Origin of the sequence: Methylobacterium sp. CB376, assembly GCF_029714205.1 — a bacterium.
GTDB lineage: Bacteria > Pseudomonadota > Alphaproteobacteria > Rhizobiales > Beijerinckiaceae > Methylobacterium.
The window spans coordinates 6,457,315-6,790,000 of sequence record NZ_CP121648.1; the positions used below are offsets into that span (position 1 = coordinate 6,457,315).

General features: G+C 72.4%; 293 protein-coding genes, 1 tRNA gene and 18 pseudogenes (1 of these 312 cut by a window edge). 170 read left to right on the plus strand and 142 right to left on the minus strand.

The genetic code is table 11. From position 1 onward, the window contains the following. Positions 1 to 160 precede the first annotated feature (160 nt). Both QA634_RS29740 and QA634_RS29745 read left to right on the plus strand, forming a co-directional pair. Positions 161 to 1,369 (plus strand): MFS transporter, encoded by a 1,209-nt coding sequence (locus QA634_RS29740; protein WP_012335554.1) that lies wholly within the window; start codon positions 161 to 163, stop codon positions 1,367 to 1,369. A 110-nt stretch (positions 1,370 to 1,479) separates the two neighbouring features. Next, positions 1,480 to 1,782: a hypothetical protein gene (locus QA634_RS29745; RefSeq protein WP_012335555.1), complete on the plus strand. Its 303-nt coding sequence runs from the start codon at positions 1,480 to 1,482 to the stop codon at positions 1,780 to 1,782. A gap of 109 nt (positions 1,783 to 1,891) precedes the next feature. On the opposite strand, the gene queF is transcribed toward QA634_RS29745, so the two are convergent. Then, the gene (gene queF / locus QA634_RS29750; protein ID WP_012335556.1) at positions 1,892 to 2,344 is read right to left on the minus strand and encodes a preQ(1) synthase; all 453 of its coding nucleotides are present in this window, start codon (positions 2,342 to 2,344) and stop codon (positions 1,892 to 1,894) included. Between the two features lie 181 nt (positions 2,345 to 2,525). On the opposite strand from queF, the gene eno reads away from it, so the two are divergent. The 10 genes and pseudogenes from eno to QA634_RS29800 form a co-directional block, all read left to right on the plus strand. After that, positions 2,526 to 3,803: a phosphopyruvate hydratase gene (eno, locus tag QA634_RS29755; RefSeq protein ID WP_012335557.1), complete on the plus strand. Its 1,278-nt coding sequence runs from the start codon at positions 2,526 to 2,528 to the stop codon at positions 3,801 to 3,803. Positions 3,804 to 3,913: 110 nt separating this feature from the next. Further along, a complete protein-coding gene (locus QA634_RS29760; RefSeq protein ID WP_012335558.1) occupies positions 3,914 to 4,225 on the plus strand; it encodes an FtsB family cell division protein in 312 nt (103 codons plus the stop codon). Between the two features lie 198 nt (positions 4,226 to 4,423). Then, positions 4,424 to 5,464: a pyruvate dehydrogenase (acetyl-transferring) E1 component subunit alpha gene (gene pdhA, locus QA634_RS29765; protein WP_012335559.1), complete on the plus strand. Its 1,041-nt coding sequence runs from the start codon at positions 4,424 to 4,426 to the stop codon at positions 5,462 to 5,464. Positions 5,465 to 5,491: 27 nt separating this feature from the next. Next, positions 5,492 to 6,985 (plus strand): pyruvate dehydrogenase complex E1 component subunit beta, encoded by a 1,494-nt coding sequence (locus QA634_RS29770; protein WP_012335560.1) that lies wholly within the window; start codon positions 5,492 to 5,494, stop codon positions 6,983 to 6,985. Between the two features lie 4 nt (positions 6,986 to 6,989). Continuing rightward, on the plus strand, positions 6,990 to 7,271 hold the full coding sequence (locus tag QA634_RS29775; RefSeq protein ID WP_012335561.1) for a DUF5076 domain-containing protein: 282 nt from the start codon (positions 6,990 to 6,992) through the stop codon (positions 7,269 to 7,271). Positions 7,272 to 7,282: 11 nt separating this feature from the next. Continuing rightward, entirely contained in the window at positions 7,283 to 7,876 is a 594-nt protein-coding gene (locus QA634_RS29780) for a Uma2 family endonuclease (protein ID WP_012335562.1), read from the plus strand. A 4-nt stretch (positions 7,877 to 7,880) separates the two neighbouring features. Beyond that, positions 7,881 to 9,320, plus strand: coding sequence for a pyruvate dehydrogenase complex dihydrolipoamide acetyltransferase (locus QA634_RS29785; RefSeq protein WP_012335563.1), 1,440 nt, complete (start codon positions 7,881 to 7,883; stop codon positions 9,318 to 9,320). A gap of 122 nt (positions 9,321 to 9,442) precedes the next feature. Next, on the plus strand, positions 9,443 to 10,879 hold the full coding sequence (gene lpdA, locus QA634_RS29790; RefSeq protein ID WP_012335564.1) for a dihydrolipoyl dehydrogenase: 1,437 nt from the start codon (positions 9,443 to 9,445) through the stop codon (positions 10,877 to 10,879). Between the two features lie 267 nt (positions 10,880 to 11,146). Continuing rightward, positions 11,147 to 11,467, plus strand: a pseudogene (locus tag QA634_RS29795) (site-specific integrase); the annotation flags it as partial. A 56-nt stretch (positions 11,468 to 11,523) separates the two neighbouring features. After that, a pseudogene (locus tag QA634_RS29800) lies at positions 11,524 to 11,670 on the plus strand (integrase core domain-containing protein); the annotation flags it as partial. Between the two features lie 423 nt (positions 11,671 to 12,093). Here QA634_RS29800 and QA634_RS29805 read toward each other — a convergent pair. Together QA634_RS29805 and QA634_RS29810 are read right to left on the minus strand one after the other, a co-directional pair. After that, positions 12,094 to 13,347 carry a TadG family pilus assembly protein gene (locus QA634_RS29805; RefSeq protein WP_012335565.1) on the minus strand — a complete coding sequence of 418 codons (1,254 nt, stop codon included), beginning with the start codon at positions 13,345 to 13,347 and terminating at the stop codon, positions 12,094 to 12,096. Then, on the minus strand, positions 13,344 to 13,748 hold the full coding sequence (locus QA634_RS29810) for a TadE/TadG family type IV pilus assembly protein (protein WP_012335566.1): 405 nt from the start codon (positions 13,746 to 13,748) through the stop codon (positions 13,344 to 13,346). The genes QA634_RS29805 and QA634_RS29810 overlap by 4 nt, the downstream gene beginning before the upstream one ends. Positions 13,749 to 13,984: 236 nt before the next feature. On the opposite strand from QA634_RS29810, the gene QA634_RS29815 reads away from it, so the two are divergent. Then, positions 13,985 to 14,278 carry a hypothetical protein gene (locus tag QA634_RS29815; protein ID WP_043701738.1) on the plus strand — a complete coding sequence of 98 codons (294 nt, stop codon included), beginning with the start codon at positions 13,985 to 13,987 and terminating at the stop codon, positions 14,276 to 14,278. A gap of 466 nt (positions 14,279 to 14,744) precedes the next feature. Here the strand turns inward: QA634_RS29815 and QA634_RS29825 are convergent, their stop codons facing one another. Together QA634_RS29825 and QA634_RS29830 are read right to left on the minus strand one after the other, a co-directional pair. Further along, positions 14,745 to 15,971, minus strand: a complete 1,227-nt coding sequence (locus tag QA634_RS29825) for an adenylate/guanylate cyclase domain-containing protein (protein ID WP_012335567.1) — start codon at positions 15,969 to 15,971, stop codon at positions 14,745 to 14,747. A gap of 679 nt (positions 15,972 to 16,650) precedes the next feature. Then, positions 16,651 to 17,760 (minus strand): YncE family protein, encoded by a 1,110-nt coding sequence (locus tag QA634_RS29830; RefSeq protein ID WP_265576453.1) that lies wholly within the window; start codon positions 17,758 to 17,760, stop codon positions 16,651 to 16,653. Between the two features lie 239 nt (positions 17,761 to 17,999). Between QA634_RS29830 and QA634_RS35630 the strand changes: the two genes are divergently transcribed. The 5 genes and pseudogenes from QA634_RS35630 to QA634_RS29855 all read left to right on the plus strand — a co-directional run bounded on the left by QA634_RS35630 (position 18,000) and on the right by QA634_RS29855 (position 26,729). Continuing rightward, positions 18,000 to 18,428, plus strand: a complete 429-nt coding sequence (locus QA634_RS35630; protein WP_322597451.1) for an adenylate/guanylate cyclase domain-containing protein — start codon at positions 18,000 to 18,002, stop codon at positions 18,426 to 18,428. Positions 18,429 to 18,434: 6 nt separating this feature from the next. Further along, positions 18,435 to 19,946: a tetratricopeptide repeat protein gene (locus QA634_RS29835; RefSeq protein WP_322597452.1), complete on the plus strand. Its 1,512-nt coding sequence runs from the start codon at positions 18,435 to 18,437 to the stop codon at positions 19,944 to 19,946. Positions 19,947 to 21,119: 1,173 nt separating this feature from the next. Then, positions 21,120 to 23,339: a PAS domain S-box protein gene (locus QA634_RS29845; RefSeq protein WP_012335570.1), complete on the plus strand. Its 2,220-nt coding sequence runs from the start codon at positions 21,120 to 21,122 to the stop codon at positions 23,337 to 23,339. Between the two features lie 30 nt (positions 23,340 to 23,369). Beyond that, a pseudogene (locus tag QA634_RS29850) lies at positions 23,370 to 24,283 on the plus strand (IS3 family transposase). A gap of 457 nt (positions 24,284 to 24,740) precedes the next feature. Further along, complete coding sequence (locus QA634_RS29855; RefSeq protein WP_043701747.1) at positions 24,741 to 26,729, plus strand: class I SAM-dependent methyltransferase; 1,989 nt, start codon at positions 24,741 to 24,743, stop codon at positions 26,727 to 26,729. Between the two features lie 33 nt (positions 26,730 to 26,762). Here the strand turns inward: QA634_RS29855 and QA634_RS29860 are convergent, their stop codons facing one another. The 4 genes from QA634_RS29860 to QA634_RS29875 form a co-directional block, all read right to left on the minus strand. Further along, on the minus strand, positions 26,763 to 27,392 hold the full coding sequence (locus QA634_RS29860; protein WP_012335572.1) for a L,D-transpeptidase: 630 nt from the start codon (positions 27,390 to 27,392) through the stop codon (positions 26,763 to 26,765). A gap of 96 nt (positions 27,393 to 27,488) precedes the next feature. Next, complete coding sequence (locus QA634_RS29865) at positions 27,489 to 27,620, minus strand: hypothetical protein (protein WP_012335573.1); 132 nt, start codon at positions 27,618 to 27,620, stop codon at positions 27,489 to 27,491. A 194-nt stretch (positions 27,621 to 27,814) separates the two neighbouring features. After that, a complete protein-coding gene (locus QA634_RS29870) occupies positions 27,815 to 28,081 on the minus strand; it encodes a hypothetical protein (RefSeq protein WP_012335574.1) in 267 nt (88 codons plus the stop codon). Positions 28,082 to 28,203: 122 nt separating this feature from the next. Beyond that, positions 28,204 to 28,503 (minus strand): hypothetical protein, encoded by a 300-nt coding sequence (locus QA634_RS29875; RefSeq protein WP_012335575.1) that lies wholly within the window; start codon positions 28,501 to 28,503, stop codon positions 28,204 to 28,206. Positions 28,504 to 28,681: 178 nt separating this feature from the next. On the opposite strand from QA634_RS29875, the gene QA634_RS29880 reads away from it, so the two are divergent. Then, entirely contained in the window at positions 28,682 to 28,990 is a 309-nt protein-coding gene (locus tag QA634_RS29880) for a hypothetical protein (protein WP_012335576.1), read from the plus strand. Positions 28,991 to 29,090: 100 nt separating this feature from the next. Then, positions 29,091 to 29,375: a hypothetical protein gene (locus QA634_RS29885; protein ID WP_012335577.1), complete on the plus strand. Its 285-nt coding sequence runs from the start codon at positions 29,091 to 29,093 to the stop codon at positions 29,373 to 29,375. A 173-nt stretch (positions 29,376 to 29,548) separates the two neighbouring features. Here QA634_RS29885 and QA634_RS29890 read toward each other — a convergent pair whose 3' ends face one another. Together QA634_RS29890 and QA634_RS29895 are read right to left on the minus strand one after the other, a co-directional pair. Then, entirely contained in the window at positions 29,549 to 30,280 is a 732-nt protein-coding gene (locus tag QA634_RS29890; protein WP_012335578.1) for an alpha/beta fold hydrolase, read from the minus strand. A 102-nt stretch (positions 30,281 to 30,382) separates the two neighbouring features. Then, a complete protein-coding gene (locus tag QA634_RS29895; RefSeq protein WP_236728865.1) occupies positions 30,383 to 30,859 on the minus strand; it encodes a hypothetical protein in 477 nt (158 codons plus the stop codon). Positions 30,860 to 31,111: 252 nt separating this feature from the next. Here QA634_RS29895 and QA634_RS29900 point away from each other — a divergent pair, with 252 nt between their 5' ends. From QA634_RS29900 to QA634_RS29920, 5 genes are all read left to right on the plus strand, one after another. Beyond that, positions 31,112 to 32,620, plus strand: coding sequence for an ATPase domain-containing protein (locus tag QA634_RS29900; protein ID WP_012335580.1), 1,509 nt, complete (start codon positions 31,112 to 31,114; stop codon positions 32,618 to 32,620). Continuing rightward, the gene (locus QA634_RS29905) at positions 32,607 to 33,647 is read left to right on the plus strand and encodes a sensor histidine kinase (protein WP_012335581.1); all 1,041 of its coding nucleotides are present in this window, start codon (positions 32,607 to 32,609) and stop codon (positions 33,645 to 33,647) included. The genes QA634_RS29900 and QA634_RS29905 overlap by 14 nt, the downstream gene beginning before the upstream one ends. A gap of 69 nt (positions 33,648 to 33,716) precedes the next feature. After that, positions 33,717 to 34,007 (plus strand): GlsB/YeaQ/YmgE family stress response membrane protein, encoded by a 291-nt coding sequence (locus QA634_RS29910; RefSeq protein ID WP_012335582.1) that lies wholly within the window; start codon positions 33,717 to 33,719, stop codon positions 34,005 to 34,007. A 105-nt stretch (positions 34,008 to 34,112) separates the two neighbouring features. Beyond that, positions 34,113 to 35,075: a lipoyl synthase gene (gene lipA, locus QA634_RS29915; protein ID WP_012335583.1), complete on the plus strand. Its 963-nt coding sequence runs from the start codon at positions 34,113 to 34,115 to the stop codon at positions 35,073 to 35,075. A gap of 1 nt (position 35,076) precedes the next feature. Next, on the plus strand, positions 35,077 to 35,532 hold the full coding sequence (locus QA634_RS29920) for a type II toxin-antitoxin system RatA family toxin (RefSeq protein WP_012335584.1): 456 nt from the start codon (positions 35,077 to 35,079) through the stop codon (positions 35,530 to 35,532). An 80-nt stretch (positions 35,533 to 35,612) separates the two neighbouring features. Here the strand turns inward: QA634_RS29920 and QA634_RS29925 are convergent, their stop codons facing one another. Together QA634_RS29925 and QA634_RS29930 are read right to left on the minus strand one after the other, a co-directional pair. Continuing rightward, on the minus strand, positions 35,613 to 36,113 hold the full coding sequence (locus tag QA634_RS29925; protein ID WP_012335585.1) for a CinA family protein: 501 nt from the start codon (positions 36,111 to 36,113) through the stop codon (positions 35,613 to 35,615). 11 nt (positions 36,114 to 36,124) lie between these two features. Continuing rightward, entirely contained in the window at positions 36,125 to 37,357 is a 1,233-nt protein-coding gene (locus QA634_RS29930) for a bifunctional 2-C-methyl-D-erythritol 4-phosphate cytidylyltransferase/2-C-methyl-D-erythritol 2,4-cyclodiphosphate synthase (RefSeq protein WP_012335586.1), read from the minus strand. A 140-nt stretch (positions 37,358 to 37,497) separates the two neighbouring features. Between QA634_RS29930 and dusB the strand changes: the two genes are divergently transcribed. Genes dusB through ntrC form a run of 3 tightly spaced genes read left to right on the plus strand, consistent with a single transcriptional unit; the run spans position 37,498 to position 41,153 of the window. Next, positions 37,498 to 38,574 carry a tRNA dihydrouridine synthase DusB gene (gene dusB, locus QA634_RS29935; RefSeq protein WP_012335587.1) on the plus strand — a complete coding sequence of 359 codons (1,077 nt, stop codon included), beginning with the start codon at positions 37,498 to 37,500 and terminating at the stop codon, positions 38,572 to 38,574. After that, complete coding sequence (locus tag QA634_RS29940) at positions 38,571 to 39,674, plus strand: two-component system sensor histidine kinase NtrB (protein WP_012335588.1); 1,104 nt, start codon at positions 38,571 to 38,573, stop codon at positions 39,672 to 39,674. Before dusB ends, QA634_RS29940 begins: the two co-directional genes overlap by 4 nt. Before the next feature lie 18 nt (positions 39,675 to 39,692). Then, entirely contained in the window at positions 39,693 to 41,153 is a 1,461-nt protein-coding gene (gene ntrC, locus QA634_RS29945; RefSeq protein WP_012335589.1) for a nitrogen regulation protein NR(I), read from the plus strand. Positions 41,154 to 41,355: 202 nt separating this feature from the next. On the opposite strand, the gene QA634_RS29950 is transcribed toward ntrC, so the two are convergent. After that, positions 41,356 to 41,598: a hypothetical protein gene (locus QA634_RS29950; protein WP_012335590.1), complete on the minus strand. Its 243-nt coding sequence runs from the start codon at positions 41,596 to 41,598 to the stop codon at positions 41,356 to 41,358. Positions 41,599 to 42,074: 476 nt separating this feature from the next. Here QA634_RS29950 and QA634_RS29955 point away from each other — a divergent pair, with 476 nt between their 5' ends. From QA634_RS29955 to QA634_RS29965, 3 genes are all read left to right on the plus strand, one after another. Beyond that, positions 42,075 to 42,512: a MucR family transcriptional regulator gene (locus QA634_RS29955; RefSeq protein WP_012335591.1), complete on the plus strand. Its 438-nt coding sequence runs from the start codon at positions 42,075 to 42,077 to the stop codon at positions 42,510 to 42,512. 1,035 nt (positions 42,513 to 43,547) lie between these two features. Beyond that, complete coding sequence (locus QA634_RS29960) at positions 43,548 to 44,666, plus strand: MBL fold metallo-hydrolase (RefSeq protein WP_012335593.1); 1,119 nt, start codon at positions 43,548 to 43,550, stop codon at positions 44,664 to 44,666. After that, complete coding sequence (locus tag QA634_RS29965; RefSeq protein ID WP_012335594.1) at positions 44,659 to 45,306, plus strand: SCO family protein; 648 nt, start codon at positions 44,659 to 44,661, stop codon at positions 45,304 to 45,306. The genes QA634_RS29960 and QA634_RS29965 overlap by 8 nt, the downstream gene beginning before the upstream one ends. 148 nt (positions 45,307 to 45,454) lie before the next feature. On the opposite strand, the gene QA634_RS29970 is transcribed toward QA634_RS29965, so the two are convergent. After that, positions 45,455 to 45,961, minus strand: coding sequence for an adenylate/guanylate cyclase domain-containing protein (locus QA634_RS29970; protein WP_050777522.1), 507 nt, complete (start codon positions 45,959 to 45,961; stop codon positions 45,455 to 45,457). Further along, the gene (locus tag QA634_RS29975; RefSeq protein ID WP_050777523.1) at positions 45,946 to 46,245 is read right to left on the minus strand and encodes an adenylate/guanylate cyclase domain-containing protein; all 300 of its coding nucleotides are present in this window, start codon (positions 46,243 to 46,245) and stop codon (positions 45,946 to 45,948) included. Before QA634_RS29975 ends, QA634_RS29970 begins: the two co-directional genes overlap by 16 nt. A gap of 255 nt (positions 46,246 to 46,500) precedes the next feature. On the opposite strand from QA634_RS29975, the gene QA634_RS29980 reads away from it, so the two are divergent. From QA634_RS29980 to QA634_RS30015, 8 genes and pseudogenes are all read left to right on the plus strand, one after another. Then, positions 46,501 to 47,265 (plus strand): SDR family oxidoreductase, encoded by a 765-nt coding sequence (locus QA634_RS29980; RefSeq protein ID WP_012335595.1) that lies wholly within the window; start codon positions 46,501 to 46,503, stop codon positions 47,263 to 47,265. A 178-nt stretch (positions 47,266 to 47,443) separates the two neighbouring features. Further along, positions 47,444 to 48,367, plus strand: coding sequence for an RNA polymerase sigma factor SigJ (gene sigJ, locus QA634_RS29985; protein ID WP_012335597.1), 924 nt, complete (start codon positions 47,444 to 47,446; stop codon positions 48,365 to 48,367). Between the two features lie 79 nt (positions 48,368 to 48,446). Then, positions 48,447 to 50,786, plus strand: a complete 2,340-nt coding sequence (locus tag QA634_RS29990; protein ID WP_012335598.1) for a sensor histidine kinase NtrY-like — start codon at positions 48,447 to 48,449, stop codon at positions 50,784 to 50,786. 212 nt (positions 50,787 to 50,998) lie between these two features. Beyond that, positions 50,999 to 52,369, plus strand: coding sequence for a nitrogen assimilation response regulator NtrX (gene ntrX, locus QA634_RS29995; protein ID WP_012335599.1), 1,371 nt, complete (start codon positions 50,999 to 51,001; stop codon positions 52,367 to 52,369). A gap of 249 nt (positions 52,370 to 52,618) precedes the next feature. Further along, on the plus strand, positions 52,619 to 52,873 hold the full coding sequence (gene hfq, locus QA634_RS30000; protein ID WP_012335600.1) for an RNA chaperone Hfq: 255 nt from the start codon (positions 52,619 to 52,621) through the stop codon (positions 52,871 to 52,873). Positions 52,874 to 53,014: 141 nt separating this feature from the next. Next, a pseudogene (gene hflX / locus QA634_RS30005) lies at positions 53,015 to 54,438 on the plus strand (GTPase HflX). A gap of 76 nt (positions 54,439 to 54,514) precedes the next feature. Then, positions 54,515 to 55,564: a hypothetical protein gene (locus QA634_RS30010; protein ID WP_012335602.1), complete on the plus strand. Its 1,050-nt coding sequence runs from the start codon at positions 54,515 to 54,517 to the stop codon at positions 55,562 to 55,564. A gap of 182 nt (positions 55,565 to 55,746) precedes the next feature. Next, the gene (locus QA634_RS30015) at positions 55,747 to 56,979 is read left to right on the plus strand and encodes a glycosyltransferase family 61 protein (RefSeq protein WP_012335603.1); all 1,233 of its coding nucleotides are present in this window, start codon (positions 55,747 to 55,749) and stop codon (positions 56,977 to 56,979) included. A 46-nt stretch (positions 56,980 to 57,025) separates the two neighbouring features. On the opposite strand, the gene QA634_RS30020 is transcribed toward QA634_RS30015, so the two are convergent. Together QA634_RS30020 and mazG are read right to left on the minus strand one after the other, a co-directional pair. Beyond that, positions 57,026 to 58,018 (minus strand): catalase family peroxidase, encoded by a 993-nt coding sequence (locus tag QA634_RS30020; protein ID WP_012335604.1) that lies wholly within the window; start codon positions 58,016 to 58,018, stop codon positions 57,026 to 57,028. 244 nt (positions 58,019 to 58,262) lie between these two features. Then, on the minus strand, positions 58,263 to 59,048 hold the full coding sequence (mazG, locus tag QA634_RS30025; protein WP_012335605.1) for a nucleoside triphosphate pyrophosphohydrolase: 786 nt from the start codon (positions 59,046 to 59,048) through the stop codon (positions 58,263 to 58,265). A gap of 893 nt (positions 59,049 to 59,941) precedes the next feature. Here mazG and QA634_RS30030 point away from each other — a divergent pair. Then, positions 59,942 to 61,018, plus strand: coding sequence for a replication protein RepA (locus QA634_RS30030; protein ID WP_012335606.1), 1,077 nt, complete (start codon positions 59,942 to 59,944; stop codon positions 61,016 to 61,018). A gap of 459 nt (positions 61,019 to 61,477) precedes the next feature. After that, positions 61,478 to 62,011, plus strand: coding sequence for an HTH domain-containing protein (locus QA634_RS30035; protein WP_012335607.1), 534 nt, complete (start codon positions 61,478 to 61,480; stop codon positions 62,009 to 62,011). Here QA634_RS30035 and QA634_RS30040 read toward each other — a convergent pair. Next, a complete protein-coding gene (locus QA634_RS30040; RefSeq protein WP_012335608.1) occupies positions 61,995 to 62,678 on the minus strand; it encodes a S24 family peptidase in 684 nt (227 codons plus the stop codon). The genes QA634_RS30035 and QA634_RS30040 overlap by 17 nt on opposite strands. Positions 62,679 to 63,061: 383 nt before the next feature. Here QA634_RS30040 and QA634_RS30045 point away from each other — a divergent pair, with 383 nt between their 5' ends. The 22 genes from QA634_RS30045 (at position 63,062) to QA634_RS30145 (ending at position 79,848) form a co-directional block, all read left to right on the plus strand. Beyond that, positions 63,062 to 63,211 carry a hypothetical protein gene (locus QA634_RS30045; protein WP_012335609.1) on the plus strand — a complete coding sequence of 50 codons (150 nt, stop codon included), beginning with the start codon at positions 63,062 to 63,064 and terminating at the stop codon, positions 63,209 to 63,211. Between the two features lie 64 nt (positions 63,212 to 63,275). Then, positions 63,276 to 63,953 (plus strand): transcription termination/antitermination protein NusG, encoded by a 678-nt coding sequence (gene nusG / locus QA634_RS30050; protein WP_012335610.1) that lies wholly within the window; start codon positions 63,276 to 63,278, stop codon positions 63,951 to 63,953. Positions 63,954 to 64,182: 229 nt separating this feature from the next. Further along, positions 64,183 to 64,803, plus strand: coding sequence for a hypothetical protein (locus QA634_RS30055; protein WP_012335611.1), 621 nt, complete (start codon positions 64,183 to 64,185; stop codon positions 64,801 to 64,803). 11 nt (positions 64,804 to 64,814) lie between these two features. Continuing rightward, on the plus strand, positions 64,815 to 65,822 hold the full coding sequence (locus QA634_RS30060; RefSeq protein ID WP_012335612.1) for a lipase family protein: 1,008 nt from the start codon (positions 64,815 to 64,817) through the stop codon (positions 65,820 to 65,822). Positions 65,823 to 66,412: 590 nt separating this feature from the next. Continuing rightward, positions 66,413 to 66,988, plus strand: a complete 576-nt coding sequence (locus QA634_RS35985; protein WP_012335613.1) for a hypothetical protein — start codon at positions 66,413 to 66,415, stop codon at positions 66,986 to 66,988. Between the two features lie 34 nt (positions 66,989 to 67,022). Further along, on the plus strand, positions 67,023 to 68,393 hold the full coding sequence (terL, locus tag QA634_RS30065; RefSeq protein ID WP_012335614.1) for a phage terminase large subunit: 1,371 nt from the start codon (positions 67,023 to 67,025) through the stop codon (positions 68,391 to 68,393). Further along, entirely contained in the window at positions 68,393 to 69,655 is a 1,263-nt protein-coding gene (locus QA634_RS30070) for a DUF1073 domain-containing protein (protein ID WP_012335615.1), read from the plus strand. Before terL ends, QA634_RS30070 begins: the two co-directional genes overlap by 1 nt. A 358-nt stretch (positions 69,656 to 70,013) precedes the next feature. Then, positions 70,014 to 70,925, plus strand: coding sequence for a DUF2213 domain-containing protein (locus QA634_RS30075; RefSeq protein WP_012335616.1), 912 nt, complete (start codon positions 70,014 to 70,016; stop codon positions 70,923 to 70,925). After that, positions 70,925 to 71,362, plus strand: a complete 438-nt coding sequence (locus QA634_RS30080; RefSeq protein ID WP_012335617.1) for a structural cement protein Gp24 — start codon at positions 70,925 to 70,927, stop codon at positions 71,360 to 71,362. Before QA634_RS30075 ends, QA634_RS30080 begins: the two co-directional genes overlap by 1 nt. An 11-nt stretch (positions 71,363 to 71,373) precedes the next feature. Then, complete coding sequence (locus QA634_RS30085) at positions 71,374 to 72,318, plus strand: DUF2184 domain-containing protein (protein WP_012335618.1); 945 nt, start codon at positions 71,374 to 71,376, stop codon at positions 72,316 to 72,318. Between the two features lie 4 nt (positions 72,319 to 72,322). Beyond that, complete coding sequence (locus QA634_RS30090) at positions 72,323 to 72,532, plus strand: hypothetical protein (RefSeq protein ID WP_012335619.1); 210 nt, start codon at positions 72,323 to 72,325, stop codon at positions 72,530 to 72,532. 1 nt (position 72,533) lies between these two features. Then, a complete protein-coding gene (locus tag QA634_RS30095) occupies positions 72,534 to 72,899 on the plus strand; it encodes a DUF4054 domain-containing protein (RefSeq protein ID WP_012335620.1) in 366 nt (121 codons plus the stop codon). After that, positions 72,899 to 73,219, plus strand: a complete 321-nt coding sequence (locus tag QA634_RS30100; protein WP_012335621.1) for a hypothetical protein — start codon at positions 72,899 to 72,901, stop codon at positions 73,217 to 73,219. Before QA634_RS30095 ends, QA634_RS30100 begins: the two co-directional genes overlap by 1 nt. Beyond that, positions 73,219 to 73,512 (plus strand): hypothetical protein, encoded by a 294-nt coding sequence (locus tag QA634_RS30105; RefSeq protein WP_012335622.1) that lies wholly within the window; start codon positions 73,219 to 73,221, stop codon positions 73,510 to 73,512. The genes QA634_RS30100 and QA634_RS30105 overlap by 1 nt, the downstream gene beginning before the upstream one ends. 1 nt (position 73,513) lies before the next feature. Then, positions 73,514 to 73,927 (plus strand): DUF3168 domain-containing protein, encoded by a 414-nt coding sequence (locus QA634_RS30110; RefSeq protein ID WP_012335623.1) that lies wholly within the window; start codon positions 73,514 to 73,516, stop codon positions 73,925 to 73,927. A gap of 66 nt (positions 73,928 to 73,993) precedes the next feature. Next, a complete protein-coding gene (locus QA634_RS30115) occupies positions 73,994 to 74,461 on the plus strand; it encodes a phage tail tube protein (protein WP_012335624.1) in 468 nt (155 codons plus the stop codon). An 8-nt stretch (positions 74,462 to 74,469) separates the two neighbouring features. Then, positions 74,470 to 75,051 (plus strand): gene transfer agent family protein, encoded by a 582-nt coding sequence (locus tag QA634_RS30120; RefSeq protein ID WP_012335625.1) that lies wholly within the window; start codon positions 74,470 to 74,472, stop codon positions 75,049 to 75,051. After that, complete coding sequence (locus tag QA634_RS30125; protein WP_012335626.1) at positions 75,035 to 76,303, plus strand: hypothetical protein; 1,269 nt, start codon at positions 75,035 to 75,037, stop codon at positions 76,301 to 76,303. The genes QA634_RS30120 and QA634_RS30125 overlap by 17 nt, the downstream gene beginning before the upstream one ends. 1 nt (position 76,304) lies before the next feature. Continuing rightward, a complete protein-coding gene (locus tag QA634_RS30130) occupies positions 76,305 to 76,940 on the plus strand; it encodes a DUF2460 domain-containing protein (RefSeq protein ID WP_012335627.1) in 636 nt (211 codons plus the stop codon). Then, on the plus strand, positions 76,937 to 77,830 hold the full coding sequence (locus QA634_RS30135; protein WP_012335628.1) for a DUF2163 domain-containing protein: 894 nt from the start codon (positions 76,937 to 76,939) through the stop codon (positions 77,828 to 77,830). Before QA634_RS30130 ends, QA634_RS30135 begins: the two co-directional genes overlap by 4 nt. Before the next feature lie 361 nt (positions 77,831 to 78,191). After that, on the plus strand, positions 78,192 to 78,836 hold the full coding sequence (locus QA634_RS30140; RefSeq protein WP_012335629.1) for a DUF47 domain-containing protein: 645 nt from the start codon (positions 78,192 to 78,194) through the stop codon (positions 78,834 to 78,836). Between the two features lie 7 nt (positions 78,837 to 78,843). Next, positions 78,844 to 79,848: an inorganic phosphate transporter gene (locus QA634_RS30145; RefSeq protein WP_012335630.1), complete on the plus strand. Its 1,005-nt coding sequence runs from the start codon at positions 78,844 to 78,846 to the stop codon at positions 79,846 to 79,848. Here the strand turns inward: QA634_RS30145 and QA634_RS30150 are convergent. After that, entirely contained in the window at positions 79,821 to 80,477 is a 657-nt protein-coding gene (locus QA634_RS30150; protein WP_150108890.1) for a methyl-accepting chemotaxis protein, read from the minus strand. The genes QA634_RS30145 and QA634_RS30150 overlap by 28 nt on opposite strands. Before the next feature lie 429 nt (positions 80,478 to 80,906). On the opposite strand from QA634_RS30150, the gene QA634_RS30155 reads away from it, so the two are divergent. From QA634_RS30155 to QA634_RS35990, 3 genes and pseudogenes are all read left to right on the plus strand, one after another. After that, complete coding sequence (locus QA634_RS30155; protein WP_012335631.1) at positions 80,907 to 81,389, plus strand: NlpC/P60 family protein; 483 nt, start codon at positions 80,907 to 80,909, stop codon at positions 81,387 to 81,389. Continuing rightward, complete coding sequence (locus QA634_RS30160; protein WP_012335632.1) at positions 81,386 to 85,291, plus strand: baseplate multidomain protein megatron; 3,906 nt, start codon at positions 81,386 to 81,388, stop codon at positions 85,289 to 85,291. Before QA634_RS30155 ends, QA634_RS30160 begins: the two co-directional genes overlap by 4 nt. Positions 85,292 to 85,367: 76 nt before the next feature. After that, positions 85,368 to 85,544 (plus strand): annotated as a pseudogene (locus tag QA634_RS35990) (DUF2793 domain-containing protein); the annotation flags it as partial. Positions 85,545 to 86,245: 701 nt separating this feature from the next. On the opposite strand, the gene QA634_RS30170 reads toward QA634_RS35990, so the two are convergent. Continuing rightward, positions 86,246 to 86,452: a hypothetical protein gene (locus QA634_RS30170; protein ID WP_043701754.1), complete on the minus strand. Its 207-nt coding sequence runs from the start codon at positions 86,450 to 86,452 to the stop codon at positions 86,246 to 86,248. A 425-nt stretch (positions 86,453 to 86,877) separates the two neighbouring features. Here QA634_RS30170 and QA634_RS30175 point away from each other — a divergent pair, with 425 nt between their 5' ends. The 3 genes from QA634_RS30175 to QA634_RS30185 all read left to right on the plus strand — a co-directional run bounded on the left by QA634_RS30175 (position 86,878) and on the right by QA634_RS30185 (position 88,176). Next, entirely contained in the window at positions 86,878 to 87,225 is a 348-nt protein-coding gene (locus tag QA634_RS30175; protein ID WP_012335633.1) for a hypothetical protein, read from the plus strand. A gap of 63 nt (positions 87,226 to 87,288) precedes the next feature. Continuing rightward, a complete protein-coding gene (locus tag QA634_RS30180) occupies positions 87,289 to 87,924 on the plus strand; it encodes a lysozyme (protein ID WP_012335634.1) in 636 nt (211 codons plus the stop codon). A gap of 60 nt (positions 87,925 to 87,984) precedes the next feature. Beyond that, positions 87,985 to 88,176 carry a hypothetical protein gene (locus QA634_RS30185; protein WP_012335635.1) on the plus strand — a complete coding sequence of 64 codons (192 nt, stop codon included), beginning with the start codon at positions 87,985 to 87,987 and terminating at the stop codon, positions 88,174 to 88,176. Positions 88,177 to 88,509: 333 nt separating this feature from the next. Here the strand turns inward: QA634_RS30185 and mobA are convergent, their stop codons facing one another. Both mobA and QA634_RS30195 read right to left on the minus strand, forming a co-directional pair. Beyond that, complete coding sequence (gene mobA, locus QA634_RS30190) at positions 88,510 to 89,139, minus strand: molybdenum cofactor guanylyltransferase MobA (protein WP_012335636.1); 630 nt, start codon at positions 89,137 to 89,139, stop codon at positions 88,510 to 88,512. Then, complete coding sequence (locus QA634_RS30195) at positions 89,136 to 90,260, minus strand: Mrp/NBP35 family ATP-binding protein (RefSeq protein ID WP_012335637.1); 1,125 nt, start codon at positions 90,258 to 90,260, stop codon at positions 89,136 to 89,138. Before QA634_RS30195 ends, mobA begins: the two co-directional genes overlap by 4 nt. Positions 90,261 to 90,453: 193 nt before the next feature. Between QA634_RS30195 and QA634_RS30200 the strand changes: the two genes are divergently transcribed. Both QA634_RS30200 and QA634_RS30205 read left to right on the plus strand, forming a co-directional pair. Continuing rightward, positions 90,454 to 91,056 carry an RNA polymerase sigma factor gene (locus tag QA634_RS30200; RefSeq protein ID WP_012335638.1) on the plus strand — a complete coding sequence of 201 codons (603 nt, stop codon included), beginning with the start codon at positions 90,454 to 90,456 and terminating at the stop codon, positions 91,054 to 91,056. Positions 91,057 to 91,243: 187 nt separating this feature from the next. After that, a complete protein-coding gene (locus tag QA634_RS30205) occupies positions 91,244 to 93,208 on the plus strand; it encodes a vWA domain-containing protein (RefSeq protein WP_012335639.1) in 1,965 nt (654 codons plus the stop codon). A gap of 355 nt (positions 93,209 to 93,563) precedes the next feature. Here the strand turns inward: QA634_RS30205 and QA634_RS30210 are convergent, their stop codons facing one another. From QA634_RS30210 to argH, 3 genes are all read right to left on the minus strand, one after another. Beyond that, positions 93,564 to 93,845 (minus strand): hypothetical protein, encoded by a 282-nt coding sequence (locus tag QA634_RS30210; RefSeq protein WP_012335641.1) that lies wholly within the window; start codon positions 93,843 to 93,845, stop codon positions 93,564 to 93,566. Between the two features lie 118 nt (positions 93,846 to 93,963). Continuing rightward, on the minus strand, positions 93,964 to 94,746 hold the full coding sequence (locus QA634_RS30215; RefSeq protein ID WP_012335642.1) for an SDR family oxidoreductase: 783 nt from the start codon (positions 94,744 to 94,746) through the stop codon (positions 93,964 to 93,966). A gap of 246 nt (positions 94,747 to 94,992) precedes the next feature. Next, a complete protein-coding gene (gene argH, locus QA634_RS30220) occupies positions 94,993 to 96,381 on the minus strand; it encodes an argininosuccinate lyase (protein WP_012335643.1) in 1,389 nt (462 codons plus the stop codon). On the opposite strand from argH, the gene tlpA reads away from it, so the two are divergent. Further along, entirely contained in the window at positions 96,380 to 97,033 is a 654-nt protein-coding gene (tlpA, locus tag QA634_RS30225; protein ID WP_012335644.1) for a thiol:disulfide interchange protein TlpA, read from the plus strand. The genes argH and tlpA overlap by 2 nt on opposite strands. Before the next feature lie 70 nt (positions 97,034 to 97,103). Here the strand turns inward: tlpA and QA634_RS30230 are convergent, their stop codons facing one another. Beyond that, a complete protein-coding gene (locus QA634_RS30230) occupies positions 97,104 to 97,538 on the minus strand; it encodes a hypothetical protein (protein WP_012335645.1) in 435 nt (144 codons plus the stop codon). Positions 97,539 to 97,641: 103 nt separating this feature from the next. Here QA634_RS30230 and nhaA point away from each other — a divergent pair, with 103 nt between their 5' ends. Next, positions 97,642 to 98,841, plus strand: a complete 1,200-nt coding sequence (gene nhaA / locus QA634_RS30235) for a Na+/H+ antiporter NhaA (RefSeq protein WP_012335646.1) — start codon at positions 97,642 to 97,644, stop codon at positions 98,839 to 98,841. A gap of 72 nt (positions 98,842 to 98,913) precedes the next feature. On the opposite strand, the gene dnaE is transcribed toward nhaA, so the two are convergent. Further along, positions 98,914 to 102,420: a DNA polymerase III subunit alpha gene (gene dnaE, locus QA634_RS30240; protein WP_012335647.1), complete on the minus strand. Its 3,507-nt coding sequence runs from the start codon at positions 102,418 to 102,420 to the stop codon at positions 98,914 to 98,916. Positions 102,421 to 102,885: 465 nt separating this feature from the next. Between dnaE and QA634_RS30245 the strand changes: the two genes are divergently transcribed. From QA634_RS30245 to QA634_RS30260, 4 genes are all read left to right on the plus strand, one after another. Then, a complete protein-coding gene (locus tag QA634_RS30245) occupies positions 102,886 to 104,253 on the plus strand; it encodes a glutamate--cysteine ligase (protein ID WP_012335649.1) in 1,368 nt (455 codons plus the stop codon). Positions 104,254 to 104,511: 258 nt separating this feature from the next. Continuing rightward, positions 104,512 to 104,919 (plus strand): hypothetical protein, encoded by a 408-nt coding sequence (locus QA634_RS30250; RefSeq protein ID WP_012335650.1) that lies wholly within the window; start codon positions 104,512 to 104,514, stop codon positions 104,917 to 104,919. Positions 104,920 to 105,019: 100 nt separating this feature from the next. Beyond that, entirely contained in the window at positions 105,020 to 105,277 is a 258-nt protein-coding gene (locus QA634_RS30255) for a sulfurtransferase TusA family protein (protein WP_043701759.1), read from the plus strand. Between the two features lie 68 nt (positions 105,278 to 105,345). After that, positions 105,346 to 105,945 (plus strand): NUDIX domain-containing protein, encoded by a 600-nt coding sequence (locus tag QA634_RS30260; RefSeq protein ID WP_012335652.1) that lies wholly within the window; start codon positions 105,346 to 105,348, stop codon positions 105,943 to 105,945. A 133-nt stretch (positions 105,946 to 106,078) separates the two neighbouring features. On the opposite strand, the gene QA634_RS30265 is transcribed toward QA634_RS30260, so the two are convergent. From QA634_RS30265 to QA634_RS30275, 3 genes are all read right to left on the minus strand, one after another. After that, complete coding sequence (locus QA634_RS30265; RefSeq protein WP_012335653.1) at positions 106,079 to 106,717, minus strand: L,D-transpeptidase; 639 nt, start codon at positions 106,715 to 106,717, stop codon at positions 106,079 to 106,081. Positions 106,718 to 106,940: 223 nt separating this feature from the next. After that, positions 106,941 to 107,324 (minus strand): cell division protein ZapA, encoded by a 384-nt coding sequence (locus tag QA634_RS30270; protein ID WP_012335654.1) that lies wholly within the window; start codon positions 107,322 to 107,324, stop codon positions 106,941 to 106,943. A gap of 8 nt (positions 107,325 to 107,332) precedes the next feature. Continuing rightward, entirely contained in the window at positions 107,333 to 107,614 is a 282-nt protein-coding gene (locus QA634_RS30275; protein ID WP_012335655.1) for a DUF4164 family protein, read from the minus strand. Positions 107,615 to 108,012: 398 nt separating this feature from the next. On the opposite strand from QA634_RS30275, the gene gap reads away from it, so the two are divergent. From gap to denD, 12 genes and pseudogenes are all read left to right on the plus strand, one after another. Then, complete coding sequence (gene gap / locus QA634_RS30280) at positions 108,013 to 109,020, plus strand: type I glyceraldehyde-3-phosphate dehydrogenase (RefSeq protein WP_012335656.1); 1,008 nt, start codon at positions 108,013 to 108,015, stop codon at positions 109,018 to 109,020. Positions 109,021 to 109,111: 91 nt separating this feature from the next. Further along, positions 109,112 to 109,612 carry a hypothetical protein gene (locus QA634_RS30285; RefSeq protein WP_012335657.1) on the plus strand — a complete coding sequence of 167 codons (501 nt, stop codon included), beginning with the start codon at positions 109,112 to 109,114 and terminating at the stop codon, positions 109,610 to 109,612. 80 nt (positions 109,613 to 109,692) lie between these two features. Continuing rightward, on the plus strand, positions 109,693 to 110,889 hold the full coding sequence (locus QA634_RS30290) for a phosphoglycerate kinase (RefSeq protein WP_012335658.1): 1,197 nt from the start codon (positions 109,693 to 109,695) through the stop codon (positions 110,887 to 110,889). A gap of 85 nt (positions 110,890 to 110,974) precedes the next feature. Beyond that, positions 110,975 to 112,063 carry a class II fructose-bisphosphate aldolase gene (gene fba, locus QA634_RS30295; RefSeq protein ID WP_012335659.1) on the plus strand — a complete coding sequence of 363 codons (1,089 nt, stop codon included), beginning with the start codon at positions 110,975 to 110,977 and terminating at the stop codon, positions 112,061 to 112,063. Positions 112,064 to 112,271: 208 nt separating this feature from the next. Continuing rightward, a pseudogene (locus QA634_RS30300) lies at positions 112,272 to 112,963 on the plus strand (thiamine phosphate synthase). Continuing rightward, positions 112,960 to 113,925, plus strand: coding sequence for a tetratricopeptide repeat protein (locus tag QA634_RS30305; protein ID WP_012335661.1), 966 nt, complete (start codon positions 112,960 to 112,962; stop codon positions 113,923 to 113,925). The pseudogene QA634_RS30300 and the gene QA634_RS30305 overlap by 4 nt, the downstream one beginning before the upstream one ends. Positions 113,926 to 114,037: 112 nt before the next feature. Beyond that, complete coding sequence (locus QA634_RS30310; protein ID WP_012335662.1) at positions 114,038 to 114,832, plus strand: inositol monophosphatase family protein; 795 nt, start codon at positions 114,038 to 114,040, stop codon at positions 114,830 to 114,832. Positions 114,833 to 114,962: 130 nt separating this feature from the next. Then, on the plus strand, positions 114,963 to 115,508 hold the full coding sequence (locus tag QA634_RS30315; protein ID WP_012335663.1) for an adenine phosphoribosyltransferase: 546 nt from the start codon (positions 114,963 to 114,965) through the stop codon (positions 115,506 to 115,508). A 99-nt stretch (positions 115,509 to 115,607) separates the two neighbouring features. Then, positions 115,608 to 116,450 carry an isocitrate lyase/PEP mutase family protein gene (locus QA634_RS30320; RefSeq protein ID WP_012335664.1) on the plus strand — a complete coding sequence of 281 codons (843 nt, stop codon included), beginning with the start codon at positions 115,608 to 115,610 and terminating at the stop codon, positions 116,448 to 116,450. Further along, a complete protein-coding gene (locus QA634_RS30325; protein ID WP_012335665.1) occupies positions 116,447 to 117,613 on the plus strand; it encodes a GNAT family N-acetyltransferase in 1,167 nt (388 codons plus the stop codon). The genes QA634_RS30320 and QA634_RS30325 overlap by 4 nt, the downstream gene beginning before the upstream one ends. A gap of 22 nt (positions 117,614 to 117,635) precedes the next feature. After that, entirely contained in the window at positions 117,636 to 118,382 is a 747-nt protein-coding gene (locus tag QA634_RS30330; protein WP_012335666.1) for an SDR family oxidoreductase, read from the plus strand. 20 nt (positions 118,383 to 118,402) lie between these two features. Further along, positions 118,403 to 119,383 carry a D-erythronate dehydrogenase gene (gene denD / locus QA634_RS30335; RefSeq protein ID WP_012335667.1) on the plus strand — a complete coding sequence of 327 codons (981 nt, stop codon included), beginning with the start codon at positions 118,403 to 118,405 and terminating at the stop codon, positions 119,381 to 119,383. Between the two features lie 193 nt (positions 119,384 to 119,576). Here the strand turns inward: denD and QA634_RS30340 are convergent, their stop codons facing one another. From QA634_RS30340 to QA634_RS30355, 4 genes are all read right to left on the minus strand, one after another. Then, positions 119,577 to 120,959 carry a capsule biosynthesis protein gene (locus tag QA634_RS30340; protein WP_283027019.1) on the minus strand — a complete coding sequence of 461 codons (1,383 nt, stop codon included), beginning with the start codon at positions 120,957 to 120,959 and terminating at the stop codon, positions 119,577 to 119,579. Between the two features lie 86 nt (positions 120,960 to 121,045). After that, a complete protein-coding gene (locus QA634_RS30345) occupies positions 121,046 to 122,470 on the minus strand; it encodes an ATP-binding protein (protein ID WP_012335669.1) in 1,425 nt (474 codons plus the stop codon). Beyond that, complete coding sequence (locus QA634_RS30350; protein ID WP_012335670.1) at positions 122,471 to 123,193, minus strand: response regulator; 723 nt, start codon at positions 123,191 to 123,193, stop codon at positions 122,471 to 122,473. It abuts the gene before it with no gap. Positions 123,194 to 123,197: 4 nt separating this feature from the next. Next, the gene (locus QA634_RS30355; RefSeq protein ID WP_012335671.1) at positions 123,198 to 123,878 is read right to left on the minus strand and encodes a MarR family winged helix-turn-helix transcriptional regulator; all 681 of its coding nucleotides are present in this window, start codon (positions 123,876 to 123,878) and stop codon (positions 123,198 to 123,200) included. Positions 123,879 to 124,070: 192 nt separating this feature from the next. Between QA634_RS30355 and QA634_RS30360 the strand changes: the two genes are divergently transcribed. From QA634_RS30360 to QA634_RS30370, 3 genes are all read left to right on the plus strand, one after another. Beyond that, positions 124,071 to 124,958, plus strand: a complete 888-nt coding sequence (locus QA634_RS30360) for a branched-chain amino acid aminotransferase (protein ID WP_012335672.1) — start codon at positions 124,071 to 124,073, stop codon at positions 124,956 to 124,958. Positions 124,959 to 125,105: 147 nt separating this feature from the next. Continuing rightward, positions 125,106 to 125,426, plus strand: a complete 321-nt coding sequence (locus QA634_RS30365; RefSeq protein WP_012335673.1) for a DUF3072 domain-containing protein — start codon at positions 125,106 to 125,108, stop codon at positions 125,424 to 125,426. Between the two features lie 193 nt (positions 125,427 to 125,619). Further along, positions 125,620 to 125,790, plus strand: coding sequence for a Flp family type IVb pilin (locus QA634_RS30370; RefSeq protein ID WP_236728862.1), 171 nt, complete (start codon positions 125,620 to 125,622; stop codon positions 125,788 to 125,790). A 26-nt stretch (positions 125,791 to 125,816) separates the two neighbouring features. On the opposite strand, the gene QA634_RS30375 is transcribed toward QA634_RS30370, so the two are convergent. Then, the gene (locus QA634_RS30375; RefSeq protein ID WP_012335675.1) at positions 125,817 to 126,656 is read right to left on the minus strand and encodes a LysR substrate-binding domain-containing protein; all 840 of its coding nucleotides are present in this window, start codon (positions 126,654 to 126,656) and stop codon (positions 125,817 to 125,819) included. Positions 126,657 to 126,812: 156 nt separating this feature from the next. Between QA634_RS30375 and QA634_RS30380 the strand changes: the two genes are divergently transcribed. Further along, entirely contained in the window at positions 126,813 to 127,151 is a 339-nt protein-coding gene (locus QA634_RS30380) for a DUF1127 domain-containing protein (RefSeq protein WP_012335676.1), read from the plus strand. Here the strand turns inward: QA634_RS30380 and QA634_RS30385 are convergent. Then, the gene (locus QA634_RS30385; protein ID WP_283027020.1) at positions 127,049 to 128,530 is read right to left on the minus strand and encodes an MATE family efflux transporter; all 1,482 of its coding nucleotides are present in this window, start codon (positions 128,528 to 128,530) and stop codon (positions 127,049 to 127,051) included. The genes QA634_RS30380 and QA634_RS30385 overlap by 103 nt on opposite strands. Continuing rightward, positions 128,520 to 130,418 carry a monovalent cation:proton antiporter-2 (CPA2) family protein gene (locus QA634_RS30390; protein WP_012335678.1) on the minus strand — a complete coding sequence of 633 codons (1,899 nt, stop codon included), beginning with the start codon at positions 130,416 to 130,418 and terminating at the stop codon, positions 128,520 to 128,522. Before QA634_RS30390 ends, QA634_RS30385 begins: the two co-directional genes overlap by 11 nt. 309 nt (positions 130,419 to 130,727) lie before the next feature. Between QA634_RS30390 and QA634_RS30395 the strand changes: the two genes are divergently transcribed. The 3 genes from QA634_RS30395 to QA634_RS30405 all read left to right on the plus strand — a co-directional run bounded on the left by QA634_RS30395 (position 130,728) and on the right by QA634_RS30405 (position 134,144). Further along, positions 130,728 to 131,885: an MFS transporter gene (locus tag QA634_RS30395; protein ID WP_012335679.1), complete on the plus strand. Its 1,158-nt coding sequence runs from the start codon at positions 130,728 to 130,730 to the stop codon at positions 131,883 to 131,885. Between the two features lie 167 nt (positions 131,886 to 132,052). Then, positions 132,053 to 133,054, plus strand: a complete 1,002-nt coding sequence (gene ispH / locus QA634_RS30400) for a 4-hydroxy-3-methylbut-2-enyl diphosphate reductase (protein WP_012335680.1) — start codon at positions 132,053 to 132,055, stop codon at positions 133,052 to 133,054. Between the two features lie 124 nt (positions 133,055 to 133,178). Beyond that, positions 133,179 to 134,144, plus strand: a complete 966-nt coding sequence (locus QA634_RS30405) for a homoserine kinase (protein WP_012335681.1) — start codon at positions 133,179 to 133,181, stop codon at positions 134,142 to 134,144. Positions 134,145 to 134,204: 60 nt separating this feature from the next. On the opposite strand, the gene QA634_RS30410 is transcribed toward QA634_RS30405, so the two are convergent. Next, complete coding sequence (locus tag QA634_RS30410) at positions 134,205 to 135,416, minus strand: MFS transporter (RefSeq protein ID WP_012335682.1); 1,212 nt, start codon at positions 135,414 to 135,416, stop codon at positions 134,205 to 134,207. Positions 135,417 to 135,901: 485 nt separating this feature from the next. Here QA634_RS30410 and QA634_RS30415 point away from each other — a divergent pair, with 485 nt between their 5' ends. Beyond that, on the plus strand, positions 135,902 to 136,105 hold the full coding sequence (locus tag QA634_RS30415) for a hypothetical protein (protein ID WP_018263677.1): 204 nt from the start codon (positions 135,902 to 135,904) through the stop codon (positions 136,103 to 136,105). 60 nt (positions 136,106 to 136,165) lie between these two features. Here QA634_RS30415 and QA634_RS30420 read toward each other — a convergent pair whose 3' ends face one another. After that, entirely contained in the window at positions 136,166 to 136,921 is a 756-nt protein-coding gene (locus QA634_RS30420; protein WP_012335684.1) for a GntR family transcriptional regulator, read from the minus strand. Positions 136,922 to 137,113: 192 nt separating this feature from the next. On the opposite strand from QA634_RS30420, the gene dctP reads away from it, so the two are divergent. The 7 genes from dctP (at position 137,114) to QA634_RS30455 (ending at position 144,351) form a co-directional block, all read left to right on the plus strand. After that, complete coding sequence (gene dctP, locus QA634_RS30425) at positions 137,114 to 138,130, plus strand: TRAP transporter substrate-binding protein DctP (protein ID WP_012335685.1); 1,017 nt, start codon at positions 137,114 to 137,116, stop codon at positions 138,128 to 138,130. After that, on the plus strand, positions 138,127 to 138,864 hold the full coding sequence (locus QA634_RS30430; protein WP_012335686.1) for a TRAP transporter small permease: 738 nt from the start codon (positions 138,127 to 138,129) through the stop codon (positions 138,862 to 138,864). The genes dctP and QA634_RS30430 overlap by 4 nt, the downstream gene beginning before the upstream one ends. Continuing rightward, the gene (locus QA634_RS30435; RefSeq protein ID WP_012335687.1) at positions 138,861 to 140,207 is read left to right on the plus strand and encodes a TRAP transporter large permease; all 1,347 of its coding nucleotides are present in this window, start codon (positions 138,861 to 138,863) and stop codon (positions 140,205 to 140,207) included. The genes QA634_RS30430 and QA634_RS30435 overlap by 4 nt, the downstream gene beginning before the upstream one ends. Before the next feature lie 154 nt (positions 140,208 to 140,361). After that, positions 140,362 to 141,771: a malonyl-CoA decarboxylase gene (locus QA634_RS30440; protein ID WP_012335688.1), complete on the plus strand. Its 1,410-nt coding sequence runs from the start codon at positions 140,362 to 140,364 to the stop codon at positions 141,769 to 141,771. A 38-nt stretch (positions 141,772 to 141,809) separates the two neighbouring features. Continuing rightward, the gene (locus QA634_RS30445) at positions 141,810 to 143,333 is read left to right on the plus strand and encodes a malonate--CoA ligase (RefSeq protein ID WP_012335689.1); all 1,524 of its coding nucleotides are present in this window, start codon (positions 141,810 to 141,812) and stop codon (positions 143,331 to 143,333) included. A 419-nt stretch (positions 143,334 to 143,752) separates the two neighbouring features. After that, complete coding sequence (locus tag QA634_RS30450; RefSeq protein ID WP_012335690.1) at positions 143,753 to 143,968, plus strand: hypothetical protein; 216 nt, start codon at positions 143,753 to 143,755, stop codon at positions 143,966 to 143,968. A gap of 119 nt (positions 143,969 to 144,087) precedes the next feature. Continuing rightward, the gene (locus QA634_RS30455) at positions 144,088 to 144,351 is read left to right on the plus strand and encodes a hypothetical protein (protein ID WP_012335691.1); all 264 of its coding nucleotides are present in this window, start codon (positions 144,088 to 144,090) and stop codon (positions 144,349 to 144,351) included. Between the two features lie 156 nt (positions 144,352 to 144,507). Here QA634_RS30455 and QA634_RS30460 read toward each other — a convergent pair whose 3' ends face one another. Next, complete coding sequence (locus QA634_RS30460) at positions 144,508 to 145,440, minus strand: LysR family transcriptional regulator (protein ID WP_012335692.1); 933 nt, start codon at positions 145,438 to 145,440, stop codon at positions 144,508 to 144,510. A gap of 305 nt (positions 145,441 to 145,745) precedes the next feature. On the opposite strand from QA634_RS30460, the gene sdhC reads away from it, so the two are divergent. From sdhC to QA634_RS30495, 7 genes are all read left to right on the plus strand, one after another. Then, positions 145,746 to 146,147 (plus strand): succinate dehydrogenase, cytochrome b556 subunit, encoded by a 402-nt coding sequence (gene sdhC, locus QA634_RS30465; protein ID WP_012335693.1) that lies wholly within the window; start codon positions 145,746 to 145,748, stop codon positions 146,145 to 146,147. Between the two features lie 11 nt (positions 146,148 to 146,158). Next, positions 146,159 to 146,572 carry a succinate dehydrogenase, hydrophobic membrane anchor protein gene (gene sdhD / locus QA634_RS30470; protein WP_012335694.1) on the plus strand — a complete coding sequence of 138 codons (414 nt, stop codon included), beginning with the start codon at positions 146,159 to 146,161 and terminating at the stop codon, positions 146,570 to 146,572. Between the two features lie 127 nt (positions 146,573 to 146,699). Then, entirely contained in the window at positions 146,700 to 148,526 is a 1,827-nt protein-coding gene (sdhA, locus tag QA634_RS30475) for a succinate dehydrogenase flavoprotein subunit (RefSeq protein WP_012335695.1), read from the plus strand. Between the two features lie 25 nt (positions 148,527 to 148,551). Next, positions 148,552 to 149,373 (plus strand): class I SAM-dependent methyltransferase, encoded by an 822-nt coding sequence (locus QA634_RS30480; RefSeq protein ID WP_012335696.1) that lies wholly within the window; start codon positions 148,552 to 148,554, stop codon positions 149,371 to 149,373. Between the two features lie 201 nt (positions 149,374 to 149,574). Next, complete coding sequence (locus QA634_RS30485) at positions 149,575 to 150,357, plus strand: succinate dehydrogenase iron-sulfur subunit (RefSeq protein ID WP_012335697.1); 783 nt, start codon at positions 149,575 to 149,577, stop codon at positions 150,355 to 150,357. A gap of 238 nt (positions 150,358 to 150,595) precedes the next feature. Then, positions 150,596 to 151,240: an AprI/Inh family metalloprotease inhibitor gene (locus tag QA634_RS30490; protein ID WP_012335698.1), complete on the plus strand. Its 645-nt coding sequence runs from the start codon at positions 150,596 to 150,598 to the stop codon at positions 151,238 to 151,240. A 64-nt stretch (positions 151,241 to 151,304) separates the two neighbouring features. Then, positions 151,305 to 152,384, plus strand: a complete 1,080-nt coding sequence (locus QA634_RS30495) for an alanine racemase (protein ID WP_012335699.1) — start codon at positions 151,305 to 151,307, stop codon at positions 152,382 to 152,384. On the opposite strand, the gene QA634_RS30500 is transcribed toward QA634_RS30495, so the two are convergent. From QA634_RS30500 to QA634_RS30510, 3 genes are read right to left on the minus strand one after another with little or no spacing between them, the layout of a single operon-like run. Beyond that, positions 152,374 to 153,225 carry a DUF692 domain-containing protein gene (locus tag QA634_RS30500; protein WP_012335700.1) on the minus strand — a complete coding sequence of 284 codons (852 nt, stop codon included), beginning with the start codon at positions 153,223 to 153,225 and terminating at the stop codon, positions 152,374 to 152,376. The two genes, QA634_RS30495 and QA634_RS30500, sit on opposite strands and share 11 nt — an antisense overlap. After that, complete coding sequence (locus QA634_RS30505) at positions 153,218 to 154,009, minus strand: hypothetical protein (RefSeq protein ID WP_236728860.1); 792 nt, start codon at positions 154,007 to 154,009, stop codon at positions 153,218 to 153,220. Before QA634_RS30505 ends, QA634_RS30500 begins: the two co-directional genes overlap by 8 nt. 18 nt (positions 154,010 to 154,027) lie before the next feature. Beyond that, a complete protein-coding gene (locus QA634_RS30510; protein ID WP_012335702.1) occupies positions 154,028 to 154,309 on the minus strand; it encodes a hypothetical protein in 282 nt (93 codons plus the stop codon). 369 nt (positions 154,310 to 154,678) lie between these two features. Between QA634_RS30510 and QA634_RS30515 the strand changes: the two genes are divergently transcribed. Then, a complete protein-coding gene (locus tag QA634_RS30515; RefSeq protein WP_265576456.1) occupies positions 154,679 to 155,302 on the plus strand; it encodes a class I SAM-dependent methyltransferase in 624 nt (207 codons plus the stop codon). A 116-nt stretch (positions 155,303 to 155,418) separates the two neighbouring features. On the opposite strand, the gene QA634_RS30520 is transcribed toward QA634_RS30515, so the two are convergent. The 6 genes and pseudogenes from QA634_RS30520 to QA634_RS30545 form a co-directional block, all read right to left on the minus strand. Beyond that, positions 155,419 to 156,327, minus strand: a complete 909-nt coding sequence (locus QA634_RS30520; RefSeq protein ID WP_012335704.1) for an AEC family transporter — start codon at positions 156,325 to 156,327, stop codon at positions 155,419 to 155,421. A gap of 754 nt (positions 156,328 to 157,081) precedes the next feature. Beyond that, positions 157,082 to 157,324, minus strand: a complete 243-nt coding sequence (locus QA634_RS30525; protein ID WP_265576457.1) for a hypothetical protein — start codon at positions 157,322 to 157,324, stop codon at positions 157,082 to 157,084. 149 nt (positions 157,325 to 157,473) lie between these two features. Next, positions 157,474 to 158,739 carry an outer membrane beta-barrel protein gene (locus QA634_RS30530; protein WP_265576458.1) on the minus strand — a complete coding sequence of 422 codons (1,266 nt, stop codon included), beginning with the start codon at positions 158,737 to 158,739 and terminating at the stop codon, positions 157,474 to 157,476. 664 nt (positions 158,740 to 159,403) lie between these two features. Beyond that, a complete protein-coding gene (locus QA634_RS30535; protein ID WP_012335708.1) occupies positions 159,404 to 159,946 on the minus strand; it encodes a GNAT family N-acetyltransferase in 543 nt (180 codons plus the stop codon). A 173-nt stretch (positions 159,947 to 160,119) separates the two neighbouring features. Then, entirely contained in the window at positions 160,120 to 160,677 is a 558-nt protein-coding gene (gene rsmD / locus QA634_RS30540) for a 16S rRNA (guanine(966)-N(2))-methyltransferase RsmD (protein ID WP_012335709.1), read from the minus strand. A 3-nt stretch (positions 160,678 to 160,680) separates the two neighbouring features. Then, positions 160,681 to 162,508, minus strand: a pseudogene (locus QA634_RS30545) (pseudouridine synthase). A gap of 44 nt (positions 162,509 to 162,552) precedes the next feature. Here QA634_RS30545 and QA634_RS30550 point away from each other — a divergent pair. Next, the gene (locus tag QA634_RS30550) at positions 162,553 to 163,029 is read left to right on the plus strand and encodes a nucleoside deaminase (protein WP_012335711.1); all 477 of its coding nucleotides are present in this window, start codon (positions 162,553 to 162,555) and stop codon (positions 163,027 to 163,029) included. Positions 163,030 to 163,185: 156 nt separating this feature from the next. Here QA634_RS30550 and QA634_RS30555 read toward each other — a convergent pair. Together QA634_RS30555 and QA634_RS35635 are read right to left on the minus strand one after the other, a co-directional pair. Beyond that, positions 163,186 to 163,854, minus strand: a pseudogene (locus QA634_RS30555) (alpha/beta fold hydrolase); the annotation flags it as partial. 35 nt (positions 163,855 to 163,889) lie between these two features. Beyond that, positions 163,890 to 164,183 (minus strand): annotated as a pseudogene (locus tag QA634_RS35635) (alpha/beta fold hydrolase); the annotation flags it as partial. Between the two features lie 303 nt (positions 164,184 to 164,486). Here QA634_RS35635 and QA634_RS30565 point away from each other — a divergent pair. From QA634_RS30565 to QA634_RS30575, 3 genes are all read left to right on the plus strand, one after another. Continuing rightward, positions 164,487 to 165,812, plus strand: coding sequence for an Nramp family divalent metal transporter (locus QA634_RS30565; RefSeq protein WP_012335713.1), 1,326 nt, complete (start codon positions 164,487 to 164,489; stop codon positions 165,810 to 165,812). 178 nt (positions 165,813 to 165,990) lie between these two features. Then, positions 165,991 to 166,821: a transglutaminase-like domain-containing protein gene (locus QA634_RS30570; protein WP_012335714.1), complete on the plus strand. Its 831-nt coding sequence runs from the start codon at positions 165,991 to 165,993 to the stop codon at positions 166,819 to 166,821. 307 nt (positions 166,822 to 167,128) lie between these two features. Then, the gene (locus QA634_RS30575; protein ID WP_012335715.1) at positions 167,129 to 167,944 is read left to right on the plus strand and encodes a DUF3800 domain-containing protein; all 816 of its coding nucleotides are present in this window, start codon (positions 167,129 to 167,131) and stop codon (positions 167,942 to 167,944) included. Between the two features lie 249 nt (positions 167,945 to 168,193). Here QA634_RS30575 and QA634_RS30580 read toward each other — a convergent pair whose 3' ends face one another. Together QA634_RS30580 and purD are read right to left on the minus strand one after the other, a co-directional pair. Beyond that, positions 168,194 to 169,099, minus strand: a complete 906-nt coding sequence (locus QA634_RS30580; RefSeq protein ID WP_012335716.1) for an alpha/beta fold hydrolase — start codon at positions 169,097 to 169,099, stop codon at positions 168,194 to 168,196. A 134-nt stretch (positions 169,100 to 169,233) separates the two neighbouring features. Further along, the gene (purD, locus tag QA634_RS30585; RefSeq protein ID WP_012335717.1) at positions 169,234 to 170,562 is read right to left on the minus strand and encodes a phosphoribosylamine--glycine ligase; all 1,329 of its coding nucleotides are present in this window, start codon (positions 170,560 to 170,562) and stop codon (positions 169,234 to 169,236) included. A 124-nt stretch (positions 170,563 to 170,686) separates the two neighbouring features. On the opposite strand from purD, the gene hemF reads away from it, so the two are divergent. Beyond that, complete coding sequence (gene hemF, locus QA634_RS30590; RefSeq protein ID WP_012335718.1) at positions 170,687 to 171,586, plus strand: oxygen-dependent coproporphyrinogen oxidase; 900 nt, start codon at positions 170,687 to 170,689, stop codon at positions 171,584 to 171,586. 118 nt (positions 171,587 to 171,704) lie between these two features. Continuing rightward, positions 171,705 to 172,880, plus strand: coding sequence for a vWA domain-containing protein (locus QA634_RS30595; protein WP_012335719.1), 1,176 nt, complete (start codon positions 171,705 to 171,707; stop codon positions 172,878 to 172,880). A gap of 155 nt (positions 172,881 to 173,035) precedes the next feature. Here QA634_RS30595 and QA634_RS30600 read toward each other — a convergent pair whose 3' ends face one another. Then, entirely contained in the window at positions 173,036 to 173,356 is a 321-nt protein-coding gene (locus QA634_RS30600) for a 2Fe-2S iron-sulfur cluster-binding protein (protein WP_012335720.1), read from the minus strand. Between the two features lie 121 nt (positions 173,357 to 173,477). Further along, positions 173,478 to 173,861, minus strand: a complete 384-nt coding sequence (locus tag QA634_RS30605) for an Hpt domain-containing protein (protein ID WP_012335721.1) — start codon at positions 173,859 to 173,861, stop codon at positions 173,478 to 173,480. 312 nt (positions 173,862 to 174,173) lie between these two features. Between QA634_RS30605 and QA634_RS30610 the strand changes: the two genes are divergently transcribed. From QA634_RS30610 to QA634_RS30635, 6 genes are all read left to right on the plus strand, one after another. Continuing rightward, positions 174,174 to 184,064: an apolipoprotein A-IV repeat region-like domain-containing protein gene (locus QA634_RS30610; protein ID WP_012335722.1), complete on the plus strand. Its 9,891-nt coding sequence runs from the start codon at positions 174,174 to 174,176 to the stop codon at positions 184,062 to 184,064. Between the two features lie 141 nt (positions 184,065 to 184,205). Continuing rightward, positions 184,206 to 185,729 carry an exodeoxyribonuclease VII large subunit gene (xseA, locus tag QA634_RS30615; RefSeq protein ID WP_012335723.1) on the plus strand — a complete coding sequence of 508 codons (1,524 nt, stop codon included), beginning with the start codon at positions 184,206 to 184,208 and terminating at the stop codon, positions 185,727 to 185,729. 363 nt (positions 185,730 to 186,092) lie between these two features. Then, the gene (locus QA634_RS30620; RefSeq protein ID WP_012335724.1) at positions 186,093 to 186,572 is read left to right on the plus strand and encodes a (2Fe-2S)-binding protein; all 480 of its coding nucleotides are present in this window, start codon (positions 186,093 to 186,095) and stop codon (positions 186,570 to 186,572) included. Beyond that, a complete protein-coding gene (locus tag QA634_RS30625; protein ID WP_012335725.1) occupies positions 186,569 to 188,914 on the plus strand; it encodes a xanthine dehydrogenase family protein molybdopterin-binding subunit in 2,346 nt (781 codons plus the stop codon). The genes QA634_RS30620 and QA634_RS30625 overlap by 4 nt, the downstream gene beginning before the upstream one ends. A gap of 110 nt (positions 188,915 to 189,024) precedes the next feature. Next, the gene (locus tag QA634_RS30630; RefSeq protein WP_012335726.1) at positions 189,025 to 189,423 is read left to right on the plus strand and encodes a hypothetical protein; all 399 of its coding nucleotides are present in this window, start codon (positions 189,025 to 189,027) and stop codon (positions 189,421 to 189,423) included. Positions 189,424 to 190,438: 1,015 nt separating this feature from the next. Beyond that, entirely contained in the window at positions 190,439 to 190,792 is a 354-nt protein-coding gene (locus QA634_RS30635) for a hypothetical protein (RefSeq protein WP_150108750.1), read from the plus strand. A 248-nt stretch (positions 190,793 to 191,040) separates the two neighbouring features. On the opposite strand, the pseudogene QA634_RS30640 reads toward QA634_RS30635, so the two are convergent. Further along, positions 191,041 to 191,173, minus strand: a pseudogene (locus QA634_RS30640) (IS5/IS1182 family transposase); the annotation flags it as partial. 109 nt (positions 191,174 to 191,282) lie between these two features. Here QA634_RS30640 and QA634_RS30645 point away from each other — a divergent pair. The 7 genes from QA634_RS30645 to QA634_RS30675 all read left to right on the plus strand — a co-directional run bounded on the left by QA634_RS30645 (position 191,283) and on the right by QA634_RS30675 (position 198,956). Continuing rightward, positions 191,283 to 191,531, plus strand: coding sequence for a DUF4170 domain-containing protein (locus QA634_RS30645; RefSeq protein WP_012335727.1), 249 nt, complete (start codon positions 191,283 to 191,285; stop codon positions 191,529 to 191,531). 127 nt (positions 191,532 to 191,658) lie between these two features. Beyond that, the gene (locus QA634_RS30650; protein WP_026191050.1) at positions 191,659 to 192,603 is read left to right on the plus strand and encodes a ribose-phosphate pyrophosphokinase; all 945 of its coding nucleotides are present in this window, start codon (positions 191,659 to 191,661) and stop codon (positions 192,601 to 192,603) included. Between the two features lie 242 nt (positions 192,604 to 192,845). Then, positions 192,846 to 193,565: a DUF1013 domain-containing protein gene (locus QA634_RS30655; protein ID WP_012335729.1), complete on the plus strand. Its 720-nt coding sequence runs from the start codon at positions 192,846 to 192,848 to the stop codon at positions 193,563 to 193,565. A gap of 330 nt (positions 193,566 to 193,895) precedes the next feature. Beyond that, positions 193,896 to 195,605, plus strand: coding sequence for a 30S ribosomal protein S1 (gene rpsA, locus QA634_RS30660; RefSeq protein ID WP_012335730.1), 1,710 nt, complete (start codon positions 193,896 to 193,898; stop codon positions 195,603 to 195,605). 318 nt (positions 195,606 to 195,923) lie between these two features. After that, on the plus strand, positions 195,924 to 196,931 hold the full coding sequence (locus QA634_RS30665) for a hypothetical protein (protein ID WP_012335731.1): 1,008 nt from the start codon (positions 195,924 to 195,926) through the stop codon (positions 196,929 to 196,931). A 100-nt stretch (positions 196,932 to 197,031) separates the two neighbouring features. Then, entirely contained in the window at positions 197,032 to 197,292 is a 261-nt protein-coding gene (locus QA634_RS30670) for an acyl carrier protein (RefSeq protein WP_012335732.1), read from the plus strand. After that, complete coding sequence (locus QA634_RS30675) at positions 197,289 to 198,956, plus strand: fatty acyl-AMP ligase (RefSeq protein WP_012335733.1); 1,668 nt, start codon at positions 197,289 to 197,291, stop codon at positions 198,954 to 198,956. Before QA634_RS30670 ends, QA634_RS30675 begins: the two co-directional genes overlap by 4 nt. Here the strand turns inward: QA634_RS30675 and QA634_RS30680 are convergent. Both QA634_RS30680 and QA634_RS30685 read right to left on the minus strand, forming a co-directional pair. Further along, positions 198,885 to 200,675, minus strand: coding sequence for a radical SAM protein (locus QA634_RS30680; RefSeq protein WP_265576459.1), 1,791 nt, complete (start codon positions 200,673 to 200,675; stop codon positions 198,885 to 198,887). The two genes, QA634_RS30675 and QA634_RS30680, sit on opposite strands and share 72 nt — an antisense overlap. Positions 200,676 to 200,839: 164 nt before the next feature. Beyond that, entirely contained in the window at positions 200,840 to 201,532 is a 693-nt protein-coding gene (locus QA634_RS30685; protein WP_012335735.1) for a hypothetical protein, read from the minus strand. A gap of 250 nt (positions 201,533 to 201,782) precedes the next feature. Here QA634_RS30685 and QA634_RS30690 point away from each other — a divergent pair, with 250 nt between their 5' ends. Continuing rightward, positions 201,783 to 202,535 (plus strand): right-handed parallel beta-helix repeat-containing protein, encoded by a 753-nt coding sequence (locus tag QA634_RS30690; protein WP_012335736.1) that lies wholly within the window; start codon positions 201,783 to 201,785, stop codon positions 202,533 to 202,535. A 303-nt stretch (positions 202,536 to 202,838) separates the two neighbouring features. On the opposite strand, the gene QA634_RS30695 is transcribed toward QA634_RS30690, so the two are convergent. The 14 genes and pseudogenes from QA634_RS30695 to QA634_RS30750 form a co-directional block, all read right to left on the minus strand. Further along, positions 202,839 to 204,338 carry a sulfotransferase family protein gene (locus QA634_RS30695; protein ID WP_012335737.1) on the minus strand — a complete coding sequence of 500 codons (1,500 nt, stop codon included), beginning with the start codon at positions 204,336 to 204,338 and terminating at the stop codon, positions 202,839 to 202,841. A 559-nt stretch (positions 204,339 to 204,897) separates the two neighbouring features. Next, on the minus strand, positions 204,898 to 205,431 hold the full coding sequence (locus QA634_RS30700) for a CYTH domain-containing protein (protein ID WP_012335739.1): 534 nt from the start codon (positions 205,429 to 205,431) through the stop codon (positions 204,898 to 204,900). Positions 205,432 to 205,766: 335 nt separating this feature from the next. Beyond that, positions 205,767 to 207,071: a glycosyltransferase family 4 protein gene (locus tag QA634_RS30705; protein ID WP_012335740.1), complete on the minus strand. Its 1,305-nt coding sequence runs from the start codon at positions 207,069 to 207,071 to the stop codon at positions 205,767 to 205,769. A 240-nt stretch (positions 207,072 to 207,311) separates the two neighbouring features. After that, positions 207,312 to 207,875 (minus strand): glycosyltransferase, encoded by a 564-nt coding sequence (locus QA634_RS35640; RefSeq protein WP_341850689.1) that lies wholly within the window; start codon positions 207,873 to 207,875, stop codon positions 207,312 to 207,314. After that, entirely contained in the window at positions 207,803 to 208,495 is a 693-nt protein-coding gene (locus QA634_RS35645) for a glycosyltransferase (protein ID WP_341850690.1), read from the minus strand. Before QA634_RS35645 ends, QA634_RS35640 begins: the two co-directional genes overlap by 73 nt. Then, positions 208,488 to 209,537, minus strand: coding sequence for a polysaccharide deacetylase family protein (locus QA634_RS35995; RefSeq protein WP_012335742.1), 1,050 nt, complete (start codon positions 209,535 to 209,537; stop codon positions 208,488 to 208,490). The genes QA634_RS35645 and QA634_RS35995 overlap by 8 nt, the downstream gene beginning before the upstream one ends. 453 nt (positions 209,538 to 209,990) lie before the next feature. Next, positions 209,991 to 211,061: pseudogene (locus tag QA634_RS36000) on the minus strand (lipid II flippase MurJ); the annotation flags it as partial. Between the two features lie 140 nt (positions 211,062 to 211,201). Beyond that, positions 211,202 to 212,581 (minus strand): hypothetical protein, encoded by a 1,380-nt coding sequence (locus QA634_RS30720; protein ID WP_012335744.1) that lies wholly within the window; start codon positions 212,579 to 212,581, stop codon positions 211,202 to 211,204. After that, positions 212,578 to 213,732, minus strand: a complete 1,155-nt coding sequence (locus tag QA634_RS30725) for a glycosyltransferase (protein ID WP_012335745.1) — start codon at positions 213,730 to 213,732, stop codon at positions 212,578 to 212,580. The genes QA634_RS30720 and QA634_RS30725 overlap by 4 nt, the downstream gene beginning before the upstream one ends. Beyond that, positions 213,732 to 215,915: a GumC family protein gene (locus QA634_RS30730; RefSeq protein WP_265576461.1), complete on the minus strand. Its 2,184-nt coding sequence runs from the start codon at positions 215,913 to 215,915 to the stop codon at positions 213,732 to 213,734. The genes QA634_RS30725 and QA634_RS30730 overlap by 1 nt, the downstream gene beginning before the upstream one ends. 25 nt (positions 215,916 to 215,940) lie before the next feature. Next, positions 215,941 to 217,110 carry a glycosyltransferase gene (locus QA634_RS30735; RefSeq protein ID WP_012335747.1) on the minus strand — a complete coding sequence of 390 codons (1,170 nt, stop codon included), beginning with the start codon at positions 217,108 to 217,110 and terminating at the stop codon, positions 215,941 to 215,943. A gap of 236 nt (positions 217,111 to 217,346) precedes the next feature. Further along, entirely contained in the window at positions 217,347 to 218,600 is a 1,254-nt protein-coding gene (locus QA634_RS30740; RefSeq protein WP_012335748.1) for a hypothetical protein, read from the minus strand. Between the two features lie 307 nt (positions 218,601 to 218,907). Continuing rightward, on the minus strand, positions 218,908 to 219,828 hold the full coding sequence (locus tag QA634_RS30745; protein ID WP_012335749.1) for a hypothetical protein: 921 nt from the start codon (positions 219,826 to 219,828) through the stop codon (positions 218,908 to 218,910). Positions 219,829 to 220,465: 637 nt separating this feature from the next. After that, a complete protein-coding gene (locus QA634_RS30750; protein ID WP_018263632.1) occupies positions 220,466 to 220,600 on the minus strand; it encodes a hypothetical protein in 135 nt (44 codons plus the stop codon). Positions 220,601 to 220,738: 138 nt separating this feature from the next. Here QA634_RS30750 and mgtA point away from each other — a divergent pair, with 138 nt between their 5' ends. Together mgtA and QA634_RS30760 are read left to right on the plus strand one after the other, a co-directional pair. Further along, entirely contained in the window at positions 220,739 to 223,363 is a 2,625-nt protein-coding gene (mgtA, locus tag QA634_RS30755; RefSeq protein WP_012335750.1) for a magnesium-translocating P-type ATPase, read from the plus strand. Continuing rightward, on the plus strand, positions 223,353 to 224,882 hold the full coding sequence (locus QA634_RS30760; RefSeq protein WP_012335751.1) for a bifunctional aminoglycoside phosphotransferase/ATP-binding protein: 1,530 nt from the start codon (positions 223,353 to 223,355) through the stop codon (positions 224,880 to 224,882). The genes mgtA and QA634_RS30760 overlap by 11 nt, the downstream gene beginning before the upstream one ends. A 51-nt stretch (positions 224,883 to 224,933) precedes the next feature. Here the strand turns inward: QA634_RS30760 and QA634_RS30765 are convergent, their stop codons facing one another. The 5 genes from QA634_RS30765 to QA634_RS30785 all read right to left on the minus strand — a co-directional run bounded on the left by QA634_RS30765 (position 224,934) and on the right by QA634_RS30785 (position 231,540). Continuing rightward, positions 224,934 to 226,103, minus strand: coding sequence for an acetate/propionate family kinase (locus QA634_RS30765; protein WP_012335752.1), 1,170 nt, complete (start codon positions 226,101 to 226,103; stop codon positions 224,934 to 224,936). Then, positions 226,100 to 227,548 (minus strand): bifunctional enoyl-CoA hydratase/phosphate acetyltransferase, encoded by a 1,449-nt coding sequence (locus QA634_RS30770; protein ID WP_012335753.1) that lies wholly within the window; start codon positions 227,546 to 227,548, stop codon positions 226,100 to 226,102. The genes QA634_RS30765 and QA634_RS30770 overlap by 4 nt, the downstream gene beginning before the upstream one ends. A gap of 2 nt (positions 227,549 to 227,550) precedes the next feature. Next, positions 227,551 to 228,315, minus strand: coding sequence for an enoyl-ACP reductase FabI (fabI, locus tag QA634_RS30775; RefSeq protein WP_012335754.1), 765 nt, complete (start codon positions 228,313 to 228,315; stop codon positions 227,551 to 227,553). 2 nt (positions 228,316 to 228,317) lie between these two features. Further along, positions 228,318 to 230,093, minus strand: a complete 1,776-nt coding sequence (locus QA634_RS30780; RefSeq protein ID WP_445928375.1) for a PHA/PHB synthase family protein — start codon at positions 230,091 to 230,093, stop codon at positions 228,318 to 228,320. A 358-nt stretch (positions 230,094 to 230,451) separates the two neighbouring features. Then, positions 230,452 to 231,540: an ABC transporter ATP-binding protein gene (locus tag QA634_RS30785; RefSeq protein WP_236728856.1), complete on the minus strand. Its 1,089-nt coding sequence runs from the start codon at positions 231,538 to 231,540 to the stop codon at positions 230,452 to 230,454. A 273-nt stretch (positions 231,541 to 231,813) separates the two neighbouring features. On the opposite strand from QA634_RS30785, the gene QA634_RS30790 reads away from it, so the two are divergent. Together QA634_RS30790 and QA634_RS30795 are read left to right on the plus strand one after the other, a co-directional pair. After that, positions 231,814 to 232,629 (plus strand): universal stress protein, encoded by an 816-nt coding sequence (locus tag QA634_RS30790; protein ID WP_012335757.1) that lies wholly within the window; start codon positions 231,814 to 231,816, stop codon positions 232,627 to 232,629. A 62-nt stretch (positions 232,630 to 232,691) separates the two neighbouring features. Beyond that, positions 232,692 to 233,168 carry an Hsp20/alpha crystallin family protein gene (locus QA634_RS30795; protein ID WP_012335758.1) on the plus strand — a complete coding sequence of 159 codons (477 nt, stop codon included), beginning with the start codon at positions 232,692 to 232,694 and terminating at the stop codon, positions 233,166 to 233,168. Positions 233,169 to 233,295: 127 nt separating this feature from the next. Here QA634_RS30795 and QA634_RS30800 read toward each other — a convergent pair whose 3' ends face one another. The 12 genes from QA634_RS30800 to QA634_RS30850 all read right to left on the minus strand — a co-directional run bounded on the left by QA634_RS30800 (position 233,296) and on the right by QA634_RS30850 (position 249,052). After that, a complete protein-coding gene (locus QA634_RS30800; protein ID WP_012335759.1) occupies positions 233,296 to 233,640 on the minus strand; it encodes a hypothetical protein in 345 nt (114 codons plus the stop codon). A 79-nt stretch (positions 233,641 to 233,719) separates the two neighbouring features. Beyond that, positions 233,720 to 234,700: a zinc-dependent alcohol dehydrogenase family protein gene (locus QA634_RS30805; RefSeq protein WP_012335760.1), complete on the minus strand. Its 981-nt coding sequence runs from the start codon at positions 234,698 to 234,700 to the stop codon at positions 233,720 to 233,722. 40 nt (positions 234,701 to 234,740) lie between these two features. Next, positions 234,741 to 235,424, minus strand: coding sequence for a helix-turn-helix domain-containing protein (locus tag QA634_RS30810; RefSeq protein WP_012335761.1), 684 nt, complete (start codon positions 235,422 to 235,424; stop codon positions 234,741 to 234,743). Positions 235,425 to 235,568: 144 nt separating this feature from the next. Next, on the minus strand, positions 235,569 to 235,931 hold the full coding sequence (locus QA634_RS30815) for a response regulator transcription factor (RefSeq protein ID WP_012335762.1): 363 nt from the start codon (positions 235,929 to 235,931) through the stop codon (positions 235,569 to 235,571). A 124-nt stretch (positions 235,932 to 236,055) separates the two neighbouring features. Further along, the gene (gene fixJ, locus QA634_RS30820) at positions 236,056 to 236,688 is read right to left on the minus strand and encodes a response regulator FixJ (protein ID WP_012335763.1); all 633 of its coding nucleotides are present in this window, start codon (positions 236,686 to 236,688) and stop codon (positions 236,056 to 236,058) included. Further along, positions 236,678 to 238,219, minus strand: a complete 1,542-nt coding sequence (locus tag QA634_RS30825; RefSeq protein ID WP_012335764.1) for a sensor histidine kinase — start codon at positions 238,217 to 238,219, stop codon at positions 236,678 to 236,680. The genes fixJ and QA634_RS30825 overlap by 11 nt, the downstream gene beginning before the upstream one ends. 556 nt (positions 238,220 to 238,775) lie before the next feature. Next, complete coding sequence (locus QA634_RS36005) at positions 238,776 to 239,138, minus strand: suppressor of fused domain protein (RefSeq protein ID WP_083784759.1); 363 nt, start codon at positions 239,136 to 239,138, stop codon at positions 238,776 to 238,778. A gap of 1,165 nt (positions 239,139 to 240,303) precedes the next feature. Further along, entirely contained in the window at positions 240,304 to 240,690 is a 387-nt protein-coding gene (locus tag QA634_RS30830; RefSeq protein WP_150108752.1) for a hypothetical protein, read from the minus strand. A 20-nt stretch (positions 240,691 to 240,710) separates the two neighbouring features. Then, positions 240,711 to 245,387, minus strand: coding sequence for an RHS repeat-associated core domain-containing protein (locus tag QA634_RS30835; RefSeq protein WP_012335765.1), 4,677 nt, complete (start codon positions 245,385 to 245,387; stop codon positions 240,711 to 240,713). 392 nt (positions 245,388 to 245,779) lie between these two features. Continuing rightward, positions 245,780 to 246,781 carry a hypothetical protein gene (locus QA634_RS30840; protein ID WP_012335766.1) on the minus strand — a complete coding sequence of 334 codons (1,002 nt, stop codon included), beginning with the start codon at positions 246,779 to 246,781 and terminating at the stop codon, positions 245,780 to 245,782. A gap of 953 nt (positions 246,782 to 247,734) precedes the next feature. Further along, positions 247,735 to 248,397, minus strand: coding sequence for a hypothetical protein (locus QA634_RS30845; protein ID WP_012335767.1), 663 nt, complete (start codon positions 248,395 to 248,397; stop codon positions 247,735 to 247,737). A gap of 301 nt (positions 248,398 to 248,698) precedes the next feature. Next, positions 248,699 to 249,052 (minus strand): hypothetical protein, encoded by a 354-nt coding sequence (locus QA634_RS30850; RefSeq protein ID WP_283027034.1) that lies wholly within the window; start codon positions 249,050 to 249,052, stop codon positions 248,699 to 248,701. 68 nt (positions 249,053 to 249,120) lie between these two features. On the opposite strand from QA634_RS30850, the gene QA634_RS30855 reads away from it, so the two are divergent. Together QA634_RS30855 and selD are read left to right on the plus strand one after the other, a co-directional pair. Then, positions 249,121 to 250,179: a radical SAM/SPASM domain-containing protein gene (locus tag QA634_RS30855; RefSeq protein WP_012335769.1), complete on the plus strand. Its 1,059-nt coding sequence runs from the start codon at positions 249,121 to 249,123 to the stop codon at positions 250,177 to 250,179. 111 nt (positions 250,180 to 250,290) lie between these two features. Continuing rightward, complete coding sequence (selD, locus tag QA634_RS30860) at positions 250,291 to 251,340, plus strand: selenide, water dikinase SelD (protein ID WP_012335770.1); 1,050 nt, start codon at positions 250,291 to 250,293, stop codon at positions 251,338 to 251,340. Between the two features lie 189 nt (positions 251,341 to 251,529). On the opposite strand, the gene QA634_RS30865 is transcribed toward selD, so the two are convergent. Beyond that, complete coding sequence (locus QA634_RS30865; protein ID WP_012335771.1) at positions 251,530 to 253,671, minus strand: globin-coupled sensor protein; 2,142 nt, start codon at positions 253,669 to 253,671, stop codon at positions 251,530 to 251,532. A gap of 363 nt (positions 253,672 to 254,034) precedes the next feature. Between QA634_RS30865 and QA634_RS30870 the strand changes: the two genes are divergently transcribed. From QA634_RS30870 to QA634_RS30910, 9 genes are all read left to right on the plus strand, one after another. After that, the gene (locus QA634_RS30870; protein WP_012335772.1) at positions 254,035 to 254,565 is read left to right on the plus strand and encodes a helix-turn-helix domain-containing protein; all 531 of its coding nucleotides are present in this window, start codon (positions 254,035 to 254,037) and stop codon (positions 254,563 to 254,565) included. A gap of 98 nt (positions 254,566 to 254,663) precedes the next feature. Next, a complete protein-coding gene (locus QA634_RS30875) occupies positions 254,664 to 254,888 on the plus strand; it encodes a hypothetical protein (RefSeq protein ID WP_012335773.1) in 225 nt (74 codons plus the stop codon). Between the two features lie 472 nt (positions 254,889 to 255,360). Further along, positions 255,361 to 255,771: a metal-sulfur cluster assembly factor gene (locus QA634_RS30880; RefSeq protein ID WP_012335774.1), complete on the plus strand. Its 411-nt coding sequence runs from the start codon at positions 255,361 to 255,363 to the stop codon at positions 255,769 to 255,771. A gap of 162 nt (positions 255,772 to 255,933) precedes the next feature. Next, positions 255,934 to 257,079 (plus strand): hypothetical protein, encoded by a 1,146-nt coding sequence (locus QA634_RS30885; RefSeq protein ID WP_012335775.1) that lies wholly within the window; start codon positions 255,934 to 255,936, stop codon positions 257,077 to 257,079. 288 nt (positions 257,080 to 257,367) lie between these two features. Then, complete coding sequence (locus QA634_RS30890) at positions 257,368 to 258,210, plus strand: AraC family transcriptional regulator (protein WP_012335776.1); 843 nt, start codon at positions 257,368 to 257,370, stop codon at positions 258,208 to 258,210. 262 nt (positions 258,211 to 258,472) lie between these two features. Next, a complete protein-coding gene (locus QA634_RS30895) occupies positions 258,473 to 259,381 on the plus strand; it encodes a DMT family transporter (RefSeq protein WP_012335777.1) in 909 nt (302 codons plus the stop codon). A 1-nt stretch (position 259,382) separates the two neighbouring features. After that, entirely contained in the window at positions 259,383 to 260,636 is a 1,254-nt protein-coding gene (locus QA634_RS30900) for an argininosuccinate synthase-related protein (RefSeq protein WP_012335778.1), read from the plus strand. 229 nt (positions 260,637 to 260,865) lie between these two features. Further along, on the plus strand, positions 260,866 to 261,624 hold the full coding sequence (locus QA634_RS30905) for a 2OG-Fe dioxygenase family protein (RefSeq protein ID WP_012335779.1): 759 nt from the start codon (positions 260,866 to 260,868) through the stop codon (positions 261,622 to 261,624). Between the two features lie 241 nt (positions 261,625 to 261,865). Continuing rightward, positions 261,866 to 262,171 (plus strand): hypothetical protein, encoded by a 306-nt coding sequence (locus QA634_RS30910; RefSeq protein ID WP_012335780.1) that lies wholly within the window; start codon positions 261,866 to 261,868, stop codon positions 262,169 to 262,171. A 648-nt stretch (positions 262,172 to 262,819) separates the two neighbouring features. On the opposite strand, the pseudogene QA634_RS30915 reads toward QA634_RS30910, so the two are convergent. Next, positions 262,820 to 262,981 (minus strand): annotated as a pseudogene (locus QA634_RS30915) (pyridoxine 5'-phosphate oxidase C-terminal domain-containing protein); the annotation flags it as partial. A gap of 189 nt (positions 262,982 to 263,170) precedes the next feature. Between QA634_RS30915 and QA634_RS30920 the strand changes: the two are divergent. Continuing rightward, complete coding sequence (locus tag QA634_RS30920) at positions 263,171 to 263,974, plus strand: helix-turn-helix domain-containing protein (protein ID WP_012335782.1); 804 nt, start codon at positions 263,171 to 263,173, stop codon at positions 263,972 to 263,974. A gap of 82 nt (positions 263,975 to 264,056) precedes the next feature. Here QA634_RS30920 and QA634_RS30925 read toward each other — a convergent pair whose 3' ends face one another. Next, positions 264,057 to 264,329: a hypothetical protein gene (locus QA634_RS30925; protein ID WP_150108753.1), complete on the minus strand. Its 273-nt coding sequence runs from the start codon at positions 264,327 to 264,329 to the stop codon at positions 264,057 to 264,059. Between the two features lie 171 nt (positions 264,330 to 264,500). Here QA634_RS30925 and QA634_RS30930 point away from each other — a divergent pair, with 171 nt between their 5' ends. Then, positions 264,501 to 265,316, plus strand: coding sequence for a universal stress protein (locus QA634_RS30930; RefSeq protein ID WP_012335784.1), 816 nt, complete (start codon positions 264,501 to 264,503; stop codon positions 265,314 to 265,316). Between the two features lie 77 nt (positions 265,317 to 265,393). Here the strand turns inward: QA634_RS30930 and QA634_RS30935 are convergent, their stop codons facing one another. Beyond that, a complete protein-coding gene (locus QA634_RS30935; protein WP_012335785.1) occupies positions 265,394 to 266,131 on the minus strand; it encodes a helix-turn-helix domain-containing protein in 738 nt (245 codons plus the stop codon). Between the two features lie 342 nt (positions 266,132 to 266,473). Between QA634_RS30935 and QA634_RS30940 the strand changes: the two genes are divergently transcribed. Both QA634_RS30940 and QA634_RS30945 read left to right on the plus strand, forming a co-directional pair. After that, positions 266,474 to 266,749 carry a YdcH family protein gene (locus tag QA634_RS30940; protein WP_012335786.1) on the plus strand — a complete coding sequence of 92 codons (276 nt, stop codon included), beginning with the start codon at positions 266,474 to 266,476 and terminating at the stop codon, positions 266,747 to 266,749. Positions 266,750 to 266,819: 70 nt separating this feature from the next. Then, positions 266,820 to 267,449 carry an outer membrane beta-barrel protein gene (locus QA634_RS30945; protein WP_012335787.1) on the plus strand — a complete coding sequence of 210 codons (630 nt, stop codon included), beginning with the start codon at positions 266,820 to 266,822 and terminating at the stop codon, positions 267,447 to 267,449. Positions 267,450 to 268,143: 694 nt separating this feature from the next. On the opposite strand, the gene QA634_RS30950 is transcribed toward QA634_RS30945, so the two are convergent. The 8 genes and pseudogenes from QA634_RS30950 to QA634_RS30985 form a co-directional block, all read right to left on the minus strand. After that, on the minus strand, positions 268,144 to 268,509 hold the full coding sequence (locus QA634_RS30950) for a DUF4214 domain-containing protein (RefSeq protein ID WP_150108754.1): 366 nt from the start codon (positions 268,507 to 268,509) through the stop codon (positions 268,144 to 268,146). Positions 268,510 to 269,305: 796 nt separating this feature from the next. Beyond that, positions 269,306 to 269,383: pseudogene (locus QA634_RS30955) on the minus strand (IS5/IS1182 family transposase); the annotation flags it as partial. Positions 269,384 to 269,752: 369 nt separating this feature from the next. Next, on the minus strand, positions 269,753 to 270,544 hold the full coding sequence (locus tag QA634_RS30960; RefSeq protein WP_012335788.1) for a substrate-binding domain-containing protein: 792 nt from the start codon (positions 270,542 to 270,544) through the stop codon (positions 269,753 to 269,755). Next, positions 270,541 to 271,974 (minus strand): MFS transporter, encoded by a 1,434-nt coding sequence (locus QA634_RS30965; RefSeq protein ID WP_012335789.1) that lies wholly within the window; start codon positions 271,972 to 271,974, stop codon positions 270,541 to 270,543. The genes QA634_RS30960 and QA634_RS30965 overlap by 4 nt, the downstream gene beginning before the upstream one ends. Before the next feature lie 223 nt (positions 271,975 to 272,197). Then, positions 272,198 to 274,816, minus strand: coding sequence for a CoA-binding protein (locus QA634_RS30970; RefSeq protein WP_265576462.1), 2,619 nt, complete (start codon positions 274,814 to 274,816; stop codon positions 272,198 to 272,200). Between the two features lie 102 nt (positions 274,817 to 274,918). Further along, positions 274,919 to 275,668, minus strand: coding sequence for an ATP-grasp domain-containing protein (locus QA634_RS30975; RefSeq protein WP_265576463.1), 750 nt, complete (start codon positions 275,666 to 275,668; stop codon positions 274,919 to 274,921). Positions 275,669 to 275,727: 59 nt separating this feature from the next. Continuing rightward, positions 275,728 to 275,931 carry a hypothetical protein gene (locus tag QA634_RS30980; RefSeq protein ID WP_265576464.1) on the minus strand — a complete coding sequence of 68 codons (204 nt, stop codon included), beginning with the start codon at positions 275,929 to 275,931 and terminating at the stop codon, positions 275,728 to 275,730. A 100-nt stretch (positions 275,932 to 276,031) separates the two neighbouring features. After that, positions 276,032 to 277,096 carry an ABC transporter substrate-binding protein gene (locus QA634_RS30985; protein WP_012335790.1) on the minus strand — a complete coding sequence of 355 codons (1,065 nt, stop codon included), beginning with the start codon at positions 277,094 to 277,096 and terminating at the stop codon, positions 276,032 to 276,034. Positions 277,097 to 277,232: 136 nt separating this feature from the next. On the opposite strand from QA634_RS30985, the gene QA634_RS30990 reads away from it, so the two are divergent. The 3 genes and pseudogenes from QA634_RS30990 to QA634_RS31000 all read left to right on the plus strand — a co-directional run. Continuing rightward, positions 277,233 to 277,898 (plus strand): response regulator, encoded by a 666-nt coding sequence (locus QA634_RS30990; RefSeq protein WP_012335791.1) that lies wholly within the window; start codon positions 277,233 to 277,235, stop codon positions 277,896 to 277,898. After that, entirely contained in the window at positions 277,895 to 279,334 is a 1,440-nt protein-coding gene (locus QA634_RS30995; RefSeq protein WP_012335792.1) for a sensor histidine kinase, read from the plus strand. The genes QA634_RS30990 and QA634_RS30995 overlap by 4 nt, the downstream gene beginning before the upstream one ends. 312 nt (positions 279,335 to 279,646) lie before the next feature. Beyond that, a pseudogene (locus QA634_RS31000) lies at positions 279,647 to 280,436 on the plus strand (IS5 family transposase); the annotation flags it as partial. Positions 280,437 to 281,000: 564 nt separating this feature from the next. On the opposite strand, the gene oxlT reads toward QA634_RS31000, so the two are convergent. The 3 genes from oxlT to QA634_RS31015 form a co-directional block, all read right to left on the minus strand. Continuing rightward, a complete protein-coding gene (gene oxlT / locus QA634_RS31005; protein WP_012335793.1) occupies positions 281,001 to 282,314 on the minus strand; it encodes an oxalate/formate MFS antiporter in 1,314 nt (437 codons plus the stop codon). 1,001 nt (positions 282,315 to 283,315) lie between these two features. Next, on the minus strand, positions 283,316 to 284,050 hold the full coding sequence (locus tag QA634_RS31010; RefSeq protein WP_012335794.1) for a sulfite exporter TauE/SafE family protein: 735 nt from the start codon (positions 284,048 to 284,050) through the stop codon (positions 283,316 to 283,318). 302 nt (positions 284,051 to 284,352) lie between these two features. Continuing rightward, on the minus strand, positions 284,353 to 284,799 hold the full coding sequence (locus QA634_RS31015; protein WP_012335795.1) for a DMT family transporter: 447 nt from the start codon (positions 284,797 to 284,799) through the stop codon (positions 284,353 to 284,355). Positions 284,800 to 284,913: 114 nt separating this feature from the next. On the opposite strand from QA634_RS31015, the gene QA634_RS31020 reads away from it, so the two are divergent. Beyond that, positions 284,914 to 285,822, plus strand: coding sequence for a LysR family transcriptional regulator (locus QA634_RS31020; protein ID WP_012335796.1), 909 nt, complete (start codon positions 284,914 to 284,916; stop codon positions 285,820 to 285,822). Between the two features lie 323 nt (positions 285,823 to 286,145). Here the strand turns inward: QA634_RS31020 and QA634_RS31025 are convergent, their stop codons facing one another. The 19 genes and pseudogenes from QA634_RS31025 to QA634_RS31120 form a co-directional block, all read right to left on the minus strand. Then, entirely contained in the window at positions 286,146 to 287,042 is an 897-nt protein-coding gene (locus tag QA634_RS31025; RefSeq protein WP_012335797.1) for an amino acid ABC transporter substrate-binding protein, read from the minus strand. 70 nt (positions 287,043 to 287,112) lie between these two features. Then, entirely contained in the window at positions 287,113 to 288,363 is a 1,251-nt protein-coding gene (locus QA634_RS31030) for an aminotransferase class V-fold PLP-dependent enzyme (protein WP_012335798.1), read from the minus strand. A 147-nt stretch (positions 288,364 to 288,510) separates the two neighbouring features. Beyond that, positions 288,511 to 289,296, minus strand: a complete 786-nt coding sequence (locus QA634_RS31035) for an IclR family transcriptional regulator (protein WP_012335799.1) — start codon at positions 289,294 to 289,296, stop codon at positions 288,511 to 288,513. A gap of 218 nt (positions 289,297 to 289,514) precedes the next feature. Further along, positions 289,515 to 289,974 (minus strand): annotated as a pseudogene (locus QA634_RS31040) (helix-turn-helix domain-containing protein); the annotation flags it as partial. A 374-nt stretch (positions 289,975 to 290,348) separates the two neighbouring features. After that, positions 290,349 to 291,164, minus strand: coding sequence for an alpha/beta hydrolase family protein (locus tag QA634_RS31045; protein WP_012335801.1), 816 nt, complete (start codon positions 291,162 to 291,164; stop codon positions 290,349 to 290,351). After that, entirely contained in the window at positions 291,151 to 292,311 is a 1,161-nt protein-coding gene (locus tag QA634_RS31050) for a DUF3182 family protein (RefSeq protein WP_012335802.1), read from the minus strand. Before QA634_RS31050 ends, QA634_RS31045 begins: the two co-directional genes overlap by 14 nt. 29 nt (positions 292,312 to 292,340) lie before the next feature. Beyond that, complete coding sequence (locus QA634_RS31055; RefSeq protein WP_012335803.1) at positions 292,341 to 292,787, minus strand: DMT family transporter; 447 nt, start codon at positions 292,785 to 292,787, stop codon at positions 292,341 to 292,343. A gap of 25 nt (positions 292,788 to 292,812) precedes the next feature. Continuing rightward, positions 292,813 to 293,109, minus strand: a complete 297-nt coding sequence (locus QA634_RS31060; protein ID WP_012335804.1) for a hypothetical protein — start codon at positions 293,107 to 293,109, stop codon at positions 292,813 to 292,815. 13 nt (positions 293,110 to 293,122) lie between these two features. Next, complete coding sequence (locus tag QA634_RS31065; RefSeq protein ID WP_012335805.1) at positions 293,123 to 294,181, minus strand: Cj0069 family protein; 1,059 nt, start codon at positions 294,179 to 294,181, stop codon at positions 293,123 to 293,125. A 72-nt stretch (positions 294,182 to 294,253) separates the two neighbouring features. Further along, the gene (locus QA634_RS31070) at positions 294,254 to 295,261 is read right to left on the minus strand and encodes a YncE family protein (RefSeq protein ID WP_012335806.1); all 1,008 of its coding nucleotides are present in this window, start codon (positions 295,259 to 295,261) and stop codon (positions 294,254 to 294,256) included. Between the two features lie 28 nt (positions 295,262 to 295,289). Further along, the gene (locus QA634_RS31075; protein WP_012335807.1) at positions 295,290 to 295,904 is read right to left on the minus strand and encodes a superoxide dismutase; all 615 of its coding nucleotides are present in this window, start codon (positions 295,902 to 295,904) and stop codon (positions 295,290 to 295,292) included. 208 nt (positions 295,905 to 296,112) lie between these two features. Beyond that, positions 296,113 to 297,042, minus strand: a complete 930-nt coding sequence (locus tag QA634_RS31080; protein ID WP_012335808.1) for a DUF1259 domain-containing protein — start codon at positions 297,040 to 297,042, stop codon at positions 296,113 to 296,115. 51 nt (positions 297,043 to 297,093) lie between these two features. Then, positions 297,094 to 297,462 carry a hypothetical protein gene (locus tag QA634_RS31085; RefSeq protein WP_012335809.1) on the minus strand — a complete coding sequence of 123 codons (369 nt, stop codon included), beginning with the start codon at positions 297,460 to 297,462 and terminating at the stop codon, positions 297,094 to 297,096. Continuing rightward, positions 297,462 to 298,862, minus strand: coding sequence for a chromate efflux transporter (gene chrA, locus QA634_RS31090; RefSeq protein ID WP_012335810.1), 1,401 nt, complete (start codon positions 298,860 to 298,862; stop codon positions 297,462 to 297,464). The genes QA634_RS31085 and chrA overlap by 1 nt, the downstream gene beginning before the upstream one ends. A 2-nt stretch (positions 298,863 to 298,864) precedes the next feature. After that, the gene (locus tag QA634_RS31095) at positions 298,865 to 299,695 is read right to left on the minus strand and encodes a chromate resistance protein ChrB domain-containing protein (RefSeq protein ID WP_012335811.1); all 831 of its coding nucleotides are present in this window, start codon (positions 299,693 to 299,695) and stop codon (positions 298,865 to 298,867) included. A gap of 1,202 nt (positions 299,696 to 300,897) precedes the next feature. Continuing rightward, the gene (locus QA634_RS31105) at positions 300,898 to 301,422 is read right to left on the minus strand and encodes a MucR family transcriptional regulator (RefSeq protein ID WP_012335812.1); all 525 of its coding nucleotides are present in this window, start codon (positions 301,420 to 301,422) and stop codon (positions 300,898 to 300,900) included. Positions 301,423 to 301,716: 294 nt separating this feature from the next. Further along, positions 301,717 to 302,464, minus strand: a pseudogene (locus tag QA634_RS31110) (IS5 family transposase); the annotation flags it as partial. A 608-nt stretch (positions 302,465 to 303,072) separates the two neighbouring features. Beyond that, a tRNA-Gly gene (locus QA634_RS31115) sits at positions 303,073 to 303,146 on the minus strand. 42 nt (positions 303,147 to 303,188) lie between these two features. Beyond that, complete coding sequence (locus QA634_RS31120) at positions 303,189 to 304,505, minus strand: chloride channel protein (protein WP_012335813.1); 1,317 nt, start codon at positions 304,503 to 304,505, stop codon at positions 303,189 to 303,191. Positions 304,506 to 304,737: 232 nt separating this feature from the next. Between QA634_RS31120 and panE the strand changes: the two are divergent. Continuing rightward, positions 304,738 to 305,681 (plus strand): annotated as a pseudogene (gene panE / locus QA634_RS31125) (2-dehydropantoate 2-reductase). A gap of 472 nt (positions 305,682 to 306,153) precedes the next feature. After that, a complete protein-coding gene (locus QA634_RS31130; protein ID WP_012335815.1) occupies positions 306,154 to 306,669 on the plus strand; it encodes a hypothetical protein in 516 nt (171 codons plus the stop codon). Positions 306,670 to 307,092: 423 nt separating this feature from the next. On the opposite strand, the gene QA634_RS31135 is transcribed toward QA634_RS31130, so the two are convergent. Next, the gene (locus QA634_RS31135; protein ID WP_012335816.1) at positions 307,093 to 307,794 is read right to left on the minus strand and encodes an SDR family oxidoreductase; all 702 of its coding nucleotides are present in this window, start codon (positions 307,792 to 307,794) and stop codon (positions 307,093 to 307,095) included. Positions 307,795 to 307,917: 123 nt separating this feature from the next. Here QA634_RS31135 and QA634_RS31140 point away from each other — a divergent pair, with 123 nt between their 5' ends. Continuing rightward, the gene (locus tag QA634_RS31140) at positions 307,918 to 308,259 is read left to right on the plus strand and encodes a hypothetical protein (RefSeq protein WP_012335817.1); all 342 of its coding nucleotides are present in this window, start codon (positions 307,918 to 307,920) and stop codon (positions 308,257 to 308,259) included. A 36-nt stretch (positions 308,260 to 308,295) separates the two neighbouring features. Continuing rightward, complete coding sequence (locus QA634_RS31145; protein WP_012335818.1) at positions 308,296 to 309,180, plus strand: dihydrodipicolinate synthase family protein; 885 nt, start codon at positions 308,296 to 308,298, stop codon at positions 309,178 to 309,180. A 74-nt stretch (positions 309,181 to 309,254) separates the two neighbouring features. On the opposite strand, the gene QA634_RS31150 is transcribed toward QA634_RS31145, so the two are convergent. The 3 genes from QA634_RS31150 to QA634_RS31160 all read right to left on the minus strand — a co-directional run bounded on the left by QA634_RS31150 (position 309,255) and on the right by QA634_RS31160 (position 310,970). Then, positions 309,255 to 309,752 (minus strand): peptide deformylase, encoded by a 498-nt coding sequence (locus tag QA634_RS31150; RefSeq protein ID WP_012335819.1) that lies wholly within the window; start codon positions 309,750 to 309,752, stop codon positions 309,255 to 309,257. A gap of 8 nt (positions 309,753 to 309,760) precedes the next feature. Further along, positions 309,761 to 309,931: a hypothetical protein gene (locus QA634_RS31155; protein ID WP_012335820.1), complete on the minus strand. Its 171-nt coding sequence runs from the start codon at positions 309,929 to 309,931 to the stop codon at positions 309,761 to 309,763. Positions 309,932 to 310,451: 520 nt separating this feature from the next. Further along, positions 310,452 to 310,970, minus strand: a complete 519-nt coding sequence (locus tag QA634_RS31160; protein WP_012335821.1) for a hypothetical protein — start codon at positions 310,968 to 310,970, stop codon at positions 310,452 to 310,454. A gap of 243 nt (positions 310,971 to 311,213) precedes the next feature. Between QA634_RS31160 and QA634_RS31165 the strand changes: the two genes are divergently transcribed. After that, a complete protein-coding gene (locus tag QA634_RS31165; RefSeq protein WP_012335822.1) occupies positions 311,214 to 311,894 on the plus strand; it encodes a cell wall hydrolase in 681 nt (226 codons plus the stop codon). Between the two features lie 82 nt (positions 311,895 to 311,976). On the opposite strand, the gene pyk is transcribed toward QA634_RS31165, so the two are convergent. Next, positions 311,977 to 313,404 (minus strand): pyruvate kinase, encoded by a 1,428-nt coding sequence (pyk, locus tag QA634_RS31170; protein ID WP_012335823.1) that lies wholly within the window; start codon positions 313,402 to 313,404, stop codon positions 311,977 to 311,979. A gap of 748 nt (positions 313,405 to 314,152) precedes the next feature. Here pyk and QA634_RS31175 point away from each other — a divergent pair. Then, a complete protein-coding gene (locus tag QA634_RS31175) occupies positions 314,153 to 314,458 on the plus strand; it encodes a hypothetical protein (RefSeq protein ID WP_265576466.1) in 306 nt (101 codons plus the stop codon). 66 nt (positions 314,459 to 314,524) lie between these two features. On the opposite strand, the gene QA634_RS31180 is transcribed toward QA634_RS31175, so the two are convergent. The 3 genes from QA634_RS31180 to QA634_RS31190 all read right to left on the minus strand — a co-directional run bounded on the left by QA634_RS31180 (position 314,525) and on the right by QA634_RS31190 (position 316,037). After that, positions 314,525 to 315,139: a LysE family translocator gene (locus tag QA634_RS31180; RefSeq protein WP_012335825.1), complete on the minus strand. Its 615-nt coding sequence runs from the start codon at positions 315,137 to 315,139 to the stop codon at positions 314,525 to 314,527. Between the two features lie 320 nt (positions 315,140 to 315,459). Further along, a complete protein-coding gene (locus QA634_RS31185; RefSeq protein ID WP_012335826.1) occupies positions 315,460 to 315,660 on the minus strand; it encodes a hypothetical protein in 201 nt (66 codons plus the stop codon). A 173-nt stretch (positions 315,661 to 315,833) separates the two neighbouring features. Next, the gene (locus QA634_RS31190; protein WP_012335827.1) at positions 315,834 to 316,037 is read right to left on the minus strand and encodes a hypothetical protein; all 204 of its coding nucleotides are present in this window, start codon (positions 316,035 to 316,037) and stop codon (positions 315,834 to 315,836) included. Positions 316,038 to 316,137: 100 nt separating this feature from the next. Between QA634_RS31190 and QA634_RS31195 the strand changes: the two are divergent. Next, positions 316,138 to 316,374, plus strand: a pseudogene (locus tag QA634_RS31195) (DUF6502 family protein); the annotation flags it as partial. A gap of 11 nt (positions 316,375 to 316,385) precedes the next feature. After that, positions 316,386 to 317,630 carry a DUF5666 domain-containing protein gene (locus QA634_RS31200; protein ID WP_012335828.1) on the plus strand — a complete coding sequence of 415 codons (1,245 nt, stop codon included), beginning with the start codon at positions 316,386 to 316,388 and terminating at the stop codon, positions 317,628 to 317,630. On the opposite strand, the gene mtnA is transcribed toward QA634_RS31200, so the two are convergent. The 6 genes from mtnA to serB form a co-directional block, all read right to left on the minus strand. Further along, positions 317,603 to 318,700: an S-methyl-5-thioribose-1-phosphate isomerase gene (gene mtnA, locus QA634_RS31205; protein WP_012335829.1), complete on the minus strand. Its 1,098-nt coding sequence runs from the start codon at positions 318,698 to 318,700 to the stop codon at positions 317,603 to 317,605. The genes QA634_RS31200 and mtnA overlap by 28 nt on opposite strands. Positions 318,701 to 318,775: 75 nt before the next feature. Beyond that, positions 318,776 to 318,988, minus strand: coding sequence for a hypothetical protein (locus QA634_RS31210; protein WP_012335830.1), 213 nt, complete (start codon positions 318,986 to 318,988; stop codon positions 318,776 to 318,778). A 206-nt stretch (positions 318,989 to 319,194) separates the two neighbouring features. Continuing rightward, a complete protein-coding gene (locus QA634_RS31215; protein WP_012335831.1) occupies positions 319,195 to 319,707 on the minus strand; it encodes a tyrosine phosphatase family protein in 513 nt (170 codons plus the stop codon). Between the two features lie 4 nt (positions 319,708 to 319,711). After that, on the minus strand, positions 319,712 to 320,359 hold the full coding sequence (locus tag QA634_RS31220) for an HD family hydrolase (RefSeq protein ID WP_018263562.1): 648 nt from the start codon (positions 320,357 to 320,359) through the stop codon (positions 319,712 to 319,714). 26 nt (positions 320,360 to 320,385) lie between these two features. Then, positions 320,386 to 321,015 carry a DNA-3-methyladenine glycosylase I gene (locus QA634_RS31225; protein ID WP_012335833.1) on the minus strand — a complete coding sequence of 210 codons (630 nt, stop codon included), beginning with the start codon at positions 321,013 to 321,015 and terminating at the stop codon, positions 320,386 to 320,388. Positions 321,016 to 321,043: 28 nt separating this feature from the next. Then, positions 321,044 to 321,940, minus strand: coding sequence for a phosphoserine phosphatase SerB (serB, locus tag QA634_RS31230; RefSeq protein WP_012335834.1), 897 nt, complete (start codon positions 321,938 to 321,940; stop codon positions 321,044 to 321,046). A gap of 28 nt (positions 321,941 to 321,968) precedes the next feature. On the opposite strand from serB, the gene miaA reads away from it, so the two are divergent. Next, positions 321,969 to 322,889, plus strand: coding sequence for a tRNA (adenosine(37)-N6)-dimethylallyltransferase MiaA (gene miaA / locus QA634_RS31235; RefSeq protein WP_012335835.1), 921 nt, complete (start codon positions 321,969 to 321,971; stop codon positions 322,887 to 322,889). Positions 322,890 to 323,014: 125 nt separating this feature from the next. Here the strand turns inward: miaA and QA634_RS31240 are convergent, their stop codons facing one another. Beyond that, the gene (locus QA634_RS31240) at positions 323,015 to 323,881 is read right to left on the minus strand and encodes an NAD(P)-dependent oxidoreductase (protein WP_012335836.1); all 867 of its coding nucleotides are present in this window, start codon (positions 323,879 to 323,881) and stop codon (positions 323,015 to 323,017) included. 64 nt (positions 323,882 to 323,945) lie between these two features. After that, complete coding sequence (locus tag QA634_RS31245) at positions 323,946 to 324,734, minus strand: transporter substrate-binding domain-containing protein (protein WP_012335837.1); 789 nt, start codon at positions 324,732 to 324,734, stop codon at positions 323,946 to 323,948. A 157-nt stretch (positions 324,735 to 324,891) separates the two neighbouring features. Between QA634_RS31245 and QA634_RS31250 the strand changes: the two genes are divergently transcribed. After that, complete coding sequence (locus tag QA634_RS31250) at positions 324,892 to 326,613, plus strand: methyl-accepting chemotaxis protein (RefSeq protein WP_012335838.1); 1,722 nt, start codon at positions 324,892 to 324,894, stop codon at positions 326,611 to 326,613. Positions 326,614 to 326,659: 46 nt separating this feature from the next. Here QA634_RS31250 and QA634_RS31255 read toward each other — a convergent pair whose 3' ends face one another. After that, positions 326,660 to 327,526 (minus strand): LysR family transcriptional regulator, encoded by an 867-nt coding sequence (locus tag QA634_RS31255; RefSeq protein WP_012335839.1) that lies wholly within the window; start codon positions 327,524 to 327,526, stop codon positions 326,660 to 326,662. A gap of 123 nt (positions 327,527 to 327,649) precedes the next feature. Between QA634_RS31255 and QA634_RS31260 the strand changes: the two genes are divergently transcribed. Further along, positions 327,650 to 328,618, plus strand: a complete 969-nt coding sequence (locus QA634_RS31260; RefSeq protein ID WP_012335840.1) for a quinone oxidoreductase family protein — start codon at positions 327,650 to 327,652, stop codon at positions 328,616 to 328,618. A gap of 4 nt (positions 328,619 to 328,622) precedes the next feature. Here the strand turns inward: QA634_RS31260 and moaA are convergent, their stop codons facing one another. Then, complete coding sequence (gene moaA / locus QA634_RS31265) at positions 328,623 to 329,663, minus strand: GTP 3',8-cyclase MoaA (RefSeq protein ID WP_012335841.1); 1,041 nt, start codon at positions 329,661 to 329,663, stop codon at positions 328,623 to 328,625. Between the two features lie 151 nt (positions 329,664 to 329,814). Here moaA and QA634_RS31270 point away from each other — a divergent pair, with 151 nt between their 5' ends. The 4 genes from QA634_RS31270 to QA634_RS31285 form a co-directional block, all read left to right on the plus strand. Then, positions 329,815 to 330,189 carry a gamma-butyrobetaine hydroxylase-like domain-containing protein gene (locus QA634_RS31270; RefSeq protein WP_012335842.1) on the plus strand — a complete coding sequence of 125 codons (375 nt, stop codon included), beginning with the start codon at positions 329,815 to 329,817 and terminating at the stop codon, positions 330,187 to 330,189. A 162-nt stretch (positions 330,190 to 330,351) separates the two neighbouring features. After that, on the plus strand, positions 330,352 to 330,624 hold the full coding sequence (locus QA634_RS31275) for a hypothetical protein (RefSeq protein ID WP_012335843.1): 273 nt from the start codon (positions 330,352 to 330,354) through the stop codon (positions 330,622 to 330,624). Positions 330,625 to 330,830: 206 nt separating this feature from the next. After that, complete coding sequence (locus tag QA634_RS31280) at positions 330,831 to 331,025, plus strand: hypothetical protein (protein WP_012335844.1); 195 nt, start codon at positions 330,831 to 330,833, stop codon at positions 331,023 to 331,025. Between the two features lie 488 nt (positions 331,026 to 331,513). Further along, a protein-coding gene (locus tag QA634_RS31285; protein ID WP_265576467.1) for a bifunctional diguanylate cyclase/phosphodiesterase crosses the window boundary here: on the plus strand, positions 331,514 to 332,686 show its 5' portion. 1,041 nt of this gene lie beyond the right edge of the window; only the first 1,173 of its 2,214 coding nucleotides appear in the window; it begins with the start codon at positions 331,514 to 331,516; its stop codon lies off the right edge, out of view.

Genomic DNA, 332,686 nt, shown 5'->3' on the forward strand with positions numbered 1-332,686 from the left:
GCGGGGGGCCGCCCCCGTCGGCGATGTTCCCGCGCCGGAAAATGCTCTAACCCTCGCTCCGTGCTCGCTCCCTCCCCATCCCCCCGCTCCGGGCTGCCTCCCCCATGCCCCCTCGCTCCCCGCTCCGGCATCCCGCTCCCCGCGCCCGGGGATCCGCCGCGTGACCGACGGCGCCTCCCGGCTGATCCTGATCCTCGCCGCGGGCGGCTTCGCCAGCACCTTCGCGGGCCGCGTGGTCGAGCCCCTGGTCGGCGTGCTGGCGCGGGATTTCGCCAGCCCACCCGCCACGGTCGCGCTCCTCTCGACCGCCTTCGCGCTGCCCTACGCGCTGATCCAGCCGGTGCTCGGCCCGGTCGGCGATGCGCTCGGCAAGGAGCGGGTGGTCGTCACCTGCCTGGGCATCCTGACCCTGGCGCTGGCGGCGAGCATCGTGGCCGGGGACATCCGGCTGCTGTTCGGCCTGCGCATGCTGGCGGGCGCCGCGGCGGGCGGGGTCATTCCCCTGGCCCTCGCCATGATGGGCGACCGCATCCCGATGGAGCGGCGGCAGGTCGCCATCGGGCGCTTCCTCGTGGCGGTCATCCTCGGGCAGCTGATGGGCTCCACCGTCTCGGGGCTCATCGAGGGGCTGATCGGCTGGCGGGGCGTGTTCGCCCTCTCGGCCCTGGTGGCGCTCTCGGGCTGCGGCGCCGTCCTCCTCGGCTTCGCCCGCGCGCTGCGCGCGCCGGGCGGGCGCTTCGCCCTCGGCCCGGCCGCGCGGCGCTACCGGGCGATCCTCGCCAATCCGCGCGCCCGGGTGCTGTTCGGGGCGGTCTTCGTCGAGGCGATCGCGGTGTTCGGGATCTTCCCGCACCTCGCCCACCTGATCGAGGCCCGGGGCGAGGGTGGCCCGCGCGAGGCGGGCTTGGTGCTGGCGGGCTTCGCGGCCGGCGGCCTCGCCTACTCGCTCCTCGTCGGCCTGCTCCTGCGGCTCCTCGGCCAGACCCGGATGCTGATGGCAGGGGGCGCGATCGCCGGGGGGGCCCTGCTGACGGTCGGACTCGCCGGCGCGTGGCAGGTCGATGCGGCGGCGCTGGTGGCGCTCGGCCTCGGCTTCTACATGCTGCACAACACCTACCAGGTGCAGGTGACCGAGGTGGCGCCCGAGGCCCGCGCCTCGGCGGTGGCGCTCCACGCCTTCTCGTTCTTCTGCGGCCAAGCCCTCGGCGTCGCGGTGCTCGGGGCCGGGCTCACGGCCCTCGGCCAGTTCGGGGCGCTCGCATCCTGCGCGGCGCTCATCCTGGGGCTCGGTCTCGTCACCGCGTGGCGCCTGTCGCGGCCCATTAGGCCCCGGTCTTCCCAAACAGAAGATACAATGAACGGTCGATGAACAAAGATGTCTCCCGGCGTTGGATGGCTCTGCTCTAGAGCTGAGAGCCGGAACCAGCCGTCGGTTCGGCCGTTGTCCTGCCTAAACAGATCCACACGCGAGGAGATCACATGCGCAAAGTCGCGCTCCTGTCCGCCGCCGCCCTGTCGCTGGGCGCGATGGCCACCGTCTCGGCCCCGGCCGAGGCCCGGCCCGGCTATCGCGGCGGATACGCCCACGGCTATTACGGCCGCCCCTACGCGCACGCCTATCGCGGCCGGCGCGGCATCTCCACCGGCGCGGCGGTCGGCCTGGGCATCGCGGGCCTCGCGGCGGGCGCCATCGCGGCCGACGCGGCGCGGCGCAACGGCTACTCTTACGGCGCGCCGGCCTACCGGGCCCCGGCCTACGGCTACTACGACTACGATTACTGAGCCGGATCGCCGATCCGGACGGAGGGCGGCTGGGACCATCCCGGCCGCCCTCGTCGCGCGTCGGCAGCGCGCGAGCCTCTTCGCGAGGCTCTTGCGGCGCGAGAGGCCCTCAGCCCCGGGCCCGGTAGGGCGGCACGCCCTGATCCGGCAGCCAGAGCGAGGCGGGCGGCGCCCCGGTCTGCCAGAACACGTCGATCGGGATGCCGCCGCGCGGGTACCAGTAGCCGCCGATGCGCAGGAAGCGCGGCTCCAGCAGCCCGGCGAGGCGCTTGCCGATCGTCACGGTGCAATCCTCGTGGAAGGCGCCGTGGTCGCGGAAGCTGTGCAGGTAGAGCTTAAGCGACTTCGATTCGACGAGCCAGTTCCCGGGCACGTAGTCGATCACCAGGATCGCGAAGTCGGGCTGGCCGGTCACCGGGCAGAGCGAGGTGAATTCCGGCGCCGTGAAGCGGGCGAGGTAGTCCGTGTCCGGGTGCGGGTTCGGCACCCGGTCGAGCACCGCCTCCTCGGGCGAGCGGGGCAGGGCGGAGGACCGCCCGAGTTGCAGGGTTTCGTGCGTCATGCGCCCGATATAGGGGCGGGCGGAGCCGGGCGGTACCGGCGCCGCGCCTCGATCGGACGCAGCTCGCCTTCGGGGTCCTCCCCCGGGGTTCTCCCAGGGGGTCCTCGCCTTCGGGGTCCTTGCCGGGCGCGGCGACTTGGCCGATAAGCCCGGCCTGTCGGCCGCCGCCGGAGAGCCTTTCATGACCGCGATCACCAACATCGCCGCCCGCCAGATCCTCGACAGCCGGGGCAATCCCACCGTGGAGGTGGACGTCCTCCTGGAGGACGGCTCCTTCGGCCGCGCCGCCGTGCCCTCGGGCGCCTCGACGGGCGCCCACGAGGCGGTCGAGCTGCGCGACGGCGACAAGGGCCGGTTCGGCGGCAAGGGCGTGCTCAAGGCGGTGGCCGCGGTCAACGGCGAGATCCTGGACGCGATCGGCGGCATGGATGCCGAGGACCAGGTCGCGGTCGACGAGGCGATGATCGAGCTCGACGGGACGCCCAACAAGGCCCGGCTCGGCGCCAACGCCATCCTGGGCGTCTCGCTCGCCGTCGCCAAGGCCGCCGCCGAGGCCTCCGGGCTCCCGCTCTACCGCTACGTCGGCGGCACCCAGGCCCGCGTCCTGCCGGTGCCGATGATGAACATCATCAATGGCGGCGTGCACGCGGACAACCCGATCGACTTCCAGGAATTCATGATCATGCCGGTCGGCGCCGCCTCGATCGCCGAAGCGGTGCGGATGGGCGCGGAGGTGTTCCAGACCCTCAAGGGCGCGCTCAAGAAGGCCGGCCACAACACCAACGTGGGCGACGAGGGCGGCTTCGCCCCGAACCTGCCCTCGGCCGAGGCCGCCCTCGACTTCGTGATGGAGTCGATCCGGGCCGCCGGCTACGCGCCGGGCGAGGACATCGTGCTGGCCCTCGACTGCGCGGCGACCGAGTTCTTCAAGAACGGCGCCTACGCGTACGAGGGCGAGGGCCAGACCCGCGACCCCGAGGCCCAGGCCGCCTACCTCGCCAAGCTCGTCAACGCCTACCCGATCCGCTCGATCGAGGACGGCATGGCGGAGGACGACTGGTTGGGCTGGAAGGCGCTCACCGACCGGATCGGCGACCGCTGCCAGCTCGTCGGCGACGACCTCTTCGTAACCAACGTGGCGCGGCTCTCGGAGGGCATCGCCAAGGGCACGGCGAACTCGATCCTCGTCAAGGTCAACCAGATCGGCTCGCTCACCGAGACGCTGGCGGCGGTCGATATGGCCCACCGGGCCGGCTACACCGCGGTGATGTCCCACCGCTCGGGCGAGACCGAGGATTCCACCATCGCGGACCTCGCCGTCGCGACGAATTGCGGGCAGATCAAGACCGGCTCGCTCGCCCGCTCGGACCGGCTCGCCAAGTACAACCAGCTCATCCGCATCGAGGAGGGCCTGGGGGCCCAGGCGCGCTACGCCGGCCGCGGCGCCCTCAAGGCCTGACCGCGGGCCGCCCGTCGATCCGGACCGGGCGCGCCGCCACGGCGCGCACCGGAAGCGCGCCGCGCGGCGGCCGTGAGGCTTCCTTAACCATCGCGGCCCAAGCTGCCGGCATGGTCGTCCGTCGCCGCGCCCGCGCCCTCCTGCTCCCGCTCGCCCTCTACGCCGCCTCGGTGCTGGCGGTGGGCTACTTCCTGCGCGAGGCCGAGAGCGGCAGCCGCGGCCTCCAGGCCAAGCGGGCCCTCAAGATCCAGGCCTACAATCTCCAGAAGGAGCTCGACGCCGCCAAGGCGGACCGGGCCGAGTGGGAGCGGCGGGTCGCGCTGCTGCGCAGCGACCAGATCGACCGCGACCTCCTGGAGGAGCGCGCCCGCCTGATGCTCGGGCGCGTGCACCCGAACGACGTCGTCATCATCAATCCCTGATTCGCGCCGGCGGGCGCGGGGCCCGGTGCGCGGACCGCCCCATGGGGCACGGGCCGCGCCCTCCTCCGCGCGGCCCGCCGGCGGCACTCCGGCCCGTTCCGGGCGTTTTCCGCTGCCGCCGCGGCATGGCGGGCCTCGCTTTCCGGCCTCGCCTGCCCTAGAAGGCGTTGGACTAAGGTCGCAGGCCGGGAGGCGCCGATGGAAGCCGGGAGCAAGGCACGCCGCGAGGACAAGACCGCGAGCCCGCCCCCCGCGAACGCGCCGCACTTCACGCGCGACGAGGACGTGCACGCCTACAGCGAGATGCTGCTGATCCGCCGCTTCGAGGAGAAGGCCGGCCAGCTCTACGGGATGGGCCTGATCGGCGGCTTCTGCCACCTCTATATCGGCCAGGAGGCCGTGGTGATCGGGGTCCAGATGGCCTCGAAGGAGGGCGACCAGGTCATCACCGGCTACCGCGACCACGGCCACATGCTGGCCTGCGGCATGGACCCCAAGGGCGTGATGGCGGAACTGACCGGGCGGCGGGGCGGCTATTCCCGCGGCAAGGGCGGCTCCATGCACATGTTCTCCCGCGAGAAGAACTTCTACGGCGGCCACGGCATCGTCGGGGCCCAGGTCTCCCTCGGCACCGGTCTCGGCTTCGCCAACAAGTACCGCGGCGACGGGGCGGTCAGCCTGACCTACATGGGCGACGGCGCCGCCAACCAGGGCCAGGTCTACGAGAGCTTCAACATGGCGGAGCTGTGGAAGCTGCCCGTCGTCTACGTGATCGAGAACAACCGCTACGCCATGGGCACCTCGGTGACCCGGGCCTCGGCGCAGACGGACTTCTCGAAGCGCGGCGTCTCCTTCGGCATCCCGGGCGAGCAGGTCGACGGCATGGACGTGCGCGCCGTGCGCGACGCCGCCGCCCGGGCCATCGCGCATGCCCGGTCGGGGGAGGGGCCCTACATCCTGGAGATGCAGACCTACCGCTACCGCGGCCACTCGATGTCCGACCCGGCCAAGTACCGGACCAAGGACGAGGTCGCGCGGATGCGCGAGGAATCCGACCCGATCGAGCAGGTCCGCAAGCGGCTGCTCGGCCCGCACAAGGTCCCGGAGAACGAGATCAAGGCGATCGACGCCCAGGTGCGGGAGATCGTCAACGAGGCGGCGGACTTCGCCACCAACGACCCCGAGCCCGATCCCGCCGAGCTGTGGACCGACGTCCTGCTCGAGCCCGCCCGCGCCTGACCCTCTCATCGGATCGACAGAGCACCCATGCCGACCGACATCCTGATGCCCGCCCTCTCGCCGACCATGGAGCAGGGCAAGCTGGCGAAATGGCTCAAGAAGGAGGGGGATCCGGTCAAGCCCGGCGACGTGCTGGCCGAGATCGAGACCGACAAGGCGACCATGGAGGTCGAGGCGGTCGACGAGGGGATCCTCGCCAAGATCCTGATCGCGGACGGCACCGACAACGTCGCGGTCAACACGCCGATCGCCGTGCTGGCGGGCGAGGGCGAGGACGTCTCCGCCGCCAAGCCGAACGGCAAGGGCAGGGGCGGCGCCAAGGGCGAGGCGAAGGCTGAGGCCAAGACCGACGCGAAGACCGAAGCGAAGACCGAAGCGAAGGGCGCGCCCACGCCCGACATGCAGGACGAGGGCCGGGCCCGGGCGCCCGCGCCGGCGGCCAAGGGCAGCGACGACGCGCCGGTCGCCCCGGCCGCCCCCGCCACCATCACAAGCCGCAGCGCGGATCGGGCGATGGAGGAGATCCCGGAGGGCACCGAGATGGTGACCCAGACGGTGCGCGAGGCCCTGCGCGACGCCATGGCGGAGGAGATGCGCCGGGACGAGGCGGTCTTCGTGATGGGCGAGGAGGTCGCCGAGTACCAGGGCGCCTACAAGATCACCCAGGGGCTGCTGCAGGAATTCGGCGCCCGCCGCGTCGTCGACACGCCGATCACCGAGCACGGCTTCGCCGGGGTCGGGGTCGGGGCGGCCTTCACGGGGCTGCGCCCGATCGTCGAGTTCATGACCTTCAACTTCGCCATGCAGGCGATCGACCAGATCATCAACTCGGCCGCCAAGACCCTCTACATGTCGGGCGGGCAGCTCGGCTGCCCGATCGTGTTCCGCGGCCCGAACGGCGCCGCCGCCCGCGTCGCCGCCCAGCACAGCCACGACTACGCCGCCTGGTACTCGAACGTGCCGGGCCTGAAGGTGGTGATGCCCTACACCGCCTCGGACGCGAAGGGCCTGCTCAAGAGCGCCATCCGCGACCCGAATCCGGTGATCTTCCTGGAGAACGAGATCCTGTACGGCCAGTCCTTCCCGGTGCCCAAGCGCGACGATTTCCTGGTGCCGATCGGCAAGGCGAAGGTGCACCGGGAGGGCCAGGACGTCACCATCGTGTCCTTCGGCATCGGCATGACCTACGCGCTCAAGGCCGCGCACGAACTCGCCGAGCAGGGGATCGGCGCCGAGGTGATCGACCTGCGCACGATCCGGCCGATGGATTCCGCGACGGTGGTCGAATCGGTGAAGAAGACCGGCCGCTGCATCACCGTCGAGGAGGGTTTCCCGCAATCGGGGGTCGGCGCCGAGATCGCCGCGCGGGTCATGGTCGACGCCTTCGACTATCTCGACGCGCCGGTGCTGCGCATCACCGGCAAGGACGTGCCGATGCCCTACGCGGCCAACCTGGAGAAGCTGGCGCTGCCGACCGTGGCCGAGGTGATCGAGGCGGCCAAGGCCGTCTGCTACCGGTAGCCCGATGGCCGAGAATCCCCGCTTCGAGGCGCTCTCGGTCCCGCCGGACGCCCTGGACCTGGGCGGCGTCGAGGTGCTGCGCGCCGCGGTGGTGGACGGGGCGGTGAGCGTCGCCCTGCGCCGCTCCTTCGACGATCCCGCCACCTGGGGCCGCCTGCTGATCGACCTCGCCCGGCAGGCCGCCCGCGTCTACGGGCGCGAGACCGAGATCTCGGAGGAGGAGGCCTTCGCGCGCATCCGCGCCGGGATGGAGGCGGAGAGCCTCGATCCCGACAGCCTCAACTGAGGGCCGCCGGCATGGCCGAGCCCGCCCCGCGCGGCGTCACCTCCGCGGACCTCGAAGCGGTCCCGGCGCCCCTCGTCGCCGAGATCATCGACGGGGTGCTGGAGACGCGGCCGCGACCGCGGCACGCGATGGCGGCCGGCGAACTCGCAGGCGAACTCATCCCTCCCTTCGCGCCTCCCTTCGCGCGCGGGCGCGGCGGCCCCGGCGGCTGGGTCTTCATGATCGAGCCGGAGCTTCACTTCGGGCCGCAGGTGGTCGTGCCCGATCTCGCCGGCTGGCGGCCGGGCCGGCTGCCTGCCGAGCCGGCGACACCCTTCGTCGAGACGCCGCCGGACTGGGCCTGCGCGATCCTCTCGCCCTCCACGGCGCGGCTCGACCGCGGCCCGAAGCGCCGCATCTACGCGGAGGCGGGCGTCGCCCATCTCTGGCTGCTCGATCCCGCGGACGGCGTGCTCGCAGCCTTCGCGCTGACGGAGGGCCGCTGGCTGCTCGTCGGCACCGTCGGGCGCGGCGAGATGGTGGCGCTCGCGCCCTACGACGCCGTGCCGTTCCCCCTCGACGACCTCTTCCCCCTGGACGCCCCGGCCGCTCCGACCGAGACCTGACGCCATGCCGATCAACGTGCTGATGCCCGCCCTCTCGCCCACCATGGAGAAGGGCAACCTCGCCAAGTGGCTGAAGAAGGAGGGCGACCCGGTCAAGTCCGGCGACGTGCTGGCCGAGATCGAGACCGACAAGGCGACCATGGAGGTCGAGGCGGTCGACGAGGGCGTGCTCGCCAGGATCGTGGTGCCCGAGGGCACCGCGGACGTGCCGGTGAACGATCTCATCGCCGTGATCGCGGCGGAGGGCGAGGACCCGGCGCGCGTCGGGGCCGGGGAGGGGGCGGCGCAAGGGGCGGCGAAGGGGGCGGCGCCCCCGCCGCGGGATGAGGACCGCACGGAGGGCGGGGCGAGCCTCGCCTACGCGCGCGTGAACGAGGCGCCGGACGCCGCCAAGGCCGCGGCGAACGGGGCCGCGGCGAAGCCGAACGGCGCGGCGCCCGGCGGCGCCCCGCAGGGCGCCGCGCCGGCGGGGGGGCGGATCCTCGCCTCGCCGCTCGCGCGCCGCATCGCCAAGCAGGAGGGGATCGACCTCTCGCGCGTCCGCGGCTCCGGCCCGCACGGCAGGGTGATCGAGCGCGACGTGCGCGCGGCCCTCAAGGAGGGCCCGGCGCCGGCCGCCCCGGCGGGCGCCCCGGCGGCCGCGCCCGGCGGGGCGACCCCGCCCGCCGCCAAACCCGCGGCCGGCGCCCCGGCGGCCTCCGGCCTGACCGGCGACCAGGTCAAGGCGATGTTCGAGAGGGGGAGCTACGAGGAGGTCCCCCTCGACGGGATGCGCAGGACCATCGCCAAGCGCCTCGTCGAGTCGAAGCAGACCGTCCCGCACTTCTACCTCTCGCTCGATTGCGAACTCGACGCGCTGCTGGCGCTGCGCGAGCAGGTCAATGCGGGCGCCGGCAAGGACCGGGACGGCAAGCCGCTGTTCAAGCTCTCGGTGAACGACTTCGTCATCAAGGCGCTGGCGCTGGCCCTGCAGCGGGTGCCGAACGCCAACGCGGTCTGGGCCGAGGACCGGATCCTGAAGTTCCGCCACTCCGACGTCGGCGTCGCGGTGGCGGTGGACGGGGGCCTGTTCACGCCGGTGATCCGCAGGGCCGAGCAGAAGACACTCTCGACCCTCTCGGCCGAGATGAAGGACCTCGCCGGCCGCGCCCGCAGCCGCAAGCTGAAGCCCGAGGAGTACCAGGGCGGCGCGACGGCGGTGTCGAATCTCGGCATGTACGGCATCAAGGAATTCGGCGCGGTCATCAACCCGCCCCACGGCACGATCCTGGCGGTGGGGGCGGGCGAAGCCCGGGTCGTGGCCAGGAACGGCGCGCCGGCGGTGGTGCAGGCCATGACCGTGACGCTCTCCTGCGACCACCGGGTGGTGGACGGGGCGCTCGGCGCCGAATTGCTCGCCGCCTTCAAGAGCCTGATCGAGAACCCGATGGGGATGCTGGTGTGAGGGGCCGCGCCCCGCCGCGCCCGGAGCCGCCCGCCGGGCGCTCCCGGCCCTGAGCCTCGGCGCCGCCCCGGTCCGGCGGCCGGCGCCGCCGTCATGCCCCTTCGCAACGCGAGCCGAACCCCATGTCCGACAGCTACGACGTCCTCATCATCGGCGCCGGCCCCGGCGGCTACGTGACCGCGATCCGCGCGGCCCAGCTCGGCTTCAGGACGGCGGTGGTCGACCGCGAGCATCTCGGCGGGATCTGCCTGAACTGGGGCTGCATCCCCACCAAGGCGCTGCTGCGCTCGGCCGAGATCTTCCACTACATGCAGCACGCCAAGGATTACGGCCTCTCGGCGGAGAAGATCGGGTTCGACGCCGCGGCGATCGTCAAGCGCTCGCGGGGCGTCTCGGCGCGGCTCAACGGCGGCGTCGGCATGCTGCTCAAGAAGAACAAGGTCGACGTGATCTGGGGCGAGGCGCGGATCGAGGCGGCGCCGAAGGGCGACGCGCCGGGCCGGGTCGCGGTCGCCGCGTCGCAGCGGGCCGAGGCGCCGAAGGGGGCCAAGGGGCCGGGCGCCTACGCGGCGCGGCACATCATCGTGGCGACCGGTGCGCGGCCCCGCGTGCTGCCGGGGATCGAGCCCGACAAGCGCCAGATCTGGACCTACTACGAGGCGATGGTGCCGGAGGCGATGCCCAGGAGCCTGCTCGTCATGGGCTCGGGCGCGATCGGGATCGAGTTCGCCTCCTTCTACCGGACCATGGGCGCCGAGGTGACGGTGGTGGAGCTGCTGCCGCAGATCCTGCCGGTGGAGGATGCGGAGATCGCCGGGATCGCCCGCAAGCGCTTCGAGAAGCAGGGCATCCGAATCCTGACCGGCGCCAAGGTCACGAAGGTGGAGAAGGGCTGGGACGCGGTCACCGCCACGGTCGAGGCCGACGGCAAGAGCCAGGCGATCACGGCCGAGACGCTGATCTCGGCGGTCGGCGTCGTCGGCAACATCGAGAATCTCGGGCTCGAAGGACTCGGCGTGCGGACCGACCGCGGCATCGTGGTGACGGACGGGCTCGGGCGCACCAACGTGGCGGGGATCTACGCCATCGGCGACGTGGCCGGCCCGCCGATGCTGGCCCACAAGGCCGAGCACGAGGGCGTGCTCTGCGTCGAGACCATCAAGGGCCTGCCGACCCACCCGATGGACAAGGGCAAGATCCCGGGCTGCACCTATTGCCAGCCGCAGATCGCCTCGGTCGGCCTCACCGAGGCCAAGGCGCGGGAGCAGGGATTCGACATCCGGGTCGGCCGCTTCCCCTTCCTGGGCAACGGCAAGGCGATCGCCCTCGGCGAGCCGGACGGCCTCGTGAAGACGATCTTCGACAAGAAGACCGGCCAGCTCCTCGGCGCCCACATGGTCGGGGCCGAGGTGACCGAGCTGATCCAGGGCTACGTCGTGGCGATGCAGCTCGAGACCACCGAGGAGGACCTGATGCACACGGTCTTCCCGCACCCGACCCTGTCCGAGATGATGCACGAGAGCGTGCTCGACGCCTACGGGCGGGTGATCCACGTGTAGCCTGATAAGACGAAGAAAGCCTCGCTCATCCAAAGACTTAGCTCGAAAACACTACCGAGGCTCATTCACGGCTGCCAACCCCTGAGGTGCCTCCAAACGGCATCTCGGGCATGCTCGGTGTGACAGAATTGTGCCAAGGGTCGGCGGCCAGATCGGCCCTAACCTCCTCGTCTCGAACGCTGAAATGGCGCCACTGAAGGGGAGGGGACTCGGATCAGCGACGCCCCCAACGCCCCATCGGCAACTTACCTGAAGCCCCTCATCACCTTGGCTATCGAGACAGGGATGCGTCGTGGCGAGCTCCGCTCCATCACCTGGGTCGACGTGAACCTCAAATCTCGAACTGTGAAGGTGCAGAGGACCAAGAACGGTCACCCACGAACCGTCCCGCTATCCCCAACCGCCATTCAGACCCTCTCGGGGATGGAACGAACCTCTGATCGAGTTTTCCCTGTGTTCCCCGGAGCGGTTGAGTTGGCGTGGAGGCGAATGCGGAGGAGGGCTGCGATCCCTGACCTCCGCTTTCACGATCCGAGGCACGAGGCGGTTTCACGGTTGTTCGAGGCCGGGTTGAGCGTGTCCGAGGTCGCCATGGTCAGTGGGCGTCGAACGCCTGCCATGCTGTTCCGCTACACTCACCCGAAAGCCGAGGATGTGGCCACGAAGTTGGCAGGGAGCCAAGGGATGACTGCCCGAGGCAGGAGATCCTCTACTCGCTCAGGGAAGCCCAGACCGTGATCGCTCTTTGGCAAACCACCGGCAACCGCGTCCGGCCGCATTCGTCCATCGGCTAGAGCATTTTCCGACGAAGTGGATGCCGGTTCGTCGCAGAAAATGCGGCAAGATCAAAGATCGAGAGCGGCACTCGATCACGTTGCAATTGGGTGCCGCTCTCGCGGCCACCCGCGCCCATCACCTTGCCAGATTTGTTCTTCCGGCTATCCATGGCCACACCATGCAGTAAGCTCTAAACCGGCCCGGTTCAAAATACCGGTCAGGCCAATCTTTTCACATTCTTTACTGAGATCTGCCGCACCGTAGCGCTTTGGCTTGAACCGCATCAACCACTTCAGCATCCTGAGATGCGATGGATTAATTATTTCTCAGACGCCTTTTCTAGGGTCAACTGCGGCAGTTCAGATCAGATGAAGGGCAGCAACTCGTCTGAACAAATGCACGGCCGCACAGCACCAAGTCGGACTGAGGAGAACTTATCAGTGTGCTAATCCAGCATGGGCCTTCAGTGTCGGCGGATTAATGGAAGAGCTTGGAAACGCATTGAAGGCGAATATGCCCGAACCACCGGTCAGGATCTGGGCCGCAATAGCATAACCGTACTTTGAAGTGCCGGTATATGTTGAATTGCCACCAAAGCTGAGGATCGCAGAAGGAGCATACAGCGTGCCGTTTAGCGCCATATCCCCCGTTCCACCCAAAGATACAGAAACGTTCGCAGGCGTGCTGCGGGATTGGAAAATCAGAATGCCGGCTTGATCTCCAGAATTTTGAGCAGTTAGCGTGATCGTCCCGCTTCCACTGAGGTTTAAGGTACTGTCCTTATCGAGAAATATAGTAAGACCTGAGCCGGTGATGCTGGTGCTGCCTGTAACACTAATATTGGCAGATTTGAAGTAGTATAAACCCGATTGTAAAGTCACGTTCCCACTCAGGCTAACAGTCCCGGAATAGGTGCAGTTCGTCGGAAAGACACCAGACGAGATCGACGGATTGTTCACTGTGCATACGGGCTGTGCCGGCTCTGGGACATTCGCCAAAGGATCAACGAGCGAGGGACAGTTGATCTTAGGCCAAGGGCTGAACCCGGTACCAGAGTAGTTTCCAACGACGCAGATCTGCGAAGCGGTGATCGAGGATGACCCTCCCGTCCTAGCAGCCGTCGCCGATGACGAGTTGACCTGAATGGGGCAGTTGGTCTGGAGGGCGCTGCTGCCCTTCGTTTGCAGCGAACCGGCGCTGGCCGGCTCGAGCACCATGACGCAGGCACCACCATACTTCACGGCGACGCTGCTCGCAGCCATGTCCACGCTCGATACGCCGAGGATGCCGGCCACGTACGTTAGGACGGCATTGCCGTAGGCGGACGACCGGCGCGTCGTCACCTGCACCGCGTTCTGGCCGATCGCGCTGGGCGTAAACGTTTTCGAGGATGGATCGTAAACTCCAATCTGTATATCTGCACTTGTTGACACTGTTCCAAAACCGACTGGAGTGTTTTTACTGACAAGGTCAAGGGCAGCTGCCATAACAGAGGATGAAGTTGGAAGCGCCATCACTGCACCAAGCGCGGCGGCGTCGGCTATCTTCTGAAGCTTCAGCTTACTGTAGTATAAATTTCCGGAGTCTATCGCCACAGCCGCAAATCCGACGGCGATCAGCATTCCGAACAGGCCGATGATCGATGCGCCGCCTTGCTTGTGCGCGGCGAATGCGACGAACCGCTGCCTCACGACGTTGGCTCCTGCTGCATCACTGCAGTGCAGTTAAAAGATTTTGTTCCATAGATGAGGCTAAAGAACTGCGTCGGCGTTGCCGAACTGAGAGGAACATTTGTTGTGACGGTATACTGGTTCTTGTTAGGATCAGTGCTCGACTGCGAAATTGTAACCGCGGCAGACGCTTGCGCCCACGAAGGCAGACGGAGGGCGATGATGCCGGCAACCTGCGAGGCCGTGATCCGGTTGGTCGCCAGTTGCCGGGCAGCGTCGTTCGTGGCGAACTCTGTGGTGCCAAGGGTGTACATGATCGAGCCGAACTCGATCGACCCCATGACGAGCGCGATCAGGATCGGAGCGACGACCGCGAACTCCGCTGCGGTTGCCCCTCTCTCATCAGATCCAAAACGTCTCATCAAAGGCTCACGCAGAAGTTGTGGATTTCCGCTTTGTACTGTGAAGCCTAAGAACTTAAAACATGTTTAAAGCATTGCAGACTCTCGTATGCGCTCTGATGCCGCCATGAGATCGCCGATATGTCCCATGGCCCGTTCGCTAAACCCCGGCCAGGAACACGGGATCCCTCGCGAGTACGTCGGCGACGGAGCGGAGGGCCTCCAGCCTCCCGGCCAGGGCGCCGCGGAGCGCCGCGATGTGCGGCCCACGGCAGGAGGTCAGGTTCGCTGTCCGCGATCGCTGCCTCGAGAGCTTTGACGAGATCCCGGAGGCGTACGCCTTCACGGCTCGCCTCAACCTCCGGCACCTGCGCGGCACCAAAACCCATGAGGTCGCCTTCGAGGAGCACGATCGCGCGCACGACCACATAAACCTGGGCGACGAGCACGACGCCCACGCCCGCGCCCATGCCGACGCTATTCGGCAGCACTTCGCGGGGCACAGGGTGACGAGCGGGCAAATCGTGCTGTTCGGCCTCACGGGGGTTTGATCTCCACCTGCATCTCGAGCCCGGCATCTCAGCGCACGACGAGCACACGTGCGGCCGCGGCGAGGACGCAGATCAGCACGAAGGCTGCGACGACGACCGCGGCGACAGGTGGCCGACGGCGCCGTCTGATGGTCTTGGGGCTCTCGCGGATCCACCAGTCGCAGGGTCTTTCAGGACGCCAGACCTTCATCAACCCGACGCGGTTGAGTTGGCATGGGGAGAAATGCGGATAAGGGCTGCGATACCTGATCTCCGCTCTCACGATCTGAGGCACGAGGCGGGTTCACGGCTGTTCGAGGCTGGGTTGAGCGTGCCCTAGGTTGCGGTGGTCAGCGGTTATCGGACGCCGGCGATGCTGTTTCGTTATACTCAAAGGCGGAGTTTGTCGCCAAAAAATCTGAATAAGTTCACGATGTATGGACACAGCGGAATCCGGAACCCGATTTTTCGACAGATGCAACGTTCGTTACGGGATTGCAGAGCCTGAACCGCTACTCTCTTCTCGAATACGTCTCGTCTCAGCATCGCTGATCCCGGAAGTCAACGTTCTCACAAGGCGGTCAACGATTTCGTCCTCGATGTCCGCCCACGAACCTTCACGACTTTTAAAGCGATCGGCCCAGATTTGCGCTCCAGTCGAGGCATCAACAAGCTGAGCGTTGATACGAAACCGGCCATCTGCGTGATGCATGGTTCCAGAGAACACGTATCTCACGTCCAATTCCCTTCCGATTTCCTGAGGGTCTACTGGTCTGTTCTGATATCTTAGAGCGATGCTGCTCGATACTATAAAAATCCCGTCGATGCGGGTCAGATCGGATGTGATGTCCGCTGCAATTGCCTCTGCCAAAGAGTCTTCTTTCGAGCCACCGTCAGGATTCTTAAACGGTAAGATTACGACCGACATCCGCGAGGTAATCTCTCTGCGCATTCTACCGGTTTTATCTCCAATGGAGGCAACGCTGATTGCATCTTGCTCATCGCTGCGCATAATCCCCGAAGAAAGTATCGGCTGATCCGACGACAAAAAAGTCACGCCCGTCACCAATAATAATGCTACACGCGAAAATGCGAGCTTGAGAGAACCGGGGCGCCCACTCACCGTCAGGTTTAATATTTTGGTTTCTGCCTGTCGCGCAATGAATTCCGGGGTTATAACGAAAACCTGCACAGCGCGATCCACATTTTTCAGACGAACGAGACCCCAATCGACAGGATCGCATATTATTTTATCGTGAACTTGGTCGAGAGCCGCTCGAGAAAGACAAATTCCCCCACTCGGGGCGATGCCCTCCAGACGGGAAGCAAGATTAACAGCATTTCCGTAAATGTCTCCATCCTGCTCAACAGTGATATCGCCTACACATATGCCCATCCGAAAAAACACACGCCGAGGCTCTTCAGTATTCTCGTTCAGGCTGTGCACGGCACGTTGCAATTCGATCGCGCAACATACAGCGTGGTATGTGCTTGGAAACTCGACTAACACGCCGTCTCCGCTCGATTTTATAACACGACCGCCATGCTGCTTGGTGCTCGGGTAAAGAAGATCGCGGCGGAGAGACCTGAGCAGTGCGAGGGTTCCGGCTTCGTCCCTACACATATGCTGGGTATACCCAACCATGTCGGCCGCCAGAACGGCAGCGACGTGGGGCTCTACACTATATACCAAGTGTAAGCTAGGCTTCGCCATAGCTTGGCCTTTAACGCCCGCTCCATTGACGGAACGGGTAACATAATCTCGCTCTCGCGATTATCAAGTTGGGTCAAATCTTACTGCCCGCGATCAGTCTAGTGAACCTAAGCGATACCGTGACGATCCACTTGTGAGCAAGCGTGACCTTAAGGTATTGCTCTGTGTCAACTCGGCAACGGAAGTCGTGTCTTTGTTCAAATGGACCGTGGATAGCTTGAGTGCGTTGGCGTGCTATAATGCTCGAATGTCGGAAACGTCGTTCAGACCCTACGCGGTCGTCCAGTGTGAGAGAACGGTTCCAAGCCAGATCACGTTCGCCTGCATGATCGGAATAGATAGGCTGCTGAAGCTGGAACTGGATACGACGCGACCTCGGCACACGTTCGTACGACAGGCGTTGAGCGGCTTGAACCAGCGTCTCCTCTCCTTCAAGTCCGACCAGATACCCTTCTTCGGTCGACCACGAGGGTTCGTCGTCAACTACGCGCCCAACCGTGCCGTGCGATACGACCTTAACGGTAAGGCGATGGAGATCATGCCGAGAGAGGTGGTCGTCGGGCGTGGGAAGTTAACGTTCGGTAGGCTAACCTCCGATTAGGCACAGGCCAGGGTGAACAGAGAACGATCTCCATAACTCCACCCTAGCTTTGTTATCCGTGTCAGGCCGGCGATCTCGTCATCTACCCATCCTTGCTGACGCAGGGTGACCTGGAACTTTGAAGCGTTTACCTGTATCGGTTACATTAGAGCCGTCCACCCGGTAGATAGAGAAATCCTGGTCTAAGAAATTTCCGACCAAGAGATATCTTCCATCCGGCGTAAATACTGCAGCTTCTGGCAAGCCACCAGTTTCGAGTCCTTCTTTGATCTTCGTCACGGTTTTACCATCTATTTTCATTACAGTCAAGGTTCCGTTCTTATGGTAGAAGAAGTCTTTCTTTCCGGAATTTGACCCGTTAATGATGACTGCCACCGCCACATCGCCTTTCGGGCTTATCGCAAGTCCTTCAGGTCCATCTCCCACGACGACCTTATCGATAACCCGTGGAGGTGTCGCCTCAAGATCAACAACGCTAACGGTGTCCACGTTTCCGTCCGAAGCCCCGGCAAAGCCATTATCAGCTGTCAGGGCGATCTTACCGTCTGGGCTCACGCTAACATTATATGGCCACAAGCCGACTGGTAGGTCCTGCTTATTATAACTTACCTTCTTGTTGGATTCAATGCTCAGCAAGGCTACCTTATGATTGACGAACTTACTTGCAATGGCCGTCTTTCCGTTCGGGGTGAATTCGACATGGGAGACCAGCTCATCAACGGGCACCTTCTGAGTCAGTTCGACATTCTTCCCATTAATCGAGAGGACACCCACGGCATTCTCGGCGCGGAGCGCAACAAGCGCCATTGTTCCATCGTGACTTATATCGAGGCCGGATGGCTGCTTACCAACCTCAAGAGTTTTAAGGAGCTTCGGCGGGCTGGCCTCAAGATCAATGACGTACAACTTGGTATCCGGAACCTGCTTAAGCGCGTCCCCATCCTTCACGACATCAACGGAATCAGCGACAAGGGCTAAGGTGCCGGACGGGTTTATGGCCAAATTGACGGGAGGGCCGACAACAGAATTCTTCAATGGCAGATTGGCGGCTATCTTCGGATTCTCAGGATCTTCAAGGTCCACAATCAACACGCTGTCACGGCCGCTTGGCGACAACACCGGTTTCCCATTCTCATCCCAGTTCAGTTTCTCGTCATTGCCGACGATCATGTAGGGCTTGGCTGCCACCGGGGGAGCTGCAAGTAATAATAAGGACGCGCAAACAAACAGATTCGCTTTATGGCTCCGCATCGTTTTCTCCCTAATATTCCTTGCCACTGTTATTTTTTTGGCCTGCTCACCTGATCATAGTCGCTCCAGTGAGGCAATGGGTTCAGCGTCCCGTCGACGTAGTGAGCGGTGAGGTGGATACGGACCTTCAGGAGGGGCGCGTTTCATCGTAACATTCGGGCTTGGGGGCTCTCGCCATGGTGCAGGCAGTTGCAGACAGGCGATTGGTCACGATCCTGGTGGCCGATGTGGTGGGCTACTCGCGCCTCATCGGACTGGACGAGAGTGGGACACTGCGACGCCTGAAGGCACTCCGGCGCGAGATCATCGAACCGGCTGTGGTCTCCGCCAAGGGCCGAATCATTAAGACGGTCGGGGACGGGTTCATTGCCGAGTTCGGGAGTGCGGTTCGAGCGGTCTCCTGTGCGGTGGTGATCCAGCAAGGCGTTCCTCGTCACGAGGCCGGGGCAGGTGAGGACCGTGCCCTCCGCCTGCGCATCGGGATCAACCTCGGCGATGTCGTCGTAGAAGCCGACGGGGACCTCTACGGGGACGGCATCAACATCGCGGCAAGGCTCGAGCCCTTGGCCGAGACCGGAGGGATCTGTGTCGCTCAGGCTGTCTAAGACCAAGTGCGGGACCGGCTTGGCTACCCCTTCGAGGATCGCGGCAGGCTCGAGCTCAAGAACATCATGAGGCCGGTCGGGGTGTTCGCTCTCTCAGCCTCGGCCATAGAGGGACTGGGCAGCGTGGCGACGGCTGAGACCCAAGAGGGGGGGTCCAAGCCGAGCAAAAGGCCGTGGAAGGCGATCGGTGCCGGAGCCAGTATCATTACCCTCCTTGCTGCGGGTGGGCTTCTCTGGCGCTCCTACACGGCCCCGACCACGATCCCAGCTGGCCAAACCATCGCTGCCAAGCTGACCGGAGAGGCCAAGGAGGCTCCTCGCCTGTCAATCGTGGTCCTCCCCTTCACGAACCTGAGCAGCGACCCGGAGCAGGAGTTCTTCGCGGACGGTATCACTGAGGATCTGACCACCGATCTGTCCCACCTCGCTGGCAGCTTCGTCATCGCCCGCAACACCGCCTTCACGTACAAGGGCAAAGCGGTCGACGTGAAACAACTCGGTCGCGATCTGGGTGTGCGCTACGTGCTGGAGGGCAGCGTTCGCAGGATTGGGGACAAGATAATCATTAATGCGCAGCTGATCTCTTCCGAGACCGGCTCTCACTTGTGGGCCGATCGGCTTGAAGGGGAGAGGAGTAGACTTGGTGAGTTGCAGGCGGAATTCGTTGCAAGGTTGGCGCGCTCCCTTGATGTCCAGCTGATACAGGAAGAGAGCCTCCGCTCGTTACGGGAGCGACCCAATAATCCTGACGTTGTTGATCTTACCCTCGGAGGATGGGCAGCACTGAATAGACCTCGCAGTAAGGTTAATGTCGCTGAGGCTATAAACCAGTTCGAGCAAGCACTGAGGCTTGATGATGAGTCGCTGCAGGCCGTCGTTGGAATGTCGAGGGCTCTAGCCGTCCGGGCTCGTGCTGGATGGAGTGACAACCCTGTTTCAGAAGCCAACAAGATTGAGGAGATGATTGCCCCTGTCCTTGAGAAGAGGCCTCATAATGCGATGGCTTATTGGTCCAAGGGGCAGGCACTGGCCTTCAAGAAACAGTTCGAACAAGCCATACACGAGTTAGATGCCGCTGTTGATAGCAACGCAAACTTCGCTGATGGTCACGCGTTCTCAGGTCTCCTAAGGATATTCGCAGGGAGGTCGTCCGAGTCGATCCCATATTTCGAGAAAGCAATCCGCCTCAGTCCACGGGATCCGAACCTCAATATCTGGCTGTTCGATATATGTCATGCACACTCTCATATGGGAAATTGGGAGCAAGCGATTGATTGGTGTCATAAAGCGAATGCGATCGCGCCATACTATATGTCTTACATTGATCTTGCAACCTCATATGGGTGGCTAGGGCGTTACGACGAGGCGAAGGCGGCGAACGAAGGGCTACTGAGGCTGATGCCTGGATATACCGTCAAGAAGTGGGCGACGGCTGATTGGTCGAATAATCCTAAGTTCGTCGCCGAATACACGCGAATGGTAGAGGGACTTCGAAGGTCAGGGCTTCAGGAGGAATGATAATATCATTGGTGTAGCGGGCTGAGGGGTGGTGAGACATGCCGGCGATGCTGCCCGATCCTAAGCGCGGCCACAATAGCAGTGGGGCCGAACTCAGTATTGATATGGGTCGGTCGCGCCGGAAGGCCCCCACCCCTGAATAACCAGATGCTAAGCCTCGAACGGGTGGGATGGAACGCGCTCAGGGAGCCGCATACGTGACCACACCGCCGCGACCACCCCGCCTTCGTGTGTCCGTCACGAACCACGCGCAGTTCGAGGATGGTTCAGGGGAGCAGGTGCTGTGCTTTCTCCTCAACCTGTCGAACGAAGGAGCGTGTGTGTCGTTCCCTGATAGCGTGGCTACCCCCGCGCTTCAGCTTTATCCTGGAGCCTATGGGCGATCCACACCCGGCGAAGGTGCACTGGCGGAACGGCAACACGGTCGGCATCAAGTTCGCCGTGGTGCTGACAAGCGGGGCGAGGAGCCGGGTTACGCCCCACCTCATGGGGGCCGACTGAGGCCGCTCCGTCGAGGAGGTAGGCGCTTCTCAACCGCCGATGAACTGCCTCGCGGCGTAGCCTCGACCGATGAGCCGGCTGCGCTCCCGCGTGCGTCTGTCAGCCACCAAGAGGTCGGCCAGAGCATCAGTGACAGCCCACCTCAGCGCGAGTTCCGCATCACCACCCGTGAGCATGAGGTAGGCTGCGACGATGTCCCCGACAGGGCAGGTTGCCGCTGACTCTGGTGTCTCTGATACGCGCTGGTGCAACATAGGTTGTCCCTACCACACTAACTCAGCCGAGGGCTAATCTAAGAACGCACAGATCAGACCTGTGGTTCATTCGAGAGCGGGTAAATCGGTTTCAGCACTATCAGCATGGGAGAGGATGGGGGGACGCGAGTCCCAGCCTGAGCTTAGATGATCTAGAGCATTTTCCGACGAAGTGGATGCCGGTTCGTCGCAGAAAATGCGGCAAGATCAAAGACCTAGAGCTGTACCCGATTGCAACGTGATCGGGTGCTGCTCTAGGGTCAAAACTCAATCAGCTTGACCATGCGAAGGGCCGCTGAGGGTGGACAGCGGCGGTTAGTGACGCGGCAGGAAGCGTACATAGCCCAGTGCCTCCGCCATGGAGCCGGAGATAACATGCGATAGTTGACCTTCGCTCGTGCCCCTGCCTCTTGGATCCATGACGCAGATCGACACGCGATGGCCCTTCGGGGACGGGGAGATGGCAGGGCGCATCCGTGACTTCGACTGGTCGGCAACGCCGCTCGGGCCGATCGCAGACTGGTCGGAGCGCCTGAAGCTGGCAGTCGAACTCATGCTTGCCAGTCCGCTCGTGTCGACACTTGCGTGCGGGCCGCAGCGCCTCCTCCTCTACAACGCCGCGGCCGCCCGGCACTTCGGCGACCACCATCCCGCCGCACTTGGCCGGCCCCTGCCCGATACCTTCTCCGTGGGGTGGGCGACCGTGGCGCCCTACTACGCGCGTGCCTTCGGCGAGACGGTGAAGGTCGGCGGCCAACCTCTTGACACGCGCGGCGAGGGCGTCGCGAAGGATGTGTTCGACGCGCTGCTTGCGCCCGTGCGCGAGAGAGACGGCTCCATCGCCTACGTTCAGATGACTGGTGCAGAAGTGGGCGACCGCGCGCGGATGGAGGCGGCGTTGCGCGAGAGCGAGACGCGGCACCGCCTTCTGATCGAGAGCTGGGCGCAAGCCGTGTGGGAGACCGATGCCCATGGCATCGTCGTCGCCGACAGCCCGAGCTGGCGTGCCTATACTGGCCAGACCGTGGAGGAGTGGCTTGGATACGGTTGGTTGGACGCGATCCATCCCGACGACCGCGCCTTCGCCGAACACCAATGGCGCGAGGCAATCGCAGCTCGCCGGCTCGTCAACGCCGAGTTCCGTCTTCGTGCCCCCGATGGTGGGTGGCGTTGGACCAACGTCCGCGCTGCTCCCGTGCTCGATGCGGGAGGGAACATCGAGAGGTGGGCGGGCCTGAACATCGACATCGACGACTGCAAGCGCGCCGAGGCGATGCAACGCGAGAGCGAGGAGAAATACCGCTCCCTCTTCGAGTCCATGGACGAGGCCTACGCCGTGATCGAGGTGCTCCAGGACGGCGCCGGCAAGTGGGTGGATTTCCGGTTCCTCAATGTGAACCGCGCCTTCGTGAAGCATACGTCGATGCCCTACCCCGTGGGCAAGACAGCGACGGAGCTACTTGGGTCACCGAACCCGCGCTGGACGGAACTCTATGGCCAGGCGCTCGATACCGGCGAGCCGATCCGGATCGAAGAAACCGAACATACGCTCGGCCGCACGTTCGACCTCAACATCTTCACCTTGGATGGGGCCCAGAACCAAGTCGCCGTTCTCTTCACCGACATCACCGCACGCAAGCGCGCCGAGGCTGCGTTGCGCGAGGGTGAGGAGCGGCAGGCGTTCCTGCTGAAGCTCAGCGACGCGCTGCGCCCCATCGGTGACGCGCAAACGTTGCGAGCAACGGCCTGCCGCATGTTGGGCGAGGGCCTGTCCGCCTCGCGCGTGTACTACGTGGGGTACGAGCCGCAGGCGGGCTACGGACAGGTTGCGGACGACTATTTGGTGGATGGTCTGCCGAGCCTCGCCGGGCAGTACCCGTTCGAGGCGTTTCGCGCGACCTACGGGCGTATCGCGGACGGCGCCACCTGGATCGTTCCCAACGTGTGGGAGGCCACCGACCTGCCCGAGCACGAACGTGAGTATTACGCCGCGCAAGATGTGAGCGCTTGGGTCAGCGTGCCCTTGGCGAAGGACGGGACACTAGAGGCGGCGCTCTGCATCGTGCAGTCTTCGGCGCGAGGATGGACCCCGGTTGAGATCGCCCTCGTTGAGGAGACAGCAGAACGCTTGTGGTCAGCGATCCAGCGTGACCGCGCGGAGACGGCGCTGCGCGAGAGCGAGCAACGCTTCCAGCAGTTCGCTCGTGACTCCTCCGCCGGTCTCTGGATCAGGGTAGCCGAGACCCTGGAGATGGAGTTCGTCAGCCCTGCTGTCGGCGCCATCTACGGCATGGAGCCGGACGCCTTGCTCGGTGATGTGAAGCGCTGGGCTTCGGTAATAGTACCGGAGGAGCGCGAGGCAGCGATGGGGCACCTGCAGGCAGCACGCGCCGGCAACACGTCCGTTCATGAGTTCCGCATCCAACGCCCTTCCGATGGCGCCTTTCGCTGGATCAGGAACACGGACTTCCCGTTGCGCGACGACGGCTACATCCCCCGCGTGGGCGGCATCGCCGAGGACATCACCGAGACGCAACGGCTCAACGAGCACCAGGGTGTGCTGCTGCATGAGTTGCAGCACCGGGTTCGCAACATCATGGGCATGGTGACCCTCCCTCGAGTTGGTGGACGCCTCTGATCCGCTCGTGGGGAGCGAGGAAGGCGTTCAATGGCGACGAAGGCGCGACGGGCGTTCACCCCCGAATTCAAGCGCGAGGCGGTGGCCCTCCTGGAGAGCAGCGGGCGCCCGCAGATGCAGATCGCGGCGGAACTTGGCATCCAGCCCTCGATGCTGCGCAACTGGCGCGCTGTTCTCACCGGCGAGGCGCCCCGCTCGCGGGCGGCCGCTCCGGCAGCACAGCCCTCCTCACCCGTGGCCTCACCCGCCGAGCAGGCTGCTGAGATCGCCTCGCCCCGCATGCACGCGGCTTTGCGTGCCGAGGGCCGGGGCGTCAGCCGTGGTCGCATCGAGCGGCTCATGCGGCGACACGGCATCCGCGCCACGGCGGCAGGCCGCGACCGGCCCGGCACGACCGACAGCCGTCACGGCCTGCCGGTTGCCCCCAACCTGCTCGAGCAGCGCTTCACCGCCTCGGCTCCCAACCAGATCTGGCTGGCGGACATCACCTACGTGCCACCGGTGAGGGCTGGCTCTCCCTCGCCGCCGTTCTCGATCTCGCGACGCGCAAGGTCGCGGGCTGGGCGATGCGCGAGCATCTCCGCACGGAGCTGGCAGCAGCCGCTCTCCTGATGGCCGTTCAGCGGCAGCGCCCCGCGCCGGGGCTGATCCAACACACCGACCGCGGCTGCCAATATGCGTCGGGAGAGTACCGGCGGCTCCTGGACGCGGCAGGCCTCAAGGCCTCCATGAGCCGACGTGGCAACGGCCTGGACAACGCACCGATGGAGAGCTTCTTCCACACGCTTAAGGTCGAGCTCGTCCATCAGCGCCGCTGGGCAACCCGGGACGAGGCGCGGCGCGAGCTCTTCTCCGACAGCGAGGGCTACGCCAATCGGCAACGGATCCACTCGGCCCTCGGATATACGACACCCGAGCAGGCCGAGCGGCAGATGGTGAGCTAACTGCGTCCACCGAAACGCTGGAGGATCATCCCGGGTGACCGGCGAACGGAACCCCGTGCGGATCCTGTCTCGACGCAGCGGCGCGGGCGCTTTCCGGCGGCGAAGCGCCGGACCGGACGACGGCGCCGGTCCCGCCGCCCGGAACCAGCGGGCCGGACGGCAACCATCTCACCCAGGGTCGGCACGGCAAGCGATCCGGATTCTCGGGCAGATCCGACTCGATCATGGCCCATTCACCAAGCGTTCACCCGGCTCGATGATGCCTGAACGTGCATTCGTGCTGCCGGTGCGCCGCGAGGACGATGCCGCCTCCGGCGATCTGGGCATGGACCTGAAGTCGGATTATATTTACCTTTGGTCATCTCCCTGCGCGAAGGGCGTGCGGAGCCGAATGAAGCACGCTCCAGCCGTTCGGAACGGGCTGTCCCCGTCGCGAACGAGGATCGGGAGTTACGACGTGACCGCCGCCCAGCGCTTCGAGAGAGCCGTGTCCCTCATGCACGCGGGAGAGCATCGCGCCTCCCTCGACATCGCGGACGCCCTCCTCTCCGAGAATCCTCGCGATGCGCGCGCCAATCTGCTGTCCGCCCGCATGCTGCACATCGCGGGCCGCCACGCCGAGGCGCGGCGGCGGCTCGACGGCATCGCGGTCGAGGGCCATCCCGAGCGCGAACGCCTGGAGAACGATATCCGGGTGATGCGGGAATTCGGCCTGTTCCAGGAGGCCTTCCCGCGCGACGCGGCGATCGGAATGGCGCGCGCGCGCGAGCGCGCTCCGGCGCACCTGCGAGCGGGCGCCGTCGCCGACGCGATCGCCGCCGCGCTCCGCGAGCGGCGGGGCTTCAGCCTGATCCGCATCGGCGACGGCGAAGGCGCGTTCGTCTCCCTCGGCGCCGAGGACGAGGCGCGCTTCGCGGCCCTCTACGCCCACAACCGGCGCGATCGGGCCCAGATCTGGTTCGGGGGCGCCGTCGACCCCAACGCGGATCCGTGGATCTCGCAGGCCAGGACGATCACGGACGCGATCGCCGAAGCGGACATCGTGGGTCTGCCCTACCCGAGCTGGCTGGAGCACGAATACCGCATCGCCAGCATCACGGGCATCTCCGCGCTCACCAACGCGCTGCGCGCGTCCCGGGCAACCAACGGGCACACGTGCACGCAGCTGATCCATGTCGAACTGCACAATGCCGGCCTGATCCAAGACCTGCTGCGAGGGCAGAGGACAATCGGGCTGATCTCCTGCCACCAGGAATTGACTCGGTTGCTCCCCGAGGCGTTCGGCATCGCGGACATCGAGTTTCACCACGTCCCGGGGGAGAAGGGACACGACCACCTGCTGCCGGACTCGGCGACGCGGGGCGAGCATTGGCCGACCCGCTTCCGCCAGATCATGGCCGATTTGTCCTCGCGGTCTCTTCACGGCAGGCTGTTCGTCGTGGCGGCCGGCATCCTCGGCAAGTTCTACTGCAACCAGATCCGCCGAGCCGGCGGCGTTGCGGTCGATCTGGGCTCGATCGCCGACGGCTGGGTCGGCATCGTCTCGCGCCCGGGCATGTCGGCCGACCTTCACCTGTCCCGGACCGCGCGCCCGAGCGCCCCGCCGAACGACCCGCCGAGCGATCTGGCGCTCGGGGCTTTCGTGCGGGACATCCTGGAAAGCGGGAGCAAGACCGCGCTGGACGGATCCTTCGTGGCCGAGGTCGGCGATCTGGTCGACCAGCACTCCACGCGCATCATGGCGCCGGAGGAGATGCTGGCCGAAGCCTACCAACCGGACCGACGCCGCCTGCTCGATTACCGGTGCGGAACGGGCGGCTGGCGGCAGGCGATCGAGGGAATGGGCTACGCGTGGCGCGGCGTGAACTATCTCGCGGGCATGGCCGAAGGCGTCCGCGCCGAAGCCCGTGCCGAGACGGGCATCGATTTCTACGATGGAACGGCGCTCCCTTACCCCGATTCATCCTTCGACGTCGTCTTCTCGTTTCAAGTCTTCGAGCACGTTCACGTCCCTCGCGCAGCGCTGTCGGAGATCGCGCGCGTCCTCAAGCCCGGCGGGCGCCTGATCGGATCCGTCAGCTATCTCGAGCAGTTTCATGACTATTCCACCTTCAATTTTACTCCATATGGATTGAAATTGGCAGCGCAAAGCGCCGGACTGCGTCTGTCCCGGGTCTATCCGAGCTACGATGTTTTCACCTGGATGGGACGGCGGCTTCTGATCGTCACCAGGAGCCGGGACGACAACAAGCTGTCGGCCATGCTGTCACGAGAAAACGTCATTCATGAAGAGTTTCTGAAATACGGCGCTCGCATGGGACACACGCCGGCGGAGATCAACCTGATACGGCTGATGTTCTCGGCACACTTCTCGTTTCTCATCACGAAGCCCGACCGTGGAGGCGGCTCCCACGACGCGGATGGGGATGCTTCACGATCGCGGTGATGCGGGATCCGCTTCGATCAAGCGGAGCCCGGATCACTGGTCGGACCAGGGATCGTAGGCGGCCGGCCGGCCCGCGCGCAGCAGCAGCACGGGCCGGGCGCTCCGCTCGAAGCCGTCCACCGGGCGCGTCCAGGCCTCCGGCCCGGCCCCGTCCTCCTCGTAGAAGTCGAGGGGCCGCGGCCCCGCCAGCCTCCGGGCCGGCCCCTGGTGCCGGCGCGCCACGAGCCCGCCCCCGCCCTCCTCGATCACGATGCGGGTGCGGCCCAGGCCCTCGCGGCCGACCAGGGCGAAGAGGGTCGCGGCGTTGCGCACGCTCAGGCGCACGCAGCCGTGGGAGGCGCGGCGGCCGAGCGCGCGGCCGTGGCTCGTCCCGTGGATGGCGTGGCCCGCCTGCGTGAAGAAGAGCGAGAAGGGCATGGGCGCGTCGTCCCACTCCCGCGAGACGTGCTGCCGCTCCATCCGGAAGGGACGGAACGACCCGCTCGGGGTCTCGTGGGCCGGCAGGCCGGTCGAGACCGGCCACAGGTAGCGGGGCTGCCCGTCGACGCTCACCGCCATGCGCTGGGCGGTCTTGTCGATCCGGATCGTCACCTCGGCCCGGGCGGCCGAGAGCAGGCCCATCAGGAGGAGACTCGACAGGAGAACCAGGAGGCGGGGACGCATGGCTGACCTCGGCAGGGGGCCGCGGTATGACGGTCTTCCCCGGCCCCCGGTTCCCGGCAATCCGCATCGCGCCCGGATGCGGCGCCTCGCCCCGGCTCAGGGCGCGTCGCCCCGGGCGAGCAGGATCTCCGTCATGCGCTCCTGCTCGGCGTCGCGCAGCGCCGCGATCCGCGCCGCCTGCTCGACCCGCGCGACCTCCTCCGCCTCCTCGTCGTGCTGGTCCGCCATCCGGCTCCTCCGCTCCCAGGCTCGCCGGGGGGCCGTCGGCCCGCCTCCTGCGAGAACATAAAGAGAACAGATGGAGCGTCGGGCGGCGGCCCGCAAGCGGCCCGTCGCGTGGGCGCGTTGGGCGACAGCCCGCAGGCGGCCCGTCGCGTGGGTGGTTGGGCGGCGGCCCGCAGGCGGTCCGCCGCCCGGGCGCGTCAGCCGCACATCCGGCGGTAGCGGCGGCAATTGCCGGCGCCCTGCTCGCCGAGTTCCTCCTTGTGCAGGCAGGCCTGCCGCAATTCGCGGCACATGCCGCGGCGGCGCCCGCCCTCCTCGGAATAGCCGCGGCGATAGCCGGGCGGGCCGCGGCCGTCGTCGATGCGCACGCCGCCCGGCCCGATCGAGAGGCCCTGGGCGAGACTCGCCCCCGGGCCGGCGATGATGGTGGAGAACGCAACCACTCCGAGCAGGAACCGTCTCATCTCTGCCCTCCCTAGCGTTTCGCGCGTCGCGCGTGGGCCCTTCAACGCGCGCCCTGCTGGGAAGTTTCCAGGCCGGGCGGGGCCCGGCGAGGTTCGAGGACGGAGCCTTTCGCCCGCCGGGATCAGGCGGCCCGGCGCGGCGTCAGCAGGGCCGCGACCTCGCTCCAGCCGCGCAGGACGCCGTAGAGAAGGGCCGGCCAGGCGAAGAGCACCACGGCGGCGGGCAGGGACCAGTGCCACCCCACCACCGCCCCGAGGATGCCGGCCACCGATCCCACGTAGCGGAAATAGAAGAACGGGATCGCCACCAGGAAGGCGAGCGGCCAGGGCAGGCCCAGGACCTGGATCAGCCCGGCCTGCACGGCCAGCAGGTTGGTCACCCCCATGACGAGGAAGACCCCGAAGGCCAGCTTCTGCTGCATCCCACCCCCCGTGGCCGATTCGCGCGCGGCCCTTATCTTGGTGCAGAGAGCACGGCCCGGTCCGCGGGGCAAGCGGAGGCGGGCGCTCCGCCGCCGGTGCGGGTGCCGGCGAACCCGGAGCGTGTCTTTAGGGTTGGTTGAGGGACGGGCCGCATGGTGGCCCGGTGGAGGGTCGGTCATGGCCATAACGGGTCGCTTCAACTTCCGCCGCACCCTGACCGGCAAGCTGGTGCTGCAGGTCGAGGCCGTCCGCCCGGGCTGGTGGCCCTTCGGCAAGACCTCGTCGCCGGGCCATGTCTGGCGCGACGCCACCATGGCGGACCTCGCGGCGATCGAGCTCCAGCCGCTGCTCAACCTGCGCGGCAATCCGGGCTACACGCCCCGCAGCCCGGTGATCTTCATGATGCACCCGGACAAGCCGGCCACCCCGCCGAGCGCCGAGGTGGTCACCCTCGCCTCCCACCGGGCCGCGAGCCAAGGGAGCTGAGGGCGCGGGCCGAGGCGCGGCCGAGCGCAACGCCGGCGGGGCTGCGGTGTTGTTGGGGACCGGCCGACGGAGCCGCGATCGCCCGGAGGGACACGCCCACATGGTCATGACTTCCGTGAACCAGGCCGTCATCGAGACCCTGTCGCGCCAGATCGTCGGCGCCTATCTGGCCGCCGCGGGCCAGGCCGACACGGCGAGCCGGACGAGGCTGATCGAGGAGGTGGCCCACGCCCTCGCGGCGCCGGTGGGCCGCCGCGCCCTGGCCGAGGAGGGGCCGGACGAGGTCAACGCCGCCCTGGCCGACTGGGAGGCGCGGGAGGGCCGCCCGTTCGGTCTCAGGCTGATCGAGATCGATCAGGCCCAGGCCACCGTCACCATGGCCTGACAGCGGCGGTCATGTCCCATGACCGTTCCCACGACCGTCGATCCTCTCGCAGTCCCGGCACGCGCCAATCGCGCGTGCCGGGACTGCGAGAGGATCGACGGCCCGATGCGTCCGCATCCTGGGCCGTCCGGACGGATCGGCGCCGGATCCGAACAGGCCGCGCGGAACCCGGATCAGGCGCCCGCGCAGTCCAGCAGGAGGCGGGCGGTGGCCTCGGGCGCGCTCACCATGGCGTCGTGCCCCGTCGCGAGGTCGGCGAAGCGCCAGCCCGGCTGGCGCCGGACCCACTCCTTCACGCCGTCGAGGGCCGGGTAGGTGGGGGCGGTGCAATCCACGTAGGTGCGCGGCAGCCCGTTGCCGACCGGGTTGCGCAGGACGAGCGGGCTCTCGTAGGTGCCGAGCGGGTGGGGCGTCAGGCGCCGGGCGAGCCAGGCGGCGTCGGCGGGATCGAACACCCCGAAGGCCTCGGGGGGCGGCACCGGCAGGCTCACGCCCCCGCTCGTCTCGGCGGCGGCCCGGCGCCGGGCGGCGGCGAGGTCCGGCGGCACCGCGTCGAAGGGCGCGCGCCCGGGCTCGACCAGCATCGCGTCGAGGAGGACGAGGTGGCGGATCCGCTCCGGCATCGCGTCGGCGACGCCGCTGACCGGGAGCCCGCCGAAGGAATGGCCGACGAGCACGACGTCGTCGAGCTCCTCCGCGACGATCAGGCCCGCCACGTCCCGCACGAAGGTGTCGAGGGTGACGGCGCGGGAGAGGAGATGCGCCCGCTCGCCGAGCCCGGTGCAGGTCGGGGCGAAGACGCGGTGGCCCCGCCCGCGCAGCAGGTCGGCCACCCGCCGCCAGCACCAGCCGCCGTGCCACGCCCCGTGCACCAGCACGAAGGCCGGTCGCTCCCGCTCCGCCATGCGCCCCTCCCGGCCGGGGCGGCGCCGCGCCGCCCGGGCCCCACCCAAGCGCGCGCGGCGCCGGAGCGCAAGGCGGGGCGCCCGCGGCGGGCGCAGCCGCCCTCACTCCTCGTCGGCGGCGGGACGGCTGGCGCGGGCCGCGAGCAGCCGCTCCAGCGCCTGGAACTCGCGCAGGGCGTCGCGGGTGCGGCCCGCCGCGCAGGCGCCCTCGGCGGCCTGCTTCCACAGCAGCAACTCGTTGAAGGCGGCCTGGCCCGGGGCCGCGCCGATCCGGGCCCGGCGGGCAATCTCGGCCTCCATCAGGGTGCGGACCTCGTGCCCCGCATTCCGGCACAGGTCGGCCCCGGCCGGCAGGGCGGCCTGGGACACCGGCGGCGTGCTCAGCATCATCAGCCAGAACCCCGCCGTGGCGAGGCCGAGCGCCGCCGCCGCCGCCCCGAGCGCGGCGCGCAGGCGCCGGCCCATCCGGGCCGGGCGATCCGTCCGCTCGAAGGCCGGGAGCGCCTCGACGGCCTCGGCGCAGCAATGGGTGTAATGAACCGATCCGTCACAGTGACGGTGAGGCCAAGCAATCTGCATGACACGCCCCTGATCTCGGGCAAGCGCGGCAGCATTCTGCGTCGCTCGCAATCGGCGTCGTCCGCCTCAATAGCGCCGCTGTGGCGGAAATGATGTGTCCTGGCGCACATTGCGCGGGCATTCGCGCGTCGTTTGCGCCGTCTAATCCTGGCAAGACTAAAAGTAATCTGGAATACTGAATATCCTGGAGGCCGCGTGCAACCGCAGGCGGCATCTGTTAGGGGGGCGGCAGGATTCCACCCAGGGGCCGCCATGACCGCACCATCCGACGACGCGACTCGGATCGCCACCGGCGTTCCCGGCCTGGATTACATCCTCGGCGGGGGCTACGCGGCGAACCGCGCGCATCTGATCGAGGGGCGGCCCGGCTCGGGCAAGACCACGCTGGCCCTGCAATTCCTGCTCGACGGCGCGCGTGCGGGGGAGCGCTGCCTCTACATCACGCTCTCGGAGAGCCGGCGCGAGCTCCTCAACGTCGCCGAGCGGCACGGCTGGAGCCTCGACGGGATCGAGGTGTTCGAGCTGGTGCCGCCGGAACTCTCCCTCGATCCCTCCCAGCAGCAGAGCCTCGTCCACTCGTCCGACCTCGAACTCGGCGAGACGGTCCGGATGGCGATCGCCGAGATCGACCGCATCAAGCCGCAGCGGGTGGTGGTCGACAGCCTGTCGGAGATCCGCCTGCTCTCGCAGGGCTCGCTGCGCTTCCGGCGCCAAGTGCTCGCCCTGCGCAGCTTCCTGCTCATCCACGACACGACCGCGCTGCTCCTCGACGACATCACCTCCGAGCAGGACGACCTGAACCTGCACAGCCTCTGCCACGCGGTGGTGCGGCTGGAGCAGCTCGCGCCCCTCTACGGCGGCGAGCGGCGGCGGCTGCGGGTGATCAAGATGCGGGCCACCGCCTTCCGGGGCGGCTACCACGACTTCGTGATCCGGAAGGGGGGCGTGTCGATCTTCCCCCGCCTGATCGCGGCCGAGCACGGCCACGCCTTCCCGGAGGAGAGGCTCACGAGCGGCATCGCCGCCTTCGACGCGCTGCTCGGCGGCGGGCTCGACCGGGGCACCAGCACGATGCTGCTCGGCCCCTCCGGGGTCGGCAAGTCGTCGAGCGCGCTCGCCTTCCTGGTGAGCGCCCTGCAGCGCGGCGATCACGCGCTGATCCTGAGCTTCGACGAGGCGTCGAGCGTGCTCAAGCGGCGGGCGCGGGGTCTCGGCATGGATATCGAGCCCTACTGCCAGTCGGGCCTGCTGCGGCTGGAGCAGATCGACCCGGCCGAGGTCTCGCCCGGCGAGCTCACGGCGATCGTGCGCGAGGCGGTGGAGCGGGACGATGCCCGCGTCGTGCTGATCGACTCGCTCACCGGCTACCACAACGCCATGCCGGAGGAGCAGTACCTGCTGCTCCAGATGCACGAGATCCTGACCTACCTGAACCAGCAGGGGGTCACGACCCTGCTGGTGCTGGCCCAGCACGGGCTGATCGGGCAGATGTCGTCGCCGATCGATCTCACCTACCTCAGCGACACGATCCTGCTGTTCCGTTTCTTCGAGGCCGGGGGAGCGCTGCGGCGGGCGATCTCGGTGATCAAGAAGCGGGTCGGCCCGCACGAGGCCGCGATCCGGGAACTGCGGATCGGCGGTGACGGTTTGCAGGTGGGCGAGCCCCTCTCGGCCTTCCGGGGCGTGCTGACGGGCGTTCCGACCTACGTGGGAGATCTCGGCCGGCTGCTGGCCGATCAGGGCGGTGATGAGCGAGACTGATCCACCGGTCCTGATCCTGGCTCCCACGGGCCGCGACGCCGTCGTGGCGAGCGCCATCCTGAGCGAGGGCGGCCTGCGGGCGGCCCTCTGCGCGGGGCTGCCCGACCTCGTGGCGCGCCTCGACGCGGGCAGCTGCGCGGTCGTCACCGAGGAGGCGCTGCGCGACGCCGACCGGCGCGACCTCGCGGCCTGGATCGCCGGCCAGGAACCCTGGTCGGACTACCCGTTCCTGCTCCTGACCCTGCGCGGCTCCCCGCCCGATCCGCGACTGATGGAGATCCTGGGCAACGTGACGCTCCTGGAGCGGCCCTTCCACCCGACCACCCTGCTGACGGCGGCGCGCTTCGCCGTGCGGGCGCGCCGGCGCCAGCGCGAGGCCGCCGCCTTCCTGCGCGAGCGCCAGCAGACCGCCGAGCGCCAGACCCTCCTCATCCGCGAGCTGCACCACCGGGTGAAGAACACCCTGGCCACCGTGCAGGCCCTGCTCGGCGCCTCGTCGCGCTCGGCCACCAGCGTCGACGAGTTCTACCAGAGCTTCTCCGCCCGGGTGATCTCGCTCGCCAAGACCCACAATCTCCTCACCGACGATTACTGGCAGATGGCCTCGCTGCAGGAGATGCTGGAGAACGAACTCGCCCCCTACAACGACGCGGAGGGGCGGCGCATCGCCCTCGACGGCCCGCCCGTGGAGCTGACGGCGGACCTCGCGGTGCCGACCGGGATGGCGATCCACGAACTCACCACCAACGCCGCCAAGCACGGGGCGCTCTCGGTGCCGGAGGGCCGCATCGCGGTGCGCTGGGAGATCAGGGCGGCGGAGGGCGCCCGGCGGCTGCGGCTCGACTGGACCGAGCGCGGCGGCCCGCCGGCCCGCCCGCCCACCCGCAAGGGCTTCGGCTCGACCCTGCTGCAACGGGTGCTGACCATGCAGTGCGGGGCGGATATCCGCTTCGACTTCGCCCCGGCCGGCCTGCATTTCCGGATGGAGGCGCCCCTGGTGGAGACCCGCACGGTCCCCCATTATTGACCGGCACGGAATCGGATGCGCCGCGCCGCCCGGCCCGGCGCGCGGGACCCAGGGTCAAGGAGGGGATCAATGAACGGTCACATCTACGGGGCGCTCGGGCAACCGGGCGTCGGCTTCTTCATGGCAATCGTCATCGGGGCGCTGGCGGGCTGGCTCGCGGAGAAATTCACCTCCTCGACCATGGGCCTCCTCGCCAACATCGTGCTCGGCATCATCGGCGGCGTGGTCGGCAACTTCCTGGCGGCGCAGCTCCACATCCCGATCTTCGGCTTCTGGCGCAACCTGATCTCCGCGACGGTCGGCGCCGTGATCGTCATCACCGTCTACCGGGCCGTGAAGGGGCAGCGCCCGACCTACTGAGCCGGGCGCGCGGCGGGGCGTCACGTCCCATTTGCCCCGCGGGCGGCGAGCCCTTAAGTCAGGGCCTCGGCGCCCCAGGGGTTGGGCGCCGCGCCCGGATCGCCCATGGCCGTCGTCCTCGATCTCCTCGCCCACGATGCCCGCCCGCGCCACCCGGAGAAGGCGCACCGGCCCGACCAGCCGATCCAGCGCAAGCCCGACTGGATCCGCGTCAAGGCGCCGGGCTCGCCCGGCTGGGCCGAGACCAACCGGATCGTGCGCGAGCACGGGCTCGTCACGGTCTGCGAGGAGGCGGGCTGCCCCAACATCGGCGAGTGCTGGGAGAAGAAGCACGCCACCTTCATGATCATGGGGGATACCTGCACGCGGGCCTGCGCCTTCTGCAACGTGCGCACCGGCCTGCCGCAGGCCCTCGACGGGGAGGAGCCCGCCCGCGTCGCCGACGCGGTGGCGAGGCTCGGCCTCTCGCACGTGGTCGTCACCTCGGTCGACCGGGACGACCTCGGGGACGGGGGCGCGGGCCATTTCGCGGCGGTGATCGGGGCGATCCGGCGGGCGAGCCCGGGCACCACCATCGAGGTGCTCACCCCCGACTTCCTGCGCAAGGACGGGGCCCTGGAGGTGGTGGTCGCGGCCAAGCCCGACGTCTTCAACCACAACCTTGAGACGGTGCCGTCGAAGTACCTCACGGTCCGCCCGGGCGCCCGCTACTTCCACTCGATGCGCCTCCTCCAGAAGGTGAAGGAGCTCGATCCGACCATGTTCACCAAGTCGGGGATCATGGTGGGCCTGGGCGAGGAGCGCAACGAGGTGCTTCAGCTGATGGACGACCTGCGCTCGGCCGACGTCGATTTCCTCACCATCGGCCAGTACCTGCAGCCGACGAAGAAGCACCATCCGGTGCTGCGCTTCGTGCCGCCCGAGGAGTTCCGGGCCTATGAAACCACGGCCTACGCCAAGGGTTTCCTCCTGGTCTCGGCGACGCCGCTGACGCGCTCCTCCCACCATGCCGGGGCGGATTTCGCAAGGCTCTCCCAAGCCCGGCGCGACCGCCTCGCCACCGCCTGACATGCCGAGCTTCCGCACCACCCGCAGCGTCCGCCACAGCCCGGACGACATGTTCGCCCTCGTCGCCGACGTCGAGCGCTACCCCGAATTCCTGCCGCTCTGCGACGCGCTGCGGGTGCTGCGGCGCCAGCCGGGCGAGGCCGGGGGCGAGATCCTCGTCGCCGAGATGAGCGTCGGCTACAAGGCGATCTCGGAGCGCTTCACCACCCGCGTCCAGCTCGACCGCCCCAACCTGCGCATCGTGGCCGAGTACATCGACGGCCCGTTCCGCCACCTGGAGAACCGCTGGACCTTCCGGGAGGCGCCGGGCGGGGGCTGCCTGGTCGAATTCTACATCACCTACGAGTTCAAGAGCCTCGCCCTCGGGCTGCTCATGGGCAAGATGTTCGACCGCGCCTTCCGCAAGTTCACGGACGCGTTCGAGAGCCGGGCGGACCGGATCTACGCGCGGGCCTGATACGCCATCCGGTTGATGGCTTCGCCATCAACCGGATGGCGTATCAGGCGCTGTCCGGACGTGATCGTCCGGGCAGCGCATCACACCTCGGTCAGCGCCGCCTCCAGCAGCCCGAGGGCGTCCTCCACCGCCTTGCGGCGCACCTCCGCCCGGCCGATATCGCCGTAGCGCCGCTCCAGGTGGCGCATCGCGCGCCCGGCCGTGACGAGGCCGAAATGCACGAGGCCGACCGGCTTCGTGGCGGTGGCGCCGGAAGGGCCGGCGATGCCCGTGATGGCGAGCGCCACGTCGGCGCGGGAATGGGCGAGCGCCCCGTCCGCCATCGCCCGGGCCACCGGCTCGCTCACCGCGCCGTGCTCGGAGATCAGGCCGAAATCGACGCCCAGCACCTCGGCCTTGGCCTCGTTCGAGTAGGTGACGAAGCCCCGCTCCACCACCGCGGAGGAGCCTGCCACTTCGGTGAGCAGCCCCGCCAGCAGGCCCCCGGTGCAGGATTCGGCGGTGACGATCCGGCGCCTGCGCTCCCGGTAGGCGGCGATGAGCACGCCCGCGCGGGCGATGAGGGCGGTGTCGGTGATCACGCGGCGCTCCCTCAGGCGGCGGGCAGGCGGAGCGTCGCGGCGGCCTGGGCGGCGAGCCCCTCGGCCCGCCCCACGAAGCCGAGCGCCTCGGTCGTGGTCGCCTTGATCGAGACCGATCCGACGGGGATCCCCGCCACCTCGGCGATGCGGGCGCGGATCGCCTCCCGGTGCGGGCCGATGCGGGGCTGCTCGCACAGCACCGTGACGTCGAGATGGTCGATGACGCCGCCGCGGGCCGCCACCCGGGCGACCGCGTCGGCCAGGAACTGATCCGAGGAGGCGCCGCGCCAGCGCGGGTCGCTCGGCGGGAAGTGCACGCCGATGTCGCCGTCCGCCAGCGCCCCCAGGATCGCGTCGGTGAGCGCGTGCAGCACCACGTCGCCGTCCGAATGGGCGAGCACGCCGCGCGCGGCCGGGATGCGCACGCCGCCGAGCCAGACGTGGTCGCCCTCCGTGAAGGCGTGCACGTCGAAGCCGGTGCCGAGACGGGTGACGAGGGTCATGGCATCTCCTGGAGCATCCCCTGGGGCGGGCGCGGCGCCGCCCGGGCCCGCGAAGGCGCGGTCCGCCTCCTCGAGGTCGGCCGCCTGCGTGATCTTGCGGTTGCGGACGTCGCCGGGGAAGACCGTCACGGGCAGGCCCGCCCACTCGGCGAGCGCCCCGTCATCCGTGAAGGCGTCGAGGCCCTGGGCGGCGGCGCGGCGATGCGCGTCGCGCAGCAGCGCGAAGCCGAAGGCCTGCGGGGTCTGCACGGCCCGCAGGGCATCCCGCGGCGGGGTCTCGCGCACCACGCCCGCCGCGTCCACGCGCTTGATCGTGTCGCTGACCGGCACGCCCGGGACCGCGGCGCCGTGGAGGCGCGCCGCCGCGATCGCCCGCTCGATCAGCGCCTCGTCCACGAAGGGCCGCGCGGCGTCGTGGACGAGCACGAGGTCCGGCGCCCCGGCGCGCTCCAGCGCGTCCAGTCCCGCCCGCACCGAATCCTGGCGCGTCGCCCCGCCCGGGACCGGCGGGAGCAGCTTGGCGGCGAGATCGCCCAGACCGGCGAGGCACTCCGCGTAGAAGGCGGCGGCGTCGGGCGCGATCACGACCTGGATCCGCGCCAGGCCCGGATGCCGCGCCAGCGCCTCGAGCGTCCGGGTCAGGACCGCCTTGCCGCCGACGCGGCGATATTGCTTGGGAGTGCCGCCGCCGACGCGGATGCCGCGGCCCGCGGCGACGACGACCGCGGCAGTCTCGGACATGGACCGGATCCTCACACGGCGGGGACGCGCGTCCCGACGGGATGCCCGTTCCTAGAAGGGGTGCGGCGCAAAATCAAATCGGCGGCCTGCGAAGCTTCTCCGCTTGCGCACGGCCGAGTTTTGGCTATTTGTTGTGCAGAATGAAGATTGACCATTCTTTGAGCGGCCAGCGGCCCGGGCCCGATCCGGGAGCGCCGCCACCCGAACCGGGGGCGCGCGCGCCCGGCGCCCTGCTCGCCCCCCTGTCGGGCGTGACCGACCTGCATCTGCGCCGGATCGCCCGCCGGTGCGGGGCCAGCGCGGTCGTCTCCGAGATGGTGGCGGCGGAGGATCTCGCCCGCGGCAGCGCGGAGGCGCGGCTGCGGGCCGAGGGCGAGGGGGTGCGGCCGCACGTGGTCCAGCTCGCCGGCTGCGACCCGCGCTGGATGGCGGAGGGCGCCCGGCTGGCGGAGGCGAACGGCGCCGACGTGATCGACGTCAACATGGGCTGCCCGGCCAAGAAGGTCACGGGCGGGGAGGCGGGCTCGGCGCTGATGCGCGACCTCGACCACGCGGCGCGGCTGCTGGCGGCGGTGCGGGAGGCGGTGGCGGTGCCGGTCACGGTCAAGATGCGCCTCGGCTGGGACGACGCGTCCCGCAACGCGCCGGACCTCGCGCGCCGGGCCGAGGCCCTCGGCCTGTCCGCCGTCACGGTGCATGGCCGCACGCGCCAGCAATTCTACGCCGGCCGGGCCGATTGGGCGGCGATCCGCGCGGTGGTCGAGGCGGTGTCGATCCCGGTCGTGGCCAACGGAGATGTGGGCAGCCTCGCCGAGGCCCGCGCCTGCCTGGCGGAATCCGGGGCGGCGGCGGTGATGATCGGCCGGGCGGCGGTCGGCCGGCCCTGGCTCGTCGGCGCGGTGGCGGCCGGCTTGCGCGGCGCGCCCGCGCCCGCCCTGACGCGGGCGGCGCAGGCGGACCTCGCGGGGGAGCATTACGAGGGCCTGCTCGCCCTCTACGGCGTCGCCATGGGGGTGCGGCACGCCCGCAAGCACCTGGCGGCCTACGCGGACCACGCGGGCGGCCTCGCCGCAGGCGAGCGGGCGCGCCTCGTCACCACGACCGACCCGGCCGAGGCGCTGGCGCTGCTGCGCCGGGCCTTCGCGGGCGAGGGAGTCGCGGGGGAGGCGGCACCGGCCGCGGAGTGGGCGGCACCGGCCGCGGAGTGGGCGGCATGAGCGCGCCCACCTGCGACGCGATCATCAACGCGCTGCCGCTGCCGGTGCTCACCATCGGGCCGGACGAGCGCATCCTCCAGGTCAACATGGCCGCGGAGCACTTCTTCGACTATTCGCGCCGGCTGATGCAGCGCCAGCGCCTGCGCGACATCATCCCGTTCTCCTCGCCGATCATCGCCCTGGTGAACGAGGTGCGGCGGCGGCACGCGAGTGTCAGCGAGTACCGGGTGGAGCTCGGCTCGCCGCGCTCCGGCGTCGAGCGCAGCGTCGACGTGTTCGCGACCTATCTCGACGACGAGATGGTGGTCCTGATGCTGCAGGAGCGCACCATCGCGGACAAGATGAACCGCCAGCTCACCCATCGGCAGGCGGCCCGCTCGATGGTGGCGCTCGGCGCCATGCTGGCCCACGAGATCAAGAACCCGCTCGCCGGCATCCGGGGCGCCGCCCAGCTGCTGGAGCAGTCGGCGGGCGAGGACGACCGCATGCTGACGCGGCTGATCTGCGACGAGGCCGACCGGATCGTGCGCCTCGTCGAGCGCATGGAGCTGTTCGGGGACGAGCGCCCGGTCGAGCGCGGGCCGGTCAACGTCCACGGCGTCCTCGACCAGGTGAAGCGCTCGGCCCAGTCCGGCTTCGCCCGCCACATCCGCTTCGTCGAGAATTACGACCCCTCGCTGCCGCCGGTGCTCGGCAACCGCGACCAGCTGGTCCAGGTGATCCTCAACCTCGTGAAGAATGCCGCCGAGGCGATCGGCGCGGACGCGGTCGACGGCGAGATCACCCTCTCGACCGCCTTCCGCACGGGGTTGCGCCTGCAGGTGCCGGGCTCGCGCGAGCGGGTGAGCCTGCCGATCGAGGTCGCGGTGCGCGACAACGGGCCGGGCGTGAGCGCCGACCTGCTCCCCGACCTCTTCGACCCTTTCGTGACCACCAAGGCCCAGGGGTCGGGGCTCGGCCTCGCCCTCGTCGCCAAGATCGTCGGGGACCACGGCGGCATCGTCGAGTGCGATCCCGCCCCCCGCCGGACCACCTTCCGCGTACTCCTGCCGATGTCCCACGCCCGCGACGGGCGCGAATCGGCCCCGGATGCCGAGTGACCCCAGAAGAGCGGTTCCATGCCGAACGGACACATCATCGTGGCGGATGACGACGCCGCCATCCGCACCGTCCTCAACCAGGCGCTCTCCCGGGCCGGCTACGAGGTGCGCTCGACGGGCAACGCCGCCACGCTCTGGCGCTGGGTGGCGCAGGGCGACGGCGATCTCGTGATCACCGACGTGGTGATGCCCGACGAGAACGCCTTCGACCTGCTGCCCCGGATCAAGCGGGTGCGGCCGGACCTGCCGATCATCGTCATGAGCGCCCAGAACACCTTCATGACGGCGATCCGGGCCTCCGAGCGGGGCGCCTACGAGTACCTGCCCAAGCCCTTCGACCTCAAGGAACTCACCGCCATCGTGGGGCGGGCCCTGTCGCGGCCGCGGGGCAACGCGCTTCCCGGCGCGGCGCCCGAGAACGAGGACATCCCGCTGGTCGGGCGCTCGCCCGCCATGCAGGAGATCTACCGCTCGCTCGCCCGGCTGATGCCCACCGACCTCACGGTGATGATCACGGGCGAGTCCGGCACCGGCAAGGAGCTCGTCGCCCGGGCCCTGCACGATTACGGCCGCCGCCGGGCGGGGCCCTTCGTCCCGGTCAACATGGCGGCGATCCCGCGCGACCTCATCGAATCCGAGCTGTTCGGCCACGAGAAGGGCGCCTTCACGGGGGCGACCGCCCGCTCGGCCGGGCGCTTCGAGCAGGCGGAGGGCGGAACCCTCTTCCTCGACGAGATCGGCGACATGCCGATGGAGGCCCAGACCCGCCTCCTGCGCGTCCTGCAGCAGGGCGAGTACACCACGGTCGGCGGGCGCGTGCCGATCAAGACCAACGTCCGCATCATCGCGGCCACCAACAAGGACCTGCGGGTCTCGATCCAGCAGGGCATCTTCCGCGAGGACCTGTTCTTCCGCCTCAACGTGGTGCCGCTGCGCCTGCCGGCTCTGCGCGAGCGCACCGAGGACGTGCCCGACCTCGTGCGCCACTTCTTCACCCTGGTCGAGCGGGAGGGGCTGAGCCGCAAGCAGCTCGACGCGGACGCGATGGAGCGCCTCAAGCGCTACCGCTGGCCGGGCAACGTGCGCGAACTCGAGAATCTCGTGCGGCGCCTCGCGGCGCTCTACCCGCAGGAGACGATCACCGGCCCGGTGATCGAGGCCGAACTCGACACGCTGCCCCTCGCGGCGCCCGCGCCGGCGGGCGGCGGCGCGCGCAAGGGCACGCCCGACGCGGAGGGGCTCTCGGCGGCCGTGGAGCGCCACCTCGCCGAGTACTTTTCGGGCTTCCGGGACACGCTGCCGCCGCCCGGCCTCTACCACCGCGTGTTGCGCGAGATCGAGGGCCCGCTCATCGGCGCCGCGCTGGCGGCGACGCGCGGCAACCAGATTCGGGCTGCCGAGCTGCTCGGCGTCAACCGCAATACCCTGCGCAAGAAGGTGCGGGACCTCGATCTGCAGGTCTTCCGCACGCCGCGCTAGCGTCGCCGGCAGACCCGGGCGGCCGCGGCACAGCAGATCCGCGGCCTCGCCCGGCGGCGGCGGCCGCCTGAGCTCTCGGAATCAGTCGCGCGACCCACGCGAGGGCCACGAAGACCTGCGCCCGGAGCCACGAATCTGCGAGACATTTCGTCGCGGGCAGGGCCTCGGCTCGGCGGCCGGCCGGACCCGGCTCAGCCATGCCTCAGGCGCAGGGCAGTGCGGCCTCGTCGGCGGCGACGGGGACGCAGTAGAGGCGCTTGCGGGAATACAACTTCATGTTGTCGTTCGCCCCCGGTCCCGGATGGCCATGGTACTCGTCGGAAATCTCGCCGGCCGTCAGCACGCGGCGGCGGGCCTGCCAAGTCGCCGGCAGAGTCTTCACCGGCTTTCGGCCGCGCGTTTTCTTGTGGCGACCGAAGATCTGGCCATCCTTGCGCTTGGTCATCTTTGAAACGTCCCCCAATCCCGGCCTTCTTCTGGCAGGATGGACGCGCCCTCCGGTTGACCCGGATGCGTGCGCGCGCCGCGCCCCACATGGTTCCGAACCCCCTGAGGGTAGCCCGGAATCCCCCACAAAGTCCGGCGACATTTCGCCTTTCTCGAATCTCCGCCGGCCTGCGGCGACGCGGACACACGCGTTCGAGTGAGCTAGGCTTCCGGGTTTCGGCATAACCCGTAAGGACTAACTCAAGCCACTGAGGGCGCGTCGGTTTTCGGTCCGCGCGGCGGGCCCGGCCGGGCGCGGCCTCATGCAGCAGCGGCAAGGATCCGCGCCCCCGCGCCGGCCTGTCTGACGTTACGAAAGGGCGCCGCGCCCAAGCATATCCTCTCGGTTTCTGCCCCCGCAGACCTTGAAGTTGGCGGCATCTCGCGTAACATCTGCCGCACTGGATGGGGGCATGCCGTTTTAAGAGGATGATGATGGACTCCGACAACCAGACCGAGTTTCCGCAGTCGATTGAGCTGGTGTCCGACATCGTGTCGGCCTACGTGTCGAACAATTCGGTGCCCGTGGGTGAACTCGCCGCTCTGATCCGCAGCGTGCACGAGGCGGTGGCGCAACTGGGGGCTCCGGCCGCGCCGCAGCCGGAGAAGCTGGTCCCGCCGGTTCCGATCAAGAAGACGGTGACCCCGGACTATCTCATCAGCCTGGAGGATGGGCGGCGCTACCGCACGCTCAAGCGCCACCTCGCCGGCCGGGGGCTCACGCCGGAGCAGTACCGGGCGAAGTGGGGCCTCCCTCCGGATTATCCCATGGTGGCGGCGAACTATGCCGCCCAGCGCTCGGAACTCGCCAAGAGCATCGGCCTCGGCCAGAAGCCGGTCGCCCGCCGCCCCCGCGCCACGCAGGCGGCGTGATCCCGCGCCCGTCCCGGGACCCGCAACCGAATCAGACGCCCGCGGAAGACCGCTTCCGCGGGCGTCGTCGCGTCGGTGGTGCGCCGGCCGAGGGGAGGGGGCCCGCCGGGCGCGCCCCGGCCCCCGCGCAGCTCCGAGGGTCCGCGCGACCGGGCCGTTCCTCCGGCGGGCGGCTTTCGGCCGAGGCCGTGTGAGAACGCGACGGCGCGGACCGCGACCGGCGGTTCATCTCCCCAGAGGGGAGGTCGTCCCGCGAGGGGCGATTCCTCGGTCCGCGACGCCCGCGGCGCGGCGTGCTCGCATTCCCGCGCCGCCTGCACCCGTTGCGGGCCTCGCATCCCGCGTCGTTCGGGGAGGCGAGGGAGGGTCCGACGGGTGCCAGGTGCCGGTGCGGACGGCCCGCAGTCGATCTGCCCGGTCCAAGCTCGTCGGTGTTTGCCCGTCGCTGCCGCTGCCGTCAGCGCCGAGGCGGATCACCGCTCGGCGAAGGCGCCGACGACCCGGACGATGCCGGCGCGGTCACCGGCGAGGCGCTCTGAGACGGCCGCGACGGGTGGCAGCTTCGAGACCTCCCGCCCCACCAGCGGGTCCAGCGTCCAGGCCCGCGCCGGGACGCGTCCCGCCTTGATCGGATCGCTGTCGGGCGATCCGCGATCCAGAATACCCGGCCCCGGTCCTGCCGGTTTGGGGAGAAGGCAAGCGCGATCGGGGCGCGATCCCTGAGCCTGCTCAGCACGACCCAGGGGACGATCCTGAGGGCAGGGGAACCACCCTCGGCAGCCCTCGGACGGGGCGCTCAGGTGGCTCTCGTTCACTTGCAAGGGTCACTTGCAAGGGTCACTTGCATTGCAAGGGTCCATGGCGGCTCTTCAGGAGTCGAGGCTCCCCTGAAGGAGCGACGGATCGGTTGGGTGCCCGCTACATGTATTGAGGTGAATTGGCCCGATGGAATAATTCGTGCTATAGAGCCTCAACCTCGAGAGTTCCACGAGCCAGCTAGGCAGCTGCGTCGGAACAGGTGGCGGGGGACGCGCCATGATGCGAAGCTTGGCACGACGGGACTTCCTGAAAGCTTCGGCCGCGCTGGGCGCGAGTGCCGCGGCGGGCTTCGCCTGCCTCGAGATCGCGACCGCCGCGCCGATCGAGATTCCCACGGTCGACGCGCTCACCCTCCGCGTGCTGGTCGATTCCGCGCACGATCAGTTCCTCAAGCCCAGCACCGTGCAAGGTGTCGTTCATCAGCCACCCGGCGGCGGCCGCGGCAGCGACTACAGGAAGGTTCTGCACAACCAGTGGGGTCTATCCCTCTTCGCCGAGTCGCAGCGACGCGACGAGACCAAGACGATCCTCCTCGACTTCGGCTACACGCCGGAAGCCCTTCTCAACAACATCGAGATCCTGAAGCTCGATCCGAGCAAGGCCGATGCCCTGATCGTCAGCCACGGGCACCACGACCATTACGGGGGCCTGATCGGCTTCCTGGACCGGTACAGGGCGTCGCTGTCGCCGGACGTCAAGCTGTTCGCCGGCGGGGAGGACAATTTCTGCCATCGGCTGGTGCCGAGCGGGACCGCCGGCCAGTTCACGGATTTCGGCCTGCTCGATCGGCGCGAACTGGCGGCCCGGCACATCACCACCGTCCTGTGCGAGGCGCCCACGGTGATCGCCGGGCACGCCTTCACGACGGGGCAGATCAAGCGCCGCTCGCTCGAGCGCGTCCTGCCCAACACCTTCGTCGAGCGCGGATTCAAGGACGGCGCGGGCTGCGATGCCGCCCACTACTCCCCGGCGGAGCTGGAAGGGAAGATCATCCCGGACGAGCACGTCCACGAGCACGCCACCTGCTTCAATCTCCGGGACAGGGGCCTCGTCGTCATCAGCTCGTGCGGGCATGTCGGAATCGTGAATTCGGTCCGGCAGGCGCAGGAGGTCTCGGGCGTCGAGAAGATCCACGCCATCGTCGGAGGGTTCCACCTCGGCCCGGCTCCGAAGGATTACCTCACCCAGGTCGTCGCCGAGATCGCCAAGCTGAAGCCGGACGTCGTCATCCCGATGCATTGCAGCGGCCTGAACTTCGTCCTCGAGGCGCAGGCGCAGATGCCGGAGAACGTGCTCGTGCCGACGACGGGCAGCCGGCTGCGCTTCGGTGCGTAGCGCCGTCCTGCGCGCCGCCCTGCTGGCAGGACTCGCCGGCGTCGCGGGCGGTCCGGTCCGGGCCGTTGAACCGGGCCGCCGGTCGGCGGCCGAACTCATGGACGTGCTGATGTGGAACCGCGAGCCGGTCGGCGGTCCCTTCGCGCTCGTTGACCAGACCGGACGCCCGCGCACCGACGCCGACTTCCGGGGCACACTGCTCCTCGTCTATTTCGGCTTCACGTCCTGCCCCGATGTGTGCCCCACCGACCTCGCGGAGATCGGCCGCTTGCTCGACCTCCTCGGAGACCGGGGCGCCTCGATCCAACCGCTCTTCATCACGCTCGACCCCGAGCGGGACACGGTCGCTCATCTTGCCGCGTACGTTCCGAGTTTCCATCCCCGGCTGATCGCTCTCACGGGCAGCGCCGAGGCCGTTCGCAACATTGCGGATGCTTACAAGGTCTATCATGAGCGCGTGCAGCTCGGCGGCAGCGACTACACGGTCGATCACTCGGCGTTCATCTATCTGATGGATCGGTCGGGCGGTTACCTCGGGTTTTTTCCTCCCGGCACGACGGCCGAACGGATGTCCGCGATCGTCGAGCCGCTTCTCACGACCCCCTCGTCCGATCGGTCGCGCCGCGACCGCCGACCTTGAGCTCTGGGCGGCGGTTCTCCGCCGGGCCTTGGGCAGGGCGCGCGCACGGCGCACGGGGTTCCTGCCCCGGACCATCGATCGTGCGGCATTCTCTGCGGCTGCGCACCGCTGCTTCGCGGATGACCGTCGGTCCCCTCGCCCTGCGCGGTCACGAGAGCGGCGCGGGCCGCCCTGGCGGCACGGCCGCCGTCGATGCCGGGGCGCCCGGACGCGGGGCTGGCCGTCGCCACTCCGGCTCGGCCAGGATCCAGACCTCCGTCGCCTGCGCGCGACCGTGCACGACCAAGGGCGCGTGGCGGCGCAGGCCGTCGAGGGCGGGCTCGCCGGCCTCCGCGCGGACCCGCTCGACCAGGGCGTGACTGCTCACCAGCGGGGTCCGGAGGCCGCGGCTCTGCGCTTCGAGCCGGCTCGCGACGTTCACCGTGTCGCCGAGAACCGCGTATTCGAGCCGGCGCGCGTGGCCGATCGTGCCGAGCACGACCGGCCCGACATGCAGGCCGATCCCGATCTGCAGGGCCGGCTCGCCGAGCGCGCGGCGCTCGACGTTCCACGCGTCGAGGCAGGCCAGCATCCGGCGCGCGCAGGCCAGCGCATCCGCGGCGTCGCGGGGGCCCGGCCTCGGCGTGCCGAAGGTCGCCATCACGCTGTCGCCCACGAACTTGTCGAGCGTTCCCCCGCCTCGAACACGCAGCCGGCCATGCGCTCGTGGAAGCCGCGCAGCATCGCCATGACGGTCTGCGGCGAACGGCGCTCGCACAGGCCCGTGAACCCGACCACGTCGGCGAAGAGGATCGCGACGTCCTGGACCCGCGCGGGACCGAACGGCTCGTCGAGCGCGGCCAGCTCCTCCACGAGATTTGCCGAGACGTGGCGGGCGAGGTTGTCGCGGGCGCGAGCGACCCGCGCCTGCGCCTCGACCAGCCGGCGCGCGCGGTGCACGACGACCGCGAGGATCCCGGTGATCAGGCAGGCGGTGAAGACGCTCGTCGCCCAGGCCGCGGCATCGACGAAGGCGGGATCCAGGTAGCGCGCCAGGGCCCCGGGGCCGGCGCCCCCGTGACATCGCGCGGCGCGGCCGGCTCTCGGGCCGCAGGCCGGGCCGGCCGCCTCCGCCCGGATGTCACGATCCGATCCCCTGCCTCGTCAGGACAGGAGCCGGCCGCCGCGCCGGCGCCGTGCGACAGAGAGGAAACCATGAGAATCGTCGTCATCGGCGGGACCGGGCTGATCGGCCGTCAGGTCGTCGCGACCCTGCGCGCGCTCGGCCACGAGGCCGTGCCCGCGTCACCCGCCTCGGGCGTGAACACGGTCACCGGCGAGGGGCTCGCCGCGGTGCTGCGGGGCGCGCGGACCGTGGTCGACGTCGCCAACTCACCCTCCTTCGAGGAGGAGGCGGTGATGGCCTTCTTCCGGACTTCGGGACGCCATCTCCTGCGCGCCGAGGCGGAGGCGGGCATCGCTCACCACGTCGCCCTGTCGGTGGTCGGAACCGACCGCCCGCAGGCCCCCGCCTACCTCCGGGCCAAGCTGGCCCAGGAGCAGCTGATCACGGCCGCGGGCATCCCCTTCACGATCGTGCGGGCGACGCAGTTCTTCGAGTTCATGGGCGGCATCGCCGAGGAGGGGACGCGGGACGGCGTGGTCCGCCTCTCGCCGGCGGCGATGCAGCCGATCGCTTCGGGCGACGTCGCGCGGGCGCTCGCGGAGGTCGCGCTCGCCGAGCCGGCGAACGGCATCGTCGAGATCGCCGGGCCGGAACGCGCCCCCTTCGCCGCGTTCGTCGGCACCTGGCTCCGTCACCGCGACGATCCCCGCCGCGTCGTGGTCGATCCGGCGGCCCCGTATTTCGGCGTGCCGATCACCGACGCGACCCTGACGCCGGGACCGAACGCGCGCATCATGCCGACGCGATTCGACGACTGGCTGACCGCGGCGGCGAGCCGCGAGGGGAGTGCCTGATGCGCGCCTCGTCCCCCTGCCTCGCGCTCGCGCCCGTGGTCGCGCCCGTGGTCGGGCCCGTCTTGGCGGCGAACGGCCTCGCGCGCGCCGCGCCGGTCCCGCGGGCGCGCCGCGGGATCGCGCCCGACGAGGTTCGTCCCGGCATGCCCTCGCGAGCCCGCGCGCGGGGGACCTCGCGATGACGCCCCGGAGCTCCGATCCGCTCTCCGGACCCACCGGGAGAGCCCTGCTGCCGGAGGACGCGCAGCTCGCGGAATTCGAGGCGCAGCGCCCGCGCCTGCTGCGCCTCGGCTACCGCATGCTCGGTGCGCTGAGCGAGGCCGAGGACGTGGTGCAGGAGGCGTGGCTGCGCTGGTCGGGCGTGCGGGACGGCGTCGCGACGCCGGCCGCCTACCTCACGCGCATCGTGACGCGGCTGTGCCTCGATCAGCTGAAATCGGCGCGGGCCCGGCGCGAGACCTATGTCGGTGCCTGGCTTCCCGAGCCGCTGATGGGCGCGGCCGATCCGGACGAGACGGTCGGCGAGGACGTCACGCTGACGCTCATGCTGGCGCTCGAGCGGCTGTCGCCGCTCGAGCGGGCGGCCTTCCTCCTCCACGACGTGTTCGGCGTCGCGCTGCCCGAAGTGGCCGCGACGCTCGACCGCGCGCCGGCCGCCGTGCGTCAGCTCGCGGTGCGGGCCCGCAGGCATGTCCAGTCCGGCCGTCAGCGCTACCGCGTCGACGCCGCGGAAGCCGAGCGCATCGCGCGCGCCTTCTTCGCCGCCTCGCGCGACGGCGACACGGCGGCGCTCGCCTCGCTGCTGGCCGCCGATGTCGAACTTCGCTCGGACGGCGGCGGCCGCGTCCTCGCCTATCCCAACGTGATCCGCGGCGCGGACCGGGTGATCCGGCTCTTCGCCGGCCTCTCGGGCAAGGCCTATTTCCAACCCGTTCTCCTCAAGGTTGCGATCATCGACGGATTGCCCGGGTACGTCAGCGCCACGCGCGGCGGCCTGCTCCAGACGACGGCCCTCTCCGTCCGCGACGGGCGCGTCGCCGCCATCTACGCGGTCCGCAATCCCGACAAGCTCCGCCAGGTCGCCGCTGCGCTCGGCCGGTGATCCGCGGGACGCGGTGGCTGGCCGAAATCGCCGCGCTCCCGTATTAATTTCGCCACACTGTAGTGGCCTTGCATCAGCCATGTTGCTGTCGCGCCGCGTTCACGCGCCCGGGGCCTCCCCCGGTGCCCCGCCGGAGACGGCCCCGCGGGGGCCGGGGCTGTTCGGGGCCCTGGTCGTCGGGGTGGCGCTGGCGCTCGCCCTCGCCACCTTCCTGATCCTGGTCGGGGCCACCGGCATCGCCCCGACCCACGACGTCGTCGTCGCGCTGCTGCTCGGCAACGTCGCCCTGGTGATCGGCCTCGTGGTGGTGATCGCCTGGGAGGCCCGGGTCTTCCTGCGGGCGCGGCAGGCCAATGCCCGGGTGGCGCGGCTGCACACCCGCATCGTCGGCCTGTTCAGCCTCATCGCCACCCTGCCCACCATCCTGCTCGCGGTCGTGGCCTCGATCACCCTGGAGCGCGGCCTCTCGCCCTGGTTCTCCGACCGGATGCGCAACGTCGTGCTGATGTCCGTCGACGTCGCCGACGCCTACCTGACCAACCAGTGCCAGAGCCTCGCCCGCGAGGCCCGCATCCTCTCGGACGATCTCACCCGGGCGCGCCCCGCCTTCGAGGTCGAGCGGGCGTGGTTCGAGAACTTCCTCACCGCGCGCGCGAGCTCCCTCGGGCTGCCGATCGCCCGCATCATGCGCTCCGCCGACGAGACCGTGGCGCGCGCCAACATCGACGTGCTCAAGAACCCGCCGCTGCCCTCCGCGGCCGATTTCGAGGAGGCCGCCAAGTCCAACGACCCGACCTGCCTGCTGCCCCGCGAGGGCCGCGTCTTCGGGGCCCTGATGAAGCTGCCGGCCTACGGCGACGCCTACCTGCTGATCGAGCGCGAGGTGACGCGCCTCGCCGTCGAGTTCCCGGGCGTCTCGCGGGCGGCGGCGACCGAGTTCCTCACCATCGATGCCGGGCGGCGCAGCGTGCAGATCGCCTTCGCCAGCATGTTCGCCCTGATCGCCCTGATCGCCCTGCTCTCGGCGGTCTGGTTCGGGCTCAACTTCGCCAACCGGTTCGTCGCCCCGATCCGCCGCCTCATCAACGCCGCCGACCAAGTCGCCTCCGGCAACTTCTACGCCCAGGTCCCGCACCGCAAGACCGAGGGGGACCTCCAGCACCTGGGCGAGAGCTTCAACAAGATGACCCAGGAGCTGCGCCGCCAGCACGACGGGCTGATCGAGGCGCGCGACCAGATCGACCGCCGCCGCCGCTTCACCGAGGCGGTCCTCGCCGGCGTGCCGGCCGGCGTGCTCGGGATCGACGCGGAGGGCGTCATCACCATCGCCAATCCCTCGGCCGAGCGGATGCTCGGCCTCACCCCGCAGGAACTCGTCGGCACGCCCCTGCGGGTCGCGGTGCCGGAACTGGCGGGCCTCCTCGGCGCCTCCGGCGAGGGGCGCCTGCGCCCGCTCCAGCAGCAGATCCAGATCACCCGCAAGGGCCGCGAGCGCACCATCGACGTGCGGGTCACCAGCGAGCAGGCGCAGGGCATCGACCGCGGCCACGTCGTCACCCTCGACGACATCACGGACCTCGTCGCCGCCCAGCGCACCTCCGCCTGGGCCGACGTCGCCCGGCGCATCGCCCACGAGATCAAGAACCCGCTCACCCCCATCCAGCTCTCGGCCGAGCGCATCCGCCGCAAGTACGGCAAGGTCATCACCACCGACAAGGACGTGTTCGAGCAGTGCACCGCCACGATCGTGCGCCAAGTCGACGACATCAAGCGGATGGTCGACGAGTTCTCGTCGTTCGCCCGGATGCCCAAGCCGGCGATCTCCCGCAACGACCTGACCGAGATCGTGAAGCAGAACCTGTTCATGATGCGGGTGGCGCATCCCGACATCGATTTCGCGATGGAGGGGGAGGGCACCCGGATCAGCGCCGCCTTCGACACGCGCCTCCTCTCCCAGGCGGTCACCAACATCCTCAAGAACGCCGTCGAGGCGGTCCAGGCGGTGCCGGAGGCGGAGCGCGGCCGCGGGCGGATCGCCGTGCGCCTCCTGGAGGAGGGGGACGGCGCCGTGATCGAGATCACCGACAACGGCAAGGGTTTTCCGGCCGAAGGGCGCCAGAGGCTGCTCGAGCCCTATATGACGACCCGCGAGGGGGGGACCGGCCTCGGGCTGGCGATCGTGAGCAAGGTCTTGGAAGAGCACGGCGGCGGCATCGATCTCAACGACAATCCGGCGGGGCGGGGCGGGCAGGTGCGCATGCGCCTCCTGCGCGAGGTGCCGCGCCCCGCCTCGCCCGAGGGCGCGGCCGCCCCGGCCCAGAGCGCGGCGGCCCAAGGCGCGGCCGCCCAAGGCGCGGCGGGGCAGGGCGCGGCGGGGCAGGACGCCCCGGCGCCGAGCGCGCAGGGGGCCGCACCGTGAGCCGGCCGATCTCCGCTCGGGGGCCGATCTCCGCTCGGGAGCCGCTCCGCTCGGGAGCCGATCTCCGTTCGGCGGCCGGGCGCCGCAGCGCGCCGCGGGCGAGCGCCCCGCGGCCCGGCGCGGCGCGCCGGCAGGGCCGGACAAGCCATCGCGAGAACCATCAGGGTGCGGCCGCAGGGCCGGGCATCCGCAGCGCCGGGAGGCCGTGACCGATGAGCGCCGACATCCTGATCGTCGACGACGAGGCCGACATCCGCGACCTCGTGGCGGGCATCCTCGACGACGAGGGCCACCGCACCCGCACGGCCGGGTCCTCCGACGAGGCGCTCGCCGCCATCGAGCAGCGCCGGCCCCACCTCGTCTTCCTCGACATATGGCTGCAGGGCTCGCGCCTCGACGGGCTCCAGCTCCTCGACGTGATCAAGGCCCAGGCCCCGGACCTGCCCGTGGTGATGATCTCGGGCCACGGCAACATCGAGACCGCGGTCTCGGCCATCAAGGCGGGCGCCTACGACTTCATCGAGAAGCCGTTCAAGGCCGACCGGCTGATCCTGGTGGCCGAGCGGGCGCTCGAAGCCTCGCGCCTCAAGCGCGAGGTGCGCGACCTCAAGGCCCGCTCCGGCCAGGCGAGCCGCATCGTCGGCGGCTCGGTGGCGGTGAACCAGCTGCGCCAGACCATCGAGCGGGTCGCCCCCACCAATGCCCGCGTGATGATCTCGGGCGCGCCGGGCTCCGGCAAGGAGCTCTCGGCCCGCACCCTCCACGCGGCCTCGGGCCGGGCGAGCGGCCCCTTCGTGGTGATCAACGCCGCCACGATCACGCCCGAGACCATGGAGGCGGAGCTGTTCGGGGTCGAGGCCGCGGACGGGCGGCCCCGCCGCGTCGGCGCCCTGGAGGAGGCCCACGGCGGCACCCTCTACATCGACGAGGTCGCGGACATGCCCCGCGAGACCCAGAACCGCATCCTGCGGGTCCTCGTCGACCAGAACTTCCAGCGCGTCGGCGGCACCACCCGGGTCCATGTCGACGTGCGCATCATCTCCTCCTCCTCGCGCGACCTCGCCGAGGAGATCGCGGGCGGCCGCTTCCGGGAGGACCTCTTCCACCGCCTCAGCGTGGTGCCGATCCGGGTGCCGCCGCTGGCCGAGCGCCGCGAGGACGTGCCGGAGCTGATCGGCTTCTTCATGGAGCAGATCTCGATGGCGACCGGCCTGCCCCAGCGCCGGATCGCCCCCGACGCCATGGCGGTGCTGCAATCCCACGACTGGCCCGGCAACGTCCGCCAGCTGCGCAACAACGTCGAGCGGCTGATGATCCTCACCCAGGGCGATCCCGAGACCGAGGTCACCACCGAGATGCTGCCGAGCGAGGTCGGCGCCCTCGTCCCCACCACCCCGAGCGGGGCGGGGGGCGAGAAGCTGATGAGCCTCGCCCTGCGCGAGGCCCGCGAGATCTTCGAGCGGGAGTACCTGGTCGCCCAGATCGCCCGCTTCTCCGGCAACATCTCCCGCACCGCCGAGTTCATCGGCATGGAGCGCTCCGCCCTGCACCGGAAGCTCAAGTCGCTCGGCATCGGCGCGTGATCCGGCGCGGCCGGTCCGCATTTGACAATGCGGACCGGCCGCGATCTTGCTATGAGCCACGCGGCCGCCGCGGGCGCCCCGACCGGGTCGTCTGGCCGGTGTCTCGCGTCGCGGCCGGATGCCTCTTGCGCCGGGCCGAGCTTCACCGTGTAATGGGTCTCGGGTCCGGGGCCGCGTCTCGCGGCCCGCAAGAATCAACGGAGCGACCCGTCATCCGGGGCCGGCAGCGGGTTCACAAGGATAAGAAGAATGGCGGGCGAGCGCGCTCAGAATCTGCAGGACACTTTCCTCAATCACGTCCGCAAGAACAAGATCCCTCTCACGATCTTCCTGGTCAACGGCGTCAAGCTGCAGGGCGTGGTGACTTGGTTCGACAATTTCTGCGTGCTGCTGCGGCGGGATGGACATTCGCAGCTGGTCTATAAGCACGCGATCTCGACGATCATGCCCGGTCATCCGGTGCAGCTCTTCGAGCAGGGCGAGGAGGGCGCCGAGAAGGGCTGAGCCCGGTCCTCCTCGCGCCGGGGCGGCGAATCCGCCCCCCGGCGCTTGATTGCGGCCGGCCCACCTCCAATCTGACACCGATCGCCGGGCAGCGGATCGGCCCGCCGGCCTGCGGCGGGATTCTGGTGAGATCGGCACTTCATGGAACCTCGGATCCCGGGTGACACCCGGCTGTCGGACGAGGCGCGGCCGGGCGAGGCCCGGCTGCAGCGGATGGCGGAGCCGGAGGGCACCATCGCGGCCGCCACCCGGACCCTCGTGCTCGGCCCCTACCTCACGCGGAGGGGCGACGCGGCGCGGGCGCCCACCCGCCCCCCGAGGCGAGGCTCGACGAGGCGGTGGGGCTCGCCGCCGCCATCGACCTCGCGGTGGTCGACCGGCTGATGCTCCCGGTCCAGGCGATCCGGCCCTCGACCTACCTGGGCAAGGGCCGCGTCGAGGAGATCGCCGGGCGGATCGCCGCCGAATCCGTGCGCCTCGTGGTGATGGATTGCGCCCTCTCGCCGGTGCAGCAGCGCAACCTGGAGAAGGCGTGGGGCGTCAAGGTCATCGACCGGACCGGGATGATCCTGGAGATCTTCGGGCGCCGCGCCTCCACCCGCGAGGGCGCGCTCCAGGTCGAGCACGCCCATCTCGCCTATCAGCGCAGCCGCCTCGTCCGCTCCTGGACCCACCTCGAGCGCCAGCGCGGCGGCTTCGGCTTCCTCGGCGGCCCCGGCGAGACCCAGATCGAGGCCGACCGGCGCCTGATCCAGGAGCGCATGACCCGCATCGAGCGCGAACTCGGGACCGTCACCCGCACCCGCGGCCTGCACCGGCAGAGCCGCCGCCGCGTGCCCTACCCGATCGTGGCGCTGGTCGGCTACACCAATGCCGGCAAGTCGACCCTGTTCAACCGCCTCACCGAGGCCGAGGTGCGGGCCGAGGACATGCTGTTCGCGACCCTCGATCCCACCGCCCGGGCGATCAAGCTGCCGCACGGCGAGACCGCGATCCTGTCCGACACGGTCGGCTTCATCTCCGACCTGCCGACCATGCTGATCGCGGCGTTCCGGGCGACGCTGGAGGACGTGATCGAGGCCGACATCCTGCTCCACGTCCGCGACATGGCGCACGAGGACACGCAGGCCCAGGGGGAGGACGTGCAGGCGGTGCTCGCCGAACTCGGCATCGCCCCGCAGGCGGACCGGATCATCGAGGTCTGGAACAAGGCCGACCTGCTCGGCCCGGAGGAGCGCGAGCGCCTGCTCAACCTCAGCCGGCAGACCGGCACCCGGCCGGTCCTGATCTCGGCCCTCACCGGGGAGGGAACCGACGCGCTCCTGGCCCGGATCGAGGGGCGCATCGCCGAGAGCCGGGCGAGCTTCGCCCTCGTGCTCGACCCGGCCGAGGGGGCCGGGCTGCACTGGCTCTACGAGAATGCCGAGGTGCTCGACCGGCGGGAGGATGCGGGCGGGCGGCTCCACCTCGTGGTGCGCGTCGCCCCCGAGAAGGAGCCCCGCCTCCTCAATCGGTTCGGCACGGCCCGGCGCCTGCGCGCCGCCGGGGAGGCGGCCCGGCCCTGACCGGGATCCCCGCGCCGGGGCGGGCCGCTTCGGTCCGCCCTTGCGCGGCGGCCCCCGACGGCGCAGGGACATCTCCATGCTGTTCGGACTCCACATCCACCACCCGGCGCATCTCTCGATCTGGATCGCCCCGGACGACCAGCGCGTCGTCCCGCGCATCAAGGTGACGGTCGACGGCGTCACCACGGTCAGCTCGGCGAACGAGGTCGATCACAACCTCAAATCCTGGGGCTGGCACTCGACCGGCCTGTGCGCGTTCAACCTCCACGACGGGGCCTTCCCGGGCCTGAGCGAGGCCGCCCTGCTGGAGGTCCGCGACTACGACACCAACATCCTGCTCTACCGCCGCAGCCGCGAACTCGGCGACACGCAGCGCCGGGTGCTCTTCCTCGACCACACCATCGGCCAGGCCAGTCCCCTCCGGGACACCCTGTTCTCGAAATTCCAGATCTCCCACCTGATGCTCAAGGGCGTGAGCCAGCCCGTCCTCAACTGCATCATCGGCAATCAATTCCTCAACTCGCTGTTCTGCTACGGCCCGATCTTCTATCCGGTCTGCGAATCCTTTCTGATCGAGCACAAGTTCCTCAAGATCTTCCTGGCGCACGACCCCTACCTGGAGCTGGCCCGCCGCATCTTCTGGCTGCGCAGGGTCTCGGAGCTGGCGGTCAGCAGCGCACGCCACTGGCAGATCGAGGAGATCGTTGATGCGTGCTACTTCGCCTCCTCGCTCGATTTCAGCGATCTGCCGCTCCTCAAGAAGAGTTTCCGGAATCTCGATGCCAAGACCACCAACACCCTGTCGAACCCGATGACCCGCTATCTCGGCGCCCGGGACGAGCGCGAGGCGCTGAATCCGGGCCACTGGTCGACGGCGATCCAGAACCTGTCGCGCTTCGAGGTGGTCGGGCACCACGACTATGCCGGGGAATTCTCGGCCTCGGTGATGCAGGCCCTCGACCTCCCCTACGAGGAGCCGGTGCCCCGGCCCGGGCCGCGCCAGGAGGTGCGCGACGCCGCCGAGATGCTGCGGGCGGTCAGGAACGCCGCCCCCCTGGTCGAGATGGACCTCGACCTCAGCGAGCGCATCCGCTCCCTGGTCGAGAAGTACTGGAAGCAAGCCTGAGCCCGGCCGGCGCCGCGCCCCGCGGCCGGGCCTCGCCCGGCGGCGGGGCAGCGGCCCGGCGGGAGCTTGACCCGGTGGCGGCGGCGCCGCCAACCCGGGGCGCGTGGCGGCGCGCCGCGCGCCGCCTCGGCGGCCGCGGGACGGGACCGCCGGGTTGAGAGGTCGGTTGAGAGACGCGCGCGATGGCACCCGAACACGATCTGGTCCCGGTCTCATGCGACCTCGACCGCCTGTACCGGTCGGACGGCTCCTCCGAACTGGCGGACGCGCTGCCCCCGATGGAGCCCTCCAGCCCCGACATCGACTTCGTCGACGACCTGTTCCCCGCCTACGCGTACGAGCGGCCGGCCCCCCTCACGCAGGTCTGCGGGGACGAGGAGGCGGCGCGGCACATGCGGCAGATCGAGAGCGACATGGCCCGGGGCGCCCGGCGGGGCGCGGCCTCGGCCCTGTTCCGCATCCGCGACGCCGTCCTGTACGACAACGTCATCCATCTCCTGCGCGGCGCGCGCCGCGCCGTCGTCTACGAGACCGCGCGGCCGCAGGACCTCGCGCATTTCCCGCTCGACCAGGCGCCGCACCCGATCCGGGACCAGGATTCCTCCGACGGCGCCCTCAACCTCGTCTTCACGAACTCCGCCTCGTTCAATTACGGCCACTGGCTGGTGGAGGATCTGCCGCGGCTGAAGGCGGTCCGGGTGCTCCGGCGCCGCTTTCCCGGCCGGCCCATCAACCTGATCATCACGACCTATCACGAGATCATCGACCAGGTGCGGCTGCGCTCGATCAAGCTGATGCTCGAGGGCCTGCGGGGGATCCGGATCGTGACGATCACGCGCGACCAGCCGCTGCATTTCGACGTGCTGCACTTCGCCTCGCCGATCGCCCTGCACCCGGTGCTGAAATCCCCCGAGGCGCTCGCCTTCCTGGCCGGGACGCTGCGGCGCCGGGTGCTGCTCGCGCGCCTGCGCATCGCCCGCGACGCCCTGCTGGCGACGCCCCGGCGCCGGCCCCTGCGGCGGCGGCTCTTCGTCGACCGCGCGCCGGATTACGGGCGCCGCCTCCTCAACCGGGACGACGTGCTGGCGCTCCTGTCCGGCGAGGGTTTCGAGGTGGTCGATCCCCTGACCCTGCCGTTCGGCCAGCAGGTCGCGCAGTTCGCCGATGCCGGGGTGGTGGTGGGCGGCATGGGGGCCGCCATGACCAACACGCTGTTCAGCCTGCCCGGGACGCAGGTGATCCACCTCGCGGCCGAGGGCTGGAACGACCCGTTCTTCTGGGACCTCGCGGCGGTGCGCGGGCACCGCTACCACGCGCTCTACGGCGCGAGCGACTCGAAGGAGCGGCCGAACCACGGCGCCTTCACGATCGACCTCGACGCCCTGCGGGCCGCCCTGCGGGCGGCGACCGCCTGACCGGGGGCGGCTCGCCCCGCGACCGAGCCCCCGCTCGAGTCCGCCGCTACTGCGACCGGCGGCTGAAGGAGACGGCGTAGGCCTGCACCCGCGCGTCGATCAGCGGGTCGTCCGAGACCTCGATCCCGTCCGGCAGGGCGTTCGGCATGAAGAGCAGCGCCTTCTGGGCCTCCTCGCTGTTCGCGACCGCCTTCGTGAGGGTGAGCGTGCCCATCTCGACGAGGCGCCGGTCCTCCGGCCAGGGCCGCGTCGCGTCCCGGGTGGAATCGCCCTCGCTCGCGAGCTGGGCGAGGACGCGGAACTCCACCGGCCCCTGGGCGAGGCGCGCGGGCAGTTCGCGCATCAGGAAGTCGGGGTCGCGCTTGGCGGCCTCGGCCGCCTCCAGGTACGCGGTGCCGGCGACCGGGACGAAGCGGTAGCGGAAGGGCGTGCGCTTGCCGGCCGCGTCCACGAACACGAAGGCGTTGACCCCGTTATAGACCTGCCCGGCGAGGCTCGTCGGCGTGCCGATCACCGCGCCGGCCCGGCCCGCCGCCGGGTGGCTGGCGACGAAGGTCTCCACCGGCGTCGGGTGCGGCGCGCCGGGGCCGCTCGCCGCCGCGGCCTTCAGGAGCTGCAGGAACTCCTCGGGCGTCGCCACGGGGAAGAACTTCAGCGAGTTCACCACCACGTCCATCTCGCCGCCCTCCGCGAGGGCGAATTTCAGCGCCATCCCGTGCGGCTTGGCATTCGCGTCCCCGTCCGGGATGGTGGGCAGCCCGGTCGCGTCGGAGAAGCGCGCCCGCACGGGCACCGCCGGCCCCCGGAACGGCGAGGCCTTGCTCAGCGCGGCGGCCTCCCGGCTCGGCGTGAAGGAGCCCTCCACCACGACGCCCTTGGCGTGGTTGGCGCGGAAGCCCGCGTGCTTGCCCCAGAGCGTGTTCATCACGTCGACGAGCTGCTCGGGCACCGGGGCCTCCTCGGCCCGCGCGCGAAGCGGCCCCGCGATCGCCAGCCCGAGCCCCGCGGCCAGGACGGCGCCGATCTTGGCGTAACCCATCGAAATCTCCGGTTGCAGCCGCCTTCCGATACGATCGGGCGGACCATCGCCCGGACGGAAGGTCCGGCGCAAGACGGGTTGCGCTCAACTGGCCGTGGGGCGGCCGTCCCGCGCCGGCGGGGGAGGGACCCCGGCGGGCCGCGCGCCGCGATCGGTCCGGCTCAGACCCCATCCGCTTGATCCCCGGGATGGCGGATCTGGGCTTCGCTCACGCGCCGCGCGGGCGCGTGATCCGGGATCCGCTTCACTCCTCCCGCTTCACCGCCGCCCAGGCCTCCTCCATCGCGGCGAGGCCCGCCTCCGGCAGGTCCTGCCCGCGGGCGCGCAGGCGGGCCTCCATCGCCTCGAAGCGGCGCCGGAACTTGCGGTTGGCGCGCCGCAGCGCCTCCTCCGGGTCGATTCCGGCGTGCCGGGCGAGGTTGGCGACCGAGAACAGGAGGTCGCCGATCTCCTCGGCCAGGGCCTCGCCGTCGCCCGCCGCCAGGGCCTCGGCCACTTCCTCCGTCTCCTCCCTGACCTTGTCCACGACCTCGGCGGCGTCCGGCCAGTCGAAGCCGACCGCGGCGGCCTTGGCCGAGATCTTCTCCGCCCGGGTCAGGGCCGGGAGCGCGAGCGGCACGCCGCCGAGCGTGCCCTCGGGGCGGCCCCTGCGCGCGCGCTCGGCCGCCTTGATCGCCGCCCACTGGGCGCTGACCGCCTCGGGGTCGAGGTCGCGCGCCTCGCCGAAGATGTGGGGGTGGCGCCGCACCATCTTGTCGGCGATGGCGGTCGCCACGTCGGCGAACGCGAAGGCCCCGGCCTCCTCCGCCAGCCGCGCCTGGAACACGACCTGGAACAGCAGGTCGCCGAGTTCGTCGCGCAGGTCGTCGAGGTCGCCCCGGTCGACCGCGTCGGCCACCTCGTAGGCCTCCTCGATCGTGTAGGGCACGATCGAGGCGAAGTCCTGCCGCAGGTCCCAGGGACAGCCGGTCTCCCTGTCGCGCAGGCGGGCCATGATGGCGAGGAGCCGCTCGATCGGGGTGGTGCTCATGCGGGGTCTCGCCGGCCGACGCGCCGTCCCGGCGGCGCCCCGTGCTCATAAGCCGGCCCGCGCCGATGGTGAAGGAAGCCGGCAACGCCGCACTCACCCTCGATCGTAATATTCCATTTATTCCTTTCGAAGCGGCGGCCGCGGGGGCGGGGGGCGAAGCCATCCCGCTCCCGCATGCCTTCGTTCTGCAAAACGAACCCCGGATCGGCCCCTATACGAGACCCTATCGGGTATGGATTTCAGAGAGTCAGTTCTGTGGATTATATGGAGAGGCGGATCTCTCAACCGGGCCAAGGGGTTGGGCCGGGATCCGGCATCCGACTCTGCGCATTCCCGCATGGAACTCTGCGCGGCCGCGCATCGGATTCTGCGGGGATCGCACGGGGTCGCGCATCGGATTCTGCGCGGCCGCGCATCGGATTCGGCGTCGCCCGCCGCCCAAGCCCCTCGGAATCCCACAGGTTTTCAGACCCCCCGGCGCACAGAACTCTGCGCGGGGGGGCCGCGGCGGATCCGGGGCGTATCGAACTCTGCGCGGGATCGCGGCGCCGTCCACCGCCCGTCCCCGCTCCGCGCCGCGCTCGGCGACAGGGTGCTCCCGGCCCTGTCCCCAGACCGGTCCACACCCGGTCCCCGGCCCCGCCGGTCCCTGGCCGCGCCCCGGCCGCGCCGGCGGCGCCGGCGAGGGCCGCGGGCGCGGGGCGTCGGGCGAGGATGATGGGGCGAGGATGATGGGGACGACTCGCGGGAATCTTGGGATAACTCCGCCGGGCCACGGGATTCCCGGGAGCGGAATCGGCCATGACGGATTTCCGCAGGGTGGTGAGGCCGGATTCCGCGGCGAGGGCGAGCCTCGCCCCGAGGCCCGGTTGGGGAGGCGCAGGCATCGGGCCATGGGCATCGAGGCCAAGATCGAGGCGATCCGCGACGAGGATCTGAGGGCGGAGCTCGAGGCGGCCCGCGGCAGCTTCCTGTTCGCGGTGATCGTCGAGACCATCGCCCACCGGCAGGCCCAGCGCGACGCCGAGCGGGAGGCGGCGGCGCGCGCGGCCGAGGCGCGCGCCGGCATGTCCCGCGACCAGCGCCGCCGGGACGCCGTGCGGGCGGTGATCGAGACCGAGCCCGTCGCCCCCGAGAACATCCAGCACATCCACTCGGTGCTGGCCCTGTGCGGGCTGCCCTACCGCGATCCGGGCGAGACGCGGGAGTTCTTCCGCGAGTACGGCCGCAACACGCTCAGCATCCTGGCCGGGCGGATCAAGAACCCGGCGACCGGCCAGATGGAGCTGCAGGGCCTGCCCTACGGCCCGAAGGCCCGCCTCGTGCTCCTGCACCTCTGCACCGAGGCGGTGCGCCAGCGCAGCCCCACCATCGAGGTCGCCGACAGCCTGTCGGGCTTCATGCGCGAGATGGGCTTCGCGGTGACGGGGGGCGAGCGCGGCACCATCCGGCAGTTCAAGGAGCAGCTCAACCGCCTCGCCGCCTGCACCCTGCAGATCGGCCTCTGGGACGGCCAGTCCCGCTCCTCCACCCTGACCATGCCGCCCTTCCGCAAGCTCGACCTCTGGCGGGGCGAGGGGCAGGCCGCTGCCTGGTCGAAGACCGTGCAGTTCCACCAGGATTTCTACGAGAACCTGGTCAAGCACGCGCTGCCGGTGGACATCCGGGCCGCCCGGGCCTTCGCGGGCTCGGCCCGCAAGCTCGACCTCCTGTTCTGGGTCGGCTACCGGCTGCGCGCCCTGCCGCGGCCCCTGCGCCTGTCCTGGGACACGCTGCACAAGCAGTTCGGGGCCGACAACGCCTCCCTGCGCAGCTTCCGCCAGGCCTTCAAGGCCGACGTCGCCCACCTGCGCGAGGTGTTTCCGAAGCTGCCGATCAGCCTCGACGAGGCCGGCATGCAGCTCCTGCCCGCCGATCCGAGCACGCTCCTGGTGCCGCCCAAGCCCGCCCGGAAGAAGGCCGCCGGCTGAGGCCGGAAGGCGGCGCCGGGGCGGTGCGAGGGCCGCGCCGCCCTGCTCGCATCGAGGCGGCGTGCGCGCTCCGCGCCTCTCGCTGCTCACCCCCGGGATCGCCGGCGTGGCGCGCCCCCGCCTTCCCGCCGCACATCACCCTCACCGGACAAGGGCGCGGTGCCGGACCCGTTCGCGCGCGGCGCTCGCCGCGGATGCGGGTCTTGTGGGCGGCTCTTCCGGCTCCGTGGCGGATCCCGACGGCGATCCCTGGGAACCGGCCTTCGCTCCCCTGGCGCCCCTCGACGCGGGCGGCCCCGTGGCGCTGCCGCGGCGCGGGGCGAGGGAGGATTGCGGAATAATTCCGTAAGCGGAATGGAATGGATCGTTCCAGCCGCTTGCGGAATGTCCCGCGGCGGCGATATTCCTTCCTGAGCGGACGCCTCGCCGGGAGGGCGGACGGAATCGGCTGGGGGCGTGATGGTCCTGTCGGAGGCGGAGGTGCGGGCGCGGCTGGAGGCCCTGCGCCAGCAGCGCGCGGCGCTCGACCGCGCCATCGCCGAGCACGAACTCTACCTCGAACTCGGCCGCCGGCTCGCGGCGGCAGAACCCGCCCCGGCGCAGGCTCCGCCCGCTCCCGCGCCAACCGCCCAAGCGCGCGCCCAAGCGAGCGTCCAAGCGAGCGCCCAAGCGACGCTTCATCCGGCGACGCTTCATCCGGCGGCGCCCGCTTCGCCCCGCTCGGCGGGGCCGCCCGCGGCGGGCGCGCGCGCGGAGGGCCGGCGGGTGATCGAGGCGGCCTTCGCGGTGCTCGCCGCGGCCGGGCGGCCGATGCACGCGGCGGAGATCTGGGAGGCGATCGCCGCGCGCGGTCACACCCTGCCGGGCCACGATCCGGTCGCCGCCCTCAACACCCGCCTGTGGAAGCGCGCCCAGGGCGGCACCGCCCTGCGCCGGCTCGGCGACGGGGTCTACGCCCTCGACGCGCCCGTGAAGGTCAGCGCGGCCCCGTGAAGCGCCGCCAATGCTGCGCGTGCACCGTGCTGATGATGCCGGAGGCCCAGGCGAGGCGGCGGTCGGTCATCAGCGGGGCGTTGTGGCTCTCCAGGTGGTAGGTGCCCCGCCGCGAGCCGCGCAGGATCTTCTTGAGGAAGCGGTTGCCGTCCGGCGTGGCCACCGCCGCGTAGCAGCCCAAGAGCCGCTCCGGGCTCTCCCCGCCCTGCGCGCACAGCACGATGTCGTCCGGCTCGTATTTCGGGTGCATGGAGGCGCCCGCGACCCGGAACGCGATCGTGCCGGGCGGGAGCCAGAACGGCACCGTCACCTCGAACAGGTTGCCGCTCGGGTCCGGCTGCTCGTCCCCCGTGGCGATCAGCCCCCCGGCGCTGATCACGCCGCGCACCCCCACGACCTGGCCGCTCTCCCCCGGGGGCTCGCCCGCCTCGTCGTCGCCGAACAGCAGGCCCTTCGCGGTCACCTGCACGCCGTCCCGGCGGAACCGGGCGGCGTAGCGCTCGGCGTCGTCCTGCCCGATCGTGCGCGTGCCAGCCTCGTGGGCCCGGTAGCTGCTCTCCGGCCAGCCGTTGCGCAGGGCCGCGTCGCGGGCCGAGCGGTAGCCCGCCGCCAGCCGCGCGAGGCGCAGCCGCTCGCCCTGATCGATCCGGAGACGGGCCTCGTCCATCTGTCCACAACCTTGAGAGAGGTATTCGCTACCTAGCGTGTTGATCGCGGTCATTACATCATGTAGTGATCGGTGAGACAAGCGGCCGGCCCGATCGCGCCCGCCGCGCGCTCTTCCGTAACGGCAGGAGAGTACCATGACACGGCGCCGATCCGCGCCGCGCGCGCTTCCGCGCGCGGACCGCGTTCCCGCTGGCGGGAGGCGGCCCCCCGCTGGCGGGAGGCGGCCCTTCGAGGCCGGGGGGCGGGCTTCCGCCGGGCCCGGTTCGCCGCTAAGCCGGCCCGGCGCGGCCCGGTTCCCGGGCGCCGCCGCGGGCCCGCGGCGCGATCCGGTGCGGGCCGAGGGCCGGTCCGGCCCCGCGCAACCCCGCCGAGGACGCCCCCATGAAGGCCGCCCTGATCGTGCTCTGGACCCTCGCGGCGGGCGTGCTCCTGTTCGTGATCGTGCGCCGGCGGATCGACCGCGCCCTGCGGGACCTCGACCGGAACCCTCCCGGGGAGACGCGCGAGGCCGGCCGCGACCCGGAGCCCTGACGGCCGCTTCGGGAACGGTCGCGCGGGCCGCGGGATCCTCCCCGCGGCCGGCCGGGAGGCGCGCGTGAGCCGCGCGTCGCAGAAGCGCCGCCGCGTCTGCCGCCGCCGCCGCGCCGCCCTCGCCCACGACCGGCCGCCCGCCGCCGCGCCGGAGGCGATCCGCCGCCGCCGCCGCCGGCACCGGCCGCCGCGCATCCTGGTCGCGCCGGACCGGGTCTGGCTCGTCGCCCGCACCCGCCCGCGCTGGGCCCCCCGGGTCGTGCGGGACCTCGCGGCCCTGGGCCTGTGCGCCTTCGAGGCCCGCGAGGAGGTCGAGCGGGTCGGCCCGGACGGCGCGCGCCGGCGCGTCGCGGTCCCGCTCCTGCACCGCCTGGTCTTCCTCGGCCTGCGCGACGACGCCGACCTCGCCCGCGCCGAGGCCCATCCGGGCGTGCTCCGGGTGCTGTTCCGCGAGGGCCGCGCCGTGACGATCCCGGCGCCGATCCTGCAGGCCTTCGCGGACGCGCTGGCCGGCCGCGCCGGGGAGGGGGAGGACGAGGCCGTGGAGGCGGTGCTCCTCGCCCTCGGGGACGCGGTGCGGGTGACGCGCGGGCCGCTCGCGGCGCTGCGCGGCACGATCGAGGCGGTCGACCCCGCCCGGCGCCGCTACCGGGTCGCCCTCGGGCTGTTCGGCCGGGCCACCCGCGTCGACCTCGCGGCGGAGGAGGTCGCGCCGGACGAGGGCGCGGCGCCCGGCCCCTGAACCGGGCCGACGGAAAACTCTTTTGCGCAACAAAGTGAGTGAAACTTACCTTGATGAACTCAGAGAATCATGGGATGAAATCTTCGATGGCGGAAGTCTTCGCCATCCCCATCACAACAAGCACGCAGACCGGGCGCAGTCATCGGCATGATCCGAGCGGGGGGGCGGCATCCGCGCACGCGGTTCCGGCCGGCCGCGCAGGCCGATATCGCCCGCGGGAGGACATTTCATGCCCCTCATCGCCAACCCGTCCGCCGCCTTGGCGGCCCCCGACGACCTCCTCGTCCCCGATTCCGACCCCGCCGCGGTCGCGACCGGCCTGATCCCCTTCGAGGTGCTGGGGGAGCCGATCGTTCCGGGCCTCACCCAGGTTCCCCTGGTCCTGCAGGGCATCTTCATCCAGATCACCAACACGTCGGCGGTCGGCAGCGCCACCCTCCAGCTGACCTACCTGCCCACCGTTCCGTTCGTCGTCGCGCCCCCCGGCGGCAAGATCCAGCTCGCCGCGAACCTGATCGGCAGCGACCTCTCGATCAGCAACATCACGCCCGAATTCGCGAATCGGCCGGGCCGGCCGACCTTCGGACGCACGATCCCGCCCGGCGGGACGATCATCGTCGGGGTCGAGTACGTGGCGACCGGGCTCGGCCTGGCGAGCCAGGGCGTGGCCGCGACGGAATCGGCCGCCAACCGGGGCTCGGTCCTGCTCCAGGTGAATGCCGGAACCCCGCTGCTCGTGACGGCTACGATCCGGCAATACTTCGTCAGCCAGACGGGCAATCCCCTCGTGCCGATCGCGGCGGCGGCCTATTCGGTCGCGATCCCGGGCGGCCCGGTCGTGGGCGGCTGAGGGAGGCGACCATGGCGCTCCCGGCGGCCGAACTGATGACACTCGCCGGGATCGCCTACGGGCACCCGGCCGCGATCCCCGCCTACCTGGCGACGAGCCCGGTGACGGGCGGGATCTGGGAGGCGATCTGGATCGCCCGCGACGAGGCGGTGCCGGTGAACTTCGCCTTCCTGGCGCGGGACCGGCGCCCGGGCGGCGGGGTCGCGCTCGCGATCCGCGGCACCTACCCGAACCCTTTCTCGCCCGCCTACTGGGACGATGCGCGCCAGGATTCGCCCTTCGGCCCGATGGCGCGATGGCCCTCCGGCGCGACCGTCGACCCGGGCGACCAGGAGCCGGGGGATCCCTGCATCTCCGGGGGCACCTGGGCGGGCTTCTCGTCCCTGATCGCCCTCACGGACGCGGCCGGCACCAGCCTCGCCCAGGCCCTCGACGGCCTGCCGGCGCAGACCCCGCTCGCCGTGACCGGGCACAGCCTCGGGGGCACGCTCGCCCCCGTGGTGGCGCTCTGGCTCGCGGGCCGGGCGCCGCCGCGCCGGCCGGAGGTCGCGACCTTCGCCGGGATGACGCCGGGCAATTCCGCCTTCGCGGCCCTGTTCGGGCCGGGCACCCTCCTCGAGGGGCGCGTCGCGCGCCTCTACAACACCCTCGACAGCGTGCCCTACGGCTGGGACGACGTGCTGGCGACACGCGACTTCTTCCAGCCGGCGCCGCAGGGCGGCGTGATCCTCGACCTCGCCCTCCACGCGACGGCGTGGCGGCTGCGCGGCTACGATTACGCGGCGATCGGCACGCCGGTCCCGCTCGCCGGGCAGGTGGCGCGCCCCGTCACCGCCTGCACGCCGATCGCCTTCCTGATCGAGACCCTGCACCAGCACCTGCCCGACACCTACCTGGCGCTCCTCGGCGCCCCGCCGCTGCCCTTCCGCATCGGGCTCGGCGCCGTCGTGCTCCCCGGCGACCATCCGGCGGCGGGGGCGCTCGCCGCCCACGCCGTCCCGCCGGTCTTCCTGCCCTGAACCGCGGCGGGGCGGCCGCCCCGCCGGTCGCGCCGCGACGGGGAGGCGGGCCGGCCCGCCGCCGGTGCGGCAGGTGCCCCGGACAGGCGGCGCCATCCCCGGTCCCGAGCGGCGACCACGCGGTCGGCGGCCGCGCTCGACCTCCCCAGCACGGAGACGATCTCCTGCCCGCCAAGGGCCGGCAGGAGTTGGGCCGGCAGGAGTTGGGCCGGCAGGAGTTGGGCCGGCAGGAGTTGGGCCGGGAAGGCCCCGCCCGGCTCCACGGGGCCGAGCGCCGCGTCCCGATCCGCCGCGCCGGCACGGGCCCCGCACCGTGCAGAGCCCGCCGCCGGCCCCACCCCGAAAAAGAACATTTGACGAACAAAACGGGATCATGTACGAAGGTCGCAGGTGTTCCGGGTCCGCCGCCCGCCTTCGAGGCCGTGGCCGCCCGACTGCCCCGCCGATGGATGCTCGTCCGTCGCCCGGGGATGTGTCCCCGGACCCGGCCCACGGCATCACCGAGGCCAAGGGCGGCTCGTGTCCCGCGGCTCGTGTCCCGCGGGTCTTGTCCCGCGGCGCGAGCCGCCCGGAGCCGAATCCCGGATCCCATGACAGACAGAGCGATCGACTGGGCGGCGATCAGGGCCGCGTGGTGCGCCGGCGCCTCCGCCCGCGCCCTGGCGCGGCGCTTCGCCGTCGCGCACAGCAGCATCCTGGTGCGGGCGCGCCGGGAGGGCTGGCCGCGTGGCCAGCCGCGCCCGGCCAAGGCCTTGCCGGATCGGACCCCGCCGGATCGAGCCCCGGCGGACCGCGGCCGCGTGGTCGCGGCCCACCGGACCGTCATCGAGCAGGGCCAGGCCCTGACCCTGCGGCTCCTGGAGGAGGTGCTGGCCGCCTCCGCGCAGATCGATGCCCTCGCGGACGAATCGGAGGGGGACGGCCGGGAGCGCGCCAACTCCCTGGCCAAGCGCAGCACCGCTCTGCGCGACCTCGCCCAGGCGGCCCGCCTCTGGATCGCCCTCGAACGCCAGGCCTGGGGCCTGAAGGACACGGCCGGTGACGAGACGCCGCGACCCGACCTCGACGCCGCCCTCGCGGGCCTCGCGCCCGAGGAGCGCGAGCAGCTCCGCCGCATCGCCGAGAGCGTTTCTCGACGATCCGGCGGCGCTCCTGAGGGCGCTTGACCGGATCGAGGGCGAGGAGAGCCTCGCGGGCTTCGTGCGCCGGGCCTGGCCCGCCGTCGAGCCCGCCACCCCCTACGTGCACGGCTGGCCGATCGAGGCGATCTGCGCGCATCTGGAGGCGGTGACCCGGGGCGAGATCACGCGGCTCCTCATCAACGTGCCCCCGGGCCTGTCGAAGAGCCTCTGCGTCGGCGTGTTCTGGCCGGCCTGGGAATGGGGCCCGAGGAACCGCCCGGGGCTGCGCACCCTCGCCGTCTCGCACCGGCAGGCCCTGGCGGTCCGCGACAACCTGCGCACCCGCCGCCTCGTCACCTCCGGCTGGTACCGGGCCCTCTGGGGCGACCGCGTCCGCCTGCGCCGGGACCAGAACCGCAAGCAGCGCTTCGAGACGACGGCCTGCGGCCTGCGCGAGGCGCTCTCGCCCGGCGCCATCACGGGCGCCCGCGGCGACCGCGTCATCCTGGACGATCCCCTCTCGGCCGAGGACGCCAATTCCGAGCGGCTGCGCGAGGGGATCGGCCGCTGGTTCCTCGAATCCGTGCCGACCCGCCTCACCGATCCGGCCCGCTCCGCCATCGTGGTGGTCATGCAGCGCCTGCACGAGCGCGACCTCTCCGGCCTGATCCTGGCGCGGGACCTCGGCTACGAGCACCTGATGCTGCCGATGGAGTTCGAGCCGGAGCGGCGCTGCACGACTCGGATCGGCTTCTCCGACCCGCGCCGGGAGCAGGGCGAACTGCTCTTCCCCGCCCGCTTCCCGCGCGCGGTGGTGGAGCGCGACAAGGCCGCGATGGGGCCCTATGCCAGCGCCGGCCAGTTCCAGCAGCGGCCGGCCCCGCGCGAGGGCGGCCTGTTCAAGCGCCACTGGTTCGGCCGCCTGCGGGCGCTGCCCGCCGGCTGCCGCCTGGTGCGGGCCTGGGACCTCGCCGCGAGCCTGCCGCGTCCCGGCCGCAGCCCCGCCTTCACCGCGGGGGTGAAGCTCGCCCGGGCGCCGGACGGCCGCTTCGTGGTGGCGGATGTCCGCCGCGACCGGCTCTCGCCGGGCGGGGTGGTCCGCCTGATCCTGGCCACCGCCGCCGAGGACGGGCCGGATTGCCGGATCGCCCTGCCGCAGGATCCCGGCCAGGCCGGCAAGGCCCAGGCCCAGGACCTGATCCGGCAGCTCGCCGGCTACGACGTCCGCGCCAGCCCGGAGAGCGGCGACAAGCTCACCCGCGCCGGCCCGGTCTCGGCGCAGGGCGAGGCCGGCAACCTCCTGCTCCTCGACGGCCCCTGGAACGAGGCCTTCCTGGACGAGGTCGCCGCCTTCCCGAACGGCGCCTTCCTGGACCAGGTCGACGCCCTCTCGCGGGCCTTCTGGACCCTGAACGGGCCGGGCCGCTACGGCATGCTGGGAGTTGTCTGATGTGGCTCGCCGACCGCCTCGTCCACCTGCTCACCGGCCTCGGCGGGCCGCGCGACAAGGGCGCGGGTCACCGCCACCTGCACGTGCCGCGGGGGCGGGCCGAGCTCGACGCCGCCTACCGGGACAATTGGCTCGCCCGCAAGGTCGTGGACATCGTGCCCTTCGACATGCTGCGCGAGTGGCGCGCCTGGCAGGCCGCCCCCGCCGAGGTCGCCGCCATCGAGGCCTCCGAGGCGCGGCTGCGCCTGCGCGAGGGGCTGCTGCGGGCCCTGCGCCTCGCGCGGCTGCACGGGGGCGCGGCGATCCTGATCGGCGACGGCGCCCCGGACCCCGCCCGGCCGCTGCGCCCCGAGACGGTGGGACGCGGGGGCCTGCGCTACCTGCACGTCCTGTCCCGGGACGCGCTCCAGCCCGGGGCGATCGCGCGCGACCCGCTCTCGCCCTGGTTCGGCGAGCCCGACACCTACACCCTCGCCGGCGGGCAGCGGGTGCATCCCTCGCGCATCGTCCGGCTCGTCGGCGCGCCGCTTCCCGCCGACGCGGCCGAGGCCTTCGGCGACAGCGTGCTGCAGGCGCTGCTGGAGGCGATCGACCAGGCGACCGCGGCGGCCGCCCACATCGCCGCCATGCTGCCCGAGGCCAAGCAGGACGTGATCTCGGTCCCGGGCCTGTCGCAGGCCCTCGCCACCGAGGAGGGCACGCGCCGCCTCACCGAGCGCTTCGGCTACGCCGCCGCCATGAAGTCGATGTTCGGCATGCTGCTGCTGGAGGGCGACGGCCGCTCCCCGGAGGGCGAGCGCTACCAGCAGAAGCAGCTCGACTTCGCCGGCCTGCCCGAGGTCGCCCGGCTCTTCCTGCAGATCGCGGCCGGCGCCGCCGACATCCCGGTGACGCGGCTCCTCGGCCAGTCCCCGGCCGGCCTCAACGCCACGGGCGACGCCGACCTGCGCAACTACTACGACCATGTCGCGGCCCGCCAGGCGGTGGAGCTGACCCCCGCCCTGGCCCGCCTCGACGCGCTCCTCCTGCGCGATGCCCTCGGCCGGGACGCGCCGGGAATCTGGTTCACCTGGCGCCCGCTCCTGCGGGATTCCGAGCGCGAGAAGGCCGAGATCGGGCGGATGCGGGCCGAGACCGCCGCGACGCTGGCCCGCGAGGCCCTCGCGCCCCGCGCGGTGCTGGAGGCGGGCGTCGAGGGCTGGCTCGTCAATGCCGACCTCTTCCCGGGCATCGAGGCCGCCTATCGGCGCGGGCAGCCCTGAGCCTCATCCGCCGGAATGGTCCCCGGTTCGGCGGCCATCATGAGGCGGGAACAGGCCGCTGATACGCTGTCCGGAAGATCACGTCCGGCCGGACGATCACGTCCGGACAGCGTATGCCAAGCCCGCGCGGCGCTTGAGCGAAGCCGAAATCCGCATTGCGAAGCAATCCGTCGGATTTCGGATGAGCGGACCTGCCTCGGGCCGGTCTGCCCGGCGGGCGCCGGCGCGCCCGCTCCGCGCACGGCTCTTCGTCTCTGACCATCTCGCGAGATCCCCAGGCGAGATCCTCAGGCTGCGTCCGATCGCGGCCGGTCCGCATCGGACGCAGACATCCACCATCCCACCCCAGAGGGACCCCATGCAGATCTTCGACACGCTGAGCCTCGGCCCCCCGGCCGGGATCGCCGACGCGCGCGCCCTGCGCAGCGGCGCCGTCGTGGTGGAGGGGCGCGCCGCCCGCGCCGGCAACGTCCAGCTCTACCAGGGCGCCGAGCTGGAACGGCCGGATCTCGGCACGGTCCGGGTCTACCGCGACCCCGAGGCCGTCTTCCGGGCGGAGTCGCTCGCGAGCTTCGGCCACAAGCCCGTCACCCTCGGCCATCCGCCCGAGGCGGTCACGCCCCGCACGTGGCGCGCCGTCGCCCGCGGCCATGTCGGCGGCGAGGTGCTGCGCGACGGCGAGTTCGTGCGCATCCCGCTCCTCCTGGCCGATGCCGAGGCCATCGCGGCCGTCGCGGGCGGGCAGCGCGAGATCTCGGTCGGCTACACCTGCGACCTCGACTGGACGCCCGGCACGACGCCGGACGGCGCCCCCTACGACGCCCGCCAGACCAACGTCGTCGTCGACCACGTCGCCATCGTGGCGCAGGGCCGGGCCGGGCCGGAATGCCGCCTCGACGACGCGGCGGCGCTGCGCCGCAGGCTCGCCGAGGCCGAGCGCGAGGTCGCGGCCCTGCGCGCCCCCGGCGCCCTCGACGCCCTCGCGGCGGAGCGCGCCGGCCTCGTCGCCGCCGCCCGCCTTCTTCTCGGGGACGCCTTCGATCCCGCGGGCCTCGACGCCGCGATCCGCCGCGCCGCCGTCGCCGCCCGCCTCGGCGAGGCCGAGGTCGCCGCCGCCTTCCGGGCCCTGGCGGCGACGGCCGCCCCCGCGCCCCCGCCCGACCCGCTGCGCGCGGCCCTGAGCCGGCCCGCCGACGCCCTCGACCCGCGGGCGGCCCACGCCGCCATGATCGCGACCCTCCGCACCGCCTGGCAGCAAGGAAGCCGCTGATGCCCGTCCAGACCGCCTATTCCAGCCGCGCCGCCGCCGCCTACGAGGGCATGCTCGCCTTCGAGGAGCCGAGCCTCACGGTCAGCCGCCTCGTCGAGACACCGGCGGGGATCGGCTTCGGCAAGCCCGCCTTCCAGGGCGCCTGCGACGAGGGCATCGCCGCGCAGGGCGCCACCTTCCGGGGCGTCACCCTGGCGGACCGCAACGTCGCTCCCCGCAACGGCGGCGACCTCTTCGCTCAGGGCGACACCGCCCCGGTGATGATCAGGGGCGCGGTCTGGGTCGTGGTCGCGGGCGCGGTCGCGGCCGGCAACCCGGCCTTCCTCACCCCGGCCGGCGCCTTCACGGCCGCCGCCTCCGGCAACGTCCCGATCCCGAACGCCCTGTTCGATTCCTCCGCCGCCCCCGGCGGGCTCGCGCGCCTGCGCCTCAACTGACGGAGATCCCCGTGACCGCCCTCGTCACCGACGCCCCCCGGGCCCTCGCCTTCCTGGTCAGCCAGCAGGCCTTCATCGAGCCCGGCGTCTATCGCAGCCTCTACCCGGCGATCCGCTATCCCCGGCTGATCCCAGTCGACACCGCGGCCCCCGAATGGGTGCCGACCGTGACCTACTTCTCGTCCGACCGGGTCGGGCAGGCCGCCTGGCTGCACGGGGCGGCGAGCGACGTGCCCCGGGCCGAGGTGCTGCGCCGCCAGAGCGAGACCGCGGTCGCCATGGCCGGGATCGGCTACGGCTACGACCTCGAGGAACTCGGCAAGGCCCAGCTGCTCGGCATGAATCTCGGCAGCGAGAAGGCCGAGGCCGCCCGCCTCGCCTCGGAGGAGTTCATCGACCAGGTCGCCCTGTTCGGCGACGCCGGCAAGGGCTTCTCCGGCCTCCTCAACCACCCCGCCGTCACCACCGGCCTCGCCGCCGCCACCGGGGAGGGCGGCGCCACCGCCTTCGCCCGCAAGACCCCCGAGCAGATCCTCGCCGACGTCAACGGGCAGCTCGTCGGCCTCTTCACCGCCTCCGCCACCGTGGAGATGGCCGACACCCTGCTCCTGCCCTACGAGCAGATGCTCGGCCTCGGCCTGCGCCGCATCGACGCCGTCAACCCGGTCACCATCCTCGACTGGATCCGCCGCCACAACGTCTACACCCTGGAGACTGGCCAGGACCTCACCATCCTGGGCGTGCGCGGCCTGGAGAATGCCGGGGCCGGGGGCTCGGCCCGGATGGTCGCCTATCGGCGCGACCCCACGGTGCTGAAGCTCTGGCTGCCGATGCCGTTCCGGTTCTTCCCGGCCTGGCAGAGCGGCCCCTGGCGCTTCGACGTGCCGGGCGCCTTCCGGCTCGGCGGCCTCGACATCCGCCGCCCCGGCGCCTTCCGCTACCTCGACGGGATCTGACGCCATGGTGCAGGTGACGAACCGCGCCCGCGGCGCCCGGCTGTTCTGGGTGCGCGGCGAGGCCGCGCCCCGCCGCCTCGCGCCCGGCGAGAGCGCCGAGCTCGACCTCCTCGACCGCAACGATCCGCTCCTGCGGGCTTGGGAGGCGGCGGGCGAGATCGAGATCGCCGGGGAGCCGGCCCCGCGCCGGCGCGCCCGGCCCCGGGAGGCCTGAGATGGAGGCGCCCGCACCGGCGGAGTTCAAGGCCCGCTTCCCCGCCTTCGCGGGGCTGCCCGACGAGGCGGTCGCCCCGGCGCTGGCGGAGGCCCGCGCCCGGGTCGATGCCGCCCTCCCGCAGGCCGGCCTCGCCCGGATGCTCTACGCCGCGCACCTCCTCACCCTCGACGGGCATGGCGGCGCCGAGGGGGCCTGGATCCGGGCGGGGCGCCCCCGGCTCCTGCGCAGCGGCACCCTGACGGTCGAGCGCCGCGGCGCCGGCGAGGCCGGACCCGACCCGGCCGGCACCCTCGCGGAGACCTCCTACGGGCGCCGGTTCCGCGACCTCCTGCGCCTGACCAGCCCCGGCATCGCGGTGGTGTGATGGATCGCCCCGACAGCCTCGCGGCCCTCCTCGCCGCCGCCGCCGATCCCCTCTGCCGGGACGGCCTCCTCCACCGGGCCCGGGAGGAGGGCGGCTTCGCGGATGTCCCGGTCCGCTGCCGCGTCGAGGCGCTCGGCGCGGGCGAGGAGGCCCCCGGCCTCCCCGGCCGCCGCATCAGCCTGATGCTGCTCCTCCCCGGCCTCGACCCGCCGCCCACGCCCGAGGACGAGATCACGCTGCCGGAGGGCCGCTGGCGGATCACCGCCGTGGAGCGGGACCCTGCCGGCAGCCACCTCCTCCTGCAGGGGAGGCCGGCCTGATGGACGCGACCCGCCTGCGGGCCCGCCTCGACGCGGTGAGGCGGCGGGACCGCGCACGGGTTCGGGCCCGCCTCGACGCCGCCGGCCGGGCGATCCTGGCCGGGCTGCCGCCCGGCCTCGCCGGCAGCCCGGCCCCGACCCCGGCCGGCCTCGCCCTCACCGTCGCGGGGCCCGGCCTCGCCGCCCGCGAGTTCGGCACCGCCGCCCGGCCCGCCCGGCCCGTGCTCGGGCCCCTCATCGACTGCCTGCGGGCGGACCCGCCGCCCGGCAAGCCCCCCGACCCGGAGCCCTGACATGGCGAGCCTCGACCTCGGCGAACCCCTCGGCCAGGCCGTGATGGCGCGGCTCGCCGCCGATCCGGCCCTCTGCGCCCTCGTGCAGGGCCGCGTGCGCGACTACGTGCGGGCGGGCGAGGACTGGCCCTTCCTGCGCCTCGACCCCGTCGAGACCCGCCCCTACGAGGCCGAGGGCTGGGTCGGCTGCACCTGCCGCATCACGCTGCACGCCTTCGCCCGCGGCGAGCGCGGCACAAGCGCCATCCAGCGCCTCGCCGCCGCGGCCGCGGCCGCCCTCGACGAGGCCGATCTGCGCCTGTCCCGCGGCCGGCTCCTCTGGATCGCCCACGAGCGCAGCCTGTACGTGCCCGAGCCCCAGGGGCCCGCCTCCTGGCACGCGGTGCTGCGCTTCTCCGCCGTCGCCGCCGCCTGACCCCCGGGGCGCCGCCCCGGACCCGCCGGGGACGCGGTCCCCGGACCCCCCACGAGGAATCCCGCCATGACCGAAGCCGCCACGCTGCCCTTCTCGGGCGTCTCCGTGAAGCTCGAGAGCCCCGACCGGGCCGGTACCTTCGAGGCGCCGGTCGGGCTCACCGAGCGCTCCGTCTCCTTCAGCAAGGAGACCAACAGCGTCGCCATCCCGGACGCAGTCAACGAGGACGCCGCCCCGTTCGTCGCCCGCGACGTGGTCTCGAAATCCGTGACCATCTCGGGCAAGGGCGTGATGGCCCGCCAGAGCCTCGGCCGCTGGCGCGCCGCCTTCGAGGCGGACGGCCCCGTGCGGACCCGCGTGGACGTCGCCGGGGACGGGACCGGAGGCGCCGGCACCGGCGCCGGAGGCGCCGGCCACTGGGAGGGGCTGTTCCACCTCACGAGCTTCGAGGTCGGGGCGATCCGCGGCGAGCGCTGCACCGTCACGGTCGCCCTGCAGTCGAGCGGCCCGGTGCCGTTCACGGCCGCGCCCTGACGGATCCGATGAGCCGCGACGGCCATGTCGACCTCGCCCTCGGCGGCGCGGTCCGGCGCTTCCGCCTCGCGATCGGCGACCTGGAAGCCCTCCAGGAGGCGACCGGCCTCGGCCCCGCCGACCTCCTGCACCGGCTCCGGACCGGGCGGCCCTACCGCTTCCGGGACGTGGCCGAGACCCTGCGCGTCGCCCTGGTCGGCGGCGGCCTCGGCGTCGGCGAGGCCCACGCCCTCGCGGCGGGCCTCGACGGCCTGCCCTGCCTCACCGTCATCGCGGCGGCGACGCTCGCCCTCGCGGCGGGCCTCGACGGCGCCGAGGACGAGGAGGTCGGGCGCTGGACCCGGCCCTCGCCGGCCCGCCCGGACGGGCGCATGGCCTTCGCGCCCTTCTACGAGGCCGCCGCCGCCCTCGGCCTCGCCGTCGCCGACCTGCGGGCGATGAGCCTCTGGCAATTCGCCGCCTACCTGGACGGCTTCAACCGGGCCCACGGCCCCGACGGGCCCGAGCCGATGAGCGCCGCCGAAGAGGACCGGCTCTGGGCCTGGATCCGGGCCGAGACCGCGGGAGCCCCGCATGCCGACCGAGCTTGACCGCCTCGTCGTCTCCCTGGAGGCGAATCTCGACGCCTACGAGCGCGCCCTCGACCGGGCCGCGCCCCTGGCCGAGCGCGCCCTCGGCCAGGCCGAGCGGGCCGTCGCGGCGAGCGCCGCCCGGATGCAGGCCGCCATGGCGCGGGCCGGGGAGGGGGTGCGCGGCGAGATCGTCCGGATGGTGGCGCAGGCCCCCGCCGCGGCGTCCGCCGTCCCCGCCGCCCAGGCCCCCCGCCCTGCCGGCGGCGCGGCCGCGCCGCCGGCCTCCTCCGTATCCGGCGCGCCGCCGCAAGCCGCGCCGCCGACCGGCGCCCGCGCCCCCGCCCGGAGGATGTCCGGCGCCGAACCCGGGCCGACCCGCGCCGGGGAGGCCGAGGAGCCGGCACCCGCGCGCGCCCTCCCGCCCGCCCTCCCGGTCCCGGCACCCGCCGGGGCCCCCGCGCCCGCGGCCGCGGCGCCCGCGTTCCAGGGCGCCGCCCCGGCATCCCCGCCCGCGGCGCGCCCCGGGACATCCGCGGCCCCCGACGGCGACGCCTTCCGCTCCGAGGTCGCCCGCCTCACCAAGCGGACCGGGCTCCTGCGCGTCGAGGCCGAGACGCTCGGCCTGTCCGAGGGCGCCGCCGCCCGGGCCGAGGCCGCCTTCCGCCTCCTCGACGCGGCCAAGAAGGCGGATCTCGCCGTCACCCCCGCCCTCACGGCCGAGGTTGAGAAGGTCGCGGCGGCCTACGGCGCGGCGACCCAGCAGGTCGAGGACGCCGAGCGGGCGCAGCGCGCCTTCCAGCAGGCCTCGCGGGATTTCGGCTCCGCCCTCTCGGGGGCGCTGAAGGGCGCGATCCTCGACGGCGAGCGGCTCAACGCGGTGCTCTCCCGCTTCGCCATCACGCTCGCCGCCCGGAGCATCGACCGCACCGTCGAGGGCTTCCTCGCCAGGGGCGGGGCGGGCGGCGACCTGCTGGGGGAGGCCGCCAAGGGCCTCGGCCTCGACCTCAACCCGACCGGCCGCGCCGAGGGCGGGCCGGTGGTGCCGGGCGTGGCCTACACGGTGGGCGAGCGCGGCCGCGAGACCTTCGTGCCGCTCCAGCCCGGCCGCATCGTCCCGGCGGCCCGCGGCCCGGCCGCGGCGCCCGCGCCCGCCCCGATCCAGGTGAGCGTGGTGGTGCAGACGCCCGACGCGCCGAGCTTCGCGCGCGCCGAGGCGCAGGTCACCGCCGCCCTGGCGCGCGCCGTCCAGCGCGGGTTGCGGGGGCAGTGACATGGCCTCGCCCTTCCACGAGGTGCGCTTTCCGCTCGCCCTCTTCTACGGGTCCCGCGGCGGGCCGGAGCGGCGCACCGAGATCGTCACGCTCGGCTCCGGCGACGAGGAGAGGAACAGCCTCTGGCGCCACTCTCGGCGCGCCTACAATGCCGGGCCGGCGCTCCGCCGCGCCGAGGACATCGCGCTCCTGATCGCCTTCTTCGAGGAGCGCCGCGGGCCCCTCTACGGCTTCCGCTGGCGCGACACCTTCGACCACGCCTCCGGCCCCTTCGGCCGCGCGCCCGCCGCCACCGACCAGCCCCTCGGCACGGGCGACGGCGCCGCGACCGTGTTCCCGCTCGCCAAGACCTACGGGGCGGCCTTCGCCCCCTACACGCGCCCGATCGTCAAGCCGGTGGCCGGCTCGGTCCGGGTGGCGGTGGCGGGCGCCGAGTTGCCGGCCTCCGGCTTCGCCGTCGACGCCACCACCGGCCGCGTCACCCTCGCGCAGGCCCCGCCCGCGGGCGCCGCGGTGACGGCGGGGTTCCTGTTCGACGTGCCGGTGCGCTTCGCCACCGACCGCCTGGAGATCGACCACCAGGCGGTGCTGGCCGGCGTGGTCGCCGACATCCCGATCCTGGAGCTGCGCCGGTGAGATCCCTGCCTCCCGCCCTCGCCGCGAGCCTCGCGAGCGGCGTCACCACGCTCTGCCGCTGCTGGATCCTGACCCGCACGGACGGGATGCGGCTCGGCTTCACCGACCACGACGAGGACGTGGTCTGCGACGGGGTTCCCTGCGCGGCCGAGACCGGCGCCACCGGCTCGGCCCTGGAGCAGGGCGCGGGCCTGAGCCCCGACACGGGCGAGATCATGGGGGCGCTCCGCTCCGGGCGGCTGGCGGAAAGCGAACTGGCGCGCGGCCTCTACGACGGGGCGGCGGTGGCGGTGTGGTGGGTGGATTGGTCCGCCCCGGCGAACGCGGTGCCGGTGCTGTGCGGGCATCTCGGCGAGGTGTCCCGCGGTGCCTGCGGCTTCACCGCGGAGGTGCGGGGGCTCGCGGACCGCCTCGGCCAGCCGACCGGGCGGCTCTATCAGCGCTCCTGCGACGCGCTGCTCGGCGATGCGCGCTGCGGGATCGACGCGACGGGAGCCGCCTACCGCGGCACCGGCACGGTCGCGGCCGTGCGCTCGCCGCGGACGCTCCTGGCCGCGGGCCTCGACGCGTTCCGCACGGATTGGTTCACGGCCGGGCGGCTGGTCTGGACGCGGGGCGCCAATGCGAACGCGGTGGTCGAGGTGCGGGCGCATCAGCGCGGGGTCGCCGGCGCCGCCGCGCTCCTCGACCTGTGGGAGCCGGCCCCGGCCGCGATGGCGGCGGGCGACGCGTTCACGGTCACGGCCGGCTGCGACAAGTCCTTCGGCAGCTGCCGGACCAAGTTCGGCAACGCGGTCAATTTCCGCGGCTTCCCGGACCTGCCGGGCAACGACTACGCGGTGTCCTCCAGGCGGGACGAGGCCGGCAATGACGGCGGGCGCCTGCGGTAGCCGGGCGCCTGCGGCAGCAAGGAGGCCGCCGGCGCGCCGGCCGCCCGGTCCGGCCGCCCGGTCCATGCCGGATCGGCCCGTCCACGCGCCGCGGGATGCGCGTCACCGCCAAGCATCCGCCCGCCGAGGCCGGAGCGACCGGGGAGCGTCCGATCCGCGCGCCTGCGGCGGAGCCGGGACCGCATCCGAGACCAGTCCCGAGCGCGCCCGCCTGCCGCAGCGGCAAGGACCGTCGTGCCCGGTCCGGACCGGTTCGGGCCGGGCTCGGCACGACCCGCTCGGGACGAACAAACGGCCTGTTTGCAAGTTAGCCGGCTTTCCAGAGAAGCGCCTGCGGGCGGTCGGACGAGGCAGGTGGGGCATGCTGGGCTGGTTTCGCGCGCTGATGCCGAAGGAGGACCGCTTCTTCGACCTGTTCGAGCGGCACGCCGACACCCTGGTCGCGGCGGCCGAGGCGCTGCAGGACCTGCTCAAGGGCGGGGAGGACGTGCCGCGCTACTGCCGGATCATCGCCGAGCGCGAGCACGAGGCGGACGACATCTCCCGCGAGGTGCTGCAGGCCGTGCGGCGCAGCTTCATCACCCCGTTCGACCGCGGCGACATCAAGGACCTGATCCAGTCGATGGACGATGCCATCGACCAGATGAACCGCACCGCCAAGGCCATCACCCTGTTCGATGTGCGCCGGTTCGATCCGATCATGCAGGAGCTGGGCGGTACGGTGCTGGAGGCCGCCCGGCTCACCGCCCAGGCCGTGCCGCTCCTGAAGGCGATCGGCCCGCAGGCGGGCCGCCTCGCCATGCTGACCGAGCTGGTGGTCAAGGTGGAGGGCCGCTCCGACGCGTTGCACGAGCAGGGCCTCAAGTCCCTCTACCGCGCGCACGGGCGGACCGATCCCATGGCCTACATCGTCGGCAGCGAGATCCTGGGTCACCTGGAGGACGTGGTCGACCGCTTCGAGGACGTCGCCAACGAGATCAGCGGCATCGTGATCGAGAACGTGTAGGGCGGCGATGACCGACGCCCTCGCGCTGCCGGCGCTCACCGGCCTCATCGCCCTCGCGCTCCTGTTCGACTTCCTCAACGGCCTGCACGACGCGGCCAACTCGATCGCCACCATCGTCTCGACCCGGGTGCTGCGGCCGCATTACGCCGTGGTCTGGGCGGCCTTCTTCAACTTCATCGCCTTCCTGTTCTTCGGCCTGCACGTCGCCCAGACGCTCGGCACCGGCATCGTGGAGGCGAGCCTGGTCGATGCCCGCGTGATCTTCGGCGCGCTCGTGGGGGCCATCGCCTGGAACGTGCTGACCTGGGTGCTCGGCATCCCGTCGAGCAGCTCGCACGCGCTCGTCGGAGGGCTCGTCGGGGCGGGGATCGCCAAGGCGGGCTGGCAGGCGGTGGTCTGGGGCGGGCTCGGCAAGACCGCGGCGGCCATCGTGCTCTCGCCCCTGCTCGGGTTCCTGCTCGCGCTCCTGCTGGTGCTGATCGTCTCGTGGGGGTTCGTGCGCTCGACGCCCTTCGCGGTCGACCGCACCTTCCGCCACCTGCAATTCGTCTCGGCCTCGCTCTACTCGCTCGGCCACGGCGGCAACGACGCGCAGAAGACGATGGGGATCATCGCGGTGCTGCTCTACAGCCAGGGGCACCTCGGGAGCGCGTTCTTCGTGCCGCTCTGGGTGGTTTTGTCCTGCCAGGCGGCGATGGCGGCCGGCACGCTGCTGGGCGGCTGGCGGATCGTGCGCACGATGGGCTCGCGCATCACGCGGCTCACGCCGATGCAGGGCTTCTGCGCCGAGACGGGCGGGGCGCTGACGCTGTTCGGGGCGACCTGGCTCGGGATCCCGGTCTCGACCACGCACACCATCACCGGGGCGATCATCGGGGTGGGGGCGGCCCGCCGCACCTCCGCGGTGCGCTGGGGGGTGGCGAGCAACATCGTGGTGGCCTGGGTGCTCACCCTGCCCGCGGCGGCGCTGATCGGCGCGGGCGCCTACGGTCTCACGGCGCTGATCTCCTGACCGGCGCCCTGCCGCGGCCGGTTCCCCGTCCCGGACCGGGCCGAGGAGGGCGGCCCGGCGAGGGTCTCCGTCGCCGCGGCGGTCTGGCCCGCGAGCGCCTTCACCTCGCTGGCGACGACCGCGAAGCCGCGCCCCGCCTCGCCGGCCCGGGCCGCCTCGATCGTGGCGTTGAGCGCCAGCAGGTTCGTCTGCCCGGCGATGCTGGCGATCAGCGCGACCACGTCGCCGATCCGCTCCGCCGAGGCCGACAGCTGACGGAGCATCGCGTCGGTCCGCTCCGCGTCCTCGCAGGCGCGCTCGGCGATGGCGGAGGAGCGGGCGACCTGGCCGGCGATCTCCTGGATCGAGGCCGCCATCGCCTCGCTCGCCGCGGCCACGGTCTGCACGTTGGCGGCGGCCTGCTCCGCCGCGGAGGCGACCGAGACCGCGTGCGCCGTCGTCGCGTCCGCGGTCCCGTTCATCGAGCGGGCAATCACCGCCATCTCGGCCGAGGAGGCGGAGAGGCCCCGCGTCAGGGCGGAGACCTGCGCCTCGACCTGCCGGGTGAGCGCGTCGAGCACCTGCGCGCGGCGCGTCCTGGCGGCGTTCTCGACGGCGCCGGCCTCGTCCGCCTCGCGCTTGGCGATCATCGCGTCCTTGAACACCTGGACGGCGCGCCATCGCGCCGATCTCGTCGCGGCGCGCGGTGCCCTCGACCGGCACGGCGAGGTCGCCCCCGGCCAGCGGCGTCATGGTCGCCGTCGCGGCGAGGAGCGGGCGCGTGACGCCGACCAGCACGGTGACCAAGCCGAGCACGCTCGCGACGACGGCCAGCGCGAGGCACGCGGTCAGCGCCATCTTGGCCCATGCCGCGGAGATCCGAGCACGCTCGAATTCGCTGCGCGTCTCACGGAGCTGGTAATCCGAGAGGCGCGTAAGCACCTCGTTGGTCGGTTTCATCATCTCGTTGAGCGAGAGATGCGCCGCACCGTAGCCGTCGAGGGACATCGATCGTGGGCGTTCGGGTGCGGTCGCGATAGGCGGCTTCCATCCGGGCCGCCCGTGCACGGGTGCCCGGAATGAACGCGGATCCTCATCTCACCCGCGCCCGCGTGGTCGCGACCGCCCGGGCGTGGCGCGGCACGCCCTACCACCACCAGGCGGCGCTGAAGGGGCTCGGCTGCGACTGCCTCGGCCTGGTGCGGGGCGTCTACGCCGAACTCTACGGGCGCAGCCCCGAGGAGCCGCCCCCCTACGCCCCGGGCTGGGCCGAGAGCGCCGCGCTCGGACCGGACGGCCCGGCCGAGCCCCTGCGCGACGCCGCCCGCCGCCACCTCGCCGAGATCCCGCCCCCCGAGGCGCTGGCCGGCGACGTCCTGCTCTTCCGCTGGCGCGACGGCCTGCCCGCCAAGCACTGCGCCATCCTCACCGCCCCCCTCGCCGGGCCGGCGCCCCGGATGCTCCACGCCTATGACGGCCACGCCGTCCTCGAATGCAGCCTCCCCCGCGCCTGGTCGCGGCGCATCGCCCACGCCTTCCGCTTCCCGGGCCTCCGCGCATGAGCACCCTCGTCCTCTCCTATGCCGGCAAGGCCGCCGGTACCGCCCTGGCCGGCCCGCTCGGCGGCCTCCTCGGCGGCGTCGCCGGCGCCGGCCTCGGCGGCGTCCTCGACCGCGCCCTGTTCGGATCCCGCCCCAGGCCGCAGATCAACGCGGGGCCGCGCCTCTCCGAGCTCTACGTCACCGCCTCCAGCGAGGGCGCGGCGATCGCCCGCGTCTTCGGCCGCCCCCGCGTCGCCGGCCAGATCATCTGGGCCACCAAGCTCCGCGAGGAGCAGCACGTCGAGACGGTGAAGACCCGCGGCGGCAAGGGCGCGCCCACCCAGAAGACCTACAACGTCACCTACACGTACAGCGTCAGCCTCGCGGTCGCCCTCTGCGAGGGGCCGATCACCGCCATCGGCGAGATCTACGCCGACGGCAAGCCGCTGCGGCTCGCCGATTACCAGGCCCGCATCTACCTCGGCGACGAGGCGCAGGGGCCCGATCCCAAGATCGAGGCCGTCGAGGGGGGCGCCCCCGCCTATCGCGGCCTCGCCTACATCGTGGTCGAGGACATGCCGCTCGCCGCCTTCGGCAACCGCGTGCCGGTGATCACCGCCGAGGTCATCCGCCGCCCGCCCTGCGCCGATGGTCGCCCGGCACTGGAGGACCTCGTCACCGCCGTGACCCTGATCCCGGCCATGGGCGAGTTCGTCTACGCCACCGCCCCGGTGACCGCGAACGCCTTCGGGGCGCTCGCCGGGCAGAACACCGTCTCGGGCGCGGTCGACCTCGTCCGCGCCCTCGACCAGCTTCAGGCCGAGGCGCCGGCCTGCCGCCACGTCTCCCTCGTCGTCGCCTGGCAGGGCACGGACCTGCGCCTCGCGGCCTGCCGCATCGTCCCGAAGGCCGAGGCGGCGCGGAAGACCACCGACCTGCCCTGGAGCGCCGGCGGCCTCGCGAGGGCGCAGGCGCAGCGGGTCAGCCGCGACCCGGACGGCAACCCGTTGATCGGCGGGGCGCCCTGCGACCTCTCGGTGGTGCAGGCGATCCGCGAGCTGAAGCGGCGCGGGTTCTCGGTGACGCTCTACCCGTTCGTGATGATGGACGTGCCGGCCGGCAACGGCCTGCCCGACCCCTATGGCGGCCCGGAGCAGGCGGCCTTTCCCTGGCGCGGGCGCGTCACCTGCGATCCGGCGATCGGCCGGCCCGGCAGCCCGGACGGAACGCCCGCCGCCGCCGACCAGGTCGCCGCCTTCTTCGGCCGCGTCGCCCCGGCCGACCTCGCCTGGAGCGGCGGCACGGTGACCTGCGCCAGGGCCGAGTGGAGCTTCCGCCGCTTCATCCTGACCTGCGCCCGGCTCGCCGAGGCGGCGGGCGGGGTCGACGGCTTCCTGATCGGCTCCGAGATGGTCGGGCTGACCGCGCTGCGCTCCGGCCCCGGCCTCTTCCCGGCGGTGGCGCAGCTGCGCGCGCTCGCCGCCGACGCGCGCGCCATCCTCGGGCCCGGCACGGCGATCGGCTACGGGGCGGACTGGACCGAGTACGCCAGCCATCGCCCGCAGGACGGCAGCGGCGACGTCTACTTCCACCTCGATCCGCTGTGGGCCGACCCCAACATCGACTTCGTCGGGATCGACAACTACATGCCGCTCGCCGATTGGCGCGACGGCTTCGGCCACCTGGACGCGCGGCGCTTCGCGAGCGTCGACGACCCCGCCTATCTCGCCGGCAACGTCGCCGGGGGCGAGCTGTTCGACTGGTTCTACCCGACGCAGGCCGACCGCGACGCGCAGAACCGGGTGCCGATCCGCGACACCGCCCACGGCGAGGACTGGGTGTTCCGGCTCAAGGAGCTGCGCGCCTGGTGGGCCAACCCCCACCACGACCGGCCGGGCGGGGTGCGCCGAGCCACGGCCACGGCGTGGGTGCCGCAGTCGAAGCCGATCCGCTTCACCGAGCTCGGCTGCCCGGCGGTCGACAAGGGCGCCAACCAGCCCAACGTCTTCGTCGACCCGAAATCCTCGGAGAGCCTCCTGCCGTACTTCTCGAACGGCCGGCAGGACGTGGCGATGCAGCGCGCCTTCCTGGAGGCGGTGCTGCGCCACTGGCGGGCGCCGGAGGCCAACCCGGTCTCGGCGGTCTATGGCGGTCGCATGGTCGATGCGGAGCGGATCTTCGTGTGGACCTGGGATGCGCGGCCCTACCCGGACTTCCCGCGCCAGGTCGGGGTGTGGAGCGACGCGCCGAACTACGCGCTCGGGCACTGGCTCAACGGCCGGCTGACCCTGGGCAGCCTGCTGGACGTGGTGGCCGACCTGTGCCGGGGCACGGGGGTCGAGGTCGACGTCTCGGCCCTGCGCGGGGTGGTGTTCGGCTACGTGGTGGCGGAGGTGCAGGCCCCGCGCGACAGCCTGGCGCCGCTGCGCACCGCGTTCTTCTTCGACGGGGTCGAGAGCGGCGGGGTGCTGCGCTTCCGGCCGCTGGCCCGGGCGCCGGTGGCCCGCTTCACGCAAGCGGATCTGGTCGCCGCGGGCCAGGGCCCGGATTTCCGGCGCACCCGGACCGAGGAGGCGGCGCTGCCGGCGGCGCTGTCGCTGAGCTTCGTCGATCCGGCGCGGGGCTACCAGAGCGCGGCGGTCGAGGCGCGCCGGCTCTCCGGCCGGGCGGCCTCCGTGTCGCGGGTGAGCCTGCCGCTCTGCCTGGAGGAGGGGGCGGCGCGGGGCCTGGCGCAGGCGCTGCTCTACCAGGCGGTGGTCGAGCGCGAGGCGGTGACCGCGACCCTGCCGCCCTCGGCCCTGGCCCTGGAGGTCGGGGACGTGGTCGCGCTCGACCTCGCCGGCAGCCCGGTCGAGGTGCGGCTGACCCGGCTCGGCCTGGAGGCGGGCCGGCCCTTCTCCGCCGTGCGGGCGGATGCGGGGGTCTACGCCTACCGGGACGGGGGCGGGACCGGGCGGGCGCCGGCACCGCCGGCGGCGGTGGGGGTGGGGCTGTTCCGCATCCTCGACCTGCCGCTCCTGAGCGCGCAGGCGGTGCCCCACGCGCCCTCCTTCGCGGCCTACACGGTGCCGTGGTCGCCGGTGAGCGTGCTGCGGGCGCTCGCCGGCGGGGCGCCGGAGGCGGACGCCCTGATCCAGGCGCGCTCGATCATCGGCGAGCTCGTGGCCGACCTGTTCCCGGGCCCGACCGGGCGCTGGGACCGGGTGAACGAGGTGTTCGTGCAGGTGCCGCCCGGCGCCGAGCTGGTCTCGGCCTCCGATCTCGACGTCCTGAACGGCGCCAACACGGCGGCCCTGCTCGGGCCCTCGGGCGCGTGGGAGGTGCTGCAATGGGCCGGCGCCACCCTGCTGGGGGCGGGCCGCTACCGGCTCGCCGGGCTCCTGCGCGGGCAGCTCGGCACCGAGTTCGCCATGGGCGCCCCGACGCCGGCCCGGGCGGCGTTCGTGGTGCTCTCGCAGGCCCTGGTGCAGTCGGGCATGCCGGCCTCGGCGCGGGGGCTGCCGCAGGACTTCCGCTGGGGGCCGGCGGCGCGCGGTCCGGAGGACCCCTCCTACGCCGCGGCCCGCGTGACGGTGACGGGGGCGGGGTTGCGGCCCTACGCGCCCGTGCAGGCGCGGCTGCGGCGGCGCGAGAGCGGCGACCTCGACCTGTCCTGGATCCGGCGCACGCGGCGGGACGGGGACAGCTGGGACCAGGTCGAGGTGCCGCTGGCCGAGGAGACGGAGGCCTACGCGGTGGACATCCTCTCCGAGACCGGCGCCGTGCGGCGCAGGCTGGCGGCGGCGGGCCCGTCCCTGACCTATCCGGTGGCCGAGCAGGCGGCCGATTTCGGCGGCCCGGTGCGGCGGCTCACCGTGGCGATCTGTCAGGTCTCGGCCGCCTACGGCCGGGGCATCCCCTTGAGGATCACGCTCGATGTCTGAGTCCACCCCCAACCTGGCGCTGCCGCTGCTGGCGGCCGCGCAGGCGCAGAAGCACGTGACGCACAACGAGGCGCTGATGGGCCTCGACACGCTGGTGCAGCTCGCGGTGCTGGACAAGGACCTGCTCGCCCCGCCGGCCTCGGCGGCGGAGGGGGACCGCTACCTGCTCGCCGGGGCGAACCCGACCGGGGCCTGGGCGGGCTGGGCGGGGCGGGTGGTGCGCTACCAGGACGGGCGCTGGCTGTCGTTCATCCCCCGGCCGGGCTGGCTGGCCTACGTGGTGGACGAGGGCGACCTCTACACCTACGCGGCCGGGCCGGCCGGCGCGGCCGGGCCGGCCGGCGGCGGCGCGTGGGTGGGCTTCCGGAGCAGCCTGAGCGCGCTGCAGAACCTGGCGCGGCTCGGGATCGGCACCACGGCCGACGCCGCCAACCCGTTCGCCGCCAAGCTGAACACGGCGCTGTGGGCGGCGCTGCCGGCGGCGGAGGGCGGCAGCGGCGACCTGCGCTACACGCTCACCAAGGAGGCGGCCGGCAACACGCTCTCCCTGCTGCTGCAATCGGGCTGGTCGGGGCGGGCCGAGCTCGGGCTGACCGGGGACGACGACCTGCACCTGAAGGTCTCGGGCGACGGGGCAACCTGGACGGAGGCGCTGCGGGTCGACCGGGCCACCGGCGGGGTGGATTGGCGGGCGGCCGAGGCGAGCGTGGCGGCGGGGCCGAGCGTGGATCTCGGGGCGGTGAACGCGCTGTGCGTGACGCTGACCGGGGCCGCGACGGTGACGAGCTTCGGCAGCGCGCCGCGGCGGCTGCGGCTCCTGCGCTTCTCGGGCGCGGTCGGGCTGACGCACGACCCGGCGCGGCTGATCCTGCCCGGCGGCGCCACCCTGGTGACGGCGGCCGGGGACACGGCGCTGGCGACCTCGGACGCGGCGGGGGCCTGGACGGTGCGGGCCTACAGCCGCGCGAGCGGCAGGGCGCTGGCCGGGCCGGCCGCGGCCGAAATCGCCGACGCGACGGCGACCGGCCGCGCCGTGCTGACCGCGGCGAGTGCGGCCGCGGGGGCGAGCGCGCTGGGGCTTGGGAGTGAGAGCGCCCCGACCTTCGCCGGGCTGACCATCTCCGGTTGGTCGACGTTCGGCGCGGGCACGGCGTCGTTCATCGGCACAACCGGGACGATAGCAGTCGCCTCTGGGACACCCCGACTCGAAGTCAGGGCTGGCACTGGCACCGGTGATGCCGCGTTTATGGCGTTCCACCGGCCGGGCCAGTTCGCGGCCTATTTCGGCCTCGACGTCGACAACGCCTGGAAGGTCGGCGGCTGGTCCATGGGGGCCAACGCCTACAGGATCTTCCACCAGGGCTTCCGCGACGCCACGAAGGCCGACCTCTCCGGAGCGGCCTTCGCGGGCCCGGTGCGGCTGCCGGGCTACACGGTGGCGACGGTGCCGAGCGCGGCGGCCGCGGGGGGCGGGCGCGCAGATCCACGTCGCGAACGAGGCGGGAGGCCCGGTGCCGGCCTTCAGCGACGGGGCGACCTGGCGGCGGGTGACCGACCGGGCGGCGATTTCCTGAGGGGGCCTGAGGATGGCGATCGAGAAGACGGTGCACCTCTACGAGGTGCTGTTCCGGATTGCGGCGAGCGGTGCGATCGCGGCGCACCGCAAGGACCTGGAGCGGGTGGCGGATCCGGCGACGGGCGAGGTCTACGCCGAGCGCGAGACGGATCCGGTGCCGATCGCCGGGGCGGAGGTCGCGGCGGTGCTGGGGGAGGTGCTGAGCGCGATGACGGCGGAGCGGGACGCGAAGGCGGCGGCGCTGGCGGCGGCGGAGGCCGAGCGGGAGGGGCTGCGCCGGCAGCTCGCGGCGGTGACCGCCGAGCGCGACGCGCTGCGCGAGGCCGCCCGTCCGCCCGCCGCGGCGCCCGCGGCCTGAGCGGCCGCCCCGCCGCACGACCCGCGGCCGCCTCGGGCGGCCCCTCTCTCCCGGAGGCACGTCGTGGACTTGTCACCCATCGGCCGCGCGGTCCTGCGGGCGCGCGAAGGCGAGCGGCTGACCGCCTACAAGGACAGCGTGGGCGTCTGGACCATCGGCGTCGGGATCACCACGGCCTCCGGGCTGATCGTGGTCAGGCCCGGGCTGCGCATCACGCGAGCCGAGAGCGACCGGCTCTTCGCGCAGGCGGTGGAGCGCTCCGTCGACCCGGTGCGCAGGGCGCTGGCGAAGCCGGTGCCGCAGGAATTCTTCGATGCCTGCGCGAGCCTCGCCTACAACATCGGCCCGGTGCGCTTCGCGGAATCGACCATCGTCCGCAAGGCCAATGCGGGCGACCTCGCGGGGGCGGCGGAGGCGTTCCTGCTGTGGAACCGGCCGGCCGCGATCCTGCCGCGGCGGCGGGCGGAGCGCGACCAGGCGCGGACGCCCTACGCGCGGGCCCTGCCGAGGGCGCGCGCCGGCGACGCGGCGCCGGTGCGGGTGCCGGCCGGGCCGCCGCCCGGGCCCGCGCCGCGGCCGCCCGACCCGATGGCGCCGCTCACCCGCCCGGGACCGGCCCGGCCCGCCCCCTGCGGCGGGCCTTCCGCTGCCGGCCGGGCCGCACCGGCGTCCTCGGGCCGGACGCTCGCGCGGGGCTGATCCGCGCGGCCCTCGATGTCTCGCGCGCCGCCGGACGGCGCGCCAACCTGGAGAGAGACGATGACCAAAATCCTGACGCCCGGGGTGGTGACCGGGCTGCTCTCGGCGGCGGCGGTGGCGGCGAGCCTGGCGGGCCGGCCGGCCCTGGCGGCCTTCTTCCAGGATCCCGGCACGGCCGCGAACGTCCTGGCCCTCCTCGGCGCGGCCGGCGCGCTCGCGGCCGGCTTCCTCAAGGGCGCGCGGACCGGGTGACCGGCCGGCGTCTCCCGCTGCCAGTCTTCGCGAGACCGCGCATGGCGGCCGGGCGCGATCCGGCTGTCGTTCGCCGCCGAAGACCGGGCCCGGCTTCGCGAACGCTGCGTTCCGGGGGCGCCGTTCCATGGGACAGCGCTGCCCGTGGCGCAGCGGCATCCTCGGCGCTCCGCCTCCGGGGGTCCCGACGCGGATGCGCGCAGGTTCCCGTTTCGTTGCCGGGGCGCCTGTGCTCTTCTGGTCTCCTCTCAGAGGTCGTTCCTTGGCCCGGCTGCCCCGCGCAGCCGGGCTTTTTCCTTTCGCGGCTCGGTGGCACTGCCGCGCCGAGACGGCTCAGCGCCCGTGGCGGGCGGCGAGCGCCTCAGCCAGGGCCAGGTCGTCGGGCGTGTTGAGGTTCAGGAACGGATCGACCGGCTCGGACGGCCACGCCGCCTCGGCGGTGCCGTGCCGGGCGATCCACTGCCCGACCCGCCGCAAGCCCTCCGTCACCAAGGCCGCCCGCAGGTCGTCGCGCAGCGCGACCGGCCAGAGCCCGTCCACGTAATGCGCCCGGCCCCCCGACGCGGCCGTGGCGAGGGGCGTGCCGGCCGCCGCGCGGGCGGCGTGGAGCCGGGCCACGAAATCCCCCGGCAGGAAGGGCGTGTCGCCCGCCACCGTGGCCACGAAGGCGACGCCCGGGTGATGTGCGGCGGCGTGGTCGAGGCCGGCCAGCACCCCGGCGAGCGGACCGGGCGCGTCCGGCACCGAATCGGGCAGGACAGGCCCCGCGAAGGCGGGCCGGAAGCGCGCCGGATCGCCGTTGGCGCTCAGGACCACGCCCGCGGCGCATTGCGGCGCGAGCCGCGCGGCGACCCGCGCCAGCAGCGTCTCGCCGCCGAGCCGCAGCAGGGGCTTGTCGCCGCCCCCCATCCGCCGGGCGAGGCCGCCGCCCAGGATCACCCCGAGGGTGGGCGGGACGCTCACTCGATGACGATCCGCGGCGGCGTGCGGCCGGCGGGAGCCCCCGACAGGCCCGCCCAGAGGCGCGCCGCGATCTCCCGGTAGATCGCGGCCTGGGGCCCGTCCGGGTCCACCGCCACGACGGGACGGCCCGCATCCGAGGATTCGCGGATCGCCATCGTCAGCGGCACCTCGCCGAGGAAGGGCACGCCGAGGCGCTCCGCCTCGTGGCGCGCCCCGCCATGCCCGAAGATGGCCGAGGCCTGCCCGCAATGCGGGCAGACGAAGGTCGCCATGTTCTCGACGATGCCGAGGATCGGCACCTCGACCCGCTTGAACATCGTCACGCCCCGCCGCGCGTCGATCAGCGCGAGGTCCTGCGGCGTCGAGACGATCACCGCGCCCGCGAGCGGGGTCGCCTGGGCCAGGGTGAGCTGCGCGTCGCCGGTGCCGGGGGGCATGTCGACCACCAGCACGTCGAGGTCGCCCCAGGCCACCTCGCGCAGGAGTTGGGTGAGGGCCGATTGCACCATCGGCCCGCGCCAGATCATCGCCGTCTCGGCCTGGATCAGGAAGCCGATCGACATCACCGGCATGCCGTAGCCGGAGAGGGGCACGATCCGCTGGCCCTCCGGCGTCGACACCGTCTCGGGCTTCCGGTCGAGGCCGAACAGCTTGGGCACCGAGGGGCCGTAGATGTCGGCATCGAGCAGGCCGACCTTCAGGCCCTGCGCCTTCAGGGCCAGGGCGAGGTTGCATGCGGTGGTCGACTTGCCGACCCCGCCCTTGCCGGAAGCCACCGCGACCACGTGGCGGATGCCGGGCAGCGCCGGCCCGGGCCGGGGCGCCCCGCCGGGACCGGCCGGCCGCTTCGGCGGTTGCGGCCGGGCCTGCGGCCGCTCGGACGTGAGGCTCGCGAGCGCGCCCGTCACCCCCGGCAGCCTGAGCACGGCGACCTCGGCGGCCCGCCGCACCGCCTCGAAGGCCTCGGCCTCGCTCGGATCGATCCCGATCGAGAACATCACCCGGTCGCCCGGGCCGATCACGATCTCGGAGAGGCGCCCCGAGGCCGGAAGCGGAGTGCCCTTCTGGTCCACCGTCACGCCCGACAGCGCCTGCAGCACGTCCTCACGGGTGATCGCCACGTCTCGTCACTCCTGGCGGGCGGGAAGGCGCCCGGTCCCTCATGCGTGCATGTAACCTTGCGGGTGCGAAACACCAGAGTGCGCCGGCGCGCGGCTTGGATCGGGCGAATGCGCTTCAAGGCGGCTCCAAGGATTCCGTCGCCCGCCGCGTCCAAGGGGGCGAGCGCGGCCGCGGGGCCGCCGGGATCGTCCGATGCGGGACCTCGCCATGCTCCACCCCGACACGCCGCCGGCTTCCCCGAAGGCCGCGATCCCGCCGCCCGATCCCGACGCGGACCTGGTCGCGCGAGCGGGGCAGGGCGATCGAGCGGCCTTCGAGACGCTGCTGCGGCGCCACTACGACCGGCTGCACCGCGTCGCGTGGCGCATGACCGGCTCCCGGGAGGATGCGGAGGACCTCGTGCAGGAGGTCTGCTGCGCCCTGCCGGCCAAGCTCGCCGGGTTCCGGGGCGAGGCGCGGGTCGCGACCTGGCTCACCGGGATCCTGATCAATGCCTGCCGCGACCATCACCGCCGCCGGGGCGCGCTGGACCGGCTCCGGCGGGGGCTCGCCGTCTGGGCCGGCCTCGCCCGGCCCCCCGACGGACGCGACCTCTACCGGCGGTCTTGGCTCGCAGGGGAACTCGCCCGGCTCGACCCGGCCCTGCGCGCGACCGTCATCCTGGTCCACGGCGAGGGACTGACCCACGCCGAGGCGGCCGCCGTTCTCGGCCTCGCCGAATCCACCGTCTCGTGGCGCCTGCACGACCTGCGCCGCCGTCTCAAGGCCTCCGGGGAGGAAAGCCATGGCGCCTGATCCCGCCCTCACGCCCCCGCCCGCCCCCTCGCCGCAGGCGCGCGAGCGCGCGGTCGCGGCGGCGCTCGCGCGCTTCGACGCGCTGCACGGCGAGGCTCAAGGATCCGGTGTCCAAGGATCCTGTGTCCAAGGATCCGGCGCGCCGGTGCGTCCGAGGGAGCGGCAGATCCTCGGGAGACCTCCCCTCATGCGCCGCGCCCGCCCGCTCATCGCCGCCGCCCTGATGACCGCGCTCGCCGGTCCCGCCGCCTGGACCATCCTGCGCGAGGATCGCGCCCGCGAGGATCGCGCCCGCGAGGATGCCGAACCGCCCGCACCCGCCGCCCCGGCCTCCGGGGCGGACCGGCAGAATTCCGCCGGGCCCGAGGCCCGACCCGCGCCCCGGGCGCAGGCCGCGCCGATCCCGGACGCGGCGCCGCCCCCGCCGGTCCTGACCCCGCCGGTCCTGCCCGCGCCGCGCCCGGCCGCTCCGCCCGCCGCCGTCGCGCCCCGGGCGGCGGGCGCGCCGCCGGTTCCCGCCCCCGCGCCGGACCGGAACCGCGCCGGCGAGGCCGATGCGGGCCGCACCCTCCAGGCCTTCCGGTCCTCGGGAGGCTTCCGGTTCGAGGCCTCGCCGCGAGGACCGGCCGCGATGGCCCGGGCGGCCGGCGAGACCGCCCCGGTCCCGTCCGAGCCCGTCGGCCGCGACCGCTTCGCCAACGCGCCGGAGGGGGGCTTCCGCATCACCCGCGAGGCCCCGGTCTCGACCGTCTCCCTCGGGGTGGACACGGCCTCATACGGCATCGTGCGCGACGCCCTGAACCGCAACCACCTGCCGCCGCCCGCGGCGGTGCGCACCGAGGAATTGATCAACTACTTTCCCTACGCCTATCCGGCGCCGGCGAGCCCCGACGCGCCGTTCCGGGTGACGGCCTCGGTCTTTCCGAGCCCCTGGGCCGAGGGCCGCAAGCTCCTCCACATCGGCATCCGGGGCTACGCGGTCGCCCCGGCCGAGCGCCCGCCGGCGAACCTCGTCTTCCTGGTCGACACGTCCGGCTCGATGGCGGCGCCCAACCGGCTGCCCCTGGTCAAGCAATCCCTCGCCATGCTGCTCACGACCCTGGATGCCCGCGACCGCGTCGCCCTCGTCGCCTATGCGGGCGAGGTCGGCACCGTGCTGGAGCCGACGCCCGCCGGCGAGGCGGGCCGGATCCTGGCGGCGATCGAGACCCTGCAGGCGCATGGCAGCACGGCGGGCGGGGAGGGGATCCGGCAGGCCTACGCCCTCGCGGCGCGCCACTTCGACCCGAAGGCGGTCAACCGGGTGATCCTCGCCACCGACGGCGATTTCAACGTCGGCATCACCGGCCGGGACGAGTTGACCGGCTTCGTCGCCCGCGAGCGCCGGAAGGGCATCTTCCTGTCGGTCCTCGGCTTCGGGATGGGCAACCTCAACGACGCGCTGATGCAGGCCCTGGCCAAGGACGGCAACGGCGTCGCCGCCCACATCGACACCGCCCAGGAGGCCCGCAAGGTGCTGGTGGAGGAGGCGACCTCGACCCTGATCCCGATCGCCAGGGACGTGAAGATCCAGGTCGAGTTCAATCCCGCGACCGTGGCCGAGTACCGGCTGATCGGCTACGAGACCCGCCCCCTCGACCGGGCCGATTTCGCCAACGACGAGGCCGATGCCGGCGAGGTGGGCTCCGGCCAGACCGTGACGGCCCTCTACGAGATCGTGCCCGCGGACGGGAAGCGGGTGACCGGCGACCTGCGCTACGCCCCCCACGAGGCGGCGCCCGCCCCGGCCAGCCGCGACTACGCCCACGTGGCGATCCGCTTCAAGCGCCCGGACGCGCGCGAGAGCACACTGATCGAGACGCCGGTCGGCCCGGAGGGGGAGGCCGCGCGCTTCGCCGAGGCGCCGCAGGAGGCCCGGTTCGCCGCCGCGGTCGCGGCCTTCGGGCAGATCCTGCGCGGGGGCAAGCATACCGGCCGCTTCTCCCTCGACGACGTGATCCGCATCGCCGCCCCGGCCCGGGGGGACGACCCTTTCGGCTACCGGGCGGAGTTCCTCGGCCTCGTGCGGGCGGCCAAGGTCGCGCCGGGCCTGCCCGCCCAGAACCTGCCCGCCCAGAACCTGCCCGGCGCGGGCCTGCCCGGGCCGCGGTGAGGGGCCGCGCCTCCTGTGCTGCACCGCACCGCCGGGCCCCGGCCGGCGCCGTATTCCGGTCGCCAGCAGAACGGACCTGCCAAGCCCACGGAGGCAGCCATGCGCGAGCGGATCGAGGATCTCGGCTTCATCATCAAGATCGCCGGACTGGCGATGCTGGGCAGCCTGCTCACCAGCCTGTTCGCCTGATCCGGGATCCGCTTGATCGAAGCGGATCCCGGATCCCAAGCCCGCGCGGCGCCTGAGCGACGCCGACATCCGCATGGCCGAGATGGGAGATGGCGCAGCCATCAACCGGATGGCGGATGAGGCGCCCGCGTCCCGACCCGGGGCGGCTCCCCGCGAGGGCGCCGCGTCAGGCCCGGGAGGCCGGGCCGTAGAGGAGATGCCGGAAGGCGCTGCGGATCGGCGCCTCCGGCTCCTCCAGGAGAGGGCCCCGGTCGGCCCCGATCCCGTCCGCGAGGAGCTGGGCCGCGAAGACCGCCCCGGCCTCGCCGGTCATCCGCTCCTCGACCCGGTCGAGCAGGCGCTCGGCCTCCTCCGCTCCCAGGAGCTTTGCCCGCAGCAGCGTGCGCATTAGTTCCGTCGTGAGCGCCTCGAGCGCCCGGAGCCGGTCTTCGAGTTCGAGCGTCCCCACGGCGTCCCCCTGGCGGGTTGATATCCCGCTATCCTCGCCGGGAGGTTGCAACGTCCCGCAAACGCGGTCGCTCGATTTCGAGCGATGCCGCGTGGTCCGGACGGCGGCCGCCCGCGGCTCAGACCGACCGGATCGCGCCGCCGTCGACCCGGATCATGCTGCCGGTGACGTAGGAGGCCCGCGCGGAGGCGAGGAAGCAGGCCACGTCGGCGAATTCCTGCACGCGGCCGTAGCGGCGGGCGGGGATCGCCGCGCGGGCGGCCTCGGCGATCTCGGCCGGGCTCTTGCCCTGCGCCTTGGCGTTGGCGGCGTCGAGCTCGCCGGTCCGGTCGGTCTCGATGCGGCCCGGCAGGATCATGTTGACGGTGACGCCCTCGGCCGCGACCTCGCTCGCCAGCGTCTTCGCCCAGCCGGCCAGCGAGGCGCGCAGCGCGTTCGACATCACGAGGTTGGGGATCGGCTGCTCGACGCCGCTCGACGCCACGATCAGGATGCGCCCGAAGCCGCCCTGCCGCATGCCCGGCAGGACGAGGCCGGCGAGCCGGATCACCGGCACCACCATGGCGTCGAATTGCGGCGCCCAGGCCTCCGGCGCCACATTGGTCGCCTGGCCGGCCGGCGGGCCACCCGTGTTGGCGACCAGGATGTCGACCCCGCCGAGATGCTGCTGCGCGGCCGCGTGGATCGCCTCGACGCTGTCCTTCAGGTCGCCCGCGACCGCGAAGGCGCGGCCCTGGCCGCGGGCGTTGATGGCCGCCACCGCCTGGTCCAGGCGCTCGCCGCTGCGCGCCGCGAGGAGGACGTTCGCCCCCTCCGCGGCGAGACCCTCGGCGATGCCGCGCCCGAGGCCGCGGCTCGACGCCAGGACGATGGCGCGCTTGCCCGTGAGGCCGAGATCCATGGGGTGTCCTCCGTTCCAATCATAAGCTGTCCGGAAGATCACTTCCGGCCAGCGCATGACAAGCCCGCGCGGCGCGTGAGCGAGGCCGAAATCCGCATTGCGACGCAATCCGTCGGATCACGAGCCCGCGCGGCGCTTGAGCGAAGCCGAAATCCGCATTGCGACGCAATCCGTCGGATCACGAGCCCGCGCGGCGCTTGAGCGAAGCCGAAATCCGCATTGCGACGCAATCCGTCGGATTTCGGATCACTGCGTGTCGCCGAGCGCGGCGAGCCAGCGCTCGGCCTGCGCCCGCACGTTGGCGGGCGCAGTGCCCCCATAGCTGGTGCGGCTCGCCACGGAATTCTCGACGCCGAGCACGGCGTAGACCGCCTCCGTGATGCGCGGCTCCTCCTCCCGCATCTCGGCGAGGCTCAGCGCCTCCAGCCCCACCCCCCGGGCCGAGGCCCTGCCGACGAGGCGGCCGGTGACGTGGTGGGCGTCGCGGAAGGGCAGGCCGAGTTCCCGCACCAGCCAGTCGGCGAGGTCGGTGGCGGTGGCGTAGCCCGCGCCCGCCGCCGCCTTCAGCACCTCCGGCACCGGCTCGAGGTCGCGCACCATCCCGGTCATCGCGGCGAGGCAGAGCGAGAGGGTCTGGAGCGCGTCGAAGGTGCCCTCCTTGTCCTCCTGCATGTCCTTCGAATAGGCGAGGGGCAGCCCCTTCATGACGATGAGGAGGCCGGCCAGCGCCCCGATCACCCGGCCGGCCTTGGCCCGCACCAGTTCGGCGGCGTCCGGGTTGCGCTTCTGCGGCATGATCGAGGAGCCGGTGGTGTAGCGGTCGGAGAGCCGCACGAAGCCGAACTGGGCCGAGGTCCAGACCACGATCTCCTCGGCGAAGCGCGACAGGTGCACGGCCGCGATCGCGGCGGCCGCGAGGGCTTCGAGGGCGAAGTCGCGGTCGGCGACCGAGTCGAGGGAATTCGCGGTCGGCCGGTCGAAGCCGAGCGCCGCCGCGGTGGCGTGGCGGTCGATCGGGAAGGAGGTGCCGGCGAGCGCCGCCGCGCCGAGCGGGCACTCGTTGAGCCGCGCGCGCGCGTCGCGGAAGCGCCCGCGGTCGCGGCCCAGCATCTCCACGTAGGCCAGCAGGTGGTGGCCGAAGGTGACGGGCTGGGCCGATTGCAGGTGGGTGAAGCCCGGCATCACGGTGCCGGAATGCGCGAGGGCGAGCGCCGCCAGCGCCCGCTGCAGGTCGGCGGCCTGGGCGTCGAGGGCGTCGAGGGTGTCGCGCACCCACAGGCGCATGTCGGTGGCGACCTGGTCGTTGCGCGAGCGGGCGGTGTGCAGGCGGCCCGCGGCCGGCCCGACGAGTTCGGTGAGCCGGCTCTCCACATTCATGTGGATGTCCTCGAGGGCGCGCTGGAACGTGAAGGCGCCGGACTCGATTTCCGCCTGGACCGTCTTGAGGCCGGCCTCGATCGCCGCCACATCCGCCTGCGGCAGGATCCCCGTCTTCCCCAGCATCGCCACGTGGGCGAGCGAGCCCCGGATGTCCTGGGGGGCGAGGCGCTTGTCGAAGCCGATGGAGGCGTTGATCTCCTCCATGATCTCGGCGGGGCCGCTCGCGAAGCGCCCGCCCCACATCCGGTTGCTCATGTCCGCACCTCGTCTCGCCCGCACGCCGCTCGCCCTCGCCCTGGGAGGCGGGATCGCCGCCGCGGCACTGGCGCTCGGCGCCGCCCTATACGCCGCGGGCAGTCCGGGCAACAGCGGCGCCTGCCGGGCGGCCGCCGCGACCGCCGCCCGGGTGGCGCCCTTCTCCCGCGGCGAGGTCGCGGCGCTGCAGGTCGATCCCGCCCCCAGACCCGCCCCCGCCCTGTCCTTCACGGGGCCGGACGGCAGGCCGCGCAGCCTCGACGACCTCCGGGGGCGGACCGTGCTCCTGAACCTGTGGGCGACGTGGTGCGCCCCCTGCAAGGCCGAGATGCCGTCCCTCGACCGGCTCCAGGCGGCGCTCGGGGGGCCGGATTTCGAGGTCGTGGCGATCAACCTCGACACCCGCAACCCGGAGCGCCCGCCCGCTTGGCTGCGCGAGAACGGGATCGCGCGGCTCGCCTACTACGCCGATCCGGGCGGGCGCGTGCTGCCGGTGCTGCAGAAGAGCGGGGAGGTGGTGGGGCTGCCGACCACGCTCCTCCTCGACAAGGCCGGCTGCGAGATCGGCGTCATGAAGGGCCCGGCCGAGTGGGCGAGCGAGGACGGGCTCGCGCTGGTGCGGGCGGCGCTCGGCCGCCTGCCGCCGGGCTGAGCGGGGCGCCCCTGCGGGCTCCCCGGCCCGCCCTGCGGGCCCCCCGGGCCGCCCTGCGGGCCGGCGGTGGTCAGCCCGCCGCGAACCCGACCGTGATCCGCCCGCCGAGCGCCCGCGCGGCCGCCTCGATCGCCTCGATCTCCGTGGCGTGGTCGGGATCCAGGATCTGCCTCACCTGCGCGACGGGGCATCCGAGCCGCGCCGCGAGGGCCTCCTCGCCGAGCCCGCTCAGGTGCCGCAGGACGTGGAGCGACGCCTTCGCGGCGAGCCGCGCGGGCAGCACCACCCGGTAGGTCTCGGCCCGCGTGGCCGGGCTCGGCAGGGAGAGGTGCTCGCCGTTGGCCATGGCGAAGTAGGCGAGCGCGGTGAGGGACTTGGTCATCCCGTCGAGGGCCGCCTCGACGCTCGCGCCGGACGCCATCGCGGCGGGCTCGCCCGACGCGTAGGCGTGGTAGCGTCCCTCCTCCCACCGCAACTCGACCGGGTAGCTCCAGGTGAGGTCCATCAGGTGTCTCCGTCGCGGGGGGCGTGCCGATCGGGCCCGGGCGCCCGAACGGGGGTCCAACCCGCGGCGTTGAACCCACTCTCGATTCCTGGCAGGGGGCCCCATGACCGCACAGCGCCCCCCCCGCCGGTTCCCGCGGCCGCTCTCGGCCCTGCGCAGCCTCCTCTCCAGCAGCGCCGGCGGCGGCGTCGTGCTGATGGGCAGCGCGCTGCTCGCCCTCGTCGTCGCCAACGGCCCCCTCGGCGAGGCCTACGCGCACGGGCTCCACGCCGAGGTCGGGCCGCTCAGCCTGCTCCACTGGATCAACGACGGCCTGATGGCGGTCTTCTTCCTGCTGGTCGGGCTGGAGATCAAGCGCGAGTTCCTGGACGGGGGCCTGCGCACCTGGCCGGACCGGGCGCTGCCCGGCATCGCGGCGCTCGGCGGCATGATCGCGCCCGCCCTCGTCTACGCCGCCCTCAACTGGCACACGCCCGCCACCCTGCGCGGCTGGGCGATTCCCGCCGCCACCGACATCGCCTTCGCGCTCGGCGTGCTGGCGCTGCTCGGCTCCCGGGCCCCGGTCTCGCTCAAGGTCTTCCTGACCGCGCTCGCGATCCTCGACGATCTCGGCGCGGTGCTGATCATCGCGCTCTTCTACACGGCCGACCTGTCCTGGCCGATGCTCGGCCTCGCCGCCGGGATCACCGCGATGCTGTTCACCCTCAACCGGGTCGGCCTGCGCCGGCTCGGGCCCTACCTGATCCTGGGGGCGGCCCTGTGGCTGGTGGTGCTGCGCTCGGGCCTGCACGCCACGGTGGCGGGCGTGATCCTGGCGCTGGCGATCCCCTGCCGCCCGAGCCCGGGCCGGCCGGACGACGCGCATTCGCCCCTGCACGCCCTCGAACACGCGCTCCAGCCCGTCGTCGCCTACGCGATCGTGCCGATCTTCGGCTTCGCCAATGCGGGCGTGTCGCTGCGCGGGCTCGGGCTCGACGCGCTCGTCGCCCCGGTGACGCTCGGCGTCGCGGCGGGGCTCTTCCTCGGCAAGCAGGTCGGCGTCTTCGGCGGGGTCTGGCTCGCCGTGAGGGCCGGCCTCGCCAAGAAGCCCGCGGGGGCGACCTGGCAGCAGATCTACGGGGTGGCGCTGCTCTGCGGCATCGGCTTCACCATGAGCCTGTTCATCGGCGCGCTCGCCTTCGCGCCCCATCCCGAATTCGAGGCCGAGACCAAGCTCGGGGTGCTGCTCGGCTCGCTCGCCTCGTCGCTCGCCGGGGCGCTGGTCCTGTCGCTCGCGGCGCGCAGGATGCCGCCCGAGGCGTGATCCTGCGGGACCCGCGACCGGGCCATCGGCGCGGATCGGCGGGAGGGCACCGCGCCTCAATTCACCTCGACCTCAATTCACCTCGACCTGCACCACCCCCGGCACCGCCCGGAGCGCGCCGGCGATCTGCGGGCTCGCCTGGTAGCGGTCCCTCAGCTTCACCTCGACCTCGCGCTCGCCCCCGTCGAGGATCAGGATCAGCGAGACCTCGCCCTCGCCGCGGGTGGTGAGCCGCTGCTGCACGCTCGGGATCGGGCGCTCGTCGCGCAGGTAGATCCGCATGCCCTTCTGGTAGCGGGCCACCGCCTGGTCGAGGGGCTCGCAGGTCTGGATGCGGGCGCGCACGTCCTCGCCCTCGGCACTCGCCTGGAGCTGGAGGGCGAGCGCCCGCCCGGGTTCCAGCAATTCGCGGTATTGCTGCAGCCCCTCCGAGAACACGATCGCCTCGAAATGCCCGGTCTGGTCCGAGAGGTTGACGATGCCGAGCTTGTTGCCGGTCTTGGTGCGCCGCTCCGAGCGGTCGAGCACCGTGGCGGCGACCCGGCCGACGCTGTTGCCGGCCCGCACCGAGCGGCAGAACTCGACCCAGGTCTGGACGCGCAGCTTCTTGAGGAGCTCCCCGTACTCGTCGAGCGGGTGGCCCGACAGGAAGAAGCCGACCGCCTCGTACTCCTTCTTGAGCCGGTCGGCGGCCGGCCAGGGATCGTAGGGCGGGATGCGCAGCGCCACCGTGGCGGCGGCGACGCCCCCGAACATGTCGGTCATCCCGACCGTCTCGGCCTCGAGCGCGCCCTGCGCCAGGCGCAGCATCGGCTCGATCGCCGCGAAGGCCCGCGCCCGGTCGGGCTCGATCTCGTCGAGGGCGCCCGCGCCGACGAGGCTCTCCAGCGTGCGCTTGTTGACCAGCCGCGGGTTGAGGCGGCGGGCGAAGTCGCCGAGGTCGCGGAAGGGCCGGTCGCCCCGCGCCTGCACGATCGCCTCGACCGCGGCCCGCCCCACGCCCTTGATCGCCGCGAGCGCGTAGCGGATCGTCCCGTCATGCACCTCGAAGGTGACGCCGGAGCGGTTCACCGACGGGGGCTCGACCTTGATCGCCAGGCGCTGCGCGTCCTGGCGCAACTCGGCGAGCTTGTCGGTGTCGTCGAGGTCCTGGGACATCGAGGCGGCCAGGAACTCGACCGGGTAGTTCGCCTTCAGGTAGGCGGTCTGGTAGGTGATCAGCGCGTAGGCGGCCGCGTGCGACTTGTTGAAGCCGTAATCCGCGAACTTGGCCAGCAGGTCGAAGATCTCGTTGGCCTTGGCCTTGTCGAGGCCGCGCTCCATCGCCCCCTTGAGGAAGCGGTCGCGCTGGGCGTCCATCTCGGCCTTGATCTTCTTGCCCATGGCGCGGCGCAGGAGGTCGGCGTCGCCGAGCGAGTAGCCGGCGAGCACCTTGGCGACCTCCATCACCTGCTCCTGGTAGACGATGATGCCGAAGGTCTCGGCCAGGATCGGCTCCAGCTTGGGATGGGGGTACCAGACCGCCTCGTTGCCGGCGTCGCGCCCGAGCTTGCGCTCGCAATAGACCGGGATGTTGGCCATCGGGCCCGGCCGGTAGAGGGCGACGAGCGCGATCAGGTCCTCGAAGCGGTCGGCGCACATCTCGACGAGCGCCTTGCGCATGCCCGCCGATTCCACCTGGAACACGCCGACCACCTCGCCCTTGCGCAGGCGCTCGTAGGTGCGCTCGTCGTCGAGGGGCAGGGCCGCGAGGTCGAGGGTGATGCCGCGCTGCTCGAGCAGGTCGGTGGCGCCGCGCAGCACCGTCAGGGTCTTGAGGCCGAGGAAGTCGAACTTCACGAGGCCGGCCTGCTCCACCCACTTCATGTTGAACTGGGTGACCCGCATGCCGGTCTTCGGGTCGCGGTAGAGCGGCACCAGCGCCTCGAGCGGCCGGTCGCCGATCACCACGCCGGCCGCGTGGGTCGAGGCGTGGCGGTGCAGGCCCTCCAGCTTCTTGGCGATCTCCATGAGCCGGGCGACGACCGGCTCCTCCTCCATGGCGCTCTGCAGCCGCGGCTCGCCCTCGATGGCCTGGACGAGGGTCACCGGGTTCGCCGGGTTCTGCGGCACCAGCTTGGTGAGCTTGTCGACCTGCCCGTAGGGCATCTCCAGCACGCGGCCGACGTCGCGCAGCACGCCGCGGGCGAGCAGCGTGCCGAAGGTGATGATCTGCGCGACCTGGGCCTCGCCGTAGCGGCTCTGCACGTACTCGATCACCCGCTCGCGCCCGACGACGCAGAAGTCGATGTCGAAATCCGGCATCGAGACGCGCTCGGGGTTGAGGAAGCGCTCGAACAGCAGGCCGAAGCGGAGCGGGTCGAGGTCGGTGATGAGGAGCGACCACGCCACCAGCGAGCCCGCGCCCGAGCCGCGGCCGGGCCCGACGGGGATGTCGTTGGCCTTGGCCCACTTGATGAAGTCCGAGACGATCAGGAAGTAGCCCGGGAACTTCATCTTGGTGATGATGCCGATCTCGTAGGCGAGCCGGTCCCGGTAATCCTGCTCGCTCAGCCCCTCGGCGGGGCCGGCCTCGGCGAGGCGGCGCGCCAGCCCGGCCTCCGCCTGCCGCTTCAGCTCCCCCGCCTCGTCGAGGGCGGGATCGCCCGCCGGGGCGGGGGAGCCCGCCTGCGCGGCATCCCTCGCCGCCGGCCCGCCGCTCACCCCGAAGCTCGGCAGGATCGGCTTGCGGGTGCGCACCCGGTAGGCGCAGCGCATCGCGATCTCGACGCTCGCCGCGAGCGCGTCCGGCAGGTCGCGGAAGAGCTCGGCCATGGCCGCGCGGGTCTTGAAATCGTGGCGCGGCGTGAGCCGGCGGCGCTTCTCGTCCGAGACGAGGCGGCCCTCCGCGATGGCGAGGAGCGCGTCGTGCGCCTCGTAATCCTCGGGACGCGCGAAGAACGGCTCGTTGGTGGCGACCAGGGGCAGGCCGTGGCGGTCGGCGAGGCCGATCAGCTCGGCCTCGACCGCCCGCTCGTCGGGCAGGCCGTGGCGCTGGATCTCGACGTAGAGGTGATCCTCCCCGAAGGCCTCGACGAGCCGCGCGAGGCGGCCCGCCGCGTGCTCCGGCCGCGCCGCCCGCAGGCAGGAATCGAGCGGGCCGCCGGGCCCGCCGGTGAGCGCGATCAGCCCCGGCGCGCAATCCCGCAGGGCCTCGACCGGGACCCGGGGCGCCTCGCCGAGGGGACCGTCGAAATAGGCGAGGCTCGCGAGCTTCAGGAGGTGGCCGTAGCCGGTCTCGTCCTTGGCGAGCAGCACGAGGTGGGGCAGGGGCGCGGGCCCGCCGCGCTGGCCGGGCTCGGGCGCCTCGAACAGCACCGAGAGCTGGATCCCGGCGATCGGCTGGATGCCGAGGCCGGCCGCCTTCTCGGAGAATTCCAGCGCCCCGAACAGGTTGTTGGTGTCGGTGAGCGCCAGCGCCGGCTGGCGGTCGCCGGCCGCCGCCTTGACGAGGTCGCCGAGCTTCAGCGCCCCCTCCAGCAGCGAGTAGGAGGAATGGGTGTGGAGGTGAACGAAGCCGACGTCCTTGAGAACCCGCACCCGGCGCCCTCCGCGTGTGCCGCTTGGAGCAGGGGAGCTTTGCAGGCTCGGCCGGAGAGAGTCAGCAGGGGCGCGGCCACACCGGCCGGCATTCCGGCCGCCTTCCACAGAGATCGTTGGGGGCCGGGCTCAGTGGACCGGCGCCAGCGCCACCGCCCAGAACGCCACCGCGCCCGCGAGCAGCCCCATCGAGGCGATCTCCGTGACACCGAGAAGGATCTTGCGTAGGATCATGGGGCGGACCTCGTTCGCTGTTGAGACCATGTTTGTTCGCTCTCCGTTCGCAGTCAAAGGGGACTGCCCGGCGACGTGGTCCTGCGGTAAACGACCGGTGAAGAGGGCGGCGCCGGCTTGGAGGGCGCCCCGAGGGTTCCGCGTTGCGGCGCGGGGGGCCGCGGCCTATCTAAGCGCGACCGTTTCGGCGGGGTCTCTGCCGGATCCGAGCAACCGACGACGAGGTGGCGCATGGCGCGCGACGAGTCCGACGCGACCCCGCTCACCACGCGGGACGAGCTGATCGAGTGGTTCGCGGAGGGCGAGAAGCCCGCCGCCGCCTTCCGGATCGGCACCGAGCACGAGAAGGTGCCGTTCTACCGCGCCGACCGCTCCCCGGTGCCCTACGCGGGCGAGCGGGGCATCGGGGCGCTCCTCGACGGCCTGCGGCGGGCGACGGGCTGGGAGCCGATCGTCGATGCGGGGCGGGCCATCGGGCTCGCCGGGCCGGAGGGCGGCGGGGCGATCTCGCTGGAGCCCGGCGGCCAGTTCGAGTTGTCCGGCGCCCCGCTCGCCGACGTGCACCGGACCAGCCTCGAACTCGCCCAGCACCTCGACGCCGTGCGGGCGGCCGGCGATCCCCTCGGCATCGGCTTCCTGACGCTGGGCGCGAGCCCGAAATGGACGCGGGCCGAGACGCCCGTGATGCCCAAGAGCCGCTACCGCATCATGCAGGCCTACATGCCGAAGGTCGGCCGCCTCGGCCTCGACATGATGCTGCGCACCGCCACCGTGCAGGTGAACCTCGACTTCGCCTCCGAGGCCGATATGGTGCGCAAGATGCGGGTCGGGCTCGCGCTCCAGCCCGTGGCGACGGCGCTCTTCGCCAACTCGCCCTTCACGGACGGCCGGCCGAACGGCTTCCTGTCCTACCGCTCCGAGATCTGGCGCCACACCGATCCCGACCGCACCGGCATGCTGCCGCGGGCCTTCGAGCCCGGCTTCGGCTACGAGGCCTACGCGGACTGGCTCCTCGACGTGCCGATGTACTTCGTGAAGCGGGGCGAGACCTACCACGACGTGAGCGGCGCCTCGTTCCGCGACCTGATGGCGGGGAGGCTCGCCGCCCTCCCGGGCGAGCGCGCGACCCGCTCCGACTGGGCGAACCACGCCTCCACCGCCTTCCCGGAGGTGCGGCTCAAGCGCTTCCTGGAAATGCGGGGCGCGGATGTCGGCGATCCGGGGATGATCGCCGCGAATGCCGCCTTCTGGGTCGGGCTCCTCTACGACGCCGCCGCCCTCGACGCGGCGATCGACCTGATCGACGGCTGGGACGCCGCCGCCCGCGAGGCGCTGCGGGCGGAGGCCCCCCGCCGGGGACTCGACGCCGCGATCGCCGGGCGCAGCCTGCGCGACGTCGCCCGCGAGGCCCTCTCCATCGCGGAGGCGGGCCTGCGCGCCCGCGCCCGCCTCGACGCGCAGGGGCGCGACGAGACCCTCCACCTCGCGCCCCTCCACGCCATCGTGGCCGGCCGCACCCGCGCGGAGGACCTGCTCGCCCTCTACGCGGGGCCCTGGAACGGCTCGGTCGACCCGGTCTTCGAGATGTGCGCGTTTTGACGCAGGGACGGGGCGTCCCGCGCAAGCACAGCGCTGATGTCGGCGCCGCCTCGCATGCGCTTCCGCACAGTCGGCGCGCCGCGCGCGCGCGCTCCTCTGCGATCGATGCGGCGCCAAGCGGGCGCGTCATTCCCGGGCGGCGGATCTGACCTGCGGGACAACGGGGCGAAGACGGGAACGAGGCCTGCCCTTGCCCGTTCTAGAGCCCAGCAGGGCCGCGGTTCGCCGCCGGTCCGATCTGGCAACAGGAGACCCAGCATGTCGCGGATGAAGACCATCGCCCTGGCCGGCAGCGCCGTCCTGGCGCTCGGCACCGGCCTCGCCAGCACGGCCGAGGCAGCTCCGCTCCCGGCCGCGACCTCGGCCGCCGTCGCGGGCGCGCCCGCGACCCTCGACCAGGTCCGCTGGCGCGGCGGCTATTACGGCGGCTACCGGGGCTACGGCTACCGCGGGTACGGCTATCGCCGCGGCGCCGGCGGCGCGCTGGCGGCCGGCGCGGCCCTCGGCCTGATCGGCGGCGCGATCGCGGCGAGCGCGGCCCCGCGCTACTACGATTACGGCTACGGCTACCCGGCCTATGGCTACGCCGCTCCCGCCTACGGCTACGCCGCCCCGGCCTACGGCTACAGCTACGGCTACCCGGCCTACGGCTATTACGGCTACTGAGCTGCCGCCCCGCGGCGGTGCCCCCTGACGGCGGCGCCGCCCGAGCACGATCGGCGGCCCGGCGCCCCGCGCGCCGGGCCGCTGCCCTGTGGAGCCCCCGGTGAGCGACACGACCGACGAGTCCGGCGCCGACGATCTCGACCTGCGCGGGCTCAAATGCCCGCTGCCGGTGCTGCGCACCCGCAAGGCCCTGCGGGCGCTCCCCCCCGGCCGCCGCCTGGTGGTGCGCTGCACCGACCCGCTCGCCGCCATCGACATCCCGCACCTGCTGCACGAGACGGGCGACCGGCTCGAAGCCGCGCGCGAGGCCGGCGGCGTGCTGGTCTTCGAGATTCGCCGCGCCGCCGCGGACGGTTGACGCTGGCGCCGTTCCCCGCGACACCGCGTGCGCCCGCGAGGGCGCCTCCCCCGGAAACCGGAAGCCCCATGCCCAGCGCCTCCGCCGCGTCCCGCCCCGCGATCACCGGCACGAGGGTGCTGTACGAGGGCTGGGCGCGCTACCTCCTCGCCGAACTGCGCCTGCCCGACGGCCGCACGGTGACGCGCGAGGTGGAGGATCACGGCCGGGCCGTCGCCGTCCTGCCCTACGATCCCGACCGGCGCACCGCCCTGCTGGTGCGCCAGTTCCGGGCGCCGGTCGCGCTCACCGGCGCGGCCGAGGACCTGCTGGAGGCGCCGGCCGGGCGCCTCGACGAGGCCGACCCGGCCGATTGCGCCCGGCGCGAGGCCTTCGAGGAGGTGGGCGTGCACCTCGCGGAACTGGAACCCCTCGGCCGGGTCCACGCGATGCCCGGCATCTCCACCGAGGTGCTCGACCTCTACCTCGCGCCCTACGCCGCGGCCGACCGGGCCGGGGAGGGCGGGGGCCTCGCCGAGGAGGACGAGGCGATCACGGTCGTCGAGGTGCCGCTCGCCGGCCTCGCCCGGATGGCCGATTCCGGGGCGCTCCCCGACCTCAAGACCCTCGTGCTGGTCCAGACCCTGCGCCTGCGCCGCCCGGACCTGTTCGCGGACGGGCAGGCCTGATCCGGGATCCGGTTGATCACGGCGGATCCCGGATCGCGCGCCCGCGCGGCGCGCGAGCGAAGGTCGATCGGATTTGGTCTGAGACGACGAAGGCCGGCGTCGCCGCCGGCCCTCGCGCGCCGTGCCGCTGCGCTCAGCGCAGCACCACCACCTTCGTGCCGACCTTGGCGCGGGTGTACAGATCCATGACGTCGTCGTTCGTCATCCGGATGCAGCCCGAGGACACCGCGGTGCCGATCGTCTCCGGCTCGTTCGAGCCGTGGATGCGGTAGAGCGTGCCGCCCAGATACATGGCGCGGGCGCCGAGCGGGTTCTCGGGTCCGCCCTTCATGTAGCGGGGCAGGTCGGGCCGGCGGCGGATCATCTGCGACGGCGGGCGCCAATCCGGCCACTCGCGCTTCATGGTGATGGTCTGCACGCCGCCCCAGGTGAAGCCCGGCCGGCCGACGCCGATGCCGTAGCGCAGGGCCTGGCCGCCGCCGAGCACGTAGTAGAGCCGCCGCTCGGCGGTCGAGACCACGATCGTGCCCGCGCCGTAGGGACCGTCATACGACACGGTCTCGCGCGGGACCGGGCTGATCTTCGGCACGGTCGTGTCCATCGCCGCCGGCGAGGTCGGATCGGCGGCCGTCGCGGAGGGGCGGACCGTGACGCTGAGGCCCTGGTTGAGGGGCTGACGGGTGAGGGGGTCGATCTCGTAGGCGGCGGCGGGGGCCGCCCACGCGGCGACGGCGCAGGCGAGCCCGGCCAGAACAGGGGCGAAGCGGCGCATGGGAGCCTCTCGGGGAACTCTCGGCTGGGGAAGGAGCGATGCGTGAACTGCCGCGCATCGTGCGGCGGAACCCATCGCCAAGCCGTAAACGGGCCCGGCATAAAGCCAAGCTTAAAACCGCCGCGCTTGTGCGGATGCGAAGCGCCCGTTGTGCGTGGGTCACACTGATGCATCCGCGCCGCAGGTGCGGGCGGCTGCCGGGTCCCCGCCGGCGACGCGGGGCTTACGGCTCGGCCGCGCCCGGCTGCGGGCCGGGCACGAGCCGGCGCACCGCGGCCTCGATCCGCTCGGCGGCCCGGCCGATCCCCTCGGCGATGCGGCCCTCCACGGCCTCGCGCTCGCTGCCGGCGGCGGCGGCGGCCTCGCGCAGGGCGGCGGTCTCGCGCTCCAGCGCCTCGACCCGGCGGCGCGTCTCGGCGAGTTCGTCCGAGACCATCAGCGCCGCCATGACGTGCAGGCGCATGTCGCCGATCTCGCCGAAGGCCTTGCGCATCTCGCCGATCCGCGCGTCGAAGCCCCGCGCCAGCTCCTCGAGGTGGCGCTCCTCGCCCTCGCCGCAGGCCATGCGGTAGGTCTTGCCGGCGATGCTCACCGTCACCTGAGGCATCCGGATCCTCACCCTTCCGCGCGGTTGCGCGTCAGCACGGTCTCGACGGTGCCGATCGCCCGCCCGAGGCGATGCTCGACGTCGTCGGTCACCGCCACCGCCTCGGCGAGCTGGCCCAGGGCCGCGTCGAGCTCGGCGGCGAGGCGGGCCCGGTCCTCCTGCATCAGGGCGAGTTCGGCCTCCAGGTCGCCCCGGCTGCGCTCGGCGTCGAGCCGACGGGTCACGGCGGCGTCGAGCAGGGCGACGGCGGCATCGAGCCGGCGCAGCGCGTCGTCCACGGCCGCACTCATGGTTGAACCCCTGAACTCCTCACCCCGGCCCGAGCCTAGACGCTGGCCGCGCGGCCCGCAATCGCCCGGCCGGGGCGCTCCCGTCAACGGGCGCGGACCGCCGCGGGGCGGCGGGCGGGGCCGATTTGACAGGGGAGGGTGTCATGTTAGGAAGCCCGCGCTCGCGCCCGGCCATGTCGGCCGGCGGACAGCCGCAGATCTCGGGTTCCCGTGACGCCTCCCGCCCTCCTCGGTCGCGCCGCCCGCAACGGGACCTCCGGCGCGCGCGGGATGGCCGTCCCGCCCGCGGCACCTCATATCACCCGGCAACCCCATCCACCCGCACGGGCGCTCGCAGGCCCGGGCCGCACCACGAGGCGGGGCGCCGGCACCCCCGCCCGCTCTCGGGAGTCATCGACATGACGGTCAAGGTCGCCATCAACGGCTTCGGACGCATCGGGCGCAACGTCCTGCGCGCCATCAAGGAGGCGGGGCGCACGGACGTCGAGGTCGTCGCCATCAACGATCTCGGGCCGGTCGAGACCAACGCCCACCTGCTGCGCTACGATTCCGTGCACGGCCGCTTCCCGGGCGAGGTGAAGGTCGAGGGCGACGCCATCGTGGTCGACGGCCAGCGCATCCGCGTCACCGCGATCAAGAGCCCGGCCGAGCTGCCCCATCGCGAGCTCGGCGTCGACATCGCCCTGGAATGCACCGGCATCTTCACGGCGCGCGACAAGGCCAAGGCCCACCTGGACGCGGGCGCCAAGCGCGTCATCGTCTCGGCCCCCTCGGACGGCGCCGACCTCACCGTCGTGTACGGCGTCAACCACGACAAGCTGACCGCCGACCACCTCGTGATCTCGAACGCCTCCTGCACGACGAACTGCCTCGCGCCGGTCGCCAAGGTGCTCAACGACGCGGTCGGGATCGAGCGCGGCTTCATGACGACGATCCACTCCTACACCAACGACCAGCCGTCGCTGGATCAGATGCACAAGGATCTCTACCGGGCCCGCGCCGCGGCCCTGTCGATGATCCCGACCACGACGGGCGCCGCCAAGGCGGTGGGCCTCGTCCTGCCGGAGCTGAACGGCAAGCTCGACGGCACCTCGATCCGGGTGCCGACCCCGAACGTCTCGGTCGTCGACTTCAAGTTCGTGGCCAAGCGCGCCACCTCGGTCGCCGAGATCAACGAGGCGATCAAGGCGGCGGCGAACGGGCCGCTCAAGGGCGTGCTCGGCTACACCGAGGCCCCGAACGTCTCGATCGACTTCAACCACGACCCGCATTCCTCGACCTTCCACATCGACCAGACCAAGGTGATGGACGGGACCTTCGTGCGGGTGCTGTCCTGGTACGACAACGAGTGGGGCTTCTCGAACCGCATGGCCGACACCGCGGTCGCCCTCGCCAAGCTGATCTGAGCCTCGATCCCGGGCGGGGATCCCCCGCCCGGCGCCCTCTCTTCCCGCGAACCGGCGCCCCGCCGCGGCGGGGCGAGACCGAGGAGCAGCCATGACCGACGCGACGGACGTCACCTCCACCTCCGGAACCGCCACCGCGAGCCCGCTGCCGGTGCCGGCCGGCACCGCGCTCGCACCCGCCGCGGCGGCCCCCGCCGGCACCGCTGCGGCAGCCGGCGCCGCACCCGCCGCGGCGGCCGAGGCCGCCCGGCGCCCCGAGCCGGCCGCGAGCCTGCCGCCCCCGGTCGCCGACCAGCTCGCCCGCATCGAGGACAAGGCCTCGCGCATCGAGGACAAGTACGCCCGCTCGGAGGCGCTCCTGTCCCGCGTCGAGGACCGGGTCGAGGCGGCGAGCCAGCGGATGAACGAATCCGCCCGCCAGTCCGACCTCGCCGCCCTGCGCAGCGAATTGCGCGCCGTCGCCGACCGCACCCGGCGGCTGCCGGGCTTCGGCACCCTGCTCCTGACGGCGATCATCACCGCCGTGCTGACGGTGGCGCTCACGCTCGCGGCGCAGCGCCTCAACCTCCAGAACCTCATCCCGCCCCGCTGATCCGCGCCGCGAATCCCGCCCCGTGAATTCCGTCCCGTGAATCCAGCCCCAGGAATCCCGCCCAAGGAGGCCCGAGGTCCATGACCCGTTTCCGTACCCTCGACGATGCCGGCGACCTGAAGGGCAAGCGCGTCCTCGTCCGCGTCGACCTCAACGTGCCGATGGAGAACGGCCGCGTCAGCGACGCGACCCGGATCACCCGGGTGCTGCCGACGATCCGGGAGATCGCCGAGGCCGGCGGGCGCGTGGTGCTGCTCGCGCATTTCGGCCGCCCCAAGGGCAAGCCCGACCCCAAGGAATCCCTGCGCCCGATCGCCGAGGCGGTGGCGGCCGATCTCGGCCGCCCGGTCGCCTTCGCGGAGGATTGCGTCGGCGAGGCGGCCGCGGCCGCCGTGGCGGCGCTCGGCGACGGCGACGTGGTGATGCTGGAGAACACCCGCTTCCACCCGGGCGAGGAGAAGAACGACCCCGATTTCGCGAGGGCGCTCGCCCGCAACGGCGACGTCTACGTCAACGAGGCCTTCTCCGCCTCGCACCGGGCCCACGCCTCGACCGAGGGCCTCGCCCACGTCCTGCCGGCCTATGCGGGGCGCCTGATGCAGGCCGAGATCGAGGCGCTGACCAAGGGCCTGGAGGCGCCGGCCCGGCCGGTGGTCGCGATCGTCGGCGGCTCCAAGGTCTCGACCAAGATCGACCTCCTGGTGAACCTCGTCGGCAAGGTCGACGCCCTGGTGATCGGCGGGGGCATGGCCAACACCTTCCTGCACGCGGCCGGCCTCGGGGTCGGCAAGTCGCTCTGCGAGAAGGACCTCGCCGGCACGGCCCTGCGCATCATCGAGGCGGCCCGCGAGAAGAACTGCGCCATCATCCTGCCGGTCGACGCGGTGGTGGCGGAGGAGTTCAAGGCGAACGCGCCCCACCACACCTACGGGGTGGACGCGATCCCGCAGGCCGGCATGATCCTCGACGTCGGCTCGCAATCGGTCGAGCGGGTGGCCGCCGCCCTCAACGACGCCCGGACGCTGGTCTGGAACGGGCCGCTCGGCGCCTTCGAGTTCCCGCCCTTCGACCAGGGCACGGTCGCGGCGGCGCGCCACGCGGCCGAGCGCACCCGGGCGGGCCGGCTCGTCTCGGTGGCGGGCGGCGGCGACACGGTGGCGGCCCTCAACCACGCGGGCGTGGCCGAGGCCTTCACCTACGTCTCCACGGCCGGCGGCGCCTTCCTCGAATGGCTCGAGGGCAAGCCCCTGCCCGGCGTCGACGCGCTCAGGGCGTGAGGCTCGCGTTCAGGGTGCGGCCGTGAGGACGGCGGCGCCCCGATCGCCTATACTGGTGGAAGTCGGTTCTCTCGGAGGGTTGGAGATGGCGCGTATCACGCTGAGGCAGCTTCTGGACCACGCGGCCGAGCACGGCTACGGGGTCCCGGCCTTCAACATCAACAACATGGAGCAGGGGCTGGCCATCATGGCGGCCGCCGACGCGACCGACTCGCCCGTCATCCTGCAGGCGAGCCGGGGCGCGCGCGCCTACGCCAACGACGTCGTGCTGGCCAAGCTGATCGACGGCCTCGTCGAGATCTACCCCCACATCCCGGTCTGCATGCATCTCGACCACGGCAACAACGAGGCGACCTGCGCGACCGCGATCCAGTACGGCTTCACCTCGGTGATGATGGACGGATCGCTCAAGGCGGACGGCAAGACCCCGGCCGACTACGCCTACAACGTCGAGATCACCCGCAAGGTGGCCGAGATGGCGCATTGGGCCGGCGTCTCCGTGGAGGGCGAACTCGGCGTGCTGGGCTCGCTGGAGAGCGGCCAGGGCGAGGCCGAGGACGGCCACGGCGCCGAGGGCACGCTCAGCCACGACCAGCTCCTCACCGACCCGGAGGAGGCGGTGAAGTTCGTCGAGGCCACCAAGGTCGACGCGCTCGCGGTCGCCATGGGCACCAGCCACGGCGCCTACAAGTTCACCCGCAAGCCGGACGGCGCCGTGCTCGCCATGCACGTGATCGAGGAGATCAACCGCCGCCTGCCCAACACCCACTTGGTGATGCACGGCTCCTCCTCGGTGCCGCAGGACCTGCAGGACATCATCAACCAGTACGGCGGCGAGATGAAGCCGACCTGGGGCGTGCCCGTGGAGGAGATCCAGCGCGGCATCAAGCACGGCGTGCGCAAGATCAACATCGACACCGACAACCGGATGGCGATGACGGGCCAGATCCGCAAGGTGCTGGCCGAGAACAAGGCGGAGTTCGACCCGCGCAAGTACCTCAAGCCCGCCATGGACGCGATGACGAAGCTGTGCAAGCAGCGCTTCGAGGAGTTCGGCACGGCCGGGCAGGCCGGCAAGATCCGTCCGGTCTCGCTCTCCGAGATGGCCAAGCGCTACGCCGCCGGCAAGCTCGACCCGTCCTTCGGGGCGACCCGCAAGGCGGCCGCCGAGTAGGGCGGGCCGCGGTCCTGTCTCCGGCGCAGGACGGGGGTCCCGCGCCGGAGAGCCGCTGTCGCGGCAAAGCTCGGCTGCGTCGAACGGGCCTGCCGTCGCCGAGGCAGGCGCGTCGGCGCGTGAGGGACGCGGAGCGCGCGCCATACTTTTGAAGCGTTGCCACGCCACACAGCGCCCACGCCACACAGCGCTCATGAGCGACCCGACGATGCCGACCCCCCATCCCCCGAAGACCCGCCTCGTCCTGATCGCCGGCCCGGAATCCGGCCCCGATCTCGCCGCGCGCCTCTCGGCCGCCTGCCGGGCCGGGGACGTGGCGGCGGTGATCCTGCGGCTGGCCGCCGCCGACGAGCGCGCCCTGATCAGGCGCGTCAAGGACGTGGCGCCCGCCGTGCAGGAGGCCGGCGCCGCCCTGGTGGTCGCCTGCGACGCGCCGGGCATCGACCCCGTGGCCCTCGCCGCCCGGGCGGGGCGGACGGCGTCCACGCGGGGGCGGGCGAGGAGCCCGGCGAGGCCCTGCGCGACCTGCGCGAGCGCCTGCGCGACGGGCGCATCCTCGGGGTCGGATCCCTGACCTCCCGCCACGCCGCCATGGAAGCCGGGGAGGCGGGAGCCGATTACGTGCTGTTCGGCGAGGAGCCCCGGGCCACGCCCGCCGGCACCCGCGCCCTCGCCGCGTGGTGGGCGGAGATCTTCGAGACCCCCTGCGTGGCCCTGGCCCGCAGCCTCGACGCGGTCGCGGACCTCGCCGCGACCGGGGCCGAGTTCGTCGCCCTCGACCCCGCCCTGTGGGAGGGCCCCGCCCTCCGGGAGGGCCCCGCCCTCCGGGAGGGCGCGGGCACCCAGGGCCCCGACGCCGTGGCGCAGGCCCAGGCGCGGCTGGCGGGAGGCGCCGCGTGAGGCGGAACGCCCTCGCCGGGCTCGCGCTGCTCCTCGCCGGCGGGGCCGCGGCCGCGCCCTCCACCACGATGCCGACCGCGCTGCTGCCGGGCGCCACCACCCTGCCGCCCGCCATCGGCAGCACCGACCCGAAGGCGGACGTCGCCTACGGCGCCTATCAGCGCGGCTACTACAACGCCGCCTTCCGCGAGGCGACGAAGCGGCTCGAGGCCAACAAGGCCGACGCCCCGGCCATGACGCTGCTCGGCGAGCTCTACAACCAGGGCCTCGGGGTGCGGCAGAGCCCCGCCAAGGCGGCCGAGTGGTACCGGCTCGCGGCCGATCTCGGCGACGCGCCGGCCATGGGCCTGCTCGCCATGATGGCGATCGAGGGCCGCGGCCTGCGCAAGGACCTGGCGGCCGGCCGGGCCTGGCTGGAGAAGGCCGCCGCCAAGGGCGAGCCCACCGCATCCTACAACCTCGCCCTGATCCTGCTCGGCACCGGCTCGCCCGAGGACCTCGCCCGCGCCGCGACGCTGCTGCGCCGGGCCGCCGACCAGGAGGTGCCGGCCGCCCAGCACGCGCTCGGGATCCTCTACCTGAAGGGCCGCGGCGTGGCGAAGGACCTCGCCGAGGCGGCCTCCCTGTTCCGCCGCGCGGCCGACAACGGCGACATCGCCGGCGAGGTCGAGTTCTCGATCCTGCTCTTCAACGGCGAGGGCGTGGCCAAGGACGAGGCGAGGGCCGCCCGCTACTTCCGCCACGCCGCCTACCGGGGCAACGCCGTGGCGCAGAACCGCATCGCCCGGCTCTACGCGGCCGGACGGGGCGTGCCCAAGAACCTCGTCGAGGCGGCGGCCTGGAACATGGCGGCGAGCGCCCAGGGCCTGAGCGACGCGTGGCTGGCCCAGGTGGCCGCCGGGCTCACGGCGGAGGAGCGCGCGCGGGCCGAGCGCCTTGCCGCGGACCGGATGACGCCTTAAGGCCGGACCCCAATTCCAGAGGGCGGCCGGCGCGCGCCCCGCGCCCCGCGCGGGCGCCCGTCCATGCCGCCCGCCCCCGGCCCGAGCCGCCACGCAACCGGACCCTCTCGCGATGATCAACTCTCCCCTCATGACCGTGATGGTCGATGCCGTGCGCAAGGCCGCGCGGGGCCTCAAGCGCGATTTCGGCGAGGTCGAGAACCTCCAGGTCTCGCGCAAGGGCCCGGGCGACTTCGTCACCGCCGCCGACCGGCGCGCCGAGGCCAGCCTGCGCGAGTCCCTCATGAAGGCGCGGCCCGGCTACGGCCTCGTGATGGAGGAGGGCGGCGCCGTCGAGGGCTCCGACAAGACCCATACGTGGCACGTCGATCCCCTCGACGGCACCACCAACTTCCTGCACGGGATCCCGCATTTCTGCATCTCGGTCGGGCTGGAGCGCGAGGGCGTGGTCGTCGCGGGCGTGATCTACGACCCGATCAAGGACGAATTGTTCATCGCCGAGCGCGGCAAGGGCGCCTTCCTCAACAATCGGCGGCTGCGCGTCTCCGCCCGCGGCGACCTCGCCGACGCGCTCGTGCTCTACGGCTCGCCCTATCTGGGCCGCGGCAACCACCCGCGGCTGCTCAAGGAGCTCGGCACCGTGATGGCCGTGACGGGGGGCGTGCGCCGCTTCGGCTCGGCCGCCCTCGACCTCGCCTACGTGGCCTGCGGCCGGGCCGACCTCTACTGGGAGCGCGACCTGCAGACCTGGGACATGGCGGCGGGGCTGATCCTGGTGCGCGAGGCGGGCGGCTTCGCCACCAGCGCCGATGGCGGGCCGGACGCGCTCGCGGCCCGGTCGGTCGCCTGCGGCAACGAGGGGCTGCACCGCGACCTCGTCGCCCTGCTCAGGAAGGCCAACGCCTGAGCCTCGTGCGCGGATGGGGGCGCCGGCCCCCGGGAGCGGCCGGGCGCTTTCCAGCGCGGCCGCGATCTGCTCTAACCCGCCTCCGGCTCGACCGTTTGGGCCGTGGCGTCTCGACCCCAAAGGCTCCCGCATGGACCCGCGCACGCTCTCCGCGCTGAAGGACGCGATCCGCTCGATCCCGGATTACCCGAAGCCGGGCATCGTCTTCCGGGACATCACGACGCTGCTCGGCGATCCGGGCGCGTTCCGGCGCGCGGTCGACGCCCTGGTCCATCCCTTCGCGGGCGGGCGGATCGACCGGGTCGCCGGCATCGAGGCCAGGGGCTTCATCCTGGGCGGGGCGGTGGCCCACCAGCTCTCCTCGGGCTTCGTCCCGATCCGCAAGAAGGGCAAGCTGCCCCACACCACGGTGTCGATCGCCTACGCGCTCGAATACGGCACCGACGAGATGGAGATCCACTCGGACGCGGTGAAGCCGGGGGACCGGGTCGTGCTGGTCGACGACCTGATCGCCACCGGCGGCACGGCGGAGGCGGCCGTGAACCTCCTGCGCCAGATCGGCGCCGAGGTGGTGGCGGCCTGCTTCGTCATCGACCTGCCCGCACTGGGCGGCGCCGCGAGGCTGCGCGCCCTCGACGTGCCGGTCTTCACCCTGGTCGAGTTCGAGGGGCATTGAGGGCGCGCCCGCGCCGTTCCGGTCCACGATGACGGCCCGCGGGGCACCTCCGGACAGGAGGGCGGCCCCGCGACGCGTCAGGGCCGCTGGGAGGTCCGCATGACCGACGTCTCCGCCCGCCGCGCCGCCTTCCGGGCCCTCCACGCGAGCGGCTGCTTCGTGATGCCGAACCCCTGGGACATCGGCACCGCCCGCTACCTCGCCGCCCTCGGCTTCCCGGCGCTCGCCAGCACGAGTTCCGGCTTCGCCTTCTCGCGCGGGCTGCCCGACACCGACTGGGCGGTGCCCCGGGACGCGATGCTCGCCCACATCGCCGAGATCGCGCAGGCCACTGACCTGCCGGTCAACGCCGATCTCGAATCCGGCTACGCCCACGACCCCGAGGGCGTCGCGGCGAATGTCCGGCTCTGCGTCGCCACCGGGATCGCCGGCCTCTCGATCGAGGACGCGACCGGCGATCGCGGCGCCCCCCTCTACGACCTCGGCCTGGCGGTCGAGCGGATCCGGGCCGCCCGCGCGGCGATCGACGAGGCCGGGGGCGAGGTGCTGCTGACCGCCCGCTGCGAGGCCTACCTGGTCGGCCACCCCGAGCCGCTCCCCGAGGTGCTGCGCCGCCTGCAGGCCTACGCGGAGGCGGGGGCCGACGTGCTCTACGCGCCCGGCCCCAAGCGCCGCGAGGAGATCCGCGCCGTCGTGGCGGCGGTGGCGCCCAAGCCCGTGAACCTGCTGGTCAGCACCAATGCGGGGCTGCGGGTCGCGGATCTCGAAGCCCTCGGGGTGCGGCGCGTCAGCGTCGGCTCGTCCCTCGCGCGCGCCGCCTGGACCGGTTTCATCCGCGCCGCCAAGCGCATCCGCCAGGAGGGCAGCTTCGCCGGCTTCGACGGCTCGGTGAGCTTCTCCGACCTCAACGGCTTCTTCCGAGAGGACCGCGCGGCCCGATGAGCCACGAGACCGATCCGGCGACCGGCCTCCCGGTCGGCGCCCCCGTCGTCCCGGCCGATCCGGCGCCCCGCCCGGCGCGCGTCACCCTGCGCGGGCGCTTCGTCACCCTGGCCCCCCTCGACGCGGCGGCGCACGGGCCGGACCTCGCGGGCGGCGCGGTCGGCCCGGGCACCGAGGCCCTGTGGCTCTACATGGCCCGCGGGCCCTTCCCGGAGGCGGCCGCCTTCCAGGATTACCTCAGGGCGGGCGCGGCCTCGGAGGATCCCCTGTTCTTCGCCATCCTCGATGCCCGCTCGGGCCGGGCGCTCGGCCACGCCGCGCTGATGCGGATCGACCCGGCGAACCGGGTGATCGAGGTCGGCCACATCCTGTACACGCCCGCCCTGCAGCGCTCGCCCGGCGCCACCGAGGCGATGCGGCTCCTCGCCGCCCACGCGTTCGGCCTCGGCTACCGCCGCTACGAGTGGAAGTGCAACGCCCTCAACGCGCCGTCGCGGGCGGCGGCCCTGCGCCTCGGCTTCACCCCCGAGGGCGTCTTCCGGCAGGCCATGATCGTGAAGGGCCGCAACCGGGACACGGCGTGGTACTCGATCCTCGACCGGGAATGGCCGCAGGTGGCGCAGGGCCTCGACCGCTGGCTCGCCCCCGAGAACTTCTCCCCGGACGGCGGCCAGCGCCTGCGCCTCTCGGTGCTGAACGCGCCCTCCATCCCGGGCCATCCGCTGCGCCGGGCGACCCGGGCGGACCTCCGGGCGCTCGGCGCCCTGCAGGCGGCGGCCTACGCGCCCAACCGGGCGCTGCTCGGCGCCGAGCCGCTGCCGCTCCTCACGCCCCCCGAGGCCGTGCTCGCCGCGCACGAGGTCTGGCTCCTGGAGGAGGGGGACGACCTCGCGGGCGCCCTCATCCTCGATCCGAGGCCCGACCACCTCCTGGTCTGGAGCATCGCGGTGGCGCCGTCCCGCCAGGACCGGGGCCTCGGCGCCGGCCTGCTCGCGGCGGCCGAGGCCCGCGCGAAGCATCTCGACCTCTCCTGCCTGCGCCTCTACACGGGAGAGAAGCTCGCGCGCGCGATCGGCTGGTACGCGCGGCACGGCTGGACGACGGAGCGGGTCGAGGCCCGCCCGGACCGCCGGCTGGTGCACATGGTGAAACGCCTCGCGTGACGGGCGGCTGGGGAGGGAGCGCATGGTGGGACGTCTTGCGGGCAGGAGCGCCGTGGTCACGGCGGCGGGGCAGGGGATCGGCCGGGCGATCGCCGAGGCGTTCCTGGCGGAGGGCGCCCGCGTGCTCGCGACCGACCTCGACGCGGGCAAGCTCGAAGGGCTGAGCGGCGCCGCGACGGCGTCCCTCGACGTGCGCTCGGACGAGGCGGTGGCGGCCTTCGCGCGGGGCGCCGGCCCGGTCGACATCCTGGTCAACGCGGCGGGCTTCGTCCATCACGGCACGATCCTCGACTGCACCGACGCGGAGTGGGACCTCGCCTTCGACCTCAACGTGCGCTCGATGCACCGGACCATCCGGACCTTCCTGCCCGGCATGCTGGAGCGCGGCCACGGCTCCATCGTCAACATCGCCTCGGCGGTCTCGACCCTCGCCACCGCGCCCAACCGCTACGTCTACGGCACCACCAAGGCGGCGGTGATCGGCCTCACCATGGCGGTGGCCCGCGACTTCATCCGCCAGGGCGTGCGCGCCAACGCCATCTGCCCCGGCACGATCCAGTCGCCCTCCCTCGACGAGCGGATCAAGGCGCTCGCCGCCCAGACCGGCACCAGCGAGGCCGAGGCCCGGCAGAGCTTCATCGACCGCCAACCGATGGGCCGCCTCGGCCGCGCCGAGGAGGTGGCCGCGCTCGCCGTCTACCTCGCCTCGGACGAATCCCGCTTCACCACCGGCCAGACCCACCTGGTCGATGGCGGCTTCGCGCTCTGACCGGCACCGGGATCCCAGCCATGCACATCCTGATCCTCGGCGCGGCCGGCATGGTCGGCCGCAAGCTCCTCGCCCGCCTCCTGCGCGACGGCCGGCTCGGGGCCGAGCCGATCACCCGGCTCACCCTGCACGACGTGGTGGCGCCCGAGGCGCCCGCCGCCCGCTTCCCGGTCGCGCTCTCGGCCTCGGACCTGTCGCTGCCCGGCGAGGCGGAGCGGCTGGTCGCCGGCCGCCCCGACGTCATCTTCCACCTCGCGGCGATCGTCTCGGGCGAGGCGGAGGCCGATTTCGACAAGGGCTACCGGATCAACCTGGACGGCACGCGGGCCCTCCTCGACGCGGTGCGGGCGATCGGGGACGGCTACCGCCCGCGCCTCGTCTTCACCTCCTCGATCGCGGTCTTCGGCGCGCCGATGCCCGACGTGATCGGCGACGAGTACCTGACCGCCCCGCTCACCAGCTACGGCACCCAGAAGGCGATCGGCGAGCTTCTCCTCTCGGACTACACGCGGCGGGGCTTCCTCGACGGGGTCGGGATCCGGCTCCCCACGATCTGCGTGCGGCCGGGCAAGCCCAACAAGGCGGCCTCGGGCTTCTTCTCGGGCATCATCCGCGAGCCGCTCGCCGGGCAGGAGGCGGTGCTGCCGGTGCCCGACGGCGTGCGCCACTGGCACGCCTCGCCCCGCGCCGCGGTCGGCTTCCTCCTCCACGCCGCCACGATCGAGGGCGCGCGGCTGGGCGACCGCCGCAACCTGACCATGCCGGGCGTCGCCGTCACGGTGGCCGAGCAGATCGAGGCCCTGCGCCGCGTCGCCGGCGAGGCGGTGGTCGCGCGCATCCGCCGCGTCCCCGACCCGACGGTCGAGCGCATCGTGGCGGGCTGGCCGCGCGCCTTCGACCCCCGCCGGGCGCTGGACCTCGGCTTCACGGCGGAGCCGGATTTCGAGACGATCATCCGGGTGCATATCGAGGACGAGCTCGGCGGCAGGATCGCCGCCTGACCCGGGATCCGGTTGATCGAAGCGGGTCCCGGATCACCAGCCTGCGCGGCGCCTGTGCGCGGCGCCTGAGCGACGCCGACATCCGCATGGCCGAAATCGGAGATGGCGAAGCCATCAACCGGATGGCGGATGAGGGCGGCCGCCGCGGGCGGGGCCGCCCGCGGGGTCTCCCGCCGCCCGGCAGGGGACCGGATCAGGTCAGCTGGTTGCGCAGCAGGATCGACAGGCCGAAGGCGAGGGCGGCGCCCGCCTCGGTGACGGCGATCCACTGCAGCCGCCGCGGCTGCTCGGCCGATTGCGGCAGGCTCGGCTGCACCGCGACGGTGAAGAACTCGACCTGGCGGTCGGCGATCATCCGCGCCTGCTCGCGCGCGGCGATCATGCGGCCGTAGAAGGCCTGCGCGTTCTTGCGGTCGACCTCCAGCTGCTCGAAGCGCGTGAGGGCGTCGGACAGGACCCGCCGCTGGTTCGGATCCTGCGTCGTCGCCTCCCGCTCCAGGCCCGCGATCGTGGCGTCGAGCTGCGCGATCTGCGCCTTGAGATCCTGGACGCTGCGGGTGTCCTCCTTGAGGTCGCGCTGCAGCAGCGCGAGCCGCACGCCGAGCGCGATGCGCTGCTCGCGCACCTGCGCGACCATCTTGACGTTGATGCCGGCGGTCTTCTCGGCGTCGAGCACGCCGCCGCGGTTGCGCAGGTTGCGCATCTCGACCTGGAGCCCGGTCAGGCGCTCCTCGGCGCGCGCGAGCGCGCGCTCGCTCTCGGCGAGCGCGTCCTCGCGGGCCTTGGCGGTGAGTTCGTTGATCCGCCGCTCGCTCTCGGCGAGGATCGCCCGGCTGATCGCCACCGCCTCCTCGGGGGCGAAGGCGTTCACCTTCACGGAGACGAGGCCGGCCCCCTCGACCGTGACCTGGACGCGGTCGCGCCAGTAGCGCACCAGCCTCTCGACCGGCTCCTCGGCGTCGAAGCGCGAGAACTCGTCGATGGAGTCGCGGGAGAAGATCGCGCGCAGGGGCAGCGCGCGCTCGACCGCCTCCACCATCGGCCGGCTGGTAATGTACTCGGCCGCGAGCGCGATGTCCTGGGCGATCATCTGGCCGATCACGCTCGCGAAAGCGTTGCCGCTGCCCCCGCTGCCCCCGCTGCCGCTCTCGCCGCGGCCCCCGGCCTCGGTCGCGCCCACGGCCGGGCGGATCGCGAACTGCGTCTCCGCCACGTAGCGGTCCGAGAGGTAGAACCCGAACACCCCGATCCCGGCGAGCGAGGGGAGCACGAACAGGGCCAGGAACAGGATCGGCGTGACGTAGTCGCGCCGCCGCTGGGCCCGCGCCTCGCGCAGCTGCTGGCGCGGATCGTTGTAGCGCGAGATGCGCGCCATCTGGCGCAGCGACTCGGAGATCAGCCGCGAGCGCTCGATCGGTTCGAGCGGCTGGCCGGTCGGGGGCGGGCGTCGGCCGTCATGACGAGGTCCGGTTCGGGGGCGGGGGAGAGGGCGGCGGCGGCGGCGCGAGAGTCCGGGCGGGCGCAGGATCCGCTCGGGAGCCCTGGCCGCCTCGGCCGAGATCCCCGCTTCCGCCATGCGCCGCACTCCCTCGCGCCGAGCCGGCATCCCCCTCGGCCGCGAGCGCTCTAGGGCCACATCGCGACCAATTTGTGAGGGGGCGCTCACGCGGGGATCCGCACCGTCGCGCGCAGGCCCCCGAGGGGCGAATCGTGGAGCGCGATGTCGCCGCCATGGGCGCGGGCGATGTCGAGGGCGATGGCGAGGCCGAGCCCGGAGCCGCCCGCATCCTGGCGCGCGTCGTCGAGGCGCACGAAGGGCTTGAACACCTCCTCGCGCCGCTCCGGCGAGATCCCCGGCCCGTCGTCGTCGATCGAGACCGCGAGCCAGCGGCTCTCCTGGCGGGCGGTCAGCGCGATCGTCTCCCCGTAGCGCGCCGCATTGGCCGCGAGGTTGAACAGGCAGCGCCGGAAGGCGTCGGGCCGCACCGTCACGGTGGCGGGCCCCTCGAGCGTGACCTCGCTCACGTGGCCGCCCAGGCGCTCCACGTCGGTGCGCAGGTCCTCCAGCAGCGCCCGGATGTCGACGGGGGCGGCCTGCTCGCCCGAATCGCCCCGCGCGAAGGCGAGGTAGGCCTCCAGCATCCGGCTCATCTCGTCCACGTCGCGCAGGAGGTCCTCGATCTCCGGATTCTGCTCCAGCAGCGCCAGCGACAGGCGGAAGCGGGTCAGGATCGTGCGCAGGTCGTGGCTCACCCCGTTCAGCATCGCGGTGCGCTGCTCCATCGCCCGCTCGATGCGCCGCTTCATCTCGATGAAGGCGTGGCCGGCCTTGCGCACCTCGCGGGCGCCGCGGGGACGGAACTCGACGTCCCGGCCCTTGCCGAAGCTCTCGGCGACGTCGGCGAGCCGCAGGATCGGCCGGATCTGGTTGCGCAGGAACAGGATCGCCACCCCGAGCAGCACCAGCGAGGTCCCGCCCATCCAGAGCAGGAAGATGTGCGAGTTCGAGGCGTAGGCCTGGCTGCGCTTGGCGATCACCCGCATCACCCCGCCCGGGATCGCCACCCGGATCTCGATCAGGCTGGAGCGGCCGACCGTGTCGATCCAGAACGGCCGCTTGATCTGGCGGCGGATCTCGTCCGAGAGGGCCTCGTCGAGGAGGGAGAAGAACGGCCGCGGGCCCGGCGCCGGGATCCTGGCCCCCTCCAGGATGTCGACGTCGAGCTTGAGGCGCTGCTCCGCGATGCGCTGCAGCGTCTCGGCATCCCGGTCCTGGGGGTAGCTCTCGTAGATGTCGATCAGCGCCGCGACGTCGGCCGTCACCGCCGCGGAGAGGCGCCGCGTCACCAGCTGCCAGTGCCGCTCCATGAAGGTGTAGGCGATCACCGATTGCAGCAGCACGACCGGCGCGATGATGATGATCAGGGAGCGGGCGTAGAGGCCCTTGGGCAGCCGCTCGCCCAGCGCCCGGCCGAGGCGGCGCCAGAGCGCGGCCGGCGAGAGCTGTGCGGCCAGGGTCGGGCGGGCGGCTCCTTCCTCCGCGGCGCCCGCCTCCGCGGCGCCCGCGATCCCGCCGGGCAGCGCCATCTAGTCGAGCACGAGCCGGTAGCCGATCCCCCGCACCGTCTGCAGGTAGCGGGGATTGGCCGGATCGTCCTCGAGCTTGCGGCGCAGGCGGTTCATCTGCACGTCGATGGTGCGCTCGTTGCCCGGCTCCGCCCCGCCGGTGAGCGCCTCGCGGGCGACGTTCCCGCCCTTGGCCAGGGCCAGGATGGTGAGGATCTCGCGCTCGCGCTCGCTCACCCGGATCGGCTCCTCGTCGCGGGTGAGTTCCCCGCGCTCGACCCGGAACAGGAAGGGGCCGAAGCGCACCGCGTCGAGGGGCGCCGCCGCGCCGACCGGCCCGCTGCCCGCGCTGCGGCGCAGGATGTTGTTGAGCCGCAGGATCAGCTCGCGGGGCTCGAAGGGCTTGGGCAGGTAATCGTCCGCCCCGATCTCCAGCCCCGTCACCCGGTCGTTCGGGTTCGAGCGGGCGGTGAGCATCAGGATCGGCACCTGCGAGGTCTGCCGGATCTGGCGGGCGTAGTCGAAGCCGGTCTCGCCCGGCATCATCACGTCGAGGACGAGGGCGTCGAAGACGAGGTTCGCCCCCTTGGCGCGGGCCTCCGCGGCGCTCGCCGCGGCGGTCACCCGGTAGCCCTGCTCGTAGAGGAAGCGCGAGAGCAGGTCCCGCAGGCGCCGGTCGTCGTCGACGACGAGGATGTGGGGCGCGTGGTCGGGGAGATCCGCCCGGGCGGCGAGCGCCGTCATTCCCTCAGCCCTCCTCGGGCGCCGGCGCGGCGCCGAGTGCCGGCGCGGCGCCGAGTGCCGGCGCGGCGCCGAGTGCCGCCCCGGCGCCGGATCCCGCCCCGGCGCCGTCCGGCGCCGCCGCGATCAGGCGGCGCACCGCCGGGCGGTCGCCGGCATCGATCATTGCAAGGAGGAAGCGGCTCGCCGGGCCGCGGGCAGCCGGGCCGGCCTCGGCCAGGGCCCGCCGCACCCGCTCGCCCTGCAGGCGGGCGAGGTCCGCGGCCAGCCGATGCCCCTTGGGGGTGCAGGTCAGCAGCCGGTGGCGGCGGTCGCTCGTCCCGGCGCGCTGCGCGATGTAGCCCGACTCGATCAACTCCTTGAGCACCCGGTTGAGGCTCTGCTTGGTGATGCGCAGGATATCGAGGAGTTCGGCGATCGTGAGGCCGGGATTGCGCTCCACGAAGTGCAGCACCCGGTGGTGCGCCCGCCCGAAGCCGTATTCCGCCAGGATGCGGTCCGGATCGGAGACGAAGTCCCGATAGGCGAAGAACAGGAGTTCGATCAGGTCGTAGGCGTGGCCGACCTCCGGCAGGTCCTCGTTCGCCGGGTCCGGCGGGGCCTCGCCGGCCGGGTCGGCCGGCGCCGCGCGCGGCCCCTCCGCGGGGTTCGGCCGGGTTCGGGCAGCTCGGTTCGCCGTCCTGTCCATGGTCTCACCGCCCCGATCTCCGGGCCCCGCCCGGCCGTCCGATTTATGTCAGCCTTGTTGACATATCTCAGCCCCGTTGATACCCGTCAACCCCGCCGGCGCAACGAACGAACGCCATTCGCGTCGCTGAAGCACGAAGATTGCGAGCCGGCCCGCCCTTCCGGACACGAACCGCAACCGAGGATCATCGTCATGTCCGTCATCCCCTTCGACCAGCGTGAAGGCCACATCTGGTTCGACGGCCGCATGGTGCCGTGGGCGGACGCGAAGATTCACGTCCTCAGCCACGGGCTCCATTACGGCTCCTGCGTGTTCGAGGGCGAGCGCGCCTATGGCGGGCAGATCTTCAAGAGCACGGAGCATTCGCAGCGGCTGCGCCGCTCGGCCGAGCTCCTCGATTTCGAGATCCCGTTCTCCGTGGCCGAGATCGACGCCGCCAAGGCCCTCGTCCTGAAGGAGAGCGGTCTGCAGGACGCCTATCTGCGCCCGGTGGCGTGGCGCGGCTCGGAGATGATGGGCGTCTCGGCGCAGAACAACACCATCCACCTCGCCATCGCGGCCTGGGAATGGCCGAGCTACTTCGACCCGGCCACCAAGATGAAGGGCATCCGCCTCGACCTCGCCGAGTACCGGCGTCCCGACCCGCGCACGGCGCCCTCCGCCTCGAAGGCGGCGGGCCTGTACATGATCTGCACGATCTCCAAGCACCGGGCCGAGAAGAAGGGCTACGCCGACGCGCTGATGCTCGACTGGGAGGACAACGTCGCCGAGTGCACCGGCGCCAACGTCTTCTTCATCCGGGACGGCGCGATCCACACCCCGCTCGCCGACCGCTTCCTCAACGGCATCACCCGCCAGACGGTGATCGAGCTCGCCCGCCGCCGCGGCGTCGAGGTGATCGAGCGGCGCATCCGGCCCGAGGAGATGGCGGGCTTCTCGGAGTGCTTCATCACCGGCTCGGCCGCCGAGGTGACCCCGGTCTCCGAGATCGGCCCCTACCGGTTCCACCCGGCGGCGCTCACCCGCGCCCTGATGGACGATTACACCGCCGAGGTGCAGCCCCGCGCCAAGGCGGCCTGACCCGCCCGGGAGACCTCTCCCGAGCACCGCGCCGCCGCATTCCCGCGGCGGCGTCCCCGGGCGCGGGATGTCGCGGCCGGGGACGGAACAGGGCGCCTCCTCCGCGCGTTCCCCCGACGAGAACAATACGGGAACAGAGGAGCCGACATGACGGCCAAGACTCACGCGGCCAAATCCCACGCGGCGGAGACGCACGCGGCCAAGACCCACGCGGCCGAGACTCGCGCGGCCGAGACTCGCGCGGCGGAGAATCCGAAGACCGCGCCCGAGGCGGCGGAGCCCTCGAACCGGATCAAGGATCCGAAGGACTGGACGACCGGGCACGAGCCGATGACCGGCGCGCAGGCCTCCTACCTCAAGACCCTGTCGGAGCAGGCCGGGGACGGCGAGGCCTACGATCCCGATCTCGACAAGGCCGAGGCCTCGGAGCGGATCGACGCCCTGCGCAAGGCGACCGGCAAGGGCTGACCAGGGGCTGACCAGGAAGGTTGATCCGGGCAGGGCGGCCGACCAGGCCGGCCCTGACCCTGCGGAAGAGGCGTGGCGGGCGGCGCACTTTCGGGGGTTCTCTTAACCGATGATGAGGGAGTTCCGCCCTATCGTTGCACTGTGAGGTGGAGGGGGGCGTGTCGTGACCGGCAGATGGCTGCGTGCCAAAACCGTGCGACTGTTCCTGTGCGATTCCTCAGGGAGCACGGCGATCGAGTACGTGATGATCGCCGGTTTCATCTTCCTGGCGCTGGTCGGGGGCTTGAGCCTGTACGGCAATCAGACCGGGAATCTCTACGCCAACTTCAGCAGCCAGGTGGTGAACGTGCTCTCGAAGCCGTGAGCGCGCGGGCCCCGCCGACGCCGCTCCTATTCCGCGGCGATCCCGAGATTGTCGAGGCACTCGCGGATCTGCGCCGCGAGGGCGTCGGCCAGCGGCATCGGCTCCGGGATGCGCGGGCGCATGAGCCCGATCCGGCAGGTGGGGAGGGCGGGAAACCCGTCCGCCGGGGAGAGGATCCGCATCCCGGGCCTGAGCGCGCTCTCGGGCAGGACCGAGACGGCGAGGCCCGCCAGCACCGCGGCGCCGACCGCGGTCGAGCTCCAGCTCACGAACAGGATGCGGTTGGGGCGGCCGACCCGCTCCAGGGCCGCGAGCGCCGCCGCGCGCCAGACGCAGGCCGGGCGCCCGAGGGCGAGCGGCAGGGGCGTCTGCGCGTGGGTGCGGTGGCGGCCCGACCCGACCCAGAGCAGCGCCTCGGTGCGGATCGTCTCGATGCTGCCGCGGTGGCGCGCCTCCGTGATGATGGCGAGGTCGAGGTCGCCGCTCCCGATCCGGGCGACCAGCATGTCGGTGGGCTCGCAGACCACCGTCACCTCGGCGCGCGGATGCGCCCGCGCGAAGCGGGCCAGGATCTCCGGCAGGTAGCGCTCGGCGTAGTCGTCGGGCAGGCCGAGCCGCACCCGGCCCGCGAGGTCGCCCTCGGCGAAGCGCGCGAGGCACTCGGTCTGCAGCCACACGATCCGCCGCGCGTAGTCGAGGAGGCGCTCCCCGTCGTCGGTGAGCCGCACCCCGCGCCCGGCCCGGGCGAAGATCTCGCGCCCGATCCGCTCCTCCAGCCGCTTCATCTGCATCGAGACGGCCGATTGCGTCTTGTGCACGCGCTCGGCGGCCTGGGTGAAGGAGCCGGTTTCGGCGATCGCCACCAAGCTGCGCAGCTGGTCGATGTCGAGGGGGTGCAGGGCGGCCTCCTTTCATCAGCTTCCGTGATGTGACACATCTCAAGCATTCGCTCAACGGATCGGTCGCGCCGGCGTATGAGGGGGCTGCGGCGCGCCCCGGAATGGCCGCCGCCGGAGGTCAGGATGACGGTCGGTTTCGCTCCCCTCGGTGTTCTCTCGCTGGTCCTGCGGGCCGGTCGCGTGGCCCACAAGGGCGTGGCGACGGTGATCCGCCTCCTCGCCCACCGGCGCGCCGCCCATCGCCTCGCCGCGCTCGACGACCGCATGCTCAGGGATCTCGGGCTGACCCGCGCCGAGGTCGTGGGCGCCCTCGACCTGTCGTGGCGGGACGACCCGACCCTGCACTTGGCGGACCGACGTCACTCCAAGATCCTGGGCGCTTCGCCTGTGGGCCCTTCAGCGGTGCGCGTGACCCTGGTGGCCCGCGACGGGAGCCGGGTGGGGCGGGGGCTCGCCGCCTGAGGCCGCGCCGGGAAGGGGGCCGGTCCGCTGCGCGGCCGGCGCTCCAGCACGCCCACGACCCGGAACGCGGCGAGGAGCGCCAGCGCCCCGAAGGCGACCGAGCCCGCCCCGACCCCGAGCAGGGCGCCCTCCGGCCCGCCGAGCCGGGCGCCCAGCACCGCGAAGGGCATGGTGCCGAGCGTCGCCCGGCCCCAGTTGAAGGCGGTGGAGAGGAGCGGGAAGCCGAGATTGTTGAAGGCGGCGTTGGCCAGGAACAGCAGCCCGTTGAAGAACCAGATCCCGCTGCCGACGAGGCAGAAGAAGGCGACGAGGCGCGCCGCCTCGCCGTCGAGGGCGAAGGCGCGGGGGATCGCCCCGCGCCCGAGCGCCAGCGCCAGCCAGACCGCCGCGAGGTAGAGGGCGGTGACCAGGACGGCGTCCCGCAGGATGCGCCGCATCCGGTCGAAGCGGCCCGCGCCCCAGTTCTGGCCGAGGATCGGCCCGATCGCCCCCGAGAGCGCGAACAGCCCCCCGAAGGCGACCGGGATCAGCCGGTCGATCACGGCGCCGGCCGCCACGGCCTGCGTCCCGAACCCCGCGATCACCTGGGCCAGGAAGGCGCTCGCCACGGGCGGGGCGAGGTTGGTCAGCACCGCCGGCAGGGCGATGCGCAGCACCTCGGGGGCGTCGGCCAGGACCGCCTCGGCCCGCGGCAGGGCCACCATGCGGTGCACCGCCACGGCGCCCTGCCAGCCGATCGCCGCGAAGGCGAGGCGCACCGCCACCACGCTGAGCGCCGCCCCGTCGAGCCCGAGCCCGAGGCCGAAGATCAGCAGCGGGTCGAGGACGGCCATGACCACGGCCCCGCCGACCGTCACGGCGCTGGACCGGCGGGCATCGGCCACGGCGCGCAGCACGCCGGACAAGCCCATGCCGAGCGCCATCAGGGGCAGGGCCGGCAGCGAGATCAGCAGGAAGCGCCGCGCCGCCGGCACCACCTCCGGCCCCGCCCCGACGAGGCGCAGGAGCGGGTCGAGGAAGAGCACGAGGAGCGCGAGGACGAGGAGGGAGGCCAGGACCGTGAGCGCCATGGCGGAGGCGGCGAGGCGCCGCGCGCGCTCCCGGTCGCCGGCCCCGAGGGCCCGCGCCACCAGGGCGCCGACCGCGATCATCATGCCGATGTTGATGGAGACGCCGAAGACCTGGAGGATGGAGGCGAAGCCCACCGCCGCGGTGAGCGACGGGTCGCCGAGCCAGGACACGTAGAGCAGCGACAGGAGGTCGACGGCGAAGACCGCCATCAGCCCGGCCGAGCCCGCCGCCCCCATCACCACCACGTGGCGCAGCGTCGAGCCGGTGACGAAGGCGGCCTCGCCCGTCCGGGCGCGGTCAGGCCTCATCGGAGACCGGCTCCGGGCTGGCCTCGGGGGCGGGCTCGGGCGGCGCCGGCCGCTCCTTGGCGAGGATGTCCCGCGTCTCCTGGGTCAGCGCCCGGGAGGCGCGCTGGGGCGCGGTCAGGGGCTCGGGCTTGATGCGCACGAGGCCGCGCACCGGGTCGGTGCGGTCGAGGGGCTCGCCGGCCTGCTGCAGGACGAGCCGGGCGACGTCGCGCTTGCGCACGTCGTCGGCGATGCCGGCCGCCTCCTGGGCCGGCACGCCGAGCGCCTCCAGGGTGGCCCGCCCGAAGGCCAGCGCCGACTCGACCGTCTCGCGGATCAGGAAGTCGACGTCCCGGTTCATCGCCTCGATCGCCTGGACCCGGTCGAAGACCCGCACGTAGGTGCGGGCGGCGGGGAATTCCGCGTGGACAAGGTCGATGATCTTGAGGGTCTCCTCGGCCTCGTCGATGCAGATGCAGATCACCTCGGCGCGCCCGGCCCCGGCCGCCCGCAGCACGTCGAGGCGGGTGCCGTCGCCGTAATAGACCCGGAAGCCGAAGCGGGCGGCGCTGCGGATCTGCTCCACGTCCTTGTCGATCACCGTGACGCTGATCCCCTGCGCCAGCAGCACCTGGTTGAGGATCTGGCCGAAGCGGCCGAAGCCGACCACGAGGACGCGGGCGTCGGTGCTCTCGATCTGGTCGTAGGCCGGTTCGAGGGCGCCGGTGCGCCGCCGCGCGAGCAGCCCGTCGAGCCCCTTGGCGGCGAGCGGCCCCACCAGCATGGTGAGCGCCGCGAGCGCGATGGCGAGCCGCCCCGCCGCCCCGTCCACGATCCCGAGCTCGCCCGCCATCGGCAGGAGCACGAAGGCGAATTCCCCCGCCGGCGCGAGCACGGCGGCGCCCCGCAGGGCGTCGAGCCAGGGCGAGCCGAACAGGCGGAACAGGGCCGCCACGACCGCGGTCTTGAGCAGGATCGCCGAGACCGTGGCGGCCGAGAGCCCGAGCCAGTGCTCCCGCACCAGCGCCACGTCGATCGACATGCCGACGCTCATGAAGAAGAGGCCGAGCAGCATGCCGCGGAACGGCTCGATATCGGCCTCGAGCTGGTGGCGGAAGTTCGATTCGGCGAGCAGCAGCCCGGCCAGGAAGGCGCCCATCGCCATCGAGAGGCCGACATGCTCCATCAGCAGCGCGGTCCCGAGCACGACCAAGAGGGCGGCGGCGGTCATCACCTCGCGGGCGCCGCTGGCGGCCAGCAGCCGGAAGAACCGGTTGAGGCCGTAGCGTCCGACCAGCACCGCCGCCAGGATCGCCGCCACCGCCGAGCCCGCCGCGCGCAGCGCCTCGCCGAGCGGGTTGCCGCTCGCCGCCGTGCCGGTCGAGGCGAGCAGCGGCAACAGGGCCAGGATCGCCACCACCGAGAGGTCCTGGAACAGCAGCACCGCGAAGGCGCGCTGGCCGTAGGGGGCGGCGAGGTCGCGCCGTTCCTCCAGCAATTGCAGGGCGACCGCCGTCGCCGAGAGGGCGAGCGCCGTGCCGACCACCCCGGCGGCGGCCGGGGTGAGGCCGCCCAGGATGCCGAGTCCCCCGAGCGCCGCCGCGCAGGCGACGAGCTGGAGCGTGCCGAGGCCCAGGATGTCGCGGCGCATCGAGATCAGCCGCGAGAGCTCCAGTTCGAGCCCGACGATGAACAGCAGCAGCACCACCCCGAGCTCCGAGACGCTGCGCGCCGTCTCGGCCTCCGGGATCAGCGAGAACCCGGAGGGCCCGATCACCACCCCGGCCAGGAGGTAGCCCAGAACCGCGCTCTGGCCGAGCAGGCGCACGATCGGCACGCCGACCACGGCGGCCGACAGGAAGGTGAGGACCGGCGGCAGGAAGCTGGCGTGGTCGGCGGCACTCGCCATGCGGGGCTCCCGGTGGGTGAGGGGAGCGCACTCCTTAACCCGGGGATGTGGCGCAAAGCGAGGCGGGAGGGGGCGGGGCGGGAGGCCGGAGCGAGCCTCGGTCGGCGGGCGCGCCATCGCGGCGCGCCCGGAGCGTCGCGCGGCGCGACGCGTCGCTCCGACGTTCGCCGGCGCCCCCGCCGGCGCCCCTCGCCGAAGCCGAAGCCCCGAGGGGCCGGCGCGAGAGGGCGCCCGCGCCGCCCCGCCGTTGCGGCAGATCCGTGAAGCGGCCATGCTGCGGCGCTCCCGCCCGCCCATCCCCGGTTCCCCATGCAGGTCCGCCTCGGCCGCCCCCTCGCCATCCTGGCCGCCACGCAGGTGATCGGGTGGGGCAGCATCCTCCTGCCCCCGGTGATCGGCGCCCGGATGGGGGCCTCCCTCGGCCTCGACCTGCCCACCGTTCTGGCCGGATCCTCGCTCGTGATGGTGGTGTCGGGGCTCGCCTCGCCGCTCCTCGGCCGAGCCTACGCGCGCATCGGGGCGCGGTCCGTGATGATGGCCGGGTCCCTCCTCGGCGCCGCCGGCCTGCTGCTGCTCTCGGCCGCCGCCGGCCTCGCGAGCTACCTGCTCGCCTGGGCGGTGCTCGGCCTCTTCGGCGCGGCGATGCTCTCGACCAGCGCCAACGCCTACCTGACCGAACTCGCCGGGCCCCGCGCCCGCAGCGCGATCGGCCTCGTGATGCTGGTGACGGGCCTCGCCACCGGGATCTTCTGGCCGCTCACCGCCTGGCTCGACGCCGCGATCGGCTGGCGCGGGGCGGTGCGGCTCTATGCCGGGCTCCAGCTCGCCCTCGTGCTGCCGCTGCTCGCCTGGCTGCCGCCCGCGCGGGGCCCGGTCTCGGCCACCGCGGCGGCGCCCGCGCCCTCCGCCGCCGATTCCCCCTTCCGGCTGATGGCGGCGGCGATCGGGCTCAGCGGCTTCGTCTCCTTCGGGCTCGAAGCGGTCACCATCGCGCTCCTCACCGCCTACGGCTTCGGCACCGCCGAGGCCGTCGCCGCCGGCTCCGCCATGGGCCTGCTCAAGGTCGCCGGGCGGATGATCGACATGGCCGGCGGCGCGCGTTGGGACGGCCTGACCACCGGGATCGTCGCCACCGGGGCGATGCCGCTCGGCCTCGCGGCGCTGCTCCTCGGCGGCGGCGGCAGCGCGGCGGCCCTGGTCTTCGCGGTCCTGTTCGGGCTGGGCAGCGGCGCCTTCGCGATCGCCCGGGCGACGATGCCCCTCGTCTTCTACGACGGGGCCGCCTACGGCGCGGCGCTGGCGCGGATCGCGCTGCCGCTCAACCTCGCGGCCGCGGCGGCGCCGCCGCTCCTCGGTGCCCTGCTGACCCGGTTCGGGCCGGCCCCCGCGCTCGCCACCGCGATGGGCTGCTCGCTCGCGGCCTGCGCCCTGCTCGCGCGCCTCGCCCGGCTGCGGCCGGCCCGCTGACCGCCGCCCGCCGAAGCCGCCGCGCCGCGCGGGGCGCGCCCGCGCCGCGCAGGTGCGCCGTCTCACCCGGCGCGCGGGCGATCCGGCGGTTGCGTCTAGGGATCGCCGTGATTCGATGCGATGAGAGGTTGACAGGCCAAGCCCCCCTTCGCCACATCCCGGGTATCATGACCGCTCCCGCGAACTCCTCCGCCCCCGGCGCCGCCGCGCCCGAGAAACCCCCGCTCGAGATCATGCTCTGCGCGCCCCGCGGCTTCTGCGCGGGCGTGGTGCGCGCCATCGACGTGGTCGAGCGGGCGCTCGCGATCTATGGGCCGCCGGTCTACGTCCGGCACGAGATCGTCCACAACAAGTACGTGGTCGAGAGCCTGAAGCGCAAAGGCGCCGTCTTCGTCTCCGAACTCGACGAGGTTCCGGACGGCAACGCCCCGGTGATCTTCTCGGCCCACGGCGTCGCCAAGACCGTGCCGCAGACCGCCGAGAGCCGCGGCCTCACCACCATCGACGCGACCTGCCCCCTCGTCACCAAGGTCCACCGCGAGGCGGAGATCCACCACAAGCGCGGGCGCCACGTGCTCCTCGTCGGCCATTCGGGCCATCCCGAGGTGGTCGGCACGATGGGCCAGCTGCCGGCGGGCTCGATCACCCTGGTGGAGGACGTCGAGCAGATCGAGGCGCTGGAGCCCGCCAACCGCGACAACCTCGCCTGGGTGACGCAGACCACCCTCTCGGTCGACGACACCCACCACATCGTCGAGGCGCTCAAGCGCAAGTTCCCGGCGATCGTCGGCCCGCACAAGGACGACATCTGCTACGCCACCACCAACCGCCAGGAGGCGGTCAAGCAGGTGGCGCCCCTCGTGGACGCGCTGATCGTGGTCGGCTCGTCGAACTCCTCGAACTCGCAGCGCCTGCGCGAGGTGGCCGAGCGGGCGGGCTGCCCGATCACCCGGCTCCTCAACCGCGCCGAGGAGATCGACTGGGACGCCTTCGCCAATATCCGCCGGCTCGGCCTCACCGCCGGCGCCTCGGCCCCCGAGGTGCTGGTCGAGGAGATCATCGACGCCTTCGCGACCCGCTACGCGGTCACGGTCGACACGGTCTCGACCACCACCGAGGACATGGTCTTCCCGCTGCCGCGGGAATTGCGCAGCGAGGCCGCCGAGTGACCTGACCGCCCCGCCGGGCGGTCTTTGACAAGCGCGGGGCGCCGCCCCATCACCGGGGCGGCGCCCCTCGCGCGCCGGGGCGACGCCGTCCGGCCGCCTCCTTCCTTCGAGACGGATACGGACCGTGGCGGTCTACACCGAGGTTCCCGACGAGGCGCTCGCCGCCTTCCTGGCCGATTACGACATCGGCGGCCTGCTCTCCTACAAGGGCATCGCCGAGGGGGTCGAGAACACCAACTTCTACCTGCACACCACGGTCGGCTCCTACATCCTGACCCTCTACGAGAAGCGGGTGGCGGAGGGGGACCTGCCCTTCTTCCTCGGCCTGATGGAGCACCTCGCGGCGCGCGGCCTCGCCTGCCCGCAGCCGATCCGCAACCGGGCCGGCACGGCGCTCGGGCGGCTCTGCGGGCGGCCCGCCGTGATCGTGTCCTTCCTGGACGGCGTCTCGGTGCGCCGGCCCGGGGTGCGCCACTGCCGGGCGCTCGGCCGGGCGCTGGCCGGCCTCCACGCGGCCGGGGTGGATTTCCCGATGCGGCGCCCCAACGCCCTCTCGGTCGCGGCGTGGCGCCCGCTCTTCGCCCAGGCCGAGGCGCAGGCCGACCGGGTCGCCCCGAACCTCGCGGCGCGCACCCGCGACGACCTCGCCCGGCTGGAGGAGGCCTGGCCGCGGGACCTGCCGGGCGGCGTGATCCACGCCGACCTCTTCACCGACAACGTCTTCTTCATCGGCGACGCGGTCTCGGGGCTGATCGACTTCTACTTCGCCTGCACGGACGCCTTCGCGTACGACCTCGCCATCTGCCTCAACGCGTGGTGCTTCGAGCTGGACGGCTCCTTCAACCGCACCAAGGGCCAGGCCATGATCGCCGCCTACCAGGCGGCACGGCCCCTCGATCCCCGCGAGGTCGAGTCCCTGCCGCTGCTCGCCCGGGGCGCGGCCCTGCGCTTCATGCTCACCCGCCTGGTGGATTGGCTCAACGTGCCGCCCGGCGCGCTGGTGAAGCCGAAGGATCCCCTCGAATACGACCGCAAGCTCGCCTTCCACCGCCGGGTGACGGGGGCGGAGGAATACGGCTGGACGCCGTAGGGGAGGGCGCCCGAACTCCCCGCGGCCGCCCGCGGGCGATGCCATGGGCCGGAGACCGGTTCACGCCCCCCGGGGCCCGGCCCTGGGTTCCAGCAGCGGCACCACCACCCCCGCCGCCGCGAAGGCGCCGCCGACGAGGCAGAGCAGCGGCCAGCCCCCCGCCGCGAAGGCGCGGGTGCCCGCCGAGGCGCCGAGGGCGCCGCCGATGAACACCGCCGTGAAGAACACCGTGTTGATCCGCCCCCGCGCCCCCGCCGCCAGCGCGTAGACCCGGGTCTGGTTGGCGATCAGCGCCGTGTTGATGCCGATGTCGATGAGGAGCACGCCGAGGGCCATCGCGGCGAGGGAGCGGCCGCCGAGGAGCCCGAACACCGCGAAGGAGGCGAGCGTCAGCAGCGCGCCGCCGATCACCACCGGCCGCGGGCTCTTCGCGTCGGCGAAGCGCCCCGCATAGGGCGCGCAGAGGGCGCCCGCGGCGCCGATCAGCCCGAACAGCCCGGCCCCGGCCGGATCGAGGCGGAAGGGCGGTCCCTCCACGAACAGGGCGAGGCTGGTCCAGAAGGCGTTGAAGGCGGCGAAGAGCAGCGCCTGGGACAGCGCCGCGCGCCGCAGGGGCGCCTGGCCCCGGGCGAGGTCGAGGACCGAGGCCATCAGCGCGCCGTAGGGCAGGCGGGTGGCGGCCCGGGTCGCCGGCAGGGTCAGGGCCGCCAGGGCGGCGAGGGCGAGGGAGAGGCCGCAGGCGGCGCCGAACATCGCCCGCCAGCCGAACCACGCCCCCACGAGCCCGCTCAGGGTCCGGGCGAGCAGGATGCCGAGCAGGAGCCCGGTCATCACCTGGCCGACCATCCGGCCGCGGCTGGCGTCCGGGGCGAGTTCGGCCGCGAAGGGCACCGCCTGCTGGGCCGCCGTCGACAGGACGCCGATCAGGAAGCTCGCCGCCGCCAGCGTGCCGAGCCCCGGGGCCAGGGCCGCCAGCACCAGCGCGCCCGAGAGCAGCAGGAGCTGGCCGACGATCAGCCCGCGGCGCGGGTAGCGGTCCCCCATCGGGACGAGGCCGAGGATCCCGAGCCCGTAGCCGGCGAGCGTCGCGGTCGGGACCAGGCTCGACGCCGCCGCGCCGAGATCCTGCGCCAGCACGGCGAGGAGCGGCTGGTTGTAGTAGATGTTCGCCACGGCCCCGCCCGCGATCAGGCTCAGGCTGAGGCGCGTCGCCGGGGTGAGGGCCGGCAGCGCGGCGTTCTGCGGCAGGGCGGAAGACGGGGCGCTCGTCATCGGGTCCGGTTCGCTGGGCAGGGGCGACTCGCCCCGAATGGTCCCCCTAGGGTAGGGCCTGTGCCCGCCCGCGCACGGGTCCCGCGCCGCGCGGCCGCCCCGCGCTGCGCACATGCCGCACGCCCCTCACGGGACCCGGGGGGGCCCGCTCACGGGGCCCGGGGGGACCCGCTCACGGGGCCCGCGGGGTCCCGCTGCGACGATCCCGGCGGGCCCGAGCCCTTTCGCCCCCAACCCGCCGGCCCCATCTCCGGGTCCGGCGCAGGCCGGCGACATTCTGCACGACGAATTCCGCTTGGCCTGGCGGCGCGGCCCGGGGATACTTGGCGCCGGATGTCCTGCCGGGACCGCTCCCGGATCGGCACGGTCGAACGGCCGCGCTGCACTGGCGGCGGGTCCGGGCAGGACAGCGTGAACTCTTGGTGAGGCAGCTCCGCAGGGCCGGCGCGACGCCGGCATGACCTGGATCCGCGAGGGATCGGACGATGTCGCAATACCGTGTTCAGTTCGCCAAGGAGATCATGGGAGTGCCGTTCGCGGTCGGCACGGTCGAGATCACCCGCGCGCGCGACCCGCAGCGGGCCGAGCGGGCCGCCGCCCTGCGCTTCGCCCGCCAGCACGGCATCGAGGATTGGCGCGAGCGCGCCGACCGCATCGAGCTGACGCCGCTGCCCGGCCGCGGCGGCTGAGCCTCATCCGCCGAGGGGCGCCGCTTCGGCGGACGCGCCCGCGGGCGATCCGGCCGGGGCTCACGCCGCCGCGCTGTCGCGGCGCAGGCTCAGGATCAGGTCCGCGAAGCGGTCGCCCTGCACGATGACGTGGGCGCGCATGCACTCGCCCGCGCGCGCCTCGTCGCCCGCCAGGATCGCCTCCACGGCGCCCGCGTGCTCGGCGAAGGACTGGCCGAGCCGGTGGCGGGCGCGCAGCTGGATGCGGCGGAACGGCGCGAGGCGCCGGCTCAGCTGCACGGCCTGCTCGCACAGGAATCCGTTGCGCGAGGCCCGGTAGATGACCGCGTGGAAGACCGCGTTCTCGGCGTAGTAGGCCTCGGTGTCGCCGGTCTCGGCCGCCTTCCGGCAGGCCTCAAGGGCCGCGACGAGCTCCCGCTGGTGCTCGGCCGTCAGGCGCCGGGCCGCCAGCCGCGCGCAGGACGCCTCCAGCTCCGCCATCGTCTCGAACATCTCGAGGAGCCGCGCCGGATCGGGCGTGCTCACCACCGCGCCGCGGCGCGGCTTCACCTCGATCAGCCCGGTCGCGGCGAGCTGCAGCAGCGCTTCCCGGATCGGCGTGCGCGAGACCCCGAACCGCGCGGCGAGCTGGACCTCGTCGAGCCGCGCCCCGGGCGGCAGCACGCCGTCGACGATCTCGTCCTCGATCGTCTGCTTCAGCCGCTGGGCGTGGTTCCTGGGCGGGTTGTTCCTGGGCGGGTGGTTCCCAAGCGGGTGATTTTTGGGCGCGTGACCCTCGGTCCTGTCCGCGGGACCGTTCCTGTGCGTGTGACTCATGGCGGCGTCACCCCCCGGGCGGCCCGAACCGGATCCGCGCGGATTATGCAGGCCGGTTGACAAAATATACAAGAGCGGGCTTCTTTCCGTGCAATATACCACGAGCCGCCCCGTCCATAAGGGGTGGCCGCACACAGAGCCGGGGCGTGGCCCCGGCCGCGCCGGGATCGACCCGGCCGGAGGAGACACGCCATGGCTCTCACGCGTCGTTCGCTCGTGGCCGCCGGTCTGGCGGCGCCCGCGCTCCTGTCCGCCCGGACGGCCCGGGCGGCCACCACCCTCAAGCTGTCGCACCAGTTCCCGGGCGGCTCGATCGACGAGGGCGACTTCCGCGACCGCATGGCGCGCAAATTCGCGGTCGCCCTCAAGGAGCGCTCGAAGGGCGCCCTCGACCTGCAGGTCTATCCGGGCTCGTCCCTGATGAAGACCAACGCCCAGTTCAGCGCGATGCGGAAGGGCGCGCTCGACATGAGCCTCTACCCGCTCCCCTACGCGGGCGGCGAGGTGCCGGAGACCAATATCGGGCTGATGCCGGCGCTGGTGACCTCCTACGAGCAGGCCAAGGCCTGGAAGGCCGCCCCGGTCGGCCGCAAGCTCGCCGAGATCCTGCAGGCCAAGGGCATCGTGATGGTGTCCTGGGTCTGGCAATCGGGGGGCGTGGCGAGCCGCGAGCGCCCGCTGGTGACGCCGGACGACGCCAAGGGCATGAAGGTGCGCGGCGGCTCCCGCGAGATGGACCTGATGATGAAGGCGGCGGGCGCCGCCACCCTCAGCCTGCCCTCCAACGAATCCTACGCGGCGATGCAGACCGGCGCCTGCGACGCCGTCATCACCTCCTCGACCAGCCTGATCTCCTTCCGCCTGGAGGAGCTCGCCAAGGCGCTGACCTCCGGCAAGGGCCGCTCCTACTGGTTCATGCTGGAGCCGATCATGATGTCGAAGATCGTCTTCGACGGCCTGCCGAAGGACCAGAAGGACCTGATCATGCAGGTCGGGGCCGAGCTGGAGTCCTTCGGGCAGCAGGGCGCGATGGCGGACGACGACCGGGTCGAGCAGGTCTTCGGGAAGGCCGGCGCCAAGATCGCGACCCTCGACGAGGCGACCCTCGGCCGCTGGCGCGACATCGCCCGCGACACCGCCTGGAAGGATTACGCGGCGAAATCGTCGAGCTGCGCCGAGATGCTCAAGCTCGCGGAGGCAGTCGCGTGAGCCACGCCTTCGACGCGGCCTCGGCGGCGGCCGCCGGCCACGACGGGCGCGGCATCCCGCGCGCCCCGGGGGCGCTCGGCGCCGTCGAGGCCGCCATGGCGGCCGTCAACCGGCTGATCCTGCTCCTCGGGGGGCTCGCCCTGATGGCGGCCTGCCTGGTCCTCACCCACAGCGTCGTGGTGCGCTACTTCCTCAAGGTCCCGACCGAGTGGCAGGACGAGACGGCGGTGTTCCTGATCGTCGGCGCGACCTTCCTGTCGGCGGCCGCCGTGCAGGCGCGGCGCGGCCACGTCGCCATCGAGGCGCTGACCGGCCTGCTGAGCCCCCGCGTCAACGCCGCGCGGCTCGTCCTCGCCGACCTCGTCAGCCTGCTCTTCGTCGCCTTCTTCTCGTGGAAGAGCTGGACCCTCCTGCATGAGGCCTGGGTCGACGGGCAGACCTCGCAATCGACCTGGGGCCCGCCCCTCTGGATCCCCTACGCGCTGATGGCCTCCGGCATGACACTGCTCACCCTGCAGCTCCTGCTGCAGCTCGCCGAGGGGATCGCGCGGGGCCCCCTCGCGGCCGGCCGCGCCGATCCCAAGGTCGGGCTCGGGGCCGACCTCGCCGAGGTGGCCTCGCGGCCCGAGGGGGGCCCGCGGCCCGAGGCGGGCCCGCGGCCCGAAGTGGCCCCGCAGCCCGAAGTGGCCCCGCAGCCCGGGAGGGCCCCGCGGCCCGGGAGGGCCGCCCAATGAGCACGGCCGTCGTCGGAATCCTCTATGCCGGGGCGACGCTCGGGGCGATGCTGTCGGGCATCCCGATCGCCTTCGCGCTCGGGGCGGTCGCCCTCGTCTTCATGCTGGCCTTCATGCCGGGCGCCTCCCTCGATACGGTGGCGCAGAACGTCTACGAGGAGATGGCGTCGATCACGCTGCTGTCGATCCCGCTCTTCATTCTGAAGGGCGCGGCGATCGGGCGCTCGAAGGCCGGCCAGGACCTCTACTCGGCGATGCACGCCTGGATGCACCGCATCCCCGGGGGGCTCGGCATCGCCAACGTCTTCGCCTGCGCGCTCTTCGCCGCCATGGCGGGGTCGAGCCCGGCCACCTGCTCGGCGATCGGCTCGGCCGGCATCCCGGAGATGCGCAAGCGCGGCTATTCGGGGGGATTCGCGGCCGGGATCATCGCGGCGGGCGGCACGCTCGGCATCCTGCTGCCGCCCTCGATCACCATGATCCTCTACGCGGTGGCGGCCGAGCAATCCCTCGGGCGGCTCTTCCTCGCGGGGATCGGTCCGGGCCTCCTCCTGGTCGCGCTCTTCGCCCTCTACGCGGTCTTCCGCTTCCGGCGGGAATTCGCCGCCGCGCGGGCGGTCCAGGCGGCGGGCGGGCCCGGCCACGCGATCCTGGCCGAGGAGAGCTACTCGATGGCGCAGCGCTTCTCGACGCTGCCGCGGGTGATGCCCTTCGTGGTCCTGCTCACCGGCGTGATGGTGGCGCTCTACGGCGGCTACGCCACCCCCTCCGAGACGGCGGGGCTCGGCGGCATCCTGGCGCTCGTGCTGATCGCGCTGATCTACGGGGTCTGGAAACCGCGGGACGTCGACCCGATCCTCACCGCCACCCTGCGCGAATCGACCATGCTGATGCTGATCATCGGCATGTCGCTGCTCTACGCCTACGTGATGAGCTACCTGCATATCTCGCAGGCCGCGGCCGCCGCGATCGTGGCGCTGCAGCTCTCGCCCTGGCTGCTGCTGGCGACGATCCTGCTCCTCGTCGTGGTGCTCGGCTTCTTCCTGCCGCCGGTCTCGATCATCCTGATGACCGCGCCGATCATCCTGCCGCCGCTCAAGGCCGCGGGCTTCGACCTCGTCTGGTTCGGGGTGGTGATGACCATCACCATGGAGATGGGCCTGATCCATCCCCCGGTCGGCCTCAACATCTTCGTGATCAAGAACATCGCGCCGGACATCCCGCTCTCGGACATCATCTGGGGCACGCTGCCCTTCGTGCTGCTGATGGCGGCGGCGATCCTGATCCTGTGCGTCGCGCCCGGCATCGCCCTGTGGCTGCCGGACCGGCTGCTCGGGAGCTGACGCCGTGGCGGGCCGAGACTTCTCCGCCGGCGCGGCGGAACCCTATCTGTCCCGGACGGGCGGCGCGGCAGGAGACTTGCCCGTCGCGGAAGACTTGCCCGTCGCGGAAGACTTGCCCGCCGCGGACAGGCGGCACGGAGCGTGGGCTGGCGACATGGTGGCGATCTCCTTCCTCGGCGACCTCCTCCAGAGCATCACGGAGCGAGGCCGCGGGCTCATCCCCTTCGGCCGGGGGGAGGCTCTGTCGCGGGCGAGCGTCCCCGACCTCGTCAAGCTCTGCGAGGACCTGATCTCGCGGCGGGGCGAGGCCTCGGGCGTCGCCCTCGCCCGCATCATCCTCGACCGCTACGCCACCTTCACGGTGGCCGAGCGCCACGACTTCCTGCGCCGGATCGCGGTGGATTTCGGCGCCGACGTCGAGGCGGTGGCGGGCGCCATCGCGGGCTACCAGGCGGCCCCCTCGCGGGCGACCCTCGGGCGGCTGCACGAGGCGGCCGAGCCGCGCTCGCAGGAATTGATCCGCCGCCTCAACCTCGCCCGCGACGGCACGATCGCGCTGGTGCGCATGCGCGAGGACCTGTTCAGCTACCGCGACCTCCTGCGCGGCGCCGAGGACCGCGACGCCGCCCTGCTGGACGCGGTCGAGAGCCTCGATTCCGACTTCGAGCACCTCTTCGCCTCCTGGTTCAACCGCGGCTTCCTGGTGCTGCACCGGATCGACTGGACCACGCCGGCCCACATCCTGGAGAAGATCATCCGCTACGAGGCGGTGCACGCGATCTCGGGCTGGGACGACCTGCGGCGGCGGATCGAGCCGGCGGACCGGCGCTGCTTCGCGTTCTTCCACCCGGCCCTGGTCGACGAGCCGCTGATCTTCGTCGAGGTGGCGCTGACCACCAGCATCGCCACGGCGATCGGCCCGATCCTCTCGGACGAGCGCCAGCCCATGGCCTCGCGCGAGGCCACGGCCGCGATCTTCTACTCGATCTCGAACTGCCAGCGCGGGCTCGCCGGCGTGACCTTCGGCAATTTCCTGATCAAGCAGGTGGTGGAGGATCTCTGCCGGGAGATGCCGGCGCTGAAGACCTTCGTGACGCTGTCGCCGGTGCCGGGCTTCCGCCACTGGCTCGACCGCGAGCGCCGGGCGGACGCGCCGCAGGGCCTCACGCGCGAGGACGTCGAGACCCTGCGCCTCCTCGACAGGCCCGACTGGCACGCCGACAAGGCGACCGCGGAGACGGTGCGCAAGGCGCTGCTGCCGGCCGCCGCCTACTACTTCCTGCGCGCCAAGACCCCGCGCGGCAAGCCGGTCGACCCGGTCGCCCGCTTCCATCTCGGCAACGGCGCCCGGCTGGAGCGGCTGAACTTCCTCGGCGACGTCTCCAAGAAGGGCCTCGCCCAGTCCTACGGGCTGATGGTGAACTACCTCTACGACCTCGCGGCGATCGAGAAGAACCACGAGACCTACGCCAACCTCGGCACGGTCTCGGCCTCCATCGCGGTCAACCGCGAATTGCGCCAGAACCTGCCCCCCGCCCGCGCCGTCGCGCTGGCGGAGGCCTGAGGCGACCCGACGCGCCGCTCCCTGTCCGGATCCCCACCATGGCCAACCACTTCTTCGACCTCGTCCGCGCCCGCCTGCCGCAGGATCCCGCCGCGCGCCTCTTCCTCGAGACGCCCGAGGGCCTGCGCTGGAGCTACGCCGACCTCGTGGCGGCGTCCGGGGCCTACGCGGCCGCCCTCGTCGGCCTCGGCGTGGCGCCGGGCGACCGGGTCGCCGTGCAGGTGGAGAAGAGCCCGGCGGTGATCGCGCTCTATCTCGGCTGCGTGCGGGCGGGCGCGGTGTTCCTGCCCCTCAACACCGCCTACACCCCGGCCGAGATCGCCTACTTCCTCGGCGACGCCGAGCCGGCGCTGTTCGTCTGCGATCCGGGCCGGCTCGACACGCTGCGGCCGGTGGCGGAGGCGGCGGGCGTCAAGCAGGTCGCCACCCTCGACGCGGCGGGCGAGGGCACGATGGCGGCGGAGGCGCGCGGCCAGACCGAGAGCTTCGCGGACGTGGCGCGGGGCCCCGACGACCTCGCGGCGATCCTCTACACCTCCGGCACGACCGGGCGCTCGAAGGGCGCCATGCTCACCCACGACAACCTCGCCTCGAACGCGCTCACCCTGGTCGAGGCGTGGCGCTTCACGGCGGACGACGTGCTGATCCACGCGCTGCCGGTCTTCCACACCCACGGGCTGTTCGTGGCCACCAACACGGTGCTGATGGCGGGCGCCGCGATGATCTTCCTGCCCCGGCTCGACCCGCCGCGGATCCTCGCCCTGATGGGCCGGGCGAGCGTGCTGATGGGCGTGCCGACCTTCTACACCCGCCTCCTCAAGGAGCCGGGCCTGACGCCGGCGGCGGCCAGGGGCATGCGCCTGTTCGTCTCCGGCTCGGCGCCGCTCCTGGCCGAGACCCATCGCGAGTGGCGCGAGCGCACCGGCCACGCGATCCTCGAGCGCTACGGCATGACCGAGACCAACATGAGCACCTCGAACCCCTATGACGGGGAGCGGGTCGCGGGCACGGTCGGCTTCCCGCTGCCGGGGGTGGCGCTGCGGGTGGTCGATCCGGAGAGCGGGGCGCCGCTCCCGGCCGAGGCGGTCGGCATGATCGAGGTGCGCGGTCCCAACGTCTTCAAGGGCTACTGGCGCATGCCGGAGAAGACCGCGGCGGAGTTCAAGCCCGACGGCTTCTTCATCACCGGCGACCTCGGCAAGATCGACGCGCGCGGCTACGTCCACATCGTGGGGCGGGGCAAGGACCTCATCATCACGGGCGGCTACAACGTCTACCCGAAGGAGGTCGAGACCGAGATCGACGCGCTGCCGGGCGTGCTCGAATCGGCCGTGATCGGCCTGCCGCACCGGGATTTCGGCGAGGGCGTGACGGCCGTGGTGGTGCGCCGGCCGGGCGAGCGGGTGGGCGAGGCCGAGATCCTGGGCGCCCTCGAGGCCCGGCTCGCCAAGTTCAAGCTGCCCAAGCGCGTGCTGTTCGTGAACGAGTTGCCCCGCAACACCATGGGCAAGGTGCAGAAGAACGTGCTGCGGGACGCCAACCGGGACCTCTACGCGGGCTGAGACCCGCCGCCCGAGGGGCCGCGATGCCGGAGAGCCGGCGCGTCCGACCCCGCCCGCGGCCGGCGCCCGCACCCCGCGCCCGGATGCCCCTCCGGGGCCGGGTGGCCTCCAGGACCCCGACGGCCGCGCATCGCCCGTAATGGTCGGGAAGCGCCCGGCGGGCTGCCTCCGGGACGGGAGCGCTGCCGAAGCGCGGCGCAGCGCACGCGGCCGACCATCCGCCCGGATCACACCCCCGCGCGGCGCCTGAGCGAAGCCCCAATCCGCCATCCCGAAGGGGTCGAGCGGATGTGGTCTGACGCGCACGCCCCAGCCGCATCCCCGCAATCCACACGCGCCCCCGCCGCCCGTCCGCAACCTTGACCGGTTGCCCGCCGCGTGTTTTGTTCACGTTATGTTCTCAAGATGAGTCGGCGGCGATGGCGGATGGCGCGAGGCAGGGCGAGGCGCATCCGGCCCTCGACGCGGTGACGGCGGCCTATCTGCGCGAGGCGGGCGGCGATCCCTGCGCGGCCCTGCGGCGGGCGGTGGCCGACGCGCTCGCAGCGCTCGACGAGGCGGAGCGGCAGCGGGCGGCGCGCGAGCGGCTGATCTCGCGCGGCTACGTCCGGGCGGGCTGCCGCCCGGCTGACTGACGGCCCTCGGCCCCGAAACGCGCCGGCCCGCGCCGGCCGGCATGTGCGGGCGAGCACCTAGGCCGGGGCGCGGCGGAGCTATTCCGCCGGCTTCCCGATGATCGCGACGGAGCGGATCCATGGACACCAAGGCAGACCTGATCCGGGCAGACCTGATCCGGTACGACATCCGCCGCGACCGCCACGGCTGGACGGTCTACGACGTGCGCACCGGCGAGACCGCGGTGATCGACGGCGTGCTCCAGGTCGGGCTCGACATGGACGAGGCGGACGCCGTCGCGGACGCGCTGAGCGCGGACGCGCCGCTGCCGGGCTTGGCCGCCTCGCTGGCGGCGCGCTGGCCGCACGCGGCCCCCGAGGCGGCCCGATTTCGCCGCGCCTGATGCCGGCGCCGACGCTCCGCCGGAGGGCCCCGAGCGGCCCTGACGGCCCCGGACCGAGCGCATCGTCCGACGAAGGGGATGCCGGTTCGTCGAAGACAAGGCCCCGAGATCAGAGACCTGGAGCGGCGCCCGATCGCCGCGTGATCGGGTGCCGCCCTAGGCCGCGCCGTCCCGGGCGAGGGACGCCGTCGCGCCCGGCCCCGCCTCGCCGCGGCGCAGATGCGCCACGAAATCCTGCGCGAAGGGCGGCAGGGCGGCGAGGTCGCGCATGCAGATGGTGAGGTCGCGGGTCGCCCAGGGATCCTCCAGCGCCACGATCGCGATCGCCATGGTGCGGGCGGCCCGCCGGGCCGTGGTCTCCGGCACGATGCCGAGGCCGACCCGGCACTCCACCAGCCGGCAGACCGCGTCGAAGCCCCGCAGCTGCACCCGCAGCCGCAGGGGCTGGCCGATCCGCGCCGCCTTGGTGAGCAGGAACCGGGTCAGGGCGCTCGCCCGGTCGAGCCCGACGAGGTCGTGGTCGATCACCTCCGCGAAGGGGACGGCGACGCGGGACGCCAGCGGGTGGTCGGCCGCCACCGCCAGCACGAAGCGGTCGCGCCGGAACGGATAGGTCTGCAGCGTGCCGGTCTCGACGGTCGCCGCCACCAGGCCGAGATCCGCCGCCCCCTCGGCGACCAGCCCGACGATCTCGTCCGAGAGCCGCTCCTCGATCTCGACGCTCACCCCCGGATGCTGCGTCAGGTAGGCCGAGAGCACCTCGGGCAGGAATTCGGTGAGCGCGTTGGTGTTCGACAGGACGCGGATCTGCCCGGCCGCGCCCCCCGCGAAGGCCGCCAGGTCCGCCTGCAGCCGCTCGACGCTCCCCAGGATCGCCCGGGCATGCGACAGCAGCGTGCGCCCGGCCGGCGTCGGCGTCACCCCGTGCCGGGCCCGGGTCAGCAGCGCGGCCCCGAGGGAGGCCTCCATCGCCCGGATGCGGTGGCTCGCCGCGGCGAGCGCGAGGTTGGCCCGGGCCGCCCCGTGGGTGATCGAGCCCGCCTCGACCACGTGGCGGAACAGGCTCAGGTCGACGAGGTCGAAATGCATCGGGCAGTCCCGCCGGGAGAGGGCCCGATCCTGCGCCGCGCACGAAGGGCCGCCGCGGGAAATCTCTGGTATACCAGGGATCGGATGGGTCCCCAGGTTTCGCGGATCGCGAAGTCTCCGTCAACGAGATTCGCATTGCGAACCGGACCATTTCCAAACAAAGAGGGCACGAATGGGCGGCGCGCCGCCGGAACGCCCGGGCCCCGTGGCCCCGTGGCCGCGTTGTCGCCCCGTGACGGAGCCGATACGTAGCTGAGTTGGGAGCCGGACCAGTCGCCGGGCCTGCACGGAGCAAGGATCGCATCATGGCCGAAATCGTCAGGCCCGCCGTGGCCCGACCCCTCTCGCCCCACCTCCAGATCTACCGCTGGACCTGGACCATGGCGATGTCGGTGGCCCATCGCCTCACCGGGATCGCCCTCTACGGCGGCACCGCGCTGGTGGCGGTCTGGCTGGTGGCGCTCGCCTCCGGCAAGGCGGCCTACGATCCCGTGGCCTGGCTCTACGGCTCGATCCTCGGGCGGCTGGTGATCTTCGTCTATACCTGGATCCTGATGCACCACATGCTGGGCGGCATCCGCCACCTCATCTGGGATTTCGGGCACGGCATGGAGCCGGGCACGCGCATCGCGATGGCGCGGTACACGCTCGTCGGCTCGGCCGTGCTCACGGTCGTGATCTGGGCCGCGGCCCTGCTGGCACGCTGAGGGAGAGCGCCATGGTCGACAACCGTCCCGAGGCCACCCGCACCATCCGGACCTCCTACGCCCGGGTGCAGGGGCTCGGCCCGGCCCATCACGGCACCGGCGAGTGGTGGCTGCACCGCGTCACCGCGGTCTCCAACGTGCCGCTGATCCTGTCCTTCGTGGTGATCGTCGCCCTCTGCGCCGGCCGCTCCTACGAGGACGCGGTGCGCCTGGTGTCGCACCCGCTCGTCGCGATCCTGCTGATCCTGGGCGTCCTCTCGGTGACGAACCATATGCGGATGGGCATGCAGATCGTCATCGAGGATTACGTCCACGACAAGGGTCTGAAGATCGCCGCGGTGATCGCCAACACCTTCTACAGCACGGTGGTGGCGGTCGCCTGCCTGTACGCCATCGTGCGGATCAGCCTGCGCGCCTTCGCCTGACGTCCAACCCCCTCGAGCAGCGCCCGATCACGTTGCCGCCGGACGCTGCTCCAGGTTCCTGATTTGCCGCATTTTCTTCGACGAGCCGGAAGCCACTTCGTCGGAAAATGCTAGAGGGATCACGCCCATGGCCATCAACGGAAAAGCCGCGCCGGCCCAGACCGGCCAGGCGTACCCCATCGTCGAGCACAGCTTCGACGTCGTCGTCGTCGGCGCCGGCGGCGCGGGGCTGCGCGCCACGGTCGGCTGCAGCCAGGCGGGCCTGCGCACCGCCTGCATCACCAAGGTCTTCCCGACCCGCTCGCACACGGTCGCGGCCCAGGGCGGCATCTCGGCCTCCCTCGGCAATATGGGCCCGGACGATTGGCGCTGGCACATGTACGACACCGTGAAGGGGTCGGACTGGCTGGGCGACCAGGACGCGATCGAGTACCTGGTGCGCAACGCCCCGGCCGCGGTCTACGAGCTCGAGCACTGGGGCGTGCCCTTCTCGCGCACGGCCGAGGGCAAGATCTACCAGCGGCCCTTCGGCGGCATGACCACCGATTACGGCAAGGGCACGGCCCAGCGCACCTGCGCGGCGGCCGACCGCACCGGCCACGCCATGCTGCACACCCTCTACGGGCAGGCGGTCAAGAACCGGACCAACTTCTTCATCGAGTACTTCGCCCTCGACCTGATCATGGACGAGGAGGGCCGCTGCCGCGGCGTCATCGCCCTCGACCAGGCCACCGGCGAGATCCACCGCTTCCGCGCCGCCATGACCATCCTGGCGACGGGCGGCTACGGGCGCGCCTATTTCTCGGCGACCTCGGCCCATACCTGCACGGGCGACGGCAACGCCATGGTGCTGCGCGCCGGCCTCGCCCTCGAGGACATGGAATTCGTGCAGTTCCACCCGACCGGCATCTACGGGGCGGGCTGCCTGATCACCGAGGGCGCCCGCGGCGAGGGCGGCTACCTCACCAATTCGGAGGGCGAGCGCTTCATGGAGCGCTACGCGCCCTCGGCCAAGGACCTCGCCTCCCGCGACGTGGTCTCCCGCTCCATGACCATGGAGATCCGCGCCGGCCGCGGCGTCGGCAAGAACAAGGACCACATCTACCTCCACCTCGACCACCTCGATCCCAAGATCCTGCACGAGCGCCTGCCCGGCATCTCGGAATCGGCCAAGATCTTCGCCGGCGTCGACGTCACCAAGGAGCCGATCCCGGTGCTCCCGACCGTCCATTACAACATGGGCGGCATCCCGACGAACTATCACGGCGAGGTGCTGACCCTGCGGGACGGCAATCCCGACTACGTGGTGCCGGGCCTGATGGCGATCGGCGAGGCGGCCTGCGTGTCGGTGCACGGGGCGAATCGGCTCGGCTCCAACTCGCTCATCGACCTCGTGGTGTTCGGCCGCGCGGCCGGGCTGCGCTGCGCCGAGATCGTGGAGGCGAACGGCCGGCTGCCGGACCTGCCGAAGGACTCGGCCGACAAGGCGCTCGCCCGCCTCGACCGCTTCCGCTACGCCAATGGCGGCAGGCCGACCGCGGAGCTGCGCCTCGACATGCAGCGGACGATGCAGAACAACTGCGCGGTCTTCCGCACCGGCGAGGTCCTGGAGGAGGGCAAGCACCTCATCCACAAGGTCTGGTCGGGCATCGACGACATCCGGGTCACCGACCGCTCGCTGGTCTGGAACACCGACCTGCTGGAGACGCTCGAATTCGACAACCTGATCGGCCAGGCGGTGGTCACGATGGAATCGGCGGTCAACCGCACCGAATCCCGCGGCGCCCATGCCCGCGAGGACTTCCCCGACCGCAACGACAAGGACTGGATGAAGCACACCCTCGCCTGGCTCGACCCGGAGGGCCGCAAGGTCACGATCGACTACCGGCCGGTCCACACCTACACGATGTCGAACGACATCGCCTATATCGAGCCGAAGGCGCGGGTCTATTGAGCGGCGCGGCGGGCGGGAGAGCCCCATGCTGAAGCGGATGCGCCGCGCCAAGCCGGCGGCCTCGCCCGATTTCCTGCGGGCCGGGGCCCCGGCGGAGCCGCCCGGCTCCTGGCAGGAGATCGTGCGCGGGGCCTCGTCCGGGGACCTCGCGGCCGAGCGCCTGCGCGTCGCCAACCCGATGCGGGAGGCCTACTTCGCGCAGAACGCGGATCCGGAGAGCCGCTTCGCCTCGAAATGGACCCACTACCTCGACGCCTACGACCGCCACCTGGCGCGCTACCGCGGCCGGCCGGTCCGGCTGCTGGAGATCGGGGTCAACCACGGCGGCTCCCTCCAGGTCTGGCGGCGCTATCTCGGGCCCGAGGCGGTGATCCACGGCCTCGACATCGACCCGCGCTGCGCGACGGTCGGGGATCCGGACGTCACCATCCACATCGGCAGCCAGACCGACCGGGCGCTGCTGGGGCGGATCGCCGAGGCGATGGGCGGGATCGACGTGGTGATCGACGACGGCAGCCACGTCAGCGCCCACCAGATCGCCACCTTCGAGACCCTCTACCCGCTGCTCGCGCCGGACGGGGTCTACGCGGTGGAGGACGTGCACTGCTCCTACTGGCCGGAGGTCGGCGGCGGCTACCGGGCGCCCGGCGCCTTCATCGAGTACGCCAAGGACCTGCTCGACCGCCTGCACGCCCGCTACGTGCTCGACCCCGACCCGGGGCCGCGCGACCCGGGCTTCGCCGACGTGACCGACGCGATCGCCTTCTACGACAGCCTCGTCGTGTTCGAGCGGCGCCCGAAGGGGCCGGCCCGGGCGATCCCGGTCGGATTCCGGATGCTGGAGTGAGGGAGGCGCGCCGTGACCCGATTTCCCCGCAGCGCCCGCGATCCCGCCGTGAGGGGCGGCCGCGCCTGCATCCGCGGCACGGTTCGGGCGATCGGGAGGGCGCACGACGATCGTCTTGCCGGTTCCCTCCTCCTGACCATCGAGGCCGGTCGGCTCCGGCTTCGGGCTCTCGGTTCCGATCAATCTGCCTAGGTTTGCGACATGGCCCAATTCTCCCTTCCCAAGAACTCGCAATACGGCGAGGGCAAGACCTGGCCGAAGCCGGCCGGCGCCAAGAACCTGCAGGAGTTCCGGATCTACCGCTGGAACGAGGATGACGGCCACAATCCGCGGATCGACACCTACTACGTCGACCGCGACGATTGCGGGCCGATGGTCCTCGACGCGCTCTTGTGGATCAAGAACAAGGTCGACCCGACCCTGACCTTCCGGCGCTCCTGCCGCGAGGGCATCTGCGGCTCCTGCGCCATGAACATCATGGGGCAGAACACGCTGGCCTGCACGCTCGGCATCGACGATTGCCGGTCGGCCCAGATCCGGATCTATCCGCTGCCGCACATGCCGGTCCTGAAGGACCTCGTGCCGGACCTGTCGAGCTTCTTCGCCCAGCACGCGGCCATCGAGCCCTGGCTGCAGACCGAGACGCCCTCGCCCGAGAAGGAGTGGCGCCAGACGCCGGAGGACCGCGCCCGCCTCGACGGGCTCTACGAGTGCATCCTCTGCGCCTGCTGCACCACCTCCTGCCCGAGCTACTGGTGGAACGGCGACCGCTTCCTCGGCCCGGCGGCGCTGCTCCAGGCCTATCGCTGGCTGATCGACAGCCGCGACGAGCACACGGGCGAGCGGCTCGACATCCTGCACGACCCGTTCCGGCTCTACCGCTGCCACACGATCATGAACTGCGCCAATACCTGCCCCAAGGGGCTGAACCCGGCCAAGGCCATCGCCGAGATCAAGAAGATGATGGTGGCGCGCGAGGTCTGATCCGGGATCCGGTTGATCCGAGCGGATCCCGTCTCACGCGCCCGCGCGGCGCCTGAGCGAAGCCCGCATCCGCATGGCGACGCAATCCGCCGCATTCGGGATGATCCTTCCCGCTGCGGCATTGCGGCCACACCCCCTCGAAAAGGCGCCTGCGGGCGCCTTTGTCGTTCCGGCCGGCCCTGCGGGCGCCTTCCGGTGCGGCTATGGCGGCGAACACCCCTCCTGTCCGGGATCCGTGATGCCGCGTTCGACCCTCCGCCCCGTCGCCGTGCCGTCGCTCGCCGTCGCGGCGCTCGCCGCGAGCCTGGGGGCCTGCGCCTCCTCGCGCTTCGACGCGGCGCCGCCGCGCCTCGCCGCCCGGCAGGCGCGCCCGGCCGCGCCCGAGGCGGAGCCGGATCTCGGCCCGCCCGGCCTCGCCGCCGGCCCGGTCACCTCCGCCCCGCTCGCGCCGCCGCCCGGCGCCAGCGCGGCGCCGGGCGAGCCGGCGGCCCCGTCCGGCGTGGCGGCCAATCCCGGCGGGCCGATCATGGCCGAGCCGGGCCCGGCGCCCGCGCCGGTGCAGCAGCAGGCCGCCCTGGCGCCGCCCCCGCCGGTCGCGGCCGGCGGGCGCTCCTCGGTGGTCGGCGGCTGGACCGCCAAGGACGCCACCGGGGCGAGCTGCCGCATCACGCTCGCCAGCACCCCGGCCCTCGACCTCTACAAGGCGACCTCGAGCGGCTGCGCCAACAAGGACCTCGCCAAGGTCACGGCCTGGGACTACCGCGACGGCGAGGTCTACCTCTACCAGCCGGGCGGCACGGTCGCGGCGCGGCTGCGCGCGGCGGGCGGCGCCATGGACGGCGCCCTCTCCAAGTCCGGCGCGCCGCTCGCGCTGGTGCGCTGAGGCTGGACAGGGGCGCGGATCGGGGCGAGGGTCGCGGCCCCGTCCCGCCGCCCCGGAGTCCCCGATGCCCTCCCTCGCCGAAGAGGTCGCCCGCACGTTCGGCAGCCCGGCCGTGATGATCGACCTCGACCGGGTCGAGCGGAACATCGCCCGGCTGCAGGCGGCCTGCGACGCCGCCGGCCTCGCCAACCGCCCGCACATCAAGACCCACAAGAGCCCGGTCCTGGCGCGGATGCAGCGGGAGGCGGGGGCGCGGGGCCTGACCTGCCAGACCCTCGGCGAGGCCGAGGTGATGGCCGAGGCCGGCCTCGACGACATCCTGATCAGCTACAACCTCGTCGGGCCGGAGAAGCTCGGGCGCCTCGCCCGCCTGCTGCGGCGCACCGCCCTGACGGTGAGCGCCGACCACCCGGCGGTGGTGGCGGGGCTGGGCGAGGCGGCGGCCGCGGCCGGGCGCCCCCTCGCGGTGATGGTGGAATGCGACACCGGCCGCGCCCGGGCCGGCGTCGCGCGCCCCGAGGAGGCGGTGGCCCTGGCGCGGCAGATCGCCGGCACGCCCTCCCTGCGCTTCGCCGGGCTCCTGCTCTACCCGCCGGAGGACGGCGTCGCGGCGACGCAGGCCTTCCTCGACCGCGTCCGGCAGGGCCTGGCCGGGGAGGGGCTGGAGGCCGGCATCGTCTCGACCGGCGGCACCCCGAACCTGCGGCATCTCGGGGCGGTCCGCGGCGCCACCGAGCACCGGGCCGGTACCGTGATCTTCAACGACCGCATGATGATGGCCTGCGGGGCGGCGCTCCCGGAGGATTGCGCCCTCGACGTGGTGGCCACGGTGGTGAGCCGGGCCGTGCCCGAGCGCGGCGTCCTCGACGCGGGCTCGAAGACGCTCACGGCGGATCCGGGCGGCGGCCTCGACGGGTACGGGCTGATCCGCGAGGCGCCGCGGGCCCGCATCCACAAGCTCGCCGAGGAGCACGGCTTCCTCGACCTCGCGGCCTGCCCGGAGGCGCTGCCGGTGGGCAGCGTGGTGCGGGTCGTCCCCAACCACGTCTGCGTCGTGGTCAACATGGTCGACCGGCTGGTGACGACCCGCGCAGGACGGATCGTCGGCGAGATCCCGGTCGCCGCCCGCGGCCTCACGGGCTGACGGGCGCGCCCGCGCGGGCGGCGGCGAGCATCGCCCCGGCGCGCGACACCTCCCGCATGATCCCCGCCCCGTCGTCGAAATCCGCGTCCCTCTCGACGATGACGACCCGCGCGGCCGCCCGCCGGAGGAGGTCCGCGTAGAGGCTCCAGCTCCGCTCGGAGATCGGCGCGCTGTGGCTGTCGATCATCCGCCCCCCGGCCTCGACGCCGCCCGAGAGGTGGACCTGCACGACGCTCTCCAGGGGAAAGGAGCGCAGGATGTCGGCCGGGTCCAGGCCGCGGTTGAGGCTGTTGACCTCGATGTTGGTCACGTCGAGGAGCATCCCGCACCCCGTCGCCCGCACGAGCTCGCGGAAGAACTCGCCCTCCGTCATCTCGGCCCCGGGGATCGTCAGGTCCGCGGTGATGTTCTCGAGGACCAGCGGGATCCCGAGGCAGTCCTGGACCGCGTTCACGTTGTCGATCGCGGCGCTCAGGTTCGACCGGCCGTACCAGACCGGCGTGAGGTGGCCGAGGCTCACGCCCCGCACGCGGGTCACCGCGAGGTGGTCGCTGTAGTAGGGCGCCGCCGTGAGCCGGCAGAGGCGGCGCACCTCCCCGAGATAGTCCGGGTTCGGGCGCTCCGCGCTCCCCACCGAGAGGTCGAGGCCGTGCAGGACGATGGGCAGGCGCTCGCGCAGCGCGGCGAGTTCGTTCCGCCGCTCCGGCCGGAACAGGTAGTTGTCGGCCATCACCTCGACGACCTCGACCCGGCCCGCGGCGCCGAGGATCTCCTCGCGCAGGTCGAGCCGGTAGCCGATCCCCGCGCCCAGGCGGGCGTTGGCGTCAGGGCGCTCAGGCATGCAGGACTCCGAGCCGGACCAGGTGCGAGACGTGCCGGCGCACGAGGTCCGCGACGTCCCCCCGCCGCAGCTCCTCTCCCAGGATCCGCGCGCAGGCGGCGAGGTCGGTGCGCCCGTCGCACAGGTCGAGCAGGCGCTCCGTCGCCGCGTTGATCGCGAGCGCGCCGGGCGCGCCGTCCTCCCGCCGGCGATAGACCGCGAGGATGCAGGCCGAGGGCTGCGGCGCCACCGCCTCGCCCCGGCCGAGCGCGGCCGCGATCGCCGCGACCGCGAAGCCGTGCCGCTCCACCGTCGTCCCGCGCGCCAGGCGGGGCCGGGCCTCGCGCGCCGGTTCGCCGTCGCCCGCGGACCGCGCCGGCTCCGCGCCCCGCTTCGTGCAGAGCCGCTGCCGCTCGTACCGGACGAGGTCGAACAGGTAGGGCGGGTCGCCGGCCCCGACCGCCTGGGCGAGGCTGCTGCCGAACCCGATGAGATGCGCCAGGGACTGCGCCCTATCCTGGGACGGGTGGCCCGCGTAGTAGCGGCGGTAGGCCCGCGCGACGCGGTCCGGCGCCGCGGCGCAGGCCGCCGGGTAGGCGTTGCGGATGCGGTCGAGCGCCTTGCCGAACAGCTCGCCGGCGATCTCCTCCACGGGCGCGCGGGGCAGCGCCGCCAGCGCCGCGGCCTCGGCCGCCGGCAGGCCCAGGCTCTCCACCGCGGCTTCCGGATTCTTGAAGAACAAACCCCGATAGATTTCGTCGGTATAGAGTTTCGCCAGCACGGATTGCATGTCAGACAAGCTCATCCTGGCGATCTCACCCCATCATCTGAAGGAGAAGAATTTCACGATCGTGGTGAGAATGCCGGAATTGAACCGGCTGCTGGTGTCCGTGATCTGGGCGAACTCGGATCGCCGGCACTTGGTGTTGTCGGCCGAGCAGGAGCCGGCCCCGCAGGAGGCGCCGCCGCTCGCCAGATCGAGGTCGTCCAGGGGCAGGGATTGCGGGTCCGAGGGCGCCGCGACCTCCACGGCCTCGAACGGGTCGCCCTGCTCGGGGGCGCTCCCCTCGGGCCGGGCGCCGTCCTTGTCGTCGCGGGTCGGCATGCCGGTCTCCTCCGTGGCGCGTCGGGTCGATGGTCCGGCCGCGTTCGGGGGCACGCGGCGCCCGCCCTGGCCGTGCACCGCGCATGTCCGTGACCGGCAGGACGCGTCCTCCTCGGCGGGGCAGTCCTCGACGCCTCCCCTCCCGGGGGATGCGCCCGCACTCCCGCCGATGCTCCAATCCGGCCGGACTTGCAACTGTACAGACGAAGAGTATCACTTGGGCATGACTCCCGCAACGCGGCCTTCTCGTTGCGTATGCTCCGGCCTCGGCGCAAGTCGGGCGCGCTCGTCTGCGCCGGGACGCCGCGAGGGCCGGTCTCTCCTGATGCGGGGGAGCCTGTGCCGGCCCGCGGCGGGGAGCGGCCGGCCGTGACGGACCGGGCGCAGGCGCGCGGCGCGTCCCCGATCGACGATCCGCCCCGGGCGTCCCTCGTCGAGGCGCTGAGGCGGATGGGCCGCGGCGGGGCGGGCGCGCGGCGGCTCGCGATCGATCTCGGCTGCGGCGCCGGTCAGGACAGCCTCGCCCTGCTGCGCCGGGGGTGGACCGTCGTCGCGATCGACGCCTCCGCGCGCGCCGGGGAGGCCGTGCGGGCGGCGGTCGAGCCGCGCCACGCCGCCCGGTTCCGCTTCGTCCGGGCGCGGTTCGAGGCCGCGGCGCTGCCCGCCGGAGCGGCGCTCGTCAATGCCAGCTTCAGCCTGCCGTTCTGCGCGCGGGAGCACTTCCCGCGCGTCTGGGCCGGGATCGAGGCCGCCCTGGCTCCGGACGGATGGTTCGCCGGCCACTTCTTCGGCATGCGGGACGAGTGGGTCCGCGAGGGCGCCTGCCTCGGGTGGACGGCGGAGGAGATCGCGCGGCTGTTCGCGCGCTTCGAGGTCGTCTGGCGGCGCGAGGAGGTCGAGCGCGCCCCGTCGATCCACGGCCCGGTGAAGCGCTGGCACATCGTCGCGGTGGTCGCCCGGAAGCGGGCGCCGGGAGGCGGCCGGTTCGGCTGACCCGGTCGCGGGCCGTCGCGTGTCGCCCGGCATCAGGGGGCCGTGGCTCGACGGGGCGGCGGGGCCCCGGGCGCCCGTCGCGGCGGGACCGCGGCCCCGAGCGGGCGGGCCGGGGATCAGATCCGGGCGCACAGGCCCCACCAGAGCGGCAGCGTCAGGAAGGACAGTACGGTGCCGATGCCGACGAGCAGCGTGATCAGCCGCGCGTCGAGGCCGTACTGGATCGCGACGATCGACCCGCCGATCTGCGGCGCCATCGCGGATTCGAGCAGCGTGACCTGGACCGGGACGCCCCTCAGACCGAGCAGGCCGATGTACAGGGCCATGATGATCAGGGGGGCGAGCAGGAGCTTGTAGCCGATGCCCAGGCACAGGGCCAGGGCGTTGCCGGAGAGGGCCGCGGCGCGAAGCTGCAATCCGACGGAGACGAGCGCCAGGGGAGCCAGCGTGCCGCCGAGCCGCGCCAGGATCGACGCGAACCAGTCGGGATAGGGGAGGGGCAGCAGGAGGAGGGCGGCCGCGAGCGCGATCAGCGGCGGGAAGCCCGCGATCCTCTTGAGAATGTCGCGATGCGTGAGCGATGGTCCCTCGGCGTAGAAGCACACCGCGAGGATCCCGAGCGTGCTGAGGACCAGGTAGGTCCCGAGTTGATCGATGATGATCCCGAGCTGCATCTTGTCCGCGCCGAAGAAGCTCTCGATCACCGGCAGGCCGATGAAGGAGGTGTTGCCGAGCCCGGCCACGACGCTGAGCGCGCCCGTCGTCTTCCTGCTGAAGTTCAGCATCCTGCCGAGCAGCCAGAACAGCACCACGCTCGCGAAGAAGACGATCCACGGCATGGCGATCGCGTAGAGCACGGACGCGTCGATGCGCACGGAGTGGATGTGGGACAGGATCAGCGCCGGCAGCGAGATGTGGATGATGAAGGCGTTCAGGGCCGTGTGGGCGTTGTCGGGGACGCGCCCGGCCTTCTGCAGGATGATCCCGATCATCAGGCAGGCGAACAGCATGATGATGTTGTCCATGGCGTCACGCCCCTGTTCGGCGGCCGTCCCTCCGGCCTTCGTGGATCAGTCGGCGTCGCCCGCGCGGGTGGCGGGGGCGGGGACATCCGCGAGATCGCTCGCCCCGGGCGAGGCCGCCTGAACGACGCGGTCGGCGTGGCAGATGATCAGCAGAAATGCAGTCATGGCTACCACATCCGGCATGAGTGATGATGCTCCCGGGTCGCCTCGGAGTGCATCCTTGTCGATTTACGCCGCTTGCGCCTCCGCCAAACGGAGGAGAGCGTTCGTCGTCTTGAAGAGTTGCGCGGGCGCCGTGATCGGCAGCGCGAACTCAGCGTGCGGGCAGCTTTCGCCTGTCGCGCATCCGGCGGTTACGACGCATCCCCGAGGGGCGACCGCAGGCCGAGCACGACGCGCAGGAGATCCGTGTGCGAGCACCCGCAGCTCGCCGGGCGGGAGCCGGACCAGGGTGGCGGCCGAGGCGAGCGGGGGTGACGAAGTCCCGCTCCGGCTCGCGCAGGAGGCGCAGGAGCGCCTCGCCGACCTTCGCCAAGGCGACCCGGGAGGCGTACGGGACCCGTCCCGTCGCGTCGCTGAGGCGCGCGTCGCGTCCCCTGCTCCCGTGCCGGGCGGTCACCTCGGCCACGAGCCGCCTCCCGTCCGCCGTCGCGCCCACGAGGCGTCCCGCCCGCTCGCGGAGCAGGCTCCCCCGCGCGCGCTCGGCCCGCGCCTTGAGCGTTGCCGAACACGATGCGCCGGTCCGGCGCCAGGATCAGGACCGCGGCGGAGAGCGCGTCAGCGGCGCCCCGATGGAGTCGTCGTGGTCGCGGTCCGCGAAGCAGTTCCGCCCGGAGGGGCTGGCATGGACGGCCTCGACGCTCATGTCCGGCTCGCGGCTCTCGCACATCGGCTCGCGCAGGGGATGCACCGGGCCGATCGGCGTCATCGGGTTGAGATGCATATTCTCCGCTGCGGGCTTCAGAATTTCTTCTGCATAGCCGTGATGTGCGGCCATTCTGCTTTCATCGCCAGGCGCCATCCTGCGGCGCGAGGCGTCGTGACGGATGGACAACTCGGCTGCACGACAGGATATCCGCCTTCAACGGGAAGATTGCGTCCCGGAGACGGATGGCAAGCCCGGCCGGGCGGCGCCGCCGGCCCGGCTCACGGATTGACCCGCACTCCCACCAGGAACGTGTCGGAGCGGTAGCTCGATCCCGCCGCGGTGCTGCGCAGGTCCTCGTGCGTGTAGCTCGCCCGGATGCCGAGCCAGCGGGTGAGCCGGTAATCGAGCTTCAGGCCGGCGAGCAGCCCGTCCTCGCGGATGCCGACGCCCCGATACTCGTTCGAGTAGAGAGAGCCCATCAGCGTCAGGCGCAGGTTGCGCAGGAGGTCGTAGGTGAGCTCCGCCCCGTAGGATTGGGTGAGGACGCCGCTCGCGTTCGGCACCACGGTCTCGATCACGCCGGTGCTGGCGGTGAGCCGCAGGGCGATCAGCGGCGTCGCGGCCCAGAGCAGCGCCCCGTCGAAGACCGGGCCGGTGACGTCGCGCAGGCGGTTGTCCGCGTAGCCGCGGCGCAGATAGCCGGCCGAGACCTCGCCAATGAGGATGCGCGAGAGTTCGAAAGACGACCCGCCCCGCAGCGTCAGCCCGTCCGAGTCCCGCCGGTAGCCCGCGGAATCGGCCCGCAGGTCGTGCACGCGGGTGTCGAGGAGCGCGTCCACGAAGGGGGTGAAGCCCGGGCCGATCTCGTAGCCCGTGCGCAGGCGCAGCCCGTAGGTGTTGGCGTTGCGCTCGTCCTGGCGCTGGACCGAGCCGTTGGCGAGGAGCGCGTCGTCGAAGGAATCGCGGGTGATCACCCCGCGCAGGGCCACCTGCAGGCGGTTGAAATCCTGCACCACCCCGACCGTGCCGCCGTAGCTCGCCGCGACCGGACGCTCGCGCAACTGCGCGTTGAGGTCCGGACTGTTCGCGCGCTGGGTCGTGACGAGGTAGCTGCCCTGGACCTCGATCCGGGTGTCGCGGGAGGCGTCGAGGCGCAGGAGGAAGGCGCCGTCGCCATCCGGGCGGTCGGCCGTGCGGTTGTCCGGGAAGCTGACGTAGCCCCCGCGCAGGGTCCCGCTGAGCGAGTGGGCCGACCAGTCGCTCTGGAAGCCGAGCTCGCCGTCCGTGCGGAACGCCGCCGAGCCCTTGCCCTTGGCGGCGCGGTCCGGGTTGGTGTCGTAGCCGGCGCTCTCCTGCAGGGCGGGAAACAGCGTCAGGCCGCCGACCTTCACGCCGAGCGGCGCGTAGGGGTCGGTCGGGTCGATCGGGCGTCGCCGCAGGAGCGGCGCGGCGAGGTTCGGATCGGGCAGGCCGACCACTGGCTCCTGCACGACCGGATGCAGGGCCGGCGGATCGGCGACCGGAGCCTGCGTGAGCGGCCGCACGAGGCCCGCCGTCGGCGGCCGGGTGCGCCGCTGCGGCGGCCGGCGGGGCTTCTCGCCCGCGCCCAGAGGGCGGGCGGAGGGACGGGCTTGGGCGCGGGGACCTGTCTCGGCCGTGCCGCGCAGGCGCAGGCTCCCGGACGCCGCCGCGCCGCCCGCCTCGGCGGCGATTCCGGGCGCCGGGTCCGTGCCGGGGAGCGGAGCCTGGGCCCGGGCCGGTCCGGCCAGGAGCAGCGCCGCGAGGGCGAGCCCGCCTGCGGACCAGGGTCCCGGCGCGGACCAGGGTCCCGGCGCGGATCCGGCTCCGCCAGCGGACGGGTTCGCCGGCCGCTTCCCGGCGGCCCGTCCCCGCTCGTCTGTCGGCCGCTCTGGCACCACCGGCCGCTCCGCCTCGCCGGGCCTGCAGGGCAGGGCGCCGGACCCCAGGATCGAGGGAGCCGCCCGGATGCGCGGCCACGGCCCCGCAAGCGCGCGGCTCCCCGGACCGGCAATAAAACGTTAGGGTTAGCAGCCGATTAACGCATCGGGGCCGGGCCGGCCGCCGCGGGCGGCCGGGACGACGCCCGCCTCGTCGAGGTGATCGCCAACGCGGCCGCCCGGACCGCGCTCGACGTCCCGAGGGGCGGGCCCTCGCCTGAGGAGGGCCGCGCCGCCGTGGGCGGTCCGGTCACGGGGCGTCCGGCGGCGCCGCGTCGCCCGGGCCGAGCGCCCGCTGCATCAGCACGGTGTCGAGCCAGAGCCCGTGCTTCCAGCCGACCGCCCGCAGCACCCCGACCTGCGCGAAGCCGAGGGCGGCGTGGAGGCGGATCGAGGCCGCGTTGGCGGAATCCCCGATCACCGCCACCATCTGGCGGAAGCCGCGGGCCGTCGCGGCCTCGACGAGGTCCCCGAGCAGGCGCCGGCCGATGCCCTGGCCGAGGCGGGCGGGATCGACGTAGACCGAGTTCTCGACCGTGCCCCGATAGGCCGGCCGGGTCCGGTAGGGGCCCGCATAGGCGTAGCCGAGGAGGGCGTCGCCCGCGACCGCCACGAGGTAGGGGTAGCCCGCCCCGACCAGGCCCGCGTGGCGGCGCAGCATCTCGGGCATGTCCGGCGGATCGAGCTCGAACGAGGCGCGGCCGGTGCGGACCGCGTGGGCGTAGATCGCCTGCACGGCCGGGATGTCCTCCGGGCCGCAGGGCCGCACGATCAGGTCGTCCGCACGCGCCATGCCGCTTCCCCTCCCGCATCCGGCCCCGCTTGTGCCATGCCGGGGGCGCCCGCGGATCCCGGGCAGGGTCATAGGTTTTCCGGAAGATCACTTCCGGAAAACCTATGACAAGCCCGCGCGGCGCTCGAGGGAAGCCGAAATCCGCATTGCGAAGCAATCAACCGGATGTCGTATCAGGGGTCGAGGCGGGCGAACACCACCTGTGTCTCGCCGTAGGTCCGGCGCTCCAGCTCCGAGAAGCCGGGCGGCAGGGCGAGGGCGGCGCAGGCCGCCTCCTCGACCAGGGCGAGGGCCCCCGGCGCGAGCCAGCCGCCCGCCCGGCAGGATTCCAGGGCCCTCGGGGCGAGGTCGCGCCCGTAGGGCGGGTCGCAGAAGACCAGGCCGAAGGGCTCGCCCGGCGGGGCCGCCCCGAGCCGGGTCGCGTCGCGGCGGAAGAGCCGGGTCGTGCCGCCCAGGCCGAGCGCCTCGACGTTGCCGCGGATCACCCCGCGCGCCTCGGCGCCCTCGTCGACCATCAGCGCGAAGGCGGCGCCCCGCGACAGGGCCTCCAGGGCCAGGGCGCCGGTCCCGGCGAAGAGGTCGAGCACCCGTGCCCCCGGGACGGGGTCGCCGTAGGCGTGGGCCAGCACGTTGAAGAGCGCCTCGCGCAGCCGGTCCGAGGTCGGCCGGATCGCGTCGCTGCGCGGCCCCGCCAGGGCCCGGCCCCGCAGGGCGCCGCCGACGATGCGCATGGCTCAGCGCCCGCGGGGCGGCCGCCCTTCGCCGGGCCGCCCGCCGCCCGGTCGTCCGCCCGGTCCGCCGGGTCGCGGGGCCGCGCCGCCGCGACCCGGCCGGCCGCCCTTCGAGCCGCCTTTTGCAAAGCCGGGGCCGCCCTTTGCAAACCCGGAGCCGCCCTTTCCGGGACCGCCCTTGCCGAAGCCGGGGCCGCCGCGGCCCGCGCCGGGGCCGCCCTTGCCGAAGTCGCCCTTGCCGAAGCCGCCCTTGTCAAAGCCGCCCTTGTCAAATCCGCCCTTGCCGAAGCCGGGCCGGCCGCCGCCCTCGGGGCGCGGACGCGCGCCGCCCTCGGGCCGCCCTGACCCCTCCGGGCGCGGGCGCCGCGCGGGGCGCTCCTCGCCCGCGCGGGGCGGGCGGTCGCCGCGGGCGGGCCGCTCGCGATCTAGGCGGCCCTCCGGCCGCTGCCGGCCCTCCGGCCGCTGCCGGCCCTCCGGCCGCTGCCGGCCCTCCGGCCGGGGCCGGCCCTCGGGCGGGCGGCGCGGCTCGGGGGCGGGCTCCGCCTTGAGGCGCTCCACCACGACGCGGCGCTCCCCCGTCGCGATCGCGCCGACCCGCTCGCGCGGGCGCTCGGCCGCCGCGGCCCGGGCCTCCTTGGGATCGTTCGTCCGCCGCCGCAGCCGCGGGCGCGCCTCGACCGCGGCCTCGATCTCCGGGTCGTGCCAGACCGCCCGGCGCAGGGCCGGCCCGGTCGCGGGTTTGCGGTCCCGCTCCGGGCGCGCCCCGGGGCGGGCGGGCGCGCGAATTGCGGCCGGGCCGGGTCGCGGCCCGGCCGGGCCGGACGCTCGCCGCGGTCGAGGCGCTCCCCGCGATCCGGGCGCGCGCTGCGGTCCGGGCGCTCGCCCCGGGGCCGGTCGCGACCCGGGGCGCCCGTCCTGCCGGCCGCCGGGGCCGGGGGTTTGGGCGACCCGAACGGGGCGATCGGCTCGCGCACGGGGCTGGTGAAGTCGACGCCGGCCTGCTCGGCGAGGGAGCGGCCGAGCTGCTCCTTGAGCACCTTGGTGCGCACCTCCTCGACGAGCCCGACCTCCAGGTCGCCGAGCTGGAACGGGCCGAAGGAGAGCCGGATCAGCCGGTTCACCGAGAGGCCGAGATGCTCCAGAATCCGCTTCACCTCGCGGTTCTTGCCCTCCCGCAGGCCGAGCGTCAGCCAGACGTTGTCGCCCTGCTGCCGGTCGATGCTGGCCTCGACGGGGCCGTATTCCATCCCGTCGATGGTGACGCCGCCGCGCAGGCGGTCGAGGGCCGCCTGGTCGACGTCGCCGTAGGCGCGCACCCGGTAGCGGCGCAGCCAGCCGGTCTCCGGATGGGCGATCACCTTGGCGAGACCGCCATCATTGGTGAGGAGCAGCAGCCCCTCGGTATTGATGTCGAGCCGGCCGATCGCCACCACCCGCGGCAGGTCCTCGGGCAGGATGTCGAACACGGTCTGGCGCCCCTCGGGGTCGCGGGCGGTGGTCACCACGCCGCGGGGCTTGTGGAAGATCCACAGCCGGGTGCGCTCGCGGACGGGCAGGGGCTCGCCGTCGACGACGATGCGGTCGCCGGGCCCGACCGTCACGGCGGGCGTGGTCAGGGTCTCGCCGTTGAGGCTGACGCGCCCCTCCAGGATCATCGCCTCCGCGTCCCGCCGCGAGGCGACGCCCGCCCGGGCCATGACCTTGGCGATGCGCTCGGGCTCGGCCGTCTCGGAGGGCGCGGGGCGGGCGGGGAGGCCGCGCCGGGGGACGCCTCGGCCGTCCCGCGGCGGCGCCTCTCCCCGCGGGGCTCGTCGTCGTTGCTGTCGCTCATGCGCGCCTGATACCAGAGCGCATCCTTTTCCGCGAGCGGGGCCGATGGGGGATTCGCCGGAGACGACGAGACGGGGCCGCCCCGATCCGCTCGGGCTCGCCTTCGCGGCGGCGCGGGAGGCGGCCGCCCTCGGGGAGGTGCCGGTGGGCGCCGCGATCGTGCGCGACGGGACCGTGCTGGCGGTGGCGGGCAACCGCCCGCGCACCCTGCGGGACCCGACCGCGCATGCGGAGATCCTGGCGATCCGGGCCGCCTGCCGGGCGATCGGCGACGAGCGGCTGATCGGCTGCGACCTCTACGTGACGCTGGAGCCCTGCGGCATGTGCGCGGCGGCGATCAGCCTCGCGCGCCTGCGCCGCCTCTACTTCGCCGCCGCCGACCCGAAGGGCGGCGCCGTCGAGCACGGGCCGCGCTTCTTCGCGCAGCCCACCTGCCACCACGCCCCGGAAGTCTACGGGGGGCTGCGCGAGAGCGAGGCCGCTTCCCTGCTGCGGGAGTTCTTCCGCGCGCGGCGGGACTGAGCGGAATGGCCCCGCCGCGCGATCTCCGCGGGCGGCTCATCCGCCATCCGGTCGATGGCTTCGCCATCTCCCATTTCGGCCGTGCGGATATCGGCGTCGCTCAGGCGCCGCGCGGGCTTGCGATCCGGGATCCGCTGCGATCGAGCGGATCCCGGATCAGGCGGCCCTGGCTTGGCTCCGCGCCGAGGCCCGCGCGATCGCGTCGACGACCCGGTCGGGCGCGAGGTGATGGATCATGTGGCCCATGCCCGGAACGACGATGAAGTCGCTGCGCGGCAGGTCCCGGTGCAGCCGCTCCGATTGGCGGCCGACATCGGCGATCTGGTCGTCCGCGCCCGTGATGATCACCACCTTCTGCGTCAGGTCGCGGTAATGCCCCTGAAGCTCCATGCTGACGGGGGTCATGAGCGCCGCGTCCTCGGCCGCCGCGCGCAGCTGCGACGGGCGGAGCATCAGCTCCTTGGGCATCTGCGCGTCGAAGCGCGCCGGCACGTCGGCGGGCGCGAACATGGCCTTGATCAGGCCCGGCAGGATGAGCCGGGCGATCAGCGGCGACACGGTGTGGCGCATCACGTCCCCGAGCACCGGGATGGCCGGGGGCGAGAACAGGACCACGTCGGCCCGCAGGGTCGGGTAATAGTACCCCGAGGCGAGCACGAGGCTGCGCACGAGGTGCGGGGCCTGCAGCGCGAGGGCGACCGCGACCAGGCTGCCCCACGAATGCCCGAGCACGACCGCCCCTCTGACCCCGAGGCGCTCCAGCGCGCCCTGAAACAGCGTCGCGTGCGCCCGCGGCGTCCAGAGGCCCGCGGGCGCGACGTGTAGCCGTAGCCCGGCCGGTCGATGATGATCACCCGGTGGCGCGTGGCGAGCGCCTCGACCACGCCGCTGACGAGGAAATCCTCGATCATGGTGCCGTTGCCGTGAATGAGCACCAGGGGGTCGCCCCGTCCCCGCTCCACGTAGTGCAGGCGCACCCCGTCGACGGTGAGGAACCGGCCGACGGGCGGGTGGTCCCGCTCCGCCTCGCGGGCCTTGATGGCGGCGTAGACCGCCGAGGCCCCGAGGGCAGCCCCTGAGGCGACCAGGGTAGGCACCAGCCAGGTCGGGCGGCGGGTGGGCGGCCTCAGATGATCGGTGCTGTCGTGGCGCATGTGTCCTCGCTTGATCGAGCCGGGTCAAGCCGAGGCCCTGCGGTTTGTTCCGAGGCCGCCGCAGCACCATGAGCTGCCGTCGCCGAGGAAAGTCTCACGAATACGTCGGATCATCGATTGTCGTGGGCTTTCTCGCTGCGGAATCGGGCAGAATTGCTGGGCTCGCGCGGCCGACTCCATTTTCCCCGCCCTGACGGGGCGCCGGCCCGCCCGCGCGGCGACCCGCTCCGTGCCACCCCATTCAGCCTTGTCGATTGATTATAGCACCAGCTATAATCGGCGCGCAGGCGGGAGCGCGGGACGATGCGGGCGTGGCGGTTCGAACAGGCCGGGGGGGAGGCGAGCCTCGGGGCGATGAACGGGAGCGTCGCGGTGCACGGCACGGGCTCCTGGCTGCGGCGGCTGCTCGCCTTCCTGGGGCCGGGCTACATGGTCTCGGTCGGCTACATGGACCCGGGCAACTGGGCCACCGACATCGCGGGCGGCGCCAAGTTCGGCTACACCCTGCTCGCCGTCGTCCTGCTGTCGAACCTGATGGCGATCGTGCTGCAGGCGCTCGCCGCCCGGCTCGGCATCGCCACCGGCCGCGACCTCGCGCAGGCCTGCCGCGACCATTATCCCCGGCCGGTGGGCCTCGCCCTCTGGCTCGCCTGCGAGGCGGCGATCATCGCCTGCGACCTCGCCGAGGTGATCGGCACCGCCATCGCCCTGAAGCTGCTCTTCGGTCTCCCGCTCCTGTGGGGCGCGGTGCTCACCGGCCTCGACGTGCTGCTGATCCTGCTCCTGATGCGGCGGGGCTTCCGCGCCCTCGAAGCCTTCGTGATCGCCCTCCTGACCCTGATCTTCGCCTGCTTCGCCGTCCAGATCGCGCTCGCGGCGCCGCCGCTGCGGGCGGTGCTGGGCGGCTTCGTGCCGAGCCCCGCCATCGTCACCGATCCGGCCGCCCTCTACCTCGCCATCGGCATCCTCGGGGCGACCGTGATGCCCCACAACCTCTACCTCCACTCGGCCATCGTGCAGACCCGGGCCTATCCGCGGACCGAGCCCGGCCGGCGCGCGGCCCTGCGCTTCGCGGTGGCGGATTCGACCATCGCCCTGATGCTCGCCCTCTTCGTCAATGCCGCGATCCTGATCATGGCGGCGAGCGTCTTCCACGCCGCCGGGCGGACCGACGTCGAGGAGATCGAGCAGGCGCACGAGCTGCTCGCGCCGCTGCTCGGCACCGGCCTCGCCTCGATCCTGTTCGCGGTGGCGCTCCTCGCCTCGGGCCTCAACTCCACGGTCACGGCGACGCTCGCCGGCCAGATCGTCATGGAGGGCTTCCTGCGGCTTCGCCTCGCGCCCTGGCTGCGCCGCCTCCTGACCCGGGCCATCGCCATCGTGCCGGTCATCGCGGTCACCGCCCTCTACGGCGACGCGGGCACCGCGCGGCTGCTGGTGCTGAGCCAGGTCGTGCTCTCGATGCAGCTCCCCTTCGCGGTGATCCCGCTCATCCGCTTCGTCTCCGACCCGGCCAAGATGGGGCCGCTCGCGATCCCCGGCTGGCTGCGGGGCCTGTCCTGGGTCATCGCGGCGCTGATCGTCGGGCTCAACGCCAAGCTCCTGGCGGACGCGCTCTTCGGGTCCTGACGCTGCGTCCCGGCAGCATTCGGCCGTCTTCCGCCTGCGGCAGGCCGAATCGTCGCGCCCGGGCGGCCGGCCTCTGCTTGCAATTTAGGCAGTGTGAGGCCGATATCGGCAGGCGCGGCCGGAACATGCGCGGCATGAAAGACTTCTGTGTCGAGACGTCCCCGACCGTGGCGCACGCATGAGAATCAGAACAGGCTTCTCGATCGCCTTCGACCTGCCCGCGCCGACCCCGATGGTGCTGATGCTGAGCACCCATCCGTCCCGCGCGGCCGATCTGCTGGCACCCGAGGCGATCGTCTTCGACCCGCCGCTGCCGGCGCGCCAGTACCGGGACGCGTTCGACAATCTCTGCACGCGCATCCTCGCGCCGGCCGGGCGGCTGCGCATGGCGGCCGAGGCGACGGTGCGGGATTCCGGCCGGCCGGACGAGCAGGCGCCGCAGGCCCGGCAGGTCCCGGTGGCCGACCTGCCGGACGCGGTGCTGCCCTTCCTGATGGGCAGCCGCTACTGCGACACCGACAAGCTCGGGGCGACCGCCTGGCAGCTCTTCGGCGCGGTGCCGGAGGGCTGGGGCCGCGTCCAGGCCATCGTCGACTTCGTGCACCGCCACATCCGCTTCGACTACATGCAGGCGGACGCGACCCGCAGCGCCTCGGAGGCCTACGCGCAGGGGCGCGGCGTCTGCCGGGACTTCGCGCACCTGACGGTCGCCTTCTGCCGCTGCATGAACATCCCGGCGCGCTACTGCACGGGCTATCTCGGCGACATCGGCGTGCCGCCGGTGCCCGACCCGATGGATTTCTCGGCCTGGTGCGAGGTCTATCTCGACGGGCGCTGGTACACGTTCGACGCCCGCCACAACCGCCCGCGCATCGGCCGCATCCTGATGGCCCGCGGCCGCGACGCCACCGACGTGGCGCTCACCACGAGCTTCGGGGAGGCGCGGCTCGCCGAGTTCACGGTGCGCACGGAGGAGGTGCCGGAGGCGGCGCGGGGCAGGGCGGCCTGATCCGGGACGGCCTCGGTGGAGCCTGCCCAATTCCGAATCTTGATTCCAGAATGTGGTTTTCTCATGTGGAATGCGCATTCGCGCACTTGATCACGTGGTGATCTGTTCTGCTGTATATCATCTAGTATTTTTATTTTACTGTTTGGATCGAATACCGAATGTAGAGTTTGCCAGTGAGCCGTGCCTTTACTGTGCGAAACCAGGGCGGAAGCTCGCTTGCGCGATTTGGATGAAGCGGAGTATATAGAGGCATGGGTTGCCAATCACATGGCGGGCCGGTAGTTCGTTCAGTCAATTCGAAATTCCCATGTCTCACTATCATCTTTACATCGATGATTCCGGCAGCCGTCGACCTGACGCCTTAAATCATCAGGTAAGAATGGATGGGATGGATTATTTTGCCCTTGGTGGCATTTTAATCAGAGAAGATGACATTGGTTTCTTAATAGAGATGCATAAGGCATTTATTAATAAATGGGGTTTGATTTATCCCTTGCATTCAACAAAAATAAGAGGAAAAAGAGATAATTTTGCATGGCTTGGTAGAGACGCTCAAAGAGAGAAGGATTTCATGTTTGAATTAAATTTGTTCATTACCTCATTGCCAATTGTATGTAATGCTTGTGTCGTGCACAGACCTGGCTATGTAGAGCGATATATGACAAAATATAATGGTAAGCCGTGGCGGATGTGCAAAACCGCTCACGCGATCTTGATTGAACGATGTGTGAAATTTGCTCTAAAATCTCAATGCAAACTCAAGATTTTTTTTGAGGAATCTGGAAAGCACGAGGATAGAGACATAATCAGCTACACGAAAGACCTAAAGGCACGAGGAATGCCGTTCGACAAAATTTCGTCGTCGGGCTACGACTCCTTGGAAGCTGATGTGTTTAGGAGTGCTCTTCTGGGCGATCCTCGCCGCGTTACAAAAAATGTACCGATGGTGCAGGTATCGGATTTGGTATTATATGCGATAGCAAAAGGTGGTTATTTATTGAATTACGGACCTCTTCAGGCGTTGTTAGATGCGGGAAAGCTCATCAACTCGTACTTGGTGCCTGAGCAAGTTGGTGCTTTGGGGATTAAATATAGCTGCTTTGATAAGGTTGAGAAACGATAAAGGTCCGGATTTCTCCGGACCTTTTGCGGCCTGCTACGCAGACCCCGGGGTTGCACCCACAGAGTCGAATGTAAGCGACGCACAAATTTTTGCAAGTCTTCTGTCTAGCTGACGCGGCACCGCGAGGGCCGCGTCAGCTAGACAGAAGACTTGCGCTCTGTCAAGTAGCCATGCAACAAAAATTCTTTATGCCCGCCATTCGCCGACGGCAGGCTTCCCGCCAATACAGGTAGGGAGCAAGGCGGCTCTCTACTCTCGAAGGAACGGCACCAGCGCCCGCAGGGTCTCCTCCGGGTTCTCCTCCGCCACGAAGTGCCCGGAGGCGATGGCGGCGCCCGCGGCCGCCGGCGCGAAGGTCTCGCGCCACGCGCCCAGCACCGGATCGAGCCCGCCCCGGCCGACGAAGCCGGTCCCGGGCAGGATCAGGGTCGGGCAGGCGAGGGTGCGGCCGGCCGCGAGGTCCGCCTCGTCCGCCGCCCGGTCCGGCCCGGCGCCGGCCCGGTAATCCTCGCACATGGCGTGGATGCGCTCGGGCACCGACCAGCTCTGGCGATAGAGGGCGAGGGCGCCCGGCGCGAAGGCGTCGAGGGTCCCGTCGCCGGTCCAGCCCCGCAGGAGCCCCTCGTAATAGGCGTCCGGGCCCCGGCCGATCCGCGTCTCCGGGCCGGGGGCCGGCTCGGCGAGGAAGCGCCAATGCGGGTAGAGGGCGGGATCCGCCTCGATGCGCCGCCACTGCACCAGGGTCGGCAGGATGTCGAGGAGGGCGAGGCGGGCCACCCGGCCCGGATGGTCGAGGGCGAGCCGGTAGCCGACCCGCCCGCCGCGATCGTGGCCGACGAGCGCGAAGCGCGCGTGGCCGAGCCGCTCCATCACGGCGACCGCCTCCTCGCCCATCCGGCGCTTGGAATAGGCCTCGTGCGCGGGATCGCCCTTCGGGGCCGCCGACCAGCCGTAGCCCTTGAGGTCGAGGCAGATCACCCGGTGGCGGCGGGCGAGGGCCGGCGCGACCCGGTGCCAGCAGGCATGGGTCTGCGGGAACCCGTGCAGCAGGAGCACCGGCGGCCCCTCCGCGGGCCCGCCCGCGCGGGCGAAGAAGCGCCCGTCCGGCAGGTCGATCCAGTGGGAGTCGAAGCCGGGGAAGAGGTCGGCGGGCATGGGACGGCTCCGTCTGTCGCGTCCCCGGCATTCTAAGCATCATTCCGCCGGCCGACAGCGGCCGGTGCCGAAGGGGTCACCGTTTCGGCGGCGAACCGAAGCACCCGTCGGCGACGATGATGCAGAACCAAGAGCTAGGCGGAGTTGCCAGCCGCAACTCCGCCGAGCGTGCGCGGCTCCGCGCTCCCAGGGCGCGGTTCCAGGGCCCGCCAGCCGATGTCGCGCCGGTAGAACCCCTCCGGCCAGTCGATCCGCGCCAGGGCCGCGTAGGCGCGGCCCTGCGCCTCCGCGATCCCCGCGCCGGTCGCCGTCACGGCGAGCACCCGGCCGCCATCGGCCAGGAGCCGGTCGCCCTCCCGCCGCGTGCCCGCCTGGAACACCAGGGCGCCCGCCGCCTCCGCCTCGGCGAGGCCGCGGATCTCGGAGCCGCGGGTCACCGGCCCCGGATAGCCTGGCGCCGCCATCACCACGGTGAGCGCCGCCTGCGGCGACCAGGCCGGCGCGATCCCCGCGAGGTCGCCCGCCGCGGCGGCGAGGAGCGCCGGCACGAGGTCGCCCGCGAGCCGCGGCATCAGCACCTGGCACTCCGGGTCGCCGAAGCGGACATTGTACTCGATCAGCTTCGGCCCCTCCGCGGTCAGCATCAGCCCCGCGTAGAGGATGCCCCGGAAGGGCGTGCCGCGCGCCCGCATCCCGTCGAGGGTCGGCCGGATGATCCGGTCCATCACCTCGGCCTCGATCGCGGGCGTCAGGACCGGGGCGGGCGAGTAGGCGCCCATGCCGCCGGTATTCGGGCCGCGGTCGCCGTCGTGGACGCGCTTGTGGTCCTGCGCCGTGCCGAAGGCCACCGCCCGGGTCCCGTCGCAGAGGGCGAAGAAGCTCGCCTCCTCGCCGACGAGGCACTCCTCGATCACCACCTCGGCGCCGGGCTCGGCGAGCAGGCGCGCGACCGCCTCCTCGGCCTCCGGCAGCGTCTCGGCCACGACGACGCCCTTGCCGGCCGCGAGCCCGTCCGCCTTGACGACGATCGGCGCCCCCCGCGCGCGCAGGTAGGCGAGGGCGGGCTCGGGCGCGGAGAAGCGCGCGAAGGCGGCGGTCGGGATGCCGCAGGCCGCGCAGAGCTCCTTGGTGAAGCCCTTCGAGCCTTCGAGCCGCGCCGCCGCGGCCCGCGGCCCGAAGGCCGCGAGGCCGGCCGCCTCCAGGGCGTCGACGAGGCCGGCGACCAGCGGCGCCTCCGGCCCCACCACCACGAGGTCCACCCCCTCCCGCCGGCAGAAGGCGACGACCGCCGCCCCGTCCATCACGTCGAGGTCGGGCCGGTTGGTGCCGTGCGCCGCGGTTCCGGGGTTGCCCGGCGCCACGAGGAGGCGCCGGCAGGCCGGGCTCTGCGCCAGCTTCCAGGCCAGGGCGTGCTCGCGGCCGCCGGAGCCGATCAGCAGGATCGTGAGGGAATCGGTGCGCATGGCCCGTCCGTGACAGAGAGTCTCGCCTGGTCCTGTAGGCGATCGGGCGGCGCGATGAAACCGCTCCCGGCCGGCTCCGCCGCGCCCCCTTGGCCGGAGGGCGGCGGTGTGGGATGACCACACCATGAGCATCGACGCCTCCCTCGACCTCGACGCCCTGCGTGCGCGGGCGACCGACTGGTTCGCCACCCTGCGCGACCGCATCTGCGCGGCCTTCGAGGCCCTGGAATCGGAGGCGGCGGGCCCGTTCCATCCCGAGGCCGAGGCGCCCGGGCGCTTCGTGCGCACGCCCTGGGAGCGCACCGACCATTCGGGCGCGCCCGGCGGCGGGGGCGTGATGGCGATGCTGCGCGGGCGCGTCTTCGAGAAGGCGGGCGTGCACGTCTCGGCGGTGCACGGGGAATTCGCGCCGGAATTCCGCATCCAGATCCCGGGCGCCGCGGAGGATCCGCGCTTCTTCGCCACCGGCATCTCGCTCATCGCCCATCCCTGGAACCCGAACGTGCCGACCGTGCACATGAACACCCGCCTCGTCGTCACCACGAAGGCGTGGTTCGGGGGCGGGGCGGACCTGACGCCGGTCCTCGACCGGCGCCGGACGCAGGAGGATCCCGACTCGGTCGCCTTCCACGAGGCCCTGAGGCGGGCCTGCGCGCGGCATCCGGGCGCCGACTACGCCCGCTACCGGACGTGGTGCGACGAGTATTTCCACCTCAAGCACCGCAACGAGCCGCGGGGCATCGGCGGCATCTTCTACGATTACCACTGGAGCGGGGACCCGGAGGCCGACCTCGCGCTCACCCGCGACGTCGGCGAGGCCTTCCTGGAGGTCTACCCGGCCATCGTCCGGCGGAACCTCTCGCAACCCTGGACGGAGGCCGACCGGCGCGAGCAGCAGGTGCGGCGGGGACGCTACGTCGAGTTCAACCTGCTCTACGACCGCGGCACGATCTTCGGGCTGAAGACCGGCGGCAACGTCGACTCGATCCTCTCCTCCATGCCCCCGACGGTGCGCTGGCCCTGACGCGCGCCCGGCACGGCCCGCTCCCCGGCCTCGCCGTCGTCCCCCGGATGGGGCGCGGCGACGGGGAACCGCCGGGCCGGGGCTTGACCTTCCGGCCCGGCGCGCGCGTTCTTCGCGCATGCTCCTGACCTTCTTCACCGAATTGCGCGCCGCCAAGGTCCCGGTCTCGCTGCGCGAGTACCTGACCCTGCTCGACGCCCTCGACCGCGACCTCGCGGGCCAGCGGGTCGAGGAGTTCTACTACCTGTCCCGCGCCGCGCTGGTGAAGGACGAGCGCCACCTCGACAAGTTCGACCGGGTCTTCGGGCAGGTCTTCAAGGGGATCGAGTCCCTGGGCGAGGCCGTCGCGCCGCAGGGCATCCCCGAGGAGTGGCTGCGCAGGCTCGCCGAGAAGCACCTCACCGAGGAGGAGAAGCGGCAGATCGAGGCGCTCGGCTGGGACGCGCTGTTCGAGACCCTCAGGCAGCGCCTCGCCGAGCAGAAGGGGCGCCACCAGGGCGGCTCGAAGTGGATCGGCACGGCCGGCACCTCGCCCTTCGGCGCCTACGGCTACAACCCGGAGGGCGTGCGGATCGGCCAGGACGGCGACCGCAACTTCCGGGCGGTGAAGGTCTGGGACCGGCGCGACTTCAAGGACCTCGACGATGCCGAGGAGCTGGGCTCGCGCACCATGCGCCTCGCCCTGCGGCGGCTGCGCCGCTTCGCCCGCACCGGGGCGGCGGAGGAGCTCGACCTCGACGGCACCATCCGGGAGACCGCCCGGGCCGGCTACCTCGACCTGCGCCTGCGCCCGGAGCGCCGCAACGCCGTCAAGGTGCTGCTCTTCCTCGACATCGGCGGCTCGATGGACTGGCACGTCGGCCTCGCCGAGCAGCTCTTCGCGGCGGCGCGCTCGGAGTTCAAGCACTTCGCCCATTTCTACTTCCACAACTGCCCGTACGAGACGGTCTGGACCGAGAACCGGCGCCGGCACACGGAGCGCACCCCGCTCCTCGACGTGATCCGCACCTACCCGTCCGATTACCGGGTGGTGTTCGTGGGCGACGCCTCGATGTCCCCCTACGAGATCGCCATGCCGGGCGGCTCGGTCGAGCACTGGAACGAGGAGGCCGGGCAGGTCTGGCTCACCCGCATCCTCGATCATTTCACGAAGGCGGTCTGGCTCAACCCGGTGCCGGAGGCGCACTGGCCCTTCACGCAATCGATCGCGATGATCCGGCAGATCGTCTCCGGGCGGATGTTCCCGCTGACGCTCGACGGCATCGACCGGGCGATGCGCGAACTGGTGCGCTGAGGCCCGCGGCCCCGCCGGGGGCGGGACGGCCTCGCGCTGGCCCGCGCCGGAGCGGGGCCGGCGCCGAGGCGCGCGCGAGGGGGACGGCGTGATCGCGCGGCGGCCGCGCCCCGGGCGAAGCCGCGCCCCGCCCGTCGATCGTCGTCGGGCCGGGCTCAGCCCTGCCGGGCCGGGGTCGTGACCTTGAGCCCGTCGAGTTCCGGCCGCACCCGGATCTGGCAGGAGAGGCGGGAATTCGGCCGCACGTCCGAGGCGAAGTCGAGCATGTCCTGCTCCATCGGCTCGGCCGGGCCCACCGCGGCCTCCCATTCCGGATCGACGTAGACGTGGCAGGTGGCGCAGGCGCAGGCGCCGCCGCACTCCGCGTCGATGCCCGGCACGTTGTTGCGGATCGCGGTCTCCATCACGGTCGAGCCGACCTCGCCCGCGACGGTGCGGGGCGTGCCAGCGGCATCGACGTAGGTGATCTGGACCATCGCGCGCTCCGAACCTGTCTGCGCCGCGCGGCCTGCCCGCGGCTGCGCCTGATTGACGGCAGGCCGCCCGGAAAGCAAGCGCGCCGTTGGCCGCGCGCCGCCCGCGTCGCGCGCCGCCCGGTCAGGCCTCCGGGGCCCGGTCCGCGGCGCCCGCGCCGGTCGCGCCGATCCCGGCCGTCCCGATCGCCTCGGCGGTCGCCGCGATCGCCGCCAGCAGGGGAGGGAGGAGGCGGGCGGCCTCGCCCGCGTCGGCCCGCCGCAGGGCGGCGTCGAGGCGCTCCGCCAGGGCGCCGACCCGCGCCGCGCCGACCCCCGCCGCCGAGCCCTTGAGGGTGTGGGCGAGGTCGGCCCGCTCCGCGGCCGGCCGCGCCGCGTCGGCGAGGGCCGGCCCGAGCCGCGCGCATTGCGCGCGGAACAGGCCCAGCACCTCCCGGGCGAGGTCCGCGTCTCCGAAGGTCGCGCGCGCCAGCGCGGCCCGGTCGATCAGGGGCGCGAGGTCGTCCATGGCGCCTGACTCTCCCTCTCCCACGGGCTATCCACAGCGCGATGCGCGGGCCGCGCGGCGGCGCGCCCGCCTCCCGACCCCTTGCGTGCCCGTGGGATAGGCCGGGATAACGCCAAGCGCCCCCGCAATGGTAACCATTCGGTTAAGGTTTTTGCGCGGGGTCGAGCGGATCGGGTATCCCGCTGGTACTCCTTGCGTCTAAGGTCCTATTGGTAAATGGCGGAAGCCTCGCGTCCGGGTCGGGCGGGGGCGGGATCCCCGGGGGCGGCCGCGGGATCCTTCGCCGGCGTTCACGGCGTAACGAGGCGTTCGATGGCAACCGAGAAGAAGCTCAAGGACCCGACGGAAGCGGCGCTGTCGGCGATTGAGCAGGCCTTGAACCTGGACCAGGCGCCTGCCGGGCCCGAGGCCGGCCGGACGGAGCCGCGCCTGCCCGACGTCGAGGATGCCGACCCCCTGGCGGGCCCGCCCCGGACCGACGGCCGCCCGGCCGAGCCGGTCTTCGACGGGAGCGTGATGCCCGAGCTCGAGCGCGAGGCCCGCCGCGAGGGCGGCCTGCTGCCCCCCGACCGCTCCCTCGTCGCCAACGACGACCGCCGCGGCCTCGGCGCCATGCGCCAGAGCCTGCGGGTGAAGCCCTCGCGCACGCCCTACCTGCTCGCCATGCTGGCGGCCGCTCTCTGGCTCGCGGGCTTCGCGGCCCTCGCCTGGGGGCAGGCGAACGGCGACCTGCGCGGCTTCCTCGCCGGACTCTCGGGCCTGCAGGGCGCGGTCGGCGCCGCCGCCGTGCTGGCGCCCGTGCTGCTGTTCTTCATCGCCGCGATGCTCGCCGTGCGCGCCCAGGAGATGCGCCTCGTCGCCCGCGCCGTCGGGGACGTGGCGATCCGGCTCGCCGAGCCCGAGGCCTTCTCGACCGACGCCGTGCTGACGATGTCGCAGGCGGTCCGCCGCGAGGTCGCGGCGGTGGGCGACGGCGTCGAGCGCGCGCTCGCCCGCGCGGGCGAGCTCGAGACCCTGGTGCGCGGGGAGATCTCGACCCTGGAGCGGGCCTATTCGGACAACGAGATCCGCATCCGCGCCCTGGTCGACGAGCTCGTCGCCCAGCGCGAGGCCATCGTGGCCAATGCCGAGCGGGTGCGCGGGGCGATCCAGGGCACGCACCAGACCCTGACCCAGGAACTCGACACCGCCGCCTCCCGCATCGTCGCGGCGGTGGACGGGGTGGGCGAGCGCGTCACCGGCTCGCTCGGCGCCCGCGGCGAGGAGATCACGGCGGCGCTCGGCCGCCGCGGGGAGGAGATCACCGCCTCCCTGGCCGAGACCGGCGAGCGCGTCGCGCAGGCGGTGTCCGGCGAGGGCGACGGGCTCGTCCAGCGCCTCGCCGCGACGGGCGAGACCGTCAAGGCCGGCCTCGGCGAGGCCGGCGACGCGCTCGCGGCCACGCTCCAGGCGCGGACCGAGGCGGTCACGCAGGCGATCGGCCACACGAGCGGGCTCCTCACCGCGGCCCTCGCCGACAGCGCGGGCGAGGTCGCCCGCGTGCTCGGCGAGACCGGCTCGGGGGTGATCGAGGCGCTCAACCGGGAGGGCGAGCAGGTGCGCGAGACCTTCGCGCGCTCGGCCGCCACCCTGGAGGAGCGCCTGCTCGCCCGCGGCGAGGACCTGACCACGCGCTTCGCCGAGACCGGCAACGCCATCACCCACCGCTTCGCCGCCTCGGGCAGCGCGCTCGCCGCCCATCTCGACGACCGCTCGGTCGCCCTGCGCGAGGAGATCGAGGGGGCCGGCACCCGCGTCGTCGAGGCGCTGGAGCGGAGCGGCCGCGAGGCGAGCGGCGCCCTCGGGTCGACCAGCGACGCGGTGCTCGACGCCTTCGCGGCCCGCGCCGCGCGGCTGCGCGAGGAGGTCGCCGCCCTGGTCGAGGAGGCCGCCCAGGCGATCGGCGTGCACGCCGCCGACCTGTCGGGCCGCCTGGAGGACACGATCGGCCGGGTCGAGCAGGCCATCGTCGTGCATGGCGGCGCCCTGGAGCGCGGCCTCGCCGAGGGCGGCGACCGCTTCGCCGGCCTGATGGCCGAGCGCGCGGCGAGCGCCGCCGCCTCCTTCGCGGGCGCCACCGAGTCCCTGCAGAATTCCCTCGACGGGCGCACCGGTGCGGCGATCGCGGCCCTGCGCCGGACCGCCGAGGAGATCGGGCGCGAGATCGACGCCCGCGCCGCCGAGGCCGAGGAGGTCTTCCGCCGCGCGGCCGAGACCGCCGCCGGGGCGGTGGGGGCCCGCACGGAGACGGCCGCGGAGGCGATCCGCGCCGCCGGCAGCGGCACCGCCGAGACGGTCGGGGCGAGCGCCGCGGCGGCGGTCGAGGCCTTCCGCCGCGCCGCCCGGGAGGGCGCCGAGGCCGCGACCGCGTCCGGGGCCGAGGCCGTCGAGGCCTTCCGCCTCGCGCTGGCCGGGATCTCCGGCGAGCTCGACACCCGGGCCGCGGAGGCGGCCGAGACCATGCGCCGCGCGGCCGAGGACGCCACCGGGGCGCTGGGCACCCGCACGGTCGAGGCCGCACAGGTCTTCCACCGCACCGTGGAGGCGACCGGCACCGAGCTCAACGCCCGCGCGGCCGAGGTGGTGGACGTGCTGCGCCGCTCGGCCGAGACGGTCGCGCAGGCGATCGGCGCCCGCACGGCCGAGAGCGTCGACCTCGCCCGCCTGAGCGCCGAGGATCTCGCCGCCGCCTTCGAGGCCACGAGCGGGGCCGCGGCCTCCCGCGTCCTCGGCGCGGCCGAGGAGAGCACCCGGATGCTCCACGCCCGGGCCGACGCGACCGATGCGCAGCTGCGCGAGGCCCTCGGCCGCATCGAGGCCGCCGCCGAGGCGGTGGCGCACGCGGCCGCCTCGGCGACCGGCGACCTCGACGCGCGCCTCGGCGGCGCGGCCGCCGAGCTCGCCCAGGCGGCCGAGACGGCGCGCGGGCAGATCGGCGCCACCGTGCAGGAGACCGACGCGGCCCTGCGCGAGACCCTCGACGGGATGGTGCTGCGGGCGCGCGACGCCGCCTCGGTGATCGCCCGCACGGCCGAGACGGCGGCCGGGGCGGTGGATGCGCGGCTCGCGGGAGCGGCGGAGGCGTTCCTGCGGGCGGCGGAGGCGGCCGAGGGGCGGGTGACCGCGCGCACGGCGCAGACCGACGCGGCCCTGCGCGGCGCGGTCGAGACCCTGGCGGCCCGGGCCGAGGACGCCGCGGCGGCCATCCTCCAATCGGCCGAGACGGCGGCCGGGACGGTGGATACGCGCCTCGCGGGGGTCGCGGAGGCGTTCCTGCGGGCGGCGGAGGCGGCCGAGGGGCGGCTGGCCTCGCGCACGGCGCAGACCGACGCGGCCCTGCGCGGCGCGGTCGAGGCCCTGGCGACCCGGGCCGAGGCGGCCGCGGCGGCGCTCGCCGGCGCGGCGGATTCGGCGACCGGCGACCTCGACGCGCGCCTCGGCGGCGCGGCCGCGCAGCTCGCCCAGGCGGCCGAGACGGCGCGCGGGCAGATCGGCGCCACCGTGCAGGAGACCGACGCGGCCCTGCGCGAGACCCTCGACGGGATGGTGCTGCGGGCGCGCGACGCCGCCTCGGTGATCGCCCGCACGGCCGAGACGGCGGCCGGGGCGGTGGATGCGCGGCTCGCGGGAGCGGCGGAGGCGTTCCTGCGGGCGGCGGAGGCGGCCGAGGGGCGGGTGACCGCGCGCACGGCGCAGACCGACGCGGCCCTGCGCGGCGCGGTCGAGACCCTGGCGACCCGGGCCGAGGACGCCGCGGCGGCGCTCGCCCGCGCGGCCGAGACGGCGACCGGGAGCCTCGACGCGCGCCTCGGCGGCGTCGCCGCGCAGTTCTCGCAGGCGGCCGAGGCGGCCCGCGGGCAGATCGGCGCCCAGGCGCAGGAGACCGACGCGGCCCTGCGCGAGGCGGTGGAATTCGTGGTCCTGCGGGCGCGGGACGCCGCGGTGGCGATCGCCCGCTCGGCCGAGATGGCGACCGGCACGGTCGACGCGCGCATCGGCAGCGTCGCCTCCGCCTTCGCCCAGGCGGTCGAGGCCGCCACCGGCAGCCTCGACGGGAAGATGGCCGCGGCGACGACCGCGCTGCTCGGCACCGCCGACATGGTCGGGGCGCGGCTCGACGAGCGCACCGCGCAGGCCGACGAGCGCCTGCGCCGCGCGGTCGAGGCCCTGGCGGAGCGCAGCGAGGCGGCGGCCTCCGCCCTGGCGCACTCCGCCGAGAATGCGGCGGGCGCGGTCGATGCGCGCTTCGCCGGGCTCGCCGAGAGCTTCCTGCGGGCCGCCGACGAGGCGGGCCGGCGGGTGAGCGCCCGCACGGAGGAGGCCGACGAGGGCCTGCGCCGGGCCCTCGACGGGCTGGCCGCGCGGGCGGAGGCCGTGGCGGCCGCGATCGCGGCGGCGGCGGAGAGCGCGACGGGCGGGCTCGACGGCCGGGTCGAGGCGGTCGCCGCCTCCCTGGTCGGCGCCGCGGACGAGATGGGCGCGCGGCTCGGCCGGCGCGCCGCGGAGGCCGACGAGGCCCTGCGCCGCTCGGTCGAGGTGCTGGCGGCCCGCGCCGAGGAGGCGGCCGGCGCGATCGCCCGCTCGGCCGAGACCGCGACCGGCGCGGTCGATGCCCGGCTCGCCGGCGTCGCCGAGGCCTTCCTGCAGGCCGCCGAGGCGGCCGAGACCCGGGTGGCGGCCCGGTCCGGCGAGGCGGACGCGACCCTGCGCCGCTCCGTCGAGTCCCTGGCCGAGCGGGCCGAGACCGCCGCGGCCGCGATCGGGCAGGCGGCCGAGGAGATCGGCCGCGAGCTCACGGCCCGGATCGGCACCGTCGAGACCGCCTTCGGCGGCAGCGGGCGCGACGTCGTGGCGCTGATCGGCCAGCACGCGGACGAGACCCAGGCCCGGCTCGCCGGTGTCGGGCGCGACATCGTGCTCGCCGTGACGAGCCAGGGCGCGCGCGTCAACGACGCGCTGGTGCGCACCGGGGAGACCCTGGCGAGCACCGCCGAGACGAGCGGCAAGGCCCTCGACGAGGTGCTGACGAACCGCCTCGCCGCCCTGCAGGACCTGATCGCCCGCGGCGACATCCTGGCCGACCGGATCTCCCGCGACACCGGCGCGATCTCCGAGACCGTGGTGAGCCGGCTCGAGGAGATCGACCGGGTCATCACCGTGGAGGGCCGCGCCGTCGCCGACCGCATCGCGGAGCGCACCCGCGAGGCGAGCGACCTCGTCGAGACCCGGCTCGGCGCCCTGGAGGAGCGCTCGGCCAAGCGCACCGCCGAGCTCAGCGCGAGCTTCGACAGCCTGGTCGGGCAGGTCGACAAGCATCTCGGCGCCCGGGCGACCGCCCTCAACGAGGCCCTGATCGTGCGGGCGGGCGAGATCGCCCGCGCCATGGCGGAGGGCGGGCGCGAGGTCGCCCAGGCCCTCGACGCCCGCGCCGACGAGCTCGCCCGGGCGGTCACCGCCCAGATCCAGGCGATGAGCGACGCGCTCGGCGCCCGGGCGGGCGAGATCGGCGGCGCGTTCGGCCGCCGGACCGAGGAGCTCGCCGCCCGCCTGGACGAGGGCGCGGCCCGCTTCGACGAGCGCGTGCTCGCCCGCCTGGACGGCGTCGCGGCGGCCCTCGACGCGCGCAGCCGCGTGATCGAGGAGGCGTTCGGCGGCCAGGCCCAGGAGATCCTGCGCCAGGTCGAGGCGCGCACCCGCGCCCTCGACGAGGAGCTCGGCCGGCGCGCCCGCGACCTCGTCGACTTGGTCGAGCACCACGGCGGCGCGGCGAGCCGCGACCTCGCCGGGCAGGGCGAGGCGATCCGCGCCGCCTTCGAGACCGGCGCCGAGAGCCTCTCGCGCCTCGTGGAGGAGCGCGTCGCCGCCCTGGCGGCCGGGCTCGACGAGCGCCGCCGCCTGATCGAGGACACGTTCGGGGCGAGGACCCAGGAGGTCCTGGGCGAGATCGAGGCGCGCACCCGCGCCCTCGACGAGGAGCTCGGCCGGCGCACGCGCGACCTCGTCGGCTTCGTGGAGACCCATAGCGGCGCGGCGAGCCGCGACCTCGCCGGGCATGCCGAGGCGATCCGCGCCGCCTTCGAGGGCAGGGCGGAGGGCCTCTCGCGCCTCGTGGAGGAGCGCACCGCCGCCCTGGCGGCCGAGCTCGACGAGCGCGGCCGGGCGATGTTCGGCACGGTCGGCCAGCGGATGACGGACCTCGCCCGGCTGTTCGACCGCGGCGGCGCCTCCCTGGCCGAGCTGCTGGAGCGCCGCGGCGAGAGCGTGATCGGGCGCCTGCAGGAGGCGGTCGCCGAGGCCGAGCGCAGTCTGGAGAGCGGCGGCGCCCGCCTCCAGGAGGGCGTGGCCGGCCGCACCGGCGTGCTCGCCGAGCTCCTCGACCGCGGCACCGCCAGCCTCGCGGAGGTGCTGGAGCAGCGCGGCGAGGCCCTGGTCGGGCGCCTGCAGGGCGCCGTGGCCGAGGCCGAGCGCGCCCTCGACGCGGGCGGCACCCGCCTGCAGGAGGGCGTGGCCGCCCGCACCGCGGCGCTCACCACCCTGCTCGACGCGCGCGGCGGCGCCGTCGACGCGGCCTTCGAGGACCGCCTGCGGCGCCTCGGCAGCCTCGTGGACGAGCAGGCCACGACCATCCACGCCCTGCTCGACGGCCAGGCCGAGATCCTGCGCGCCGCCCTCGACGAGCGCATCCGGGCCCTGCACGACCTGCTCGACCAGCGCGCCGCGGCGATGCGCGGCCTGCTCGACGGCCAAGCGGGCGCGCTCGGCCACGTCCTCGACGAGCGGGTCGGCGCCCTGCAGGGGCTCCTCTCCGAGCGCGGCCAGGGCCTCGCGCAGCTCTTCGAGACGCGGGTCGGCGACCTCACGGGGGCCCTCGACGCGCGCACCCGCGACCTCGCCACCCTGTTCGACCGGCGTCTCGCCGCCCTCGACCTCCTGGTCGAGCGCCGCGGCAGCGCCCTCGCCGAGACCGTCGAGGCGCGGGCGAACGCCCTGGCCAGCCTGGTGGACGACCGCGCGGCGGCCTTCGCGCGCACGGTCGACGACCGCGCCGCCTCCCTGTCGGGGCAGCTCCAGGCGCGGATCCACGACCTCGGCCGCGCGGTGGACGAGCGCGCGGAGGCCTTCTCGGGCCTCGTCGAGGGGCGGCGCGCGGCCTTCGCGCAGCTGCTCGACGGCGGCGCCGGCCTGCGGGATCTCCTGGTGGAGAACGAGCGCGCGATCGCCGCCCTGCTCGAGTCCCGCCAGGCCGCCCTCGCCCGCGAGATGCACGAGCGCACGGCGAGCCTCGCGGCGCTCCTCGACGAGCGGGTGCGGATCCTCTCCGGCACGCTCGCGCAGGGCGGGCAGGCGCTCGCCGACGCGATGGGGGCGGGGGATTCGGCGGTCGCCGCGCTGCAGGCGCGCGTCGCCACCCTGTCGGAGGCGGTGGAGGGCTCGACACAGGCCCTCGTCTCCCTGTTCGACGGCCGCGCCACCGAGCTGCTCGCGCTGATCGAGACCCGGGGCGGGGCGCTGGGCGCCGCCCTGCAGAGCCGCATCGCGGAGTTCGCCGAGGTGGTGGCGCAGCGCGACGCCGCCTTCCGCGCCCTGGTGGAGGGGGGCGCGGAGGCGCTCGGGCGCGTGCTCGACGCGCGCGGCGAGGCCCTGGCGGCGCGGCTCCAGGGCCAGATCGCGGCCCTCGACGGCACGGTCGCGGCGGGGGCGGACGCCTTCGCGCACACCATCGAGGCCCGGGCCCAGGCCCTGGCCTCCGTGCTGCAGGAGCGCGGCGACGCCCTGGCGGGGTCGGTGGACGAGCGCAGCGCCGCCTTCACGGCGCGGATCGACGGGCGGATGCGGGCCTTCGCGGCCCTGGTCGCGGCCCGTGGCGAGGCGCTGGCGGACGCCTTCGACGACCGCAGCGACGCCTACGCGGCCCTGGTCGACACCCGCATGGCGGCGCTGACCCAGGCCCTCGACGAGCGGGCGGCCGCCTTCCAGGCCGCCTTCGACGAGCGCCAGGAGGGCCTCACCGGCGGGTTCGACCGCCGGGCGGCGGCGCTCGCCGCCCTCATCGACCAGCGCAGCGCCACGCTCGCCCGCAGCCTCGCCGAGGCCGCCCGCGAGATGGTCCAGGCCCTCGACGGGCCCGGCGCGGACCTCGCCCGCAGCCTGGACGAGCGGGTGGGGACGCTGGCCGAGATCGTCGACGGGCGGGGGCAGGCCCTCGGCCGCACCCTCGAGGCGAGCACCCGCACCCTCCAGGAGGCGATCGACGCCCGCGGCCAGGACCTGGTGGCGCGCCTGGAGGCGAGCGGCCAGGCGGTGGTGGGCGGCCTCGACCAGCAGGTCGCGGCCCTGCGCGGCCTCGTCGAGGGGCCCGGCACGGCCCTCGTCTCGGCCCTCGGCGAGCGCTCCGAGGCCCTGGAGCAGGCGCTGGTCCACGGCGTCGGCGGCGTGATCGAGGCCCTGGAGCGGCGCGGCCGGGAGCTGGCGGAGGCCGCCTCCCGCACCGCGGCCGAGCTGCACGCGGCGGCGGACCAGGGCGCGACGCGGGCCGTCGAGGTGCTGCGTCAGGCCAACGAGCGGCTCGGCGGCGACCTCGGCGTCCTGCTCGGCCGGGTCGAGGGCGCCTGCCTGGGGCTGCAGGAGCTGGTCGGCAGCGCGGGCGAGAACCTCGCGGCGATCGAGGACGGGCTCGCGGGCCGCGTCCAGCAGATCCAGGCGGCGCTCGGCGAGATCGCCGAGGAGACGGGCCGGGCCTCCGAGCAGGTGTCGGGCCGGGTCGCCCAGCTGCAGGACGTGGCCTCCGGGAGCCTGCGGCAGGCCGCGACGCTCGCCGCCGCCCTCGATGCCCGCGGCAAGGCGCTCGCCGAGACCACCCGCCAGCACCTCGCCGGCCTCGCCGAGGCGGCGGGCCAGCTGGAGGGCGTAGAGGGCCGGATCGCCGCCACCCTGTCCGAGCGGCAGGCGGCGATCGACGCGCTGCTCGGCCGCATCGACGAGCGGGCGGGCGCCCTCTCGGCCTCGACCGAGGGGCTCGGCGGGCGCGTCGAGGAGACGCTGCGCGGCGTCGAGGCGCGCGTCCAGGCCTTGGGCGAGAGCCTGTCCCGGAGCGCGCGCGACGCCGCCGAGGCGCTGTCGCGGGCGGTCGAGGAGCTGCGCGGCAGCGCCGAGGCCGACGGGGCGCGCGCCGCGGAGGCGGTGCGCGGGGCGGTCCAGGGCGCCTCGGGCGAGCTCCAGGGCGCCTTCGGGGAGGCCGCGAGCCGGTTCCAGGGCACGGTCGAGTCCCTGCGCGGCATGGCGGCCGAGATCCGGCGGACCCTCGACGAGATCCGCCAGGACCTGCAGCGCGGCGTGAGCGCGATCCCGCAGGAGACCCAGGACGCGACGAGCGAGATGCGCCGGGTGGTCGCCGACCAGATCAAGGCCCTGAACGAGCTCTCGTCCCTCGTCGCCCGCTCGGGCCGCGCCGCGGACGTGGCGGCGCCCAAGCTGGCCGATGCCAGGTCCGTCGAGGCCCGGGCGGCGGTCGGCGCCGAGGCGCCGCGGCCCGCCGCGCCCCGGCCCGCCCAGGCGGCTCCGGCTCCGGCCCCGGCACCGTCGACCCCGGCGGCGCCCGCGACCCGGCCCGCCCCGACCCCCGCCCCGGCGGCGCCCGCGGCGCGCGGCGCTCCGGCGCCCCGGCCGGCCCCCGCGCCCGCCCCCGCAAGGCCCGCGGCCGGGCCGGCGCCGGCCCCCCGGCCGGTCGGCACCGGCTGGCTCTCCGACCTCCTCAGCCGCGCCTCGCAGGACGAGGCCCCGGCCGAGGCGGGCGCGGCCCAGCGCACCGGCGAGGAGGGACTCGGCACGATCGACTCGATCTCGGGCAACATCGCCCGGATGATCGACCATCAGGCCGCGGTCTCCCTCTGGGAGCGCTACCGGGCGGGCGAGTCGAACCTGTTCACCCGCGACCTCTACACCGCGGCGGGCAAGCAGACCTTCGACGAGATCCGCCGCCGCTACCAGTCCGAGCCGGAGTTCCGCCGCACCGTCGACCGCTACGTGCGGGAGTTCGAGCGGCTGCTCGGCGAGGTCTCCCGGGCCGACAAGGATCCGCGCCGGGCGAACGCCTACCTGACCTCCGAGACCGGCAAGGTCTACACGATGCTCGCCCATGCGAGCGGGCGGTTCGAGGGGGCGTGACCCCTCCCGGCCCGCGGGGATCGTCCCGCGGGCCGCGCCCCGCCACGGCCCGCGTGCCCCGCGTGCCACGGCGGGGCGCCGTCAACAGGGGGAGGCCCGGGCGGCCTTCCGCGCGGCCGGGCCGGCCGCTAGCCTTCGGGCATGTCCGCTTCGCCCCTCGCCGCCTCCCTCGCCGCGCCCCCGGGCGCGCCCGCCAACCTGACCGAGTGGTCGGTCACGGACCTCGCCGCGGCCCTCAAGCGCACGCTGGAGGACGCGTTCGGCCACGTGCGGCTGCGGGGCGAGATCTCGGGCTATCGCGGCCCGCACGGGTCGGGCCACGCCTATTTCAGCCTGAAGGACGGCGGCGCCAAGATCGACGCGGTGATCTGGAAGGGCACGCTCGCCCGCCTGCGCCACCGCCCGAAGGAGGGGCTGGAGGTCGTCGCCACCGGGCGGATCACCACCTTCCCGGGCAAGTCCGCCTACCAGATCGTGATCGACTCCCTCGAACCGGCGGGGGCGGGCGCCTGGATGGCGCTGCTGGAGGAGCGACGCCGGCTGCTGGCCGCCGAGGGCCTGTTCGACGCCGCCCGCAAGCGCCCGCTGCCCTACCTGCCGCGGGTCGTCGGGGTGGTGACCTCGCCGACCGGCGCCGTCATCCGCGACATCCTCCACCGGCTGGCGGACCGCTTCCCGCGCCCCGTCCTGGTCTGGCCGGTGCGGGTGCAGGGGGAGGGCTCGGCCGAGGAGGTGGCGGCGGCGATCCGGGGCTTCAACGCGCTCGCCCCGGACGGGCCGATCCCGCGCCCGGACGTGCTGATCGTCGCCCGCGGCGGCGGCTCGATCGAGGATCTCTGGAGCTTCAACGAGGAGATCGTGGTGCGGGCCGCGGCCGCGAGCGCGATCCCGCTGATCGCGGCGGTCGGCCACGAGACCGACGTCACGCTGATCGACCACGCCGCCGACCGCCGCGCCCCGACCCCGACCGGGGCGGCCGAGATGGCGGTGCCGGTGCGGCTCGACCTCGTGGCGGATCTCGACGGGCTGGCGCGGCGCCACGCCGCCTCCCTGGCCCGCCTGATCGAGCGGCGGCGCGCGGACCTGCGCGGGCTCGCCCGGGTGCTGCCCACGCCCGAGGGCCTGCTCGCGGTCAAGCGCCAGCGCCTCGACCTCGCGGAGGCGCGGCTGCGCCCGGCCCTCGGCGAGGCGGCCCGGGCGGCGCAGGGGCGGCTCGCGCGGCTGCTGCAGGCCCTCGGCCGCCACCCGCCGGCCCTGCACCTCGCCCGTGCCCGCGCCCGGCTCGCCGGCATCGATCACCGGCCGCGCCACGCGCTCGAGCGGCTGATCGCCGTGCGGGCCGAGCGGCTGAACGGCGTGGCGCAGCGCCTCGCCCAGGCGGAGAGCCGCGACCTGGAGCGCCGCCGCGCCCGCTTCGCGGCGGCCTCGGGCCTGTTCGACAGCCTGAACTACCGGGCGGTCCTGCAGCGCGGCTACGCCCTCGTCCTCGACGCCGAGGGCCGCCCGGTGGCCGAGGCCGAGGCGGCCCGCGCGGCCGGGCGGATCACCGTGGAGTTCCAGGACGGCAAGGTCGGGGCCGTGGTCGAGGGGGCGCCGCCCCGGCGGGCCGCGGCCAAGCGGGGACCGGCCGCCCCGGCCAGGCAGACCTCCCTGTTCGACCTGTGATGCGGGATCCGGTTGATCGAATCGGATCACGCGCCCGCGCGGCGCGAGAGCGAAGCCCCGCTCCGCCATCCCGAAGGGATCGAGCGGATTGGGTCTGACGCGGGGTCCGGCCGCGCCGCGCCCGGATCGCCGCGAAACTCCCCGCGAGCCCCTTCCCGAAGCGCCGGTCGGCGCCAGATCTCCCCGCACGGGAAAGTTCCCACAGGTGGTGCAGCCCGGGGCCGCGCGCGGTGCAGTTGTAGCGCGCGCGGGGCCCGGCCTAGGACCGCCCGTCTGGAACCGTTGTGATCGAGGATCGCCGGGCGCCGTGACCGGAAACGTGTCCGCGAGGCGCGCCGCGCACCCGACAGCCGGAGGGCGACGATGATCAAATTCACCGTGAACGGTGCGGAGCGGAGCTATGACGGGGATCCCGACATGCCGCTCCTCTGGTACCTGCGCGACGAGCTCGGGCTCGTCGGCACCAAGTTCGGCTGCGGCATCGCGGCCTGCGGTGCCTGCACGATCCACCTCGGCGGCACCGCCGTGCGCTCCTGCCAGACCCCGGTCTCGGCCGCGCAGGGCCAGCCGGTCGTGACCATCGAGGGGCTCTCGCCGGACGGCAGCCATCCCCTGCAGGTGGCGTGGCGCGACCTCAACGTGGCGCAGTGCGGCTACTGCCAGACCGGGCAGATCATGCAGGCCGCCTCCCTCCTCAGGGACACGCCCAAGCCCGGCGACGCGGAGATCGACACCGCCATGAGCGGCAATCTCTGCCGCTGCGGCACCTATCCGCGCATCCGCGCCGCCATCAAGCAGGCGGCCGGCGTGACCCCGAAGGCCAGCCAGGGAGAGCGCCTGTGATCCACGACCGCGATCTCACCACGCAAGGGGCCGGGCAAGGGGCCGGGCAAGGGGCCGGTCCGGTTCCCGGGCTGCGCAACGTCAGCCGCCGCGGGCTGCTCGGCGGCGCCGGCGCCCTCGTCCTCGCGCTGGCGCTGCGCGCGCCGGCCCGGGCCGCCGAGCAGGAGCCGCCGACATTCGGCGGGGACGCCATGCCGCACGGCCGGCGCGACGACCCCCACCTCTTCGTCGCCATCGCGCCCGACGGCACCGTCACGGTGACCTGCCACCGCTCCGAGATGGGGCAGGGGGTGCGCACCTCGATCGCCCTCGTTGTCGCCGACGAGCTCGACGCCGACTGGGCCAGGGTCCGGGTCGCCCAGGCCCCGGGCGACGAGGAGAAGTTCGGCAACCAGGACACGGACGGCTCGCGCTCGCTGCGCCACGCCTTCGTGCCGATGCGCCGGGCCGGCGCGGCGGCCCGCCAGATGCTGATCCAGGCCGCGGCCGCGCAATGGGGCGTGCCGGCCGCCGAGGTGACGGCGGAGAACCACGTCCTGCGCCACGCGGGATCGGGCCGGCAGGCGGGCTACGGCGACCTCGCGGCCGCGGCGGCGCGGCTCCCGGTCCCGACCGGGGAGGCCCTGCGCCTCAAGGACCCCTCCGCCTTCCGCTACATCGGCAAGGGCCGGATCGGGCTCGTCGACAATGACGACATCACGACCGGCAAGGCGTGGTACGGCCTCGACACCCGCCTTCCGGGCATGCTCTACGCGGTCGTCGCCCGCCCGCCGGTCTTCGGCGGCAGGGTCAAGTCCTTCGACGCCGCCGACGCCCTGAAGGTGCCGGGCGTGGTCAAGGTGGTCCGGATCGACCCGCCCGCGCCGCCGGTGGAGTTCCAGCCCCTCGGCGGCCTCGCCGTCATCGCGAGGAACACCTGGGCGGCGATCAAGGGCCGCGAGGCCCTCAAGGTCACCTGGGACGACGGCCCGAACGCCTCCTACGATTCGGATGCGTACCGGGCGAGGCTGGAGGAGGCCGCCCGCAAGCCCGGCAAGGTCGTGCGCCAGGAGGGCGACGTCGATGCCGCGATGGCCAAGGCCGCCAAGCGCGTCACGGCCGAGTACTATATCCCCCACCTCGTCCAGGCCCCGATGGAGCCGCCGGCCGCCACCGTGCGGATCGTGAACGGCAAGGTCGAGGCCTGGGCCTCGACCCAGGCGCCGCAGGCGACCCGCGAGCGCATCGCCAAGCGCCTCGGGATCGGGCCCGAGGCCGTGACCGTGACCGTCACGCTCCTCGGCGGCGGCTTCGGGCGCAAGTCGAAGCCCGACTACGTGGTCGAGGCGGCGCTCTGCTCCCAGGCCATGGACGGCGCGCCGGTCAAGCTGACCTGGACGCGCGAGGACGACCTCCATCACGGCTACTACCACACGGTCTCGCTGGAGCACCTGGAGGCGGGGCTCGACGACAAGGGCATGCCGGTGGCGTGGCTGCACCGCAGCGTCGCCCCGACCATCGGCTCGATCTTCGTGGACGGCGCCGACAACGAGATCCCGATCGAGCTCGGCATGGGGCTGGTGAACACGCCCTTCGCCATCCCGGCCATGCGGATGGAGAACCCGAGCGCCGAGGCACATGTGCGCATCGGCTGGTTCCGCTCGGTCTCGAACATCCCGCACGCCTTCGCGATCCAGTCCTTCGTGGCCGAACTCGCCCACGCGGCGGGGCGCGACCCGAAGGACTACCTGCTCGACCTGATCGGGCCGGCCCGGACCATCGACCCGGTGAAGATCGGCGATGCCTGGAACTACGGCGAGGATCCCTCGCTCTACCCGATCGAGACCGGGCGGCTGCGCCGGGTGATCGAGACGGTGGCGGACGGCATCGGCTGGGGCCGCCCGATGCCGAAGGGGCGGGGGCTCGGCATCGCCGGGCACTACAGCTTCGTGACCTATACGGCCGCGGCGGCCGAGGTGGAGGTCGGGCCCAAGGGCGAGATCGTCGTGCACCGCGTCGATATCGGCATCGATTGCGGGCCGCAGGTGAACCCGGAGCGCATCCGCGCGCAGCTGGAGGGCGCCGTCGTGATGGGCATGGGGCTCGCGCTCACGGCCGAGATCAGCTTCAAGAACGGCCGGGCGGTGCAGGACAATTACGACACCTACGAGATCACCCGCATCGACGCGGCCCCGAAGGTGATCAACGTCCACCTGTTGCCGGGCCAGGATTACGGCCGGCCCCTCGGGGGCGTCGGCGAGCCGGGCGTGCCGCCGGTGGCGCCCGCGATCGTCAACGCGCTCTTCGCCGCGACGGGGCGGCGGGTGCGCCAGCTGCCGGTGCGCGACAAGCTGAGCGCCTGAAACCTCTGCGCCTGAAACCTCTGCGCCGACGCGGTGGCCGCGCCGGCGCAGCCGGAACGGACCTTGCCCGGAACGGTTGAGCGGGCGATCCCCTCACCGGAGCCCGTTCGATGACGCTCAGACTCCCCCTCGCCGCGATGCTCGCCGCGCTCGCGGCCGCCCCCGCGCTCGCGGCCTCCTGCGAGCAGGACATCGCGGCCTTGGAGCCGCGCCTCTCCGCCCAGACCCGGGACGTGATCTCGACCTCGACGGCGAGCAAGGAGGTGTCGAGCCGCCGCGAGGCCCAGGGCGAGGCCGCCCGGTCCGGGAACGTGCCGCCCTCCGCCCTGCCCAAGGGACCGGAGCCGGGGTCGGGCGAGGCGAAGGCCGCCGCCGAGGCCGGGACCGGCACCGGCGCCATGGAGGCCCGCGCCAGCCTCAACGGCGCCCGCGAGGCGGCCAGGAAGGGCGACGAGGCCGGCTGCCGCCAGGCCCTGGACCGGGCGAGGGCGCAGCTCGACGGGCGCTGAGCCGGCCCCGCGTCGCGCCCCGAGCGCCCTGGCCGGACCGGGTCGGCCTGTGAGACGCGCCGCGCGCGAGTGCGGGCCTCGCGCCGCGCCGGGATCGCGTCCAGGCCGACCGGGTGGCCCATGATGGCCGAGGCTGCGAGGATGAGGCGCTGTTCGGCCCCCGACGGGTCGGCGCCTCACGCCGGAGTGCGGGCCAGACAGGCTTCGGGACGGTGAGCGTGGGTGCCCCTCCGCATGGCCCACGCTTCCGGCAGCCGTTGAGTCGGAGCATGCTCTTCTGCCCGCGTCCGTCGCCGCCGAGGCGACTTGGGAGGCAATGGGCCTGTCGCGCGACTGTGGTGAATGCGTGAAATGAGTGTAAGACTAGAAAAAGCTGCAATCGGAAGGGCAGATGTGACCAAATTTCGTCGCGATAATATACTTTATGAACTGGCGTAAAAGAGCAATCATAAATTCCAGTAGTATGTAACGCTATCCATAGCAGCAATGCGAATCAATAGGATTGCTATCATGTTGGATGAATACGAAAAAACGTTAATTGAGCAAGAGCTCATCACAATATATCAGCTAAAATATGCGAAGATTTTTGCATGTATGAACATATTGTGGCTTCATACCTAGGGTATGATCGGCATTCTACTCTGTCACGACGTATTGATTGACTTTACATAATAATTATTTTATGGAGTTTTCCCGAAAGATCAAAAGGAAAGCCATAGATAGGCAAAATTGCGGTTCTATGGATTTACGTGTGTACGACCAAGATGATTTGCAGGCATTTCTTGCGACAGTGATTTGTCTTTGCCGCAATTTTTCTTGTAATCTAGGTATCAGAAGCGCTAGTACTGAATACAATGGCGCAGTTGGTATCTAAAACGAGAGGCAGCGTAGGCATTCAATACGCGCCGCGCCGCAGAGTTGGTGTAAAATCTTCTAGCGTCGAGGCGGAGCACTGCTAAAATGAAAATATTGATTCGGACCTGATCGCTAAATACTGATTCGAGAGAGCACCGTTATGAGAAATACGAAGCTTGTCAGGGCTGCAATATTCTTGATAACAGCGTTTTGCGCTCCAATATCGCCAGCACTCTCGTCTGATGATGTCGGCAGTATCACAGGTTCTTGTTGGAGATTTCAAACAGAAAAAAGAATGCTTCAATTCTGCTTCAAAAAATATGGAAAAATGGGCATAGTTGTAGACAGGTATGGGGTTCTTGTTGATGGGTGGAATTTTGAAGCAGATTGGAAATTGCAAGGCGGAAGGATAATCATTGAAGAAAATACATGCGATTTCGAATATTCAAGAGAATACGATCAATTAAGGCTCACAAATTGCGATATAGAGGGAGTATATTCTAGACATAAATAGTTTTCTTCATCGCTGTGCGTCGATAAAGATCAAAGATATGCTAACAATTTCATAATTGGTGTATCAGCCAGAGAAGTTCCGGTTAATCTGGTCAGACCCTGAGGTTGTAAGGCAATAGGCGCACTCGTTGGGTGTTGCGGTGTCGACGGGCCGCCCGATGGTTGACCACAGCCCCTCGACGGTGCGCTGGGCGGCCTTGAGCGTGGATGAAGCCATCTCGGTCAGTCGAACTTGAGCGAGGAGGGCGGGCCCCCTTTCCCTCTGGGCCGCCCGCTGGGCTTTGACGGAGGTCGCGTCGAAGGCCGTGGCCTCGCCGGACCATCCCGCCTTGGCCAGGGCCGCCAGCATGGCGGTCCGGAAGCCGCGGCGCGCCCATCTGTTGGGCGGGACCGGCTTGCGCACCCGACCGGGCGATTCCGGCTTGACGCGCGGCCCGGCGCTTGCAACCGGAGGCCGGGCCAGCCCCGGCCCGGCAGCGAGAGACGCCCGCATGAGCACCCAAGGCGGCCAGCCGACGCAGACCTCCGAGCCGACCCAACTCCTCCACCTCGTGTTCGGCGGCGAACTCACCAGCCTCGACGGCATCACCTTCCGCGACCTGTCGAAGCTCGACATCGTCGGGATCTTCCCCGACTACGCCAGCGCCGCGGTGGCCTGGAAGGCCAAGGCGCAGCAGACCGTCGACAGCGCGCTCACCCGCTACTTCATCGTCCACCTGCACCGGTTGCTGCAGCCCTGAGCCGGGCCGGGGCCGCGGGGCTCCGCGTCGATGAAGACATTGTGACGCTCTCTCCCCGCTGGTAAGAGCCGGGCGCGCCGCGCCGGGCCCGGCACCCTTTCCGGCGGCCAGGACCTACGACATGGCGATGAAACCCTCGATCAAGATCGTGGCGGGCAACGCGAACCGTCCCCTCGCGGAGGCCATCGCGGCCTATCTCGAACAGCCGCTCGCCCTCTGCTCCGTGCGGCGCTTCGCCGACATGGAGATCTTCGTCGAGCTCCAGGAGAACGTGCGCGGCGAGGATGTGTTCATCGTCCAGTCCACGTCCTTCCCGGCGAACGATCACCTGATGGAACTCCTCATCATGATCGACGCCGCGCGCCGCTCCTCGGCCCGGCGCATCACCGCCGTGATCCCGTATTTCGGCTACGCCCGGCAGGACCGGCGCACCTCGGGCCGCACCCCGATCTCGGCCAAGCTGGTGGCGAACCTGATCACGGAGGCCGGCGCCGACCGGGTGATGACCCTCGACCTGCACGCGGGCCAGATCCAGGGCTTCTTCGACATCCCGACCGACAACCTCTTCGCCGCGCCCGTGATGGTGCGCGACATCAAGGAGCGCCTCGACCCGGCCGACATGATGGTGGTCTCGCCCGACGTCGGCGGCGTGGTCCGCGCCCGGGCGCTCGCCAAGCGCATCGACGTGCCCCTCGCCATCGTCGACAAGCGCCGCGAGCGGCCGGGCGAATCCGAGGTCATGAACATCATCGGCGAGGTCGAGGGGCGCTCCTGCATCCTCGTCGACGACATCGTCGATTCCGGCGGCACGCTGGTGAATGCCGCCGAGGCGCTGCTCGCGCACGGCGCCAAGGACGTCTCGGCCTACATCACGCACGGGGTGCTCTCGGGGGGCGCGGTCTCGCGCATCGCCTCCTCGAAGCTCAAGGAACTGGTGATCACCGACTCGATCCAGCCCACCGCGGCCGTCAAGCTCGCCCGCAACATCCGGGCGGTCACGATCGCCCCCCTCCTCGGCGAGGCCATCGGCCGCACGGCCGAGGAATCGAGCGTGTCGAGCCTCTTCGCCTGAGCGGCGACGGCCCGCGGATCGGGCGGGGCCGCCAAAACCGGTTTGCACCCTCCGGGCGACCCGCCTATATTGCGGTCTTCTCCCTCACAGCGTGAGACGGGACGTTCCGGGCCTCCCGGGATGTCGGCGGCGCCCCCGGCGCCGCCCGCGTCTCCCTGCTGTGCGAAGGGTCGTCATTCAGGTCGCCGGCTCGGTTCCCGGCGGCGTCGCGTCCCGCCGAGGGGCGCCCGAGGAGGTGCTGCATGTCCCAGGGTCCGTTGATGCCGAAGGCGACGGCCGTCTGGCTCATCGAGAACACGTCTTTGTCCTTCGATCAGATCGCCGATTTCTGCAAGCTCCACCCGCTCGAGGTGAAGGGCATCGCGGACGGCGAGGTGGCGAGCGGCATCAAGGGCCTCGATCCGGTCTCGACCGGCCAGCTCACCCGCGAGGAGATCGAGCGGGCGCAGAAGAACCCGGGCCACCGCATGAAGGTGGCGGTCTCGAAGGTGAAGCTGCCCGAGGTGAAGCGCAGCAAGGGGCCGCGCTACACGCCGCTGTCGCGCCGCCAGGACCGCCCGAACGCGATCCTCTGGCTGCTGCGCAACCACCCGGAGCTCAAGGACGCGCAGATCATGCGCCTCGTCGGCACCACGAAGTCGACGATCCAGCAGATCCGCGAGCGCACCCACTGGAACTCGGCCGCGCTGCAGCCGATGGACCCGGTGACGCTCGGCCTGTGCACGCAGATCGACCTCGATTTCGAGGTGCAGCGCGCCGCCAAGGACCGGCCGGCGGTGGCCGAGGCCGTCGATGGCGGCCAGACCCTGATGCCGCCGGAACTCTCGGTGCTGCCCGAGCCCGAGGACGACCACGACCCCCGCCACCGCGGCCGCGGCGACGAGCGCCTCGACGCGGATTCGGTCTTCGCCCGCCTCAAGCCCCTGCGCCGGGGCGAGGAGGACGACGAGGACGATCTCTGAGGCGCTGGCGCGGGCGCCCCCGCCTCGGGAGCCTCAACTTGCGTCGGAGGCGCTTTTGCGATATGGCGCCACGATCCGGCGAGTATCCGTTCGACGGCGGTTGAGAGGGGCCCTGGCCCCTCTTTCGCGTTGCGCGGCCCTCGCCCGATGAGAATACGGTCCTGTCCGTCGATTTCGCGCCGGCACGCTTCCCCGGGAAGCGCGCGTTCCGGACGGCCTTGAAGCCGCCGGGACCACCGGCGGGCAGGAGCGGCCCGTCACGCGAGCCGCCGGCGCCGTCCCGCTTCCCCGGGGGATCCCGAGGGCAGGGGGCGATCTCAAGGAGCTTCAATGTCCGCAGGTTTGCAAGGCGCCGCGTCGAGCCGCGAGGATTTCGCCGCCCTCCTCGAGGAATCGTTCCGCCAGCACGAGATCACGGAAGGCTCCGTGGTCAAGGGCCGGGTCGTGGCGATCGAGAAGGACGTCGCCGTCATCGACATCGGCGCCAAGACCGAGGGGCGCGTCCCCCTCAAGGAGTTCACCGGCCCCGGCCGTGACCAGCCGATCAGCGTCGGCGACGAGGTCGAGGTCTACGTCGACCGCATCGAGAACGCGCTCGGCGAGGCGGTGATCTCCCGCGACAAGGCCCGCCGCGAGGAGAGCTGGGTCAAGCTCGAGAAGGCGTTCGAGAACAACGAGCGCGTCACCGGCACGATCTTCAACCAGGTCAAGGGCGGCTACACGGTCGACCTCGACGGCGCCGTGGCCTTCCTGCCGCGCTCGCAGGTGGACATCCGCCCGGTCCGCGACGTCACCCCGCTGATGGGCACGCCGCAGCCGTTCCAGATCCTCAAGATGGACCGCCGCCGCGGCAACATCGTGGTGTCGCGCCGCACGGTCCTGGAGGAGAGCCGCGCCGAGCAGCGCTCGGAGCTGGTGGCGAACCTCGAAGAGGGTCAGGTCATCGACGGCGTGGTCAAGAACATCACCGAGTACGGTGCGTTCGTGGACCTCGGCGGCATCGACGGCCTGCTGCACGTCACCGACATGGCGTGGCGCCGCGTCAACCACCCGTCCGAGGTCGTCAACATCGGCCAGACGGTCAAGGTCAAGATCATCAAGATCAACCACGAGACGCACCGCATCTCGCTCGGCATCAAGCAGCTGCTGGCCGATCCGTGGGAGGGCATCGCCGCCCGCTACCCGGTGAACGCCAAGCTCAAGGGCCGCGTGACCAACATCACCGATTACGGCGCCTTCGTGGAGCTGGAGCCGGGGATCGAGGGCCTGATCCACGTCTCGGAGATGAGCTGGACCAAGAAGAACGTCCATCCGGGCAAGATCGTCTCCACCTCCCAGGAGGTCGAGGTGCAGATCCTGGAGGTCGATCCGGTCAAGCGCCGCATCTCGCTCGGCCTCAAGCAGACCCTGCAGAACCCCTGGGAGGCCTTCGCCGAGAAGCACCCGGTCGGGTCCGAGGTCGAGGGCGAGGTCAAGAACAAGACCGAGTTCGGCCTGTTCATCGGCCTCGAGGGCGACGTCGACGGCATGGTCCACCTCTCGGACCTCGACTGGAACCGTCCGGGCGAGCAGGTCATCGACGAGTTCAAGAAGGGCGACGTGGTGCGCGCCCAGGTTCTCGACGTCGACGTCGAGAAGGAGCGCATCTCGCTCGGCATCAAGCAGCTCGCCGGCGACCCCTTCGCGGATGCGGGGGAGATCCGCAAGGGTCAGGTCGTCACCTGCGAGGTGCTGGAGGTCAAGGATTCCGGCATCGAGGTGAAGATCGTCGACACCGACCTGTCGACCTTCATCCGCCGGGCCGAGATCGCCCGCGACCGCGGCGACCAGCGCCCCGAGCGCTTCGCGGCGGGCGAGAAGGTGGATGCCCGCGTCACGCAGTTCGACCGCAAGGCGCGCCGCGTGCAGCTCTCCATCAAGGCCCTGGAGATGGCCGAGGAGAAGGAGGCGATCGCCCAGTACGGCTCGGCCGATTCGGGCGCCTCGCTCGGCGACATCCTCGGCGCGGCCCTCAAGGCCCGCGCCGGCGACAAGAAGTAGGATCGGCCGGCCCGGGCGCGCCCGGGCCGCCACCGCGCGATCGGACAGGCCCGCGCCGGGAGACCGGCGCGGGCCTGTGCCGTTGAAAGACTCGTCCCCGCCTTCCCGGGAAGGCGGGGCGGGGTGAGGCGCGGGCCGCAACGGAGAAGTGGCGCCGGTGACGCGGAAACGGTAAGAGCGCCCGTCGGCTGTCCGAGGCGCGAGGCCGGCTCCCGTCGGCCTCGGCCGCTCGCCGTGGCCGCTGCGCGCCGGGGCCGACCCATGCCCGGGGCACGGTGGGGCCCAGCGCGCCCTTCCTGCTCGAGGGTCATCAGCGTCGTGAACGACATCGTTTCGAGCGAACTGCGCACCAGGATCCAGCGTGCGAAGTGCGACATTGAGGAATGTCTGAGAAGCGGCGATCCCGCGGCGACTTTCCGGGGGCTCGGCAGGGGCCCCGAGATCTGGATCGCGGCCCTCGACGAGATCTTCGACGAGTGGCCCTTGAGGGAGGCCGAGCGGGCCGCTGCCCTGCTGCACGAGACGCTGCCGGCGGCCGAGTATCTCTCGACCGTCACCATGCTCCTGGGAGCAGCCCCTCCGGCGGAGGCCCACGAACCGGAGATCGAGCCAAGGGACTTTCAGTCCGTGTTGATCGCGCGCCATTCCGATGCGGTCGGAACCGTCGTGGCTTTCACGGGGATGAAGGGCCGTCTCGGCATGCCGCTGAAGATCGCGGATCGCTGGTTCTCGGCGGCTCGCCTGAACAGGATCTATCTCAGGGACGCCAACAAGGACTTCTTTCTCGGGGGTCTCAAGGATCTCGGCGGCTCCTTCGAGGAGAGCGTGCTCAGCCTCCGGCGAACGATCGACGCGTTCGGCGGCGGACGCCTGTTTCTCTTCGGCGGGTCCGCCGGCGGCTACCCGGCCCTGCGCTACGCGCTCGCTCTCGAGGCGCAGGCCGTCCTGGTCTTCTCCGGCGCCACGAACATCACGCGCAGCTTCGTCGGCGACGCCGTTGATCGCTACGGCGCGCGCGAGCAGCCGGACCTGCGGCCGGCCTACGCTGCCGCGGCCCATCCGCCCCGGGTCCGCCTCGTCTACGCCGCGGGCCACGCGATGGACGCCCTCCAGGCGGGCAACTTCAAGGACCTGCCCGGAGTGATCTGCGACCCGCTCCCCGACTGCACGACGCACATCACGATTCCCGAGGCGGTTCGCACCGGAAAGTATGGTGGCCTGCTTGCGTGGCTGTTCGAGTGCGATCGGCCGAAACCGGGAGCGAATCCTGACGCTGTCGTGGGACATGATACGCTGTCCGGACGATCACGTCCGGACAGCGTTTGACGAGCCCGCGCGGCGCGAGCCCGCGCGGCGCTTGAGCGATGCCGAAATCCGCGTTGCGAACCAATTCGTCGGATTTCGTATGACTGGGAGCGCTCGACGCATGGACCGGCCAGATGACGTGATTGCCAAAGTGGCCAGCATCTATGCCCAGGTGCTCGACTTGCAGGTCGTTGGCCCGGACGACGATTTCATGACCCTGAACGGGGACTCGCACCAGGCCGTCCTCCTGGCGCTCGAACTCGAAGCGGCCTTCGGCGTGCCGGTGCCGGTCGAGACGATCGGCGACCTCGGCACGGTCCGCCGCGTCGCGACGTGGATCGCGGAGCAGGCCGCCTCCGGATCGGGGCGGGACACGCGATGACGGAGCTTCAGCGGCGTCTCGCGCGCTGGTCCGCGGAGCGGCCGGACCGCCTCGCCTTCGCGTTCATGCCCGACGGCACGACGGTGACCGACGCGCTGACCTTCGGCGCTCTCGATCGGGACGCGCGCGGAGTGGCCCGCTCGCTGGGGGAGGTGGGCGCCGGCGGCAGACCTGTGCTGCTCCTGTGTGAGCCGGGTCCCGCCTTCGTGACCGCCCTGGTCGGCTGCCTCTACGCGGGCGCCCTCGCCACCCCGGTGCCGGTGTCGCGGCGGCGCGCCGGCGTGGCGCGGCTCGCCGCGGTCGCCCGCGATGCCGATCCGGCCGCGATCCTGGCGACCGTCGACCGGTCGGCCGTGCCCGACGAGCGGCTCGCGGCCGCTCCCTGGCTGCGCGTCGACGAGGCGGCGCGCAACGCGCCCGCCGCCGTCTCCGCCGTGGCGGAGGACCATCCCGCGGTGATCCAGTACACGTCGGGGTCCACGACCTCTCCGAAGGGCGTTGTGCTCAGCCACGGCAATCTGGCCGCCAACCTGCGCATGCTCCGCGACGGCTTCGGCGCGCACGAGTCCAGCCGCTATCTCAGCTGGTTGCCGCTTTTCCACGATATGGGGCTGATTGCCCACGTGTTGGCGGCGCTCTACAACGGCGGTCCCTGCTGGTTCGCACCCCCATTGAGCTTTTTCAGGCGGCCCGAGACCTGGCTGCGGGCGATCGCGCTGCATGGGGCGACGATCAGCGGTGCCCCCAACTTCGCCTACGAGAGCTGCGTCCGGCGCTTCCCGACGATGCAGCTCGACGGTCTGTCCCTCGCCAGCTGGGAGGTGGCGTTCTGCGGTGCCGAGGCGGTGCGGGCGTCGACGATGGAGCGGTTCTCGGCCCTGTTCGCGCCCTACGGCTTCCGCGCCGCGGCGTTGCGGCCCTGCTACGGGCTGGCGGAGGCGACGGTGTTCGTGACGGCGGCGCGCGGCGTTCGCACGCTGCCGGCGACGCAGTCGCCGACCGCCGCGCCCCTGGTGTCCTGCGGCACCCCGTCGCCCGACGCGACGCTCGTCGTGGTGGATCCGGAGACGCTGCGGCCGAGGCAGGACGGCGAGATCGGCGAGATCTGCGTGTCCGGCTCGCACGTCGCCAAGGCGTATTGGCGCCGGCCGGCCGAGAGCGATGCGACCTTCGGGGCCGAGATCGAGGGGCCGGACGGGCCGGTGACGGCTCTGCGGACCGGCGATCTCGGCCTCCTGCGCGACGGTGAGCTCTACGTCACGGGCCGCCTCAAGGACGTGATCCTGGTGCGCGGCGAAACGATCCACGCCGAGGACGTCGAGCAGGCGGTCGGCGCGTCGCATCCCGAGCTGGACGGCCTCTGTGCGGCGTTCGGTCTCGAGGTCGACGGGGAGGAGCAGGTCGTCGTCGTTCAGGAGGCGCCCCGAGGGGGCTTTCGCGCCGCGCCCGAGACGCTGATCGACGCGGCGGCGCGGGCGGTGGCGGACACCTTCGGGGTGCGCCTGTACGACCTCGCCCGGGTCCGAACCGGTGCGATCCCCCGCACGACGAGCGGCAAGGTGCAGCGAGGCCGCTGCCGCGCCCTCTACGCGTCAGGCGAACTGCCGCTGCAGGGCGGCGGCGTCGGCCACCTGTCGCTCGGGCGCAACCAGCGCCCGCGCTGACGCATCGGCGCGGAACACGCCCGCTCCGTCCAGGAAATAGCGCACCTGACCGTACTTGCTGAGGAAGTGGACGACGAGTCTCAGCGTCGACGGCTTCGCGCCGGCCGCGCGCACGACCTCCCGCACCATCTCCGCCTCGCGCGGTCCGAGCGCCGAGACCCGCTTCATGATCCGGAAGAACATCGCGGTTCGCTCCGATCCCGCGTCGTGGCGGCGCACCGGCGCGTAGGCCGTGCTCCTGAGCTGCGCGATCATGCGCAGCATCCGCGCCCCGAACGCCTCCGGCATGTAGGCCGCCGCGCACAGGTCCGCGACGCCGTCGAGGAGGACGCGACGGGACATTCCGGCCGGCACGATGTTGGTCGAGAACGGACTCGCCGCCGCCGTTTCCCAGGAGGCGCCGAGCAGCCGCCCCTCGCGCGCGAGGCGGCGATAGAGGTCGGTGGCGTGAGGGGCGGTGAGCACGCCGATGTTGAGTTCGGGGATCGGCGCGGCATCGAAGAACCCCCGCATCTGGTCGAAGATCCCGGCCGAGTCGTGGTCGAAGCCGACGATGATGCCCGCCTGAACCGCGATCCCCTTCTGGAGGATCGCAGCGATCGCGCTCTCGACCGGCTGCAGGAGGTTCTGCTTCTTTCCGGTCTCGCGAAGGCTCGCCTTGTTGACGGTCTCGATGCCGACGAAGAGGATCCGAATCCCGGCCTCGTGGCAGCGCTCGAGAAGATCCGGGTCGCGCGCCACGTCGAGCGAGGCCTGGGTCAGGAACAGGACCGGATCGGCCTCGTGCCCCGCGTTCCAGGCGGTCAAAGCGTCGAGCACCTTGCGGGCCCAGGCGCGGTGGACGGTGAAATTGTCGTCGACCAGGAAGATCTGCCGGAAGCCGGCCGCATAGAGCGCATCCAGTTCGGCAACGATCTGCGCAATGTCTTTGTGCCGCTGCTTGCGGCCCTGGTATTGGATGACATCACAGAATTCGCAGCTGAAGGGGCAGCCGCGCGTGGTCTGAAGCGCGCCCGACGACGCGCGCTCGACGGGATAGAGGTCCCAGCGCGGGACCGGGGACCGGCGGATGTCGGCCTTGCCCCCGTCGTAGCGGTCGCCGGCGCGTCCCGCCGCGATGTCCGAGAAGATCTGCGCCGCGATCTCCTCGACCTCGCCCGTCACCAGGATGTCGGCGTGCGGCCGCATCTCCTCCGGAGTCAGGGTCGCGAACGACCCCCCGATCATCACCGTCCGGCCGCGCCGGCGGAAGGCGTCGGCGAGTGCGATCATCCTGTCACGCTGGGACACCTTGCCGGTGATCGCGACGACGTCGACCTGCGCGTCGAGATCGACGGCATCGATGCTCTCGTCGGTGATCCGGATGTGCCAGTCGGCCGGCACGAGCGCGGCGAGCGTCACCACCGTGAGGTCGGCGACCTGCACCCAGCCGCGGGCCTCGTCGCCGAAGAACTCGGCCGTGTGATAGCTCGGTGCGGAATTGGCCGGATTGACGATGTAAATGGCGGGCATGGTCGCTCCCGTTCCGGGCCGCTCTCGGCGATGATGTGCCCTGGACCGGGCCGGATGCGGGGGACGAGCCGCCGTGCTCGGCACGCCCTGCCGACCCGGAGGCAGCGATCCCGGGCCCTCGTCCCACCGCCCGCCGCCGCGGCGATACCAGCTCGACGGCGCCGTGGCCAGTGTCGTCGGCGGCGTCCGCTCGGACGCAGCATCCACCGCGGCGCGAGGTCCTCGCCCGTCGGCGCCGTCGCGCCGGGGCGGGCCGTCGCGCCGCTCCGGCCGACGGACGAGGGCCGCGCCGCGGGGCAGGATCCGCGCCGTCCGACCGGGGCGCGACGGTGTGCAGGGTCGGACCGATCATCTCTGCGCTCACGGCAAAATCACCGGCCTGAAAGGCTGTTCAGGTGATAAGCCCATAGTTTTCCGACTCTTTCAGGGTGCATATGGTGATCTGACGGATCTTCGTTCCTGTAATACTCAGAAATGACGCCGGTGTCCGGATCAAGCAGGTCCGATGTCAGGTCGATGAAGGCGCATTGCCGTTGCGCTGCGCCGGATCTCAGACGGTCATTGTATTCGATGGTGAGCGCAGTGCGGTCCTTCAGAGTGGCATCCACTTCCTTTCGGAAATTCGCGATGTCGCCCCAGACGGTTCCATCCCTGATGGTGGGCAGTGCCGCTCCTGTGATGACGACGTCGCTGTGCCCGGCGCCGAGAAGCCGGTCGACGAACGAAAGATATGCGCAGACCGATTCCCGCAATTGGTGCTCTATGGTCTCGGCGTATGTCTTCGCGCGCCACCAAATCACGAAGCCGCAATCGACTTCTCCGAGCTGGATCAGCGGGATGGTCCCGGGGCGAGGCGGCAAGAGCGAACGGGAGAAGATCTCGAGCGCGTGGGTCAGGCTGTTGGGATTGCGCATGCCTACGGCCGTCGCTCCCGGAACTTCGGTGAACCGGCACCGGCGAGACAGCCAGCCGGCCTTCGCCGCGTGATCGATCGCGGCGACGTGGCTGTCTCCGACGACGTGCCAGACTCGCTGATCGCCGTGATCGGCCGGACAATCCGTCATCTCTCGCCCATGCCTGTTGGATGACCGCGCCGTGGAGAGGCACCTCGGACCGACGATCAGGACATCTCCGCGGAGCGACCCGCGCGGCGATCAAGGGCCGGTCACGACTCGCCCCGTTCCGCCGTGACGGGCCACTCGCCGAGCCTATCCGCAAATGCGGCAGAATTACAACAGATTGGTTGAAATTCAGACCCTCCGAGGCGGGCCCGCGCAATCAGTTGTACATGGTCAGCGATGGGGAGAATCTGCAATGCGCAAATCAGCTTTACCGACCTTCATCGCTTGCGTGGCGGGTTTCATCCTGTGCCAAGCAACTCACGCGAATGCGCAGGCGACGCGCACCTGGGTGTCGGGCGTCGGCGACGACGCGAATCCGTGTAGCCGGACTGCTCCATGCAAGACATTCGCGGGAGCGATCAGCAAGACGGCGAATGACGGGATCATCAGCGTGTTGGATCCGGGCGGATTCGGGTCGGTCACGATCACGAAGTCGATCACGATCCGGGGCAGGGGCGCGGAGGCGGGCGTGCTCGCGTCCGGCGTTCAGGGCGTGGTCGTCAATGCGCCGAACGCGACCGTCTCGCTCGTCGGCCTCAGCATCGATGGTGCCGGCACCGGCACCAGGGGCATCAACGTGATCAGCGCCGCGCAGGTTACGATCAAGGATTGCGAGATCTCGAGATTCACGGACGCCGGGATCTATGTCAGTTCGTCGTCAAACAGCCGCGTGATGGTCAAGGACAGCATGGTACACAGCAACGCGCGCGGCGTCGTCGCGATCGGAACCAACGCGACACTGGCCGGCGTCGTACTGGATAACGTGGTTGTAGACGCGAGTTCGACCGCAAACCTTGTGGCTGATCAGGCGGGCGGCATCATCGCGTTGAGGCGCTCGACGGTCTTGGGAGCTCCCATTCTCAACACGAATGGCGCGACCATTCGCAGCTATGGCGATAATGCTCTCAATGGCGGGACACCGAATTCGGTCACGCCCCTCCAGTAGGAGGCGCGGACCGGGCGCGCGAGGGCGGTGCCCGGCGCCGCGCTCGGCCGCGGCCCGGGGCCGCCCCGGGCTACGGGCCGCCCGCGTCGCCCCGGGGCCTGCGTCGCTCGGGTTGCGGCCCGAAGCCTGTTCGCGTTCCTCGACGTTGCCGCGCGACCCTCGGCGCCGCCGGCGCCCGGGGACGGGCGCGGGGGATCGCCCCGACCCGGCCGCGATGGCATGAACGGCCGCCACCGACATCTTTGGGTTGTCGTGTGATGTCGACCGTGAGCCGACCGGCGTTCGGCGAGGATCCGCGTCTCGCTACAGGATGTAGGTGTACAGGTGGTCGATCATTTCGTTCCTCGACACGATCTCGCCGAGCAGGTCGAGATCGCTGCCGAACCCGGCCTCCGAGTCGGGGCGCCCGGTCCGCTCACACGCGTCGATCTGACAACTGTAGCCGAAATGTGCGAAATCGTCACGATATAATTCGCTGACGGTTGTCGCGGTACCTTCCTCGTAGAACCTGCTCCAATTGCCTATGAGAGATTTATTCTCTCGCGGGATCGTCAAGCTGTGATCGCCCAGCCTGAGTGCTAAAGACTCGACGAGTTCCTCGAACTTCTCAATTTTGAAAATATTGTTATATTTTATTAGATCACTCAATAACAGATCCTTCTGGGGCCTGACATGGACCTCACGGCTCGTGAAATCTTGGAAGTTATCAGATAAATATGTGACGAACGATGAAAAATGCGACTGCAAGTCGTGGACATCGCCTATCCGGCCGAAGCGGTCAAACAACTCCGAGTAGCCTGGCTCATTGGTAAGGATCTTGCTGCAAAAAAATGAAAATAGGCGACTGTAGGGATTTCGGCTTATCGCAAATCTGTACCAAGACGCTCGATTTTCAAGTATTTCATCTAATTCAGGCATAGTAAGTTCGAGAAAAGTCGGAATATCCAGATATTTTCTCTGATGAATGAGCATGCCAAGTTTGGATTCTTTATGATAGGGCTTTCTCGCTCTCGGATCGAACGTGACGCCTTCGAGCGAGGAGAAGAACGACTTGAGAGACGTGCAGGCAACCTTGGGGGTTTCGATATAGACCAGCTTGTGTCTCCTGGAGACGTAACTGCCGTAAGCCAGCCTGGCGGTCGCGAACCAAGGTTCATAGCCCGCGCGCTCGGCCAAAGTCGCGATGCGGTCGTGAACGGCTCTGTTGTAATCCGGTCTGATCGTGCCGTGCGACGGCGGCGCTTTCTCGAGAATCCTGATGGCTCCCGATGCGGAGGTGCAGCGCAGGTCTTGGCCGTGCGGGCCCTCGGGGAGGGCGCATCCGGGTCCCGTCCGATCGTCGAGGTCCCCGTGAACGATGACTCTTGCGCCGGGAGCAATCAGCGGCAACCAGGCCCGCAGATCGTCGACGGCGCCGCTCTCGCCGGTGCCGGCGCACATGAACAAAAGTCCGACTTGGCATTTCAGCACATGCGCCGCCTGCCGAGAGTCGAGATCTATCTCTACAATATATCGTAACGGGTCCGGCCTCTCGCACGAGGAATCGGGCGCATCGCTGCCGCTTGTCCGAGACAGGCCCTCGACGGGTGCGGCGTGCGGGCCCTGGGGAGCGATGCGATAGATCAGCGTTCTGCTTTGCGGCGGCCTGCGCGCCACCCCGGTCGCGAGCGCGAGTGCCGATTGCCTGCTGCACGATCTCAGGTCGACGATGCAACCGCTTTCCACCAGCGCCGCTTGCTCCGTAAGGAGCAGCGTCTCCTCGTCGGATAGAATGCTACTGGTATCGGAAGACTCATCTTGCATCTGCTTGCATGCCGATCGCGATAATGCACCGTATTTGCCCGGATTGCGGATAGGCGACTGGGCGATGTAGCACTATAGGGTGCGGACACGGTCAGTACCAGAGCCCGATCGCGGCGGCGAGCGCGACGTTAGGGGCCGGCTTGTCCCAGCGTGTCGAAGCGAGTGGCGATCCCGCGACAATCCTCGGGGCGGCAGAGGGCGGCCTCGGTGCGCTCGCGGTCGCGGCGCTCGCCGGGGAGGGGCCTCGGCCTGCGAGCCCGCGGACCGGGGACGATCGGGGTGATGCCCGCCTTCCGCGGATGAGCCCGCAGCCGGTGGGCATCGTGGCCCTCGGCGGCGATCGGGCACGGCGCCCACCTGTCGAGGCGGGTGTGGCCCGCGGCGCGATGGTCCTGCGCTCCCGGGCCGTCGCGCTGGCGCATTCCCCGACGCGGGGGCCGCCGGTTCGGCGCAGACAAGGCGGCGCGATCGGATCCTGCTCTCGCGGCCGGGCCGATCGCGCGGCACGACCCGCCGATCAGCGCCCACGGCTCAGCGGCGCGCGGGACCCGCCCCGGGTTCAGGCCGCCGGCGCGGCCGCCAGCCGGTGGGGCAGGTTGCCCAGGATCGTCTCCGGCGTGAGCGGCCGGCCGGTCGCGGCGCGCAGGCGCAGCAGGGCGCTCTGGCGGAAGCGCGGGTCGCCCGACACGTCCGGCCCCGCCCAGTCCGGCACCGCGAGGGGCGCGGCCTCGTGCTCCAGCTCCACCTCGGCCAGGATCAGGCCCGCGAGGTCGCCCCGGAACACGTCGACCTCCCAGAGACGCCCCGCATGCGGCACGCCGTAGCGGGTCTTCTCGATCAGGCAGCCCTCGCAGACGCCGGCGAGCAGCGCCTCCCCGTCCGCGGGCGGGATCTCGTACTCGAATTCCTGCCGGCCGAGCCCCTGGCGCGGCCCCTTCACGGTGAGCCAGGCCCGGCTGCCGTCGAGGCGCACCCGCACCTTGCCGCCGTTCGCCTGGCTGATCAGGCCGTCGCGCAGGTGACGCGGCGGCGTCGCGGCCAGCCGCCACCGGCTGTCGGCCACGAGAAACTTCCGCTCCACTTCGAACCGCATCGGTCCCCGCGCGCCGTCATCCGCCGCGGGGCGCGCCGCCCCGCCGCGAGGCCGCTTACCACGGCCGCCCCCGGCTGGCACCTCGCTAGGTGTGCTTCTGCAGGTGCACTTCGGCAGGTGCACCGCGGTAAGGTGCGCCCCGGCGCGCCGCGCCGTCGAGGCCCGTCCGCCGCGGGGCACGGCCGCCCTCGGCGGGCGCTCCGGGGCGCCCCGCCTCATACGCCATCCGGTTGATTGCGTCGCCATCTCCCATTTCGGCCATGCGGATGTCGGCTTCGCTCAGGCGCCGCGCAGGCTCGTGATCCGGGATCCGCTTCGATCAAGCGGATCCCGGATCAGGAGGGGCCCCGGCCCGCGGGAGCCGCGCTCTCCGGCAGACCCTCGCCCCGGCGGGCCTGCTTGGCGGCCGCGATCCGCCGCACCAGGGCGAGGTAGGGCTGGCCGATCCGGTCCCAGCCGTAATCCTGGGCCGTCGCCCGCGCGCCGGCCCGCAGGGCGGCCACCCGCTCCGCGTCGGAGAGGACGCGCCCGATCGTGGCCGCGATCTGGTGCGCCAGTGGCTTGATGAAGTACCCGTTCACGCCCTCCAGCAGGTAATCCTCGATCCCGCCCACCGCCGTCGCGAAGACCGGCAGGCTGCAGGCCATCGCCTCCATGCAGACGAGCGAGAAGGTCTCGTAGCGGGAGGGCAGGACCAGCGCGTCCGCCGCCGCGTAGAAGGCCGGCGCGTCCGAGCGCGACCCCGCGAAGATCACGTGGTCGGACCAGGGCCGGGCGAGGTCGCGGTAGGGGGCAGGGTTGTCCGACCCGACCACCACCAGCCAATAGTCGGGCCCGAGCAGCCGGAGGGCCCCCACGGCGTGGGCCAGGCCCTTGCGGGCGAATTCGTGGCCGACGAAGACCAGGAGCTTGGCCTCGTCGGGAATGCCGAACTCCGCCCGGATCGCCCGGCCCGCCTCCGGATCGCCGCGGAACCGGGCGAGGTCGATCCCGTTCGGGATCACCTCGATCTGCCGCGCCGGCACGCCGTGATGCACTTGCAGCTCGGTGCGCACGCGCCGCGAGACTGCGACGTAGCGGGCGTAGCGCCCGCCGGTGATCATCAGGCGGTCGCGCAGCGCCACCCACAGGTGCATCGGGTTGAGCAGCCAGCGCCAGCGCCCCTCCTGCCGCTTCTCCTGCAGGCTCGCGGCGTTGACCGCGTGGACGACCAGGATGTCGCCCGCGAGGCTGTCGCCGTGGCTGATCACCACCGCCCCGCGGTGGCGCCGCAGGGCCAGGGAGGCCGCGAGCGTGAAGGCCGGCACGACGAGGAGGCGGCCGAGGTGGCGCAGCGGTCCGCGGGTCGGGATCCGGGCGAGCCAGGGCGCCACGGTCTCGACGGTGATGCCCGCCTCGACGCGCCCGGCCACCCGGTTGGCGATCACGTGGTTGGGCACCCCCGCCCGCGCGAAGGTGCGGGCGAGCTCCCAGGCGACGGTCTCGGCGCCGCCCGCGGCGCTGAATTCCTGGATCACCTGCACGACCTGCGGCGGCGCGGCCGCGCCCGCCGGGGAGACCCGCGCCTCCCGCTCGCCCCGTCCGGGCCCCCCGTCCCGCACCGAGACGGGTGCCGCTTCCAGCTGATGATCGGCCGTCATCTCAGGACACTCCACCATCGAAACCGCCGCTCGGCTGTGTCGAACCGGCACGCGGACGGAATCACTGTTCCTGGATTGCAAGTCCGGTGACTCGGACCGGCATCCGATCCTGATGAGAGCGGGCTTCTCTCTCGAATGCTTGCCAAGGTCTCTTGCCAAGGTCTCTTGCCAAGGTCTGAATCCGCGGGCGCCTTCGAGGAGATGGACGGCCCGGTGCTGGTGCATCCCGGGCCGTCGCGATCACGCTTGGTCGGCGAGCGGCACCGGCCCGGGCCGGGGCGCGCTCGCCCGCGCCCGCGCGGCGGCCGCCCAGGCCTGCGCGAGGGCGCCGGCGACGGCCTCCTGGGTGAAGCGCTCGGCGACGTTGCGGCGCCCGGCGAGGCCCCGGGCCGCCCGCTCCGCCGGGTCGGCCGCGGCCTCGTCGAGCACCCGCGCCAGGGCGGCGGGGTCGCGCTCCGGCACGATCCAGCCCCCCGGCCCGACCACCGACGGGATCGCACCGCAGGTCGAGCCGATCACCGGCACGCCGCAGGCCTGCGCCTCGATGATCACCCGCCCGAACTGCTCGCGCACCGCCTTCGTGGTGCGGGTGAGGAGGACGAGCGCGTCGCGCTCGCGCATGAACTGCGCCACGCCCGCCGGCGGCGCCCAGGGCGCGAAGCTCACCCGGTCGCCGAGCCCGAGGGACGCCGCGCGGGCGCGCAGGCCGGCCTCGTGCGGGCCCTCGCCCATCAGGGCGAGCTCCACCCGCGTCCGGCAGCGGGCCATGGCGTCGAGGACGTCGTCCAGCCCCTTCTCCTCCACGAGGCGCCCCACGTAGCCGAGGCGCAGCGGCCCGCCCGGGGGCGGGGCGCCGCCGGGAGCTCCGCCCCCGGCCGGAAGGTCGCCGCGTCGACGCCGTAGCCGATCGGGCTGACCGGACCCGCATAGCCCCCCGCGCGCACGACCTCCGCCGCGTCGGGGCTGCGCGCCAGCACGTGGTCCGTGCGGGAGAGGGTGAAGCGCCGCACGCCCTCGAAGGGGGGCGGGAGGCGCTTGAGGATGTTCTGGTCGACCTCCAGGACCAGGGCGGCCGGCCCGCGCAGGAGGCTCGCCTGGAGCGCGACGAGGCTCCACGGCTCCTCCCAGAGATGCACCACGTCGGGCTGCAGGCGCCGGATCAGGCGCCGCATTCCCGGATAGACGTGCAGGTACCAGCCCATCGGCCCCGCCTTCGGCAGCCGGATCGGCGCGACGTGCACGGTGACGCCGGGATCGTCCGGGGGATCGGCCTCGATCACCCGGCCGAACTGGTGCCAGCGCGCCGGCACCAGGAGGTGCACGTCGAGGTCCGGGCGCCGCGCGAAGGGCGCGTAGCGCAGGCGGCCCGCCTCGCGGCTGACGGCCGGGTGGGCGATCGAGAGGACGCGCAGCCTGTCAGTCACGGCCAAGTACCCGGGCGAGGGCGCCGGTGGCGCCGGTGAGATGCGCCTCGGCGGCGAGGAGGCTGCGACGGGCGCCGTTGAGCGTGTTGCGCGGCAGGCTCCAGGCGTCCTGACCGCGGCGCACGAGGCCCTTGCGGGTGGTCGCGGCGCTGGAGAAGCCCGCCCGGCGCGCCAGCGCGAAGTCGCGCGGGCCGCAATCCCCCCGGCGCCCGTACGGGAAGGCGAAGTGGCGCGCCTCCCGCCCGAGCCGCGCGCCGATCCGCTCGCGGCACTCCGCGATCTCGCGGAAGGCGGCCTCGGGGTCGAGGGCGGCGATGCGGGGATGGCTCACCGTATGGCCGCCGATCTCCACCAGGGGATCGTCCGCGAGGGGCGCGAGCATCTCCCAGGTCACGGCGTGGCGCCAGTGCATCGCCTCCTCGTCGACGCCGTTGAGGCGGCAGAAGGTCCGGTAATGCGCCCCGGCCCGCGGGCCGTCGAACGCCGCCGCGAGGCGCGCATAGGCCGCGCGCTTGGCCGCCGGGTCCGGCAGCGGCAGGGAGCCCCCGGGCAGGCGCACCGCGTCGCGCGCGCGCAGCACATCCTCCAGCCCGGCCCCCCAGAGCGGCAGGGTTCCGTCCGGGATGCCGGTGGTGAGGAACAGCGTCACCGGCACGCCGTGCCGGCGGAACAGCGGCACCACCGCCTCGACCGTGTCGCGGTAGCAATCGTCGATCGAGACGTTGACGAAGCGGCCGCGATGGTCCGGGTCGGCCGCCCGGCGCAGGGCCTCGTCGAGGGTGACGACGTCCCAGCCGGTCGCGCGCAGATGGGTGAGGAGCCGGTCGAGATAGCCGAGATCGAGGTGGAAGCCGCGATTCGGCATGTCGGCCCAGTCCTCCGCCCGGACCGCCCGGTGGAAGGTCAGGAGGCAGCCGCGGGGCCCGAGCCGCGCGCCCGCGCGGGCCGCCAGGGCCCGGGGCAGGGCGGCCGGACCCGGCGCGAGGGCGTCCCAGCCGGGCAATCCCGGCAGGTCCCGGCGGGCCGCGGTGAAGGTGGGCATCGCGTCACTCCTCCTCTGGGCATCGGTGGGGGCACTGGCGCGGGGCCGGGGAGATCGCGCGGGGCTCTCCGGGGCGGGGCGGCGCCGCGCCGCGCCGAGGGTTGCGCGAAGGGACGGCGCCGCCAGGGCGAGGCCGACCAGGATGCAGGCCGCGCAGGCGGCGGCGCCCGCGGCGAGGCGCGCCAGCGGCCCCGCGACCGCGAGCGGGATCTGCCACGCGGCGAGGCCCATCACGGCGGCCGGACCGGCGGCGAGCAGCGTGGCCCGGACGAGCGGCCGCGCGCAGCCGAGGAGCAGGCCGGTCCCGGCGAGGAGCACGAGGCCGCGGGCCGCCTCGCCGAGGCCCAGCATCATCGGGCCGGCGAGGCCGTTGCCCGCCGCCGCGCAGGTCGCGAGGTTGACCGCGATGTTGGCGAGGTAGGCCGCGGTCAGGGCGCCCGCCGCCGCCCCGTTGCGCCCGGCCCCGTTGAGGACGCGCATCAGGATCCAGCCGAGGGTCGAGGCCCAGAGGCCGGCCGCGATGCCCCGCAGGGCCTCGCTGGTCAGGAAGACGGCTTCGTCCCCGAAGGCGCCGCGGGCGAAGACGACCCGCGCGAGCTCCGGGGCGAAGCCCGCCAGGAACACGCAGGCCGGCAGCATCACGGCCAGGATCGGGCGGGCGATCCGCTCGACCTGGCGGGCCGTGTCCGCCGCCGGGCCCGCCGCCAGGACGGTGAGCCCGAGGGGCTGGCTGATCAGCAGCAGGGCGCTGTCCGTCAGGGTGCGGGCGTAATCCATCGAGGCGACCGTGCCGGTGGCGAGCCGCGAGGCGAGGAGCCGCTCGATCCAGTTGTGGGCCTGCTCGACGAGCGGGATGGCGAGGAGCGGGCGCAGGCCGCGCAGGAAGTCCCGGCCGGCCGCCAGGATCAGGGCCGGCCGGGCGCCGGCCGGGTCGAGCAGCCCCTCGCGCCACAGCCACGCCACCGCGCAGGCCGCGAGCCCGTTGAAGGCGATCGTGAAGGACCAGGCGAGCGCCGCCACGGAGCCGGTCAGGCCCATGACGGCGAGCCCGGTCAGCACCGCGAGGTTGAGGATGCTCGCCCGGATCGTGGTGAGCCGCGAGCGGCCGAGGGCGATCTCGCCCGCCGCCAGGCAGTTCAGCACCACGCAGGCCGGCATGCCGAGCGCCATCACGCGCACGAAGTCGAGCGTCAGCGCCCGGCCCTCCGGCGAGAACCCGCCGACGATCGCCCCGACCCAGGTCATGCCGAGGGCCTGGACGGCGAGCATCAGCCCGAGCGCGATGCCGCCGAGCGCCAGGGTGAGCGCGCAGAGCCGCGCGCCGGCCTCGCCGGTCCGCTGCCACTCCCGGCACATCGGCACCAGGATCGCCGGCACGCTCTCGTTCTGGAGCACCGCCAGGGGCAGCAGCACCGCCGTGAGCGCCCCCCGGAACCCGTCCGCCACCAGCGAGGCGCCGAGCGTGTGCGCCATCACGATCTCGCGCACGAAGCCGAGGAGCTTGCTGAACAGGGCGCCGCCCATCAGCAGCACCGCGAAGCGGCGGCCGCCCAGAAGGGGCACCCCGTCGCGGGGCACCCCGTCGCGGGGCGCCCCGTCGCAAGGCCCCGCGGGGGGCGGCCCCTCGCGGGTGGCCGATCTCAGGACCAGGCTCCTCACGCGGCTCACCTGCGGGTTCGGGGGCGGGAGGCGGGGCTGAGCACCGCGAAGGTCCAGAAGAGGAGGCCGAGCTCCCCCGAGGTCACGTTGCCGAGGGGGATCTGGACCAGGGACGCGCAGGCGAGGGCGCCCACGATCACCGCCTCGATCCCCCCGTCGCGCCGCGCGCCGTCGACGGCCCGCCCGATCGCGGCGAGCAGGGCGGCGAGGCAGAGGAGGCCGACCACGAGCCCCATCGTGACCCAGCAGCTGACGATCATGCCGTCGATCGCCATCGCGCCCGCGCTGCCCACGTCCGTGACCGTGAAGCCGTTGCCGACAAGGCCGCTGTCGGGCTGGTTCCACAGCACCAGGTACTGCTCCAGCCGCTCGCGGGCGCTGCCGTCCTGGGCGCCGTCCCCGAGGCTGGCGAGCCGCTCGCCGATCACCTCGCCGAAGGGCGTCAGCGTCGCGGCGGCGGCGACCGCCGCGGCCGCCCCCGCCAGCATGCCGAGCGCCCGGGCCCGGGTGGCGGAGAACAGGAGGCAGAACAGCACCGCGGCGGCGAGGAAGAGCCACCCGGTGCGGTACATCGAGAGCAGGAGCGAGAGGGCCGCCGGGGCGGCGAGCAGGGCCGTCCCCCAGCCCGAGCGCAGGAAGCCGACCAGGACGAGGCCGACCGCCGTGAAGCTCGCGAAGCTCCCCGGCCCGTTCATGGTGCTGAAGGTGCGCACCCCGAACGGCACCGGCTGCCCGGCCGACATGATCGTGGTCAGGGTCATCCAGTAGCGGTCCCAGGCCGGGGGATCGACGTACTGGACGATGCCGTAGAGCCCGGTGAGCGGCAGGATCGCCAGGAAGACCGAGGCGGCGGCCTGGACCAGCGCGCGCTGCTCCGCCTCGGAGCGCAGGCTCAGGGCCGCCGCGTAGACGAGCGGTGCGAACCACTTGATCGAGCCGGTGGCGGCCTGCTGCCACTCGCCCTGGAACAGCGAGAGGGCGGTGGCGTAGGTCACGCAGGCCGCCACCGTCAGCACCGCCGCGAGGGCGGGCGGCAGCGGCCGGTCCCCGTCGAGGGCGCTCCTGAGGCTCGGCAGCGGCGCCAGGATCGCCAGGAGCGGGCCGACCAGCATCAGCCCGCTCGGGTCGTAGCCCGCCGCGAGGTCGACCACCCGGCGCAGGAAGGGCGCGAAGGCGAAGAGCAGCAGCACCGCCTGGAGGTGGTCGGCGGGCGAGCGCCGCCACGCCAGGAAGCCGGTGGCCGCGCAGCCGAGGATGAAGGCCGGCCGCGCCGCCCCGCCGAGCAGGGGCCCGGCCAGCGCCGTGGCGGCGAGGAGCAGCGCGGCGGCGAGCCAGCCGGTGAGGGAGATCGGGCCGAGGACCGGCGCCGCGAGGCTCGTCCTCACGGGCGGGCCTCCCGGGCCACCCGGTCGATCACCCCGGCGATCGCCTCCCGCATCCGGTCGGCCGGGTAGAGGCGCCGCGCCCGCTCCCGGGCCGCCGCCACCGTCGCGGCCGTGCCCTCCCGTCCGGCGAGGACCCGCCCGATCGCCGCCGCGAGGGCGGCGGGGTCGCCGGGCGGCACCAGGGTGCCGGCCCGGCCCTCGTCCAGGATCTCGGCCGCCGCCCCGGTGCGCGTCGCCACGACCGGCACGCCCGCCAGCATGGCCTCGACCAGGGTGCGCCCGAAGGGCTCGGGATGGATGGAGGGATGCACGACGGCGTCCATCGCCTGCATCAGCCGGGGCACGTCGTCCCGATGCCCGAGGAAGTGCACGCGGCCGGCGAGGCCGAGCTCCCCGGCCATCCGCGCGAGGTCGCGCGCGTAGGCGTCCTCGCCGAACAGGGCGGCGCCGGCCACGACCGCGCCGACCCCGGGATGCGCCGCGAGGGCCCGCAGCAGCACGTGCTGGCCCTTCCAGGGGGCGAGCCGGCTGAAGACGCCGACCAGGGGGCCGTCGGGCAGCCCGAGGGCGCGGCGCAGCTCCGGCCGCGGGCGCGGATCGGGCACGAGGTCGAGGCCGTTCGGCACCAGGGCGACGAGGTCCGGCCGCCCGCCGGCCGCCGCGAAGGCCTCCGCCACCGCGCCCGAGGGCGCGATGACCCGGGACGCCCGGGCATTGGCGAGGCCGACCTGGAGCCGGCGCTGGGCGCGGCCGAAATGATGCGCGTCGACGATGTCGTGCAGGTGCCAGATCAGGGGCCGGCGCGCCAGCGCAGTGGCCACCGCGGCGAGCACGAAGGCCTTCTGCGAATTGGCGTAGACGACGTCGTGCCGGCGCGCCCGGCGGGCGATCTCCAGGACGAGCCCGGCGAGCCGTCCGGCGAGCGGCAGGGCGCCGAGGGCCGGGGAATCGCGCCGCAGGCCCGAGAGGCTCGCCCCCGCCCGCGCGCGCTCGACCGAGAGGCCGCGCGCCGCCATCGCGGCCGCCAGGGGGCCGTCCTCGAACAGCAGGGCGGTGGCGCCGCGCCAGGACGCGACGACGTCGGCGAGCACCAGCTCGGCTCCCGCCATCGTGGCGGTATGGTTGACGAACAGGACGCGGGGGGACGCCATCACGCCGCTCCCAGGGAGGTGCGGGCCGGGCCCGGCCGCTCGCCGTAGAGCGCCTGGTCCTGCGGCCGCACCAGGGTGATCACCGTGCCGGCGACCGTGCCGCCGGCCGCCCGGACGCCGGCGACCGCCGCCGCGGCCTCCTCGACCTGCGACCAGCCCCAGCGGGCGCAGACCAGGACGGCCTCGACCCGCCTCGCCAGCAGGGTGGCGTCCATCAGGGCCCCGAGGGGCGGGCTGTCGACCAGCGCGAGGTCGTACTCCTCCGCGAGGGCGAGGACGCCCGCCACGCGCGGGCCGGCGAGGAGCTCGGTCGAATCCTCGACCGGGCCCCCGGCCGGCAGCACGTCGACGCCGGGCAGGCGGCTGCGCACGATCGCGGCGCGGGCGGGCGCCTCCCCGCGCAGGACGGCGCCGAGGCCCGGGCTCGGGGGCAGGTCGAGCCCGGCCTCGATGCTCGGGGCGCGCAGGTCGGCCTCGATCACGAGGACGCGCTGGCCGCTCGCGGCGAGCCGGGCGGCCAGCGCCAGGGTGGTGAAGGTCTTGCCCTCCTGGGGGGAGGCCGAGGTGACGAGGAGGCTGCGCGGCGTCCGGCCCGGCGGGCGCAGGGCGAGCTGCGCCGCGAGCTGGCGCAGGGCGGCCTGGAGCTTCGGGTCCCGCGCCGCCCCCGAGAGGGCCGGGCCGAGCGGCAGGGTGCGGCGGCCCGGGATCAGCTCGGCCCCCGGGAAGGGCCGCGGGGCGGAGAGCCGCGGCAGCTGCGCCAGCGTCGTGGTGCCGGCGACCTCGTCGATCGCGTGGGCGGCCCGGACGGTGCCGTCGGTGCGGTCGCGCAGCAGGGCGGCGGCCGCCCCCAGGAGGGTCGCGAGGGTGAGGCCCGCCGCCAGGAAGGGCAGGCGCTTGGGGAAGAACGGCCGGGTCGGCAGCTCGGCGAGGCTCACCAGCCGGGTGCTCCCGGTAAGGATGCGCCGCTCGGTCTCGAGCTCGCTCGCCCGCTTGTAGAGGTCGGTGTACTGGCCGCGCTTGAGCTCGACGCTGCGCACCATGGCGGCGATCGCCGCCTCCGCGTCCGCGGCGGCGCCGACCTCGTCCTTGGCGGCGTCGAGCTGGCGCTTGAGCGAGGCGACGAGGCCGTTCGAGGCCTCGTAGACCTGGCGCGCGCTCGCCGCGACGCTCGCCACCTCCCGCTTCATGCGGGCCTGGACCTGGTCGCGCTCGCGCCGCAGGCCCTGGATGGTCGGGTGGTTGGGCCCGAGCGTCGTCTCCGCATTGGCGAGCTGGGCGGAGAGCTGGGCATATTGCTGCTTCAGGTCGCCGATCGTCCGGCTCGCCAGCACGGCGGGCGAATCGGCCGAGCCGCGCGCCTGGTCGGCGCTGATCTCCCGCAGGCGCGCGGCGGCGTCGGCCCGCGCCGTCTCGGCGCTGGCCAGCTGCTGGCTGATGCTGGTCAGCTTCTCCGAGGCGATCGGCGCCGTCGCGCCGCGCACCAGGCCCCGCCGGCGGCGATAGGCCTGGATCTGCTCCTCCTCCTCGCGCAGGGACTGGTCGAGCTGGCGGATCTCCTGCCAGATCCAGGACGCCGCCGCCTCGCGGGACTTGGCGAGGCCGGACCGCTGGTCGTCCAGGAAGGCCGTGATCACCGCGTTTGTCAGGCCCTGGGCCACGTCCGGGAGCTGCGCCTGGAAGGCGACGGTGATGACGCGCGAGCGGCCCACATTCCCGACCATCACGCGCCGGTCGAGGTAGTCGAACAGCGCGTCGCTCCCCGGCGCGAGGGCGTCGCAGGCCGCGGCCGGCTCGCCCGTCACCCGGGCGAGCCCGAGCGGGCCGCCCCGGGCCTCCGTCCGGCACTCGCGCCGCGCCGCCTCCGCCACGCCCGGCTGGGTCATGGCGAGGCGCAGGATCCGGGGCGAGCGCACCACCAGGAGCTGGCTCTCGAGGTCGGCCGGGTCGCCGACCTTCTGGGCCCAGGCGGCGGAATTGGCGGCGGTGCCGGGCTCGGGCTCGGCCACGATCACCGAGCCGCTCGCCACGTAGCGCACCGGGATCACCAGGAGCGCCGCCACGGCGGCGCCGAGCACCGCCGAGAACACGGTCAGGAACAGGCCGCGCCGGCGCCACAGCCGCGTGGCCACGCCGATCCGCGGCGCCGGCCGCGGCGGGATCCCGACATCCGGTTTGGTCAGCATGATGCTCACCCTGCCCTCGCTCCCCTCAGCCGACCATCTCGACCGCGTAGACGTGCCGCTCCCGCGCGGAGGCCGGCGGACCGTGCGTCGCGACCTGCTTGTCCACGAAGCTCGTGAATTCGCGCCGGAAGCGCTCCGCCGAGAAGCGCTCGGCCTGCGCCCGGCAGGCGGCGCGGGAGAAGCTCCCCTCGGTCGCCACGAAGCTGCGCAGGCAGGCGGCGATCGCCTCGGCGCTGGGCTCGTCGAAGAACAGGCCGGTGCGCCCGGGGCCCTGGGTCAGGACCGTCTCGCGGGCGCCGCCGCGGCCGAGAGCGAGCACGGGAGTGCCCTCGGCCTGGGCCTCGACCGGGACGATGCCGAAATCCTCCTCGGCCGCGAACACGAAGGCGCGCGCCGTCGCCATCAGGCGCCGCAATTCCGCGTCGCTGACGTAGCCCGCGAAGGTGACGTTCGGGCCCGCGCGCCGGCGCAGGCGCTCCGCCTCCGACCCGTCCCCGGCCACGACGAGTTCGAGCTCCGGCGTCAGCCGGAACGCGTCGACGATCGCCTCGACGTTCTTGTAGGGCACGAGCCGGCTCGCGGCCAGGAAGTGGCGCCCGCGCGGCATGGTCAGGGGCTGCTCCGACAGGGTGACGGGCGGGTGGATCACCGTCGCCTCCCGCCCGTAGATCTTGCGGATGCGCCGGGCGACGAAGCGGGAATTGGCGACGAGCGCGTCCGGCCCGGACGCCGTGCGGACGTCCCAGAGCCGCATGTAGTGCAGGAGGGCCCGGGCCAGGGCGCCCTTGACCCCGCGGGCGAGCCCGCTCTCGCGCAGGTAGGCGTGCTGGAGGTCCCAGGCGTAGCGCATCGGCGAGTGGACGTAGGCGACGTGGACCTGGTCGGGCCCGGTGATCACCCCCTTGGCCACGGCGTAGCTCGACGAGAGCACGAGGTCGTAGCCCGACAGGTCGAACTGCTCGACCGCCAGCGGCATCAGCGGCAGGTAGGCCTGGTGGGCGCGGCCGAGCAGGGGCAGCCGCTGCAGGAAGCTCACCTGCGTCCGCGGCAGGCCGATCCGCGCGCGGCCCTCGGCCGGGAGGACGTCGAACAGGCAGAAAACGTCCGCCTGCGGGAAGCAGGCCAGCATCTCGCGCAGGACGCGCTCCGCCCCTCCGACGACGTAGAGCCAGTCATGGACGATGGCCACTCGCACGGAACATCCCTCCTCGGCGCGGGCCCGCGGGCCCCGCTCGTCCGGCCGGTCCCGCCGACGGTGCAACCCGCCGGCTTGACACGCGATGAAACAGATCGGCGAAAACTTGATCTTTCAGCACATATGAGCAAACCGCCTGCCAATGCCGGAGTGTCCCAATATTGGACGCCGTCAGGACAGTGCTGATGACTGGATTAAATTTACGAACATCGTGAATTCCGGGCGATCGCAGGGGGTCAGCTCAGCCACAGCAGCACCACCTTGGCGCCGACCGGCAGCGACGCGGCGCCGTCCCGGATCGCGACCTCGGTCCAGGCCTCCTCGTCGTTCGGCACCATCGCCCGCGCGCGGGCCGCCGGGCGGCTCGGCACGACCCGCTGCGGGCGGGCCTCCGGCGCGAGGTCGGCGCGGGCCGCCGGGTCCCAGCAGCGCAGCGCGCGCCAGAGCGCCACCACCGTGCCGCCGTCCCGGCGGCCGAGCGGGACGGCGCGCAGGTCCGCGCCCGCCTCCGGCAGGGCGACCTCCCGGGGCGCCTCGTCGCGCGGCGCGTCGGGGGCCGAGAGGGCGCGCATCAGCCCGCGCAGGGCGCGGTAGGCCGGCTTCGGGCGGCCGTCGTGGTGGACGAGCCCCCAATGGTGCTCGGTCTCGCGCGGGTCGGTGCCGCCGTCCATCAGCTCGTACAGGAAGCTCCGGCGCAGCCCGGCGGCGAAGTTGTGCAGCAGCAGGCGCGGGACGTAGATCGCCGCCGCCGCCTCGGAGACGCCGCCGCGGCCCGGATTCGGCGGGGTGCAGTAGCCGACTTCCGTGCTCATCACGGGCGCGCCCGGCTTGAAGCCCTCGGCCATGTGGGCGAGGTACCAGGAGAGGGCGGCGTAATCGTCCGCGGTCTCGGGCTCCTGGCCGCCCTGCACGTAGGAATGGATCGCCACCACGTCGCAGAACGGGGCCGCGCCGCGGATCGGCGCCACGTCCTGCGGGCGGTAGTCGAGGACGGTCGGCGAGACGACCGGCAGCGTCCGCGCGTCGTAGCGCGTGCGCAGCGCCCGGTAGACGGCGCGCTGGTAGGCGACCACGGCGCTGCTCCAGTCCGGCCGCGCCGCCGGCTGGGCGGTGAACCAGGGGCTGTCGCCCTCGTTCTGGCCCTCGATCGCCGAGACGCGGCCGGGGCCCAGAGCCTCCAGGTAGGCGAGCATCTCCGGCACCGTGTTGGTGACGGGCGAGACGAGCAGCTGCGCCCGCACCCCGTGGGTGGCGTGGAGCCGGGCCCAGCGGCCGAGGTCGTTGGAGGGGCGCAGCTCGTCCCGGACGTGCCGGATCCCCGCCTCGGCGAGGAGGTCGCGCACCGTCTCGAAGCGGGAGGCGTAGGGCTCGCTGCCGAGGTGGAGGTTGACCCCGACGCTGTCGAGGAAATCCGCCACCGGGCGCGGGGCCGGCGCCGCCCCGGCGGGGCGCGGCCGCGCGGCCAGGGCCGCGAGGCCGCCCAGCAACACGGCCCGGCGGCTCGGTCCCGCCGCGGGCGGGCACGGCCGGTCCGGCCCGCCCGTGCCCCGCGCTCGTGGCCCTGGCGACATCGGACATCCTCTCCTGGCGGCGATCCGGCGGGCCGCCGTCGCCGCTCCGATGCGGGGCCCGGGCCAGGGCGCGCCGCCCCGGCGCGGCACGGCCCCGTGCCAGGACGGGGCGCGGCGCGCGCGGCCGTGCCGCGCCGGGACGCGCCCCGAGGCCGCGCTCGGGCGCCGGGGGGCGGCGCGGTCGGGCGCCGCAGGCGGCGTGGTCCGGGCGCCGCAGGCGGCGCGGTCAGGCGCCGAACACGGCGAGTTCGGTATAGGCGAGGTCGCCGAGGGCGACCGGCCCGGGCCCGCGGGCGAGGCGCGGCTTGCGGCCCGGGAAGAAGCGCCCGACCGCCCCCGGCACCGGCGCCGCGGCATCGACGAGCAGGAGCGGCATGGCGTGGCGGCGCAGCAGGGCGCGGCCGAGCGCCCCGAGCCAGCCGCCGAGCGCGGCCCCGGCCGGCCCGTAGATCAGCTGCATGCCCGGCAGGTGGAGCCCCGGCCCGACCCGCAGGGAGCGGCGCACCAGGATGGCGAGCCGGCCGGAGCCGCCCTCGGCGAGGACGAGGCAGCGGCAGCCCAGGGCCTCGTGGTCCCGCGCCAGGGCGCGCTCGGCGCGGGAGAGCAGCGCCGCCGTCTCCGGGCCGAAGGGGCGGACCCGCTGCCCCGGCGCCGGGCGGCTGAGGGCCGGCAGGACCAGCATCTGTCCCTCCGCGTAGCGGCGGAAGCCGCGGGCCTGGTGCATCGACCAGGTCTCGGGGGCGGCCGAGATGTTGAGGTAGGTCACGGCCCGGTCGCGCATGGCGCGCCCGTCGAGCATCACGCCGAAGCCGCGGAATTCCGGCTCGACGTACCAGCTCGACAGGTTGCAGCGCAGGGAGGGGCCGCGCTCGTCCTCGACGGAGGCGTAGATGGTGAGGAGGACGCCGACGACCGCGTCGCGATGCGCGAGCAGGAGGCCGTAGCGCGGCACGTCGCCGGGCAGGCGGCGGGCGGCGAGGCGGGCGAAGCCCCGGCGCCAATAGGCCGGCGGGCGGTCCGGGAAACCGCGGCCGAGCAGCCGCACGACGGCGTCGAGATCGGCCTCCTCGATCGGCCGGCAGCGCAGGGCGGGCTGGGTCGGTGGGCAGGCCGCGCGCTCCGGAGCGGGCGCGTCAGAGTGGGCCATGGGACACTCGCGGGGTGGCCGCGGTTCGCGCCTCCGCGCGCTCCGGGACGGTCCTGTGCCATCGCGGATCAGAAGCGGCGGCCCGATCGCCGGGCGGGTGAAACCGCCAGGGACGACGCAAGCCGCGTTCCCCAGGGGACGCGTCCCGGATCGGAGGACGGGGCGTCCCTGCCGCCTGCCGCGCCGGCCGGCGCTCGGGGGTTGAGAACGCTGCGGCTCTCGATCGATGGGGTCAGCACCGCCGTTCGGCAAGGCCCGGACCGGCTGCCCGGAACGACGCGGAGGGAGATCCGGGACACGGGGGAATCTGGACACCGCACGGGCCATGACGACTGGCCATGACGACGGGCCATGACGACGGGCCATGACGACGGGCCATGACGACGGGCCATGACGACGGGCCATGACGACGGGCCATGACGACGGGCCATGACGGCCCTGGCCGGACATCGTGCCGGACCGATCACCAGGACGCCGTCCGACGCCCATCGCGCGCAGGCCGGACCAAGACGCCAGGAGCCGAGATCGTGCTCAGGCTCGGCGCGATCGCGCCGGGTCGGCAGGGGAACGGGCAGGCCGGAACGGGCCGTCCTCCGCGTGCCGGCGCCGTGACCGGGCTGGACGGTCTACGGGCCGCTCACAGCAGGTAGAGTGTCACCGTGCCGTGGAACACCTTCGGGCAGTTCCGCGCCTGCACCAGCGCGCGGGCCTCCTCGACCGAGATGCCGCGGGCGCTCGCGATCTGCTCGACGCTTCTCCAGGCCTTCGTCATGGGGCGTTCCTCCTGTTTTCCACTCAACGCTCAAGCTCGGCGGCCGTTCCACGGCGCCCCGTTGCGGTGGATCAAGGCCGCCCGCCGCCGCGCGGGCAGAATGCGGCGCGCCCCGGGAGGGCGGCGGCGGGGCGACACATGCGGCATGACGCGGAGACGGCGCGGACCCATCCGGGCGGGACGCGGGAGGACGGGCCGTTCTGGACCGGGAGCCCGGAGGCGCTCGCCGCGCGGCTCGGATGCGGCCTCGACGGCCTGAGCGCCGCGCAGGCGGCGCGCCGCCTCGCCGAGGACGGCCCCAACGGCGACCGCCCGGCCCGGGCCGACGGCGTCCTGCGGGCGGTGCTGCGGCGGCTGCTCGAACCCTTCTCGCTGATCCTGCTCGCGGCGGGGCTGGTCTCGATCGCCACCGGCGACTGGGGCGGGGGCGTCATCATCATCGCCATCCTGACCCTGTCGATCGGCCTCGACACGCTCCAGGAAGGCCACGCCGTCCGGGCCGCGGAGGCGCTGCGGCGCTCGGTCGCCCTCACGGCGGAGGTCAAGCGCGACGGCCGCTTCCGGACCGTGCCGGTCGAGGAGGTCGTGCGCGGCGACCTGATCCGCGTGCGCGCGGGCGACATCGTGCCCGCCGACGCCCTCGTGCTCGCCAGCGCCGCCTTCTCGGCCGTCGAGGCGGCCCTGACCGGCGAGCCCTACCCGGTCGAGAAGCGGCCCGGCCCGGTCGCGGCGACGGCCCCCGCCGAGGCCGCCAATGCCCTGTTCCGCGGCGCCGTCGCCCAGAGCGGGGAGGCGCTCGCCCTCGTGGCCGCCACCGGCCGCGCGACGATGTTCGGGGCGGCCGCCGCCTCCCTCGCCGAGAGCGCCGCCCCCTCGCCCTTCCAGCGCGACCTGCGCGAATTCGGCCTCGTGGTGGCGCGGCTCACCCTCGTGCTGGTGGTGGCCGTGCTGGCGGTCCGGGTCGCCCTCGGGCGGCCGGTGCTCGACTCGCTCCTCTTCGCGGTGGCCCTGGCGGTCGGCCTCACCCCCGAATTGCTGCCGATGATCACCACCGTGACCCTCGCCCGCGGGGCGCTGCGCATGGCCCGCCGCAAGGTGATCGTGAAGCGCCTCGCGGGCATCCACGACCTCGGCGCCATGACGGTGCTCTGCACCGACAAGACCGGAACCCTGACCTCGGCCGAGATCGTGCTCGCGCGCAGCTTCGGGCCCGACGGCCGCGACGACCCGCGCCCGGCCCGGCTCGGGGCCGTGGCGGCGGCGCTGGGCGGCGAGCGCGGGGCCCTCGACGCGGCGCTGCGGCGCCACGGCGCCGCCGGGCCCGACGGCGCGGCGCGGGCCGACGGGGCCGCCGCGGAGGGATGGCGCCTCCTCGCCCTGCGCCCCTTCGAGGCGGGACGCCGCAGCGGCGCGGTCCTGGCCGAGGGGCCGGAGGGCCCGCGCCTGATCGTCAAGGGCGCGCCCGAGGCCGTCCTCGCCCTGTGCACGGAGCGGCGGGACGGGGCCGGGACGGCGCCCCTCGGGGATCCCGACCGCGCCGCCTGCCTGGCGCGGCTGCGGGCCCTCGCCGAGGAGGGCTACCGGGCCATCGCGGTCGCCTCCCGGGAGGCGGCGGGGCCGCGGGATGCCGGGGAGGCGGGGCTCGTCCTCGACGGGTTCTGCGCCTTCGCGGACCCGCCCAAGCCCGACGCCGCCGCCGCGGTGGCGGAGCTCGCGCGGGCGGGGGTCCGGGTGAAGATCCTGTCGGGGGACGACCCGGTCGTGGTGCGGCGCCTCGCCGGGCATGTCGGCCTGCCGGCCCCCTCGGTGCTGTCGGGGACGGAGGTGGCCGCGCTCGGCGACGAGGCCCTCGCCGTGCAGGTGCGCCGGGTCGACGCCTTCGGGCGCCTCGCCCCCGACCAGAAGGCGCGCATCGTCAAGGCGCTGCAGGCGGGGGGCGAGGTCGTCGGCTTCCTGGGCGACGGCATCAACGACGCGCCGGGCCTGCGGCAGGCCGATATCGGCCTCTCGGTCGAGGGGGCGACCGGCGTCGCCCAGGCCGCCGCCGACATGATCCTGCTCGCCCCCGACCTCGCCGTGGTGGCGGCCGGCGTGGCCGAGGGGCGGCGCACCTTCGCCAACATCCTCAAGTACATCCGCATGGGGGCGAGTTCGAATTTCGGCAACATGCTGTCGATGGCGGCAGCCTCGGCGGCCCTGCCGTTCCTGCCGATGCTGCCGACCCAGATCCTGCTCAACAACCTGCTCTACGACCTGTCGGAGATCGGGATCCCGTTCGACCACGTGCGGCCCGAGGCGGTGGCGCGCCCGCAAACCTGGGAGATGGCGGGGCTGCTGCGCTTCGCCGCCGTGATGGGGCCGCTCTCCTCCCTGTTCGACCTCCTGACCTTCGGCGTGCTGCTCCTCGGCTTCGGGGCGGCGCCCGACGTCTTCCGCACCGCGTGGTTCCTCGAATCGATGGCGACGCAGATCCTGGTCATCGTGGTCATCCGCACGGCCGGGCGGCCCTGGCGCGACCGCCCGGGCAGCGTCCTCGCCGTCACCTCGCTGGCGGCGCTCGCGGTCGCGCTCCTGCTGCCCTTCACGCCGGCCGGGCCGTGGTTCGGGTTCGCGCCGCCGCCGCCCGCGCTCCTCGCGGCCATCGCGGCGATCACGGCGGCCTACCTCGCCGCGGCCGAGGCGGTGAAGCCCTGGGCCACCGGCGCCCGCCGCCCCGCGGGGTTCCTGCCCTCGCGCCGGAGAGGACGAGGCCATGCCGGGTGAGACCGAGATCCTCGAATTCCTGCGCCGGATCCTCGGCGCCGCGGGCGCGGTCGAGACGATCCGCACCCACATCTCGGTCATCCTCCTGGCGGGGGAGCGGGTGTTCAAGCTCAAGCGGGCGGTGCGCTTCCCCTTCCTCGACTTCTCGACCGCGCCGCGGCGGCTCGCGGCCTGCGAGGCGGAATGCGCCCTCAACCGGCGCTGGGCGCCCGGCCTCTATCGCGGCGTGCACCGGATCACCCGGGGGGCGGATGGCGGCCTCGTCCTCGACGGCGGCGGCCCGCTCGTCGACGCGGTGGTCGAGATGCGCCGCTTCCCGGCGGCCGACCTGTTCGACGCGATGGTCCAGGACGGGCGCGCCACGCCCGCCCTCCTGACCGCGCTCGCCCACCGCATCGCCGCCCTGCACGCCGAGGCGCCGGCGAGCCCGGCGCGGGGGGGCGCCGCCGCGATGGAGCGCCTCGTCGCCCTCAACGATCGCGGCCTGCGGGCGAGCGGCCTCGTCGCCGCGGAGGTGGCCGACGCCCTCGCGGCGCGGTTCCGGGCCGCGCTCGGCCGCCACGCCGCGCGCGTCGAGGCGCGGCGCGCGGCCGGCAAGGTCCGCCGCTGCCACGGCGACCTGACGCTGCGCAACATCTGCCTGTTCGAGGGGGTGCCGACGCCCTTCGACGGGCTCGAATTCGACGAGGAGCTCGGCACGATCGACGTGCTCTACGACCTCGCCTTCCCGCTGATGGACCTCTGGCACCGCGGCCGGGGCGACCTCGCGAGCCTCCTCGTCAACCGCTACCTCGACGAGGCCGACGAGATCGACGGGGCGGGCCTGCTGCCCTTCCTGATGGCGCTGCGCGCCGTCATCCGGGCGCACGTCACCGCGAGCCAGGCGGCGGAGGCGCCGGCCGCCGCGGAGGGGGGCCTGTGGCGCGAGGCGCGGGCCTACCTCGCCCTGGCGGAGCAGTGCCTGCAGGCGGACGAGGCCCCGGTGCTGCTGGCGGTCGGGGGCCTCAGCGGCTCGGGCAAGTCGACGGTCGCGGCCGCGGTGGCGCCCTTCCTGGGCCCGCCGCCGGGCGCCCGGATCGTCGGCAGCGACCGCACCCGCAAGCGCCTGCACGGCGTGCCGGCCCTGACGCGGCTCCCCGCGGAGGCCTACGCGCCCGCGATGTCGGAGGCGGTCTACGCGGCGATGCGGGCGGAGGCGGCCCGCGCCCTCGCGGGCGGGGCGAGCGTGGTGGTCGACGCGGTCTTCGACCGTCCGGACGAGCGGGAGGCGATCGCCGCGGTGGCGCGGGCGGGCGGCGCCTCCTTCCGGGGCGTCTGGCTGCAGGCGCCGGTGCCGATGCTCGCCGCGCGCATCGCGGCCCGGCGGGACGACCCGTCCGACGCCACCCCCGCGGTGCTCGCCGCCCAGGCGGAGCGGGCCTGCGGCGAGATCACCTGGGAGCGCCTCGACGCCCGCCTGCCCCCGGAGACGCTGCGGGCGGTGATCCTGGCGCGGGGGCCGGTGCCCCGGGCGGGGTAGGGGCGGGGAGGCCCCCGCCCGCCCGGTCGGGCGCGACGCCGCATCCGCCCCTCACCCCCGCCCGGCCAGCAGCGCGGCGGCGGCCCGGGCGATCGGGCGCTCCTCGTTCGCCGGCACCACGTAGACCGCGACCGGCGACGCGTCCCGGCTGATCCGGGTCGCGTTCGCGGCGTTGCGGGCCGGGTCGAGCTCCACCCCCGCGAAGGCGAGGCCCTCGGCGATCGCCGCGCGCAGGGCGGGCGCGTGCTCGCCGATCCCCGCCGTGAAGACCAGCACGTCGAGCCCGCCGAGGGCCGCCATCAGCGAGCCCGCCTCCCGCACCGCCCGGTAGGCGAACAGCGCCAGGGCCTCGGCGGCCCGCGGATCGTCGCAGCCCTGCAGGGCCCGCACGTCGTCGCTGATCCCCGAGACGCCGAGCAGCCCCGAGCGGTTGTTCAGGAGGTCGGCCACCGCCTCCGCGCTCATGCCCCGCTCGCGGATCAGGTGCAGCACCAGCCCCGGATCGACGGCGCCCGAGCGGGTGCCCATCATCAGCCCGTCCAGGGCGGTGAAGCCCATGGTCGAGGCGAGGCTGCGGCGCTCCCGCAGGGCGCAGAGGCTGGCGCCGTGCCCGAGATGGGCCACGATCACCCGCCCCTCCGCCCGCGCCCCGGCCAGATCCGGCAGGATCTCGGCCACGTGCGCGTAGGAGAGCCCGTGGAAGCCGTAGCGCAGCAGGCCCTCCTCGCTCAGCGCCCACGGGATCGGGAAGAGCTGGGCGAGGCGCGGCTGGGTGCGGTGGAAGGCGGTGTCGAAGCAGGCGACCTGGGGCAGGTCGGGCCAGGACGCCGCCACGGCCCTCAGCCCCGCGAGGTTGTGGGGCTGGTGGGCCGGGGCCAGGGGCACCAGCCGCTCCAGCGCCGCGAGCACCCCCGCATCCACCCGCACCGGTGCCGAGAAGTCCCGCCCGCCATGCACGACCCGGTGCCCCGCCGCCCGCAGGAGGAGGTCCGGCGTGCGGCGGATCGCGTCGAGCAGCCACGCCACCGCGGCCGCGTGATCGCTGCCCGCCCCCGGCGCGTCGCCGGCCCTGAGGGCGAGCGGGCCCGCGGCCTCGACGCTCACGGCGCCGCCGAGGCCCGACACGCCGCCCCGGCAGAGCGGCTCCAGCGTGTCGGCCGCGAAGAGCGCGAATTTCAGGCTCGACGAGCCCGCATTGATCGCCAGGATCGCGTCGGTCACGCGGCGCCTCCTTCGGCGGACGCGGCGCCTCCTTCGGCGGAGGCGGGGTCCCCCGACGCCGCCGCATGCGCGAAGAGCTGGGCCAGCGCGCAGGAGGCTTCCCGCACCTCGGCGCTGTCGGCGCGGCTCGTCAGGATGATCGGCACCCGCGCGCCGAGGATCAGCCCGGCCGCGTCCGCCCCCGCGAGATGGATGAGCTGCTTGGCCAGCATGTTGCCCGAGACGAGGTCGGGGACGACCAGGATGTCGGCGTCCCCCGCCACCGGCGAGGCGATGCCCTTGGCGGCGGCGGCCTCCCGCGAGATGGCGTTGTCGAAGGCCAGGGGCCCCTCGACGCGGCCGCCGGTGATCTGGCCGCGCTCGGCCATCTTGCAGAGCGCCGCCGCGTCGAGGGTGGAGCCGATCCGCATCGACACCGTCTCGACCGCCGAGAGGATCGCCGCCTTGGGCTCGGCGATCCCCAGAGCCCGGCACAGGTCGATGGCGTTCTGGACGATGTCGCGCTTCTCCGCGAGGCTCGGCGCGATGTTGACCGCCGCGTCGGTGATGAAGAGCGGCTTGCGGTAATGCGGCACGTCGAGGGCGTAGACGTGGCTCATGCGCCGTTCGGTGCGCAGGCCCGCCTCCCTGCGCAGGGCCGCCGAGAGGATCTCGTCGGTGTGCAGCGCCCCCTTCATCAGCGCCGCCACGCTGCCGGCCCGGGCGAGGTCGACCGCCCGCTCGGCGGCCGCGTGGCTGTGGGGCGCCTCGACGATCTCGATCCCGTCGAGCGCGATCCGCGCCGCCTCGGCCGCCGCCGCGATCTTGGCCCGCGGCCCGACCAGGACCGGCTCGATCAGCCCGGCCCGCCGCCCCGCCAGCGCGCCCTCGAGGGAGACCGCGTCGCAGGGATGGACCACGGCGGTGCGGATCGGGGGCCTTCCCCGCGCCGCGTCGATCAGGCGGCGCCACTGGGCGCCGCGCTCGTGCAGGTGCACCTCCGGCAGCAGCACCCGGGGCCGGCGGACCTTCTCGGTCGGCGCGATCACCTCGGCCTCGCCGCTGATCACGCTCTCGCCGCGGTCGTTGAGGCAGGCGCAGTCGAGGACGAGCCGCGCCCGCGCCTCGTCCTTCGTCCGCACGGTGACCCGGGCCGTGATCGTGTCGCCGATCTTCACCGGCCGCAGGAAGCGCAGGGACTGGCCGAGATAGATCGTGCCGGGCCCCGGCAGCGCGGTGCCGAGCACCGCCGAGATCAGCGAGCCGCCCCAGAGCCCGTGCGCGATGACCCCGTGGAAGCGGTCCGTATCGGCGTAGTCCTTGTCGAGATGGGCGGGGTTCACGTCCCCCGACACGACCGCGAACAGCCGGATGTCGTCCGGCTGCAGGGTGCGGGCGAGGCTCGCGCTGTCGCCGACCCGGATCTCCGCCAGGGTGCGGTTCTCGATGAATTGGAGGGCTTCCATGATCAGGCCACCGCGTGCAAGCCGCCGTCGACGAAGGTGATGGTGCCGGTGACGCCGCGGGCGCCGTCGGCCGAGAGGGCGGCGGCCATGTGGCCGATCTCCTCCAGGGTCACGAGCCGGTGCTCCGGCGCGCGGGTGCGGGCGGCCTCGACGAGGTCGTCGAAATGGTCGATCCCCGAGGCCGCCCGGGTCACGACCGGCCCGGGCGAGAGGGTGTTGACCCGGATGCCGCGCGGGCCGAGTTCGACCGCGAGCGAGCGCACGCCGGCCTCCAGGGCGGCCTTGACCGGCCCCATCACGTTGTAGTGGTCGACCACCTTCTCGGCGCCGTAATAGCTCACCGTCAGGATGCTGCCGCCCGCCCGCATCAGCGGCTCGGCCCGCCGCGTCATCCGGATCAGCGAGTGCACCGAGACGTCCATGGCGGTGAGGAAGCCCTCCCGCGAGCAATCGGTGACGCGGCCGTGCAGGTCCTCCTTCGGGCAGAAGGCGATCGAGTGGACGAGGATGTCGAGGCCGCCCCAGGCCGCCTCCACCCGCGCGAAGAGCGCGTCGAGCTCCGCGTCCCGGGTGACGTCGAGGGGCGCGAGGATCTCCGCCCCGAGCTCCTCGGCGACGGGGGCGACGTGGGGCCGGGCCCGGTCGTTCAGGTAGGTGAGGGCGAGGCGGGCGCCGTTCTCCCGGAAGGCGCGGGCGCAGCCCGTGGCGATCGACTGCGCGTTGGCGACCCCGACCACGAGGGCGCGCTTGCCGGCGAGCAGGGCCATGGTCAGGCCTCCCGCACGTAGCGGCCGGGGGCCGGGCCGAGCGTCGGCGCGCCCGGCAGCCCCATCGGCGGCGGCGGCTCGGGCGGGCCGGACCGCTCGGCGAGCCAGGAGGCCCATTCCGGCCACCAGGAGCCCTGTTCGAGCCGGGCGAGGTCGAGCCAGCTGTCCGGATCGACGTAGCGGTCGGTCGCCGCCCTGCTGTGCACGCGGTAGTGGCGGCCGCGATGGCCGGGCTCCGAGACGATGCCCGCGTTGTGGCCCCCGCTGGCGAGTAGGAAGGTGACGTCCGCGTCGGTCATCAGCGTGAGCTTGAACACCGAGCGCCAGGGCGCCACGTGGTCCTTCTCGGTGCCGACGGCGAAGATCGGCGCGCGGATGTCGGTCAGGGCCACCGGCCGGCCCTCGACCCGCAGGCGGCCCTCCGCGAGGTCGTTGTCGAGGAACAGGCGGCGCAGGTACTCGGCGTGCATCCGCGCCGGCATCCGGGTGGCGTCGGCGTTCCAGGCCATCAGGTCGGTCACCGCCTCGCGCCGCCCGAGCAGGTAGCTGTTGACGATCCGCGACCAGATCAGGTCGTTCGAGCGCAGCAGCTGGAAGGCGCCGGCCATCTGCTTGGAGTCGAGGACGCCCTCGCTCCGCATCAGGCTCTCCAGGAAGCTGATCTGGCTCTCGTTGATGAAGAGCGTGAGCTCGCCGGCCTCGGTGAAGTCGACCTGCGCGGCGAAGAGGGTGAGGGAGGCGAGCCGCGCATCCCCGTCCCGGGCCATGGTGGCCGCCGCGATCGAGAGCAGCGTGCCGCCCAGGCAATAGCCCGCCGCGTGCACGGCCCGGCCCGGCCGGATCGCCGAGACCGCGTCGAGGGCGGCCATCACGCCGAGCCGCCGGTAATCGTCGAAGGACACGTCCCGGTCCGCCGGGCCCGGGTTGCGCCAGGAGATCATGAACACGGTGAAGCCCTGGCCGACGAGGTGGCGGACCAGGGAATTCTCCGGCGACAGGTCGAGGATGTAGTACTTCATGATCCAGGCCGGCACGATCAGGACCGGCTCGGGCCGGACTGCGCCGGTCTTCGGCGCGTACTGGATCAGCTCGATCAGGTCGTTGCGGTAGACGACCTCGCCCTCGGTGACCGCGACCTCGCGCCCGACCGCGAAGCGCTCGGCGCCCGCGGGCTTGAGGCCGGCGAGCCCGCGCCGGGCATCCTCCAGGGCGTTCAGGGCGCCGAGCACCAGGTTGGCGCCGCCGCTCGCCAGGGTCGCGTTGAGGACGACCGGGTTGGTGAGGGGGTGATTCGACGGCGAGACCCCATCGAGCATCTGGCGCGCCGTGAAGGCGACGATCTCCTCGTGCGCCCGCGCCACGCCGCGCACGCCCGTGGTGGCGTTGTGCCACCATTGCTGGGTGAGCAGGAAACCCTGCTGGTAGAGGCAGAAGGGCCAGGTCCGCCAAGCCGGGTCGTCGAAGCGGTGGTCCTGGGGCAGGGGCTCGATGCAGGGTTCGGCCTGCGCCCCCACCAGGAGGTTGCGCCACAGGAAGGATTGCAGGCGCTGGCCCTTGCGGAAGGCCTTGGCGGCGAGTTCGGCCTGCTTGCCGGGCGAGAAGGCCGCGTGCACGCTCCAGTCGAGCCAGGCATTGGCCAGGGCCGCCGGCGAGAGGCCGCCGGTGAGCCGCGCCACCGCGGCATGGGCCGCTTGGTCGATCGCCTGGCCGGCGTCGTGCAGGTCGTCACCGGGCTCCGCGGCGTCCCGGACGGGACCGGCGGCCGCGACCGGCGGCACGAGGCGGAGGGCAGGGGGCGGGCCGGGATCGCGGCCGAGGATTGCGTGGGGGAAGTCGCGAGCATGGGGGGTCTCCAGCGCCCGCCTCTCCTAGCCGGGCACGGCGTTCCGCCCACTGATCCAGATCAGAGCTGAGCTGCACGCACGCGCTCAGGATCGTCCGATGCGCGGGGCGCCGGATGCGATCTCGGCAAACGCTCGGCAATACCTTGGCAAACGAGGCCTCGGCGGGCCGTGTCGCGCACGATTCGCGCACCGCGCACGATCCGCGCGGGGGGGCCCCTCTCCCGCGGGGGTACGAGGCGGATCCCCGATCTCCGATCCGCCCGGCGCCGGGCCCGGCTCGCGGCGCCCCCGCTCACGGCGCGGCCGCCCCGGGTACCGCACAGGCCTGCGCGACGTGCCCCTCCGCCAGCGCGCCCGTCGCCCGGGCGATCAGGTCGTACTTGGTGCGCGTGACGCTGACCTCGCGGAACCAGTTCACGAGGTCCCCCCAGGGGTCGTTCATGTGCGCGAGCCCCGACACGAAGGCGACGACCGTGCTGACCTCCGCCTCGCCGGTCACCACCGCGTAGCCCCCGACGCCCAGGATCCCCGCCACGCCGAGGTGGTAGGACATGTTCATCAGGAAGTTCATCGAGAACTTGATCCGGAAGATCCCCATGTTGAGGCCGAAGACGGCGTCGAGCCGCTCCGCCTCGGCCGGCGCGACGGCGCCGGAACGCGCCTCCACGATGCCGCCGCTGACCCGCCGCAGCAGGCCGATGCGCGCCCCGACCCGGCGGTTGATGGCCCGCTGCATCAGCGGCACGAAGACGAGCTGGGGCGAGAACACCGCCAGCGCCACCAGGGCCATGGCGGGGTTGAGCATGGCCAGGTAGGCGAGCGTGGTGACCAGGATGCCCGCCTGCAGGAGCGGCTCCGAGAAGCAGGAGGCGACGAAGCCGCCCACCGGCTCGGCCTCGTCCAGAACCAGCGCCACCTCGACGCCGCGCGCCTGCCCGGCGCCGCTCCGCGGCGCGCCGCCGTGCAGCCCGGCGCCGTGGCAATCCTCCATGATGGCGGCGCGCAGGCGGCGCACGGCCCGCTCGGCGACGAAGCCGCGACCGATGTTGAGCACGAGCTTCAGCAGCCCGAGCCCGCAGGCGGTGAGCGCGTAGAGGACGGCGAGCCGCAGCAGCACCTGCGGGTCGGCCCCCTTCACGGCGTGGCCCACCGCGCGCCGCTGGATCTCCAGGGGCAGCACCCCCGCCAGGAACACCGCCACCACCAGGAGGGCGAGCCAGACCTGCGCCACGGCACTCTCGCGCCAGATGAAGGTCAGCAGGTCGGGAGGGGTGCTGCGCGCGGGCGAAGGCGCGGGCGAAGGGCGGCAGAGATCCGGTGCCTCGTCCCGCGGCCGCGCGGCCTCCCGCACATGCCCCGTCGCCATGGGCCCTGTCGCCATGGGCGTTTCCCTCCCTCCGGCGCCGCGGCCGGGTTATAGCCGGCTCACTACCGCCTCCCGTGCTGGGTCGCCTTGATCCGCCTCAAGGGTTGGGCGGCCGCGGCCCGTCGCTCCGCGGCCGGCCCTCGGGCTCGATCGCAGTCACTCGATCGCAGTCACTCGATCCCTTGCGCTCGATCCCTCGCCGCCGGATCCCTTGCGCTGGATCAAGGCCGATCCGCGCGTCCGGCGGGATCCTTCCCGCACTGAGCCGGACTGAGCCGGGAGGACACCATGATCCGGGACCTGATGATCGTCGTCGACGGCGTGGGTCGGCGCGCGCTGCCCTGCGGCCTCGCGCTCGCGGCCGAGACCGGGGCCTCCGTCACGGCGGCCGGCGTGCTGCCGGCCGTGCCCTTCGAGACCTACGCGCAGGCCGAGATCCGCTACGACATGATCGTCTCGGCGGAGCGGAGTTCGCGGGAGCGCGCCGCCGAGGCGGCCGAGGAGGCCGCGGCCGCCGCCCGCGGGGCGGGGCTCTCCTGCGAGAGCGTCGTGATCTGCAGCTCCGCCCCCGAGGCCGCCCAGGAGCTCGCCGAGCGGGCGCGCCTGTGCGACCTCGTGGTGATCGAGCAGGCCGACCACGCCGCGCCCAAGCCCGCCGACGCGCAGATGGAGCCGCTGCTGTTCCGGTCGGGCCGCCCGGTGCTGATCGTGCCCTACATCCAGGCCGCCCCGCCCGCCCTGACCTCGGCGGTCGTGGCCTGGGACGGCAGCGCCCAGGCGGCCCGCGCCCTCGCCGACGCGCTCCCGCTGCTGCGGCGCGCGAACCGCGTCGAGGTCGTCACCGTGGCCGAGGAGCCGACGCCGGAGGACCTGCCCCGGCGCATGGTCCGCCACCTCGCCCGGCACGGCGTCGACGCGACCTTCCGGGTCGTCCGGGCCGGCATCCCGCCCGCCGAGGCCCTGCTGTCCCACGTCGCCGATTGCGGCGCCGACCTCCTGGTGATGGGGGCCTACGGCCACGCCCGGCTGCGCGAGGCGCTCATCGGCGGCACCAGCCGCACGATGCTGCGCTCCATGACGGTTCCGGTCCTGATGTCCCGCTGAGGGCGCGCCGCGGCACGCCCGCCGCGCGCGAGGCGAGGCCGGGCCGATCGAGGGAGAGTCCCATGAACCTCAAGTCCATTCTGGCCCTGGGCGGCCGGCACGACGATCCGCTGGTCGGGCTCACGGCGGTCCAGCCGCCCCTGCAGCGCGAGTTCGACCGGATGCTCGGCGAGGTGCGGGCCGGCCTGCCGGCCTTCCTGCAGGGCCCGATGCCCCGCATGGACGTCGTCGAGCGGGACGACCACGTCGAGGTGACGGCGGAGCTGCCCGGCCTGGAGCGCAGCGACGTCCAGCTCGAACTGATCGACGACATGCTGGTGATCCGGGGCGAGAAGCGCCAGGAGCGGGAGGGGATGAAGGGCACCCGCCGGGTGACGGAGCGCAGCTACGGCGCCTTCTCGCGCGCCATCGAATTGCCGGCGGGCACGCAGCCCGAGGAGATCGAGGCGCGGATGGAGAAGGGCGTGCTCACCCTGAGGTTGCCCAAGCCCCATGCCGGCGCCCCGCGGGCGCGGACGATCGACATCAAGGCCGGCTGATCCGGGCCGCGCTCCCCTCGGCCTCGGACGCGGGGATCCGGTCACGGATCGGCCGCGTCCCGCGCGCGGACGCTGCCGCATCGTCCCGACGAGCCGGCCGCCCGCCGCGCCGACGCGGCGCGCGTCCTCAGCGGGCGCAGACCTTGGCGCTGGTCGCGGTGGCGATCCAGCAGGCCGGATCCTCGGTGCTGCGCGCGTACTCGCCCGGGAGCGGCACGGTGCGGCCGCCCAGGGTGAGATAGCCGAACGCCACGCCGGGCCGGTCGACCTCGAGCGTGACGGTCGGCTTGCCCGCGGCGGAGATCCTGAAGCTTCCCTGGCGTCCCATCGCCGTGAAGGTGCAGGGGTACTCGCCCTCGTCGCTCGTCCGGCACGTGGCGGGCCTGGCGGCCGCGGCGGTCGCGCAGGAGAGCAGGGCGGCGGCGGCCGCGACGGAGCGGAGCGGGCGCGGGAAACGCCTCGGCGGTGTCATGGTGCGGGCTCGCGGAGCTGATTCGGTGCGGCCGCAGGATACAGGACGCGCCGCCGGCGCCCGAGGGGCCGCAGGCCCGTCACGGCACCAGGACGGCGGCCCCCTTCAGCCCGGCCCGGTGCGCGGCGATCGCCGCCTCGGCCTCCGCGAGCGGGAAGCTGCGGGTGTGGGTGACGATGCCGGCCCGCGGCGCCGCCGCGAAGAAATCCCGCGCATCCGCGCGGGTCAGGTTCGCCACCGACAGGATCCGCCGCTCGCCCCACAGCAGCGCGTACGGGAAGGCCGGGATGTCGCTCATGTGGATGCCGCCGCAGACCACGGTCCCGCCCTTGCGCACGGCGCGCAGGGCCGCCGGGACCAGGCGCCCGTCGGGGGCGAAGATCAGGGCGGCGTCGAGGGGCAGGGGCGGGGGCGCGTCCGAATCGCCCGCCCAGACGGCGCCGAGGCGGCGGGCGAAGGCCTGCCCGTCCCGGTCGCCGGGCCGGGTGAAGGCGTGGACGGCGCGGCCCTCCCGGCGGCAGATCTGGGCCACGATGTGGGCGGCCGCCCCGAATCCGTAGAGGCCGAGCGTCGCGGCCTCGCCCGCCATCCGCAGCGTGCGCCAGCCGATCAGCCCGGCGCAGAGGAGCGGCGCGGTCGCGACCGGATCCGCCTCCTCGGGGAGCGGGATCGTGTAGGCGGCCTCCGCCAGCACATGCGTGGCGAAGCCGCCGTCGCGGGTGTAGCCGGTGAAGCCGGGCCGGTCGCAGAGATTCTCGCGGCCCGCCGCGCAATGGGGGCAGCGGCCGCAGGTATGGCCGAGCCAGGGCACGCCGACCCGGGCGCCGGGACGCGGCGCCGCCACCCCGGGCCCCAGGGCCTCGACGCGCCCGACGATCTCGTGGCCGGGCACGATCGGCAGGCGCAGGTCCGGGAGGTCGCCGTCGATGACGTGGAGGTCCGTCCGGCAGACCGCGCAGGCCTCGACCCGGATGCGGACCTCGCCGGGGCCGGGGTCCGGGTCGGGCCGGGTCTCGGCGACGAGGGGCCCGCCGATCCGGTGCAGGACCATCGCGCGCATCGTCAGCCTCCCGTCGCGCCGGCCCGCCCCGACCCTCTCCTCATTCGTCGACCAGCCGGCGCATGCGGCCCTTGCGCAGGGTGACCTGGCGGGCGCCGGCGCGCAGGAGCGCGCCCTCGCCCTCGAGCTGCGAGATCGTGCGCGACACGGTCTCCAGGGTGAGGCCGAGGTAATCGGCGATGTCGCGGCGGGTCATCGGCAGGGCGACGTGGCCGGCATCGCCGAGGCGCTCGCCGACGGTGAGCAGGAAGGCCGCCACCCGCTCCTGGGCCGAGCCGCGGCCGAGGAGCAGCATGTGCTCCTGCGCCCGCCGCAGATCCCGCGCCGCCAGCCCCCAGAGCGCCACGGCCACCTCGGCGCGCTCGGCGGCCACGCGGGCGATCTGGCGCCGGCGGACCATCATGACCTTGGTGTCGCAGATCGCCTCGGCATTGTGGCCGTGGACCTCGCCCTGCTCGAACCCGAACAGGTCGCCGGGCAGGTGGAAGCCGGTGATCTGGCGCCGGCCGTCGCCCAGAATCTTGCAGGTGCGCACGGCGCCGCTGACGACCCGGTAGACGAATTCCGCCTCCTCGCCCTCGCCGTAGATCTCCTCGTCGCGGGTGAAGCCCGTGGGCGAGCCGACGAGGTCGGGGCAGCCGGGAAAGAAGCTGCCCGGCGCGAGACCGGCGGCGGGCGCGCCCGCGATCGGGAGCGGTCGCTGCGAAACGGTGTCGATGGCCATGGGTCCTGTCCCCGTCCTGTCCCCGTCCTGATCGGATGGGGGGAGAGTGGCGGGAACCGGGGGGCGGCGACAGCCCGGGCGATCTCTTACGGGGACCCGCTTAAGGAGATCTGCGTAGGCGCGCCGGGGCCGCGGCGCGTCGCGTCAGGCCGGCGCGCCGCCCGGCCCCGCGGCGAGGAGGGCCGGGAGCGCCTGGGCCGCCAGCGCCTTGTCGACCAGCGGCACCCCGGCCTCGGCGGCGCGGCGGCGGATCTGGGGATCCGGATGGCCGGTGGTGAGGACGACGGGCGCGCGGACGTCGAGGGCGCGCAGGGCGAAGAGCACGTCGAGGCCGCTCAGGCCCGGCATCATCACGTCGAGGATCACGCAGGCGGGTTGCGGGCCGGGAAAGGCGGCCAGCAGGTCGTTGCCGTTCGCGAAGGCCGCGACCGCGTAGCCCTCGCTCTCGAGCAGGAACTGCAGCGAGTTCAGGACGGCAGGATCGTCGTCCGCGATGTAGATGGCCACGACCGGCTCCCTCACGCCGCCCGCGACAGGAGCATCGCGGCACGGCTGACGACCCGCATCATAGCGGGCGACGGGCCGCCCGGGCTTGATCTCGCTCAAGGCCGGTGCCGCCCGGCCTGCCGGCTCAGGCGAGGCCCGCCCGCACGGCCCAGCGCACGAGTTCGGAGAGGGAGGTGGCCTGGGTCTTGGCCATCACCTTGGCCCGGTAGATTTCCACGGTGCGCGGGCTGATGGCGAGCGCCCGGCCGATCTCCTTGGCGGTGCCGCCGGCCACGAGGTGGGTGAGCACCTGCCGCTCGCGCCCGCTCAGGGTCTCGACCCGGCGGGTGAAGTCCCGCAGCGCCGGGTCGGCCGGGTCGGCCCCGGGGAGCGGGGCGGTCGCGGGGGCCGGGCGGGCGAGGGCGCCGCGCACCGCGCGCAGCAGCGTCTCGTCGTCGAAGGGCTTCTCGATGAAGTCGCTGGCGCCGAGCTTCATCGCCTCGACCGCGAGGGGCACGTCGCCGTGGCCGGTCATGACGATGACCGGGAGCGGGCTGCCGGCCGCCCGCACCCGGCGCAGGAACTCGATCCCGTCGATCCCGGGCATGCGGATGTCGGTGAGGATGCAGCCCTCCGCGAGGCCCGGCAGGGCGTCGAGCAGCGGCTCGGCCGCCTCGTAGAGGCGCGCGGTGTAACCCGCCGTGTCGAGCAGGAACCCGACCGAGTCGCGCATCGCGTCGTCGTCGTCGACGACGTGCACCGCCGGATCAGCCGCCATCGGCGAGCTCCCCCTCCTGGCTTTCCACGACCCGCGCGGCCGGCAGGGTCAGGCTGAACGTCGCCCCGCCGGCCGCGTTGCGGGCGACCGCGAGGCGGCCGCCATGCGCCTCGACGATCGAGCGGCAGATCGACAGCCCGACCCCGAGGCCGGTCGCCTTGGTGGTCACGAAGGGCTGGAACAGCCGGTCGGCGACCTCCGGGGCGATGCCCGGGCCGGTATCCGCCACGGCGATCTCGACCATCCCGGGCGCGGCGGGCCGCGCCTCGACGGTGATCTCCCGCCGCGGCACCGGCTGCATCGCCTCGCGGGCGTTGCGGATCAGGTTCACCAGCACCTGCTGGATCTGGACGCGGTCGGCGAGCACGGCGCGCACCTGCGGATCGAGGCGGGAGCGAAACACGACGCCCTGCTCGCGGGCCCCCACCAGGGCGAGGGCGCTCGCCTCCTCGATCAGGCGGGAGACCGGCTCGATGCGCTTGTCGGTCTCGCCGCGGGCCACGAAGTCGCGCAGCCGCCGGATGATCTGGCCGGCGCGCAGGGCCTGCTCGGCGACCCGGTCGATGGCGTCGAGGGCGCGGGACGGCACGCCGCCCGCTTGGTCGAGGAGCCGGCGGCAGCCGCGGGCGTAGTTGCTGACCGCGCCGAGGGGCTGGTTGAGCTCGTGGGCGAGGGCCGAGGCCATCTCCCCCATGGCGCTGAGCCGCGAGACGTGGACGAGTTCGGCCTGCAGCTCCTGGAGCTTGGCCTGGGTCTCCTGGCGCTCGGTCAGGTCGGTGATGAAGCCGGTGTAGAAGACGCGCTCCCCCGAGCGCATCTCCCCGATCGCGAGTTCCATCGGGAAGGTCGAGCCGTCCCGGCGCTGGCCGGTGACGATGCGGGCGGTGCCGATGATGCGCCGCTCGCCGGTGCGGTGGTAGCGGGCGAGGTAGCCGTCGTGGCGCTGCCGGTCCGGCTCGGGCATCAGCAGGTTGACGTTGCGGCCGATCACCTCCGCGGCGGCGTGGCCGAACAGCCGCTCGGCGGCGGCGCTGAAGGAGTGGATGCGGGCCTCGGCATCGATCACCACCATGGCGTCCGGCACGGTGTCGAGGATCGATTGCAGGTGGGCCTCGCGGGCGCGCAGGTCGTCCTCGGCGCGCTTCTGCGCGTCGATGCTGAAGACGACGCCGCGGTGGCGCAGGGGCCTCCCCGCGGCGTCGAGCTCGACCCGGCCGCGCGAGCGCAGCCAGGCCGTCCGCCCGTCCGGCCGCAGGGCGCGGTAATCGACCTCGTAGGTGCCGCCTTCGGCGAGCGCCCGCGCGATGGCGGCGGCCCGGCCGGGCCGGTCCTCCGGGTGGATCCGGGCCTGGAAGGCGTCGAGGCTGGTCAGGCTGCCCTCGTCCGCGCCGAAGAGCGCGTCGCAGGCCGCCGAGGCCGCGACCGCGCCGGTGGCGGGATCCAGGGACCAGGTGCAGATTCCGGCCTCGTCGAGGGTGGCCCTCAATTCGGAAGGATCGAGGCCGATTCTCGCCGGCCGGTTCTCCGGCACCGCGTCAGATCCGACCTGTGCCGTCGAAGATCCCAGGTCCGGTGCCGTCAGAGAAGACAATCCGCGCTGCTCGTCCTGCTTCGACGGAGCCGGACCGGAGCGTGTCCGCCGTGCTGTGCGGCGCGCCACCCCCCTGTTCGGTCGTCATCTGCTCGTTCCTGGCGGTTTTCTAGCAAATGGCGGAGGCGGCGGGTAGGGGCGGGATGCGTGCCCGGATTCGCGCCGCGGGCTGGCCGGGGAGGGCGCCCGCGAGGCGCCGAGGGGCGGGCCCTTGCCCTGCGCGGCGTCGCGGGGTGCGGCGCGCGGGCGAATCCCGCCCCGGACCGGCCTTCCGGTCGGGTCGGTCCCATCGGTGCGGGCGTCCTGCGGCTTTTCGTTTCAGCGTCCGCCTGCTCTTTCTCTGGCCGCGGGGAGCAGCGGGACCGAGCAGGCAGGTGAACGGGGTGAGCGCATTGTACGGCGGCGTCTGGCTTCCCAATGGCGGCCGGGGGAGGGGCATTGATGGTTGAGGCTATGCATGCCCCGTGGCGGCTGAGAGGGAAAAATTTTACACTGCCTAGAGGCAACTTGTAGTCGGTTTTCTCTTCAGATCGGAGACATCAGTGCCAAATTTCTCCAGAATCTCCTCGAATGCTTGACATCCGATAGCTTTTATAAGCTGCGACTCCGAAGAAAATATTCGAATGAGCCACAAGATTCGTGTCCAGGGCTGTGACAATCTACAAACCGCGAAGGCACTCCCGAAAGAGTTTTGTATTGTACAGTAAATATTTGCGAAGCCAAGCTGCTCAAATAAGCTTCCTTTCGATCTGATTATATCGCCTTGCGATAGATAGTAATGATCTTTGATATGATGACGCGAGAATGCGGTGAGATAATCGCAAGATTTGCTTTCTCTGTGCGGAGAATTTACAAGTATAGCAAGCTCTTGCCTTGACTGCTTGCCCTAAAACTTCTTTGACAATGTAGCGGCTGTTGCCGATTGTACCATCTAAGATTCCACCCCGGCACTGTGGATTGGCGAAATACAGCGCGACGATCTTTTCTTCAGAGTCGTCCGTCTACAAGCCATCATCAAATTTCCCCATACTATGTATGTAGTGTTGCTCAATAATCTGATCCATCTCCTGATCTCCAATTGGTCTACTGTTGGTCGGTTATACAAAATTTGCAACGTCATCGTTGGAGTACTTAGCTTGCTTTGTTGCGGGACCTTAGTTCATCTTGGCTTGTAGGCGTCGGCTGTTCGCAGCTGACATCCCGATCTGATCGCTGGTCTATTGTGATGATGCCGTCGCGTTTTTCGATTGATGCGCCTGTAAGAATCGCTGGCTGTGAGCCGAGCTTCGTCATTTCCCAGAGGTGACCAAGGAGGAGTTTCTCAATCTTCTTGGCCGCCCGACCCTGAAGGCCGAATTTCATCACCGGTTCCTCACCGATCTGGCGCCGCGGCGTGCGCGGCGCGGTTGGAATCGGCCCGTCTCAGTTCTCGACAGGTGATGTATGCGGGGTACTCGTCGAGATCGTACCGGCAGCGATCCCTTATGGCCATGGTGATTTTCGTCTCGAATTCCACAGCGAGAGCTGATGCCGCCGGAGAGAGTTGGGTATGCTATAATGGTTAAAAATTTTTCTCGAAGAATACTGAAGATCTGCTGAAAGGAGATGCGTGCTTCGTGCGGGCGATTATGGTATGGCGGCCCTGTAAATCCAGAAGATGATATTTGCCAGATTGAACGTCGCGCTGAGAGTTGCCGAGCAGGAATCTCGAATGTCTGCATAGAAACTATGAATCTTGTGATAGACAATAGATGCCTTCTCTCCGAGAAAATGGTGGGCGGGAAGCGAGAAGTCATCAACCTTCATCTGAAGGGCTCACCGCTGGCGTTGGGCGATCGAATTGATCGCGCCGGCTGCAGAGCCGGCCGTCGACCCGCCGAGCTATCCAGGAGCTCGCAGGGCTTGCTGAAATGAAGAGGTTGTATCTATCGGCAATGGTCGAGTCGCCTCTCAGAATCATCTGTGTTGCTGGAAGGCCGGGAAAGTGCCATGTCCGGGCATCTACTAGCTCCCAGGTGAGAAGACTATAAGCGAAAGGTGAACTCGAAAGAGTTTTCCTCGACAAAGCTTGAAACGAACATTATAGTTTCTAACTCTTTTTTAGTAAGCGCGAGCTTGTGTTGTTTTGTTTCAAGCCTATACTTACGTTCTATGCTCAAAACTTCATTATGAACATCCGCCGGCAACGGAGAAATACAGATTATCATGTAAGTACAACGATCATCATCGGTTTTTCCGACTCCAGTGTTGCAATCAAAATTTATTATTAGCGGGACGCAAATACGTCGAGCCCGGATGATAATGCCATCGTTGTTCAATGCGAGACACATAATTTTGGCACCGCTGTAGCTTTTTGCATGAAAAATATCTCCTTCTACAAGCATTTTTAGAAGTTCCTGTTGGTTGGTCATCGATCATCTCCCATTCTGCGCTAATCTTCCTCAATTAGATACCGCTCAAGAGCTTTCAATTTCACATGATTTGGCTCTCCATCCAACCCAAGATATTTGACTGCACAGTCGAAGCAGAGCTTTCTCCCCCTGACGCAGTACATGGCGGTTGTACCGTATGTGCCGCCACTCTGGCATCCTGCGGAAAATCCATCACACCGAAAACCGGAGAGGCCCTGCGGGTCCGTGCGCGCCAGCGGATTTTGCGCAACGTAACTGTATAGGCTCAGTCCGTCGTAAAGCGAGAGCGCACTTGGAGCGAGGAGCCTCCCTCGGTTCGCTTCCAAGGTTGAGAGTGCCGGCCAGTGAGGTCTTTTGGCGCCCGCACTAAGCCGAAGCGTTGATAAGGACTGGCCATCGAAAGGCCTGAAGTTGAAAAATGCGTCATCAGATTGGGGATGGCTTGTAACATCGGCAAGCTCTCCGATAGGGTCTCTCGAGATCCACCGGCCGATAGCTGGATCGTAAGCTCGGAAGTGTGTCAGATATAGACCACTCTCGGCATGATAGAACATGCCGGCGAACCCGAAATCCGTGACCGGCGCGCCGCCCTGAAGCGCGTTCCCGTAAGGATCGTAGGCGAAGGCCGGGGCGCCGCCCGCACTCGCGAAGGCCCGCCGCACCGAGCCGATCTGGTCGATCCCGTAATAGAAGCGCTGCCCCGGCGCGCCCGCCGCCACCTCGCCCTCCGCCAGGTACGACCGCAGCACCGCGCCCGCCTGGGTCCGGGACTGGCACAGGCTCTCGCCGCACCAGACATACGCCGTTACGCTTGCCGCCGCGCCGCCCGCCGGCGTGCTGCCGATCGTCACCCGCCGACCCAGCCCGTCATACGTGAAGCTGCTCACCTTGCCGGGCTGGGCCGGATAGGTGATGCGCACCAGCCGGTCCTCGGCGTCCCAGGCGAAGACGCGTGGCCCGTCCGAGACGAGGTTGCCGTTGGCGTCGTAGGTCAGGGCCTGCCCCGAGAGGCCGGTGAGCTGGTTGAGGACGTTGTACTGTGCCGTCTGACTGCCCGCCGGCGGGACCGGGGAGGGGACGTCGCTCGTCTCGGTGACCCCGGTGATCAGGGTCTCGGGCGCGGAGGTGAATGCGAGCGTGAGGAACTGGCCGGGGGCGAGGCCCGTATGGGCGATCCCGGCGAGGCGCCGGTCGCCGGCATTGGGCAGGTAGCTCCAGGTGGTGGCGAGGCTCGCGCCCGCCGGCAGGAGCTGGCGCAGGGTGGGCTGCTCGGTCTGGCCCAGATAGGACAGGGCGAAGGAGCCGAGGTCGCTGCCGTGGCGGGTGATGCGGCCGAGCGCGTCGTAGGCGACGGTCTCCGGCCCGGAGCCCGACACGCTGCGCGCGATCATCCGGCCGAGCGCGTCGTAGGTGTAGGCGATGCTCCAGGCGCAGTCGCCGGCGCCGGCTGGGACGAGGCATTCCCGGGCGAGTTGCTGCGCTCCCGGCGCGAAGCTCGGCGCGTAGCTGTAGCGGGTCGTGCCGGTGCCGTCGCTCATCGACAGCGTGCGGGGGAAGAAGGGATCGTCCGCGAAGGTCACGGCCGGCGTGGCGTTCAGGGCGTTGGGGTAGCTGATCCCCGACAGCCGGTCGTCCCGCGCGTAGCTGTACTGCTTCACCTGGGAGAGCGCGTCGGTGACCGATTTGAGGCGGCTCGTCGCGGTCTCGTAGGCGGAGGTGACCGTGCTGCCATCCGCGTAGCGCTTGGCGATCGGGCGCCCCTGGACGTCGTAGCTCCAGCGGGTGACGGCGCCCTTGGCGTCGGTCAGGCTGGCCAGCCGGCCCTGGCCGGTATAGCCGAACAGCATCCGGCTGCCGCCCGGATCGACCAGGCTGGTCAGCCGCCGGTTGGCATCGTAGCCGTAGGTCCAGGTCCGGAACTGCCGGTCCCGGTATCCAACGAGGTCGAGCCGGTCGTAGCTGTAGGTCTGGGAGGTCCCGTCCGGATAGGTGATCGCGGTGATCCGGTCGGCCGCGTCGTACGCGTAGGTGACGGTCCAGCCCTCGGAATCGGTGTAGGTCCGGACCCGGTCGGCCGCGTCGTACGTGAAGGTCGCGGCACTCGCCCCGGTGGCGTTGACGACGCTGAGCAGGTTGCCCGCCGGATCGTAGGTGAAGCGGGTGGTCTCGTTCAGGGCGTTCGTCGCCGCGGTCAGCTGCCCGGCCGCATTGTACGCGAAGGTCGAGGTCGCGCCGGCCGCGTCGGTGTGGACGATCGGACGATGCTGTCCGTCATAGGTGAATTGCGCGAGCGGCGCGAAGCTCCCCGGCCCCGAGACCTGGGTGACCGCCAGGAGGTCGATTCCGTTCGGGGCGTAGGTGAGGTGCGTCGTGCGGCCGAGCGGATCGACGATGCGGGACAGGTTGTAGCCCGTCGTGTCGTAATCGAAGCGCGTCAGCTGCGTCGTGCCGTCGTCGAGCACGCGCGCCACCGCGCTCGGGCGGTTGAAGGCACCACTGGAAATCGCGTCCGTCTGTCCCGGGTAATTGTACCAGACCCGGTTCTCGAGCGGCTGCTTCTCGCTCTCGATGGCCACGCCCTTGATGCCGTTGCCGGCATGCACGAAGTGACGGAGGCGGGCCTTCGCGTAGTCGCACCCACCCGCGGGCGTGCATCCGGCCTGCTCGTAGGCGTCCTTGTCCCAGTGGAAGCTGTTCCGGTAGGTGAGGTACTGGTTGGCCGGCGCCACCGGCATGCCCTGCGGCACGGTCGCGGCCGGCTCGCTGTCGGGGATCGGGGCGGGTTCGAGCCACTCCTCGCGTTCGTGGAAGCCGAGGGGATCGGTCACGTCCACGAAGCGCGGGGGCGCGCTGGTGCCGGGGGCCGTGAAGGCGAAGCGGGTCGTGCCGTAGGGCGTCGTCAGCGCGGTCACGAGGCCGTTGGCGTCGTAGGTGAAGCGCGAGGTCAGCCCGATCACGTCCGTGATGGCGCTCAGCCGTCCGAGCCCGTCGTAGGACAGGGAGGCGCTGCGGCCGAACGGGTCGGTGATCTGGGTGAGCAGCAGCGGCCGGCCCGGCTGCCCGTAGCCGAAACGCGTCTGCCGCCCGACCGCGTCGGTCAGCGCCGTCAGGCGCAGCTGCGCATCGTACGTGAAGCTGAGCGCGTTGCCCTGCGGGTCCACCACCTTGCTGAGGAAGATGCGGCGCGGGAAGCCGGTGCTGCCGTCCGATTCGGCGTAGATCTCTGTCGTCCCGTCGCGCAGCCTGCGGCGATACGCGATCGGAGATTCCGCCGCCCGGGTGAGAACCGAGCCGTCGTCGCTCTGGGGCGCGAACGCGCCGGTCGTTCCGGAATACCCCGTGTAGAAGTAGGCGCCCCCCGTCGCGATCACCCGGGACACGTTCCCGCCCGGGTTCTGCGGGTCGTCCGAGACGTAGCTCAACCAGTTGATGGTCCATTTCGGACCGAGGTTGAAGAAGCCGAACACCGAAGGCTGGCTATCCTCCCGCTGGTTGTAGCTGATGCGGGTGCGCACCTCCGGTCCGATGGCCGGGACGTAGCCGACCGGCATATCCGACAGGGTGAGGCCGACGGTGGCCTCCTTGATGTTGGTGCCGCACATCCCGCAATTCGGGCTCGGCGCGCTGGCCAGGGGATCCCCGGCATCGCCCGGGACGACGCCGTTCGTCGGTCCCTTGCCCCAGACCTGACCGGCTTCGGCGGGGGCGACCTCCCTCCAATCCTGGCCGGCGGTCTTCGCCGCGCCGTCGGGCACCAGGAAGTACCCGCTGGCCTCGGCATCCACGGCGCCGGTCGTGAGCCACAGCTCCTGCCCGCCCAGGACGGGATCGTGCAGGTGGAAGCGGCCGTTCTCCGCCGCCACGATGGCCGCGAAGTGCCCGGCCCTGAAGTGCATCACGGAGGGCACCGGGACCGGCTGGCCCGGCTCGCGCCGCACGAGCCGATGCGGGGCCCCCGCCTTGCTCGCCAGCGCCGAGACCTCCGCCAGACTCGTGCCGTTCGGGCCGACCCGGAGCCAGCGCAGCGCCTCCGCCTCCGCCGGGCTGCCCCCACGCGCGACGAGGAGGCTTCGCAGGGCGAGGGGCCCGCAATTGAACAGGTGGCGCGGATCCTTGGTGACGAGATCCAGGGTCTCGCGGGCGACCTGGATTTTCTCCGTCGCCGGGCCGGTGACGGGCCTCGCCCCGATCTCCGCGAACAGGGTCGCCAGGGCGTCGCTGTCCCCGAGGGAGGCGAGGAGGAGCGCCAGCTCCCCGACGGCGCGGTCCACGAGCGCCCGCGCCTCCGGATCCTGCGCCGCGCGTCCGAGCCGCCAGGCCGCGCGCCAAGCCGTCCCGGCCCGCGTCACGTAGCCGTAATGGCGATAGGTCAGGCCGACATTGAGATGGAGCGCGGGCGCCCAGCCGCTATCCGGGTGCGCATCCAGGAAGGCTTCGAGGGCCGCGAGGTCGTCCACCTGGGCCCGCGCGCGAAAGCGTGCCAGCGCGGCCGCGAGGTCCTGGTCCTCGGCGGCGGTCGTCGGTCGCGTCCGGACCAGCGGCTCGGCCAGCTGGACGATTGCAAGGCGGAATGCATCGGCCCCCTCAGCCTCGGTCCTCGCGGCCACGACGCGCGTCGATGCGATCCCGACGATCAGCCAAGCCGCCAGAAGAACAATCCACTTTCGCCCGGTCCCCACGCTTCCAAGTACGCTCATGGCTGCCTCCCGCGATTGCGCACTCTTCGGCTCCCCTACGGAAGCCATTGAAAGCAGCCCCATTTCCCAGTACCCCAGGTGGCCGTCACGGGGGCGCTGCCAACAGTATTGATCTGACTGACACGATTTCCGTTCTCATCGTATAAGTAGGATATGCATACGTTATTGTCGTAGAGGGACGTCGCGAGTCTGTAATTAAGATCGTAAGTGTACAATATCTCTTTCGCGTTTGTATTCTGGACCGGAAGAAATATTAGTAGTGAAGCACACCAGAGGAACGAATATATATCACCGCAAATGTTTTTCCGTTGTAGTAACATTTTACATCTTCCATTCTCACGGGGGCCGCGGAATTGCCTCGTTACGACGAAATCGTATGATGGTGTGATATGCTATTGGGCGGCCCTGCTGTATGCGGGGTCGTCTGGGGCATCCCAGTAGGTCACAACTCCGCCGAGTGTGGAGCCGGGTTGCCACAGGTCCGTCTGATTGAAATCAGTCAGTCCGCCCAGTCCGACCCACTTCAAATTCCCATTCAGGAATGCGGTGACCGACTCAGAATAAGTATTAATCCAGTTTTGCCCATCCCAGGATATTGCAAATCTGATGCTAGATCCATCGTTGCTCACGCGAGCCCATTGGGGCCCATCGGGTGCGGCGAAGGTGTAAACGTTCGAGTTAAAATTTGTATTGGAATTAAGCCTTTTGACAATGATCGCCCCAGATTCGGGGACTTGACCGAGCATCCTACCTGATGTGTCTTTGACCCATACTCCGAACGACGGCCAATTTGCAGTGGAATGCATGTATTTGTAGCGAAGAGTGATTGTCCAGGGAGCCGTTGCCGGGATCGGCCTGTAGACTCCGCGATAAGTTTGCATCGAGGAGGAAGCCGGCACTGAATAGACTAATCCGACGCTTGGAACGTTGGTGATGGTTGGTGGTGATGCTCCTGCCCCGTCGATGTACGTGAAACTCGCTGCACTCGGTGGCGAGTACGGGCCAAATTCCCGAAGAACCGCAACGCCGCCGGCTGATGATATGGTGACGCTACCGGGTCCGCTGCTTACAATGATGCCACTGCCAGCTGTGATGGATGCGGCTTTGGGTGGATTGTTGGATGAGCCGATAATAAGCTGACCGTTCGCGAGCGGAGGAACGCCGGCAAACCCACCATTGCTATCCTTGTACTGTATTGAGTTCTGGGTTCCCCCTGGCGCGCCGTTAATGCAATTGGCGAGAGCATTGAGATTCGCCATCAGTTGTGATGCATCGGCCGGCTGACCGTTGGAGATCTGATAGGGGAGCACGCATAGGGCAGCGGCCTGTGCAGTCCATGTAAGAAAAATCAGCGCCGAGCCAAAACATGACTTGTATGTGTCGATGAGGTCCATCCCACGGCGCTCCGCAAATCGGATGTATATCGTCGGATGATGGAACCATTATTTCCTTGGGTAAGCAAGCCGCGATGCGGGGGAAAGACTCGGCGGCCCGCACGATCGCGAACAGCGGCCGCGCTCGGACCCGGCTTCGTCTGCATCGGCGACCGCTCTTCAGTGAACAAATACCTCGTACATCGAATACAAATACATCACGCACAATTTTTGCCGCCGCACGCGACAGGGCCTGAACCGGCTCGTCTGCGATGGTGCATGTACCACTGCGATCGCTTCTCGGATCTGCGGCTATGCGGGGGCAGGGCGCGATGGCGCACCTGATGAGGTGAAAACCAGATCGATCTTGAAGATTATCGAAGTGATCTCGATCGTATCACGGTCTTGCCGAGGCGCGCTTCGCTGTCGAGGACCTTTCACGTCATCTCCGCTGCCGCGCACAACGCCCTGCGCGGCTTCCCGCCGTCGATCCGTTCCGTGCAAGAGGGATCAGCACCTCATCATCCAACGCAGGACGATGCCTTCACCCCCGCGGCGCCGAACCTGTGATCGGCCGGGTGAATCCTCATGCGCGTCGAGGCGAGCCGCCACCGTGACGCCGCGGGGACGACGCTGCACGCCGCTGATCGACGTCCCGACCGGCGGCGCGCGCCGGGCGGCGCCCCGCCGCAACCGTGCATCCGGGCCGGGACCGCCGCCCGGCCCTTCCGGATGCGCACCCTCGCCGGCAATCCTCGCCCCCATCCTCGGAGCCAACCGCGAGGGTCCGATCGTCTCGCGGCAGGCCGCCGCATGGCCGGGGCGGCGCGCGGCCGAGTAGGGGGGCGCATGCCCGAACTCATCGTGATGCTCTCCGCCGCCGCCGGCGCGCTCGCCGTCGCCGCCGCCATGCACCCGCGCGTCGAGCGCCTCTGGATCCGCCGCGTGCGCTGACCGGCGCGGCGGTCCCGCCCTCAGGTCGCGGCGCGCACGAAGGCGCCCGCCGCGCCGTTCGTCATCTGCGGCGGGTATTCGCGCCGCAGGCCGGCATCGAGCCCCAGGCTGCGCCCGGCCCCCGCGACGCTGAACAGCCCCATCAGCCCGGCCAGGAACACGTAGGTCCAGGGCCATTCCTGCGGGTGCTGGTAGAGGCCGAGCCAGAGCTGGGCCAGGAAGACCACGCCGAGCGCGCCCGCCGCCCGCACCCCGATCCCGAGCATCAGCGAGACCGCGAAGCCGAGCTCCGTCGCCAGCACCGCGGCGTTCAGCACGTAGAAATTCGGCACCGGCAGAAGAAGCTGCGCCACGAGGTCGCGATGCGCCTGGAAGGCGGCGTACTTCACCTCCTGCTCGGTCCAGTAGTGAAGCCCGTTCTCGGTGGTGAGGAGCGGCAGCTTCCAGAACGCGGCCTGGAACCACATGGCGCCGATGGCGGTGCGCAGGAGCCAGGTGACGAGGTCCCGCCCCGTGCGCTGCGCCGGGTCGAGGATCCACTCGCGCGCCGCCACCAGCAGGCTGCCGAGCAGCAGCAGGGCGAAGAGCCCGACCAGGATCCAGCGCCAGGGCCCGAGGGCGGCCTGGTCGCCCTGCTGGCCGGTCAGGAACAGCCACGTGTCGAGGAAGGGATCGGTGCGCATGGGTCTCGTCCTTCTCCAGGAGATGTTTTGGGGCGCGAGGTTTTGGGGCGCGGGGTCTTCGGGGCGCGGGGTCTTCGGGGCCGGGCCGCTCCGGCGCGGCCTCGTCCGGCGGGCGGACCGGCGCCGGGAGGCGGGTCGGCCGCGCGCGAGGGCGTCGAGCGCCCTCGTCATCGGGCAGGCGGCCAGGATCAGCCCCCCGGCGGCGTCGCAGCGCGGCTCCGAGATCGCCGCCTCGTGAAGCCGCCGAATCACGCCGGCTGCACCGGCCCGGTGGTGAAGGCCGTGACCGCCGGGTCGCTCCTCACCGGCATCGAGCGCGCCGGCGCGCCGAGGCCGGCCTCCCGGGGGCGGCCGCCCGGCCGAAGCGCGCGACGAGCCGGCTCTCGTCCGGGTCGGGGATGCCGGTGAGGACGAAGGGCGGCGCGTCGCCCGGCCGCGCCCGCGCGGGCCTGCCGGCGAGGCCCGCCCCCAGCCCGACCAGAACCGCCCGCCTGCCCGCCGTCCCGCTCATCCGCCGCCCCCGCTCGACGCGGATCCTCCCGCCCATGGTAGCCGAGGCCGGACGCGACGCCACCGCGCGGCGGGCGGTGACGCGCCGCCGGCCGGCGGGGCACGGGATCGTGATCGCGCCGGGCCGGCCGCGGGCGGGCGTCACCGCGGGCCCCCTCCGCGCGAAGACGGGAGCGTGTAGGCTCGCCGGGGCGAGCGCCGGAGGAGCGAGGCATGCGGGAGAGGGACGGCACGGCGGCGGGGCCCGCGGCCCCCTCCGGTCCGGGGGCGGGATTCGCCCTCGGGCTCGGCCTCACCAGCGAGTGCAACCTCGCCTGCGCGTTCTGCTACCGGGATCCGGACCGCGCCGACCGGCTCGACCTCGCGCAGGTGCGGGCGGTGCTGGCGCGGCTGCCGGTGCGCTCGGTCAATCTCGGCACCGGCGAGAACGGGATGCATCCGGATTTCCCGGCCTTCCTGGCCCTCCTCCGCGAGGCGCCGGTCAAGCTCACCATCACGTCGAACGGCCACTCGATCGCGCGCCTCGACGATGCGGACCTGCGGGCCTTCGCGGAGGTCGAGTTCTCGATCGACTACCCGACCCGGGCCGAGCAGGACGCGCAGCGCGGCGCCGGCAACTGGGACCTCGTGATGGACCAGGCCGCGCGCTGCCGCCGCCTCGGGCTCGGCGTGACCTTCATCGCCGTGATGATGCGCACGAATTACCACCGCCTCGCGGAGATCGCCGCGCTCGCCGCCCGGTTCGACGCGCCCCTGCGGGTCAACGTCTACCAGGCGGTGCGCAGCGACGCCTTCGCGCTGAGCTACGAGGCGTACTGGGACGGGTTCGCCCGGCTCCTCGCCGAGACCGACGCGATCGCGATCGGCGAACCCCTGGTGCGGGCCATGGCGGGCCTTCCGCCCCGGCGCGGCGGCTGCGGGGCCGGCACCGTGCGGGTGACGCCCCGGGGCCGGGTGCTGCCCTGCGTCTACTGGGGCGGGGCCGGGCAGGACCTCGCCGCCCTCCTCGACGTCGGCCCGGCCATCGTCGAGACCGAGCCCTTCGCGGCGGCGCGGGCGCTGCCCTCGCCCTGCCGCGGCTGCGCCCACGCGGCGACCTGCCGCGGCGGCTGCGCCGGGCGCCGCCGGCTGAGCGGGAACCTCGACGCCGTCGATCCCTACTGCCCGGTCGCGCGGGGCGAGGAGCGCCGCCTCGCCGTCCGCTTCGCGGCCGCCCGCGACCTGCCGAAGCTCGAGAGCGCCTGCACCACCATCGTCCGGGCGCGGGCCTGATCCGGGATCCGCTTGATCGAAGCGGATCCCGGATCACGAGCCCGTGCGGCGCCTGAGCGAAGCCGACATCCGCAATGAGCGCCGGCCGCGCGAGATCCCGCAGGAGGAGCCATGAGTGCCGAACCCGTCCGCCTCACCAGCCTCGCCCACGGGGGCGGCTGCGGCTGCAAGCTCGATCCGGCGATCCTGCGGGGCCTGCTCGCCGGGCAGCCGGCCGGCGGCCCCTTCGCGCGGCTCCTCGTCGGCCACGAGACCTCGGACGACGCCGCCGTCTGGGCCCTCGACGACGGCACCTGCCTGATCGCCACCACGGATTTCTTCACCCCGATGGTGGACGATCCGCGCGATTTCGGCCGCATCGCCGCCGCGAACGCGATCTCGGACGTCTACGCGATGGGGGGGCGGCCGCTCCTCGCCCTCGCGATCCTGGGCATGCCGGTGGGCCGGGTCGCACCCGAGACCGTGGCGGCCATCCTGGCGGGCGGGGCGAGCCTCTGCGCCGAGGCCGGCATCCCGGTCGCGGGCGGGCACTCGATCGACACGCCCGAGCCGATCTACGGCCTCGCCGTGATCGGCAGCTGCCGCCGCGAGGCGGTGCGTCGCAACCGGGACGCGCGCCCGGGCGACCGGCTCATCCTCACGAAGGCGCTCGGCGTCGGCGTCTACGCGGCGGCGATCAAGCGGGGATCCCTCGGAGAGGCGGGCTACGCCGAGTTCGTCGCCACCACGACGCTCCTCAACCGGGTGGGGGCGGAGCTCGCGGCCGATCCCGCCGTCCACGCCATGACCGACGTGACCGGCTTCGGCCTCGTCGGCCACGGGCTCGAACTGGCCCGCGGGGCAGGCGTCCGGGTGGTGATCGAGGCGGAGGCGGTGCCGCTCCTCGCGCGGGCCGCGGCGCTGGCCCGGGACGGCTTCGTCACCGGGGCCTCGCACCGCAACTGGGGCGCCTTCGGGGCCGAGGTCGCGCTGCCGGACGGATTCCCGGAGTGGCGCCGCCACCTCCTCACCGACCCGCAGACCTCCGGGGGGCTGCTGGTCGCCTGCGCGGCCGGGCCGGCCGAGGCGATCCGCGACCGGATCCGCGCCGCCGGCTACCCCGCCGCGGCGATCGTCGGCCGCGTCGAGGCGGGGCCGGCGGGGTTGCGCGTCGAGGCCTGAGCGGCGTGCAGGAAGCGGCCCACCTCCGCGCTCGGGCTCTCGGATCGGTGCGCCGGTCGGAGGCGGCGGCGAGACCCTGGGCCGCCCCGCCTCCTGCGCAGCCCGCGCCGCGCGCATCCCGGGATGGGCGGCGCGGCCCTCGCGACCGCTCGGCGCCGGGCCGGGTCGGCGTCGTCCCCGGGAACCGGATCACTCCAGGGTGAGACCCATGCGCAGGGCGCCCCAGTGGCGGTTGGCGACCGTGAGCGGGGTGGAGAGGTCCATCATCAGGACCGTCCGGCCGCCCCCGAGCGCGCGCGGATAGGTCTGGGCCAGAAAATCGCGCAGGTTGCGCGCCGCGCTCAGGCCCGTGCGGTCGTCGAAGAGGCGCCGGTTGCGGCAGTTGGCCTCGTTCCAGACCGGGTCGGGCCCCTGGGGCAGCGAGTACGTCCTGTTGTGCACCGGCAGCCAGCCGTTGCGGTCGACCGCGGCGCAGAACACCACGGAGGGATCGGCGGCGAGCAGCGGTTCCTGGAACGGGGGGAGGACGCGGTCGAGGAAAGCGAGCGCCCGCGTGCGGAACTGCTTGGGGGCGCTGCCCGGGATCAGCGCGTAATCCTCGTCGAAGAGCTGCGCCAGCGTGACCGCGCCGCCCGCGAGGCTCTCGGCGAAACAGGCCTGGATCCCGTCCGCGGCGCCGCGCAGGGCGGCCTTGAGGCTCTGCTGGCTGACGAGGATCGCGGCGATCCGCTCGCGCAGCCGGTCCATCGCCTCGGGCTCGCTCGGCCGGATCTTGAGGCGGGTGCCGAGCGGCTGCTCGCCCGCGACCTCGACGGCGAAGCGGCCGATCCCCGCGAGGTCGAGCGTGCCCTCACGGCCCGCCTCCGTCGCGAAGGGCGGCGCGTCGATCAGGAAGCCGCCCTCCGAGACCTCGATCGTGCGCAGGGAGGCCCTGCCCTCGGGGGCCTCGAAGCTGGCCGGCCAGCGGGCCGGGACGCGCGGCGCCCTGCGGTTGTCGGTCGCGCTGAAGGCCCGGACCGTCACCACGAGCCGCCGCTCGAGCTGGTCGAACAGGGCGATGATGCGCGCGGCGGCCTCGTCGACGCGGCCGGCGACCCCGAGGGCGGCCTCGACGCCCGTGGCGATGGTCTGCACGCTCTCGGTCAGTTCGGCGCCGCTGCCCGCCACGGTCTGGGCGCTGCCGGTCATCTCCTGCAGCGCCCTGATCTGGCCCTCGGCGTTGGCGGCGACGCAGGAGGCGACCTGGTCGATCGCCGTGACCGAGCCGGTCACGGCGGCGACGGCCTCGACCGCCGCCGAGGTCGCGCCCACCACGTCCTCGACCTGCCGGGCGATCTCCTTGGTGGCCTCCGCGGTGCGCCGGGAGAGCTCCTTGACCTCGGCGGCGACGACCGCGAAGCCGCGGCCGGCCTCGCCGGCCCGGGCCGCCTCGATCGTGGCGTTCAGGGCCAGCAGGTTCGTCTGGTGGGCGACCCCGTCGATCAGCTGCACCACCTCGGCGATGCGGCCCGAACTGTCCTTCAGGCGCGAGATGATGCGCGAGGCATCCTCCGCCTTGCGCACCGCCTCGCGCACCAGGGCCGAGGTGTCGCCGGCCTGCCGGCCGACCTCGCGGCTCGACGCGACCATCTCCTCGCTGGCCGAGGCGACCTGCTGGATCCCCTGGGACGTGGCCACGGCGTTGCGGTCGACGACCGCGTTGCCGCCCTCCACCGCCTCGATCGCGCGGCGCATCTGGGCGACGGTCTCGCTCAGGCGCTCGGATTCGGAGCTGATCGCCCGGTTGGCGAGGCGCATCTCGGTCTCGACCGAGCCCGCCAGCGCCGCGGCCTCCCGCTCGCGGAACTCGGCCTCGGTGCCGGACTGATGGGCCGAGAGGGCGATCTCCATGTCGATGAAGACGGCCCGCACCAGCGCCTGGGCCCGCCGGGTCCTGCGGTCCCGGCGGCCGATCACCCGCTCCAGGAATCGCTCGGCCAGGAACGCGTAGGCGGCGATGGAGTGCCGCGGTTCGAGGCCGCGGCGGACGTGGGCGGCGCCGATCCGCGCGCCGCGTGCGCGCAGATCCGCGTCGATCCGCCCGGAGAGCAGGTGCAGCCAATGCGCCTTCTGGGCCGCCTTGAGCCGGTCCACCCCCGAACTCTGCCCGAGGATCCGGCTCAACGCCGGATCGCGCGCCACCGCGCTGTAGAAGGTGCCGAGCACCTCGTCGATCCCGGACTCGACCAGCCGGCGCAGCTCGGGCAAGACGGCCTGCTGCTCGGGAGGAAATGAGTTGAGCTGGTCGGCAAGTTCGGCCTCGCATGGCGTCTCGGCGCGCCGCATCAGCATCGGATCGTCTCCGTCATTCTGCCTTCGCGCCGCGCGGCGGAAGTCCCAAGATGGGTGTATGTTCCTGACGTGATTCCTACAGGCGCCTCGGAAATTAATTTGCGATGAAAGTACCCCTGAGTTTGACTTGATTTACTGATGAGTTCAGCGCGTTTAAGCGATAAGGACTAGTCCAACCTGCGGCGATGCGCGGGCGTGATTAGGCCCATCCCGCCGATCCGCGGGCGAGCCTGGTCAGGATCGGAGTGCGCCGGCATCTTGATGCAGATCATGGCGAGCGCCGCGACCGGCCTCACACCATGCGCGGAGGTGCCGCCGCGCCGTCTCGCGACCGCGTCCGGGGCGCAGCCACGAGGGAATTCCATGGTGTCGCATCCATCCCGACCCGCGCTCGGCCCGGAGGCTCCCCGCGACCTCGCGTCGGCGGCCGAGCGCTACGGCCTGTCGGAGATCGCCCGGCGCCTGGGCGTCTCGCGCGCGACGGTCGGGCAATGGGCCGTCGGCCGGTCGCGGCCGAGCCGCCGGAACCTCGGCCTCCTGCGCTCGCTCGCGCGCCGACCGGGCGAGGACGGCCCCGGCGCCGCCGGGCCGTCCGGTCCGGGCCTTGCCCGGCAGGTGGAGGAGATCGCCCGGCTCGACCGCAGCATCGACCGCGTGCGGCGCTGCTGCGCACTGATGGGGACGATCGCCTCTCGGTCTATCGACGCGGACGAGACCCGGGAGCGCGCCTCGGAGACTCACCGCCAGCTGGAGGACGACCTGCGGCGGCTCGCCCGCCGGCGCCGGATCCTCGTCCAGGACCTGCGGCGCCCCCCGCCGCCGACGGACGGGCCTGAGCGCGGCCCGCCCCGCGCCCCGCCGGGTCTGCCGGCGCCGCGGTGCGGGGCGCGTTGATCTGCAGCAAGGATCCTTCGCGCCCGCTGCCCGACCTCAGGTCAGCATCCGCCGGCGGCGTGGCCCCCGGCGGGTGCGGGAACGGGGCGAGGGAAGCCATGAACCAGCCTGACAACCGGCGCGCCCCCGGCGGGGTCGGCCTCGCGGCGCGCGGGATCCCGGGCGCGCGGCTGCGCGGGCCGGTTCCGCACCGTGCCGTGGCCGCGCAGCGGCTCCGCGTCGACCTGCCGGACACGACGCACGTCGTCGCGATCCTGCTCGCCGTCGGGGCGCTGACCGCGCTCTTCTACGCCCTCGCCGTGCAGATGCGCCTCGCCATGTGATCCGGTCCGCCGCCGCCGACCCGCAGGGCGCGCCCGTCGGTCCCGGCTCGTCCTCGCGGGCGCCGTCCGCGGGGGCGGCGACCGTGGCGCGCGGCGAGTGCCGAGCCACGAGGCACGGGCCGGCCCTTCTGCGCTGCGAGCGCGGGACCGTTCGCGGGGCTGCGAGCCCGCCCGCGGGTGACGCCCGGGATGATCCGGGATCCGCTTGATCGAAGCGGATCCCGGATCACGCGCCTGCGCGGCGCCTGAGCGACGCCGACATGCGCATGGCCGAAATGGGAGATGGCGACGCCATCAACCGGATGGCGCATGAGCCCGCGCGGCGCCTGAGCGACGCCGACATCCGCATGGCGCAGCCATCAACCGGATATCGGATGAGGCGCCCGGGCCGGGGCGGCGTTTGATCCGGATCAAGGTTCCGGCGAGGCCGGCCCACATCCTGCCGGCGATCACGCGGGGAAGGGGGGTCACGATGGTATCCTGGTGGAGGGGCCGCGCGGTCCGGCGCCCGGCCGAGGAGGAATCCGGCGGCGCCGCGACCGGGGGCCGAGCGCCCCTCGACCCCGAACTGCTCGACTGCCTGTCGGGCGTGCCCGATCCCGAACTGGGCGTCAGCATCGTGCATCTCGGCCTCGTCTACCGGGCCGTGCGGGGGCCCGCCCGGATCGAGGTCGACCTCACGCTGACGACGCGGACCTGCCCGCTCGGCGCCCTGATCGTCGACGCCGCCCGGGAGCATCTCCGGCGCCGCTTCAACGACTGCCCCGACCTCCTGGTCCGGCTGGTCTGGAGCCCGGTCTGGACCCCCGAGCGCATCACCGAGCAGGGCTTGGCGCTGCTCGAGCGCGGGCCCCCGTCCCGGCACGGACCCGGCTGGAATTGACCGGCGCGCCGCCGAGGCTTGATCGGGATCAAGGCCGACCGGGGGCGCGGCGGACAGGCTGACCCGGCGCGGCGGGCCCCGCCGCGCCGCCCCGACAGGTCCGGAGGACACCACCATGCCGCAGGCCCACCCTCCCGCGCCGCGCCCCGGGAGCGGCCGGGCATGAGCGCGGCGCATCCGCGCGGGGAGCCGGCCGGCCCCGTTCCGGCGGGGGGCCCTGATCTCCGGCGGGCGATTCGGCTGCCCATCCTGGCCACGGCCGCGGCGGCGCTGCTCGCCGGGCTCTGGGCGGGGCTGTGGCGGCTCGGCCTCGACCTGCCGCGGGGCTCATCCCTCGCCGCGCTGCACGGACCGCTCCTGATCTGCGGCCTCTTCGGCACCCTGGTCGGGCTGGAGCGGGCCGTCGCGCTCGGCCGGGCCTGGACCTTCGCGGCGCCCTGGCTCTCCGCGGCCGGGACCGTCGCGCTCCTCGCCGGGGCGCCGCAGGCGGCGGGGGGCTTTGCCTACGCGGCGGCGGCCCTCGTGCTGACCGCCGCGTCGCTCCTGGCGGTCGGGCTGCAGCCGGCCGCCTTCACCGCCACGCTCGCGGCGGGCGCGGCCGCCTGGCTCGCCGGCTGCCTGCTCTGGGCCCGGGGCGCGGCCGTGCCCGACCTCGCGGGCTGGTGGCTCGCCTTCCTGGTCCTCACCATCGCGGGCGAGCGCCTGGAACTCAGCCGGCTCCTGCCGCGCCGGCGCGGCAGCCTGCCGGCCTACCTCCTGGCCGTGGCGCTCGTCGCCGCCGGCGCCCTCCGGGGCCTCGCCGGTCCGGGCGCGGCGCTGCTCGGGGCCGGCCTCCTCGGGCTCACGGCCTGGCTCGCGCGCCACGACGTCGCCGGCCGCGGCATCCGGGGCCGGGGGCAGGTCCGCTTCATGGCCGCCTGCATGCTCGCCGGCTACGCCTGGCTCGGGACCGCGGGGCTGGTCCTCGTCGCGCTGCCCCCCGGCGAGGCCGCCTTCGGGTACGACATGGCGCTGCACGCGGTGCTGATCGGCTTCGTGCTCTCGATGGTGTTCGGGCACGCGCTGGTCATCCTGCCGGCCGTCGCGCGGGTGCGGCTCCGCTTCAGCCCCCTCCTGTACGGGCCGCTGGCGCTCCTGCACGGCGCGGTGGCGCTGCGGCTCGGGGCGGATCTCGCCGGGTGGGAGCCCGGCCGCCGCGGCAGCGGGCTCGCCAGCGCGGCGGCGCTCCTCGCCTTCGCGCTCGCCCTCGCGGTCGCGGCGGGCCAGGCCCGGGACGGCGCCGCCGCGCAGGACGCTGCCGCCCCCTGACCGCTCGCGCCGCGGCGCGAGGCGGTCCCCGCCGGGCGGAGCGCACGATCGTTCAAGTGCGGACGGCCTCGCCGCGCCGCCGGTGGACAGCCCCGGGATGTCTTGACCTCGGGAACCGCGCCGTGCGTCCGTGTTGATCACCTCCTGGGACCGGGCAGGATGCCGAGCGGGCTGCGCCGCCCGCGCGCGACGACCCGGGCTCGCGGAGGATCGAACCGAGAGATACAATTTTAGATTGAACAAGGGGACAAAATCAACCGAAGCCGCGCCGCGCCACCAGAGGGGCCGATGATCGATCTCACATCCAGGAACGAGCCGGCGAAGGATCGGGTGTCGATCCGCCGTCCTCCCAATCATCGGGGGCTGGAAACACTCGCCGCGCACTACGTGCGTCAATCCTTCAAGCCGCATGCCCACGACGAGTTCGTGATCGGGATCATCGAGGTCGGCGCGCACGCGGTCTGGTGCCGCGGGGAGCAGCATCGCGTCGGCGGCGGCACCGTCGTGACCATGCATCCCGGCGAGGTCCATCACGGCGGCGCCGCGGTCGCCGAGGGCTGGGTCCAGCGCATGCTCTACGTCAGCGAGGACCTGATGAGCCAGCTGATCCGCGAGGCCACCGACCGCCCGCGGGTCAAGCCCGACTTCAAGACCACCTTCCATCTGCGGCCCGATCTCGCGACCTGCTTCAGCCATTTCCACCAAGTGCTGCACTTCTCGACCCTGACCCTGGCGCGCGACGTCGCGCTCGACGCGATCATCCGCCTGCTCGTCGAGATCATCTGCCCGACCTTCAACGCGGAGGGCGGGGCGCGGCCGCCGGACGGCCGGATCGCCAGCGCCGTGGAGTTCCTGGAGGCGCATGCCTGCGACAACGTCACGATCGACGACCTCTGCGCGGTCTCGGGCCTGCGGCGCCGGCAGACGATCGAGGCGTTCAAGCGCTGCACCGGCCTTCCGCCCCACGCCTACCACGTCGTCCTCAAGGTGAAGGCGGTGAAGGCCATGCTGCGCGCCGGCCTCTCGGCCGCGGAGGCCGCCGCGCAGGCGGGATTCGCGGATCAGAGCCACATGACGCGCCACTTCGTGTCGATCGTCGGGATGACGCCGGGCGCCTACGCCCAGGGCTGATCCGGGATCCGCGTGATCGAAGCGGCTCCCGGATCACGCGCCTGCGCGGCGCCTGAGCGCGGCGCCTGAGCGACGCCGACATCCGCATGGCCGACATCCGCGTGGCCGACATCCGCATGGCGAAGCCATGAACCGGATGTCGGATGAGGGCGCGCTTTCGTTCTATCGCGCGCCTCGCGCCCCCTCCTACGGTTTGGGCGGGCGGACCGGTCCAGCGGCCCGCCCGACCGAGCGGGAAGGCGGGCCAGTGGAAGCCGGGCAATTGCAAGCGACGGGGCGGGCGGTACGGCCGATCCTCATTCCCACCCCCGCCCTCTGGGCCGACCTGGCGGTGCTCGGCATCGCCCTGGTCTGGGGGGCGAGCTACCCGATCGCCAAGGACGCCCTGCGGGAAGCGCCCGTCCTGGTGCTGATCTTCTACCGGTTCCTGGTGACCGCGGTCGTGATGGCGGCCGTGGCCCGACGGGACCTCGCCCGGGCACCGGTTCCGGACCTCGCCCGGGGGGCGCTCCTCGGCGGCATCCTGTTCCTGATCTTCCTCGCGGAGACCGCCGGGGTCGCCCGGACGAGCGCCACCAACACGGCGGTGATCATCTCGCTCTGCACCGTGTTCACCCCCCTGCTCGATTACGGGCTGGCGGGGCGCCGGCCGCCGGCCCTGGTGCTCCTCGGCGCGGCGCTCGCCTGCGCGGGGGTGGGCCTCCTCGCGGGCGGGGTCTCGGCGCTGAGCGCCGGGGACCTTCTCGTCCTGGTGGCGGCGGGCCTGCGCGCCGTCATGGTCGTCGCCACCAAGCGGCTGATGGCCGGCCGCTGCCTGACCGCGGCGGCGCTGACCGCGACCCAGGCGGCCAGCGTCTGCCTGCTCGCGCTCGTCCTCCTCCTCGACCCCTCGGATCCCGCCGCGCTCGTCGTGCGGGCCGACGGGCGGTTCTGGGCGGCGGTCGGTTTCCTGTCGCTCTTCTGCACGATCGCCGCCTTCTACGTCCAGAACGCCGCCCTGCGCCGGACCAGCCCGACCCGGGTCGGCTTCCTGATGGGCACCGAGCCCCTGTTCGGCTTCGCGCTCGCCCACATCCTCCTCGCCGAGCCGCTCTCTCCGCTCAGCGTCCTCGGCGCGGGCCTCACCCTGACCGGTACCTTCGTCGGCCTCGCCGCCGAGAGCAGGAGCTAAGATGAACTTCATCTCCCCCCTGGCGCGCAGTTCCGTCCGCGTGATCCGGAGCTTCGACCACCTGACCGGCGGGCCGACGCGCACCGCCCCGGTCGTGACGATGTTCAGCGGCGGCCTCGACAGCTCCTACCTGCTCCACCGCCTGCGCGGGCTGGGCTTCGCGCATGTCCACGCGGTGGCGGTGGATGTCGGCGCGCCGCTCGACGAGCCGGCCCTGCGGCGCGCGGCGTCCCTGTTCGGGGCCGAGTTCGTCCGCCTCGACGGTCGCGGCCACTTCGTGGAGGGCCATGTCCGCCCCGCGATCCGCGCCCACGCGAAGTATCTCGGCATCTACCCGCTGAGCAGCTCGCTCAGCCGCCCGGCCATCGCCGAACTCGTCGCCCGCTACGCCCGGCGGGTCGGCGCCGACCTGATCCTGCACACCGCCAACCTGTCGCAGAACAGCCTGCCGCGCCTCAACAACAGCCTCGCGCGGCTCGGCTTCCCGGGACAGTACGGCAGCCCCTACGAGCAATCGGCCATCTCCCGGCAGCAGAAGGCGGCGGAACTGGCCGAGGCCGGGCTCGGCGCGATGGCCGAGCGCGCGCTGAGCGGGGACGAGAACCTCTGGTGCCGGGAATTCGAATCCGGCCCGCTCGACGATCCGGAGGATTTCCGGATTCCCGAGGAGGCGTTTCACTGGACCCGCGGGCGCCCGGCGCCCGGCGAGGGCGCGGCATCGGGCGCCGGGCCCGTCGCACTCGCCCCGGAGGAGATCGCCCTGACCTTCGAGCGGGGCGACCTCGTGGCGCTCGACGGCCGGCCGATCGCCCTCATCGACGCGATCGCCGAGCTCAATCAGCGCGTGGGCCGGTTCGGCCACGGCCGCTACGTCGGCCTGGAGCACCTGAGCGGCGGCGAGAAGGTGCTGGAGGTCCGCGAGGCCCCGGCCGCCGCGATCCTGATGGACGCCCTGCGCCACCTGGAGACGGCCTGCGTCGAGACCCGCGCGATCGTGGTCAAGCAGCGGCTCGAGCAGGATTGGGTGCAGGAGGCCGTCAGCGGCCGCTGGGGCAGCACGCTCCACGCGATGTGCGGCGAGGCGATCCGCCAAGCCCTCGCGTGCGTCTCCGGGACGGTTACCTACCGGGTCGACGCGGAGCGCTTCCTGCCGCGCGCGATCGTGGCGGACGCGCCCCTCTACATCCGGGACAGGGATCTCTGGGAGAGCCGGGAGGCCGGGCGGGCCTGCCTCGGCATCCCGCGGGCGGCCTGAGCGGGGTCGGCCAGCGCGGCCGCCGATGCCGCGGCGGAATCTGCGGCCCATCGAACAGCCGTGCGGACGACGCGTCGCCCGCCCGGGCCGGGCCCGCCCCGGGGCGGGTCCAAATCGCGGATTTCAAGCCTCGGATTTCAAGTCTCCGATCGTCTCGTGGTCCCGACGGCGAAGGGGCGACCGCTTCGCCGGACGGGCTCGCGCGCAAACCTCACAGGAGGGGAACCAGATGAGTGTGGCGGTGAAATTCCCCGGGATCGCCCGGGACGGCTACCGGGACGACCTCGTCGAGAACCTGAGCGACCACGGATGGTGGTTCTCGCGCGGCGAGCACACGGTGAAGGGGTTCGGGCTCGACCTCGGGCCGGCCTGGGAGGCCTTCGCCGACGAGTGGAACCATCTCCTGCGCGACGAGCACATGCGGGACGGCGGCACCTACCGCTACCGCCGCTACAGCGCCTTCGAGTACGACGACCTCCGCCGCTCCCTGCGGCAGCTTCCCCATCAACCCTACGAGCAATCGGCCGCCGTCAACCGGCTGAACGGCGGGTTCAAGCGCCATTTCGAGCCGCTGCGCGACAGTTTCGTCGGCAACCGCAACTTCTCGCGCATCGTGACCACCTTCGGCGAGATCTTCTCCCGCGCGGCCGGGCACGCGCGCTGGAACGTCAAGCTGCACCCCTACCGGATCGTGGCGCGGGACGGCGCGCGCGGCGAGCCCGCCCCGGAGGGGCTGCACAAGGACGGCGTCGACTTCATCGTCTCCTACATGATCCGGCGGGTGAACGTGGTGGGCGGCATCAGCACGATCACCGACGACGACCGGAGCCTGATCGGCGACGTCGAACTCGGCCACCCGCACGACTTCGTCGTCGGCAACGACCGGGTGACCTACCACGGGGTGTCCTCCGTCCACGTCGAGGACCCGCGCAAGGCTTTCGCGTTCCGGGACGTGCTGGTGATCGCCTTCGAGAGGATCGGGGCCTGAGCCCGGACAGCAAGCCCGCTTCGCGCTCCGACGGGACGATTGCCGGTCCGCCGGGGCGATGCGGCAGGGGCCGGGGCGGGATTCGATCTCCAGGATCGGATCCCGCCCCGGCCCGCGACCACGATGCAGGACCAAGACCCAGAGCGGGAGCGCGGAGGGCATTCCGCCCGGGTCGGGGCCGGGGCGAGCCCCCGCCCGCCCGGGACCCCGGCCGCTTCCCCACCACTCGCAAGGGCTCGCGATGAGCAGACACACCGACGTTTCGCGCCCGACCATCGACGATGTCGCGGATCTGCTGCCGCCGCTCGTCAGTGCGATCGGCCAGCTCGTGGACCAGCTCGACCTCCTGGTCTCGATCACCTGCGGCGCGAGCAACATCCCGGAGGAATCGGCCAACCTGATGTCCGATATCGGGCACACGATGACGACCCACGCCCACACGCTGATGCGCGCGAGCATCGAGCGCCGGCGGAACGGCCCGGGGCGCGTCGCGCTCCCGGGGCCGGATTCGGCTGGCCCGCTCGCCGCGCATCTGCGCGAGAGGTGATCCGGCGGTCGCGGAGGCGGCACGCGGCGCCGTCGACGGGCGGCCTTCGGCGCGCCGGACAGATGCTGCGCGCGGCCGGCGCGCGGCTCCGGGCGCCGCAGCGCGGCGTGCCCGGCGCCTCGCCGGCCCTGATCCGGGATCCGGTCGATCACAGCGGCTCGCGGATCACGCGCCCGCGCGGCGCTCGAGCGACGCCCGAATCCGCCATCCCGAAGGGATCACGCGGATGTGGTCTGATCCGGGATCCGCGTGATCGCAGCGGATCCCGGATCACGCGCCTGCGCGGCGCCTGAGCGCGGCGCCTGAGCGACGCCGACATCCGCATGGCCGACATCGGAGATGGCGAAGCCATCAACCGGATGGCGGATGACGCGTCAGGATCCCCGACCGGATCCGGGCCGCGCACCCGCCGGTCCCGGCTCCTGCCCGCGGGTGCGGGTGATCGGGCGGGATGGTCGTCGGGGCCGCGACGGTGGCGCGGCGGCGTCGGCCCGCGCCCGAGAGCTCCCTCGCCGCGCCCGAGAGGCGTCCGAGGGGTTCCGGGCCGCCCGGGGACCCTCAGGGGCTGAGCCCCGGCCCCCTTCAGGGGCAGAGCCCCGGCCCCTCAGGGGCAGAGCCCCGGCCCCTCAGGGGCAGAGCCCCGGCCCCTCAGGGGCAGAGCAGGGTCCGGTCCCGGTCCTCGCCCTCGCGGGTGAAGCGGACGCGGTCGTGCAGCCGGAAGGCGCCGTCCTGCCGGAACTCGATCGCCGTGGGGGCGAGGCGGAACCCGGTCCAGTGCGGCGGCCGGGGCACCGGCCCGTCCGCGTGCCGGGCCGCGGGATCGAGTCCCGCGGGCCGGCGGCCCGAGGGGAGGGCCGGCCGCAACCCCGGCGCGGGGGTGGGGCAGGGCCGGCGCGCAGCCTTGATGCAGGTCAACGAGCGGCTGCGCGTCGATCAACTATCATGCCGACGCAGCGTTCGCTCCGACGCGCGGGCGCGGGGGTCGGTTCGGGCGGAGAGATGCGCGAAGAGGTTCTGCAAGGGGAATTGTCGCCGTTCCGGGGCGTGTCGGCCGCCTGCCTCGACGCCCTGCTGCGGCATTCCGTCGAGCACCGCGTCGGGCCCGGCACGGTGCTGTTCGACCAGGGCGAGGTCCCGAACTTCCAGTACGTCCTGACGGCCGGGTCCGTTCACCTGTTCGGCCGGTCCGTGGAGGAGCGCGAGGTCCTGATCGAGGTCGTCTGCGCCCCCGACCTCGTGATCCCGGCCGCCGTGATGACCGCCTCGCCCTTCCTGATGCAGGCGCGCGTGCCGGAGCCCTCGCGCTTCCTGCTGATCCACGCCGAGGTATTCCGGGAGGCGGTGGCGACGGATGCGGGCCTCGCGCAGGCGGTGATCGCGACGCTGTCGCGGCAGTTCCGCCGGATGGTGCGCCAGACCAAGAACCTGAAGCTCCGCTCCTCGACGCAGCGGGTCGGCTGCTACCTGCTGGCGCTGTCGGAGCGGCAGGGAACGCCGGCGCGGGCGCTCCTGCCCTACGAGAAGCACGTGATCGCCTCGGAACTCGGCATGACGCGGGAATCCTTCTCGCGGGCCCTGGCGAGCCTGGAGCGGGACGGGATCCGGGTCGACGGCCAAGTCATCGCGATCCTGGACCGGGGCCGGCTCGTCGGGGCGGCTTTGCCCGACCCGCTGATCGACCCCGGCCTCGCCGAGGAGACGGCGCGCGCGGGGACGGGCCCCGCGCCGCCCCCGGCCGAGGCGGCCGCTGCCCGGGCCGCCCCGCCGCGCCGGACGCGGGATCCGCGCCGCCCCCGCGACTGATGAGACATCCGACGGATCGCTTCGCCATCTCCCATTTCGGCCATGCGGATGCCGGCGTCGCTCAAGCCCGCGCGGGACGCGCTCAGGCGCCGCGGGGATCGGCGGGCAGGTCCGCGCCGGTCCGGGCCAGGGTCCCCCGCCGCCCCAGCGCGAGGCTGACGAGGCCCGAACAGGCCAGCAGGAGGGCCACGGTCATCAGGCCGAGCCAGCCGAGGGCGCGCCCGATCTCGCCCTTGGCGAGCACGAGCGCGACCAGCACCGGCAGGAAGGCGAGGGTCAGCAGCACGGTCATGGCTTCCTCCTGAACGCTCCCCTCGTCGTCCCGCGCGCCCGCCTCCTCCTTGCGCTGGGTCAATGACGGCGCGGCGGGCGCCCGATGAGCCGCGCCCCGCCGCGGGCCGGGCCGCCGCATCGGGGCGGAGACCGGGGTCCTTGCGGTGGATCAAGGCTGCGTCCCGCCCGCCCCAACACGATGGGCCTCAAACGGGCTCAATCGGGTCGGCGAGAGCGGCCTCGGGAGACGATCATGTCCTACGCAAGCATCGTGGTGTCCCTCGACACAGGTCCGGAGACGGGCGACCGGGTCCGTCTCGCGGCCGACCTCGCCCGCCGGTTCGAGGCGACCCTGACGGGCGTCGCCGCGCGGCGCGTGCCCGCACCGGCCGCGGTCAACGACTTCCGGGACGCGGAGGCGATCTTCGCCAGGGAGGAGGCGCGCCTGCGCGAGGAACTGGCGCAGGTCCGGGCCGCCTTCGAGCGCGAGGCCGGCGAGGGCGTGCCGACGGCGTGGTGCTCCGCGGCCGCGCACGCGCTGCCGGTCCTCGTCCAGCAGGCCCGGTCCGCCGACCTCGTGGTGGTCGGGCGCCCGGGATCCGGGGATGCCGATCCGGGCGAGATGGGCGTCGAGCCCGGGCCGGTCCTGATGGAGGCCGGGCGGCCGGTCCTGGTCGTCCCGCCCGGGATCGACCGGCTGCGGGCGGCGCGCGTCGTGGTCGCCTGGAAGGACCGGCCCGAGGCGCGCCGCGCGGTCTCGGGCGCGCTGCCCTTCATCACGGCGGCCGACCAGGTCTTCGTCGCCACGGCCGGGGCGGAGGCCCGGTTCGAGGGGGCCGAGGACGTGGCCGGGCACCTCGCCCGCCACGGCGCCCACGTCACGGCGCATTTCCTGACCTGCCACGCCAGGAGCGCCGCGGACGAGATCCTGCGCTTCGCCGAGCGGCAGGACGCCGACCTCGTCGTCATGGGAGCCTACGGCCACAGCCGGCTGCGGGAATGGATGTTCGGAGGCGCCACCCACGACGCGCTGCGGACGGCGCCCCTCTGCCTGCTGATGAGCCACTGAGCCGGCCGAGGCCCCCTCCGAGGCCCCGGCCGAGGCGCCCACAGCGCGGCCGCGCCGGCGGGGCCCGGCGGCCCGCCTCAATTCGCCGCCAGGCGCTCCAGCCGGGCGGGGTCGAGCAGGCGGACGCCGCCCGGGACGATCAGGATGGTGCGCTCGCGGTCGAGGCGGGTCATCATCCGGCTCACCGTCTCGATGGTCAGGCCGAGATGGTCGGCGATGTCCTGCCGGCCCATCGGCAGTTCGAGGGTCACGGAGACGCGGCCGATGCGCGCGTAGCGCTCGCGCAGGCCGATCAGGAAGCTCGCGATCTTCTCCTCGGCGGTGCGCCGCCCGAGCAGCATCATCTGGTCCTGGAGCAGGGACAATTCGTGGCGGGCCCGCTCGTGCAGGCTCATCAGCAGGTGCGGCTTGCTCTCGACGACGCCCGCGAAGGCCCTGCGCTCGAACCGGCACACCCGCACCGGGGCCAGCGCCTCGGCGGTGACGGTGTAGCGCTCCTGGCGGGCGAGGCCGAGGAAGTCGCCCGTGAGGGCGAAGCCCATCACCTGCCGGCGCCCGTCGGGCAGGAGGCGGGAGAGCCGCAGCGCCCCCTCGATGACGTTGTAGACCGCGGCGGCCGGCTCGTCCTGCCCGAACAGCGTCTGGCTCCGGTCGAGGCAGAGGTGCTGGCTGAGGCTCTCCAGACTGTCGAGCTCGTCGAGGTCCATCACCGCGCAGATGCTGAACGGGCGCGCCCCGCAGGCGGCGCAGTTCGAGCCCGGCCGGTTCCCGCAGACAAGTCCCGCGGACTCGCAATGATCCTTGACTGTCAGCATCGACTCGAACTCCCGGTCTCGGAACGCCCCTCGGCGCGATCTCCCGACGAGATCTCCTGACGCGCCCCCGCCCCCCGCCCCGCCTGCCGCGCGCAGGCGGGGTCGTCGCGGCGGGACTGGTCCAGAGCCCGCCCCGCCTGATCGTTGCAGCCACCGCGGAGCGGATGCATTGATCCAGCGCAGGTTTCGGCCCGTCCCGCGCGGGGCCTCGGGGCGGCCACCTTGCGCTGGATCAAGGAGGAGAGGGGGCCCACGGCCAGGATGGGCCTGCTCCGACGCGGCCGGGCCTGCCCTGGACCGCCGCCGCTCCCCGGAGCGCCGTCACCAGGAAGGAGACGTCCGGTGTCCCACGTTCCCCATGAATTGGCCAACGAGTTCCCCGACCAGGGCGGGCGCATCCAGGCGCTCAGGCAGGCGGATGGCCGCTTCGCCGCTCTGGTCGAGCGCTACCACACGATCAACCGCGCGGTGCACCGGATGGAGGCGCGCATCGAGCCGGTCTCGGACGAGACGGAGCGGGCCGCCCGCCTCGAGCGCCTGCGCCTGAAGGACGAGATCGCCCGCTGGCTCGACGCGGCCCCGCGCGGCCGGCAGGGGGCCGAGCTGGCGGGCCACTGACGCGATCGCGCCGCGGGCGGCGCGGCCGAGCGGGGCTGTTCGGGCACGCGCCCTGCGGCTATCGTCCGGCATGACCCGACTCGCTTGTCCTCGGCCGCTCGGCCGCGTCGCGGCCTGCCTCCTGCTCGGCGGCTTCCTCCTTCGGGCGGACCTCGCGGCGGCGCAGGGCGTCCCGCCCTTCGCGGGCTTCGGGGCGCTGCCGTCCTTCGCGTGGCCGCGGCCGGCCGGCGACGAGGAGACCCGCTGGTCCGGCTCCTACGCCGCCCTGTCGACCGGGTTCGCGGCCGTCTCGTCGAAGCATTTCGGCAGCTCCGCGGGGCCGACCGTCGGGTTCGAGGGGGGGCGGATGTGGCAGGAGGGCCGGCTGGTCTACGGCGTCTCCGGCGGGTTCGACTTCCTCTCGGCGCTCGGCGGGGGCGCCGCGCCGGGCTTCGGGGGACTCGCCTATTCCCGCGACCTCGCCGGCGGCTTGGAGGTGAAGGTCGGGGCGCTCCTCACGCCCGACGTGCTCGTCTACGCCAAGGCCGGCGCCGTGGCCGTGCACGAGACGCTGCGGGTCGGGCCGACGGCGGTCTCGCGATCCTTCGCGCGCGAGGACCTCGCGGTGCGGCCGGAGGCGCGCGTCGGGGTCGAATGGGCGGTCACCGACCGGCTCTCGGTGGCGGTCGAGGCGGGCGTCGCGGGGCGCGGGATTCCCTGAACGGTGCGGCGCGCCGGCCAAGCAGGCCCCGCGAAGCTGGGAAGGCGAAGGGCCGCAAACGGCAGGCCCTGGCCGCCACGGATGGCCGCGCGCTGGTGCGGGCCCCGCAGGCCGCCAGCAGCCAAATCGTCTCGATCCTGAAGTCGTCTCGGTCCTCCTGCGACGCGCCGCACGCCAGACCTGACGCTCCGGACAGGCTCTGAGGAAAGTCATGGAACTCGGCTGGACGGACGACATGGAAGCGTAGTCACCGTCTGATACGCTATCCGGTTGATGGCTTCGCCATCTCCGATTTCGGCCATGCGGATGTCGGCGTCGCTCAGGCGCCGCGCTCAGGCGCCGCGCGGGCGCGTGATCCGGGATCCGCTTCGATCAAGCGGATCCCGCATGACCTTTCCGTTCGAGCCGCCGGCGCAGGAGGCGTGTGAGTGATGCCGAGCGGGAAGGGATCCGCCCGATGACGCGCAGACCGCGATCCGGCAGGAGCATGTGAATGCGCAGGGCCGGCGGGCGCCGTCGCCCGCCCGGCGCGCTTCTCCGAGGAGGCGACGCTGCTCAGCCCGCGGGACCGACAGGTCGCCCCGGTGACCGCGCAGTGCTGTCGGGCGTGGTTGGATGGACGCGCGGCACCGATCCTACCTTCGATCGGCCCGGCCCTGCCGGGCTCTCGGCGTTTTCAAGATGTCTGAGATGGTTAATATTCGCGCAGGTCAGGAATTCTGGAATTGGAGTTTCTGATTTTTCTCGCGATGATGTCGGAAATAAATCCTTGGAAACCTTTCGCAACGATCGTCATTGCATTTTGTTTGATCGATTCTTTGGTCGGGTGTGAGCCGAAAGCCGCGACATGAATTTTCCTCGCAATCTCATTGATTGAGGTATTAAGGAGAAATTTGTCCGCAAATTCTTCGGAGAGCATCATCTCCCTAGCAATCTCGAGAGGATGTATATTGTTGGTGAGTCTGTCGATCGTGTATGCGAAGCCTTCTTGATCTGCATCTCGCAACAATACCCTGCCGTACAGCTCACAAGCTATCTTCTGCGCTTCGTTGTAGTCCATATGACCCTCCGTCAGATGACGCACATGATGGCAAATTTGCCGATCTGTCAATACGGAGTCGGTTGCGACTCTGGGTCATCTGCGCGGTCGATCAACAGACTCAGGCAACCGGCGCGGTTCTCCGGGCAGTCTCCACGCTCATTCCGTGTCGGCTTGCTTGGAAGTATGGTGGCTTGAAAGGTGGCGTGATCCTGGGCTTTCCCGCTGGCCGGGAGGCGCATGGGAATCGTGGGCGGAATCTGGGCGCTTGCGGAGGGAGTTGCGGCGGAGTTCAAGGACCTGCTTTACTGGCAGTGCAAGGCGCCGCGCGACAACTTCGCCCCGATGATCGCCACCATGCTCCAGGTGCGCAGCTCTAAACTAGTGGATCTGGCCGCCCAGCCGCGCGAGATGTACCGGACCGACATGCGCGACGGTGGATCCGCGCCTCCTGGGCAGCGCGCGGAGCGACCCCGACGCCGTGATGGCGCCCCGCGCCGCCGCGGTGCCGAAGCCCGCCGCCGACCGGCAGGGCATCGCGCCGCTCCTTGATCCAAGGTGCCGGAGCGCCGTCGGGAGCCGATGCTGGCGCTCCGGTACGGCAAGCGCGCCCTGCCGGGCGCATGGCGGGTCGAGACGACGCGGAGGGCCGGTCGGCTCCGCAACGCAAGGGGACCTGCTCGCGGCCGTCGCGCCCTGGTTGCCGGCGCGTGCCAAGGGCCGCCCGATGGCCGGCGGCCTCCCCGGTACGGCCGAGCTGGTCTCGCTGTGATGGGACCGCGGCTTAGGACGACCGTCCGCGGCCCGAGGGCGCGAGGGGTCGAGGGTGGTTTGTGGGCATGAACGGCGCGATCACCGTCCACTGCTCGTCCGAGAGCGAGAACAGGTCCGCCACCGCCGCCTGCATGCGGCAAGCGGCGGCCCTGAATCACAAAACCACAGACCCTGCAACACCTTGGTGCGATTCAGACCCTGGCGCGGCGCGCTTAGCCATCCTCGAACAGGCCACAAAAGGAAAACCCTGATGCCGAAGCGCTCTGATACGGGACCCGCTTGATCAAAGCGGGTCCCGTAGCACAAGCCTGCGCGGCGCCTGAGCGACGCCGACATCCGCATGGCCGAAATCGGAGATGGCGAAGCGCTCAATCGGATGTCGTATGAGGTGCACACCGGCTTCGCCGTCCCTCACGGATGAAACCTGAGCGTGCATGCGATCAGAGCTTTTCACGCCAGCATAGCAAGTTTCTATTGAGAGAGTGCTCCGCTACCGCACGGCATCGGCCCCGAGCGGCTCCATCCCGCTCGCCCGCACCGCCGCGGCGGCCTCCGGACCGGCGAGGAAGCGGATCAGCGCCCGCGCAGGCTCCGGCTCGCGGCTGCCCGCAACGACGCCTGCCGAGAACAGCGTGTAGAGCTGCACCTCCTCCGGCAACAGGCCGACGATCTGGATTCCCGGCACGGGCTTCAGCTCGCTGAGCTGCTGGAAGCCAACCTCCGCCTCGCCGCGGGCCACCACTGCGCCCACCGGCTCGGCCGGGATCATCCGCGCCTTGTCCTTGACCTGCTCGGCGATGCCGAGGCGCTTGAACAGGTCCCGCTCGATGTACACGCCGCTCGCGCTGTCCGAGTAGGCGATCGACGTTGCCGCGAGCAGGGTCCGGCGCAGGCCCTCGACGCTGCTGATGTCGGGCATCGGCGCGCCCGCGCGCACCGCGAGCGCGATGCCGGAGCGCGCGAGCGCGGTGCGGCTGTTGGCGCTCACCTTGCCCTGCCTGATGAGGTCGTCGAGGGCGTAGCCGACCACGATCACGACGTCGATCGGCTCGCCCCGCGCGAGCCGGGCCGGCACCGCCTGCGGGGTCTGGCCCATCGAGGGTCCCCACTCGGCCACGAGCCTGTGGCCCGTACGGCGCTCGAACTCGGGGGCAAGTGCCCGGTAGGCTGCCGCGAAGCCGCCGGAGCTGACGACGCGCACCTCGGCGGCCAGGGCCGCTCCTGCGAGGAGAAGCGGGAGGACCAGGCCGAGGCCGCGGAACAGGAATTTGGAACGGATCACGAGTCTTCTCCATCAGGGCAGAGGTCGGGCCACCCGCAGCGCCCGGAGAACGGGGCGGTCGCGCTCGCGGCCGGCGCGCGTGCTGAGCTGCGCCGGTCGCGAGCGGTCAGCGGGAGGTCAGGCCATCGCAGCGTCCCGGGCGAGCCCCCCTTCGCGTGGCTCCGCTCCCGGTAGATGAGCAGCGTCGCGACGAGGCCGCAGGCGCCCGCGAAGGCCAGCCAGAAGGCCGGGGCGGCACGGTTCCCGGTCACCTCGATCAGCCAGGTCGAGACCAGTGGGGTGAAGCCGCCGAACAGCGCGGTGGCGAGCGAGTAGGCGAGCGAGAAGCCGGCCGTGCGCACGCTCGCCGGCACGATCTCGGTCAGCGCCACCACCATCGCGCCGTTGTAGCTCCCGTACAGGAAGGACAGCCACAGGAGCACGATCAGCATGTTGGTGAAGGAGGTGTTGGCGACGAGCCACGCCAGCGCCGGGTAGGCGGTGAGTAGCGTCAGGGCCGAGAACACCAGCAGGATGGGCTTGCGGCCGACCCGGTCCGAGAGCGCGCCCATCACCGGCAGCCAGAAGAAGTTCGACACCGCGACGCAGAAGGTGACGAGGAGGCTGTCCTCCGCCGACAGCTTCAGCACGCTCTTGCCGAAGGTCGGGGTGTAGACCGTGATCGTGTAGAACGAGACCGTGGTCATCACCACGAGCAGCATGCCGAGCAGCACGATCTGCCAGTTGCGGCCGAGCGAGGCGAAGATCTCACGGGCCGTGGGACGATGCTTGCGGTGCAGGAACTCCTCCGTCTCCTCCAGCGAGCGGCGGATGTAGAACAGGAACGGCACGATCAGGCAGCCGATGACGAAGGGGATGCGCCAGCCCCAGGAGCCCAAGGCCTCCGGCGTGAGCGCCTGGCTCAGGACGTAGCCGATCAGCGCGGAGACCATGATGGCGACCTGCTGGCTGCCCGACTGCCAGGAGACGTAGAAGCCCTTCTTGCCGGGGGTCGCCATCTCGGCGAGGTAGACCGACACGCCGCCGAGTTCGACGCCCGCCGAGAAGCCCTGCAGCAGCCGGCCGATCAGCACCAGGAACGGGGCGAGGAGCCCGATGGTCGCGTAGGAGGGCACGAAGGCGATCAGGATCGTGCCCATCGCCATGATGCCGAGGGTGACGATGAGGCCCTGCCGGCGCCCGACCTGGTCGACGTAGGCGCCGAGGAAGATGGCGCCGAGGGGCCGCATCAGGAAGCCCGCCCCGAAGGTCACGAAGGTGAGCATCAACGAGGCATACTCGTTGCCGGTCGGGAAGAACGCCTTGGAGATGTAGGTGGCGTAGAACCCGAACAGGAAGAAGTCGAACATCTCTAGAAAATTGCCGCTCGTGACGCGCAGCACGGTGGCGATCTTGGATCGTGAGCGATCCTCGGGGGCGAAATGCGCCATGATATCCTCCCAGGGGCTTTGTGATGGTGGTGCCAGGGTGGCCCGCCGCCGGAGCGGACGGGCTGCGGGGTCGGGTTCCGCCGGACGGCGGCCCGCGCCGGAGGCCGCGATGCGGCCTCCGTCCGATGCGCGGGGAGCGAGGCGTCGGTCCGGGCTGCGGACGGCTCGCCGTCGTGTCAGGAGCGGGACCCGCGCGAAGGCCGTCGCGCGGGCCTTCGCGTGATCAGGCCACGAAGCGGCACTGCGAGGCGGGCGTGCGCGTGTCCATGTTGCGGCCGCGGTTCGTGTGATCGTCCACCTCCGCCGCGCAGCCGAGCATGCGGGCGAACAGGAAGATCGTGAACGCCGCCGTCTCGAGTGCGGCGCCAGAGAAGTCGCCGTCCTGGTAGGGCCGCCACAGCATCTTCAGGAGCAGCGCCGCGATCACCGCGTCGATGTTCACGCAGTAGACGGTGCGCGACACGCCCGCCTCGTGAAGGGCCCGCACCAGGGCGCGGTAGTAGGCGTGGAAGGCGTTGGTGTCGCCGCGCGCCGCGAGCAGGTCGTGGATCCAGACCTCGCGCGGGTCGTGGTTCACGGCCTTGTCCTTGAAGACCGGGTGGTTGACGCCCGGGATCTTCTGGATGTCGAGGCTGCCCGCGCTCTTCCGGTCAGTCTTGTAGCGGGCGTACTCCGCGGCGGTGCGGTCGGCGAGCGCCTCGAGGTCGACGTCGTGGTCCGGGTCGCCCGGGTCGGCGAGGCCCGCGTCGCGGAACTGCTCGATCAGGAAGGCGATGCCCTCGTAGCCGTTGCCGCCGTGGGCGTAGCCCGCATGGCTCAGGAACCCGATCACCGCCTTGTTGAGTTGCACCCGCTCCGGGCTCTCCGGCCCGTCGGCCGAGACCGCGCCCTTGCAGCCTTGCGCCGAGATCGTGCCCGGACCGTTCGACAGGAGGAGCCCGATCAGGGTCTCGAAGACGAACACGTCGCCGGCTGCGCCCTCCCGGCCGAGGAGCGCGAGGCAGCCGATCTCGCCGAGGGTACGGCGCCCGAGGAGGTCGACGTTCGGCACGCCGCAGAAGCTGTCCGCTTCGTGCCCCTCCGCCGGGACCGCCGCGCCCAGCAGCACGCCGAAGAGCTGCAGCCACCAGGGCAGGCTCTCGGCCGTGAGGCGCGAGATGCGCTTGCGCATCAGCGGCCCCCAGGCGAGCGTGGTGGCGACCGTGGCCAGCACCGCGTCCCGCGTCGGGTGGCCGCCGAGGCCGCGCAGGTAGCGCAGGAACACCGAGCGGGCGCCGCGGGCCTGGAGGGCGTCGAGGAGCGCCTGCGCCCGCGGATCGGGCTTCGGGCCGACGAGGAGAGCGGCGAGATCCGGATCCGCCGCCACGCGACCGAGGTCGAAACTCTCGTCGAGGGCGCTCGGCAGCCCCGCCTCCACGAAGCGGTCGGTGAGGAGCCGGCAGATCCGCCGCGCCGTCTCGGCGCGGCGCGGGCCGACGAGGCTCGCGGCGGCGGCGAGCACCACGTTCGGCGCGTTGCCGGCCTCGCGGGCGGCCTCAGCGGCCGCGAGTTCCGGCCGCCCGTGCAGGTTCACCTCGGCGGCCACCGCGGCGTTGATCAGGGCACGGTCGTTGTCGCCCGCGGCCTCGCGCAGGAGGGCGAGGGCGAGGTTCGCCTCCATCGGCAGGCGCGCCGCCTCCAGCATCGAGACGCCGTGCAGGCTGGTGACCTGCGTCTTCGGGTCCATCTGCGAGGCGCCCGAGACGTCCTTCATGGTCTGGCGCGGCAGCACGATGCCGATCTGGCGGTTGAGCCGCGCGATCTGCTCGCCGTAGGGCATCGCCGCCGCGACCACCGGCAGGTCGAGCCCGGCCGGCAGGGTCAGGCCGGCATTCGAGCCGAACCAGGGCTTGAGGGCGAGGCTGCTCTCGGGCGCGAAGTCGGGCCGCGCCCCGTTCTCGCGCATCACCGCGGTGAGCGCCGCCGGGATGTGGGCGATGTTCGTGACCACCGCGCCCTTGGCCGAGACGACCGGGTTGTCGGGCGTGAACACCTCGTCCACCCCGAACTTCTCCATGAACCAGCGCTCCTTGGCGGCGGCATCGTCGTCGCCGCCCGCCATGGCGCCCGCGTGACCCACCGCCCGGGAGAGCCGGCTCTTCCAGCGCCCGACCACGCAGGCGACGACCGGCTTGGTGAAGTGCGCGTCGAGTTCGTAGTAGCCGCCCGGCTCCACGTAGAGCACCGCCGCCTTGCTGCGCGCGTCGTTGGCGAGCGCGAAGGCGAATTCCGGCGCCGCGTACTGGATGTAGACGTCCTTGCCGCTGGAGATGAGCGTGGTGGTGCCCCAGCCGCTCATGCGCAGGTAGGTGGCGATCGTCGTGGTGAAGTTGCCGGAATTCGAGAAGATCGCCACCGAGCCGGCCTTGAGCGCCTCGCCCGGGCTGTCGCCGCCGAGCGCGCCGCCGATGCGGACCTGATGGTAGGCGTCGGCGACCCCGAGGCTGTTGCCGCCGAAGATGTCGACGCCGTTCTGCTGGCCGAGGGCCCGGATCTCGCGGCTGTCGTGGACCGAGAGCTTCTCGGTGACGATGAAGATCTTGCGCAGGTCCGGGTTGACCCGGATCAGCTCGGCGACGCCGTCGCGGGCGCCGGACGGCGGCAGGTAGACGACGCCGCAATTGAAGCGGTGCCCGGCCTCCAGCCCCTCGCGGACGTTGTTGTAGACTGGGATCTCGCCGAGCGGGGTCTCGAGAACCTGCCCGCGGCGGCCGGGCGAGGTGCCGAACACCACGTTGCCGCCCGAATAGGCGTGGCCGACGGGCGTCACGTCGCTCGACTCACCCCCGAGGATGTTGAGCACGCAGACCCGGTCCTGGCGCGTGGCGACCTAATCGAGCGAAGAGATGCCGACGTGGTACTTGAAGCTGCCGATGCCGTGCTTGTGCATGTCGTCCTCCCTCGCTTACTCGGCCGCGTGACGCAGCGGCTCGCCGAGACCGATGGCGCGCGCCACCGCCTCGCGCCCGCCCTGGCGCATCCACTGGTCGGCCTTGCGGGCGTAGGCGACGACCTCGCTCATGTCGGAATCGAACCCGAACAGCCGGTAGGGCAGGCCCAGCGCCTCGGCCGTGTCGCGCAATGCCCCCATCCCGCGCACCAGGTTCGGGCCGCCGCGGCCGGCGACGATGTACAGCGGCGTCGGCCCGTGCCGGCCGACATGCTCGCGCAGCGCGTCCGCCATCGCCCGGAAAGTCTCGAAGATGTCGGTGTTGTTCGACTTGCCCGGCAGGCCGAGGCGCTGCCAGCGCGGGTCGTCGCGGTCGAAGCCGCACTTGAAGTCGCAGGCGACGGGGGTGAGGCGGCCGCTGCGGTCGGGGCGCATGCGGATCGGGTTCAACTCGACCGTGGTCATGCCGAAGCCGTGGTAGAGTTCCCAGAGCTTCGGCAGCTGCTGCACCAGCGGCGAGATCAGGGCCTTCGGGGCGTTCAGTTCCGAGAGGGCGTTCGCCACCACGAAGGCCTTGAGGCCGGTGAGCGGGTCGAAGGGAACCTGCGCCACCTCGCTCTTGTCGAGTTCCTCGATGTCGACGCCGCCGCGGTGGGTCAGCGTCATGGTCGGGGCGCGGTAGCGCGTGCTGTCGGAGATCGAGAAGTAGACCTCGTGCTCGGCCGGCACCGCGCCCTCGAAGGTGACGCCGTTGGCCTTGGCCACCGCGTGGCCGTGGCGGTGCTCCGAGAAGTAGAGCCGCTCCTTCTCGCGCAGCGCCGTCCTCAGGTCCGAGGCGCGGCCGACGAGCCCGCCTTGCCCTTCTTGCCGACGCCGCCCTTGAAGACCGGCTTGATGAAGATCGAACCGTGGCGGTCGATCAGCCCCTTGATCTCTTCCTCGCTCGCGTCCGGGCCGAGCACCTCGGACGTGGGAAAGCCGGCGAACTGCAGGAGCTTCGCGCCGTGCAAGATGCCCGTGACTTGCATCCGTTCCCTCCTGAATGTGTTTGGAGGGATCTTCGAGATGGAACCTGTCACAAATCTGTCGCGGCGCGAATTTCTGCGAGGTGGCCGGGAAAGCTTCGTCCTATCGTCCCTCGATGACCCGCCGCCACTGCTTCAGCGTCCGGCTGCGCTTGATCTGGTCGAGGGCGGTGAGGAGTTCGGGCCCGACCACGATCGGCTGGGGGGCGGCCGCGACGGGGTCGTCGGGCTGGCGCGCGTCGGCGCGCGCGGGCGTCACCGAGCGGGCCGCGAGCCGCGCCTGCCCCTCCCATGAGAGCATGTAGTCGAGGAAGAGCCGGGCTGCCGCCTTGTGCTGGGCCGCCTTGGGAATGAAGGCGATGCGCGAGGTGATCAGCGTGTAGTCGGCGGGAAGCACGACGCCGAGCCTCGGGTCCTGCTTGGCCCGCTCCAGGGCGTAGGCGCCGAAGACATCGAAGGCCAGCAGCGCCTCGCCGGCGACGACGCGGTCGAGCATGTGCGTCGTGGTGGTGTAGAGCTTCGCCCCGACCTGCCCGAGGGCGCGCACGAGGTCCCAGGTCCGCGGCGTCACCGCGAGGTTCTGCGTGAGGAACAGGAAGCCGACGCCGCTGCGCTCCGGGTCGTAGGTGGCGACCTTGCCGTGCCACGCCTCCGGGTCCTGCGTCAGGCTGCGGACGAGGTCGGCGTGGCTGCGCGGCACACGCTCGTCGGGAAGCAGGCTGCGGTTGTAGGCGATCGCGACCGGCTCGGCGGTGACGCCGTAGGCCTCGTAGCGCCACACTGCCCAGGCAGGCAGCCCCTCCGCCTCCCGGGAGACGTACCGCTCGGCAAAGCCGTCATTCACGAGCTTGACCTGGAGGTCCATGGCCGAGCTCCAGAGGATGTCGGCCGTACCGCCTCCCGCCCCGGCCTCGGCGAGAAACTCCTCGTAGAGCTTCGACGAGTTCAGCTTGGCGTAGGAGACCGAGACGCCCGGGTAGCTCTGCCGGAACCCCTCCAGCAGCGCGGAGGCCTCCGCCTCGTCGGTCGTCGCGCGGATGACCAATGCGCCCTCCCGCACGGCCTCCGCGACGTCCTGGCGCCGCACGTCGACGGGCGCGTCGACCTGGGCCCGGGCGGAGGCGAGCAGGACGCCGAAGGCGATCAATCCGGCCGCGAGGATGCGCACGTTCCCTCCCCACCCACCGCTTTTCGGTTGCCTGCGGTGCTCACAGTCGCGAGGATCGAGGCTACAGGCTCGCGCCGCGATGCCAAGCCGCCGCAGCGCGGATGCGCGGAGGCTGGTACCGAGGGAGGGCGGGCGGATGCGGGTGCTCGTCGTGGAGGACGACGCGGCTCTGGCGCGGGGGCTCGTGGCGTCGCTCCGGCTCGCCGGACTCGCGGCAGACCACGAAGCGGACGGCGAGGACGCGGCGCGGCTCGCCCTCTCGGAGCCCTACAGCCTGATCGTGCTCGACATCGGCCTTCCGGGCCTCTCCGGCTTCGAGGTGCTGCGGCGCATTCGAGCAGCAGGGAGTACCGTGCCGGTGCTGATCCTGACCGCGCGCGACGCGGTGGCGGACCGGGTGCGGGGGCTCGATCTCGGGGCGGACGACTACCTGCTCAAGCCTTTCGCCCCCGCCGAGTTCGAGGCGCGGGTGCGCGCCCAGATCCGGCGCGGTCAGGGCCAGCCCAACCCCGTCCTGCGCTGCGGGACGCTCGCCCTCGACCGCTCGACCGGGGCGGTGACGCTCGACGGCGAACCCCTTGCGCTCCGGCGCCGGGAACGCGCGGTGCTCACCGTGCTGATGGCCAAGGCCGGGCAGGTGGTGCCGAAGGAGCGGCTGAACAACGAGGTGTTCGGGTTCGACGACGAGGTGGCGCCGAACGCCCTCGAACTCTACATCGCGCGCCTGCGCAAGAAGCTGCAGCCGAAGGGACCGGAGATCCGCACGATCCGCGGTCTCGGCTATCTCCTCGACGCCGGATGAGCCGGCGCCCGCCCTCCCTGCGGCGCGGGCTGATGCTGCGGATGCTCCTGCCCACCGCAGCCCTCGCCCTCGTGCTCGGCCTCGGCGGCGCCCTCGTCATCCGGGATGTCGTCGAGACGACGCACGACCGTCTCCTCGACGGCTCCGTCCTGGCCATCGCCGAGCGCCTCGCGTTGGACGAGGACAACGAGGTGACGGTGGACCTGCCGCGGGTGGCGCTCGGCATGCTGGAGAGCCAAGCGCATGACCGCATCTACTACAGTGTCAGCTACCAGGACCAGCTCGTCACGGGCTACCGCGACCTGCCTCGCCCGGCCTCGGAGATGGAGCCCGGCCCGACCCGGCACTGGGACGCGGTGATGCGCGGGGCGCCCGTGCGCGTCGCCGCGCAGGCGCGGCGGGTCTACGGCAAGCCGGGCTTGGTCCTGGTTCAGGTGGCCGAGACGCGCGATGCGCGACGCACCCTGGAGGCGCGGCTGTTCGGCGGCCTGTTCGTGCTCGAAGCCGTCCTCCTGGCTCTGGTCGGGGTGCTGACGTGGCACGGGATCAGCCGCGGCCTGGCGCCCCTGGATCATCTCAGCGCCGAGATCGACCGGCGGGCGGCGCCCGGCGCGATCAGCCTGCAGCCCCTCGACGCCTCGCGCGTGCCGGCGGAGGCCGCCGCCCCGGTGCTGGCCTTCAACACCCTGCTCGCCCGGCTGGAGCAGGTCATGGTGGCCGTGCGGCGCTTCACGGCCGACGCCTCGCATCAGATGCGAACGCCGCTCGCAGTGCTGCGCATGCATGTCGATCTCGCGCGCCGCCACGGCGTCGGCGCGAGCCCCGAAGGCCGCGCCGCGCTCGACGACATCGAGGGCGCGGCTTTGCGCCTGGAGCACCTGCTCGCCCAACTCCTCGCCCTTGCCCGCGCCGACGAGGACCCAGGCGCGCTCGTGATGACGAATCTGGATCTCGCCGAGGTCGCCGCGACGGTTCTTGCGGACCAGGTCCCGCGCGCTCTCGCCGCCGGCGTCGAGATCGAATACGAACGGCCGAGCGAAGCCGTCATGGTTCCGGGCCATGCGACCCTGGTCGGCGAGATCCTCGCCAACATCGTCGACAACGCGATCCGCTACGCCGGGGCCGGCGCCCGGGTGGTCGTGCGCGTGGCGAACGAACCGGGCGGAGCCATTGCCGAGGTTGAGGACGACGGGCCGGGAATTGCGCCGCAGCACCGGGAGAAGGTTTTCTCGCGCTTCTATCGGGTCGCCCGGAGTGGCGGCCCGGAGGGCAGCGGCCTCGGCCTCGCCGTGGTTCGGGCCCTCGCCGACCGGATCGGTGCCGCCGTGACCCTCGGTGACGCTCGCCGAGGCGGATCGGGGCTGCTGGTCAGGATCGTCTTCCCGCCGGTCCCCATGAAATCCACCGAGACTGGCTCGAAGCAGCCGGACCCTTGACGCCGTCCCGGGCCGGCGTGGTTGACATGTCGTTCGCCCCGCTCCCACGACCGTGGGAAATCGAGGGCCCGCTTCGCGGGAGCTCGAAAGGTCCCTGCCGGATTGCAAGCGGCCAGTGCGGCGGCACCGATCGAAGGTCTGCTCCCGGCGCGTTGCCGACCCACGACCGATCGACGGCAGACCGTGCGTTCGCATCGTCCGCGGCCTGCTCGACGGGCCGCAGCGTCAAGCCTAGGATGTGAACCGAACCAAGGTGTTGCAGGGCCTATAGTTTTGTGATTCAGGGCCGTCGCTTGCCGCATGCAGGCGGCGATGGCGGACCTGTTCTGGCTCTCGGACGAGCAGTGGGCGGTGATCGCACCGTCCATGCCCACAAACCAGCCCGGCCCCGAGCGCGAGGACGATCGCCGGATCATCGCCGGCATCCTGCACGTGCTCACTTCCGGATGCGCTGGCGCGATGGCCCGGCCGCGTATGGACACCCCACCACGGTCTACAACCGCTTCACCAGGTGGTCGCGGCGCGGCTTCTGGACGGCGATGCTGGCGGCCCTGGCCAAAGCCGGGTGGTCGGGCGAGGCGGCCGCCCTCCATGCGGCCTGCGTCAAAGCCCAGCGCTCGGCTCACGGGGGCAAAGGGGAGCGACAGCGCAGGCCATCGGCCCTTCGCGGGGTGGTCAGACGACCAAGATCCACGCGCTCGTCGACGTGCTCGGCCGCCCCGGTGTCCTCCTGCTGACGCCGGGCGACGCCAGCGACGGGCGGACCGCCCCGGCGGTGCTGGTCGAGGCCCCCGGCCGGAGCCGCCGCCTGATCGCCGACGACAAGGGCTGCGACGCCGATCGGCTGCGGGCTGATCTGCGGGAGAAGAGCATCACCCCAGTCATCCCCGGCACCCGCCCGGCACCCGCCCGGCACCCGCCCGGCACCCGCGCCCGCACGCGCGCGCTTCGCCACGACAAGCGCCGCTCCCGTGACCGCTGGCGCATCGAGGCCGCCTTCTGCCGTCTCAAGGACTTCCGCCGGATCGCCACCCGCGACGACGAGCTCGCCCGCAACTTCGCTTCCGCGCTCGCCCTCGCGGCTGTCGTCGCGTTCTGGTGCCGATTGAGTCCTGACCCTGGCACAGCTTGCATGAGACGCGGGCCTGACCGGCAGCCCTGATCACGCTCGACCGGGCAGGGAGAAACCCGGGCCCGCGCCTCACCACTTGATCACGAGCCCGCCCATGCCAGCCGCGCTGCCGATCATCTACGCCTTCCTGCAGGACGGGCCGTCCCGCGCCTGGGCACTGCGCGACGTGGCGGGATAGACCGCGATCACGCCAAGCTGTCGAGATCGACCCGGGCTTGCTTTCGGGAAGCCAGGGCACCTCTAAACCATTCTGGCATCGGCAGAGTCTTGCGCTCGGCAGCCCATATTTCCTTAATGGCTTCCTGAACACGATTAAGGTCTTTTGAGAAAAACTCGAGAGACTGAGGCCCGGGAATTGCCTCTCGCGCAGTAAAAATCCCATTCTCTTGCCGAATGTAGTGTGCGCAGTAGATTGAATCTCGCTTCATTCCTTAATTCTCCCGCCACATTGGCAACGGCGCTCAACGAGAAAGGGTCTGGACGTGTCCAGGCCCTTCCCGTTGCTTGCTCGTGCCTACGATTGCCCGGAGGCTGTCAGGCGACCGCGACCTTGGTGCCGGCCGGCAACTCCGCATCGGTCTGCGCATTGGTGACGACGCGCTTGCGCCAAGGCTTCAGCACCGCGATGGCGAGGATCGAAGCCAGGATGTTGGCTCCGGCCGCCGCGAGAAATACGCCGTCCCAATTGCCCGTGCTCTGCTGCAGGTAGTTGGCGAACGGCACGAGCAGCGCCGCAGTCCCCTTTGCCGTGTAGAGCAGCCCGGCGTTCGTCGCCGCGAACTTGGAGCCGAACGTGTCGGTGCAGGTCGAGGGGAATAGCGAGTAGATTTCACCCCAGGCAAAGAACACGAAGCCCGACAGGAGGACGAACCACAGCGGATCATGTCCCCACAGGTACAGCATGTAGATGCCAAACCCCTCCATGGCGAAGGCGATGAACATCGTGTTCTCGCGACCGATCTTGTCCGAGACCCAGCCGAAGAAGGGACGGGTCAGACCGTTGAGCACGCGGTCGATCGTCGCCGCAAAGGTGATGGCCACCATCGTAACACCGAGGATCGTCACCGGCACCTTGTCGACGTGGATATCGGCCGCGATTGGCTTCAGGTTCGCGGTGATCATGAGGCCGCCTGCGCCGACGATGACGAACATGAAGTACATCAGCCAGAAAATCGGCTGACGAACCACTTCACTGGGCGTGTAGTTGCGCCGAGATTGGAGATTGGCGGTGCTCGTCACCTCCGGAACTTGGCCCTTGCGCGGAGACGCCAGGAAGAAGGCGAGGGCGGCAACGATCACGCCCTGACCAATGCCGAAGTTGAGGAAGGCAGCTTGGAAGCCCTTGTCGGCAATCATCCACTGAATAGGCGCCACCGTGAGCGCCGAGCCGGCGCCGAAGCCTGCTGCGGTGATACCGGCGGCCAGACCACGCTTGTCCGGGAACCACTTCAGGGCATTGCCCACGCAGGTTCCGTAGACGGCGCCAGCTCCCAGACCCGCGATGACCTGACCAACGTAGAACATGTTGAGGCCTGTCGCGTAAGCGTTGATCACCCAGCCGACGCCGCAGAGCACGCCACCGAACAGGACCACGATCTTCGGGCCGTACTTGTCGACGAACCAGCCCTCGACGGGCACGAGCCAGGTCTCGAACAGGACAAAAAGGGTGAAAGCCCATTGGATCGCGGCGCGATCGAAGCCGAATGTTTTCTGGATTTCGGGTACGAAGAAAGTCCAGCCGTACTGCAGGTTGGCGATCATGACCATGCAGACGACGCCAAGCACCAGCTGCATCCAGCGATAGCTGTCAGATACTCTGTTGGTAGTTATGGGTGTAGAGGTCGGCATTGTTGTTTCCTCGATTGTTGCGATGTCTTTTATTGTTGTTGCTTGACAGATTCGGGGGAGACAAGCCCCACAGGTGGGCGGCAGACCTGGACAGTGTTCAGCCAGACCGGCTGTTGGTGGTGGCTGCCGAGACAAGGGCGAAGTTGCTTGCCGACTATCGCGTTCGATCGGGTCGGCTTGGTCAAGTGAGGTGTCGCAAGCGACGGTCAGGCCGAGCTGGCAACGGCCCGTAGCTTCAGCCTGCTTCTGATATATTGTATACCAGCATCGCTGCGAATCCGGCGCTCGTCAAGAGCATGCTGCATTTTTTTGCTCCTGCACCGGTAAGCCGCTCGCCGGAGAATGCACGATGGTGCAGCCACGCTGGTGCAGCAAAGCGGTATCCTCGGTCGCGCGCAGGGCGTGGGGCTGCCGCGAGAATGTCGACACGGGCGACGTCGCCCAGCCTTCTCGCGATCGACGTGGCCGTGCGATCCCGTCCGTGCCCGTCGCGCAAGTCCAGCACGGGCGTCCCGCAGGCGGGGCGACCTGCATGATACGGAAGGGCACAGTGGGGGGACGGGTCGGGCCGTCAGCCTCGTCATGTCCGCTGTCATCCGACATCCGGTTGATTGCTTCGCAATGCGGATGTCGGCGTCGCTCAGGCGCCGCGCGGGCTTGTGATCCGGTTGATGGCTTCGCCGTCTCCCATTTCGGCCATGCGGATGTCGGCTTCGCTCAGGCGCCGCGCTCAGGCGCCGCGCCTGAGCGAAGCCCCAATCCGCCATCCCGAAGGGATCGAGCGGATTTGGTATGACGCCTGCTTGAGACCCTCCTCGGCCATGGGGAGGTCCACGCGCAGGCAAACTCATCGACTTGAACGACCGGGTCCGGCTCATGTGGGACGACGACGTACAGGGGCGACGGCCGGAATGAGGACCGTTGCCTATCGCGTCCTCAATTGATCCCCTGCGCGGGCAGCGCTGGCACCGGTAACCCAGCGCGACGGTCTGGCTGCGGCGTCACAGTGACACGATTGTGCTGGCGGCCAGGTAGATGCCGAGCACGAGCAGCGCGATCAGGAACCACCGTCGGAACCCCTCCGGGTCCAGCCGCTGGCGGACCACTTGGCCCACGAACATGCCCGCGAAGGCAGTTCCCATGGCGACAAGCCCGGGCAGGGCGGTCGAGGCGTTGAGAAGGCCCACGCTCGTGAGATTGAACGCCTGCGCGAAGGTTGCCACCGTGAAGAATACGCCGAGCGCCTGCACCAGCTCGTCTTTCTCCAGGCCGATCGACTGCAAGTACGGCATCGACGGAATGACCTGAATGCCGGTGGCGGCTGAGATCACACCCGTGAGAAGGCCGACAATGCCGCCGACCCATTTCTCATTCCGGGGTGCTGTCCGGATCTGCAGTCGCGTCAGCCCGAGCCCAGCATAGATCACCAGCAGGAGCCCTAGCACGATCGTGGCGTAGCGCGCGTAGGGGCCCGCCATCAACGCGCCGGCTCCCCAGATCGCGACGCCGGTCCCGAGGAGCAGCGGCCACAGCCTGCGCAGAATGCTGCCCAGGTACGGCCCGGCGAAGGTCTGCCAGATGTTGGTGACGATGGCGGGCACGATAACGATGGTCAGGGCCTGCAGCGGCGTCATTGCGACAGCGAGTAGGCCCATCGACACTGTCGGCAGCCCGAGGCCGATTACGCCCTTCACGAAGCCGGCAATGCCGAATACGGCGGCGATGAGGAAGAGCATGGTGGAGAGCCCGGCTGAAGGTCCTGACGCGCGACCCAAATTCCACGTCATAGCGCGGGGCGCCGTAGATTGATGCAGCGAACGACCATCATCCTGGCAGGCTCATGGACGGTCGGCTGCAGCAGAGCATGGCCGATTGCGGCCCGTCCGCTTCGGGGTCCCTGGCCAGGGTAAGCGGACGTTCGAGGCGGCTCCGGCGAAGGCCTCGGAGTGACCCTTCGCGGACATTTGGCTTGCCGCCTCCGAAGGTCCGGATGGGGTGGGAAGCGGCTGCTCCCTGATAGTGCGCGGAGGGTCCGAGCTCACCGCCGGATCAGGATGACGCCGCCGATCAAGAGAGCGATCCCAATCAACCGCGGTGGGTCGATCGCACGCTGGGCGAGGCCCATCCATCCGAAGTGGTCCGCCGTCACCGAGGCGAGCATCTGGCCGGTGACGAGGAGCGCGATGAATGTCGCGGCCCCGAGTTGCGGCACAAGGAAGATCGCGAGGCCGATGAAGATCGCCCCGAACAGGCCACCGCTCCATGTCCACCACGGGATGCGGGTCGCGACGCCCGCCGCGGGGACCGGATCGCGCAGGGCAAGGGCGAGCAATGCCATGCAAGCCACTCCGACCGCGTAGCTCGCGAAACCGGACCACGCGGCCGAGTTGAGAGACGCGCGCAGGTTCGCGTTTAGCACCTGCTGGACGACGATGCTGACCCCCGCTGCGATGGCAAGGGCCGAGGGGAGTAGGACGTGGAGCATGATCTTCAGACAGTCTCAGGCGCGACTTCGGCGCACCGCGGGTGGGCACATTGACAACCACCATTCACCCATGCCGTCAAATGCCCTGATCTGACTTCTCGATGCACGCGGGGCATGATGAACCCAGCCCATCTCGACCTCTTCCGCGCCGTGCTGCGTCACGGCGGGATGACGAGGGCGGCTGCCGCCCTCGGCGTCGGCCAACCGCACGTGAGCCGCGCCATCGCGCAGCTTGAGGCCGACCTCGGCTTCGCTCTCTTCGTCCGCGGTCATGGCAGCGCGTCGCCGACCCCGGAGGGAGAAGCCTTCGCGCGTGAGGTCGAACGCACCTGCGCCGGGCTCGAACACCTGCACCACGCCGCGCGCCAGATCCGGGACCTCGGCACCGGGCCGCTGCGCGTGGCCTGTCAGCCCTCCCTGGCGGCCCGCCTGCTGCCGCGCGCCATCCGGCGGTTGAGCGCCGAGCATCCAGGTGCGCGGGTCGCGCTCCACGTGCCGAGCCCCGACACGATCTGGTCCTGGGCCTCCTCGGGGCAGTGTGACATCGGCCTCGTTCGGCCCCGTCCAGGCTACGCGGGGGTGACGGGCGAGCCCTTCCTGACGGTCGAGGCAGTCTGCGCGCTGCGGCGGGACCACGCCCTGAGCCGCAAGCGGGTGATCACGGCGCACGACCTCGCGGGCGAACCCATGGTGGCGGGCGGTCCCGGTATGTTCCAGCAGGCCATCGAAGACACCTTCGCGCGGGCGGGCATCGAACTGCGTTCGGTCTTGATGGCTCAATACACCGCTGCGCGGTGCGGCCTCGTGGCGGAAGGTCTGGGCGTCGCCATCGTCGATCCGATCCCTGCACGTGATCTCGTCGGCCTACCGATCGTGTTGCGGCCGTTTCGGCCGCGCGTGCTCATTGAGACGCTACTGATCCGACCGGCCGGACGACCGCCGGGTCACCTCGTTGAACGTCTCATCGGCTTTCTGCACTCGGAGCGGGATGCGCTCTCTTTCCGAGCAGCAACATCCGAGTAGGACCTGATGCACAGCGGGGCAGGGTCCGCAAAGGGTCGAGGCTGTGTGGAAACGCAAAGGCGGCAGAAGGATCTTCCCTCGATAACCCTGGGCAGCGCCGGAATAGGCACCCAGCTGACATCTCGGCCGCCATCCAGGATGCTCGGATAACGGCTGTGTAGAAGATTATTCTCCGATTTCGGAGCGCGCCTGAGTTTTCACACGGCCTCGACCCCAAGCGGACGTTGAAGCCGCTACCGACGAAGGTTTGCTTGGGGGTGGCCAGCGGAAGTTCGATGTCTGGAGGCAAGGTCAGCCGATACCGTGCCGAACCCGGACCCGAGTCAGAACTCGACTGAGTCACTCGGGTGCGCGACCCGCTGTTTCAGAGCATCGGACATCGGGAAGTTCAGGTTCTCGTTGCGGGGCGGGATCGGGCTCTCGAACCACTTGGCGTAGAGCCTGGTGAACGCTCCTGAGGCCATCATGTCCTTCAGGACGCCATCCGCAAGCGCCTTGAGTTCCACGTCGTCCCTGGGCAACATCAGACCGTACGGCACCAAGGTGTAGGTTTCGGGCAGGAAGGCGAAGGCGGCGGGATCGGGTGTGCGAGCCTTCAGGCTGGCGAGCAAGATGTCATCCTCCATGAAAGCCGCGGCACGCCCACTCTGAAGCGTCAGCATGGACTCGCCGTGATCCTTGGCCTGGATGACGTTGAAAGTGCCGCCCTTGGCCTTGATGCCAAACGCGAAGCCGACCGCGTTCGAGCCCTGCGTGGCGACGACGGTTTTGCCGTCGAGATCCTTCACATCGTGTATGCCGGATGAGACCTTGGTCAACCACCGGGCCGATGACACGAAGATCGCGACCGTGAAGGCGACCTGCTTGAGCCGGGCGACGCTGCTGGACGTGGCGCCGCACTCCATGTCGATGGTCCCGTTCTGGATGAGCGGGATGCGATTGGTGGAGTCGACCGGCTGGAGCTTGACCGCAAGGGTGTCGAGCTTGAGGTCACTTTTGATCTTGGCCACGACCTGAGCGCACAGGTCGAGGGAGAAGCCGACCGGCTTCTGGTCCGTACCGAGATACGAGAACGGGATCGAAGCCTCGCGATAGCCGAGTGTCACGCTGCCGTTGCTTTTGATCTTCGTCAGCGTCGGGCTCTCCGCGGAGGCCACGGTCGTGGCGAAGCTGAGGACGAGCGCGCAGGACACTCGTCTGAAAACGCGACCTGGGACCATGGCCATTCTCCTCTCGATGAGTGCAGCCCCCTTCCGGGCGCCGTGCTGGGGGTGGGGACGCTCTGGCGGGCTACCCGAGCTTCGACAGGACGGCCGTGCGGACCTGTGGCGTCGCCGGCGCGCTCCTGGCGCGGATGGCCTCGACCAGCCGGTCGATGTCCGCCGTGGTGTTGAACATGCCGAAGGACACTCGGATGCCGTCCCGCTCGGGCGAGACCCGGATGCCGGTGCGTGTGAAGTAGTCGAGCCAGTCCGCTGCCGGCAGCGCGATGACGTAGATGTGCGGTGCGCGATGCTGCCGCTCGCGCGGGCCGACCAAGCCGACGCCGAGCCCGTCGAGACGCTCGATCAGGTAGTCGCCGAGGTCGAAGCAATGGTTCTGGATGTTCTCGATCCCGACTTGGCCGATGAGATCGAGCGCCGCGCCGAGCCCCTGGATGGCTGGCAGGTTGAAGTTGCCGAGTTCGAACCGCCCGGCGGTCGCCGGCAGGGCCATGTTGTCGGCGCGTGCGATGAAATCCGCCGGCGGGCTGGCGAGGCTCGCTGCCGCCAGATAGGCCGGCTCCAGCTCGATCCGGGTCGCGTCCCAGTAGAGCAGGCCGAGCCCCTGCGGCACGAGAAGGCCCTTATGCGTGCCCGAGCCGACGAAGGTGGCCTTCATCGCCTTGGCGTCGATCGGTACGACGCCGATGCCCTGCATCACGTCCACGACGAAGTAGAGGTCGCGCTGCGCACAGAGTTCGCCGACGCTTTCCACGTCGAACCGGTGTCCGGCGTGGAAGGTGACATGCGACATGGAAATCGCCCGCGTCCGGTCGTCGAGATGCGGCCGAAAGCTCTCCGCGTTCACCACCTCGCTCATCGGAATGAAGACGACCTCCACGCCCTTCCGCTGCAGGTTGAGGAAGGCGTAGGCGTTGTTGGGATGATCCCCCTCGATCATCAGAACCTTGTCGCCGGCCCGCAGCGGAAGCGCGTTGGCGGCGATGTTCATGCTTTCCGAGGTGTTCTTGGTGAAGGCGATTTCGTCCGGCCTGGCGCCCAGGAGGGATGCGACCTTGGCACGGGTCTCCTCCAGCCGGTTGAGCCAGACCTGCTTCGGACCGGCCGTCTCGAAGCCCTCCTGCAGGAAGCGCTCGTAAGCCTCCTTCACCGGGCGAGAGAGAGGAGTCTGGAAGCCGCTGTCGAGGTAGACCACGTGCTCGGCGGCCGGGAATGCCTGACGGACGGCGGCAACGTCATAGTGCTGGCTCATGATCACCTCCGGCGACGCGGACATGGCGAAGCACCCGCGCCGGACAGAGCCGGCGGCCTTCTTCATCCAGTCTCGGTGCTTTCGTGACGCAGGACCGCGCATCCCGCTTAGGATTTGGTCACATCAGCTGCGTGCCCTGAGAATACACAACACGCGCACTGCGTCGAGGATCTGCATCGAAAACTGAGAGCTTTAATTCCGAAAATTGAGAATTCAGATATCCTCGTTGTCCTGCAGGATTGTCTCTGAGAGGAGGGCCGCCGCCTCCTGCAGAGGACCGATGAAGGTATCGAGGCCTGCAAAGCCGACGCGCGCCACCGGCACCGACACGCCCAGGCAGGCGATGAGATCGCCCTCCGGTGAGACGATCGGCACGGCGCAGCCCACGACACCGCGAACGAACTCCTCGTTCGTCTTGGCCCAGCCCCTGCGCCGTGTTTCCTCAAGACTGGCCAGCAGCTCGTCGGGGTCGACGATCGTAGTAGGCGTGTAGCGGACAAGGTTCATCGAATGGGCCAGGCGGTGCCTCATTTTGGCAGGCAGCCGGCTCATGTAAATCTTGCCTGTCGAAGTGCAGTGCAGAGGTGCGGAGTCGCTGGGATTGAACTGCAAGCTCTGCTGTTCCTTTGACCGTACGCTGTCGACATAGACCACAGCATGGTCGCGCACGACACCGATCTCGCATTGTTCGCCGATCCGATCGGCCACGGCGCTCAAGACGGCCTGCCGGCGTACGGTGCGGAACGCTGCCCCGATTGTCTTGGCCGAGAGCGTGACGAGCCTGCTGCCGACGACGTAGCGCTTCGTGCCGAGGGCCTTCTGGATCAGGCCCCGATGTTCGAGGTTGCCGATGAGGCGGTGGGCCGTCGGCAGCGGCAGCGCGAGCCCAGCGGCAATCTCGGCAGCCGAGAGGGCCTTCTTCTGCTCGGCGATGAACGTCAGGATCGCGATGGCCCGGTCCAACGGCCCAGCCGGTGAGCTGTCGTGTTCGTCGGCCACGATACATCCCTTTGCGTGAGTGCGGCTTCGCTGCGTCCTACTATTATGGGACCGAACATCTAGGTGGGTGAGACAGCTTGACCGCCGAGGAGCCACTACGAGCTCGACAGCGGCTGCCCGCCCACACCACCTCAACGCTGGGACATTGTTGGCGACGTCGATGGCTACGCCAATCGCTGAGTTGGCGAGAAGTGCGACCGCCAGCTTCGGAAGGTCCGCAGGCGGGTCCAGGCCCGGCTGGGCCGAGAGGGTCGGTCGGCCAGGGCCTCGGGTCCCCCTCGCTGGTAGGCGTCGTACCAGCGGCAGAAGGTGGCGCGCGGGATGCCGAGTTTCTCCAGGGTGGCGCGCACCGGCAGGCGGGATTGCTCGACCAGCCGGATGATCTCCAGCTTCTCAGGAGCCGGGTACCTCATGCCTCGTCGCCCCCAGCCCCGCTCATGCTTTTTTGAGCGGGCGGTTCTCCAGGGTGAGATCGGCCACGACCTCCTTGAGCGCGCTGGCCTCGCGGCGCAGGTCCTTGACCTCGTCCGAGGTGGCGGCGCGGGCCGTGTCGCCGCGAAGGCCCTCGAGCACGATGCGGATCTTCTCCTCGGCCGTGAACTGCCGGCGGGTGGCGCGGCGGATGTTCTTGATCACCATCTCTGCCGGCTTCCGCAACGGCCCGGATGTCTGCTTCATTCTCGCTCCTGGGGCTACGATGAACCAGCCATCCTCCGTTCGTGAAGGGCCTTAATCTGTCTCACGGGCGCTGACGGCGGACAATGCGCGACCTGATGAGCGGTAGTCGATTGGCAGCTCGACTCCGAGTGCCGGACCCTGCTTGGCCCGCTCCAGCGCGCAAGCACCGAACAAGCCGAAAGGGACGAGCGCCTCCCCCGCGGAGACCCGGTCCGGCATAGTGTGGGTCGCGATGTAGAGCTTCCCACCAACCTGCCCTGAGGCATAGACGATGTCCCAGGTTCGGGCTGCCTCCTGGAGGCTCTGCGCGAGGGAGAGGAAACCTCGCTGGGCTCCAGAGGTCGTCCGGGGACGGACTCACCGGAGCGCGCCTTTCAGGCCGGGGCCGGTGGCCCGCGCTGTGGCGCCGGCGCGAGATGCGTTTGCGCCGCTGCCGCGGCGGTGCCGCCCTCGCGCGCGCCGAGCACCATCTCCCGCGCCCAGTTGAGGAGAAGCGAGGTGTAGGCCTGCTGCCAGGGCTCCTCGGACAGGCCGTGGTCGGCGCCCTCGATCACCCGGTAGGTCAGCGAGCGCGTCCGCTCGAAGGCCGCCATGTAGTTCGCGATCACCGGCGGCGGGACGGTGTCGTCGCGCTCGGACTGCACAATCAGCACGTCGCCCTGGAACGCCGCGCACGCGCCCAGCGCCCGGTTGTCATCAGGCGAAACTTGGCCTCGCCGGTAGGCCATCAGCGCTTCGCGGTCGAGCCGCGCCTTCGGCACATCCCAGTCCTCGTCCCTGTAGAGCGCGGGTACGCGCAGGGCGAGCCAGCGCACCGCGCGCAGCGAGCTGAGGATCGTGGCCAGGTAGGCCCCGTAGCTGCTGCCGACCACGGCGACGGCGGCGGGATCGACCCCGGGCCGGCCAGTGAGCGCGTCGTAGGCGGCGAGGACGTCGCGCAGGTTCTCCTCGCGGGTCACCGTCTCGTGCCGCGGGTCGCCCCTCGCCACCCCGCGCGGCTCGAAGGTCAGGCACACGCAGCCGAGCGCCGCGATCTCACCCGCCCGCGCGAGGTACTGCTCCCGGGTGCTGCCCCAGCCCTGCAGGAACAAGAAGCCAGGCACCAGGGGCCCCGGCGAGACCAGGGTGCCCGGGAGCCGCTCCTCGCTGCCGTCCACCGCGACGGTGATGGCCTCCTCACGGACTGCCATGCGGCCCCGCAAAGGCGTACTTCGTCATGGGACCGACCCGCTCGTCCTCGCCGCGGAAGTACACCACCGCGCCCGGCGGCGGCGCGTGGTGCTGGCCATAGATCTCGACGGTGGAGGCGCGCACGACCCGCAGCCCCGGGTCGGCCCGGAAGGCTTCGAGGGCCGCGACCTCGGCGCCGCTGGCGCCACCCGCGCGCCAGGACTGCTCCAGCACGCCCGAGCGCCTGCGCCCGGCCGCGTCCACACCCTGCGCGACGTCGTAGTTGCGTCGCGACGCGAACAGTCCCGGGAAGCACTCCATCGCGGCGGCATCGTAGGTGCGCGCCTGCGCCACCGCAAGGCGGGCCCCTTCGGGGAGATCGAGCGCGAGCAGCGCCTCGAAGTCACCCCGGGCGACGAGGAGATCCGACCCGCCGTACACTTGCGCGCCGCCGTTGTCCGGCGTCAGGCGCTGGGTGCCGCAGTAGCTCGCCACGAGGTCGGCCACGCGCACCTGGCCGACGCTGTAGGTCGTGACCTCGGCGAGGTCCTCCTCAAGCACGAGGCCGTGGCCGGACAGCTCGGCCGCGTCCGCCGCGGCGAGCGCCGCCTCCAGCTCGGCGGCGCCGCAGACCGCGATCTGGCCTCGCCCGGCGGTCGCCCGCACGGCCTTCAGGCGCACCGGCCCGTGCCCGAGCAGGCGCAAGCCGGCGCGGCGCGCATCCTCGGGCGCGAACGCGGAAAAGCCGCGCAGGACGACGTCGCGCACCCGGTGCCCGAACTCGCGGGACCAGCCGGTCGGGGCGAAGGCGTCCGGCTCGACCAGCGGGTGGGTGATCGCCTTCGTGGCCACGCACGCGTGCGGAGCAACGCCGCCGAACAGGTCGTGCTCGCCGCGCACGCCGAACGCCGCGGCCTCGGCCCCGACGAGCGTGTCGGCCGGCACGAGGTAGACCGGGCCGCGGTGAGGAAACGGCGGGTCGAGCTCGCCTGCGAAGTCGAAGTCTTTGAGGGCAGCCAGGCGCCTCGCGAGCTCGGCGCGGGTGGCCCGCTCGTGGCGGGACGCGAAACCGGTGCCGGGCATGGGTACCACCACGACGCCGCGGCACGCCCGGGTGGTCTGCTCCACGACGCTCGAAGGCGTCGCCGCCGTCTGGATCATGGCCATGTCTCCTCCTGGGTCCGTCCCTCCCGTGCTCAGAACCGGGCCACCAGCACCATCCCGACGATCATCAGCAGGGCTCCGAGCAGGCGCCAGACGTTGGCCGCGTGCACCTCGAAACCAAGCCAGCCGAAATGGTCGAGCAGCACGGAGGCAATCACCTGTCCGGTGACAACAGAGGCCATCAGGGTCGCGGCACCCAAGCGGTAGGCCAGCAGGATCGCGGCCAAGCCGTAGGCTGCACCCGCCACCCCCCCGATCCAGGCCCACCAGAGCACGCCCGAGAGCTTGTCGAAGTCCGGCCAGGACTGGCGGCTGACAAGGTTGGCGAGAACGACGATGCTGATCCCGAGCCCGTAGTTGATCAGCAGAGCTGGCAGGGGTTCGCCCAGGCTCTTCTTCAGCGCCGCATTGCTGCCCGCCTGGAGCGTCGTCAGAGCGCCCGCGAGCACCGCGAAGGGAACCATCATCCAAGACAGCATGCCGGTCGTATGTCCACCAAACCGCCTAGCTCTTGGGCACTTTCAGGTGCTCGATCGTGTAGTCGGCGTTGCAGAGGTCGCCCTCGTCGCCACCATCGCCGAAGGCCGTCAGCGTGTCGGCCACGCCGATCAGGTAGGCACCGCACCACCCGGACGCCGCGCCCTGCTCGGCGCGGCACACCGCTTCGAGACTGCGTGTCGTCCGGTCGCGCATGTCCACAATGTGCGCTCCCTGACCGGCGCCTGAGGGTTGCACGTCGGTGGCCACCGTGGTCAGCCCGCCAGCAAGGACGGCCATCGGAACAGCGACCCGGGCAAGCATGCGGGCCTCCAACTTACCGCCTCGCGGGGTGCCTGCACGCCGTCACGTGTGATCTCAGCCGCTTCAGCGCCGTCTTGGCCAGTCCTTCCGGGGCCTCCTCGGGGACCGGAAACACCGAGCTGACGTTGATCTCGCACAGCACGTAGGTGTCCTCCCCCGCGGGCGTCGGCGGACCCAGCAGGAAATCGGCGTCCCAGATCACCGGCAGGGCGTCCAGGTCGATCCCCAGCAGGTGAGCCATCTGCGGCACCCACTCGTGTTCCAGCAAGTCCCGCAGGTGCTGGAACCGGGGATCGTCCGGCCCGGAGTAGAGGCGCGGCCCGGCCGGCCCGATCTCAGGCGGCGCCAGGGCGCGGACCAGCTGATGGCCGAACCCCACCACCTGGTCACCGGAGAGGTAGCCGCGGACCATGCCCTCCAGGTGCCGTGCCTGGAACGGCTGATCCACCAGCGTGCCGGCATGGGTGAAGTCGACCAGCCGTTCCGCCATGAACGCGTCGAGGGGGACGGTGCGCACGCGGCGGTCGCCCCAGGCCTCCTGCACGATGACGTCCGCACCGGCGGCCCGTTCGACCTTCCAGACCCCTTGCCCGCCGTTGCCGCGGTTCCGCTTCAGCACCCGCGGACCCGCGGCCACCCGCGCGGGAAACGCCGCTCTGAACGAGGCGGGCTCCGGATAGACGTACGTGTCCGTGCCCCAACCCAGCTCTCGGGTTCGGAACAGCACCTCCTTGGTGCCCATCTTGGCGATGACGTCCGGATGGGCGCTGACGAAGATGCCGGCCGCGGCCACCTCCCGCAGCAGGTCGTCCAGCCGCCCCCGACCATCGCCGTCCGGGGTCGTGATCGGGTTTACCCAGACCAGCACGCCATCCACGCCCATCAGCTGAGCGCGAACCTCATCGCTGAGCGCGTCCGACCAGACGGCCGGTTCCGCGGCAATCCCCTGCTGCGCCAGTGCGGCGAAGATCGCACTGAGGCGGCCTGTGTCCGGCCGTGCCTCGGCACGCGCCTGCGCATCGCCGTGGGAAACAACGGCAACCTTGAAGCGGCGTTGAGGAGCACCGGTCATGACCACCTCAGACAATGCCCAGCAGCCCTGCCCCTGGCGCAGTCCGGCTGAGTTCGTGACATCTGCCCACCCCTAATCGACGGGTCGAAACACCAAGACGGCCGCGCCCGCTGTGCCAGTGTCGGGCGCCGCCACGAGCAGACGGTCGAGCGCGGGCAGGAACAGGGAGGTCCGCGCCCCTGGTCGGGTCGGGATGCGCGCGAGGGCGCGATAGGAGCGCCCGTCCTCCTGCAGGACGTCGACCACACCTTGTCCGCAGCTGACGTAGACCCGCCGGCGCTTGGGATCGAGGGAGATGTCGTCCGCGTCGCCACAGGTCGGCACCCGGGCAAGCACGCTCCCGTCCTGCACGGCGAAGACGGCCAGGAGGGCAGGAGACCGATAGACGACGAGGAGCCGCGCGCCGGCTTCGTCCAACGCCATCGGGAAGTTGCCGCCCGCAGAGGGCAGGCTCCAGCGCGCGATCTGGCGGCCGTTGTCGCGATCGAGCACCGCGATCTCGTGCGCTTCGGGCACATTGACGTAGATCTGGCGTCCCTGAGCGTCGAGCTGGAACGCCTCGGGATGTCCGGCGAGCGGGACCTCCGCCAGCTTGGTGCCGTCCGGCCCAAGAACCGCGATCGCGCCTTGCCCGTAGCCGATGACGACCTGCTTCGCACGCGGATCGATCCGAAGGTTATCGGCGTCCTCACCCAGCCTCACGGCGCCGAGCGGCGCGTAATCCGAGCCGCTGTAGCGGCGCACGGTGCCGTCACCTGCGCTCGCCACGAACACGGTGTCGTTGTCGGCCAGATAGGCGATGCCCTGCGGCGCACGGAGGCCCGCGATGCGATGCACGAGCCGACCGTCGCCGACGTCGATGACGCCGATGCTGCCATTGCCGAGCTCGGCGACGAGCAGCCGGTGCCGGGCAGCATCGAAGGCAAGGTGGTCGATGCGGCCGCGCACGTCGCCGAGCGGGATCGTTCGGTCAAGCAGCAACGGTGTGGTGCCGGCGGCCAATCCTGGCGCGGGTTGGGCGGCAAGCAGCAGGCCGGCCGCCACCTGAGCAAGAACGGATCCGAAGAGCTTCGACGACATGGGCCTGTCACTTTTGGAGAGAGTCGACTTACCCCGGGGTTTCTGTGTAGCCATCATGACCCAAGGCTAAGAATAGCCTCGTCGCGTTCTCCCAGCGGATCGCCTGCATGAAGGTGTCGACGTAGGTCGCGGCCTTGGCGCCGTAGTCGACGTGGTAGGAATGCTCGTACATGTCGAGCGCCAGGATCGGCACGCCTCCCGCCAGCGTGTGCGCGTGGTCGGCAGCCCACTGGTTGACCAGCTTGCCGTCCCGCGGCGACCAGGACAGGAGCACCCACCCGGAACCGCCGGCCAGGGCCTTGCCCATGGCGACGAACTCCGAGCGCCAGCGCCGGACCGAACCAAAGCTGCGGGCGAGGGCGTGACGCAGTGCCGGCCCCGGTTCACTCTCCTCGCCGAGCCCATCGAAGAAGAGTTCATGCAGGATCATGGAGTTCATCGCGATCAACTGCTCGCGCTTGAGCCCGTTGATCATGAAGCCGGAGGCGGTCTCGTAGTCCAACCCGGAGATCTGTTCCTCTAGGAGATTCAGGCGCTTCACGGCGCCCCCGTAGCTGTTCTCGTAATGGCTGATGATCAGCCGTTCCGACATGCCTTTGATCCGGGCGGGGTCGCAACCGAGCGGTTTTATGGCGTAGGTCATCCCGATCTCCCCTGATCGCGTGCAGGCCTGATCACCCCGGGGCCAGCCGGTCCCCTCATTGCGTGCTGCTCGCGACGAGCGGCCTGGCTGGCCTGTGCGCGTGGCCTTAGAGCATTTTCCGACGAAGTGGATGCCGGTTCGTCGCGGAAAATGCGGCAAGATCAAAGATCGAGAGCGGCACCCGATTGCAACGTGATCGGGTGCCGCTCTAGCCGCCCGGCGCGACGTTGATGTGCTTGAGGGCCTCGTTCAGCCCTTTCGCGAGCTTGCCGGCATTGTCATTGGCCCAGAAGTGCATGAAGAACAGCCGCGGCTCATCGTCGAGCATGTGGTTGTGCAGGGCAGTCACCTCGATGCCATTCTGGCGCAGGGCCGCGAGTACCGGATTGACCTCCTTGGCGGTCAACACGAAGTCACCCGTAATGGCCGCCTTGCCGCTCCCGGTCGGCTGGAAGTTGATGGCAATGGCCGAACCCATCGCCTCCGGCACCTCCATGCCGTGGTCCTTCGGCGTCTCCGCGCGCGGCACGCTGACGGCATAGACGCCGCCGTTGAGCTTGCCCTTTCGTCCGAGCGCTGCGTCGATGGCCGCAGTGTCGAGGTTTGGGGTCTGGTCCGCCGGCGTCGCCTGCGCAGGGGCCGGGCTTGGATTGCCGGCCGGAGGCGTGCCCGCGGCGGTCTCGGCGCCGAACGGCGTCCGGCTGGCGCCGAGCGCGCCCATCAGCGTGGTGGCGAGCTTCCCGGGCTCCCCGTGCCCGGAGACGTGCATGTAGAGGGTGCTGGGCGAGGAGCGCAGCAGGTGGTTGTGCAGGGCCGTGATCTCCACCCCGCCCTCGAGCAGGCGGGCCATCACCGGGTTCACCTCGTCCTCAGTGAGCACGAGATCGCCCATCACCATCGCTTGGTTCTCACCGACCTTCCTGAAGGCGAGCCAGGACCCCAGGGCGAAGGTCGGCTTGAGGGTCACGCCGTCGAGCGTGACCTTCAGATCGGTCCGCGGCAGCCCGACCCGGTAGACCCCACCCGGCATTTCCGTGCCGGCCTTGCCGAGGCCGCTGGCGATCGCCTGCTGCCAGGGCTCGGCAGCCTGCGCGGACGGCGCAAGCACCACCAGCCCGAGAGCGAGAACGGGAGTCATCCACGAACGCATGGTCATCTCCTTCGTCATCAGCGGTGGGTGAGGCCGGCGTCAGCGGCGCCGGACCGGAGCTTGCAGCACACCCTCCTCGGGCAGAGCGCGGTCACGGCGCAGTTCGACGCGGCTGCCGGCCATCCAGACCTGGACACACGGGTCGTCATCCAGGCACAGCGTGTCGCCCTTGAGCCGCCAGGTGCCGGTCCGCGGCCGCCCCATGGACACGGCCTGCAGCCGGCCACCCGGCGCGAACTGGTAGGACCAGTGCACCTCGTCGGTGACCTCCTTGCCGACCAGGCGGGCGCGGATCTGCGGCCCGGTGAGCTGCTGAAAGACCCCCGCAGCCGGTGCCGGCTGCGCCGGCACCAAGCCGGTCTGCAGGGCGGCGGCACCCAGCCCGCGCGTGCGACAGGAAGCGCGCATCAGACGATCCCCACGAGATACAGGGCCAGCCCCACCGCTGAGCAGGCGGCCAGGGTCACGATCATGCCGACCTGGAAGCGGAACACTGCGACGATCGCGGCCAGCGCCAGCAGTAGCGCCGGGACGTTCACGCTGGAGAGGACCGGCACCTCCAGCCGGAGTGGCCCAAGCGCGACCGGCTGCACCTGGGTGAACACCGTGTGGAGGGCGAACCAGACCGCGAGGTTGAGGATCACCCCCACCACGGCCGCGGTGATGGCCGAGAGGGCGCCGGCCAGGGCCGGGTTGCCGCGTAAGCGCTCGATGTAAGGGGCGCCGACGAAGATCCACAGGAAGCAGGGCGCGAAGGTCACCCAGGTGGTCAGCAACCCGCCGAGCGTGCCGGCGACGAGCGGCGGCAGCGCGCCGGGCGCCCGGAAGGCGGCCATGAAGCCCACGAACTGCGTGACCATGATGAGGGGGCCGGGCGTGGTCTCGGCCATGCCGAGACCGTCGAGCATCTCGCCGGGCTTGAGCCAGCCGTAATGCTCCACCGCCTGCTGGGCGACGTAGGCCAGCACCGCGTAGGCGCCCCCGAACGTCACCATCGCCATCTTGGAGAAGAACACCGCGACGTGGCTGAACACGTCGTTCGGCCCGAGGGCGAGCAGGATGGCGGCGACCGGCAGCAGCCAAATGGCCGCCCAGACGCCCAGCACGCGGACGGTGTCCCTGGGCGCGGCATGCTCCTGCGGGAGTTCGTCGTCGCCGAGCAGGAAGGGGCCTTCAGCGACCGTGCTGCCGCTGCCGTGGCCGCCCCCGGCCCGGAACTCCGGCCGGCCGGCGCGGCCGCCCAAATAGCCGATCACGCCGGCCGCCAGCACGATCAGCGGGAACGGCACGTCGAAGACGAAGATCGCCGCGAAGGCCGCGGCCGCCAGCGCGACCATCACCCGGCTCTTGAGCGCCCGCCGGCCGATGCGCTGGACGGCCTGGAGCACGATGGCGAGCACCGCCGCCTTCAGGCCGAAGAACAGGCCGGCCACCAGGCCGACCTGGCCATACAGCGCGTAGATCCAGCTGAGCGTCATGATCGCCAGGATGCCCGGGACGACGAACAGCCCGCCGGCCACCAGGCCGCCGCGGCTGCCGTGCATCAGCCAGCCGACGTAAGTGGCGAGTTGCTGCGCTTCCGGCCCGGGCAGCAGCGTGCAGAAGTTCAAGGCGTGCAGGAAGCGGTTCTCGGAGATCCAGCGCTTCTCCTCGACCAGGATGCGGTGCATCACCGCGATCTGGCCGGCCGGGCCGCCGAACGAGAGGCCGGCCACGCGCAGCCAGACCGGCAGGGCCTGCGCCAGGGTGACCGGAACGGGGCCGGCGGCCACCATGCCCGGCGTGGTGGCACTCACCGTGCTGCTCATCGTCAGACCCCCGGCTTGGGCTTGTTGGTCGGCCAGTTGTGGGTCTCGTCGGTGGCGTCGCGGCACCAGCGGTAGAAGGCGTCGTAGAGGAGCATGCCGGCATTGAGCTGCTCCAGGTCGTCGGCGTACATCCGCGACAGCCCGAGCGAGGCGGCGAGCAGGCCCGCGGCCTCGGGCGCGAGGTCGAGCCGGGCGGTGTCGGCGCCACGGACGATCGCAGCCAGTTGGCGCAGGGGCGCGGTGCCGAGGTTCAGCTCCTCGACCAAGACATCGAAGGTGCACAGCTCGCCGCGGTGGCTCCAGACCACCTCCGGGTCGTCGATGTCGAACGCGGCGCCGCCGAAGCGCGCGGCCACCGCCTCAACCTCAGGGGACGGCACGAACAGGAACACGGCAGAGGGATCGACGAAGCGGCGGATCAGCCACGGGCAGGCGATGCGGTCGATCTTCGGCCGCGCGCGGGTGACCCAGACCGTCCGGCCCCGGGCGTCGCGGGTTGGCAGCTTGGCGTCCGGCACCGTCGGCAGCTCGGCGGCGCGCCACGCCTCGGTGCCGCCCTCCAGGCTTTCGGCCGGCACGCCTTCCTGGCGCAGCCAGGCGGCCACGCCGTGACTGAGTTTCTGGCCGCGCTGGCAGATTACGATGGCGGAGCGGCCAGCGAGGGCGCCGGCCCACGAGGCTACCTCGGCCCAGGGGCGGCGCACGGCGCTCGGGATTAAGCACGGGTCCGCGGCGAAATCTTCCTCGGTGCGCACATCGAGGAGCACCGGGCAGCCGGGGGTGCCGATCAGGCGAACGAGCTTATCGACAGGGATGGCGTTGGGCGTAGGCATGGCGCGTCCTTGCAAGAGATGCAGGCTGGACGCGATTCTTCAGCCGGAGCCTCGTCGGGAGATCGCTTCCCGAAGGCGGAACAGAAGACCTCCGCAGCGCGCGTGTCAAGCGCCCGACCAACGGTTCGGTTTGCGGTATCCCCTTAGAGTGAAGCGCGGGTCGGGTCGGCCGCCTCCGGCTCCCGCTTCACCTGCTCCAACCCGCGCGGCAGCTCACGCGGGAGCGTGGGGCGCCGGTAGGGCGCGAGCTTGCGCCACGCCCTGATCTCCGGACCGTTCGGCCGGCAGCCGAGGCACCAGCCGGTGCGACCGCCCCACTCACACCCCGATGCAGCCACACTGCATCCGTGGTGCCACTCACCGCCCAGCACTCATGAAGCGTGAGGAGGCCGCCGCCGACTTCGAATGGCCGCTGTCGGGTGTCGAGCGGCCATTCCGGCGGCATCGGTCGAAGGTCTGGAACGGGCGCATTCCGGCCCCGATCTGTCCTGAGCCTGGACTGTCGCGGCGAACTTATTCAAGCCCGCTGTGATCGGGACATAAGCCGCAGACGCCGCGAGTCACTGCGTCGGCCGGTGATCCGATTGCCAAGTCGATCATGAACCTGATGCGCCACCACACGGCGGTCGTCGCGACGTCCACCCCTCCTGGATGGAGGCCGCGTGCAGGCTCCCGGGCGATGAGGAGGGCACCCGCGTGAACCTGCCGCCGATCGGACCAGCGAACCGAACTGGACGGTCTGGCAACGGCAGAGGGCGTGAGGTGCGATCTGGCCGCCCTCTGGGCTCAACTGCGAGCCTGCCCGGGCTGGTCGGGCGCAGAACCGGGCTGCTTCGAGAAGGTGCCCGCGCTCAATTTGGCCGTCCGGGCTATCCTCCAACGGTATCCCGCATCAAAGCGCATGCAGGGAGCCTTACGCTGCTGCAGTATTGTATTTCTCGATTCTGAGCTGCCGCCCAAGCAAGATGGCAACTCGCTCAAGGTTACGTTGCGCGAGACTACGATCCAACTCGCGTAGCACTCGGCACTTGATCAGCGCTCTGGCAGACCGCTTCATGATAGCCCCTTGTGCGCCAGCCTGGCCGCGAAAGCATCGCTACTGGCATTCTTGAAAGCGATTTTACAGCAGGCTTACAGCCGCGGCCACATACCCGAATGGTGCAGAGTGACACAGGCTGGCCACTCTGACGTCGCTCATTGCCTCACTCGGTCGCCTTAGCTCTCCGTGGGCGGCCCGGCCCCCTCTTTGGCGTGGCCGGTGCCGTCACCTTGGGGTCAGGACTGGCGCGCTTCTCGGCTGGCGACCGATGGCGACGCTGGCCAAGCCCGCTGGTCTTGGCGAGTTCCGATCGGTGGGCCGCGTAGTTCGACGCTACCATTGGATAGTCGGACGGCAGACCGAACTTCTTCCGGTACTCGTCCGGGGTCAGGCCCTGCGTGGTGAGGTGCCGCTTGAGCGTCTTGTAGGGCTTTCCGTCGATGAGGCTGATCAGGGCATCCGGCGTGATCGACTTCCTGATCTGGGCGGCAGTCGCCTTGGGCGTCTCCTCTGCCGGTGGCGTGGCGGGCTTCCCAAGGCCCTGAAGGGCAGTGTGAAGCGAAGCGATGAGGCTTGGCAACTCACCTGCTGACACCCGGTTGCTCGAGACATAGGCCGAAACAATATCGGCCACCTGTTCGATCAGTGCACCCTCTTGCGTGGGAGCTTTGCTTTCAAACTCAGGCATTCGGCGGTCTCCTTACGCTGTTAACATATGTTTTAGAGTGACTGCATGCAGCTTATACCGGGAATGCCGCCGCCGAGCAGAAGATCCACCCCATCCACAGAATTTGCGCCCCCTGAGCGTAGAGGCCGAAGATGTCTGACGCGAACCCTCTCCTTGCAAAGTCTGCGATCGCTTTGGAAAAACGGTGGCCGAGCTGAAGAAGCAGCTCGATGCGATCCAGAAGAGCGATGCGAAGAAGATCGGAGACACGTGGGCGGACACGGCCAAGTGTATCCTAGGGTCCAGACTCAATCGGCACCAGAACGCGACGACAGCCGCGAGGGCGAGCGCGGAAGCGAAGTTGCGGGCGAGTTCGTCGTCGCGGGTGGCGATGCGCCGGAAGTCCTTCAGGCGGCAGAAGACCGCCTCGATGCGCCAGCGGTCACGGGAGCGTTGCTTGTCCAGCCGGATCTTGCGTGTGCGGGCGCGGGTAGCGGGGTGACCGCGCTGATGCCCTGCTCCCGCAGGTTCCGCCGCAGCCAGTCGGCATCGTAGCCCTTGTCGGCGATCAACCGATGCACCCGGCCGGGCGCCTGGGCCAGCCCGGCGGGCGCGGTCTTCACGTCGCTGGCGTTGCCGGGCGTGAGGTGGATGACCCCCGGTCGGCCGATCACGTCGGTGAGGACGTGGATCTTGGTCGTCGCGCCAGCGCGCGAGGGACCGATCTCCTGTGCGCGGGCCCCCCTTTCCCCCGTGGGCCCTCCGCTGGGCTTTGACGCAGGTCGCCTCAAGGGCGGCGGCCTCGCCGGACCACCCGGCTTTGGCCAGGGCGGCCAGCATGGCGGTCCGGAAGCCGCGGCGCGACCACCTGGTGAAGCGGTTGTAGACGGTGGTCGCGGGCCCGTACTCAGGAGGACAGTCCTGCCAGCGGCCGCTCTTGAGGACGAAGGATGCCCGAGAGGATCGTGCGGTCATCCTTGCGGCGAGCGCCGGGCCGGTTGGTGGGCATGAACGGCGCGATCGTTTGCCACTGCTCGTCCGACAGCCAGAACAGCTCTGCCATGGCCTCCGCCATCTGGGAGGCGTCTGGAATCACGTTATGCTCATCATCGCAATACGTTGAGTGGGTTTAGACCCTGAACTCCAGGCGGTTGCATTCCAACCCCGCCACGCCCGTCCAGACGCTTCCGGCCGCCACAGTAGGCGGCAGATGATCACGAGCCCGCGCGGCGCCTGCGCGAAGCCGACATCCGCATGGCCGAAAGGGGAGATGGCGAAGCCGTCAACCGGATGGCGGATGAGAGGCCGATAAACAGCCCCTCGACTTGCGCCCTGGCCGGACCGGCTCAGAGGTCTTCTGGAGGCTGTCCGTGGGTTCCGTAATCCGCACCATGCTACGCCTTTGCGAATTCGTGGTCCTGACGCGCGCGAGGGCGGGCACAATCTTAACCCGTCGAGGAGCACCTCGTGGGGTATCCCCGTTGCTTGGCTGGATCTACAGAGCCGGCTCACACCACGGGAGGGATTGGGGCGGGCCGATCGGCTGATGGTGCTCAAGGCTCCACGTGAGCGGCACGATTCGGTGCCGCTCGCTGTTACCCGTCGTGTTGCCCGGAAAACGAAACCGCCCTCTCGGGCGGCTCGGACTGGCAGCTAAGTGCTTGAAGTCCTTGGAGCGGGTGAAGGGAATCGAACCCTCGTATTCAGCTTGGAAGGCTGCTGCTCTACCATTGAGCTACACCCGCGCGGGGACCCCGATAGCACGGGGCTCCGGCGATGAGAAGCGGTCAGGCGGGGCCGCGCGAGGGCGCGAGGCGCGCGATGATCGGCGCCGCGAGGGCGTGGTAGAGCCCCTCGGGGCAGATCAGCTTCGAGGTCGCGTCGGCGAGCAGGGCGGCGATCATCAGGGGGATCACCAGGGCGTGGGCCTCGGTCATCTCGGAGACGATCACGAAGGAGGTGATCGGCGCCTGCAGCACGCCGGCGAGGTAGGCCACCATGGCGATCAGCACCAGGGCGCCGGCCGGGGCCGCCGGGAGCAGCGGGGCGAGGTGCGCGCCCAGCCCCGCCCCCACCGCGAGCGAGGGCGCGAACAGCCCGCCCGGAATGCCGCTGATCGAGGAGAGCGTGGTGGCGGCGAATTTCGCCGGGCCGAACCAGGGCGCGGGCGCGGCCTCGCCGTGCAGCAGCGCCCTCGCCTCCGCGTAGCCGGTGCCGTGGACGTGGCCGCCGGTGGCGAGCCCGCACAGGGCGACGCCGAGGCCGCACAGCATCGCGAAGGCGATCGGATGCGCCCGCATCAGCGCCCCCGGCCGCCCCGGCAGCCCGCGGGCGGCCGCGATCACGATGCGGCTGAACAGCCCGCCGCAGACCCCGCCGAGGAGGCCGAACAGCGGCACCGCGAGCCAGGCCGGCCCGAAGGGCAGGCTCGCCGCCGTCGTGCCGAAATACGCGTAGTTGCCGACGAGGGCGAGGGAAGTCAGGCCCGCGGCGATCACGGTGCCGAGCACGAGGCCGCTCGTCCTGGCCTCGAACGAGCGGCTGAGCTCCTCGATCCCGAACACGATGCCGGCGAGCGGCGTGTTGAAGGCCGCCGCCACCCCGGCCGCCCCGCCCGCGAGCAGGAGGCCGCGCTGGTGCTCCGGCGCCCGGCGGCCGGCCGCCGCCATCAGGGCGGCGCCCACCTGCACGGTCGGCCCCTCGCGCCCCGTCGAGGCGCCGCAGAGGAGGCCGAGCGTCATCACCACGATCTTGCCGAAGGCGACCCGCAGCGAGACCAGGCCCGCGCGCCGGGCCGGATCGGCGATGTGGCGCGCGGCGATCACCTGCGGGATGCCGCTCCCCTCGGAATTCGGGAAGATGGTGCGGGCGAGGAGCGCCGCGAGGCCGAAGCCGAGGGGCGTCACCGCCAGCGCGAGGAGGGGCGAGACGCCGAGCATCGCCTGGAGCGCCGCCTGGGCGGCGTCCGCGAGCTGCGCCATCAGCACCGCCGCCGCTCCGACGCAGAGGCCCCCGACCAGGAAGAGGGCGCGGCGCGTCCCGGGATCGATGATCCGGCGGCGCAGGGGGCCCGAGACGCGCGGCCACGATCCGACCCTGCGCATGCCGCGCCATCCTCCATGAACCGCCCGCGCTCCCGACCCGGGCGCTCCCACCTTGGACGAAAGGGCAGGGGATGCGAAGCTGTTCCGGCCGCGGGCGTGCCATACCCTGTGGGCGGCCCCGAGCGGGATCCGGCCACGCGGCGATCGGATCCCGCTCGCGGTCATCGACGAGGCCGCCTCGTCCGACGAACCGGTCGCGGCCTCGTCGGGCAAGGCTCCAGGGAGAGGCGCGATGCGGGTTCTGGTGGTCGGGGCGGGCGCGACGGGCGGCTATTTCGGGGCGCGGCTCGCCGAGGCCGGGCGGGACGTGACCTTCCTGGTGCGGCCCGCGCGCGCCGCGCGCCTCGCCGCCCGGGGCCTCACCGTGAAGAGCCCGGTGCGCGACGCGCACCTGGCGGCCCCGGCGACCGTCACGGCCGGCGCGATTCCCGGCCCCTACGACCTCGTGCTCCTGAGCTGCAAGGCCTACGACCTCGCCGGCGCGATCGAGGACCTCGCCCCGGCGGTCGGGCCCGGGACCGCGATCCTGCCGATCCTCAACGGCATGGCCCATCTCGACGCCCTCGACGCCCGCTTCGGGCCCGCGCGCGTGCTCGGCGGCTCCTGCGCCATCGCGGCGACGCTCGGCCCGGAGGGCGAGATCGTGCAGATGAGCGACCTGCACAGCCTCACCTTCGGCGAGCGGGACGGGACGCGCTCGGCCCGGGTCGAGGCGGTCGCGGCGCTGATGCGGGACGCCACCTTCACGGCCCGGCTCACCGACAAGGTGCTGCTGGAGATGTGGGAGAAGTGGGTCTTCCTCGCGACGCTCGCGGGCGGGACCTGCCTGATGCGGGGCACGGTCGGGGACATCGTCGGGGCGCCGGGGGGCGGGCGCTGATGCTCGGCCTCCTCGACGAGTGCCGCCGCATCGCCGCGCAGGCCGGCTACGCCCCGCGCGAGAAGTTCCTGGAGACCAGCCGCGGCACCCTCACGGCCGAGGGCTCCGCCTTCACCGCCTCGATGCTGCGCGACATCGAGAAGGGGGCCGCCATCGAGGCCGACCACATCGTCGGCGACCTGCTGCGGCGCGGCCGCGCCGGGGCGCCCGAGGCGCCCTTCCCGCATCTCGACACGGTGCTCACCCATCTCAAGACCTACGAGCGGCGGCGCGCCCGTCAGGAGGCCCGCGCCTGATACGCCATCCGGTTGATGGCTTCGCCATCTCCGATTTCGGCCATGCGGATGTCGGCGTCGCTCAGGCGCCGCGCTCAGGCGCCGCGCGGGCGCGTGATCCGGGATCCGCTGCGATCACGCGGATCCCGTATGACACGAACGGTCATCTCTCATGACCGTCGGTTCCGTTCTCCAAGCAAAGTTGCATGGGGCCATCCTGCTTGGTCTGTTGGTGTCGCATCATGTTTCGCTGACGCGGTGCTTCGGTTCGCCGCCGAACCGGTGGCCACGTCGGCACCGGCCGGTCCCGGCCGGCGGAATGATGCGCAGGGGTCGCCAAGCCTCCGGCTCGGGGTCGACCCGTCGAGAGGGCCGACGGCCGGATGCGTCGGCACCCTGGGCCGTCGACATGACTGCCGCGGTCGCTTGCCGCAGCGCGCATCCGAACTAAGCTCCGCGGCGTTTGGGCCGGTTGGGATCTGGGAGAGTCGCGATGGCCGAGAGCGAGCCCCGCGTCGAGGCCGCCACCCCGTCGCCCTGCTGCGCGCCGGCGGTGCTGTCGGATTTCGCGTCCTTCTTCGAGGAGCAGCGCCGCAAGCGCCACGCCGCCGAGGAGCCGGCCGCGGCGCCCGCCCCCGCCGCGCCGCTCTCGCCCGAGGACCTGCGGCGCGTCGCCCTGCTGAAGGGCATCGCCGCCGAGGTGCTCGAAGCCGCCGCCGCCCAGCTCGCCCCCTGCGGCGTCCTCGTCGAGCGCGGGCCCTCCCTGCGCGGCCGCCCGGATTTCGAGCAGGCCTACACGCAGTTCATGCTCATCAACCGCGGCAGCGGCCGCGCCTCGCCGGTCTACGTGATGAGCATCACGGATGCCGGCTACTTCCTCGCCAGCGCCTGCGACCCGGCCCTCGACCACGACCGCGACGACCGCCAGGTCACCCACGCGGCCGCGAGCGAGCTCACCTGCGAAATCGTCGCCCGGGTGGTGAAGGACGCGATCCTGCACGTGGTGTGATGCACGGCCCAGGATGCCGACGGACCGGGCCGTCGCGCCTCTCGAAGGGGCGACCCCGGGCCGGAGGCGTGGCGAGAAATGCGAGGGCGGAACCGGCGGTCATGAGCCGTCAGCGCCGGTGTGAGCCGGCTCACTGGCCGCTTGACCCGCGCCCCCGAACGGGCGCAGCATGACCGGGTCGAAGTCGACGAGAGGAGGTCAGCGATGTGCGCTCACGGCCATCACCCTCAGGCGACCCGCACGGCCGAAAGCGGCGAGGACACGCCGCCGGACCAGATCCGACAGGGATAGTGGCTCCAGGGCGGTCAGATCCGGCGCGGGCCGAGACGGCATCCTAACCGCGCCGACCCCAAGATACCGGCAACCCTGGGGCGTGGCCCCTGCCCACAAGGCCCGTCGGTCGCCCCGGCGGGCCTCTTCGCGTCACACGGCGCGGGTCAGCCCGCCGTCGACCCGGATGTTCTGCCCGGTGATGTAGCCGCCCCGCGCGGTGGCGAGGAGCGCGACGACCTCGGCCACCTCCGCCACGGTGCCGTAGCGGCCGAGCGGGATGCTGGCGCGCCGCTCCGGCCTCTCCGGCAGGCTGTCGATGAAGCCCGGCAGGACGTTGTTCATGCGGATGTTCTCCGGGGCGTAGCGGTCCGCGAACAGCTTGGCGAAGGCGGCGAGCCCGGCCCGGAAGACGCCCGAGGTCGGGAAGGCCGGATCGGGCTCGAAGGCCGCGAAGGTCGAGATGTTGACGATCGCGCCGCCGCCCTGGCGCTGCATGATCGGCGTGACGAGGCGGGTCGGGCGCACCACGTTGAGGAAATACACCTCCATGCCGCGGTGCCACTCCTCGTCGGAGAGGTCGAGGATCGGGGCGCGCGGCCCGTGCCCGGCGCTGTTGACCAGGACGTCGATCCGCCCGAACCGCGCCATCGCGAGGTCGACGAGGCGCGCGAGGTCGTCGTTGGACTGGTTGGAGCCGGTCACGCCGACCCCGCCGAGTTCCGCCGCCAGCGCCTCGCCGCGGCCGGACGAGGACAGGATCGCGAGGCGGAACCCCTCCTCGGCGAGCCGCCGCGCGGCCCCCGCCCCCATCCCGCTGCCTCCGGCGGTCACCACGGCGACTCTCTCGGTCATCGACTCGCTCCCGTTCGGGCCGGCGCCCGGGCGCGGCCCCGCCCCACCCTGGAGCGGGGGCGGCGCTGGGTCAAAGCCGGCCGGCGCTCCCGCGGCGCCGCGCCCTGCCGTAGAATGGGCGCCATGACGCGCCGTCTCGCCCTCCCGCTCGCCGCCCTCCCGCTCGCCACCCTGGCGATCTCCGTCGCGCAGCCGACCGCCGCCCAGGGCGCGCTGGTGACGAACCCTTTCGCCTCGAACCTGCCCTCGGTGCCGGTGCCGCCGCCCGCGGCACCCGCCGCCTTGCGCTTCCCCGCCGCCGTGGCGCCGGCCTACGCGGACCGCTCGCCCGGCATCGCCCGGCGCCTGACCTGCCTCGACCAGTACCGCGCCAACCGGGCGGCCGGGCGGGGCAATGGCGGCCTGCGCTGGACCGCCCGGGGCGGGGGCTACTATTCCGCCTGCAACCGGCAGCTCGGCGGCTGATCCCGATCCCGTCCCTCCCGCCCCGGACCCGAGCCGATGCGCGACCTCCACGGCGTCTTCCCCTACCTCGTCTCGCCCCTCGACGCGGAGGGCCGGGTGATGCGCCCGGTGCTGGCCGACCTCGTCGAGCACCTGATCGCGGCCGGCGTGCACGGCCTCACGCCCCTCGGCTCGACCGGCGAGTTCGCCTACCTCACCCCCGCGCAGAAGCTCGCCGTGGTCGAGACCGTGGTCGAGGCGGCGGCGGGGCGGGTGCCGGTGATCGCGGGCGTGGCCGCGACCGCGACGGCCGAGGCGGTCTCCCTCGCCCGCGCCGTGATGGAGCGCGGGGCGGACGGCGTCATGGCGACCCTGGAGGCCTATTTCCCGGTGCCCGACGACGGCATCGAGACCTATTTCACCGCCATCGCGGCGGCGGTGGACGGGCCGGTCGTGCTCTACACCAACCCGCATTTCCAGCGCGCCGACCTGTCGCTGCCGCTGATCCGGCGGCTCTCCCGGGTCGGCAACATCCGCTACATCAAGGACGCCTCGACCAATACCGGGCGGCTCCTGTCCATCCTGAGCGAGACCGAGGGGCGGATGCGGGTCTTCGCCGCCTCCTCGCACATCCCGGCCTGCGTGATGCTGATCGGGGGCGTCGGCTGGATGGCGGGGCCGGCCTGCCTGGTGCCGCGCCAGAGCGTCGCCCTCTACGAGCGGGCGCGGGCGGGCGACTGGGCCGGCGCCATGGCGCTCCAGCGCGACCTCTGGGCGGTGAACCAGGCCTTCGCGCGCTACAACCTCGCGGCCTGCGTCAAGGCCGGGCTCGCCCTGCAGGGCTTCGCGGTCGGCGACCCGGTCCCGCCCCAGGCGGCCCTGGACGAGGCGGCGCGCGCCGACCTCGCCCGCATCCTCGGGGCCGCGGGCGCCCTCGCCTGATCGCACTCGCCTGATCGCCTTGGCCTGATCGCCTTGGCCTACCGCCCGGGCCGCCGGCCGGGGCCGACGGGTGGTCAGGAGCGCCCCGCGCGGGCGAAGCGCTTGAGCAGCCGCTCGCGCCTCAGGCGCGACAGGCGCTCGGTCCAGAACACGCCGTCGAGCTGGTCGATCTCGTGCTGCAGGCAGGCGGCGAGGAAGCCCTCGGCCTCGACCTCGCGGGCGGTGCCGTCGAGGTCCTGGTAGCGCACCCGCACCCGGGCCGGGCGCTCGACCTCCTCGTCGACGCCCGGCATCGCCACGCTGCCCTCGCGGTGGCGCGCCGTCTCGGGGGAGGCGTGGACGACCTGCGGGTTGACGCAGGTCATGAGCGGGGCTCCCGGCCCGAGCCGGATCACGGTGAGCCGGATCGAAGCCCCGACATGCGGCCCGGTGAGGCCGATCGCGCGATGCGCGTCGAGCGTCTCGGCGAGGTCCGCCGCGAAGGCGGCGACGCGCGGGTCGGGGAGGGCGGCCGGCGGCACCGCCCGCCGCAGGCAGGCATCCGGGTAGCGCAGCAGGGGCAGGATCGCCACGGGGCGGCTCAGCGGGTGTGCAGCTCGGCCGGCCACAGGCCGGACCGCTCGACCCCGACGATGAGCAGCACCACCGCCGCCGTCACCGCCAGGATGACGAGGAGCTGCCGCCCGGGCACCCCGCGGCTGATGAGGAAGAGGACGAGGAGCAGCGAGACGATGGAGACGGCGACGGTCATGGCGGCTCTCCAGGGCGGGCGGGGCGCCCGTTGCCAGGGCGGGGCGCCCGTAGACGGGGCGCAGCCCACCTCTAGAGGCTGCTATGGCCCGCACAACACCTGTCTGCGGGCCATCACAGCCTCTCGAGCAGCACCCGATCACGTTGCAATCGGGTGCTGCTCTCGATCTTTGATCTTGCCGCATTTTCTGCGACGAACCGGCATCCACTTCGTCGGAAAATGCTCTAGGGGATCGGCGATGCGCGGGCAGCCCCCTTCGCCGGTCCGGCCTGACCGATGCCGCTGCGGCGCCGTCCCGGGCCGGTCGTCATTCCCCAGCCGTGCATCCCGGCGAGCGGCCTCCAGGAGCCGAGTTCCGCCCTGATCCCGACGGCCCGGGATGCCGGCGCATCGGACCGTCGACCCTCTCGGATCGTCGACGCACGCCGATGGCGTGACGACGATGCGAGACCGGAACCGACGGTCGTGAGACAGGACCGTTGGTCTGGCGCGGCAGGCCTGCGGGCCGGCGCCCGCCGCCTCACGGGGCGCGGCCGCGGCGCAGGGCCGGGAGCGCCTGCCGCAGCTCCTGCGAGGCGCGCCGCAGGGCCGGCAGGGCCTGCTGCAGGGCCGGCAGGGTCCGCTGCAGGCGCTCGCGCAGGGAGGGGCGGGCGCTGCGCGCGAGGTCGCGCGCGCAGCCGCGCGCGGCGTCCGGGCTGAACGCGAAGGCGATCTCGGTCCCCTCCGCGACCGTGAGGGAGAGGGCGGGGTGCTCCGGCGCGAGCCGGCCCGCCGTCCAGCGCAGCACCGGGAAGAAGCAATTCTCTACCGCGGTGCCGGGCGGGACCGGGTGGTCGCGGTCGGCGGAGACCGAGGCGGTGGCGATGAGCGTGAGGCCGAGATCGGCGGCCTCGGCGGCGCTCAGCCGGACCGGGTAGGTGCGCGGGCCGAACGAGACCGCGAGCGTGACGCCGTCCGGCCCCGCCGTGGTCACCGCGAAGGCGATGCCGGTCGCCGCCGGACCCTGCGCCTTCGGGAGCGTCGCCTCGTCCTCGACCATGCGGGTCCCTCCGCCCGGCGGAGCTCCTCGGCGGCCGCCCTGCCGGTCCGTACCTCTGCGGCGAGGCTTGCCGCAGCGCAAGAGACGCCGCCTCCGGCCCCGCGCCGAATCATAGACGGGCCTGTCAAGGCAAAAGAGTGGCATCTTGGCCGGATCGTTGCCAATCCTCTGCCACATTTGCCGTCGAGCTTGTGCCAAAGCGTGACTGCAAGCTTCGGGGGGTGCATGCCGCGAGCGCGATCGATGTCTCTGGCCGCCGGTCTGGTGGTTCTCGCCTGCGCGCCTCATCTGGGCGGCTGCGGCGTCCTGGCTCCCGGCTTCGACCGGGTGGCGACCACCGGCTCGCTGCCGAACGGGAAGCGCGTCGCCGCGGTGACCGCCGCCGATCGCGAGTGCCTCGCCCGCGCGATGTATTTCGAGTCCAACCGGTCGAGCGACGAGGGGCTGCTCGCGGTCGGCACGGTGGTGATGAACCGCCTGCAGGCAGCCTCCTACCCGGAATCGATCTGCGGCGTCGTCGGCCAGCCGCGCCAGTTCGCGGCCGGCGTGCTGCGCAAGCCGATGCGCGACCAGGACCGCGAGAAGGTCGAGCAGGTCGCGGACGCGGTCCTCGCCGGCCAGCGCCACGACGGCGTCGGCGGCGCGATGTTCTTCCACACCGCGGGGCTGCGCTTCCCCTACCGGAACATGCACTACGTGGCCCTGGCGGGCGGCAACGCCTTCTACGAGAAGCGCCCGCGCGGCGAGCGGGAGGGCATGCCCTCCGCCGCCCCGTCCCCCTCCGTGCAGGTGGCGATGGCCCGCCTGCCGGCCCGCCCGACCCGCGTCGCCCGCGCGACCGGTCAGACGCCGCTCGCCGAACTGGGCCCGGCCCGCAACGTCTGCCGCGTCGCCGCCGCCGAGGCGCGGATCGACCGGGGCTGAGCCGGCGCGGCGGGCGCCCCGCCCGCTCGGGCCGCCGACCGCCCCCCTTGCGCACGGCGTCCTGCGGCCCGCAGGCCGGCCCTCACCCTCCGGCGCGGCCGAGTTCCACCACCCGCAGGTTGTTGGTGGTGCCCGGCGTGCCGAACGGGATGCCGGCCACCACCACGATCAGGTCGGGGCTCTGGGCGAAACCCTCCTGGCCCGCCATCTCGGCCGCCCGCGCCACCATCTGCTCGTAGGAGGAGACGTCGTCCGACAGGACGCTGTGCGCCCCCCAGTACAGGCTGAGGCGGCGCGACACGCCGGCATCGGGCGTCACCGCCAGGATCGGCACGTGCGGCCGCTTGCGGGCGATGCGCGCCGCCGTCGTGCCGCTCGACGTGAAGGCGACGATCGCCTTGGCGTCGATCGCGTCGGCGAGCCCCGCGGCCGCCGCCGCCACCGCGTGGGGCGGGCTGTCCTCCACCTCCGGCTCGCTCGCCGCCACGAGGGAGCGGTAGAGCCGGTGCTGCTCGGTGCGGCGGATGATCCGGTCCATCATCGCCACCGCCTCGACCGGGTACTGGCCGACCGCCGACTCGGCCGAGAGCATCACCGCGTCGGCGCCGTCATAGACCGCGGTCGCCACGTCCGACGCCTCCGCCCGGGTCGGGCTCGGGGCCGAGACCATCGAGTCGAGCATCTGGGTCGCCACGATCACCGGCTTCACCGCGTGGCGGCAGGCGCGCACCAGCTCCTTCTGGCGGCCCGGCACGTCCTCGGGCGGCAGCTCCACCCCGAGATCGCCGCGCGCCACCATTACGGCGTCCGAGAGCCGCACGATGTCCTCGATGTGCTCCAGCGCCGAGGGCTTCTCGATCTTGGTCATCAGCCCGGCCCGGCCGCCGATCAGCCCGCGCGCCTCGATCACGTCGGAGGGCGTCTGCACGAAGGAGAGGGCGACCCAGTCCACGCCGAGGTCGAGCCCGAAGGCGAGGTCGGCCCGGTCCTTCGCGGTCAGGGGCGAGAGCGCCAGCACGGTGCCCGGCAGGTTCACGCCCTTGCGGTCGGAGACGACGCCCCCCGTCACCACCTCGGCGTCGAGGCGCTCGTCCGTCACGCCCGTCACCCGCACGCGCACCCGCCCGTCGTCGATGAGCAGGTCCTGGCCGGGCGTCACCGCGGCGAAGATCTCGGGATGCGGCAGCGGGATCGCGTCCGCGCCGCCGGCCTCTCCCTCGCGCACGAAGCGCACGGCCTCGCCCGCCTCCAGGGCCAGGCGCCCGCCCGCGACGGTGCCGAGCCGGATCTTCGGCCCCTGCAGGTCCTGCAGGACGCCGATCGGTCGCCCGGTGTCCCGCTCGAGGGCGCGGATCGCCGCGTAGACCCGGGCGTGGTCGTCGTGGCTCCCGTGCGAGAAGTTCAGCCGGAACGTGTCGACCCCGGCGAGGAAGAGCGCCCGCAGGCGCTCCGGGGCGGCGCTCGCCGGCCCGACGGTGGCGACGATCTTGGCGTGGCGGTGGCGTCGCATGGCGAAGCTCCTGTGCGTGGCGATCGAGGCGCCGGCGCCTCGGGGCGCGGCGCGGGTCCGGCCGCGGGACGCGAGGGGGCAGGCGCGGCCGGGTCGAGGTCCGAATCACCGCCCGGCCGAACCGGGACGGTGGGTCGTTTCGGCCCGGCCGTCTCGCCAATTGGTACGAGATGACGCCGCCGGCCGCGACCGCTCACGCGCCTGTGATGGCGCGCTCGCGCCTCCCGCTCCCGCACCGCGCCGGGGAGCGGCGCGCCCCGCCGTCGCGCGCGGCGCCGGACCTCTCCGCGCGGGGGCGTGACCGGGCGGCAGGCGCCGCGCCGCGCCGCCGGCGGGAGGGCGCCGCTGCGCCGCAAGGCCTTGCGGCGTCTGACGGAGTTCGGGCCGGGAGCCGGCCCTCGCGGCGCCGGGGGCGCCGCGAGGGCCCGGATGCGGCCTGCCCGCCGGCGCCGACCCCCTGACAGGTATGCCGCCCCGGACGGGGTGGGCGTGGCGAGCCGGAAGCGACGCATGGGCGGACCTCCTCGTGCCGCCGACAGTGAGGGCAACGGCTGGCTTCGTCACCCCCGGCGCTCGATCCGGGGCGCTTGACGCTGCGGGTGCTGCGGCGCACCATTCCCATTATGCAGGCCGGTTCTGACGGCCCCGCGACACCGGGCCAAGGGAGGAGAGACCAGGCACCATGCTGTTCCAGCCCCCCGTCTTCGAGACCATCTTCCGAATCCCTGTCGCGCACAGGTTGATGATCATGGGCTCTCGCAGCCGCGGTGGCCCGGCGGACGGCGTGTGCTGGTTCCACACGGAGGTCGATCCGGCCGGCCAGGTCGTCGCCCGCTACGAGACCTACGACGAGACGGACGCGCAGGGCCGCGACAGCTGCGGCTGGCGCAAGTTCGACCTGCGCGGCCGGCTCGTCGCCCGGCACGAGGTCGCCCTGCGCTGGTCCGAACTCGTGCGGATGAGTTCCCGCCGCGAGGCCGAGACCGCCCTGCAGGGGCCGCTGCCGCGGCCCGCGCCGGCGCGCCGCGAGGCGCAGGATCTGGTCGCCGCCTGATCGCGGCGACGGGGCGCCGCCCGATCGCGGCGATCCGGCCGGCGCCCGATCGCGGCGACGCTCGCCTCAGCGGGCCGTTGCCGCGGCGGGGCCAGCCCCGATCATCAGGCCGCCCGCCGCGCGGTTCGCCCGCCGGAGGGCCCTGGGCTCGCGCAGGAGCGCCCGGGCGCGCCGCGCCGACAGGATGTAGGCCCCGACCACCCCGATCTCGACCGCGACGATGATGGCGGCGAGCAGGCCGGTCTCGCGCAGGGTCAGCGACGTCCCGACCACGTTGGGCAGCAGCGCCAGAGAGAAGAGCGGCATCTTCGGGTTGCCGAGATTGAGGGCGAGCCCCGCCGCGAAGGCCGAGGCGACGCCGCGCCGGCCGGGCGCCGGCCCCGCCCCCGGGGCCGCGGCGGGCGCCGACCACAGCCGGATCCCGGCCAGGACGAGGGAGGCGGCGCCCGCGTAGCGCAGCACGGTCATCGCCGATTCCATCCGCGCCGCGAGGGCGGACAGGCCCAGGGCCGAGAGGAGCAGCACCGTCAGGATGCCGGCCACCATGCCGGCCCCGTAGGCGAGACCCGATCGTGCGCCGTGCGAGACGGTGCGGGCCACGATGGCGATGTTGTCGGGGCCGGGGCTCGCCGCGAAGGCCGTGAAGGCGACCGCGAAGGCCGCGAGCGTCGAGACATCCATGAGACCTCCGTCGGGTGAGCGGAGGCCGTGACGCAAGGGCAGTGCCGCGGCGCGCCCGCGGAGGCGGGTCGGGCCGGAGGCGCGCGCACCTCCGGCCCATCTCGCCGTTCCGAGGCTGGGGGAACTCGGAACGGCGAGAACCGGTCGTTCAGGCCGGCCCGGACCAGGCCGAATTCGGATCCCTCGCGCCCCATGCCGGAATGGGCACCCGTCGCGGCGCCGTGGATCGTCGTGGCGCGCCCGCGGTCGAGGTCGACGGAGAGGCCTTCGAGCTTGGCGCTGAACAGGTCGGTGATCGCCTCCGCGATGCCCCTCGGCCGTCAGGCGGTGCGCACGGTGCCGGGCAGGGACCCCGTGTCGGCTGACGCGAAGGAGGGCAGGCTGCCGCCTCCGGCGGCGAAGCCGCCGCGGGTCGCGACCGCGCCGGAGGTCGGATCGGTGAAGCGGCCGCTCCCCGCGCCGAAGCCGTGGCCGGCATTCGCGCCCGCGGAGAAGCCCGTCCAGGTGACGACCGGCGCCACGGCAGGGGAGGCGGGGCCGCCTTGCGGGGCAGGTCCGCCGCGAGGGACGCCGTGCCGAGGCAGGCGCCGCCGAGCGCCCCGAGGAGGATCGTTCGGATCATGGATGTCAGCCGTGGCTGGCAGAGGGGCGCGGCCCCGCCCGCTGCGGGGCCGCGGAGCGGCCGGAGGAGGCGTCAGAGCGTGCGCAGGATCAGCAGCGTCTGGAGCGCCACCAGCAGCACGGAGCCGCCGATCACGAGGAGGAGCCCGAGCAGCACGACCGTCGCGCCGCCATCCTCCGCCTTGCCGGCCGGGCGGGGCGCCGCCCAGCGGCCGCCGAGTTCCGGGGCCGGGAACCGGATCACCCTGCCGGCCGGGTCCCGCCGAGGGGGCGTCATCGCCGATCGCCTCACCGGGAGGACGCGGCCGGGCGGAGGTGACCCGCCGCGGGCGCCGCCGCGAGCGGGATCCCCAGCGCCAGGACGATTGCGAGGGCGCGCCCCGCCATGGCGCGCGAGGGCAGCGGCAGGGCACTACGACGGCCTGTCGCCGGACCTCGCCCGGCGCCTGGAGGCGCGGGCGCGCGAGATCGCCATGGAGGCGCTCCAGCAGGCCAACCGCGAGGCCCACGCCGCCTGCGAGACCGATCCGGGGGGCGCGGCGCGCTGGAATTTCGGCATCGACATGTACAGCGAGGAGGCGCCGGCCCCGCCGCCCGCGACCCCGGCCGCGTGAGGATCCCCGCCTTGGCCGACGCGCTCAGCCGCCGCGCCCTCCTGCGCCTCCTCTCCGGCGGCGCCGCGCTCGCCCTTCCGCGCCCGGCTGGGGCGGCGGGCGACGGCATCCGCGATCAGGGCATCGGCGGCACCGGCACCCGGCCGGGCGACGAGGAGGGGGACCGCGGCATCGGCGGCACCGGCGTCATCGGCACGATCCGGGCCTTCGGCAGCATCGTGGTCAACGATCTGCGCATCGCCTACGCGCCGGACGTGCCGGTCGCCATCGACGGGCGGCCCGCGACCGCGTCCGACCTCCGGCTCGACCAGGTGGTGCAGGTGGTGGCGCGCGCGGGCGAGGCGGGAGTCTCCGCGGCGCGGATCGACGTGGTCCACGAGGTGGTGGGCCCGGTGAGCGCGGTCGGGCGGGGCCGGCTCACCGTGCTCGGCCAGAGCGTGGTCACGGCCGGGGCGGCGGCGGCGCGCTCCTGGCGCCTCGGCGAGCGCGTGGCGGTGAGCGGGCTGCGGCGGCCGGACGGGCGCATCGCGGCGAGCCGCGTCGATCCGGCCGGGGACCTGCCGAGCCGCGTCGCCGGGCCGGTGCGCCGGGACCCCGGCGGCACGCCGCGGATCGGCGCCCTGCCACTGCCGGGGCTGGCGCCCGGCCTCGTCGGGGGCCGCGCCGTGGTGGAGGGCCGCTCGGCCGAGGCGCCGTTCGGGCCGGAGGTCGGGCGAGTCTCGCTCGAGGCCTACGTGGCGCGGGAGGGCGGGCGCCTGCGCCTCGGCTCGGGGCTCGCGGTCGCCGGGAGCGCGCCGGCGCTGCCGCGCGGCGGCGGGCTCGCGGTGATCGAGGCGGCGGCGGGGCCTGCGGGGCGCCTGACCGCGCGGGATTTGCGCCTGCGCCCGGGATCGTCCGAGGGCGGGGCGCGGCCGGGCGGGGCCGGTCCGACCGATCGGGGCGGCTTCGGCGGGCCGGGCCGGAGCGGCCGGCCGCGCCGGGGCCGGGCGGGTTCGGCCTCGACCGCCGGATGCCGGGGGCGCCCGCGGGAATCGGCCGCGGCGGGCTCTCGCTCGATCGGCGGCTGCCGGGAGATCCGGGCGGCTTGGGCGGGCCGGGCGGGTTCGGGGCGCCCGGCGGAGCCGGACCGGGCGGCGCGCCGGGCGGCTTCGGCGGCCGGCGCTGAGGCGGTCCCGTCACCGCTCGGCGCGGAGACGGGGAGGCTTCCGGGCCGGTTCGGCCGGGGAGATCACGCCGCCGCCCGGCGCTCCGGATAGAGCCGCAGCAGGCCCTCGGCGCTGGCCTCGGTGACGCCGCGCTCGGTGATCAGGCCGGTGACGAGGCGCGCCGGCGTGACGTCGAAGGCCGGGTTCGCCACCGGGCTCCCGGGCGACACCACCTGCACCGTCGCGAAGCCCCCGTCCGCGGTGCGGCCGGTGAGGTGGGTCACCTCGCGGGCGTCCCGCTCCTCGATCGGGATCTCGGCCACGCCGTCCCGCAGCGTCCAGTCGATCGTCGAGACCGGCAGGGCGGCGTAGAAGGGCACCCGGTTGTCGTGGGCCGCCAGAGCCTTGAGGTAGGTGCCGATCTTGTTGCAGACGTCGCCCGTCGCGGTGGTGCGGTCGGAGCCGACGATGCAGAGATCGACCTGCCCGTGCTGCATCAGGTGCCCGCCGGCATTGTCGGCGATCACCGTGTGGGGCACCCCGTGCGCGTGCAGCTCGAAGGCGGTCAGCGCCGCCCCCTGATTGCGGGGCCGCGTCTCGTCCACCAGGACGTGGACCGGCACCCCGGCATCGTGGGCCGCGTAGATCGGCGCGAGCGCCGTGCCCCAATCGACGGTGGCGAGCCAGCCCGCGTTGCAATGGGTGAGCACGGTGACCCGCCCGCCCCTGGCGCGCGCCGCCTCGGCGATCAGCCGCGAGCCGTGCTGGCCGATCGCCCGGCAATTCGCCACGTCCTCCTCGGCGATCCGCCCGGCCTCCGCGAAGGCCTGGGCCGCGCGGATGTCCGGCGGCAGGGGACGCAGGGTCGCGCCGAGGCGGTCCAGCGCCCAGCGCAGGTTGACGGCGGTGGGCCGCGTCGCCGCGAGCATCGCGCCGAACCGCGCCAGCCCCGCATCGGAGGGGTCCTCGCGCAGCCCGAGGGCGAGCCCGTAGGCGGCGGTGACGCCGATCAGCGGCGCCCCGCGCACCACCATGGTGCGGATGGCCTCCGCCGCCTCCTCGGCCCGGGCGAGGCGGCGGATCTCGAAGGCGAAGGGGAGCCGGGTCTGGTCGATCACCAGGACGGCGTCGCCGCCCGGCTCGGGAAAGATGGTGCGATAGGGGCGGCCGTCGATCTTCATGCGCCCCCCTTAGCACGGACCGTCGCGTGAGGGCAGCGATCCGCGCCCCGGCGCCGCCCCCGCGGATCCCTGCCCTCAGCGGGCCTGCGCGACGCGCTGCCCGGGCTCGCGGGCCGGAGCCACCGGCTGCGGCGTGGTGGTGAGTTCGGCCGCCGGCCGCTCGATCCGGGCCTGCCGGACCATCATCCGCGAGAGCGGCGGAAACACCGTGACGGCGCCGTCCTGCGCGCAGGCCGGCACGGTGGAGACGGCGACGAGGCAGGCGCAGGCGAGGAGGGAGAACCGCATGGCTGGCTCCAAAAGTATTGTTGCTGTTACCCCAATAGAAACACGCCTTGTCGCAATGCACAAGTGATGAGTGCGCTGCACAATAAAACAGAGTGCGAAAACGCACACCTGCAATATGGTGCAAGGAATTATGTTTCCTGACCATGACCCTGGGTCAGAGATGCCGCGCCCGGCAGCACCCGACCCGCCCGGCCCGCCGCGGGCGCTCAGTCGATCGCGAGGCTGAAGGGGGTGCCCTCGAAGGCGTCGGCCCCGCGCCCGATCGCCGCGATGGCGGCCACCATGCGGCCCTCCCGGCCGAGCAGGTCGTCCGCCACCGCGACGAGGCGGGGATTGGGCGTGGCGGACGGGGAGGCGGCGCGCAGCGCCCGGGCGATCTCGGCCTCGTCGTGCCGGGGCTTGAGGGCGCAGGCGGCGATGTAGGCCGCCGCCGTCGAGCGGCTGATGCCGGCGTAGCAGTGCAGCACCAGGGGCGCCTCGCGGCCCCAGGCCCGCACGAAGGCGATCAGGCGCTCCACGTGGGCCCGCTCGGGCAGGACATGGTCGTCCATCGGGGCGGTGATGTCGCTGACGCCGATGAAGAGGTGGTTGTCGGGAGCGATCGCGGCCGGCCGCACCACCGGCGTGCCGACATTGATGAGGGTGACGACGTGGCGCGCGCCGGATTCCGCCACGGTCTCGGCGAGGCGCGACAGCGAGCAGACGTGGAGCCGGGGCATCGGGTCAGGTCCCTGGGGGAGGCGGGTCGGCGGGGAGGGGCTTGTCGGGGAGGGGCTCGTCGGCGAGGGTCTCGGCGCGGCCGCGCCCCCGCGCCTCGGCGAGCGCCGCGAAGCGGGCGAGGAAGCGCGCCTGCGCGGCGGCGGTGGGCCAGGGGTCGAGCAGGGCCTCGACCGGCACCCGCACCGGCTCGGGCCGGCCGAAGACCTTGAGCGCCTCGGCCCGCGAGAAGCCGGCGAGCCGCGTCGCCTCGAGGAAGGCCGAGAGCCGGTCGGCGCGCTTGATCAGGCGCTGCATCGCGGGGGCGGGCTGCGGGGACAGGCCGAAGCGCAGGCGGATCGCCGCGAGCAGCCGCGCCTCGACCGCCTTGTAGGATTCGCCGATCGCCGCCTTGAAGGGCGAGATGATGTCGCCGATCACGTATTCGGGCGCGTCGTGCAGCAGGAGGTCGAGGCGCTCGGCCGCGCCCGCCTCCGGCCTGAGCCCGCCGCCCAGCGCCTCGACCAGGAGCGCGTGCTGGGCGACCGAGAAGACGTGGGGCCCGGCGGTCTGGCCGTTCCAGCGCGCCACCCGCGCGAGGCCGTGGGCGATGTCCTCGATCTCGATGTCGACCGGCGAGGGATCGAGGAGGTCGAGGCGGCGGCCCGACAGCATGCGCTGCCAGGCGCGGGGGGCCGGGCTCACCGGCGCGACCCGAGGCCGCCGGGACCCGGCAGGGCGGCGCAGGGCCCGTGCCGGCAGCAGCCGACGAGGTGGTCGTTCACCATCCCGACCGCCTGCATGAAGGCGTGCACGATGGTCGGGCCGCAGAAGCCGAACCCCTCCGCCCTGAGCGCCTTCGACATCCGGCGCGAGACGTCGGTCTCGGTGGCGATGCCGGCGCGGTCGCGGGCGGTGCCCTGGATCGGGCGCCCGTCCACGAAATCCCACAGGAAGGCGGAGAAGCCCGGGCCGCGCTCCTGGATCGCCAGGTAGGCCCGGGCGCTGCGGACGGTGCCGACGATCTTGGCGCGGTTGCGGACGATGCCGGTGTCCCGCATCAGGGCCTCGGTCTCGGCCTCGCCGAAGCGCGCGATCGCGGCGGGATCGAACCCCGCGAAGGCCCGCCGGAAGGCGTCGCGGCGGCGCAGGATGGTGATCCAGGACAGGCCGGCCTGGAACCCGTCGAGGATCAGCTTCTCGAACAGGGCCCGGTCGTCGTGTTCCGGCACGCCCCACTCGGTGTCGTGGTAGGCGACGTAGAGCGGGTCGGTGCCGGGCCACCAGCAGCGGTCCTGCCCGTCGGGATGGGTGATCAATCCGGTCGCCATGGGTCCGGTTTAGCCGCGGCGGGGCCGCTCAGTCCACGAACTCGGCCGCCGCGTAGCCCTGCAGGTACAGGAGGGCGGTGAGGTCCCCGTGCTCGACCCGCGCCCGGGCCGTCGCCGCCACGGCGGGCTTGGCCCGGTAGGCGACCCCGAGCCCGGCCTCCGCCAGCATGGCGAGGTCGTTGGCGCCGTCGCCCACCGCCAGGGTCTCGGCCGCGTCGAGGCCGAGGCGCTCGCGCAGGGCGACCAGGGTCTCGCGCTTGGCGTCGCGCCCGACGATCGGCTCCTCGACGGCGCCGGTGAGCCGGCCCTCCGCCACGATGAGGCGGTTCGCCCGGTGCTCGTGGAAGCCGATCCGCTCCGCGACCGGGCCGGTGAACAGGGTGAAGCCCCCCGAGACCAGCACCGTGTGGGCCCCGTGCGCCCGCATGGTCCGCACCAGGGTGCGCCCGCCGGGATTGAGCGTGATGCGCTCCTCGATCACCGCCGCCACCGTCTCCAGGGCGAGGCCCTTCAGCAGGGCCACCCGCTCGCGCAGGGCCGGCTCGAAGGCGACCTCGCCGCGCATCGCCCGCTCGGTGATCGCCGCGACGCGGTCCTTGAGGCCGATCGTGTCGGCGAGTTCGTCGATGCATTCCTGGCCGATCATGGTCGAGTCCATGTCGGCGAGGAACAGCCGCTTGCGCCGATGCGCGCCGGCGGGCAGGACCGCCACGTCGACCGGCTCGTCGCCGAGCGCCGCGCGCAGCCGCGCGGCGAGGGCCGGAGCGGATTCGGGCGCGCCGGGAACCAGCACCTCGGCGGCGACCTCCCCGTGCAGGATGCGCGGCTGATGCCCGGTCGCGAGCACGCGCCGGGTCTCGGCCAGCACCGCGTCCGTGATGGCGGGACGCGCCGGGTTTGCTATCAGGGTCGCCACAAGGGTCATGACGGAACTCGGAGAAGGGCGCGACGGCATGGGGACCGACGGCATGGCCGGGCGGGCGATCCTCATCGCAGGGCCGACCGCCTCGGGCAAGTCGGCGCTGGCCCTGGCGCTGGCCCGCGCGCGGGGCGGCGTGGTGATCAACGCCGACTCGATGCAGGTCTACGCGGATCTGCGCGTGCTGACCGCCCGCCCGAACCCCGCCGAGGAGGCGCAGGCGCCCCACCGCCTCTACGGCAGCGTCGACGGCGCGGTGAATTTCTCGGTCGGCCACTACCTCGCCGCGGTGGGGGAGGTGCTGCGGGAGGTCTGGGCGGCGGGAGGCCTGCCGATCGTGGTCGGCGGCACCGGGCTCTACTTCAAGGCGCTGCTGGAGGGCCTCTCCGAGATCCCGCCGGTGCCGGAGGCGGTGCGGACCGCCCTGCGGGCGGAGGCGGAGGGCCGCGAGACCGCCGCCCTCCACGCCGACCTCGCCCGGCGCGACCCGGAGGGCGCGGCGCGGCTCGGCGCCCACGACCGCCTGCGGGTGCTGCGGGCCCTGGAGGTGCTCGCCGCCACCGGGCGCCCGCTCTCGGCCTTCCAGGGCAGCCGCCGGCCGGGACCGCTCGCGGGAATGCCCTGCGACAAGCTCTTCCTGGTCCCGGATCGGGCGCTCCTGCGGGCCCGGATCGACGCGCGCTTCCTCGCCATGATGGAGGAGGGCGCCCTCGACGAGGTGGCGCGCCTGCGCGCCCGCCGCCTCGACCCGATGCTGCCGGTGATGCGGGCCCACGGGGTGCCGGGCCTGATCGCCTTCCTGGACGGGGCGCTCACCCGCGAGGAGGCGGTCGCCCGGGGGCAGGCGGACACGCGGGCCTACGCCAAGCGCCAGGTGACGTGGTTCCGCCACCAGGCCGGGGCAGGCTGGCGCTGGCTCGCGCCGGAGGCGGCGATGCGGGAGGCGGGAGGGTAGACCCGCCCGCGCCGAGGCTCCCGCGCGGGAGCCTCGGCGCCGGGTCGTCCGTTGCCGCGGTGCCGCGGGTCGCCGCGGGACCGGTCCCGCCGGGCCGGCGCGGGGAGGCCGGCCCGGCTACCGCCTCAGCGCTCCAGGCGGGCGATCAGGCTCGACGTGTCCCAGCGCCCGCCGCCGAGGCGCTGCACCTCGGCGTAGAACTGGTCGACCAGGGCCGTTACCGGCAGCAGGGCGCCGTTGCGGTGGGCCTCGGCGAGCACGATCGCGAGGTCCTTGCGCATCCAGTCGACCGCGAAGCCGAAATCGAACTTGTTCTGGTTCATGGTCCTGCCGCGGTTCTCCATCTGCCAGGAGCCGGCCGCCCCCTTGGAGATCACGTCGAGCACGGCCTCGATGTCGAGGCCGGCGCGCTTGCCGAAGTGGATCCCCTCGGCGAGCCCCTGGACCAGCCCGGCGATGCAGATCTGGTTGACCATCTTGGTGAGCTGGCCGGCGCCGGCCGGGCCCATCAACCGGCAGGAGCGGGCATAGGCCAGGATCGCGGGCTCGACCCGCGCGTAGGTCCCGGGCTCCCCGCCGCACATCACCGTGAGCACGCCGTTCTCGGCCCCGGCCTGGCCGCCGGAGACCGGGGCGTCGACGAAGCCGAAGCCGGAGGCGGAGGCCGCCGCGGCGAGGTCGCGGGCCACGTCCGCCGAGGCGGTGGTGTGGTCGACGAAGACCGCGCCCGGCGCCATCGCCCCGAAGGCGCCCTCCGGCCCCGTCGTCACCGCCCGCAGGTCGTCGTCGTTGCCCACGCAGGCGAACACGATCTCCCGGCCGGCGGCCGCCTCGGCCGGGGTCGCGGCCGATTGGCCGCCATGGGCCGCCACCCAGGCCTGCGCCTTGGCGGCCGTGCGATTGTAGACGGTGACCTCGTGGCCCTTGGCGGCGAGGTGGCGGGCCATCGGGGCCCCCATCACGCCGAGACCCAGGAACGCGACCTTCGCCATGGATGAATCCTCCCTTGCTGGAATGCCGGCCGGGGCCGCGCGGCGCTGCCCGGCGAGTCCCGGCTCACTTGGTGTCGAACGGCAGGTACTTGGCCCGGATGCGGTCGTAGGTGCCGTCCCGGACGAGGGCGGCGAGCGCCTCGTCGAGGGCCTCCCGCAGGGCGTCGTCGCCCTTGCGCAGGCCGATCCCGACGCCCTCGCCGAGGAGCGGATCGCCCGGCGGCACGTCGCCGACCAGCCGGCAGCAGGCCGCGCCGTCGTGGAGCGCCAGGATCTCCGAGAGCTCGCGCTTGTCGCCGAGCACGAGATCGAGCCGGCCGAGGCGCAGGTCGTAGCCGGCATCCTTCACGGAATCGAAGACGCGCAGATCCGCGCCCGGCGCCCGCGCCTCCAGGTAGGCGAGTTCGCGCGAGCGCGCGGCGACGCCGATCGCCCGGCCCTTCAGGGAGGCCGGGTCGAGGGGGGGCGCCGGGGCGTCGCGGCGGGCCATGAAGGCGGAGGGGATGCGGTAGTAGGGGCGCGAGAAGGCGATGCGGCCCCGGCGCTTCTCGGTGATCGCGAGGGACGCCATGATGGCGTCGTACTCGCCCGCTTCGAGGCCCCGGATGATCCCGTCCCACTGGTGGGTGACGATCCGGCAGGTGAGGCGCGCCTGCCCGCACAGGGCCTCGGCGAGATCGACCTCGAACCCGGCCGGCCGGCCGTCCTCGACGTAGTTGAAGGGCGGGTTGCCGCCCTCGGTGGCGATCCGCACCGGCTCCGGCAGGCCGGCGGCCCGCGCCGGCAGCGCGGCCGGCACCGGCAGGGCGGCGAGGCTGAGGAGGACGAGGAGGCGCGAGGAGAGGCGGCTCATCCGGGCAGGGGCTCGGCGGGACGCGGCCCGTCTGGCGGGACGCGCCGTTCTGGCGTGACGCGGACCCTTGCCACGGCCGGGGCGGCGCGCGCAACCGCGGCGGACGGGCGGCCCCAGGGTTAATCCGCCTTTAAGCGGCGACCCGCCTGATGGCGCCATGCGCCCGACCCGCACCCGCACGCCGCAGGATCCCCTCGAGGCCGTCGAGCTGCTCCCGCCCGAGGCGCCGCGGCCCCGCCCCGCCCCGGGCGGATGGGCCGCGCCCACGCGCCGGGCGGGGCTCGACCTCGTCGATGCCGTCGAGGCGGAGGTCGCCCGCGCGGCCCGCGACCTCACCGGCGCGACGACCTCCTTCGCCGCCGCGGCGTCCGCCGCGCAGGAGGGCTACGCGGCCGCGGCCGGGCGCCTCGCCGCCGGCATCCCGCGGGACCTCGCCGAGGACGGCCGCGGCATCGCGGCGGCGGCCGACATCCTGGCCGGGGAGGCGGCCGGCCTCGGCGCCGTGCTCGAACAGGCGGGCCGCCACCTCGACCAGGCCGGGGAGAGCCACGCCGAGGCCCGCCGCGCGGCGGGCCTGCTCGCGGACGCCGCCGAGGCCATCGCCCGCGCCGTCGACCGGGTGGCGGTCGTCGCCCGCGAGGCCAACCTCCTCGCCCACCAGGCCACGATCGAGGCGGCGCGCCTCGGCGAGGCCGGCGAGGGCTGCGCCCGGATGGCCCGCGACGCGGCGCGGCTCGCGGCCGAGGGCCTGCGGGCCGGGGAGGCGATCCGGCAGCTCGGCCGCCGCTGCGAGGACGGGGCCGCGGCCGCGACCGCCGCGGCCGGGATGGCGGCGGCCTCGGTGGCCGGCCTCGGCCCGGTGCTCGCCACCCTGCGGGCGGCGAGCGGCGCCCAGGCCGACCAAGCCGAGGCCATCGCCGGGACGGCCCGGGGGATCGCCGAGGAGGCCGACCGGCTCGGCGGCGACCTGGCCGAGGCGCTGGTCGCGGCGTCGGGCGCGGTGCTGCGCGCGGCGGCGGCCGAGGCGGCGGCGCGGGGCCTCGCCGGCTCCGGGCCCCGCCTCGTCGCGGCCCTGCGCCATGCCGAGATCGGCGACCGGCGCCTGCACGACCGCTACCCGCTCGATCTCCCGGCCCGGCTGGGGCGGCGGGGCCTCGGGCGCGTGGTCGATCTCGGCGCCGGCGGGCTCCTGCTCACGCCCCCCGCCGGGGTCGCGGCCGCGCCCGGCAGCCTCCTCGACCTCGACCTGCGCGGGATCGGCCGGGTCGCCGTGCGGGTGGTCGGGACCAGCCCCCGGGGCCTCCACTGCGCCTTCGCGCGGGAGGCCGATGCCGCGCGCTGCGCGCCGGCCCTGGCGCGGATCGAGGCGGCCCATCGCCCCCTGGTGGCGGCGGCCCAGGACCTCGCCGCCGAGGTCGGGCAGGCCCTGGAGGGCGCTCTCGGCCTCGGCCGGCTCCCCCGCGACGCCCTGTTCGACCCGGCCTACGCCCCGGTTCCCGGCAGCGCGCCGCCGCGCTTCCTCACCGCGGCCGGCCCCGTCCTGGAGGAGATCCTGCCGCCGCTCCTGGAGCCGCCCCTGCTCGCGGATGCGCGCCTCGCCCATTGCTTCGCGGTCGACCGCAACGGCTACGCCCCGGTGCACAACCGCCGCTTCGCGCAGGAGCCCCGTCCCGGCGACCCGGACTGGACGGCCCGCCACGCGCGCCACCAGCGCTTCCACGACGATCCCGCCGGGCTCGCGGCGGCCCGCTCGATGCGCCCCTTCCTGGTCCAGCTCCGCCCGGAGGAGGGGCGGGCGGCGCCCCTGCGCGAGGTCTCGGCGCCGGTGCGCGTGCACGGGCGGCACTGGGGCGGGGTGCGGATGGCCTATCGGCTGTGATCCGGGATCCGCGTGGCGAAGCCATCACCCGGATGTCGGATGAGCCTCACCCCTCGGGCGCTGGCGGCGGGCCCGCGAAGGCGTCGCGCAGGCAGGCGGTGACGGCGCGGACCGCCGGCGCCGCGCGCAGGTCGGCGTGGACCACGAGCCAGATCTCGCGGCGCAGCGGCGGATCCTGCGGGCGGAGCGGCGCCAGGAGCGGGTCGGCGGCGGCCAGGAAATCCGGCAGCATCGCGATCCCGGCGCCGGCGCGCGCCGCGGCGGCCTGGATCTCGACGCTCTCGGCCCGGACCGCGAAGGGCCGCCCGGCTGCCACCGCCTCCAGGGCGACCTGCTGGGGCGAGCCCTGCATCGCGCCGTCCGCCCCGACGAAGCGCCACGCCGCCTCCGGCCGGCCGCGGAGGGAATCCGGGTTGGCGTAGAGCCGGAAGGTCATCTCGCCGAGCCTGCTGACGGCGACCTCGCCGGTCTCCGGGCGGCTCAGCCGCACCGCCACCTCGGCCTCCCGCCGCGCCAGGGAGGCGTGCCGCGTCTCGGCGCGCAGGCGGATCGTCAGGCCGGGATGCCGCGCCTGCAGGGCCGCCAACGGGGCCATCAGGCGCGCGGCCGCGAGGGCGGGCGGCGCGCTCAGCGTCACCTCGCCGACGAGGCTCGACCGCGTGCCCGCCGCGGCGCGCCCGATCGCCTGGGCCTCCCGCTCCATGCGGGCGGCGAGGATGGCGATCCGCGCGCCCTCCGGCGTCAGGACCAGCCGGCGCCCGCGCCGGTCGACGAGCCTGAGGCCGAGCTGCGCCTCCAGGGCGGCGACCCGGCGCGCCACCGTCGCGTGCTCGACGCCCAGGCGCCGCGCCGCGGCCGAGAGGCTGCCCTCCTCCGCGAGCGCCGCGAAGTGCCGCAGGCCGTCCCAATCCACCTGAAGAATCCTCCTCGCGCCGGATGCCCCCTGTGAAGTTTCGCACAAAGGAGGGCCGAGAATAGGGAATTTCCGCCCGGCCCGCCACGCCGGACACTCGCCCGTCACCCGATGGAGGATGCCATGGACGTGAAGGTGCAGATGGCCGCGTGCGGGGAGGTCGAGCGGCTGGAGGTCGTCCCCTGCGGCGCCGAGGAGCCCGGCCCGGGCGAGATCCGGCTCCGGCACCGGGCGATCGGCGTGAACTTCATGGACATCTATCACCGCACGGGCCTCTACGAACTGCCGCTCCCGGCGGTGCCCGGAGTCGAGGGGGCGGGCGTCGTCGAGGCGGTCGGGCCCGGCGTCGCGGGCCTCGCCCCGGGGGAGCGGGTGGCCTATGCGGGAGTGCCCGGCGCCTATGCGGCGACGCGCCTGCTCCCGGCCTGGCGGGCGATTCCCCTGCCGGAGGCGATCTCCGACGAGGCCGCCGCGGCCTCGCTGCTGCGCGGCCTGACCGCCCACATGCTGCTGACGCTCACCTGTCCGGTGACGGCCGGGAGCGTGCTGCTGGTCCATGCCGCGGCGGGCGGGCTCGGGGCGCTGGTCACGCGCTGGGCCTCGCGCCTCGGCGCGGTGGTGATCGGCACGGTCGGGTCCGAGGAGAAGGCGCAGGCGGCCCGCGCGAGCGGGGCCGCCGCCGTGATCGTCGGCCGCGACGCCGACCTTCCCGCGCGGGTCGCCGACCTCACGCGGGGGCGCGGCGTCGACTTCGCCATCGACGGGATCGGGGGCGGGATGCTGGCGCGCACGCTCGCCTGCCTGCGGCCCTTCGGCACCGTGGCGAGCGTCGGGCAGGCGGCGGGGCCGATCCCGCCGCTCGCCGTGGAGGAGGTCGGGCCGCGCCGCTCCCTGTCCCTCGCCCGGCCGAGCGTGATGGCCTACGCGGCGGACCGCGCGCGCTACCCGGAGGCGGCCCGCGCCGTGCTCGCCGCGATGCGGGAGGGGATCGCCGGCGAGATCGGCGGCACCTACCCGCTCGCCGAGGCCGGGCGGGCGCAGCGCGACCTCGAATCCGGGCGCAGCCGCGGCAGCCTGCTCCTGCTTCCCTGACGGCTCAGCCGCCGGTGGTGCTCATGTGCCGCGGCACGGCCGGGCGCGCCGCGCGCGCGATGACGAAGTCGTGGCCCTTGGGCTTGCGGGTGATCGCCTCGGTGATCGCTTCGGCCACCAGCGCGTCGTCCGGCGAGGCGCGCAGGGGCGCGCGCAGATCCGCCGCGTCCTCCTGGCCGAGGCACATGTAGAGCCTGCCCGTGCAGGTGAGGCGCACCCGGTTGCAGCTCTCGCAGAAATTATGGGTCAGCGGCGTGATGAAGCCGAGCCGCCCGCCGGTCTCCTCCACCCGCACGTAGCGGGCCGGGCCGCCGGTGCGGTCGGGCAGCGGCGTCAGGCGGAAACGGGCGTCGAGGCGCTCGCGCACCACCGAGAGGGGCAGGAACTGGTCGGCCCGGTCGGGCTCGATCTCGCCGAGCGGCATGACCTCGATGAGGGTCAGGTCCATGCCCTCGCCGTGGGCCCATTCGAGCATCGGGACGATCTCGTCCTCGTTCACGCCCCGCAGCGCCACGGCGTTGATCTTGACCCGGATCCCGGCGGCCCGCGCCGCCGCGATGCCGCCGAGGACGACCGGGAGGTCGCCCCGGCGGGTGATGGCGCGGAAGCGGGCCGGATCGAGGGTGTCGAGGGAGACGTTGATCCGCCGCACCCCGAGATCGGCGAGTTCGGCCGCGTACTGGGCGAGCCGGGTGCCGTTCGTGGTCAGCGTGAGCTCGTCGAGGGCGCCCGAGGCGAGGTGCCGCGACAGGCCGCGGAAGAGCCGCATGATGTCCCGCCGCACCAGGGGCTCGCCGCCGGTGATGCGCAGCTTGCGCACCCCGCGCGCGACGAAGACCGCGCAGACCCGGTCGAGCTCCTCCAGGGTGAGCAGGTCGCGCCGGGGGAGGAAGGTCATGTCCTCCGCCATGCAGTAGACGCAGCGCAGGTCGCAGCGATCGGTCACCGAGACGCGCAGGTAGGTGATCGCCCGCTGGAAGGGGTCGATCAGGGGCGCCGGCCGCGTGGGCGCCGGGCGCGTCGTCTCGTCGGCGGGACCCCACATGGCGGGCTGGACGCTCCTCTCTGGCGGCCTGCCGGGACCGGGGTGCGGCCCCGTGGACCGCCCGATCTCTGGCGGCCGGGCCGCCCCCTGCATATGAGGGCAGATGCGGCGGCGAGCAAGCGGCCGGCGGGAGAGCCCCGGGAGAAGCCCCATGAGCGATGCAGACTGGCCGACCGAGATCCGCCTGGCGCGGGACAAGCGCGTTCTGCACGTGACCTTCGCGGACGGCGCCGCCTACGCCCTGCCGGCCGAGTACCTGCGGGTGGAGAGTCCCTCGGCCGAGGTCCAGGGCCATGCCCCCTCCGAGCGCCAGTGGATCGGCGGCAAGCGCGAGGTCCAGATCCTGTCGGTGACCCCGGTCGGCAATTACGCGGTCAAGCTCGGCTTCGACGACCTGCACGATACCGGGATCTTCTCCTGGACCTACCTGCGCGAGCTCGGCGCGACCCGGGAGGAGCGGTTCGCCCGCTACTGCGACGAACTCGCCCGGCGCGGCCTGAGCCGGGACCCGCCGCGCCGGTCCTGACGCTCCCCGGGGGCGCCGGGGAGGCGGAACGGCGGGAAAACCCCTCGCATTGGCGGCAATTTAGGCCGGATGGAGCGCCGGGGGTGGCTCTTTGTTCAGCATCTGTTAATCTTCCTCCGATCCGATGGCCCGCGTCCCAGGGGCCCTCGACAGGAGTCGCCGATGTTCAGCATTGGACCCTTCCACCGGTCGGCCGGCCAGCCCGCGGGGATCTACACCTCGCTGCTGCCGCTCGAGCCGGAGCCTCTGGAGACCGAAGCGGCCGGCGTTCCGGCCGTGCCGGCTCCCGTGTTCCGCCGGCACGCCCTCGTGACCGTGCTCCTCGTCGTGATGACGCTCGCGGTCCAGTCGGCCGTGGGCTGGTGGACGCTGCCGAGCGCCCCGCGCGACCTGTCCCCGTCGGCCCTTGCCCCAACGGAACGCGCACCCTCCTGAGGACGCATTGCGTCACCGAGAGTGCGTCGCGTCCCCGAGACCGCTTCGCGTCCCCGAGAGCGCTTCGCGTCCCCTGGCATTCTGCCGCATTGCCGGCCCGAATCAGCTTGGAAAAAGGCGCGCCCCTTGCGCAGGGGCCACATTTCGTTAACGTCGCGTTCATCGCGGAACGTTCGCGAAATCCAGCGCACAAGGGGAGGCCTCGCATGGCTTCAGACGCTGTTACCACCCAGGACGCGATCCGGGTGAAACCGACCCAGGACGGGACATACACGGTGTATCGCGGCACCAGCGTGCTGGTGAGTGGCCTGACCCGCGCCCAGGCGGAGCTCTACGAGGCGTCGATCATCCAGCAGGCCCGCCTGGCCCGGGAGGCGCCGGCCGTCCGCTCCGTCCACTGAACTCCGCCGGGCGGCCCGCTCCCGCGCGGCCCTGCCCGCGAGCGCCGCGGCCGCCGATGGCGGCGGCGCGCGGCGACGAGAGAGCGCCGACCCGCCTGCCAGACCCGCCGCGACGCGCGAGACCGGCGGGCCGCCGGCAGATCCCCAGACCATCCTCAGTCAGCAGCGGTCCGATCCCGTGCCGGCGCGCCGGCGGGGCCGTCCGCCGCGCCCGCACGGGCATCCGGCAGGATCGTCCGTCGGGTTCCCGCGCGTCGACTTCCCCGGTTCGGGCCCGCGATCCATCGCGCGGGCGATGCGGCCGGTCACGATCGCCGCGCCGCTCTGGACGGGCGAGTGTTCAAGAGCAGCGCGCCCGCCGCGTCAGTGCGGATCAGGTGCTCGCCGGCGCCGGGCGCCCGAGCGTAACAAAAGCATATGTTAACGTCTGCGGCTGGACACTGGGTTGCATACCGCGCCCGGGGTGCGGATCGGTGGACGTGGGGAAGATGGTCGATTCGTTTGCCCGCGCGGACGGCGCCTCGCCCGGCGAGGACATGCCCGCGGAGGAGAGGCGCCTGCGGGAACTCGCGGCCTACCGGATCGCCGACAGCGCGCCCGAACCGGAGATCGACCGCATCGCCTCCCTGGCCGCCGCCCTGTTCGGGACGCCCTGGGCCGCCGTGACGCTGATCGGCGAGGACACGCAGTGGCTCAAGGCGCGCCACGGCCTCGACCTGCCGCGGACGCCCCGATCGGTCTCCTTCTGCACGCACACGATCGAGAGCGACGAGGTCATGGTGGTCCCGGATGCCAGCCGGGACCCGCGCTTCCGCGACAATCCGCTGGTGCGGGGCGACCTCGCCCTGCGCTTCTACGCGGGCGCGCCCCTGGTCACGCCGAGCGGGGCGCGCATCGGGGCGATCTGCGTCCTCGACCATGCCCCGCGCCCCGCCCTCGACGCGGCCGGGCGGGGGCGCCTCGCCGACCTCGCGCGCCTGATGATGACCCAGCTCGACCTGCGGCGCCAGGGCCGGCGCGACGCGGAGATCACGCGCTTCGCGGCCGCCACGGAACTCGCGCTCCTCTCCGTCGATCCGGACGGCCGCATCGGCTTCGCCAACCAGGCGAGCGAGCGCCTCTTCGGCTACGGGCCGGGCGACCTCGTCGGGCTGCCGGTCGAGGTCATCGTGCCGCAGCGCGCCCGGGCCCGCCACCGCGAAGGCATGGCCCGCGTCCTCGGGGAGGGCGGGACGCGCCTCGCCGGCCGGACCGTGCAATTCACCGGCCTGCGCCGGGACGGCAGCGAGGTGGCGGTCGAACTCACGCTCTCGGTCTGGACCGGCGCCGAGGGGATGTGCATGGGGGCGGTGATCCGGGACGTCGCGGAGGGCGACGGGCGGCTCCTCAACCTCGCCGACCGCGACCCCGTCACCGGCCTGCCGAACCGGCGCCACCTCACCGAGATCCTGGCCGCCCGCCTGGTCGCCGGGCCGGTCGCCGCGCTGCTGCTGCACCTCGAGGGGCTCAAGGAAGCCTCGGAGGAGCTCGGGCACGGGCTCGGGGACGCCCTGGCCCAGGCCGCGACGATCCGGCTCCTCGCGGCCCTCGACGGCGACGCCACCGCGGCGCGCTGGGACGGGGACCGCATGGCCGTCCTGGTGCCCGATCCGGAGCCCGCC

Coding starts and splice junctions, on each gene's coding strand:
- fabI (WP_012335754.1), bottom strand. CDS start 228,315: ATGGCCCTGCTCGCCGGCAAGCGCGCCCTCGTGGTCGGGGTCGCCAAC.
- QA634_RS30935 (WP_012335785.1), bottom strand. CDS start 266,131: ATGCTGACAGTCAAGGATCATTGCGAGTCCGCGGGACTTGTCTGCGGG.
- QA634_RS30095 (WP_012335620.1), top strand. CDS start 72,534: ATGGAGGCGCCCGCACCGGCGGAGTTCAAGGCCCGCTTCCCCGCCTTC.
- QA634_RS30450 (WP_012335690.1), top strand. CDS start 143,753: ATGGCGGATGGCGCGAGGCAGGGCGAGGCGCATCCGGCCCTCGACGCG.
- QA634_RS30455 (WP_012335691.1), top strand. CDS start 144,088: ATGGACACCAAGGCAGACCTGATCCGGGCAGACCTGATCCGGTACGAC.
- QA634_RS30170 (WP_043701754.1), bottom strand. CDS start 86,452: ATGAACGACGCCGTGCCCGCGCCGAACGTCGACCAACCGGAGATGGTC.
- QA634_RS29920 (WP_012335584.1), top strand. CDS start 35,077: ATGCCGAGCTTCCGCACCACCCGCAGCGTCCGCCACAGCCCGGACGAC.
- QA634_RS30420 (WP_012335684.1), bottom strand. CDS start 136,921: ATGAGTCACACGCACAGGAACGGTCCCGCGGACAGGACCGAGGGTCAC.
- QA634_RS31055 (WP_012335803.1), bottom strand. CDS start 292,787: ATGCTGTCTTGGATGATGGTTCCCTTCGCGGTGCTCGCGGGCGCTCTG.
- QA634_RS29780 (WP_012335562.1), top strand. CDS start 7,283: ATGGCCGAGCCCGCCCCGCGCGGCGTCACCTCCGCGGACCTCGAAGCG.
- QA634_RS30355 (WP_012335671.1), bottom strand. CDS start 123,878: ATGGACAGGACGGCGAACCGAGCTGCCCGAACCCGGCCGAACCCCGCG.
- QA634_RS30830 (WP_150108752.1), bottom strand. CDS start 240,690: ATGACCAACCAACAGGAACTTCTAAAAATGCTTGTAGAAGGAGATATT.
- QA634_RS30945 (WP_012335787.1), top strand. CDS start 266,820: ATGACCCGACTCGCTTGTCCTCGGCCGCTCGGCCGCGTCGCGGCCTGC.
- QA634_RS30910 (WP_012335780.1), top strand. CDS start 261,866: ATGAGCAGACACACCGACGTTTCGCGCCCGACCATCGACGATGTCGCG.
- miaA (WP_012335835.1), top strand. CDS start 321,969: ATGGGGACCGACGGCATGGCCGGGCGGGCGATCCTCATCGCAGGGCCG.
- QA634_RS29885 (WP_012335577.1), top strand. CDS start 29,091: ATGGTCATGACTTCCGTGAACCAGGCCGTCATCGAGACCCTGTCGCGC.
- QA634_RS30125 (WP_012335626.1), top strand. CDS start 75,035: ATGCCGACCGAGCTTGACCGCCTCGTCGTCTCCCTGGAGGCGAATCTC.
- QA634_RS30600 (WP_012335720.1), bottom strand. CDS start 173,356: ATGGTCCAGATCACCTACGTCGATGCCGCTGGCACGCCCCGCACCGTC.
- tlpA (WP_012335644.1), top strand. CDS start 96,380: ATGTCCGCACCTCGTCTCGCCCGCACGCCGCTCGCCCTCGCCCTGGGA.
- QA634_RS31160 (WP_012335821.1), bottom strand. CDS start 310,970: ATGGTCGAGGACGAGGCGACGCTCCCGAAGGCGCAGGGTCCGGCGGCG.
- ntrC (WP_012335589.1), top strand. CDS start 39,693: ATGCCGAACGGACACATCATCGTGGCGGATGACGACGCCGCCATCCGC.
- QA634_RS29905 (WP_012335581.1), top strand. CDS start 32,607: ATGAGCGAGACTGATCCACCGGTCCTGATCCTGGCTCCCACGGGCCGC.
- QA634_RS30275 (WP_012335655.1), bottom strand. CDS start 107,614: ATGAGTGCGGCCGTGGACGACGCGCTGCGCCGGCTCGATGCCGCCGTC.
- QA634_RS30270 (WP_012335654.1), bottom strand. CDS start 107,324: ATGCCTCAGGTGACGGTGAGCATCGCCGGCAAGACCTACCGCATGGCC.
- QA634_RS30490 (WP_012335698.1), top strand. CDS start 150,596: ATGCCGCGTTCGACCCTCCGCCCCGTCGCCGTGCCGTCGCTCGCCGTC.
- QA634_RS30320 (WP_012335664.1), top strand. CDS start 115,608: ATGACCGACGTCTCCGCCCGCCGCGCCGCCTTCCGGGCCCTCCACGCG.
- QA634_RS30075 (WP_012335616.1), top strand. CDS start 70,014: ATGCAGATCTTCGACACGCTGAGCCTCGGCCCCCCGGCCGGGATCGCC.
- QA634_RS31105 (WP_012335812.1), bottom strand. CDS start 301,422: ATGCCTGAGTTTGAAAGCAAAGCTCCCACGCAAGAGGGTGCACTGATC.
- QA634_RS30150 (WP_150108890.1), bottom strand. CDS start 80,477: ATGATCGCCAAGCGCGAGGCGGACGAGGCCGGCGCCGTCGAGAACGCC.
- QA634_RS30580 (WP_012335716.1), bottom strand. CDS start 169,099: ATGCCCGCCGACCTCTTCCCCGGCTTCGACTCCCACTGGATCGACCTG.
- QA634_RS30950 (WP_150108754.1), bottom strand. CDS start 268,509: ATGGACTACAACGAAGCGCAGAAGATAGCTTGTGAGCTGTACGGCAGG.
- QA634_RS30110 (WP_012335623.1), top strand. CDS start 73,514: ATGGCGAGCCTCGACCTCGGCGAACCCCTCGGCCAGGCCGTGATGGCG.
- QA634_RS30345 (WP_012335669.1), bottom strand. CDS start 122,470: ATGGCGCTGCCCGGCGGGATCGCGGGCGCCGCGGAGGCGGGCGCCGCG.
- QA634_RS30505 (WP_236728860.1), bottom strand. CDS start 154,009: ATGAGCTTGTCTGACATGCAATCCGTGCTGGCGAAACTCTATACCGAC.
- rpsA (WP_012335730.1), top strand. CDS start 193,896: ATGTCCGCAGGTTTGCAAGGCGCCGCGTCGAGCCGCGAGGATTTCGCC.
- QA634_RS30315 (WP_012335663.1), top strand. CDS start 114,963: ATGGACCCGCGCACGCTCTCCGCGCTGAAGGACGCGATCCGCTCGATC.
- QA634_RS31280 (WP_012335844.1), top strand. CDS start 330,831: ATGGCTTCAGACGCTGTTACCACCCAGGACGCGATCCGGGTGAAACCG.
- QA634_RS30045 (WP_012335609.1), top strand. CDS start 63,062: ATGAAGGCCGCCCTGATCGTGCTCTGGACCCTCGCGGCGGGCGTGCTC.
- fixJ (WP_012335763.1), bottom strand. CDS start 236,688: ATGGCGGCTGATCCGGCGGTGCACGTCGTCGACGACGACGACGCGATG.
- QA634_RS31045 (WP_012335801.1), bottom strand. CDS start 291,164: ATGGCAGTCCGTGAGGAGGCCATCACCGTCGCGGTGGACGGCAGCGAG.
- QA634_RS30140 (WP_012335629.1), top strand. CDS start 78,192: ATGCTGGGCTGGTTTCGCGCGCTGATGCCGAAGGAGGACCGCTTCTTC.
- QA634_RS30595 (WP_012335719.1), top strand. CDS start 171,705: ATGCTCCTGACCTTCTTCACCGAATTGCGCGCCGCCAAGGTCCCGGTC.
- ntrX (WP_012335599.1), top strand. CDS start 50,999: ATGAGCGCCGACATCCTGATCGTCGACGACGAGGCCGACATCCGCGAC.
- QA634_RS30770 (WP_012335753.1), bottom strand. CDS start 227,548: ATGGAAGCCCTCCAATTCATCGAGAACCGCACCCTGGCGGAGATCCGG.
- QA634_RS30655 (WP_012335729.1), top strand. CDS start 192,846: ATGTCCCAGGGTCCGTTGATGCCGAAGGCGACGGCCGTCTGGCTCATC.
- QA634_RS31220 (WP_018263562.1), bottom strand. CDS start 320,359: ATGCTGTCGGGCCGCCGCCTCGACCTCCTCGATCCCTCGCCGGTCGAC.
- QA634_RS30440 (WP_012335688.1), top strand. CDS start 140,362: ATGGTGGCGATCTCCTTCCTCGGCGACCTCCTCCAGAGCATCACGGAG.
- QA634_RS29950 (WP_012335590.1), bottom strand. CDS start 41,598: ATGACCAAGCGCAAGGATGGCCAGATCTTCGGTCGCCACAAGAAAACG.
- QA634_RS30670 (WP_012335732.1), top strand. CDS start 197,032: ATGGACCGGCCAGATGACGTGATTGCCAAAGTGGCCAGCATCTATGCC.
- QA634_RS30510 (WP_012335702.1), bottom strand. CDS start 154,309: ATGCCGACCCGCGACGACAAGGACGGCGCCCGGCCCGAGGGGAGCGCC.
- chrA (WP_012335810.1), bottom strand. CDS start 298,862: ATGAGCAGCACGGTGAGTGCCACCACGCCGGGCATGGTGGCCGCCGGC.
- QA634_RS31140 (WP_012335817.1), top strand. CDS start 307,918: ATGACGCGCCGTCTCGCCCTCCCGCTCGCCGCCCTCCCGCTCGCCACC.
- QA634_RS31075 (WP_012335807.1), bottom strand. CDS start 295,904: ATGACCTACGCCATAAAACCGCTCGGTTGCGACCCCGCCCGGATCAAA.
- QA634_RS30070 (WP_012335615.1), top strand. CDS start 68,393: ATGTGGCTCGCCGACCGCCTCGTCCACCTGCTCACCGGCCTCGGCGGG.
- QA634_RS31130 (WP_012335815.1), top strand. CDS start 306,154: ATGGCCGAGAGCGAGCCCCGCGTCGAGGCCGCCACCCCGTCGCCCTGC.
- QA634_RS30705 (WP_012335740.1), bottom strand. CDS start 207,071: ATGACGGCCGATCATCAGCTGGAAGCGGCACCCGTCTCGGTGCGGGAC.
- QA634_RS31180 (WP_012335825.1), bottom strand. CDS start 315,139: ATGGATGTCTCGACGCTCGCGGCCTTCGCGGTCGCCTTCACGGCCTTC.
- QA634_RS30115 (WP_012335624.1), top strand. CDS start 73,994: ATGACCGAAGCCGCCACGCTGCCCTTCTCGGGCGTCTCCGTGAAGCTC.
- QA634_RS30410 (WP_012335682.1), bottom strand. CDS start 135,416: ATGACGAGCGCCCCGTCTTCCGCCCTGCCGCAGAACGCCGCGCTGCCG.
- nhaA (WP_012335646.1), top strand. CDS start 97,642: ATGACCGCACAGCGCCCCCCCCGCCGGTTCCCGCGGCCGCTCTCGGCC.
- rsmD (WP_012335709.1), bottom strand. CDS start 160,677: ATGCGCATCGTCGGCGGCGCCCTGCGGGGCCGGGCCCTGGCGGGGCCG.
- QA634_RS30980 (WP_265576464.1), bottom strand. CDS start 275,931: ATGCAAGTCACGGGCATCTTGCACGGCGCGAAGCTCCTGCAGTTCGCC.
- QA634_RS30130 (WP_012335627.1), top strand. CDS start 76,305: ATGGCCTCGCCCTTCCACGAGGTGCGCTTTCCGCTCGCCCTCTTCTAC.
- QA634_RS30360 (WP_012335672.1), top strand. CDS start 124,071: ATGTCCGTCATCCCCTTCGACCAGCGTGAAGGCCACATCTGGTTCGAC.
- QA634_RS35995 (WP_012335742.1), bottom strand. CDS start 209,537: ATGCCCACCTTCACCGCGGCCCGCCGGGACCTGCCGGGATTGCCCGGC.
- QA634_RS31215 (WP_012335831.1), bottom strand. CDS start 319,707: ATGCCCCGGCTCCACGTCTGCTCGCTGTCGCGCCTCGCCGAGACCGTG.
- dusB (WP_012335587.1), top strand. CDS start 37,498: ATGAAGATTGACCATTCTTTGAGCGGCCAGCGGCCCGGGCCCGATCCG.
- QA634_RS30520 (WP_012335704.1), bottom strand. CDS start 156,327: ATGGACAACATCATCATGCTGTTCGCCTGCCTGATGATCGGGATCATC.
- ispH (WP_012335680.1), top strand. CDS start 132,053: ATGACCGCTCCCGCGAACTCCTCCGCCCCCGGCGCCGCCGCGCCCGAG.
- QA634_RS30230 (WP_012335645.1), bottom strand. CDS start 97,538: ATGGACCTCACCTGGAGCTACCCGGTCGAGTTGCGGTGGGAGGAGGGA.
- sdhC (WP_012335693.1), top strand. CDS start 145,746: ATGGCCGAAATCGTCAGGCCCGCCGTGGCCCGACCCCTCTCGCCCCAC.
- denD (WP_012335667.1), top strand. CDS start 118,403: ATGCACATCCTGATCCTCGGCGCGGCCGGCATGGTCGGCCGCAAGCTC.
- QA634_RS30730 (WP_265576461.1), bottom strand. CDS start 215,915: ATGCTGACCAAACCGGATGTCGGGATCCCGCCGCGGCCGGCGCCGCGG.
- QA634_RS30215 (WP_012335642.1), bottom strand. CDS start 94,746: ATGGATCTCGGCCTCACGGGCAAGCGCGCCATCGTCCTGGCGTCGAGC.
- QA634_RS30035 (WP_012335607.1), top strand. CDS start 61,478: ATGGTCCTGTCGGAGGCGGAGGTGCGGGCGCGGCTGGAGGCCCTGCGC.
- QA634_RS30840 (WP_012335766.1), bottom strand. CDS start 246,781: ATGGACCTCATCGACACATACAAGTCATGTTTTGGCTCGGCGCTGATT.
- QA634_RS30725 (WP_012335745.1), bottom strand. CDS start 213,732: ATGGCGTCCCCCCGCGTCCTGTTCGTCAACCATACCGCCACGATGGCG.
- QA634_RS30340 (WP_283027019.1), bottom strand. CDS start 120,959: ATGGCGGAAGCGGGGATCTCGGCCGAGGCGGCCAGGGCTCCCGAGCGG.
- QA634_RS30845 (WP_012335767.1), bottom strand. CDS start 248,397: ATGCGCACCGATCCCTTCCTCGACACGTGGCTGTTCCTGACCGGCCAG.
- QA634_RS29980 (WP_012335595.1), top strand. CDS start 46,501: ATGAGAATCGTCGTCATCGGCGGGACCGGGCTGATCGGCCGTCAGGTC.
- QA634_RS29810 (WP_012335566.1), bottom strand. CDS start 13,748: ATGAGACGTTTTGGATCTGATGAGAGAGGGGCAACCGCAGCGGAGTTC.
- QA634_RS29845 (WP_012335570.1), top strand. CDS start 21,120: ATGACGCAGATCGACACGCGATGGCCCTTCGGGGACGGGGAGATGGCA.
- queF (WP_012335556.1), bottom strand. CDS start 2,344: ATGACGCACGAAACCCTGCAACTCGGGCGGTCCTCCGCCCTGCCCCGC.
- QA634_RS30480 (WP_012335696.1), top strand. CDS start 148,552: ATGCTGAAGCGGATGCGCCGCGCCAAGCCGGCGGCCTCGCCCGATTTC.
- QA634_RS31145 (WP_012335818.1), top strand. CDS start 308,296: ATGCGCGACCTCCACGGCGTCTTCCCCTACCTCGTCTCGCCCCTCGAC.
- QA634_RS30760 (WP_012335751.1), top strand. CDS start 223,353: ATGCCGGGTGAGACCGAGATCCTCGAATTCCTGCGCCGGATCCTCGGC.
- QA634_RS30885 (WP_012335775.1), top strand. CDS start 255,934: ATGAGCGCGGCGCATCCGCGCGGGGAGCCGGCCGGCCCCGTTCCGGCG.
- QA634_RS30875 (WP_012335773.1), top strand. CDS start 254,664: ATGAACCAGCCTGACAACCGGCGCGCCCCCGGCGGGGTCGGCCTCGCG.
- QA634_RS30525 (WP_265576457.1), bottom strand. CDS start 157,324: ATGGCCGCACATCACGGCTATGCAGAAGAAATTCTGAAGCCCGCAGCG.
- QA634_RS30380 (WP_012335676.1), top strand. CDS start 126,813: ATGACGGTCGGTTTCGCTCCCCTCGGTGTTCTCTCGCTGGTCCTGCGG.
- QA634_RS29895 (WP_236728865.1), bottom strand. CDS start 30,859: ATGCAGATTGCTTGGCCTCACCGTCACTGTGACGGATCGGTTCATTAC.
- QA634_RS30930 (WP_012335784.1), top strand. CDS start 264,501: ATGTCCTACGCAAGCATCGTGGTGTCCCTCGACACAGGTCCGGAGACG.
- QA634_RS29770 (WP_012335560.1), top strand. CDS start 5,492: ATGCCGACCGACATCCTGATGCCCGCCCTCTCGCCGACCATGGAGCAG.
- QA634_RS30570 (WP_012335714.1), top strand. CDS start 165,991: ATGAGAATCAGAACAGGCTTCTCGATCGCCTTCGACCTGCCCGCGCCG.
- lipA (WP_012335583.1), top strand. CDS start 34,113: ATGGCCGTCGTCCTCGATCTCCTCGCCCACGATGCCCGCCCGCGCCAC.
- QA634_RS31135 (WP_012335816.1), bottom strand. CDS start 307,794: ATGACCGAGAGAGTCGCCGTGGTGACCGCCGGAGGCAGCGGGATGGGG.
- QA634_RS30650 (WP_026191050.1), top strand. CDS start 191,659: ATGAAACCCTCGATCAAGATCGTGGCGGGCAACGCGAACCGTCCCCTC.
- QA634_RS31065 (WP_012335805.1), bottom strand. CDS start 294,181: ATGACCGGTGCTCCTCAACGCCGCTTCAAGGTTGCCGTTGTTTCCCAC.
- QA634_RS30290 (WP_012335658.1), top strand. CDS start 109,693: ATGACCCGTTTCCGTACCCTCGACGATGCCGGCGACCTGAAGGGCAAG.
- QA634_RS30055 (WP_012335611.1), top strand. CDS start 64,183: ATGCCCCTCATCGCCAACCCGTCCGCCGCCTTGGCGGCCCCCGACGAC.
- QA634_RS29870 (WP_012335574.1), bottom strand. CDS start 28,081: ATGAGACGGTTCCTGCTCGGAGTGGTTGCGTTCTCCACCATCATCGCC.
- QA634_RS29760 (WP_012335558.1), top strand. CDS start 3,914: ATGGTCGTCCGTCGCCGCGCCCGCGCCCTCCTGCTCCCGCTCGCCCTC.
- QA634_RS30785 (WP_236728856.1), bottom strand. CDS start 231,540: ATGGCGACAGGGCCCATGGCGACGGGGCATGTGCGGGAGGCCGCGCGG.
- QA634_RS30365 (WP_012335673.1), top strand. CDS start 125,106: ATGACGGCCAAGACTCACGCGGCCAAATCCCACGCGGCGGAGACGCAC.
- QA634_RS29865 (WP_012335573.1), bottom strand. CDS start 27,620: ATGGCGGACCAGCACGACGAGGAGGCGGAGGAGGTCGCGCGGGTCGAG.
- QA634_RS30020 (WP_012335604.1), bottom strand. CDS start 58,018: ATGGGTTACGCCAAGATCGGCGCCGTCCTGGCCGCGGGGCTCGGGCTG.
- QA634_RS30485 (WP_012335697.1), top strand. CDS start 149,575: ATGGCCCAATTCTCCCTTCCCAAGAACTCGCAATACGGCGAGGGCAAG.
- QA634_RS31270 (WP_012335842.1), top strand. CDS start 329,815: ATGAGCGATGCAGACTGGCCGACCGAGATCCGCCTGGCGCGGGACAAG.
- QA634_RS30495 (WP_012335699.1), top strand. CDS start 151,305: ATGCCCTCCCTCGCCGAAGAGGTCGCCCGCACGTTCGGCAGCCCGGCC.
- QA634_RS31050 (WP_012335802.1), bottom strand. CDS start 292,311: ATGGCCATGATCCAGACGGCGGCGACGCCTTCGAGCGTCGTGGAGCAG.
- QA634_RS30605 (WP_012335721.1), bottom strand. CDS start 173,861: ATGGACGACCTCGCGCCCCTGATCGACCGGGCCGCGCTGGCGCGCGCG.
- QA634_RS30695 (WP_012335737.1), bottom strand. CDS start 204,338: ATGCAAGATGAGTCTTCCGATACCAGTAGCATTCTATCCGACGAGGAG.
- QA634_RS30920 (WP_012335782.1), top strand. CDS start 263,171: ATGCGCGAAGAGGTTCTGCAAGGGGAATTGTCGCCGTTCCGGGGCGTG.
- xseA (WP_012335723.1), top strand. CDS start 184,206: ATGTCCGCTTCGCCCCTCGCCGCCTCCCTCGCCGCGCCCCCGGGCGCG.
- QA634_RS30630 (WP_012335726.1), top strand. CDS start 189,025: ATGACGCTCAGACTCCCCCTCGCCGCGATGCTCGCCGCGCTCGCGGCC.
- QA634_RS31120 (WP_012335813.1), bottom strand. CDS start 304,505: ATGCGCAGGGTCGGATCGTGGCCGCGCGTCTCGGGCCCCCTGCGCCGC.
- QA634_RS31165 (WP_012335822.1), top strand. CDS start 311,214: ATGTCTCTGGCCGCCGGTCTGGTGGTTCTCGCCTGCGCGCCTCATCTG.
- QA634_RS30310 (WP_012335662.1), top strand. CDS start 114,038: ATGATCAACTCTCCCCTCATGACCGTGATGGTCGATGCCGTGCGCAAG.
- QA634_RS30200 (WP_012335638.1), top strand. CDS start 90,454: ATGCGGGACCTCGCCATGCTCCACCCCGACACGCCGCCGGCTTCCCCG.
- hfq (WP_012335600.1), top strand. CDS start 52,619: ATGGCGGGCGAGCGCGCTCAGAATCTGCAGGACACTTTCCTCAATCAC.
- QA634_RS30260 (WP_012335652.1), top strand. CDS start 105,346: ATGCCCAGCGCCTCCGCCGCGTCCCGCCCCGCGATCACCGGCACGAGG.
- selD (WP_012335770.1), top strand. CDS start 250,291: ATGAGTGCCGAACCCGTCCGCCTCACCAGCCTCGCCCACGGGGGCGGC.
- QA634_RS30105 (WP_012335622.1), top strand. CDS start 73,219: ATGGACGCGACCCGCCTGCGGGCCCGCCTCGACGCGGTGAGGCGGCGG.
- QA634_RS30285 (WP_012335657.1), top strand. CDS start 109,112: ATGACCGACGCGACGGACGTCACCTCCACCTCCGGAACCGCCACCGCG.
- QA634_RS30865 (WP_012335771.1), bottom strand. CDS start 253,671: ATGCTGATGCGGCGCGCCGAGACGCCATGCGAGGCCGAACTTGCCGAC.
- QA634_RS31250 (WP_012335838.1), top strand. CDS start 324,892: ATGCGCCCGACCCGCACCCGCACGCCGCAGGATCCCCTCGAGGCCGTC.
- QA634_RS30015 (WP_012335603.1), top strand. CDS start 55,747: ATGGCACCCGAACACGATCTGGTCCCGGTCTCATGCGACCTCGACCGC.
- QA634_RS31210 (WP_012335830.1), bottom strand. CDS start 318,988: ATGCGGTTCTCCCTCCTCGCCTGCGCCTGCCTCGTCGCCGTCTCCACC.
- QA634_RS29875 (WP_012335575.1), bottom strand. CDS start 28,503: ATGCAGCAGAAGCTGGCCTTCGGGGTCTTCCTCGTCATGGGGGTGACC.
- QA634_RS29960 (WP_012335593.1), top strand. CDS start 43,548: ATGATGCGAAGCTTGGCACGACGGGACTTCCTGAAAGCTTCGGCCGCG.
- QA634_RS30265 (WP_012335653.1), bottom strand. CDS start 106,717: ATGCGCCGCTTCGCCCCTGTTCTGGCCGGGCTCGCCTGCGCCGTCGCC.
- QA634_RS29910 (WP_012335582.1), top strand. CDS start 33,717: ATGAACGGTCACATCTACGGGGCGCTCGGGCAACCGGGCGTCGGCTTC.
- QA634_RS30175 (WP_012335633.1), top strand. CDS start 86,878: ATGGCGATCGAGAAGACGGTGCACCTCTACGAGGTGCTGTTCCGGATT.
- QA634_RS30565 (WP_012335713.1), top strand. CDS start 164,487: ATGCGGGCGTGGCGGTTCGAACAGGCCGGGGGGGAGGCGAGCCTCGGG.
- mazG (WP_012335605.1), bottom strand. CDS start 59,048: ATGAGCACCACCCCGATCGAGCGGCTCCTCGCCATCATGGCCCGCCTG.
- QA634_RS30890 (WP_012335776.1), top strand. CDS start 257,368: ATGATCGATCTCACATCCAGGAACGAGCCGGCGAAGGATCGGGTGTCG.
- QA634_RS30645 (WP_012335727.1), top strand. CDS start 191,283: ATGAGCACCCAAGGCGGCCAGCCGACGCAGACCTCCGAGCCGACCCAA.
- QA634_RS30700 (WP_012335739.1), bottom strand. CDS start 205,431: ATGCGGTTCGAAGTGGAGCGGAAGTTTCTCGTGGCCGACAGCCGGTGG.
- serB (WP_012335834.1), bottom strand. CDS start 321,940: ATGACCCTTGTGGCGACCCTGATAGCAAACCCGGCGCGTCCCGCCATC.
- QA634_RS30610 (WP_012335722.1), top strand. CDS start 174,174: ATGGCAACCGAGAAGAAGCTCAAGGACCCGACGGAAGCGGCGCTGTCG.
- QA634_RS31030 (WP_012335798.1), bottom strand. CDS start 288,363: ATGAAGAAGGCCGCCGGCTCTGTCCGGCGCGGGTGCTTCGCCATGTCC.
- QA634_RS30010 (WP_012335602.1), top strand. CDS start 54,515: ATGCTGTTCGGACTCCACATCCACCACCCGGCGCATCTCTCGATCTGG.
- QA634_RS30870 (WP_012335772.1), top strand. CDS start 254,035: ATGGTGTCGCATCCATCCCGACCCGCGCTCGGCCCGGAGGCTCCCCGC.
- purD (WP_012335717.1), bottom strand. CDS start 170,562: ATGCGCACCGATTCCCTCACGATCCTGCTGATCGGCTCCGGCGGCCGC.
- QA634_RS29825 (WP_012335567.1), bottom strand. CDS start 15,971: ATGGCGAAGCCTAGCTTACACTTGGTATATAGTGTAGAGCCCCACGTC.
- QA634_RS30395 (WP_012335679.1), top strand. CDS start 130,728: ATGCAGGTCCGCCTCGGCCGCCCCCTCGCCATCCTGGCCGCCACGCAG.
- QA634_RS30685 (WP_012335735.1), bottom strand. CDS start 201,532: ATGACGGATTGTCCGGCCGATCACGGCGATCAGCGAGTCTGGCACGTC.
- QA634_RS30500 (WP_012335700.1), bottom strand. CDS start 153,225: ATGCCTGAGCGCCCTGACGCCAACGCCCGCCTGGGCGCGGGGATCGGC.
- QA634_RS30690 (WP_012335736.1), top strand. CDS start 201,783: ATGCGCAAATCAGCTTTACCGACCTTCATCGCTTGCGTGGCGGGTTTC.
- QA634_RS30120 (WP_012335625.1), top strand. CDS start 74,470: ATGAGCCGCGACGGCCATGTCGACCTCGCCCTCGGCGGCGCGGTCCGG.
- QA634_RS29745 (WP_012335555.1), top strand. CDS start 1,480: ATGCGCAAAGTCGCGCTCCTGTCCGCCGCCGCCCTGTCGCTGGGCGCG.
- QA634_RS35985 (WP_012335613.1), top strand. CDS start 66,413: ATGACAGACAGAGCGATCGACTGGGCGGCGATCAGGGCCGCGTGGTGC.
- QA634_RS31095 (WP_012335811.1), bottom strand. CDS start 299,695: ATGCCTACGCCCAACGCCATCCCTGTCGATAAGCTCGTTCGCCTGATC.
- QA634_RS29860 (WP_012335572.1), bottom strand. CDS start 27,392: ATGCGTCCCCGCCTCCTGGTTCTCCTGTCGAGTCTCCTCCTGATGGGC.
- QA634_RS29930 (WP_012335586.1), bottom strand. CDS start 37,357: ATGTCCGAGACTGCCGCGGTCGTCGTCGCCGCGGGCCGCGGCATCCGC.
- QA634_RS30635 (WP_150108750.1), top strand. CDS start 190,439: ATGAGAAATACGAAGCTTGTCAGGGCTGCAATATTCTTGATAACAGCG.
- QA634_RS30855 (WP_012335769.1), top strand. CDS start 249,121: ATGCGGGAGAGGGACGGCACGGCGGCGGGGCCCGCGGCCCCCTCCGGT.
- QA634_RS29785 (WP_012335563.1), top strand. CDS start 7,881: ATGCCGATCAACGTGCTGATGCCCGCCCTCTCGCCCACCATGGAGAAG.
- QA634_RS35630 (WP_322597451.1), top strand. CDS start 18,000: ATGGTGCAGGCAGTTGCAGACAGGCGATTGGTCACGATCCTGGTGGCC.
- lpdA (WP_012335564.1), top strand. CDS start 9,443: ATGTCCGACAGCTACGACGTCCTCATCATCGGCGCCGGCCCCGGCGGC.
- QA634_RS30795 (WP_012335758.1), top strand. CDS start 232,692: ATGAACCTCAAGTCCATTCTGGCCCTGGGCGGCCGGCACGACGATCCG.
- QA634_RS30385 (WP_283027020.1), bottom strand. CDS start 128,530: ATGAGGCCTGACCGCGCCCGGACGGGCGAGGCCGCCTTCGTCACCGGC.
- QA634_RS30835 (WP_012335765.1), bottom strand. CDS start 245,387: ATGAGCGTACTTGGAAGCGTGGGGACCGGGCGAAAGTGGATTGTTCTT.
- QA634_RS30620 (WP_012335724.1), top strand. CDS start 186,093: ATGATCAAATTCACCGTGAACGGTGCGGAGCGGAGCTATGACGGGGAT.
- QA634_RS29990 (WP_012335598.1), top strand. CDS start 48,447: ATGTTGCTGTCGCGCCGCGTTCACGCGCCCGGGGCCTCCCCCGGTGCC.
- QA634_RS30090 (WP_012335619.1), top strand. CDS start 72,323: ATGGTGCAGGTGACGAACCGCGCCCGCGGCGCCCGGCTGTTCTGGGTG.
- QA634_RS29880 (WP_012335576.1), top strand. CDS start 28,682: ATGGCCATAACGGGTCGCTTCAACTTCCGCCGCACCCTGACCGGCAAG.
- QA634_RS30185 (WP_012335635.1), top strand. CDS start 87,985: ATGACCAAAATCCTGACGCCCGGGGTGGTGACCGGGCTGCTCTCGGCG.
- oxlT (WP_012335793.1), bottom strand. CDS start 282,314: ATGCCGACCTCTACACCCATAACTACCAACAGAGTATCTGACAGCTAT.
- QA634_RS29775 (WP_012335561.1), top strand. CDS start 6,990: ATGGCCGAGAATCCCCGCTTCGAGGCGCTCTCGGTCCCGCCGGACGCC.
- QA634_RS30250 (WP_012335650.1), top strand. CDS start 104,512: ATGTCGCGGATGAAGACCATCGCCCTGGCCGGCAGCGCCGTCCTGGCG.
- QA634_RS30575 (WP_012335715.1), top strand. CDS start 167,129: ATGTCTCACTATCATCTTTACATCGATGATTCCGGCAGCCGTCGACCT.
- QA634_RS31245 (WP_012335837.1), bottom strand. CDS start 324,734: ATGAGCCGCCTCTCCTCGCGCCTCCTCGTCCTCCTCAGCCTCGCCGCC.
- QA634_RS31015 (WP_012335795.1), bottom strand. CDS start 284,799: ATGCTCCACGTCCTACTCCCCTCGGCCCTTGCCATCGCAGCGGGGGTC.
- QA634_RS31020 (WP_012335796.1), top strand. CDS start 284,914: ATGATGAACCCAGCCCATCTCGACCTCTTCCGCGCCGTGCTGCGTCAC.
- QA634_RS31070 (WP_012335806.1), bottom strand. CDS start 295,261: ATGTCGTCGAAGCTCTTCGGATCCGTTCTTGCTCAGGTGGCGGCCGGC.
- QA634_RS29955 (WP_012335591.1), top strand. CDS start 42,075: ATGGACTCCGACAACCAGACCGAGTTTCCGCAGTCGATTGAGCTGGTG.
- dctP (WP_012335685.1), top strand. CDS start 137,114: ATGGCTCTCACGCGTCGTTCGCTCGTGGCCGCCGGTCTGGCGGCGCCC.
- QA634_RS30535 (WP_012335708.1), bottom strand. CDS start 159,946: ATGGCGCGTGCGGACGACCTGATCGTGCGGCCCTGCGGCCCGGAGGAC.
- moaA (WP_012335841.1), bottom strand. CDS start 329,663: ATGTGGGGTCCCGCCGACGAGACGACGCGCCCGGCGCCCACGCGGCCG.
- QA634_RS29900 (WP_012335580.1), top strand. CDS start 31,112: ATGACCGCACCATCCGACGACGCGACTCGGATCGCCACCGGCGTTCCC.
- QA634_RS30145 (WP_012335630.1), top strand. CDS start 78,844: ATGACCGACGCCCTCGCGCTGCCGGCGCTCACCGGCCTCATCGCCCTC.
- QA634_RS29815 (WP_043701738.1), top strand. CDS start 13,985: ATGTGCGGCCCACGGCAGGAGGTCAGGTTCGCTGTCCGCGATCGCTGC.
- QA634_RS30350 (WP_012335670.1), bottom strand. CDS start 123,193: ATGACGGCGCTCGCCGCCCGGGCGGATCTCCCCGACCACGCGCCCCAC.
- QA634_RS31175 (WP_265576466.1), top strand. CDS start 314,153: ATGGGCTCTCGCAGCCGCGGTGGCCCGGCGGACGGCGTGTGCTGGTTC.
- QA634_RS30810 (WP_012335761.1), bottom strand. CDS start 235,424: ATGGCCATCGACACCGTTTCGCAGCGACCGCTCCCGATCGCGGGCGCG.
- QA634_RS30995 (WP_012335792.1), top strand. CDS start 277,895: ATGAGCCGGCGCCCGCCCTCCCTGCGGCGCGGGCTGATGCTGCGGATG.
- QA634_RS30325 (WP_012335665.1), top strand. CDS start 116,447: ATGAGCCACGAGACCGATCCGGCGACCGGCCTCCCGGTCGGCGCCCCC.
- fba (WP_012335659.1), top strand. CDS start 110,975: ATGGCGCGTATCACGCTGAGGCAGCTTCTGGACCACGCGGCCGAGCAC.
- gap (WP_012335656.1), top strand. CDS start 108,013: ATGACGGTCAAGGTCGCCATCAACGGCTTCGGACGCATCGGGCGCAAC.
- hemF (WP_012335718.1), top strand. CDS start 170,687: ATGAGCATCGACGCCTCCCTCGACCTCGACGCCCTGCGTGCGCGGGCG.
- QA634_RS30415 (WP_018263677.1), top strand. CDS start 135,902: ATGTCGCAATACCGTGTTCAGTTCGCCAAGGAGATCATGGGAGTGCCG.
- QA634_RS30750 (WP_018263632.1), bottom strand. CDS start 220,600: ATGACGAAGGCCTGGAGAAGCGTCGAGCAGATCGCGAGCGCCCGCGGC.
- QA634_RS30965 (WP_012335789.1), bottom strand. CDS start 271,974: ATGGCGCATTTCGCCCCCGAGGATCGCTCACGATCCAAGATCGCCACC.
- QA634_RS30550 (WP_012335711.1), top strand. CDS start 162,553: ATGGGGGATTCGCCGGAGACGACGAGACGGGGCCGCCCCGATCCGCTC.
- QA634_RS31025 (WP_012335797.1), bottom strand. CDS start 287,042: ATGGTCCCAGGTCGCGTTTTCAGACGAGTGTCCTGCGCGCTCGTCCTC.
- mgtA (WP_012335750.1), top strand. CDS start 220,739: ATGCGGCATGACGCGGAGACGGCGCGGACCCATCCGGGCGGGACGCGG.
- QA634_RS30805 (WP_012335760.1), bottom strand. CDS start 234,700: ATGCGCGCGATGGTCCTGCACCGGATCGGCGGGCCCCTCGTCGCCGAG.
- QA634_RS30030 (WP_012335606.1), top strand. CDS start 59,942: ATGGGCATCGAGGCCAAGATCGAGGCGATCCGCGACGAGGATCTGAGG.
- QA634_RS31275 (WP_012335843.1), top strand. CDS start 330,352: ATGTTCAGCATTGGACCCTTCCACCGGTCGGCCGGCCAGCCCGCGGGG.
- QA634_RS30990 (WP_012335791.1), top strand. CDS start 277,233: ATGCGGGTGCTCGTCGTGGAGGACGACGCGGCTCTGGCGCGGGGGCTC.
- QA634_RS30435 (WP_012335687.1), top strand. CDS start 138,861: ATGAGCACGGCCGTCGTCGGAATCCTCTATGCCGGGGCGACGCTCGGG.
- QA634_RS30900 (WP_012335778.1), top strand. CDS start 259,383: ATGAACTTCATCTCCCCCCTGGCGCGCAGTTCCGTCCGCGTGATCCGG.
- QA634_RS31155 (WP_012335820.1), bottom strand. CDS start 309,931: ATGACCGTCGCCGTCTCCATCGTCTCGCTGCTCCTCGTCCTCTTCCTC.
- QA634_RS29890 (WP_012335578.1), bottom strand. CDS start 30,280: ATGGCGGAGCGGGAGCGACCGGCCTTCGTGCTGGTGCACGGGGCGTGG.
- pyk (WP_012335823.1), bottom strand. CDS start 313,404: ATGCGACGCCACCGCCACGCCAAGATCGTCGCCACCGTCGGGCCGGCG.
- QA634_RS31080 (WP_012335808.1), bottom strand. CDS start 297,042: ATGACTCCCGTTCTCGCTCTCGGGCTGGTGGTGCTTGCGCCGTCCGCG.
- QA634_RS30460 (WP_012335692.1), bottom strand. CDS start 145,440: ATGCATTTCGACCTCGTCGACCTGAGCCTGTTCCGCCACGTGGTCGAG.
- QA634_RS31225 (WP_012335833.1), bottom strand. CDS start 321,015: ATGGCGACCGGATTGATCACCCATCCCGACGGGCAGGACCGCTGCTGG.
- QA634_RS31010 (WP_012335794.1), bottom strand. CDS start 284,050: ATGCTCTTCCTCATCGCCGCCGTATTCGGCATTGCCGGCTTCGTGAAG.
- QA634_RS31085 (WP_012335809.1), bottom strand. CDS start 297,462: ATGCGCGCTTCCTGTCGCACGCGCGGGCTGGGTGCCGCCGCCCTGCAG.
- argH (WP_012335643.1), bottom strand. CDS start 96,381: ATGAGCAACCGGATGTGGGGCGGGCGCTTCGCGAGCGGCCCCGCCGAG.
- QA634_RS30245 (WP_012335649.1), top strand. CDS start 102,886: ATGGCGCGCGACGAGTCCGACGCGACCCCGCTCACCACGCGGGACGAG.
- QA634_RS30880 (WP_012335774.1), top strand. CDS start 255,361: ATGGTATCCTGGTGGAGGGGCCGCGCGGTCCGGCGCCCGGCCGAGGAG.
- QA634_RS30390 (WP_012335678.1), bottom strand. CDS start 130,418: ATGGCGAGTGCCGCCGACCACGCCAGCTTCCTGCCGCCGGTCCTCACC.
- QA634_RS29940 (WP_012335588.1), top strand. CDS start 38,571: ATGAGCGCGCCCACCTGCGACGCGATCATCAACGCGCTGCCGCTGCCG.
- QA634_RS30040 (WP_012335608.1), bottom strand. CDS start 62,678: ATGGACGAGGCCCGTCTCCGGATCGATCAGGGCGAGCGGCTGCGCCTC.
- QA634_RS30800 (WP_012335759.1), bottom strand. CDS start 233,640: ATGACACCGCCGAGGCGTTTCCCGCGCCCGCTCCGCTCCGTCGCGGCC.
- QA634_RS30745 (WP_012335749.1), bottom strand. CDS start 219,828: ATGGCCCACTCTGACGCGCCCGCTCCGGAGCGCGCGGCCTGCCCACCG.
- QA634_RS30160 (WP_012335632.1), top strand. CDS start 81,386: ATGAGCACCCTCGTCCTCTCCTATGCCGGCAAGGCCGCCGGTACCGCC.
- QA634_RS30080 (WP_012335617.1), top strand. CDS start 70,925: ATGCCCGTCCAGACCGCCTATTCCAGCCGCGCCGCCGCCGCCTACGAG.
- mtnA (WP_012335829.1), bottom strand. CDS start 318,700: ATGAAGATCGACGGCCGCCCCTATCGCACCATCTTTCCCGAGCCGGGC.
- QA634_RS31260 (WP_012335840.1), top strand. CDS start 327,650: ATGGACGTGAAGGTGCAGATGGCCGCGTGCGGGGAGGTCGAGCGGCTG.
- QA634_RS30675 (WP_012335733.1), top strand. CDS start 197,289: ATGACGGAGCTTCAGCGGCGTCTCGCGCGCTGGTCCGCGGAGCGGCCG.
- sigJ (WP_012335597.1), top strand. CDS start 47,444: ATGACGCCCCGGAGCTCCGATCCGCTCTCCGGACCCACCGGGAGAGCC.
- QA634_RS30060 (WP_012335612.1), top strand. CDS start 64,815: ATGGCGCTCCCGGCGGCCGAACTGATGACACTCGCCGGGATCGCCTAC.
- QA634_RS31240 (WP_012335836.1), bottom strand. CDS start 323,881: ATGGCGAAGGTCGCGTTCCTGGGTCTCGGCGTGATGGGGGCCCCGATG.
- QA634_RS31060 (WP_012335804.1), bottom strand. CDS start 293,109: ATGCTTGCCCGGGTCGCTGTTCCGATGGCCGTCCTTGCTGGCGGGCTG.
- QA634_RS30905 (WP_012335779.1), top strand. CDS start 260,866: ATGAGTGTGGCGGTGAAATTCCCCGGGATCGCCCGGGACGGCTACCGG.
- QA634_RS30330 (WP_012335666.1), top strand. CDS start 117,636: ATGGTGGGACGTCTTGCGGGCAGGAGCGCCGTGGTCACGGCGGCGGGG.
- eno (WP_012335557.1), top strand. CDS start 2,526: ATGACCGCGATCACCAACATCGCCGCCCGCCAGATCCTCGACAGCCGG.
- QA634_RS31190 (WP_012335827.1), bottom strand. CDS start 316,037: ATGACGCCCCCTCGGCGGGACCCGGCCGGCAGGGTGATCCGGTTCCCG.
- sdhD (WP_012335694.1), top strand. CDS start 146,159: ATGGTCGACAACCGTCCCGAGGCCACCCGCACCATCCGGACCTCCTAC.
- QA634_RS30790 (WP_012335757.1), top strand. CDS start 231,814: ATGATCCGGGACCTGATGATCGTCGTCGACGGCGTGGGTCGGCGCGCG.
- QA634_RS30100 (WP_012335621.1), top strand. CDS start 72,899: ATGGATCGCCCCGACAGCCTCGCGGCCCTCCTCGCCGCCGCCGCCGAT.
- QA634_RS30155 (WP_012335631.1), top strand. CDS start 80,907: ATGAACGCGGATCCTCATCTCACCCGCGCCCGCGTGGTCGCGACCGCC.
- pdhA (WP_012335559.1), top strand. CDS start 4,424: ATGGAAGCCGGGAGCAAGGCACGCCGCGAGGACAAGACCGCGAGCCCG.
- sdhA (WP_012335695.1), top strand. CDS start 146,700: ATGGCCATCAACGGAAAAGCCGCGCCGGCCCAGACCGGCCAGGCGTAC.
- QA634_RS30445 (WP_012335689.1), top strand. CDS start 141,810: ATGGCCAACCACTTCTTCGACCTCGTCCGCGCCCGCCTGCCGCAGGAT.
- QA634_RS30205 (WP_012335639.1), top strand. CDS start 91,244: ATGCGCCGCGCCCGCCCGCTCATCGCCGCCGCCCTGATGACCGCGCTC.